This is a genomic window from Streptomyces anthophorae, from assembly GCF_049310305.1.
Classification (GTDB): domain Bacteria; phylum Actinomycetota; class Actinomycetes; order Streptomycetales; family Streptomycetaceae; genus Streptomyces.
The window spans coordinates 7,489,889-7,947,722 of record NZ_JBLWQQ010000001.1 but is presented as its reverse complement, the minus strand read 5'-3'; the positions used below and the strand labels follow the sequence as shown (position 1 = coordinate 7,947,722).

General features: G+C 70.1%; 399 protein-coding genes and 6 pseudogenes (2 of these 405 cut by a window edge). 205 read left to right on the top strand and 200 right to left on the bottom strand.

Annotated features, from left to right (window positions below):
• A protein-coding gene (locus ACNYS0_RS36055; protein ID WP_426883768.1) for an ABC transporter ATP-binding protein crosses the window boundary here: on the top strand, positions 1-339 show its 3' end. 1,695 nt of this gene lie to the left of the window's left edge; only the last 339 of its 2,034 coding nucleotides appear in the window; its start codon lies beyond the left edge, outside the window; its stop codon occupies positions 337-339.
• A gap of 90 nt (positions 340-429) precedes the next feature.
• Positions 430-1,536 carry a WD40/YVTN/BNR-like repeat-containing protein gene (locus ACNYS0_RS36050; protein ID WP_422479882.1) on the top strand — a complete coding sequence of 369 codons (1,107 nt, stop codon included), beginning with the start codon at positions 430-432 and terminating at the stop codon, positions 1,534-1,536.
• A gap of 51 nt (positions 1,537-1,587) precedes the next feature.
• On the opposite strand, the gene ACNYS0_RS36045 is transcribed toward ACNYS0_RS36050, so the two are convergent.
• The 21 genes from ACNYS0_RS36045 to ACNYS0_RS35945 all read right to left on the bottom strand — a co-directional run bounded on the left by ACNYS0_RS36045 (position 1,588) and on the right by ACNYS0_RS35945 (position 30,448).
• Positions 1,588-3,276, bottom strand: coding sequence for a glycoside hydrolase family 13 protein (locus ACNYS0_RS36045; protein ID WP_422479880.1), 1,689 nt, complete (start codon positions 3,274-3,276; stop codon positions 1,588-1,590).
• Positions 3,273-3,956, bottom strand: coding sequence for an aspartate/glutamate racemase family protein (locus tag ACNYS0_RS36040; protein WP_422479878.1), 684 nt, complete (start codon positions 3,954-3,956; stop codon positions 3,273-3,275). Before ACNYS0_RS36040 ends, ACNYS0_RS36045 begins: the two co-directional genes overlap by 4 nt.
• Positions 3,953-4,936 carry a hypothetical protein gene (locus ACNYS0_RS36035; RefSeq protein ID WP_422479876.1) on the bottom strand — a complete coding sequence of 328 codons (984 nt, stop codon included), beginning with the start codon at positions 4,934-4,936 and terminating at the stop codon, positions 3,953-3,955. Before ACNYS0_RS36035 ends, ACNYS0_RS36040 begins: the two co-directional genes overlap by 4 nt.
• A gap of 81 nt (positions 4,937-5,017) precedes the next feature.
• Complete coding sequence (locus ACNYS0_RS36030) at positions 5,018-6,595, bottom strand: FGGY-family carbohydrate kinase (RefSeq protein WP_422479874.1); 1,578 nt, start codon at positions 6,593-6,595, stop codon at positions 5,018-5,020.
• Positions 6,592-7,974: a GH1 family beta-glucosidase gene (locus ACNYS0_RS36025; RefSeq protein WP_422479872.1), complete on the bottom strand. Its 1,383-nt coding sequence runs from the start codon at positions 7,972-7,974 to the stop codon at positions 6,592-6,594. Before ACNYS0_RS36025 ends, ACNYS0_RS36030 begins: the two co-directional genes overlap by 4 nt.
• Complete coding sequence (locus tag ACNYS0_RS36020) at positions 7,974-9,974, bottom strand: hypothetical protein (RefSeq protein ID WP_422479870.1); 2,001 nt, start codon at positions 9,972-9,974, stop codon at positions 7,974-7,976. The genes ACNYS0_RS36025 and ACNYS0_RS36020 overlap by 1 nt, the downstream gene beginning before the upstream one ends.
• Entirely contained in the window at positions 9,955-12,417 is a 2,463-nt protein-coding gene (locus ACNYS0_RS36015; protein WP_422479868.1) for a glycoside hydrolase family 2 protein, read from the bottom strand. The genes ACNYS0_RS36020 and ACNYS0_RS36015 overlap by 20 nt, the downstream gene beginning before the upstream one ends.
• Positions 12,418-12,422: 5 nt before the next feature.
• Positions 12,423-14,897 carry an alpha-mannosidase gene (locus ACNYS0_RS36010; protein WP_422479866.1) on the bottom strand — a complete coding sequence of 825 codons (2,475 nt, stop codon included), beginning with the start codon at positions 14,895-14,897 and terminating at the stop codon, positions 12,423-12,425.
• A complete protein-coding gene (locus tag ACNYS0_RS36005; RefSeq protein ID WP_422479864.1) occupies positions 14,894-15,532 on the bottom strand; it encodes a D-sedoheptulose-7-phosphate isomerase in 639 nt (212 codons plus the stop codon). Before ACNYS0_RS36005 ends, ACNYS0_RS36010 begins: the two co-directional genes overlap by 4 nt.
• Positions 15,533-15,582: 50 nt before the next feature.
• A complete protein-coding gene (locus ACNYS0_RS36000; protein ID WP_422479862.1) occupies positions 15,583-16,593 on the bottom strand; it encodes an ROK family protein in 1,011 nt (336 codons plus the stop codon).
• 8 nt (positions 16,594-16,601) lie between these two features.
• Positions 16,602-17,462, bottom strand: coding sequence for a carbohydrate ABC transporter permease (locus tag ACNYS0_RS35995; protein WP_422479860.1), 861 nt, complete (start codon positions 17,460-17,462; stop codon positions 16,602-16,604).
• The gene (locus ACNYS0_RS35990) at positions 17,459-18,466 is read right to left on the bottom strand and encodes a carbohydrate ABC transporter permease (protein WP_422479858.1); all 1,008 of its coding nucleotides are present in this window, start codon (positions 18,464-18,466) and stop codon (positions 17,459-17,461) included. Before ACNYS0_RS35990 ends, ACNYS0_RS35995 begins: the two co-directional genes overlap by 4 nt.
• Positions 18,459-19,826 carry an extracellular solute-binding protein gene (locus tag ACNYS0_RS35985; RefSeq protein WP_422479856.1) on the bottom strand — a complete coding sequence of 456 codons (1,368 nt, stop codon included), beginning with the start codon at positions 19,824-19,826 and terminating at the stop codon, positions 18,459-18,461. The genes ACNYS0_RS35990 and ACNYS0_RS35985 overlap by 8 nt, the downstream gene beginning before the upstream one ends.
• 210 nt (positions 19,827-20,036) lie before the next feature.
• The gene (locus ACNYS0_RS35980) at positions 20,037-21,092 is read right to left on the bottom strand and encodes a LacI family DNA-binding transcriptional regulator (protein WP_422479854.1); all 1,056 of its coding nucleotides are present in this window, start codon (positions 21,090-21,092) and stop codon (positions 20,037-20,039) included.
• The gene (locus ACNYS0_RS35975) at positions 21,092-22,966 is read right to left on the bottom strand and encodes a hypothetical protein (RefSeq protein WP_422479852.1); all 1,875 of its coding nucleotides are present in this window, start codon (positions 22,964-22,966) and stop codon (positions 21,092-21,094) included. The genes ACNYS0_RS35980 and ACNYS0_RS35975 overlap by 1 nt, the downstream gene beginning before the upstream one ends.
• Positions 22,963-24,816 (bottom strand): MBL fold metallo-hydrolase, encoded by a 1,854-nt coding sequence (locus ACNYS0_RS35970; protein WP_422479850.1) that lies wholly within the window; start codon positions 24,814-24,816, stop codon positions 22,963-22,965. Before ACNYS0_RS35970 ends, ACNYS0_RS35975 begins: the two co-directional genes overlap by 4 nt.
• An 89-nt stretch (positions 24,817-24,905) precedes the next feature.
• Positions 24,906-25,802, bottom strand: coding sequence for a Gfo/Idh/MocA family protein (locus tag ACNYS0_RS35965; RefSeq protein WP_422479848.1), 897 nt, complete (start codon positions 25,800-25,802; stop codon positions 24,906-24,908).
• A complete protein-coding gene (locus tag ACNYS0_RS35960) occupies positions 25,799-27,055 on the bottom strand; it encodes an ROK family transcriptional regulator (protein ID WP_422479846.1) in 1,257 nt (418 codons plus the stop codon). Before ACNYS0_RS35960 ends, ACNYS0_RS35965 begins: the two co-directional genes overlap by 4 nt.
• A gap of 37 nt (positions 27,056-27,092) precedes the next feature.
• A complete protein-coding gene (locus tag ACNYS0_RS35955; RefSeq protein WP_422482865.1) occupies positions 27,093-27,959 on the bottom strand; it encodes a carbohydrate ABC transporter permease in 867 nt (288 codons plus the stop codon).
• Between the two features lie 32 nt (positions 27,960-27,991).
• The gene (locus ACNYS0_RS35950) at positions 27,992-29,011 is read right to left on the bottom strand and encodes a carbohydrate ABC transporter permease (protein ID WP_422479844.1); all 1,020 of its coding nucleotides are present in this window, start codon (positions 29,009-29,011) and stop codon (positions 27,992-27,994) included.
• Between the two features lie 30 nt (positions 29,012-29,041).
• Positions 29,042-30,448 (bottom strand): ABC transporter substrate-binding protein, encoded by a 1,407-nt coding sequence (locus tag ACNYS0_RS35945; RefSeq protein WP_422479842.1) that lies wholly within the window; start codon positions 30,446-30,448, stop codon positions 29,042-29,044.
• Positions 30,449-30,578: 130 nt separating this feature from the next.
• On the opposite strand from ACNYS0_RS35945, the gene ACNYS0_RS35940 reads away from it, so the two are divergent.
• The 8 genes from ACNYS0_RS35940 to ACNYS0_RS35905 all read left to right on the top strand — a co-directional run bounded on the left by ACNYS0_RS35940 (position 30,579) and on the right by ACNYS0_RS35905 (position 39,421).
• Positions 30,579-31,625 (top strand): zinc-dependent alcohol dehydrogenase, encoded by a 1,047-nt coding sequence (locus ACNYS0_RS35940; protein ID WP_422479840.1) that lies wholly within the window; start codon positions 30,579-30,581, stop codon positions 31,623-31,625.
• 66 nt (positions 31,626-31,691) lie between these two features.
• Positions 31,692-32,492, top strand: coding sequence for a sugar phosphate isomerase/epimerase family protein (locus ACNYS0_RS35935; protein WP_422479838.1), 801 nt, complete (start codon positions 31,692-31,694; stop codon positions 32,490-32,492).
• Complete coding sequence (locus ACNYS0_RS35930) at positions 32,489-33,838, top strand: MGH1-like glycoside hydrolase domain-containing protein (RefSeq protein ID WP_422479836.1); 1,350 nt, start codon at positions 32,489-32,491, stop codon at positions 33,836-33,838. Before ACNYS0_RS35935 ends, ACNYS0_RS35930 begins: the two co-directional genes overlap by 4 nt.
• Entirely contained in the window at positions 33,835-35,724 is a 1,890-nt protein-coding gene (locus tag ACNYS0_RS35925) for an amylo-alpha-1,6-glucosidase (RefSeq protein WP_422479834.1), read from the top strand. The genes ACNYS0_RS35930 and ACNYS0_RS35925 overlap by 4 nt, the downstream gene beginning before the upstream one ends.
• A gap of 48 nt (positions 35,725-35,772) precedes the next feature.
• Positions 35,773-36,450, top strand: coding sequence for a uracil-DNA glycosylase (locus ACNYS0_RS35920; RefSeq protein ID WP_422479832.1), 678 nt, complete (start codon positions 35,773-35,775; stop codon positions 36,448-36,450).
• The gene (locus ACNYS0_RS35915; protein ID WP_422479830.1) at positions 36,447-37,415 is read left to right on the top strand and encodes an N-acetylglucosamine kinase; all 969 of its coding nucleotides are present in this window, start codon (positions 36,447-36,449) and stop codon (positions 37,413-37,415) included. The genes ACNYS0_RS35920 and ACNYS0_RS35915 overlap by 4 nt, the downstream gene beginning before the upstream one ends.
• A gap of 140 nt (positions 37,416-37,555) precedes the next feature.
• A complete protein-coding gene (locus tag ACNYS0_RS35910; RefSeq protein ID WP_422479828.1) occupies positions 37,556-38,491 on the top strand; it encodes a sirohydrochlorin chelatase in 936 nt (311 codons plus the stop codon).
• A 279-nt stretch (positions 38,492-38,770) separates the two neighbouring features.
• A complete protein-coding gene (locus ACNYS0_RS35905; RefSeq protein ID WP_422479826.1) occupies positions 38,771-39,421 on the top strand; it encodes a class I SAM-dependent methyltransferase in 651 nt (216 codons plus the stop codon).
• Positions 39,422-39,425: 4 nt separating this feature from the next.
• Here ACNYS0_RS35905 and ACNYS0_RS35900 read toward each other — a convergent pair whose 3' ends face one another.
• The 3 genes and pseudogenes from ACNYS0_RS35900 to ACNYS0_RS35890 form a co-directional block, all read right to left on the bottom strand.
• Positions 39,426-40,466: a lactonase family protein gene (locus tag ACNYS0_RS35900; RefSeq protein ID WP_422479824.1), complete on the bottom strand. Its 1,041-nt coding sequence runs from the start codon at positions 40,464-40,466 to the stop codon at positions 39,426-39,428.
• A gap of 61 nt (positions 40,467-40,527) precedes the next feature.
• The gene (locus ACNYS0_RS35895) at positions 40,528-41,838 is read right to left on the bottom strand and encodes a nitric oxide synthase oxygenase (protein WP_422479822.1); all 1,311 of its coding nucleotides are present in this window, start codon (positions 41,836-41,838) and stop codon (positions 40,528-40,530) included.
• Positions 41,839-42,215: 377 nt separating this feature from the next.
• Positions 42,216-43,346 (bottom strand): annotated as a pseudogene (locus tag ACNYS0_RS35890) (FUSC family protein); the annotation flags it as partial.
• An 84-nt stretch (positions 43,347-43,430) separates the two neighbouring features.
• Here ACNYS0_RS35890 and ACNYS0_RS35885 point away from each other — a divergent pair.
• On the top strand, positions 43,431-44,588 hold the full coding sequence (locus ACNYS0_RS35885; RefSeq protein ID WP_422479820.1) for a tyrosine-type recombinase/integrase: 1,158 nt from the start codon (positions 43,431-43,433) through the stop codon (positions 44,586-44,588).
• Between the two features lie 26 nt (positions 44,589-44,614).
• On the opposite strand, the gene ACNYS0_RS35880 is transcribed toward ACNYS0_RS35885, so the two are convergent.
• Both ACNYS0_RS35880 and ACNYS0_RS35875 read right to left on the bottom strand, forming a co-directional pair.
• Positions 44,615-46,126, bottom strand: a complete 1,512-nt coding sequence (locus ACNYS0_RS35880; protein ID WP_422479818.1) for an FUSC family protein — start codon at positions 46,124-46,126, stop codon at positions 44,615-44,617.
• Positions 46,127-46,356: 230 nt separating this feature from the next.
• The gene (locus tag ACNYS0_RS35875; protein ID WP_422479816.1) at positions 46,357-46,584 is read right to left on the bottom strand and encodes a helix-turn-helix domain-containing protein; all 228 of its coding nucleotides are present in this window, start codon (positions 46,582-46,584) and stop codon (positions 46,357-46,359) included.
• A gap of 492 nt (positions 46,585-47,076) precedes the next feature.
• On the opposite strand from ACNYS0_RS35875, the gene ACNYS0_RS35865 reads away from it, so the two are divergent.
• The 14 genes from ACNYS0_RS35865 (at position 47,077) to ACNYS0_RS35800 (ending at position 60,858) form a co-directional block, all read left to right on the top strand.
• A complete protein-coding gene (locus ACNYS0_RS35865) occupies positions 47,077-47,958 on the top strand; it encodes a helix-turn-helix transcriptional regulator (protein WP_422479814.1) in 882 nt (293 codons plus the stop codon).
• A gap of 276 nt (positions 47,959-48,234) precedes the next feature.
• Positions 48,235-48,363 carry a hypothetical protein gene (locus ACNYS0_RS35860; RefSeq protein WP_422479812.1) on the top strand — a complete coding sequence of 43 codons (129 nt, stop codon included), beginning with the start codon at positions 48,235-48,237 and terminating at the stop codon, positions 48,361-48,363.
• Positions 48,364-48,581: 218 nt separating this feature from the next.
• The gene (locus ACNYS0_RS35855) at positions 48,582-49,718 is read left to right on the top strand and encodes an FAD-dependent monooxygenase (RefSeq protein WP_422479810.1); all 1,137 of its coding nucleotides are present in this window, start codon (positions 48,582-48,584) and stop codon (positions 49,716-49,718) included.
• Positions 49,719-49,933: 215 nt separating this feature from the next.
• Entirely contained in the window at positions 49,934-51,223 is a 1,290-nt protein-coding gene (locus tag ACNYS0_RS35850; protein WP_422479808.1) for an MFS transporter, read from the top strand.
• 381 nt (positions 51,224-51,604) lie between these two features.
• Positions 51,605-52,585 carry an aldo/keto reductase gene (locus ACNYS0_RS35845; RefSeq protein ID WP_422479806.1) on the top strand — a complete coding sequence of 327 codons (981 nt, stop codon included), beginning with the start codon at positions 51,605-51,607 and terminating at the stop codon, positions 52,583-52,585.
• A 118-nt stretch (positions 52,586-52,703) separates the two neighbouring features.
• Positions 52,704-53,477, top strand: a complete 774-nt coding sequence (locus ACNYS0_RS35840) for an SDR family oxidoreductase (protein ID WP_422479804.1) — start codon at positions 52,704-52,706, stop codon at positions 53,475-53,477.
• Positions 53,478-53,493: 16 nt separating this feature from the next.
• The gene (locus ACNYS0_RS35835; protein ID WP_422479802.1) at positions 53,494-53,811 is read left to right on the top strand and encodes a putative quinol monooxygenase; all 318 of its coding nucleotides are present in this window, start codon (positions 53,494-53,496) and stop codon (positions 53,809-53,811) included.
• Positions 53,812-53,863: 52 nt separating this feature from the next.
• A complete protein-coding gene (locus ACNYS0_RS35830; protein ID WP_422479800.1) occupies positions 53,864-54,748 on the top strand; it encodes an aldo/keto reductase in 885 nt (294 codons plus the stop codon).
• Between the two features lie 111 nt (positions 54,749-54,859).
• A complete protein-coding gene (locus tag ACNYS0_RS35825; protein ID WP_422479798.1) occupies positions 54,860-55,009 on the top strand; it encodes a hypothetical protein in 150 nt (49 codons plus the stop codon).
• 181 nt (positions 55,010-55,190) lie between these two features.
• Positions 55,191-55,466, top strand: a complete 276-nt coding sequence (locus ACNYS0_RS35820; protein WP_422479796.1) for a hypothetical protein — start codon at positions 55,191-55,193, stop codon at positions 55,464-55,466.
• A 412-nt stretch (positions 55,467-55,878) separates the two neighbouring features.
• Entirely contained in the window at positions 55,879-56,967 is a 1,089-nt protein-coding gene (locus ACNYS0_RS35815) for a dsDNA nuclease domain-containing protein (RefSeq protein WP_422479794.1), read from the top strand.
• Positions 56,957-57,538, top strand: coding sequence for a hypothetical protein (locus ACNYS0_RS35810; RefSeq protein WP_422479792.1), 582 nt, complete (start codon positions 56,957-56,959; stop codon positions 57,536-57,538). The genes ACNYS0_RS35815 and ACNYS0_RS35810 overlap by 11 nt, the downstream gene beginning before the upstream one ends.
• Positions 57,535-59,451 carry a hypothetical protein gene (locus ACNYS0_RS35805; protein WP_422479790.1) on the top strand — a complete coding sequence of 639 codons (1,917 nt, stop codon included), beginning with the start codon at positions 57,535-57,537 and terminating at the stop codon, positions 59,449-59,451. The genes ACNYS0_RS35810 and ACNYS0_RS35805 overlap by 4 nt, the downstream gene beginning before the upstream one ends.
• A gap of 228 nt (positions 59,452-59,679) precedes the next feature.
• Positions 59,680-60,858: a DUF5655 domain-containing protein gene (locus ACNYS0_RS35800; protein WP_422479788.1), complete on the top strand. Its 1,179-nt coding sequence runs from the start codon at positions 59,680-59,682 to the stop codon at positions 60,856-60,858.
• 88 nt (positions 60,859-60,946) lie between these two features.
• On the opposite strand, the gene ACNYS0_RS35795 is transcribed toward ACNYS0_RS35800, so the two are convergent.
• Complete coding sequence (locus tag ACNYS0_RS35795; protein WP_422479786.1) at positions 60,947-61,696, bottom strand: DNA-methyltransferase; 750 nt, start codon at positions 61,694-61,696, stop codon at positions 60,947-60,949.
• Positions 61,697-62,322: 626 nt separating this feature from the next.
• On the opposite strand from ACNYS0_RS35795, the gene ACNYS0_RS35790 reads away from it, so the two are divergent.
• The 22 genes from ACNYS0_RS35790 to ACNYS0_RS35685 all read left to right on the top strand — a co-directional run bounded on the left by ACNYS0_RS35790 (position 62,323) and on the right by ACNYS0_RS35685 (position 81,316).
• Entirely contained in the window at positions 62,323-63,471 is a 1,149-nt protein-coding gene (locus tag ACNYS0_RS35790; RefSeq protein ID WP_422479784.1) for a C40 family peptidase, read from the top strand.
• Positions 63,472-63,553: 82 nt separating this feature from the next.
• Complete coding sequence (locus tag ACNYS0_RS35785; protein WP_267072966.1) at positions 63,554-63,853, top strand: DUF6112 family protein; 300 nt, start codon at positions 63,554-63,556, stop codon at positions 63,851-63,853.
• Entirely contained in the window at positions 63,853-64,542 is a 690-nt protein-coding gene (locus ACNYS0_RS35780; RefSeq protein ID WP_422479782.1) for a hypothetical protein, read from the top strand. The genes ACNYS0_RS35785 and ACNYS0_RS35780 overlap by 1 nt, the downstream gene beginning before the upstream one ends.
• A gap of 34 nt (positions 64,543-64,576) precedes the next feature.
• Positions 64,577-65,902 (top strand): SCO6881 family protein, encoded by a 1,326-nt coding sequence (locus ACNYS0_RS35775; RefSeq protein ID WP_422479780.1) that lies wholly within the window; start codon positions 64,577-64,579, stop codon positions 65,900-65,902.
• A gap of 136 nt (positions 65,903-66,038) precedes the next feature.
• Positions 66,039-67,508 (top strand): SCO6880 family protein, encoded by a 1,470-nt coding sequence (locus ACNYS0_RS35770; RefSeq protein ID WP_422479778.1) that lies wholly within the window; start codon positions 66,039-66,041, stop codon positions 67,506-67,508.
• Between the two features lie 49 nt (positions 67,509-67,557).
• Positions 67,558-68,013 carry a DUF6238 family protein gene (locus tag ACNYS0_RS35765; RefSeq protein WP_422479776.1) on the top strand — a complete coding sequence of 152 codons (456 nt, stop codon included), beginning with the start codon at positions 67,558-67,560 and terminating at the stop codon, positions 68,011-68,013.
• 19 nt (positions 68,014-68,032) lie between these two features.
• The gene (locus ACNYS0_RS35760) at positions 68,033-69,538 is read left to right on the top strand and encodes an ATP-binding protein (protein WP_422479774.1); all 1,506 of its coding nucleotides are present in this window, start codon (positions 68,033-68,035) and stop codon (positions 69,536-69,538) included.
• Between the two features lie 82 nt (positions 69,539-69,620).
• Complete coding sequence (locus ACNYS0_RS35755) at positions 69,621-69,809, top strand: hypothetical protein (RefSeq protein ID WP_422479772.1); 189 nt, start codon at positions 69,621-69,623, stop codon at positions 69,807-69,809.
• Positions 69,802-70,749 carry a hypothetical protein gene (locus ACNYS0_RS35750; RefSeq protein WP_422479771.1) on the top strand — a complete coding sequence of 316 codons (948 nt, stop codon included), beginning with the start codon at positions 69,802-69,804 and terminating at the stop codon, positions 70,747-70,749. Before ACNYS0_RS35755 ends, ACNYS0_RS35750 begins: the two co-directional genes overlap by 8 nt.
• 87 nt (positions 70,750-70,836) lie before the next feature.
• Positions 70,837-71,244, top strand: coding sequence for a hypothetical protein (locus ACNYS0_RS35745; protein WP_422479770.1), 408 nt, complete (start codon positions 70,837-70,839; stop codon positions 71,242-71,244).
• A gap of 30 nt (positions 71,245-71,274) precedes the next feature.
• The gene (locus ACNYS0_RS35740) at positions 71,275-71,646 is read left to right on the top strand and encodes a hypothetical protein (protein WP_422479769.1); all 372 of its coding nucleotides are present in this window, start codon (positions 71,275-71,277) and stop codon (positions 71,644-71,646) included.
• A gap of 33 nt (positions 71,647-71,679) precedes the next feature.
• Entirely contained in the window at positions 71,680-72,384 is a 705-nt protein-coding gene (locus tag ACNYS0_RS35735) for a hypothetical protein (protein WP_422479767.1), read from the top strand.
• A gap of 117 nt (positions 72,385-72,501) precedes the next feature.
• A complete protein-coding gene (locus ACNYS0_RS35730) occupies positions 72,502-74,298 on the top strand; it encodes a type IV secretory system conjugative DNA transfer family protein (RefSeq protein WP_422479765.1) in 1,797 nt (598 codons plus the stop codon).
• Positions 74,299-74,616: 318 nt separating this feature from the next.
• Positions 74,617-75,795, top strand: coding sequence for a DnaB-like helicase N-terminal domain-containing protein (locus ACNYS0_RS35725; RefSeq protein WP_422479763.1), 1,179 nt, complete (start codon positions 74,617-74,619; stop codon positions 75,793-75,795).
• Positions 75,792-76,079: a DNA cytosine methyltransferase gene (locus tag ACNYS0_RS35720; protein WP_422479761.1), complete on the top strand. Its 288-nt coding sequence runs from the start codon at positions 75,792-75,794 to the stop codon at positions 76,077-76,079. Before ACNYS0_RS35725 ends, ACNYS0_RS35720 begins: the two co-directional genes overlap by 4 nt.
• On the top strand, positions 76,072-76,977 hold the full coding sequence (locus tag ACNYS0_RS35715; RefSeq protein WP_422482863.1) for a DNA cytosine methyltransferase: 906 nt from the start codon (positions 76,072-76,074) through the stop codon (positions 76,975-76,977). The genes ACNYS0_RS35720 and ACNYS0_RS35715 overlap by 8 nt, the downstream gene beginning before the upstream one ends.
• Before the next feature lie 96 nt (positions 76,978-77,073).
• Entirely contained in the window at positions 77,074-77,682 is a 609-nt protein-coding gene (locus tag ACNYS0_RS35710) for a DUF4913 domain-containing protein (protein WP_422479759.1), read from the top strand.
• A gap of 1 nt (position 77,683) precedes the next feature.
• Positions 77,684-78,496: a hypothetical protein gene (locus tag ACNYS0_RS35705; protein ID WP_422479757.1), complete on the top strand. Its 813-nt coding sequence runs from the start codon at positions 77,684-77,686 to the stop codon at positions 78,494-78,496.
• Positions 78,493-78,954: a type II toxin-antitoxin system RelE family toxin gene (locus ACNYS0_RS35700; RefSeq protein WP_422479755.1), complete on the top strand. Its 462-nt coding sequence runs from the start codon at positions 78,493-78,495 to the stop codon at positions 78,952-78,954. Before ACNYS0_RS35705 ends, ACNYS0_RS35700 begins: the two co-directional genes overlap by 4 nt.
• Complete coding sequence (locus ACNYS0_RS35695; protein WP_422482862.1) at positions 78,933-79,889, top strand: SPDY domain-containing protein; 957 nt, start codon at positions 78,933-78,935, stop codon at positions 79,887-79,889. The genes ACNYS0_RS35700 and ACNYS0_RS35695 overlap by 22 nt, the downstream gene beginning before the upstream one ends.
• A gap of 20 nt (positions 79,890-79,909) precedes the next feature.
• Entirely contained in the window at positions 79,910-80,770 is an 861-nt protein-coding gene (locus tag ACNYS0_RS35690) for an SPDY domain-containing protein (protein WP_422479753.1), read from the top strand.
• A 321-nt stretch (positions 80,771-81,091) separates the two neighbouring features.
• Positions 81,092-81,316, top strand: a complete 225-nt coding sequence (locus ACNYS0_RS35685) for a hypothetical protein (RefSeq protein ID WP_403998904.1) — start codon at positions 81,092-81,094, stop codon at positions 81,314-81,316.
• 162 nt (positions 81,317-81,478) lie between these two features.
• Here the strand turns inward: ACNYS0_RS35685 and ACNYS0_RS35680 are convergent, their stop codons facing one another.
• The 3 genes from ACNYS0_RS35680 to ACNYS0_RS35670 form a co-directional block, all read right to left on the bottom strand.
• On the bottom strand, positions 81,479-82,018 hold the full coding sequence (locus tag ACNYS0_RS35680) for a GNAT family N-acetyltransferase (RefSeq protein ID WP_422479751.1): 540 nt from the start codon (positions 82,016-82,018) through the stop codon (positions 81,479-81,481).
• Positions 82,015-83,295 (bottom strand): NsdA family TPR-like regulatory protein, encoded by a 1,281-nt coding sequence (locus ACNYS0_RS35675; protein WP_422479749.1) that lies wholly within the window; start codon positions 83,293-83,295, stop codon positions 82,015-82,017. The genes ACNYS0_RS35680 and ACNYS0_RS35675 overlap by 4 nt, the downstream gene beginning before the upstream one ends.
• Before the next feature lie 371 nt (positions 83,296-83,666).
• Positions 83,667-84,446, bottom strand: coding sequence for an aminotransferase class IV family protein (locus tag ACNYS0_RS35670; protein ID WP_422479747.1), 780 nt, complete (start codon positions 84,444-84,446; stop codon positions 83,667-83,669).
• A 149-nt stretch (positions 84,447-84,595) separates the two neighbouring features.
• Between ACNYS0_RS35670 and ACNYS0_RS35665 the strand changes: the two genes are divergently transcribed.
• The 8 genes from ACNYS0_RS35665 (at position 84,596) to ACNYS0_RS35630 (ending at position 96,154) form a co-directional block, all read left to right on the top strand.
• Positions 84,596-85,021 carry an ATP-binding protein gene (locus ACNYS0_RS35665; protein ID WP_422479745.1) on the top strand — a complete coding sequence of 142 codons (426 nt, stop codon included), beginning with the start codon at positions 84,596-84,598 and terminating at the stop codon, positions 85,019-85,021.
• Positions 85,021-85,410 carry a DUF6415 family natural product biosynthesis protein gene (locus tag ACNYS0_RS35660; RefSeq protein WP_422479743.1) on the top strand — a complete coding sequence of 130 codons (390 nt, stop codon included), beginning with the start codon at positions 85,021-85,023 and terminating at the stop codon, positions 85,408-85,410. Before ACNYS0_RS35665 ends, ACNYS0_RS35660 begins: the two co-directional genes overlap by 1 nt.
• Positions 85,411-85,628: 218 nt before the next feature.
• Positions 85,629-86,852, top strand: coding sequence for a methyltransferase, FxLD system (fxlM, locus tag ACNYS0_RS35655; RefSeq protein WP_422479741.1), 1,224 nt, complete (start codon positions 85,629-85,631; stop codon positions 86,850-86,852).
• 55 nt (positions 86,853-86,907) lie between these two features.
• Positions 86,908-87,105 (top strand): FxLD family lanthipeptide, encoded by a 198-nt coding sequence (locus tag ACNYS0_RS35650; protein ID WP_403998925.1) that lies wholly within the window; start codon positions 86,908-86,910, stop codon positions 87,103-87,105.
• Positions 87,106-87,205: 100 nt separating this feature from the next.
• On the top strand, positions 87,206-90,235 hold the full coding sequence (locus ACNYS0_RS35645; protein ID WP_422479739.1) for a lantibiotic dehydratase: 3,030 nt from the start codon (positions 87,206-87,208) through the stop codon (positions 90,233-90,235).
• The gene (locus ACNYS0_RS35640) at positions 90,232-91,449 is read left to right on the top strand and encodes a lanthionine synthetase C family protein (RefSeq protein WP_422479737.1); all 1,218 of its coding nucleotides are present in this window, start codon (positions 90,232-90,234) and stop codon (positions 91,447-91,449) included. The genes ACNYS0_RS35645 and ACNYS0_RS35640 overlap by 4 nt, the downstream gene beginning before the upstream one ends.
• 98 nt (positions 91,450-91,547) lie before the next feature.
• Positions 91,548-92,435, top strand: a complete 888-nt coding sequence (locus tag ACNYS0_RS35635; protein WP_422482861.1) for a thiopeptide-type bacteriocin biosynthesis protein — start codon at positions 91,548-91,550, stop codon at positions 92,433-92,435.
• Positions 92,436-92,875: 440 nt separating this feature from the next.
• Positions 92,876-96,154 (top strand): RHS repeat-associated core domain-containing protein, encoded by a 3,279-nt coding sequence (locus ACNYS0_RS35630; RefSeq protein WP_426883660.1) that lies wholly within the window; start codon positions 92,876-92,878, stop codon positions 96,152-96,154.
• Between the two features lie 512 nt (positions 96,155-96,666).
• Here ACNYS0_RS35630 and ACNYS0_RS35625 read toward each other — a convergent pair.
• On the bottom strand, positions 96,667-97,437 hold the full coding sequence (locus ACNYS0_RS35625; protein ID WP_422479733.1) for a transposase: 771 nt from the start codon (positions 97,435-97,437) through the stop codon (positions 96,667-96,669).
• A gap of 153 nt (positions 97,438-97,590) precedes the next feature.
• Here ACNYS0_RS35625 and ACNYS0_RS35620 point away from each other — a divergent pair, with 153 nt between their 5' ends.
• The gene (locus ACNYS0_RS35620) at positions 97,591-98,058 is read left to right on the top strand and encodes a MarR family transcriptional regulator (protein WP_422479731.1); all 468 of its coding nucleotides are present in this window, start codon (positions 97,591-97,593) and stop codon (positions 98,056-98,058) included.
• Positions 98,059-98,153: 95 nt separating this feature from the next.
• On the opposite strand, the gene ACNYS0_RS35615 is transcribed toward ACNYS0_RS35620, so the two are convergent.
• From ACNYS0_RS35615 to ACNYS0_RS35570, 10 genes are all read right to left on the bottom strand, one after another.
• Positions 98,154-98,501, bottom strand: coding sequence for an SH3 domain-containing protein (locus ACNYS0_RS35615; RefSeq protein ID WP_422479729.1), 348 nt, complete (start codon positions 98,499-98,501; stop codon positions 98,154-98,156).
• Between the two features lie 560 nt (positions 98,502-99,061).
• The gene (locus tag ACNYS0_RS35610) at positions 99,062-99,463 is read right to left on the bottom strand and encodes a hypothetical protein (protein ID WP_422479727.1); all 402 of its coding nucleotides are present in this window, start codon (positions 99,461-99,463) and stop codon (positions 99,062-99,064) included.
• A 76-nt stretch (positions 99,464-99,539) separates the two neighbouring features.
• Complete coding sequence (locus ACNYS0_RS35605) at positions 99,540-101,282, bottom strand: relaxase/mobilization nuclease domain-containing protein (protein ID WP_422479725.1); 1,743 nt, start codon at positions 101,280-101,282, stop codon at positions 99,540-99,542.
• A gap of 6 nt (positions 101,283-101,288) precedes the next feature.
• Positions 101,289-101,639 carry a plasmid mobilization relaxosome protein MobC gene (gene mobC, locus ACNYS0_RS35600; RefSeq protein ID WP_422479723.1) on the bottom strand — a complete coding sequence of 117 codons (351 nt, stop codon included), beginning with the start codon at positions 101,637-101,639 and terminating at the stop codon, positions 101,289-101,291.
• A gap of 269 nt (positions 101,640-101,908) precedes the next feature.
• Entirely contained in the window at positions 101,909-102,133 is a 225-nt protein-coding gene (locus ACNYS0_RS35595) for a hypothetical protein (protein WP_422479721.1), read from the bottom strand.
• A gap of 92 nt (positions 102,134-102,225) precedes the next feature.
• Positions 102,226-103,212 carry a DUF2637 domain-containing protein gene (locus tag ACNYS0_RS35590; protein WP_422479720.1) on the bottom strand — a complete coding sequence of 329 codons (987 nt, stop codon included), beginning with the start codon at positions 103,210-103,212 and terminating at the stop codon, positions 102,226-102,228.
• Positions 103,209-103,793, bottom strand: a complete 585-nt coding sequence (locus ACNYS0_RS35585) for a WhiB family transcriptional regulator (protein WP_422479718.1) — start codon at positions 103,791-103,793, stop codon at positions 103,209-103,211. The genes ACNYS0_RS35590 and ACNYS0_RS35585 overlap by 4 nt, the downstream gene beginning before the upstream one ends.
• A gap of 96 nt (positions 103,794-103,889) precedes the next feature.
• Positions 103,890-104,600 (bottom strand): ATP-binding protein, encoded by a 711-nt coding sequence (locus tag ACNYS0_RS35580; RefSeq protein WP_422479716.1) that lies wholly within the window; start codon positions 104,598-104,600, stop codon positions 103,890-103,892.
• The gene (locus ACNYS0_RS35575; RefSeq protein WP_422479714.1) at positions 104,600-105,544 is read right to left on the bottom strand and encodes a hypothetical protein; all 945 of its coding nucleotides are present in this window, start codon (positions 105,542-105,544) and stop codon (positions 104,600-104,602) included. The genes ACNYS0_RS35580 and ACNYS0_RS35575 overlap by 1 nt, the downstream gene beginning before the upstream one ends.
• Before the next feature lie 2 nt (positions 105,545-105,546).
• Positions 105,547-105,849, bottom strand: coding sequence for a hypothetical protein (locus tag ACNYS0_RS35570; RefSeq protein ID WP_422479712.1), 303 nt, complete (start codon positions 105,847-105,849; stop codon positions 105,547-105,549).
• Positions 105,850-106,442: 593 nt separating this feature from the next.
• On the opposite strand from ACNYS0_RS35570, the gene ACNYS0_RS35565 reads away from it, so the two are divergent.
• Positions 106,443-107,327, top strand: coding sequence for a helix-turn-helix domain-containing protein (locus ACNYS0_RS35565; protein ID WP_422479710.1), 885 nt, complete (start codon positions 106,443-106,445; stop codon positions 107,325-107,327).
• 18 nt (positions 107,328-107,345) lie between these two features.
• Here ACNYS0_RS35565 and ACNYS0_RS35560 read toward each other — a convergent pair whose 3' ends face one another.
• From ACNYS0_RS35560 to ACNYS0_RS35550, 3 genes are read right to left on the bottom strand one after another with little or no spacing between them, the layout of a single operon-like run.
• Positions 107,346-108,536, bottom strand: a complete 1,191-nt coding sequence (locus ACNYS0_RS35560) for an amidohydrolase family protein (RefSeq protein ID WP_422479708.1) — start codon at positions 108,534-108,536, stop codon at positions 107,346-107,348.
• A 30-nt stretch (positions 108,537-108,566) separates the two neighbouring features.
• Entirely contained in the window at positions 108,567-109,694 is a 1,128-nt protein-coding gene (locus ACNYS0_RS35555) for an MAB_1171c family putative transporter (RefSeq protein ID WP_422479706.1), read from the bottom strand.
• The gene (locus ACNYS0_RS35550; protein ID WP_422479704.1) at positions 109,695-110,336 is read right to left on the bottom strand and encodes a hypothetical protein; all 642 of its coding nucleotides are present in this window, start codon (positions 110,334-110,336) and stop codon (positions 109,695-109,697) included.
• Between the two features lie 207 nt (positions 110,337-110,543).
• Here ACNYS0_RS35550 and ACNYS0_RS35545 point away from each other — a divergent pair, with 207 nt between their 5' ends.
• Entirely contained in the window at positions 110,544-111,353 is an 810-nt protein-coding gene (locus tag ACNYS0_RS35545; RefSeq protein WP_422479702.1) for a helix-turn-helix transcriptional regulator, read from the top strand.
• A 59-nt stretch (positions 111,354-111,412) separates the two neighbouring features.
• Here the strand turns inward: ACNYS0_RS35545 and ACNYS0_RS35540 are convergent, their stop codons facing one another.
• The 5 genes from ACNYS0_RS35540 to ACNYS0_RS35520 form a co-directional block, all read right to left on the bottom strand.
• Positions 111,413-112,042 (bottom strand): TetR/AcrR family transcriptional regulator, encoded by a 630-nt coding sequence (locus tag ACNYS0_RS35540; protein ID WP_422479700.1) that lies wholly within the window; start codon positions 112,040-112,042, stop codon positions 111,413-111,415.
• A gap of 249 nt (positions 112,043-112,291) precedes the next feature.
• On the bottom strand, positions 112,292-113,677 hold the full coding sequence (locus ACNYS0_RS35535; RefSeq protein ID WP_422479698.1) for an alpha/beta hydrolase family protein: 1,386 nt from the start codon (positions 113,675-113,677) through the stop codon (positions 112,292-112,294).
• A 532-nt stretch (positions 113,678-114,209) separates the two neighbouring features.
• Positions 114,210-115,160, bottom strand: coding sequence for an alpha/beta hydrolase (locus tag ACNYS0_RS35530; RefSeq protein ID WP_422479696.1), 951 nt, complete (start codon positions 115,158-115,160; stop codon positions 114,210-114,212).
• Between the two features lie 53 nt (positions 115,161-115,213).
• Positions 115,214-117,466, bottom strand: a complete 2,253-nt coding sequence (locus ACNYS0_RS35525) for a glycoside hydrolase family 3 C-terminal domain-containing protein (RefSeq protein ID WP_422479694.1) — start codon at positions 117,464-117,466, stop codon at positions 115,214-115,216.
• 55 nt (positions 117,467-117,521) lie between these two features.
• Positions 117,522-118,715 (bottom strand): serine hydrolase domain-containing protein, encoded by a 1,194-nt coding sequence (locus tag ACNYS0_RS35520; RefSeq protein WP_422479692.1) that lies wholly within the window; start codon positions 118,713-118,715, stop codon positions 117,522-117,524.
• 150 nt (positions 118,716-118,865) lie between these two features.
• On the opposite strand from ACNYS0_RS35520, the gene ACNYS0_RS35515 reads away from it, so the two are divergent.
• The 4 genes from ACNYS0_RS35515 (at position 118,866) to ACNYS0_RS35500 (ending at position 124,889) form a co-directional block, all read left to right on the top strand.
• Entirely contained in the window at positions 118,866-120,230 is a 1,365-nt protein-coding gene (locus ACNYS0_RS35515) for an MFS transporter (RefSeq protein ID WP_422479690.1), read from the top strand.
• A gap of 82 nt (positions 120,231-120,312) precedes the next feature.
• Positions 120,313-122,982: a family 78 glycoside hydrolase catalytic domain gene (locus ACNYS0_RS35510; RefSeq protein WP_422479688.1), complete on the top strand. Its 2,670-nt coding sequence runs from the start codon at positions 120,313-120,315 to the stop codon at positions 122,980-122,982.
• A gap of 15 nt (positions 122,983-122,997) precedes the next feature.
• Complete coding sequence (locus ACNYS0_RS35505; RefSeq protein ID WP_422479686.1) at positions 122,998-124,206, top strand: glycoside hydrolase family 1 protein; 1,209 nt, start codon at positions 122,998-123,000, stop codon at positions 124,204-124,206.
• A 113-nt stretch (positions 124,207-124,319) separates the two neighbouring features.
• The gene (locus ACNYS0_RS35500; protein ID WP_422479684.1) at positions 124,320-124,889 is read left to right on the top strand and encodes a TetR/AcrR family transcriptional regulator; all 570 of its coding nucleotides are present in this window, start codon (positions 124,320-124,322) and stop codon (positions 124,887-124,889) included.
• Between the two features lie 36 nt (positions 124,890-124,925).
• Here the strand turns inward: ACNYS0_RS35500 and ACNYS0_RS35495 are convergent, their stop codons facing one another.
• The 4 genes from ACNYS0_RS35495 to ACNYS0_RS35480 form a co-directional block, all read right to left on the bottom strand.
• Positions 124,926-125,948: an extracellular catalytic domain type 1 short-chain-length polyhydroxyalkanoate depolymerase gene (locus ACNYS0_RS35495; protein ID WP_422479682.1), complete on the bottom strand. Its 1,023-nt coding sequence runs from the start codon at positions 125,946-125,948 to the stop codon at positions 124,926-124,928.
• Positions 125,949-126,144: 196 nt separating this feature from the next.
• Positions 126,145-126,915 (bottom strand): SDR family NAD(P)-dependent oxidoreductase, encoded by a 771-nt coding sequence (locus ACNYS0_RS35490; protein ID WP_422479680.1) that lies wholly within the window; start codon positions 126,913-126,915, stop codon positions 126,145-126,147.
• 33 nt (positions 126,916-126,948) lie between these two features.
• Positions 126,949-128,484 carry a class I adenylate-forming enzyme family protein gene (locus tag ACNYS0_RS35485; protein ID WP_422479678.1) on the bottom strand — a complete coding sequence of 512 codons (1,536 nt, stop codon included), beginning with the start codon at positions 128,482-128,484 and terminating at the stop codon, positions 126,949-126,951.
• Entirely contained in the window at positions 128,481-129,839 is a 1,359-nt protein-coding gene (locus ACNYS0_RS35480) for an MFS transporter (protein ID WP_422479676.1), read from the bottom strand. The genes ACNYS0_RS35485 and ACNYS0_RS35480 overlap by 4 nt, the downstream gene beginning before the upstream one ends.
• Before the next feature lie 152 nt (positions 129,840-129,991).
• Between ACNYS0_RS35480 and ACNYS0_RS35475 the strand changes: the two genes are divergently transcribed.
• The gene (locus tag ACNYS0_RS35475) at positions 129,992-130,909 is read left to right on the top strand and encodes a LysR family transcriptional regulator (protein WP_422479674.1); all 918 of its coding nucleotides are present in this window, start codon (positions 129,992-129,994) and stop codon (positions 130,907-130,909) included.
• 23 nt (positions 130,910-130,932) lie between these two features.
• Here ACNYS0_RS35475 and ACNYS0_RS35470 read toward each other — a convergent pair whose 3' ends face one another.
• From ACNYS0_RS35470 to ACNYS0_RS35420, 11 genes are all read right to left on the bottom strand, one after another.
• On the bottom strand, positions 130,933-132,564 hold the full coding sequence (locus tag ACNYS0_RS35470; RefSeq protein WP_422479672.1) for a tannase/feruloyl esterase family alpha/beta hydrolase: 1,632 nt from the start codon (positions 132,562-132,564) through the stop codon (positions 130,933-130,935).
• Positions 132,565-132,787: 223 nt separating this feature from the next.
• Entirely contained in the window at positions 132,788-133,801 is a 1,014-nt protein-coding gene (locus ACNYS0_RS35465; protein ID WP_422479670.1) for an extracellular catalytic domain type 1 short-chain-length polyhydroxyalkanoate depolymerase, read from the bottom strand.
• Positions 133,802-133,998: 197 nt separating this feature from the next.
• On the bottom strand, positions 133,999-136,428 hold the full coding sequence (locus ACNYS0_RS35460; RefSeq protein ID WP_422479668.1) for a glycoside hydrolase family 2 TIM barrel-domain containing protein: 2,430 nt from the start codon (positions 136,426-136,428) through the stop codon (positions 133,999-134,001).
• A gap of 55 nt (positions 136,429-136,483) precedes the next feature.
• Positions 136,484-137,587 carry a Gfo/Idh/MocA family protein gene (locus ACNYS0_RS35455; protein WP_422479666.1) on the bottom strand — a complete coding sequence of 368 codons (1,104 nt, stop codon included), beginning with the start codon at positions 137,585-137,587 and terminating at the stop codon, positions 136,484-136,486.
• Entirely contained in the window at positions 137,584-138,330 is a 747-nt protein-coding gene (locus ACNYS0_RS35450) for a sugar phosphate isomerase/epimerase family protein (protein ID WP_422479664.1), read from the bottom strand. Before ACNYS0_RS35450 ends, ACNYS0_RS35455 begins: the two co-directional genes overlap by 4 nt.
• A gap of 23 nt (positions 138,331-138,353) precedes the next feature.
• Positions 138,354-140,879 carry a family 78 glycoside hydrolase catalytic domain gene (locus ACNYS0_RS35445; RefSeq protein WP_422479662.1) on the bottom strand — a complete coding sequence of 842 codons (2,526 nt, stop codon included), beginning with the start codon at positions 140,877-140,879 and terminating at the stop codon, positions 138,354-138,356.
• A 125-nt stretch (positions 140,880-141,004) separates the two neighbouring features.
• Entirely contained in the window at positions 141,005-142,561 is a 1,557-nt protein-coding gene (locus ACNYS0_RS35440) for an ABC transporter substrate-binding protein (RefSeq protein ID WP_422479660.1), read from the bottom strand.
• A gap of 77 nt (positions 142,562-142,638) precedes the next feature.
• Positions 142,639-143,487: an ATP-binding cassette domain-containing protein gene (locus tag ACNYS0_RS35435; RefSeq protein ID WP_422479658.1), complete on the bottom strand. Its 849-nt coding sequence runs from the start codon at positions 143,485-143,487 to the stop codon at positions 142,639-142,641.
• Positions 143,484-145,544 carry a dipeptide/oligopeptide/nickel ABC transporter permease/ATP-binding protein gene (locus ACNYS0_RS35430; RefSeq protein WP_422479656.1) on the bottom strand — a complete coding sequence of 687 codons (2,061 nt, stop codon included), beginning with the start codon at positions 145,542-145,544 and terminating at the stop codon, positions 143,484-143,486. The genes ACNYS0_RS35435 and ACNYS0_RS35430 overlap by 4 nt, the downstream gene beginning before the upstream one ends.
• Positions 145,541-146,482, bottom strand: coding sequence for an ABC transporter permease (locus tag ACNYS0_RS35425; RefSeq protein WP_422479654.1), 942 nt, complete (start codon positions 146,480-146,482; stop codon positions 145,541-145,543). Before ACNYS0_RS35425 ends, ACNYS0_RS35430 begins: the two co-directional genes overlap by 4 nt.
• 329 nt (positions 146,483-146,811) lie before the next feature.
• The gene (locus tag ACNYS0_RS35420) at positions 146,812-147,432 is read right to left on the bottom strand and encodes a TetR/AcrR family transcriptional regulator (RefSeq protein ID WP_422479652.1); all 621 of its coding nucleotides are present in this window, start codon (positions 147,430-147,432) and stop codon (positions 146,812-146,814) included.
• A 331-nt stretch (positions 147,433-147,763) separates the two neighbouring features.
• On the opposite strand from ACNYS0_RS35420, the gene ACNYS0_RS35415 reads away from it, so the two are divergent.
• Together ACNYS0_RS35415 and ACNYS0_RS35410 are read left to right on the top strand one after the other, a co-directional pair.
• Positions 147,764-148,921, top strand: coding sequence for a serine hydrolase domain-containing protein (locus ACNYS0_RS35415; RefSeq protein WP_422479650.1), 1,158 nt, complete (start codon positions 147,764-147,766; stop codon positions 148,919-148,921).
• Positions 148,922-148,998: 77 nt separating this feature from the next.
• Positions 148,999-150,969 carry a tannase/feruloyl esterase family alpha/beta hydrolase gene (locus ACNYS0_RS35410; RefSeq protein ID WP_422479648.1) on the top strand — a complete coding sequence of 657 codons (1,971 nt, stop codon included), beginning with the start codon at positions 148,999-149,001 and terminating at the stop codon, positions 150,967-150,969.
• 60 nt (positions 150,970-151,029) lie between these two features.
• On the opposite strand, the gene ACNYS0_RS35405 is transcribed toward ACNYS0_RS35410, so the two are convergent.
• Positions 151,030-151,656 carry a TetR/AcrR family transcriptional regulator gene (locus ACNYS0_RS35405; RefSeq protein WP_422479646.1) on the bottom strand — a complete coding sequence of 209 codons (627 nt, stop codon included), beginning with the start codon at positions 151,654-151,656 and terminating at the stop codon, positions 151,030-151,032.
• A gap of 196 nt (positions 151,657-151,852) precedes the next feature.
• Between ACNYS0_RS35405 and ACNYS0_RS35400 the strand changes: the two genes are divergently transcribed.
• The gene (locus ACNYS0_RS35400; protein ID WP_422479644.1) at positions 151,853-153,871 is read left to right on the top strand and encodes a TolB-like translocation protein; all 2,019 of its coding nucleotides are present in this window, start codon (positions 151,853-151,855) and stop codon (positions 153,869-153,871) included.
• Positions 153,872-154,022: 151 nt separating this feature from the next.
• Here the strand turns inward: ACNYS0_RS35400 and ACNYS0_RS35395 are convergent, their stop codons facing one another.
• Entirely contained in the window at positions 154,023-154,706 is a 684-nt protein-coding gene (locus ACNYS0_RS35395; protein WP_422479642.1) for an SDR family NAD(P)-dependent oxidoreductase, read from the bottom strand.
• A gap of 20 nt (positions 154,707-154,726) precedes the next feature.
• Positions 154,727-156,439, bottom strand: coding sequence for an IlvD/Edd family dehydratase (locus tag ACNYS0_RS35390; RefSeq protein WP_422479640.1), 1,713 nt, complete (start codon positions 156,437-156,439; stop codon positions 154,727-154,729).
• A 49-nt stretch (positions 156,440-156,488) separates the two neighbouring features.
• Here ACNYS0_RS35390 and ACNYS0_RS35385 point away from each other — a divergent pair, with 49 nt between their 5' ends.
• The 3 genes from ACNYS0_RS35385 to ACNYS0_RS35375 are packed head-to-tail and all read left to right on the top strand — an operon-like array spanning position 156,489 to position 159,281.
• Positions 156,489-157,334, top strand: a complete 846-nt coding sequence (locus tag ACNYS0_RS35385) for an IclR family transcriptional regulator (RefSeq protein WP_422479638.1) — start codon at positions 156,489-156,491, stop codon at positions 157,332-157,334.
• 54 nt (positions 157,335-157,388) lie between these two features.
• Positions 157,389-158,249, top strand: coding sequence for a fumarylacetoacetate hydrolase family protein (locus ACNYS0_RS35380; RefSeq protein WP_422479636.1), 861 nt, complete (start codon positions 157,389-157,391; stop codon positions 158,247-158,249).
• Between the two features lie 9 nt (positions 158,250-158,258).
• Positions 158,259-159,281: a zinc-dependent alcohol dehydrogenase gene (locus ACNYS0_RS35375; RefSeq protein ID WP_422479634.1), complete on the top strand. Its 1,023-nt coding sequence runs from the start codon at positions 158,259-158,261 to the stop codon at positions 159,279-159,281.
• 75 nt (positions 159,282-159,356) lie between these two features.
• Here ACNYS0_RS35375 and ACNYS0_RS35370 read toward each other — a convergent pair whose 3' ends face one another.
• Both ACNYS0_RS35370 and ACNYS0_RS35365 read right to left on the bottom strand, forming a co-directional pair.
• Complete coding sequence (locus ACNYS0_RS35370) at positions 159,357-160,541, bottom strand: acyl-CoA dehydrogenase family protein (RefSeq protein WP_422479632.1); 1,185 nt, start codon at positions 160,539-160,541, stop codon at positions 159,357-159,359.
• A 68-nt stretch (positions 160,542-160,609) separates the two neighbouring features.
• Positions 160,610-162,352, bottom strand: a complete 1,743-nt coding sequence (locus ACNYS0_RS35365) for an AMP-binding protein (RefSeq protein ID WP_422479630.1) — start codon at positions 162,350-162,352, stop codon at positions 160,610-160,612.
• Positions 162,353-162,463: 111 nt separating this feature from the next.
• Between ACNYS0_RS35365 and ACNYS0_RS35360 the strand changes: the two genes are divergently transcribed.
• Positions 162,464-163,327, top strand: coding sequence for a helix-turn-helix transcriptional regulator (locus tag ACNYS0_RS35360; protein WP_422479628.1), 864 nt, complete (start codon positions 162,464-162,466; stop codon positions 163,325-163,327).
• Between the two features lie 41 nt (positions 163,328-163,368).
• Here the strand turns inward: ACNYS0_RS35360 and ACNYS0_RS35355 are convergent, their stop codons facing one another.
• The 4 genes from ACNYS0_RS35355 to ACNYS0_RS35340 all read right to left on the bottom strand — a co-directional run bounded on the left by ACNYS0_RS35355 (position 163,369) and on the right by ACNYS0_RS35340 (position 168,066).
• The gene (locus tag ACNYS0_RS35355; protein ID WP_422479626.1) at positions 163,369-164,859 is read right to left on the bottom strand and encodes an APC family permease; all 1,491 of its coding nucleotides are present in this window, start codon (positions 164,857-164,859) and stop codon (positions 163,369-163,371) included.
• 130 nt (positions 164,860-164,989) lie between these two features.
• A complete protein-coding gene (locus tag ACNYS0_RS35350; RefSeq protein WP_422479624.1) occupies positions 164,990-165,415 on the bottom strand; it encodes a Rid family hydrolase in 426 nt (141 codons plus the stop codon).
• A gap of 29 nt (positions 165,416-165,444) precedes the next feature.
• Positions 165,445-166,875 carry a flavin monoamine oxidase family protein gene (locus ACNYS0_RS35345; RefSeq protein WP_422479622.1) on the bottom strand — a complete coding sequence of 477 codons (1,431 nt, stop codon included), beginning with the start codon at positions 166,873-166,875 and terminating at the stop codon, positions 165,445-165,447.
• Positions 166,876-167,055: 180 nt separating this feature from the next.
• Entirely contained in the window at positions 167,056-168,066 is a 1,011-nt protein-coding gene (locus ACNYS0_RS35340; RefSeq protein WP_422479620.1) for a TetR/AcrR family transcriptional regulator, read from the bottom strand.
• A gap of 215 nt (positions 168,067-168,281) precedes the next feature.
• Here ACNYS0_RS35340 and ACNYS0_RS35335 point away from each other — a divergent pair, with 215 nt between their 5' ends.
• The 6 genes from ACNYS0_RS35335 (at position 168,282) to ACNYS0_RS35310 (ending at position 175,028) form a co-directional block, all read left to right on the top strand.
• Complete coding sequence (locus ACNYS0_RS35335; RefSeq protein ID WP_422479618.1) at positions 168,282-169,172, top strand: transketolase; 891 nt, start codon at positions 168,282-168,284, stop codon at positions 169,170-169,172.
• Positions 169,172-170,161, top strand: coding sequence for a transketolase family protein (locus ACNYS0_RS35330; RefSeq protein WP_422479616.1), 990 nt, complete (start codon positions 169,172-169,174; stop codon positions 170,159-170,161). Before ACNYS0_RS35335 ends, ACNYS0_RS35330 begins: the two co-directional genes overlap by 1 nt.
• Positions 170,158-171,663, top strand: a complete 1,506-nt coding sequence (locus ACNYS0_RS35325; protein WP_422479614.1) for an FGGY family carbohydrate kinase — start codon at positions 170,158-170,160, stop codon at positions 171,661-171,663. The genes ACNYS0_RS35330 and ACNYS0_RS35325 overlap by 4 nt, the downstream gene beginning before the upstream one ends.
• 273 nt (positions 171,664-171,936) lie before the next feature.
• Positions 171,937-172,710, top strand: a complete 774-nt coding sequence (locus tag ACNYS0_RS35320; RefSeq protein WP_422479612.1) for an SDR family oxidoreductase — start codon at positions 171,937-171,939, stop codon at positions 172,708-172,710.
• Positions 172,711-172,820: 110 nt separating this feature from the next.
• Positions 172,821-174,164, top strand: a complete 1,344-nt coding sequence (locus ACNYS0_RS35315) for an MFS transporter (protein WP_422479610.1) — start codon at positions 172,821-172,823, stop codon at positions 174,162-174,164.
• 45 nt (positions 174,165-174,209) lie between these two features.
• Positions 174,210-175,028 (top strand): glucose 1-dehydrogenase, encoded by an 819-nt coding sequence (locus ACNYS0_RS35310; RefSeq protein ID WP_422479608.1) that lies wholly within the window; start codon positions 174,210-174,212, stop codon positions 175,026-175,028.
• 75 nt (positions 175,029-175,103) lie between these two features.
• Here the strand turns inward: ACNYS0_RS35310 and ACNYS0_RS35305 are convergent, their stop codons facing one another.
• The 3 genes from ACNYS0_RS35305 to iolD all read right to left on the bottom strand — a co-directional run bounded on the left by ACNYS0_RS35305 (position 175,104) and on the right by iolD (position 179,731).
• Positions 175,104-176,060: a sugar-binding transcriptional regulator gene (locus ACNYS0_RS35305; RefSeq protein ID WP_422479606.1), complete on the bottom strand. Its 957-nt coding sequence runs from the start codon at positions 176,058-176,060 to the stop codon at positions 175,104-175,106.
• 184 nt (positions 176,061-176,244) lie between these two features.
• Positions 176,245-177,600 (bottom strand): NAD-dependent succinate-semialdehyde dehydrogenase, encoded by a 1,356-nt coding sequence (locus ACNYS0_RS35300; RefSeq protein WP_422479604.1) that lies wholly within the window; start codon positions 177,598-177,600, stop codon positions 176,245-176,247.
• A 112-nt stretch (positions 177,601-177,712) separates the two neighbouring features.
• Positions 177,713-179,731 (bottom strand): 3D-(3,5/4)-trihydroxycyclohexane-1,2-dione acylhydrolase (decyclizing), encoded by a 2,019-nt coding sequence (gene iolD / locus ACNYS0_RS35295; RefSeq protein ID WP_422479602.1) that lies wholly within the window; start codon positions 179,729-179,731, stop codon positions 177,713-177,715.
• A 194-nt stretch (positions 179,732-179,925) separates the two neighbouring features.
• Between iolD and ACNYS0_RS35290 the strand changes: the two genes are divergently transcribed.
• The 4 genes from ACNYS0_RS35290 (at position 179,926) to ACNYS0_RS35275 (ending at position 184,018) form a co-directional block, all read left to right on the top strand.
• Positions 179,926-181,419: an APC family permease gene (locus ACNYS0_RS35290; protein ID WP_422479600.1), complete on the top strand. Its 1,494-nt coding sequence runs from the start codon at positions 179,926-179,928 to the stop codon at positions 181,417-181,419.
• A 75-nt stretch (positions 181,420-181,494) separates the two neighbouring features.
• Complete coding sequence (locus tag ACNYS0_RS35285; protein WP_422479598.1) at positions 181,495-182,235, top strand: glucose 1-dehydrogenase; 741 nt, start codon at positions 181,495-181,497, stop codon at positions 182,233-182,235.
• Between the two features lie 15 nt (positions 182,236-182,250).
• Positions 182,251-183,261, top strand: coding sequence for an inositol 2-dehydrogenase (gene iolG, locus ACNYS0_RS35280; protein ID WP_422479596.1), 1,011 nt, complete (start codon positions 182,251-182,253; stop codon positions 183,259-183,261).
• Complete coding sequence (locus ACNYS0_RS35275) at positions 183,206-184,018, top strand: SDR family oxidoreductase (RefSeq protein ID WP_422479594.1); 813 nt, start codon at positions 183,206-183,208, stop codon at positions 184,016-184,018. The genes iolG and ACNYS0_RS35275 overlap by 56 nt, the downstream gene beginning before the upstream one ends.
• A gap of 65 nt (positions 184,019-184,083) precedes the next feature.
• Here the strand turns inward: ACNYS0_RS35275 and ACNYS0_RS35270 are convergent, their stop codons facing one another.
• Entirely contained in the window at positions 184,084-185,229 is a 1,146-nt protein-coding gene (locus tag ACNYS0_RS35270) for a Gfo/Idh/MocA family protein (protein ID WP_422479592.1), read from the bottom strand.
• A 201-nt stretch (positions 185,230-185,430) separates the two neighbouring features.
• Here ACNYS0_RS35270 and ACNYS0_RS35265 point away from each other — a divergent pair, with 201 nt between their 5' ends.
• From ACNYS0_RS35265 to ACNYS0_RS35200, 14 genes and pseudogenes are all read left to right on the top strand, one after another.
• The gene (locus tag ACNYS0_RS35265; protein WP_422479590.1) at positions 185,431-186,195 is read left to right on the top strand and encodes an SDR family NAD(P)-dependent oxidoreductase; all 765 of its coding nucleotides are present in this window, start codon (positions 185,431-185,433) and stop codon (positions 186,193-186,195) included.
• A gap of 73 nt (positions 186,196-186,268) precedes the next feature.
• Entirely contained in the window at positions 186,269-188,029 is a 1,761-nt protein-coding gene (locus ACNYS0_RS35260; RefSeq protein WP_422479588.1) for an IlvD/Edd family dehydratase, read from the top strand.
• Between the two features lie 9 nt (positions 188,030-188,038).
• Entirely contained in the window at positions 188,039-189,070 is a 1,032-nt protein-coding gene (locus ACNYS0_RS35255; RefSeq protein ID WP_422479586.1) for a D-2-hydroxyacid dehydrogenase, read from the top strand.
• Positions 189,071-189,312: 242 nt separating this feature from the next.
• Positions 189,313-190,683 carry an APC family permease gene (locus ACNYS0_RS35250; RefSeq protein ID WP_422479584.1) on the top strand — a complete coding sequence of 457 codons (1,371 nt, stop codon included), beginning with the start codon at positions 189,313-189,315 and terminating at the stop codon, positions 190,681-190,683.
• 197 nt (positions 190,684-190,880) lie between these two features.
• On the top strand, positions 190,881-193,778 hold the full coding sequence (locus ACNYS0_RS35245) for an FAD-binding and (Fe-S)-binding domain-containing protein (RefSeq protein WP_422479582.1): 2,898 nt from the start codon (positions 190,881-190,883) through the stop codon (positions 193,776-193,778).
• Between the two features lie 102 nt (positions 193,779-193,880).
• Positions 193,881-194,275: pseudogene (locus ACNYS0_RS35240) on the top strand (transposase); the annotation flags it as partial.
• Positions 194,276-194,613: 338 nt separating this feature from the next.
• Positions 194,614-196,404 (top strand): sigma-54-dependent Fis family transcriptional regulator, encoded by a 1,791-nt coding sequence (locus ACNYS0_RS35235; protein ID WP_422479580.1) that lies wholly within the window; start codon positions 194,614-194,616, stop codon positions 196,402-196,404.
• Positions 196,405-196,617: 213 nt separating this feature from the next.
• The gene (locus tag ACNYS0_RS35230) at positions 196,618-197,565 is read left to right on the top strand and encodes a C-terminal binding protein (RefSeq protein ID WP_422479578.1); all 948 of its coding nucleotides are present in this window, start codon (positions 196,618-196,620) and stop codon (positions 197,563-197,565) included.
• 18 nt (positions 197,566-197,583) lie between these two features.
• A complete protein-coding gene (locus ACNYS0_RS35225; RefSeq protein WP_422479576.1) occupies positions 197,584-198,858 on the top strand; it encodes an aspartate aminotransferase family protein in 1,275 nt (424 codons plus the stop codon).
• 15 nt (positions 198,859-198,873) lie between these two features.
• Entirely contained in the window at positions 198,874-199,758 is an 885-nt protein-coding gene (locus tag ACNYS0_RS35220; RefSeq protein ID WP_422479574.1) for a fumarylacetoacetate hydrolase family protein, read from the top strand.
• A gap of 70 nt (positions 199,759-199,828) precedes the next feature.
• On the top strand, positions 199,829-201,925 hold the full coding sequence (locus ACNYS0_RS35215; RefSeq protein ID WP_422479572.1) for a hydantoinase/oxoprolinase family protein: 2,097 nt from the start codon (positions 199,829-199,831) through the stop codon (positions 201,923-201,925).
• Between the two features lies 1 nt (position 201,926).
• Positions 201,927-203,687, top strand: a complete 1,761-nt coding sequence (locus ACNYS0_RS35210; protein ID WP_422479570.1) for a hydantoinase B/oxoprolinase family protein — start codon at positions 201,927-201,929, stop codon at positions 203,685-203,687.
• Between the two features lie 173 nt (positions 203,688-203,860).
• The gene (locus tag ACNYS0_RS35205; RefSeq protein WP_422479568.1) at positions 203,861-205,003 is read left to right on the top strand and encodes a Gfo/Idh/MocA family protein; all 1,143 of its coding nucleotides are present in this window, start codon (positions 203,861-203,863) and stop codon (positions 205,001-205,003) included.
• A 204-nt stretch (positions 205,004-205,207) separates the two neighbouring features.
• Positions 205,208-206,569, top strand: coding sequence for an MFS transporter (locus tag ACNYS0_RS35200; RefSeq protein WP_422479566.1), 1,362 nt, complete (start codon positions 205,208-205,210; stop codon positions 206,567-206,569).
• 193 nt (positions 206,570-206,762) lie between these two features.
• Here ACNYS0_RS35200 and ACNYS0_RS35195 read toward each other — a convergent pair whose 3' ends face one another.
• A complete protein-coding gene (locus ACNYS0_RS35195) occupies positions 206,763-207,383 on the bottom strand; it encodes a TetR/AcrR family transcriptional regulator (protein WP_422479564.1) in 621 nt (206 codons plus the stop codon).
• A gap of 125 nt (positions 207,384-207,508) precedes the next feature.
• Between ACNYS0_RS35195 and ACNYS0_RS35190 the strand changes: the two genes are divergently transcribed.
• Positions 207,509-208,501, top strand: a complete 993-nt coding sequence (locus ACNYS0_RS35190) for an aldo/keto reductase (RefSeq protein ID WP_422479562.1) — start codon at positions 207,509-207,511, stop codon at positions 208,499-208,501.
• Between the two features lie 31 nt (positions 208,502-208,532).
• On the opposite strand, the pseudogene ACNYS0_RS35185 reads toward ACNYS0_RS35190, so the two are convergent.
• Positions 208,533-208,643: pseudogene (locus ACNYS0_RS35185) on the bottom strand (IS5/IS1182 family transposase); the annotation flags it as partial.
• 2 nt (positions 208,644-208,645) lie between these two features.
• Between ACNYS0_RS35185 and ACNYS0_RS35180 the strand changes: the two are divergent.
• Positions 208,646-209,029 (top strand): annotated as a pseudogene (locus tag ACNYS0_RS35180) (acetylxylan esterase family protein); the annotation flags it as partial.
• 52 nt (positions 209,030-209,081) lie between these two features.
• Here ACNYS0_RS35180 and ACNYS0_RS35175 read toward each other — a convergent pair.
• The 6 genes and pseudogenes from ACNYS0_RS35175 to ACNYS0_RS35150 form a co-directional block, all read right to left on the bottom strand.
• Positions 209,082-210,164: a LacI family DNA-binding transcriptional regulator gene (locus ACNYS0_RS35175; protein WP_422479560.1), complete on the bottom strand. Its 1,083-nt coding sequence runs from the start codon at positions 210,162-210,164 to the stop codon at positions 209,082-209,084.
• Positions 210,165-210,721: 557 nt separating this feature from the next.
• Positions 210,722-211,105, bottom strand: a complete 384-nt coding sequence (locus tag ACNYS0_RS35170) for a hypothetical protein (protein WP_422482926.1) — start codon at positions 211,103-211,105, stop codon at positions 210,722-210,724.
• A 400-nt stretch (positions 211,106-211,505) separates the two neighbouring features.
• The gene (locus tag ACNYS0_RS35165; protein WP_422479558.1) at positions 211,506-213,239 is read right to left on the bottom strand and encodes a hypothetical protein; all 1,734 of its coding nucleotides are present in this window, start codon (positions 213,237-213,239) and stop codon (positions 211,506-211,508) included.
• Positions 213,240-213,873: 634 nt separating this feature from the next.
• Positions 213,874-214,419 (bottom strand): hypothetical protein, encoded by a 546-nt coding sequence (locus ACNYS0_RS35160; RefSeq protein ID WP_422479556.1) that lies wholly within the window; start codon positions 214,417-214,419, stop codon positions 213,874-213,876.
• An 839-nt stretch (positions 214,420-215,258) separates the two neighbouring features.
• Positions 215,259-215,639: pseudogene (locus ACNYS0_RS35155) on the bottom strand (FUSC family protein); the annotation flags it as partial.
• Positions 215,640-215,859: 220 nt separating this feature from the next.
• Entirely contained in the window at positions 215,860-216,609 is a 750-nt protein-coding gene (locus ACNYS0_RS35150; RefSeq protein WP_422479554.1) for an SDR family oxidoreductase, read from the bottom strand.
• Between the two features lie 136 nt (positions 216,610-216,745).
• On the opposite strand from ACNYS0_RS35150, the gene ACNYS0_RS35145 reads away from it, so the two are divergent.
• The 5 genes from ACNYS0_RS35145 to ACNYS0_RS35125 all read left to right on the top strand — a co-directional run bounded on the left by ACNYS0_RS35145 (position 216,746) and on the right by ACNYS0_RS35125 (position 220,905).
• The gene (locus ACNYS0_RS35145; RefSeq protein ID WP_422479552.1) at positions 216,746-217,345 is read left to right on the top strand and encodes a TetR/AcrR family transcriptional regulator; all 600 of its coding nucleotides are present in this window, start codon (positions 216,746-216,748) and stop codon (positions 217,343-217,345) included.
• An 86-nt stretch (positions 217,346-217,431) separates the two neighbouring features.
• Positions 217,432-217,872, top strand: coding sequence for an Rrf2 family transcriptional regulator (locus tag ACNYS0_RS35140; protein WP_422479550.1), 441 nt, complete (start codon positions 217,432-217,434; stop codon positions 217,870-217,872).
• Positions 217,873-217,925: 53 nt separating this feature from the next.
• Positions 217,926-219,104 carry an amidohydrolase family protein gene (locus tag ACNYS0_RS35135; protein WP_422479548.1) on the top strand — a complete coding sequence of 393 codons (1,179 nt, stop codon included), beginning with the start codon at positions 217,926-217,928 and terminating at the stop codon, positions 219,102-219,104.
• Between the two features lie 375 nt (positions 219,105-219,479).
• Complete coding sequence (locus ACNYS0_RS35130) at positions 219,480-219,773, top strand: hypothetical protein (RefSeq protein WP_422482860.1); 294 nt, start codon at positions 219,480-219,482, stop codon at positions 219,771-219,773.
• 172 nt (positions 219,774-219,945) lie between these two features.
• On the top strand, positions 219,946-220,905 hold the full coding sequence (locus tag ACNYS0_RS35125; protein ID WP_422479546.1) for a phosphotriesterase family protein: 960 nt from the start codon (positions 219,946-219,948) through the stop codon (positions 220,903-220,905).
• 3 nt (positions 220,906-220,908) lie between these two features.
• Here the strand turns inward: ACNYS0_RS35125 and ACNYS0_RS35120 are convergent, their stop codons facing one another.
• The 5 genes from ACNYS0_RS35120 to ACNYS0_RS35100 all read right to left on the bottom strand — a co-directional run bounded on the left by ACNYS0_RS35120 (position 220,909) and on the right by ACNYS0_RS35100 (position 224,488).
• Positions 220,909-221,124, bottom strand: a complete 216-nt coding sequence (locus ACNYS0_RS35120; RefSeq protein ID WP_422482859.1) for a hypothetical protein — start codon at positions 221,122-221,124, stop codon at positions 220,909-220,911.
• 62 nt (positions 221,125-221,186) lie between these two features.
• On the bottom strand, positions 221,187-221,912 hold the full coding sequence (locus ACNYS0_RS35115; protein ID WP_422479544.1) for an HNH endonuclease family protein: 726 nt from the start codon (positions 221,910-221,912) through the stop codon (positions 221,187-221,189).
• 83 nt (positions 221,913-221,995) lie between these two features.
• A complete protein-coding gene (locus ACNYS0_RS35110; RefSeq protein ID WP_422479542.1) occupies positions 221,996-222,577 on the bottom strand; it encodes a hydrolase in 582 nt (193 codons plus the stop codon).
• Between the two features lie 58 nt (positions 222,578-222,635).
• Positions 222,636-223,955: an MFS transporter gene (locus ACNYS0_RS35105; RefSeq protein WP_422482858.1), complete on the bottom strand. Its 1,320-nt coding sequence runs from the start codon at positions 223,953-223,955 to the stop codon at positions 222,636-222,638.
• Positions 223,956-224,032: 77 nt separating this feature from the next.
• Positions 224,033-224,488, bottom strand: a complete 456-nt coding sequence (locus ACNYS0_RS35100) for a MarR family winged helix-turn-helix transcriptional regulator (protein WP_422479540.1) — start codon at positions 224,486-224,488, stop codon at positions 224,033-224,035.
• A 148-nt stretch (positions 224,489-224,636) separates the two neighbouring features.
• Between ACNYS0_RS35100 and ACNYS0_RS35095 the strand changes: the two genes are divergently transcribed.
• Positions 224,637-225,008, top strand: a complete 372-nt coding sequence (locus ACNYS0_RS35095) for a DoxX family protein (RefSeq protein ID WP_422479538.1) — start codon at positions 224,637-224,639, stop codon at positions 225,006-225,008.
• A 26-nt stretch (positions 225,009-225,034) separates the two neighbouring features.
• On the opposite strand, the gene pulA is transcribed toward ACNYS0_RS35095, so the two are convergent.
• Positions 225,035-230,350, bottom strand: coding sequence for a pullulanase-type alpha-1,6-glucosidase (gene pulA / locus ACNYS0_RS35090; RefSeq protein WP_422479536.1), 5,316 nt, complete (start codon positions 230,348-230,350; stop codon positions 225,035-225,037).
• A gap of 217 nt (positions 230,351-230,567) precedes the next feature.
• On the opposite strand from pulA, the gene ACNYS0_RS35085 reads away from it, so the two are divergent.
• Positions 230,568-232,001: an alpha-amylase gene (locus ACNYS0_RS35085; RefSeq protein WP_422479534.1), complete on the top strand. Its 1,434-nt coding sequence runs from the start codon at positions 230,568-230,570 to the stop codon at positions 231,999-232,001.
• A 4-nt stretch (positions 232,002-232,005) separates the two neighbouring features.
• Here the strand turns inward: ACNYS0_RS35085 and ACNYS0_RS35080 are convergent, their stop codons facing one another.
• From ACNYS0_RS35080 to ACNYS0_RS35060, 5 genes are all read right to left on the bottom strand, one after another.
• Positions 232,006-232,467: a hypothetical protein gene (locus ACNYS0_RS35080; protein WP_422479532.1), complete on the bottom strand. Its 462-nt coding sequence runs from the start codon at positions 232,465-232,467 to the stop codon at positions 232,006-232,008.
• A 71-nt stretch (positions 232,468-232,538) separates the two neighbouring features.
• On the bottom strand, positions 232,539-234,200 hold the full coding sequence (locus ACNYS0_RS35075; protein ID WP_422479530.1) for a glycoside hydrolase family 13 protein: 1,662 nt from the start codon (positions 234,198-234,200) through the stop codon (positions 232,539-232,541).
• A gap of 24 nt (positions 234,201-234,224) precedes the next feature.
• Complete coding sequence (locus ACNYS0_RS35070; protein WP_422479528.1) at positions 234,225-235,139, bottom strand: sugar ABC transporter permease; 915 nt, start codon at positions 235,137-235,139, stop codon at positions 234,225-234,227.
• 19 nt (positions 235,140-235,158) lie between these two features.
• Positions 235,159-236,151, bottom strand: coding sequence for a carbohydrate ABC transporter permease (locus ACNYS0_RS35065; RefSeq protein ID WP_422479526.1), 993 nt, complete (start codon positions 236,149-236,151; stop codon positions 235,159-235,161).
• An 89-nt stretch (positions 236,152-236,240) separates the two neighbouring features.
• Positions 236,241-237,512 (bottom strand): extracellular solute-binding protein, encoded by a 1,272-nt coding sequence (locus ACNYS0_RS35060; RefSeq protein ID WP_422479524.1) that lies wholly within the window; start codon positions 237,510-237,512, stop codon positions 236,241-236,243.
• 274 nt (positions 237,513-237,786) lie between these two features.
• Here ACNYS0_RS35060 and ACNYS0_RS35055 point away from each other — a divergent pair, with 274 nt between their 5' ends.
• From ACNYS0_RS35055 to ACNYS0_RS35030, 6 genes are all read left to right on the top strand, one after another.
• Positions 237,787-238,872: a LacI family DNA-binding transcriptional regulator gene (locus ACNYS0_RS35055; RefSeq protein ID WP_422479522.1), complete on the top strand. Its 1,086-nt coding sequence runs from the start codon at positions 237,787-237,789 to the stop codon at positions 238,870-238,872.
• A gap of 571 nt (positions 238,873-239,443) precedes the next feature.
• On the top strand, positions 239,444-240,631 hold the full coding sequence (locus ACNYS0_RS35050; protein WP_422479520.1) for a hypothetical protein: 1,188 nt from the start codon (positions 239,444-239,446) through the stop codon (positions 240,629-240,631).
• Positions 240,628-242,832 (top strand): tetratricopeptide repeat protein, encoded by a 2,205-nt coding sequence (locus ACNYS0_RS35045; protein ID WP_422479518.1) that lies wholly within the window; start codon positions 240,628-240,630, stop codon positions 242,830-242,832. The genes ACNYS0_RS35050 and ACNYS0_RS35045 overlap by 4 nt, the downstream gene beginning before the upstream one ends.
• Complete coding sequence (locus ACNYS0_RS35040) at positions 242,829-243,365, top strand: flavin reductase family protein (RefSeq protein WP_422479516.1); 537 nt, start codon at positions 242,829-242,831, stop codon at positions 243,363-243,365. Before ACNYS0_RS35045 ends, ACNYS0_RS35040 begins: the two co-directional genes overlap by 4 nt.
• A 53-nt stretch (positions 243,366-243,418) precedes the next feature.
• A complete protein-coding gene (locus ACNYS0_RS35035; RefSeq protein ID WP_422479514.1) occupies positions 243,419-243,904 on the top strand; it encodes an Lrp/AsnC family transcriptional regulator in 486 nt (161 codons plus the stop codon).
• 32 nt (positions 243,905-243,936) lie between these two features.
• On the top strand, positions 243,937-244,653 hold the full coding sequence (locus ACNYS0_RS35030) for an HAD family hydrolase (RefSeq protein WP_422479512.1): 717 nt from the start codon (positions 243,937-243,939) through the stop codon (positions 244,651-244,653).
• Here ACNYS0_RS35030 and ACNYS0_RS35025 read toward each other — a convergent pair.
• A complete protein-coding gene (locus ACNYS0_RS35025) occupies positions 244,601-246,265 on the bottom strand; it encodes an AMP-binding protein (RefSeq protein WP_422479510.1) in 1,665 nt (554 codons plus the stop codon). The two genes, ACNYS0_RS35030 and ACNYS0_RS35025, sit on opposite strands and share 53 nt — an antisense overlap.
• 11 nt (positions 246,266-246,276) lie before the next feature.
• Positions 246,277-246,918, bottom strand: a complete 642-nt coding sequence (locus tag ACNYS0_RS35020; protein ID WP_422479508.1) for a TetR/AcrR family transcriptional regulator — start codon at positions 246,916-246,918, stop codon at positions 246,277-246,279.
• Between the two features lie 87 nt (positions 246,919-247,005).
• Between ACNYS0_RS35020 and ACNYS0_RS35015 the strand changes: the two genes are divergently transcribed.
• Entirely contained in the window at positions 247,006-250,128 is a 3,123-nt protein-coding gene (locus ACNYS0_RS35015; protein WP_422479506.1) for a carboxyl transferase domain-containing protein, read from the top strand.
• Positions 250,129-250,187: 59 nt separating this feature from the next.
• Positions 250,188-251,216, top strand: coding sequence for a Ppx/GppA family phosphatase (locus ACNYS0_RS35010; protein ID WP_422479504.1), 1,029 nt, complete (start codon positions 250,188-250,190; stop codon positions 251,214-251,216).
• Between the two features lie 134 nt (positions 251,217-251,350).
• Here ACNYS0_RS35010 and ACNYS0_RS35005 read toward each other — a convergent pair whose 3' ends face one another.
• From ACNYS0_RS35005 to ACNYS0_RS34995, 3 genes are all read right to left on the bottom strand, one after another.
• On the bottom strand, positions 251,351-252,397 hold the full coding sequence (locus ACNYS0_RS35005) for an LLM class flavin-dependent oxidoreductase (protein ID WP_422479502.1): 1,047 nt from the start codon (positions 252,395-252,397) through the stop codon (positions 251,351-251,353).
• A complete protein-coding gene (locus tag ACNYS0_RS35000; RefSeq protein WP_422479500.1) occupies positions 252,397-252,951 on the bottom strand; it encodes an SRPBCC family protein in 555 nt (184 codons plus the stop codon). Before ACNYS0_RS35000 ends, ACNYS0_RS35005 begins: the two co-directional genes overlap by 1 nt.
• A gap of 95 nt (positions 252,952-253,046) precedes the next feature.
• The gene (locus tag ACNYS0_RS34995; RefSeq protein ID WP_422479498.1) at positions 253,047-253,544 is read right to left on the bottom strand and encodes a winged helix-turn-helix transcriptional regulator; all 498 of its coding nucleotides are present in this window, start codon (positions 253,542-253,544) and stop codon (positions 253,047-253,049) included.
• A 147-nt stretch (positions 253,545-253,691) separates the two neighbouring features.
• Between ACNYS0_RS34995 and ACNYS0_RS34990 the strand changes: the two genes are divergently transcribed.
• From ACNYS0_RS34990 to ACNYS0_RS34980, 3 genes are read left to right on the top strand one after another with little or no spacing between them, the layout of a single operon-like run.
• Positions 253,692-254,549, top strand: a complete 858-nt coding sequence (locus ACNYS0_RS34990) for an AAA family ATPase (RefSeq protein WP_422479496.1) — start codon at positions 253,692-253,694, stop codon at positions 254,547-254,549.
• A complete protein-coding gene (locus tag ACNYS0_RS34985) occupies positions 254,546-255,901 on the top strand; it encodes a vWA domain-containing protein (protein ID WP_422479494.1) in 1,356 nt (451 codons plus the stop codon). The genes ACNYS0_RS34990 and ACNYS0_RS34985 overlap by 4 nt, the downstream gene beginning before the upstream one ends.
• Positions 255,847-257,055, top strand: a complete 1,209-nt coding sequence (locus ACNYS0_RS34980) for an acyltransferase family protein (RefSeq protein ID WP_422479492.1) — start codon at positions 255,847-255,849, stop codon at positions 257,053-257,055. Before ACNYS0_RS34985 ends, ACNYS0_RS34980 begins: the two co-directional genes overlap by 55 nt.
• Here the strand turns inward: ACNYS0_RS34980 and ACNYS0_RS34975 are convergent.
• A complete protein-coding gene (locus ACNYS0_RS34975; protein ID WP_422479490.1) occupies positions 257,009-258,520 on the bottom strand; it encodes an aminotransferase class I/II-fold pyridoxal phosphate-dependent enzyme in 1,512 nt (503 codons plus the stop codon). The genes ACNYS0_RS34980 and ACNYS0_RS34975 overlap by 47 nt on opposite strands.
• A 209-nt stretch (positions 258,521-258,729) precedes the next feature.
• Here ACNYS0_RS34975 and ACNYS0_RS34970 point away from each other — a divergent pair, with 209 nt between their 5' ends.
• Positions 258,730-259,923, top strand: a complete 1,194-nt coding sequence (locus ACNYS0_RS34970; protein ID WP_422479488.1) for an FUSC family protein — start codon at positions 258,730-258,732, stop codon at positions 259,921-259,923.
• Here the strand turns inward: ACNYS0_RS34970 and ACNYS0_RS34965 are convergent.
• Complete coding sequence (locus ACNYS0_RS34965; RefSeq protein WP_422479486.1) at positions 259,863-260,708, bottom strand: endonuclease/exonuclease/phosphatase family protein; 846 nt, start codon at positions 260,706-260,708, stop codon at positions 259,863-259,865. The two genes, ACNYS0_RS34970 and ACNYS0_RS34965, sit on opposite strands and share 61 nt — an antisense overlap.
• Before the next feature lie 78 nt (positions 260,709-260,786).
• Here ACNYS0_RS34965 and ACNYS0_RS34960 point away from each other — a divergent pair, with 78 nt between their 5' ends.
• Positions 260,787-262,316: an FAD-dependent oxidoreductase gene (locus ACNYS0_RS34960; RefSeq protein ID WP_422479484.1), complete on the top strand. Its 1,530-nt coding sequence runs from the start codon at positions 260,787-260,789 to the stop codon at positions 262,314-262,316.
• Positions 262,317-262,347: 31 nt separating this feature from the next.
• Positions 262,348-263,334: a YihY/virulence factor BrkB family protein gene (locus ACNYS0_RS34955; RefSeq protein WP_422479482.1), complete on the top strand. Its 987-nt coding sequence runs from the start codon at positions 262,348-262,350 to the stop codon at positions 263,332-263,334.
• A 30-nt stretch (positions 263,335-263,364) separates the two neighbouring features.
• On the opposite strand, the gene ACNYS0_RS34950 is transcribed toward ACNYS0_RS34955, so the two are convergent.
• Genes ACNYS0_RS34950 through ACNYS0_RS34935 form a run of 4 tightly spaced genes read right to left on the bottom strand, consistent with a single transcriptional unit; the run spans position 263,365 to position 268,178 of the window.
• Positions 263,365-264,483 (bottom strand): XdhC family protein, encoded by a 1,119-nt coding sequence (locus ACNYS0_RS34950; protein ID WP_422479480.1) that lies wholly within the window; start codon positions 264,481-264,483, stop codon positions 263,365-263,367.
• Positions 264,476-266,608 carry a xanthine dehydrogenase family protein molybdopterin-binding subunit gene (locus tag ACNYS0_RS34945; protein ID WP_422479478.1) on the bottom strand — a complete coding sequence of 711 codons (2,133 nt, stop codon included), beginning with the start codon at positions 266,606-266,608 and terminating at the stop codon, positions 264,476-264,478. Before ACNYS0_RS34945 ends, ACNYS0_RS34950 begins: the two co-directional genes overlap by 8 nt.
• Positions 266,605-267,594, bottom strand: coding sequence for an FAD binding domain-containing protein (locus ACNYS0_RS34940; protein WP_422479476.1), 990 nt, complete (start codon positions 267,592-267,594; stop codon positions 266,605-266,607). Before ACNYS0_RS34940 ends, ACNYS0_RS34945 begins: the two co-directional genes overlap by 4 nt.
• A complete protein-coding gene (locus ACNYS0_RS34935; RefSeq protein WP_422479474.1) occupies positions 267,591-268,178 on the bottom strand; it encodes a 2Fe-2S iron-sulfur cluster-binding protein in 588 nt (195 codons plus the stop codon). The genes ACNYS0_RS34940 and ACNYS0_RS34935 overlap by 4 nt, the downstream gene beginning before the upstream one ends.
• 213 nt (positions 268,179-268,391) lie before the next feature.
• On the opposite strand from ACNYS0_RS34935, the gene ACNYS0_RS34930 reads away from it, so the two are divergent.
• On the top strand, positions 268,392-269,009 hold the full coding sequence (locus tag ACNYS0_RS34930) for a TetR/AcrR family transcriptional regulator (RefSeq protein WP_422479472.1): 618 nt from the start codon (positions 268,392-268,394) through the stop codon (positions 269,007-269,009).
• Positions 269,010-269,127: 118 nt separating this feature from the next.
• Here ACNYS0_RS34930 and ACNYS0_RS34925 read toward each other — a convergent pair whose 3' ends face one another.
• Positions 269,128-269,913: a LysR family transcriptional regulator substrate-binding protein gene (locus ACNYS0_RS34925; protein ID WP_422479470.1), complete on the bottom strand. Its 786-nt coding sequence runs from the start codon at positions 269,911-269,913 to the stop codon at positions 269,128-269,130.
• Positions 269,914-269,971: 58 nt separating this feature from the next.
• Between ACNYS0_RS34925 and ACNYS0_RS34920 the strand changes: the two genes are divergently transcribed.
• The gene (locus tag ACNYS0_RS34920) at positions 269,972-270,376 is read left to right on the top strand and encodes a DUF5997 family protein (protein ID WP_422479468.1); all 405 of its coding nucleotides are present in this window, start codon (positions 269,972-269,974) and stop codon (positions 270,374-270,376) included.
• A gap of 18 nt (positions 270,377-270,394) precedes the next feature.
• Here the strand turns inward: ACNYS0_RS34920 and ACNYS0_RS34915 are convergent, their stop codons facing one another.
• Together ACNYS0_RS34915 and ACNYS0_RS34910 are read right to left on the bottom strand one after the other, a co-directional pair.
• Complete coding sequence (locus tag ACNYS0_RS34915; protein ID WP_422479466.1) at positions 270,395-271,612, bottom strand: MFS transporter; 1,218 nt, start codon at positions 271,610-271,612, stop codon at positions 270,395-270,397.
• The gene (locus ACNYS0_RS34910; protein ID WP_422479464.1) at positions 271,609-272,190 is read right to left on the bottom strand and encodes a helix-turn-helix domain-containing protein; all 582 of its coding nucleotides are present in this window, start codon (positions 272,188-272,190) and stop codon (positions 271,609-271,611) included. Before ACNYS0_RS34910 ends, ACNYS0_RS34915 begins: the two co-directional genes overlap by 4 nt.
• On the opposite strand from ACNYS0_RS34910, the gene ACNYS0_RS34905 reads away from it, so the two are divergent.
• Positions 272,189-272,710, top strand: a complete 522-nt coding sequence (locus ACNYS0_RS34905; RefSeq protein ID WP_422479462.1) for a GNAT family N-acetyltransferase — start codon at positions 272,189-272,191, stop codon at positions 272,708-272,710. The genes ACNYS0_RS34910 and ACNYS0_RS34905 overlap by 2 nt on opposite strands.
• 19 nt (positions 272,711-272,729) lie before the next feature.
• Here ACNYS0_RS34905 and ACNYS0_RS34900 read toward each other — a convergent pair whose 3' ends face one another.
• A complete protein-coding gene (locus tag ACNYS0_RS34900) occupies positions 272,730-273,140 on the bottom strand; it encodes an ANTAR domain-containing protein (protein ID WP_422479460.1) in 411 nt (136 codons plus the stop codon).
• A gap of 265 nt (positions 273,141-273,405) precedes the next feature.
• Between ACNYS0_RS34900 and ACNYS0_RS34895 the strand changes: the two genes are divergently transcribed.
• Together ACNYS0_RS34895 and ACNYS0_RS34890 are read left to right on the top strand one after the other, a co-directional pair.
• Entirely contained in the window at positions 273,406-274,362 is a 957-nt protein-coding gene (locus ACNYS0_RS34895) for a helix-turn-helix transcriptional regulator (protein WP_422479458.1), read from the top strand.
• 243 nt (positions 274,363-274,605) lie between these two features.
• Entirely contained in the window at positions 274,606-276,969 is a 2,364-nt protein-coding gene (locus ACNYS0_RS34890) for a phosphoketolase family protein (RefSeq protein ID WP_422479456.1), read from the top strand.
• A 15-nt stretch (positions 276,970-276,984) separates the two neighbouring features.
• On the opposite strand, the gene ACNYS0_RS34885 is transcribed toward ACNYS0_RS34890, so the two are convergent.
• The 4 genes from ACNYS0_RS34885 to ACNYS0_RS34870 are packed head-to-tail and all read right to left on the bottom strand — an operon-like array spanning position 276,985 to position 281,334.
• Positions 276,985-278,217, bottom strand: coding sequence for a Gfo/Idh/MocA family protein (locus ACNYS0_RS34885; RefSeq protein ID WP_422479454.1), 1,233 nt, complete (start codon positions 278,215-278,217; stop codon positions 276,985-276,987).
• A 6-nt stretch (positions 278,218-278,223) separates the two neighbouring features.
• Complete coding sequence (locus ACNYS0_RS34880) at positions 278,224-279,057, bottom strand: carbohydrate ABC transporter permease (protein ID WP_422479452.1); 834 nt, start codon at positions 279,055-279,057, stop codon at positions 278,224-278,226.
• The gene (locus tag ACNYS0_RS34875) at positions 279,050-280,039 is read right to left on the bottom strand and encodes a carbohydrate ABC transporter permease (protein WP_422479450.1); all 990 of its coding nucleotides are present in this window, start codon (positions 280,037-280,039) and stop codon (positions 279,050-279,052) included. The genes ACNYS0_RS34880 and ACNYS0_RS34875 overlap by 8 nt, the downstream gene beginning before the upstream one ends.
• Positions 280,039-281,334, bottom strand: a complete 1,296-nt coding sequence (locus ACNYS0_RS34870) for an ABC transporter substrate-binding protein (protein ID WP_422479448.1) — start codon at positions 281,332-281,334, stop codon at positions 280,039-280,041. Before ACNYS0_RS34870 ends, ACNYS0_RS34875 begins: the two co-directional genes overlap by 1 nt.
• A 237-nt stretch (positions 281,335-281,571) precedes the next feature.
• Between ACNYS0_RS34870 and ACNYS0_RS34865 the strand changes: the two genes are divergently transcribed.
• Positions 281,572-282,381 carry a YhjD/YihY/BrkB family envelope integrity protein gene (locus ACNYS0_RS34865; protein WP_422479446.1) on the top strand — a complete coding sequence of 270 codons (810 nt, stop codon included), beginning with the start codon at positions 281,572-281,574 and terminating at the stop codon, positions 282,379-282,381.
• Here ACNYS0_RS34865 and ACNYS0_RS34860 read toward each other — a convergent pair.
• Positions 282,373-283,776: a DUF2252 domain-containing protein gene (locus tag ACNYS0_RS34860; RefSeq protein ID WP_422479444.1), complete on the bottom strand. Its 1,404-nt coding sequence runs from the start codon at positions 283,774-283,776 to the stop codon at positions 282,373-282,375. The two genes, ACNYS0_RS34865 and ACNYS0_RS34860, sit on opposite strands and share 9 nt — an antisense overlap.
• A gap of 124 nt (positions 283,777-283,900) precedes the next feature.
• Here ACNYS0_RS34860 and ACNYS0_RS34855 point away from each other — a divergent pair, with 124 nt between their 5' ends.
• A complete protein-coding gene (locus ACNYS0_RS34855) occupies positions 283,901-285,214 on the top strand; it encodes a diacylglycerol/lipid kinase family protein (protein WP_422479442.1) in 1,314 nt (437 codons plus the stop codon).
• A 4-nt stretch (positions 285,215-285,218) separates the two neighbouring features.
• On the opposite strand, the gene ACNYS0_RS34850 is transcribed toward ACNYS0_RS34855, so the two are convergent.
• On the bottom strand, positions 285,219-285,689 hold the full coding sequence (locus ACNYS0_RS34850; RefSeq protein ID WP_422479440.1) for a DUF7144 family membrane protein: 471 nt from the start codon (positions 285,687-285,689) through the stop codon (positions 285,219-285,221).
• A 206-nt stretch (positions 285,690-285,895) separates the two neighbouring features.
• Between ACNYS0_RS34850 and ACNYS0_RS34845 the strand changes: the two genes are divergently transcribed.
• Positions 285,896-286,165 carry a hypothetical protein gene (locus ACNYS0_RS34845; protein WP_422479438.1) on the top strand — a complete coding sequence of 90 codons (270 nt, stop codon included), beginning with the start codon at positions 285,896-285,898 and terminating at the stop codon, positions 286,163-286,165.
• Positions 286,166-286,290: 125 nt separating this feature from the next.
• A complete protein-coding gene (locus ACNYS0_RS34840; protein ID WP_422479436.1) occupies positions 286,291-286,746 on the top strand; it encodes a response regulator transcription factor in 456 nt (151 codons plus the stop codon).
• Positions 286,747-286,773: 27 nt separating this feature from the next.
• Here ACNYS0_RS34840 and ACNYS0_RS34835 read toward each other — a convergent pair whose 3' ends face one another.
• From ACNYS0_RS34835 to ACNYS0_RS34825, 3 genes are all read right to left on the bottom strand, one after another.
• Positions 286,774-289,056: a helix-turn-helix transcriptional regulator gene (locus tag ACNYS0_RS34835; protein WP_422479434.1), complete on the bottom strand. Its 2,283-nt coding sequence runs from the start codon at positions 289,054-289,056 to the stop codon at positions 286,774-286,776.
• Between the two features lie 166 nt (positions 289,057-289,222).
• Complete coding sequence (locus ACNYS0_RS34830; RefSeq protein ID WP_399236511.1) at positions 289,223-289,708, bottom strand: DUF1269 domain-containing protein; 486 nt, start codon at positions 289,706-289,708, stop codon at positions 289,223-289,225.
• Positions 289,708-290,262: a DUF1269 domain-containing protein gene (locus tag ACNYS0_RS34825; protein ID WP_422479432.1), complete on the bottom strand. Its 555-nt coding sequence runs from the start codon at positions 290,260-290,262 to the stop codon at positions 289,708-289,710. The genes ACNYS0_RS34830 and ACNYS0_RS34825 overlap by 1 nt, the downstream gene beginning before the upstream one ends.
• 132 nt (positions 290,263-290,394) lie before the next feature.
• Here ACNYS0_RS34825 and ACNYS0_RS34820 point away from each other — a divergent pair, with 132 nt between their 5' ends.
• The 3 genes from ACNYS0_RS34820 to ACNYS0_RS34810 are packed head-to-tail and all read left to right on the top strand — an operon-like array spanning position 290,395 to position 296,013.
• On the top strand, positions 290,395-291,828 hold the full coding sequence (locus ACNYS0_RS34820) for a hypothetical protein (RefSeq protein WP_422479430.1): 1,434 nt from the start codon (positions 290,395-290,397) through the stop codon (positions 291,826-291,828).
• Positions 291,829-291,853: 25 nt separating this feature from the next.
• Positions 291,854-294,535, top strand: a complete 2,682-nt coding sequence (locus tag ACNYS0_RS34815) for an MGH1-like glycoside hydrolase domain-containing protein (RefSeq protein ID WP_422479428.1) — start codon at positions 291,854-291,856, stop codon at positions 294,533-294,535.
• A 5-nt stretch (positions 294,536-294,540) separates the two neighbouring features.
• Complete coding sequence (locus ACNYS0_RS34810) at positions 294,541-296,013, top strand: alpha-amylase family protein (protein ID WP_422479426.1); 1,473 nt, start codon at positions 294,541-294,543, stop codon at positions 296,011-296,013.
• A 160-nt stretch (positions 296,014-296,173) separates the two neighbouring features.
• On the opposite strand, the gene ACNYS0_RS34805 is transcribed toward ACNYS0_RS34810, so the two are convergent.
• Genes ACNYS0_RS34805 through ACNYS0_RS34790 form a run of 4 tightly spaced genes read right to left on the bottom strand, consistent with a single transcriptional unit; the run spans position 296,174 to position 301,988 of the window.
• Complete coding sequence (locus tag ACNYS0_RS34805; protein ID WP_422479424.1) at positions 296,174-297,871, bottom strand: SulP family inorganic anion transporter; 1,698 nt, start codon at positions 297,869-297,871, stop codon at positions 296,174-296,176.
• A gap of 7 nt (positions 297,872-297,878) precedes the next feature.
• Positions 297,879-300,560, bottom strand: a complete 2,682-nt coding sequence (locus ACNYS0_RS34800) for a cation-translocating P-type ATPase (RefSeq protein WP_422479422.1) — start codon at positions 300,558-300,560, stop codon at positions 297,879-297,881.
• Positions 300,557-301,528, bottom strand: a complete 972-nt coding sequence (locus ACNYS0_RS34795) for a polyphosphate kinase 2 family protein (protein ID WP_422479420.1) — start codon at positions 301,526-301,528, stop codon at positions 300,557-300,559. The genes ACNYS0_RS34800 and ACNYS0_RS34795 overlap by 4 nt, the downstream gene beginning before the upstream one ends.
• A 37-nt stretch (positions 301,529-301,565) precedes the next feature.
• Positions 301,566-301,988, bottom strand: a complete 423-nt coding sequence (locus tag ACNYS0_RS34790) for a DUF7144 family membrane protein (RefSeq protein ID WP_422479418.1) — start codon at positions 301,986-301,988, stop codon at positions 301,566-301,568.
• Positions 301,989-302,243: 255 nt separating this feature from the next.
• On the opposite strand from ACNYS0_RS34790, the gene ACNYS0_RS34785 reads away from it, so the two are divergent.
• Complete coding sequence (locus ACNYS0_RS34785) at positions 302,244-303,593, top strand: MFS transporter (protein ID WP_422482857.1); 1,350 nt, start codon at positions 302,244-302,246, stop codon at positions 303,591-303,593.
• Here the strand turns inward: ACNYS0_RS34785 and ACNYS0_RS34780 are convergent.
• The 3 genes from ACNYS0_RS34780 to ACNYS0_RS34770 form a co-directional block, all read right to left on the bottom strand.
• The gene (locus ACNYS0_RS34780; RefSeq protein WP_422479416.1) at positions 303,584-304,018 is read right to left on the bottom strand and encodes an RDD family protein; all 435 of its coding nucleotides are present in this window, start codon (positions 304,016-304,018) and stop codon (positions 303,584-303,586) included. The two genes, ACNYS0_RS34785 and ACNYS0_RS34780, sit on opposite strands and share 10 nt — an antisense overlap.
• Positions 304,015-304,716, bottom strand: coding sequence for a hypothetical protein (locus tag ACNYS0_RS34775; protein ID WP_422479414.1), 702 nt, complete (start codon positions 304,714-304,716; stop codon positions 304,015-304,017). Before ACNYS0_RS34775 ends, ACNYS0_RS34780 begins: the two co-directional genes overlap by 4 nt.
• 78 nt (positions 304,717-304,794) lie before the next feature.
• Positions 304,795-305,139, bottom strand: a complete 345-nt coding sequence (locus ACNYS0_RS34770) for an STAS domain-containing protein (RefSeq protein ID WP_422479412.1) — start codon at positions 305,137-305,139, stop codon at positions 304,795-304,797.
• A gap of 219 nt (positions 305,140-305,358) precedes the next feature.
• On the opposite strand from ACNYS0_RS34770, the gene ACNYS0_RS34765 reads away from it, so the two are divergent.
• Positions 305,359-307,605 (top strand): penicillin acylase family protein, encoded by a 2,247-nt coding sequence (locus ACNYS0_RS34765; RefSeq protein ID WP_422479410.1) that lies wholly within the window; start codon positions 305,359-305,361, stop codon positions 307,603-307,605.
• Positions 307,606-307,633: 28 nt separating this feature from the next.
• Here the strand turns inward: ACNYS0_RS34765 and ACNYS0_RS34760 are convergent, their stop codons facing one another.
• Both ACNYS0_RS34760 and ACNYS0_RS34755 read right to left on the bottom strand, forming a co-directional pair.
• Positions 307,634-308,860 carry a glycosyltransferase family 2 protein gene (locus tag ACNYS0_RS34760; protein ID WP_422479408.1) on the bottom strand — a complete coding sequence of 409 codons (1,227 nt, stop codon included), beginning with the start codon at positions 308,858-308,860 and terminating at the stop codon, positions 307,634-307,636.
• Positions 308,847-309,104, bottom strand: a complete 258-nt coding sequence (locus ACNYS0_RS34755; RefSeq protein WP_422479406.1) for a hypothetical protein — start codon at positions 309,102-309,104, stop codon at positions 308,847-308,849. Before ACNYS0_RS34755 ends, ACNYS0_RS34760 begins: the two co-directional genes overlap by 14 nt.
• 201 nt (positions 309,105-309,305) lie before the next feature.
• Between ACNYS0_RS34755 and ACNYS0_RS34750 the strand changes: the two genes are divergently transcribed.
• The 3 genes from ACNYS0_RS34750 (at position 309,306) to ACNYS0_RS34740 (ending at position 311,507) form a co-directional block, all read left to right on the top strand.
• Positions 309,306-310,049 carry a response regulator transcription factor gene (locus tag ACNYS0_RS34750; RefSeq protein ID WP_422479404.1) on the top strand — a complete coding sequence of 248 codons (744 nt, stop codon included), beginning with the start codon at positions 309,306-309,308 and terminating at the stop codon, positions 310,047-310,049.
• A gap of 157 nt (positions 310,050-310,206) precedes the next feature.
• Positions 310,207-311,259, top strand: a complete 1,053-nt coding sequence (locus tag ACNYS0_RS34745) for a glycosyltransferase family 2 protein (RefSeq protein WP_422479402.1) — start codon at positions 310,207-310,209, stop codon at positions 311,257-311,259.
• Positions 311,260-311,312: 53 nt separating this feature from the next.
• Positions 311,313-311,507, top strand: coding sequence for a hypothetical protein (locus ACNYS0_RS34740; RefSeq protein ID WP_422405808.1), 195 nt, complete (start codon positions 311,313-311,315; stop codon positions 311,505-311,507).
• A gap of 48 nt (positions 311,508-311,555) precedes the next feature.
• On the opposite strand, the gene ACNYS0_RS34735 is transcribed toward ACNYS0_RS34740, so the two are convergent.
• On the bottom strand, positions 311,556-312,785 hold the full coding sequence (locus ACNYS0_RS34735) for a macrolide family glycosyltransferase (protein ID WP_422479400.1): 1,230 nt from the start codon (positions 312,783-312,785) through the stop codon (positions 311,556-311,558).
• Positions 312,786-312,903: 118 nt separating this feature from the next.
• Between ACNYS0_RS34735 and aac(6') the strand changes: the two genes are divergently transcribed.
• A complete protein-coding gene (gene aac(6'), locus ACNYS0_RS34730; protein ID WP_422479398.1) occupies positions 312,904-313,377 on the top strand; it encodes an aminoglycoside 6'-N-acetyltransferase in 474 nt (157 codons plus the stop codon).
• Here aac(6') and ACNYS0_RS34725 read toward each other — a convergent pair.
• Genes ACNYS0_RS34725 through ACNYS0_RS34715 form a run of 3 tightly spaced genes read right to left on the bottom strand, consistent with a single transcriptional unit; the run spans position 313,346 to position 317,569 of the window.
• A complete protein-coding gene (locus ACNYS0_RS34725) occupies positions 313,346-314,230 on the bottom strand; it encodes a hypothetical protein (protein WP_422479396.1) in 885 nt (294 codons plus the stop codon). The genes aac(6') and ACNYS0_RS34725 overlap by 32 nt on opposite strands.
• Entirely contained in the window at positions 314,230-314,649 is a 420-nt protein-coding gene (locus ACNYS0_RS34720; RefSeq protein WP_422479394.1) for a hypothetical protein, read from the bottom strand. Before ACNYS0_RS34720 ends, ACNYS0_RS34725 begins: the two co-directional genes overlap by 1 nt.
• A gap of 13 nt (positions 314,650-314,662) precedes the next feature.
• Complete coding sequence (locus ACNYS0_RS34715) at positions 314,663-317,569, bottom strand: CHAT domain-containing protein (protein ID WP_422479392.1); 2,907 nt, start codon at positions 317,567-317,569, stop codon at positions 314,663-314,665.
• Positions 317,570-317,752: 183 nt separating this feature from the next.
• On the opposite strand from ACNYS0_RS34715, the gene ACNYS0_RS34710 reads away from it, so the two are divergent.
• The 3 genes from ACNYS0_RS34710 (at position 317,753) to ACNYS0_RS34700 (ending at position 320,424) form a co-directional block, all read left to right on the top strand.
• Positions 317,753-318,586, top strand: coding sequence for a PIG-L family deacetylase (locus ACNYS0_RS34710; RefSeq protein WP_422479390.1), 834 nt, complete (start codon positions 317,753-317,755; stop codon positions 318,584-318,586).
• 176 nt (positions 318,587-318,762) lie between these two features.
• Positions 318,763-319,962, top strand: a complete 1,200-nt coding sequence (locus tag ACNYS0_RS34705; protein WP_422479388.1) for an LCP family protein — start codon at positions 318,763-318,765, stop codon at positions 319,960-319,962.
• Positions 319,963-320,115: 153 nt separating this feature from the next.
• Entirely contained in the window at positions 320,116-320,424 is a 309-nt protein-coding gene (locus ACNYS0_RS34700) for a hypothetical protein (protein WP_422482856.1), read from the top strand.
• A 289-nt stretch (positions 320,425-320,713) separates the two neighbouring features.
• Here ACNYS0_RS34700 and ACNYS0_RS34695 read toward each other — a convergent pair whose 3' ends face one another.
• Positions 320,714-321,673, bottom strand: coding sequence for a pyridoxal-phosphate dependent enzyme (locus ACNYS0_RS34695; protein ID WP_422482855.1), 960 nt, complete (start codon positions 321,671-321,673; stop codon positions 320,714-320,716).
• 124 nt (positions 321,674-321,797) lie between these two features.
• Positions 321,798-323,150, bottom strand: coding sequence for a dGTP triphosphohydrolase (dgt, locus tag ACNYS0_RS34690; protein ID WP_422479386.1), 1,353 nt, complete (start codon positions 323,148-323,150; stop codon positions 321,798-321,800).
• 131 nt (positions 323,151-323,281) lie between these two features.
• Here dgt and ACNYS0_RS34685 point away from each other — a divergent pair, with 131 nt between their 5' ends.
• Both ACNYS0_RS34685 and ACNYS0_RS34680 read left to right on the top strand, forming a co-directional pair.
• Positions 323,282-324,505, top strand: coding sequence for a metallophosphoesterase (locus ACNYS0_RS34685; RefSeq protein WP_422479384.1), 1,224 nt, complete (start codon positions 323,282-323,284; stop codon positions 324,503-324,505).
• Between the two features lie 269 nt (positions 324,506-324,774).
• Positions 324,775-326,415 (top strand): AMP-binding protein, encoded by a 1,641-nt coding sequence (locus ACNYS0_RS34680; protein WP_422479382.1) that lies wholly within the window; start codon positions 324,775-324,777, stop codon positions 326,413-326,415.
• A gap of 39 nt (positions 326,416-326,454) precedes the next feature.
• Here the strand turns inward: ACNYS0_RS34680 and ACNYS0_RS34675 are convergent, their stop codons facing one another.
• From ACNYS0_RS34675 to ACNYS0_RS34650, 6 genes are read right to left on the bottom strand one after another with little or no spacing between them, the layout of a single operon-like run.
• Positions 326,455-326,766, bottom strand: coding sequence for a hypothetical protein (locus ACNYS0_RS34675; protein WP_422479380.1), 312 nt, complete (start codon positions 326,764-326,766; stop codon positions 326,455-326,457).
• Positions 326,766-327,416 (bottom strand): vWA domain-containing protein, encoded by a 651-nt coding sequence (locus ACNYS0_RS34670; protein WP_422479378.1) that lies wholly within the window; start codon positions 327,414-327,416, stop codon positions 326,766-326,768. Before ACNYS0_RS34670 ends, ACNYS0_RS34675 begins: the two co-directional genes overlap by 1 nt.
• 14 nt (positions 327,417-327,430) lie before the next feature.
• Complete coding sequence (locus tag ACNYS0_RS34665) at positions 327,431-328,579, bottom strand: hypothetical protein (RefSeq protein ID WP_422479376.1); 1,149 nt, start codon at positions 328,577-328,579, stop codon at positions 327,431-327,433.
• The gene (locus tag ACNYS0_RS34660; protein ID WP_422479375.1) at positions 328,576-329,784 is read right to left on the bottom strand and encodes a protein phosphatase 2C domain-containing protein; all 1,209 of its coding nucleotides are present in this window, start codon (positions 329,782-329,784) and stop codon (positions 328,576-328,578) included. Before ACNYS0_RS34660 ends, ACNYS0_RS34665 begins: the two co-directional genes overlap by 4 nt.
• A complete protein-coding gene (locus ACNYS0_RS34655; RefSeq protein WP_422405824.1) occupies positions 329,781-330,197 on the bottom strand; it encodes a hypothetical protein in 417 nt (138 codons plus the stop codon). The genes ACNYS0_RS34660 and ACNYS0_RS34655 overlap by 4 nt, the downstream gene beginning before the upstream one ends.
• 9 nt (positions 330,198-330,206) lie before the next feature.
• Positions 330,207-330,974: a hypothetical protein gene (locus ACNYS0_RS34650; RefSeq protein ID WP_422479373.1), complete on the bottom strand. Its 768-nt coding sequence runs from the start codon at positions 330,972-330,974 to the stop codon at positions 330,207-330,209.
• A 184-nt stretch (positions 330,975-331,158) separates the two neighbouring features.
• Between ACNYS0_RS34650 and ACNYS0_RS34645 the strand changes: the two genes are divergently transcribed.
• From ACNYS0_RS34645 to ACNYS0_RS34635, 3 genes are all read left to right on the top strand, one after another.
• A complete protein-coding gene (locus ACNYS0_RS34645; protein ID WP_422479371.1) occupies positions 331,159-331,866 on the top strand; it encodes a Crp/Fnr family transcriptional regulator in 708 nt (235 codons plus the stop codon).
• A 108-nt stretch (positions 331,867-331,974) separates the two neighbouring features.
• Positions 331,975-334,389 (top strand): TniB family NTP-binding protein, encoded by a 2,415-nt coding sequence (locus tag ACNYS0_RS34640; protein WP_422479369.1) that lies wholly within the window; start codon positions 331,975-331,977, stop codon positions 334,387-334,389.
• A gap of 33 nt (positions 334,390-334,422) precedes the next feature.
• Positions 334,423-334,662, top strand: a complete 240-nt coding sequence (locus ACNYS0_RS34635; RefSeq protein ID WP_422479367.1) for a hypothetical protein — start codon at positions 334,423-334,425, stop codon at positions 334,660-334,662.
• 63 nt (positions 334,663-334,725) lie between these two features.
• Here ACNYS0_RS34635 and ACNYS0_RS34630 read toward each other — a convergent pair whose 3' ends face one another.
• The gene (locus ACNYS0_RS34630; RefSeq protein WP_422479365.1) at positions 334,726-335,520 is read right to left on the bottom strand and encodes an FHA domain-containing protein; all 795 of its coding nucleotides are present in this window, start codon (positions 335,518-335,520) and stop codon (positions 334,726-334,728) included.
• 172 nt (positions 335,521-335,692) lie between these two features.
• Between ACNYS0_RS34630 and ACNYS0_RS34625 the strand changes: the two genes are divergently transcribed.
• The gene (locus ACNYS0_RS34625; RefSeq protein WP_422479363.1) at positions 335,693-337,306 is read left to right on the top strand and encodes a serine/threonine protein kinase; all 1,614 of its coding nucleotides are present in this window, start codon (positions 335,693-335,695) and stop codon (positions 337,304-337,306) included.
• Between the two features lie 26 nt (positions 337,307-337,332).
• Here the strand turns inward: ACNYS0_RS34625 and ACNYS0_RS34620 are convergent, their stop codons facing one another.
• The 6 genes from ACNYS0_RS34620 to ACNYS0_RS34595 form a co-directional block, all read right to left on the bottom strand.
• Entirely contained in the window at positions 337,333-338,259 is a 927-nt protein-coding gene (locus ACNYS0_RS34620; RefSeq protein WP_422479361.1) for an LLM class F420-dependent oxidoreductase, read from the bottom strand.
• 188 nt (positions 338,260-338,447) lie between these two features.
• Positions 338,448-338,708, bottom strand: a complete 261-nt coding sequence (locus ACNYS0_RS34615) for a Rieske (2Fe-2S) protein (protein WP_422479359.1) — start codon at positions 338,706-338,708, stop codon at positions 338,448-338,450.
• Positions 338,705-339,553 carry an iron-containing redox enzyme family protein gene (locus ACNYS0_RS34610; RefSeq protein ID WP_422479357.1) on the bottom strand — a complete coding sequence of 283 codons (849 nt, stop codon included), beginning with the start codon at positions 339,551-339,553 and terminating at the stop codon, positions 338,705-338,707. Before ACNYS0_RS34610 ends, ACNYS0_RS34615 begins: the two co-directional genes overlap by 4 nt.
• A 31-nt stretch (positions 339,554-339,584) precedes the next feature.
• The gene (locus ACNYS0_RS34605; protein WP_422479355.1) at positions 339,585-340,421 is read right to left on the bottom strand and encodes a dihydrodipicolinate synthase family protein; all 837 of its coding nucleotides are present in this window, start codon (positions 340,419-340,421) and stop codon (positions 339,585-339,587) included.
• Positions 340,408-340,917 (bottom strand): DUF6190 family protein, encoded by a 510-nt coding sequence (locus ACNYS0_RS34600; RefSeq protein ID WP_422479353.1) that lies wholly within the window; start codon positions 340,915-340,917, stop codon positions 340,408-340,410. The genes ACNYS0_RS34605 and ACNYS0_RS34600 overlap by 14 nt, the downstream gene beginning before the upstream one ends.
• A complete protein-coding gene (locus ACNYS0_RS34595; RefSeq protein ID WP_422479351.1) occupies positions 340,907-342,061 on the bottom strand; it encodes a pyridoxal phosphate-dependent aminotransferase in 1,155 nt (384 codons plus the stop codon). The genes ACNYS0_RS34600 and ACNYS0_RS34595 overlap by 11 nt, the downstream gene beginning before the upstream one ends.
• Before the next feature lie 259 nt (positions 342,062-342,320).
• Between ACNYS0_RS34595 and ACNYS0_RS34590 the strand changes: the two genes are divergently transcribed.
• From ACNYS0_RS34590 to sucB, 4 genes are all read left to right on the top strand, one after another.
• Complete coding sequence (locus ACNYS0_RS34590; protein WP_422479349.1) at positions 342,321-342,989, top strand: GntR family transcriptional regulator; 669 nt, start codon at positions 342,321-342,323, stop codon at positions 342,987-342,989.
• Positions 342,989-343,759, top strand: coding sequence for a DsbA family oxidoreductase (locus ACNYS0_RS34585; RefSeq protein WP_422479347.1), 771 nt, complete (start codon positions 342,989-342,991; stop codon positions 343,757-343,759). Before ACNYS0_RS34590 ends, ACNYS0_RS34585 begins: the two co-directional genes overlap by 1 nt.
• A gap of 289 nt (positions 343,760-344,048) precedes the next feature.
• Entirely contained in the window at positions 344,049-346,703 is a 2,655-nt protein-coding gene (gene aceE, locus ACNYS0_RS34580) for a pyruvate dehydrogenase (acetyl-transferring), homodimeric type (RefSeq protein ID WP_422479345.1), read from the top strand.
• Positions 346,700-347,998 (top strand): 2-oxoglutarate dehydrogenase, E2 component, dihydrolipoamide succinyltransferase, encoded by a 1,299-nt coding sequence (sucB, locus tag ACNYS0_RS34575; RefSeq protein WP_422479343.1) that lies wholly within the window; start codon positions 346,700-346,702, stop codon positions 347,996-347,998. The genes aceE and sucB overlap by 4 nt, the downstream gene beginning before the upstream one ends.
• A gap of 351 nt (positions 347,999-348,349) precedes the next feature.
• Here sucB and ACNYS0_RS34570 read toward each other — a convergent pair whose 3' ends face one another.
• The 9 genes from ACNYS0_RS34570 to ACNYS0_RS34530 form a co-directional block, all read right to left on the bottom strand.
• Positions 348,350-348,739, bottom strand: a complete 390-nt coding sequence (locus tag ACNYS0_RS34570) for a carboxymuconolactone decarboxylase family protein (RefSeq protein WP_422479341.1) — start codon at positions 348,737-348,739, stop codon at positions 348,350-348,352.
• A complete protein-coding gene (locus tag ACNYS0_RS34565; protein ID WP_422479339.1) occupies positions 348,736-350,265 on the bottom strand; it encodes a long-chain-fatty-acid--CoA ligase in 1,530 nt (509 codons plus the stop codon). Before ACNYS0_RS34565 ends, ACNYS0_RS34570 begins: the two co-directional genes overlap by 4 nt.
• Positions 350,265-350,957 carry a 3-oxoacid CoA-transferase subunit B gene (locus tag ACNYS0_RS34560; RefSeq protein ID WP_422479337.1) on the bottom strand — a complete coding sequence of 231 codons (693 nt, stop codon included), beginning with the start codon at positions 350,955-350,957 and terminating at the stop codon, positions 350,265-350,267. The genes ACNYS0_RS34565 and ACNYS0_RS34560 overlap by 1 nt, the downstream gene beginning before the upstream one ends.
• Positions 350,954-351,718: a CoA transferase subunit A gene (locus ACNYS0_RS34555; protein WP_422479335.1), complete on the bottom strand. Its 765-nt coding sequence runs from the start codon at positions 351,716-351,718 to the stop codon at positions 350,954-350,956. The genes ACNYS0_RS34560 and ACNYS0_RS34555 overlap by 4 nt, the downstream gene beginning before the upstream one ends.
• Positions 351,715-352,305: an RBBP9/YdeN family alpha/beta hydrolase gene (locus tag ACNYS0_RS34550; RefSeq protein ID WP_422479333.1), complete on the bottom strand. Its 591-nt coding sequence runs from the start codon at positions 352,303-352,305 to the stop codon at positions 351,715-351,717. Before ACNYS0_RS34550 ends, ACNYS0_RS34555 begins: the two co-directional genes overlap by 4 nt.
• A 53-nt stretch (positions 352,306-352,358) precedes the next feature.
• Positions 352,359-353,666: an MFS transporter gene (locus ACNYS0_RS34545; protein ID WP_422479331.1), complete on the bottom strand. Its 1,308-nt coding sequence runs from the start codon at positions 353,664-353,666 to the stop codon at positions 352,359-352,361.
• A 46-nt stretch (positions 353,667-353,712) separates the two neighbouring features.
• Positions 353,713-354,765, bottom strand: coding sequence for a beta-keto acid cleavage family enzyme (locus ACNYS0_RS34540; protein WP_422479329.1), 1,053 nt, complete (start codon positions 354,763-354,765; stop codon positions 353,713-353,715).
• 65 nt (positions 354,766-354,830) lie between these two features.
• A complete protein-coding gene (locus ACNYS0_RS34535; RefSeq protein ID WP_422479327.1) occupies positions 354,831-355,709 on the bottom strand; it encodes a TauD/TfdA dioxygenase family protein in 879 nt (292 codons plus the stop codon).
• A gap of 42 nt (positions 355,710-355,751) precedes the next feature.
• Positions 355,752-356,726 carry a quinone oxidoreductase family protein gene (locus ACNYS0_RS34530; protein ID WP_422479325.1) on the bottom strand — a complete coding sequence of 325 codons (975 nt, stop codon included), beginning with the start codon at positions 356,724-356,726 and terminating at the stop codon, positions 355,752-355,754.
• A gap of 126 nt (positions 356,727-356,852) precedes the next feature.
• On the opposite strand from ACNYS0_RS34530, the gene ACNYS0_RS34525 reads away from it, so the two are divergent.
• Positions 356,853-357,845: an AraC family transcriptional regulator gene (locus ACNYS0_RS34525; protein WP_422479323.1), complete on the top strand. Its 993-nt coding sequence runs from the start codon at positions 356,853-356,855 to the stop codon at positions 357,843-357,845.
• A 35-nt stretch (positions 357,846-357,880) separates the two neighbouring features.
• On the opposite strand, the gene ACNYS0_RS34520 is transcribed toward ACNYS0_RS34525, so the two are convergent.
• Complete coding sequence (locus ACNYS0_RS34520; RefSeq protein WP_422479321.1) at positions 357,881-359,290, bottom strand: aminopeptidase P family protein; 1,410 nt, start codon at positions 359,288-359,290, stop codon at positions 357,881-357,883.
• A gap of 157 nt (positions 359,291-359,447) precedes the next feature.
• Here ACNYS0_RS34520 and ACNYS0_RS34515 point away from each other — a divergent pair, with 157 nt between their 5' ends.
• On the top strand, positions 359,448-360,434 hold the full coding sequence (locus ACNYS0_RS34515) for a helix-turn-helix transcriptional regulator (protein ID WP_422479319.1): 987 nt from the start codon (positions 359,448-359,450) through the stop codon (positions 360,432-360,434).
• Between the two features lie 585 nt (positions 360,435-361,019).
• The gene (locus ACNYS0_RS34510; protein ID WP_422479317.1) at positions 361,020-362,444 is read left to right on the top strand and encodes a NucA/NucB deoxyribonuclease domain-containing protein; all 1,425 of its coding nucleotides are present in this window, start codon (positions 361,020-361,022) and stop codon (positions 362,442-362,444) included.
• 54 nt (positions 362,445-362,498) lie between these two features.
• Here the strand turns inward: ACNYS0_RS34510 and ACNYS0_RS34505 are convergent, their stop codons facing one another.
• From ACNYS0_RS34505 to ACNYS0_RS34495, 3 genes and pseudogenes are all read right to left on the bottom strand, one after another.
• Complete coding sequence (locus ACNYS0_RS34505) at positions 362,499-362,993, bottom strand: hypothetical protein (RefSeq protein WP_422479315.1); 495 nt, start codon at positions 362,991-362,993, stop codon at positions 362,499-362,501.
• 180 nt (positions 362,994-363,173) lie between these two features.
• Positions 363,174-363,387: pseudogene (locus ACNYS0_RS34500) on the bottom strand (hypothetical protein); the annotation flags it as partial.
• A 569-nt stretch (positions 363,388-363,956) separates the two neighbouring features.
• Positions 363,957-364,148: a hypothetical protein gene (locus ACNYS0_RS34495; protein WP_422479313.1), complete on the bottom strand. Its 192-nt coding sequence runs from the start codon at positions 364,146-364,148 to the stop codon at positions 363,957-363,959.
• A gap of 145 nt (positions 364,149-364,293) precedes the next feature.
• Between ACNYS0_RS34495 and ACNYS0_RS34490 the strand changes: the two genes are divergently transcribed.
• Genes ACNYS0_RS34490 through ACNYS0_RS34480 form a run of 3 tightly spaced genes read left to right on the top strand, consistent with a single transcriptional unit; the run spans position 364,294 to position 367,064 of the window.
• Positions 364,294-365,460: a hypothetical protein gene (locus tag ACNYS0_RS34490; RefSeq protein WP_422479312.1), complete on the top strand. Its 1,167-nt coding sequence runs from the start codon at positions 364,294-364,296 to the stop codon at positions 365,458-365,460.
• Positions 365,461-365,467: 7 nt separating this feature from the next.
• Positions 365,468-365,869: a hypothetical protein gene (locus tag ACNYS0_RS34485; RefSeq protein WP_422479310.1), complete on the top strand. Its 402-nt coding sequence runs from the start codon at positions 365,468-365,470 to the stop codon at positions 365,867-365,869.
• A 4-nt stretch (positions 365,870-365,873) separates the two neighbouring features.
• Positions 365,874-367,064, top strand: a complete 1,191-nt coding sequence (locus tag ACNYS0_RS34480; RefSeq protein ID WP_422479308.1) for a hypothetical protein — start codon at positions 365,874-365,876, stop codon at positions 367,062-367,064.
• A gap of 1,216 nt (positions 367,065-368,280) precedes the next feature.
• On the opposite strand, the gene ACNYS0_RS34475 is transcribed toward ACNYS0_RS34480, so the two are convergent.
• Positions 368,281-368,706 (bottom strand): YjbQ family protein, encoded by a 426-nt coding sequence (locus tag ACNYS0_RS34475; RefSeq protein ID WP_422479306.1) that lies wholly within the window; start codon positions 368,704-368,706, stop codon positions 368,281-368,283.
• 92 nt (positions 368,707-368,798) lie between these two features.
• On the opposite strand from ACNYS0_RS34475, the gene ACNYS0_RS34470 reads away from it, so the two are divergent.
• The 6 genes from ACNYS0_RS34470 to ACNYS0_RS34445 all read left to right on the top strand — a co-directional run bounded on the left by ACNYS0_RS34470 (position 368,799) and on the right by ACNYS0_RS34445 (position 374,226).
• Positions 368,799-368,912, top strand: a complete 114-nt coding sequence (locus ACNYS0_RS34470; protein ID WP_422479304.1) for a putative leader peptide — start codon at positions 368,799-368,801, stop codon at positions 368,910-368,912.
• Between the two features lie 136 nt (positions 368,913-369,048).
• Complete coding sequence (locus tag ACNYS0_RS34465) at positions 369,049-369,942, top strand: ABC transporter permease (RefSeq protein ID WP_422479302.1); 894 nt, start codon at positions 369,049-369,051, stop codon at positions 369,940-369,942.
• Complete coding sequence (locus ACNYS0_RS34460) at positions 369,915-370,682, top strand: ABC transporter ATP-binding protein (protein ID WP_422479300.1); 768 nt, start codon at positions 369,915-369,917, stop codon at positions 370,680-370,682. The genes ACNYS0_RS34465 and ACNYS0_RS34460 overlap by 28 nt, the downstream gene beginning before the upstream one ends.
• A 122-nt stretch (positions 370,683-370,804) precedes the next feature.
• Entirely contained in the window at positions 370,805-371,854 is a 1,050-nt protein-coding gene (locus tag ACNYS0_RS34455) for an ABC transporter substrate-binding protein (RefSeq protein WP_422479298.1), read from the top strand.
• 4 nt (positions 371,855-371,858) lie between these two features.
• On the top strand, positions 371,859-373,031 hold the full coding sequence (locus ACNYS0_RS34450) for an LLM class flavin-dependent oxidoreductase (protein WP_422479296.1): 1,173 nt from the start codon (positions 371,859-371,861) through the stop codon (positions 373,029-373,031).
• A 109-nt stretch (positions 373,032-373,140) separates the two neighbouring features.
• Positions 373,141-374,226, top strand: coding sequence for an NAD(P)-binding domain-containing protein (locus ACNYS0_RS34445; protein ID WP_422482854.1), 1,086 nt, complete (start codon positions 373,141-373,143; stop codon positions 374,224-374,226).
• Between the two features lie 107 nt (positions 374,227-374,333).
• Here ACNYS0_RS34445 and mltG read toward each other — a convergent pair whose 3' ends face one another.
• Positions 374,334-375,167, bottom strand: coding sequence for an endolytic transglycosylase MltG (gene mltG / locus ACNYS0_RS34440; protein WP_422479294.1), 834 nt, complete (start codon positions 375,165-375,167; stop codon positions 374,334-374,336).
• Positions 375,168-375,300: 133 nt separating this feature from the next.
• Positions 375,301-377,115, bottom strand: a complete 1,815-nt coding sequence (locus ACNYS0_RS34435) for an ABC transporter ATP-binding protein (RefSeq protein ID WP_422479292.1) — start codon at positions 377,113-377,115, stop codon at positions 375,301-375,303.
• Between the two features lie 94 nt (positions 377,116-377,209).
• On the opposite strand from ACNYS0_RS34435, the gene ACNYS0_RS34430 reads away from it, so the two are divergent.
• The 3 genes from ACNYS0_RS34430 to ACNYS0_RS34420 all read left to right on the top strand — a co-directional run bounded on the left by ACNYS0_RS34430 (position 377,210) and on the right by ACNYS0_RS34420 (position 382,231).
• A complete protein-coding gene (locus tag ACNYS0_RS34430) occupies positions 377,210-377,653 on the top strand; it encodes a MarR family winged helix-turn-helix transcriptional regulator (RefSeq protein ID WP_385769052.1) in 444 nt (147 codons plus the stop codon).
• 13 nt (positions 377,654-377,666) lie between these two features.
• Positions 377,667-380,600 carry an FAD-binding and (Fe-S)-binding domain-containing protein gene (locus ACNYS0_RS34425; RefSeq protein ID WP_422479290.1) on the top strand — a complete coding sequence of 978 codons (2,934 nt, stop codon included), beginning with the start codon at positions 377,667-377,669 and terminating at the stop codon, positions 380,598-380,600.
• A gap of 176 nt (positions 380,601-380,776) precedes the next feature.
• Entirely contained in the window at positions 380,777-382,231 is a 1,455-nt protein-coding gene (locus ACNYS0_RS34420; protein WP_422479288.1) for a Gfo/Idh/MocA family protein, read from the top strand.
• 39 nt (positions 382,232-382,270) lie between these two features.
• Here the strand turns inward: ACNYS0_RS34420 and ACNYS0_RS34415 are convergent, their stop codons facing one another.
• Positions 382,271-383,023 carry a L,D-transpeptidase family protein gene (locus ACNYS0_RS34415; RefSeq protein WP_422479286.1) on the bottom strand — a complete coding sequence of 251 codons (753 nt, stop codon included), beginning with the start codon at positions 383,021-383,023 and terminating at the stop codon, positions 382,271-382,273.
• A 190-nt stretch (positions 383,024-383,213) separates the two neighbouring features.
• On the opposite strand from ACNYS0_RS34415, the gene ACNYS0_RS34410 reads away from it, so the two are divergent.
• Together ACNYS0_RS34410 and ACNYS0_RS34405 are read left to right on the top strand one after the other, a co-directional pair.
• Positions 383,214-385,040: an ABC transporter ATP-binding protein gene (locus ACNYS0_RS34410; RefSeq protein WP_422479284.1), complete on the top strand. Its 1,827-nt coding sequence runs from the start codon at positions 383,214-383,216 to the stop codon at positions 385,038-385,040.
• Complete coding sequence (locus tag ACNYS0_RS34405) at positions 385,037-386,836, top strand: ABC transporter ATP-binding protein (RefSeq protein ID WP_422479282.1); 1,800 nt, start codon at positions 385,037-385,039, stop codon at positions 386,834-386,836. Before ACNYS0_RS34410 ends, ACNYS0_RS34405 begins: the two co-directional genes overlap by 4 nt.
• 65 nt (positions 386,837-386,901) lie before the next feature.
• Here ACNYS0_RS34405 and ACNYS0_RS34400 read toward each other — a convergent pair whose 3' ends face one another.
• Positions 386,902-387,414: a COG4315 family predicted lipoprotein gene (locus ACNYS0_RS34400; RefSeq protein ID WP_422479280.1), complete on the bottom strand. Its 513-nt coding sequence runs from the start codon at positions 387,412-387,414 to the stop codon at positions 386,902-386,904.
• A 120-nt stretch (positions 387,415-387,534) separates the two neighbouring features.
• Between ACNYS0_RS34400 and ACNYS0_RS34395 the strand changes: the two genes are divergently transcribed.
• Positions 387,535-388,128 carry an RNA polymerase sigma factor gene (locus ACNYS0_RS34395; protein WP_422479278.1) on the top strand — a complete coding sequence of 198 codons (594 nt, stop codon included), beginning with the start codon at positions 387,535-387,537 and terminating at the stop codon, positions 388,126-388,128.
• A complete protein-coding gene (locus ACNYS0_RS34390; protein ID WP_422479276.1) occupies positions 388,109-388,759 on the top strand; it encodes a hypothetical protein in 651 nt (216 codons plus the stop codon). Before ACNYS0_RS34395 ends, ACNYS0_RS34390 begins: the two co-directional genes overlap by 20 nt.
• A 29-nt stretch (positions 388,760-388,788) precedes the next feature.
• On the opposite strand, the gene ACNYS0_RS34385 is transcribed toward ACNYS0_RS34390, so the two are convergent.
• Entirely contained in the window at positions 388,789-389,583 is a 795-nt protein-coding gene (locus ACNYS0_RS34385; RefSeq protein WP_422479274.1) for a metal-dependent hydrolase, read from the bottom strand.
• Positions 389,584-389,776: 193 nt separating this feature from the next.
• On the opposite strand from ACNYS0_RS34385, the gene ACNYS0_RS34380 reads away from it, so the two are divergent.
• Together ACNYS0_RS34380 and ACNYS0_RS34375 are read left to right on the top strand one after the other, a co-directional pair.
• Complete coding sequence (locus ACNYS0_RS34380) at positions 389,777-392,290, top strand: DEAD/DEAH box helicase (protein WP_422479272.1); 2,514 nt, start codon at positions 389,777-389,779, stop codon at positions 392,288-392,290.
• 82 nt (positions 392,291-392,372) lie between these two features.
• Positions 392,373-393,245 (top strand): acyl-CoA thioesterase, encoded by an 873-nt coding sequence (locus tag ACNYS0_RS34375; RefSeq protein WP_422479270.1) that lies wholly within the window; start codon positions 392,373-392,375, stop codon positions 393,243-393,245.
• 33 nt (positions 393,246-393,278) lie between these two features.
• On the opposite strand, the gene ACNYS0_RS34370 is transcribed toward ACNYS0_RS34375, so the two are convergent.
• Together ACNYS0_RS34370 and ACNYS0_RS34365 are read right to left on the bottom strand one after the other, a co-directional pair.
• Positions 393,279-394,148 carry a DUF6397 family protein gene (locus ACNYS0_RS34370; RefSeq protein WP_422479268.1) on the bottom strand — a complete coding sequence of 290 codons (870 nt, stop codon included), beginning with the start codon at positions 394,146-394,148 and terminating at the stop codon, positions 393,279-393,281.
• 144 nt (positions 394,149-394,292) lie between these two features.
• Entirely contained in the window at positions 394,293-394,709 is a 417-nt protein-coding gene (locus ACNYS0_RS34365) for a roadblock/LC7 domain-containing protein (RefSeq protein ID WP_422479267.1), read from the bottom strand.
• A 119-nt stretch (positions 394,710-394,828) separates the two neighbouring features.
• Here ACNYS0_RS34365 and ACNYS0_RS34360 point away from each other — a divergent pair, with 119 nt between their 5' ends.
• Positions 394,829-395,257, top strand: coding sequence for a PPOX class F420-dependent oxidoreductase (locus ACNYS0_RS34360; protein WP_422429736.1), 429 nt, complete (start codon positions 394,829-394,831; stop codon positions 395,255-395,257).
• 18 nt (positions 395,258-395,275) lie between these two features.
• On the opposite strand, the gene ACNYS0_RS34355 is transcribed toward ACNYS0_RS34360, so the two are convergent.
• The 5 genes from ACNYS0_RS34355 to ACNYS0_RS34335 all read right to left on the bottom strand — a co-directional run bounded on the left by ACNYS0_RS34355 (position 395,276) and on the right by ACNYS0_RS34335 (position 400,076).
• Positions 395,276-395,884, bottom strand: a complete 609-nt coding sequence (locus tag ACNYS0_RS34355) for a GTP-binding protein (RefSeq protein WP_422479265.1) — start codon at positions 395,882-395,884, stop codon at positions 395,276-395,278.
• Complete coding sequence (locus ACNYS0_RS34350; RefSeq protein ID WP_422479263.1) at positions 395,865-396,260, bottom strand: DUF742 domain-containing protein; 396 nt, start codon at positions 396,258-396,260, stop codon at positions 395,865-395,867. Before ACNYS0_RS34350 ends, ACNYS0_RS34355 begins: the two co-directional genes overlap by 20 nt.
• 17 nt (positions 396,261-396,277) lie before the next feature.
• Positions 396,278-396,718, bottom strand: coding sequence for a roadblock/LC7 domain-containing protein (locus ACNYS0_RS34345; protein WP_422479261.1), 441 nt, complete (start codon positions 396,716-396,718; stop codon positions 396,278-396,280).
• Entirely contained in the window at positions 396,715-399,240 is a 2,526-nt protein-coding gene (locus tag ACNYS0_RS34340; RefSeq protein WP_422479259.1) for a sensor histidine kinase, read from the bottom strand. The genes ACNYS0_RS34345 and ACNYS0_RS34340 overlap by 4 nt, the downstream gene beginning before the upstream one ends.
• A 62-nt stretch (positions 399,241-399,302) precedes the next feature.
• Entirely contained in the window at positions 399,303-400,076 is a 774-nt protein-coding gene (locus ACNYS0_RS34335; protein WP_422479257.1) for an MHYT domain-containing protein, read from the bottom strand.
• A gap of 242 nt (positions 400,077-400,318) precedes the next feature.
• On the opposite strand from ACNYS0_RS34335, the gene ACNYS0_RS34330 reads away from it, so the two are divergent.
• The 3 genes from ACNYS0_RS34330 (at position 400,319) to ACNYS0_RS34320 (ending at position 402,384) form a co-directional block, all read left to right on the top strand.
• Positions 400,319-400,933 carry a class I SAM-dependent methyltransferase gene (locus ACNYS0_RS34330; RefSeq protein ID WP_422479255.1) on the top strand — a complete coding sequence of 205 codons (615 nt, stop codon included), beginning with the start codon at positions 400,319-400,321 and terminating at the stop codon, positions 400,931-400,933.
• A 135-nt stretch (positions 400,934-401,068) separates the two neighbouring features.
• Positions 401,069-401,356 (top strand): hypothetical protein, encoded by a 288-nt coding sequence (locus tag ACNYS0_RS34325; RefSeq protein ID WP_422479253.1) that lies wholly within the window; start codon positions 401,069-401,071, stop codon positions 401,354-401,356.
• Between the two features lie 188 nt (positions 401,357-401,544).
• A complete protein-coding gene (locus tag ACNYS0_RS34320; RefSeq protein ID WP_422479251.1) occupies positions 401,545-402,384 on the top strand; it encodes a hypothetical protein in 840 nt (279 codons plus the stop codon).
• A gap of 60 nt (positions 402,385-402,444) precedes the next feature.
• Here ACNYS0_RS34320 and ACNYS0_RS34315 read toward each other — a convergent pair whose 3' ends face one another.
• Both ACNYS0_RS34315 and ACNYS0_RS34310 read right to left on the bottom strand, forming a co-directional pair.
• A complete protein-coding gene (locus ACNYS0_RS34315; RefSeq protein WP_326020142.1) occupies positions 402,445-402,627 on the bottom strand; it encodes a hypothetical protein in 183 nt (60 codons plus the stop codon).
• A gap of 149 nt (positions 402,628-402,776) precedes the next feature.
• Positions 402,777-403,832 (bottom strand): fatty acid desaturase family protein, encoded by a 1,056-nt coding sequence (locus ACNYS0_RS34310; protein WP_422479249.1) that lies wholly within the window; start codon positions 403,830-403,832, stop codon positions 402,777-402,779.
• 342 nt (positions 403,833-404,174) lie between these two features.
• Between ACNYS0_RS34310 and ACNYS0_RS34305 the strand changes: the two genes are divergently transcribed.
• The gene (locus ACNYS0_RS34305; RefSeq protein ID WP_422479247.1) at positions 404,175-406,976 is read left to right on the top strand and encodes a DEAD/DEAH box helicase; all 2,802 of its coding nucleotides are present in this window, start codon (positions 404,175-404,177) and stop codon (positions 406,974-406,976) included.
• A complete protein-coding gene (locus ACNYS0_RS34300) occupies positions 406,973-408,250 on the top strand; it encodes an SWF or SNF family helicase (RefSeq protein WP_422479245.1) in 1,278 nt (425 codons plus the stop codon). The genes ACNYS0_RS34305 and ACNYS0_RS34300 overlap by 4 nt, the downstream gene beginning before the upstream one ends.
• Before the next feature lie 100 nt (positions 408,251-408,350).
• Here the strand turns inward: ACNYS0_RS34300 and ACNYS0_RS34295 are convergent, their stop codons facing one another.
• A complete protein-coding gene (locus ACNYS0_RS34295; RefSeq protein WP_422479243.1) occupies positions 408,351-409,577 on the bottom strand; it encodes an acyl-CoA dehydrogenase family protein in 1,227 nt (408 codons plus the stop codon).
• Positions 409,578-409,741: 164 nt separating this feature from the next.
• Between ACNYS0_RS34295 and ACNYS0_RS34290 the strand changes: the two genes are divergently transcribed.
• Positions 409,742-410,395: a TetR/AcrR family transcriptional regulator gene (locus ACNYS0_RS34290; RefSeq protein ID WP_422479241.1), complete on the top strand. Its 654-nt coding sequence runs from the start codon at positions 409,742-409,744 to the stop codon at positions 410,393-410,395.
• A gap of 22 nt (positions 410,396-410,417) precedes the next feature.
• On the opposite strand, the gene def is transcribed toward ACNYS0_RS34290, so the two are convergent.
• Positions 410,418-410,972, bottom strand: a complete 555-nt coding sequence (gene def / locus ACNYS0_RS34285; RefSeq protein ID WP_422479239.1) for a peptide deformylase — start codon at positions 410,970-410,972, stop codon at positions 410,418-410,420.
• Between the two features lie 141 nt (positions 410,973-411,113).
• Here def and ACNYS0_RS34280 point away from each other — a divergent pair, with 141 nt between their 5' ends.
• The 5 genes from ACNYS0_RS34280 to ACNYS0_RS34260 all read left to right on the top strand — a co-directional run bounded on the left by ACNYS0_RS34280 (position 411,114) and on the right by ACNYS0_RS34260 (position 415,652).
• The gene (locus ACNYS0_RS34280; RefSeq protein WP_422479237.1) at positions 411,114-412,352 is read left to right on the top strand and encodes a Mur ligase family protein; all 1,239 of its coding nucleotides are present in this window, start codon (positions 411,114-411,116) and stop codon (positions 412,350-412,352) included.
• A 40-nt stretch (positions 412,353-412,392) separates the two neighbouring features.
• Positions 412,393-413,124: a type 1 glutamine amidotransferase gene (locus ACNYS0_RS34275; protein ID WP_422479236.1), complete on the top strand. Its 732-nt coding sequence runs from the start codon at positions 412,393-412,395 to the stop codon at positions 413,122-413,124.
• A 179-nt stretch (positions 413,125-413,303) separates the two neighbouring features.
• Positions 413,304-414,329, top strand: coding sequence for a 6-phosphofructokinase (locus ACNYS0_RS34270; RefSeq protein ID WP_422479234.1), 1,026 nt, complete (start codon positions 413,304-413,306; stop codon positions 414,327-414,329).
• Positions 414,330-414,439: 110 nt separating this feature from the next.
• On the top strand, positions 414,440-415,393 hold the full coding sequence (locus ACNYS0_RS34265; RefSeq protein ID WP_422479232.1) for a cytochrome c oxidase assembly protein: 954 nt from the start codon (positions 414,440-414,442) through the stop codon (positions 415,391-415,393).
• A gap of 100 nt (positions 415,394-415,493) precedes the next feature.
• Positions 415,494-415,652: a hypothetical protein gene (locus tag ACNYS0_RS34260; protein ID WP_326020160.1), complete on the top strand. Its 159-nt coding sequence runs from the start codon at positions 415,494-415,496 to the stop codon at positions 415,650-415,652.
• A 19-nt stretch (positions 415,653-415,671) separates the two neighbouring features.
• On the opposite strand, the gene ACNYS0_RS34255 is transcribed toward ACNYS0_RS34260, so the two are convergent.
• On the bottom strand, positions 415,672-416,064 hold the full coding sequence (locus tag ACNYS0_RS34255) for an SSI family serine proteinase inhibitor (protein WP_422479230.1): 393 nt from the start codon (positions 416,062-416,064) through the stop codon (positions 415,672-415,674).
• A 247-nt stretch (positions 416,065-416,311) separates the two neighbouring features.
• Between ACNYS0_RS34255 and ACNYS0_RS34250 the strand changes: the two genes are divergently transcribed.
• Both ACNYS0_RS34250 and ACNYS0_RS34245 read left to right on the top strand, forming a co-directional pair.
• On the top strand, positions 416,312-417,028 hold the full coding sequence (locus ACNYS0_RS34250) for a lysophospholipid acyltransferase family protein (protein ID WP_422405880.1): 717 nt from the start codon (positions 416,312-416,314) through the stop codon (positions 417,026-417,028).
• A 108-nt stretch (positions 417,029-417,136) separates the two neighbouring features.
• Positions 417,137-418,174, top strand: a complete 1,038-nt coding sequence (locus tag ACNYS0_RS34245; RefSeq protein WP_422479228.1) for an NAD-dependent epimerase/dehydratase family protein — start codon at positions 417,137-417,139, stop codon at positions 418,172-418,174.
• 19 nt (positions 418,175-418,193) lie between these two features.
• Here ACNYS0_RS34245 and ACNYS0_RS34240 read toward each other — a convergent pair whose 3' ends face one another.
• The 8 genes from ACNYS0_RS34240 to ACNYS0_RS34205 form a co-directional block, all read right to left on the bottom strand.
• Positions 418,194-419,828: an alpha/beta hydrolase gene (locus ACNYS0_RS34240; protein ID WP_422479226.1), complete on the bottom strand. Its 1,635-nt coding sequence runs from the start codon at positions 419,826-419,828 to the stop codon at positions 418,194-418,196.
• Positions 419,829-419,959: 131 nt separating this feature from the next.
• Entirely contained in the window at positions 419,960-420,724 is a 765-nt protein-coding gene (locus ACNYS0_RS34235) for an urease accessory protein UreD (RefSeq protein ID WP_422479224.1), read from the bottom strand.
• Positions 420,721-421,398, bottom strand: coding sequence for an urease accessory protein UreG (gene ureG / locus ACNYS0_RS34230; RefSeq protein ID WP_422405884.1), 678 nt, complete (start codon positions 421,396-421,398; stop codon positions 420,721-420,723). The genes ACNYS0_RS34235 and ureG overlap by 4 nt, the downstream gene beginning before the upstream one ends.
• A gap of 121 nt (positions 421,399-421,519) precedes the next feature.
• Positions 421,520-422,194: an urease accessory protein UreF gene (locus ACNYS0_RS34225; RefSeq protein ID WP_422479222.1), complete on the bottom strand. Its 675-nt coding sequence runs from the start codon at positions 422,192-422,194 to the stop codon at positions 421,520-421,522.
• Positions 422,195-422,225: 31 nt separating this feature from the next.
• The gene (locus ACNYS0_RS34220; RefSeq protein WP_422479220.1) at positions 422,226-423,947 is read right to left on the bottom strand and encodes an urease subunit alpha; all 1,722 of its coding nucleotides are present in this window, start codon (positions 423,945-423,947) and stop codon (positions 422,226-422,228) included.
• Positions 423,940-424,251 carry an urease subunit beta gene (locus tag ACNYS0_RS34215; protein WP_422479218.1) on the bottom strand — a complete coding sequence of 104 codons (312 nt, stop codon included), beginning with the start codon at positions 424,249-424,251 and terminating at the stop codon, positions 423,940-423,942. Before ACNYS0_RS34215 ends, ACNYS0_RS34220 begins: the two co-directional genes overlap by 8 nt.
• Before the next feature lie 16 nt (positions 424,252-424,267).
• The gene (locus ACNYS0_RS34210) at positions 424,268-424,570 is read right to left on the bottom strand and encodes an urease subunit gamma (protein ID WP_422405888.1); all 303 of its coding nucleotides are present in this window, start codon (positions 424,568-424,570) and stop codon (positions 424,268-424,270) included.
• A gap of 211 nt (positions 424,571-424,781) precedes the next feature.
• Positions 424,782-425,072, bottom strand: a complete 291-nt coding sequence (locus tag ACNYS0_RS34205; RefSeq protein WP_422479216.1) for a type II toxin-antitoxin system Phd/YefM family antitoxin — start codon at positions 425,070-425,072, stop codon at positions 424,782-424,784.
• Positions 425,073-425,163: 91 nt separating this feature from the next.
• Between ACNYS0_RS34205 and ACNYS0_RS34200 the strand changes: the two genes are divergently transcribed.
• The 4 genes from ACNYS0_RS34200 to ACNYS0_RS34185 all read left to right on the top strand — a co-directional run bounded on the left by ACNYS0_RS34200 (position 425,164) and on the right by ACNYS0_RS34185 (position 427,680).
• Positions 425,164-425,799 (top strand): ATP-dependent Clp protease proteolytic subunit, encoded by a 636-nt coding sequence (locus ACNYS0_RS34200; RefSeq protein WP_422479214.1) that lies wholly within the window; start codon positions 425,164-425,166, stop codon positions 425,797-425,799.
• Between the two features lie 7 nt (positions 425,800-425,806).
• Entirely contained in the window at positions 425,807-426,115 is a 309-nt protein-coding gene (locus tag ACNYS0_RS34195; protein WP_422479212.1) for a hypothetical protein, read from the top strand.
• A 569-nt stretch (positions 426,116-426,684) separates the two neighbouring features.
• On the top strand, positions 426,685-427,158 hold the full coding sequence (locus ACNYS0_RS34190; protein WP_422479210.1) for a C40 family peptidase: 474 nt from the start codon (positions 426,685-426,687) through the stop codon (positions 427,156-427,158).
• A gap of 48 nt (positions 427,159-427,206) precedes the next feature.
• Positions 427,207-427,680 carry a DUF6328 family protein gene (locus ACNYS0_RS34185; protein ID WP_422479208.1) on the top strand — a complete coding sequence of 158 codons (474 nt, stop codon included), beginning with the start codon at positions 427,207-427,209 and terminating at the stop codon, positions 427,678-427,680.
• Here ACNYS0_RS34185 and ACNYS0_RS34180 read toward each other — a convergent pair.
• A complete protein-coding gene (locus ACNYS0_RS34180) occupies positions 427,664-428,101 on the bottom strand; it encodes an ATP-binding protein (protein WP_422479206.1) in 438 nt (145 codons plus the stop codon). The genes ACNYS0_RS34185 and ACNYS0_RS34180 overlap by 17 nt on opposite strands.
• Before the next feature lie 284 nt (positions 428,102-428,385).
• Between ACNYS0_RS34180 and ACNYS0_RS34175 the strand changes: the two genes are divergently transcribed.
• Together ACNYS0_RS34175 and ACNYS0_RS34170 are read left to right on the top strand one after the other, a co-directional pair.
• Complete coding sequence (locus ACNYS0_RS34175; protein ID WP_422479204.1) at positions 428,386-429,237, top strand: helix-turn-helix domain-containing protein; 852 nt, start codon at positions 428,386-428,388, stop codon at positions 429,235-429,237.
• A 50-nt stretch (positions 429,238-429,287) separates the two neighbouring features.
• Positions 429,288-429,497, top strand: coding sequence for a DUF397 domain-containing protein (locus tag ACNYS0_RS34170; RefSeq protein ID WP_422405896.1), 210 nt, complete (start codon positions 429,288-429,290; stop codon positions 429,495-429,497).
• Here ACNYS0_RS34170 and ACNYS0_RS34165 read toward each other — a convergent pair.
• Positions 429,481-430,650, bottom strand: coding sequence for an 8-amino-7-oxononanoate synthase (locus ACNYS0_RS34165; protein ID WP_422479202.1), 1,170 nt, complete (start codon positions 430,648-430,650; stop codon positions 429,481-429,483). The two genes, ACNYS0_RS34170 and ACNYS0_RS34165, sit on opposite strands and share 17 nt — an antisense overlap.
• A gap of 188 nt (positions 430,651-430,838) precedes the next feature.
• Between ACNYS0_RS34165 and bioB the strand changes: the two genes are divergently transcribed.
• The 4 genes from bioB (at position 430,839) to ACNYS0_RS34145 (ending at position 434,815) form a co-directional block, all read left to right on the top strand.
• Entirely contained in the window at positions 430,839-431,984 is a 1,146-nt protein-coding gene (gene bioB, locus ACNYS0_RS34160) for a biotin synthase BioB (RefSeq protein WP_422479200.1), read from the top strand.
• Positions 431,977-433,275 (top strand): adenosylmethionine--8-amino-7-oxononanoate transaminase, encoded by a 1,299-nt coding sequence (locus ACNYS0_RS34155; RefSeq protein ID WP_422479198.1) that lies wholly within the window; start codon positions 431,977-431,979, stop codon positions 433,273-433,275. Before bioB ends, ACNYS0_RS34155 begins: the two co-directional genes overlap by 8 nt.
• A gap of 8 nt (positions 433,276-433,283) precedes the next feature.
• On the top strand, positions 433,284-434,030 hold the full coding sequence (gene bioD, locus ACNYS0_RS34150; protein WP_422479196.1) for a dethiobiotin synthase: 747 nt from the start codon (positions 433,284-433,286) through the stop codon (positions 434,028-434,030).
• 107 nt (positions 434,031-434,137) lie between these two features.
• The gene (locus ACNYS0_RS34145; RefSeq protein ID WP_422479194.1) at positions 434,138-434,815 is read left to right on the top strand and encodes a class I SAM-dependent methyltransferase; all 678 of its coding nucleotides are present in this window, start codon (positions 434,138-434,140) and stop codon (positions 434,813-434,815) included.
• A 2-nt stretch (positions 434,816-434,817) separates the two neighbouring features.
• Here the strand turns inward: ACNYS0_RS34145 and ACNYS0_RS34140 are convergent, their stop codons facing one another.
• Complete coding sequence (locus ACNYS0_RS34140; protein WP_422482853.1) at positions 434,818-435,156, bottom strand: fic family toxin-antitoxin system, toxin component; 339 nt, start codon at positions 435,154-435,156, stop codon at positions 434,818-434,820.
• A 55-nt stretch (positions 435,157-435,211) separates the two neighbouring features.
• Positions 435,212-435,451 carry a toxin-antitoxin system HicB family antitoxin gene (locus ACNYS0_RS34135; protein ID WP_327664513.1) on the bottom strand — a complete coding sequence of 80 codons (240 nt, stop codon included), beginning with the start codon at positions 435,449-435,451 and terminating at the stop codon, positions 435,212-435,214.
• A 141-nt stretch (positions 435,452-435,592) separates the two neighbouring features.
• On the opposite strand from ACNYS0_RS34135, the gene ACNYS0_RS34130 reads away from it, so the two are divergent.
• From ACNYS0_RS34130 to ACNYS0_RS34095, 8 genes are all read left to right on the top strand, one after another.
• Positions 435,593-436,624: an RNA polymerase sigma factor gene (locus ACNYS0_RS34130; RefSeq protein ID WP_422479192.1), complete on the top strand. Its 1,032-nt coding sequence runs from the start codon at positions 435,593-435,595 to the stop codon at positions 436,622-436,624.
• A gap of 92 nt (positions 436,625-436,716) precedes the next feature.
• Positions 436,717-437,508 carry an ABC transporter ATP-binding protein gene (locus tag ACNYS0_RS34125; RefSeq protein ID WP_422479190.1) on the top strand — a complete coding sequence of 264 codons (792 nt, stop codon included), beginning with the start codon at positions 436,717-436,719 and terminating at the stop codon, positions 437,506-437,508.
• A gap of 2 nt (positions 437,509-437,510) precedes the next feature.
• The gene (locus ACNYS0_RS34120) at positions 437,511-440,075 is read left to right on the top strand and encodes an ABC transporter permease (protein WP_422479188.1); all 2,565 of its coding nucleotides are present in this window, start codon (positions 437,511-437,513) and stop codon (positions 440,073-440,075) included.
• Positions 440,076-440,168: 93 nt separating this feature from the next.
• Positions 440,169-441,065 carry an LLM class F420-dependent oxidoreductase gene (locus ACNYS0_RS34115; protein ID WP_422479186.1) on the top strand — a complete coding sequence of 299 codons (897 nt, stop codon included), beginning with the start codon at positions 440,169-440,171 and terminating at the stop codon, positions 441,063-441,065.
• Between the two features lie 57 nt (positions 441,066-441,122).
• A complete protein-coding gene (locus tag ACNYS0_RS34110; protein WP_422479184.1) occupies positions 441,123-441,548 on the top strand; it encodes a GNAT family N-acetyltransferase in 426 nt (141 codons plus the stop codon).
• 209 nt (positions 441,549-441,757) lie between these two features.
• Positions 441,758-443,188, top strand: a complete 1,431-nt coding sequence (locus ACNYS0_RS34105) for a hemolysin family protein (protein WP_422479182.1) — start codon at positions 441,758-441,760, stop codon at positions 443,186-443,188.
• Positions 443,185-444,198: a hemolysin family protein gene (locus ACNYS0_RS34100; protein ID WP_422479180.1), complete on the top strand. Its 1,014-nt coding sequence runs from the start codon at positions 443,185-443,187 to the stop codon at positions 444,196-444,198. The genes ACNYS0_RS34105 and ACNYS0_RS34100 overlap by 4 nt, the downstream gene beginning before the upstream one ends.
• 47 nt (positions 444,199-444,245) lie before the next feature.
• Complete coding sequence (locus tag ACNYS0_RS34095) at positions 444,246-445,904, top strand: ABC-F family ATP-binding cassette domain-containing protein (RefSeq protein WP_422479178.1); 1,659 nt, start codon at positions 444,246-444,248, stop codon at positions 445,902-445,904.
• On the opposite strand, the gene ACNYS0_RS34090 is transcribed toward ACNYS0_RS34095, so the two are convergent.
• Entirely contained in the window at positions 445,868-446,149 is a 282-nt protein-coding gene (locus ACNYS0_RS34090) for a holin (RefSeq protein WP_422479176.1), read from the bottom strand. The genes ACNYS0_RS34095 and ACNYS0_RS34090 overlap by 37 nt on opposite strands.
• Before the next feature lie 111 nt (positions 446,150-446,260).
• Here ACNYS0_RS34090 and ACNYS0_RS34085 point away from each other — a divergent pair, with 111 nt between their 5' ends.
• A complete protein-coding gene (locus tag ACNYS0_RS34085; protein ID WP_422479174.1) occupies positions 446,261-447,043 on the top strand; it encodes an SGNH/GDSL hydrolase family protein in 783 nt (260 codons plus the stop codon).
• On the opposite strand, the gene ACNYS0_RS34080 is transcribed toward ACNYS0_RS34085, so the two are convergent.
• Positions 447,040-447,615: a GNAT family N-acetyltransferase gene (locus ACNYS0_RS34080; protein WP_422479172.1), complete on the bottom strand. Its 576-nt coding sequence runs from the start codon at positions 447,613-447,615 to the stop codon at positions 447,040-447,042. The genes ACNYS0_RS34085 and ACNYS0_RS34080 overlap by 4 nt on opposite strands.
• A gap of 40 nt (positions 447,616-447,655) precedes the next feature.
• Entirely contained in the window at positions 447,656-448,579 is a 924-nt protein-coding gene (locus ACNYS0_RS34075) for an NADP-dependent oxidoreductase (protein WP_422479170.1), read from the bottom strand.
• A gap of 124 nt (positions 448,580-448,703) precedes the next feature.
• Between ACNYS0_RS34075 and ACNYS0_RS34070 the strand changes: the two genes are divergently transcribed.
• Positions 448,704-449,534, top strand: a complete 831-nt coding sequence (locus ACNYS0_RS34070; RefSeq protein WP_422479168.1) for an aldo/keto reductase — start codon at positions 448,704-448,706, stop codon at positions 449,532-449,534.
• Positions 449,535-449,621: 87 nt separating this feature from the next.
• Positions 449,622-450,620, top strand: coding sequence for a TIGR03571 family LLM class oxidoreductase (locus ACNYS0_RS34065; RefSeq protein ID WP_422479166.1), 999 nt, complete (start codon positions 449,622-449,624; stop codon positions 450,618-450,620).
• A gap of 158 nt (positions 450,621-450,778) precedes the next feature.
• Here ACNYS0_RS34065 and ACNYS0_RS34060 read toward each other — a convergent pair whose 3' ends face one another.
• From ACNYS0_RS34060 to ACNYS0_RS34040, 5 genes are all read right to left on the bottom strand, one after another.
• Positions 450,779-452,137, bottom strand: coding sequence for an MFS transporter (locus tag ACNYS0_RS34060; protein WP_422479164.1), 1,359 nt, complete (start codon positions 452,135-452,137; stop codon positions 450,779-450,781).
• A gap of 304 nt (positions 452,138-452,441) precedes the next feature.
• Entirely contained in the window at positions 452,442-453,761 is a 1,320-nt protein-coding gene (hisD, locus tag ACNYS0_RS34055; RefSeq protein ID WP_422479162.1) for a histidinol dehydrogenase, read from the bottom strand.
• A gap of 99 nt (positions 453,762-453,860) precedes the next feature.
• The gene (locus tag ACNYS0_RS34050) at positions 453,861-454,868 is read right to left on the bottom strand and encodes a LacI family DNA-binding transcriptional regulator (protein WP_422479160.1); all 1,008 of its coding nucleotides are present in this window, start codon (positions 454,866-454,868) and stop codon (positions 453,861-453,863) included.
• A 111-nt stretch (positions 454,869-454,979) separates the two neighbouring features.
• Positions 454,980-455,399, bottom strand: coding sequence for an SRPBCC family protein (locus ACNYS0_RS34045; RefSeq protein WP_422479158.1), 420 nt, complete (start codon positions 455,397-455,399; stop codon positions 454,980-454,982).
• Positions 455,400-455,434: 35 nt separating this feature from the next.
• Positions 455,435-456,445: an aldo/keto reductase gene (locus ACNYS0_RS34040; protein ID WP_422479156.1), complete on the bottom strand. Its 1,011-nt coding sequence runs from the start codon at positions 456,443-456,445 to the stop codon at positions 455,435-455,437.
• Between the two features lie 153 nt (positions 456,446-456,598).
• On the opposite strand from ACNYS0_RS34040, the gene ACNYS0_RS34035 reads away from it, so the two are divergent.
• Entirely contained in the window at positions 456,599-457,522 is a 924-nt protein-coding gene (locus tag ACNYS0_RS34035) for a LysR substrate-binding domain-containing protein (protein ID WP_422479154.1), read from the top strand.
• 2 nt (positions 457,523-457,524) lie between these two features.
• On the opposite strand, the gene ACNYS0_RS34030 is transcribed toward ACNYS0_RS34035, so the two are convergent.
• On the bottom strand, positions 457,525-457,834 hold the 3' end of the coding sequence (locus ACNYS0_RS34030) for an alpha/beta hydrolase (RefSeq protein WP_422479152.1). The gene runs 662 nt beyond the window's last position; only the last 310 of its 972 coding nucleotides appear in the window; its start codon lies beyond the right edge, outside the window — the gene reads right to left on this strand; it ends in the stop codon at positions 457,525-457,527.

Here is a 457,834-nt window from a genome sequence, read left to right as displayed (position 1 = left end):
GTGGTCCGCTACCTCGCGGACACGGTCGGCGTGATGTACCTGGGCAAGCTGGTGGAGGTGGGCCCGGCGGAGCAGGTGTACGCACATCCGCTGCACCCGTACACGCGCGGCCTGCTCGACACGGTGAACGTGCCGGATCCGGAAGCGGGGTCCGCGGGAGCGCCGCTGACGGGCGAGACGCCGTCGGCGGCCAGGCCCCCGTCGGGCTGCCGGTTCCGCACCCGGTGCCCGATCGCGCAGGACGTCTGCGCGACGACGGAGCCGCCGGTGTCGACGCCGAACTCGGCGGGGCACCGGGTGGCGTGCCACTTCCCCTTGGCGGTGCCGACACCAGCCTGACCTGCGCCGATGGGCCATGCGGGGGCCGTTGTCAGTGCCGAGGTGCAGACTGACCGATACCTGGAGACAACGACGTTTCGGAGGTTCGGCATGACTGACGTACTACTGGCGGTGGGCACCCGCAAAGGCCTCTTTCTGGGCCGCAAGCGCGTGGGCGGTTCGGGGGCGGGCCCGGCCTCGTTCGAGTTCGACGACAGCCCGTACTTCAACGCGCAGGCGGTGTACTCGGTCGCCATCGACACGCGCGGGGAGCGGCCCCGGCTCCTCGCGGGCGGCGACAGCGCGCACTACGGGCCGTCCGTCTTCCACTCGGACGACCTGGGCCGCACCTGGACCGAGCCGGCCAAACCCGCGGTCAAGTTCCCCGAATTCACGGGCACTTCACTGGAGCGGGTCTGGCAGCTGCACCCCTCCGCCTCGGAACCCGACGTGGTCTACGCGGGCACGGAACCGGCGGCGCTGTACCGCTCGGAGGACCGCGGCGAGACGTTCGAGCTGTGCCGCCCGCTGTGGGAGCACCCCACGCGTTCGCAGTGGGTGCCGGGCGGCGGCGGAGAGGGCCTGCACACCATCCTGACGGACGAGCGCGACCCGCGCGCGGTGACGGTCGCCGTCTCCACGGCCGGCGTCTTCCGCACGACGGACGGCGGGGAGAGCTGGGCCCCGGCGAACAACGGAGTGGCGGCGGTCTTCCTGCCCGACCCGAACCCCGAGTTCGGCCAGTGCGTGCACAAGGTGACGCGGGACGCCGCCGACCCCGACCGCCTCTACCTCCAGAACCACTGGGGCGTGTACCGCAGCGACGACGGCGGCGGAAAGTGGCTCGACATCGGCGAGGGCCTCCCCTCGACCTTCGGCTTCGCCGCGGCCGCGCACCCGCACCGCGGCGACACGGCGTACATCTTCCCCATCACGGCGGACATCGACCGCGTCCCGGCCGAGCACCGATGTCGCGTCTACCGCACCCAGGACGCCGGCACGACCTGGGAACCCCTCACCCACGGCCTCCCGGCGGACGACCACTACGGCACGGTCCTGCGCGACGCCCTGTGCACGGACGACAACGACCCGGCGGGCGTCTACTTCGGCAACCGCAACGGCGAGGTCTTCGCATCGGCGGACGACGGTGACACGTGGGAGCAGGTGGCGTCGCATCTGCCGGATGTGCTGTGTGTGCGGGCGGCCGTGGTGGGGTGACGCGCGGGCTGCCGCACGGGGCGGTGTCCGGGGGCCGAGGGCTGGGCCCGCTCAGCGCCCGGACTCGCCTCCCTCCCCCGGCCCGGCGGTGTCGAGGCTGTACCAGGCCGTCGCGTCCGGAGGGAGGAGCCGGGCCGTGGCCGGGAGCGGCAGGCTCGTGAGGGACGGGGGTCCGGACGCGACGTCCGGCAGGAGCACCGGCTCGGAGGACGGGTTGGTGACGCACCGCAGGGAGCCGACCGTGAAGTCGAGTACGGGGTCGCTCCCCACTGAGTGCCAGGTGAGTCCGGTGTTCGGGGTGAGGAGGGCGCGGCGCAGGGCGATCGCTGCGTGGTAGAGGGCCAGGGTGCTGGAGGGGTCGGCCTGTTGGGCCTCCACCGACAGGTCGGCGAAGGACGGTGGCTGGGGCAGCCAGGGTTCCGCGGGGCCGAAGCCGTACGAGGGGCCGGTGCGCTCCCATGGGATCGGGACGCGGCAGCCGTCGCGGCCCTTGCGGGCGCCGGAGGAGCGGTGGCGTACCGGGTCGCGCAGGGCCGCTTCGGGGAGGTCGGCGACCTCGGGGAGGCCCAGTTCCTCGCCCTGGTAGAGGTAGGTGGCGCCGGGGAGGGCCAGGAGGAGAAGTGCGGCCGCGCGGGCGCGGCGAGCGGCGAGGGCCGGGGGCACGTGGGGTTCGGTGCCGCCGGAGCGCAGCCAGCTCTCGATGTCGGTGCCGGGCGGCAGGGCCAGGCGGGAGGCGTGGCGTACGACGTCGTGATTGGAGAGGACCCAGGTGGGGGTCGCGCCGACCTCGTCGGCGAGGGTGAGGGAGCGGTCGATCGTCGCCCGCAGCGCCGCGCCCTGCCAGTCGGTGCCGAGGAAGTCGAAGTTGAAGGCCTGGTGGAGTTCGTCGGGGCGTACGTACTGGCCGCGCCGGTCGAGGGCCGCCCAGGATTCGGCGACGGTGACGCGGGGCGGTTCGTAGGCGTCGACGACTCCGCGAAAGCCGCGCAGCAGGTCGTGCACCTCGTCGCGGTCCCAGAACGGGTGCTTGCCGTGCCAGCCGTCGCCGACGATGCGGTGGTGCACCTGGTCGGGGCCGAGGTCGCGGAGGGGTTCGGCGAGGTCTTTGGCCATGCCGTGGGCGACGTCGAAGCGGAAGCCGTCCACGCCGCGGTCGAGCCAGAAGCGGAGGATGTCGTGGAACTCGGCGACGACCTCGGGGTGGTTCCAGTCGAGGTCGGGCTGGGTGGAGTCGAAGAGGTGGAGGTACCACTGGCCGTCGGGCACGCGGGTCCAGGCGGGGCCGCCGAAGACGGACTGCCAGTCGGTGGGCGGCTGTGCCCCGCCGTCGCCCCGGCCGTCGCGGAAGACGTAGCGGGCGCGGGCCGGGTCGCCGGGCGCGGCGGCGAGTGCCTGCTGGAACCAGGCGTGCTGATCGGAGGTGTGGTTGGGGACGATGTCGATGATGACGCGCAGGCCCAATGCGTGGGCGCGGGCGAGGAGTTCGTCGGCGTCGGCGAGGGTGCCGAAGCGGGGATCGATGTCGCGGTGGTCGGCGACGTCGTAGCCGCCGTCGCGCATGGGTGACGGGTAGAAGGGGGTGAGCCACACGGCGTCCGCGCCGAGATCGGCGACGTGCGGCAGGCGGGCGGTGATGCCGGGGAGGTCGCCGATGCCGTCGCCGTCGCTGTCGGCGAAGCTGCGGACGTAGATCTGGTAGATGACGGCGGAGCGCCACCAGGCGGCGTCGTCCGGGGTCACAGGGTTCCTCCCTTCGGGAACGGCGACTCGGCGAGCTGGGCGGTGCCCGAGCGCGGTGACGTGAGGACGGGTACCCCGAGCGTGCCCTGCGGCAGTGCGGACAGGGCGTCCGCCATCGACGCCTGGGCCAGGACCAGGACGTCGTGATCGGCGGCGAGCCGCTGGGCCTGTTCGGCGATGAGGCGGTCGTGCCGGTCCTGGTCGCCGCTGGTCCGCGCCTCGTACGCGCCGGGGCAGGCGGTGGTGGTGAGGGTGATGTCCCGGCCCAGCGCGTCGGCCGCTCGGCGCACCAGGTCGGCGGTGGGCGTGAGTGTCGAGTCGAGCGTGGCGAGGACGGCGATGCGGCTGCCGGTGCGGACGGCTTCGGCGGCCATGGGTTCGTCGACGCGGAGCACCGGGATTCCGGCGAGCGGGCGGGCCTGTTCGGCGAACGGGCCGACGGACGAGCAGGTGACGAGGACGGCCTCGGCGCCGGCCGCCTCGGCCTGCTGGACGTAGGCGGCGAGGCGGGCGGCGGTGCGGGGCAGCGGACCGTACTGGATGGTGTCGGCGAGCAGACTCTCGTCGACGACGTGGTACGGGCGTGTGTGCGGGGCGAGTTCGCGCAGCAGCGGGTCGAAGGTGGCGGGCAGTGCTGCGACGGTGTGCAGGACGCAGACGCGCGGGGTGCGGGTACTCATGCGGAGGCCTCCGCGCGGCCGGCCTGGCTGGTGGCGGTCTCGCCGTCGCGGGCCGCGGTCGTGTCCCACCACGGGCGTCCGTGGGTGTCCACGATGTCGCCGAGGCGGCGGAGCCGGTCCGTGCTGGGGCCGCGGAGCGCCGCGTCGCGGTCGCCCGTGAGGGCGTCGGTCCACAGGGCGCGGCCCGCGAGAAAGCCCGAGGCGCCGGCGCGACAGGCGGCCTCGACGGCGTTCGGGAAGTCGGCGGCGGTGACGCCCTGGGAGAGGACGACCCAGGGGACGTCGACGACGGCGTCGATGCGGGCGGACTGTTCGGCGAGGTGGGCGACGGAGCCCACGCCGCCGTCCGGGACCTGGCACTTGTACAACGAGGGTCGCAGCGGGGCGAGTTCGCGGGCCGCGTCGACGATGGCGTCGTTGAGGACGAAGCCGGCCTCCTCGCCGGGGAGGGGGCGGGCCACCGGTTCGAGGACGGAGGCGAGTCCGGCCGTACGGCACAGGTCGATGAAGCGGGAGGCGAGTTCCACGCGTTGTTCGTGGCGGCCGTCGCGGCGCCAGATGACGAGGAGCTTCAGGCCACGGGTGCCGTCGGCGACGACCGCGGTGGTGTCCACGGCCTCGTCCAGGGACGTGTCCTCCACGGCCTGGCCGGGGAGTTGGTCGAGGACGTCGACCGCGAGGATCGGCGCGCAGGAGCCGGGCAGCACGTTGTCGTCGATGAGCTGTCGGTAGCCGTAGTCGCGGTCGATGAGCAACGCGGAGGCGTGCGGGCCGAGTTGGCGGGCCACGGCCATCTTGAAGTCGGTGATGTGGTCGTGCGGGATGTCCTTGCCGGGGACTCCGGCGCGCTCGGCCATCATCGTGCGCAGCGAGTCGCGCTGGTCGGCGGCGACCATGGCGAACGTGCCGGTGGGGCGGGCAAGTCGAGCGGGAGCGACGGAGCCTCCGGCGAGCGTGGGGGTGGTGCTGGTGCGGGTCATGGGTGGGGTTCCTCGGGTTCGGTGACTGAATCGGGGTCGAAGCCGTCGTGATGTGCGGGCTGCACCGGGGGGGCGCCCGACCTACCCTCGGCGGCGAGTGGGCAAATCAAGCCCCTGCGGCGATTGAGCAGCGGGGTCCGGGGCGGAGCCCCGTGGCGTGGGAGCGGCGGGGCCCAAGGCAGAACCCCGTGGCGTGGGAGCGGCGGCCAGTGGCAGGAAACGCTCCCGGTGATGCACCCGGTGCGCCTCCGCCGTCGCCGCATCGGGCACCAGCGGACGCGAAGGCGCGGCGGGCGCCGGACCGTCGACGCCGAGAGCCGCACCCGCCAGCAGCGCCGCGCCAAGCCCCGCCGCCTCCGGCTCCGCGCACACCCGCGTGGGCCACGGGCCGACCGCCGCCTTGAGCGCGGTCCAGGCGCCGAGGCGGGTCGAGCCGCCGAGCAGCGTCACCGAGTCCGGAGCCGCGCCCCCGCGCAGCCGTGCCTGCGTGTCGGTCATCCAGCGTGCCTGGTGCGCCGTGCCCTCCAGGATCGCGCGGGCGATGTGGGCGGGCCCGTGCTCGATCCGCAGGTCGTGCACGGCGAACCGGGCCCGCGGGTCGGGCCGTGGCGCGCTGCGGCCGTGTGCGTACGGGGTGACGGTCGGGCCGCAGGGTGTCGCCGGCAGCGTGGCGACGAGCCGGGCGAACTCCTCGTAACGGGACGGGCCTTGCACGCCGTCGAGGAACCGGTCGCAGAACCATTCCACCAAGAGCCCGGAACTGGCCGCTCCGGCGAGCACGACGAAGTGGGTGCCGCCGGCGTGCCGGCCCCACGACATACCCTCCGCGGCGGCGCTCGCCCGGTCCGGCGGCTCCTCCGTGACGGTCAGGACGGCCTCCGCCGTGCCCATGGAGTCGGCGACCTGCCCGGGTCCCCGCACCCCGGCGGCCCACGCGCCGACAAGGTGGTCGTGCCCTGCGACGACCACCGGGGTTTTGGCCCGCAGCCCCACCTCGCCCGCGGCTTCGGCCGTGACGTGCCCCACCGGCTCTCCGGCCCCGTGCACCCGCGGCATGTGACCGACGCCGAGACCCGCCTCCCCCAGCAGCTCGGGGATCCACCGGCACTCGACCGGGTCCCACGCCATGGTGCGCTGCGCGAACGTGACGTCCGTGCCGACGGCCCCCGTCAGCGCGTGCGCGACGAGATCCGCGGCGCCCACCCACGTCCGCATGCGCGCGGGCAGCCCCGCGTCCTCCTCCACCAGCGCACACCACTTGGCAAGCGGCACCTTCGGGCTGGGCAGCACCCCGGTACGGGCGTGGAGTTCATGCGCACCGTAGGTGGCCGCCAGTCGCTGCGCGTGCGGTGCGGGCGCCGGGTCCGACCAGGCGCGTACGGGGCCGATGGCGCGGCCGTCCGCGTCGAGCGGCACACCCGCCTCCGCCATCCCGGTGACGCCGATGGCATCCGGGGCACGGCCGGACTCCCGTACGCACTGCGCGAGAGCACCGAGCGCGGCGGCGACGAGCGCGTCGGCCGGATGCGTATGGGGCGAACTCCCATAGGGAGTCGCCGAAGTGCCCCTCCCGACGATCCGCCCGTCCCCCTCGCACAGCACGGCCTTCACATGGGTCGTGCCGATGTCGAGCCCCGCGAGCAGCACGCTCCCGCTCATCGCCCGGCCCCGTCCAGCGGTGGCAGGACACCCGAGCGGGCCACCTCCGCGTACCAGCGACCACTGTCCTTGACGGTGCGGCGCTGGGTCTCCCGGTCGACATGGACGAGGCCGAAGCGCGGCCAATAACCCATCGCCCACTCGAAGTTGTCGAGCAGCGACCAGTGGTAGTAGCCCTCCACGGGCGCACCCGCGGCGATCGCCCGCTGCACGGCGGCGAGGTGGGCGTGCAGGAAGGCGGTCCTGCGGCTGTCGCGCACGCGGCCGTCGTCGCCCGGCCCGTCGCCGTAGATGGCGCCGTTCTCGGTGATGAGGAGCGGCACGTTCGGGTGGTCGCGGTGCAGGCGCACCAGCAGGGCCTCCAGGTCGTCCGGGACGATCTCCCAGTCCAGGTCGGTGCGCTCGACGTCGGGGCGGCCCTCCTCGACCTTCCAGGGCCACGGTCCGTCGCCGCTCCGGGCGCTGACGATGCGGCGCGTGTAGTAGTTGACGCCGATGAAGTCGCTGCCCGCCGCGATGGTGTCGAGGTCGCCCTCGTGGATGAAGTCGAGCTCCCCCACCGCCCGTTCCCAGTGGGCGCGCATGTCGGCCGGGTAGCCGCGGCCGTGCACGGGGTCGAGGAACCAGCGGTTGACGTAGCCGTCCGAGGCTTCCGCGGCGTCCCGGTCGGCGGGGTTCGACGGGTCGTCGGGGGTGTGCGGAAAGAGGGAGTAGGCGAGGCCGGCGCGGGCGTCCTCGCGGCCGGTGGCCCGCAGTTCGCGCACCGCGAGGCCGTGGGCGAGGAGCAGGTGGTGCATCACGGTGACGGAGGCCTTGAGGTCCTTCTCGCCCGGTGCGTGCAGACCTAGTTGGTGGCCGAGCAGGCCGACGATCCAGGGCTCGTTGATGGTGACCCAGTCGCGGACGCGGTCGCCGAGCGCGTCGAAGCAGACGGCCGCGTAGTCGGCGAACCGCTCCGCCGTCTCCCGGTTCCGCCAGCCGCCGCGCTCTTGCAGAGCCTGCGGCAGGTCCCAGTGGTAGAGCGTGACGAGCGGTTCGATGCCGCGTTCGAGCAGCCCGTCGATGAACCGGTCGTAATGGTCGAGGCCCCGCTGCTCGACCCGGCCGGAGCCCTCGGGCAGGATGCGCGGCCAGGCGAGCGAGAACCGGTGGGCGTTGGTGCCGAGTTCGGCCATCAGCGCGATGTCCTCGGCGCGGCGGCGGTACTGGTCGACGGAGACGTCACCGGTGTCGCCGCCGTCGATCGCGCCCGGCACACGGCAGAACCGGTCCCAGATCGACTCGCCGCGCCCGTCGGCGTCGACGGCGCCCTCGACCTGGTACGAGGAGGTGGAGGTGCCCCACCGGAAGCCCGCGGGGAAGTGCGGGTCGGGCGTCATCACAAGGCCTCCTGGAATTCGGGGAGTTCGCGGGCGCGCTCGCAGGCGTACAGCAGCACGCCGGCCGACCAGGCGTGGGAGAGCGTGAGCAGCATGCCCTTCGCCTGAAAGCACTCGGTCTGGTAGAAGCGCTCGCTGACCATGCCGCGGTAGGCGTTGAAGTCGCCGTCGGCGCGGGCCACGAACTGGCGGAAGCAGTCGAGGTTCTCGCGCGTGGAGCGCAGGTAGTAGGCGTCGTCGAGGTGCCGGGCCAGGCGCACGAACTCGGGCAGACAGATCAGGCCGAAGGCGTGCAGGTGCTGGTTGGAGGGCGAGGCCTGGTCGGCGCCGCGGGTGCGGAAGCCGTAGCGGGCGAGGAAGGTGTGCTCGTCGAAGCGGACGTCGTACGTGTAGCGGAAGGTGAGGGTCCAGTCGGCGGCGCGGCGGGCCAGGTCGAGCCACTGCCCTTCCGCGTCCCCTGCCTCATGGAGGAGCGTGTACGCGATGACCGCGTTGTAGCCGTCCTCGGAGGTCGGGGCGAGGGAGACGTCCTCGGGGGCGCCGCACAGGAACTCGGAGCGCACGTCGTCGGCGAACGCGGCGCCCGCGCGCCGTGCCGCCTCCAGGTAGGCGGGTTCGTCGAACACCTCCGCGGCCTCCACGAGCGCGCCGACGAAGGCGAGGCCGGCCGCCCCTTCATGGTCGAGCGCCTTGCCGGTGTGCACGTCGTGGGCGGCGGCGAGGCGTCCGGTGGCCGGGTCCTGCCCGGTGAGCGCGGCGGCCAGATTGCCGCGCACGGCCGCCTCCCAGGACGGGTGCTCGTGGCCCCGCACCCGCTCGGCGACCAGCGCCCGCAGGGTGAACAGCGTCGCGTCGCCGAGGGTGCGTGCGTGCAGCCGGTCGGCGTCGCCCGTCCACCCGGCGGACCAGCCGCGCGAGCGCGACCACTGGCCCCAGAAGGTGCCGCCGGGCGTGAGGTGGGCGCAGATGTGGTCGATGACGGCGACGGCCGCCGCGGCCCGCTCCACGTCGCCCACCCTGCGGGCGTGCAGCAGCAGGGCGTGGGCGTAGGGCACACCGCTGATCCAGGAGACGTGCATGGCCTGCCGGTCGCCGTCGTCCCCGAGCGCTTCGCGGTCGAAGGCGACGGTCTCCAGGAGTGCGGGGGGATCGCTGCGGTAGTGCCAGCGGTGCAGCCCCTCGGCGGAGAGCGCGGCGGCCTCGTCGATGCCGACCCAGGCGGCGGGCGCCGTCTCTGGGGTGGCTTGGTGCAGGGCGCGCAGTACGCGCGCGTAGGCGTGCGGATCGGCGTCCAGGAAGTGCACGGTGAAGCTCAGGGTGTGCTTCTCGCCGGGCCGCCAGGTGTGCAGGGGCGTATCGGCGGGCCTGGGGGTGCCGGAGCCGTAGTACGAGACGGGTTCCTCGCGGTACGGGGCGTGCAGCCGCAGCGCCGGCCGGTCGCCGTCCACCAGGGCGAAGCCGAGTCCCTGCTCCCCCAGCGGGCCGGTCTCCGCCAGGGCGAGGGCGGCGCCGCCGCGCCGGTCGCGGGCGAAGACGGCGGGCGTGGCGCAGCGGTCGGCGCGGAAGGCCCAGGCGGACGCGGTGAGGCCGGTGGGGTCCGTCCCGGGGGCGTCCGTGGCATAGCGCGGGTAGGGGCGGGCGCAGTCGGGGCGGCGGTTCTCGCCGTAGAAGGCGCCGGGGATCAGCCACCCGGGGTCGTCGGTGCCACCGAGCCGCAACTCTACGCGGAGCCCGGCCTCGACGGGTTCGGTTCCTTCGTGGCGGACGGTGAGGTCCGCGGCGCGAGAGGGGCCCTCCCCGGTGAGCCGGAGGGTGGCGTGGAAGCCGTGGGCGCGCCCGGTGACGGTCGACGGGTCGTCGCCGCCCGTGACCGGCACGGGGAGGCAGTCGCCATCCGCGGTCAACAGAGCGACTACGTACGGGAGTTCAAGGAGGCCGTCGGCCTCGGCGCGCAACACCCGCGCCGGAGCGGTCCGCGGCTCAGTCGAGGAGTCGGGCATCGGTGTTCCAGCCTTCCAGCAGTACGGCGCGGCCCTCTTCGGGGGCGTCGCGCCAGGTGACAGGCACCTCGACGGACTCTCCGGGCAGCAGGTCGAGCATGTTGTCCCCGAACACGGCCCATCCGGGAGTGTCGATGGGCCGGGCGTCGGTGAGATGGAGGCCGAGCGCGGCGGGGCCCGCGACGTGGGTGAGGCGCAGGGCGCGGCGGTCCGGCGTCGTCCACTCGGGACGGACGTGGGCGGCGGGCAGGTCGAGGTAGGCGGAGAGGTCGGGTCCGACGCCGTGGACGTATCGGTTTCCCGCCATGAACTCACCTTCGGCCGAGAGCAGTTGAAGGTCCAGGAGGAAGAGTGGCCCCGGCAGCTCCCCGGCGGCCAGCAGCAGCTCCGCCTGTCGGCTCTCCCGCACCACACGTCCGTCGAGTGCCACGATCCGCGCGACGGTCACACCGTCCCGCCACCCGTGCACCCGCGCCTCGAACCGCTCGTGGCCCGCCCACGCCTGCGTGGCGAACGACGCGCACACATGGTCGGGCCGATACGCGCGGCGCACCCCGTGGTAGGCGGGCTTGGGGTCGCCGCGGTGGTCGACGGCGGCGGTGCACCAGGCGTTCGGGAACGGCTCGTTGAACTGCCAGGGGACGGCGCCGGAGGAGCGCGGTGCGCGGCGCAGGTTTGCCTCGACGGCGTAGCGCAGTCCGTCGTACTGGAGCTGCTGGCTGGCGCGGCGCATCCGGTCCACGCTGTCGAGGCGCCCGCCGAAGGTCCGCTGGACCAGTGGCGCGTTGTTCCACCAGGCGCCGAGGTGCTCCATGACGGGGTTGGTCCGGTCGGTGGGCCACTGGGCCTCCGCGGGCACGACGGCGTTCCAGGTCCGCCGGTTGGCCATGCCCTCCACGCCGAACTCGGAGTGCAGCAGGCTGGTTCCGGCGTCGTACAACCGCTGGTGGGCGCCGAGCCCCTGGTGCTCCCAGGGGCCGTGCACATCGTGCTGGCCGTCGGGCGCGCGCTCGATGTTCTCCCGCGTGTTCAGGAAGTCGCGTCCCGACGGCGATCCGGGCAACCAGCAGCGGTCGGGGTCGAGTTCGGACACCACGCGGGCCAGCCGCTCGACGACCGGTGAGGACTTCTCGTCGAGCGGGGTGGCGGTGGCCGTGTCGTGGAGTTCGTTGCCGGGCCCCCACAGGGAGAGCGCCGGGTGGTGGCGCAGGGCGGGGACGATCGCCCGTGCCTCGCGTTCCATCAGGTCGAGGTAGGTGTCGTCGGTGGCAGGCACGGAGTCGATGCCGGAGCTTGAGAGGCTGAACTCCTGCCACACCAACAGGCCGTGCCGGTCGCAGAGTTGGTAGAACTCCTCGGTCTCGATGAGGCCGCCGCCCCACACCCGCAGCAGCGTGACGTGCGCGTCGGCGGCGAGCCACAGCAGGTGCGCGAGCCGGCCCTGGCGCGGCACCCCGTAGAGCGCGTCCTGCGGGACCCAGTTCCAGCCCTTCGCATGGATGCGGCGGCCGTTGACCTCGATCGTGTAGGGGAGGGCGTCGTCGGGCGCACCGGGGTTCGGCACCAGGCGCACGGTGCGGAATCCGACCGTGCGCACGACGGGTTCGCCGCCCGATGCCCGTACGCTCACCGTGTAGAGCGGCTGGGCGCCGTGGCCGTTGGGCCACCACAACTCCGGATCCGGCACGTGCAGTTCGGCGAGCACCTGGCCGTTCCCCGCCTCGAAGGGAGCCGTCAGCCGCGCGACCAGCTCCCCGTCCGGGCCGTGCACCGCGGTGTGCAGCACACCGGCCTCGCCCGCCTCCACGGCCGCCTCGACCCGCACGCTCCCTTGGCCATCGGCGTCGACGTGCGCGCCGACCACCGCGTCCCGCAGCCGCACGGCGCCCGCGATCTCCAGGCGTACCGGCTTCCAGATGCCCTGGTGGACGAGGCGCGGGCAGAAGTCCCAGCCGTAGTTCATGCGGGTCTTGTGGGTGCGCACCCGGTCCGTCCGGCCCACCTGGGGTTCACCGGGCGGGGCCGGGTGGACGACGACCGCCAGGAGATGCGGCCCGCCGTCCGCGTACGCGCTGACGTCCACCTCGAAGGGCACGAACATGCCCTCGTGGTGGGCCAGTTCTACGCCGTCGACGAGGACGGTCGCCTCGTGGTCGACGCCGTCGAAGCGCAGCAGGGCGCGCTCGCCGTCCGCCAGGCGCGGCAGGTCCACGACGCGCCGGTACAGCCAGGCGCGCTGCGGCACCCATTCGGTGAGCAGGCTGTCGGTGCCCACGTACGGGTCGGGGATCTGCCCGCCCGTCCGCAGGTCGTCGAGGACGGATCCGGGGACCCGTGCGGGGAACCAGCCGGGTTCCCCTTCCGGGCGGCCGGGGCCGCACAGCCAGCGCCAGGTGTCCCCCAGGCAGGCCCGCAGCTCCCAGCCGTCGTCGAGCGTGTGCACGTGGTTCAGGCCTCCGGCGAGCTGTTCGCGGGCGCAGGGAGTTCCAGCAGGTCCGTCTCGGTGACGGGCGCCGCCGGGTCGGCCGGCACGCGGAACGTCTTGATCTCGTGCGGCCCGAACTCGGCCTCGATCAGCCGCTGTTCGCCGAACATCGGGAGCGCGATGCGCGCCGAAGCGGCCGCGCCACGCGACTCGTAGGCCCGCACGATCGCGTCACCGGACGCGTCCTCGTCGCCCTTGACGACGGTGACGAGGACGCTGCCCGCACCGTCGTCGGCATGCGCCTGGAGCTGGGCGAGCGGGCCCTCGTGGAACGTCTCCAACAGCGCGAACGACGGCTGGTTCAGCTCGGCGGCGCGCCGCGCGGGGTCGGCCGCGCGCCAGTCCTCAGCGTGCGGGAGCAGCAGGTAGCGGAACTCCTGGCGGCCCTGGTCGAGGTACTCGTAGACGCCGTCCGCCTCGAGGATCTTCGGCTCGTGCCAGGCGTAGACGGGGCTGCGCAGCGCCGTCATGCCGATCTCGGCGCCGGTGACGTCGTGGCCGTGCTTGCTGTCGTTGACGACGGTGAGGCCGGCCCGCTCGCCGCCGGGCAGGGAGCCGGTGACGTCGACCCAGGCCTGGGTGGGCTCCTCGGTGCCGTCGGGGGTGCGCTCGATGAACCCGTACGGGATCTCGTGCGTGGCGGTGACGTCGGTGAGCGCGGTCGGGAAGCGCAGCTTGAGCGTCTTGAGCTGCTCGTGCCAGTCCACGACGGTGCGCACCTCGACGGAGCGGGCGCCCGCGGAGAGCACCAGTTCCTCCGCCATGCGGGAGTTGCCGTACGTGGACTCGATGCGCAGCACCGCACGCACCGGGCCGGACTCGACGAGGCGCACGCGACGCCCCGTGAAGGATCCGATGGCCTGGTCGTAGGCGCGGACGCGGTGGCCCCAGGTGTCGCTCTTGTCGTCGATGACGACGGCGTGGGGGCCCGGCTTCGTGGGGATCAGCTCGGCGCCGGTCGACTTGTCGACGAAGGAGGTGAGCCAGCCGCTCGCGGGGTCGATCTCCAGGCGCAGGTGCTCGTTCTCCAGGCTCGTGTCCGTCGCGCGCACCGGCCCTTCGCCGGAGTCCGCCCCCGGCAGCAGGTGGTACACCCGATGCCCCAGCGGCGGCACCGTGGCGCGGAACGCGAGCCGGCCGCGGCTGCCCATCATGCTGGCCTCGGAGCGGGTCAGCTGCACCGGCACCGCCTTGCCGTCCTGGTCGGTCAGGCGCACGGTGGCGGCCTGCGCGAACTCGACCTCGACGTCCTGCTCCAGCTCCCAGGGGTGCGGGTTGAAGACGACGACGGGCACGGTGCCGTCGGCGAGCGGGATGTCGATGCGGCGGGCGATGGCCTGCGTGGCCCGGTTGAAGACGTCGGCGGCGATCGAGCGGGCGCGGCCGTAGTCGTCGCGGGCGTCGTCGTACGCCGAGCGGATCGACGTGCCCGCGAGGATGTCGTGGAACTGGTTGAACAGGACCAGCTTCCAGGCCTCGGTCAGCTTCTCGACCGGGTACGTCTCCCCCGCCACGGCCGCCGCGACCGAGGCCCACTTCTCGGCGCGCTGGAGGTCGTTCTCGGCGCGGCGGTTCCACGCCTTGACGCCGGAGTGCGCGGAGTAGCAGCCGGGACCATGGTGTTGCAGCTCTCCCGCGTGCACGGGCACGTCCTCGCGGTCGCGGACGCGCTCGAAGAACCGCTCCGGGTGCGAGAGTTCGAGCTTGGGCAGGCCGCCGATCGCGTCGAGGCGGGCGATGGAGTCGAGGTTGGCCTTGGTGGGGCCGCCGCCGTGATTGCCGACGCCGTAGAAAACCATCAGCTCGGGCTCGTCCGGCGGCATCATCGCGAGGGACTTGTCGAGGTGGTTGCCGATGTCCTTGCCGGGCGTGCAGTACTCGTTGGGCAGCCGGTAGGCCATGACGCGGGAGCCGTCGGGCGCCTCCCAGTGGAAGAACTGGCCGGGCAGCACCTGCTCGTGCGGTCCCGGCCGCAGGAAGATGTAGCCGTCAACGCCGGACTTGCGCAGGATCTGCGGGATGGTCGCGTTGTGCCCGAACGGGTCGAGGTTGCAGCCGATGGTCGCCGCCTCGCCGAACTTCTCGATCAGGTACCGCTGCCCGTACAGGGCCTGGCGGACGAAGGACTCGCCGGACGGGATGTTGCAGTCGGGCTCGATCCACCAGCCGCCGACGACCTGCCAGCGGCCCTCGGCGACCCGCTTGCGGATCGTGGCGAACAGCTCGGGGTCGTGCTGCTCGATCCACTCCAGGTACATGACGGAGTCGCAGGTGAACACGAAGTCGGGGTACTCCTCCATGCGGTCGACGGCGGACTGGAACGTCGCCCGGATCTCCTGCAGTCCCTCCGGCCAGCGCCACAGCCACACCGGGTCGATGTGGGCGTTGCCGACGAGGTGCAGGGTGCGGTCGCGGGAGTTGGGCTTCGCGGTGGTCATACGGCGGCCTCCGGGCGGCGGTCGTTCGGGTGGGGTACGGCGTCCGGGCCCGCGGCCCAGGCGTCGACGTGCTCGCTGAGCAGGTGCAGGAGCGTCAGGTGCATCTCCTGGATCCGGGCGGTGGTGTGCGCGGGGGCGACGAGGACGTGCTCGGCGTGGGCGGCGGCCGGCCTGCCATCGTTGTCACCGCCCGCGAAGAGGACGGTGCGCGCGCCGCGCTTCCCGGCCTCCTCCAGGCCCCGGATCACGTTCGCGGACCGCCCGGACGTGGTGAAGCCGACCACCATGTCGTCGCCGGTGACGAGGGCCTCGACCTGGCGGGCGAAGACCTCCTCGTACGCGTAGTCGTTGCCGATGCAGGAGACGACGGACGGGTCGGTGACGAGCGAGACCGCCGGGAGCGCCCGGCGTTCGCGCAGGTAGCGGCCGATGAACTCGCCCGCGAGGTGTTGTGCGTCGGCGGCGCTGCCGCCGTTGCCGAAGGTGTAGAGGCGGCCGCCGCGGCGGAACACCTCGATCAGCGCGTCGCCGACGGTGCGCAGGGTGGGCAGCAGCTCCTCCAGGCGCCGCGCGGCGGCGACGTGTTCGGCGATCTGGGTCGTCGGACTGAGGCGGGCGGTGGGCGGGGCGGACATGGTGCTCCAGGGGCGAGGCGTCGGGGCGTTCGGCGAGGTCGAGGGGGCGGTCAGACGCGGGCGAGTCCTGCGACGGACCCGTTGTGTTCCGTGAGGCGTTCGAAGGCGATGGCCGCGGCGCCGAGCACCCCGGCCCTGTCGCCGCCGGTGGCGGTCACGATGCGGGCGGCGCCGGCGGCGGGCCCCATGGCGAGATCCGCCACCTTCTCCCGTACGGGGGCGAGGAGTTGTTCGCCGGAGCGGGTGACGCCGCCGCCGAGGACGACGAGCTCCGGCTCGTAGAGGTTGACGATGGAGGCGAGGCCCTGGGCGAGGAGTTCGCAGGTCTCCTGCCACAGTTCGGCGGCGAGTTCGTCGCCCTCGCGGGCGGCGCGCGCCACGTCGGCGGCGGTGACCTCGTCGAAGGGCAGCTCCGCGAGGACGGTCTGCCGGTCGAGCACGAGGGCTTCCCGGGCGCGTTCGGCGATCGAGGTGCCGGACACGTACGCCTCCAGGCAGCCCGCCCGGCCGCAGCTCTTGCAGGTCCTGCCTTCGGTGCGGACGGTGATGTGTCCCGGCTCCCCGCCGTTGCCCGCCGCTCCCCGGTAGGTGCGGCCGTCGACGACGAAGCCGCCGCCGACTCCGGTGGACACGGTGAGGTACACGAGGTGGCGGGTGCCGCGTCCCGCGCCGAACCGCCACTCCCCCGCGGCTCCGGCCGTCCCGTCGTTGTCGAGGACGGACGTCAACCCGTAGGCCTCGTGGGCGAGTCGGGTGATCGGGATGTCGAGCCAGCCCGGCAGGTGCGGCGGCGCGACGAGCACGCCGCCCGCCGAGTCGAGCGGGCCGCCGCAGCCGATGCCGCAGCCGAGGAGGGCGCGCGGCGCCTGGTCCGGCTCGACGCCCGCGGCCGTCAGGGCGGCGCGCCCGAGCGTGAAGAGCCGGTCGAGACAGGCCTCGGGGCCCTCCTCGACCCGGGTGGGCACGGTCAGGAACGAAAGCGTCTCCCCGTCCTCGCGCACGACGCCGGCCGCGAGCTTGGTGCCACCGATGTCGAGCGCGAGCACGCTTGAGTTGGTCATGTGTCTGTTCAGCCCTTGCTTCCTGTGGTGGCGATGCCCTGCGTGAAGTGCCGCTGGCAGACGAAGAAGGCGATGATCATCGGCACGGTGACCACGACGCTGGCGGCGCAGACGAGCTCCCAGCGCATCTCGCCGCCGTCGCCGAACTGGTCGAGGACGGCCTTCAGGCCGCGCGGCACCGTGTACAGCTGGGGGTCGCGCAGATAGATGAGCGGTCGCACGAGGTCCGTCCAGGAGGCCTGGACCTCGAAGATGAAGGTGACGATGAGCGCTGGGCGGCACAGCGGCGCCGCGATCCGCCAGAACAGCGTCCAGTAGCCCGCGCCGTCCACCCGGGCCGCCTCGAACAGCTCGCGCGGCAGGCCGAGGAAGAACTGGCGGAGCAGGAAGATGTAGAAGGCGCTGCCGAACAGGTTCGGTGCCCACAGGGGGACTTGGGAGCTGGCGAGGTGCAGCCAGTTCCACACCATGTACTGCGGCACCATCGTGACGGCGGCCGGCAGCATCATCGTCCCGATGACGAGCGCGAACAGGGCGTCGCGGCCGGGGAAGCGGAAGTACGCGAACCCGAAGGCGACGACGGCGCTGCTGACCGTGACCGTGACGGCGGCCGCCAGGGTCACCAGGACGCTGTTGCCGATCCAGGTGAACAGCGGCAGCGCCTTCCACAGCTCCTGGTAGTTCGACCACTGCACGACGTGCGGGATCAGCGAATTGTCGAAGACGTCGGTGGACGGCTTGAGCGAGGCGCTGATCAGCCACACGAACGGGTAGAGGAAGACGACGGAGGCGAGCAGCACGCCGACGACGCGCAGTACCCGCTTGGCGGACGCCTCCTTCGTGTCGGGTCGCATCGTGAGCTGGGTCATCGCTGGTCACCCTCGTAGTAGACGAACCGCTTGCTGACCTTGGCCTGGATGACCGTGATGACGAGGATCACCAGGAACAGCAGCCACGCCAGGGCGGAGGCGTAGCCCATGTGCATGTACTGGAAGGCCTGTTGGAAGAGATAGACGACGTAGAACAGGGCCGCGTCGCTGCTGTACGACTGCGTGGTGGCGGTGCCGAAGAACGCGGTGTACGCCTCCGTGAACGTCTGGAGCGAGGCGATCGTGTTGACGATCAGCGTGAAGAACAGCGTGCCGGAGATCTGCGGCAGCGTCACGTGCCGGAACGACGTCCAGCGGCTCGCGCCGTCCAACTCGGCCGCTTCGTAGAGGTCCTTGGGGACATTGCGCAGCGCCGCGAAGTAGATGACGACGGTGGAGCCGACCGACCACAGGCTGGTGAGCACGAGACCCGGCTTCACCCAGAAACTGTCGGTGGTCCAGGACGGCCCTTCGATGCCGAAGAACCCGAGGACGTGGTTGATCAGGCCGACGTTGCCGTTGAACAGGAGCAGGAAGAGGATGCCGACGGCGACCGGCGGTGTCATCACCGGCAGGTAGAACACGGTGCGGAAGAACCCGGCGGTGCGGCCGACCTTCAGCAGCAGCATGGCGAGCACGAGCGCGAACGCCATGGCCAGCGGCACCCGGAGGACGGCGAAGATCAGCGTGTTCATCAGCGCCTTCGCGACCTGCGGGTCCTCGAAGAGCTGCTGGTAGTTGGCGAGGCCGACGTTGTGGGTCGAGCCGATGGCGTCGTAGTCGGTGAAGGACAGGATGAGACTGGCGAGCATGGGGCCCGCGGTGAAGACGACGAAGCCGATGATCCACGGCGAGATGAACCCGTACGCCGCCCAGATCTCGCGGCGCCGCGCGCTGCCGACGGCCTTCGGCCTTCCGGTGGCCGGGTCCTGGGCGCGCGCCGCCCGGCCGGACTTCACTCTCTTCGGGGGCTTCGGGGTGAGGACGGACTGCACGCTACTCACGTCCTTCGTTGGCGAGGTCGAGCGCGCTCTGCGCCTTGCGCTGCGCCTGGTCGAGGGCCTGCTGAGGGGTCTGCTCGCCGGAGAGGACCCGGTTCACCGCGGACTGCCAGGCCTCCTTGAACTCGCTGCCCGCCGCGTTGGACGGGACCGCGAAGCCCTTGCGGGAGAGGTCGAAGACGATCCGGGTCGCCTTGTCGAAGGCCTTGTTGCCGGTGGGCTTCCAGACCTCGCGCTCGATGATGCGGTCCGCGGCGAGGTTGCCGGTGACGTCGCCGGTGTAGGGCGAGCCGTTCGCGCGCGTCTCCTTCGCCTTGGCCCGCGCGGCGTGCACCCACGTCTTCGTGGACGTCATCGTCTTGATGAACTCGCAGGCGGCTTGCGGGTGCTTGGCGTTCTTCGGGATCGCCCACCCGAGGCCTGAGGCCCAGTTGAGCGGCTTGCCGTCGCGGCCGCGGAACACGTCGGGCGCGAGGTCGATCTTGGGCGAGGCGCCGGCGAGGACGTTGACGTACCAGTCCTCCATCGGGAACGAGCCGAGCTGTTCGCGCACGAACTCGTTCTTCGCGCCGAACATGTCGAAGGAGTCGCGCAGCGCCTTCAGCTTCCCCCAGCCGCCCTGCGCGTCGACCAGCTTCACCGCGTACGTGAGGGCCTGTACGGCCTTCGGGTCGTTCAGCTCGGCGGTGCGGCCGTCGGCGCTGATCAGGTCGGCGCCGTTGGCCTTGGCCCACATCGGGAAGAACTCGGGGATCTTCGGGTCGAAGCCGATCCGGGTGAGCTTGCCGCCGCTGCGCTTCTGGAGCGTCCGTGTCGCCTGCTCCAGCTTCGCCCAGTTGGCGGTGGAGAACTCGGCGGCACTGGTGCCGTTGTCCTTGAGCACCTTGTCATTGGTGAGCAGCAGCCGGCTGTCGTACGAGTCCGGGAGCGCGTACACCGTGCCGTCGAGGGAGCCCTCGTCGATGGCCGTCTTCACGTAGCCGCCGGTGTCGATGTGCTCGCGCTTCAGGCAGCCGGTCAGCGGCATCAGCGCTCCGCGGGCCGCGTAGCCGCCGACGAGGGTGCGGTCCATGACGACCGCGTCGGGGGCGTCGCCCGCGGCGACTGCGGAGAGGAACTGCTGCGAGTCGAAGGCGCCTTCGTTGACCTGGATGTGCAGTCCGTCGGGGGCGAGCGCCTTGCGCGCCGCGTCCATGCGGTCGCTCGCGAGGGCGTCGGACTGCATGAATCCCATGGTGGTGAACGTGGAGTCGCCGCTGTCGGCCATGCTCACGCCGCCGCAGCCGGACAGCGCCGGCAGCAGGGCGAACGCCGCGGCGAGTCCCGCCGCCTTGCGGCGTATGCGCTGGGGTGGTGCCGCCATCATCTCTCCTTTGAGTGGCTGGCTACACGAGGGTGGGAAGGGGGATGCGGCTCAGATCCACCGAGGTCCCGTCGACCTGTCGCCGGTGTGGCATCGATCCCATGTGAGAACGTAACCACGTCCGGTGCGAGCGTCAACGGTTTTCGGCCGGGCAGTTGCTGGAATTGAGCGGTGGGGCCGGGTGGGACCGGCCCCGCGGGAGTCCGCGGGTCAGTTCTTGGGCGGCGCGGTCGATCCGCGCAGCACCAACTCCGGTTGCAGGACGACCGATTCGGACCGCCCTGCCCCGTCCCGTCCGACCCGGTCGAGCAGCAGCTCCGCGGCCCGCCCACCGAGGTCGAACACGGGCTGCCGTACGGCGCTCAGCCCCGGCTCGACCATCTTCATCCACGCCAGGTCGTCGAACGAGACCACGGAGCAGTCGTCGGGCACCGCGGAGCCGCGCCGCTTGAGCTCCTGCCACACGAGTTCGGCCATGACGTTGTTCGCGGCGAACACGGCGGTCAGGGACGGGTTTCCGTCCAGGAACGCGGCGAGCTGTGCGGCCTGGTCGCCCTCGCCCTGGCTCAGGTCGAGGACATGCCGGCGCGACACGGGCAGACCCGCGTCCCGCAGCGCCGCCCGATAGCCCTTGAGCCGGTTGCGCCCGGTGTCCCACTGGACCTCGTCGACGACGATGCCGATGTCACGGTGGCCGAGCCCGATGAGGTGCTCCACGGCGAGCCGCGCTCCCCGCTCGTTGTCGATGGCGACGGCGTCGCAGCCGCGCACCCCCGACCTGCGGTCCAGCTCCGTGACCGGGACGCCGTGCCCGACCAGGGTCTCGGTGGCACCGCGCGCGACGGGCGTGAGCAGCACCCCGTCGGCCCGCATCGACAGGAAGGCGCGCGCCCCGGCGGCCGCCCGTTCGTCGTCGCCGTGGTCGTCGACCAGCACCATCTGGTACCCGGCGGCGGACAGCGTGTGCTCCACGCCCGCGGCCAGCTCGGCGTAGAACTGGTTGCGCAGGTCGGAGACGAGGACGCCCACGAGGCCGCTGTTGCGGCCCTTCAGGGTGCGCGCCGACACGTCCGGCACGTAGCCGAGCCGCTCGGCGGCGGCCTCGACGCGCTCCTTGATGTGGTCGGCGACATAACCGTGCCCGCCGAGCGCCCGGGAGGCCGTTGAGCGCGAGGTGCCCGCGGCCTCGGCGACATCGCGCAGGGTCGCCCGCGCGCGCCTGCCGCCCGAACCGCCGCCGCGCACCGCTGCCGCCCCGTTCGCCATCAGGCCGTCCTTCCCGTCGCCCCCGCCGGCCCTCTCGGCCCCGCCGCGCCGCTCCCGTGCCGGTCACGTGCGCGCCATCGGGCCCACATCGTCCGCAACGCAGCGTAGTCGATGTCCTCCAGCGGCTCGCCCGTCCGGTCCACATGGGTGCTCAGGTAGAGCGCGGGGACCCCGAGTTCGTCCTTCGTCGCGGTGTAGGCGCGCCACTGCTCCCGGTCGGGCGCGCACCAGTCGTCGGTGTCCACGGGCGTCTCGGGGCAGGCGGCCGAGGCGACGGCGGCGCGCAGCCGCATCTGCGGCACCACGCGCGCGTACGGGTCCGGGTCGTCGAGGCGCAGCATGTCGTTGAGCCGGATCATGTCGGTGACGTCGGCGAAGGCCGCGTGCGGGGTGTGGGTGACCACGAGCGCGTCCGGCTTCACGTCCTTGGCCGCCTCGTACACGACGGCCAAGTAGGCGTGTAGAAGGGCGATCCCCCAGACGTTGCCGTCGTGGCTTCGCAGGCCTTCGCCCGTCGGGGTGTCGGCGGTGAAGTCGATCTTCAGCCCGTCGGCGCCGAGCCCACCGGCCTCCTCGGGCGACAGCATGGTCCGGATGTTCCCGGCGAGGAGCTCGCGGGCCTCGGGTCGGGTGGGGTCGAGGGCGACCGGGCGGCCGTCGGCGGTGCGCACGCACAGCTCGTCGGGGACGCCTTCGGTGGCCCAGGCCCGCCACCACAGGAGGACCTTCTGGCCGCGCGCGTGCCGGTCGGCGATCCACTCCCGGAGCGAAGGCCAGCGGGTCTCGTCGACCCGCCAACTCCCGTACTGGTGCTGCCATTTGTCGTCGATGACGACGGTTCCGGGTACGAGGCCGTGGGCTTCCAGGTGGTCCAGGTGCGCGTCGTACTCGGTCTGCGTGCTCAGCGCGGGGGCCGGGCTGCCGGTGGCGCGCGAGCGGGCCATCTGGGCGCCCCAGCCGCAGAACATCGGCTCCGTCCACCACCCCGGGCGGTCCCCGGGAGCGGTGCGCGGCCGCGCGGCCCAGCCCTCGCGCTCCAGCCATTCGCGGTGGGCACGCAGGCCGCTGTACGGGTCCGGGTGGCCGGGCGAGAGGAGCACGGAGGGCGAGCGGTGCAGGCCGTCGACGCGCGTGTGGCCCTCATGGGCGAGGGCCAGGTGGAAGCCGCCGTCGGAGGGCACGTACGTCAGCTCGGTGAAGGTCAGGGCATCGAGGGGCGCTCCGGCCGATACCGTCCACCAGCCGTGCGGCGCCCCGGCGGCGGCCGGGTCGGCGGCGTCGTCGAGGCGGTCCTCGGTCAGGGCGAGGGCGAGCGGGGCAGGCGTGAAGAACCAGTGCCCGCGGCCGGGGCGGGCGTCGCCGCACACTCCGATGACGGCGCTCTCGCCCGCGCCCCGCGTGAGGCGGCGGGGCGGTCCCGGGTTCGGCGTGAAGAGTGTCCGCCAGGCGTGGCCGCTCGGACGCAGGCCGCCGCCACGGCCGCCGTACGCGGCACGCCCGGCGAGCAGCAGGGCCTGCCGCAGCGCGCCTTCGCCCTCGACCTCCCAGTCGATGACGGGCCCTTCGGGTGTGCAGGTGATCCGGGTGCGGGCGCTGTGCCAGGCACTGCTGCGGCGGGCGATCGTGATCACCGGGTGCGGGCCGGACACGTCCAGTGCGGGGGCCTCGACGGACAGGGTCTCGTCGGTCCGGTCCGTGCGGTCGAAGGCTCCCGCGAGTTCGAGGTGGACGGGGTGGTGCGGCACGGCTGCGTCGGTCGTGCGCAGTGCGGCGGACCGGCCGTCGGGAGCGACGGTCAGCCGCCAGCCCGCGGCCAGGACCCGCACGGCCCCGTCGACGTACGTGCCGTGCACGGCTGTCGTGGTCGTTGTCATCGCACGCTCACCAGTGCTTCCGCCTGCTGCCCGAATGTCATCTGCCCCACCGTCAGGTCCACCGCCACCCGCGCCCGCTCCACCGCGGGGGCGTCGGCGGGCACCCGCAGGGTGAAGCGCGCCTCGGCCACCTCCCGGCCGGACAGCTTCAGTTGGCGTACGGGCGGATCAGCGCGCCAGCCGGGTGGGACGACCAGTTCGAGCCGCGCCGTCTCCGCCCGGGGGAACGGGTTGCGCACCTCGACCGTGAGCGGCACCGTGCCGCCCGGCGCGGGCGCGCTGCGGTACGGGAAGATCCGCGCACCGAACCCCTCCGCCTCGAAGTCGACGTCGCGCGGCAGCAGTTCACGGTGCAGGCGGGCGAGCCGCGCGCCTTCCGCGGACAGCATGTCGAGGTAGCCGTCGCTCACCTCGAACGGCTGCCAGTGCCCGCTGATCATGACCTCGGGGCGAAGCCGCTGGTACAGCTCGGCGCTGCGCACGAAGTCGTCGACGCGGAAGCGGTTGCGGTACTGGTAGTTGAGCAGCTCCGGCTGACCGCCGTCCGGGGTCCACGCGGTGTTCTGCTGGTCCCCCGTGGCGATGACCCGGCGGCCGTCGACGGTGAAGGAGTAGGCGGCCGCGTAGAGGGTGTGGCCCGGCAGTTCGTGGACGCCGATCTCGTACTCGCGCCAGCGCACGGTGCCGTTGTCCGGCAGCGCCCGGTCGACCGGGATCGGGTCGTACCAGAGGCAGGGCAGGTCCCAGCGGGCGGGCGCGGCGAGCACGGGGGCGATGTGGCCGGGGGCCCAGACCTGGGTGCCGTGCACCTCCCGGAGGAGGTTGAAACCGGCGACGTGGTCGTCGTGGTAGTGGGTCGGCAGGGCGACGTCGACGCGCTCGATGCCGTGGTCGCGGCGCAGCGCCTCGATCGAGGCGAGCAGCGGCCGGCGGGAGGAACGGTCGTGGCCGCCCGGCAGGCCGGTCGTCAGGTCGAAGCCGAAGTCGATGAGGAGGGCGGTGCCGCTGTCGGAGAGCAGGGCGTAGGAGTTGGCCATGCTCGTGGCGTTGCGCAGGAGATGCGGGGTGACCGGCTTCCAGGGGCTCGCGAGCATCGGCTCGGGCTCCCAGGGGGCGGCGCGTCGCATGTCGATGAGCTCTTGGAGGTGGGTGCGCAGGCGGGTCACCGCGGCGGGCGGGTCGGTGACCGTTTCGCCGTGGGAGGGGAGCAGCAGGTCCGGTGCGTGGTCCAGGAGTTGGATGCAGGAGAGGATCGTCGCCGCGGCGCCCTCCACCCCCGCGTTCGGATGCCATCCGGTGTACGCCCACTGCGTCGCGGCGAGCGACCACACGCGGCCTTCGCCGTGGATCAGGTCGCCGGTGAAGGCGAGGCGGTGGTCGTTGACGTCCACGAGGTAGCCGACCGAGCCGACCGTGTGGCCGGGCAGCGGCAGCGTATGGATGTCGAACGCGCCGTACCGGGCGGTGCGGTACTCGGCGACCGTGCCGGTGACCGGGACCTGGTTCAGGAGCGAGAAGCGGTCCTGGCGCACGTCGTAGTCGTTGTCCAGCGGGCGGGTGCGCCAGTGTTCGTCGACCGCGTCGATCAGGTCGCGCTCCACCGGGGGGACCCAGATGCGGATGCCCTCGCGGGCGGCGCGGGCCAGGCCCTGGACCTGGTCGCGATGGTGGTGGGTGACGAGGATGTCGGTGACCCGGTCGATCCCCAGGGCGGCGAGTTCGTCGAGGACCCGGCCGGTGCCGAAGTCGATGAGGACGGCGTCGTGGTTGGACCGGAGTACGTAGACGTGGCACGTGTCTTCGAAGCGGAAGACGTCCTCGGTTATCCGACTGTGTGGCATCGATCCCATGTGGGAACGGTGCCACGTGGGGGTCTGCGGGTCAATGGGTTCGCTGCGGCGGGGTTACGGTTGCGGGGCTCTGCCCCGGACCCCGCTGCTCAATCGCCGCAGGGGCTTGATCGGGCCAGTAGGCGTTGCAGGTGGAGGCCCCTGTGCGCGTCCAGGTCGCCGGAGACACCCGTCCGTACCGATTCCGCGAACTCCCTTCGCAGCACCGGCCAGCACTCCTCGTGGTCGATCTCCGCCGTGTCGTAGATCAGTTCCGGGCCGGAGCCGAAGAGTTCGACGCGGGTGAGGGCGCGGTCGCGGGACACGGTGCCGGACAAGGACGCCTGGCTCACCGCGCCGTTCTCGTGTTCGCAGGTCAGCTCCAGCCAGCGGCGGGAGTCGCCCGTGGCGCGGATCGAGGCGATCGGGCCCACCGCCGCGTCGAGGAGGTCGAGGAGGTGCGGGCCCAGGTCGTAGAGGGCGCCGTGTTCCAGGCGCCAGGACGTGGCGAGGTCGCCGCCCAGGAAGGCTCCGTGGAGGTAGCAGGAGCGGGCACCCGTCACCTCGGTCTGCCGCGCCTGTTCGATGAAGCGGCGCGTCGTCGGGTGGTAGCGCTTCGTCAGGACGAGCTGGGAGACGACGCCCGCCTCGTCGATGGCGTCCACGAGGCGCTCCGCGGACGGCAGGTCCAGTGCCAAGGGCTTCTCCAGGAGGAGGGCCTTGCCCGCCTTTGCCGCTCGCGGTGCCAACTCCGCCTGCACGGAGGGCGGTACGGCGAAGGCGACCGCCTCGCAGTGGTCGAGGAGTTCCTCGAAGCTGCCCGCCGCCGTCGCGCCGTAGGGTTCGGCTGTCGCGCGGGCCGCGTCCGCGCGACGGGCCCAGACGGCGGTCAGTCGCGTCTCCGGGCCCGCGGCGAGCATCCGGGCGTGCATGGTGCGGGCCCAGGGCCCGGCGCCGACGAGTGCGACCCGGACGGGGTCGTGGGGCCATGCGGCATTGTCTGTCACGGGGTTCCTTGCGGTTCTTCTCGTGCGGTTCGGGCGTCGTCGGATGTGGCGAGCGCGCGCAGCCGGGCGTCCGCGCGTTCGGGTGCGTAGAGGACGTCGACGACCATCGCCGCCGCGCCGATGAGGCCCGCGTGGTCGCCGAGCCGGGAGGTGACGACGTCGAGGTGGGCGGTGGTGCGCGGCATCGCGCGCTGGTAGAGGAGTTCGCGCACGCCGGTGAGGAAGGGGATGCCGGCCAGGTCGCCGGCGAGCATCAGGACGCCCGGGTTGAGCAGGGTGACGACGGTGACCAGGACCTCGCCCGCGCGCTGTCCCGCCTCGCGGGCGAGGCGGACCGCGTCGGGATCGCCCTGTTCCAGGAGGGCCTTGACGTCGGCGCCCGAGGCGACCTCCATGCCCTGGTCGGAGAGGCCCTTGGCGAGCGCGCGGCCGCTGGCCACCGCCGCCAGGCAGCCGTAGGACCCGCACATGCACAGCGCGTCCGGCTTGTCGTGCAGCCTGATGTGGCCGATGTCGCCGGCCCCGCCGTCGATGCCGCGGAAGATCTCGTTGTTGACGACGACACCGGCACCGATGCCCGTGGACACCTTGATGAGGACGAAGGCGGCGCAGTCGGGGTGGCCCGCCTGCTGTTCCGCCAGTGCCATCAGGTTGGCGTCGTTGTCGACGAAGACGGGGACCGTCCGGCCGGTGGTGTCCTCCAGGGAGGCGCCGACGTGCTCGGCGTACGCCTCTCGCATCCGTTCCCTGATGGGGAAGCGGTCCCAGCCCGGCATGATCGGCGGCTGGACGACCTGGCCCGTCTCCCAGTCCACGGGGCCCGGCACCGACAGACCGATGCCGCAGATCCGCCCCGCCGGGATGCCGGACGTCGCGAGGAGGTCCGGGAAGCAGCGGGCCAGCCGGTCGAGCACCCGGTCGGGCCCGTCGCCGATGTCGAGGTCGACGGTCAGCTCCGCGAGGACCGTGCCCCCGAGGTCGAGCACGGCCACGCGCGCGTACCTGGTCTCCAGGTCCACCGCGAGGACGGCCGCGTGGCCGGCGTCGAAGACGAGGCGGTGCGAGGGCCGGCCGCCGGTGGACGTGCCGGTGTCCTGGCGCAGCCAGCCCGCCCGGTCGAGTTCGTCGAGGCGGAGCCCCACCGTCGAACGGGACAGGCCTGTCGCGCGTTGCAGCTCGGCGCGGGTCGTGGCCTGGCCGCCGCGGATCAGTTGCAGCAACCGGCCCGCGCTCGCCGGACTTGGCGTGCTCATCGTCTTCTTCCCCCTGTTCACCTGGGTCTTCTCCCGGTCAGCTCTTGTCCGCGCCGGCGGTGAGACCTTCGGTCAACAGGCGTTCCGCGGCGAAGAACAGGATTACCACGGGGATCGTCAGCACCACGGACCCGGCCATGAGGACCGTCTTCGACACCTCGATGCCGTTGGACAGCTGGGCGAGGCCGAGCGACACCGTCCACTTGGCGGGGTCGGCGGCCAGGAAGAGGAGCGCGAAGAGGAATTCGTTCCACGCGATCATCAGGACGTACAGGCCTGTCGCCATCAGGGACGGCAGGGCCAGCGGGAGGATGACCTTGCGGACCGTCTGGAGTCGGCTGCATCCGTCGAGGGCCGCCGCCTCCTCGATCGAGTACGGGATCGTGACCAGGTAGTTCTTGAGCATGTAGATCGCGACGGGCACGGTCTGCGCCACGTAGACGATCGCGAGGCCGACCAGGCTCGACGACAGGCCGATCTTCGCGAACATCACGAACAGCGGGACCGCGAGCAGCGTCGACGGGAACATGTACACCGCGAGGAACAGCGCGCTGACCTGGCGGTTGCCGAAGAACTTCAGGCGGCTGATGGCGTACGCGCCGGGGACCGCGGCGAGCAGGGTCAGCAGGACCGTGCCGAGCGAGACCAGGGCCGAGTTGCGCAGGAGCTGGAGGAAGCCCTGGCCGCCGTCGTCGGTGGAGCGCAGCACCTCGGTGTACGTGTCGAGGGTGAACTGCTTGGCCGACACCCACAGCGAGCCGGGGTCGAGGAGCAGCGCGTCGATCGGCTTCACCGACAGCAGCAGCATGTAGTAGAAGGGCACGATCGTGATCAGCGCGAGGAACGCGATGACCACCCAGCGTGCGACGCCGAAGAACCGCTCCTCGAACTGCGCGCGCGTCATGGTCCGCTTGCCGGGACCCGTATGCGTGCTGGTCACGACTCCTCCTGGACCTTGTTGCCGAAGAACTTGAAGTACAGGCCCAGCAGGACCATGAGGGCGACGGCCAGGACGAGGGCCTGGGCGGCCGCGGCGCCGACGTCGTAGCGCGAGGTCAGGAAGTCGTAGACGCGCACCGCGGCGACGTCGGTGCCTGCGCCGCCGCCGGTCAGCAGGTAGACGTCGTCGAACTTGTTGAACGTCATGATGAAGCGCAGCACGCACAGCAGCGCGATGACCGGCATCAGCTGCGGCAGCATGACGTGCCGGAAGCGCTGGGTGGGCGTGGCGCCATCGACCTTCGCGGCCTCCTCCAGGCCGTCCGGGACCGCCTGGAGGCGGGCGAGGATGAAGAGGAAGGCGAAGGGGAAGTAGCGCCAGCACTCGAAGGCGATCACCGTGAGCAGCGCGAGCGGGATGTCGAAGTGCACGCCGAGGAAGTGGACTTCGTAAGCGCGCGTGGACAGGAACGCGATGGGGTCGTCCCAGCCGAAGAGCTTCTGGCCCCACTCGTTGACGATGCCGTACTGCGGGCTGAGCGCGACCTCCCACACGAAGGCGACGGCCACGACCGGCGCCACGTACGGCAGCAGCATCGCGGCGCGCAGCAGGCCGCGCCCGCGGAAGGGCTTTCGCAGGGCGAGCGCCGCGATCAGGCCGAGGGCGACGGAGCCGAAGGTGGCGCCGACGGTGTAGAGGAGCGTGGTGCCGAGGCTGGACCAGAAGCCGGCGGAGTCGAAGACCTGCGAGAAGTTGCGCAGGCTCCAGTTGCCGAACAGGCCCATGCCCTGGATGTCGACGAGCTTGGCGCGCTGGAAGGCGAGCAGCACCGTCCACAGGATCGGCAGCACGACGACGACGAGGACGACGAGGAAGGTGGGGCTGACGAAGGCGAGGCCCGCGCGGTTGGTGCGGCGGCTCGCGGTCATGGGCCTGCGGGGGCGGCGGCCGGTCGAGTTCGGTGATCCGTCCGGCGGGGTGCGGCGCTGCGTCGCGCCGGTGGTGGCGGTAGTCATGGCGAGGCTTTCGTCGGTGCGGCGGAGTGGCTACTGAAGCGACTTCTTCAGGGCGGCGACCTCTTCCTCGGCCTCGCGCGAGGCCTCGCGGGGTGAGGTCTGGCCCGCGGTCATGGCGCCGATGGCCTTCGGTACGGGCAGTTCGCCGTTGGTGGCGCCGACCAGTGCGCCCTCGCCCTGCTCGATGCCCCAGCGGCGCAGGTCGCCGATGCCGCCTGCCAGCTGGTCGAGCACCCGCGGCGAGTAGACCTCGTCGAGGGGCTTGCGCTCGCCGACGCCGATCCTGCTGTGCCGCCAGGCGGCCATGTACTTCTCGGGCTCGGCGGCGGTGCCCCGGCGGACCGGGATCTTGCCCTCGGGGGCCTGGCCGAACCAGGACTCGTAGCCGCTGCCCATCATGTACTCGATGAACTCGCGGGAGGCGTCCGTCTCGGCGGTCTTGGTGGTGACCCAGGAGGTGATCTCGCCGAACTGCGCGGCCTTGTTCGCCTCCGTGCCCTTGAGCGCGGTGACGATGCCGGTGTTGTCGGCGAGGAACTGCTTGTCCTTGCCGCCGCACTGCGGGCAGCTGGGCAGGGCGTCCTTGCGCAGGCCCGCCAGCTCGTCGAGGAGGAACGAGGACCAGATCATCATGGACGAGCGGCCCGCGAAGTAGGTGGCGCGCGTCGAGTCGACGGTCTGGGTGCCGGGGGCCCCGTACTCGCGCGCCAGCTGGTCGTAGGTGTGGAAGGCCTTGACGCACTGCGGGGAGCCGAGGGTGACCTTGCCGTGGTCGTCGACGAGCTGACAGCCGCCCGCAAGGGCGAGGCTCTCGAAGCTCTGCGAGGTGAAGACGTCCGAGGGGTCGGTGGCGGCGGAGACGCCGTCGTGCCCCTTGGTGGTGAGCTTCTTGGCGGCCTTCACGAGCTTGCCGTACGTGTCCGGCTTGCCGAGGCCCGCCTTGGCGAAGTCGTCCTTGCGGTAGACGAGGAGCTGTAGCCAGGCGTCGGAGGGGACGCCGAGGTTGACCTTGCCGTCGCTCGTGAGCTTGAGGGCGTTCTTGTCGAACGTCCCCCGCCCCAGCTTCTTGACGATCTGCCGGGGTATGTCCGTGTTGAGCAGGCCGTTGCTGTACATCTGCCAGGTCTGCCCCATGGGCGCGGCGCCGATCACGTCGGGCAGATGCCCCGATGCCGCCGCGGACATGATGAGTTGGGGCATCTGCCCCTCGTCGACGCCGACGAGATGCACCTTGACGCCGGTCTTCTTCTCGAAGCCGTCGATGATCTTCTGCGTCGCCGCGACCCGGTCCGGGAGGTTCTCCTGGGACCACACGGTGATCTCACGGTCCGGTGTGCCCGGCCCCGTACTGCTGGAGCAGCCGGTGAGCAGCCCTATGCCCAAGGCTGCCGTGGCGCCGACCGCGGTCGCCCTCGACCGTCGCGTCCTGGTGCGCATTGCCCGTCCTCATCGCCGACTTACGTCTATCAAGCACGCATCTCAGCACTACTTTTGCCTGTTGACAAGACATAAGTTGCGGATATTGTCGACTCAACCAACAGGCACACCACCCTTTTCGGAGCCGTCCGTGGAACGCGTCGTTCAATTCACAGGTCCCCGCCAGGTGGAGGTGGCCGAGCACGAGAGCCTGGAGCTGCCGCCGGGCCACCTGCGCGTCCACACCCGCTACTCGGGCATTTCGGCCGGCACGGAGCTGACCGCCTACCGCGGCACGAACCCCTACCTGACCCGGACCTGGGACGCCGAGGCCCGCCTTTTCCGCGACGACGAGGCGGGCATCTCGTACCCGGTCGTCGGCTGGGGCTACTCCGAGGTCGGCGAAGTCACCGAGGTCTCCCCCGAGTTGGCCGATACGCCCGGCATGCCCGAGGTCGGCGACCTCGTGTGGGGCATCTGGGGCCACCGCAGCGAGGGCATCGTCCCGGCCGAGCGCATGATCGGCCACACCCTCCCGGCGGGCCTCGAACCCCTCGCCGGCGCCTTCGCCCGGGTCGGCGCCATCGCGTACAACGCCGTCCTGGCCGGCGGGATCAACCTCGGCGAGGACGTCGCCGTGTTCGGCCAGGGCGTCATCGGCCTGATCGCCACCCGCCTCGCCCAGCTCAGCGGCGCCCGCGTCACCGCGGTCGACGCGATGGACACCCGCCTGGAATCCGCGAAGAAGTACGGCGCCCACGCCACGCTCAACGCCCGCACCGACGCCGTCGCCGAGCGCATCCGCGAGGCCACCGGGGGCCGCGGCACCGACCTCGCCATCGAGATCAGCGGTGTCTACCCCGCCCTGCACCAGGCCGTGCGCTCGGTGACCGTCGGTGGTCGCGTCGTCGCCTCCGGCTTCTACCAGGGAGACGGCATCGGGCTGCGGCTCGGCGACGAGTTCCACCACAACCGCGTGGAGATCGTCTGCTCGCAGATCGGCGGAGTGCCCTCCCAGCTGTCCGGCCGCTGGACCGTGGAGCGCCTCCAGCAGACCTTCCTGCGGCTCGTCGCCGAGGGACAGGTGGACGTGGAGTCCCTCGTCAGCCATGTCGTCCCGGTGGCGGACGCCGCCGACGCCTACGTGCTGCTCGACGAGCGCCCGGCCGACGCCCTCCAGGTCGTCCTGGAATTCTGAGAAGTTTCGAGACGGCCCCAGAAAGGCCTGACACGGCCCCCAGGGCCTGAGAGGTACCCAGAGAACATGCTGAAGTTCGCTGCCCAGGAACAGCTGCTGCCCGGCGAGACCCTCCAGCAGAAGTGGGAGTTCGCGCAGGGCGCCGGGTACGACGCCATCGAGCTGCGCGCCAAGGGCGACCTGCACTTCGCCTCCCGGCTCCCGGAGTTGAAGCAGGCGCTCAAGGACGGCGTGGTCATGCCGACCGTGTGCGTCGAGATGCTGCACTTCTTCGGCGCCTTCGACGACGGGCTGCGCCGCGACGCGATCGTCCAGATGAAGTCGCAGCTGTCCGTCATCGCCGAGCTCGGCGGGCTCGGCGCCCAGACCCCGGCCTCGTACGGGATGTTCTCGCGCCGCCTGCCGCCCTTCGAGCCGCCGCGCTCGGAGGCCGAGGACCGCGAGATCCTGCTCGAAGGGCTCACCGAGCTCGGCGAGCACGCCTCCGCCGAGGGCGTCACGCTCTACCTCGAACCGCTCAACCGGTACGAGGACCACATGGTCAACCGCCTGGAGCAGGCCGCCGAGCTGATCAAGGAGGTCGGTCTCGACGCCGTCCGGATCGGCATCGACAGCTACCACATGAACATCGAGGAGACCGACCCCGCGCAGGCGATCCTCACCCACGCCCCCTACATCGGTCACGCCCAGGTGTCGGACTCCAACCGCTTCCAGCCGGGCGCGGGACACCTCGACTGGCAGGCGTGGCTGGGCGCGCTGCACACCGCCGGCTACGAGGGGTACCTCGCGGCCGAGTGCCGGCTGACCGGTGACCCGGTCGAGGCGGTCCGTTCCGTGCCCGCGTTCCTCAAGGGGTCCGGCGCGTGACCGCTCTCCTCGACGCGCCCGCCCGCACCGCCGCCGCGGACCTGACCCTGCGGCGCGGTGCGGGCCGGGTCCTCCTCGACAACTGGGTGGGCACGAGCACGGTGCCGTCCCGAACCCTGTATCCGCACCAGTGGAGTTGGGACTCCGCGTTCATCGCGATCGGCCTGCGGCACCTGTCCGCGCGCCGGGCGCAGCGCGAACTGGAGTCCCTGCTCGCCGCCCAGTGGGCCGACGGGCGGCTCCCGCACATCGTCTTCAACTCCGCGGTCCCGAACGGGGCGTACTTCCCGAGCCCCGACTTCTGGCGCTCGTCCACGGCGGGCGCCGGGGTGGGCGCGCCGGGCTCGCCCGAGACCTCGGGCATCGTCCAGCCGCCCGTGCACGCGCTGGCCGCCTGGCTCGTGCACCGGGCCGACCCGGCCGAGTCCCGGCGCCGCGGCTTCCTGCCGCGGGTGTATCCGCGCCTCGTGGCCTGGCACCGCTACCTTCTCGACCGGCGCGACCTGGGCGGCGGTGGCCTCGCGGCGATCGTGCACCCGTGGGAGCCCGGCATGGACAACAGCCCATGCTGGGACGGCCCGTTGGCCCGCATCACTCCGGTGGACCCCGGCAGCTACCGGCGTGCCGACCTCGACCACGGCCACCCGGCGGACCGCCCGACCGATCTCGACTACGGCCGCTATGTGCGACTCGCCGTCGACTACCGCGACGCGGGGTACGACGACCGTGCGGCCGCACATCCGTTCCGGCTCGAAGACCCGTGCGTGAACGCCCTGTTGATCGCGAGCGAGTGGGCGCTCGCCGAGATCGCGGAGTGCGTGGGCGGCGACGCGGCCGCTCACGAGGCGCAGGCCGCGAAGCTCACCGGCGCGCTCGTGACACGCCTGTGGGACGAGGAGGCGGGGCTGTTCCGGGCCCGCGACCTGGTCGACGACGCGTTCGTGCCGGCGCGCAGTGTGGCGGGGCTCGTTCCGCTGCTCGCGCCCGGACTGCCCGAGGCGGTGGTGGAGCGCCTGGTGTCGACGCTCGACGGCCCGTCCTTCCACGCCGACTCCACGGCTCTCGTGCCCAGTTACGACCTGACGGGCCCGGCCTTCGACCCGACCCGGTACTGGCGGGGCCCCGCCTGGTTCAACACCGCGTGGCTCATCGAGCGCGGCCTTCGCACCCACGGCCGGCATCTCCACGCCGACCGGATCCGCGCCGCGTTCCTCGACACGGCGGCCGCTTCCGGCTTCGCGGAGTACGTCGACCCGACCACGGGTGCGGCGCGCGGCGCCCGCTCGTTCTCGTGGACGGCCGCGCTCGCCCTCGACCTGCTGAACTCCGAGGAGGCTGCCCGATGAGCGGCGCCGTACCCCGTGCTCAACTCGTGCGCGACGCCACGTTCGCGCACGTCGACCCCGACGGCGGTGTCACCGGTACGCGCGGGTCCACTCCGGACGGGCTGTTCGTGCGCGACGCCCGGCACCTGAGCCGCTGGCAGCTCGCCGTCGACGGCAGCGCGCCCGCCGTGCTCTCCGCCGTCGGCCCGAGCGGCGAGTGCGTCCTCACGCCGGAAGGGACGCGCGACGCGCCGCCCGCGTACACCGTCTTCCGCCAACAGGCCGTCACCGCAGGCGAGTTCACGGACTCGCTGCATCTGGTCAGCAACAGTCCGGACCCGCTCGTCGCCGAGGTCGTCATCACCGCCGACGCGGATTTCGCCGACACCTTCGAGCTGCGCGCGGACGAGCGCAGCTACCCCAAGCCCGGCGCGGAGCGCACGGCTCACCGCACGGACACGGGCGTCGAGTTCGACTACCGCAGGGCCGACTGGCACTCGCGCACCGTCGTGTCCGCGGCGCCCGCACCCGACTCCGTGCGCGGCGAAGGACCTTACGAGCTGGTGTGGCGCCTTGAGCTGGCCCCGCACGGCAGGGCCGAGCTGCGGCTGCGCGTCACGGCCCAGCCGCACGGCGGCCCCCAGCTCGCGGCGGCCCCCGTTCGCGGCGGCGAGTCCGAACTCCGCGACGCAACGGGCGACTTGGACAGCGCGTGCGCTCAAGGCCTCGCGGATCTGGACCTGCTGACGATCTCCGCTCCCGGAGTGGACGGCGAACCCGCCAGCATCCCAGCGGCCGGTGTGCCGTGGTTCCTCACCCTGTTCGGCCGGGACTCGCTGCTCACCTCGTACTTCATGCTCCCCTACCGGCCCGCCCTCGCGGCCGGCACGCTCAGCGCGCTCGCCGCCACGCAAGGCCGGGAGCACGACACGTTCCGCGGTGAGCAGCCCGGCCGCATCGTGCACGAGACGCGGCGCGGCGAGCTCGCCCACTTCGGGCAGGTGCCGTACGGGCGTTACTACGGGACGATCGACGCGACGCCGCTGTTCCTGGTGCTGCTGCACGCCCACTGCGAGATGACGCAGGACGCGGCGCTCGCCGCCCGCCTGGAGACGCACGCGCGCTCCGCGGTGGAGTGGATGCTCGGCGACGGCGGCCTGCGCGAGCACGGCTATCTCGTGTACGAGCCGGACCCGAACGGCCTCGTCAACCAGAACTGGAAGGACTCCGCGGGCGCCATCTGCTTCAAGGACGGCACCCAGGCGGAAGGCCCCATCGCCGTCTCCGAGGCCCAGGGGTACGCCTACGACGCGCTGCGCCGCACGGCACGCCTCGCCGCCGACGTGTGGCAGGACCACGTGTACGCACAGGAGTTGGACCGGCTGGCCGACGAGCTGCGGGCGCGTTTCACCCGCGACTTCTGGCTGGCCGAGGACGCCTTCCCGGCGCTCGCGCTCGACGGGCGGGGCCGCCAGGTCGACGCGCTCGCCTCGGACGCCGGACATCTGCTGTGGTCCGGCATCCTCGACGAGGACCGCGCCCGACGTGTGGGCGAGCGCCTTCTTGAGGCGGACTTCTTCTCCGGCTGGGCGATCCGCACGCTCGCCTCCGGGCAACGCCCCTACCACCCGCTGTCGTACCACCGCGGCAGCGCCTGGCCGCACGACAACGCCGTCATCGCGCTCGGTCTCGCCCGCTACGGACTCGGCGACGAGCTGCGCCGGCTGGCGTCCGGCCTGATCGACGCGGCGGCCGGGCACGGGCACCGGCTCCCGGAGGTGCTCGGCGGCTACGCGCGCTCCGACGCCGCCCGCCCGGTCCCCTACCCGCACTCCTGCTCCCCGCAGGCGTGGGCGGCCGCGACACCGTGGGCGCTGCGCACCGCCCTTACCACGGTGGGAGGTTGACGGCGGCCGGTTGAGGTCGGGGGCCGGTACGGCAGTAGGGTGACGCCCGTGGCACCACGACCTCTGCATGAAATCGTCGAAGCGGGCTGGGCGAAGGCCCTCGAGCCCGTGGCCGGGCAGATCTCCGCGATGGGGGAATTCCTCCGCGCGGAGATCGGCGCCGGGCGCACCTACCTTCCGTCGGGCGCCAACTTGCTGCGCGCCTTCCAGCAGCCGTTCGACGACGTGCGGGTGCTGATCGTCGGGCAGGATCCCTATCCCACGCCGGGGCACGCAGTGGGGCTCTCGTTCTCCGTGGCCCCGGACGTACGGCCGCTGCCGCCCAGCCTCATCAACATCTACCGCGAGATGAACGCGGACCTGGGGCTTCCGGAGCCCTCGAACGGGGACCTGACGCCGTGGACGCGGCAGGGTGTGCTGCTGCTGAACAGGGCGCTCACCGTGGCACCGCGGCGCCCGGCCTCCCACCGCGACAAGGGCTGGGAGCAGGTCACCGAGCAGGCGATCCGTGCCCTCGCGGAGCGCGGGACGCCGCTCGTGTCGATCCTGTGGGGCCGTGACGCGCGCAATCTGCGGCCGCTGCTCAGCGACTATCCGGCGGTCGAGTCCCCGCACCCCTCCCCCATGTCCGCGGACCGCGGCTTCTTCGGCTCCCGGCCTTTCAGCCGGGCCAACGACCTGCTCGAACGCCAGGGCGCGCAGCCCATCGACTGGCGACTGCCGTGACGCGGGACCCGGCCGAGTGGGTGCTCGGGGTGGACTCGGGCGGCTCGGGACTCCGCGTCGCCCTCGCACCCGTCGGCGGCATCGAGCGCGCACTGACGACCGCTTCGTCCGTGCCTGTACGTACGTCCGGCTCCGGCATCGACCCCGGGCACATGGTGGAGCAACTGGCGCCGATGGCACGGGAGTTGCTCGGCCGGGCCGGGGATGTCGCGCTGTCCGCAGTCGCCTTGGGGGCGGCGGGGATGGCGACCCTCGGCGACGGACTGCGGGCCGAGCTGCCGGGGGCGCTCGCGCGTGAACTGGGCGTCGAGCGGCTCGCGTTGGCCGCCGACGGTGTCACCGCGTACGCGGGTGCGCTCGGGCAGCGGCGCGGCGCCGTGGTCGCCGCGGGCACCGGGATGATCGCGCTCGGCACCGCCCTCGCGAGCTGGCGGCGGGCCGACGGGTGGGGGCATCTGCTGGGCGACTGCGGCGGCGGCGCGTGGATCGGGCAGGCCGGGCTCGACGCCGCGATGCGCGCCTTCGACGGGCGGCGCGGCGGGAGCAAGGCGCTGCTCGCGCTCGCCGAGGAACGCTTCGGGCCCGCCATCGGGCTGCCGGGCCGGATCTACCCGCGCACCGACCGCCCGGCGGCGCTCGCCTCCTTCGCCCCCGACGTGGCGCGCTGCGCCGACGAGGACCCCGTGGCCTCGGACATCCTGCGCCGGGCCGCCGCGCACATCGCCGAGGCGGCCGCGGCGGTCTGCCCGGCCGACGGCGGCGAGGTCGCCCTCACCGGCGGCCTCTTCAAGACGGGCGAGCCGCTGCTCGGGCCGCTGCGGGAGGAGCTGGCCGAGCAGCTTCCGCAGGCCACGGCCGTGACCGCCACGGGCGACCCCCTGCACGGGTCTCTCGTGATCGCCTCCGCGCTCGCCACCGGCGGACTCCGGCTGCCGCTCGACGGGCGCCTGCTTCATGTGCCGTAATTCACTTCGAATCCGCCGCACACCCCTCCGGACCAGGACACTTACAGGATTCGTAACTGAAAGGACAATCTCGGACGGAAACCGCTCACCTGCACCCTGACCGAACAACGAAGCCGGTCGAGCCAGTAGCATGCGGCGCCATGAGCACCCCCACTGGGCCCGCATCCGGCCTGCCCGTACGAATGCCGCGACCCCGACAGCCCGGACGCCACCGTCGTCCGGAACCCGTGGCCGCCCCCGAGGGCGCGCCGTCTCTTGTGCTCGCGGTGCCCGGCACGCCCAGCGCCGCCACGCGCATGCTCGCCGACGAGGTGGTGAGCATCGCCCGTTCCGAGCTGCCCGGTCTGGACGCGCGGGTCGGTTTCGTGGAGGGTGAGCTCACCGACTTCCCGATCTCGGCGGAGTTCCCCTCGCTGGCGTCCGTGCTCGCGCACGCCGCGAAGGAGCGCACCGCCCGCTACGAGCAGGCGCTCGCGGCCGGTGTCGAGGCGCAGGAGCCGGCCGGGCCCGTCGGGGTCGTCGTGCCGCTGCTCGCGGGCCCGGACAACGCCCAGCTGCGGCAGGTCCGGCAGGCCATCGCCGACAGCCGGGTCGCCGCGGAGCTGACCGACGTGCTCGGCCCGCACCCGCTGCTCGCCGAGGCGCTGCACGTGCGGCTCTCGGAGGCCGGCCTGGCCCGTGCCGACCGCGCCCGCCTGTTCGCCGTGACCACGGCCGCGGACGGGATCATCCTCGCCTCCATAGGCGGCGAGGAAGCGGTGCAGGCCGCCGGGATCACCGGAATGCTGCTCGCCGCGCGGCTCGCCGTGCCGGTGATGGCCGCGGCGCTCGACGAGGAGGGTGCCGTCGCCGCCACCGCCGAGCAGCTGCGCGGTTCCGGTTCGCAGCAGCTGGCGCTCGCGCCGTACCTGGTCGGGCCCGAGCTCGACCCGACCGTGCTGGAGGCTGCCGCCAAGGACGCGGGGTGCGCCGTCGCGGAGCCGCTGGGGGCGTACCCGGCGATGGGCAAGCTCGCGCTCGCGAAGTACACGACGGCGCTGGGGATCACGCCTCAGCCGGTTGCCTCCGGCGGCTGAGCGGTTGGGGGTCGGGGCTCGGGACGGTGTCCCGGGCCCCGTTTTTTTGTCCTCAATCGCCGGACGGGCTTGATGGGTGCCGGGCGGGCTTGATGGATGCCGGACAGGCTCGATGGATGCCGGACGGCGCTGATGGGTGCCGGAAGACTCGATGGAAGCCGGACGGCCCTGATGGATGCCGGACGGGCTCGATGGATGCCGGGTGGGCTTGAGGGGTGTCGGACAGGCCGGATGTTTGAATGCCTGACGAGGGTGATCTTTGGCCGTTACGGTCGGGGGATGAGCCTCGATCACGCCCTGGAGACGGAACAGCTGGCTTACTACCGGGCTCGGGCGCCCGAATACGACAGGCCCTACGCGGAACGGGCGGACCTGCGGGAGCTGTTGCGGGGCAGCGCGGAGTGGCCCGTCGGCGGGGACGTGCTGGAGCTGGCCTGCGGGACGGGGCAGTGGACCGCCCTGTTCGCGCCGCGGGCCACGTCCGTGACGGCCGTCGACGCGTCGGAGGAAGTGCTCGCCATAGCGCGGGAGCGGGTCTCCGCGCCCAACGTCCGGTTCGAGCAGGCCGATCTGTTCGAATGGCGGCCCTCTCGGCGCTACGACACCGTGTTCTTCGGATTCTGGCTGTCGCACGTGCCGCCGGCCCGGATGCCGGGGTTCTGGAACACCGTCGCCGCCTCGCTCGCACCCGGCGGCAAGGTGGTCTTCGTCGACGACGGCCCGTCCATGGCCGCGAACGAGGAACTGCTCCAGGGCGAGGCCGCCCCGGCGGCGATGCGCGAGCTCGACGACGGCAGCCGGTACCGCATCGTGAAGGTCTTCCACGAGGCCGAGGCGCTGACCGGGGACCTGGCCGCACTCGGCTGGGCGGCCCAGGTGCGTCCGGCGGCGCGGAACTACCTCGTGGGCGTGGCCGAGCCCGCGGTCTAGGGCTCTAGCCGAACACCACGCAGGAGGCCGCCGGGATCGGCACGCTGCCGCCCCGCACCGGCACCCCTGACTCCCGGTCGACCGTGAACCATGTGACGTCGCCGGAGCGCTCGTTCGCGGCGTAGAGGAAGCGGCCCGACGGGTCGAGGGCCAGGTCGCGGGGCCAGTTGCCGCCGCAGGGGACGGTGCCGTGCAGGGTCGGCCGCTCGCCGGTCGGGTCGAGGGCGAACAGCGAGAGCAGGTCGGCGCCGCGCGTCGCCGTCCACAGGAAGCGGCCGTCGGGGGCGACGACGAGCGCCGAGGGGTACGCGTCGCCCACCGGCGCGCCCGTCAGGACCGGGATCTCCGTGAGCGGCTTCAGGGCGCCGTCCCCGGCGTTCCAGGCGCAGACCGTGAGCGTGGGGGCGAGTTCGTTGAGGACGTACACGTAGTCGCCCGACGGGTGGAAGGCCAGGTGGCGGGGGCCCGAGCCGGGGCGCAGGGCCGTCTCCTGGTGCGGCAGGAGACCGCTGCCTTCGGGGTTCTTCGTGTACGTGCGGACCGAGTCCGTGCCCAGGTCGACCGCGAGGGCCCAGGTGCCGGTCGGGTCCGGCAGGACCTGGTGGGCGTGCGGGGCCTGCTGGCGCTGCGGGTGCGGGCCCGAGCCCGTGTGCCGGTGCACCTCCGCCCCGGAGCCCGCCGGAATGCCGTCGGCGCGCAGCGGCACCGAACTGACGCTGCCGGAACCGTAGTTGGCGGCCAGGACGCGCCCGCCCCACACCGACAGATGGGTGGGACTCTCGCCGCCGACCGGCACCGGCGGCGCGGCGGGCGTCAGCGGCGCCGAGTCCGTGCGGAACGCGGCCACCGCCCCGTCGGCCGTCTCGCTCACCGCGTACAGCAGTCCGCCGTGGACCGTCAGGTACGAGGGGTCGGGCAGTGCGTCCGTGGCGTCGAGGAGGGTGAGCGAGCCGTCCTTCGGGTCGAGCGCGGCGGTCACGATGCCGCGCCCGCCGGCCGCCGTGAACGATCCGATGTACGCCCGCTCTGCCTGACTCCCGGTCACTGCGTCCCCTTTCGGCGTGCGGGCCCGGCGCCCGCGCCGCCGACGGTAGCAGCGGGGGAGGTCAGAGCAGGTCGCGCCAGGGCCTCGTGGGGCGGTACTGCGGTGGTTCCTCGCCGCGGGCGCGGGTGTGGGCGTCGGGGTGGTGGACGTAGGCGGGGGTGCTGGGTTCGTCGTCGTAGGTGCGGTGGAAGACCGGGGTCGTCGAGCCGGAGAGCGGGGGGACGATCCAGGACCAGTCGGCGCCGACGGCACGGCCGCGCGACTCCTCGCGGGCGACGTGGGTGAGGAAGCGCCGGGACTCGGTGTGGTGGTCGGCCATGGTGACGCCCGCGCTGTCGAAGGAGTGCAGCACGGAACGGTTCAGCTCGACGAGCGCGCGGTCCTTCCAGAGCGAGCGGTCGCTGGAGGTGTCGAGGCCGAGGCGGTCGGCGAGGTAGGGCAGGAGGTTGTAGCGGTCGGTGTCGGCGAGGTTGCGGGCGCCTATCTCCGTGCCCATGTACCAGCCGTTGAAGGGGGCCGCGCCGTAGCAGACACCGCCGATCTCCAGGCACATGTTGGCGAGTGCGGGGACCGCGTGCCAGCGCAGCCCGAGCCCGGACCACCAGTCGAACTCCGGGTGGTGCAGGGGGACTTCGAGGATCGCGTCGGCGGGTAGGTCGAAGGGGCGGGGCCGCTCGCGCGGGTCCGTCTGGACGAGCAGCGGCAGGACGTCGAAGGGGCTGCCGTCGCCGCCGCGCCAGCCCAGGCGACGGGCGTACGCGGTGAGTCCGGTGCCGCGCGGGTCTCCGACCACCTGGCCGTCGCGCTGGATGTAGCCGGCGTAGCGGATGAGCTGTTCGTTCCAGATGCGGGGTCCCGGCCGGTCCGCGCGGTCGGGGGCGAAGACCGTGATGAGCGGGCGGATGCGGCCGCCGGGGGCCGCCTCGCGCAGATGCTCCGCGCAGGCCTCGGCGATCTCCTCCGCGGTGGTGAGGTGCCGCAGGTCGCGGACGCGCAGGGACTGCCAGTAGAGGCGGCCTATGCAGCGGTTGGCGTTGCGCCAGGCGACGCGGGCGCCGAAGACGAGTTCCTGCGGGGTGTGCGTGTACGTGCCCGTGGCGGCGAGCTCCGCGTCGACCTCGGCGAGGCGGGCTGCCGGGTCGCCGAGTTCCTGCTCCGCGTGGTGCTGTCGGACGAACGTGGCGGCGGCGTGCGCGACTTCCCCGGTGCCGCGTGCGACGGCGGCGGGTCCGGGCCGGGCGCCTTCGGCGGTGACCGGGCAGCGGTCGTGGCGGGTCGGTTCGGTGGCGCGGGCACCGGTGTGCCGGTTCGGGGCGAGGGCGAGCCAGCCGGCGGCGTCCGCCGGGTCCGTGGCGTTCGTCGTGTCCTCCACGGCGCGTGTTCCGTTCCGGCGCAGGTTGCTACGCATGATGCACCCCCAGCGGCTGGTCGTCGGCGCGCGGCCCGCTCCCGCACGGGCGTGCGCCATGGACGTTCGATGGCGCGGGGTCTACCCGTCGGGCGGACTGATCCACCCTGTATGTGCCCCGGACACCTGCCTCAATCGGGGCGGCGGTGTCCACGCCGCTGCGAGACAACCACAAGTCGACGCCGGTGGGCGGCCGGTTACGGACGCACGGGGAGCGCATAGGACTGCGCGGCAGGCGCGCACGGCCTACCGCACGCCCCGCTGCTTAAGCCCCTGCGGCGATTGAGCAGCGGGGCCCGGGGCAGAGCCCCGCGACCGGAGGACGCACGACCGCCACGGCCCTACACTTCCCGCGCCCCGCGCAACGGCACCGCGAGCTCGACGAGAGCCCGCTCAAGACCGTGCAGGTGCGCCAGCACCGGATGCTCCGCGTCAGCGACCTGCGGCACGGGCACCACTGCGCGAGCGTACGGCGCGGGCGCCGTGAGCGCCTCGACCGCCGATTCCACGCGCTGGCACGCGGCGGCGAGCCGCGCATCGTGGGAGGCCTCCGGGTCCGCGGCGACGGACGCGAGCCCGCGCACCTCGCGCGCGCAGTCGTCGAGCAGGGCGAGCACCTGCCGGGCCCGGCCCTTGCGGGCCTTGACGGGGCTCAGCGGATGCACGAGCGGCGACAGCGAGAGGCGTACACGCCCGAGGATGTGCTCCAGTTCGGCGACGCGCGGCGCCGGGTCCGCGCCCGCGTCGCCGCCCAGCCGCGCCGCCGCCTCGGCGGTGCACGCGTGCACGCACCGCAGGGCCCGCTCGACCCACGCCTCGGTGACGGAGTGCGTGGTCACGGGCAGCAGGAGCAGCACCGCGAGCACGGCGCCGAACGAACCGACCGCCGTCTCCCCCACCCGCAGGGCGAGCAGCGCCGGATCGAGCACGCCGAGGAGCCCGTACAGCATGCTCGCCATGACGGTGACCGCGAGCATCATCCAGGTGTACGAGACGTGGGCGGTGTAGAAGATCCCGAAGACGCTGACCGCGACGATCACGGCGGCGGCCACCGCGTGATCGTGCAGCGGGACGGCGATGAGGAAGCCGAGCACGATCCCGAGCACCGTGCCGAGGAAGCGGCGGAATCCGCGCACCACGGTCTCCCCGCGCGAGGTCGTCGCCACGAACACCCACCACGTGGCGCCCACGGCCCAGTACCACCGCTGGTCCGAGAGCAGCTGCCCGATGCCGAGCGCGAAGCCCGCCCCGACGGTCGCCTGCACGGCCTGCCGCGTCGTGATCCGCGCGAGCCCCGTGCCCCCGGTCGGCGCGGGCACGCCCACGGGCGCCGGGAGCCGCCGCTCGTAGCACCACACCCCGAACCGGACGAGCGCCGCGGCGCCGAGCGACAGCAGCACGGCGGCGTACAGCTCGGGCAGCTGCCGCGGCACGGTGTGCAGGAACTGGGCGGCGAAGAAGGTCATGAAAGCTGCCCGTTAGGCGCGGCCGCAGGTCAGCGCCATACTGACGCCCCCGGGGTCAGCAAAAGGTCAGCACAAGCACGGAGTCAGTACATGGCCAGCAGGACCCTCGCACGCGGCATGGGCACGTTCTTCAAGGACTGCACCTGTAAGGCACCGACCCGGTGCCCCCACCCGTACAAGATCCGCTACAGGGACGCAGCCGGCAAGCAGCGTGAGGAAGCGGGTTATGCCACACAGGACAAGGCCACAACGAGGCTCACGGAGCTGTATCAGGCAAAGAAGGGCTCGCGGAAAGCCGGTCCCTCCGACGGAGAGAAGATCGCCGTCCAGACACTGGAGGACTTCGCCTCCAACTGGATGAGCCATCGAGCACGCGGGCTCAAGGACAGCAGCATTGAGAGCTACGAGCGAGCGCTGTCCGTGCACATAGTGCCCCGGCTGGGGTCACGCAAGATGGCTACGTTCACCGCGACCACCGTCGACGACTTCGTCAGCGACATGATGCTGGACGGCGTAGGAAGCGCCGCGCAGATGACCGCCTACAAGGTCCTGCGCTTGGTCATCAACTCTGCACGGCACCGCGGTGCAGTGGCTCTCGACCCATTCCTGGACGCAACGCCACCGGACTACCAGCGCAAGGACATCTTGATTCCGACGCTGGAGGAGCTCAACCTCATCCGCCAGCACGCATATGACGACGACCTGCGCCTTGTGGTCGAGATGATGTCCGGCTCCGGTCTACGGAACGGCGAGGCACACGCGACCAACATCCACGGACTCGTCGCCGATGATGTCTACCGGGTCCGGGATCAAATCCACGGACGGCAACGCGTTCCGGCTCCGCTCAAGCATCGCGATTGGGGTGAGTTTCGGGAGACCCCGATGCCGGCGAAGACACGTGCTCACGTGCTGGAGTTCGCCGAGGCTCACCCTGCGGACGATCTGGGCTATCTCTTGAACAACGGAGGCCGGGGCGGCGCAGGTGTCGGAGGGAGTCCGTACTACAGCGGAAACGCCTTCCGCCGGAAGTGGCAAAAGACGTTGGCGGCTGCTGGTATTCAGGTGCGCTACACCATGTACAGCCTTCGCCACTACTTCGCTTCCAATTGCCTCGCGAAAGGCATTCCCATCACCGACGTCGCCGAATGGATGGGACATAAATCCATCGAGGTGACGTATCGCACCTACCGTCACCTCATGCCGTCCTCTATCGGGAGGGCTGCGCGGCTGCTCAACTCAGGTATCTGACCCCACGCGTTGAGCAGCCGCGCAGCTCAGGCGCGGGAGGGGACCCGGTTCGAGCTCCGCAACGGAACAGCAAGCTCCAGAAGGGCCCGTTCCAGGGCGTGGAGATGGGCGAGCGCAGGTTCAGGGCTCGCCGCCTCGGGCACCAGCGAGCGAGCAAGGCGCTCCCCTTCACCACCAACGGGCGAGGCAGTGAGCGCCTCGACAGCCGACTCCACTCGCTGGCAGGCCGCCGCAAGCCGCGCGTCGTGCGACGCCTCGGGGTCGGCAGCAACGGACGCGAACCCGCGCACCTCTCGCGCGCAGTCGTCCAGCAGCGCGAGCACCTTCCGGGCCCGGCCCTTTCGGGCCTTCATCGGGCTCAGCGGATGCACGAGCGGCGACAGCGAGAGACGCACGCGGCCAAGGGCGTGCTCCAATTCCGACACCCTCTTCGCCGGGTCAGCATCCAGACTGCCCGCAAGCCGTGCCGTGGTCTCCGCGGTGCAGGTATGCACACAGCGAAGCGCTCGCGCGACCCACGCGTCGGTGACCGAGTGGGTGGTCACTGGCAACACGAGCAATACGGCAAGCACAGCGCCCAAGGCACCCACTGCGGTCTCCGCGACCCGCAGCGCGAGCAGCGCCGGATCGAGCACGCCCAGCAGTCCGTACAGCACACTCGCCATCACGGTGACGGCCAGCATCATCCACGTATAGGAGACGTGAGCGGTGTAGAAGATCCCGAAGATGCTGACCGCGACAATCAGTGCGGCAGCGACCGGTACTTCGTGGAACGGCACAGCCAGGGCGAAGCCCAGTACTACCCCGAGCACCGTGCCCAAGAACCGGCGAAAGCTCCGCACCACGGTCTCGCCACGCGAAGCCGTAGCCACAAATACCCACCATGTGGCACCCACGGCCCAGTACCACCGCTGGCCAGAAAGCATCTGCCCGATGACCAGGGCAAAAGCGGCGCCGGCGGTTGCCTGGACGGCCTGCCGCGTCGTAATCCTCGCGAGCCCCGTCCCCCCGGTCGGCGCGGCAACGGCGACAGGGCCGGGAAGCCGACGCTCGTAGCACCACGCGCCAAAACGCACGACCGACGCGGAAACGATCGATAGCAGTACTGCCACGTAGAGCTCGGGCAGCTGCCCAGGCGTGGTGTGCAGAAACTGCGCCGCGAAAAATGTCATGAAGGTAAATACACCGAGCGAGTGCCCGCGCGGCCCCCATCGTCGCGCATATACGCCCACGCCTACGACGGCAACGAACGCCAAGTCCCGGGCGAAGGGCGCATCGTGCAACACCGCCGCCAGCCCGAGCACCGGCAGCCCTACGACCGGCAGCAGCGCCGTCGTCACCGCCTGCCCACGCACTGTCGCATCAGTAACGGTGAAAAGCGCAAGCAGCGCGGCGAGCCCACCCGTGATCGCCGCCTGCAGCGAATGCCCGACGGCACCACACACCACCACGGCCAGCCCGATCCCCAGCACAGCCCGCCCGGCGAACCGCAGCCGCATGCGCCCCGGATCCGCCGCCACAAACGCGCTCTTCAGCAACGTGCCCCGCCCCTTCCATGCGCAGACATGAGAAAGGCGCCGCGGAGATCCCCTCGGATCCGCAGCGCCATCGACATGCCTATCTCAGCACCAAGGAAGCACACGGTTCAAGAGAGGCCGGAATTACTGATCCAATGGCCCACTCACCTCACGAGACGAGTAGCCACGTCAGGGCCAACGGACCACTGTGGGCGCCACCATCTGAACGAGGCGTTCACAGCCACCCCGCGTCATGACAGCCTCTGTTGTCGAGCCCAGGCCCTCACCTCGGCAACCCTGAACTGGATCTTGGCGTTGCGGCCGCGACCGAACTTGTATGGAGCCAGCCCAAGGGCGGGCGCATCGCGGTAGACCCACGCGACCGACATGTTCAGGTATTCGGCTGTCTGCTTGACATCCATGAAATCCGGAACCATGTACACCATCCCTCTTGTAGCTATGCACAGAACAGCGATCACGGGCTTGCGCCGTGGATGGGCACATGATGAATCCAACTTCACGGCTTGGTCCGACCGAGAAAATTGGGTAGCGGCTGGTGTGGGCTGGGGTGGGCGTAGCGGACAGTCAGGGACAGCCCGCGACACATCTCGCCCGTGACCCTGAGGCGGGCTCCGATCTCGTCGCCGAGGCCATGCAGGGCAGCCCGGTGGACAGTCGGGTCCAACTCGTCGCATGAGAAGCGGTGCCGGCTGCTGAGTGAGCGCACGATCGTCTCGCGCTGGATGGGCCGCTCGTTGATAACGGTGGAGCGGGCGTGGACCTGGCGGGCGGAATGCGCGCCGAGGATGCGCACCCGAGCGTAGGCGGGGGCGCTAGCGAGCCGCCCGATCGTGGTGATTCCGTAGCGGGCCAGCGCGCCCGGTGTCGTGCGGCGGCGCGCTGGGGGTTACCGCCGATGGGGGTAACAGCAGGGTCTCTCAGGTATCGCCTGGCGCGCCTACTGTGGCCGTATGGACAACCGGGAAGAAATCCGCGCTTTTCTGAAGTCTCGCCGTGACAAGATCACGCCCGAGCAGGCAGGCCTTCCCGTGTACGGCCACCGCCGGGTCACCGGTCTGCGCAGGAACGAGGTCGCGATGCTGGCGGGAGTCAGCGTCGAGTACTACACGCGGATGGAGCGCGGGAACCTCAGCGGAGTCTCCGACAGCATCCTGGACGCGCTCGCGGAGGCGCTGCGGCTCGACGAGACGGAACGCAGCCATCTATACGCCCTGGCCCGCGCAGCCGGCCCGAAGCCGGCCCGGGACCGGCGCAAGCCGGTGCGCTCGACAGTGCGGCCCGGCGTGCAGCGCATCCTGGACGCGATGCCCACGTTGCCCGCGTTCGTGCAGAACAACCGCTTCGACATCCTGGAGGCCAATCCGCTGGGCCGCGCGCTGTACGCGCCGATGTACGCCGATCCCGCCTGTGAGGCGAACACGGCTCGCTTCGTGTTCTTCAGCCCGGCAGCGCGGCAGTACTACGTCGACTGGGAGCGCATCGCCAAGGAGGCGGTGGGCGTGCTCCGAGTGGAGGCCGCCCGCAATCCGTACGACCGCGAGCTGTCGAACCTCATCGGCGAGCTCTCCACCCGCAGTGACACCTTCCGCGTCATGTGGGGCGCCCATGACGTGCACGTCTACCGCGAGGGAACCAAACGCTTCAGGCATCCGGCCGTCGGCAACCTGGACCTCGAACACGAGACGATGGCCCTGCCGGGCGACGAAGGACTGTCCCTGACGGCCTACAGCGCGGCGCCGGGCAGCGCGGCCGAAGACGGCCTGAAACTGCTGGCCAGCTGGTCCGCCACGGCCCATGACACGCAGGTGGCAGAGGCCGACTCCGAGCACTGACCCGGCACTGGTGCCAGCAGCAGCTCAAGATCCGTAGGGGTCCCTGCCCGTAACCGTAAAAGCGGTGACTCCCACATTCGACGCCCGCCTGGACAAGCTCGGCCTGGACTACCTGGACCTGTCCCTGCTGCACTGGCCGCTGCCGAGCGACTTCGAGGCCACCGTCGGCTCCTGGCGGGCCGCCGAGAAGCTGCTTGCCGACGGTCGGGTCCGCGATCGGCGTGTGCAACCACAGCGCCACGCATCTGGACGCCCCTCATCGCGCGCACCGATGTGGTGCCCGCGGTCAATCAGGTCGAGCTGCACCCCTACTTCGGTCAGCCCGGACTGCGCGAGACGGCCGACCGCCTGGGTGTCACCACGCAGGCGCGGTCGCCGATCGGCGGCATCAACTTGGCTCCCTGACTGGTGACGAGATCGTTTCCATCGACGCCCTCGACACCGGCGTGCGCGGCGGCCCCGAGCCGGAGTCCATCACCCGCGGCGCCTTCGACCTCGTCATCGACGCCTGAGACACCCCGCACCACCACTCGCATCGCCGGGCCCGCACACCTCTCGTTCCGCCAGGGTGTGCCGGGCCCGGCCCCGCCGTCGACGCCTGAGCCGCGTCAGGAAGGACCTTCATGACCGCACAGCCTCACGACCGGAACGCCGCCAAGCGCGAGCGGCTCGGCACCGCCGTCGTCGTCGGCGGATCGCTCTCGGGCCTGATGACCGGGCTCGCCCTCTCCCGCGCCGGAATCGACGTCACCGTGCTGGAGCGGGTCGGCTCCTTCCCCCGGTCCGGGGCCTCCATCGGCGGCGTCAGCGAGTCCCTGCTGGAGAGAATCACCGGACGGCCCAGGTCACGGAAGGACTCCACGGCCCAGCGCCGTCTGCCGTCCGACGTGCAGACCTGGACCGCCGTCCACGCCCGGCTGCGAGCAGCCGCGGGCGACGACCCGCACATCCGGCTGCGGCACGGCGCCACCGTGCAGAGCGTCGGCCAGGACGCGGAGTCCGCGTGGGTGACCACCTCGGACGGCAGGACATTTGGCGGGGATGTCGTCATCGGAGCCGACGGCCACCGCAGTGTCGTCCGCCGAACGGTCGCGCCCGAACACCAGGACGCACAGTTCGCCGGCTACGTGATCTGGCTCGGCCTGGCCGACGAGTCCGTGATCGCCTCTCGCCACCGCTGGCCCCGGGATGTGGACATCCTGAGCAGCGGGGACGACTACCTCCTCGGCTACCCGCTGGCCGCCCGCGACGGCTCCGTCGCTCCGGGCTCCCGGCAGATCGGCTGGGCCTGGTACGACGCGTCCCGCAACGACCTGCTGCGGGAGAAGGGCTGCGTCACCGGCAACGTGGTGCAGCACTCCCTCGCCGCCGCCGACATACCCGAGTCCACCTTCACCGAACTCGCCGCAGAAGCAACGGACTTGTGGCCGCCCCTGTGGCGTGACGTCATCCTCGACTGCATCGAACGGCGCGCGGTCATCGGCACCCCCATCGCCGAGTACGTGCCCGAGCGGCTGGTCCAGGGGCGTCTCGCCCTGGTGGGCGATGCCGCGCACGTGCCGACCCCGATGACCGGCTCGGGCTTCAATGCCTCGCTGTACGACGCCGAGGCGGTCGCCGAAGCGGTTGCCGCCGGTCTGCAGGGATCGTCGGTGGCGCGCGCCCTGCAGGGCTACGAGCGGGAGCGGCTCGACAGTGCACGCAGCATGGTCCGCTCCGGGCAGCAGTTCAGCCGGTCCTTCGCAGGCCAGACGGTCTGACCACCACGTCGGTGCGGTCCACGGAGTCCCTGCCAGTACCCCTCAAAGCGATGACTCCCTCGCCGCCGCTGAGTCCGCTTCCATGGTGAATGTCCCCGCAAGGGGCGCCACCCGATCACCGGATCCCGGCCGCAGCGCGCCGAATCGCGCATCGCCGGCCCCGGGCTCGCGGCCCCTGCCTCCCCACCTCACACGTCTCACAAAGGCCTGTCCCCATGTCTTCTCTTCGAGAAAAGCCCGCCAAGCTGCCGTTCGTCGTGCCGCTGCTGGCCCTGGGCACGTTCCTGATGTCCACCACCGAGTTCATCATCGCGGGCGTCCTGCCCGAGATGGCCGGCGACCTCGGCGTCAGCGTCTCCCAGACCGGCCTGCTCATCACGGCCTTCGCGATCGGCATGATCGTCGGCGCGCCTGTCATCTCGCTCGCCACGCTCCGCCTGCCCAAGCGCCTCACCCTGGTCCTCGCGCTGGCCGCCTTCGTGGCCGGACACGTGATCGCAGCCGTCAGCTCCGACTTCACCGTCGTCCTCGCCGCCCGCGTCCTCACCGCGATCGCCACCGGCGCCTTCCTGTCCGTCGCCGCCATCGTGGCCACCACCGCGGCCGGTCCCGCCGCCGCCTCCCGCGCCATGGGCGTGATGATGAGCGGCATGGGCCTGGCCATCGTGGCCGGTGTCCCGCTGGGTTCCTACGTCGGCCAGTCGATCGGCTGGCGCGGCACCTTCTGGGCCCTCGCCGTCCTCGCGGCGCTGGCCGCCGTCGCCATCGGCAAGCTCGTACCCGCCGAGGAGCCCCACCGCGATGCGGCACCCTCCCTGCGCTCCCAGCTCGGCGTGGTGCGCCACGGCCGGATGTGGCTGGTGCTCGCCGCCACCGCGCTCGTCTCCGGCGGCTTCCTCGCCGCGTACAGCTACATTTCCACCCTGCTCACCGAACGCACCGGCATCTCGGAGGGCGCCGTGCCGCTGGTCCTGGTCGGCTTCGGCATCGGCGCACTGGTGGGCACCAACGTTGTCGGACGTCTCGGTGACCGCAGGCCCCTGACCGCGTTCTTCGGCATCGCGGGCGGTTCCGCACTGGTCCTGCTCCTGCTGATCCCGCTGTCCACCAGCACCGTCCCCACCATCGTCCTGGTCGTCCTGCTCGGCCTGACCGGCATGGGCATCACCTCCATCGCCACCCCGCTGGCCGTCCGGTTCGGCCACACCGCACCCGGCCTGGCCGCCGCGCTGACCGTGTCCGGGTTCAATGTCGGCATCGCCATCGGCTCCTGGATCGCGGGCAGCGCGCTGGAGTCCTCCCTGGGCGCCACAGGCCCGGAGGTCGTCGGCCTGGTCATGGCCGCCCTCGCCCTGATCCCGCTGACCGTCCTCGCCGCGATGCGCGCCACCCGCACCGGCCACACGCCGCGGGAAACCCCGTCCGTGCCGGAGACGACGGCCCCGCAGGACCCCGAGGCGGCTGCTCAGGAGCAGTCCGAAGCCCGTCCCATGACCACGGTCTGACCCCGCCCTGGCGCCTGCACACAGCCGCCACCCCATCCGGCCGGTACCCGGGCCCTGCAAAGGGCCGGGGTACCGGCCGCCCTCTGCTACCGCGCCCCTCGCGTCCTCGCGCACCACCGCCCCCTCGGCGGGGTCACCCGATCGGCCCCGCGCAGGGCTGTGGCCTGCACAAGTGCAGCAGGGGGTCCCTGCCGTTACCCCCAACAACGGAGACTCCCACGTTGTCCCCGCCGGGAGTTCCATGGTGAGTGAGCCCACTTGTGGGGCGGGAGAACCAGCCGGTGTGCCACGGCCGAACCGGCCCGAGCCGTTCGAGGCAGCGGAACGACCCGGCCCCGAGCGGGATCACCAAGTCCCGGAACGATTAGAGGAGACCTCACCATGAAGAAGCGCAACCTCGGCAGCAGCGGCCTGGAAGTGTCGTCCATGGGCCTCGGCTGCATGGGCATGACCTTCGGCTACGGCCCCGCCACGGACACCGGTGAGGCGATCAAGCTGATCCGGGCGGCCGCCGAGCGCGGTGTGACGCTCTTCGACACCGCCGAGGCCTATGGAGAGGCCAACGAGAAGATCGTCGGCGAGGCCCTGGAGCCCGTGCGCGACCAGGTCGCCATCGCCACCAAGTTCGGCTTCAAGAACGGTGACGCCTCCGCCGGCCTCGACAGCCGCCCGGAACGGATCCGCCAGGTCGCCGAGGAGTCCCTGCGCAGGCTGCGCACCGACCACATCGACCTCTTCTACCAGCACCGCGTCGACCCGGACGTGCCGATCGAGGACGTCGCGGGCACGGTGAAGGAACTCATCGACGAAGGCAAGGTCAAGTACTTCGGCCTGTCCGAGGCGGGCGTCGACATCATCCGCCGGGCGCACGCGGTCCAGCCGGTCTCCGCCCTGCAGAGCGAGTACTCGCTGTGGTGGCGCGAGCCCGAGGAGGTCATCCTGCCGACCCTGGAAGAGCTGGGCATCGGTTTCGTGCCGTTCAGCCCGCTCGGCAAGGGGTTCCTGACCGGCGCGATCAGTCAGGACACGAAGTTCGCGGACAACGACGTCCGCAACGTGCTGCCGCGCTTCGAGGACGAGGCACGCCAGGCGAACCTCGCTCTCATCGCGCTCCTCGGTGAGATCGCGGACGCCAAGGAGGCCACCCGCGCCCAGATCGCCATCGCGTGGCTGCTGGCGCAGAAGCCGTGGATCGCACCGATCCCCGGCACCACCAAGCTGCACCGCCTCGAAGAGAACATCGGCGCCGACGCGGTCGAGCTGACCGCCGACGACCTGAAGCGCATCGAGGCCGCCCTGGCCCAGATCCAGGTCAAGGGCGAGCGGTACACCGCAGCGCAGCAGAAGACCATCAACCGGTAAGGCATCCGCCGCCGCTGAGTCGGCCGGCATCGAAAGCCAAGACATCACCCACCCCTTCCTGACGAGGCGTCACGCCGGCGCCTCGTCAGGAAGCAGGCCCCACCACGGAGAAGAAGTCATGACAACGCAAGCCCTCGAAGGACGGATCGCCCTGGTCACCGGTGGTACCACCGGTCTCGGTTTCGGCGCCGCCCAGCGGCTGATCGACGAGGGCGCCTTCGTCTACATCACCGGCCGCCGCAAGGACGTACTCGACGCCGCCGTCGACAAGCTCGGCCCGTCAGCCCGGGGCCTCCAGGCCGACGTCACCAGCAAGAGCGACATGCAGCGCGTCGCCGACACCGTCAAGGCCGAACACGGCCTGCTCGACATCCTCTTCGCGAACGCGGGCGGCGGCCACGCCACACCCCTCGCGGAACTGACCGAGGAGCAGATCGACAGCGAACTCGGCATCAACATCAAGGGCGTCATCCTCACCGTGCAGAGCCTGCTGGGCGTACTGCGCGACGGCGCGTCCATCACGCTCAACGCCTCGATCACCGCCGACATGGGACTGCCCGGCTTCGCCGTCTACGCCTCCACGAAGGCAGCCGTCCGTTCCCTCGCCCGCAGCTGGACGACCGACCTCAAGGACCGGCGCATCCGCGTCAACACCATCAGCCCCGGAGTCGTGCCGACCGAGGGCTACAGCCACGAACAGAAGATGAGCGACGCCGACATCGCCGCCTACGCCGAGCGCGTCGCCCACGAGATCCCGGCCGGACGCGTGGGCACCCCCCAGGACATCGGCGACGCCCTCGTCTTCCTCTCCTCCGACGCCAGCCGCTACATCACCGGCATCGACCTCGTCGTGGACGGCGGCATGACCCGGGTCTACGCCGGCCGGAACTGATCAAGGAGCACCCACCATGAACACCGCCACCACCCCGGATGCGCGCCACATCATCTGCACGGTGCGCGCCCAGCCCGCTCACCGCGACAAGGTGCAGGAGCTCCTGCTGGAACTCGTCGGACCCGCGCGAGCAGAGCCCGGATGCCTCTACTACGACATCAACCAGCAGACCGACGAACCCGACACCTTCTACATCATCGACGGCTGGGCCTCCGACGAGGCGATCGCGGAACACACCGCGCACCCCAACGTCGCCCGCGTCGTCGACCAGCTGGTCCCGCTGCTCGCCGTTCCCCTGCACGTCACCACGAGCACCCGCATCAGCGCCGCGTAACGCACGACGCGCCCTCGCCTTCGTCGCGGCAGCACCAGAAAGGCACCACCCCATGACCGGCACGAACCCGACCCTCACCCTGAACAACGGCGTCCAGATGCCCGCCCTGGGCCTCGGCGTCTACCAGTCCACCCCGGAAGAAACCACCGACGCCGTCCTGGCCGCGCTGAACGGCGGCTACCGTCTGATCGACACCGCCGCCGCCTACTTCAACGAGCAGCAGGTCGGAGAGGCGATCGCCCGCTCCGGCGTGGACCGCTCCGAGATCTTCGTGACGACCAAGCTGTGGATCAGCGACTACGGCTACGACTCGGCCCTGCGGGCCTTCGACGTCAGCATGCGCAAGCTGGGCATCGAACAGCTCGACCTGTGGCTGCTGCACCAGCCGCTGCCGTCCGACTTCGAGAAGACGATCGCCGCCTACAAGGCGGCGGAGAAGCTCCTCGCCGACGGACGCGTCCGCGCGATCGGCGTGTCCAACCAGACGCCGCAGGAGCTCGACGAACTCATCTCCCGCACCGACGTCGTACCGGCCGTCAATCAGATCCAAGTGCACCCGTACTACTCGCAGGGCGAGTGGCGCGCAGCGAACGACCGCCACGGCATCCTGACCCAGTCGTGGTCGCCGCTGGGCGGCTCCTACATCTACGGAGACGCCGAGACGAACCCGCTCGAGGACCCGGTCATCACCGCCCTGGCCGACAAGTACAACAAGACACCCGCCCAGGTCGTCCTGCGCTGGCACCTCGACCACGGCTTCTGCGCGATCCCCAAGTCCGTCAAGGCCCACCGCATCGCCGAGAACTTCGACGTCTTCGACTTCGCCCTCACCCCCGACGAGGTCGCCGCGATCGACGCCCTCGACACCGGCGTGCGCGGCGGACCCGACCCGGACTCGCTCAACCTGGACAACTACGGCTTCCCGATCCCCGACTAGCAGGAGCAGCCTCCACCGGATACCGCCGTCACCACCCTCCCCGGGCACGCTTCACCACGACGCGCCCAGTCCGGCGCTGGGGCGCCAACGTTCGAGCGGTTCTCTGGCCTGGTGTACGTCCTCGCCCTCGCCCAGATCACGCAGCTCATGGCCAACGAGTACGGCGGCACGGGCGTGCTGCACGGGCTGCTACTCGCAGGGGTGTGGTTCGACTGGTTCTCTTATACGGGCGCACGGACACCATACGCCGGGCCTCTGTAGCAGCAACTTTGCAGGTGAGGACAGATTCTCGCGCTCAGCGTCAGTCGCAGGTGTCGCAGGGTTCTATCAGCTCTGGCTGGCAGTCTCGATGCTGACCACTTGCTGACTTCTCTGACGGGGCATCAGCCCGGTGGCTAGCACTTCAGGAGTGCACATCTGCACCGCTGTAGAACTCGCGCACATGCTCGAGCATTTGCCACCCACCGCCCGACGCGTGCACTCCGCCACGACCGAGGCCGAGGACTGGGGCGTCGCCAAAATGGCCCGCATTCTCTCGGGAAGCCCGGAGCGGGCCACCGACGAGATCCGTGCCAAGGTCGACGATCGCCACCTGGCTGGCGAGGGCCGCATCGTCATCGACCCGAAATCCTTACACGTCGGCCACAGCGCCGACTCCGTCCTCCACGACCGGCAGGAGCCCGGTCGTGGAGGACGGAGTCGGCGCTGTGCGGTGTAGGAGCGATCAGCACATAGCCCCTGACAATAGGGCGCCCATCGCGCAACTCTCCGAGTAGCGAAGCTCGCTGAAGCGAGAGGTGACGCGATGACCTCGTCCCAGCGCGACCTACTACGCCTCATGGGGTCACTGCGTACGTCAGAACTGGCGCGGGCCGAGGGGACGTTCGGTTGTTCGCTGCCGGCCGAGTTACGACCTCTGAGGGCGGCCATCCAGGCCTCGCGGTCGCACTATTTATTGGCGTTTCGAAGCCAGTTGTCACTGGCCGAGTTCGATTCGATGCTGGCCGTTGCCCCGTAAAGCAAGAGGTGATTCACTGCCTTTCCTATGTCATTGGGGGGACCATAGGTGCGACAAGACGTACGTGCCGCACGTGTGCAGGTGCTCATCGGGGGGATGTCAGGGGGTACCGATGGCTCTGGCACCTGCTGATGGTGGGCGGCGTAGCCGACGGGGCTTCGCCTACCAGGATGTGGTGACGCTCCTGGACTGCCTGGACATGCTGGGCGGTCAGTGGACCTCAGTCTCTTGGGAAGCGCTGGAAGACATCCTCTGTCACCGCGACAGCGCACCGAACTACCGCCAAGTCAAAACGATCGAAGAAGCTGGCATTCGACACAGCGTCGCCAGCGTATGCAAGCCGGAGTCAGCCCAGAAGACGGCAGAGACGAGCTACCTGGGCAAATTGTTCCTGGGTAAGCCTCTTCCGGATGGCACCCGCTTCACGCTCATCGTCAACGAGATGCCACAACGTGACCTGCACGAATTCGCCGTAGAACGGAACCGCCCTCGGCGGCCGGTGAGCGAAACCATACGCAATCAGGTCATCGCAAAGCTCAACGGGCTGCAGCTTCCGGACGACCGCGACATCGCCTGGTGCGTGGACCGTCTTGATGTTCTCGTCGCCGGCCGGACGATCGAAGATGTTGAACGCGAGGCCCTGCACCGTCTGGCCCCGTACGTCGGTGAGCTCCTGGGAACCGGTGCAATGTACGAGGAGGTGGAGGAGGTGATGACCTGGCTCATGCGGGGCATCGAGCGCAGCGCCCGGGCCCTGCGGCCACAGGATTTCTCCCTCGATGCTTTCCGAACAGCTCTGGAAACCAGCGTCCGCAAGGTCACCGGACGGCGTCGGGACGGCTCAACGGAGCCCTTGATGACGCTGCAGGAAAAACTGCTGCCGGCGGGAGTTTCCGGGGCGGAGGCCGAAGGACTACACGACGCCATGCTCGCGTTCCGCCGCAGACGCCGGTCCAGCATCGGCTCCAGACGGCAGCAACTGGACGACCTGGCCGACGACGTACACGCCCTGTGTACCGTCACGATGGTCGAGCGGCGCAGCGGCCTCATCGCTCCTGGTGCCGAGGCGTACCAGGAGACGGTGCTCAAGGTGGCCAACCTGCCCCAGGTGGCCGATCGGACGCACAGTGTCACCGATGCTTTGGCCACCCTCAGCGACATCACCGCGCGTTGCCTGAACAGGTACGCCGATGCCTCATAAGATCGGCGGCCGCGTCGTCCCGCCCCTGCACCGTCCCTGGGATCCGGACGATTCCCCCGACTTCCACGCCGCGCGCCTGTTACTACTCATCCACCTGTGCGGAGAACCGACAGGCTCCTACATCGCAGGCCGGACCAAGTTCGCCAAGCTCGACTTCTTCCTGCGCTACCCCGGCTTCTTGGAGCGTGCTCACGCCGCCCTGCCGCAAACCGTGCCGCTGGACGAGGCCTTCTTGGCCCTTGACGCCAGCGAAGTTGAAGCGCCCATGGTCCGCTACCGCTATGGCCCCTGGGATCACCGTTACCGACAGTTCCTGGCCTTCCTGGTCTCACGCGAGTTGATCACTGTCACCACTAGTCACAAGCCCGAGCGCATCAAGCTCCGGGCCGCAGGCCGCAAGGCCGCAGAACGGCTCGCGCGTACTCCTCAGTTCCAGCCGCTGGTCAGGCGCTGCGCAGCCATGCAAGGCAACCTCGCTGCTATGACCGGCACCCAGCTCAAGGACCTGATCTACGAACTGTTCCCGGACGAGGTCGGCAGCGCGCCCTTCCGCCAGGAGATTCAGCCATGACAGAACCCGTCCTCGCATACCCCGACCGCGGTATCCGGGTCGAATCCGTCCGGCTGGTGCAGTACACCGGCGAGATCGACGAGTACACCTTCCGTTCCGGCATGCTCAACATCATCACCGGGGTCCGCAACAGCTCCAAGACCACCACGCTCAAGGCAATCGACTACTGCCTCGGTGACCGCGACAGCCCCCGCGACGCCCTGACCATCGCTGTAGCTGAGAAGTACGTCGAAATCAGCACCAGTCTGACGCTCAACGGCACGCCGCACACACTGACCAGGTCCCTTCAGCACGGCCGTCTGAACAAGGTCTACGTTGACGGAGACAGTCTGAACGTCGATGTCTTCTCAGGCTGGATCCTGCGGGAGCTGGGCTGGCCCGACTTGCAGATTCCCAAGGGGATCATCGCCGAGTCGGCCAACCAACTTACCCCCTTGTCCTTCCGTAACACGCTGCGGCACATCTACCGCAACGAGGACTCCTGGACCAACTTCGCAGATAAGGAGGCTGAGTTCATCCGGCGCGCTGTCGTGAGCCAGCTGCTCGGCTTCGCCCGGGCCAGGTACTCCAACAAGGACTTTCATGTCGCCCAGGCCAAGAAGCGCCTAGCCGAGGCCCAGGCCGTCGAACGGGAAGTGCAGGAGAGCACCCTGCAGGCCGTCAGCGCCATCTCCGACCGTCTGGGCATCCCCGTGGCTCGCTCGTTCGAGCAGGTAGCAGCCGCCCGCGACGCCGTCCGCTCCGAGCTCGACACCACCTACGAGCAGCGTCGACGGCTCACCGCCGACATCAACGCCATGGTCCATGGCGATCAGGAGAGCGCTGACGCCGGCTTTGATCCCACTCTCACCGCTGACTACGAGGACATCTCACGACGCCTCCAGCGATCCCTCGATGAGGTCGCCGGCCTCGATCAACTGCATGACGAGCATAAGCAGTCGGCTCAGACGGTTACCGCCGAGATCGGACGCATGCAGCGTCTCATCGCCTCCGTTGATCTCTTCGATGCTCTGCCCGTCCGGCTCTGCCCCGCCTGCGAGCAGAGTGTCGACCCACGTCGCCCGCACGACGACGACTCCTGCTACCTCTGCAGCCAGCCCGTCGACGACGATCTGCGTCTGCGCCGCGCCCAGGTGGAGGTCCGTTCTCTGGAATCGGAACTGGCCGACCTGCACGATGTCATCACCCGCACGGCCGGCGATCTGCAGACCGCTCAGGAGCGCCGGACCCAGCTGGAGCAGCAGCAGGGCGAACTGGCCAAGCGCATCAACAGCGCACGCGCGGCTCAACTTGCCCCCTTCGTGACCGCTTTGGAGGACCTTGCCGGCGCTATCGCGCAGCTGGAACAGAAGATGACGGCCTTTCCGGCTATCGAGGAGATCCTGCAGCGCCGCGTCGAGGCTGGCCAGTCTGTCGCGTCGGCTCAGCAGTCATTGGACAACATTACTGCTGCGCAACCTGCGCACCAGGGCGTCGGTCCTTCGCCCGGCGATCGGTGCGCCCTTTTCGCAGACCGCATGAACTCCTTCCTGGGGCGGTACCGCGGACACGGCTGGGTCAACGGGAGCGTCACCATCAGCGACAGTGACCTCACCTTCTACGTCGGAACCCGGCCCTGGAACCAGATCCTCGGTGCGGAACTACGCGTACTGTTCTTCCTCGCCTACAGCTACGCCTGCCTCTTCCTGGCAAATGACTTGGACGAAGAGTCTGCCTTCCCCGGTCTCCTGATGCTCGACAACCCGTTCCAGCAGGGCATCGACGCCAACGTCATCAAGTCCGGCCTGCAGGATCTTGGGCAGGCCGCCCAAGCTACGGGTGCTCAGGTCATTACGACACAGGCGCTCTCCGAAACCATCACGGGTGAGCACGTCCGGCATATACAGATGCCGCAGGTGTACGAAGCGAACTGAGCCACCGCCAGAACGTACCGGCGGGTAGGGTCGAACCAATTGTGCGGCGACTGCACCCAGCCCCGTACGGCTGGGCGGGCGGATTCTGCGCCACACAGGCCGAAGTGCGGCCGTGGCCGGAAGTCGAGTACACCGCGATGCAGCCGAGGAGGGTCGAGCGGATCCCGCCGTGCGACACAACAGAACGAACACTCTCCGCCAGCAGCTCCCCCAGCGGAAGGGGTCTCCTTGTTCGGCCACGCCGACGCGGGAACCGGCAGCCTGCCGCCCCTGTTCTGCCCCGTCGAGGAACTCAAGATGCGAGGTAACCCGCATCTGCCACCGCGAGTGGTGCGCGTCGACGACGATGCTCAACTAGCGGCCGACGTCATCCGCCCTGGGAGCAACGCACTCCCGAACCGACGCGGTCGCTGCCTCCGTCGGAGGAATAGGAACCTTCTCGACTCGATTGATCACTACAAAGGTCCGGCACGGCAAGGCCACGAAATGAGCGATCTGAAGGTCTTCAAGGTCAGAGGGCGGGGCGTCACCGAAGTCCCCGGGGAGACCGTCAGCGTAGAGGTCGAGCTGCAGCGGCTTGTCGAGGCCAACATGGAGACGATGCTTGGCATCCGGTTCCTGGCCAGCGAGTACCGCACCGGGCGCCACGGCGGTCGGATCGATTCGTTGGGCCTCGATGAGAACGGCAGGCCGGTCATCGTGGAGTACAAGCGAACCCGGGACGAGGCAGTCGTTGTCCAAGCCCTCTCTTATCTGTGCTGGCTCCAGGACCACCACTACGAGTTCGAGAACCTGGTTCGGGACAAGCTCGGCAACGAGGCCGCCAATACGGTCGACTGGAGCGCCCCGAGCATCGTGTGCGTCGCCGGCGCTTTCACGTACCACGAGACTGTGGCTGTCGAGATGATCCCACACCGGATCGACCTCGTGACGTACCGGGTCTTCGGCGACGCAGTGGCGCTGCAGCTCGTCACGGCGGCCGGAGGCACCCGCCTCCTAACGCGCAGCAAGTCCGCGTCGCCGGTACGAGCGGCTTCAACGGCACCGAAGTCAGTCCAGCAGTTTCTCGACGAGTCGCCCACAGAGTTGCGTGAGCTGTACGCCGATCTCGATGAGCTCCTGCTGTCGCATAGCGACGTGCAGATGGTGCCGCAAATGCATTACTTCGCGTACCGGCGGTTCAAGAACATCGCCACGGTGCGCGTCCAGCCTCGGAGCGGAGCCCTCGTGGTGAGTCTCCGGCTCGATCCCAGCACCGTGGCTCTGTGTGACGGCTTCACCAGGGATCTGAAGGGGCGCGGCAATCTCGGGCTGCAAGGCAAGCACGTCGTCGAGGTGCGCATCACCTCTCGGGAGGACCTCGACCGAGCCACTGACCTGATCCACTGCAGCGTCGAGGGTGCATAACTCGGCGACAAGGACGGGCTGTTGCTCCAGCCGCTCGATGGAGCAACAGCCCGTCTCGTATTTCGCCTCTGCGGGGCTCGTCTCGTTCTCACTTCTCGGGTCCAGCGAGTTCGAAGGCGTCCTGAGTGAGGACGCCTCGCAGTCGTTGCTCGGCGATGTCGGCATAGTGATCGGACAGTTCGACGCCGATGAACCGTCGGCCTTCAAGCAAGGCGGCAACTCCGGTGGATCCGGAGCCGGTAAACGGGTCAAGAACGGTGCCTCCGGGCGGGCAGATCTTCACCAGTTCCTGCATCACCTCGACTGGCTTCTGGGTGATGTGGACGCGGTCCTTGCGGGGCTGGCTCGCGGTGTAGAGGCCGGGCAGGTAGACGGGGTTGCGGTTGGCGTCGACCGGGCCCTTGGTGCCCCAGATGATGTATTCGCAGGACTGCTTGAGGCGTCCCTTCTGCGGGCGGGACACGGGCTTGTGCCACGCGGCGATGCCGCGCCATGTCCAGCCTGCAGCCTGCAACACGTCGGTGGTGGTGGGAAGTTGCCGCCAGTCGGTGAAGACGAGGGCGGAGCCGGATTCGGCGGTGGCCCGGTAGGACTCGGTGAGCAGGAGGGTGAGCCAGAAGCCGTACGAGCGCTGGTCGCGGTTCTCGCCGGGGAAGTTGGCGAGGTCGTGTTCGGCGTCGCCGGAGGTGTACTTGGCGCGGGCGCTTCGGCCGGTGCGTTCCCCGCTGGTGCGTCCGCCGCTGTTGTAGGGCGGGTCGGTGATGACGGCGTCCACGCTGTTGTCGGGGATGTCTGCCAGGGCGGTGAGGGCGTCGCCTCGGTGGAGGGTGTATGGCATTGCGCGGTTCTCTTTCGCTGGGCTGTGCGCAGCCGACTATTCGTCGAGTGCTGCGTGGGCTGATTTATCTCGCACCAGGAAGTACGAATGCGGGTGCCCAGTGGGGAATGAGCGGAAGGTTAACCGTCCGTTCCGGCCGGCCCTAACTGCCTCCTGACAGCAGCCGCGCGGCCCGGCTAATGCGGCTGAGGGTCGTTTGGTGTGGCCGGGTTGCGTTCATACAGTCTCGCCATGTTCGACGGAAAGGGCTGCGTTGCTCCCCGGTTGAACTGTGCTGATGTGTGCTGCCCACTGAGTGGGCACCGCTGCAGCACCTCAGTATGTGTCTGTGAATCGGTCGGGAGTTGGCTTCCATGTGGCGTCTGAGATTACGAGTGCGGCTGGCTGTCGCTTTCCATGAATAGCAGTGGGGGCGGCCGGGATGTGTCCGACCCCGGCCGCCCTCATTCGCCCTTCCGAATCTCTTGATTGCGCATTTTTGACCGGCCCGGTCCGGGTGGCCTTTTCGACGAGAACGCCCGCGCTGCGCCGCCTACTTGTAAGGAGCTGCTCATGCGGAATGCCCTGGCGCAGGGGCCTTCCACGTTCTCCGCTTCAGCCCGCTGCCCGACGGCGGGGCACTGGGTATGAAGGTGGCCCCGGCCGTCATCGGCACCGTGGCACTCGCACCGTTCCTCCTGATCGCCCCGCTGGGGATCGCACTGTCCGGCGCTGACTCGGCCCAGGCGGGTTCTTGTGCACCCGGTGACACGCAGGCGGTGGACTCTGCGGCCGTGGCCAAGCAGGTGGCTTCAACCCTCAACGGACACGGCGAAAGCTCAGTCTCGGTCTCGGGGCTCGACGCCCCTGCGCAGCAGATCCCGAATGCCAAGGACATCGTGGCCGCGGGCCGTGTGATGAAGGTTCCGCCTCGTGGCCAGGTGGTCGCCCTGGCAACTTCCCTCCAAGAGTCGGGACTTCGCAATCTCGACTACGGCGACCGGGATTCGCTCGGCCTGTTCCAGCAGCGCCCCAGCAAGGGCTGGGGGACGACGGCGCAGGTCCGTGATCCGGTGCACGCGTCGACGAAGTTCTACGAGGCGCTTCGCAGGGTTCCCGGGTGGCAGTCCATGACTGTCGCACAGGCTGCGCAGGCGGTGCAGAAGAGCGGTTTCCCTGATGCGTACGCCAAGTGGGAGCCTCTCGCGTCAGCCTTGCAGAAGGGCATCGCCTCGTCTCTGCCGGCGCAGTCGGACTCCGGTTCCGGAGGGAACTCCGACGCGGATGCTGCGAGCGACGCCGCGGACACCACGTTCGCCGAATGTGGCAACGAGGAAGACGGCACCGGCTTCGGCACCATCCCAGCCGGTGCCCTCCCCAAGGGCTACAAGATCCCGGCCGGCTCCCCGAAGCCGGTACAAACAGCGATCCGTTGGGGTCTTGGCCAGCTCGGTACCCCGTATCAGTGGGGCGGCGAGTGCAGCGATCCGCGCGGCCAGGATCCGATGGGCCGCTGCGACTGCTCGTCCTTGATGCAGGCGTCGTACAAGGCGGGTGGCATCTCCCTCTCCCGGACCACGTACACGCAGGTCAAGGAGGGCAGGGCGGTCAGTGTCGGTGCCCTGAAGCCGGGTGACCTCCTCTTCACCGAGGGCACGGCCGAAGTCCCAGAGCATGTCGGGATGTTCATCGGGCACGGTCTGATCCTGCAGGCCCCGCACACCGGCGACGTGGTCAAGATCTCGCCCCTCGCCGACTGGCGGGCGGACGTGCTGGCCGCTCGCCGGATGGTCTGACCGGTCCCCCGCCTCTTCCTCTTCTCTCTACTTTCCGGGCCGTTGCGCGCCCAAAATCCAACCTGGAGTCCCAGTGAAGCTCATGCAGCACGCCCAGATCCTGGCGTACAACCCCGGCGTCACGCCGAGCGAGGGCGGTCTTCCCGGTCTCGACGTCCTGAAGAAGGTCATCGGCAGCATCAACCTGTTCGGCATCATCGCCGTGGTCGGCGCCCTGGCGATCTCCGCGATCGTGTGGGCCTGGGGCCACCACAGCGGTGGCCATCAGGCCGAGGCCACCGGCAAGAAGGGCACGGTGGTGGCCGCCGGGTGCGCGCTGCTGCTGGGTGCCGCGAATGGCATCGTGGCGTTCTTCTCGGCGATGGGGACGCAGGTTCACTGATGCCGAAGAAGCTTCGTCCGTTCTCCGGTGAGCGCCTTCGTCGCGGCCCGTCGTCGGTGGCTCGCCGCGCGGCCATCGGTGGTGTCGTGCTCGCGGTGCTGCTGGCCGTCGCCGGCGTGACCGCCTACCTGACGCGCGCGGAATCACCATCGACGTCGAGGCCGACGCCGCGGCCGACGTCCTCACCCGCACCGGACACCTCCCCGTCCACCACGCCGAAGGACGGATCGGCGGTGGCCGGGCCGCCGAAAACGCGCGATCCGGTCACCTTCGCCAAGGCCGCCACCAAGGCCCTGTGGACCTACGACACCCGCTCCTCCTCGCAGACCGAGCAACTCGCCGGGCTGAAGCGGTGGATGACCGATGAGTCGAAGGTCGCCGACTGGAAGTCGGTCACCGAGCAGGTGCCCAGTCCGGTGCTGTGGTCGCGGATGCACGACAACCATCAGCACGCCAGCGCCACGGTCAGCGAGGGGAATTTCCCGCAGGCGTTCAAGACCGCCCTGTCCAAGGACCCCGGTGCGATCACCGAGACGTACGTCTACGCCGTCACGGTCTCCGGCAAGCAGTCCATCACCTGGAAGGGCTCCGGCGCCGGCGCCGAGTCCCGCTCCACGACCCTCGCCGTTCAGTGCCGCCCACACCACAACTGTGCGCTGGTCGGAGTGCTGCCGAACGTCTCGCCGTGATCACGGCCCTCAACTCCCGTAAGGAGGTGCCCTCATGGGGGCGTGTGACCTTCCTCTGATGAACACGGTGTGCGACGCCGTCGGCGGTGTCGCCGGCGCGACCGGTGAAGCCGTCACCGACGGCATCGGAGCCTGGATCGCCAAGTCGACGGGTGAAATGGCCCAGGCCGCGGCGGACCTGGCGACCAAGGCCGTCGACAAGACCACGGCCATTGATCTGAACGCCGAGTGGTTTCGGCACAACTACGAGCTGCTGTTGCCCATCGGGCTCGTGCTGACCGTGGGCACGTTCTGCCTGCAGCTCACCCGGGCCGCATGGCGCCGCGACGAGCGTGCGCTCGCCCAGGCCGTCTACGGCACGGTGGCCGGCGTCCTGTTCGCGTTCGCCGCGATCGCCTGCTCCACGGTGGCGATCACTGTGGTCGACGCGCTCAGCGCAGGCCTGTTCCAAGCTGCCAACACCTCGGCGGATGATGCGGTGCGCCGCATCATCAAGGTCAACGAGCTGGGGGCGATGTATGGGCTGGGCTGGGGAACCCCCGCGCTCATCGCGCTCGGCTGCGCCATCGGGGCGTTCTTGTACTGGGCGGTGATGGTCGCCCGCAAGGTCGGCATCCTGATCCTCGTCTCGCTCGCAGTGTTCGCCGGGGCGGGCGGCGGCTGGGAGGTAGCGCGGCGCTGGCGGCGCGGCTGGATCGAGGCAACCGGCACCCTGATCGTCTCCAAGCTGCTGATGACCATCGTGTTCCTGCTCGGTGTGTCCGCCATGGGCAAGACGGATGCCAACGGCGGGCTCGGTGCGCTGTCCGATGCGCTCGCCGGCATGGTCGTCATGGTGCTGGTGCTGCTGTGCCCGTACGCGACGTACAAGTTCGTGCACTGGGCGGCCGACGGCGGTGGCCACGACGACCTGCACCGCACCGGCGTCGCGGGCATCGGAGTCGCGGCGGGTGCGGCGAAGACCGCCGGCCAGCTCGCCATGCAGGCCGGCACTGGCACGCCTGCGCCCCAGGGACCGTCCAAGGTGCCCGGCCAGGACTCGGGCGGGATGGCCTCCGGAATCGACCCGACCGGCGGCCCGAGTGGCGACAGCACGCCGAAGCAGACCCACTTCCGCTACGGCGAGGACCCGAACAGCAGCGGGGACAAGGGCCGTGCCCTGATCCGCAGGCCTCCCACCGACGGCGACCGCGGCGTCCCGCTCATCCGACGCCCCGGCCAGGGCGGAGAGGACGCGGCTCCGGTGGCCACCGGACCGACCCCGCAGGGCGCGTCCGTCACGTCACAGCAGGTCCTGCACGAGGATCCGCCAGCGCCTCGGCGCAACGGGCCTCCACCGCAGGGCGGTGCCACCCCGTAGTACTGAGCCCGCCCCTCCCCTGGGCAGTTCGGGCTCGTAGCCCGCCTAGGGCGGGGCGGCCGAGGAGCAGCCCGGCCCAGCCGCCCGCTCTCTCCCCCTCCCCGTCTCCTGTTCGTGCTCCAAGAACGGCTTCGCCATGCTCTCCGACGCTTCCCACCCCGACGCTCCGGCCACCGTGAAGTTCCCGCACCGCTCCCGCCGTGGCGTACTCCTCGGCCTCACCGCGCCGCAGTTGACCGTGGCCGCAGCCACCGGGCTGTTGCTGCTCACAGTGCTGCTCTCCGCCAGCGTGATCGGCGCACTCAAGCTGCTCCCCATGTGGGCGCTGGCGCTGGCCGGCGTCTTCGTCCGGCACCGCGGACGCGCCCTCGCCGACTGGGCGCCCATCGTGATCCGGTACGGACGCCGCCGCCTGCGGGGCCAGCTCGTCTGGCTCGCCCGTCCCTCCACCCGTCCCCAGCGCGAAGGCCTGCTGCATCTGCCAGGCACCGCCGCCTCGTTGCGCGTGGTCACCGCACCGGGCGGACGCTTCGGCGCGGTCCACGACCCCCACCACGGCACGCTGACCGCCGTGGTCAAGGTCTCCTCCCGCGCATACGCCCTCCTCGACCCGGCCACCCAGTCGAGCAACGTCTCCGGCTGGGGCCGCACCCTGGCCGCCCTCGCCCGCACCGGGCACATAGCCCGTATCCAGGTCCTGGAGCGCACCGTCCCCGACTCCGGCGATGCACTCAACCGGTACTGGAGCGAGCACGGCAACGCGGCGACCCCGCTGGCCGGGCCGATCTACTCCGAGCTACTGGCCGCCGCGGGCCCCGCCGCCGCCCCGCACGAGGCCTACGTCGCTCTCGCTTTGGACCTGAAGGCGGCCCGCCGCTTGATCAACCAGGCCGGTGGTGGGCTGACGGGCAGCTTCGCGGTCCTGACTCAACTCACCGCCACCTTCGACCAGGCCGCCCGTAACTCCGGTCTCACTTCGTCGGGTTGGCTGCCCGCGACCGAGATAGCCGCCGTGATCCGCACTGCATACGACCCGAAGGCCTCAGCCGCACTCGACCGCTGGTCCGCATCCGGTCGCCCGCAGGCCGATCCCGCCGCCGCGGGCCCGGTCGTTCTGGTCGAGAAGGCCGACCGCATCCAAACGGACTCGGCCCATCACGCCACTTTCTGGATCGAGAACTGGCCGCGCATCGATACCGACCCGGGCTTCCTGCACCAGCTCCTGTTCACCACTGGCGTTCGGCGCAGCCTCTCCCTCACCTACGCACCCAAGGCCCTCGATGCTGCCCTCAAGGACGTGCAACGCAAGAAGGCCACCGTCATCGCGGACGCCGCCGAGCGGGCCCGCAAGGGCCAGGTCGACTCCGAAGAGGACTCGGTCGAATACGCCGACATCAAACAGCGCGAACGCCAGCTGATCGCCGGCCACGCCGACGTTGCCCTGACCGGCCTGCTCACCGTCAGCGCGGACAGCGACGAGCAGCTCGACGCCGCCTGCGCCGCCATCGAGACCGCCGCCGTCGCCGCGTTGATCGACTTGCGCCCGCTGACTTGCCAGCAGGCCGAAGCCTTCACCAGTGCCGCTCTGCCACTCGCCCGCCCGTAGCGCACACGCACCACCGTCTTCCGCGCTCTACCGAAGGGCACACCCCCACATGCCGACCGAGCCCCTGCCCGAACTGGCTCCGGACTTCGTCCCGTTCGCCACCGCCGCACTCGACTTCCATCGGGCCATCAACATGCCCGTCGCTCAAGTCGCCGCTGAACGCGCCGAATTGGATGCACTGCACTCTCACCTGATCGCCCTCTACGACCTCCTCGATGCGCACTCCGCACGCACGACACCGGTCGCCGCAGCCGAGGGCGACCACCTCAAGGCCTGCCGGATCCGGCTGTGGCAGGCAGCCGACCACCTGCACGCTGCCTTCCATGCGGCGCCACACCCCCACACCGGCCGCCTCCCCACACGGGAAACGTGCCGGGCTCGGCTGCCGGAAGGTGCTCCCGATCTGAGCGTCTGCCGGCGCCACCTGGCCACCGCCGCACGCGTCCGCCGGGATCACACCCCGGCCGACCTGCGCGATCCCTTCACGGGCCTCATCCAACACTGACCACCGGAGCCCCACCGCCATGCCTTCTCGTAGCAACCGTGCTACCGCCAGCCCAGTGTTCGTCCCCCGCAAGTCCGACCGCCATACCGCCCGCGCAGCTCGGGACCAGTTCGCCACAGCCCGCGACAAGGCCCGCGATGCCGCCCGACCCGCCTCCCGCACCATCGCACCCGGCGTCGACCCTGACCTGCGGGCTACGTACCCGTCCGCCGGACGCCCCGGCCACGCATCCGCCCGCGGGGGCAAACTCAAGCTCCCCGCGCACCGGATGACGACCGCGGTAGCCGCCGGCGCCTATCCGTTCCTCGCCGAAGGCGGCCTGGGCACCCAGGGCATCTATGTCGGCCGCGACGTGCACGCCGAGGCCGCTTTCACCTACGACCCGTTCGCCCTCTACGGGCGGCTCGACGGCTTCACCAACCCCAACATCCTGCTCGCCGGAGTCATCGGCATGGGCAAGTCCGCCCTCGCCAAGTCCCTTGCACTGCGCGCCGTCGCCTTCGGCTACCGCATCTACGTACCCTGCGACCCCAAGGGCGAATGGAACATTGTGGCCCAGGAGTTGGGCGGACAGACCATCGCTCTCGGGCCCGGTCTGCCCGGCCGCCTCAACCCGCTGGACGCCCCGACCAAGCCGCCCGGCGTCAGCGAAGAAGACTGGACAAGCGAGGTACGCAAGCGCCGACTGCTCCTTCTCGGCTCGCTCGCGAAAACCGTCCTACTCCGCGAGCTGCATCCGATGGAACACACCGCCCTCGACGTCGCGCTAGACGAAGTCGTGACTGACGCCGAAGCCACCGGCGCCACTCCGCTGCTCGGCCAGGTCGCGCACGTCCTCGGCTCCCCCGAGCGCCTCGACGGTGCGCTCGGCGAACTTTCCGGGCGCCTCGGCCGGGCCGCCGAGGACCTCGCCCACGCACTGCGCCGTCTGGTCCACGGTGACCTGGCCGGCATGTTCGACGGCCCGTCCACCGTGGCGTTCGATCCGAGCGCGCCGATGCTGTCCATCGACCTGTCGCGGCTCGGCGGCGCAGGCGACGACACCGCCCTCGTCCTGGCGATGACCTGCGCCTCCGCCTGGATGGAGTCCGCGCTTGCGGACCCCAGCGGCGGCCGACGCTGGGTGATCTACGACGAGGCGTGGCGGGTAATGCGGCACGTCGCGCTGCTGGAGCGCATGCAGAGCCAGTGGAAGCTCTCCCGGGGCCTGGGCATCGCCAACATGATGATCATCCACCGCCTCTCCGACCTCCTGACAGCGGGCGACGCCGGCTCACGTGGCCGCGCGCTCGCCGAGGGCCTGCTCACTGACTGCTCCACCCGCATCATCTACCGCCAGGAAGCCGACCAACTCACCTCCTCAGCAGCCTTGTTGGGCCTGACCGGCATCGAGACCCAGGCAGTATCGGCTCTGACCAAGGGACGTGGGTTGTGGAAGGTGGCAGACCGCTCCTTCATCACGCAGCACCTGCTCCACCCCCGCGAGCGCGAACTCTTCGACACCGACTTTCGCATGGCGGCCTGACCCGATTCCCCGGTGAGGGCGGCCAGCCACTTCTGCTCCCTCACCACCCGCACACCGGACGACTTCTCCAAGGAACGCCCCCATGTCTGCATTCCTCTCCCTGCGCCGCACCGCAGCACGCCTGGCCCGTTTCTACCTCGCCGCCACCGCAGCCGGCTCCACCGACCGCCCGATCCCCATGGCCACAGGCCCGCTCGGCGCCCTGCACGAATCCCGCCGCCTGGCCTGTCGTCCGCTCGCCACACGTCCCGCCGGGGAGCACCATGACTGACCCCGCCTGGATCACGCTGGTCCAGCATGTCTCCTTCGGCGTGACTGCCACCCTCACCGACGACCACCACGACGAAGCACAGACCCTTCTCCTCGGCTCCGGGTTCTCCACCAAGCATCCCGAGTACGACTACGCCCTCGGCACCGCGCAGCCAGCCCTGGTCCAGCACGCCCTTGAACGGCTCTACACCGAGGTCTCCTCCCACTATGTCGTCATCGACGACGTCGACCTCGACCGGCTTCCGCCGATCGCGACGACGGTTGCCAATCGAGCCGTCCACCCGGACCGCAGCACCCGGCTGTCCTCGACTGCGGCTGCTGGGGAGCGGATCCTGGCCGATTGGGACGCGGTCTCGGACAGCCTCTGCGACGGGGACGGCTGGCCCCTCGACGACCGCTACGACCTGCGCCAGCAACAGCGCGATGCGCAGATGTGGGCCCAGTTCGAGCCCTACCTCCGTGAGGGCCCTCCTCTCCTCGCGCACGCCGAAGCCTCCCTGGCCCGCTTCGAGCCCGAGGACCAGGTGGCAACGCGCTGGCCGTACCGGCTTCGGGTACTGCGCGAAGCGCTGGCGGGCGGGGCTCTAGTTCAGGACGAGTTCGAGTGCGTCTCTGAAGCGCTGCTCCCGGACCACCCTGCCTTCCAGGAAACGTGGGAGCGGGCCGTCGCGCTGCGCAACGCCGAAGGCTGGCACTACGCACTCACCTGGCTCGAGCGCGCTGACGTACTCACTGAAATCGCCGAGTCCGAGCGGGCGTTGGCCATGCACCCTGGCCAGTTGTGCGCCGAGCAGTCGCTCCCACATCAACGCCCGGAGGCAGCGCGTGCGTGGTCCCCGGGAGCGCTGCAGCACATCAACGCGGCGATCGAGTCCTCCGCCACCCGCTCGGCCACCGCCCAACCATTCCGTCGCACCGACGCACCGCCCCGATCACGCTGACTTGCACACATCCCCGGCACCACCAAATCCGCCTTCGGAACGCACCCTCATCCCCACACACTGCCCCCCCCTGCGAGGTGCATCTACGTGGCGGACGCCCACCCGCACATCACCATCGGCCACCACACCCAGTACGGCGTCGTCGCTGCAACGTCCCACGACCACCATGTCACCGAGCACATGCTGGGGCGGGTCGGCTTCGAGCGACTCCCCGGCAGCACCCTTTACGCCCTGACCGCTCCACGCCACGATCCAGTACGACGTGGCGGACAGGCGGTGCAGTCGCTGCGGGCCGCGCAGTTCACCGTCACCTCTGACGCCGCCTATGACCTTCAGCCCACCACACGCCCGTCACCGGTCACCCATCGGCGAAGGGTCCAAGCCGCCACTGCCGTGTCACCGGCACGCTCCGATACGGCACCGCACGGTTTCCCTGCGCTCGTTGCCGAGCACAGTCCCGCCCCAGCCCTCGCGCTGCCGACGCGTGCGCGTTAGCCACCCAACTAGAAAGGGGGGAGCCTTCAGATGCACGTGCACCCCGAGCCCGATGCCGCCTTCGCCCGGCACCCGGACTTCGGCATTGTCGCGGCCGTCGCAGACGACCGGCCGTTCCTTGACGAGGTACTACGCAAGCACCACTTCTTCTATTCACAGCCCCACGACATCTATCTGCTGCCAAGTGACACCCCGCACACCACCGCTGTGCACACGGTGGCCAGCGCGACCCGCGAGTTCCAGGAGGCAGGACTCTCGGTCGCAGCCGATCCCAAGATCCTACTCACGCGCGCACAAGCAGCTGCCGCGCGCTCGCCGCACCGGAGGCGGAACACCCCGGCCGACGACACCCCAGCGAAACCTTCCTTCACCCCTCCGGCCACACTGCGCCGTTCGCGCTGAACCAGCCCTCCCCTCCCGTCGAGGAGCCCTGCCGTGCCCGCGCCCTCCACCGTCACGATCACCCGCCAACACGACGGCAACGTCATAGCCGATGGCGGCGACGAACTCGCCACCACCCTCCTCAAACGGGCCGGCTTCATCTACGAACAGTCCATCCGCGCCTTCTGGTACCGCCTTCCCTGGGACATGGGTGAGCAGCGCGAAAACCAGATGGCCAGCCACGCCGCGCGGATGCTCACCTCCGTCGGTTACCACGTCGAGATCAGCCCCGCCCTGTTCGCCGGCCCGGTGGCCACACCGTCCGGCGCCCAGGGGCGCATGAAGTACGGCCATCAGATCCTCGCTCTGACCGACCAACTCAACGGTGCCGAGTCCTCCGAGGCGGCGGCTGGTCTTGCCGATCACGTCCTGGATCCAGACGACGGCGTCCTCGTCCGCCTCAGCGAGTTCTTCGAGGCAGCCGCCGAGAAGGCGAAGGAGACCGGGACCGACGAGGGCTGGGACCTCGCGGACGACTTCACGGATGCAGCCGCCACGCTCACCGCTCTCGGCGAGGACCTGCATGTCGCGACCGACCAGCTCCGGGCCCTCGACCGACCGCCCCGGCCCAGTTGGCAGGCTCAGATCGCGCACTACTACGCCGCCGCCCCAGCCCCGCATCATTCCGGCGTTTCCGCACCGAGTGGACCGCCCGCCGCTTCACCGCCATCCCCTTCCAAGCCTGGCCGAGCCCGCTGACCTACCAAGTCCGCACACCATCCGCCTCAAACGCAAGGAGACACGACTCGTGATCACCAGAAGAAGCCGTCAGCTCCGGCTCTCCCTCCGCCTTGCCTCACCTCATGGGACCGCGTATTGCCTACTTCACGCACCACCAGCCCGCCCTCGTCCACCACCGGCACCGATGCTCTCCTGTATCTGCTGATCGCCGTCGCGACATTGGGCATCAGCGGAGGGAGCCTGGCCTGGCTCTTCGGCAATCTCGCCAACGCCGTCGTCGGAAGCGATCCCTGGGCTGCCTACCTCCCAGCGGAATCGTTGCTCCGCCCCGATCACGTCTGGCCGCATCTCCCTCATCCTGTCGTGATCGCCGGATGCTACGTCCTGCCCACGCTGGTACTCCTGGTTGCCGCGCTGCTCGGCGGGAAGACCTGGCTACGGCTTCGCGGCAATCCGAATGGCCTTGCCGACCAGCGAGCTCTCGCCGATCTGTTGCCCAAGAAGATCGCTGCCAGGGCGATCGACCTCCGCCCGAGCCTGAAGGGCACCAAGCCGAGGAACGTCGTGCCGGACGACCGCGGTGTCCTACTCGGTTCGTTGCCCGCGGGCGCACGTGAGGTGCGTGCCTCCTGGGAGGATGTGATCGTCGCGATCATGGCGCCCCGGTCTGGCAAGACATCCGGCCTGGCCATCCCCGCGATCCTGCGTGCCCCCGGCCCGGTCCTGCTGACCAGCAACAAGGCCGCCCGCGACGCCTTCACCGCAACAGTCACCGCTCGCGCCGAGGTCGGCACGGTGTGGACATTCGACCCGCAACAGATAGCCCACGCGCCCCAGGAAGTGTGGTGGGACATTCTCGCCGACGCCCACGATCTGACCGGAGCCCGGCGCCTGGCCGGGCACTTCGTCACCGCGTCCGTGAACGAGTCGAGCGCCGGCGACTTTTGGTCCACCGCAGCAGCGAACACCCTCACCGCGCTGTTCCTCGCCGCGGCCCGCGGGCATCGCCCCATCACCGACGTCCTGGCCTGGCTCGCCTCTCCCGCCGACCGCACCCCGATCGATCTCCTGCAAGACGCCGGACTCGACGCGGTCGCCGCACAGCTCCACGGCACCGTCGCCGGCGCCGTCGAGACCCGTGACGGCATCTTCGAAACCGCCCGCCAGTACGCGAGCTGCCTCCTCAACCCGTCCATCGCCGCCTGGGTCACCCCTCCCAACGGCCGCGCGAAGGTACGGGAGTTCAAGCCCGAGGCCTTCGCCACCAGCAAGGACACCCTGTTCCTTCTGTCCAAGGACGGCGGCGGGTCCGCCTCGGCGATCATCGCTGCGGCTGCCGATGCGGTGATGCGCATCGCCGTCATCCAGGCCGAGCGCGACGGCGGGCGCCTCGACGCACCGTTGCTGGCGATCCTCGACGAGGCCGCCAACGTGTGCAAGATCGCTGACCTGCCCGACCTGTACTCGCACCTGGGCAGCCGAGGCGTCATCCCCATCACGATCCTGCAGTCCTACCGACAGGGCGTACGGGTGTGGGGCGAGGCCGGCATGGACGCCCTCTGGTCCGCCGCCACCATCAAGCTCGTCGGGTCCGGCATCGACGACGCCGACTTCGCCGACAAGCTCTCCCGCCTAGTCGGCGACCACGACGTACGCACCGTGTCGGTGTCCACCAACGAGTCGGGCAAGTCGACATCGGTGTCCATGCGCCAGGAACGCGCGCTGCCCGCGGACGCGATCCGCGCCCTGCCCAAGGGCTCCGCCCTGGTGCTGGCCACCGGCATCCGCCCCGCTCTCCTCGAACTCAAGCCCTGGTATCGCGAACCAGATGCAGGTCGCCTTGGTGCCGCATCCGCCAAGGAGACCGCGGCCATCACCGAACGCGCGCTGGCGAAGTCACTGCACCACGACGCTTTCGGCCCGGCCGCATGACAGCGCTGGTCCTTCGATCCGGACGAATCAGACCTAGAGGCCCGTCGCTCCCCCTGTCCAGCCCTGCTTCGTCTGTAGGTCTCACATGTCTCACCTCACACCGTCCAGCCTTTCCCAGCGTCGACCCGCACGTCTCGCAGGAACGCCCGCCGTTCGGCGCGGCACCCACTGGTGGTTGGTCGGCCCTTCGGGGGCCATCCGCGCCTCGGATCCGGACTTCTCCGGCGAACTCGATCGCCTCGCTGCCGACTTGGTGGCAGCAGACCGGGCTGTTGCCGCGCTCGGCGCCGAGCGGACGAGCGCGCGTAAGGCACGGCCTTGACTCCGCTCGACCATGCCGAGCAGGCCGTCCTGGGGGCACTATTCCTTGACCCGCGACAACTCGGCCGACTCAGTGACTGGTTGCGGCCGGACCATTTTGGCCACCCCGCACACACAGCGTTGTACGCCGCGATGCTCAAGCTCCGTGCAGAAGGACACCCCGCGACCGACCAGGACGCCGCCAGGCCTGTCCCCATGGCGTGGGTCACGGACACCGTTCAGGAGGCGGGCCACCATACCCGGGGGCTGACCGCCGTCCACCCGCACCTGCTGGTGTCAGCATGCCCGCGTCCCGAACACGCACCGATGTACGGCCGGATGGTGCTGGAGGGTGCCATCCACCGCAGCGTCACCCGCCACGCGGACCAACTGCATCAGGCCGCGCTCGCCGACCTGCGTGCTGGCACTGCCGACGAGACCGTGCACCAGGCCGAGATCCTCTCCGACGTACTCGCCGACCTGGCTCGCACCTGGGGATCCGAACCGCGGCCGCTCCAGCCAGCCACCACGCACACGCCCCGGGCCTATCCCCCTCCCCAAGTGCCGGATCACACCCTGGCCGACGAGGAGTTCATCCTGGGATGCCTCGCCACTCGCCCCGAACAACTACTGGACCTCGTGCACTGGCTCCACCCCGACGACTTCGCCGAACCAGGGCACCAACACATCTACCGCGCACTCGGCGCGCTGCACCATCGCGGAGAGCCCATCGATCAGCTGACCACCCTGTGGGAGACCCAACGTCGCGGCGCGCTGGCCGACAGCACGCTCACCACCGAGCAGGTCCGGCGTATCTGCGACCCTCTGGCCGGTGGCGGTGCCGCCGAGCACTACGGCGAACAGATCCTCACGGCCTCACTCGCGCGAACTGCGGCGGCCGCAGCCCGGCAGGTACGCGCGCTCTCCGACCAAGAAGCCCTGGCACCTGGCCAGTTGATCAACTACGCGCTCCACGCGCTCAGCCCACTCGATGACGTACGCCGCCGTCATCGCATCGCCAGCGGTCCCGAGCCGAGTGCGATCCACCGCAGCCAGCCCGCTGCATCTCCGGCAGCACGAAGCGAAGCGGCACGCGCCCGCAGCCGCCCTCACCGCCCCAGCACACCGGGACCTGCCTCGCCCACACCCTCCGGAACACAACGCGTCACCCGCCCCACCCATCGGAGCCCTTCATGACCGATCACGCCGCCGGCCGTGCGGGCCCGCTGATCGGCAGCCTGTGCTCCGGCTACGGCGGCCTGGACCTCGGAGTTCAAGCCGTCCTCGGCGGCGCGCTCGCCTGGCATGCCGAGATCGATCCCGGACCGGCCCGGATCCTGTCTCGGCACTGGCCCGCCGTCCCGAACCTTGGTGACATCACGGCAGTGAACTGGAGGGAGGTCCCGGAGGTGTGTGTCCTGACGGCCGGCTTCCCCTGTCAAAGATGTCTCGGTCGCCGGCCGTCGCGCCGGACTGGTTGATGGCACCCGGTCCGGCCTGTGGCTGCACGTCGTCCGCGCCATCGAAGCCCTCAAGCCCTGTCTGGTGGTCATCGAGAATGTCCGGGGACTCCTCACCTCCCCCGCCGGTTCCCCTGGCGACGTGGAACCCTGCCCGTGGTGTCTGGGAGACACCACAAGTCAGCCTGCTGTGCGAGCACTCGGTGCCGTACTCGGCTCCCTGGCCGACATCGGGTTCGATGCGAGCTGGTGTGTGCTTCGCGCCTCCGACGTCGGCGCCCCGCACCGCCGCGAACGCATCTTTCTCACCGCCTGGCCCGCCGGACGAGACACCGCTGTTGAAGACACCAACGAGCAACTTGGCGACGATCGGCGGCAGCCAACACCCCACGGTTCGCAAGCAGGGCGGTCACGGCCCGAACTTGGCGGACGAGGTGGAGTGGCTGCTGCCTACCCCGAAGGCATCCGACGGGACGAAGGGATCGCCGAATCAGCGGCACGGGAACGGGGATCTGACCTTGCCTTCGGCCGCGGCCTCCTTGCGAACCCCATCCTCTCCCACTCCTTCCACGCGTGCGCCAAAGCGTCGCGCGAAGGGCTGCTCCGGCCAACCGACAGGAACGCCCACCCTGTTCGGCTCGGAAGGCCCCAGAGTTGGGGATCGTACGCAGCGGCCATCGCTCGCTGGGAGCGCATCACGCGGCCGGCACCAGGTCCCACCGACACTGCTGGTCGCCTCAGCCCGGCGTTCGTGGAGTGGATGCAAGGGCTCGAGTCAGGTTGGGTGACGGCCACTCCAGGGTTGGGGCGACCGGCCCAACTCGCCGCTCTCGGCAACGGAGTGGTGCCGCAACAAGCCGCGCAGGCCCTGCGCTTGTTGGCACCTCCTCCCACTGCATGTCCGCACCACCTTTCGTGAGCCTGGACCTGTACACCACGCTCCCCGGCCGGGCAAAACCCGGCATTCCGCGGACCATCACGTCCCCCGACCACTCGATCTTGCAGAGGGGTATTGATGGCTGGTCCATCTCAGGAACGCGAACCGGTACGCGTACCCGACCACGACCTGGACGATCTCGCGGCGACAGTAGCGCGGCTGGTCGCCGAGAGCCGCAGGCAGAGCGACACATTGGCCCGTCTCACCGACGACGCCGCTACCGAGTACGGCGCCAACGACGGTGCTGACCCGATGGGCGTTTCCGGTCCGGCAGACGAGAACACGTCTGCCGGACCCGGCACCCCACGCGAGGGCCCGACGTCGATCTTCATCCTGGCGCTCGATGGCAAAGCCTACGACGAAGAACTCGCCGCCCTGGCCCGCTGGGTACACCACCTGCTGATTCCTGTGTACGGGCGAGAGATCAGCACCTCGCGCCCGTGGTGTCGACAGTGGCAGGAACACCCCGAGGCCGTCGCCCGCCTGCACGCGCTGTGGCTCGCCTGGCAGCAGCTCACCGATGTCGAGGCCGGCTTGACCGGCCCGCAGACGTGGCACCGCGACCACCTCGACCCCACGCTCATGCAACTCCGCGCCCCAGACGGCCCATTCGGTGCATGCACCACCAGCACCGCGCGCCCCAACCACCGCGTCCTGGCCGCTCCCGACGTAGACCTGGTGGCCTGACATGGACGACGACTTCTACGACAGCCTGGACCACGACTACCGACTCGCCGGCTTCCAGGCCGCCACGACAGACATCGAGGACGACTTCGTCCAGGCGACCCTCTCGGACGACATGTTCGTGCCATTGGCCGCCCACCACAACGGCGACGGACGCCACAGCTACCTGCTGTTCTACGACAGGGCAGCTACCTGGGACTATCCCGGGAAGGCCGAGTTCGTCGCCCTGCACATCACCAAGGATCCCGAGCGGGCCACCTTCGATTTCGATATCCAGCGCGCTCCCGTCGTGCCGTTGGCCCAGAACTGGCTTATCCAGCGCGGCTGCCCTCCAGACGCCACCCTGGTCACGCCCAACCATGGCCCCCGGCCGGCCGACGCACTCACCTCCCAGCTCGAAGACATGCTCCGGGCCAACCCGGAGCACCGTTACCAGATCATCGACCACTACACCGACAACCCGTGCACCTTCGACTTCGGCGTCGAGGTCCGCACGCTCGTAAACGACCACCACCCGGACTCCGCACCCACCCCGTACCGGTTGTTCCTCCAGGAAGTCGACAAGAACCTCCAGACGTACACGGTGCGCGAAGGCGCCTTCCACTCCGCAGAAGCTGCCGACGACTGGGCCACGACCCGCGACGCCCCGTTGCCACTTGCCCCTGCACCGGACAGCAACACCACACCACGGAGCCAGGCAGCCCGGGCACGAACCGCCGGCACACGCCCCACAGGGCTTGCCGTACCACCAGCCGCCGTAGCCGCCCCCAGGACTCCCCCGTCCGCCGCACCGCGCCCTCGCGGAGGCACACGGTGAAATCGGCCCGCTACGCGTTCGCCGCGCACCCCGAAGCCCTCGCAGACCTGCGGAACATCCCGGACCACATCCGCGACCTGGCCCTGCTGGAACTACAGCACCTGGTCCACGGCAACGAACGCGGCGCACCCCTCACCCGCGAACTCGCCGGCTGCCACAAGGTCTACGTCGACCCGGAAACCCGCTGGCGACTGGTCATCCAGTTCCGAGACGCCCCCGCGACCTCCCAACACCGTCGCGAGATCTATCTCCTGGCCGTCGGCGAACGCCAAGACCACACCGCGTATCGCCTCGCCAGCCAGCGCTTGGAACACGATCGCTCCGCTGTTCCAACACACCAGAGCCGCGCGGAGGCAGCCCGCTCTCGCTCCGCTCACAGCACGACGGCCAAGCAGCCACCCACCACACCGGCCACTCCTCCACGGACCACCACCGCATCCGCGCGCCGCGTCCTCTGAACCACCGCCCCGGCTCGCGGTTCTCCGGACCATGCCACGCACACGCCCTCGCACCCCTTCCCTGGAGACCCCTCACGTTCACACCCGACCTCGACGCCCTCGCCCCCGACACCCAGGTCCACGTCTCCCCGATCTACCTCGCGGGCCCCGGATCTCGAACTCCGGTCCTCGACGTCCTGGACAACGCACCCGGCTGGACAAGGACCGTCCCGTTCGACGACACGGACACGTACTTCACCAGTCCCTGCCAGCGCGTACGGATCGCGAACACCGCCAACAGCCGTTTCGGCGGCTGGACCATCACCTACGCAGAGGACCCACTCGGCGTCCCGGACTGGATCACCACCTTCGACCGGAACACCCCACAAGAGATCGTCGCCGGCTTCGCCTCGACACTCGTCGACAGCCTGCCCAGCAATTTCCGCGACTACTTCAGCGGCGGCCCGCACTACACCGGTGACGGCCACGAGGGAGTCCTCCGCCGCCACAACTGGGAGCTCGTACGCGGCAGTCGGCCCTACTGGAACATCTCCCCGGACGGGCACGCCGGTGTCCGCACCCGCAGCGGTTGGGTCCACGAATACGACGAACTCATCTCCCCGGCCAATTCCATGTGGCGAATGTCCGCCGGCGTCGAACCTCGCCTCACACCCAGTTGGCGGGCGTACCTCACCCGCACCACACTTCCGCACCTACGGGCCGCCGCCGCGAACGTCATCACCAGCAACGACGCGGTCCTACGCCGCGTCGAGGAGATCCCCGAGCTCCACCGCACCCTGGTGCACGTACGCCTGGCAGGAACGCAGCCCAACATTCCCCTTAACCGAGCCGCCTTGGCCCGCAGCCCCCACTCGTCACCGGTTCGTACACCACAAACGACACCTGCGCCCTCAGCACCCACCCCTCAGCGCGGCCGTTCTCGCCGTCAGCGCTGATGCACACCCCGGATTCCACCATGCCCTCACACGTCCTCGACGGCGACATTCTCGTTTCCCCGATCTACCTCGCCGGTTCCACGCACACAGGCGATCCAGCCCTCCAGCCGCTACTCGACTGCGGATTCGTCCTCACCGGTGACGAGTACGGGAACGTCTACGTAAACTCCCCCGACCAACGCTTCCGACTCGGGTACATGCCCGAGGGCCCGGACTACACCCTCTGGAAGATCATCGCTCAGCGGACACCTTTTGCCGAGCCGGAGTGGATGGCTACCTTCGACGCCTCCACCCCCACCGAACTGGTCACCACCTTCACCTCCGCACTCGCCGATCGCTATCAAGCCGACCCGACCGCCGCGCTCTTCGGCCCGAGCAGCCCAGCCCAGGAGGCGTGCCTCCCCCTACAGAACGCCGGTTGGCGACACAGCAGCGCGCGCCCGTCCACTTTCTTCACCGCACCCGACGGACTGGCCGGCCTCACCCACTCAGGACGGCATCTTCCCCGCCAGGACGAGCTCCGGGGCGAACGGCAGCGTTGGCTGCTGTGGGGCGGCGAGGACGGCTACCTGGAACGCTGGTACGCCACTTTCACCTCCGGCGTCCCGACACCGCTCATCGCCGCAACGACCGATCGTCTCGCCGACCCCACCCCGGCACTCCGCTACGAGCGCGACATACCTCGCCGCAACCGCGCCGCCGCCCATCTCCGTCTCGTTCAACCTCCGACACCAACGCCTCTGGACGTTCGACGCGCCGCTGCGGCCCGAGCCCAGTCCCTGGGCCATCAACCCGCAGCGGTCCGCGCTGCGGCACCGCCATCCAAGCCCGCCCTGCGCACACCCATCCACGGACAACGTTCCGCCAGGGCCCGAACCTGAGCCCCGTGCTGGCTGTGTCGACATCGGCAACTCCACCGGAAGCCAGCTGCTCGGGGGCCCGCGGCCCCCAACGGTTGCCCGGTGCCACTCCCGGGCAACCGAATGACGCCCTTCTCGCAGCGACGCGAGCCACCGCGCCGACCCGATTCGCCCAGGGCAGACAGGAACTACAGGTCAGGACTGGAGACTTGCTCCTCCAGCATGTCAACGTACGACTGCTTCACAAGTCTGCCCCCGGTAGGCCAACCCAGCGTGCAGACCTGCCTATCAAAGGGCCATGCCGCCTTGCCTGCCGGCCGTTCCTCACCCCCGGAGGCTCTCTTGCCCAAGTCCCTCACCGTCGGCCAGCTGATCCACCAGCTCCGGCCCCTCGATCCGGATCTCCCCGTCTACCTGGCGATCAACCCCGACTGGCCTTTCGCCCACCGGACCGGCCGCATCGTCAGGAATCATCACGCATCCGGGGCCCAGGCCGTGTACATCGCCGAGGACGGCCAGGCGGCCGTGTTGCCCGCAGGCGTCCGCGACGAACTCGACTGGTCATGAACGTGAAGCACGGGACCGCACACGCGGCTGCAGCTTGAGCCGACCCACTCGGGTCCTGGCAGCACGTGCAGCAGTGAGCGATATGACGGCCTGGGGCTCATGCCGCAACGCGTCTACGCGTCGTGCAGTGGGCGCCAGGCCGTCAGCCGCGTCGCGCCGTGCTTATCGGGTGGGGCGGATCATGACCGTGAGCCTCGGCGATGCCGGTGACGGCTGGCTGTGGCCGATGTCCTCGTAGCCCCACGACCGGTACAGGGCGTGCACCTTCCCGTCCCCGGCCGCCTCGTTGACCATGAGCGTGACGAACGGCTCGGCCCGATCCGCGAGGAGCGCATCGTGGATGCGGCGTGCTACGCCCGTGCCGCGCCACCCCGGGCGCACGCCGATCTCCTTGAGCGCGATGGCGGGCTGAGCCGTGTACTTCTCGCTGGGAGACGGGCTGGTCCGCTGCCAGTAACGGTCTCCGTCCTCGATCTGGTTGCCGTAGGCGTAGCCCACAGGGTGAGCGTCCTCGTAGGCGAGCACGGCTTTGAAACCCGGCTCGGCGCCGTGTCGGTCCAGGCGCTCGCCAAAGGACGTGACGGCGTAGTTCGGCAGGTGCAGGAGCGGGGCGCGTACCTCGGCGTACACCTCGAGCAAGTCGCCTCGTGCGGCGTCCAGTTCGGTGAACGTGCGGAGTTCGATGGCGGGTGCCGAAGTCATGCTGAGGGCCTCCATGCAGCGGTGTGCTCGGTCCAGTTGTGAGCGCTGGCGCTGCTCGGCGCGGTGGCGCGCAGGGCAGCACTGAACTCTTGAAGCATGCGGGAAACCCTGGCGTGTTGGGTAGCGGCTTCGGCCGGCACGCTCATCGCGGTGTGCGTGGCAGCCTCGACATCGCCCTGGGCGAGTTGGGCGTGTGCCAGGCGACTCGTCGCGATGGCGAGGGACCGACGCATGTGAGGTCGGAGGGCGGCCAAGCAGCGGTGCGCGTGGAACTCGGCCGTGGGCCAGTCTCCGGCCGCGAGGTAGGCGCTCAGCGCGAGCGAGTGCAGCTCTGCTTCGTCGTAGAAGGCCGTGAGCCAGACGGGGCGGCGGTCCTCGGACGCGCGCGCCATGGCTTCTTGGGCCTGGTCGAACGTGCGGCGCAGGTTTCCGTGCTCGTGGGCCACCCCCTGGATGGCCATCTGCCGTGCTATGCCCAGCGAGGCGAACATCGGGTCACGGCGGGTGATGTGGAGGTTGCGAGCGACGTCGTTCGCGGCGCGGGCGTCGGCAGGGCGCCCCAAGTGTCGGTACAGGCTCCCCGTGTGCGACCAGATGCGGAACTTGATCGCCTGGTCTCCCGACAGCTCCGCGAGCGTCTGCGCTTCCCGCATGTGCGTGATCGCGTCCTGGAAACGGCGGCCGTCGATCGCCGCCCACATCGCCGAGGAACGGAACGACGCGGCAGCGGCGTAGAGGGTGGAGCGTACGCGCTGGGTCGCCGATCCCGAGTTCTGGAGGTTCAGGGCCTCGTCGGCCAGGCGTGCCGCGCGCTGTTCGATGTCACGTTGCCCGCCACGGTTGTGGTCGCTGGCAATCACGGCCCCGAACTTCTCCTGCAGGCTCTCGACGTCGCTCATGCCGATTCTGCGGGTCGAACGGGGGCCGGGCGCGGCGGCGGCCACGGCCGCCGAGATCGTGCCGGCGACCAGAGTGCGACGGTGCATGGGGTCCTCGTCCTCCTGCCGTGGGGTCACCGTGGACGAAGGCCGACCCCGTGGCATGAACCCTAGTTCCATCGCGTGTCGACCCGTCACGTCCTCCAGCGCCTTACGTGTAGCGCTGTTGGGCCACTTGACTCGCCCGGACCGCCAGTCCCTGACCTGGCGTCCGTCACACTTCCCGAGCCGCCCGGTGAGGCGTTCCAGGGCCAGATTCACCGCGTTGGCAAGGCTGTTGGAGCTGAAGCCGTGCTCGTCCATCCACGCCTCAAGGACGGTGTTGCGCGTGGCGTCCATGACCGCACCGTAGCCCCGAGGCGTACGCACCGTCAGGTAAATGGGGAGTCAAAAGCCCCTAGGGGGCGCACCGCAGCGCCGCCACACATCCCCTAACTCAGCCCGTCCGCCAGGTAGTTGGCTATGAGGTAAGGCGCAGGACGCAACGTCGCCGTCGTCCGCGCAGCACCCTGACGAGCAGGAGCCCCCACATGATCTCCTCCCATGGCCGACCCGCCAACGTCGCCATGGTGCGCCGCTCACGCCCACACGGCGAAGCAGGTCCCGAAGCCGCTTCTCTTCATCGTCGCGACAGCGGCGTTCTCCAGACATGGTGCGGTCCACGCGAAGGGGCCGCAGGTCCACTGGGCCGCCTCCGTCATCACCGGCCGCTACAGGCTCTCGCCGGGGATCGCGCGGTACGTCCGCTGCAGGTGATGCAGCGCCGCGTGGTCGACGGGGAACGTGGTGTCGTCGATCGCTGCCAATGGCCGTACGCCGATCGACGTGTTCGTCGCGAAGGCGGCCGCCATGCCCTTCGCCTGATCGAGCGTCACGGTGGCAACGCGGTACTCGGCATGCTGCCGGAGCAGCGCCATGGTCACGCCTGGCAGTACAGGCGCCTGTGGCCACACCACGGTGTCCTGATCATCGACGAAGCCGACGTTCCAGGTACCGCCCTCGGAGACGCGCCCGTCCCGACCGACGAACAGAGCATCGTCGAAGTCGGTGCGCTGCGCGGCGCCTCGGGCATGCAGGGCACCGAAGAGGCCGACGTGCTTGACCTCGGGCAGGTCGCGCTCGTAGACGACACTCTTGGCGCGCAGTGGCGCGGGAGGCAATGCGCCGGCGCCACGCACCGTCACCAAGATGTGCGGTTCGTGCGCCGCCAGGGGGTGCCCCAGGTCAACCTTGGGGTCGTAGATGGTGACGCGGACGGTGCAGGGACGCGCCTGGTACTTCAGTGCCTCGCGGACGTAATTGAGGACGCGCTCCGTCTCCAACTCGGCACCCCACACGACCTTGCAGTCCCGAACCAGACGCTCCATGTGCAGACTCAGGCCGCGGATGCCGTCGGCGTCGACGCGCATGGACGTGAAGTGACCGACGTTCGTCAGTGCCAGAGGAAGCAAGTCCGTTACAGATACGGGCTTTCCATCGAGAGTCACCATGGCACCCAGCATGTCAGGGCCGGGACCGCGTGGCGTTCGCCGACCGGCGCGCCACAGCACACAGTGATCAACGTGGCGCGCTGGACGACGTGGCTCAGCGCCAGCAGACATCGCAGGCTCCCTTGCCCTACCAGGCGGGGAGGCGGCCAATGATCGCCGCAACAGCCATCGCACCCGTGTCCACGCCCCCGTACGCCCACCGTGCCATTGAGCTGGCGTTCGCACCCGAGCCCGTCTTCGTCGGCCGCTGCCGGCGGATCGCCACCGCCACGCTGCGCCTGTGGGAGGTCCCCGAGCCAGTCGCCGAGAACGTCATCCTCATCGTCTCCGAACTGGTCACCAACGCCGTCGAACATGGCGGCACAGAGACAGTGATCCGCGTGCGGCTGTCGGAGAACGAACTGCGCGTCGAGGTCACCGACGGCAATCCGAGGCCCGCCGTTCTGCACACGCCCGCTGACGACGACGAGTCCGGGCGCGGTCTTCTCCTCGTCGCTCTCCTGACCGACCGCTGGGGCACCAGCGACGGCGGCACAACGACCTGGTGCACGATCCTCCTCGAAGGGGAAACGTGATGCCCACCACCTCCAGGACCTGTTGGCCGGACCGCCCTCCGCTGCCGCCGCGCGAGCCGGATTTACGTCGGGTCATCAACGCACTCGCCCGCTCACTCGCGGACGACGGCATCAGCGACGCGATCTACGACGCCCTCAATGAAGTCCTGGACACGGCAACGGACTTCGCCCCGGACGAGCTGCAGCACATCTCCAACACGTTGCGCAGTGCTGCCCGCCAACTGATCCACATTGCCCCCTACCGGACGGTGTTCTGCCCCGCGGCACAGCTCGCGCGCCTGCGAACTCTTCATGACGAGCGACCCGTCCCGGAACATTCCCTGTCGTACGTCCGGCGCTTCGCCGTCGCGATCAGCGCGCTCCTCGACGAGATGGGAGACGACACGTGATGGGCACGGGCTCCTTCTTGCCGGGGCAGGCACGGCAACCACACGTATCCCGTTCCGCTGTCGCCTGCTCGCCAGGAAGGTTCACCGGGGTCCTGCGAAACGCCCAGCCCGGTCGTAGCCGTTTACCTGGTGTGGCGTTTCGAATACGTCCCGCGCCTCCCGGACGCCACGTCGCCGCCCCCACTCGCACGATCCACCGACGAAGGACTGCTCCTCTCATGACAGACCCGACAAACAACGCCGACGAAGCCACCCGCCAGCGCCACAAAATGATCGACCAGTTGCGCGACGAGGGCTGGATTACCTCCCTCGAAGTCGAAGCCGTGATGCGCAAGGTGCCACGAGAACTCTTCACCCCGCCCGGCACTCCGTTGACCGAGGTCTACGACCCGTGGAGCGCCGTGGTCACCAAGACGTCCGAGCACGGCGTGCAGACCAGCAGCGTGTCCGCCGCTCAGGTCCAGGGCTTCATGTTGGAGCAGGCTCAGATCAAGCCGGGAATGACCGTCCTGGAGATCGGCTCGGGCGGCATGAACGCGGCCTACCTCGCCGAACTCGTCGGCCCTGAAGGGTCGGTGACCACCGTCGACATCGATCCGGACGTCACCGCGCGTGCCGAGCGCCTCCTCGCCCAGAACGGCTACGCGCGGGTGCGCGTGGTGACTGCGGACGCGGCCGAGCCCATCCCGGGCCTGGTCATGGCCGACGTCATCCTCGTCACGGTTGGAGCCTGGGACATTCCGCCGGCCTGGACACACCAACTCAATCCGAAGGGACGGCTTGTCGTCCCGTTGCGCATGCGTGGCCTGACCCGCTCGATCTCCTTCGTCCTGAAGAACGGACACCTGGAGTCCGAATCGGCCAAGGTCTGCGGGTTCGTCCCCATGCAAGGCGCCACCGAGCATCAGGAACAGCTCCTGCTCGTGGCTGGCACCGAGGAGGTCGCCCTGCGCTTCGACGACGGACTCCCGATCGAATCGGGCCAACTCGACAACGCCGTGACCACACCGCGGCTCGAGACCTGGACGGGAGTGACGATCGGCCGCCGCGAACCGCTGGCCACGCTCCAGATGCATCTCGCGATCACGCTGCCCGGCTTCTGCACCATGAGCCTCGACGAAGAGAAGAACAGCGGCGTCGTCGCGCCGACCAACCCCCGCTTCTCACTCGCCGCCGTCGCCGACGACTCCTTCGCCTACCTCGTGGTCCGCCCGGCCGGGGACACGGATGTCGAATACGGCATTCACGCGCTTGGACGGCACGCGCAGCAGCTCGCCGACGAACTCACCGCGAGCCTGCGCGACTGGGCCACCCTGCGCCGCGGCGGCCCCGACCCGATCATCCGGGTCTATCCGGCAGACGCCACCGATGACCAGGTCGTCGGCGACCGGGTCATCGACAAGACGCACAGCCGGATCTCCCTCTCCTGGCCCGCGGCCTGACTCCGCGCCGCCAGGTCGTCCTGCACCAGCCCACACACGAAAGAGAGTGATCAACATGAGCACCACGGCCGTACTCGATAAGCCGACGCTCGCGCAGGCTGACGAGGAGGACGACTTCGCACCCCTGAACGTGCAGGTCGTCCTTGCCACCCACCCGATCGGCCGACTGATGTGCACCACCAGCGACGGCTGCGGCAACACCTGCACGAACGGCGCCAGTTCGTGCAACTCCCTGCTCCGCGACCCCGAGTGAAGTAGTCGACGACAAACCCGCTTGCTCAGCGGGGGCGCCGCAATTCCTCGGCGCCCCCGCGCCCGCTCGTGCCCCTCCCCTGTGAGCGACAGGACGGACCATGACCTTCGACGTCACCTACCGATGGACCGGCGCCGCAGTGCTCCGCTCCACCACCACACCGACCCTCGCCGCCCCTGCCCTGGCATTCGGCCTGGACGACCCGGCCAGCACTCGAAGGTGGCTCGCTCAGCTCTTCGATCACCAGGAGGTGCGCAACGCGTTGTTCGCCGCCAGCCCTGTGCTCACCCGCACCGTCGAGTCCATGGTCCAGGGCGCTCAGGTCCGGCCCCGGCAGATCCGCCGTGCCGCCCTCTCCGTCACCTCCTACCTGCTTCGATGGCAGCACCGCCCCACGCCCTTCGCCCTGTTCGCCGGGACTGCACCCGTGACGGTCGGCTCGAGGCCCATCGTGCGATGGGGCGACGCTCACTCTGTCTTCTTGCGCGCCGACGGAGAGTGGATCAGCGACGTCATCCGGACGTTGGAGGAGAATCCGGCCGTCCTGGAGCAGCTGTCCTTGGTCGCCAACAACGGCGCACACCCACGCGGGAAGCGCCTCGCAGCACCCGGCGTACCCGCCGACGGCCACGACCGGCTCATGGCGCCCGAGGAGATGTCCCTGCGCCTGACGCGCCCCGTGGAAGCCGCCCTGCAGGCGGCAGCCACTCCGATCACCTACCGCGCTCTGCGCGAGCACCTGGCCGCGATGTTCCCGTCCGGAGCCGCAGGGAGGATCGACGCGCTGCTGCGTGACCTCGTCGCGCACGACCTGCTGATCACCAACCTGCGCCCACCGATGTCCGTGCACGATCCGCTCGACCACGTGTGCCGAGAACTCGCAGGAGCCAACCTCCCAGACCAAGCGGAGGACTTGGACGAGCTACGTGACGCTCTCGTCAGTCACTCCGCCACGGCCGCGGACACAGATCTGCGCACACTCACCCACCGCATGCACCAGCATTCCGACGTCGCTCCGCTGCCTTTGGTCGTTGACACTGCCCTGGACTGTGACGTGCAGATACCCGGCGACGTCATCGCGGAGGCCAAGGAGGCCGTTGCCGTGCTGCACCAGGTCAGTCCGTTGCCCCATGGCCATGACCAATGGCGAGACTGGCACTGGCGCTTTCGCGAGCGATACGGGCCCGGCGCCGCAGTACCTGTCCTCGACCTCCTCAAAGACAGCGGGCTGGGCTGGCCAGCGCAGTACATCGGGTCCGAGCGGCGCAAGGCGCCGGCCAAAGTCACCAACCGGGACCGGCTGCTGCTGCGTCTGCTTCAGCGTGCCGAGCTGGACGGCCACACCGAACTCGTACTGGACGACGCCAAGGTCACCGAACTCGCCCAAGCCGCAGCGACCGATGACAAGGCCTACAGCGACCGCAGTGAACTGGCCATCGAGGTCCACGCCCCTTCGTGCCGGGCCTTGGCCGACGGTGATTTCCGCCTCGCAGTCGTGGGTGTCCCCCGGCCCGCCAGCAGCATGTTGGGCCGCTCGGCCTTCGCGATGCCGGCCGATGTGCAGGAGCAGATCGCCGACTCGTTCACAACGCGCCCGCACGCCATCACGGCCCAGCTGTCGTTCGGGCCCCGACGCCGCCGCAACGAGAACGTCGCCCGAACCGGGCAACTCCTCCCCCGCGTGATCCCGCTCGGCGAGCACCCACCAGAGGCAGGCTCGACGATCCGCCTGGAAGATCTCGTGGTGACGGCGAGCGCACAACATCTGTTTCTTGTACACCGCCCCACCGGCCGTCCTGTCGACGTCCGAGTGCCGCACGCCCTGGAGGCCGGCATTCAGACGCCGCCCCTGGCGCGCTTCCTCGCCGAGATCGGCGGCGCTCGCCGCGTCGCCTACGGCGAGTTCGACTTCGGGGCAGCGGCCCATCTGCCGTATCTGCCCCGGGTGCGCTACGGCCGTACGATCCTCAGCCCTGCCCGCTGGCGCCTGGCCAGCAGCGAACTGCCAGGCCACAGCGCCACGCAGGAGCAGTGGGACGACCGATTCGCCCAGTGGTGCCGCGCTCTGCGCGTTCCCGACAGGGTGTCCATGAGCGAGTACGACCAACGCCTCTCCCTGTGCCTCGATCAGACCGCCCACCGGTGTCTACTGCGCTCGGCCCTCAACAAGCTGGGCGAACTGGAGCTGCGTGAAAGCCCGGGCGACGACGCATACGGCTGGATCGGGCGCGCCCACGAGATAGTGGTGGCCTTTCACCGTGAGACTCCGGCACCGCCCACGGACCCGATGCCGCCCGCCCACATGGGGCGCCCGGCCCCGCTCCAACTCCCCGGCGCGGGAGACGTACTGCGTGCCAACCTGCACGGGCACCCCCGCCGCTTCGACGAGATCCTCACAACCTGGCTTCCGCTCCTGTGGGACCGGCTCGACCACCACACGCAGGCGGGATGGTTCACACGGCATCGTGACCTGACCAGGCCCGAAGACGGCCAGTTCCTGGATCTGAGGCTTCCTACGTCCCCCGACGGCTGGGCGGCGACAGCGCTCACGGTGAACCAGTGGGCGAACCAGCTGCACGACACCGGCCTTCTCTCCCGCCTCACCCTGGAGACGTACCAGCCGCACCACGGGCGCTACGGGTCCTCGCCGACCGCCACCGAGTCCGTGCACCAACTCTTCTCCACCGACTCCCACCTGGCCATCGAACAGATCCGGTACGCCGACCAGCACGACGTCGACCTCACGATGCTCACCACGGTCAGCCTGGTCGACCTCGCCACCCGCCTGCATGGATTCCGAGAAGCAGGCCTCGCCTGGCTCATCGACCACGCCCCCGCCCACGGCCGACCCGACCGCGAGCTGCGCTGCCAAGCAATCCGGCTCTACGACGGACATCCGCTCCCCAACAGCGAACGGCTCACCGAGGCCTGGGAGACGCGCGCCAAAGCCATCGCCGCCTATCGACACGCTCTCCTGGACGAGGGGCGCGCCCCCGGCTCGATCCTGCGGACGCTCCTGCACCAGCACCACGTCCGCACGCTCGGCGCCGACCCGACCGAGGAAGAAGCCGTGCTACACCTGGCCCGCACCGTGGCGCTTCGCTACCTGCCCCTGGAGGCCGTGCGGTGAGCGCCCCGCTCGCCCGCGTCCATGATGTGCTTGCGGAGTTCGCGGGTCATCTCGAGCAGCCTTCAGCACCCGCCATCGACTCGCGTTGGGCAGGGCAGTCACTCGCGTCGGGAGCGGCCGGGACCGCACTGTTCCACAGCGAGTACGCCGCCCGGGGCCTGGCCAGGTGGGGGATCGCACACCAGTGGCTTCAACAGGCCACAGCTGACGACCTCAGCGCCGAGGAATCCACCGGCCTGTACCTCGGCGCGACCGCCGCCGCGTTCGCCCTCCAAAACGTCCCGCAGGACAGAACACCCCTGTATCAAGGGGCCCGTGACACGCTACACCGCCACATCCTCACCCTGACCCACCGACGAGCCGATGCCGCCTTCGCACGCATCGCCCGACGCCGGCCAGCCACATTCGCCGAGTACGACACCTTCATCGGCCTCACCGGAATCGGCGCCTACCTCCTGCGCACCGACCCGAAGAGCAACGCCATGGAGCGCGTTCTCGACTACCTCGTCGCGCTGACCAAGCCGCTCGACGAACACACCCCCGGCTGGTGGGTCGACCACGACCCGTGGCGCGAGCACGCACTGCCCGGCGGCCACGGCAACTTCGGTGCAGCCCACGGCATCACAGGACCTCTCCTGCTACTCGCCCAGGCACTACGCCGCGGGCACGCCGTACCCGGGCACGAACAGGCCATCCGGACCATCTGCGACCACCTCGATACCTGGCGGCAGGACAGCGAGGCGGGCCCATGGTGGCCCGAACACATCACATTCGCCGACGTCGAGGCTGGACGCCCCCATCAGCGCGGCCCCGGCCGCCCCAGCTGGTGCTACGGCACCCCCGGCATCGCCCGCGCTGGTCAACTGGCCGGGATCGCCCTGCACGACAGCGCCTTGCAATCCGCCTACGAAGACGCCCTGTTCCACTGCCTCAGCGATCCCGTCCAGCTTGACACGATCACCGACACAAGCCTGTGCCACGGCTGGGCGGGCCTCTACCAGACCGCGTTCCGGGCCGCGCACGACAGTCTGACGCCACGCCTCCACCAGCTCCTGCCCCCTCTCGGGAAGCTCCTGCTTGCCAGTGCCCGCCCAGGCACGGAGGCGGGCTCGGGGTTCCTCGAAGGCGACGCGGGCTCCGCCCTCGCCCTCACCACGCTCAGCACCGCCACGGCGCCGACCACCGGATGGGACGCATGCCTCCTCATCGACTGATCCCCACCACGTACCCCCGCGTCACCGGCGAGGTAGCCAATGCCGTCCTAGACGTGCTCGCCGGCCAGCCAACTGACGGCGTCGCTCGCCGGATTGACATGGACCCCGTGAGCCTCTCCGACGCGGTGGATGCCTTCGTGGCCGCCGGGACGGACGCCACCTTCCGCCATCAGTACCGCCCCAGCTGGCTCCAGGTGTACGTCGAGTTCCCCGGTTGGCACGATGCCGACCACACCGCCGCTGAACACCTCGTGCCGCTGCTACTCGACATGGAGCACCGTGGAGCAAGCTCCCGGTGGTGGTTCATCCGCAAACACCCGTACTGGCGACTGCGCATGCAGACCAGCGCCGAGAATCACACTCGTGACGAACTCGGCTCAAGACTCGATGACTTGACCAGCGCAGGGCACATCCGCGGTTGGCACTCAGGCACGTACGAGCCGGAGACCGCCGCATTCGGTGGCCCCATCGGCATGATGAACGCACATCTACTCTTCGCCGCCGACAGCCGCCACGTTCTCTCTCTACCCACGCTCCCCGAACTACCGCTCGGCCGCCGCGAGCTCTCCGTCCTCTTGCCCACAGTCATGATGAGTGCCGCGGGGTTGGAGTGGGGCGAGCAGGGCGACGTCTGGGACCTCGTCATCAACGAGGAGTACCGCAACGTCGCGGATCTTTCGGACCAGATCAACGCGCTCGCCGAAACGGTGCGACCACTGCTCCTCAGCGGCCTCTCCAGCGATGGCGCCCTCTTCGGTCCGGGGAAGCCCCTCCACCCAATCGCGGATTGGACGGCCGCGTTCGAAGCCGCGGGCCACGCCCTCCAGACGGCACATGCCTGCAACACCTTGGAGCGCAGCATTCGCAGAACGCTCGCGTATCACGTGATCTTCCACTGGAACCGTCTGGGCCTATCCGACGGAGTTCAAAGTGCCTTGGCCCTCGCCGCTCGCACCGCTGTCTTCGACCCGCCACAGTCGATCTAGGTTGTTGGGAAATTGCCGTGCCAGACCGTCGGCAGGGAAAGGGAACCGGCGATTCGAGCAGCCAACGCCCCTATCTAGTGCCCGGCAGGCAACACGCCTTCGACCTCAGGAGCACTAGGCGATCACTTACACGATTTCGGCAGGCACGGAAGGCTCTGTTCCGGCCACCGTTTCTCGTCATGCCGCCACCTGCACGTTCGGCAGAAATGCCCGAACAGGCCTTCACTGCCTGGGCTTTGCGTCGCAGTGGATCTCGCAATCATTGTCCGATTTCGATCGGCATACGATCGAAATTTCGGGTCACCGGCTTTCATCCTTGTGGGTTCCATGTGGATTCTGTTCCCTTCCGGTGACCATCGGGGTCACTGATGCTGTCTGCCCGTGGGGGGAAGATGTCACTTTCGCGCGCCCGAAGACGTGTCAGACCCACCGTGGTGGCTGTGCTGGCCACCCTCACTCTGGGGGCCGGTGCGCTCCCGGCCCTCGCCGCGCCCGAACCGACCGGCGCCTCTCAGTCGGCATGGGGCAAGCACGAGCCGAAGGCAAAGGTCCCGCCGGTCAAGGTCGGCTCCACCCAGCCGGCCAAGCCAGTTGCGGAAGCGGACCTGTCGGCCGAGCGCCGCGCCTGGCGGGCCGCACAGAAGAAGCGAGCCACCGAGCCGGCACCGACGGCCGCCGAGGCGAAAGCAGCGGCGGCCGAGGCAGAGGACTACGTGCCCGAGGGCCAAGGAGATGTGCCCTGGCACGAGATCTCCGACTTCCGCATCACCGACTCACTGGTGGCCCGGATCGACTACTCCACCGGGAACCTGATGCTCGCCGCCACCGACTTCGAGGTCGCCGGCGTAGGCCGCCCGCTGCGACTGGCCCGCACCTACAACTCCCTGGACGCGCCCTGGGGAAAGGTGTCCCAGCGGTGGTGGCAGGAGTACGAGCGCTACGCCCAGATCAGCGCCGGCCAGGTGGTCGTCTACGACGCCACCGGCGATTCTCTGACCTTCACGCAGAACACCGACGGCACGTACAAGACGCCGACGGGCTACTCCAAGGACCTGAAGAAGAACGCTGATGGCAGCTACACGCTCAGCGACCGCAAATCCGGGGTGAAGGACACCTACAACGCCTCGGGCACGCTGACCAAGATCTCCGACCGCAACGGCAACACCGTCACGGTCACCCAGCACGACGAGACGGCCGAGCACAACGGCTTCAAGCTCACCGAGACCCGCACCGGCCGCTCGATCGACCTGGTCAAGACAGATGCCTCGCAGTGGCAGGCCAAGGACCACACGGGCCGCACCGCAGTCTTCGACCTGAACCCGGCCGGTGACCTGGCGAAGACGACGGACACCGAGGGCAAGGCGACCGTCTTCGACTACGACTCCTCCCGCCGCCTGACAAAGATCACGACGCCTGAGGGGCGGGTCACCGCGTTCACGTACGACGCGCAGAACCGGGTCACCTCGATGCTGCGGGCCACCGACTTCAACGGCTCCACCCACACCGGCCCCACCTACCGGTACGACTACTCGGCGAGTGATCCAAACGCGGCGGGCACCACCACGGTGACCGACCCCGAAGAGCACACCACCACCTACACGCACGACGGGCAGGGCAAGGTCTCCAAGGTCGCCGACCCCCTGGACCACTCCCGTTCGCGCAGCTACGACGCAAACAACAACCTCAAGACGGCCACCGACGCCATGGGGGCGGGCAGCACTCCCGGCAACGTGACCACGTATGGCTGGGACGCCCGCAACAACCCGACCTCGGCGAAGCTGCCCACCGGCGCCACCAGCACGGTCACCGGGTACCAGACCATCGCGGGAGCCGACCTCCCGGGCAGCATGACCACCCCGGACGGCGAGAAGACCGACTACACCTACGACACTGCCGGCAATACCGCGACGGTCGCCGTCACCGGGACCGGAGGCGGCACGACGACCTTCACCCACAACAAGGCCACCCCCATCTGCGGCGGATTCGAGGGCCAGCGGTGCACGGTCAAGGACGCCCGCAGCAAGGTCACTTCGTTCCACTACGACACCAAGGGCAACCTCGACAAGGTTACCCCGCCCGCCCCGCTGGAAGACACCACCTACACGTACGACAGCCTCGGCCGGCCCGAGACGGCCCTCGACGGGCGCGGCATCGAGACGGTCTACACCTACGACCACCGCGACCGGATCACCGAGGTCTCCACCACCAACACCACCGTGCACTACACCTACGACGGCGACGGCAATCTCAAGACGCGCACCGACGACATCGGCACGATCAAGTACGACTTCGACCCGCTCTCCCGTGAGACGGTGCGAACGCTGCAGGACGGCTCCCAGACCGTCCTCGCCTACACCCCAGCAGGGAACGTCGACACATACACCGACCCCGGCGGCACCATCGACTACACCTGGGACGCGGCCAACAATCTCAAATCCCTCAAGGACCCCGCGGGTCGCGTGACGTCGTACGACTACAACAACAATGACGTCCGTACCAAGACCACCTACCCCGGCGGCACCGTCCAGACCGTCACCCCGGACAACTCCAGCCGCCCCAAGACCATCAAGACCACCAGCCCCAAGGGCACCCTGGTCTCCCTCGCCTACACCTACTCCTACGTCTCCGGCTCCACGACGAAGGACGGCGCAAAAATCCGCACCTCCACCGACGCGGTGTCCGGGATGAAGACGACCTACAGCTACGACAGCGCCGGCCGCTTCTCCTACGCCAAGGAGGAAAAGGGCACCACCCTCAACTCCTCCTGGCAGTACTGCTACGACGGCGCCGGCAACCTCACCTCCCAAGGCGTCGAGAAAGACTGTCCGCGCGGCACCACCTACACGTACAACGACGCCTCCCAGCTCACCTCGAAGAACGGCTCGACCACCAACTGGGACTACGACAAGGCCGGTAACGAACTCGCCGGGGCCTCCACCCCCGAAGGCACCCGCACCGCCGAGAAGTGGTCGGACTTCTCCCAGCTGACCTCGCTCACCGTCGGGGGCACCACCTACCCGGCCGACTATGGCTCCACCGACTCCAGCGAACGCCACCGCCTCGGCAACACCTACTACCACCCCGGTCCCATCGGCCTGGCCGCGGAGACAACTGCCGGTTTGGACACGGGATTTGTCCGCGAACCGGAGGGCACTCTGAACTCCGTGACCCGCAACGGGAAGGCGTACTACTACCTCACCGACGCCCTCGGCTCGGTGATCGGCCTCGCCGACGAGTCCGGCGCGAAGGTGAACAACTACGCCTACAGCCCGCGCGGCGTCACCCGCTCCACCACCACCGAACAGATCACACAGCCCTACCGGTTCGCCGGCGGCCACCAAGACCCCACCGGCCTCTACCACTTGGGCGCCCGCTACTACGACCCCAATATCGGCCGCTTCACCCAACCCGACCCCTCCGGCCAGGAAAAGAACCCCTACCTCTACGCCGAAGGCGACCCCGTCAACCGCATCGATCCAAACGGACTCTTCGACCTGGGAGGCACCCTCGCTGCCGCTGGTGCCAGCATTGCCACCACCGTGGCGGTGACCCTGGTCGCAGGACCGGTGGCTGGCGCTGCCGCAGGCGGGTGTGCAGGCGGCGCGGTAGGAGAAAGCGTCACTGGAGGATCACTCACGGACTCCCTTAAATCCTGTGCCGTATGGGGGGCCGTGGGCGCCGTAGGAGGGACCGCCCTGAAGTACTTGCCGCGGGCCTGAGCCAGTATCGCCAGAGCAATGGAAAGGGGACACGCATTGAGCGGGCCCTGGCGCGGAAGACAGAGAGCGAAGGGAGCCGCTCTGGCTCTTGCTGTATGTGCGGTCACACTGGTGATCACGCTTATGTGGGTTCAGCATCGGGCTCTCACTCTCTGGGTCCTGCTGGGTACAGCCCTCCTGTCAGTGGAGCAACTGATCCTGGGGCTTTGGGAGGCCAAGCGTGACCAGCAGGCGCGAAAGGATCCGTAGGCCCGCTCCCCCATCACACCCGTCAACTTGAGCAGTGTCCGGCCCTCGCCGTAGGCGAGGGCCGGACACTGCTGAACTGCATGGCACGCCGTCACCCGCCCCACGGTGTGCATCACATCGTCGTCGGCAGCGCACGCGCAGAGGAACCCCTTCTTCAGAAATTCCACGGCGAGAATCACCCTGAAGCGTTTTTACTAAGGGTTGTCCCGTAAATGATCTTCAGTGAGATGGGGATGCGGGTACCCGTGGGTCGGGCGCTTCTCTCAGCCTGCAAGGGCGAGGTTGTGCAGGCGGGCGATGCCGAGCATGGCGTGGCGGACGCCGTCGCCCTTGAGGCGGCAGTCACGCAGGATCTTCCAGCTCTTCATCCGGGCGAAAACGTGCTCGACGCGGGCACGGACCTGCTTGTGGGAACGGTTGTGTTCCCGTTTCCAGTCCGGGAGTTCGGCCTGTCCCTTCGCGCGGCGGTGCGGCATGACCAGGCCGGTGCCCGGATAGCCGCCGTCCGCGATGGTCATCGTCTTGCCGACGGCGTCCTTCGCCCCCGATTCCTCCCAGGCTCGGCAGTCGTTGCGGTTGCCGGGCAGGGGCCGGCCGACCACGACGACCAGTCGGGTGTCGGCGTCGATGACGACCTGGTGGTTGGTGGAGTAGCGGTAGTTCTTCGACTGCTCGGCGATCGTGTGGTCGCGGGTGGGCACGAGGGTGCCGTCCACAATGAGCACGCTGCCCTTCGCGAACCGCTGGCGCGACTGGAGCGCGAGGAGCGGGCCGAGGTGGTCGATGATCCGGCAGGCCGACGATTTCGAGACACCGAACAGCGGCGCGAGCTGTCGCATCGTCAAGTTGGTGCGCCAGTACACAACGACCAGCAAGATCCGGTCCTCCAGCGACAGGCTCCACGGTCGGCCGCGATGCCCGTCGGCCGCAGTTTCGCGGCGTACGGCCGTCACCAACTTGCTGAAGCGGCGCGGGCTCAGCCCGGCAAACGGGGCTATCCAGGACGGTTCCGATGCCGTGATCACGCTAGCCACCGGAAGATCGTCCCACCTGTGACCAGGTGCTACAGGAAGCCTTCCAGGACCCGGATCACTCGCTTGACCTCAACCGCACTTGAGGTCCTACGTTCTTCGCATGACCTGCACGGTGTGCGGGCTCCACGCTGAAGTACCGGGAGGGAACCTTCCATGACGACCCAGCAGCTCTCCGACGCCGAACTCGCTGGCCAGCCAGCCGCGTACTGGACCGGTGTCGCCTACGAGGCGCTCATCGCGTACATCCGGGCCCGGCAGGCCGAAAAGGGTTACACCCAGCCCCAGTTCTGGCTGCTGCGCAACCTGTCGAAGAACGACATCTCGCCTGACGGCGAGGGGATGACCCTGCCCGAGCTGCGCCAGGCCATGGCCTCCTACATCCGGCCCGAGGACGATCTGGCGGCGGAGGCCGAAGTGCTCCTGGAGCGCGGCTGGTTGACCAGGGACGCCGAGAACCGGCTGTGGCTCACCGCAGAGGGGGAACAGACCCGCGTCGACATTGCCAGCCTCGCGCCCTCGATCGTCGCCGTCCTCCACGAGGGCATCGACGACGCGGACTACGTCACCACGCTGAAGGTGCTCCAGCGACTGATCCGCAACGCGGGCGGGACGGCCGCCTGACAGGCCGCGAGCCCGGGGCAAAGCACCCCGGGCATGCCCACATCTCGAACACGTCTTGGGGCCGAATGCGCAAACCGATCTTTGCGGGACAGCCCTTAGTGCAGGCACATGTAGACCTCTCGGTAAACGTACGATCCAGATACCCAGCCCTTGAGGCCGGTGGACTTGTCAGTGATGTAGTGCCAGTTGCCGCGGGTCTTATGGACCGTGAAGTTGTGCCCCTTGTACAGCACGCCGCGTGCAGTGGACTTGCTGGTCGCGTGGGAACGGATCGTCACGGCCTTCGTGGAGACCGTCCACGGCCCACGGCGGTCGCAGTCACCTCCAGGAGATGGTGAGACCGAGGCATGGGACGGTGCGGCTGTCGCACTCACAGCCGAGACGGCAGGGGCCGCCAGTGCTCCGAGAATGGCGATGGAGGCAGTAAAGCGGGCAGTGCGCATACGGGATTGACCTCTGTGATGGGCTGAGGGAATACAGAAGGAGCCGCAAACGGATGACGAGCGGCCGAGGTCAAGAGTCCGGAGATTCCGCGATTTCCGATGGCCGGAGGTTGCGTGATATGCGGCACGCCGCCCACTACAGGCCGCATGGATGACGTCCGGGCCGGCAGCGCCAAATGCAGTGCGGTTTACCGGGGTTCAGCGCCTCGGTCTGCGCGAGGGACCGGGACGGGCCATCTCGGCAAGGTGGCGTCCACTTCGGCGTGAAGCCTCACTTGGACTTTCCTCGCATCACTGACGCGGGTGCAGCCGTTGGAAGGGGCGACACAGCCTTCATCGCTGGGGCTGCTTCTGCTACGACCGCAGTGCCATCCATAGGTGTCGTGCGCATACAAGTCGGGGCCCTCGGTTGCCTCTGGGTCGACTCTCGTCCGGCCAGGCGCCGCCCGGATCAGCACAAGCCGATCCACGAACCTACTGGCCTCGCGTCATCACGCTCGGCGTCTCCACGGGCACGTACTTCAGGCCTACAGCTCACGCGACAGAAATAGCCGCCCCCTCTACTTGCCGCGGGGCGCGGTGAAGTACGCGCCGGCGAGGGCACCGTCGTAGCCCATAGACCGCGCAGCGGCCTCGAGGCTCGGGTGGTCGCGACCTCCCGTGTCGATCATGGATTCGTAGTCCGCTCGCGTCAGTTCGGGCTCGACCCACTCATGGGCGCAGCGGCAGCGGATACGGATGGTGCTGCGGTCACAGATGACCATCCAGTCGCGGCGTGCGCCGCAGTTCGAGCACATCACAGGGATACCCGTGACGAGGATCTCTTCTGGGTGAGTGGTGGCGCGCAGGCGAATGACACCGTCACCGAGCTGTGTCTCCTGCTGCAGGCGCAGCAGCGGGTCCTCGTGGCCGGCAGCAGTCGACGTGAGCGGTCTGGGTGTCTGGGCATCCTTGCTGAGCATGGGCAGTGTTCTCCTCTGTTTCGCTGACCAGCCGTAACAGGGTTGGCCGCCACAGTCCAGCCCCATGTGAGTGCTGTCAGTGCCGCTGCCCGGGTCGGCGGGGGTTTTCCATGTCGAGGTGTGGCGAAGTGGTGGGCCGTGTTGGAGCGTCGACGAGATGTGATGGTTCGGGCAGTGCCATACGCGGGGCTGATGTAGGGATTGGTGCCGGTATCGCAGGCAGGTCAGCCAAGCGGCGCAAGCGCCACACGAGAACGCCGGAGACGCTGTCCGCCGTCGCCAACTCGCGCCACTCGAAGGCCTTTCGGAGTAGGTCCTCGGGGCGATATCCGGCCCTTTCGGCTTGGTCCAAGGTGGCGGCAAGGGCTGCCCAACCGGGGTCGCGACAAACAGAGTCGGCGTGCTCGGGCAGGGCTCCCTTGATGGCTTGTACGTAGCGGTCTCGTTGGGGTGTGGAGAGTCGAAGCCCGTGACTACGCATCACGCTCATAGGGGTGGCGGCGGCGGACCGATAGGCGGTGCGGAGGTGTTCGGCGGTCTGACGGGCGGCGGCTGCCTGCTGTGCATGGCCTCGGGCCGAGTGCCAGCGGGTCGCGGCGATGGTGGCAAGGACCAGGGTGGACAGGAGCATCGCGGTGGTGCCGCCGTCTTCGCCCTTTCCGAGGGCGTTGCCCGCCTGGGTGATGCCGCGTGCGGCTACACGCAGAGCTCGATGGTCCGCATGTTCGGCGCGGACGTGGGAGCGGGTTGCTCGTTCGAAGGCACGGGCGGCTTTGGCGAGTTCCTCGCGCGATGAGGTGGAGGCCGTCTGGGCGACGGCGTCCAGGACCGTGCCAACTCCGACAAGGTGTGCCGCGCCGCTGGCGTCATCCTGACCGGCGATCTTGGTAACCGCCTGCTCAACGGCACTCATGGCAGCACGGCGGGCGTGTGCTGGACGGTCGGCGAGGTCCTTCACCGAAGACAATTTGTCTTCGGACACACCGTCCTGAAGCCGTCGGCGGATCTGGGGCAGCGAGAGGTCGGGTGCGAGGCGGGAGCCGGGGAACCAGATCGGCTGTCCCGTACGGTTGCGGTCGCCCGGCAACGCCACCTTGTACCCGAGGGCATCGCCGGAGGGAGCGCGTCGGACTTCGAGGCGGAGGTCGGCCTCGGTGAGGCGGTGGAAGAACTCGGCTTCGTCGGCGGCTCCGGCCAGGGCCTGGCGGACGTGTTCGCGGAGGGTTTCGCGGGCTGGTTCGGGGCGGCCGGTGCGTTCGGCTTTGGCTCGTTCGGCGCTGGTGGGGCGTTGGGCGGCGGTGCCGTCGCCCTTGTTGAGGATCTGCAGACCCCAGTCCTTTTCGATCTTGCGGCATTCGGCCTGGGCGCGGATGCCGTCCTGGTGGCGTCGTGGGCTGCGGCCGTCTTCGCGTTTGAGGGTGGCGACGATGTGGATGTGGTCGTCGGCGTGGCGGACCGCGACCCAACGGCAGGCCTTGTCGTCGCCGTACTCGGCAATTCCGGTCGCGTGGACGATACGGCGGGCGACTTCGGACCACTCGGAGTCGGTGAGGTAGCGGTCCCCGGGGGCCGTGCGGACGGGGCAGTGCCAGACGTGCCGGGCCGGGCGACGGTCCTCGGGGACCGCTAGGACCGGAAGGTCCAGCGTGTCAGCGAGTTGCTTCAGCGTTGCTGCCCCGTCCCGTCCCGGGTCTGGGGCGAGTTCCGGCATCCAGGCCGTCACGAGGTGCGGATCGATGTGTTCGTCGCGGCGGCCGGGGCCGTAGAGGTAGGCGAGGAGGCCGTACGTACGGCCTCCGGTGGAGATGTCGGGGACCACGGCTGGTTACCGCCGGGCCAGTTCGATTGCCGCGGCCTCGACTCGGGCCGCCGCGCGCAGGACTCGTGCGATTACGTCGTCCGCGTACTCGGCGTGACCGCCGGAGTTCAGGACACGGGCCACTTGGTTGAGGTTGTTGCCGACGCGGGCGAGCTGAGCGCTGGCCGTCATCAGTTCTTCGACTCGGCCGCGCTGGTCCAACAGCCGGGATTTCGGACCGCCTTGGGCCCGTGCGACAGCGACCGCGGCGTCGGCGATGAATCCGGCGGCCTTCAGGCCGACCTCGCCGGCTGCGCGGTGGACGATGTCGAGTTCGTCGCGCGTCAGGCGGACGCTGCGGACTTGGTCGCGGTGCACGCTTTGACGGAGGCGTGGGCGCGTACGTACGGCAGCGCGTTCGTCAGCTTCTCCTCCCGGCTGCGATCCGCCCTCGGTCGCAGCCTCCGAGTCCGGCGCCCCCTGGTGCCGGGCCTCCCCCGCCTCCCCTGGGGCGGGGGCATGCCCTTCCGAAACTCCTCCGCGGCCTGTGGCTGCGGAGGAGTTTCGGAAGGTACAGCTTGCTCGGCTTCGTTCCGGGCAGCGCGCTCCGCTCGGGTCAGGAAGTGCGCAGGGGCTCTCGCCAGGTGTCATCGAGGCAGTCCAGAGGCGGTGCGGCGTACGTCGTGCAGGACGTCAGCTACGAAGTCGATTACGAGCACGGGGTGGTGGAGCGTATGGGGCCTGCTGGTGGGCGTGCGTTGCACGGTCCAGGCGCCGTCGGGGCCGGGGTCGGCGTGGTGCAGGTGTCCGTATTTGGTGAGCACGGTGATCCACGCGTTGGCTTCGGCGTGGGTGGCCGGCGTGGTGCGCATGGTGTGTCTCCCGGTTCGGGGAATGGGGCGAAGTGTGTCGGGGTTCCGGTGCGATGGCGTGTCCAGAACGCACCGGGGGCAGGGGAGTTCGGTCAGGCGGTCGGGGTGGTGTCCCGTAGTTCGCCTTCTTGGCGTAGGAGCCGCATCAGTTCGGTCAGGCGGTCATTTCCCAGCCCGAGGTCGTGGCTGCGGATGGCGTCCCCGACGACCTTGCGGGTGAGGCGTCCGGCCCTGGTGACCGCGGGGCGGGCGATGGACAGCAGGTGTTCGTCGGTGACCGCCGTGCCCTTCCGGTCAGGGCGGTTGGTGGGACCGGCCTCCGGGATGGTCACCGGCTGCGTTTCCGCGGGTGTGGGCGTGACCGGGAGGGGTCTGGTGGCCGGCTGTCCGCTCAGGTCGGCCGTGCGACCGCCGTGTTCCGGCTCCGGTTCGGTCTGCTTGTCCTGCAGGTGTCCGGACGTCTTGTCCGTCGTCGCGGGCTCCTTGGTGTCCGGGCCGCTGGTGACCGACGGGCGGCCGGTGTCCGCGGGTGACTGCTCGACAGCGATCGGGGCCGGGGTGACGGATGTTGCGTCCTCGAGGACAGCAGCCGCCCACCGTGTCCGGACACTCAAGCCGTCCGGGGGCCCGGACACTTCTGCCTCGGCGACTCGGCGGGCGATGAGGATGTAGAGGTGGACGGCTCCGGCCAGGGCGAGCGGGGCCAGGGTGGACAGGACGCCGACGGTGACGTCACCGAGGCGGAGTCCTGAGCCTTCGGAAGCCTGCTGGTTGAGGCGTACGGCGTGCAGGGCGTTGGCCCAGATACTGGCGGCCGTTGCGGTGCCGAAGAGGAACCACACGTAACAGCGGGCGGCGAGCGGGGCCGCGCGGAGGACCAGCAAGGCCCGGACCCCGTAGGCGATGAATCCGTCGATGACGAGGGGAAAGACGAACGTCAGGATTCCGCGGATGTGGATGGCCGTGGCCATCTGCTGCAGGGCGTCGTACGAGAGAGCGCACCCGGCGGCGCCGAGGGCGACGATCGCGGCGCGGTCCCAGCTCGTAATGCGTGCGTGGATGGAGTCGGTGTCGGTCACGCTGCAGCCCCGAGGTCGCCCTGTCGACGGGCCAGGGGGATCACAGCTGACCGAGCTGCCTGGTCCTCGGCCTCTGCCTGGTCGCCGAGTTGGGTCTCCTCCACCGTCCGGTTTCGGATTTCCCGGCGTGTGCGGCGGTACAGCTTGTCCGCGTGCTCCTCGGTGATCTTGAGCAGCCAGGCGAGGCGTTCGGGTGTGACGCCGGACTGGTAGGCGGCGCGTACGACGGCTCGGCGTTCGCTCTTGGTGAGGTGAATGTCGCGGCCGGCCAGGGTGGCGTTGACGCGCTCGTAGTCGAGGCGGTGTTCCAACTTGCTGTGCAGGGGCTCGCGTTCTTCTTCGGTCATGCCGCCGCGGATGCCTTCGCGGTCGCCGTTCTCGAGCGCGGCGTCGAGGCAGGTGCGGCGTACCGGGCACTGGGCGCACAAGGACTTGGCCTCGTAGATGCGATCCATCTCGTCCGGCTCGGGGAAGAACAGGTCGAGGTCGACCTCGTGGTGGCTCGTCGGTCGGCAGGCGGCGTGTTCGTGCCAGGACTGGTCACCGAGGAGGCGGAGGGTGCGGGGCTCGGTGGTGTGCATGGGGTGTCTCCGTTCGGCCCCGGGGCGGATGTGGGCAGGCGTGGGCCCCGGGGTTAGTGCGTGCGGGAGGCGAACCGGCAGTGTTCGCAGGTGAATTCAGCGGCCGGCCGCGGCGCTCAGGCGCTCGGCGGCCAGGGCCCGTCTGCGGTCGGGGCCGTCGAGGATGACCTTGTCGGTCATCTCGGTGAGGCGGGACGCGACCCGGTCGCCGATGTGGGCGCGCAGGTCGGCCATGCCGAGGTTGGTGGTGATGAGCGTGGGGAGCATCTCGTTGTAGCGGCGGTTGATCAGCCGCATCGTGATCTCCTCGGTCCACTCGCTGTTCTTGGCGGCGCCAAGGTCGTCGACGAACAGGAGCGGGCAGCGGGCCAGGTCCATGAATTCGCGTTCGCCGTCGTGGCCGGGGCGTGGGCGGATCTCCGCGTAGAGATCGGCGGCAGTGACGGCCTTCCAGCGGAGCCGGACCCCGGCGATGAGGAGCGAGCGGATCGCGCCGTACGCCTGGTGGGTCTTGCCCGTTCCTGTGGTTCCTGCGATCAGGAGGGAGCGGCCCTGGGCGATCCCCGGTGCGCCGCCGGGTCCCGGGCGTCCGGTGTGGGCGACTTCCCGTACCCAGGAGGTGACGGCGGGATGGTCGGCGAGGGCGTTGCGGTAGCGGGGTGGGATGCGGGAGTCGGCTGCCTGGAGGGCTGGAATCGGCTCTGGGCGTTCGTCGGGGACGGCGGCCGGGTCGATGCCTTTGGCAGTGAGGATGTTGGTGAGGCGTCGTGCGAGGCCGCCGACGGGCTGGGCGTCGTAGTCGCGCATCACAGTTCCTCGGCGTAGCCGGCGGCAGGGTCGGTCGGGTTGGCCCAGGGCCGATGGGCCGGGACGGTAGGCCTGGATTCCGGCCGGGCCAAGCCCGCGTTCGGGGCGTTCATGGCCTCGTGCACCAGACTTGGCAGGGTGCTGGGGTGCAGGCCCTTGGCGCGGTGGCGGGTGAGTCCGGACCGGATGTGGTCGGGGTGGATGCCTTCGGCAAGGAGCTTGGCTGCTTCGCGGCCGAGGTGTCCGAGCACGTCGCGGGGCGGCCGGTGGGCGCATGCCGCGGTGTACTCGGCGATGAGTTGCCGGGCCGAGGCAGTGGCCGGTGCGGGGACGCTGGCGTCCCCCGAAGGGGAAGTAGTTCCTAGATCCAGGTTCCTAGGTCCTAGATCCGGAGCGTGAGCGCTCACGGAAGACTCATCGACTACTCCTTGAGGATTCACTGACTCCTCAGCAGTGGGCAGTTGACCTGCACCTTCACGAGGCGTGTCGCAACTCCTCATAGGTAGCGAGTCGTTGGTGTGCGCGTCGTGCGTGCTCACCGAGTCCTCCGTGAGCCCTCCTCGAGTCGCACGCGGGTCGTTCAGATCAGCGGGCGGCACGTCATGGCGCGGGCAGTCCGGCGTACGTACGCCGCTGGGGCGGTTGATCTTCTGGTGCTTGGACCAGGTGACGACGTGCAGGTACGCCTTCCCGTCACTCCCCGGGTACCGGCAGATCAGGTTCGCGGAAGCCAGCTGGATGAGGTCGTCCTCGACGCCCATGGGGCCGTGGTCCGGGCGCAGGGACCACAGCGCTCCGGCGATGACGGCGGGCTGGTCACGGATGCGTCCGCGGTCGTCGACCTGAGTGAGGAGACCGAAGAAGGTGCGTTCAGCGCTCAGGGAGACGGACGCCAGGGACTCGGAGGCGAAGGCCTCGGGCTTGATGGTGCGGATACGGGCCATGGTCAGCGACCACCGACCGCAGCATTCCGCGCTTCCGTGACGCGCAGGAGCCTGCCGGCCCTCAGGTCGAGGTCGCGCTCCTGGCGCCAGTCCACCTCGGGGCAGGCGCGGATGATCCACCGCGCTGCGGTACGTGCTTGGGACGGGGTCAGCGGGAGACGTCGGCCGGAGTCGTCGTACGCGCTCGCGTGCGGGCTCGGCCAGGTCCTGGCGGGTCCGCGAAGGGTGACGCGGAGCGTGCGGGCGCCGGGGATCATCTCCGCCAGGAGCCTGGCCAGACGGAGCCTGCGGGCAGTGGTGGGCACGGCTGCACGCTCGGGCGCTTCGGCCGCGAGTGCCCTTCCTGGGCGGTTCTCGGGCATGCGAGAATTCCTCACTCGTAGGTGGAGTGGGGCGGCCGTTCTCGTCGAAAAGGTCAGCCGACCCGCTCTGGTTATGAATCCGTCGCCCTGAGGGGCGGCGGCCTCGGCGTCCGGAAGGTGCGAACTTCTGGGCGCCGGTTTCATTTCCCCTGGCCGGGGCGCCGTCGTAGGCGTCTGGGTAACTCCAGCTCAGCTCCTTCGCGTTGGACTGTCTCGGCGCTCTCCGCCGAGGGACCAGCAACATATGCGTGGCGCCTTGGAAGCTCCAGCGGATCGCTGTCGCTCATCCACTTCGACGCCGACTCGACGCTTACGCCCCATCCGGGAAGACGCGCCCAGCCCGCAGCCAGCCCTGACCTGCCCTGGATCGGGACGCCACGCTCGGCGCGCGGCCCGGCTCGACCTGGGCAGGAGGACAGCGAAGGGTGTAGGTTGAACACCTCGGTTCGCCAAACTGAACCTATCCCGGTTTGGACGCCGAATCAACATACTGAAGTTTCCGCGATTTAGAGAACCAGCTTCGGGAGAGCCTCCAGATGGCCCCTCGCCACTTCGACCGTGACCGGGTGCGCGCCTTGCGCCGCGCCCGGAACATCACCCAGAGCGAGCTGGGCGAAGCGGTCGGCGTGGGCGACTCGACAGTGGCGAGCTGGGAGCTGGGCTCCTCGACACCTGACGGCGAGAAGCTGCCCGTCCTGGCGAAGTTCTTCGGTCTGCCTCTCGACGAGCTCTTCCCGCGAAGAGCGGGCGACCTTCCCGACCTCGCCGATCTTCGCTGCGACGCCGGCTACAGCCAGTACCAGAGCAGAGAGCTGATCGGGACGAAGAGCTCCGGACCGGTCGCCAACGCCGAGCGCGGCAAGCGCCGGCTGAACGAGAAGTTCCAGGAACCACTGGCGAAGGCCTATGGCGTGACCGTGGACGAGCTCCTCGCGGCACAGGAGCGGTCCTTCGGCAACGAGGCACCGGCCCCGGAGAGCGCCCCGACCATGCCTCGAACCGTGGCCGAGAAGATCACATATCTGCTGGAGCACTCGTACCCTGGCACCCAGGCCCCGCCCTCGGATACGGAGATCGCCCAGGCGGTCAACGAACACGCGGGCGCGGAAGTCATCACGGCAGACGGCGTCCTCGCCCTGAGAACCGGAGACGACGAGGAACTGCCCCCGATCGTCGCCGACGGGCTCGCCGAGCTGTTCGGTGTCTCCCCGCTCTACTTCCAGACCAACGACAGGGTCGCCCGACAGGTCGTCGAAGGCCTCCGCCTCCTGGCCGCTGTACGCACAGGTGCCGTCGGACGAGTCGCCACCCGAGGACTCGGACCCGAGGGCATGTCGGACGAGCTGCTGGCCTTCCTCAACCAGATGGTCGGGGAGATGGCCGAACGAGAAGTGCCCGGGACCGACGGCCCCGGGCACTGAGTAACTTCATTCTCTCGGTCAGGCGTTGGCGCCAACCTCGTAGCGCCTTCCCGCCGCGATGACAGTCTCGACGCACTTCAGCGCGCCGAGGTCGGCAAGCGGGTCACCGTCGACGACGAGGACGTCCGCGCTGTAACCGGTGGTGAGCTGCCCGGTCTTGTCACCGACGCCCAGCGCGCGGGCGGCTTCCGTGGTGGCCATCGCGAGGATTCGCTCCTTGGGCAGGCCCAGGTGCTCGTAGAAAGTGAGGCTGGTGGGCAGCCCGTCGAAGCCCGCTCGCTGCACGCCCGCATCCGTTCCCGCGATCAGCCGTGCACCGGCGTTGGCCATCTGTCGTACGGCGTCGAACATGGCCTCCGCGCGCTCGGCACCGAAGAACTTGGGCAGCATCGGCCAATGCGGGCTGACCGCCGGGCACACGTAGATGTTCTTCTCGACGATCTGGGCGAGCACGTCCTCCCGGACATCGAAGCCGTCAGGCGTCATCCAGGTGCAGTGCTCGATGGTGTCGACGCCGGCCTCAACTGCGGCGGTGATGCCATCGACGCCGTGGGCGTGCGCGGCGACCGGAAGGCCGGCGGTGTGCGCGGCGTCGACAAGCGCCGCCAACTCCTCGTGAGAGAACTGGGATTCCCAGCTCTTGGCGCCGCCCTTGGTGAGCCCTCCCCCGGTCTCCATCACCTTGATGACCTTGGCGCCGACGTCGATGTTGCGCTGCACGAGGGCACGCACTTCGTCCGTTCCGGATACTTCGCCGCCGAGGAACCAGCAGTGACCTCCGGGCGGTGTGACGGGCGTGGCCGCCGAGACAATACGCGGACCGACGGCCTGGCCCTCACCGACCGCTTCCGCCAGGCGCACAGCGAGGCCATTCCGGTCGCCGAGGTCGCGCACCGTCGTGACGCCGATGCTCAGCAGCTGCTCGGCATGGGTCTTCATGTCGGCGAACAGTGCCTCGTCGTCCTGCTCCTGGAGCGTGGCGACCGGGTCCGGTCCCGCGTCGAAACAGAGATGGACATGGGCGTCGATCAGACCGGGCAGGACGGTCCCGGCGGGGTAAGCGAGTCGGGGCTCGTCGGGCCGGGCATGGCGTTCGACCTCTTCGCGCGGACCGACGCAGGCGATGACGCCGTCCCGTACGAGAACTGCCCCGTCGGGGATTACCTGTTGGTCGGCTCCGGCCAGGACGTGGGCGGCGGTGATGAGCATGCGGAGGCTCCCTTTCTCAGGTGGGGCGGTTCAGTTGACGGAGCGCAGGGCGTCGGACAAGGCGAGGAGTTCTTGGATGTCGGCCTCACGGCTGCGTTGTCTCGGTATGGCAGTCAGGGGCGGAGCCGACGCGGGCTTGGCCGCTCCATGCAAGTGAGCGTGAACGGCGTCGCGAAGCCGTTGTGCGGCCAGATGATGTGAGTCTGGTGCGCGCAGTTGGTCTCCGCTCTCCCCTGCCGGTGCCAGGTACGGACCGATCTCGACGAGCCCATCGCGGCATTCGACGATGCGACGATGGTGCCGCCGGTGCACGCCACGGGCGCGCCACCGATCCCGCAGGGAAGACGAGTGAGTGCTGAGTACGGCGTGCGGGGCGGCCTCCGCCATCAACGTCCACAGCGGTTCGAGGCGCGCATGTTCACGTCGGTGCCGTAGCCACAGGCGGCACAGCGAGACCCGCGCGCGGACTCCGGAGTACGTGATTCCGAAGACGAACAGCAGGGTCGAAACCACGAGTAGCAGAGCGACCCAAGCCAGCACCGCACCGGAGACCTCCCCGCCACGCCACCTGATCCCGACGATGACGGCCCGGATCGCGCACGCGACCGCCATACCGAACATGCCAGCCCCAGCTGTCCACAGACCGGTCGAGTGCGGCTTCGCCGACAGCTCGGCGTACCTGCGCGTCCAGAGCGCCGCGGCAGTTAGCGCGTACATCAAGTACAGGCCGGTCACCAAATAGAAGAAGGCGACCTGCCAGATGGTCATGTCTGTGGTGGAGAAGCTGCCGGCCAGTGCCTGATGCGGCACGGTCGCGGCGGCAACGATGACGGCCACTGCCACGACGGCAACGACCAGCCCCTCAACGCGGGCCCGGCGTCGACCGCCGCCCCCGTCTGCGGACGCGTACAGGTAGAAGCACATCAGGAAGTACACAGTGGCAAGTAGCAGGACGTTCTGCACGACTTTGGCGGCACCGTGTCCGGCCACCGTGTCGAATCCGGTCGCACCACCGGGCATGGCGACGGGGTAGGACATCGCGGCGCACGTCAGGCACAAGGTGACCGAGCGCAGTGACCGGTTCTGCGGCGCCTTGGCCAGCTGATAAAACTTCCAGCCGACGGCTGCGGCGAGCGCGACCAGGAACAGGACGGCCATCTACAGCCATCCCTGGTGGTCCCCGAGTGCGGCCTGTACGCACCGCACCGACGGATCATCGCTCTGCCGACCGGGCGCGACGCGGTCGAGAATCGTCGCCCACTCCCCCACGATCGTCGCCACGAGCTCGGCCTCCTGCTCCTCCTTGGTGTCGTAAGAGCACCGAAGGAGCGCACGCCGGATCGCGTCCGCCTTGAGCCCGGGCAAAAGCGACTCCCACACGGCGGTCCCGGGCGGTCCTGGATGATTGGCCAGGATGTGCCCGAGTTCATGCAGGACGATGTGGTCCTGATGATGCGGGGTCGTCTCCTGCTGGAACACGATCACATCGGCCGTCGTCATCTCGAGCCAGGCGCCGAGCGGGCCGTCGCTCGGCAGCGGAAACGCCCGCAGCTCGATGGGCCGCCCGCGTCGGCGGGTGAGCGCCGCGCACAGGTCCGGCACGCTCAACGGCGGCTGCACATCGAGTGACCGCAGTAGCCGACGAATCCGACGCTCCAAGTCACGGATCCCGGCACGCCCCTCATCACGCTGCTGACGCAGGCCGGAAAGCATTCGCCCGGTGCTGTTGTCCGAGGCCGCCCCCTCCTTGGGTCGGCTGCGCAGCGAATCGTTTCTGGCTGTTCGCCACAACATGGACACGGCCGGTCAGCTCCCTTACTCACACTGCTATTGCTCCAGCAATGTTGCACAGGGACTTTCGCTACCAGCAGTAGCGCTTCCGACGCCGCCCATTCTGACGGTTCGCGACCAGCTATCGGAATGTCACAGCCTGCATATGCCAACGCATGGAGATAATGGTACATACACGCTTAATTTTCTCGATCGAAAGGCGGGTGCGATCTACGCGTGAGTGATGCAACCCATACGGGGAAGCACGCAGTGTCTCCTGAGCTGGGGGCTCTACTCCGACACTGGAGGAGGCGGCTCGACTACCGCCGCATTCCCGGCATCGATTCCACACGCAGACGACTGAAAGACGGCTTGACCCAAGAGGAAGTGGCAAATCTCATCGGTGTCGCCGGTTCGTGGTACCGCCAGTTGGAGGGTGGCGGTCCTCGCCCAGTGTCCGAACAGGTCGTTCAACGTCTGGCCATGACTCTCAGACTCGAAGAGGACGAGCGAGTCGTCCTCTATCAGCTGGCCCTGGGCCACGCCCCTCCACCGTCGAACGCCGACCTTGGCGAGCAGACCGATGTGCATCTACAGGTCGTCCTGGACTCGCTGCTCCCCCACCCTGCCTACGTGTCGAACCTCTGGTGGGACATCGTCGCCCACAACCAGCCCCAGGAGGACTGGTTCCCGTGGTTGCCCTACGAGCGCAACCTGATGCGCTTCGCCTTCCTCTACCCGGAGGCACGCGACCAGCTCGTGAACTGGCGGGAAGATTGGGCCATTCCCTTCCTGGCGCAGATCCGGTTCGCCATCGCCACCCATCCCGACACCCCAGAACTCCTCGGTCTCCGAGACGAGATCCTGGAAGGAAATGACGAAGCACGCGACCTCTGGGCGACGCACCAGGCGCAGGCCCACCCGGACGGGGATGAACGCCGGTTCTCCTTGCCGCACCACGGCGGCGAGGAGATTCGAGTTCGCATCATGGCCTTCGCCCCGATGAGCAAACAGGACCAACGCCTTGTCATCCTGTTGCGTTTATAGGAACGGGATCGCAGACCGGCTTCTGAGCTCTCCCCTGAGTGCGGGCTCTCATTAACTGTTCACGCGTTACGCAAAGCGTCGAAGTCCAGGTTATGGAAAGCATTTTCGACGAAGCGGGCCGCGAGCCGCTCGGCAGCCTTCAGGTCTTCGTCACGGTCGATGGTGTGCTCACAGACTTGTAGGGCGACGCCGACACAAGCCGCGGCGAGAGCTGAAGCACTGGACCCAAGGTCGGGTCCGAACACTTCTTGGCGGTGAGTGATCAGAGCGGTGAGTTGCTCGGTTACGCCGTTCACGACCTCCCGCCTGAGAGTCGCCGGCCGGTCGCCGGTCTTCTCGCCCCGGAACAGCAGGTTGAAGCCCTCAGCTCGTTCGGTCGCGAACCGGAAGAGCGGCTCCATGCCAACCTCCGCCAGCTCCCCGAGCGGCAGACCACTCCCCCGCTCGTAGGCGTCGACCACCCATTCCCGGAAGACCTCGGCCTCACGTCGCACGACGTGCAGGTAGATCTGCTCCTTGTTGCCGAGCCGCGCATAGAGAGTGGGCTTGGTCGTCCCGGCGCGCCTGGCAATGTCCGCGACCTGCGCGGCGGTGTACCCCTCGGCGTGGAAGACGGCACGTGCCGCGTCGAGGAGTTGGCCTTTCTCGAAGCGGCGGCCGCTCAAGCTGGTGGTTGCACGTGTGGACACCGTTCAAGTCTACGGAGCACCTGTACTTCACTTCGACCACCAGCTTGGCTCGCTCTCCTCCGCCCTCCATGAACGGATCTCGCTCGGCCTGCTCACCGTGCCTGCCCACGCGGGGACCGCCGACTGCCGTCACGGCCCGGTAGGTAGCCCTTACAGGCCAAGCGGGTGCCCTCGGGCACCAACACCCGCGCAGCCGGCCGGGTCTCTCGAACTACACCGATCTCCTCGTAGGCGAGCCAAGCGTCACCGTCAGCCCTGCGTGTCTCCCTCGGGACAAGCGGGGAAGAGTTTCCGCGAGTCGCTAGTGGGCGTTGCGGGGGCGTTCGGGTCGGTGAAGCGGCAGCCGAATGTCAGGGCAGCGACCTGCTTCCGGTCGAGGATGTCGTCGCCGGCGGGGCGGGCCGTCTCCTCCCCCTGGGCCTCGCGGCGTTCCACCCAGCTGGTGAGGTCCTTCCACGCCTTGCCAAGTTCGACGTCGGAGAAGTCGCAGTGCATGGCGGACCGGATCTCGCGGTTCACGAGCAGGTCGGACTGGCCATTGTCGGCCACCTGCTTGGTGTAGGTCTGCTGCATGGACAGCGGCACGAGCATGTCGTCCATGGTGTGCATGCTCATCACGGGAACGCCCGGCTTGCCCAGAACGCGGGGCATGTCATTGAGCTCCATGCTGTTGCGCTCGTCCCAGTCGTCCGGGGCCACGCGCTCGATCGTCGGATTGATATCCACCGGTGTGGTCGGCTCGTAGCGCGTGGTGAGGTTCTGCGCCTGATGGCCGGCAATCGTGGGCAGCCCGCCCACCAGCATGGCATCCGCGTAGAGACCAAAGGCCGCATCTGCTGCCGGTCGAGGGCCGCCGGTCAGTTCGGTGAGCATCTGCTGGTACTGGCGTCCGGCCACAGTCGTGGGGTTCTCACCCGGCTTCAGGTCGGTAATCCCGAGCCGCTTCTTGATCAGCGGCAGCGCGTCCGTCTGGTAGTCGGTCCCCGCCGGATAGGCGTCGACGCCGGACAGGGCCTGGGCCGCGAGGTTTCCATCGAGGAAGTAGTCGTAGAGTCTGCGAGCGCCGACCTGGCCGCACAGGGACAACGCACCGTCGTAGTACTTCGGGTACTCCTCGAGCGAACGGGCGACCACGTGACCGCCCATGGAACCGCCGGTCATGTAGGTGCGGCTGGGCCGGTGGCCGAGCAGTTCAGTGGCTGCGTACTCGGCGAGATCGTGAGAGCTCGTGACCGCGGGACCCACGTTGTAGCCGGTGGTGGGGAAGCTCGAAGCGACCCAGGCGTAGCCCTCATCGACGAACTGCTTGCGCAGCCCGCCGACCGGTGGTTCCGCCTTGAGCTCGGTCCCGTCGCCCTGATCGCCATGGGCCCAGACGACAAGCTCTCCATTCCACTTCGGCGGGACCTCCAGATAGTAGGCAGCGTGGCGGTACATCCCCTGGACGACCTGGGTGGGCTTGCCATCGACCATGAGTGGGGGCAGCTGCGGAGTGCCGTCGGTGTAGCCGGGCAGTGGCTCGTTCCCGCCGGGATCATCGGCGCTTACGGGCCCGGCGGGTGACAACAGCAGAGCAGCGGCTGCGCACACTGCGAGCAGGGATGAGCTCCGTGTCGATTTCATGTCGACCTCCATCGGGCTGGTGTAGTCCCGGCTCGGCGCACCGAGTCGGAGTGAGGTGGGGGCAGCGGCTCATTTCGCCTACCGGCACGAGCAGAGTGTGGCGCCCAACAAGACACGACCGAACCGCTGTTGCTGTTGCTCTTGCTGTTGGTGGCGCTGTCACACGTCGGTCGGGGGTCCGGAGCGACGGCTCCCGGCGGTTGGTGGTCCACAGACCGACGTGGTGAGAGGCCGGGAGTGCTATCGCCGCGAGCATGACAAAGGTTTCTCCATCACACACCAATCTCCATTGGCCGCCGTCAATCCCGGCTCCGCGTGCCGACCCAGGTCGGCACGCAAAGTCCGGTGGCGGGGTGGACTCCCCCCACTCAACGCCCCTGCCACCGATCCAACTACTCGACAGCACGGACGAGAACGGGCGCCCCTTCCCCATGCTCGTGTTGCGGGGGCAGGGGAAAAGCAGGCAGGCGTTCCGCGGAAACCCGCACTCCCACCTTGAGCCAAGCTAGGCCTTAGCTTTACTTCAGGTCAAGGTGTCGGTCCGTCAGCGTCCAAGCAGCCGGGTAGCCATCCGGTCGAGCGTGGCATGCGCGGCATCGAGGCCCACGAGGTTGAGGTGCCCGTGAATCACCCCTGCCGAGAGCGCTTGTTCGACGTCGACCCCGGCAGCGTGGAGCTGCTCGGCGAACTGTTCACCGCTGCTGCGCAGCGGGTCGAACTCGTCGTTGTCGATGTAGGTGGGCGGGAAGCCGCTCAGGTCCTGCGCAAGGCCCGGGAAGGCGTACGGAGGCGCCGCCTCGATCGGTACGTTGCCCAGGTAGGGGCCGAACACCTGGTCAAGGTTCTTGGTGAGCAGACCGAAGGCCGCCGGGAGTTCGGCCAGGGCGGCTGCCAGTTCGCGCGAGGGCCCGGGCAACGGGGCGTGCACCAAGGGGTAGATCAGCAGCGCCTGCCAGGGGGGTTCGCCCTCGTCGCGCAGGCGCAATGCGGCTCCGGCCGCGAGGTTGCCGCCGGCGCTGGCTCCGCCGACGGCGATGCGGGCCGAGTCGACGCCCAGGGCGGTGGCATGGTCGTGCACCCAGCGGTAGGCGGCAACCACGTCGTCGTGCGGGGCAGGGAAGCGCACGTCCTCGTTGCACAGGCGGTAGTCGACGGAGACCACGACGGCGTCGGCCCGGCCTGCGATCCCCCGGGCCGTCTCGTGTGCCTCGGGCATGTCGAGATCACCGGCGACCCAGGCACCGCCGTGCAGCCAGACAAGGCAGGGGCGCGGCGACTGCGCAGGGCTGGCCGGGCGGTAGACGCGCACCGGGATCGGCGCCTGCGGGCCCGGCACCTTCCGGTCGTCGATCGCCAACTCCCAGTCTTCGTACGGGCCGTATGGCTCGGCGAGCGGCTCGAAGTCGCGGGCGGCGAGGTCTTCTATCGGTCTATCCGCCAACCGGCCCGCTCGCTCTGCGAGTTGGGGGTGCAAGGTGTGCTGCGGCGTGGTCATTGATGGCTCCTCCGACAGGGGCGGGTCGTGCTGTGGCCGACGTGGGAAGGAAGTCACTGCGTGGCGCTCGTAACGTCGGCTGTCTCCGCGCGTACCGAGGCGGCCAGTGCGTGGACGGCCTCCTCGTCGAGGCCGAGCATCGGGCCGACGAACCGGTCGAGCGGAATCTGCCCGGCCATCTTCAGCGCCATGGGCGCGATTCCGTCGAGCTGGACGGCGCCTGGGCAGGCGGCGAGGCGCTCGCGCAGCAGCTTGCCGCCGACGGGGTGGTCGAGCCATTCACCGAGCAAAGACTGGGATGTCAGCTCGTTGGTGATGCCATCGCCCGGGGTGTGCAGCTCGGCGCTCAGCCGGATGTCCCGTGAGGAGGCGCCGAGCTCGACAGTGAATACGCCGGGGTCGACACGCCAGCCGCCGCGGCGGGTCGAGTACCAGGCCAGGTCACGGCCAGTGAGGTGAAACTCCGCCCGACCCGATTGCCCCGGCTGCAGCGCCAGTTTGGTGAAGCCGCGCAGTTCGTGTCGCGGGCGAGTGGGGTGCGCCTCGTCGAAGGCGACGTAGAGCTGGACGATCTCCGCGCCCGCGTGACTACCGGTGTTGGTGATCATGGCTCGGACCGTCCACGCGTTGTCGCCGGTCTGCTCGACGTGCAGGTCGCTGTAGGCGAAGGTGGTGTAGCTCAGGCCGTGGCCGAAGGGGTAGGCGACCGGCAGATCCATGGTGTCGTAGTGGCGGTAGCCGACGTAACAGCCCTCGCCGTACACGCTGTGTCCGTCCTGGCCGGGGAAATGCGGGTAGGAGGGGACGTCCTGGAGGCGGAGCGGAATGGTTTCCGTGAGTTTGCCCGAAGGGCTGACCGCGCCGAAGACGAGGTCGGCCACGGCCGTTCCGCCAGCCTGGCCGCCTAGCCATGTTTCCAGCACGGCCGGTACGTCGTCATGCCACTCGCTCACCGAGACCGTGGCACCGTTCGCCAGAATCACTGCGACCTGCGGGCACTCCTTGGATACCGCACCGACCAGCTCACGCTGAACTGAGGGAAGTTGAATGTCGGTACGATCCTCTCCCTCGGTCTCCGAGTCGTCCGGCAACCCGAGGAAGAGCAGCACCACGTCCGCCTCGGCCGCGCACGCCACCGCCTCCTCGGTGAGCGCGACATCGGTGGTGCCGTCCACTGGGAAGCCAGGGGCGAAGGTCAGCTCAAGGCTCGGCCCGGCCGCTGCGCGCAAGGCATCCCAGGCGTTGTCGAGGCGCGAGGGGTTCACGCGGGAACTGCCGTGTCCCTGATAGCGAGGCGTGCGGGCGAACTCTCCGATGACCGCCACTTTCAAACTCGCCGCCGGGTCCAGCGGCAGCAGGCTGTCCTCGTTCTTCAGCAGTACCGCACCCGCGCCCGCCGCCTCACGGGCCAGCTCGTGATGGGCACTCTCGTCCCAGTCGTCGAAGCGCTGGGCCCGGTCCATCCGCTCCTGGAGGTCAAGGAAGCGGCGGGCAGCCGTTGCGACGACCTCCGGGTCGAGGCGCCCCTCTTCGACCGCCGAGACGATCCGGTGATCCGTACCGTTGGGAGGCATCTGCAGGTCACAGCCCGCAGCAAGCGCGGCGACCCGGTCGGTGACGGCGCCCCAGTCGGACATCACCAGTCCGTCGAAGCCCCACTCTTCACGCAACACCTTCGTGAGCAGCCACGGATTCTCGCTCGCGTACACCCCGTTGACCCGGTTGTAGGCGCTCATCACCGTGTACGGCTTCGCCTCCCGCACGATGTGCTCGAAGGCCGGCAGATACAGCTCCCGCAGGGTGCGCTCGTCAATGTCCGCGCTGACCCGCATCCGGTCCGTCTCCTGGTTGTTCACGGCGAAGTGCTTCACACATGCGCCGATGCCCCGCGACTGGATCCCATTGATCAGAGCCGCCCCCAAGACGCCACTGATGTGCGGGTCTTCGGAGAAATATTCGAAGTTGCGCCCACACAGCGGACTGCGCTTGATGTTCACACCAGGACCGAGCACCACGTCGACACCCAGCGCGGACGCTTCCCGGGCCAGCGCGGCCCCGACCCGGTGCAACAGGGCAGGGTCCCAGCTCGACCCCATGGTGACGGCGGGCGGATAGCAAGTGGCGGGCAAGGCCTCGGCGAACACGTTCCCATCGTCCGGCTTGCTGTGCCGCACCCCGTGCGGACCGTCAGAGACGTGCAGGGTTCGCACGACGTCACGGACGGCGGTGGTCGACCAAGGGCCGGCGCCCGAGGTGAGGGACGCCTGCTCGAGGAGGCTGAGCCGGCTGGGCTGTACGGGTGACATGTGCTTCCTCAGTAATAGATGGTGCTCTGTGGCCACTGCTCGACAAGGACCGTCTTCACGCCAACTCGGGGACGAGCGACTCGATCGCGGTGTGCCGCTGGTGGTCGCGCACCATGTCCCGGTCCATTCCGCTGGTCAGCAGGCAGAAGGAGAGGCCGGTCTCGGGGTCCGCCCACGTGGATTGCCCGCCGGCTCCGGTGTGGCCGAAGGCACGTGGTGAGGTATTGCCGCCGTACGGACGCATGCGCAAGGGGGCGTCGTACATGGGGAGTTCCAACGACCCGGCGTCGTGCGAACCTGTGATGACCAGACCGATGCTCCGGTTGGCGGGGGCGTCCGAGCGCAGCGGGTCGGCTGGAAAGGTGTTACGGATCCGACCCGTGGCGTCCGCCAGCACGTCCGGCCGCCACAGGCCGGACGTGTTGTGAAGCAGCTCTTGGTAGAAGAGGGCAACGCTCGCCGCGTCGGAGAAGGCGTTCGCACCGGGCACACCGAGCGAGACCAGGTCCGGTTCATTGGCGACAGCCAGCACCACGGCGTCGCTCGCTTCCAGAACTGCGGCGTCGACCGCACGGCCCATGATCACTTCCAGTGCCTCCAGCGGGTACGCGCCGGTCGCGACCACGCGCTGAAGATCACCCTGCTGCTCCTTGGGCACGCCCAGTTCGAGGCTGTCGAGCCCGAGCGGGTCGAGAACCCGGGCACGCAGCGCCTCACGATAGTCCTGTCCGGTCAACCGTTGGATCAGCTCGGCCAGCACCCAGTGTGCGGAGAAGCCGTGGTACTCATAGCGCGCACCGGGCTCCCACTCCAGCTGCCACTGCGCCATGGCAGCCGCCCGGGCCTCCCGATCCGGGAGCGACTCACGGTCGATGGCTCCGTTCGTCAAGCCGCAGGTGTGCAGCAGCACATGCTCCAGGGTGACGGCGTCCTTGCCGTGTGCGGCGAACTCGGGCCACACCTCTGCCACTTTGGTGTCAAGCGTGATGAGCTCCTCGCCCAGTAGCTGCCACATCACGGATGCCACGATCGGCTTGGTGGTGGAGAAGAGGCAGAATCGGTCACTGTCCCTCGCCTCACCGAAAGATTCGTGGGCAAGGATCTCGCCGTGCCGAGCGACGGCGAACTGCGCGGCCGGCCAGATCCCGTCGTCCACGGCCTTCTGAATGTGGGCGTGAAGGGAGGCCAGGTGGGTGCTGCTGTCGGATATCAATGGATCGCCTCTCCTCGGCAGTTCGAGGTGTGACACGGGACTCCGGCCCGGGCCGGACGGGCACCTCGGGGGTCGCGGATTTCCGTCAACCGAAAATCTATGCGCAGACAGAATTAGTTGCTACGGTCCCGACCGTCAATATCTAGCACCGGCTAGATTTCCCTCGCCGATCACAGGAGATCTGCGATGCCCCAGCCCGAGCCGCAACCAGACCTGGCCACCTCCACGCACGAGTCCCACGCCTTGGACTCCGCCGGGGGACGCTCCGCTGCCGCGGTTTCCACCGAGGCCGACGGGCCAGCCGACCAAGTGTCAGTGGAAAAGGTGTCCAAGCGGGCCGTCACCGCCATCCTGATCATGAGGTTCGGCAACACCGTGGCGGCCATGCTGCCCGCGCTGGTGGCCTTGCCGTTGATCATGGAGCGCATCGCGCCGGACAACAAGGAGACGGCACTGGGCGTCGCCACGGGCATCACGGCGTTCGGCGGTATGATCCTCGCCCCCCTCTGTGGTGCGCTGAGCGACCGCACCACCTCGCGCTACGGCATGCGTAGGCCGGGCCTGGCTATCGGCGCCGCGCTGGCCGTCGTGGGCCTCACGTGGCTCGGCCTCGCCGGGAGCCTGCCTGCCGTCTTCGGCGCGTTGGTGGTCCTCGCCATCGGGCAGGCACTCGCCAACGCGTCACATTCGGCCATGACTCCGGACAGCATTCCCGAGCATGCCCGGGGACGCGTCGTCGGGTTCGAGTCGATGCTCGGTCTGCTCGCCGCGCTCATCGCCGGCATCGTGGGGCCGCAGTTCATCGACAATCAGTTCCTGATGGCCGCCGGCGGTGTGCCGCTGCTCATCGTCACCTTCGTCATCGGCGTGTGGATCTACCGGGACCGCACACTGAGCCCGACGGAGGTCCCGCAACAACCTGTTGTCCGCACCGTGGCACGGGCATACATCTTCAACCCCAAGAGCGCGCCGGACTTCTCCTGGGTGTGGCTCAGCCGCTTCCTCATCACCTTCGGCATCGCGTTCACAGGGTCCTTTGCCATCTACTACCTCACGGACCACCTCGGGGTGGGCAAGAAGGAACTGCCCTCGCTGATCTCGGCCAACAGCGTGCTCAGCATGCTGGGCGCGCTGGTCGGCACCATCGTTGGCTCTTTCGTCACGGACAAGGTGCGCAGCCGCAAGCCTCTGGTCCTGATCTCCGCACTGCTACTGGCCACCGGAAGCGCCGTCGTTGCCTTCGCCCCCTCGGTCCCGCTCTTCTTCGTCGGCAGTGCGCTGATCGCACTCGCTACCGGGTTCTTCATTCCCACCGACGGGGTGCTGGTCATCAGCGTGCTGCCCGGCGGCGACAAGGACAACGCCAAGTTCATGTCCCTGTTCGTGATCGCCGACCAACTCCCCCGCTCAATAGGGCCAATGCTGGCGCCCGCGCTCCTCGCGCTCGGCGGAATGACGGCTCTGGGCGGATATCCGGTTCTCTACCTCGCCGGAGGCGCTGTCGCGATCATCGGCGGCGTGGTTGTGCGCCGCGTGCGCGGCCTCGTCTGACCATCCTTCACACCTGGAGGACACGACCAGCGGGCAGGTGACGCACCCCCACGCCTCCCTTTCACAGCAAGGAGCGACAAGTATGACGCAGTTCGACCCCCGGCCCACAAGGCTGTCCGCCGGCGAGCAGCCCGGCTCGGGAGTCCTCGCGACTCGCACTCCCCCGCTCAGGTGGCTACCACCAGCAGGTCCGGGCGCCCGCACGGGGTACGAGATCGAGGCCCGCTGGAACGGTGGTGCGCCGCAACGCCACCGCACTCAGGGCCCCGCACCACGGGCCGTCTGGCCGTGGCCCCCGATCCCGAGCCGTACGCGCGTCGACCTCCGCGTGCGGGTGGCGGGAGGGGACTCGTCCTCCTGGTCGGACACGCTGACCGTGCGCTCCGCGCTCTGGCACGAGACGGATTGGACAGGCCGCTGGATCTCGCCGCCGGACCACGACACCGATGCCGTCGACCGCGCCGCCTGGGAGCTGTGCACGTCGTTCGAACTCGCCGAACTCCCTTCGCACGCACGGCTGTACGCGACATCACTGGGCATCTACGAGGTTACGTTGAACGGGTCCCGGGTCGGCGACATCGAGCTGGCCCCCGGCTTCACCAGCTACCAAGCAACGCTCCATGCCCAGGCGTACGACGTGACCTCTCTACTGCGCCCGGGCCCCAACACCCTCGCCTTCACCGTCTCGGACGGCTGGTTCCGCGGCCGCAACGGCGGCCAGCAGATGCGGGACGTCTGGGGCAAAATCCTCGCCGTACGGGCCGAGTTGGAGACGCAGGACGACTCCGGCACGGTCACGACGGCCGCTGCAACCGGCCCCGATTGGACCACTCGCCCCTCGCCGATCACACGGGCCGACCTGATGCACGGGCAGTCAATCGACCTGCGGATCCGGCCCGCGGACGAGCCCGATGAACCGGTCCGGGTGGACACCGTCACAGCACCGACCCCGAGCTGGTCCCCCGCGCCGCCGGTGCGCCGCGTAGCGCAGTGGCGCCCCCGCTCGGTCACCCCGCTACACCAAGGTGTGTCGATCGTGGATGCAGGACAGAACATCTCCGGATGGCTGCGCCTGCGCAACCTCGGCGCCAGCGGAGCGCACACCCGCCTCGAATTCGGCGAACACCTCACCGTGGACGGCGACTTGACCACCGCCCACCTCGACCTGGCCAAGCCCGACGGCACACCCCTGCCCTGCCGCCAGATCGACGAAGTGACCGCCGCGGGCAACGCGGGCGAGGAGTTCGAGCCCCGCCACACCGTCCACGGCTTCCGCTACGTGCGTGTCACCCACCCGGGCCGCGCCCTGGACCGCAACGACATCACCGTCGTGGCGGTCCACACCGACCTGGAGCAACGCGGCTGGTTCAGCTGCAGTGACCCCGAACTCGAACGGCTCCACCGGGCGGCCGACTGGAGCTTCCGAGGCAACATCGTCGACATCCCCACCGACTGCCCCACCCGCGAACGCTCCGGCTGGACCGGGGACTTCGGCCTCTACGCGCCTGTCGCCGCGCGCCTCTACGGCATCGCCGGCTTCGGCCACAAATGGCTGCGGTCCGTCCGAGACGACCAACTCGACAGCGGGCTGCCCGCCATGTTCTCCCCCGCCTCCGAGCGGATGCGGGAACACCCGGACCACAGCGGGCTGGTCGGCGGCGGTTCCGCGGGCTGGGGCGACGCCCTGATCGACGTGCCGTGGACGCTGTACACCGAGTACGGCGAGACCCAGATCCTGGCGGAGAGCTGGGAAAGCATGCGGGCCTGGATCGAATACGCCCTGCGCTGTGCCCGCGAGATACGCCACCCCTCCCGCACCGCCGCGCCCGCGCCACACGAACAGTACGTCTGGGACGGCCCATTCCACTTCGGCGAGTGGTGTGAGCCGCGCCGCGCCGACGACCCACCGCTGTCCGTCGCGAACCTGTTCGCCACCGACCAGGGCGAGGTCGCCACCGCCTACCTGTTCCGCTCGCTGACCCGGTTCAGCGCCATGGCCACCGTCCTCCAACGCCCCCAAGAGGCCGCCCACTACGGCACCTTGGCCGAACGCGTACGCGACGCCTGGCGCACCGAGTTCCTGCGCCCCGACGGACACACCGCCGCCGACACCCAGGCCGCGTACGTGCGCGCGCTCGCCTTCGGTCTCCTCCCCGGCGGCTTGCGCGACGCCGCCACTGACCGCCTTGTCGCCCTCATCCATGAAAACGACGACCGGATCGGCACCGGCTTCCTCACCACCGGCCTCCTGCTGCCGACCCTCGCCGAGGCGGGCCACACCGATCTGGCGTACGCCCTCCTCCTGCGCCGCGGCATCCCCTCCTGGCTGGGCATGCTCGACCGCGGCGCGACGACCATGTGGGAGGAATGGGAAGGCGTCGATGAGAACGGCAACGCCCACGCCTCACTCAACCACTACAGCAAGGGCGCGGTGATCCAGTTCCTGCATGCCTACGTGGCGGGGCTGCAGCAACACTCGTCGTCGGTGGGCTGGGAGCACTTCGTCGTCCGCCCGTACCCGGGCGGCGGACTCACAGCGGCCCGCTTTTGCCATCTCACCCCGCGCGGCCCGATCGACGTCAACTGGGCCCTCGACGGCACCCACTTCACGCTCGACGTCGACGTTCCCCCGACCTCGACCGCTGAGATCGTCCTGCCCGATGGCGACGTTCAACACCGGGGAGCAGGCCACCACCAATTCACCTGTACGACCACGGCCGTGTGCTCCGACCATGCCGCGACCACCCGCTAGAAACAGAAGGAACCCATGTCGAACACACCGAACTTCCTGTGGGGCGCCGCCTCGTCGGCCCACCAGATCGAGGGAGACAACACCAACAACGACTGGTGGTGGCTCGAGAACCAGCCGCAGAGTGCCATGGAGCCCAGCGGGAAGGCCATCGACAGCTATCACCGCTACCCCGAGGACATGAGCCTGCTGGCCGAAGCGGGCCTCAACTCATACCGTTTCAGCCTGGAATGGGCCCGTATCGAACCAGCGCCCGGTGAGTTCGACCGCGGCGTCCTGGCCCACTACCGCCGCATGATCGACACCGCGTTCGAACTGGGCCTCACGCCCGTCGTCACCCTCCAGCACTTCACCCACCCCCTGTGGTTCGTCCAGGAGGGCGGCTGGCAAAGCGGGAAGGGCGTCGACCGCTTCGCCCGCTACGTGGAGCAGGTGGCCACGATCATCAAGGACGTTCCGTGGTTGTGCACGATCAACGAGCCCAACGTCCTGACACTGTCGACGCGCATGGTCGACCGGTTCGTCTCGGGGCGGGCGACATCGATGACCGTCGCGGCCGGACCCAATTCAGCCCTGCCCACACCCGATCCCCGAATCGGTGCGGTCCTGGCCGAGGCGCACGCCGCCGCCCAGGACGTTCTTCATACGCGCACCGACGCCAAAACCGGCTGGACCGTCGCCTGCCAGGCGCTTACCCCGGCCCCGGGCAGCGAGGCCAAATTCGCCGAGGTGAAACACGTCTGGGAGGACTTCTACCTGGAACACTCCCGCGGCGACGACTTCGTCGGCGTGCAGACCTACACCAGCCAGACCGTCGACGCGAACGGGATCGTCCCCCACCCCGCACACCCGGACAACACCCTCACCGGCTGGGCCTATCGCCCCGACGCTCTCGGTATCGCCGTCCGCAACGCCGCCGAGGTGACGAACGGGACCCCGATCATCGTCACCGAGAATGGCATCGCAACCCGGGACGATCAGCTCCGCATCCGCTACACCTCCGAGGCGCTCCGCGCACTGTTCGCCGCCGTGGACGACGGCATCGACGTACGCGGCTACCTGCACTGGTCAGCGTTCGACAACTACGAATGGGGCCACTGGGGGCCGACGTTCGGCCTGATCGCAGTCGACCGGACGACTTTCGAACGCACCCCGAAGCCGAGTCTGAGCTGGCTCGGGAGGGTCGCCCGTGACGGCTACGGCGGGCAGGACGTCACCGCGGCATGAGGCACCTAAAATCTCACTGGAGTAAGTTTTCCTGTCGGCGAGTCCCGACCACGTAAAGAGAGGCTGGTTCAGCGGTGGCGAGCGCGAGGGGACCCTACGCGAAGAGCGCCCGGGTGCGGGCGGCAGCGGTCGAAGCCGCGGCCGAACTCTTCGGCGCCACCGGATACAGGGGAGCGACCTTCAAGGACGTGGCGACAAAACTCGGCATGACCGCCGCCGGGCTGACGTACTACTTCCCGGACAAAGACGCCCTGCTCGCCGCCGTACTCGACGAACGGGACCGCCCCGCCGTGACGGAGGGCACCGCGCTCCCTCCGTCCCCCTCGCGCACAGACATCACTGATCACGTGATGCGGATTCTCACCGAGAACATCGCGCATCCCGGCCTGGCTGAACTTCACTGTGTTCTCTCGGCGGAGGCGACCTCCGTCGAGCACCCGGCGCACGAGCACTTCCGCGATCGCTACCGCAAGGCCCGGGAACTGCTGACCGAGGCCTTCGAAGCAGCCACCGAACGTGGCGAGATCGGCACCTCCGTGCCGCCCCTCACCCTGGCCACACTGCTGCTCAGCGTCCTGGACGGCGTCCAGTTGCAGTGGCTCCTGGACCCCGAGGAGGTCGACATGCGGGCGACCGTACGTGCCTTCATCGACGACCTCCTCGTACCGTCCCACTCCCCATGAGGCCGAACCGCCGACCCACCGGGCCCGGTTATGGAGCTACCCGTCACAGGTTGTGTTGCCTCCACCGAGTGTGAACTTCTTGAAGAAACTCCACGACACTTCGGAGGCGCTGGGGCCCTGAGGGTCGCTGCCGGCATCATCTGGGGCCGTCGGCCCGCCCGGCCATGCGTGCCCCATTCCGTCCACGATCCATCGCTCGGCGATCTGGCAGCCGCTCCGATCCCGTGCAACCTTCTTGGTCCACGCGTAGCCGTCGGGGACCTGTCCGGTGACGGTCGAGGCCGGATCATCCCGGAACGTGTCACCGTCCGTCCCTGGTTTCAGGAGATTGTTGGTCGCCAACCACGCGAGGTAGGCACGTCGGGTGCACCCTCCTGGTGCCGGCTGCTCCCCGAGGACGTCATTGGTCCCCCCGAGGGTGACGACGGGCATCACATGCGCCCGCGGCCCCATCTGCTCGACCGCCTGTGGTGCGTAGAGCGGAGCAGCCAGGTCGGACATCGTGGTACAGGTGAGGAAATCCATGCCGTAGCCGCCGCCCGCGACCAAGCCGATGGCTGCATACAGGTCGGGATAAGCCCCAGCCGTGGCGCTCGTCTGGAAGGCGCCCGCCGACCCGCCGATGAGATAGACACGGTCGGGGTCCGCACGGTAGGCGGCGCTGGTCTCACGAGTGATACCGGCCACGATATCGGCGTCACCGCCGCCCCCTCGGGACTTGTGGGCCTTGTCATCGCCGACCGCGCCCCAGCACTGCCCGCCGTTGTCGGGGTAGGCGACAAGGAACCGCTCACGGTCCGCCATGGGGTTGAGCTGGGTGGCGTTCATCATCTGCTCAGCCGTCGTCCCGCAGCCGTGCAAATTCACATACAGAGGGAGCTCGTCGGTCTCCTTCCACCCCTCCGGCACATACACCAGGTAGTCGTTCACGCCGGTCGACGCGCTGTACGTCCGGTGGTCGACTCGGCCTTGTCCACCGCCGGCGTCATCGATTGAGGCATTGCCGGAGGGAGCGGCCCCGAACACCAGGAGACTCGCTGCGGCGAGCACGGCCAGCACCGCACGAAGCCACGTCGGCCGGGTCGATCCGCGTGCGGATCCAGAGCGCCAAGATGTGCCACGACTATTGTTGTTCCAGGGACACTTCACAGATGAATGGGCCATTGGTCCTCCCGGCGCAGCCCCGCGGACACGGGCACGGCGCACATCGAAACCGAGGTTCAGGACGAGCCGGGCGAGTTGTCCGCCCTCACACCTACGCCAGCACGTACCCCCCGTCGACGTGGAGGCAGGTGCCCGTGGTGTAGGAGGAGCCGGGCCCCGTCAAGTAGGCAACGGCCGCCGCCACTTCGGCGGGCTCACCCATGCGGGGTATAGGTGATTGGGACACTCCGTACTCGGCTCCTGCCGCCATGGGCGACGCGATCGGCCCGGGAGCCACCGCGTTCGCCGTAATTCCCCAGGCACCGGTCTGTCGGGCGATCCAGCGAGTCAAGTTGATCGCTCCGGCCTTCGCGGAGGCGTAGGCGGCGCCAGATCGGCCACCGCTGCCGGCCGGGTCGACCGGGCCGATGCCGCCGACCTTGCCGGAGACGGACGCGATATTGATCAGGCGCCCGCTTCCCTGCTGCTTCATGTGCGGGAAGACCGCTGCCTGGCAGGCGAACGCCATCGCGGTGAGGTTGGTGTCGAGGTCCCGCTGCCAGGTGGCGACAGTGAGTTCCTCGAAAGATTCGCGACCACAGGTGCCCGCGCAGTTGACGAGGATATCGAGTCGGCCGAAGCGGGCGGCAACATCGTGCACGGCCGCTTGAAGGGCGAGTATGTCGCGTACGTCCACGCGGAGCGCGTCGGCCGCCCCGATGCGGGTCGCGGTGTCCTTGACCGCCGGCACGATGTCGAGGAGTACGACGATGTCACCGTCTGCGATGAGGCGTTGGGCAATGGCTTCACCGATGCCTTGTGCGGAGCCGGTGACCAGGGCGACGCGGCGGTGCGGGTTCAGTGATGCGGTTGGTGCGCTCACGGGCGTGCTCCGGGTGCTGTCGTGGGTGAGGTGTCATTTGCCGACGCGGAAGCGCCGGACCTTGCCGACACTGGTGCGCGGGAGTTCGTCGATGAGGTGCCAGGCGCGTGGCCGGGCCGCGGGCGCGAGGTTACGGGCGGCCCACGCGTCCAGGTCGTCCGCGCGAGGTGGCTCGCCGGGATCACGGGCCACGACGTAGGCGACGGGCACCGTGTCGCGTACGGGGTCGGGCACACTGACCACCGCGGCCTCCAGAACACCGGGGGCTTGAGCCACCGCGGCTTCGACCTCGGTGAGGCTGACGTTCTCGCCCGCCACCTTGATGACGTCGTCGACGCGGCCGGTGAATCGCAGCACGCCGTCGGCACTGCGGGCGACGAGGTCGCCCGTGGCGAACCATGTGCCCTCCGGACTGGTGGTGAAAGCCCTGGCGGTGGTCTTCTCCTCATTGAGGTAGCCGACGAAGAGATCGCGTCCGGGTGTGCCGAGCACATGGAGCTCTCCCGGCACACCCGGTGCCGCCTCATCCCCACTCGCCGGGTCCGTCACACGGATGCGGCGGCCTGCGACCGGGGAGCCGATCGCGTCGTGGACAGGGTGCGCGCCCGCGTCGGCGGTGACGATCGCGACCGTCTCCGTCATGCCGTACAACTGCCGGGGGCGGGTGCCGACCAGTCGTGCGAATCGTTCGTAGTGCTCGGCGCCCAGGCTCTGTGCGAACCACACATGTTCCAACTGGAGCGGCGGCTCTTCACTCGGCGTACGGGCCAGGATCATTCGCACCGGAGCGGCAAACAGGCTCGCGTGGGTGACCCTCAGTTCGCGGGCGTGCGCCACCCAGCCGGAGGCGCTGAAGGCGGCGCTCAGCGCGATGCTCGCGCCGACGGCAATAGCCGGTGCGAAGCAGTAGTACTGGGCGTTGGCGTGGAACAAGGGAAGGGTGACATGCCAGCGGTGGCGCGGCCGCAACTGTGCCGCCTCCGCCATCACGGTGGCGACGTGGGCGTAGTTGGCCTGTGTGAGAACAACTCCCTTGGGCTCGGAGGTGGTACCGGAGGTGAACATGACCGCGAGACGGTCCTCCGGCCGTACCGGCTCGCCCCTCTCCACGGGATGCGCGCCGAAGAGGGGCCCACCGACGCCGTTCACATCACCAGCGTCCTCCCCCAGCGCCAGAACTACCGGGATCCTGTCGCCCACGCCCTCGCGGTAGACGTGGTCACGGGTGAACGCGCACACGCCGACCACGGGCCGCACCCGACGCACCTGCCGGTCGATGTCACGCACGGACGAGGCCGGATCGACCGGCACCATCCAGGCGCCCAGGCGTGCCACCGCCAGCCAAAGCGCTACGAAGGCGGGGCAGTTGCGCAGGGCGACGTGCACAGCCGTGTCGTGGACGACCCCGGCGGCCCGCAGGGCCCCGGCCGTGCGGGCCACTACGGCGTCGAACTCCTCGTATGTCCATTGGGTGATCTCGCCCGACTCCGCACGGAAGACAAGGAAGGGAGAGTGGGGGTTTCGGCCTACGGCCGAGTCCCAAGTGTGTTGGAACGTATCGGAGATCATGTCCGGATTTCCTTGTGCTGGTGAGAGCCGACGGGACGGTCGAGGGACGCCAGGGAGATGCCCCGTGTCTCCCTGGCGCAGGCGACCGCGACGAGAGTGACGACCGAGGCCGCGGCGAGGTACAGGGCGATCGGGACCGAGCTGTCGAAGCGTTCCAGGAGCGCGACGGCGATGATCGGCGCGAGTGAGCCGGCGGCGATCGAGGTGACCTGGTAGCCGAGGGAGATCCCGGAGTAGCGGATCCGGGTGGGGAACATCTCTGCCATCAGCGCGGGCTGCCCCGCGTACATCAACGCGTGCACGAGCAGGCCGATCACGATCGCGGCGAGGATGACGCCGTCCTGGGCGGTGTCCATCATCGGGAAGGCGATGAAGCCCCAGCCTCCCCCGAGGACGGCTCCGGCCGCGTAGACGGGGCGACGGCCTATCCGGTCCGTGAGGGCGCCTGCCAGTGGTATCGCCACGAAGTGCACGGCGTGAGCAAGGAGCAGGAGCCGCAGGATGCGGTCGGTGCCGGTCTCCACGACGACCGACAGGTAAGTGATCGAGAAGGTGACCACCAGGTAGTACATGAGGTTCTCGGCGAACCGGAGGCCCATGGCGGTGAGCACCTCACGGGGGTAGCTGCGCACCGCCTCGAACACGCCGAACTGCTCGGCCGAGCGCTGAGCCGCCTCGGCCTGCGCCGCCTGGAAAACCGGCGCGTCAGTGACGTGTGTGCGCACGTAGTAGCCAATCAGTACGATCACCGCGGAGAGCCAGAAGGCGAAGCGCCAACCCCAGGCGAGAAACGCCTCGTCGGACAAGGTCGAGGTGAGGAGCAGCAGTACGGCGGTGGCGAGGATGTTCCCGACCGGGACGGCCGCCTGCGGCCAGCTCGACCAGAAGCCGCGTCGCTCGTCGGGGCTGTGCTCGGCGACCAGAAGCACCGCGCCTCCCCACTCGCCGCCCACCGCAAAGCCCTGGACGAAGCGCAGGACGACGAGGAGTACCGGTGCCGCGTAACCGATGGCATCGAAGCTCGGGATGCATCCCATCCCGAATGTCGCGATGCCCACCAGGACGAGGCTGACCTGGAGGAGGGTCTTGCGGCCGTGGCGGTCGCCGAAATGACCGAAGACCAGGCCGCCCAGCGGACGGGCGGCGAACCCGACCGCGTACGTCACGAACGCTGCGAGGATTCCCTCCAGTTCGCTGTTGCCCGGCGGGAAGAACAGCTTTCCGAAGACCAGCGTCGCCGCCGTGGCGTAGAGGAAAAACTCGTACCACTCGACGACCGTGCCGGCCATGGACGCGTACACGATGCGTCGCAGTGCCGGCCCGCGCGCGCCTTCGGGAGCGGGGTTGTGAGGCATGGAAGTTCCTGTCCGTGGTCGATGCAGGACGGAGCCGGCCCGGGTGCACCAGGTCCAAGGGGGGTGTGCGACAGAGTTTCGATCGACAGGAATGTCAGGTCAATGCACCGTGAAGGGCTTGATTCGCAAGGCGGCCCTGCAAAAATGTGCAGATGCATCCCTCCCGTGCGAGCGCCGACGACCTGCTGGTTCTCCTGGAGGTCGCGCGCAGTGGCCGGTTCAGCAGGGCGGCCGAGTCCCTGCGGGTCAACCAGGTCACCGTTTCTCGGCGTATCGCCACGCTGGAACGGGCGGTCGGCGGCAAGTTGCTCGTTCGTGCGGCCTCCGGGTGGGAGCTCACCGACCTCGGCCGCCGTGCGCTGGCCGCGGCGGAGCAAGTCGATGGTGTGCTGCAGAAGTTGGAGTCGGGCTCCGAGGTCGGTGCGGAGATCGAGGACGTCGTCCGGCTGTCGGCCCCTGACGGCTTCACCACGTTCGTCGCCGCCCCTGCGGCGGCCCGATTGCACCAGGACCACCCGGGAATCAGCGTGGAGATCGTCTCCGCGACCCGGCGGGCCGCGCAGCACCGCTCCGGCCTGGACATAGAGATCGTCGTCGGAGAGCCACGTGTCATGCGGGCCCGCGCGCTCCGGCTCGGTGGGTACGTCCTGGGCCTGTATGCCACCCCGGGCTACCTGGAGCGTCATGGAACGCCTACAGGATTCGACGATCTGGCCCGCCACCGCCTGATCTACTTCATCTCGTCCATGCTTCAGGTCGACGACCTGGACGTGGGGCGGCGCTATCTCCCTGAGATGCGCGACGCGGTGACATCCACCAATGTCTTCGCCCACATCGAGGCCACATGTGCCGGTGGCGGCATCGGCCTGTTGCCCACCTTCATGATCGCTCCACACCGTGACCTCGTCCGGCTACTGCCCGACGAGGTCACGGTTGAGATGGCCTACTGGCTCGTCGCCCGCGAGGACACCCTGCGACGTCCCGCGGTCGCCGCCATGGTGACTCAACTCAGGCGGACCATGCGGGAGATGGGCGACGTACTGTCCACCACCGCGGCTCCGGGCACATGACATCCCCGGATGAGAAGCTCAACTCATGAGCGCACGCACGTGAAGTTCTCGGCCCGGTCGGGGTCACCGAGACCGTTGTACCGCGGCCATTCCGGGTACTCGCACAGCGGCCGGGTACGCCCGGAGGCGGACGGGTTGAGGTCGGTGACGACCGGCTCGTGCGGTGCGATGCCCTTCTCGCTCCACCGCTGCAGGGCGCTCAGCGAATCCCAACCGGCCGTGAACGCGGCGGGGCCTCCATGGCCCATGCCGGGCATGGTGTACATCCGCAGGAACTTCGAGGTGGCTCGTGCCCCCATCGTGGCGCGGACCCTCTGGTAGTACTCGGCAGTTGAGCGAGGGCTGACGACTGGATCCGCGGTCCCGTGCACGAGCAGTAGCTTTCCGCCGGCCTTGGCGAACGCACTGAGGTCAGGGTTGTTGATGTCCTGCAGTGCGGTCAGCTCACTGATGCGTTCCTTCCACTTTCCGGGCTTTTGCGGATCCAGCTTCAGTCCGTCGAAGTCAGGATCACGCGTGATGAAGTACTTTGCCCACTGGTCCCAGAACAGAGCCGCGAAACCTGTCGTGAGGTCCAGCGGCTGCGTCGGCGCCCTGGTACCGATCCCGAGCCCGGGCGTGCCCATGTCCGCACCCGACAGGAAGGGAAGGCCGGGGTAGCCGCGTTCACCACTGGCCAGCTTGTAGCCCCACTCGACGGGCGAGGACAGATCCCGGACCGCCTTGATCTGAGCGTCAGAAAGGCAGGTGGCGCCACTGTCCTCGCCGCCGGGGCAGCGCAGAACCTTCGGGTCGAAGTCGCATCCGGCCTCGTCGGAGATGACACCATCGCGTACCCCGTCGTCGCCGTCGCAACTCCGCATGACCCGGTCGTAGATCAATTTTTGCTTCTCGGAGCTCGGGAAGGCGCCCGGACGCTGCAGTATCTGTGCCATATGGCCGAACCACAGGTCGAGCGTGGCGGCGTTCCATGCCGGAGCCCCCGCTATCACACCATCGAAGTCATGGGGCCAGCGCTGTGTCACGGCCAGAGCCTCACGGCCGCCGCTGGACACACCGGCGAAGTAGGAGTGGCTCGGCTGCCTGCCGTAACGCTCACCGATGAGGAACATCGCGGCGTCGCGTGTCTTCTTGAGCGCGTCGGCGGCGAAATTCCGCAGCGCCTCGTCATTCAGTGCGAACGAGCCCGCGTGGTTCCAGTCGTTCGTGCCGAGTTGGTGGCCCGAGTCACTCGCGAAGACGGCGAATCCGCGGGCGAGTGGGGTACCCGCGCCGGCATCGCCGAAGGGGACGTCTGTGGTGAGCGAGGGAATGGCGCCGTCGTAGCCGCCGCCGCCGAACATCATCCCCTTGCCGTTCCACTCGGTCGGCAGCGCGACGCGCATCTCGATGTTGGGGGCTTCGGGGTCGACGGGGAAGATTTCCGCATCGACCTGGCAGTACTCACCGACGGCCCCGGACCCGGCGCCGGAGGCGGGGACGGTCTTCGCGTCGGTGACATGTCCTCCCGATGTCGGGAGGCCCAAGGCGTCGGCGGGGACGGCCAGTTCGGCGAGTTCTTCGCACCTGACGGGCGGCCCCGTCGCGGCCCCGGCCGTTGCCGGCAACGCGACCAGCGTGGGAACTGCGATGACGGTTGCTGCCAGTGTGCTCACAAGGGTGGATCTCATGGCCTCTCCTCGGAATCAGGCAGAACGTTGCCGACCCCAGCGCATGAGGTCATCCGGCACGCCTCCCGAAGGCGGAACTGCGGTGGCCGCAACGCTAGGGAGCCGGCACGGTGCTGGGAATGCGTCGACGTTGCACAGTTGCGCATGCGTGAACTGCACTTGTGTGGATACGGAGCGAGCTGCCCCAACACGCTGCGACGCCGCAGGATCACTTGCGACATGAGGTGTTGCCTCCGCTGAGGGTGAACTGCTCGAAGAAGCTCCACGAGGCCTTCGAGGCATTCGGTCCCTTGGGGTCATTGAAGGTGCCCGCGTACTTCGGGTCGGTGGTGCCGCCGGGCCAGAAGTGCGACATGCCGTCCACGATCCACCGCTCGGCGATCTGACAGCCGTCTCTGCCCCGGGCCACCTTGCTGCTCCACGTATAGCCGTCGGGGACCTGGCCGGTCCGCGTCGAGGCCGGGTCGTCGCGGAAGGTGGCGCCATCCTCCCCCGGCTTCAGCAGGTTGTTGACGGCCAACCACTCCAGGTAGGCCTGCCGGGCGCACCCACCGGGCGCGGGCTGCTCGCCGAGCGCATCGCTGGTACCGCCGATGGAGAAGAAGGGCATCACGTGCGCCCGCGCCCCCATCTGCGCGACGGCCTGGGGTGCGTACAGCGGGGCGGTCGCATCGAGTGCGGCAATGCACGTGAGGAAGTCCATGCCGTAGCCGCCTCCCGCGGACACTCCGGCTGCCGCGTACAGGTCGGGGTATGCGGTGGCGGTCGCGCTCGTCTGGAAGGCGCCGGACGACATGCCCATGAGGTAGACCCGGTCGGTGTCGGCCTTGTACGCGGCGCTGGTCTCGCGGGTGATCCCGGCGACGATGTCCGCGTCGCCGCCTCCTCCTCGGGTCGTGCTTGCCTTGTCGTTGATGACTGCGCGCCAGCACTGGCCGCCGTTGTCGGGATACGCAACGAGGAAGCGCTCGCGGTCCGCGAGCGGATTGAGCAGATTGGCGTGCATCTGCTGCTCGGCCGTGGTGCCGCAGCCGTGCACCATGACATACAGCGGGAGCTTCTCGGACGGCTTCCATCCCTTGGGTACGTAGACCAGGTAGTCGTTCACCCCCGTGGACGCCTGGTAGGTGCGGTGGTCTACGCGCCCCTCGCCGCCCGCGGTGTCCGTGCGGTCGGCGGCGAGGGCGGGTGGAGCGGTGGCGAGCGCCAGGCAGCCTGCCACGGCCGTCGCGGCAAGTACGGTACGAGACAGTATCCCGTGGGCGTATCTCCGCGAAGGGGCAGGGCGTGTGGAGCCACCACGGCCGAGGAGTTTGCCACCACGCCTCCTGAACGACGAGTGAATCATGGGTCCTCCCAACGAGGCAGTTGCTCTGACGGGGCAGTCCGATGACCGGCTGCGCGGAACACGAACGGGCCTCAACGGCCCGCCTGTACCGCGACCTTCACCATCACGGGGGCACAGTCGAGCGCCGAGGCCACCAGGCAGATCTCGCCAGGCCCTGTGGGACGCAGAATCACGATCGCGCGACCTTCGTAGGTGTGGTGGTCCAGCGAGTCGAAGGGTTCGTCGGTCGAGGGGCAGGCGCTTCCGAAGCCGGCGAGAACGCCGTCGCCGGTGACTTCGAGGCGTACGGGGCGGTCGGCGGACGGGTTACAGGTACCGGCCGCGTCGGTGAGGGTGAGAGACACATAGGCCAGGTCTCCTCCGGTGGCCGTGACGATGGCACGGTCACTGTCCGCCCGCAGTCGCTTCGGGGCGCCGGCCGTATGTACTACGTGCCGGCCGCTCTCCATTCCACCGGCGTAGGTAACGGCCTGCAACTCCCCCGGCTCGTAGAGAACTTCGAACTCGGTACGGAAGGCCGCCAGGGGCCGTCGGCCCTGCGAGCGTCCGTTGACGAGCAATTCGACTTCGTCTCCCGCTCCGTACACCTCGACCGTGACGGGTGCCTTCTCGAAGCCGGGCCACGTCCAGGAGGAGATGGCATCACTCCACGCCCAAGGCGTGGCGACGTAGGTACTTCCGTGGTGTTGCGGGCGTCGGACCGCGAGGTAGGGGTCGATACGCAGACCGAAGACGATCTCGCGGTAATAGGAGGCGGGGCGGCGGTGGCCGGTGATGTCGATGTCGCCGCAGTCGGCCGTCAGATGCGGGTACGACGCCATGAAGCCCGCTGGCTGCTCGTCGTCCGTACGGTACAAGGGTCGGCCGATACCCACCTCGCCGAGGTAGTCCCATCCGGTCCACGTGAAGTCGCCGATCACATGGCCGTGTTCCTCGGTCAGGCGCCAGATGCGGTCGATGTGGGTGGGGAAGGTCTCGGTGCCGAGGATGATGCGGTCGGGGAAGAGCTTGCGGTCCAGTGCGTAGCGGGCCTCGGCATAGTTCATCCCGGCGACGTCAAGCAGTGCAAAGGACTCCTCGGTCTTGTGCGTGACCAGTTCGGAGGTGGCGAGCGCCTCCAGACGAGCGGCGGGATCGGCCATGAACGTGTTGATGCCCGTGCCTTCACTCTCCGCCCGCTCGGCGTCCTGATCCTGCTTCAGATCGGCCAGATCGGCCATGACGGCCAAGGCAGTGTTGATGGCGTTGGTGACGTAACGGGTGGAGTCGAGCGCACGGATCTTCTCAGCGAGACGCCGACCCCACGCGGCTCCGGCAGGAGAGCCGGCTTCGAGGATTTCGTTGCCGATCGAGTACATGATGACGCTGGGGTGGTTGTAGTCCTTGGCGACCATCGCCTCCAGGTCCCGCTCCCACCACTCGGTGAAGTACAGGCTGTAGTCGAAGGCGGATTTCCCTGATGTCCACATGTCGAAGGCCTCGTCAACGACGAGCATGCCGAGCCGGTCGCAGGCCGCCAACATGGCGCTGCTCATGGGGTGATGGGACATCCGGAGGGCGTTGAATCCGGCATCCTTGAGGAGTTCCACGCGGCGTTCCTCGGCCCGGGCGTACGTGGCCGCGCCGAGGGGGCCGTTGTCGTGGTGCACGCAGGCGCCGCGCAGCTTCACCGGGTCCCCGTTGAGGCGCAGGCCGTGCGTTGGGTCGAGGTGCAGGGTACGGATACCGAAGGTGACGTTTTCGGTGTCGCGGTCATCGTCCAACGTGATGGCGGCGGTGTGCAGCGCGGGCTGGTCGGGGCTCCACAAGGCAGGGTCGCGAATGTACAGACGTTGCCGGGCGATCGCCTGCTGCCCCGGCTCCACGGTGACCGGTGTCGATCCCGTCGTCAGCGTGCGGCCATCGGCTCCCGCTATCTCCGTTCCGAGCCGGACGGTGCGCACCGCACGCTCATCGCTCTCGATCCGGACGGCGACCTCCACCACCGCCTGTTCCTGGTCGGACTCCAGGGTCGTGACACGAACGCCCTCGGGTGCGATGTGTACCGGATCTCCGACCAGGAGCCAGGTGTCCCGGTAGATGCCTGCGCCCGTGTACCAGCGGGAGTCCTGGTGGGTTCGCGCCTCGACCCGGATCTCGTTGCTCGCGCCGTAGCGCAGGTGGGGCCCGATGTCCGCGCGGAACTGCGAGTAACCGTACGGACGTTGAGTGACGTAGGTGCCGTTGACGTAGACCATGGCGTCCCGGTAAACGCCCTCGAACTCGACGAGGATCCGCTTGGCCTCGTCCTCGGCCGGCACCTGGAAGGTCTTGCGGTACTCGTAGGCGCCGCCGGGAAAGAAGGCCGCGGCTGCGGTCCCTTCGGCGGTTCGCCGTCGGCCGAGCATGGCGTCGTGCGGGACCGACACGGGCCGGAACGGCGTGGTGGCGCCGGAGAGCTCGGCGAACGGATTGGCTTTCGGCCCGAACTCCCAGCCGTCGTTGAAAGAAGTGCGCTTCATCGGTTACTGCTGTTCCTTCCAGCTTGTTCGGCACCGTTCTGCCTCGAGCGGGGTGTCACGAAGTGGCTTCATGCGGTGACCAGTCCTCCGGAACGGGGCTGGATGCCGGGGCGGAGCTGACGACGTCGATGAACGAACCTGTGTCGATCGACTCGGAGACGGACACCATCGTGTCCAGGACGTGGTGTGCCAACTCCCCTGTCGCGCGGTGCGGTTCACCGCGGCGCAGGGAACGCGCCATGTCGAGCACGCCCAGGCCCCGGCCGTCCGCAGGGCCCGTTGCCCCAATGGTGGTCCACTCGTCGGCCCCAGTGGGCCAGATCTTCAGCTCTCCGTCGAAGGCGTTCGGGTCGGGCAGTGAGAGCGTGGCCTCGGTGCCCGTGATCTCTACGAACCCCGCCCGGACGAGCGGGGAATCGAAGCTGAAGATGCTGTTCGCGCAGCCACCGGACGCGAATTGGATCAGGGCGCTCACATGCGTGGGCACCTCGACCTCGAACTCCTCGCCCGTGCGCGGGCCCGAGCCAATGGTGCGCATGGCCTTGGCCATGGAACCGACCGCGGAAACCCGGCGGACGCTACCGAAGGTCTGCGCCAGCGCGGTGAGGTAGTACGGGCCCATGTCGAACAGTGGCCCCGCGCCACGCTGGAACAGAAAAGCCGGATTGGGGTGCCACGATTCCGGTCCCGGGTACTGGAGGATGGTCTGGGCCGTGAGCGGCACCCCGATGTCTCCTCGCTCGATGACCCGTCGGGCGGTCTGCAGGCCCGCGCCGAGGAAGGTGTCCGGCGCGCACCCCAGGCGTAGCCCGGTGTCGTCCGCCTCCTTCAGCAGTCCGAGCCCGCTCTCGCGGTCGAGCGCGAAGGGCTTCTCGCTCCACACGTGTTTGCCCGCCCGCAGCGCCGCGGTCGCTATCTCGACGTGGGCTGTCGGTGTCGTGAGGTTGACGATGATCTCGACGTCCGGGTGGTCCAGGGCGAGTTCGGGAGTGCCATGCTCGGCGATCCCGTATTCTCGCGCCCGGGTCTTCGCGGCTTCTGGGAGGAGGTCGGTGACGGCGTGAACGATCAGGTCCGGGAACGCCGTGAGATTGTTCAGGTACTCCTTGCTGATCACACCGGCGCCGATGACGGCGACCCCGACCGGCCCGCGGTTCATCGGGCACCGCCCTTCGGGCGGTCGTGGGGGCCCGCCTCGAGGTAGCGCAGCGAGGCGGTGACGCCGTCGAAGATGTCACCGGCGTAGTCATCGAACTCAACGATGCCCACCTCCAGGTGCTTCGCGGCTTCGATGATGCCCCACACATCCATCTGGCCTTGCCCTGCCGGGAGTTGAGCGGACGTGTCTTTCGTGACCGGACCATCCTTGATGTGGATGGCACTCACACGCTGCCCCAGCCGTTCCAGGAGCCTCACGGGGTCTTCGCCGCCCACCGCGGCCCAGTAGGTGTCGAGCTCAAGGACCACTTCGGGGTCGAGCAGGGACACCAGGGCCTCCAGTGCCGTGGTGTCCTCGATCTTCGAGGAGATCTCCCAGTCATGGTTGTGGTATCCGACCCGGACCCCGTATTCGGCGCCCTTCTTCGCCGCGAGGTTCAGGTGGGCCGCGGTGTCGCGGATCGCCTCGATGTCGTGCCAGCGCTCGGGCGGGATGAAGGGGTGGACCACGGTGCCGATACGGAGACGCCGCGCGGCGGTGAAGACTTGGTCCAGGTCGGGGGAAACCTCGCCGACAGGGATCACGAAGGTGTGGCCCGTGGGGGCCGTGATGTCGTGCTCCGCGAACGCCGCGGCAAAAGCCTCGACACGGGTTTCGAAGGCGCAGGGTTCGGCCCGGCGGTAGCCGATCTCGGCGAGGCGCCGGATCGCCCCATCGAAGTCTGCTTCCAGCGCGTCGCGCACGGAGTACAGCTGGACGGAATACGTCATGACAGCAAAGCCCTTTCGGACGGGGTGTGGTGGCGCTCGATGGCTGCCGTCAGCTCGCGGCGCATGCGGTCGGTCACTCCGGGGAGTTCGTTCAGGAGCACCGACAACGGCAGGACCATGGACTGGTCCAGTAGCTTCGTCACGTCCATGTGCGGAGGCAGGTACTCGCGCAGGATCCCCGACACCGACGCGAGGACCGCGTCATGCATGGCCAGACACTCGACCGGGCTGTCCAGTGTGAGTGGGGCGGGTGTCGTAGCGAGCGCGTACGTCCAGGCGTGCCGGCCCGCACAGACGGTGCGCTCCGCCCGAGCGGGGTGCTCGGGCAGCGCCACCTCCGCGGTGGTGCCGTCCGGGATCGTCACGCGGACGGTCATGGTGTCGTCCTCTCGTTCCCACTCCACGCTCACCCGCCCGTGAACGGTGTCGTGCGCTGCGCTGGCTCGGGTCAGGCCACCGCCGGGCCGAGGCGCGATGCGCATGGTCCGGTAGCCCGGACTTGTCGCCCGCACCCCGCCGATGACGGTGTGCATCCAGTGTGCGACCGAGCCGAGCGCGTAGTGGTTGAGGGATGTCATTCCCGATGGGTTCACGGTGTTGTCGGGGAGGATGGCGTCCCACCGCTCCCAGATGGTGGTGGCCCCGCGGACGACCGGATCGAGGAACGATGGCGCCCGTGTCTGCAGCAGCAGGCGATAGGCGTCGTCCGTGTGCCCGGTCTCTGTCAGAGCGTGTGCCACGTGCGGGGTGCCCGCGAAGCCGGTGGAGATGCGGTAGCCGTCGCGCCGCACGATATCGGCCAGGCGCGCGCCGGCGCGGCGCAGTTGGTTGTCGTCGAGCAGACCGAACCGGATGGCCAGGGCGTAGACCGTCGCGCACTCGCCGGTGATGCGACCGCTGGAACTGACGTACTCGGCGCGGAATCCTGCACGAACCCTGTCGGCGACCTCTGAGAACCACGCTGCATCTTCCGTGCGGCCCAACACCTGTGCAGTGCGGGCCATTTCGCGTGCGGTCTGGTGGAAGAAGGCCGTAGCTACGAGATGGCGATCGGCCTTGGCCTGGTCAGGTCGATGCATCGGGGCGGACGGGTCGAGCCAGTCCCCGAATTGGAAACCGGAGTTCCACACACCGGTCAGATCAAGAAGCGGCACCACGCTGCGCGTGAACGTCGCCATCGAGTCGTAGCAGCGGCGCAGAATCTCCTCGTCTCCGTACTCCCAGTACAGCTGCCAGGGCAGCCGCACGGCGACGTCACTCCACAGGGCGGTCGGTGTGTCGTGCCCGGGCTGGACATCCGGTACGACGTACGGGACAAAGCCGAAGTCCTTCTGTTCCAGGGCGAGATCATCGAGCCATGACATCAGCACCTCACGCACGTCGTAGAGGTAGGTCGCGGTCGGGGCGAACGCGTTGATGTCTCCCGTCCAGCCGAGTCGCTCGTCGCGCTGTGGGCAGTCGGTGGGGATGCTGACGAAGTTGCCGCGCATCGACCAGACGACGTTGTCGTGCAGCCGGTTCAGCAGGTCGTTCGATGTCTCGAACCACCCCGTACGCGTCATGTCGCTGTGCACGACGACGGCCCGCACGTCATCCGGTGACAATTCACCGCGGAGCCCGTCGATCTCGGCGTACCGGAAGCCGTGGTAAGTGAACCGGGGCTCGAACTCCTCCGGTCCGTCCCCGGCGAGGACATAGCGGTCGGTCGCCTCGGCCGTCCGCAGTGTCATGTAGTCCGGCATGCCGTCGACGAGCACCTCGGCGTGCCGGACGGAGACCTCGGTTCCGCGGGGCCCATCCAGACGGAGCCGGACCCAGCCGGGGATGTTCTGTCCGAAGTCGACGACGGTGCTGCCGGCCGGGGACGTCCAGATCTTCCGTGGCGGCAACTCCTCGACGCGGCGGATCGGTTCCGCGGTGGCCACGGCCAGGGTGGTTGTGTCCCAGGCAACCGGTTCGGCCTGGAGCCAGGCGCCGTCGTCGAATCCGGGTTCGTGCCAACCGGCCGGTTCGAGTCGGGCGTCGATGGTGACCCCGTCGTAGAGGGAGTTGGCGCGCACGGAGCCCTGCCCGCACCGGAATCGGTCGCCTGACGCGACGTACTCCGTCCGGTCTGGGTAGCGCAGTTCGATCAGAGAGAGCAGAGCGGGACGGTCGGCATAGATCCGCGAGCGTGTAATCTCCTCGAATCCGAGGCGGCCGACGGCCCAGCCGTCGCCGACGATGGCGCCGAACGCGTTCGTGCCGGTGCGCACCATGGTGGTGAGATCGTGACTGCGGACGAGCAGGCGGTGCCGGTAGGACGTCCACCCCGGGGCCAGGACCTCATCGCCGACCCGGCCCCCGTTCAGATAGGGCTCAACGGTTCCGAGAGCGGTGAGGTGGAGGGTTGCCCCCAGGAGGTCCGGGCCTGCTTCGAACTCGGTCCGGAAGTACACCGCCGGATCGCCCGGCTCGCCCACGCGTCGTTCGGGCGAGCCGACGAACACCGCGTCGGCGGTTTCGAACTGTGCTGAGAGCATCAATGTCCATTTCTCATTCGATGGCCTGTCGGCCGCACACCTGCCGGCGCAAGGTGGGGCGCGGCCGATGCGCTTGCGGTCGCAGCAGGGCCCCGGGCTCACCGGCCCGAGGCCTCCGGGCGCTGTCAGGCGGGCGAGAGCTCAGTCAGGTCGAGGAGCGGACGCTTCAGGCTGACCTTCACGCCCTTCACCTTCGGTGACGTGTAGTAAAAGACCGAGAAGCTCGTCACGGGTACGAGCCAGGCCTGGTCGATGGCCCGCCGCGTGGCCTGGTCGCGCAGCGTGCGTTGTTCGGCGCCCGTTGCCGCGTCACCCTTCTTGACCAGGGACGCCAGCTGCGGGTCGTCCCCGCCGTAGATGAGACCGGGTGTCGGAACGTAGAAGTTCTTCGCGTAGAGGAAGAACGGAATGTAGCCGTACCCGTAGGACACCATGGGGTGATCGCCACCCAGATACTCCCGTTGGTACTTGGCGCCGTCGCTGGCGTTGACCACACGCACCTTCACGCCGATCTTGGACCAGTCAGAGATCACGGCTTGTGCGACTTCGCTGGCGGGTGGGTTCACGGTGAGGCTGAGCATGGTGGCGCTGAAGCCGTTCGGGTAACCCGCCTTCGCCAGCAGGGACTTCGCCTTCTTGGGGTCGTAGGCGTAGCGGTCCGCCTCCGACTCCAGATAATCGGACGTCCCCGGGGTCCCTATCTGGTTGACCGGCTTGCCAGTGCCGTGCAGCAACCCCTTGGCGATGGCGTTGCGGTCGACGGCGTAGTTCAGCGCCTGCCGGACGAGCTTGCTGCGTAGTGGCTTGGACCCGGCACTCTTCGCACGGCCGGTCAGTTGGATCCCGGTCTCCGCGACCAAGGTGGAGTACGTCTTGAGATTGGCACTCTTGGCACTCTGCACGGTATTGACGTCGCCCTGCGCCAGGTCGGCGGCGCCGGTCTTCAGCAAGGAGAGAGCCGCGTTGGTGGAACTGACGACCTTGATCACGACTTTGTCGTAGTGGATCGCGGACTTGTTGTAGTAGTTCCGATTGGGTATGTAGGTGTAGTGGTCGCCGGAGACGGTCGCTTTGTCGTCGAGTACATACGGTCCGGCGCCAAACGTCAGGTGCCCCAGCGCCTTCTTGTCGGCAAGGCCCTTCGCGCTGATGACCGAGCTGAGATGCGTCGTCGACGACAGGTTGTACGGCATTTCCGGGTTGGGCCGGGCGAGCTTGAGGGTGACGGTGCGCTCGCCGGTCGCCTCGACGGACACCTTGCCGAGGGACGGCGCCTGCGGGCTGTTCGGATCAGCGAAGGTGTACTTCAGGGACTTGACCACCGCGGCCGTCGTGACCGGTGAGCCGTCCGCGAACTTCACACCTGGGCGCAGGGTGAGTTGGAACTCGCGGTTGCCCTTGCCCACATACTTCCAGGAAGTGGCCAGGCCGGGCTCGTACTTGCCGTCCGGGCCCCGGTGGATGAGCGAGTCGTACGCCAGCGGGGTGTACCAGTTCTCCCCTACGGTGATGCCTGCTCGGGCCGGGTTGAAGGTGCTGGGCGGGGTGAGCGAGACAACGTTGAGTGTGCCTCCTGACTTGCCCTTGGGCGAATCAGCCGTGCCACTGCAGGCCGTCGCGGTCAGTGCGGCGCACAGGACGCCGACCAGAAAGGTTGCGGTGCGGGAGAATCTTCTGTTCATGGAACTTCCTCCATGGAGTGCCGCGCACCCGAAGCGGGGGGGCGGAGCCGACGATCCGGTTCGCGCACGGCGGGGTCTTATCGGGAGTCCTGTGCGACGGTGAGCCGCTGGGACGGTGCCCGAGCGGGATCCGGGTCGGGCACCGCGGCGAGCAGCTGCCGGGTGTACGGGTCGCTGGGCGCGCTGTAGACGCGTTCCGCCGGGCCGGTCTCGACGATGCGGCCCTGGTGCATGACGGCCATACGGTGGGACAGGAAGCGCACCACCGCGAGATCGTGCGCGATGAAGAGGTAACTGAGGCCCATCGACTCCTGCAGTTCAGCCAGGAGATTGAGGATCTGGGCCTGAACAGACAGGTCGAGCGCGCTGACCGGCTCGTCACAGATGACGAGTGATGGGTTGATGATCAGGGCGCGGGCGATGGCGATGCGTTGCCGCTGTCCGCCCGAGAAGTGTGCCGGATAGCGGTCCCCGGCGTCGGGCGGCAGACCTACTCGGACGAGCATGTCCCGCACTCGCGCCGCGATGTCCCGCCGCGACAGTGCGGACGACTGCAACAGCAGCGGCTCTGCGATCGAAGTGCCCACCTGCCGGGTGGGGTTGAGCGAGCTGTACGGATCTTGGAAGACCGCCTGGATCTCCGAGCTGAGGGTACGGCGCTCGCGTCGCCCGGCGTGGGTGATGTCGCGCCCCCGGAACCGGATGTGTCCTTCAGTCGGGGGTCGGAAGCCAAGGACGATGTTGGCGAGCGAGCTCTTGCCGGAGCCAGATTCACCGACCAGGCCGAGAGTCTCGCCCTCGGCGATGTCGATATCGACTCCGTGCAGTACCCGGGCAGGCTTGCGCCGCAGCCCCTGGGGGTAGTCGAGGACGATTCCGTGTGCGCTCAGCAGGGGCTGAGCGGATGCCGTGTCGGTCCGGCTCACGAGGCGTCCTCCTTGTCGAGATCCCGCACTCGGTCAATGTGGATGCAGCGGCTGTGGTGATCGGACGCGACAGCAGTGAGGGGGATCGGACGCTGAGCGCAGTTGGCAGCCGCGATCGGGCAGCGGTCCTGGAAGTGACAGCTGACGGGCCAGGCGGCCGGGGGCGGCACCGTGCCCGGGATCGTCGGCAGCCTCGTCAGGGTTGTGGCGGAGCCGCCGCCTGCCGCGATGCGGTCGAGCGCGCGGTGCGGGTTGGCCGCGAGGAGTCCGGCCGTGTACGGGTGCGCGGGCGAGTGGTACAGGGCGCCGACGGGCCCCTGCTCCACGACCTGCCCGGCGTACATGACGACTGCACGCGCGCACAACTGTGCCGCGACGCCCCAGTCGTGGGTGATCAAGACGATGGCGAGCCCGCGCTCCGCCTGCAGGCGCCGCAGCAGTGTGAGGATCTCGGCCTGGACGCGGGCGTCGAGCGCGGTTGTCGGTTCGTCCGCGACCAGCAGATCGGGGTCGCCGGCCAGGGCGAGCGCGATGGCGACCCGTTGGGCCATGCCTCCGGAGATCTGGTGCGGGTAGCGTCGCGAAACGGCGCTCGGATCCGGAATGTTGACCAGGCCGAGGAGTTCGACGGCCCGCGCCCGCGCGGCGCGCCGGTCCAGGCCGTGGTGTCTGCGCACGGCCTCGGCGAGCAGATCGCCGACGCGGCACGTGGGGTCGAGCGCCGTCATGGGTTCCTGGGACACGTAGCCGATACGGGTTCCGCGCAGCGCATGGCGGTCCTGATCGGACAGCGACAGGAGTTCGGCTCCGTCGAACCTGCAGGAGCGGGCGCGGACTTCGGCGCCGGCGGGCAGCAGGCCCAGCACGGCGGAAACCGTGACGGACTTGCCGCAGCCCGACTCGCCGACGATGCCGAGGATTTCGCCCTTGTCGACGTGGAAGCCGACACCTTGGACGACCACGGTGCGGGATCCTCCGGAGCCGAAGGCGACCGTAAGCCCGCGCACCGCCAGCAGTGTGCCCGGCGACGGTTGGTCGGTCGCCTCACCGGATTCGGCTGGCTCGGCCTCGCCTTCCTCCTGTACGGGCGGCTCACCGTTGCCCGCGCCACTCGGCCGTGCCGGTGCGCTGCTCCACCGTTGCACCATCACATCGCGCAGGGCATCACCGAGCAGCGCGAGAGAGAGCATCGTCAGGCCGATGACACCGCCCGACGGAATCAGCATCCAACTGGACCGGTCGAGGACCTGGCTCGCCTGGGTGATCAGTCCGCCCCAAGACGGCTCCGGTTCCTGCACACCAAGGCCGAGGAAGGACAGTCCTGCCTGGACTCCGACCGCGGCCGCGGCGACCAGGGACGCCTGCACGAGGATCGTCGTCGCCAGGCGCGGCACAACGTGCCGACGCAGGATCTGAGCGTCGGCGAGTCCGGAAACGCGGGCCGCCGCGACGTACTGCTCCGTGCGAACGCGCTGTGTCTCCGCGCGGATGACCCGGGCGAGTCCTGACGCACCGAGCACGCCGAGAGCGATCATCGCGAGATGCTGATTTCCCGGGAACACGGCCAGAACGAGCAGGAGGATGAGAATGGACGGGAGCGCGACCGCGAGCTCGATCCAGCGCAGCACCGCCCAGTCCACCCAGCGACCGAAGTAGCCGGCCAGCACTCCCAGGACGGTGCCGGTCACGACGAAGACGAGTGTCACCTCCACGATTCCCAGGAACACTCCTTGGCCACCGAACAGGACGCGGCTGAGGATGTCGCGGCCCAGCTGGTCGGTGCCCAGCCAGTGTTGCCCGCCCGGACCGGCCAGAACCTGAGTCAGGTCGGTGTTCGTGGGCCCGTACGGAGCGAGCACGTTCGCGCCCACGCTCATCACTCCGACCGCCACCAGCCACAACAGCGACAGGGCTGCCAGCGGCCTGCGCACCAACGACCGCAGGACGGAGCCCCGCTGCGGCTGCCGCAGAGTCACCGACAGCTGCTTGGCCGGGTCGTCACTCAGCCCGACGCCGCCGGGCGAGGGGTCCACTGCCGTCTGCTCGATGCCGGTCACCGGAGACGCACCCGGGGGTCGATCGCGCCATAGCAGAGGTCTACGAGCAGATTCGCCGCGACGACGAGCAAGGTGAAGTACACGACCGCTCCCTGGATCACAGGCAAATCCCTTGAGGCTGTCGCCTGTTGGACGATGGAACCGAGGCCGGGCATGGCGAAGACCTGCTCAACGAAGATCGTTCCGCCGATCAGCCCCACGAATACGACGCCGATGACGCTCATGATCGGCACACCTGCGTTGCGGAGCGCGTGCCGGAAGAGAATCGACCGGTGCGCGAGGCCGTTGGCCCGCAACGTCTTGATGAAGTCCTGGGTCAGTACCTGCCCGAGGGAGTCGCGGGTCTGCTTGGCGATGACCGTGGCCCCGCCGACCGCCAGGGAGATCACCGGCAGTACCAGCGACCGCGCCCACTGCCCCGGCGAGTCCGCGAAGCTGACATAGCCGGCCACCGGCAGGAGCCGGAGTGTGACGGAGAAGAACGAGGTGAGGACCACCGCCAGCCAGAAGTTGGGGATGGCCATGCCACCCAGCGACAGGACGTCGACGACGCTACGGGTGACACCACCGCGCACGGCCGAGGTGACGCCCAGCGCGAGACCGAGGACTGCACTTGCCAGCGTTCCCAGGATGAGCAGCGAGAAGGTCACCTCAAGATGCTCGTTGAGCTGGGAGGTGATGCCCTCACCGGAGATGATCGAGATGCCGAGATCGCCGTGCGCAGCATTCGTCAGCCAGCTCCCGTACTGCTCGAACACCGGCTTGTCCAGGCCGAGGCTCTCACGCAGGCCGGCGATCTGGGCCGCCGTGGCCTGCGGGCCGAGCATCATCTGCGCGGCGTCGCCGGGGACCAGGCTGGTGAGCACGAACGACAGGGCTGTGGCGACGAAGACGACGGGCAGTGACCACAGCAGGCGGTGCCCAAGGAGTTTCAGCACGGCAGATCCGGCGTGGGTCGGACAGTGCCCGACGGGGAGACGATCCAAGGCGGCACGGCAGTAGGCAAGTTGCGCACGGCGCTCTCCGGAGGTGTGGGATCGGATGTCTACGGCGGTCGATGTTCCAGTCCGGTTTCCGACCGCTGAATTCCCAGTGACACTTGAAGTTCGGGCTCAAAGTAGGGCCGGGCCCAGCACACCGTCAATATCCATGCGCACAAAGAAATTCAGATACCGAGCCACCGGGTGAGCAGAGGGCACGACTTTCCTGCATGGCCGGTGAAGAGCGCCACAGCCGAGAGGCTGGACCCCGGCCTCACGCCGAGTACCTACCGTGTGGCGTCGCGCGCCCCGTCCCCACGGCTGGCGGGGGCACGCAGAAGGACGGCGTCGATGACAGCGCCGAGTTGGGCTCCGATGTCGAACGACGGGTCGACCAGCCAGTGGTTCTGCAGCCCGTCCCAGGCCGCGATGATCAAAGCCGCAGCCCGTTTCGGGTCGACCGCGGGGCCTACCTCACCGTTCTCCTGGAGCAGAGAGATGTCACGGGCCAGCTGCGCGCGCGACAGGCGCCAGCGTTGCTTGAAGTAGTCGTGCGCGGGGTGTTCGGGGTTGCCGGCCTCCCCCAGCAGTGACGCGTAGAGGTGGACGATATTGGTCCGGCGTACGCCGTCAACGGCGAGGGCCGGGGCGGCCGCGACCGACTCACCCGGCGCCAACAGGCTCATCTCCTGCTCGTCGAAGAGAGCCAAAGCCGCGACGAGGAGCGTCTCCTTGGATGGAAAGTGGTAGAGGAGGCCCGCTTCGCTGATGCCCGCACGCTTCGCCACTCCGAGCGTGGTCACACTGCGATGGCCGCACTCGACCACAAGCGCCAGTGTGGCCTTGGCGATGGTCTCGCGACGTTCACGCGTCCGTGCATAAGGGCCGCGCCGACGGAGCTCTGACATGCCAGCACCGTATCCGACTCCGGAGCGGGACCCGCTCGCCTCGCGGTGACACAACCGGCCGAGCAGGTGGCGAACAGACAACGGGCACAGGGCTGTTGACGCACACCCTGACGGCCGCCACTATGAATTTCGAGCCGCACTTGAGGTTCATGGATGTGCCCTGCGCTGCGCGAGAACGTGACGCGAAGCAGGAGAGCACCGATCGGCGGTCACCCTCGCTAGAACGGGCCGAGGACTGCCCATTAGCCGAACACCGTCTGGGAACGGACACGGCCCGCCGTCCGAGGTCCGTCCTCACGGGTCTCGTTCCACGAAACACCAGGGAGCCGATATGACAGGACTGTCCGGTCAGCGTGTTGCCGAGTTGAAGGAACGAGCCCAACAGGGCCTGGAAGAGGGGAACTTGCCGGCATGCCAGTACGCACTGGCCAGACACGGTGAAGTACTCGTGCACGAGACGCTCGGCGACGCGCCGCCGGATTCGCGGTTCTCGATCTGGTCGACGACCAAGCCGGTTTTCAGCTCACTCGTCTGGCAGTTGATGGGAGAGGGCAAGCTCGATCCGCTCGCGCCGGTTGTGGACCTGTGGCCGGAGTTCGGAGCGCACGGCAAGGGCGGGGTGACACTCGAACACCTGCTGCTTTTCACCGCGGGCTTCCCGGACGCGGAGCTCGACCTTGACTCCATCTTCGACCGTGCGGCCCGGGTGCGACAGATGGAACAGTGGAAGCCGTCCTTCGAGCCAGGGACCGCCTACGGCTATCACGGGTTCAGTGCGCACTATGTGATGGCAGAGCTGGTGGAGCGCGTCACCGACATGGACCACCGAACGGCGTTGCGGGAGAGGATTCTCGGGCCCCTGGGCCTCGAACGGCTCGAACTCGGCGTCCCCGAGGGCCGGCAAGGCGACCTCCAGCGCATGGTCGGCACAGGTGAGCCCAGCACGGCGGAGGAAGTGAAGGACCTCCTGGGCCTCGACTCGCTGCCACACGACGTGACCGAGGCGATGAACGCGTCGGCAGGGAACGCGAGCGTGCGTCCCGACGCCCTCCTGACCGAGTGGCAGCGGCCAGACCTCGTCACGTTCGGCATTCCCGGAGCCTCAGGGGTGAGCGACGCGGCGAGCCTCGCGCTGTTCTACCAGCACCTGCTGCATGACCCCAAGCACGTATGGGACCCCGCGATCCGGCGCGACGTCACCACCCACGTACGGAACGTCTTCGCCGCGGCGCCGTTCGGCATCGTCGCGAACCGTACACGCGGGCTTGAGCTGCAGGGCGACGACCCGACGTGCCTCCATCGTGTCGGCGGAGGCGGCGCAACCCCGCGGACGTTCGGGCACAACGGAGCCGCGGGCCAAATCAGTTGGGCCGATCCGGAGAGCGGCCTGTCCTTCGTCTACCTGACGAACGGGTGCGACCGGAATGACGTTCGCGTCGTTCGGCGCTCACGCGAGCTGAACGCGGCGGCGGTGGCCTGCGCCGCATGACGGCCTCGCGCACATTGCGCCCCGCCTCCCCTTCCGCGACCGACACCCACACGACCGAGATTGCGAGTCGCCAAGACATGACCGACCAGGACCTGACCTCCGTGGCGAGCGATCCCCACCAGGACGACCCCGCGTTCGGACCCGCGTTCGTCGATGTCGACGAGTGGCGCGATCACCCCGTACGCCACCGCTACCTGCACGGCGGCTTCGAGGGGACCGAGACCCGATTCGAGATGTACCTGCCGGAGGACGGCGCCTACCAGGGCCGGATGGTCCAGGAGCTCGAGGGCGGCGTCGGAGGCACCGAGCTGCACGAACCCGAGTCCATGGAGAGTCTGCTCCGCAGCGCCTTCCGGCTGGGCGCCTTCGTCGTGACGTCGAACCAGGGCTGGATCCGCAGCCCGGAGCGGCCCGGCGTGGGAGGGCCGGGGCTCCCGGAAGACCGCACGATCCTCTCGCACCGGGCGAGCGCGCAGACCGCGCGTTACGCCAAGGCGGCCGCAGTGGAACTCCTTGGCGCGCGGCCGCACCACTCCTACCTGTTCGGGGCCAGCGGCGGGGGCGCCCGATCGGTGTCGGGCATGGAGCAAGTGCCCGGCCTGTGGGACGGCGCGGTCCCGATCGTCATGGTGAACCAGCACCTCGCCTGGCACTACTGGTCGGTGTGGATCCGCGCGGAAATCGCCCTGCGCCACAAGAAGGACGAGATCACCGCCGCCGTGGACGCCGGCACCGACCCCTTCGCGGTCCTCGACACGGACGAGCAGCGGGAGTGCCTGTCCGACCTCTACGCCGTCGGCTATCCGAAGGGGGCCGAGAATCTGCTCAGCATGGCAGCGTCCGACTGGGCGAACTGGATCCCTCTCATAGACCCCGAGTACGCGGAGGACTTCTGGGGCCTGGCCGGCTATGCGGGGAAGAACATGGAGCCGCTCCGCGCGACCGGCACGGTCACCGGCCTGATCCTCGCGTCGGATCCAGAAGGCCCGGCGTTGGTGGAGGCGCTCTTCGAGGGGTTTCGCGCGTTGGTCCCACCCGACTCTGTGGTCGGCGCCCGACTCAGCGGTGTCGAGGTTGCGAAAGATCTGATCGGCTGCCGGTTCACCGTCGGTGAGCCAGGAGCTGAGGTGCTGCGCGTCTGCACGGCCGTGGCCGGTGACTGCATCGGGTTCGCCGACCCCGGGCCGCATCTGACACCACAGGTCGGCGACAAGATCACTCTGGACAGCACCTTCGAGCAGGCCTGGTCCCATTACCACCGGCACATCATCGACCCGAACCAGCCGACCATGCGGCGCTGGGCGAGTAACGGTCAGCCGATCTGGCCGCAACGCCCTCTCGCCCCGGAGCGCCGGGCCGTGCTCGGCAGCCTGCCGACGGGCCGCTTCGACGGCAAGATGATCGTCCTTCAGAGCGCCCTGGACCATCTGTGCCCGCCGCACTTCGCGCACGACTACATCGAGAGGGTGCGTGCCCAACTGGGGAACAGCGACGATCACATGCGGCTCTGGATCCTCGACAACGCCATGCACGGCGAAGTCTCTCCCACACTCGGTACTCAGATCACCCTGCGGTTCGTCAAGATCTTCGGCGCCGCGCTGCAGGCCCTTGAGGACCTCGTGGCGTGGGTGGAGGACGGTGTGAAGCCACCGGCAGACACCTCCTACAAGCTGAGTGCCTGGCAAAGGACGCTGCTCGCACCGACAGCGGTAGAGCGTGGCGGGATCCAACCGGTCATCTCCCTCGATGGACCGGTTGACGCCAGGGTCGGCGAGACCGTGCGATTCACGGCGCAGGTCGATGTCCCGCCTGGCGCGGGCTCCGTGGTCGAAGCGGCCTGGGATTTGGACGGTACCGGCCGCTTCGAGGAGAAGGCACAGATCGAGGAGCCCGCGCCGACCCTGACGGCTCAGGTGGAGCACCGCTTCGGCGAAGTAGGCGCCCATGTCGTCGTGCTTCGCGCGACAAGCCAGCGCGAAGGCGATACCTCGGCCTCGGTCACGGGCGTGGAGAACCTTGCGCGACTACAGGTCCGAGTGACGGCATGACAGACGGGCCCTGAAGCGAATCAGACACCCCGCTCCGTGCCGGGCCCGAACGGAAACTCCCTACTCCATGAGCACGTTGAGGTCGAGGTTGTGGAAGGCATTGGCGACGAAGCTCGCGGCCAGTCTCCGTGCTTCGTCCAGCTCGCCACCGTGGTCGATGGCATGCTCGCACACCTGAATGGCGACGCCGACACAGGCGGCGGCGAGCGCTTCAGCGGTCGGCCCGAGTGCCGGGCCGTAGGGCTGTCGGCGGCGCTCGATGAGGCCGGTGAGCTGTTCGGTCACCGCGCCCAGAACCTGCCGCCTCAGACTGGTGGGGTGGTCGCCGGCCCTGTCCCCACGGAAGAGCAGGTCAAAGCCCTCGGCCCGTTCGGTGGCCAGGCGAAAGAGCGGTTCCATTCCCGTCCGCGCGAGTTGCGCGAGCGACAGATCGGTCCCGTGCTCGTACGCGTCGCCGATCCACGCCCTGAAGACATCCGCCTCACGTTCGATGACACGGCGGTGGAGTTGTTCCTTGTTGCCGAAGCGGGCATAGAGCGTGGGCCTGGTCGTTCCTGCTCGTCGTGCTATGTCGGCGATCTGCGCGGCGCTGTAGCCGACCGCGTGGAACACCTCACGGGCGGCATCAAGGAGTTGATCTTCGTCGAAGCGGCGGCCGCTCGGGCCGATCACGGTGCGGGCGGACATGACACCAAACCATAGGCCGACTCCTTGACTCGAAGTAAAGCTTCGCCCTAGCTTGACGTGAAGTAAAGAACACAGCACATTTCATCAGCCTCCCACACCCCTCCCAACCCCCTTCCACACGCACGGAGGAGAGATGTCCCTTTCCCGTTCGCGCCGTCGCGCAGCCGGGACTACGCCGCGGCCGACGCAGCCGTCGATGAGCGCGAGCATGCGCTGGCGGATCCTGCCCGCTCTCGGCGCCACCGCGTCTCTGCTCCTGGCAGTCGGGGCGACCGACGCCGGCGCCAGCAGCGGCGAGGCGGGCACCGACCGCACGGCCGCATCCACTGGCAGCCCCGGCGACGTCCCCTTCGAGCCGATCGACTTCGACCGCATCCCGGTGCCACCGAAGGTGCGCGCGAGCAGCCCGTCCTTCACCCCCGACGGGAAGCATGTGGTGTTCTCCGGCACGCATACGGTGGATGGCAAGCCGAAGAGCGACGCGTGGATCACCGACCTCAAGGGCAAGCACGTCCGCTGCCTCACGTGCTCGACCGGTGCGGAGACCCCAAACCTCCCGTACGTCTTCCCGTTCGCGGACGGCAAGCGGGTCTTCCTCGGCTTCTATGGCGTGCTCGAATGTGCGCCCAGCATCGTGAACTGCCGCACGTCCAAGTACCTGCCGTACGACCTCTCCACGGCGAACCCCCCGCTCGGGGTGATCCCGCCGGGCGGAGCGGCGAACAGACCGCAGTCCGTCGTCCGCCAGGGTGCCTATCCGACCCTCGCACAGGACGGAAAGCACATCGGCTACTCCGATGTTCGCACCGACGGCCTCGAGCAGATGGTGGTCGCCAAACTCGTACGCAAGACAGACAAATACGTGGCCGAGGACCCCAAGGTCATCAACCCGCCCGGCCCCACCTCGGCGTCCGACCGGAACGTCGACGCCTGGTCGGAAAGCACCGGGTTGTACGAGCTGAAGACCTTCACCCACGGCGGCAGCCATGTCACCTACGTGCATTCAGGAGGCACTCACTCAGAGAACCCTGAGGTATGGGAGGTGAACCTCAAAACCGGTGTCCGCAAGCGGCTGACCAACCACCCCGACTGGGACGAGGACTACGCCGGTTCACCGGACGGCGGCAGCTCCGTCGTATGGACCAACCGCACCCACAACATGTGGGACTCACTCGGTGGTCTCCTGCCCCACCGCAGCTTCATCGACGCGCCAATGGTCGGCGCCGAGGCCGGCATGCTGATCAACACGCCCAACAACCTGGCGTGCGGTGGTGTCGTGTGGCTCATGCCCGGGGAAGGCGACCACGGCGGTGCTGTCTCCGGCCAGCCCATCATCGCCCCGGACGTGCACGCGCACACCAGTGTCTCGGGGTGGACAGCCTGGAGCCCGGACGGGACGAAGTTCGCGCTCAACGCGGTCAAGCAGGGCGCCGGACTCTTCTCCGGCGATGTCCCGGACTATCTGACCGTCGCGAAGATGTCCAGCCGCCAGCCGGCCAAGCCGGAACCCGTCGTCAGCTCCGACGTCGGTGACTGGGCTCCCGCCCCGGCCGACTGGCACCCTCCATTCGGTTATGTCGGAGACGTCACCCTCGACGGACCGGGCGGCGGCACGGTCGACATCCACTACAACGGCAAACAGGGCGCGGTCTACGGTGACTTCTCCGCGACGTACAAGAGCTACTCCGAGGACGGCAAGACGTTCCTCGACGGGACCAAGAAGATCGACGTCCTGGAACCCGGCATCACGAAGGTCCATGAGGTCACGGACCTCGTGATGACGGGTGAGCACACCGGATCGCTCCGCAAGGACCTCGAAATCTCGGGCGGCAACGCCGCTGGTACGCCGACCTACAAGGGCACCTCCACCGCTACGTACGACGGCAAGACCGTTTCGGGGCCACCCAAGTGGCTTACGCAGAAGGGCTCCTGTCCCGAGCGACTGCCGAAGAAGCCGAAGATGCAGGCCAAGGCCAAGCACATCGGACATGGCCGCTACGCGATCGAGGTGACCGCCAGCGTCGGTGGCATGGGCCCGCACGAGACGACAGTCGACACCCGGCCGGTGACTCACGCACGGATCGACACACCCGGTCGAGACACCTACACCGACGACCGCGGTATCGCTGTCGTCACCCTCCCCGGCAACCGTCCGGCCACGGTGAAGGTAACGTCCGGCGAGACGATCACGCCGACGAGCCTCCGGCTCGGCTGAGCCGTCGGCCCCATACCGCGAACGCGTCCGATGGCAGGGGGTGGGCAAGGACCACGGCGGTCCTTGCCCACCCCCTTGCTCTCACTGCAATGTGACGCCCCGACTACGCAACGCGTCGAGACATGGACGGCATGGCCGTGACCGAAGTCCGTCAGTAGGTCGCCCGTCCCCCGCTGATGTCATAGACGGCTCCGGTGGAGAAGCTGACGCGCTCGGACGCGAGGAAGGCGACCAGCTCTGCCACCTCTTCCGGGCGTCCGATACGCCTCATCGGGATGAGCCCGGTGATGTGGGCAAGGACGTCGGCGGCGGTGGAGTCGTTCATGGGAGTGGCGATGACCGCGGGGGCGATGACGTTCACGAGGACACCGCTGGTGGCCAGTTCCTTGCCTGCGGACTTGGTCAGCGCAATCACGGCCGCCTTGGAGGCGGAGTAGATCGAGAGGTTGGGATTGCCGTCCTTGCCGGCCATGCTGGCGAAGTTGACGACGCGACCCCAGCTCCGCACGCGCATGCCGGGCACGAAGGCCCGCATAGTGTTCACGGTGCCGATGACATTGACGTCGAAGACACCTCGCCACTGCTCGGACGTGGTGTCGAGCAGCGGGGCGTTCGGCCCGACGATGCCGGCGGAGTTCACCAGGATGTCGAATGGGCCGATGTCGGCGGCCAGTTGATGCAGCGTCGGCCCGTCGGTCACGTCCGCCTCGACGTCGGCACCTGCGAGATCGAGCGTGGTCACCTGAACGCCGTCGGCCCGCAGGCGTTCGGCGGCGGCGGCGCCGAGGCCGCTGGCGCCGCCGGTGACCAGGGCGGTCCGGGCAGAGGTTGTCATCGTGCGCCTCCTGTGATTGGTCAGTGGGATTCACGGCTGACGGCGGAGCCGCTGGAGCCGGTGAGGAAGTCGAGGTCGGCGCCGGTGTCGGCCTGTTGGACGTGGTCGACGTAGAGGCGTTCCCAGCCGCGGCCCGGGGCGGCGAAGCCGTCGAGGGTGGTCTTGTTCGGGGTGCGGCGGGCGAGTTCGTCGTCGGGTACGTCGATGTCGATGCGACGGGCCGCTACGTCGAGGGTGACGGTGTCGCCGGTGCGGACGAGGGCGAGCGGCCCTCCGGCTGCCGCCTCGGGCGCCACGTGCAGCACCACCGTCCCGTACGCGGTGCCGCTCATGCGGCCGTCGCAGACCCGCACCATGTCCCGTACGCCCTGCTCCAACAGCTTCTTCGGCAGCGGCATGTTGGAGACCTCCGGCATGCCGGGGTAGCCCTTGGGGCCGCAGCCGCGCAGCACGAGGACAGAGTCGGCGTCGACGTCCAGGTCGGGGTCGTCGATGCGGGCGTGGAAGTCCTCGATGGAGTCGAAGACGAGAGCGCGGCCGCGGTGTTGGAGCAGGTGCGGGGAGGCCGCGGCGGGTTTGATGAGGGCGCCGTCGGGGGCGAGGTTGCCGCGCAGGACGGCGATGCCGCCTTCAGCGACGAGGGGCTGTACGCGGGTGCGGATCACCTCGGGCTCCCAAACAGGCGCGTCCTGAAGGTAGTTGACCAAGGGCTTGCCGGTGACGGTGAGCGCGTCGGGATCGAGCAGGTCGCTCACCTCGCGCAGTACGGCGAGCAGGCCGCCGGCGCGGTGGAAGTCCTCCATCAGGAACCGGCCGGCCGGCTGGAGGTCGACGAGGACGGGGACGCGGGAGCCGATGCGGTCGAAGTCGTCGAGGGTGAGGTCGATGCCGAGGCGTCCGGCAATGGCGAGGAGGTGGACGACGGCGTTGGTGGAGCCGCCGACGGCGGCGAGCGCCACGATCGCGTTGTGGAAGGAGGACCTGGTCAGGAACGTGCCGGGGCGGCGTTCGGAGGCGACCATCTCGACGGCGAGGCGCCCGGAGTCGTGGGCGGCCTTGAGCAGGCGGCTGTCGGGAGCGGGGGTTCCGGCGGTGCCGGGGACGACGGCGCCGAGGGCCTCGGCGACCAGGGCCATGGTGGAGGCAGTGCCCATGGTGTTGCAGTGGCCGCGGCTGCGGATCATCGCGGACTCGGAGCGGGTGAAGTCGTCCTGGCTGAGGGTGCCACCGCGCACCTCCTCGGACAGTTTCCACACATCGGTGCCGCAGCCGAGCGGCCTGCCGCGGAAGGTGCCGGTGAGCATGGGGCCGCCGGGGACGACGACGGCGGGCAGGTCGACCGAGGCGGCGCCCATCAAAAGCGAGGGAATCGTCTTGTCGCAGCCGCCCAACAGGACCACTCCGTCGAGGGGGTTGGCCCGCAGCAACTCCTCGGTGGCCATCGCGGCCATGTTCCGCCACAGCATGGCGGTGGGCCGCATCTGGGTCTCCCCCAGGGACACCAAGGGCAGGTCGAGCGGGATGCCGCCCGCCTCGTACACACCATGGCGGACGGAGGCGGCGACCTCGTTCAGATGGGCGTTGCAGGGGGTCAGGTCGGAGGCGGTGTTGGCGATGGCGATCTGGGGGCGGCCCGTGAAGGCATCGTCCGGAACGCCGCGACGCATCCAGGCCCGGTGGATGTAGGCGTTGCGATCGTGACCCGCGTACCACTGTGAGCTTCGGAGCTTCACACGCGACTCTTTCCAATAGTCGATACGACGGTCTAATCTCTGGAATGCCATGGACAATACGCAGACGTTCGACGGACCGAAAGCCCCCGGCGGCAAGAAGATCGAGAGCCCGGATGAGGGCTCAACCAAGCGTGCGGGCAAGGGACTTGTGGGGTCCGACCGAGTACTCGCAGTTCTCAAGGAACTCGCGCGCCACCCCGACGGTGTAGGCCTTGAGGAGCTGACCCGGGTGATCGCCAGCCCGAAGCCGACCGTGCACCGCGCCCTGCAGTCATTGCGCCGAGCCGGGCTCGCCGACCAGGACGCTCAGGGGCGCTACCTACTCGGGGACGAGTTTCTGCGCATGGCTTTCGCGCACCATGAGGCCCGCCCCGAACACGTCCGCGTACGCCCTGTCCTGGAGGCGCTGGCCGAGCGGTTCAACGAGACCGTGCACTACGCGGTTCTGGACGGCCACGAAGTGGTCTACCGCGCCAAGGTCGACCCGCCCACCGGCGCCGTACGCCTGACCTCCACGGTCGGCGGCCGCAACCCCGCCCATGCCACCGGCGTCGGAAAGCTGCTGCTCGCATACGAGTTGAAGTCCCTCACCGACGTCGAGGCCTGGATCGGCGACGACCCACTGGAGCGCCGCACGCCGCGGACCCACTGCACCACCACCGACCTGCACCATGAATTCCAGGCCACACGCGAGCGCGGCTACGCCGTCGACGACCAGGAGAACGAACCCGGCGTCAACTGCATCGCGCTGCCCGTGTACGCAACGTCGGCGACGGCACCATCGGGGGCGGTGAGCGTGAGCGCACTGGCCTACCGCACCCCACTGACCACGCTGGTCGACGCGTACGACGAAATCCGCACCCTACTCAGCCCGTTGGGCACCCCCCTCGCCTGACCGCATCGACGCTCACACCGCTGAACTGCCCGCCTACCCTGGAGACTGAGCCCGTTGTATCTCATGCGCATCGGTTCCGTCGGCGCCGAGAAGCCCGTCGCCCGCATCGACGACAACACCTACATAGACCTCTCCGACGTCGTCTCCGACTTCGACGAGTCGTTCTTCGGCACCGGCGGCCTCGACCGCATCCGCCCCCTCGTGACCGAGCGCGCAGCAGCGGGCCAGGTGTCACGCTTCGCCGGGGAACGCACCGGCGCCCCCATCGCCCGCCCGCACCAGATCCTCTGCATCGGACTCAACTACCGCGACCACGCGGCCGAATCCGGCATGGCTGTGCCGGACGAACCGATCCTGTTCACCAAGTCGCCCAACACCCTCGTCGGCCCCAATGACGACGTGCGTATCCCCCGCGGCTCAACCAAACCCGACTGGGAGGTCGAGCTCGGCATCGTCATCGGCCGACGCACCAGCTACCTCGAATCGATCGACGACGCGCGTGATGCCATCGCCGGATATCTGGTCGTCAACGACGTCAGCGAACGCGCTTTCCAGCTGGAACGCGGCGGACAGTGGGCCAAGGGCAAGTCCGCCGAGACCTTCAACCCCGCGGGCCCCTGGCTGGCGACGACCGACGAAATCGACGACGTTCTCGCGCTCGACATGTGGCTCGACGTCAATGGAGTACGCCGCCAGGACGGCAACACCAAAACAATGATCTTCGACCCGTACGTCATCGTGCACCATCTGAGCCAGTTCATGGTCCTGGAACCCGGTGACCTCATCAACACCGGCACCCCGCCCGGCGTCGGCATGGGCTTCACCCCGCCCATCTGGCTCGGTCCCGGTGACGTGATGGAGCTGGGCATCAGCGGACTCGGTACACAGCTCCAGCACGTCGTCGGGCCCCGGTGAGCGCGCACCATGCGCGCATTCGTCGTCACGGGCCCCGGCACATACGAGGTCCAGGACCTGCAGAAGCCCATCGCGGCACCCGGTGAAGTAGTCGTCGATGTGGAACGAGTCGGCGTGTGCGGCACCGATGTCGAGCTGTTCACGGGCGAGATGGCCTACCTGCACCAGGGACTGGCCGCCCACCCGCTGCGGCCGGGCCACGAATGGTCCGGCCGCGTGGTGTCCGTCGGCCCGGGCGTCGACGCCGGCTGGCTGGGGCGGCGCGTCACGGGGGACACCATGCTCGGCTGCGGGACATGCCACCGCTGCACACACAGCCGGCAGCACCTGTGCGAGCAGCGTGACGAGCTCGGCGTCCGTGGGCCCCGGCCGGGCGCCCTGGCCGAGCAAGTCTCCGTACCGGCAACCTCGTTGCACACCCTGCCCGCCTCCATCGACGCCACGCTCGGCGCCCTGGTGGAACCGGGTGGAAACGCCCTGCGCGCGGCGCAGGCGGCGGTTCGAGACCGAGGCGAACGGGTACTGGTCCTCGGCCCGGGCACCATCGGACTCCTCACCGCGATGTTCGCACGATCCCTGGGCGCCGAGGTGCACCTCGTGGGTGAGACACAGAGCTCGCTGGACTTCGCTGGCAGCCTCGGCTTCGAGCACCTCTGGCGACATGCCGCCGTCCCGGATCTCCCGTTCGAGGCTGTCGTCGACGCCTCCAATGCCACCCCACTACCGGCTCTGGCCCTGGACCTGGTCGAGCCGGGCGGCCGGGTCGTCTACATAGGCCTGGCCCCTGAACCGAGCCGCATCGACACCCGCACACTCGCCCTCAAGGACGTCACCGCCGTCGGTGTCCTCTCCGCCTCCCCCGCCCTCGATGCGACCATCGCGGCGTACGCGGACAGGTCCGTGGACCCCAGATCCCTGGTGGGGGCGACCGTGGGTCTGGAGCAAATCGGCCCGGTGCTCGTCGGCGAACGCCCCGCAGGCGCCGGCGCCGGACCCAAGATCCATGTCGACCCGCGCCTGATCGAGAGGTGAACGAGGCGACGGCGTTCCGGACGGTGGTCCAGGAAGACCGCGGACGGTGACGATCACCGAGTGGGATACGGCCTGTCAGCAGGAGGCCGGCAGGACATGACTGGCGGGTCCGACGATTCCGCGGGCGAGGTCGCGGCTGATGACCATGCGCTGGATCTGGTTGGTGCCTTCGAAGATCTGCATGACCTTGGCCTCCCGCATGTAGCGCTCCACCGGAAAGTCCCGGGAGTAGCCGGCTCCCCCGAAGATCTGCACCGCGTCCGTGGTGACCCGCATCGCCGCGTCGGTCGCGATGAGCTTGGCGATGCTGGCCTGTCGGCCGTACGGCAGTCCGGCGTCCTTGCGTCGCGCCGCGGCCAGCACGGTCGCCCGTGCGGAGACAATCGCTGCCTCCATGTCGGCGAGCAGGAAAGCGATCGCCTGGTGGTCGATGATCTTGCGGCCAAAGGTCTCGCGCTGCTGGGCGTAGGCGAGCGCTTCGTCCAACGCCCCCTGGGCCAGCCCGACGGCGACCGCGGCGATGCCCAGGCGGCCGGCGTCCAGGCCCGCGAGCGCGATGGCGAGCCCCTGGCCCTCCGCTCCAATGAGCCGGTCGTCCGGCACCCGGACGTCACCGAAGCGCATGGTTGCGGTCGCCGACCCTGTCAGGCCCATCTTGCGCTCCGGCGGATCAGCCTCGATGCCTGATGCGTCGGCAGGTACGTGGAAACAAGAGATGCCGCGGCCCCGGTCGTCGGAGGTGCGTGCCATCACCGTGTAGAAGTCCGCGTACCCGCCGTGTGTCGTCCATGCCTTGGTGCCGCGCATCAGGTACGTGTCACCGTTGAGCACGGCCCGGCTGGTCATGGCGGCCGGATCCGATCCCGCGTGCGGCTCGGACAGACAGTAGGCACCGAGCAGGTCACCGGCCAGCAACTCCGGCAGCAAGCGCTCGCGTTGGGTGTCGGTACCGAACGTGGCCAGCGGGAAGCACGACAGCGTGTGCACGCTGACACCGACGGCGACGCTCGCCCAGCGGGCCGCGAGCTCCTCGACGACCTGCAGATACACCTCGTAAGGCTGACCGCCACCGCCGAACTCGACGGGGTACGGCAGGCCAAGAAGACCGGACCGGCCGAGCGTGCGGAACACCTCGCGGGGGAAGTGTTCCGCCGCTTCATGCTCGGCGGCGCGCGGGGCCAGGTGACGCTCGGCGATCTCGCGTGTCAGGTCGAGGAGCCCCGCCGACTCTTCGGTCGGCAGCAGGCGTGAGACGGGCATGGACATCGTTCTCCGGATGGCTCGTGCGGGGGCGGGGGGACGGAGGCGAGCAGGACGGACAGGTTGGGTCAGTGGCCGTACAGTTCGTCACGACGCTGCTTGCGCAGGACGTATCGCTGGATCTTCCCGCTGGGGGTCTTCGGCAGCTGGTCGGCGAAGTGGACGGTGCGCGGGTAGGCGTGGGCGGCGAACCGTGACTTCACCAGCTTCTTTAGTTCATCGGCAAGTTGGTCGTCTCCGTCCGCTCCAGGACGCAGGACCACAAAGGCTTCGAGCACCTCCCCGCGCAACTCATCCGGCACCCCGACGACCGCGACATCGGTCACCAGCTCGTGCTGCAGCAGCACGCTCTCGACATCGAAGGGGCCGATGCGGTACCCGGCCATGATGATGACGTCGTCGTCACGGGCGGAGAAGTAGAAGTAGCCCTCCTCGTCGCGAGTTCCGGCGTCGCCGGTGAGGTACCACCGGCCGTCTCCGGTGAAGCGTTCCGCGGTCTTCTCCGGGGCGCCGGTGTATCCGGAGAACCACATCAGCGGACTGTCCTCGGCCCTGATCGCGACGCGGCCCGCAGTTCCCGCAGGGGCAGGCTCGTCCCGTGCGTCGTACAGGATCTCGGCCGACCAGCCCGGCAGAGGCCGGCCCATCGACCCCGGCCGAACTGCCGAACGTACGTCCTCGGCCCACCCGTTGACGATGACCATCCCGTGTTCGGTCTGCCCGTAGTGGTCGCGCACCGGGACACCGAGCGTCTGCTCGGCCCATGTGATGACCTCGGGGGTGAGTGGCTCGCCGGCGGAAGAGGCGATGCGCAGTCGTACCCCGTCCGGCACGGGCTCGGGGGCGCTGCGCAGGCTGCGGTAGACGGTGGGGGCCGCGGTGAAGTTCGTGACACCGAACTCGCGCATCACCTGCCACGTTATGGGCGCGGAGAAGCCAGAGTGCAGCAACAGGCTGCGTCGTCCCGCGGCCAACGGGCCGAGGATCGCGTAGTACAGCCCATAGGCCCAGCCGGGATCGGCGGCGTTCCAGAACACGTCGTCGCGTCGCACGTCAAGGCCGTACTCCAGGTACGCCTGGAACGAGGCCAGCGCCTTCACAGGAACGGGCACGCTCTTCGGCGTCCCGGTGGTCCCGGAGGTGAACAGCTGGACCAGAACCGCGTTCCCACCGAGCGCGACCGCCCGGCCCTCCGGCTCGTCCCCGCGATACGCACCGAGCAGGCGGTCGAACGACAGCTCGCCTTCGGCCGGTTGTCCGCCAGCGACCACGATCTGCCAGGGGGCATCGGCAGGCATGTCCTCACCAGGCACGAGCTTGTCCCGCTGGTCGGCGTCGACGACAACAGCCTTTGCAGCGCTGGCGGTGAGCCTCAGCGCGATTGCCGGCGGGGCGAAGGCAGTGAACAGCGGCACGTGCACGGCCCCGCGGCGCCAGATACCCAACAGCGCCACGATCAGGTCGGCCGACTTGCCCATCAGCACGGCCACGGCGTCGCCGGGGCCAACACCGATGCCGGCCAGGGCGGCGGCGAAGCGTGCCGAGTCGCGACGGAGCTCGCCGAAAGTGAGGTCGCGGGCGGACAGATCCGCCTCGATGACGGTGAAGGCCACGTCGTCGGCGGGGTGCAGGTCGCACAGCAGCTCCGCGGCGCACGCCTCTGGGGAGCCGAAGCGGGAGAGGAGCTCTTGGACGCGGACCGACGCGGTCGCCGAGACGCCGGCTCCCTTTGGCCCAACAGAAGACGAGAGCTCGGATCGCCCGTGGTGTTGCTCTTTGGATTGCCCGGTTGATCGGCCGGTGTTGGTCACGGTCATCCCCTTTCCGGCGGCATTGCCGGTCGACTCTTTGCTGTGGGGTTACGGCGACTTATGCTCCGGGTCACATGGATGGCCGACTACCCCCGGAAAGGGGCAGTGGCAATGCAGCCCGTTTCAGATGTGTCCATGCGCCCCGACGACGGAGACGCCATCCGGCAGGCACTGCGCCTCGTCCAGCGGCGCTCGGACATCCCGATCACGTTCGGCGGCCCCGTCCGGGGAGACGTCCTGCGCCTGACGGAGCACTTGGGAGTTCGCACGGCAGGCCTGCGCGGACTCGCCGTCGCGGCCTCAACCGGCCTGGGCGGACAGGTCATCGTGGAACGCCGCCCTACCACCGTGGCGGATTACGGGGCGGACGACTCCATCACCCATGACTACGACACACCCGTGCTCGCGGAAGGCATCCGCTCTGTCGTTGCCGTTCCCGTCGTCGTGTCGGGTTCGGTACGCGGCGTTCTGTACGGCGCGGCGCGCGGCGTGGCCTCGGTCGGTGAGCGCGCGACCGATGTGATGGTCGGCGCCTCACGCCAACTGGCGGGCGAACTCGCCCTGCGGGACGAGGTGGACCGCCGCGTACAGCTGCGCCTGACCGCGCAGACCGATGCTGACCGAGGTATGAGCCGCAGCGCCACCGAGGAGATCCGTGCACTCCACGCCGACCTCCGGGCCCTCGCCCAGACTGTGCACAACGACACTCTGCGCGAGCAGCTCATGGACGCGACAAGGCGTTTGGCCGGACTCGGCGCGGTGCAGGGGTCGGCCCCTCATGCACCACTGTCACCCCGCGAGACCGATGTCCTGGCCCAAGTCGCCCTCGGATGCAGCAACGCCGACGCGGCGTCGCGGCTCTCCCTGCGTCCCGAGACCGTGAAGGCCTACCTGCGCAGCGCGATGCGCAAGCTCGACGCCCATACGCGGCTGGAGGCGGTCGTCACGGCGCGCCGCCGAGGGCTGCTGCCGTGACGACCGGATGTCGACCATCACTCGGCTCCCGCAGCACGGCGTCAGGCCACTGCCTTGTCCGGGACGGCGGGGGCCGACTCAGTCGTACGCACTTCCTCGGCACGCGGCGTGCTGCTTCGCTTCCGCTGCACTCGCACGCCCCACCCGATACCGAGCACCCCGCAGCCGCAGACTGTCCCCAGGATGGTCGCGCTCACCGGCCCTGCCGACGGGCGGCCGTGGGCGTCGACTTCGCCGACCAACACGGGGAAGTTGGTCACGACCAGCAGGAAGATCACCAGGAGGGCGGCCCCACTCAGGCCCGGTGCAAACAGTCGGCGCCACACGCCGACACCCTTGGCCTCCGGCCCGGCGACAGCGAAGTACCGAACGACCGCCGCGGAGGTCACGACCATCAACAGCAGGATCCCGACGACGCCAACGGCTGCGAACCAGGTGTAGATATCCGCGTACGGATCCAGGCCGAGCACCACGAGCAGGATCAGGAGCACGGTGATGACGACCGTCTCCACGATCGAGGCCGTCGCCGGGGAGCGGTGCCGCAGGTTCTGCCGACCGAGAAGGGACGGCAACGTACCGCCGTGCGCGTTGGTGAAGAGGTACCTCGACGCCACATTGTGGAATGACAGGATGCAGGCGAACAGGCTCGTGACCAGGAGCACACTCACCGCAAGACCAAGCCAAGTGCCGACGTAACGCTCCGCGGTGCGCTGGTACATGTCGCCCGCCTGAAAACTGGCGGCCGCCACGTCGGCCACCTTGCCGCCCCAGCCCTGAACCAACGCCCATGAGGCGAACGCGTAGACGACACCTACGCCGATCACGGCTCCGAAGGTGGCGCGGGGGATCGTCCGGTCCGGATCCCGTGCCTCGTCGCGGTAGACGGCCGTCGACTCGAATCCCAGGAAGGCCGAGACGGCGAAGGTGAGGCCGAGCCCGATATTGCCGTCGAACACCCGCGACGGCTCGAAGGAGTTGAGGGAGATGCCTTCCTGGCCGCCATGGCCGATGATCGCGAAACTGACGATGGTGATGACGACGAGCTCGGCAACGAGCAAGGCGCCCAGGACCTTGGCGCTGAAGTCGATGTTGCGGTACCCCAGGTATCCCACGAAGGCGATCAGCAGCAGGGTCACCGCCCACCACGGCAGTGGAATCCCCTGCCCGGTAAGGAAATCGGAGATCAGCAACCCCATGTACGCGTACATGCCGACCTGCATCGCGATGTAGGTGGCGGTGGCCAGGAAGGTCGCCCCGGTTCCGGCCGGAACGCCGAAGCCGGCTCGTATGTAGCTGGAGAAGCCGCCCGAGTCCGCCACCCGGGGCGTCAGCGTGGTGAATCCGACCGAGAAGGCGAGCATCACCGCAGTGATGACGAGGAAGAGCGCAGGAAACCCTTCGCCGTTGCCCTGGAGGATGCCGATCGGCGTGAGAGCGGCGACCACCGAGAGCGGCGCGGCGGCAGCCACCACCATGAAGATGATGGCGCCGACGCCCAGGCGCCCGGAGAGCACCACGTCCTTGGATGTCATGGGAGTGGCCTTTCACATAGTGAGGACGACAGGAGTACGACGTCCGGCCGAGTGCGGGTGCGGTCGGTGTGCGTCCCACACGCGGCGCGCACGGGACGCACACCGAGGGGATGGCGGCGGGCCCGAGTCGTCAGCGAGGGCTTCGGCTACTGACGCGGGCCACGGCACCGATCTCGATGAGCGCGCCTTCCCCACCGAGATCGGCGACCCCGACCCCGGTCCAGGTAGGGAAGGGCGCGGGCAGATACCGGGCCTTGACCGGGAGGAACCACTCGTTGGTCACAGCCATCCCGCCCTTGTGGAAGGTCTGCAGATGCACGATGTCCGCGAGGGCGGCGCCACCTTCTGCGAGAACCCGGCGCAGGGCTTCGAAAGCGAGCTCGGACTGGCGTGCCCCGTCCGCAGGGATCGTGCCGTCCTCTTCGATGCCGAGCTGACCGGAGACGAAGATCAGGTCGCCGGTGCGCAGACCGGGAACGAGCCCGAACATGGGCCCGTCCTGCTCCATGCCCTCGGGAACCAGCCGGATCGGCGCGTCGGTGGATGTGTCTGTCATGCCAGGCTCCTTACGGTGTGGGGGCGCGGTCAGCGGAACGCGGGCGTCGTCACCGGACGGATGGCGAGAATCCTGTGGGCGGCTGCCTCTCCGGCCTGGACGGCGCCTTCCATGTAGCCGGTCCACATGGGGGCGGCTTCGGTGCCGGCGAAGTGGAGAGGGCCGACGGACTCGGTCAGCGCCGCGGCAGTGGTGCTGAGCAGGCCGGGCGGCATCACGGTGACAGGCGCCCCCATGGTGTGGGGGACGGAGGGCCAGTCGGTCTCGAAGAAGGCAAGCGGTTCGGCGGCCTCGGGGCCGAGAACGGACGTCAGCGATTCGAGGAAGGCCGTGCGCCGCTCGTCGTCGCTGAGCGCCGCCCAACGGTCGTAGTCGCGGCCCCCGATGAACCCGACGATGGTGGCGCACTCGTCACCGGGACGGGTCACGTCGAGCGCGAGGTACCCGAGCTCGAGGTCGAAGATCTCACCCGACAGTCCGGCCTCCCGCCAGAAGGGGCGGGCGTAGCGCGCCTGCACCTTGGTCTCCCGGCCCATCGGCGCGCGGGCCTGCAACTGACGACGTGCGTGCGGCAGCGGCGGCGTGAAGTCGATCCGGTGCGCCGCCGAAGGCGGGACGGCGATCACGGCAGCGGGAGCCGTCAGTCGGCCACGCGGTGACGCGACGGTGACCCCGTCGGGGCCGTGCACGACCGATTCGACCGGCCAGTCGGTGAGCACGGTGACGCCGGGCAGATCGGCGACACGCTCGGCGATCTGCTGAGCGCCGCCGACCCAGAGCGAGTCCTGCGCGGTTACCTGCAGAGCGCGCATGCCTTCGCACTTGGCCACGTACTGCGCCCAGAACAGCATCGACATCTCAGAGGTGTCGGCGCCGACGATGATGTTCAGGTCGGTGGTCATCAGGCGACGGATGACAGGATCGTCCACGTTGCGGTCGAGCCAGGCAGCGACCGTCATCCGGTCGAGCTCGAGGTCCTCCGGCCGCCGCCACGGTCCACTCGCACCCACCCGCTCGGCAACCTCATCGAACTGCTCGTACGCCGCGGCGAGTTTGCGGTCGAAGGCGTCGGTCCCGGCCACGACCTCCGGATAGCCACCATCGGACGCCCGCAGTACCTCACCGTCGACGCGGTAGCTCATACTGCCTTCGGGCCGGGCCCGGACTGCGGTGAGCCCGAGGCTCTCGCCCAGCGCACGCGAGCGGTGGTGGGTCGCACCGATGAACATGCCGCCGAGGTCGACGGGCCCGCCCTGGGCGTTCCCGTCCGAGTGCGTCCGGCCACCCACCCTGTCCTTCGCCTCGACGACAGTCACCTCGAGCCCGTCGGTGGCCAGCGTGTACGCCGCGGCCATACCGGACAGCCCCGCACCGACGACAACGACGTCCGGCCGTCCTACCGAGCGCGGGGCACCGCCTATGTCCGTTCGTACATCAGCATGGTCAGTGGTGATTGCCATCTCTGGAACCTCTCTTGCTGTCGATCTGCACGGCGCAGGGCGGCGACGTACTCCCCAGGAGTTCGCCCCGCCAAGTGCCTTACGAACGTTAGGTACCGGAGATTTCGGTCGCGTTTCCTTTCGGTAGCCGTGCGTTTCCCCCTCACCTGGGCGGCAGTCGGGCCCACATCCTGAGCGCGATCAGCCGCCCGGCCCTGCAGCGGGCAGGGTATTCAGCAAAGCGTCGACAGCCCGGACAGCCGACTCGACGATGCCGCCCAGCGAGCCGGGGTCTCCCTCCCAACCGCTCCACGAACGGACGCCGTCGAGCAGCGTGACCGCCATGGCGACCACGCGCGAGGTGTCCCCTCCGTACCCCAGGTCGCTCACCACACCGAGGTACAGATCTTGATACAGGGACACCAAGTGCGCGACCTCGTCGCGCGTCCTCGGTGGCAACATCCGGCTGAACCGGTCCGTAGCGAGGAGCAGGTCGAACATGTCGTTCTCGACCGTCTCCAGTTGATTGCGGACGTGGTGCCGCACCAGCGCCGCGAGGAAGGCACGCGGATCCTCGACCTCGCGCACAGCCCTGACCACGGAGCCGGCCCATCGGGTGTAGTGCCAGCGCAGCGCCAGCGCCACCAACTCATCGCGGCCACCAGGGAAATGGCTGTACAGACTCGGCGCCTTCACCAGCAGGCGCTTGCCTATACCGCGCATGGTCACGGACGCGTAGCCGGACGTCGTGGCGATCCCGAGGAACGCGTCGAGGATCTGACGCCGCCCCTCCGTCAGCCCGCTCCAGTCGAACGAGGCGACCTGCGCCTCCAGCCGCTCGAGCGCGTCGAAACGCCGCGTCCCACCCCCCGTCAGCTGAGACCGCCGCGTTCGACCACCTCCGCCACGGCCAACTCCCCGCTCTTGCCCTCGACTCTCCGCGGCCGGCGCGACACACGTCCCACCTCGGCCACGAGTCACCACCACGCCCGCGGCGGCGAGCTTTACGTACGCCGCCGCCACCGTGTTCCGGTTGACGCCGAGTTCAACCGCCAGAGCCCTGATCGGTGGCAGCGCACTGCCGGGGACCAGTCGACCGTCATTCACCTGCACCGAGACGGACTCGACGATCTCGGCGGCACTCTTGCCTCGAATACCGTGCGCCACCCGGGCGTCCCCGCTTGATGGAGCCTCACCCCGCTCTTTTGTCATAGGTCAAAGATAGCCGCACCCGGATCAGGCCCCAGACAAACTCTCCACCACCCCCAGATCCGCCCCGCATGGCGACTCACCAACAGACCCCATCGACGTTGCGACCGACCTCACGCTCGCGGCAGCGCCGTACAGAGACGTTCGTCACTTGACGCAGGAGCACCCACCGGCTTCACTTCTGGTGAATCGCCACGCAAGACTGAATGGATATTCACATGGTTCTCATGCCAGTCCCCGAGGCCACCAAGCGGCTCGCGGACATCAAACGCGCGCTCCGGCAGGCGGCACCCGAAGAGCGTGCCGCGCGGCTGCGGGAGCTGGCGTACTCGATCCGCCGCGCCGACCTCGCGATGATCGCGAAGGCCGGTCAGGGGCACATCGGCGGCGACTACTCGGCCGCCGACATCGTCACCACGCTGTACTACGCCGTCCTCGACGTGCGCCCCGAGGACCCGCAGTGGGCCGAGCGGGACCGCTTCGTGCTCAGCAAGGGGCACGCGGCCGGAATCCTGTACTCGACGCTCGCGCACGCCGGGTTCTTCGCCGAGTCCGAACTGGACACGTTCATGGAGCCGATGTCCGCGCTGAACGGGCACCCGAACCGGCGCAAGGTCCCGGGTGTGGAGACCAACACCGGGCCGCTGGGTCACGGTTTCCCCGTGGCCGTGGGCACCGCCATCGCCGCCAAGCTGGACGGCTCATCGCGCCGCACCTTCGTCCTGACCGGCGACGGCGAACTGCAGGAAGGCAGCAACTGGGAGGCGGCCATGAACGCCTCGCAGCAGCGGCTCGGCCGACTCACCGTCATCGTCGACCGCAATCGCTTCCAGCAGGGCGCGGCGACCGAGGAAACCTCCGGCCTCGACCCGCTGGACGCCAAGTGGGCCGCGTTTGGCTTCGAGGTGCGTACCGTCGACGGCCACGACCACGAGGCGCTGTACCAGGCCCTGAGCGAGGAGCGGGCCATCGACGACCGGCCGCTCTGTCTGATCGCCGACACGCTGAAGGGCAAGGGCGTGTCTTTCATCGAAGACCGGGTGGAGTGGCACCACAAGGTCCCCACCGCCGAGCAGACCGCTGCCGCCCTCGAGGAGCTGAACGCCTGATGACCGCCGTGACCGAATCCCCCCAGAGTGCCGCCACGAGCACCGAACTCCACGACTGCCGCAAGGTGTTCGCCGAGACCCTCATCGAGCTCGCCAGGAGCGACGAGCGCACCGTCGCGGTGTGCAACGACTCCGTCGGCTCCTCCAATCTCAAGGGTTTCCAGGAGCGCTTCCCCGAGCGCCTGGTCAACGTGGGCATCGCCGAGCAGCTGATGGTGGGCGCCGGCGCCGGCCTCGCCAACGGCGGACGTATCCCCTACGTGTGCGCCGCCGCGCCTTTCCTCACCGGCCGCGCCACCGAGCAGATCAAGGCCGACGTCGCATACTCGCGTACGAACGTGAAGCTGTGCGCCATGAGCCCCGGTTTCGCCTACGGGCAGCTCGGCCCCACGCACCACGGTGTCGAGGACTTCGCCTGGATGCGCACCCTGCCCGAGCTCGTCGTCCTCAACCCGGCCGACCCCGCCGAAACGCGCGAGGCGCTGCTGTGGGCCCACCAGTACGACGGCCCGGTGTACCTCCGCGTCGGCCGCACCAAGGTTCCCGCGCTGACCCCGCACATCCCGTTTGAGATGGGCAGGGCGGCCCGCCTGCGTGAGGGATCGGACGTGACGCTGATCGGCAGCGGCACCACCGTGTCCGCCGCGCTGGAGGCGGCCGGAAAGCTGGCGGTGGACGGCATCGAGGCGCGGGTGCTGAACTTCTCCACCGTCAAGCCGATCGACGAGCAGGCGGTCCTCGCCGCGGCCTCGGAGACCGGGAAGATCGTCACCATCGAGGAGGCCAACGTCGCCGGTGGAATGGGCAGTGCCATCGCCGAGTTCCTCGCCGAGCGCGGCCCGGTACCGATGAAGCTGCTCGGTGTGCGCGACGAGTTCACGCCGACCGGCAGTGCCGGCTTCCTGGCGCAGTACTTCGGCATCGACGCGGAGTCCATCACCCGCGCCGCGCGTGAGCTGACGGGCGCGGGGCAGGGAGCGGCCGCATGAGTGCGGCAGGCGGTGCTCTGCTCGCACTCGACCAGGGCACCAGCGGCACGAAGGGGCTGCTGATCACGGAGGACGGGCGGGTGCTCGGCACCGCGCACCGGCCCATGACGCAGCAGTACCCGCAGCCGGGCTGGGTCGAACAGGACCCTGCGGTGCTGTGGCGCAGTGTCACCGGGGTCGCCGGTGAGCTCGCCGGGCAGGCCTCGGCGGCGGGCGTGCGGATCGCCGGTCTCGGGCTGAGTGTGCAGCGCGAGGCCGTGCTCGCCTGGGAGCCGGTCTCGGGGACGCCGCTGTCGCCGCTGGTCAGCTGGCAGGACCGGCGCACCGCCGAGCGCTGCGCCAAGATCGCCGCCGCGCCCGAGGGCGAATGGGTCACCGCCCGGAGCGGCCTGCCCGTCGACCCGATGTTCTCCGCCACGAAGGCCGAGTGGCTGCTCGACCGGATCGATCCGGAGCGGGAGCGGGCAATGGCCGGTCGGCTGCGTGTCGGCACGCTCGACGCGTGGCTGCTGCACCGCCTCACCAATGGCGCCAGCGATGTCACGGAGACCGGCTGCGCCTCCCGCACCCAGCTGCTGCGGCTCGACGAGGCCGCGTGGGACGAAGAGTTGCTCGACCTGTTCCGAGTGCCGCTCGCCGCGCTGCCGCGCGTCGTCGCGTCCGACAGCGCCGGTGACGAGCTCGGCTGCACAAAGGACGTGCCGGGTCTGGCCGACGGCCTGCCCATCGGCGCGGTCCTCGGGGATTCGCACGCGGCCCTGTTCGCGCAGAGCCTGGGACAACCAGGCGTCGTCAAGGCCACGTACGGCACCGGTTCTTCGCTCATGGTGCTGAATCCGGACGGATGTCCCCCGGCCGGTGGTGTGGCGGCCACGCTGGCGTGGCGCAGGCGCCACGAGGACAGAGCAGCCCAGGCGTTGGAGGCCAACATCGCCTCGGCCGGCACAGCCATCCGCTGGGCTGCTCAGCTGCTGGGCACCGACTCGTCCGGCATCGCGGCCCTGGCCGTCGATGCCCGCGCGGACAACGACGTGTATCTGGTGCCCGCGTTCTCCGGGCTCGGCGCTCCGTACTGGGACCGCTCGGCGCGAGCGGTGCTGATCGGCATGGGGTTCGACTCCGGGGCCGCCGAGGTGGCCGCGGCGGCGGTCGACTCGATGGCGTTCCAAGTGGCCGACACGCTCTCCCGGTTCGACGCCGTACTCGGCACACCGGCCGCCGAGCTGTGTGCGGACGGTGGGCCCACTGGCAACGGGCGCCTGATGACGTTGCAGGCCGACCTCATCGGCCGCCCCGTCGTCTCCGCGGGCCGCCCCGAGGTGTCCGCCTTGGGCGCCGCCTACCTGGCCGGCACCGCCCTGGGTGTCTGGGACGACGCCGACCTGGGCGAACTGGCGCCGAACGGCACGCGGTTCACCCCGCAACAGGACGACGCCTGGCGCAACCGGCGCATGGCCGGCTGGCACGACGCCGTCGGGTGTGCCCTCGGACGGCGCCCGTAGAGACATCCGCTTCGGACCGACCCCGATCAAGGCACTCCCGCCGCAGCGACACACCCCCCGAACCACCCCTCTCAACAACGGAGTTGGAGGCCTCATGCCGCCGAACCCCCTGAGCGCCCGCGCGGCGCACGGGTCGGCCCGGTCGTCAGCAGGACGGCAGGCCAGGCAGGACGCGCCCCTCGCGCGACCACGGGCTCCGCTCCCCCACCCGCCCGGAACCCCTGCCTCCCCGACCTTCCGTATCTCCCCCGACGACCGAATGCGAGCCGCATCATGACGTTCACCCCCGCGTCCTTCTCTCTGCAGGACAAGCCCGCTTTCATCACCGGTGCCGGCAGCGGCATCGGCCAGGCCATCGCCCTCGGTTTCGCCGCCAGCGGCGCCGACGTCGCCTGCTTCGACCGCAACGCGGAAGCCGCGCAGGCCACCGCGGACAAGATCACGGCACTGGGCCGCAAGGCGATCGCGCTCAGCGGCGACGTCACCGACCCGGAGTCACTGCGTGCGGCGGTCACCGCAGCGGTGGAGGCGCTCGGACCGATCCGTACGGCAGTGAACTCCGCCGGGGTCGCGGGCGCGACCGCGGCCGAGGACATGTCGCCCGAGGATTTCCGCCGTGTCGTCGACATCAATCTCACCGGCGCCTTCCTCAGCGCTCAGGCCGAGGCCCGGGTCATGCTGGAGCACGGAGGCGGCTCGATCGTCAACATCGCCTCCATGTCCGGCACGATCGCCAACCGCGGTCTGCTGCAGGCGCATTACAACGCCTCCAAGGCCGGCGTGATGCACCTGACCAAGAGCTTGGCCACCGAGTGGGCCGACCGTGGCATCCGGGTCAACTCCATCAGCCCCGGCAACACGCTGACCCCCATGAACGAGCGCCCCGAGGTCGCCGAGAACCTCAAGGTGTTCGCGGCCGAGACCCCGATGGGCAGGATCGCGAACGTTCAGGAGATGGTCGGCCCCGCCGTCTTCCTGGCCTCCGACGCCGCCTCGTACATCACAGGCTCTGACCTGCTCGTCGACGGCGGCTACGTCTGCTGGTGACTCTGGCCCGTCGACCGACTCCCCTGCCCCGGGGCCGCAGTGTGCGGAGCCGGGGCGGGCCCTCAACTCCCCTTCATGCCTCCTCTCTTCCCCGAGCCCGAGGACTGCCCATGTCCGTTCCGCATGCACGCTCCGGCGCCGACAGCACGCACTGGACCACCCGCATCGGCATGCCCCGCCCGCTGCTGTGGGGCTACGTCGGCCTGCTGATCTTCATGATCGGCGACGGCGTCGAGTCCAACTACCTCTCGCCCTTCCTGGCCGACCGCGGATTCACCACCGGCCAGGCCGCCTCCGTCATCACCGCGTACGGCATCGCCGCCACGATCGCCGCCTGGTTCTCCGGCACTCTGTCGGCCCTGTGGGGACCGAAGAAGGTGATGATGCTCGGCGCCGCCATCTGGATATCCCTCCAGATCGTCTTCCTGGCCGTCGCCCTGCCCACCGACAACTACACGGTGGTCCTGCTCAGTTACGCCGTCCGCGGTTTCGGCTACCCCCTGTTCGCCTTCTCCTTCCTGATCTGGGTCATCGCCATCGCGCCGGTGACGCGGGTCTCCACCGCCATCGGCTGGTTCTGGTTCGGGTTCACCGGCGGGCTCCCCACCTTCGGTTCCCTGGTCGCCAGCGGATCGATCCCGCTGGTCGGTGAGTACGGCACGCTGTGGGTCGCGCTCTGCCTGGTGATCCTCGGAGCCGTGATCTGCACGGTCGGCCTGCAGGAGAGCACCGGCAAGAAGCCGATGGTGGAGAACGCCACCTTCGGCCGTCAGATGCTGGCCGGCGTCGAGATCTTCTGGAAGTCGCCCAAGGTGGCGATGGCGGGTGTCGTCCGTGTCATCAACACCGCGCCGCAGTACGGATTCTTCGTCTTCCTCCCGACGTTCTTCACCGCCACCATCGGTCTCAGCCTCAGCCAGTACCTCCTGATGGTCACGCTGATGTACGCGGCCAATCTGCCCGCCGGCCTGATCTTCGGCGCCATCGGTGACCGCTTCGGCTGGCGTCGGACCGTCATGTGGCTCGGCTGCGTGGCCGGCATCGCCACGACGCTGCTGCTGTACTACGGCCCCATGACCGTCAAGGACAACTTCTGGGTGGCCACCGCCTGCGCCATGGTGTGGGGCTTCATGCTGTCGGGCTTCACCCCGCTGCCCGCGCTGCTGCTCTCGATGGGACGCCCGGAGGATCGGGGCAGTGCCTTCGCCGCGTACAGCCTCTGCGCCGGTATGGCAGCCTTCGTCGGCCCGGCCCTCGTTGCCGTCTTCCAGCCGCTCATCGGGGAACAGGGCCTGGTGTGGCTGTTCGCTCTGCTCTACCTGGCCGCCGCGGTGATGGCCCACTTCCTTAAGAGCCCGGAAGACCCCCAGTACCGCGACGCTGCCACTGCCGGCACCACCGCCGTCGCGGACCAGATCCCGCCGCGGGCGGACAGCGCCGCCGGCGTCGCCTGACGTTGCCCCAAGCACCCACCCAACAAGGAAGTTGGAGACCCTGCCATGACCGAATCCATGACGGCTGATGCCGTGCCGCAGCAGCGGCGTTACCAAGGCAGGACGGTGGTCGTCACCGGTGCCGCACGTGGCATCGGCCGGGGCATCGCCGCGCGGTTCGCCGGCGAAGGCGCCCACGTCGTCCTTGCCGACCTGGACCCGGCGGTCCACGAGGCGGCCGAAGAGATCACCCACGGCGGCGGCAGCGCACTCGCTGTCCCCGCCGACGTCACCGTCCCCGCAGAGGTGGCAGCGCTGTACGGACGCGCGGAGTCGGAGTTCGGCGGCGTCCACGTCTCCGTACAGAACGCGGGAGTCATCAGCATCCACCGTCTGCCCGAACTCACCGAAGGCGACTGGGATCGTGTGATGGCGGTCAACACCAAGGGCGTCTTCCTGTGCGCCCAGGCCGCAGCAGCGGTCATGCGCCGGAACAAGATACGCGGCCGTATACTCAACGCCGCCTCCGGCCAGGCCCGCCAGGGGTTCGTGTACACCCCGCACTACGCGGCGTCAAAATTCGGCGTCATGGGCGTCACCCAGAGCCTCGCCAAGGAGCTGGCTCCCGAGGGCATCACGGTCAACGCCTACGCTCCGGGCATCGTCGGCAGCGACATGTGGGACTACAACGACCGCGTCTGGGGTGAGTTGCTCGGTGACTACGGTCCCGGTGAGCTGATGAAGGAGTGGGTTGCGGGCATCCCCATGGGGCGCGCCGGGACAGCCGACGACATCGCGAACGTCCTGCTCTTCCTCGCCAGTGACGCGGCGGAGTACGTCACCGGCCAGACGCTCAACATCGACGGCGGCATGTTCATGAGCTGACCGCACCAGCACCACCCGCCGGGCCGCGGCCTCCGAGAGCGCTCCTGCCACGAGCGCCTCGGAGGCCGCAGTCGATCAGTCGGACATCAACGCCGCAGCCGTGTCCTGGTCCGTCACGAGCACGTCGATCAGCCCGCCCGATACAGCCTCCCGGATCGCGTTGTGCTTGCGGCTGCCGCCCGCGACACCGATCGTGCGACGCGCGGAGGCGAGCTGCTCGCGCGTGATACCGACGACCCGCGCGTCGAGGTCCGACTCGATCGGTCGGCCCTGCTCACCGTAGAACCGCAGGCACACGTCCCCCACCGAGCCCAGCTTCTCCAGGGCGTCCCGCTCCTCATCCGAGAAGGCGTTGCCACTGCGGACCAGCGTGCTGGACGGAGTGATCTCACCGATGCCCACCAGGGCGACGTCCAGGTCGTCCAGCTCCCCCAGAGCGGCCGACACATACGGATCCGCGCGCAGCGCCGACGCGCTCTCCACCGAACCGGCCACACCCGGCGCCTGCAGATAGATGGCCTCGCCGTTGACCAGCTGCGCCAGCTGACCGGTCATCCGCGAGGCATGCCCCTCCGCGGCGGGATCGCCGATGCCCCCCACCGCCTGCACGATGCGCACCCCCTTCAGACCGGCGACGGGCTGCATCGCCTGCACCGTCGCCAGGAGGCTTGCGCTCCACGAAGAGATCCCCACGGTGAACTGTGACCGCAGCATGGTCTGCAGGTAGTACGCGGCAGCCGCCCCGAGGTCGCCGAGCAGCGTGCGCTCGTCGTCCGGTGCGGTCTCAACGACCAGCGCGAGCTTCAGCCCGTACCGCTCCTGCAGACCGTCCTCCAGCTCGGGATGCGTTCCGGAAGGCGGCGTCACGGTGATCCGTACGATCCCGCGCTCCTGTGCCTTCTTCAGCAGCCGCGACACCTTGGCCTGCGACAGGTCGAGTCGCGCGGCGATCTCCGGCTGCCGCACGCCCTGCAGGTGGTACAGCCGCGCCACATGGGTCATCAGCCGCAGCTCTTCGCCGATGATGGCCACGGGGCACCTCTTCCGTCGTTCGTGTATCTCCTCGTTCCGCCCCGGCACGCGCCCATGCGCAGCTCCGCAGCCCTGCATAGATATTCGCACAAACAGAGATCGTGGCGCCTGGCCCCATCCCTACGGTGAGTGCGCAGGGAGGCCCGGTCGACGGTCCCGGGCCTCCCCAGGGGAGTACGGGCTGCTACTTCGCGAAGCGGTAGAGCTTCTTGTTGGCGAACTCGAGCATGCCGACCTTGCCCATCTCGCGGCCGTAGCCCGACTTCTTGACACCGCCGAAGGGCACGTCCGGGCCTCCGAGGAGGCCCGCGTTGACGAATACCATGCCGACGTCGAGCTGGTCACCGACGCGCTCGGCGCGCTCCAGGTCATCGCAGATCACAACCGAGCTGAGGCCGTAGGGCGAGGAGTTGGCGAGCTCGATGGCCTCCTCATCGCTGGAGACGCGGTAGAGCTGCGCCACCGGGCCGAACAGCTCCTCGCCGTAGACGTCCATGTCCGGCGTGATGTCGCCGATGACACTGGGCGTGTAGACGTTGCCCCTGGGCTGGTTGTCACCGACGAGGAGCGTGGCACCCTGCTCAAGGGCGCCCTGCACCTGGCCCGTCAGTGTCTTGGTCGCGGAGTCGGACGACAGCGGTCCGTAATCGCCGTTCTCGTACGACTGGGCACCCATCGCGGCGGTGAACTTCGCCGCGAACTCGTCGAAGTGCCGGTCGATGACCACGATGCGCTTGGAGCCGATGCAGCTCTGCCCGGTGTTGTCCATACGGCTCGCGACCGCATGCTTGACCGCGCTGTCCACGTCAGCCGTGTCGAGCACCAGGAACACGTCGGACCCGCCGAGCTCGAGCACGCACTTCTTCAGCGCACGACCGGCCTGCTCGGCGACGATCGCACCGGCACGTTCGGAGCCGGTGAGTGACACTCCCTGCACGCGATCGTCGGCGATGATGTCGGCGACCTGCTGATGAGTCGAGAACACATTGACGTACGCGCCCTCGGGGAAGCCGGCGTCGCGGAACAGCTGCTGCAGCGCGAGTGCGGACTCCGGGCACTGAGCGGCGTGGCGCAGGACCACCGTGTTGCCAAGGATCAGATTCGGCACCGCGAATCGCACGACCTGGTAGTACGGGTAGTTCCACGGCATGACCCCGAGGATCACTCCGGTCCCCTGGTAGCGGAAGAAGCTGCGCAGGCCGTCGGCGACCTCGAGCGGCTCGTCGGCGAGCCACCTTTCGGCGTTGTCGGCGAAGGCAGCAGTGATCTTGGCTGCGAACTGGACTTCGCCGATCCCCTGCGGGATCGGCTTGCCCATCTCGCGGTTGATGATCTTCGCGAGCTCGTCCTGGCGCTCGCTGAAGAGCTCGGAGAGGCGCCGCGCGAGAGCGGCGCGCTCGCGCACCGTGGTTCGGCGGGACCACGTTTGGTACACGTCGTGGGTGGCGACGAGGGCGGCCTCGATCTCCTCCGCGGTCGCCGTGGGGTATTCGGCGGCGATCTCGCCCGTGGACGGGTCGGTGACGGCGAATGTGCTCATCGGTCTTCCTCCTTGCCTTCTTGGCTCATGGGAGATGGTGTGCCGGAAGAAACGGCTGTCCCGCGACGGAAGGCCGCGGGACAGCCGAGGTGTGTGTGCGCCGGGATTCCGGTCAGACCCCGCGGCCGGGAGCGATCGTCGGGCCGTAGTAGCGCTGGCGCTCACGAGCCTCGCGATGCTTCGTGCCGCCTTCCACGGTCTCGGGGCGCTCCGACGTCATCGCGGCGCCGACGTCCCAGAAGGCGCCGTTGCCCGTGAGGTACCGCCACGGCTCCACGTGGGCCACCACGACGGCGGGACGGTTCTCGACCTCGCGGGCTTCCTCGAGGGCCGACTTGAACTCCTCGATCGTGTTGGTCGACCAGGAGACCGCGCCGAAGCTGGCCGCGTTCGCGGCGATGTCGACGGGCACGACGGCTCCGTCGAGACGTCCGGTCTCGGCGCTCCGCTCACGCAGCTGAGTGCCGAACTCATGGCCGCCCTTGGCGACCTGCAGCGGCCAGATGCACTGGTGCCCGCTGTTGTCGATGATCACGACGGTGATCTTCTGGTGCTCCTGAACTGCGGTGATGAGCTCGGTCGGCTGCATGTAGTACGTCCCGTCGCCGATCAGGACGAAGACATCACCCGGCGCGTCCGGCGTGGCCAGCCGATAGCCGAGACCGGCCGGCAGCTCGTGCCCCATGCAGGAGTTGGCGTACTCGGAGAGGACCTTGGTGCCGTTCGAGGTGTCCCACGCCTTGTGGACGCCCCCGACCACACCTCCGGAACCGAGCACGAGGGCGTCGTCGGCGCCCGTGTGCTTGTTGAGCACGTCGATCACCTGTGCCTGGCTCATGTTCTCGCCAGGGATGTACTCCAGGTCCTGCTCGAGCACATCGGCCGTGGCCTGGCGCGCGGCAGCGATCTCGTCGCGGTAGCCCGCGACACTCTGGTACGCGGCGGCGGTCAGGCCCTCGTGCAGTGCGGTGAGCGAAAGCTTCGCGTCACCGACCACGGGATAGGAGCCCATCTTGTGCGCGTCGAAAGAGCTGACGTTGAAGTGCACCAGCTGGACGTCAGGGTTCTCGAACAGGGAGTGCGATGCGGTGATGAAGTCCTGCAGCCGGGAGCCGACACTGATCACGCAGTCGGCCCGCCCCGCGATCCGGTTGGCCCCGATCGTGCCGTCGACGCCGAGCCCGCCGAGGCCGAGCTCCGAGTTCGGTCCCATTCCCTTTCCGGCGTAGGTCTCCACAACGGGAATACCGAAATCGGCGCTGAGCCTGGCGAGTTCATCGGCCGCGTCCGAGTAGCGCACGCCGCCGCCGGCGATGAAGACCGGTCGCTGCGCGCGGCGGATGATCTCGATCGCGTCCCGAATCTCCTCCTGCGCCGCCGGCCGGCGGCGGATGGGCCAGACGCGCGGGGTGAAGAACTCCTCGGGGAAGTCGTAGGCCTCACCTTGGATGTCCTGCGGCAGGCAGACCACGACCGCTCCGGTATCGACCGGGTCGGTCAGGACCCGCAACGCCTCGGGCAGGGTCACCAGCAGCTGAGAGGGCGTGGTGATGCGGTCGAAGTACCGGCTCACGGGCCGGAAGGCGTCGTTGGCCGACACATCACGCTCCACCGGGTGCTCAATCTGCTGGAGCACCGGGTCGCCCTTGCGATTGTTGATGATGTCGGCAGGGAACAGCAGGACCGGCAGGCGATTCGTGGTCGCGGTCGAGGCACCACTGATCATGTTGGTCGAGCCGGGGCCGGCGGATGCGGTGCAGGCAAGGGTCGCGGCCCGGTTGGTCGCCTTGGCGTACCCGATGGCCGCGTGCACCATCGACTGCTCGTTCTTACCGGCGATGTGCGGGAAATCGACGCCGTACTCGTCAATGCCCTGGGCCACGCCGACCGAATTGCCGTGACCGAAGATTCCGTACATCCCCGGGATCAGGCGACGGCGCTCGCCATCGAGTTCGCTGTACTGAACCTGCAGATACTCAACGATCGCCTGCGCAACGGTGCGCCGACGCACGCTCTTGCTGGGGGCGTCGGCTGCAGTGTCGACGGCCGCGGTGGTAGTCATGCCTTCTCCTCGTTCCGTGGTCAAACGCCGGCGTGATCGGCCGAGGCGTTCGAGGAGCCAGCGTTCCACCGCCCAAAGGGGCAGGACTGTGCCACTTTGGCACGACACCACGGAGCGTCTCGGCGGGCGTCGCACGGGGACACACCACCGGACACCAATCTGACCAAGCCCTGCTCGCGACATGTCTCATAACGAGACACCTGGAGGGCCGGACGTGGTGCGATTCTCAGTGCGCCGGCGAACGGGCCAGGAACGGAGTCTGTATGACTGAGCGTCCCAGCACTCAGAGCGACGCACCACACACGTCGGGCCCCGGCGACACGCAGCCGCAGCGTATTCAGGGGCGCCTCGGTGTCGGGAGCGTCGTATTCGCCGTGCTTGCTTGGGCGGCCCCGCTGCTTGTCATCGTGGGCGTGCTGCCGTCCATGACCGGCTTTGCGGGTGTGGGTGTCGTTCCGGCCCTGCTCGTCACGATGATGATCGTGCTCGTGTTCTCCGTCGGCTACAACGCGCTGACCCGCTACGTCGACCGGCCCGGCGCCTTCTACGCCTACATCACCGCGGGCATGGGCAGGAATCTGGGCCTCGGAGGCGCCTTCGTCGCGTTGTTCACCTACTCACTGTTGCTGCTGTCCACCTGGGCCGCGTTCGGCTTCTATGCCAGGCACTTCTTCGTCGAAGACCTGGGTGTCCCGTCACTTCCCTGGTACCTCTTCGCGTTGGCCGGGGTGGCGCTCGCCGGCGTTTCGGCATACGGAAACGTGGAATTCTCCGCGAAGACCCTGGCCGTCGCACTCAGCATCGAGATCCTCCTCGTGCTGATCGTGAACCTGCGCATCTTCTTCGACGGAGGGCCCGATGGCGTATCGACCGAGCTGTTCACCTCCGACGGCGTGACGACCGGCGGGTTCGGACTGGCGGTGCTGTTCGCCTTCCTCTGTTTCGGAGGCTTCGAGTCGTCGGCGATCTATCGCGAGGAGGTCAAGGATCCGGTCAACACCATCACCCGAGCCACCTACGTCGCGGTGCTCGTCATCGGCGCCTTCTACATCCTGGCAGCGATCGCCATGGTCACCGGCCTCGGCTCCAGGGGCATCGCGGAGGCGCAGCAGGGGGCCGAGGTGTCGACGATGTTCAGTGACCTTGCCAAGCAGTACGTGGGGGCGGTCATGCCGAGCCTGGTCGACGGCCTGGTCATCATCTCCACGTACGCGACACTGCTCGCCCAGCACAACGCGGTGGCACGCTATCTGTACTCCTTCGGCCGGGATGGTGTCTTCTCCACCTCACTCGGCACGGCGCATCCGAAGCATCATTCGCCGTACCGGGCGTCCTTCTTCGTGACAGGGATGGAAATCATCGCGGTGCTCGTCATCGCGGCCGTCACCGCCTTCGAGGCAGTCGGCTCCGATGCCTTCACTGTCTACATCCGTGCCAACGGCATCGGCGCCGTCGGCATCGTGGTGCTGCTCTGGCTCGTGAGCCTCGCGGTGATCATGTACTTCCGGCGGCATCCGGCCGACGGCCCACGAGGCGGGGCATGGCGGACACGGGCTGCGCCCATCTTGGGGCTGGTCGGTATCTCCGCGGTCTTCGTGCTCAGCGTGTCGAACCTCGACGCGCTCATTGGCGCCGGGCCGATCGTGTCCGCCGTCCTCGCGGTTCTGGTGCCGCTGGTCTTCGTCGTCGGCTGGGTCTGTGCGAGAACGCTTCGGACTCGTCGACCGGACGTCTACGCCAGGATCGGCCGGCAGTAACGGCACGGCTGACGCCCCGCAGCTCGTTGCGGACTCATCAAACAGAAGCGACCGAATTCGGCAGGGAGATTCTTGATGCGACTTGAGGACAAGGTCGTGCTCGTCAGTGGTGGTGCGAGGGGTATGGGCGTCGCCCATACCCGCGCGCTCGTCCAGGAGGGCGCCCGCGTCGTTTCGTTCGACGTGAACGATGGCGAGGGGCCCGCGCTCGTCAAGGAACTCGGAGAAGACCGGCTGCTCTTCTTGCACGGAGATGTCACCAACGCCGCGGACTGGGCTCGCGTCGTGGCGGCCGCGCAGAGTCACTTCGGAGGGCTCGATGTACTGGTGAACAACGCTGGTGTGTCACCGATTCAGCGCCTTGAGACCGTTTCCGAAGCGGACTACCGGCGTGTGATCGATATCAATCAGGTCGGCACCTTCCTCGGCATGCAGTCGGTGATCCCAGTCATGCGCGAGTCGGGCGGAGTCATCGTGAACATCTGCTCCACCGCGGGCCTCGTCGGCTTCACCGACATCTTTCCCTACGTCGCGTCGAAGTGGGCGGTGCGCGGCATGACCAAGGCCGCAGCACTCGAACTCGCCAGCTCCGGCATCCGCGTCAACGCGGTGTGTCCTGGGGACACGGACACACCGATGATCAGGGAAAACCTCGGCTCCGCCGGGGGGTCGCTGCCACCGGCCGAAACGCTCCCCTTCAAGCGCTGGGCCCGCCCCGAGGAGATCTCCGCAGCCGTTGTCTTCCTCGCGTCAAGCGAGTCCTCATACATGAGCGGCTCCGAGATCGTGGTGGACGGCGCGTTCACCGCAGAGTAGAGAGGTCGTTGCTTCATGCCACAGAAACCCCTTCGGTTCGGACTCATCGGTACCGGACGCATTGGGCAGGTGCACGCGGCGAGCATCGCCGCGAGCCCTGCGTCCGAACTGTCCTGGGTCGCAGATCCCTTGGTCGAGGGCGCGTCGGACGTGGCCGCCCGCTTCGGGGGCAAGGTCACGGACTCTCCCGCGGAACTCATAGGCTGCGGACAACTGGACGCCGTGGTCGTCGCATCGCCGACCCCCACCCATGTGGACCTGATCGAGGCATGCGTAGATGCGGGGCTCCCCGTGCTGTGCGAGAAACCGATCGACCTCGACATCGCCCGGGTCGACGCGCTGCGGCCCAAGGTGGCCTCGAGCCAGGTGCCTGTCGCGCTGGGGTTCAACCAGCGCTTCGACCCGGACTTCGCGGAGGCCCATGCCCGGGTCCGGGCCGGAGAAATCGGCGACCTGGAACAGCTCGCGATCGTCAGCCGGGACCCCGGCCCCCCGCCGGCCGCATACATCAAGGTCTCGGGCGGCATCTTTCGGGACATGACCATCCACGACTTCGACATGGCCCGCTTTTTCGTCGGTGACATCGTCGAGGTGAGCGCGACCGGAGCGCAGCTGTTCGACCCGGGCGCCCGCGAGCACGGAGATTTCGACACGGCTGTGGTGACACTGCGCGCCGCGTCCGGCGCCGTCGTCACGATCTCGAACTCAAGGCACAGCGCCATTGGTTACGACCAGCGCCTCGAAGCGTTCGGCGCGAAGGGGATGTTGGAGGTCGGCAACGCGCCCTCCAGTCTGGTGCGCCTCTCCTCCGCATCGGCGGTCGAGGCGAAGCGGCCCTACGTCGACTTCTTCCTGGAGCGGTATGCCGAGGCGTATGCGCTCGAACTGGCTGCGTTCATCGGGCTCGTGCGCGGCGAGGACTCAGCCAGTCCGACCTTCGACGATGGCCGCGCGGCCTTGCTCATCGCCGATGCGGCACAGCGATCGGCCGAGACTGGCACTGCAGTCGAACTTCAAGCGCAGTGAGGCGGGCGAGGTGACGTACCTTCCTGCCGCACGGCTGCGGGGCAAGGTTGCGCTTGTCAGCGGAGGCGCACAGGGGATGGGGCTGAGTCACGCCCGTGCCCTTGCCCGCGAGGGCGCCGACGTAGCCGTTTTCGACATCAGTGCTGGTGAATCGTCCACCCTCCCGGAGGAGTTCGGTGCAGAACACCTGCTGGTCTTGCACGGGGATGTCAGATCCGCCTCCGATTGGGAGCACGCCGTCGCGGCCACATGTGAGAAGTTCGGAAAGCTCGACACGCTCGTCAACAATGCCGGTGTCGCCGCCGCGCACCGCGTCGAGACCGTGGCCGAAGCGGACTTCCGGCGCGTGACCGATATCAATCAGGTGGGCACCTTCCTTGGCATGCGGGCAGTCCTCCGCCCGATGCGCAGAGCCGGCGGAGGGTCGATCATCAACATCTCATCGACTTCGGGCCTGGTCGGCTTCGAGGACAACTTCAGTTACGTCGCGTCGAAGTGGGCGGTGCGCGGCATGACCAAGGCCGCCGCACTCGAACTCGCGGAGGATGGGATTCGGGTGAATACGGTCTGCCCCGGGGAGACCGACACCCCTCTCCTCCGGTCCGACCCCACCGCTGTTCCGCCCGAGAGTTCACGCTTCGGCCGCTGGGCGCGCCCGGCAGAGGTTTCGGCCGCGGTGGTGTTCCTCGCTTCTGACGAGTCGTCGTATGTAAGCGGCAGCGACATCGTCGTCGATGCGACCTACACCGCCGCCTGACGAGGTGCACAGAAGGAAGGGCCGGAGACTCCGTGGGTCTCCGGCCCTTCCGGCTATTGGGGTGTCTACGCCTGCGTCGTGGTGGCTCCGTCGACGGCGGGGACGTCGACCCACTTGCCGGAGTCAGCGCTACGCAGGGACACATCCACCAGCTCGGAGGCCGACCAGCCGTCGGCCGCCGACGGTGCGAGCTGCTTGCCCTCGGCCACCGAGCGCAGGAACAGCGCCGCCTCGATCGTCTTGAGGTCGTTGAACCCGATGCCGGGCCCGGCATTCGGCTGGAAGCGTCCGAAGTCTCCGAACGATGTGCCGGTCATGATCGTTCGGTAGCCACTGCCGTTGTCGGCCACCTCGAGCTGGTTCATGCGGTCGAAGTTCCACCGCAGCGAACCCTCGGTGCCGTAGACCTCGATGATGTACTCGGCGTGCGGGCCGACGGCGACACGTGTCGACTCCAGGATGCCGATGGCGCCTCCATCGAAGCGGGCGAGAATCGCGGCGTAATCCTCGTTCTCGACCTCCCGATTCCCCCCTCCGGGCAATGGACGCTTCGGGATGAAGCGCTCGGTGACCGCGTTGACCGAGGTGATCGGAGCCACGAGGTACTGCGCCAGGTCGAAGCCGTGACTCAGAACGTCACCGAGCACCCCCGAGCCGGCCTGGGCCTGCTCGTACCGCCAGGTGAAGGCCTGGTTGGGATCGGACGCGTAACTGGTGATCATGCGGAGCTGCAGGTTGGTGATGCGACCGAGCTCACCGGAGCGGATCAGTCGGCGCGCCTCGGCGACCGCCGGAGCGTGACGGTAATTGAATCCGACCGCCGTGAAGAGTCCCGCCGCGGCCGCGCCCTCCGCGATCTCCCGGGACTCACGGGCACTGCGGCCCATGGGCTTTTCGATCCAGAAGTGCTTGCCCGCCTCGATGGTCGCCAGCGCGATCTCGTGGTGCAGGAAGTTGGGCGAGCAGATGGACACGACGTCCACGTCCGGATGCGCGAGAAGTTCGCGGTAGTCGGTCGTCGTCTCGCGGAACCCGAGCGCTTCCGTTGCGTGGGCGCGTCCGTTCGGATCCGGGTCTGCGGCGATCACAAGTTCGGCCCCCTTAGGCAGTTCGGGGAAGAACTGCTGCGCCTGGAGGTAGGAGCGCGCGTGCAGCCGCCCCATCACTCCGACGGAGATGAGACCGACTCCGACCCGGTTTTGACTCTTCACAGCGACTCCTTCGGCTGACACAGGTCTCGTGAACGTTCCAACTGGCGCTCCCGGGCAGGCGTTCTTGGGGGCGTCGTGCACGTCAGCCTAGGAACGTCGACCTGGGAAGTGGTGTGTCAATCTGGAACACCAGGGGCTCTCGCCGCGCTGCTGTACTGACTCACATCGGTCCTGCTGAGTCACGAGGGAGTTCCGGCGGCCATGAGCGAACCACTGCACCACATCGTGCCCGAGAACATGCGCGTGCTGATCACGGGTGCCACCTCCGGCGTCGGCGAGGCCACGGCGAAACTCTTCGCCGCGCGCGGGGCCACCGTGGCCCTGCTGGGCCGGCGTGCCAACGAGCTGAGCCGTGTGGCCGACGATATCGGCGACCGTGCCCATACATTCCACGCCGATGTCTCCGACTCCGCCTCGGCAACCAGTGCGGTGCGCGCAACGATCCAGGAGCTCGGAGGGCTCGACGTGGCGGTCAACGCCGCGGGCGTCGCCAGAGCCTCGCTGCTCGAGGACCTGGACGACGGGGCATGGCGCGAGGTGATCGAGACCAACCTGTCGGGCACGTTCTACGTTTCCCGCGAGGCAGGGCTGCACATGCGGGCTGCGGGTCAGGGCGCGATCGTGAACGTCGCCTCCGACATGGCCACCATGGGGGCTGCCGGACTGGCGCACTACAGCGCCGCGAAGGCCGGTGTTGTCGGCCTCAGCCGCGCTCTCGCGATCGAACTCGCGCCAACCGTGCGTGTCAACGTCGTGAGTCCAGGCCCGATCGACACCCCCATGCTGCGTGGCGGGCTCGACGCGAGCAACCTCGATGCGTCGCTGCGCGAGAAGGAGGCCACCGTCCCGCTCCGCCGTCTCGCACATCCCGAGGAGATCGCACGGGCCGTCTGGTTCCTGGCCGTCGGAAGCACCTTCGCGACGGGCACCAACATGGCCGTCGACGGCGGCACCACCGCAGCCTGACCTACCCCTCGCAGTCGGCCCGCCTCCCCGCGACCCCATCCGCACCACGCCCTGTTCAAGGAGCGCCACACACATGTCCGACCCGAACACCAGTAATCTCCGCAGCGCGCGGTGGTTCGGCCCGCACGACCTCACGGGATTCATCCACCGAACCGCGATCCAGGCCGAAGGCTTCTCGAAGTTCGCCATCAAGGACCGGCCGGTCGTCGGCATCGCGAACTCGTGGTCGGAGCTGGTGAACTGCAACATCCACTTCAAGCTGCTGGCCGATGCCGTCAAGCGCGGCGTACTGATGGCAGGTGGCTTGCCGCTCGAGTTCCCCACCATCTCGCTCGGCGAGAGCCTGATGAAGCCGTCAGCCATGCAGTTCCGCAACCTCATGGCCATGGACGTCGAGGAGTCGATCCGGGCCTACCCGCTCGACGCGATCGTGCTGCTCGGTGGGTGCGACAAGACAGTTCCCGCACAACTCATGGGTGCGGCAAGCGCCGACGTTCCGACGATCATGCTCACCGGTGGTCCTCAGGAGCCTGCCTACTTCCGCGGTCGTCAGCTCGGCGTCGGCACCGACACCTGGAAGTACGCCGACGAGCTCCGCGCGGGCACCATCACGCAGGACGACTTCAACGAGCTTGAGGCGAGTGCGAAGCCCACCGCCGGACACTGCAGCGAGATGGGCACGGCCTCGACCATGACCTCGCTCGTGGAGGCGCTCGGCATGTGTCTGCCGGGAACCGCCTCGATCCCCGCCGTGGACTCTCGCAGGGCTTCGGCGGCCGAGGCCACTGGTCGGCGCGCGGTCGAGATGGCACTCTCGCAAGGGCCCAGGCCCAGCGAGGTACTCACCGAGGACGCCTTCGACAATGCGATAGCCCTGCTCATGGCTGTCGGCGGTTCGACCAACGCGGTCGTGCACCTCCTCGCTCTGGCGCGGCGGGTCGGCTACGAGTTGCGGTTGGACCGCTTCCACGAGATCTCGCAGCGCACCCCCCGGATCGTGAATGTGCGCCCGTCGGGCGAACACCTCATCAAGCAACTCTTCAACGCCGGCGGCGTCTCTGCCGTGCTGAAGGAGCTCGATCCCCTGCTGCACAGTGACGCAATCACCGTCACGGGGAAGACGCTGGCCGACGGCTACCGCGAGGCCGCCGAGCCGGACGGTGATGTCATCAGCAAGCTCGACGAACCCTTCGACGCCTCGGGCGGCATCGCGGTCGTGCGCGGGTCGTTGGCTCCCAACGGTGCGGTCATCAAGCGGAGTGCCGCGTCGCCCGAGCTGCTGAAGCATCGCGGCCCGGCCGTCGTTTTCGAGGACATCTACGACCTCGGGCGTCGGATCGACGACCCTGACCTTGCCATCACCGAGGACTCCGTGCTGGTGCTGCGCAACAGCGGGCCCGCGGGTGCGCCCGGCATGCCGGAGTGGGGGATGCTGCCGATCCCCGAACGGCTTCTTCGCCGGGGCATCCGTGACGTCGTGCGCATCTCGGATGCCCGCATGAGCGGCACTGCGTTCGGCACCACCGTCCTGCACGTCTCCCCCGAGGCCGCCGTCGGCGGACCGCTGGCCGCCGTGCGAGACGGTGACCCCATCGTGCTCGACGTAGAGGGTCAACGGCTCGATCTCGATATCCCGGACGAGGAGATCGAACGGCGTCTCGCAGACGTCGAACTGCCCGCTCCGAAGTACCGCCGCGGCTACGGCCGACTCTTCATCGACCATGTCACACAGGCCGACGAAGGATGCGACTTCGACTTCCTGCAGAAGCTGCCGGACGAGGAGCCGCAGCGCCTCCCGTACGGCCTGACCAGTGGATGGCAAGGCGGCTGGTAGCCGCTACCGATGAACAACATGCGGCGCCTGGAAATGAGACGCCGCACGAAGTGGGGAGAAGATATGCACCGCCCGAAGGTCATCGTCATCGTGCCTCGGGAAGGCCAAGTGCCACCGCTTGCAGCTGTGGAAGCAGAAGCGGACGTCATTGTCGTACGCACGGCAGACGAGCTGCGGGCCGCTCAGGACCACGCCGAGATCCTGTTCCTCAACGACTTCCGCAGCACGCTGCTGCGCGAAGTGGGGCCGGGACGGCTCCGCTGGATCCACACCTCCAGCATTGGCATGGATCCGCTCCTGACCGAACCGATCGTGAACAGCGATGTCGTCGCCAGCAACTCGCGCGGTGTCTGCGAGCGTCCGATCGCGGAATGGGTCCTCGGCGTGCTGGTGATGTTCGCCAAGGACCTGCGTCGCACGATCGAACTCCAGCAACAACACCGCTGGCAACACAGGGAGACCGAGCCGATCCAGGGACGCAAGGTACTCGTCGCGGGTCCCGGCCCGGTGGGGCGGGAGACTGTGCTGCTCCTTCGCGCTGCAGGAATGGATGTCACCGTCGTGGGCCGTACCGCCCGCCAGGACCCGACGCTCGGTGCCATCGCGGCCATCACGGATCTCGACGCATTGCTCCCCGAAGCGGACGACGTCGTGTTGACCCTGCCGCTCACCGAGGACACACGCGGCCTGTTCGACGCCGCCCGGCTCAATCAGATGCGTCGGGGTGCCCGGTTGGTCAACGTCGGACGGGGGGCTGTAGTGGTCGCGGAAGACCTGCTCGCCGCCGTCGACGACGGTCATCTCAATGCCGTGGCACTCGATGTCTTCGAGCAGGAACCGCTGCCGGCCGACAGTCCTTTCTGGTCGCGCAACAACATCCTCGTGTCGCCGCACGCATCGGGAGACCTCGTGGGCTGGCGCAGTCGCGTCGTGGACTGCTTCGTCGAGAACCTGCGCCGCTGGAAGGTCGGCGAACCGCTGCACGACGTCGTCGACCTGAGCAAGCTGGGGGCCACCGCACCGGCTTCGACCGGGCACTGAGTTCGCCGTACGGAAGGCTGGTTCGCCGGGGGAGGGCGAACCAGCCTTCCGCATTTCTCGGCCCACCCGTCGGAGTGTCCCACTCCGGCACAGAAAGCCAAGAGGGATCGCCAGTAGCTTCACGCTATCCCAGATCCTTCAACGAAGGGGCCCACATGGTCGGCAACGTCGAAGTAGCGACGCATATACCAGCGGCCGAGGGACTTCGGCTCCGCGGCAATATGGGAGTCGGGGAGCTCGTAATGAGCGTTCTTGCCTTTGCCTCCCCCCTGGCAACCGTGGCGGGTACCATGCCCGTGCTCCTGATGTTCAGCGGCAAGACCGCGCCCGGCATCTACATCATCACGACGGTGATGCTGCTCATCTTCTCGGCCGGCTTTGTGAAGATGAGTCGGTCGGTCGAGAACCCCGGTGGGTTCTATTCCTTCGTGACCGCCGGCCTAGGCAAGTCAGCCGGCCTCGGAGGCGCGTTCCTGGCGCTCATCGGCTACCTCTGTATCGGCTTCTTCGCACCGTCGTTCTTCGCGGTCACGCTGCAGGGGTTCGTCACGAACACCCTCAATGGGCCCGAAATTCCGTGGTATTGGTATGCGATCGCGATCACCGCCGCCACCACCTTCCTCGCCTACTGTCGTATCGACCTCTCGGCGAAGGTGCTCACGGTCGCGATGATCCTCGAAGTCGTGACCGTCGTCGCCTATGACGTCGCTTCATTCGCGACCAGCGACGAGCGCGTCGCTCACGGGATCGGGTTCTCGATGCCGTGGCTGACGGACTCCGGGGTTGGCGTGGCGCTCCTGTTCGCGATAGGAAACTTCCTCGGCTTCGAGGCCACCGTAATCTTCCGTGACGAGGTCAAGAGCCCGGATCGCACCATTCCGCGTGCGACGTACCTGGCCGTCGCCGGCATCGGCGTGTTCTATGTCGTCGCAGCGTGGGCGTACATCGCGTTCCTCGGCGCGGACCGGGCGCAGGGGGCCGCACGGGCTGACACCGTCGGGCTGTTCAACAACTCCGCGGGGCAGCTGCTCGGAACGGTCTTCACCGATGCCGTCACGGTACTCCTGCTCACGTCCGTACTCGCGACGATGCTCTCGACTCAGAACATCGCCGCCCGCTACAGCTTCTCACTCGCCCAGGACGGGGCGCTGCCGAAGACGCTCGGCCGTGTGCACCATCGTCACCGCTCGCCCTATGTCTCGGCGTTGACCATCGGCGCCGTCTGGACCGTGGCCACGGTCGTGTTCGCCGTAGCCGGTACCGCCCCTGACAGCATTTACCCGATCGCCAGCGGCAGCGGCACCTTCAGCGTGCTCCTGCTGATGTTCATCGTGAGCCTCGCGGTACTGGTCCACTTCCTTCGGCGGCGTCGCGAGAACCCCGAAGCCCTATGGAACACCGTGCTTGCTCCGGCCATCAGCATGCTGTTTCTGGGGGGCGTGACCTATCTGGCCATCATCAACTACTCCGAACTGATTGGAGGGTCGACTCTCATGACGGTGATCTTCATGGCTTTTACCTTCGCCCTGTTCATCGGCGGCATGCTCTACGCCCTCTTCCTGCGCAAGAAGCGTCCGTCGGTCTACGCGAAACTCGGGCGCGAGAGGGTCTGAAGCCCCCGAGCACCGGGGCAGAGTTCCGAATCAGGTGGCCGTCCACGTCACCGGAGAATACCCGTCGAAGGTGACGTGAAAGTGGACACGAAGTTTATTGTCCAGTCACCGACCCGAGACGTAGCGAATTGGGGCGTTCCCGCCCGCGTACGCCCATACGCTTTGGATGCAGCACAAGAACTGGAGCAGCACACCTGATGTCGAGAATCGCCGCCGGCATGGGATCGTTGATGCAGAATCTTCAAGATCGAGCGATCGACATCGACGATTCCGCCCGACGCCGATGGGAATACTCCTACGACGCATCGAACTACCGAATGCGTCCCGCAGCGGTGGCGTTCCCGAGGCATGTACACGACGTCCGCGAGATCGTGCGGCTCTGCGCCGAGCACGGCGTTCCCCTCACTACCCGGGGTGGCGGGACGTCGATGGCGGGCAACTCCGTAGGGGAGGGTGTCGTCATCGACGTCTCACGGTGGATGACCACGATGGAGGAGGTGGACGTCGACGCGCGGACCGTCTGGGCCGATGCAGGTGTGGTGCTCGGGGAACTGCGCAGCGCCGTCGAGAGACAGTCGGCCGGAGAACTGACCTTTGCGCCGGATCCGTCGTCCGTCTCGCGAGCGACGATCGGGGGCTCGATCGGCAACGACGCGTGCGGCAATCACTCCGTGGCGTACGGGCGCATGGCCCACCATGTGCGCGAGGTGGAACTCGTCACCGCCGACGGGGCGTTCCTCCGTGCCGGACGTGACGGAATCCGGGCCGTCGATGAGCGAGACCACACTTCGGTGACACGCGCCGCCGAACTCGACGCCGCGCTGCGCTCGTTCGCGCAGAAGCACCTCGGTCTGATCCGGACGGAGCTGGGAAGGATCCCGCGCCAGGTCTCCGGATACCAACTGGGCGCGCTGCTGCCGGAGAACGGATTCGACGTCGCCCGCGCCCTCGCCGGCAGCGAAGGGACCTGCGCGATCATTGTGCGTGCACGAGTCGCTGTGGTCCCGAAGCCCCGAACCACCGCGCTGCTGTGCCTGGGTTATGAGAACACGGTCGAGTCCGCTCGGGACGTGATGCCCATCCTCGCGGCAAAGCCCACAGCGGTGGAAGGGCTCGACCTGTCGATCGTGGACATCATGCGCCACCGACGAGGCGCGGCCAGCGTCGACTCACTGCCACGCGGTAACGCCTACCTGATGGTCGAGTTCTCAGCCGACACGATCGAGCGCGCATCGGCGGACTGCGAGCGGCTCCTCGACACTCTGCGTGCCGATGGCCGCGTGCTCGACCACACCATCGTGACTGATCCGCACGAACGCGCAAAGCTGTGGAAGGTACGCGAAGACGGGGCCGGCCTGTCGTCACGCCGCATTGACGGGGTACAGACCTGGCCCGGCTGGGAGGACTCGGCTGTCGCGCCCGAGAGGCTTGCCGACTATCTCGCCGAGCTCCTTTCTGTGGTGCGCAAGTACGGCTACAGCGCGTTCATGTATGGCCACTTCGGAGCGGGCTGTGTGCACATGCGACTCGATTACGACCTGCGCAGCGAGCACGGCCGCCAGGACTTCGTGAACTTCACCCGGGAAGCAGCCGCGCTCGTCGTGTCGCACGGCGGCACTCTCTCCGGCGAACACGGCGACGGCCGAGCGCGCAGCGAGTTGCTCGAGGTCATGTACTCCCCCGAGATGGTCGAACTCTTCCGGGCGTTCAAGAAGAGCTGGGACCCCGCAGAGCTGCTCAACCCAGGCATCATCGTCGACCCGGCACCGTTCGCGGCCTCTCTTGCACTCGAAGGTCTACCCGAACCTGGGCGGGGTCCAGAGGGAACATTGCCGTTCGCCGGGAACACCCATGCGTGCATCGGCGTAGGACGATGCCGTGCGACCTCCGGTGGATTCATGTGCCCGAGCTATCGGGCGACGAGGGACGAGAAGGACTCGACCCGAGGCCGTGCCCGTGTGTTGCAGGAACTGACGCGCACCAAGGGTGGCAACCTGTCCGGCTGGTCGAGTCCCGAGGTGCGAGAAGCCCTCGACCTCTGCCTTTCGTGCAAGGCATGCTCAAGTGACTGCCCGACCGGTGTCGACATCGCCGAGGCCAAGTCGGAGCTCGTGAGCGAGCACTATCGCGGCAAGCCACGTCCCTTCACCCACTACTCCATCGGGTGGCTGCCGAGGTGGCTCCCCCTTCTCACTCGGGTCGCGCCCCTCGCCAACTTCGTGGCACGCAACCGGATCGCACGCCGCATCGGCGAACGTCTCGGAGTGAGCGCACGACGCCGTCTCCCCGCGTTCATATCAGCGCGCGTGACACGGCGTCGCATCCGTGAGGCCCAGTTTTCCGACCGTGCCGACGTCCTGGTCTTCGCCGACAGCTTCACCCGGGCGTTCCGCCCCGAAGTGATACCCGCCGCAGCTCGGGTGCTCGGCGAGAGCGGCAGAACGGCCGGATGCACTCCTTCCGCCTGCTGCGGACTGACCTGGATCTCCACCGGCCAGCGCGATGGCGCACGACGCCGACTCCGCCGCCTGATCACTCGCTTCGACGACGGCACCGACCGGCCGATCGTCGTACTCGAACCGAGCTGTGCGGCCGCCATCCGAGACGACGGCCCGAAACTCGTCGGCGGCGCCGCGGCGCAGCGAGTCGCCGCTCGCGTGCAGTCGTTCGCCACAGCCATGGACGACGCGCTCACACACGGGTGGAAGCCGAGCGCACCGCCCCCGGAGCGCGCGGTCCTGCAAACGCACTGCCATGAGCACGCGGTGTTCGGCTCGGAGGCCCAGCGTCGCGTACTGCGGCACTGGGGTGTCCCGGACATCACGGTGTCCTCCTCCTGCTGCGGTGTCGCCGGCAACTTCGGCTTCGAGGCCGAGCACTTCGATGTGTCGATGAAGGTGGCCGAGCACTCGATCCGACCGGCCTTGGATACCGCCAACGACGCCTCGGTACTCACCGACGGCTTCAGCTGCGCGATGCAGGTACGCCAGATCGACCCGCTGCGCGACAGCACCCATCTCGCGTCACTGATGGACCCCGCCCGGACTGCGGGCTCCGCAGAAGACGGTCCCCATACGGGCTTCTCCGATGACTGAGCACCAGCATGAGCTCAAGATCACTCTGTTAGCCCCTTCCGCTGCCACGGAACTGGCTCTCAGGGCTCATCTCCCCTGCCCAGTCCTGTAGTTGGATGAGGAATGGAGAAGAGAAAGGGGCCGCCCTGGCAGGTGACAGACGACCTGTGGACGCGGGTGGAGCCATTGTTGCCGACCCGGCAGCGACGGAAGCGGCATCCAGGGCGGCTGCCGTTGGATGACCGCCGATGCCTGCAGGGCATCTTGTTCGTGCTGCACACCGGGATCCAGTGGGAGTGGCTACCGCAGGAGCTCGGCTTCGGTTCGGGCATGACCTGCTGGCGTCGTCTGCGGGACTGGAACGAGGCCGGGGTGTGGCAGCGGCTGCACCAAGTACTGCTGACGGAGCTGCACCAGGCCGAGAAACTGGACTGGTCACGGGCGGTGATCGACGGACCGTACCGGCAGACCCGTCGGGACGACGCGAAACCGGACCGGGCCCGGCCGACCACACGCGCCTGACCGAGCTGGAGCCACCTCGGCACCGCGCGGCCTGGTCACCGACTGCAGCTACTGCTGCGGCAACTCCGCTACTGACTGCGACAGGGCGGAATCAAGCCAGTCACCACCCGCACGCCGACCGCGATGCAGAGCCGCGCTCGGACGCGCTCACGGAATGGGCGTGCTCGCCACGCCCGGCTCCACGGCCGCCGCCACCTGCAGGTTAACGGGAACGGACACAACGTGTTACCAATGGCGTCCACCAGGTGACCACCTATAGACGCATCCATGCATTGTGTTAGATCCTGCCAGCTGAGGCTCAAGCCCTGCACTCGCAGCCGACGAGGAGGTCTCCATGCCATCAGTTGCTTCGCACTCGTGGGCCGTTTCGTCGGAGCCCCAGCACACACACGAAATCCGCGACCTGTTCCTGAGTCACGCCACCGACGATCTCTCTGCGCTCCGTCCGGTGGTCGCCCGCTCCTGGCGGCGCAGTCGCGCTGCGGGCGTCGACTCGCAGGCCGACCGTGGCTACTTCGACGAGGGCCGTGTCGACGAGCGCACCATGCTCATTGCTGAGCCACATCTGAGAAGGCTCGACGAGGTCGCCGAGGACATCGGTGGCCACGTGAGTCTGAGCTCGCCGAATGGCGCGCTGATCAATCCCCCCTTCCTGAGAGAAGACGCCGACTTCGCGGCCGGCTACTCACTGTCGGAGGCAAGCTGCGGAAGCAACGGAGAAGGCGTCGCGCTGGAAGAGGGACGTGCCATCTGGCTGGCGCCCGCGGAGCACTACCGAGAAGACATGCGCGGCAACTGGTGCTTCGCCTCGCTCATCCGAGATCCGTTCCACAATCGAGTGCGTGCAGTGGTCGGGCTGACGCTGCCCGCCGCCCGGGTACCAGAGCTCGACCCGTCGTCCACACTTCTGATGCTCGAAGGGGTCACATCGCGGATCGAGCGAGAGATCGAGACGCGCATGTCGTCGCGGGAGCGCACCCTTCTGCGTGAGTACCTCACCGTCTGCCGCCGACGCGGGAAATCCGCGGTGGTGGTGACCGATGGCAGGCACTCCTTCATGAACTCCGTTGCGACCGCGTCTCTGGAAGGCTCGGATCTGTCCGTCATCAATGGCTACGCCAAGAGTGTGATGTCCTCAGGGCAGACTACGAGCGTGGAAGTGATGCTGGCCGGCTTCGGGCCGGCCAGCATCGAGATCTCGCCCGTGGCACTGACGGGCTCGGGCTTCGGCGCGGTCACCGTCGTCCGTCCCCTCTCTCGCCACAGCCGGGTGCTCGATGCGCCGGCAATCCCACAGCTCGACGTCTTGTCGTCCGCTGATCAGCTGCTCGAGCACCTCGACGGCCGGAGCATCGCCCTGCAACAAGCCGTCGGTTCGGCGCGGGCCGCGGTCGAGCAGGATCGATCCGTGGCCATCGTGGGCGAACCCGGCAGCGGAAAGACACGACTCGCCGAGGCGCTCGCCGGCTTCCGCAGCGAAGTGATGCGGATCGACGCGCGCGACACCGCCGCCGGTTCCCGGATCGATGAGGCATTTGAGCGTGCCACCCCGGAGTCCCAGGCGGCTCTGTTCATCGCACACGCCGACGAGCTCCCCCCAGAAGACTCCCGCACATTGGCATTGCGCCTACGAAGCAGCACACGTGGCACAGTAATCTTCACGGCCGCGAGCGTCAGGAATGACGCGACCCGTGCGATCGCCGATGCCTGCGGGGCGCTTGAGATCCCGCTCGCCCCGTTGCGTAGACGGCGCGAGGACATCCCCCTGCTGGCCCATGCGATCGCTGGTGAGCTCGGGAGCCGCCGACTCTCACGCAAGCTCGTCGCAACCCTCACCAACTCAGACTGGCCGGGCAATATCGCCCAACTGCGCCAGGTCGTCTCGGACGCCGTCGAACGGTCGCAAGGCATCGAGGTCACGGAAGACAATCTGCCCGAGAACTTCCACCAAGTGCTGACCAAGGGACGGTTGTCTCGCCTCGAGGACGCCGAACTGGCCGAGATCCGCAGCGCCCTGCGTGAAGCGAAAGGCAACCGACGACTCGCTGCGGAAATGCTGGAGATCGGGCGTTCCACTTTCTACCGGCGCATGGACTACTTCCGCAGTCGAGGCTTCGACCTCTGACCGCATGACGAGCGGCCCGGACCCTCTTGGTCCGGGCCGTTCGTCGTGTCCGAAGGTGGCGCGTCGAGTGTTTCGATCTGGCACGGATGGTGGTGCCCGCATCGGGCTTTAGTTGAGTCAGTTCTCCGGACCGGCCTCGATAAGGGCTTGGGAAACCGGCCTCGGCCGTACTCCGGCGACGACGAAATCCCGACGCGAACAGGACGACAGGACATGAACGGCGATGAGCCGGGGACCATCCTGGTGGCCCCTCACCACTTCCCGGACCTGAATCGCGAGCATGCGCTCGCCGATGAGCTCGACTACCCACTCGTCGCGGCGGCCGACGTGGATGCCTTCCGCGCAGGACTGGCGGACGCCGAGATCGTCATGGTCACGCCCTACGCGCGGCTCACCGCCGAAGAATTCCCGATGATGAAGAGGTGCCGCGCGGTGATCCGCTACGGCATGGGCTACGACAACATCGACGTCGATGCCGCAACGAAGGCCGACATCCCGGTCTCCATCGTCCCGGGCACTGCCTCAGAAGAAGTGGCTTCACACGCCTTCGCGATGGGTCTCTCACTCGCGCGACGCCTTCCGACTGGTGACGCAGCCATCCGCGAGTTCGGCTGGAACGGGGTCATCGGTTACGACACCCCCGTGCTTTCCCAGCTCGAGGTCGGCATCGTCGGCCTGGGGCGCATCGGCCAGCACGTGGCACGGATGTACTCGGCGGTCGGTGCGAGAGTGCGCGGCTACGACCCCTACATCACTGACGGGCCGGTCGAACTCGGCGGTCTGGAGAGCGTGCTCGAGGATTCCGACATCGTCTCGCTGCACCTTCCTCTGAACGACGACACCCGACACGTGGTCTCCGAGAGCGTGCTCGCGCGGATGCGCAAGGGTGCCGTGGTCATCAATGTGTCGCGCGGTGGACTGATCGACGAGGAGGCGCTCGCGGCAGCCCTGAAGTCGGGTCACATCGCAGGCGCCGGCATTGACACCTTCTCGCAGGAGCCGGTCGCCGCCGAGCACCCGCTGCGATCCGCCCCGAACACGATCCTCACCCCGCACATCGCCTGGCGCTCCAACCGCTCGACCGGAGCGCTGCAGGCCGGGGCCGTGGAGCGCGCGCGGCTCGCGCTCACCGGACGCCCCCTTGTCGACCTCGTGAACTGAGACGTGGAGAAGACCGACGTGTCAACGAACATCCAGACGAACCCTGTCACAGACACTGCCCCTGCGGAGGATCCGCACCTGCGCCGTGGCCCTCGCGGCTATCCGCTGCTGCCGGGCGGTTACGGCCGATCCACCTACTACACCGGCGCACCGAGTCCCTACGCCGTGCGCGGCGAGGGCTACCGGGTGTGGGACGACCGGGGCCGCGAACTGATCGACGCGAACAACAACTTCACCTCGCTCATCCACGGCAATGCCCATCCGGAGATCACGGAGGCGGCGACCAAGGCCCTTTCCTCCGGGGCGAGTTGGGGCATCCCCAACCTGAACGAGTGGGAGCTGGCCGATCGGCTGCTCTCGCGGCTGCCCGACCTCGACCAGGTGCGCTTCACCAACTCCGGCACCGAGGCCGTCATGTCGGCCATCCGGATCGCCCGCGCCGGCACCGGTCGCGACCGCGTGATCGTGACCAAGGGCGGCTACCACGGCACGTCGGACATCGCCCTCGTCCCCGGCGGTCCCACCTACACAAGGGGCGTACCGCAGGGGGTGATCGACGATGTCACTGCCGTGCCCCTCAACGACATCGAGTTCCTCCGCCAGTCGGTTGAGGCAGCACCCGACGAGTACGCGGCGATCATCCTCGACCTCCTGCCGAACCGGGCCGGCCTACTGCGGATCTCCGACGATTTCGTCACCACGGCACGTGAACTCGCGACGCGCTACGGGATCGTTCTCATCATCGACGAGGTCATCAGCCTGAGGCTCGGCCTGCACGGTCTGAGCGGCGAGTACGGCATCGCGCCCGACCTCCTGACTACGGGGAAGACCATCGGAGGCGGCTTCGCGGTCGGCGCGGTCGTCGGTCTCGGCTCGCTCATGTCCGAGGTCGACCCGACACGGCCCGGAAGCCTGCCGCACGGCGGAACCTTCTCCGGCAACCCGGTCAGCATGGCAGCAGGCGCCGCGGCGCTGCGCCTGTACAGCGAGTCCGAGGCGAAGCGACTGAACGGCCTCGGCGACGCCGCACGCGAGTCGGTCAAGGACCGCGTCTCCAGCGTCGGTTGGGAGGTACGAGGGCGTGGCTCGCTGCTCCGGGCCGTTCCTGCCGGCTCCCAGAAGGTCGACGAATCAACACAGCACCGCCTGTGGTGGGAGTCGTACAACCGCGGCCTGCTCGGCTCACCGGCCAACCTGCTGTCGCTGTCGACCCCGATGGACCAGGCGGTCGTCGACGACATCGCGGACCGCCTCAGCGATGCGGTGCTCGCCGTCGCCGCCACACAGGACTGAGAGAGGGCAACAGCCATGCGTATCGTCTCCTACCTCCACGAGAACCACGCCCGAGGCGGCGTGCTGCTCGACGACACCGTGTTCGATCTCGAGCGCCTGCTGAAGGCGGCCTGTACGACGCCGGCCTCCTCCGTCCGGGACTTCCTGAGCGTGCACGGCACCGAACTGTCGTCGTTCACGTCCGGTGTGGCCCGACTGATCGACCAGAATCCCCATACGCGCGTCGGTGCCCGCTCCGCTCTTCGTCTGGCCGCTCCCGTTCCTGACCCGGCGAAGGTGCTCTGCGTCGGCCTGAACTACAAGGACCATGTCGACGAGACCGGCCGTGCGCTGCCGGAGTACCCCGACGTGTTCGTGAAGTTCGCCTCGACGCTCATCGGCCCCGAGGATGAGATCCAGGGCGCCGACGTCAGCGCCAACCTCGACTTCGAGGGCGAGGTGGCCGTGGTCATGGGCCGCACGGCGCGTCACGTGCCGGAAGAAGAGGCCCTCGAATACGTCGCCGGCCTCGCCCCGCTGAACGACATCTCTGCCCGGGATCTGCAGTACCGAGGGACGCAGTGGACGGCCGGAAAGACTGTCGACGGTTCGACCCCCTGGGGCCCCGCGCTCGTCACCCTCGACGAGGTCGGCGACCCGCAGGCGCTCGAACTCGTGACCCGCGTCAACGGTGTGGAGCTGCAGCACTCGAACACGCGGCATCAGATCTTCCCGATCGCCCGGATCATCTCCTACCTCTCCAGCTTCCTCACGCTCGAGCCGGGCGATGTGATCGCGACCGGCACACCACAGGGAATCGGCGCGAAGCGCACTCCACCGATCTGGCTGAAGCCGGGCGACACCGTGGAGATCGACGTGGAGTACGTCGGCGTGCTCAGCAACCGGGTCGCCGAGTACTGACGCCACGACACCGCACCCACCCCACGCGGGCGTTCCCTCCCCGCAAGCTCTAGACAGACATGGACGAAAGATGACCGAGGCCCAGAGGAATTCAAGCGGTCGCGACGCGAAGTACCGCATCGCCGTCGACACCGGTGGCACGTTCACAGACGTGGTCGTCGGCTCCGACAGCGGTGACATGGCCGTCGGCAAGGCACTGACCACCTACGACCGTGTATTCACCGGATTCGAGGCCGCGGTCCGCCGCGCGGCCGAGTCCGTCGGCTGGAGCGGCGACGAAGTGCTGCGCAACGCCGACGTGATCGTCTACGGCACCACGCACGCCACCAACGCCGTGCTCACCGGAAAGATCGCCAAGACCGCGCTGCTGGTGACCGAGGGATTCGCCGACACCCTGCTGCTGCGCGAAGGCGGCCGCCGCGACGCATTCGACTCGAAGGCCGCCTACCCCGGCCCGTACATCCCGCGCCGACTCACGTACGAGATCCGTGAGCGCATCAACTCCGAGGGCGACGTGCTCGTCCCCCTCGACGAGGAACAGGTGCGTAGTGCCCTCAAGACCCTCGCGGACGAGGGGGTCGAGGCGGTCGCCGTGTCCTTCCTGTGGTCCATCGTGAACGACGCTCACGAGACGCGCCTCGCGGAGCTGATCGAGGAGACCCTCCCGGGAATCCCTTACACGCTCTCCAACCAGGCCAACCCGACCATCCGCGAGTACCGGCGTTCGTCGGCTGCCTCCATCGACGCTTCGCTGAAGCCCCTCATGGCCGACCATCTGGGCAACCTGCGCTCCGACCTGGTGAGTTACGGGTTCGCGGGTGACCTCCTGGTCGTCACTTCGGAGGGCGCCGTGCTCGACGTCGCCGACGTGCTCAACCGCCCCGTACTCCTGCTCAATTCGGGTCCGTCGATGGCTCCGCTCGTCGGCGCGGCGGCGGCACCCGACCGTGAGACCGTCGTCGTCTGCGACATGGGCGGCACGACGTTCGATGTGTCGCTCGTCGAGCGGGGGATCGTGCGCCACACCCGCGAGGCGTGGCTCGGTGAGCCTTTCGTCGGCCACCTGACCGGTCTGTCGTCGGTCGCGGTCTCGAGCATCGGTGCCGGCGGTGGCAGCATCGCGTGGATCGACGGCGGCGGGCTGCTGCGCGTCGGGCCGCAGAGTGCCCGCAGCACCCCCGGACCCGCGGCGTACGGCCGGGGCGGGGAGGAGCCGACCGTCACCGACGCCTGCGTGGCGCTCGGCTATCTCGACGCCAGCGGCTTCGAGGGCGGATTCACCCTCGACCACGACGCCGCCGTACGTGCCATCGAGTCACGCATCGCCGGCCCCCTCGGCATGACCATCCGGCAGGCGGCGCAGGCCATCCTCGATGTCTCGGCCAACCACATGGCGACGGCGATCCGGCAGGCATCGCTGGAGCAGGGCGTCGACCCGCGTGGTGCACTCATCGTGGCCGGTGGCGGAGCCGGTGCCATGGTCGCCGCAGCGATCGGCATGTTGCTGGAAGCCGACACGGTGCTCATCCCCGCGACCGCGGGGGTGCTCGCGGCCTACGGCGCCCACCGTGCGCCCATCGCCACCGAGTTCCTCTCGCCGCTGCACAACGACACCCATGCCTTCGATGTCGGGTCGGCAACGCGGGCCGTCGAGGAACTCAAGGTGAAGGCGGCCGAGTTCGGGGACCGCTTCCATGGCGTCGGAGCCGAGCCCGAGGTCACCTACTTCGTCGACGCGCGCTACCCCGGCCAGGCATGGGACCTGCGCGTGCACCTCGAAGGGGTACCGAACGTCCGCGATGACGCCGCCCAGGTCATCGAGCGGGCGTTCCACGCGGAGCACGACCGCCGCAACGGCACCCATGACGCGCAGAGCCGCGTCGAGATCATCACCTGGGGTGTGCGCGTCGAGGTGCCTCGGCCGGAACAGCTCAAGGACACGGTCGCCGCCGGCGGATCGCCCGAGGTGCACCGCATCGATCCCATGACGTTCGGCGGCGAGAGCTTCGACACCACCCGCTACCGGGGAGTGACGCTCGGCCCCGGCGACAAGGTCGTCGGCCCGGCCGTCATCGACCAGCCCACGACAACCATCGTCGTCCCGCCGGAGTGGGACGCGGCCCTCGACGACCGTTCCAACATCTACCTCACTCGTAAGGAGGCGTGACATGTCGCGTGAATTCGACCCCGTCAAGCTCTCGGTACTGGCGAACGCCTTCGACGGCATCGTTCGTGAGATGACCAGCGGACTGCTCCGCTCCGCTCGCTCCTCGGTGATCAACACAGCGCGCGACTTCTCCTGCGCCGTGCTGACTGCCGACAATCAGCTGCTCGCCGCGGCGGAAGGTGTGCCGGTGCATGTGTTCGGCGCCGGTCCTCTCGGCGAGGACATGGTCGCGCTGCACGACGACATCCGCGAGGGCGACGCGTTCCTGCACAACGACCCCTACATGGGCAACTCGCACGCGGCCGATCACTGCATCCTCGTGCCGATCTTCGTCGAGGGGCGCCATCTGTTCACCGCCGTCACCAAGGCCCACCAGGCCGACTGCGGCAACTCCCTTCCGACGACGTTCTACGCCACGGCGCGCGACGTCTACGAGGAAGGCGCGCTGATCTTCCCCTGTGTGCGGATCCAGCGCGACTACACCGACCTGGACGACATCATCCGCATGTGTCGGGCGCGCATCCGCGTCCCCGACCAGTGGTACGGCGACTACCTGGCATCGGTCGGAGCCTCGCGCATCGCGGAGCGTCGTGTGCAGGAGCTGGCGGCCAAGTTCGGTGCCGACACGCTCGTCGAGTTCGTCGACGCATGGTTCGACTACTCGGAGCGCCTCGCCACGAGCGCGGTGGAGACGCTGCCGGAGCGGGTTCTCAGCGGCTCGACGTCTCACGACCCCTTCCCCGGCACCGATCCCGACGGGGTTCCTCTGCAGGCCACGATTTCGGTCAAGCCCGCCGACGGCCGGGTCACGATCGACCTGCGCGACAACCCCGACAACCTGCCGAACGGGCTCAACCTCACGCGCGCAACGGCGACCGGCGCCGCCCTGGCAGGCATCCTGTCGGGGCTCCCGGAGTCCCTGCCCAGCAACGCCGGCACGTTTCGGCGCTTCGAGGTGCTGCTGCGTGAAGGCTGCGCCGTCGGCGTGCCGAAGCATCCCTATTCGTGCTCGTCCGGCACCACGAACCTGGCGGACCGCGTCGTCAACATCGTGCAGTCCGCGTTCTCACAGATCGAGGACGGCTACGGCACCGCCGAAGGAGCGACCGGTCAGGCGCCGGCGAAGTCGGTGGTCTCGGGCATCGACGAGCGCAACGGCAACGCGTACGTGAACCAGATCCTGGTCGGCGGCGTCGGTGGACCGGCGACGCCCTACGTCGACGGCTGGCCGACCTACCAGCGCCCGGTGTGCGGTGCTCTGCTCTACCACGACAGCGTGGAGGTCGACGAGCAGCGCTACCCGATCTACATCCACGAGCGTGTGCTCGTCGCCGACTCGGGCGGCGCGGGCCGACAGCGCGGTGGGCTCGCGACGCGCGTCACGATGGAGGCCCGCGATGACGACGTGACCATCACGTACGGGATCGAGGGCAAGTTCAACCCGCCGAAGGGCGTTCGCGGTGGCACCGGAGGTGCTGTTCCGCAGGCCTGGGTGGAAGGCGTCGACGGAAGCCGCAAGGAGATCCCGGTGGTCGGCCGGTACGACATGCTCCGCGGCGAGAAGGTCGTGTCGATCACCCCTGGCGGCGGCGGGTATGGCGACCCCCTTGAGCGGAAGGGGGAAGCAGTGCTCAACGACCTGCACGAGAGCCGGATCACGGAGGAGTCTGCGCTCCAGGTCTACGGCGTCGTGATCAAGGATGGTGTCGTGGACGACACCGCCACAGCGAAGCTGCGCCGCGACCGTGCGGCGGCCCACTAGCCAGGCACCGACAGCGACACCCGCCACCCGGCTCGTGTCCCAATCTGGCACAGGCCGACGTCACAGGCCGGGCCTATAACGGTGCGACGACAGCACATCGCACCCGTGAACGTCGGCCCTCGGCAGCAAGACTTCGGCCAGAAGCATCGGTACCAAGAAACGAAGTGAGACAAGTGGATCCCATTCGAGTCGGCGTCATCGGCGTCGGAAACGTGCTCAACCAGTACCTCGACAAGATCGGAGTCCATCCCGACGTCGAGATCGTCGCACTCGCCGACGTCAACGCCGAGGCAGTCGCCAAGCGTGCGGCGGAGTACTCGGTACCGAAGGCCCTGACTCCCGACGAACTGCTCGCGGACCCCACCGTGGAGCTGGTACTCAACCTGACCCCGCCGACGCTGCACGCTCCGGTCACACTTCAGGCTGTCGCAGCCGGGAAGCACGTCCTCTCGGAGAAGCCGTTCGCGATCTCCCTCGAGGAGGCGCAGCAGATCCTCGACGCCGCCCAGGCAGCGGGCGTGAAGGTCGGCTCCGCGCCCACAACCTTCCTGGGGTCGGGCATGCAGACCAGCCGCAAGCTCATCGACGACGGCTGGATCGGCCAACCCGTCACGGCCTTCGGTTCGTTCGCCAATCGCGGCTACGAGCACTGGCACCCGAACATCGATCCCTTCTACAGCCCCGGCGCCGGCCCGATGCTCGACATCGGCCCGTACCTCATCACCAATCTGGTGAACTTCTTCGGACCTGTGAAGCGGGTCTCGGCCAGCGCGCCGCGGTCCTCCGAGACCCGCCCCCGTCCCACTCAGGGCGGCGGCTACGACGGCGTCATCGACATCAAGACACCTACGCACGTCGCGGGCACGATCGACTTCGAGTCCGGAGCGACCGCAACGGTGATCGTGAGTTGGGACGTCTGGAACCACAACCTTCCGCACCTCGAGATCTACGGCACGAGTGGGTCGATCGCCGCGCCCAATCCGGACCACTTCTCGGGCGCACCGATCCTGCGCCGTGGTGAGCCCCGTGACCTCGCCCTCGACATGACTCCGCCCGGCGGCGGTGACTGGCGCGAGACAGCCATCACGCACCGCGACGACGCGTACCGGGGCATCGCCCTGGCCGAGTTCGGCCACGCGATCCGGAACGGTCTCGAGCCCCGAACCGGCGGCCCCTTCTCGTACCACGTGCTCGAAGTACTTCTGGCCTTCGAGAAGTCGTCGGAGCTCGGTCGGCACATCGAGATCGAGAGCACCTGCGAGCGGCCCAGGCCGCTGCCGTCGGTCGGGCCGCACGAGCCCTATCGATTCGACTGATCTAGCAGCAATCAGGCGTTCAAGCCTCCCCCTAAACGGGAGTTGCTCACCATCGCCGGCCTTGTCGCCCCACCCAACCTCGAGTTGCACACGGCGACGAGGCTCGGCGGGGTGGGGGCCCCAGGACTGCGGAGCCACACGGGCGCACTCGCGGATCCGTGCCATGTTCGAGGGGCGGCGAGTACTTACAGGAAGGACTTGCCCATGGCCGCGCCGAGGCAGCACGGCGTCACATCTTCGGAGCCGATGCACCCCGCGTACCGGAAGATCTTCCTTCGTATCGTGCCGCTCATCATGGTGATGTACCTGCTGGCATGGCTGGACCGGGTCAGCATCGGATTCGCATCCTTGGAGATGAACGACGACCTCGGCCTGACGACGACCGCCTTCGGGCTCGGGGCCGCCTTGTTCTTCGTCGGATACTTCTTCTTCGAAGTACCCAGCAACATCATCATGGAGAAGGTGGGCGCGCGAGTCTGGCTCGCCCGGATATTGATTACCTGGGGGCTGGTAACAGCCGCCACCGCATTCGTAGTCGGCGAATACAGTTTCTATGCGGCTCGCACACTTCTCGGAGTCGCCGAGGCCGGGTTCTTCCCTGGTGTGCTTCTCTACCTCACCTACTGGGTGCCGCGCGCTGTCCGGGGCCGGATCACGGCATTGTTCATCATGGCCGCCCCGATCGCGAGCGCGGTTGGGGCCCCGCTGGCGTCGTTGGTGTTGACGCATCTGGACAACACTTTCGGACTGCGGAGCTGGCAGATCCTGTTCCTCCTGCTCGGGTTCCCCACCGTTCTGGTCGGGGTCCTCGTCTTCTGGCTGCTCCCCTCGCGGCCGGCAGATGCTGCCTGGCTGTCGGACTCCGAGCGTCAATTCCTAGAAGCCGAACTTGAACGGGAACGCGCGGAGACCCCCGATGCATCCCGCCCGTCGCCGCTCTCCGCGCTCAAGTCACCTCCGATCCTGGCACTCGCTCTGATCTTCTTCGGCATCAACTCGGGCAGCTACCTGCTGAACTTCTTCCTCCCTCAGGTCATCCAGGCGATGGAGACGAGCACCGGTGCCGGCATCACAACCATGCAGGTCGGACTCCTCACCGCCATCCCGTGGATCACTGCTTTGACAGTCATGTACTTCACTGCCCGGCACTCGGATCGCACGGGCGAGCGGGTTTGGCACGTGTTCACCGGTGCCGTGAGCACTGCCTGCGCACTCGCCGCCGCTCCCCTCGTCGGGAACGCGGTGGCGGCCATCGCGCTGCTGTCCGTCGCGGCGGCCGGTCTCTACGTCGCGATGCCGCTCTTTTGGCAGTTGCCGCATCGCTTCCTGTCCGCGAGCACAGCCGCTGCCGGTATCGCACTCATCAACTCCATCGGCAACCTGAGCGGGTTCGTTGGCCCATACGCGACCGGCGCCCTCTACGACGCAACAGGCTCGTTCACAGGCGGCATGCTGCTTGTGTCCGCTCTCGTCTTTATCGCTGCGCTCGCGCTCGTCGCCCTCAACCGCGGCAAAGCACACACCGTAACGCCGAACACACTTCAGCCCGACCGGTCGCCTCAATAGTCCCGCTGGCTTAGAGGTCGCTTCTAATGGCGTGATCGCTCGCTGAACGGTGTCGGACGGATCCCCTTGAGGTTCCGTTGGTGGTGGTGCTGGCAAGCAGGGACGCCCGGAGGGCTCAGCATCCTGAGCCTGATTCCTGTCACGAGCGCACGTACCCCGTTTCGGGCAGGCCCCTGCCCGAAACCGGTGATACTCACACCGCTCGGGGGAATAGCTGCTCGACTGCGGCCACCACCGCGGCACGGCGGGCGGCGGTGGTGGGGTCGCCGGCGTGCACGGCGGCGGCCTTGCTGAGTTCGGGTTGCGACGCCCAGGTCATGGCGATCTGGTTGACCAGGGCGAGGACGTCGGCCGGGTCCCAGGCGGGATCGAGCTGTCCAACCTGCTGCACCTGGCGAAGCTGGTCGATTTTGCGGGCGATCACTACCTGGTCGGGATCGTCGACACCGGCTGTGGTGCCCTGCCGTTCGAGGCGGCCCCAGGTGATCAGGCGGTGGTGGTCTGGACGGGCGACGAAGTAGTCGAACAGGCGGCCCGCGTAGCCAGGGAGGTCGGACGGGTCCATCTGGGTGGCCTCTGCGATGACGACATACTCCCGTGCAGCAACAGCGGCATAAAGCGCGTCTTTGCTGCGGAAGTAGGCGTAGACGCGTTCCTTGCTGGTTTTGGCGAGCTTGGCGATGCGGTCCACGCGGGCGCCGGCGATGCCGTGGCCAGCGAACTCCTCCATGGCAGCGGCAAGGATGCGCTCGCGCGTGGTGTCGCCGCCGACGGTGGGCGCTGCGGTCTGGCCGGAGTCGCGGGACTGGGACATAGTCCAAGGATAGAGCACCGAACCGTTCGGTTTGGTAGTCGGGATGGTCGGCGCGTACAGTCAAACGGAACAGTTCGGTTTGACCTCTGTGGGTGAAACTGACGAAACTCCGAGGGAGTGAACTCATGCAGCACCGCAATCTGGGATCTCAGGGTCTGCGCGTCTCGGCGCTCGGCCTGGGAACCATGGGCATGTCCATGGCCTACGGCGCCTCGAACGACGACGAGAGCATCGCGACCATCCGCCGCGCCCACGAAATCGGCATCGACTTCTTCGACACCGCCGAGCTGTACGGCGCCGGTACCGGCAGTAACGAAATCCTCCTGGGCAAAGCAGTCCGCGGCTTCCGCGACGAGGTGGCCCTCGCCACCAAGTTCGGCTTCGACATGACGACCCAGCCGCTGGGCTCCGGTTTCAACAGCCGCCCCGAGAACATCCGCAAGGTCGCCGAGAACAGCCTGCGCTACCTGCAGAGCGACCACATCGACCTCTTCTACCAGCACATCTCCGACCCCACCATTCCGGTCGAGGAGGTCGCGGGCGTGGTCGGCGACCTGATCACCGAGGGCAAGGTGAAGTACTTCGGCCTGAGCAACGTCGGCCCCCAGTACATCCGACGCGCCCACGCCGTCACCCCGCTCTCGGTGCTCCAGTACGAGTACTCGCTCTTCGAGCGGGAGGTGGAGGAGGAGATCCTTCCCGTCCTGCGGGAGCTCGGCATCGGCTTGGTGCCCTACTCCCCGCTCGGCCGCGGCTTCCTGACCGGGGCGGTCAAGCCCGCGAGTGAATACCCCGCGGACGACATGCGCAGCTGGGACGAGCGCTGGCAGGGCGAGAACTACACCTACAACCTCCGCGCCACCGAACAGCTCAGGGAACTCGCCGCGGCCAAGGGCATCACCACCGCCCAACTCGCGCTGGCCTGGCTCCTCGTCCAGGGTCAGGACATCGTGCCCATCCCCGGCACCCGCAGCGCCAAGCGTCTCGAGGAGAACGCCGGCGCGGACAGCGTCCAGCTCACTGACGCCGACATGGCTCACATCACCGAGATCCTCCCCCACGGCTCGGCGGGCAGCCGATACCCGGCCGCGATGCTGTCCAGCTTCATCACCGACTGATTCCACCGACGCCACAACACCTCTCCACCGTTCATGTGGTGAGGTGCCCGTGACAGACGAGAGCGGCGGCCTTGTCGACAAAGGCAAGGAAGTGGTCAGGCTTGTGTTCATAGCGGCGATGTAGGCGACGGCATCCGCCAAGCCCTGGGGGTGAGCTTCAGCGGCGGGCTGGGCGCCCTGGCGCTGCCCTGGGACAACGGGTTCGCCGCCGGGCAGCTGACGGTGCCGACGTTCGGGAACCACCCGCTGCGGCTGACCCTGGACTGCGTCGGCAGCGGAGCCGCGGTGCGGCGGTACCACGCGGACCACCCCGAGGTCGTCGACGCGCTGTGCTACTTCGACGCGGCGACGGCGGCGGCCGGCTGCGCCGGCCGGTGCTCGTGACCGCGGCGCTGTTCGACCCCTCGGTGCCACCACCGGGCCAGTAAGGTGCTGGAAGCCGGACACTTCAAGTACGAGGGTACGCAGGCGGATCTGGCCCAACTCAACGCGGCTGTCAGCGAGTTCTTCGCCCGCACGCTGAAGTGACGTGCGGCCCGCCCCCGTTGCGGGAGGGGCCGCTCCCGGTGTTGGGAGGGGGCTACTTCCGGTTCCGGCCCCCGCAGCCGCAACTGCCCCTGCGCGCGAGGGACACCGGAAGCATCATCGACACCGGCTCGCTGTCCTGACCCCCACTCAGGCGGCGCACGAGGAGCTCCACCGCCTCCTCGCCCATCTGCCGCATCGGCTGGCGGACCGTGGTGAGGGCCGGGCGCACGAGGCGGCTCAGCGCGATGCCGTCGAAGCCGGTGACCGCGATGTCCTGCGGCACCCGCACACCCCGGCGCTCCAGTGTCTCCAGGGCGCCGACCGCCAGCTGGTCGTTGGCGAACAGCAGGGCCTCGGGGCGCTCGCCGGGACGGTCGAGCAGGGCGTCGGCTGCGCGGGCGCCCTCGGCCTGCGTCATCATGTCGACGCGCAGATCGGGTTCGTCGGGAGCGGGGATCCCGGCGGCGCGGCAGGCGTCGACGTATCCGCCGAAACGGGCCCGCACGTCCGGTGACTTCTCCGCGGACCCGACGTAGGTGAGTCGGCGCAGGCCGTGGTCCTCGATGAGGTGCCGGGTGAGTTCGCGCTGGCCGTCGGCGTTGGCCACCTCGATGTGGTCCAGGTGGTCGGGGCCGTCCGACTCGCGCGGCCCGGCCAGCATGACCACCGGCTGCCGCTGCGAGATGACCTCCAGGTCCTCCGTCGGGACGGTGCGGGCCAGCACCGCGAACCCGTCGACGCGCCCCGCCACCTTCGCCACCTGGCTCTCCGGGCCGCCCTGGAGGGAGGCCGCGATCAGCAGCGCGTAACCGTGGCGGCGCGCGGCGCGCTCCATGCCGCGGATGATCTGGTCGGAGTAGAGCATCGCGGCATCGCCGTCCGCGCCGCGCTCCGCCGCGGACTCGGCGTCCGGGTCGGAGTAGTCGGGAAAGCACGGTCCGAGCACGCCGGTGGAACGGCTGGCCAGACCGCGGGCGTTGCCATTGGGTACGTAGCCCAGCTCACGGGCCGCCGCGAGGACCCGCTCCCGGGTCTGTGCGCGGACCGTGTCGGGGGTGCGGTGAACCCGTGACACAGTGGCGATGGAGACACCGGAACGTTCGGCGACGTCGTACACGGTGGGAGCTGTACTCACTGATTGGGGTCCCCGAGTCCTGGGCAGCCCGGCAGGGCCTGGAGCGAAAGCGAATGAAAGCGCATTCACCATAGGCAGGAGGTGTCGCGAGGGGCAAGGGAGGCCAGGCCGGGGGGCGAGGGAGGCCGGGCACCGCAAAAACTGTTATCCCGTGGCCGCGCCGGCCGTCTCCTGTGCATAAGGTCCCCCGCCACGTACGAGGAGCCCCCCATGCGCGCACAGCTCTCTGCTCGCACCCGCATGCTCGACCGCCGCCGGCAGCGAGCGTCCGGCACGGACAGCGCGGAGCGCAGCGAGAGCGCGGGCGGCGTTCGCCCACCCGGGGATGCTGCACACCGCCGACGAGTCGGACCGGACGAAGCGGCACGTCGAGGCGGGTGACCAGCCCTGGTCGGCGGGCTGGGAGCGGGTTTGGGTGACAGGTTGGTCATGCGGCCTGGAGGGCCGGTGTGGTCATGACGGCTTCGTATTCGACCGGGGTCAGGCGGCCGAGTGCGGACTGTCTTCGGCGCCGGCGGTAGGTCCTCTCGGGATACGCCTCGCCTCTGAGACACGTACTACTGGCCGCTGGCCAAGTAGGGACCCGGCTCCGGGGCCATCGGATCATCGGTGGTGTCTTCAATGGCCTCCGACGAGGACGAGCGGGGGCTGCCCTGGTGGGCCTCCCTCAATCGCTGAGCAACCCGGTCTCCCCCGAACTCAGTGGCCACAGTGCAGAACCGATCCACAACGAACTGTTTGGCGTCCGGAGCCAACGGCCCGAACCACTCTCTCAGCAGATGGGTTGTCTGTACCCACTCTGCTCCCGGCGCGTAGGCGGCTACCTGCTCAGCAACCTTGGGGACGATCGTGTCGAGTTGCTCGGTGAGGGTGTTGGGCGAGTCGAGGAGGAGTTGCGCGAGAACAAGTGTGGGGTCTTTGCGAAGCTGGTCGTGGTACATCGACGCCTGATCGATGCGAAGTTGCTTGACCTCGCACTCGGTTCTCGCTCGAGCCCGACGACGCATGTCCGATTCGGCAATGCGAAGATCGACTGGAGGCACGTGGACGTACACAGTGGCCCAGTCGACGCATATCCCCTGGTCCGGTAGGCGTACGGGCTCTCCCAGACGCGTGTTGGCACGGCTCTGCAGCTGCGCCGGAACCAGAATCGGGCAGGCAGCCGCAATCCTCGTGACTTCCTCGAGCGCGAAGGATGCCGCAGGCGCCTCCGGGGCATGATGCCCCCACCTAGTACGCCACCGTCCCTCTGCTTGTACCGTGAAGCGGAAACCGTCATCAGCACTCGGGGCGGTGAATTCGATGGAAAACCCGCCCCGTCGCGCTGGCAAGGGCCAAGGTCTAAACACCAGATGTCTCAGCTTCGTCGTGTACACGAGGCTGGTGAGGATCTGCCTGCTGGGCACGCTGCATTAGGACGGACCGGAATCGATTGCGGTCCTGCCGGTTTCCGACTTCCCCACGCTCAAGCCAATACTCGGCGATTCGGACCAGGTTGAGGAAGCGCTGTCCACGCAAGTGATCGGTTGGTGTGTCGTGGACCGCTCGCACCAGAACGCTGAGGATCCGGTCAGACGCACTGGGGCGTGCTGTGGCCGTGTCCAGCCAGGCAGCGCAAGCTTGCCGGGTGAGTGAAGTCGGCTCCTCTACCTCGAGCGCGATGCGCCAGCCGCTGACCACCCAGTCCTCTACCGAACTTTCGGCCCCACACAGGAGCGTAGGCGTTCCCGAGGCGCCTTCCTGTTGCATGGCAAGGTACATGAAAGCGCTCGCCGCGGCCTGCCGCTGCCCTTCATGACCACTGGTGAACCACGAGTTCAACGTCTTGCGTAGTTGCGGGCGGAGCTTGTCGTCCTCCCAGAGAGCGTCGATGGCCGCGCCTACAGCGTTCGCGACGTCCAACTTCTCTTTGGCATCGAGCCGTTCTCGCCTGTCGAGCGAACCAGCCAGGTCACCGAGGCGGCGAATCATCTGTACGGGATGCGCAGGAGTGACACTCTGGAAGACCTGAGCCAGCGTCTGCAAGAGAGGTGCGTTCTCCTTCTCGATCCATTTACTGGTGGCGTTTCTCGTGAGCTGGCCGACCTCCGGGTCCAACGCGGCAGTCACGAGCAGTGCGTGAGCGTGCTTCCTCAGAGTTTTGTCCGCGGACCAGCTAGCGGCTACGCCAAGCAGTACCCGCATGGAGCGGGCCACTTGGACGTGATGCAAGATCCACGGGGACAACCGCTCCGCCACTTTCTCGGCCTTTGGTGCGGGCAGGTCGACACACAGCTGCGCCGTCCACGTCGTGAATCGCTCAATGAGCTCGGGTCGGTCCAGCAGGAAGTACCGCACCACGGCCTCTGCGAAGCCAGGGCCAGGGAAACGCAATCTGCCGTCGGGGAGAACCTCCGACTCAGCCTGGTTGGCGAGCTGGATCAGGCCCGGCCCTTGTTGACCGCTCAGACGCTGTACCTCGTCGTTCTTCTCTCCCAGAGCACGCGAGAGAGACGCGATCTTCTCGTGGATGCTGTCGACCGGCTCTCCGTCGTACACCGCGGCTAGGAGCAGGTAGTTGCGGTCGTAGCTGGTGCGTCCTGGGTGGGAGTGCCAATTGGTCAGAACATCCATCCACCCCGCCACTGCATTGCTGGCGGCCTTGATGACTGCATCGAACCCCTTGGATCCGGGGGCCGTACTGTGGCCGGTGGCAACGCGGTACTCGGACTCCGTCCGCACGAATGTCTTGGCCCAGGCTCGAACCTGCCCGGGAAGCAGTCCACTGAGCTGCTCGCCAATGCGTGTATCGGCAGCCCAGGCCTCTGGGTTGGCGAGCTTCGCGGACTGCAGGAACTTCTGAAACAGCGTCACAGAATCGGGCGGCTGAGGAGGACGTGCAAGATCTCCCGCTACCCCCCTGACGTCACGCCACAACGCAGTGCCCACCACGACGACGAGGTACGAACCGTCCGCGCGCAAATCATCGGAGTGCAGGAGCTCCAACCCGAAGTCACAGGAGGCCGGGAGAGCCTCCTCGGCGGCCCGCAGGTCGAGAATCCACCCCGTTCGCTTGTGCCCCTTGAGCCCCTCCATGCTGAAGGCGTCCCCCGACTCCCGACGTATCCGCCGCAGAGTCAAGGAGTCACCTGGCCTAGTGGTCAAGAGCCTCAGCGCTGTGGTCCACCGACCGCTGCCGAGGCGATCCGCGACCAAGACGACGACGCGGTTGTCTTCCAGAAGTTGTGCTAGACGGTCCTCATTAAGGACCGAAACATAGTCGGCCAAGTCCTGATCAACCACGGCCGGAGGAAGCGGCGCCCCGCTGTGGCGCTGCACCGCTTCAAACAACTGGCCGATCAGGGTTCCGTGATTGGTGTCCGCGTGGACGCTGGCACTGGGGGCCCCGCCTCTAGCCGAGGTATCGGGCGCAGGGGCACCGCTACTGTCGTCGGTCCCGCCTGGATCCGTGTCGCCGCCGGCAGTCTCGAGCTGTGCGAGCCCATCAAGACCAGTGTCTGCATCGGCGTTACCTACTGACGTCACGTCACCAGCGCCGGGTTGACGCTCCTGCTCTGCGTCAACTGCACTTCCCAGCTGCGGCACTGGGCCGACGAACGGCGTTGCGCTGGCCGCGGAGGGACCCTCAGGCATGCACAAACTCCTCTTGACGTAGCTGTGCGACACGATGCGATGGGTGCACCGGCAGATCGGTGCGCAAGATTCGGTGTCAGTCCCGATCCTCGATGACGGGGGCCTTCATGCCGACCACCCTTCCGCCGGGCTCCACGCTCTTCGCCCTGATTGTGCTCGTGGCGGAACCCCGAATAGCCTGCTGCGCCTCCATGCCGGTCACTTCGCCTGCCACGACGTCGTAATGCTGCTCGCTGAACGGCCCTGATCGAGCGCGCGTCTCGCCCTGAAAGGTGAACCGCTGACCGTAGATGTCTTCCAGTACGTCCCGGACCCGGCCAAGAATCTGCCTCACTGCCACTTCGTCAGCAACGATCATGGTTCGGTCACGTTCATACGGCGCCATGGCAAGAGCCAGAGCCTCCAGCACCGGGGCGTGGCTCGTTAGTCGGTCGGAGTCGATCCGGAGAGGCAGCGCAAGGTCTCCCACCAGTACGTCCGGAATATCAGGCGCCGCGTCGGGGCCTGCTTCCCGGTCGCTACGCCGTCGCTGCAGAGCCACATTGAGACGCTCGTACAGGAACGTAAAGGTTGCCGGCAACGCGCTACTCACGACCATCGACAGATCCAGCGGATCGGGCACGAGTCCCCCTCGCCCTAGGTGGGATACACAACCAGCTTCATTCATACAGGTGTTAAGTCGACGACTACATCCAACTCTGCGATCGTGGCTAAAACCCGTTTATCAGCACTACCGCGCACAAGGGTTGCGAGAGCCAGTTCGATTCCCAAGGGCCGACCGCAACGCCATCCTTCATTCCCCCTCGCCCGGCTCTTGAGGTAAGGGTTGCACCGACGAAGGACCGACCTTGCCTACGGGGCGGTGACCGTGGTGTTGATAGGGGGCCTCATCAGGGCGAGTCGCAACCCTCGCGACACGCCACGCCGCATCGAACGACAAGGACCAACCAGAGTCCCGCACCATACGCAGCGCCTTCAAGCTGGTAATCGGGGAGAGCACCAACCGAGTGGCCGATAAATTCACGAGGCGAGTCTGGCAGGGAGAGCACTACTCCCGATGGGGATTTCGAGCCAACCTTTACGGAGACTCAAGCCACACGAACAACTTCCGTCACACAAGTATTCACGGGCCACAAAGAAACCGCGCGGCCATTTCCATATCGAGGAGTCGACGGACAGGCGACGAATACTGGCCGGGGAGCCATCGACATCCTCAGGGCCCCTCGCCATGACCACCGCACTCGACCACCGCCCCGTACGACCAACCCGCGCGGCCGCGCTACACCCGCCGAAGCCAGAGGCTGACGGCACGTCAGGAAAGTCAGCAAGCCGTCAGCATGCACCCTGACTCACCCGACAACACCCGACCACACACGCGACGCACCGAATCTGCCTGAACCTCGCTCTGACCAGCTCTAATACCTGCTATGCGGGGCTGAACGCCCGCGACGCCCTTGACACGGCGAAGAAGGTCATGAACGCGAAGACGCCGAGCGAGTGCCCGCGCGGCCCCCACCGCCGCGCGTACACACCCGCTCCCACGACGGCGAGGAAGGCGAGGTCGCGTGCGAGGGGCATGTCGTGCAGGGCCGCGGCGAGCGCGAGCACCGGCAGTCCGACGACCGGCAGCAGCGCCGTCGTGACGGCCTGCCCGCGCACCGTCGCGTCGGTCACCGTGAACAGCGCGAGCAGCGCGGCGAGGCCGCCGGTGATCGCTCCGGTCAGTGAGTGCCCGACCGCGCCGCACAGCGCGACGGCGAGCCCGATCCCCAGCACGGCCCGCGTCGCGAACCGCAGCCTCATGCGCCCCGGATCCGCCGCCACGAACGCCCTCTTCAGCAAGTGCCCCGCCCCTTCCGTACCGCGCGTGCTCCCGACATGGAAAAGGCGCCGCGGAGACCCTCCCGGGGGTCCGCAGCGCCATCGACGCCTTCATTTCAACAGTAGAAGGGCCCTTGGTTCAACAGTGGCCGGATTTACTGGGCCATTGGCACAGTCGCCTCGCAAAGCGGCCCGCCCCCTCCGGACCAACGGACCAGCGGGCACCACCTCTTCGTACCTCTCAGTAGGCGAGTTCCCCGATCCCCCCGTCGACGCGCAGCACCGTGCCCGCCGTGTACGCGGACTCGTCCGACGCCAGGTAGACGGCGGCCTTCGCCATCTCCGTGGCGGTGCCGAGCCGGTGCAGCGGGACCGTGCGGCGGAACTCCTCGTGGAGCGCGGCCTGCCGCTCCGGGCCGAGCGCCGCGAGCGCGTTGGTGACGGTGGGGCCCGGGCTCAGCCCGTTGACGCGGACGCCGCGCTCCTTCAGCTCGTGGGTCAGCCCGCGGACGTAGGACAGCAGGCCCGCCTTGCTCGCGCCGTACACCGTCGCGTTCTCGTGTCCGACGAAGGCGGAGACCGAACCGACGAGGACGATCGAGGAGCGCTGCGAGAACAGCGGCAGCAGGGCCTTGATCAGGAAGAACGGCGCCTTCAGGTTGGTCGCGACCAGCCGGTCGAACGCCTCCTCGGTCCACTCCTCGATCGGCAGGTGGGTGGTGTCGGCGGCGTTGCTCATGAGGATGTCGACCCGCGGCCACTCCTCCTGGAGCCGCGCCGCGAGCGCCGCCTGCCCCGGCACGTCACCGGCGTCGCCGACGACCGTCAGCAGCGGCCCGTCCAGCTTCCGGGCGGCCTCGTCAAGGCGTTCCCGCGAGCGGCCGGTGATGGCGACGGTCGCCCCCTCGGCCAGGAACTCACGCGCGGTCTCCAGACCTATGCCGCTCGCTCCACCGGTGATCAGCGCGTACTTCCCTGCGAGTCGTCCCATGATTCCGTCCCTCGCTCCCTTCACCCGCGCGCACGCCGCGCACGTCCGGCCGATTTCTGTGCAGCCGTTCCAGAAGTAATGCGACCGAAGCTACGACTTCTTGAACGCCTCGTCAAGAAGTTGTAGCCTCGGGGCCGTGGCACGCACCGGAAGACCCCGCGGATTCGACAAGGACGAGACGCTGACGCGGGCACTCGAGCTGTTCTGGTCCCGCGGCTACGGGTCGACGTCGATCCAGGACCTGGTCGACGCCCTCGACGTCGAACGCGGCAGCCTGTACGGAACCTTCGGGGACAAGCGCCGCTTCTACCTCGACGCCGTCCGGCTCTACTGGGAGGTGTACGAGCGGCACCTCGTCGCCGCACTCGACACCACCGAGCTGCTGCCCGCGCTGCGCGAGATCCTGACGCACCCGGCCCGCCTGGACGAGCTGATCTCCGACCGGGGTGCGCCGCAGGGCTGCCTCGTCGGCAACACCACCGCGGAACTCGTCCCCCACGACGCCGAGGCGACCGAGGTCGTCGCCCACTCGTACCGGCGGTTCACCGAGATCCTCACCGACGCGCTGCGCCGCGGTCAGGCCGCCGGCGAAGTCACCGACTCCGCCGCCCCCGAGGCCCAGGCCCAGCTGCTGCTCTACGTCGTCCAGGGCCTCTCGCTCGTCTCGCGGGCCGGCCTCGACAGGTCCGCGGCGCTGGCCGCCGTCGACACCGCGATCGACGCACTGCGCGCCTGACCGTCCGAGCCCCCGCACTCCGGTGGGCGGTTGACCGCCGATTTAACTGTAACTACGGTGATTGCAGTTAACCGAAGGGGTCGGCGATGGCGGGACTCAGCAGCAGGAGCGCGGTGGCCATGCACGCGCTGGCGATGCTCGCGCACCGGCGTGGAGGCTCGCTGACCTCCGCGGAGATCGCGGACAGCCTGGAGAGCAACCCGGTGCTCGTGCGGCGCGTCCTCGGACTGCTGCGCGACGCGGATCTGGTGCGGTCCACCGAGGGGCGGGGAGGCGGCTGGACGCTCGCCCGCGCCCCGCAGGACATCACGCTCCACGACGCGTACGCCGCCGTCGAGGAGGGACGGATCTTCTCGCGGCATGCCCATCCGCCCAGCAGGGCATGCGCGATCGGGCGAGGCATCGGCGACGTGCTCGAAGCCGAGTTCCAGAACGCCGAGCGCGCCGCCGCGGAGCAGCTCGGCAGGACGTCGATCGCCCAGTTGCTGCGCCGCATTCTGGCCGATCCGCACCAAGAGCGGGAGTAGGCAGGGTGTCCCAGGGAAACGCCACACGAAGCGGTGCCGCGACGCACGATCTCGTGATCCGTCGCGCCCACGTCTTCGACGGCAATCGGGCGCTCACGGGCCTGTACGACATCGCCGTCGCCGGCACGGAGATCGCCGCCGTCTCGGCCGAACCGCTCACGGGCGCACGAGAGGTGGACGCGCGCGGCGGGTGGGTCGTGCCGGGCCTGATCGACACGCACGTCCATGTCTACGACGTGCGCGCGGTCACGGGCCCCGACGCTATGCGCGCCTTCGAGGAGCGTGAACTCCCGGGGCAGCTGGGCCTGTTCCTCGATCACGGGATCACCACCGTCAAGTCGGTGGGCGATCCGGCGGACGGGATCCTGCGCACGCGGGACAGGCTCGCCGCGGGTGCGTTGCGGGGGCCGCGGCTGCTCGCGACCGGGCCGGGGCTCACCGGGCGCGACGGGCATCCCGCCGCCACGGTGTTCGGCGGCAATCCCTGGGCGCGCACACGTTTCGCGGGCGAGGTCGGCAGCGCCCGGGAGATGCGCGATCTGGTGCACCGCCTCGCCGACCGGCTGGTGGACGCGATCAAACTGCTGTCGGAGGGTGCGTGCGCCCACGACGGCGAGCCGACGTACGTCTGGAGCAACCCCGCCTTCCCCGACGGCGTCGAACTGGCACGGCTCCCCCGTGAACTGCTCCGGGCGGGCGTCCGAGCCGCGCACGAGCGGGGCCTGCGGGTCACGGTGCACACCACGCAGCAGGCCGCGGCCCGCGAGGCGATCGAGGCGGGGGCCGACGGCCTGGAGCACGGGGTCACCGTCGAACCCCTCACCGACCGCACGCTCATCGACCTGATGCGCGACCGGGGCGTCGCCTACACGCCCACGCTCTGGACCGACGACGCCCACCCGGACGCCCGGGGCAACCTCAAGAGGGCCGCCGAGGCCGGTGTGCCCATCGCGCTGGGCAGCGACAGTTTCATCGGCCGGGGCCGGTTCGGGGCCAACACCCTGGAGGAGGCCGAGCTGATGGTGGCCGCGGGGATGACCCCCGCGCAGGTGCTGGCCGCGGGCACCAGCGGCGCGGCGCGGCAGTGCGTCCGCCCCGACCTCGGCACGGTGACACCCGGCGGGCGCGCGGACCTGCTCCTGCTGGACGGCGACCCCACCGCGGACATCGGCCACCTCCGTGACCTGCGTCTGGTGGTCCTGGACGGCCGCGTCGTCGTGGCCGAGCGGTAGCCGTTCCGGCGCCCGTCATGGGGGGTGTCTGTGAACGGTCGGTGAAGCGGGTTTCGGCCGCGCGCGACGGGCAACATGCCGCCCGTGACTCACCCCAACGACGGCATACCCAACAATGCCCCATACGGCCCCGGTCCGAACAGGCCGCCTCACAACGGCCCATACCCCTCTCAAGGCGGCGACACCGCCCCGATGTACGGCGGCCCGCGCCCGCACGACGGACCGCCGCCGCAGCACGGCCCCCGCCCGTACGACGGACCGCCGCCGCCCCCGCGGCAGCAGTCCGCCTACCGCCAGGACCCGGACGTCCCCTACGAGCCCGTCCCGCACACCGGCTACGGCCAGAACTCCGGGTTCACGCCGAACGGCCGACCGGTGCGCAACCGCAGCGGCCGGGGCGCGGACCGGTTCGCCCTGCTCGTGCACACGCTGGCCGACATCGCCGCGGTCTTCCTCGCTCTGTGGATCGTGCTGTACCTGCTCGACGCGAACCAGTCGAACGTGTTCGTCGAGTTCGTGCACGGCATGGCCGACTGGCTCTCCGGCTGGGCACGGGACATCTTCACCATGGACACCGAGGGGCTGCGGGTCTTCTTCAACAACGCCCTGCCCGCGGTGATCTACCTCGTGGTGGGCCACGGCATCGCCGCCTGGATCCGTCGCCTGTGAGTCGCTCGTCGGCCGGACTTCGGGGCGGCCCCCAACGCCCTGGAGACTCCGCCGACGGGCCTCTTCCGATCACACCCCGTCCCATGTCTTGACGCCCGCGGGCACCCGGCGGGACGCTCGGCTCACCTTGAATCCGACGTCAACTCCGACGTCCACATCGAGAGGCGCGCCGATGACGCAGGTCTGGACGGTCCGCGGACCGATCGACTCCAGCGAGCTCGGAAACGTACTCGTCCACGAACACGTCGTCATCGTCGGCGAGGAGTTCCGGCAGAACTACGCGCGGTGGGACGAGCAGGCCGTCGTCGACGACGCCGTCGCCCAGCTGAACGAGCTCAAGGGGCTCGGCATCGACACCATCCTCGACCCGACGGTGCTCGGCCTCGGACGGTACATCCCCCGCATTCAGAAGATCGCCGCGCGCACGGACCTCAACATCGTCCCCGCGACCGGTCTCTACACGTACGACGATCTGCCGTTCCAGTTCCACTACAACGGCCCGGGCACCCTGTTCGGCGGTCCCGAACCGCTCGTCGACCTGTTCGTGAAGGATCTGACGGAGGGCATCGCGGACACCGGTGTGCGTGCCGCGTTCCTCAAGTGCGCCATCGAGGAACAGGGCCTCACTCCCGGCGTCGAGCGGGCCATGCGGGCGGTCGGCCAGGCCTCCGTGCGCACCGGGGCGCCGATCACCGTGCACACCCACGCGGCCTCGGAGTCGGGGCTCGTCGCCCAGCGCGTGCTCGCCGAGGAGGGGGTCGACCTCGCCCGCGTCGTCATCGGACACTCCGGGGACACGGACGACATCGACTATCTGACCCGCCTCGCCGAAGCCGGCTCGTATCTCGGCATGGACCGGTTCGGGCTCGACGCCCCGCTCACCACCGAGCAGCGCGTCGACACCATCGTCGAGCTGGTACGCCGCGGACACACCGACCGGATCACGATCTCGCACGACGCCGCGTGCGTCATCGACTGGTTCGGCGACATCGACCGCGCCGAGGTCGCCCCGAAGTGGAACTACCGGCACATCAGCGAGGACGTGCTGCCCGCCCTCGCCGACAAGGGTGTGTCCAAGGACGACATCGACACGATCCTGCGGGCCAATCCGCGGCGCCACTTCGAGGCGTAGCCGTCAGGGGCTGACCGCGCCACCCCCGCGCTCCACGCTGCGCAGCACCTCGGCGTGCAGCTCGGCGAGGCCGCCGGGCGGCACGGCCGCGGGGCTGCCGGTGAGGGTGTACCACTCGTCGGCACCGGTGTACTGGACGGCGATCCGGGCGCGGTCCCCGGACTCCCGGATCGTCGAGACGGTGAGGTCTCCGGTGACGACACCGACCTCGTCGGTCATGGCGCCGCCGGGCCCCGCGTGCACCTCGCCCGTCAGTGTCTCGGGCTTCTTCTCGTCCCCGCTCACGCGGAACACGTCCCCAGCATCGTCGTCAGCTCCTTCTTCTCGGCGTCGGTGACCGTCAGTTCGTACGTCGACTTCACCGACACCCAGGAACGGGCGTACGTGCACCAGTAGTCCTTGGCCTCGGGCTGCCACTCGTCGGGGCCCTGGTCGCCCTTGGAGCGGTTCGAGTGGGCGGACACCGACAGGAGCTGGGGGTGCTTCAGGTCGTTGGCGAACGCCTTGCGCTCCTCCTGCGTCCAGTCGTCGGCGCCGGAGCGCCAGGCGTTGGCGAGCGGCACGGTGTGGTCGATGTCGAGGTCCCCGGAGTCCGTGAACTTCTCACCGTCGTACACGCTGACCCAGTTGCCGGAGGCCGCGTGGCACTCGTCGTCCGTCTTCACGTCCTTGCCGTCGCGCTTCAGGACGGTTTCGCGGGTGTCGCAGCTGTCGCCCTGCTCCGCCCAGTGCGGGAACTTGTCGCGGCTGTAGCCGGACATGGAGCCGTGCGGTGCCACCTTCAGTCCGGCCAGCTCGTCGCGCGCCTCGTCCGCGCTCGGCACGCCGGGGAGGGTGCTCTCTCCGGTGGTCGCGCTCGCCGACGTGGACGGTTCCGCGCCGTGCGCCGAGTCCTCGGACCCGCCGCCGCCCACCCCCTGGCATCCCGCCAGCAACAGCGCCGTGAGCGCGACCGGCACCGCCGACCGGCCGAGCCGCCCGAACCGCGTACGTTCCTGAAACCCCATGCCCCGCAACTGCCTTCCGTCGACCGCTTCGAACACTCGAAGCGTACGGGGCGGCCGACGGGCCGTCAGGGACCGGGCGTTGCTCAGTGAGTCGGGGCCAGCAGCTTCAGTACCTCGTCCGTCGTGCCGGTCTCCCCCAGGCGCGGGAAGATCCGCTCGACGCTGCCGCGGTGCGCCTCCGGGTCGACGTCGGTCATGGCGTCGGTGGCGAGGGTGACGTGGTAGCCGTGCTCGTGGGCGGCGCGGGCCGTGGACTCGACGCCGATGCTGGTGGCGACGCCGGTCAGGACGACCTGGGTGATGCCGCGGCGGCGCAGGTGCAGGTCGAGGTCGGTGCCGTAGAACGCCGACCAGTTCCGCTTGGTGACGGTGAGGTCCTCGGGGTGCCCGGCGAGCTGTTCGGTGATCTCGTCCCAGCCCTCCGGCATGGCTCGGCCGCCGCTCGGGGTCTCGGTGCGGCCGGGTACGGCGTCTGATCCGTCGGCGGAGAAGGTGACCCGGACGAGGACGACCGGGAGCCCCGCGGCGCGGAAGGCGTCGGCGAGACGCGCGCTGCGGTCGACGACGTCGGACACGGCGTGCGGGGCACCGGACACCCCCATGAGGCCCTTCTGGAGGTCGACGACGACGAGGGCGGACCTGGGGTCGAGAGTGGTGAGAGACACGTGTTTTTCCTTAGTCATAAGCAGAGTTGAGACAGATGGGAGGGGGGAGGTACGAGGGTCAGTCCCGGCCGACCCGGCGCAGCGCCCGGTCGGCCACGGTCACCAGGAGCAGCAGCACGGACACGACGACGAGCATCCAGGCCAGCTCGTGCAGCCCGGCCGTGTCGGCGCCGCCCTGGAAGAAGGCGGCGTTCGCGGCGGAGGCGAGGAGCGCGCCGAGATAGCTGAACGTGCGCAGCAGTCCGGCGGAGGCGCCGGTGCGCTCCGGGTCGGCCTGGGCGTAGAGGGCGTTCTGGTTGGCGAGGCCGACGAGGCCCTGCGGGATGCCGAAGATCGCGCCGATGACGACGAGGAGCCAGATCGGACTGTCGGAGTTCAGCACCAACAGGGCGGCGACGCCTACGAGTTGTGCGAGTCCACCGACATACAGCTTGGCCCGTACCTGCGGGCGGCGCCCGGTCAGGACGGTGACGCCGATGGCCATCAGGGACATCGGGAGCAGCAGGAGGCCGGCCTGTTCCGGGCCGAGTCCGCGGCCGTCCTGGAGCCATTGGCTGTAGCCGTACAGGAACGCGTACGACGTGGTGTACGCGAGGAGTTGGCGCGCGTACGTGGCGAGCAGCGGGGTGTTGCCGCTCAGGACACGCAGGTCGATGAAGGGGTCGGCGGAGGCCAGTTCCCTGCGGGCGAAGACCGCGCCCGCGACGGCGCCGATCACGGGCAGGTACCAGTGGGCGGTCCCCGGCGCCGTGAGGAACAGCATGGACGCGGTGAGCGATCCGGCGAACAGCAGCATGCCGGGCACGTCCGCCGAGGTGGAGGCGTCGGCCTCGCGGCCGGCCCGGACGTGCTTCGGCAGCCGGAGCGCGCCGAGCACGAGGCAGGCGAGCGACAGCGGCACGTTGACCGCGAAGATGAGGTGCCAGCCGCCCAGGCCGATCAGGACGCCACCGAGGGTCGGGCCGACGACGGCGATGACCTGGTTGGACACCGACAGCGCGGCGAGGATGCCGCTGGGGCTCCTGATGCCCGTGCGCTCGGACTCGGTGCGCAGCAGATACATGGAGGCCGGGTACGCGGCGGAGGTACCGAAGCCGAGCAGCACCCGGGAGACGATCAGCACCCAGAAGCTCGGGGCGAGGACACCGAGCAGGCCCGCCAGGCCGACGAGCGCGGTGCCGAGCAGATACAGCCTGCGCGGACCGAACGCGTCGACGAGCCGGCCGATCACCGGCTGGCCGACGGCCGTGGCGAGGTAGAGCGCGGAGACGAGCCAGGCCGTCTGGGACGGCGGGACGCCGAAGGCGTGGCCGATCGGGACGAGCGCGACCGCGAGCATCGACGAGTTGATCGGGTTGAGGATCGACCCGAGGATCATCGGCGCGACGAGGCGCCGGTCGAACCCGTCGCCGGAACCCCGCTTCCGGGCGTTCTGGACGCGCTCGGCTATGCCACTCACGCCTGTGTCACCTCGTCGAGGAGCGCCATCGCCGTGATGACGGCGCGCAGCTGCTCCTCGCTTCCGCACTCGGCGAGCCGCCCGGCGAGCCACGCCTGCCGGGCCTTGCGCACCCCCTGGCGGCGCTCGCGCCCCGCCTCGGTGAGGGCGACCACGCGGCGGCGCCCGTCCTCGGGGTCCGCGTGGCGCTCGACGAGACCGCGCTCCTCCATGGCGATGACGTGCTTGGCCATGGACTGCGGTCGCACGTTCTCGATCGCCGCGAGGTCGCTCGCGGTGGAGGGCCCGTACTTGTCGAGCCGCGAGAGCACGGACGCCTGGGCGGGCGAGAGCTCACCCTCGGGATCCACGTCGAGCGCCATCAGTCTGCGGCGGAGCCGACTGATGATCACCCACACCTCCTCGGTGGCCCGCGCCGCGAGCTCTTCGACCGATGCACTGTCGTCGTTCATGCCTCCACGGTAGATCGACAGCCCAGACTGTGCAACCTGAGCTGCACAGTCTGGGCTGTCGAATGAAGGGACCCTCGACGCCGACGGTTACCGACGAGTAAGGTCATGCGGACTTCACCGCTCCGCCCCCCGCTCCCTGGAGGCTCACTTGCGTCGCGTCCGTTCCTCCGCTCTCCTCGCCGGACTACTGGCCGGCGCCGGGGCCGCCCACTTCCTGCTGCCGAAGCAGTTCGACGCCATCGTGCCGCGCCGGCTCCCCGGCTCCCCGCGGGCCTGGACCTACGCCAGCGGGGTCGTGGAGCTGGCGCTCGCGGCGGGCATCGCCGTACCGCGCACCCGATCCCGCTCCGCCACCGCGGCCGCCGCGTTCTTCGTCGCCGTCGTGCCCGCCAACGTGAAGATGGCCGCCGACTGGAAGGACCGCCCCGCGCCACTGCGGCGCGCCGTCCAGGCGCGGGTTCCGTTGCAGATCCCGTTGGTGCTGTGGGCGCGCAAGGTGGCGCGCGACGCGACCCGCTGAGCCGATGCGGCGCGGCGGCCCGGCACTCACCCGCGACTGAACACGGCGACCGTGCGCCCGGGGACCGTGAAGGTCCCTGAGCCCTGCGCGTACGACGCCGATTTCACCGCGTCGTCCGCGCCGCCCGCCTGCACCGGGTGCAGCCGGTAGTCCTCCCCGGCCGCGTCGCCGACCGTCTGCTTCTGCCGCTCCGGCGTCGCGTTGAACACGATCACGAGGTCGCCGAGCCGCATCGTGATGACGCCCGGTGTCTCGTCCTTGCCGGAGAGCGGGAAGGAGAGGGACTTCTGGACCTCTGCCGACGTCGACAGCCGGAAGGCCGCATCGGTCGTGCGGATCTTCAGGAGGTCCTGGTACGCGGCCGACGCCCCGTCGATCTCCGCGCAGCCCGGCACCTTGACCGAGGCCAACAGGGGCTTCGCATAAGGCCACTTGGGCTTGTTGTCGGCGGCCATCGGCAGACCGCGGCCGAAGCCGTTGCCCGCGCGGCAGTCCCAGTGGATCGCGTTGAACCAGTCGCCGCTGTCGAACGAGTTGCGGTCGAGGGACTTCGAGCGCAGCAGATCGGTGGCCGCCTGCGAGAGCGCCGGGCCCTGGGAGAGGGCGGCCGTGGCCATCGCGAGGACCTGCATGCGGGAGCGGTCGGCCGTGCTCGTCGACGCGGGCAGCTTGTACGTCAGCGTGTCGTACAGGGACTCGTTGTCGTGCGCGTCGGCGTAGGCCAGGGCGTCCCCGGGGGCGTCCGCGTAGCCGGCGGGCGCGCCGTTGTAGTCGACGTCGGAACCCTTCACCTTCTTCCCCGCCGTGTCGGTGAACTCGTACGCCGCCAGATTCCCCGAAAGACCCACCTTGATGAGGTCCTGGTAGTGCAGCAGCCGGGCCTTCTGCTCGGCCGATGTGCCGTTCGCCTTCGAGGAGTTGGGGTCGGTGTAGAGGCCGGACGCGAAGCCCTGGACGCCCGGGTCCTCGTCGAAGGGGCTGCCGCCGCGCACCGCGTCCCGTGCCCGGTCGGAGAAGGTGGCGATGCCGGTGCCCGCCATGTTCTTCTGCGTGGCCTGCTCGAAGCGGGCGTCGTCGGCGACCTCGCCGAAGTTCCAGCCCTCCCCGTAGAGGATGATCTTCTTGCCGTCGACGCCGTCCTTCTCCAGGGTCAGCGCGTCGAGGGCCTTGCGCACCGCGAGGATGTTGGCCTTCGGGTGATGTCCCATCAGGTCGAAGCGGAAGCCGTCGACCTTGTACTCGCGGGCCCAGGTCACGATCGAGTCGACGACCAGCTTGCCCATCATCGCGTTCTCGGGCGCCGTGTTGGAGCAGCAGGTGGAGTTCGCCACCGAGCCGTCGGCCATGAGCCGCTGGTAGTAGCCGGGCACCACCTGGTCCAGGACGGAGGTCTTGTCCTGGCCTGCGGCCGCCGTGTGGTTGTAGACGACGTCCATGACGACCCGCAGGCCGTCCTCGTTCAGTGACTTGACCATGTCGCGGAACTCGACGGTGCGCTTGGTGCCGTCCGGGTCGCTCGCGTACGAGCCCTCGGGGACCGTGTAGTGGTACGGGTCGTAGCCCCAGTTGTAGGCGTCCTTGCCTGCGGCCTTGCCGACGCACTCCTGCTGCTTGTCGCCGTCGGGGGCCATTTCCTTCAACTCGCAGTCGGGCGTTGCCTGTTCGGACCTCCTCTCGGGGATCGTCGCGATGTCGAAGGCCGGCAGCAGGTGCACGTAGGAGGTCCCGGACTTCGCGAGCGCGCGCAGGTGCTTCGAGCCGTCGGTGTCCTTGTCGCCGAAGGCCTTGTACGTGCCGCGGTCCTTCGCCGGTGTCGTCCCGTCCTCGACCGAGAAGTCCCGGACGTGAAGTTCCTGGATCTGCGCGTCCTTCATGGGCACGGCCTTGGGCTTGGCCAGGCCCGACCAGCCCTTCGGGGCGAGGGACCTGTCGCCGAGGTCGACGACGAGGCTGCGCTCCGAGTTCGCGGTGAGCGCCACGGAGTACGGGTCGGTGACCTTGTTGGTGACGAGTTCGTGGACGCTGGGCGCCCACACCCGCACGGCGTACCGGTACTCCTTGCCGCGCCACGCGGCGGTGGGTCCGGTCGCCGACCAGACGCCGCTCGCGTCGTCGCGACGCATGTTCACCGCCTTCCCGCCGAGTTCGAGGGACACCTCGCGGGCGGTCGGCGCCCATACCGACAGGGTGACCTTGCCGTTCTTGAACACCGGGCCGAGGGACGCGTTGCGCGCCGCGTCCGCGTAGGTGTCGTCGAGGACGCCCGCCGTCTGCACGCCGGTCGCCGCGAGCAGTGCCCCGTTCGCCGCCCGCTGCGTGGCGATCAGCTGGCCGCGCAGCGCGTCGCGCACCCGGTCCCGGTCGCGCGCGTCGACGGTGAACGCCGGATAGTCCTTGAGGTGCGGATATTTGGTCTTCTGCGCGTCGGTGAGCGTGCCAGGGTTCAGCCGCAGCCAGCGCCCCTCGTCGGTCAGCGCCCCGTCCTTCACGCCGATGCCGCCCTCCGGCGCGTACACCAGCTGCTGGCTGGTGGCGGCGGTGGCCTTCACCTTCCAGACGACGGTGTCGGCGTCGATCCACTGCGCCTCGGCCTTCCCGAGGTCGAGGTCCGCGCCCGAACCCACGGACGGGAGGAGGTAGTCGGTGTCACCGGAGTTCAGCCACACCTCCTTGCCGTACGTGGCGAAGTCGAGCGAGCGGTCCGTGGCGATGTCCTTCTCGTCGCCCTTGTGGAGGATGTAGCTCAGCGAGGTCGCGCCGTCGGCGAGCGGCACCTCGAAGGTCAGCCCGTAGGCGTCCTTGCCGGTGGGCTGCAACGGCTTCGACCAGTCGGTCGGGTTCGCGGCGCCGGTCCAGGTGTGCAGACCCCAGCCGTCGTAGTCGCCGTCGGGGCGGTGCACATGGATGACGGCCTTCTTCGCGTCCTGCGGCGGGTAGGCGCCGTCGGGCCTGGCCGTGGCCTGCTCGTCCTTGCCCTGCTCGACCCAGACCTCGCCGGTCCTCCCGAGGTCGACGGTGCGCCGCGGCCCGTCGGCCGTGCCGGACTTGTCGATCGTGTAGGTCACGGAGCTCGCGCCGTCGGGGACCTTCACCCAGGCGAAGGCACCGTAGGCGTCGCGGCCGGCGAACTCGGCGGAGGTGTCACCGGACGTGAGGCGCCAGCCGTCGTAGTCCCCGTCGGCGCGCTTGTAGTGGACGACGGCGTAGTCGCGGTCCACGGCCGTCGGCTTCTCGGGCGCGGGCGCCTGGCCCGCCGTCGTCTCGGCGAGGGCACTCGCGGTGCGTCCGGCGCGGTCCACCACAACTGCCTTGTACCGCAAAGGCGTTCCGGCCGACACCGTCTCGGGGATGTGCTGCGTGATCTTGTACGGGGTGTGGTCGACGGAGCCGAGCGTGCGCCATGTGCCGTTGCCGGTCTGCGCGGCGAAGACGACGCGGGCCGAGGCGGTGTCACCGGGGTCGGCGGAGAGGGTGACCGTGCCGGTGGCTCCGGTGGCGGGGGCCTTCAGCGACAGCGTGGGTCTCGCGGCCGGCGCGGGGAGCTTCGAATCGGCACTCAGGACGAGCGAGGACAGGGCGGGCACCGTGACCTTCACGCGGCCGCCGGACGCCGACTCGACGCCCGAACCGCCGTACAGCGTCCGGAACGTGGCCGACTCCACCGGCAGCTCGACCGTCTTCGCCTCGCTCGCGTTGTTGACGGCGACGACGTACTCGCGGCCCTCGCCGGTGCGCGAGAAGGCGTAGACCGAGTCCTTCGCGTACAGCTCCTTCTGGGCTCCGTCGGCGAGCGCCGGATTGTCCTTGCGGAGCTTCGACAGTGCGGCGATGGACGTGAACAGCGGGTGCTTGGTGTCGTACGCGGCGTCGGCGTGCGTGCGGTCGGTGCCCAGCTCGTCGTCGTCGAGGTAGTCGGCGACCTTCGAGCCGAACATCGTCTGCCGGGCGTCCTTGTCGCCGCCCGCGCCGGTGAAGCCCTGCTCGTCGCCGTAGTAGACGACGGGGTTGCCGCGCGAGAGGAACATCAGCTCGTTGGCGAGCTTGTCGCGCCGGACGAGTTCGGCGTCGGACGCCTTCGGGTTGTCGGCCTTCAGGAACGTGCCGATGCGGCCCATGTCGTGGTTGCCGAGGAAGGTGACCTGTTCGTACGCGTTCGCCTTGTCGGAGGCGTACTTGTAGTCGTCGGCGAAGACCTTGGCGAGCTTGTCGGCGCTCGCGCCCTGCGAGGCGTAGGCGCGGGCCGCGTCCTGGAAGGGGAAGTCGAGCGTCGCGTCGAGGCGGCCCCGGGTGACGTACGGGGAGGTCACGTCGGTGTCGGCCGAGTAGATCTCGCCGAACATGAAGAAGTCCTCGCGGCCGTGCGCGGCGGCGTACGTGTCGAGCGCCGTCGCCCACTGCGTCCAGAACTCCATGTTCACGTGCTTGGTGGTGTCGATGCGGAAGCCGTCGACGGCGAAGTCCCGCACCCACTTCTCGTAGATCTTCTCCATGCCGGAGACGACCTCGGGGCGTTCGGTCCACAGGTCGTCGAGGCCGGAGAAGTCGCCGTAGGTGGTGGACTCGCCCTCCCAGGTCGAGTCGCCCCGGTTGTGGTACATCGTGCGGTCGTTGAGCCAGGACGGCACCATCTCGCCCGTGTTCTTCGGCGTGTACGGGAAGGAGTCGGTGTCGACCTTCTTCATCGTCCTGGCGTCGTCGAAGGGGCGGCCCTCGGTGTCGAGGTACGGATAGGCGCCCTTGGGGCGGTAGCCGTACTTCTTCTCGGCGTAGTCGACCGTGTCGGCGGTGTGGTTGGTGATGACGTCGAAGAAGACCTTCATGCCCTTGCCGTGGGCCTTGGAGATCAGGTTCTTGAGGTCGGCGTTGGTCCCGAAGTGCGGGTCGACCTGCGTGAAGTCGGTGATCCAGTAGCCGTGGTAGCCGGCCGAGGCGTCCTTGCCCTCGCCCTGCACCGGCTTGTTCTTGAAGATCGGGGCGAGCCAGATGGCCGTCGTCCCGAGGTCCTTGATGTAGTCGAGGCGGTTCGTCAGACCCTTGAGGTCGCCGCCCTGGTAGAAGCCCTTGTCCGTCGGGTCGTAGCCGGTCGCCAGGCGTGAACCGGTCAGGCCGCCCTTGTCGTTGCCGGTGTCGCCGTTGGCGAAGCGGTCCGGGAGCACGAAGTAGTACTGCTCGCGCGTGAGGTCGTGACGGGCCGGCTCGGCCGCGAGTTTCGCGTCCGAGGGCGGCGCCGGTGGTGCGGCGGCGCGGGCCGCCGGCGGCTGGGCGAGCGTCACGAGGAGCGCGGCGGCCGCGGTGTACGCGGCGGCGCGTCTGTGCGGTACGCGAATCGGACTGCGGCTCACGTCGGGAACTCCTCGCGGGATGCGGTGTGTTGGGGCGGACCGGCCGCGCGCGTGGGGAGGTGGGGCCGGTCCGCCGCGTGACGGTAACGCCTGCCGGAACGCGCCTGCAAGAGTTGCGAAAGATGTAGCAAGAATTTTCAGCTTCCCATTGACGAGGGGCGCTCATCTGACACACGCTCACGACGCGCCACCAGAACCCCACATTCAGGAGCCGCACATGCAGCACAGCAGATCCCTCACACCCAAAGGCCCTCGTAGGCGCCGCCGCACGGCCACCGCGATGGCCGTCGGCGCCCTCACCCTCGGCGGCATGGCGTCCCTGCCCGCCCCGACGGCGACGGCCGCCGACACCGGCACACCCAACGGTGATGTCATCGCCAACCTCTGGCAGTGGAACTGGGCCTCGGTCGCCAAGGAGTGCACCGACACCCTCGACCCGGCGGGCTACGGCGCCGTCCAGGTCGCTCCGCCCCAGGAGTCCCTCAAGCAGGGCGACTACTACTGGTGGGACGTCTACCAGCCGTACTCGTACAAGCTCGACAGCCGTTTCGGCAGCGCGAGCGACTTCAAGTCCATGGTGGACACCTGCCATTCGGCCGGCATCGAGGTCTACACGGACGCGGTCATCAACCACACGTCCGCGCAGCCCGGGACCGGCTACGCGGGCACCACCATCTCCAACAAGTACGACACCCCGGACTACGACCCGGCCGACAGCGACGACTGCACGAAGACCATCTCCAACTGGTCGGACCAGCACGAGGTCCAGCACTGCGAGCTGCTCGGCATGCCAGACCTGGACACGTCGGAGTCGGGGGTCCGCGAGAAGATCGCCGGGTTCCTCAACAAGCAGATCGACCTGGGCGTCGACGGTTTCCGCGTCGACGCCGCGAAGCACATCGAGACCGGCGACCTCAAGGCGATCGTCGGCGCGCTGCACACCACCACCGCGGGCGACGCCCCGTACATCACCCAGGAGGTGTATCCGGGCGCACCACCGGCCACGGGCGACTACTACGGCAACGGTGACGTCCTCGACTTCACGTACGCGTCCGCCATGAAGTCGCAGTTCGGCGGCGGCGACATCGCCAACCTGTCCTCCTTCGGCAGCAGTTGGGGCCTCGCCGACGAGGCGAACTCCAACACCTTCGTCACCAACCACGACACCGAGCGCAACGGCGACACCCTCAGCTACAAGGACGGCGCGACCGCCACCCTCGCCAACGTCTTCCAGCTGGCGCGCGGCTACGGGCGCCCCTCGGTCTACGCGGCCTGGAAGTTCGACAAGAGCGACCAGGCGCCGCCGAACGACGGCAGCGGGATGGTCACCGGCACCGACTGCTCGGGTGCCTGGTCCTGCCTGGACCGGGACACCGCGATCACCGGAATGGTGGGCTGGCACAACGCGGCGGCCGGCAAGGCGGTGACGGACTGGCAGTCGCCCGGCTCGAACGTGATCGGCTTCGGCCGCGGCGACGTCGGCTTCGTCGCCATCAACAACTCGTCGTCGGCCAGCACGCACACGTACACGACGAGCCTGGCCGACGGCACGTACGACAACGTCGTCGGCGAGGGAACGGTGACCGTCTCCGGCGGCAAGGCGGAGCTCACGGTACCGGCGAAGGGCGCGGTGGCCTTCCACACGAAGTAGCCGCTCAGCGCGGGTCGCGGGCGCGCCGCACCGCCCACAGGACGTAGGCGGTCGCGCCCGCGACGGCGAGCGCCGCACCGTAGCCGAACACCATCGCGGCCTCGGGTGGCGCCTCGTCGACGTGGGCCGAGCCGGAGGCGGAGACCCAGATACGGAGCGCGTGCCACCGGGCCCCCGGTTCGGGCGCCTCGTCGAAGTACCCCTTCTCACCGAGACCGTGCACCTCGCCGTGCACGGTCTCGCCGTGTGGTGTCTTCCAGGTGAAACGCGGATCCGTCCAGTCGTACGTGGCGGGGTCCGCGGGCTTGTCCTCCGAGGCCGAGGCCCAGTACCCGTCGACGTACGCACGCGTCGCCACCAGCCCGTGGCGCAGCGGCAGCGCGAACGCGAGCAGCACCAACGCCCACACCGCGACCCGCACGGCCCGGCGCACCCCCGGCGCCCGGCGGCCCCTCCCCTGTGCCATCACGGCGGGAGCCTATGCCGAAGGGGCGGCACCCGGCCGGGTGCCGCCCCTTCCTGGTGCCGTGGCAGGTGTCAGGCGATCTCCCACCACACCGTCGTGTCGGCGGGCAGGTCGATGTGTCCGTCGGCCACCGTCACCGGCGCCGAGGCCAGCAGCACCGTGCCCGGCGCCGCGATGCGTACCGCCGCGCCCGTCGTGTTGACCGTGCAGGCGAAGCCGGGGCGCTCGAAGTGGAGCACGCCCTGCGGGGCGTCCCCGTGCCACTTCACACCGTCGCCGGCGCCGAGGCCCGCGGTGGTGCGGCGCAGCGCGAGCGCCGAGCGGTACATCTCAAGGGTCGAGTCCGGGTCGCCGGTCTGCGCCTCGACGCTCAGCTCGCCCCAGGTGTCGGGCTGCGGGAGCCAGCTGCCGCCGTCGCCGAAGCCGTACGAGGGTCCGGTGCGGGTCCACGGGATCGGCACCCGGCAGCCGTCGCGGAAGCCGTCCTGTCCCTCGGCGCGGAAGTACGAGGGGTCCTGGCGCACCTCGTCGGGGAGGTCGGTGACGTCGGGGAGGCCCAGCTCCTCGCCCTGGTAGAGGTAGGCCGAGCCGGGCAGGGCGAGCATCAGGAGGGTGGCGGCGCGGGCCCGGCGCAGGCCGAGTTCGCGGTCGCCGGGGGTGCGGATCTGGGTTCCGCCGGGCGGGTTGGCGTAGCGGGTGGCGTGCCGGGTGACGTCGTGGTTGGAGAGCACCCAGGTCGCCGGGGCACCGACCGGGCGCATCGCGTCGAGCGAGCTGTCGATGATGTCGCGCAGGCCCTCGGCGTCCCACGGGGCGCCCAGGTACTGGAAGTTGAAGGCCTGGTGCAGCTCGTCCGGGCGGACGTAGTTCGCGGTGCGCTCGACGGTCGGCGTCCACGCCTCCGCGACGAAGATGCGCTCGCCGTCGTACTCGTCGAGGATCGTGCGCCACGAGCGGTAGATCTCATGGACGCCGTCCTGGTCGAAGAACGGCATCACGTCGTTGCCGAGGAGCTTCAGCTGCTCGCCCCCGCCGATGTCCGGCAGGCCCTCCGCCTTGACGAGGCCGTGGGCGACGTCGACGCGGAAGCCGTCGACGCCCATGTCGAGCCAGAAGCGCAGGATGGAGCGGAACTCGTCGGCGACCGCCGGGTGCTCCCAGTTGAGGTCGGGCTGCTCGGGGGCGAAGAGGTGCAGGTACCACTCGCCGTCGGGGAGCCGGGTCCAGGCGGGTCCGCCGAAGATCGACTCCCAGTCGTTGGGCGGGAGTTCGCCGTCCGCACCCTTGCCGGGGCGGAAGTGGTAGCGGTCGCGCAGCGGCGATCCGGGGCCGTCCGCGACCGCCCGCTTGAACCACTCGTGCTGGTCGGAGGAGTGGTTGGGGACCAGGTCGACGATGATCCGCAGGTCGAGGGCGTGCGCGTCGCGGATCACCGCGTCCGCGTCGAGCAGCGTGCCGTACATGGGGTCGACGGCCCGGTAGTCGGCGACGTCGTAGCCGCCGTCGGCCTGCGGCGAGGCGTAGAACGGGGACAGCCACACCGCGTCGACGCCCAACTCGCGCAGATGCGGCAGGTGCCGGCGGATGCCTTCGAGGTCACCGGTGCCGTCGCCGTCGCTGTCCGCGAAGCTGCGCGGATAGACCTGGTAGATGACCGCGTCCCGCCACCAGTCGGTGGTCTCGCGGGTCGTGGTGGCGGCCGCCACCGGCCGGTCCGTGGAGTGCTGGCTCATGATGTCCTTGCTGCGTAGCCGGGTTCAGCCCTTGGTCCCGCCGGCGGTCAGGCCGGTGACCAGGTGCTTCTGGACAAGGTAGAAGAAGGCGGAGACCGGGACGGCGATCAACACCGCGGTGGCCGCCATGTAGTTCCACTGCGCGTCGTGTTCGCTGATGAAGCTCTGCAGACCGACCGCGAAGGTGTACTTGGAGTCGTCCAGCATGAAGGTGGTGGCGAAGGCGATCTCGCCGAAGGCGGTGATGAAGCTGTAGAAGGCGGCCACCGCGAGACCCGGCCGGGCCAGCGGCAGGATCAGCCGGATGTAGGCGCCGAACGGGCTCAGGCCGTCGACGCGTCCGGCCTCGTCGATCTCGAACGGGATCGTGTCGAAGTAGCCCTTGAGGAGCCAGGTGCAGTACGGCACGGCCGTGCCGCAGTAGATCAGGATGAGCCCGATGTAGGTGTCGACGAGGTGCAGGTCCGAAAGGATCTGGTACATCGGCACGATGAGCACCGCGATGGGGAAGGCCTGCGTGAGCAGCAGCACCCACATCAGCTTCTTGTAGCCGGGAAAGCGCATGCGGGAGACGGCGTAGCCGGTGGTGGCGGCGAAGAGGACCCCGATGAGGGCGGTGCCGCCGGCGACGATGAGCGTCGACTTCAGCCAGTTGAAGAACTGGGTGTGCTCCAGCACGAAGCCGTAGTTGGAGAGCGTCATCCTGTCGAGGATCCGGCCGGGGTGCAGATAGTCGTTCTTCTCCGAGCCCAGGGACAGGTAGATCAGCCACGCCACCGGGAACAGCGCGATCAGGCTCGCCAGGATCAGCGTGCCATGGGTGAGGGCGCGCGCCAGCGGGCCGCGTTCGCCGCGGCGGCGGGCCCCGCTGTGGTGACGGGCGGCAGCGGCGCTCTCCGGCTCCAGCTGCGCGGGGGGTTCAACGGTGGTGGTGCTCATGATGGTGGCTCCTGCGGCGTCAGAGGGCGAGCTGCTCATTGCGGGCCAGCCAGCGGCGGTAGAGGGTGGTGAAGACGGCGAGTATCGAGAGCAGCACGACGCCGTACGCGGCGGACTGCGCGTAGTCGCGCGGCTGTTGCCCGAAGCCGAGGTAGTAGGCCCAGTTGACGAGGATCTGGGTGTCCGGAGAGTTGTTGCCGAACAGCAGGAAGATGATGGCGAACTGGTTGAAGGTCCAGATGACGCCGAGCAGGATCACGGTGGAACTGACCGGCCGCAGGCCCGGCAGGGTGACGTGCCTGAAGCGCTGCCAGGCGGTCGCGCCGTCCATCTCGGCGGCCTCGTACAGCGAGGCGTCGATGGACTGGAGTCCGCCGAGCAGCGAGATCATCATGAACGGCACACCGCACCAGGTGTTCACCATGATCGCGGTCAGCCGCTGCCAGAACGGGTCCTCGAGCCAGGACGGTTCGGGCAGGTGGAGCGTGCCGAGCACCTGGTTGATGACACCACCGTCGGCGAGCATGATCCGCCAGGAGAAGACCGTCACGAAGGTGGGCACCGCCCAGGGCAGCACGAGCATCAGCCGGTAGAAGGTACGCCCGCGCAGCTTCTCGTTGAGCAGCAGGGCGAGCCCGAGCCCGATCCCGTAGTGCAGGGCGACACAGGCCACCGTCCACACGATGGTCCACACGAAGTGCGACCAGAAGCGGTCGTAGGCGGAGGGGCCCCACAGGATGTCGGCGTAGTTGTCGAGGCCGATGAACTTGTAGGTGGCCTCGATCTGGTTGACGCCGATGGTGCGGGCCGAGTTGAGGCTGTTGGCGTCGGTGAGCGTCAGATAGAAGCCGCGCACCAGGGGGTAGACGACGAGGACGCCGAGGACGACGACGACCGGAGCGATCATCGCGTACGCGTACCAGTGCTTGCGGTACGAGTCCTTGAGGCGGCGGAGCGGTCCCGGGCGCGGCTCGCGGGTCTTGCTGGCCGGTGGGTCGACGGCGAGGGTCATGCGGGGCACCTTCTGAGTTGGGCTGCGGCAGGGCTGTGCCGGCTCGCGCCCTCCCCCTCCGGGGGCGCGAGCCGGCCAGTGCTAACAGGTCACTTGGAGAAGCCGGGCAGCAGCTTGGCGAACGAGGTCTCCAGTCCGCGCACGCCCTGGTCGAGGGACTCCTTGCCGGTGGCGACCTTCGGCAGTTCCTGGTCCATCGGCGTCCACAGCGAGCTGTACTCGGGCAGTTCGGGGCGGGGCCGGGCGGCGTTCAGGACCTGCTGGTAGCCGGCGATGCCCGGGTCGGCGGTGACCTTGTCGGTGTACGCGTCCTCGCGGGTGGGCAGCGTCGAGTTCTTCAGGGCGATCTGCTCCTGCGTCTTCGCCGACGTCATCCACTTCACGAACTTCAGGGAGGCCTCCTGGTGGGCCTTGTCCGAGCCCGCGTACACGGACAGGTTGTGGCCGCCCGTCGGGGCGCCCGGCTTGCCGCCGGAGCCGGCCGGGACGGTGGCGATGCCCAGGTTCTTCTTGTCCTTGAACGCCGAACCCTTGTAGAAGTTCGTGATCTCCCACGGGCCCTGGATGGTCGAGGCGACCTTGCCGTTCACGAACGCGTCCTGGATGTGCGCGTACGCGTCCGCGGTGGCGTCGGCCTTGTGCAGGCCCTTGCCGTCGAACAGGCCCTTCCAGGCGGTGAGGCCCTTCTTGGCCTCGGCGGACCCGATGGTGATCTTCTTGCCGGCGGCGTCGACGGTGTCGGTGTTCTCGCCGAACAGGAACGGCTGGGCGTAGTAGCCGGCCGTGGAGCCCCAGAAGCCGTCGGTGCCGGTCTCGGCCTTGACCTTGGCCGCGTCCTTCTTCAGCTGGTCCCAGCTGGTGGGCGCCTCGGTGATGCCGGCCTTCTTGAAGAGGGCCTTGTTGTAGACGAAGGCGAGGGTGTCGGTGACCAGCGGGACGCCGTACGTCTTGCCCTCGAACTGGGCCTGCTTGATGAGGGACGCCTGGAACTTGTCCTTGTCGGCGAGCGCCTCGGTGCCGTCGAGCGGCAGCAGGTAGCTCTTCTTGGCGAACGCCGGCGTCCAGCCGACCTCGGCGCGCAGCACGTCGGGGGCGCCGCTCGCGCCGGCCGCCGTGTCGAACTTGTTCTGCGCCTGGTCGAAGGGCACGTTGACGTACTTGACCTTGATGTCGGGGTTGGCCTTGGTGAAGTCCTTGGCCAGCGCCCGGTAGGTGGGCGCCTCGTTGGTGCCGTTCGACGTGTCCCACCAGGTGATGGTGACCGGGCCCGCCTTGTCACCGCTGTCGTCACTTCCGCCGCAGGCCGTCGCCGCGAGTGCGAGGGACGCCACCACCGCGGTGGCCGCTATGCCACGCCGCATGAGATCTCCTAGAGGGTTGGGCCCGACTGGGCGACGTGAACGTAACAGCGCTGCAAGCCGGAGGAAAGACCTTGCTGAAAAAATTTGCAGAGACGGCCGGAGGTTACGGGTTCGTGACCTCCAAGTTCCGCCAATGCGCGGGTGGTTATCACCTGTTACATGGGCTTATGTGGCGCTGCAAGGTCCTGCAAGCTCTTGCCACAGGGCAGCGTCACAGGGATCATCGGGACTCCTGCCCCAGCTCCCCCAGCTCTTGGCCCCCACAAGGAGTGCGATGACCCAGCTGCCCGCCCAGGCCGCCCGCAAGGCGGCCCCGGCCGCGCCCGCGACCGCGCGCCTCGCCGACATCGCGGCGCAGGCGGGGGTGAGCGAGGCGACGGTGAGCAGGGTCCTCAACAGCAAGCCGGGGGTCGCGGCGGCCACCCGCCAGTCCGTCCTGGCCGCGCTCGACGTGCTCGGCTACGAGCGGCCGGTACGCCTTCGCCGGCGCAGCGAGGGGCTGGTCGGCCTGATCACGCCCGAGCTGGAGAACCCGATCTTCCCGGCGCTCGCCCAGGTCATCGGCCAGGCCCTGACGCGCCAGGGCTACACACCGGTCCTCGCGACGCAGACCCCCGGCGGTTCGACGGAGGACGAGCTGACGGAGATGCTCGTCGACCGGGGTGTCACCGGCATCATCTACGTGTCGGGGCTGCACGCCGACACCACCGCGGACATGCGGCGCTACGAGCAACTGCGGGCGCAGGGTGTGCCGTTCGTGCTCGTGGACGGGTTCTCGCCGCAGGTGCGGGCGCCGTTCATCTCGCCGGACGACCGCGCGGCCATGCAACTGGCGGTCACCCACCTCGGCTCGCTCGGCCACACGCGGATCGGTCTGGCGCTCGGGCCGAAGCGGTTCGTGCCGGTGCAGCGGAAGATCGAGGGCTTCGTGCGGGCGATGCGGGACCGGTTCGAGCTCAGTCCGGACGACGTCGAGCGCGAACTCGTCCAGCACTCCCTCTACACGCTGGAGGGCGGGCAGGCCGCGGCCTGCGACCTGATGGACCGGGGCTGCACGGCGATCGTGTGCGCCAGCGACATGATGGCGCTCGGCGCGATCCGGGCGGCCCGGCAGCGGGGCCTCGAGGTGCCGGACGACATCTCGGTGGTCGGGTTCGACGACTCCCCGCTCATCGCGTTCACGGACCCGCCGCTCACGACGATCCGCAAGCCGGTGCAGGCGATGGGCCAGGCGGCGGTCCGCACGGTGCTGGAGGAGATCGGTGGGACGCCTGCGCCGCATACGGAGTTCGTGTTCATGCCGGAGCTGGTCGTGCGGGGGTCGACGGCGTCGGGGCCCGGTGTCGTGGGCCGGCGATAGCGCACGGATTCGTTGAACGCGACGCCACCCCGCTCCGTATCCTGCTCTGAGCCCGGGGCGCACCGGGCTGCTACGGGGGCCGTGCGGGAGGTACGGATGGCACGCAGAGCGCACCGCTGATCACGGGTGGCGCGGCCGGCCGAAGGCGCCGCGCCCGTTTCGATCTCTTCTCCTTGCTCACCAAGCGAACTCTGCTTTCTTTTTCCCCGTGTCAGGAGTGCCGCTTCCCCCTGCCCGAAAACAGCGGGAAAACGGCCGGAGAGCAATCCCCAATACATTTACGGTATTTGTGTCGGACGCTCCGATTCCCCGTTGACATGCCCGAATTCGCATGCCAAAGCTTGCTCCAGCACAGCGATTCCGGAATTCGCACAACTCCTATGATCCGGAAGGGGGGAACACCATGAAGAAGATTTCTGTCCGCAAGGCAGGGCCCATCCGCCTGACCACGGCCTGCTACTACCTCTGCGGCGACGCCGCGTAATTGCGCCTCCCCGGCCGGGGTCGGACCGCCTTCGGGGTCCGGCCCCGGCCACCTGCAACTCCCGTCTCCCACAAGGGGGTGTGCCGGATGAACGGCACCGTTCGTCTGCACCGGCTCACGATGGTCGCCGAGGACGACGGCGTAATGGTCGGCCGGCCCGACACCGGTTCGTACGCGGTGTTCCCCGAGGAGGGGGCACAGGCGCTGCGGATGTTCGCCGACGGGGCGCCCGTCGGCGAGGTGGCGGACTGGTACGAGCGCACGTGCGGCGACCCGCTCGACATGGACGACTTCCTGGACACCCTCGCCGAACTCGGTTTCCTGCACATCGGCGAGCCGGATCCGGAGCAGCGACGGGTGCGCTGGCAGGGGCTCGGCAGAGCCCTGTTCTCCTGGCCGGCCTGGACCGCGTACGCCGTCCTCGTGGCGGCCACGGTGACCGTGATGGTGCGCGATCCCGGGCTGCGGCCCTCGTACCACCAGGTGTTCTTCACGCACTATCTGACGCTCGTTCCGCTGACCGTCTTCGCGCTCGCGCTGCCGTGCATCGTCGTGCACGAGGCGTTCCACGCGCTGGCCGCGCGGCGGCTCGGCCTGCCGTCCACGCTCGGGATCGGGCGCAGGCTCTACTACCTGGTCGCGGAGACCCGGCTCGATTCACTGCTCAGCGTGGAGCGCCGGAAACGCTATCTGGTTTTCTGGGCCGGCATGCTGGCAGATGTGGTCCTGCTGTGCGGGTTCACGCTGCTTTCGCTCGCGCTTGACATGAACGCCATTCCGTCGTGGATTCACAAACTCTGTCTTGCTGTCGCCTTCACTTGTGTCCTGCGCCTCATCTGGCAATTCCTGTTCTATTTGGAGACGGACATCTATTACGTGGTGTCGACCGCGACCGGATGCACGGATCTGCAGAATGCGTCGCGGTTCCGGCTGCGTTCCGGATTCCGCAGGACGCTGCGGCTCGCACCGCCCGTGCCGGACACCGAGTGGTCGCCGCGCGACCGCGCCGTGGCCCGCTGGTACGCGCCGCTGCTCTTCGCCGGATACGGGTTCTCGCTGGCCTCGCTCGCCTGGGCCGGGATCCCCACCGCCACGCACTTCTGGACGACGGTCGCGGACCGGCTCGGCGACCCGCACACCCCGTTCTGGGACCTGGTCGACGCGGCGGGCTTCCTGCTCCTGTCCGCTCTCCAGATCGGGCTGCTCGTCCACGTCACGCTGCGGGACCGGCGGGGCCGGTCCCGTCCCCACTCATCGCAAGGAGCCCTGACATGACCGCTCTGCTGTCCACACACCACTGGTGGTTCGACGCCACCGCCACCGCGCACACCACGGCCGCCGAGTCGCCGCCGCCCCCGTCCCTGGAGGTCCGCTGCCACCGCCGGTTACGCGGCCCGTTCACCGCCGCGCACTTCCTCCTGCACCAGGCGGTGCCCCAACTGGTCGCTCATGACCGCGAGTTGGTGGCATCGGCGCGGGCGACCGAGGTGGAGTCCATCGCCCCGGAGCTGATGGAGATCGTGCCGACGCCGCCGCAGACCCTCACCAATCTCGCCGACGCCAAGGAGCGCACCCGCTTCTATCCGGCGACCCGCGCCCTGCGCATCGCGCACGGGGTGACCGAACTCCTCATGGACTGGGCGCGGGTGGCCCACCCGCGCGGCCTCACCCTCGCCTTCCGGGGCCTTGACGAGGCCGACCCCACGGACCGGGACCTGGTGGCCGTGCTGCTGCGGCGCTGCGATCCCGCCACCCTGACCGTGGTCGTGGACGGCGCGGGGGCGGCCGACGACCTGCTCGGCAGGGCGCTCGCCGCGCACACCCGCCGGGTCCCCCGGCTCCCGTTCGCGGACGCGGAACCGCTGCCCGACACGGACCTCGCGCAGCGCTACATCGACAGCGACGGCACGAGCGACGACGCGCGCCTGCGCCGCGCCTACGAAGCGCTGCCCGCCGCCGAGCGGGCCCGCCGGCACACCGCGCGCGCCGAACTGCTCGCCGGCCGGGAGGAGCCGACGCTGCGGCTAGGGGCCGTCCCGTACCACCTGGAGCACGGCACGGACCCGCAGGGCGCGGGCGTAGAGGCGCTCGTCGAGGCCGTCACCGCCTGCTTCAACAAGGGGTTCTACGAGGCCGTGGTGGACCTCGCCGAACGCGGCCGGGCGCTCCTCGCCGACGCCGGACCCGACCGTACGTACTGGAACCTGACGCACAAGATCGGCGCCTGCCTGTGCTACCTGGGGCGTGGCGCGGACGCGTTCGCGTATTTCGAGGAGATGCGGCGCGGCTCCACCTCGCAGGACGCGCACATGGGGACCGCGTACCTCATGGCGATGCTCTACACCCGGTTCCTGCCGAAGGACGCGCACGACGAGGACCTCGCGCTCGCCTGGGTGAACACGGCGATCTCGATCGCGGACGTGCACCCCGATCCGCACAAGCGGGTCCTGGTGCGGGCGTTCATGCGCAACGCGCGGGCCCTGGTCGAACTGCACCGCGGCAACGCCGACGGTTCGCTCGCCCTGGTCGACGAGGCGATGGCGATCACCGACGCCGACTTCGGCCCGGACGAGCAACTCCTGCACCGCTCCGTGCTGTTGTACAACCGGGCACAGGTGCGCGGCGCGCGCGGCGACCACACCGCTTCGCTGGCCGACTACGACGAGGTGATCCGCCGCGACCCGGACTACGGCGACTACTACTTCGAGCGGGCCGCCCAGCACCGCGCGCTCGGCGCGACCCGTGAGGCGCTCGCCGACTACGCGGCGGCGATCCGGCTCACGCCGCCGTTCTACGAGGCGCACTTCAACCGGGCGGATCTGCTGCGGGAGGTGGGCGACGGCGCGGGTGCGCTGCGCGATCTGGACTACGCGCTGGCCGTCGAACCGGATCACGTCGACTCGCTGCTGCACCGCGCGGACCTGTCCCTGGAGCGCGGCGACTTCGACCGGGCCCGCGCGGACATCGACCACGGCCTGGACCTCGCTCCCGGAAACCCCCAACTGCTGGCCGCGCAAGGCGCTCTGCACTCCGAGCTGGGTGATGCGCGGGCCGCTTACGAGAGTTACTCGGCGGCGCTGAAGGCCGATCCGGGCTGCCTCGCCGCCTGGGCGAACCGGGCCGTCCTCGCCTTCGACGCGGGCCGCGCGGCCGAGGCCGTCGCCGACCTGGACGCGGCCCTCGCGCTCGACGACGACGCGGAGCTGCGGGTCAACCGGGCCGTCGCGTTGCAGTCCCTCGGTGAGCACCGGCGCGCGGTGGCCGACCTGGAGCACGCGCTGGCCTCGGCCGGCGGCCCGCCCGACCCGGAGCTGTACTACCTGCGGGGCGTCAGCCGCTTCGCCCTCGGCGACCCGCCCGGGGGGCTCACGGACTGGCGGGCCCACCTGGACGCGTACGAGCGGGACGACGCCTCGCCGCACGCCGAGGAGATCCACGCCCGCGCCGGGGCCGCGCTGCGGGAGCGGGCGGCGTGACCGCCGGGGCGACGAGTCCGCCGCACATCGAACCGGCCCGCTCCGACCTCGTGCGGTCGGCACTGCGGCGGCACGCCAAGGGGGTCGCCGTCGTCACGGTCGGCGGGGAGCGGCCCGCCGGGTTCTGCGTCACCTCGCTCGCCTCGCTCTCCCTCGATCCGCCGCTGCTGTCCTTCACGGTGGGGCTGCGGTCGGGGTCGTGGGAGGCGGTGCAAGGCGCGACGTGGGTGATGGTGCAGCTGCTCGCGGCCGGTCAGGAGGAGGTGGCGCGGGTCTTCGCGGGCCCGCGCCACGCCCGCTTCGGGCCGCGCACCTCCTGGCACCGCGATCCGCTGGGCCTGCCCGCCCTGGACGGCGTACTGGCCCGCTTCGTCATGACCCCGGTCAGCATGCGCCCGGTGGGCGACCACGCCCTGGTCATCGGGCTCGTGGTGCGGGCGGGCCGGGTCGCGGAGGCGGGGCCGCTGGTGCACCACGACGGGGCGTTCGTCGGTCTGCCGGGCCCATCCGGCGCGACGGGCGGGCGACACTGAGCCATTGGTACAGTCGGCGGCGTTCCGCCGCGCCACCGAAGGAGTCCGACGCCATGGCCGTGGACCAGCTCGACACCCGCATCCTGCGGCTCCTCCTGGAACAGCCCCGCACCAGCATGCGCGAGTACGCCCGGATCCTCGGGGTCGCCCGCGGCACGCTCCAGGCCCGGGTCGACCGGATGGAGCGGGACGGTGTGATCACGGGCGTGCAGCCGTCCCTCTCCCCCGCCGCCCTCGGCCACCCGGTGCTCGCCTTCGTGCACATCGAGACGACGCAGGGCCACCTGGGGGACGTCGGGGACGAGCTGGCCGGGGTCCCGGAGATCATCGAGGCGTACTCCACGACGGGCGGCGGCGATCTCCTCGCCCGCGTGGCGGCGCGCGACGCCGAGCACCTGGAGGATGTGATCCAGCAGCTCAACCGGCTGCCGGGGGTGGTGCGCACCCGCACCGAGGTGGCGCTGCGCGAGCGCGTCCCGCACCGGCTACTCCCGCTGGTCGAGGCGATCGGGAAGGCGGCGGGACCGCCGCGCGGATGATCGGGGGACCCCGGTCCTGCATCCTGGGTCACATGAGCGACGCGAACCACCCCTCGTACCACTTCGGCGACACCGCGGTCGTCTTCGATCTCGACGGCACCCTCGTCGACAGCGAGCCCAACTACTTCAAGGCCTCGCTTGCCACCCTGGCCCGCCAGGGCGTCACGGACTTCACATGGGCCGACCACGAGACGTACGTCGGGATCTCGACGCTGGAGACCATCGGCATCTGGAAGCGGCGGTACGGCATCGACGTGCCGGACGGCGAACTCCTTGAGGAGATGAACGCCCGCTATCTGGAGCTCGCGCGCGCCGAGACCCATGTCTTCCCGCAGATGCGCCTGTTCGTCGAGCGTCTCGGCGCGGCGGGCGTGCCGATGATCGTCGCGTCGGGTTCCTCGCCGGAGGCCATCGACGCGATCCTCACCGGCACGGGGCTCGCGGCGCGGCTGCCGCTGTACGTGTCGGCGGACGAGGTGGAGCACGGCAAACCGGCCCCCGACGTGTTCCTGGAGGCCGCGCACCGGCTCGGCGCGCGGGCCACGCACTGCGTGGTCCTGGAGGACGCGGCGCCGGGGGCCGCCGCCGCGCACGCGGCCGGCATGCGCTGCATCGCGCTGCCGTATGTCGCGGCGCAGGCGGAGGACCCGGCGTTCACCACGGCCGACCTGCTGTTCAAGGGCGGTCAGGAGGAGTTCACCGCGCGGGCCGCGTGCGAGTGGCTCGAGCGCTCAGCTCCGTCTTCCTGATCTTCCCGGTGGGGGTGAGCGGCAGCTCGTCGAGTATCTCGACGATGTGCGGGACCTTGTACGTCGCCATGTTCCCGGCCGCCCACTCCACCAGCTCGTCCCCGGTCAGCGCGGACCCGGGGACGGTGCGGGCGAACGCGTACGGGCGCTGACCGCTCTCCGGGTCCTCGACGGCGACGACGGCGGCGGCGAGCACGTCGGGGTGCTGGGCGAGCAGTGTCTCCACTTCCGTGGGGAAGACACTCATGCCCTTCACCTTGATCATGTCCTTGTCGCGGCCCAGGTAGTGCAGACACCCCTCCTCGTCGAGGGCGCCGATGTCACCGGTGTGCAGCCAGCCGTCCCGCAGCGCGCTGGCCGTCGCCTCGGGAGCACGCCAGTACCGGGTGAGCACGGAAGGGCCGCGCACCACGATCTCGCCCCGCTCCCCCAGCGGCAGCGGCTCCCCGGTCGTGAAGTCGACGACCATGAAGTCGGTGCCGGGGACCGGCAGTCCGCAGAACACCGGGTCGCTCAGCAGGTCGCGGTCGCCGTCCTGGAAACCGAGTGTGTTGGTGTCACTGGTGTGTGTCTCGGTCATCCCGTACGAGGCCTCGCGCAGCACACTGTGCTCGCCGACCGCCGCCTTCCACCGGGCGCGCAGGGCCGGGGTGAGCTTGCGGATGAAGGAGACCGTGAGCGGGGTCGACAGGCTCGTCAGGTCGCGCCGCGCGAAGTCGGGGTGGTCGAGGAGTTCGAGGTAGTTCTCGACGGTGCCGGCCATGGTGGTCACGCCGTGGGCCTCGATGGCGTCGAGGACCTCGGCCGCGTTCCAGCGGGTGAGCAGGATGCTGGTGCCGCCGGAGACCAGCGGGGCGAGGATGCCGAGATTCTCGCCCGCGATCCAGAAGATGGGCAGGTAGCAGACCGAGACGATGCCGCGGGCCTTCGCCTCGTCCGTGGTCACCCGGCCGTTGTCGATGGCGGTGGCCGTGTAGACCATGTGCCGCTGGGTGTGCTCGCAGCCCTTGGGCAGTCCGGTGGTGCCGCCGGTGTAGTTGAGGGCGGCGAGCGCGTCGAGGTCGTCGGCGATGCGCTCGTGGCGCTCGTGGGCGACGGCCTGCGGCCAGTCGGCGTCCGCGAGCACGGTCCGTACGGGGGTGTCCTCCCGCACCTCGTCGATCGCGGGCAGCAGCGCGTCCCGCGTGACGATCAACTCCGGCCCGGCGTCGTTCAGTTCGTGTCGCAGCTCGGCCGCCCGGAACATCGGGTTCACCGGCACGTGCACCGCCCCGATGCGCAGCACGGCGAGCAGGGCGACGACGAAGCGGGCCCCGTTCGGCAGGAAGACGCCGACGCGGTCACCGGGTCGCACGCCGTGTGCCGCCATCCAGCCCGCCAACCGGGCGCTCCGGTCGTCGAGTTGCCGATAGCTGAGGGTCTCGTCCGCCGTGACGATCGCAGGCCGGTCCGGATTCCGGGCCGCCCAGCGGGCCACATGCCCGGGGAGCGTCAGCTCCCCGGCCTCATGGCGGGTCTCCGAGGGTTGACGGCCCGCCCGGGACCTGGCCTGGCGGGCGCGCAGGTCGTGCAGATACGCATCTGTGTCGATGGGTGACGTGCCAGTGGACAACGTGCGGCTCCCTACTGCTGCGGTGCTGCTCCGATACCGAGGAGGTGCAGATACATGACGGTCGCGTCGGCGACCGCCTGGTCGTACGCGGCCGGGCGCTCGGCGACGAGCCGCGCGAACTCGATGCTCATGCCGCCCACGGCACGCGACAGGGTGAGCGGGTCGACGACCGGGTGCGCCCGGCCCTCCGCCGCGACCCGGCGTACGTAGCGGGCGGCGCGGCGAACGGGGCGCTCGCGGATCTCCTCCCACAGGGCGCGCACCTCGGCGTCGCCCCGGGCCTGCTGTTCGAGCAGGACGAGCAGCGGCAGGTGCCGCGCGTAGGCGGCGATGAACGCGGCCGTCGAGGCCCGGGCCACCGCCGCCACGTCGTCGGTGTCCACCCCGGGCACGTCCTGCGCGCTGAGGAACGCGTCCCGTACGCGCCCCGCGAGCACCCGGAAGACCTCTTCCTTGGACGCGAAGTAGACGTAGAACCCGGCTCGCGACACCTCGGCCTGTGCGGTGATGTCGGCGATGGTCGCCGGGCCGTAGCCGAGCCGCGCGAAGACCTGCTCGGCCGCGTCGAGCAGCCGTCCGCGCGCCGGAGCGTCGGTCCGGTCCCGGGCGGTGCGGACGGACCATTCCTGCTGCGCCTGCTGATTGCGTGCCACAGCGCCAGAGTATTGACGTTGACGTCAGTGTCAATGAGCATGACGGAATCCGGTTCTGAATCCGAATTCGACTTCCCGGAGGGGCTCATGGGGTCTGCCGCCGTACTCGTCGCCAATCGTGGAGAGATCGCCGTACGGGTGCTGCGCGCCGCCGCGGAGCTCGGGCTGCGCACCGTTGCCGTGCACGAGCCGGGCGACGAGGCGCATCTGCACCTGGCGGACGAGGCCGTGCCGCTCGCGGCGGGCGGCTATCTGGACGCCGAGGCGCTGGTCGCGGCGGCACGCCGGAGCGGCTGCACATACCTCCACCCTGGTTACGGCTTCCTGAGCGAGTCCGCGGCGCTCGCGCGGCGCTGCGCGGACGCCGGCCTCGCCTTCGTGGGCCCGTCCCCGGAGGTGCTCGACCTGTTCGGCGACAAGGCCCGCGCCCGCGCTCTCGCCGTCGACACCGGGGTGCCGGTCCTGCCCGGCACTCAGGGTGACACCACACGGGAGGAGGCACGGGCGTTCCTCGCCGAGGGGCCGGTGATGGTCAAGGCCGTGGGCGGGGGCGGCGGACGCGGGATGCGGATCGTCCGGGAGGCGGCCGAGCTCGACGAAGCGTGGGAGCGCTGCACGTCCGAGGCCCAACAGGCTTTCGGGCGCGGCGAGTTGTACGTGGAGCGCCTGTGGGAGGGCGCCCGGCACATCGAGGTGCAGGTCGTCGGCGACGGCGACACCGCGAGTCATCTGTGGGAGCGGGATTGCAGCGCGCAGCGCCGCCACCAGAAGCTCGTCGAGATCGCCCCGGCGCCGACCCTCGACGCGGGTGTGCGCGGCCGGCTCGTGGACGCCGCTCTGCGCCTGGCCCGCGCCGCCCGCTACGCGGGCGTCGGCACGGTCGAATTCCTGCTCAAGGGCGAGGAGTTCGTGTTCATGGAGGCCAATCCACGCCTCCAGGTGGAGCACACGGTGACCGAGGAGGTGACGGGTGTCGACCTGGTCGCGACGCAGTTGCGGATCGCGGCGGGCGAGAGCCTGGCCGACCTCGGTCTCGCCGGGGAGCCGCCCGCCCCGCGCGGCTTCGCCGTGCAGGTGCGGGTCAACGCGGAGGTCACGGGTCCCGACGGTGCGGTGCGACCGTCGGCGGGTCGGCTCGCGCGCCTCGACGTGCCGACGGGCCCCGGCGTCCGCGTCGACACCGCCGCCCGCACCGGCACGGAGATCGGCACGCGCTACGACTCCCTCCTCGCCAAGGTCGTCGCGCACGCCCCGGCCGGTGACTTCACGGCGGCGTGCGCGCGGGCGCGGCGGGCCCTCGACGAATTCACGGTCGAAGGCGTGCGGACCGGCATCCCCTTCCTGGCCCGACTGCTCGACCATCCCGGGTTCACGGCGGGCGGCTTCGACACCGGGTTCGTACAGCGCCACCTCGCGGAGCTGGCACCACCGGCCACCGTCGCACCGGAAGGCGACTCGGAACCGGGCACGGTGACCGCGCCCATGGCGGGCACGGTCGTCGCCGTCGAGGCCGAGCCCGGCCAACCCGTCACGGCGGGCGCCACCCTGCTCGTCCTGGAAGCCATGAAGATGGAGCACGTGGTCCGCGCCGAGCACGCGGGCGTCGTCCGCGCGGTGCGCGCGGGCCTCGGCGAAACGGTCGCCGAGGGCGCCGAGTTGGTGCTCCTCGACGTCACGGAGGGTGGCGACGCCCAGGAGGAGGCGGCCGAGGAACTCGACCTCGACGCGGTGCGCCCCGACCTCGCGCAGGTCGTCGCACGGCACTCCTTCGGCCTCGACGAGAACCGCCCCGAAGCCGTCGCCAAGCGGCACGCGACCGGGCTGCGCACGGCCCGCGAGAACATCGACGACCTGTGCGACCCGGGGACGTTCACCGAGTACGGAGCGCTCGCGGTGGCCGCGCAGCGGCGGCGCCGCCCGCTGGACGACCTGATCCGCTCGACACCCGCCGACGGCATGGTCACCGGCACCGGCCGGGTCGGCGGCGCACCCGTGGTCGCGATGTCGTACGACTACACGGTGCTCGCCGGAACGCAGGGCCACAACAACCACCGCAAGACCGACCGGATGCTGCACCTGGCCGAGGAACGCGGCCTGCCCGTCGTGCTGTTCGCGGAGGGCGGCGGGGGCCGCCCCGGCGACACCGACACCGCGACGATCGCCGGCCTGAACGTCATGACGTTCCATCAAATGGCGCGGCTCAACGGCAAGGTGCCGCTCGTCGGCATCGCGTCGGGCCGCTGCTTCGCGGGGAACGCGGCGCTGCTCGGCAGCTGCGACGTCATCATCGCGACGCCCGAGGCCAACATCGGCATGGGCGGCCCCGCGATGATCGAGGGCGGCGGCCTCGGCGTGCACCGCCCCGAGGACATCGGCCCGCTGTCGGTGCAGGTGCCGAACGGGGTGGTGGACCTGCCGGTCGCCGACGAGGCGGAGGCGGTGCGCGCGGCGCGCGCCTACCTGTCGTACTTCCAGGGTCCACAGGCCGGTTGGGAGGCGCCGGACCAGCGCCGCCTGCGCCACGCGATCCCCGAGAACCGGCGCCGCGCCTACGACATCCGCGCCGCGATCGAGGGGCTCGCCGACACGGACTCGGTGCTCGAACTGCGCCGCGGCTTCGGGGTGGGGGTCATCACGGCGCTCGTGCGGATCGAGGGCCGTCCGATGGGCCTGGTCGCCAACAATCCGGCGCACCTCGGCGGCGCCGTCGACCGGGACGCGGCGGACAAGGCGGCGCGCTTCCTGCGGCTGTGCGAGTCCTTCGGCCTCCCGGTCCTCTCGCTGTGCGACACACCGGGCTTCATGGTGGGCCCGGAGTCCGAACGCACCGCCACCGTGCGGCAGTTCGCGGACCTGTTCGTCGCGGGCGCCCGGCTCACCGTGCCGCTGGTCTGCCTCGTGCTGCGCAAGGCGTACGGGCTCGGGGCGATGGCCATGATGGGCGGTTCGACGCAGGCGCCGCTCGGCACGGCGGCCTGGCCGAGCGGCGAGTTCGGCGGGATGGGCCTGGAGGGCGCGGTGCGGCTCGGCTACCGCCGCGAGCTGGAGGCCATCGCCGATCCCGCCGAGCGGGAGCGGGCCTTCGAGGCCCGGGTCGCGGAGCTGTACGAGCACGGGAAGGCGGTCAATGCGGCGGCGGCCCTGGAGATCGACGCGGTCATCGACCCGGCGGAATCCCGGAGTTGGATCATGTCCGCGCTCGACGCGTAGGCGTCCGCCGCGAAAATGTCCGCGCATTGATGCACACCAAGAGGGGTACTCGGACGATCATGCGTATCAGTGTGGTGGATGTCGGTTCGAACACCGTGCGCCTCGCGATCGCGGACGCGCGCGACGGAGCGCCGCTGCCGGTGCACACGGCCAAGCGGCGACTGCGGCTCTCGGAGCTGGTCGACCGCGACCGCAGACTGGGACCCGCGGCCGTGGAGCGCCTGGTCGGCGCGGTGCGGGCGGCGGTCACGGAGGCCGAACGCTGGGGCAGCGACGAACCGTTCGTGTTCGCCACGGCCATCATCCGTGACGCGCCGAACCGGGACGAGGTGCTCGACGCCGTCGAGGCGGGCGCCGGGGTGCGGCCCCGGGTGCTGCCCGGCGAGGTGGAGGCCGAGCTGACGTTCCTGGCGGCGCGGCGCTGGATGGGCTGGCGGGCCGGACCGCTCGGCGTCCTCGACATCGGCGGCGGCTCCCTGGAGGTCGCCTTCGGGCGCGGGCGGCTGCCCGAGTTCGCGATCTCGCTGCCGCTCGGGGCGGGGCGGCTCACGCGCGAGCATCTGCCCGGGGACGGGATACCGCCGACGGAGAAGGAGCTGAAGGCGCTGCGGCGCCATGTGCGGCACCAGCTCAGGGACGTCGCGGCGCGGATCCGCTGGGAGGGGCCGCTCACGGCGGCGGCCACGTCCCGTACGTTCACGCAGCTGGCGCGCCTGTGCGGGGCCCCTCCGGGGCGGCACGGGCCGTTCGTGCCGCGGCGGTTGAACCGTAGGGCGCTGGGTGCCGCGGTGGACGAGCTGGCGGCGCTGCCCGCCGAGCGGCGGGCGGAGTTGCCGGGCATTTCCGCGCCCCGTGCGTCGCAGTCCCTGGCGGGGGCGCTGGTCGGGCACACCGCGATGAAGCTCATGGGCATCCGCGAGCTCACGGTGTGCCCGTGGGCGATCCGTGAGGGGATTCTGCTGCGTCGGATCGAGGGGGATCCGGGGTGGTCGGCGACGGGGCAGCCGTCGCTGCATCTGGCGGCCGACCGCGCCCACGCCTCGGGGCTCCGCCCCGGCCCCCGCTCCTCAATCGCCGGAGGGGCTTGAAAGATCGGGGCTTGAAAGATCGGGGCTTGATGTGCCGGCGCCGCCCGACGCCGTCTCGCCTTGGGCAATCTGCCGCCTTGGGCGGCAGGGTGGGCAAGGCGGCGCCCGGTGCCGCGCAACCGTCGCGAGGGGCCTCACCCCGCCCCGCGGACCAGCTCGATGGCTCGGCCCAGGGTCGCGAGGCGGGCGGGCACCGTGTCCCCGGACGGGTACAACCGGACCGTGTCCACCCCCGCCTGCCGCCATACGGCCAACCGGTCCCGGACCATCGCCTCCGTGCCGATGAGCGTCGTCGCGAGGACCATGTCGTCGGTGACCAGACCGGCCGCCCCCTCGCGGTCGCCCGCCTGCCAGCGCTCGCGGACCGCCGCGGCGACATCGGCCCAGCCCTGCCTGCTGTAGGCCTGGTTGTAGAAATTGGTCGAGGCGGAGCCCATCCCGCCGAGGCTGAAGGCCAGTTCCTTCTTCCGGCCGCCCACCACGGCCGCCAGCTCCTCCTCGTCCTCGACGAAGTTCACCTCTGCCCCCTGACAGATGTCGAGGTCGGCCCTGGTCCTGCCGGACGCCGCGAGCCCCGCGTCCAGGTGGTCGAAGTACGCCTCCTTCGCCCCCTCGGGCACGAAGCTCGTCCCGAGCCAGCCGTCGGCGATCTCCCCGGTCAGCCGCAGCATCTTCGGCGACAACGTCGCCAGGTAGATGGGCAGTTCGTGTTCCGCCCGCATCGACAACCGCATCGGCTTCGCGTCGCCCCCGGGCAGCGGCAGCGTGAACTCCCGCCCCTCGTAGGCGAGTTTCTCGCCGGTCGCCGCCATCCGCACGATCTCGACCGTTTCCCGCATCCGGGCCAGCGGGCGCGCGAACGGCACCCCGTGCAGCCCCTCGATCACCTGCGGCCCGGAAGGACCGAGCCCCAGCAGGAAGCGGCCGTCGGAGATGTTCGAGAGCGTGATCGCGGCGCGCGCGATGGCTGCCGGGGTCCGGGTGGCGAGCTGGATGATGCCCGAGCCGAGCAGCATCCGCTCCGTGCGCGCCGCCAAGTACCCCAGGGGGGACGGCGCTTCGGAGCCCCAGGCCTCGGCGACCCAGCAGATGTCCAGGCCCAGCTTCTCGGCCTCGGTGACGAAGTCGACGGTCTCCCGCCAGTTCCCGCCGGACGCCTCGATGGTGGTCGACGTACGCATCAGGCCCCCGCCCCTTCCGCACCCTCGCCCGAGCCCGAGCCCGAGCCCGCGCCCGCTTCCGCCAGGGCCTTCAGCCCGTCCAGCGTCGCGTTCATGCCCCGCTCCCACTCCCGCAGCCGCCCGTAGACGATCTTCTGCTCCTTCTCCGGCATCCGGTCGATGGCGTACGAGAGGCCGGAGCGCCCCGGTCCCATCCGCGCCCACTGAGTAAGCTCCGTGCCGCCGTCCTCCGTCGCCGTCAGGCTGAACCGCCATACGGCGCTGGGCCGTTCGGGATCGCCCACGGCCCACGCGAAGACGCGGCCCGGCTCGCATTCGACGACGTACGAGGTGGTCTCCCACGCCCCGAACGCCTCGTGCCGACTGCGCCCCAGGAAGCAGGCGCCGACGCCGCGCTCCTCCCCCAGCCACTCGGCCGACTGGAGTTCGGCGCTGAACCGGGGCATCAGGCCGACATCGCCGACCAGCTCCCACACCCGGTCCGGTGGCGCCGCGATCCTGCGCCGCGCCTCGACGGTCGGCGTGTCCGCGTAGCGTGCGCCGGTCCATTCCATCGTGCTCCACCTCTCCGTAGAACAGCCTGTGACCACGAGAGTTTCGTAGATGGACTCACTACGTCAAGAGCAACCGGGCCATCGAGGGGATTGGTTCAGCGGGTGAAGCGCGCCGCGATGTCCGGGCGCCGCGCGAGCTTCTCCGGGTAGCCGGGGCCGATGCGCGCGTGGGTGTCGTCGGCGGTCATCGGCTCGCCGCAGTGCGCGCAGACGACCGCGGCCTCGCTCTCGTGGCCGCACCGGTCGTGCTCGAAGACGACGGGCGCGCCCTCCTCGCCGGACAGCCAGCGGTTGCCCCAGGCGTTCATGGCGGCGAGGACGCCGAAGAAGTCGCGGCCCTTCTCCGTGAGGACGTAGTCGTGGCGCACGGGCGCGGTGTCGTAGGCGCGCTTCTCCATCAGGCCGGCCTCGACGAGCCGTCGCAGCCGTTCGGCGAGGGTGGTCCGGGCGATGCCGAGTTCCTGCTGGAACACGTCGAAGCGGGTGATGCCGTAGAACGCCTCGCGCAGCACGAGCGGCGTCCACCAGTCCCCCAGGAGGTCCATGGTGCGGGCGATGGAGCAGGGCCAGTCGGCAAAGGAAGTGCGCCTCATGACCGCCAGGATACGGACGGGCCCCGGAGAAGGTCTCGCTACAGGACTCAGGACGTGACGTTCACCATGAACGGCGCGCACCCATTGTGGTGGGCCTCCACACCTGATCACCTGAGGGTTCGACAACGCACCGAGCAGGAGGCCCCGTTGTTCGCTTCCGTGGACGAAGTCACCACGCGCCTGGCCGAGACCGGCTATCTGGCCTCGCCCGCCGTGGCGACCACCGTCTTCCTGGCCGCCAAGCTCGGCAAGCCGCTGCTCGTCGAGGGCCCGGCGGGCGTCGGCAAGACGGAACTGGCGAAGGCGGTCGCGGCGATCAGCGACGCCCGCCTGATCCGCCTCCAGTGCTACGAGGGCGTCGACGAGAGCCGCGCCCTGTACGAGTGGAACCACGCCAAGCAGCTGCTGCGCATCACGGCGGGCCGCGACGAGACGTGGGACCAGACCCGCACGGACATCTTCAGCGAGGAGTTCCTCCTCTCGCGCCCGCTGCTGTCCGCGATCCGCGGCGACGACGCGAAGGTCCTGCTCATCGACGAGATGGACAAGGCGGACGTCGAGGTGGAGGGGCTGCTCCTCGAAGTCCTCTCCGACTTCCAGGTCACCGTCCCGGAACTGGGCACCATCGCCGCCACCACCCGTCCCTTCGTGGTCCTCACCTCGAACGCGAGCCGTGAACTGTCGGAGGCGCTGCGCCGCCGCTGCCTCTTCCTCCACATCGGCTTCCCCGAGGAGGAGTTGGAGCGCCGCATCGTCGCCCTGAAGGTGCCCGAGCTCGACGCGGTGCTCGCCGAGTCCCTCGTCCGGGTCGTGGGCGCGCTGCGCGCGATGGACCTGCGCAAGGTGCCCTCGGTCGCGGAGACGGTGGACTGGGCACGCACCCTGCTGGCGCTCGGCGCGGACCGCCTGGACGAGGAGGTCGTACGGGCGTCCCTCGGCGTCGTCCTCAAGCACCAGGAGGACGTGAACACGGCGGCCGCCAAGCTCGACCTGGACGCGGTGTGAGCTCGGCCCCGTCGGTCGCCGACCGGGTCACCTCGCTCGTGCGGGCGCTGCGCGCGCACGGCATCCGGATCGGCACGGGCGAGAGCGTGGACGCCGCGCGGGCGGTGGCGGCGCTCGGCATGGACAGCCGGGAGCACCTGCGCGAGGGGCTTGCCTCCGCGCTCCTGCACGACCAGGGCCAGCGCGCGGTCTTCGACCCGGTCTTCGACGTGTACTTCCCGCACGCGGTGGGCGCGCCCGGCCAGGGCGGCGCCACCGACCGGGACGGCCTGCGCGAACGCCTCACCGAGGCCCTGGCGGCGAACGACCGGGCCGCGCTGGCCCGCCTCGCGGCCGAGGCGGTGGACTCGCTCGGCGGCTACGACGCGAACGGCTGGTCGTCCCAGCAGACCCTGGACCGGCTGCGCCCGCAGACCCTCCTCGCCCCCGTCATGTCGGCGATCCGCGCGGGCGGCAGCGGTCGGTCCGGGGCCTTCACCGACCGCATCGAGGCGGACGAGATCCGCCGCCGCATCGAGGAGTTCCGCGAAGGGGTGCGCGGCGAGGCGCGGCGCAGGGTCGCGGAGGCCCGCAACCGCGACGAAATGGCCCGCCGGATGCCGGTCCAGACACCCGACCGCACCGTGTTCCTCTACGCGGACAAGGCCCAGCTCGCCGAGTTGCGCCGCACGGTCCACCCCTTGGCCCGCAAGCTGGCCACGCGCCTCGCGGCCCGCAGGCGCCGCGCGGCCCGCGGCCACATCGACCTGCGCCGGACCCTGCGCGGCTCGCTCTCGACGGGCGGCGTCCCCATGCGGCCCGTCCTGCGCAAGCGCCGCCCGACCCGTCCGGAACTGGTGCTGCTCTGCGATGTGTCGGGCTCGGTGGCCGGCTTCGCGAATTTCACGATGCTGCTGGTCCAGGCCCTGCACGACCAGTTCAGCAAGATCCGGGTCTTCGCCTTCGTCAACCGGACCGACGAGGTCACCGGCCTCATCGCGCACGGCGCGGCGGACGCGGAGGGGCTCGGCGCCCGCATCGCGGCCGAGGCCACGCTGACCGGCTGGCACGGCAGCAGCGACTACGGCACGGCGCTCGGCGAGTTCGTGGAGCGCTACGAGTCCGCGGTGGGCCCCCGCACGACGGTCCTCGTCCTCGGCGACGCCCGGAACAACCAGCAGAACCCCAACCTCCCGGCGCTGCGCCGCATCACCCGCGCCTCCCGCCGCACGTACTGGCTCAATCCGGAGCCCCGCTCCCAGTGGGACACGGGCGACTCGGCGGCCTCCACGTACGCGGAGGTGGTGGCCATGCACGAATGCCGCAACGCGCGCCAGCTGAGCGAGCTGGTGGGCCGCCTGCTCCCCGTCTAGCGGCAACGGTCCGCAGGCACGCTCCGTGGCTCTCTCACTTGCGCGATCGCGCGGGTCCGGGAAGCGTGACCGGGAGGCCCACCGACCGGGACGGAGGCCGCATGAAGGCGGACGGCCGTGACGCGTACTTCGACAACGCCAAGTACCTGGCCATCGTCCTCGTCGCGCTCGGGCACGCCTGGGAACCGCTGCGCGGGGACAGCCGCGCCGCCTCCGCGCTGTACTTCACCGTCTACACGTTCCACATGCCGGCCTTCATCGTGATCTCGGGCTACTTCTCGCGGTCCTTCGACGCGAGCCCCAGACGGATGAAGCGCCTGGTCACGGGCGTACTGGTGCCGTACGTGATCTTCGAGGTCGCGTACACGTTCTTCAAGCGCACGGTGGGCGACGACCCGGACTACCCGATCACGCTGCTCGACCCCTGGTATCTGACCTGGTTCCTGATCGCGCTCTTCATCTGGCGGATCACCACCCCGCTGTGGAAGGTCGTGCGCGCACCGCTGCCGCTGGCCCTCGCGGTCGCCGTGCTCGCCGCCGTCTCCCCCGACATCGGCGACGACCTGGACCTCCAGCGGGTGCTGCAATTCCTGCCGTTCTTCGTGCTCGGCCTGGTCCTGAAGCCGGAACACTTCCAGCTGGTGCGGCGCAGGCAGGCCCGCATCCTGGCCGCGCCGGTGTTCGTGGGCGCGCTGCTCGTCGCGTACTGGGCCTCGCCGCGGATGACCGCCGCGTGGTTCTACCGCCGGGACAGCGCGCAGGAGCTGGGCGCACCCGGCTGGACGGGCGTGGTGATGACGCTCGCCCTGTTCGGCTGCTCGGTGATCCTGATGGCCTGCTTCTTCGCGTGGGTGCCCGGCCGCAGGCTGTGGTGCACCGCCCTCGGCGCGGGCACCCTGTACGGCTATCTGCTGCACGGCTTCCTGGCGAAGGGCTCCCGCTTCTGGGGCTGGTACGACCACGACTGGGTGCACACGCCGCTCGGCGAGATCACCGTCACCGTGATCGCGGCGGCGGTCATCACCGCGCTGTGCACGCGGCCCGTGCGGTGGCTGTTCCACTGGGCCATGGAGCCCGAGATGGCGTGGGCCTTCAAGCGGGACCCCGTCAAGCAGGACGCCGCGCGTCCCGTGCCACCACCCGGATCGTCCTGAGCGAGGGGTCCGCCGGGTCCGGCACGTTCATGCCCGCATCGATACCGGTGCGCAGATAGGTGAGCACCGGTTCGGTGAGCCGCTCCCCCGGCAGCGCCGTCGGGATGCCCGGCGGGTACGGGGTGGTCATCTCGGCGGCCACGCGTCCCGCGGCGCGCTCCAGCGCGACGTCCTCGACCGGCCCGAAGTACGCGTCACGCGGCAACATGGCCTGTTCCAAGCGGAGTTCGGAGGGCTTCGGCACCGCGACGGCCGGTGCGCCGCGCAGTTCGTCGCGGTGCTCCGCGACGTCCCGAAGGCCGTCGAGGAGCGCCGCGACGGTCGCCGGGGAGTCGGCGAACGTGAGCTGGGCGCCGATCCTGCGGTGGTCGGCGATGTGCACGTCGAGGGCGCGGTGGGAGCGCAGCCAGTCGGCGACCCGGTAGCCGCTCGTGTCGAGCTCCGCCACGTCGACGAGGACGGGCAGCGGATCGAGGTCGTGGGCGAGTCCGGGGCCCGTGAGGGCGTCGGGTCCGTACACGTGCAGGCCGTCGATCGCGTCGATGTCCTGCCGTGCCTGGGCCGCGAGGTCGAGGGCGTCGCCGAGCAGCTCACGGCCGTGCAGCCGCATCTGCCTGCGCCAGCCGTCCAGGCCCGCGTAGATGGGGACGGAGGGGCTGGTGGTGCCGAGGAGGTCGGCGCGTGAGGTGAGCGTGTCCGGGTCGATGAGGTCGCCGCGCAGATGGAACACCGAGCCCTGTTCGAGGCCGCTGCCCATCTTGTGGATGCTGGTGACACACACGTCGGCGCCCGCGTCCATGGCCCACTTGGGCAGGTCGGGGTGGAACGGCAGGTGCGCGCCCCACGCCTCGTCGACGATCAGCGGCCTGCCGCGCGCGTGGCACACCTCGGCGAGCCGTACCAGGTCGGCACAGGTCCCGTACGGGGTCGGGCTGGTGATCAGCGCCCCGCGCGCGTCCGGGTGCCGCGCGAAGGCCTCCTCGTACGCCTCCGGGGACGGCGGGTGCGCGAGGCCGCGTTCGGCGTCCCACTGCGGTTCGACCCACACGGGGTCGATGCCGCACAGGATGAGCCCGCTCACCACGGACTTGTGGGCGTCACGCCCGATGAGCAGCTGCTCGTGGGGCCCTGCGACGGCCAGCATCGCGGCCTTCACCGACAGGGAGCTGCCGCACGTGGTGAAGAAGGTGTGGTCGGCGTGGACCGCGTCGGCCATCAGCTCCTCGGCGCGCCGCAGGACACGACCGCGCATCCGGCGGTCGTCGAGGCCGCCGCTCGCGAGGACGTCCGAGTGGAAGGCGTCGCCGAGCACTCTTCTGGCCTGCTCGTCGGCGCCGCGCGCCTGTTTGTGACCGGGCGGGGTGAAGGCGAGCCTGCCGTGCGCGTGGTAGGAGTCCAGGGCTTCGAGAAACGGGGCGGAGGTGTGGTCCATGGGGGCCGGGTACCGGCCGTCGGTCCTGTTCATGCCGCCTGCTCCTGCCGTGTCATCCGGCGGCGAAAGGATTCAGCCGCGCGGTCCGTCCGCAGGGGCACGGGTCACCCGATTTCATCCACATATGCCTCCTTGAACTGCGCGAACAGGATGCGGGAGCACGGCTCGGGAACGCGTCGGGAACGCGTCGGGAACGCGGCCCCGGCGGCATGGACGGCTGCCGCGCGGGTACTCCGCGCCGGGTGACCGATCCACGTCCACACCGGGTTCGGCGGGCGGGGCGCACGCTCGTCGGCGAAGTCCGGGCCATCGGCCGTTCCGCGCGCCGCGCCGTGTCGTTCCCGGGGCCCGAGCGGGCCACCGCCGTGCAGGCGCTGAAGGCCGCCGCCGCGGCGATCGCGGCGTGGGCCCTCGCGGGCTGGTGGTGGAACGCACCGATGGCGCTGCTCGCGCCGTGGACCGCGGTGGTCCTGGTGCACAGCACCGTGTATCGCTCGGTGCGCTCGGCGGTGCAGCAGTTCCTGGTGGTCGCGGCGGGCACGCTCATCGCCTCCGGGGCGATGGCGCTCACCCAGAACGTGATGATCGGGATGGCCATCGCGCTGCCGATCACCGTGCTCATCGGCTCGTACGGGCGCTTCGGCGACCAGGGGTGGTACGCGCCGAGCGCCGCGCTCTTCGTCCTGACGTACGGCTCGTACGCGCCCGTGGAGATCGGGCACCGGCTCATGGAGACCGTCCTTGGCGCGGTCGTCGGCGTCCTGGTCAACGCGTTCGTGCTGCCGCCCGTGCACACCACCGACGTGCGGCGGCTGCGGGCGCAGGTGCCGGCGGACTGCGCCCGGCTGTTGCGGGAGATCGCGGACGGCATCGAGGACGGCTACGGCGCGGCTGACGCGGAGGAGTGGCACGGGCGGGCGCTGCGGCTGCGCGCCACCGTCGCCGAGCTGCGCACCGCACGGCACCAGGCGGACGAGAGCCGCAGGCTCAACCCCGGCCGCCGGCTGCGCCGCGTGCGGCCCGCCCCGCCCTCCCGCGACGTCCGCTGGGAGCGGGTCGCGGACCACCTCGCGGAGGCGCTGCGCTCGCTGACGGAGGCCGCGCACGACACACCGCCGTTCGAGACACCGCCTCCGGGGGCGCTGCGCGAGCTGGCCACGCTGCTGCGCGCGGCGGGCGACGCGTGTGCCACCGACGCCGACCGGATCGGCCGCGCGGACGGGGAGCAGGCCGGGGAATCGATCGCCGCGGCGCGGGCGGCGTGCGACCGCATCGCCTCGCACCTGGCCGACCCGGCGGGCCGCGGCTTCGCGTCGCTCGGCGAGCTGACCACGGCGACGACGCGGCTGCTCGACGACCTGGCGGCGGCGACGGATCACTCCTCCCAGGCCCCGGGCTCCCGCTCCGGCACGGCGAAGTCGGCCCACACTCCGTAGTGGTCGCTGACCTGGACGCCGTCGACCGGTTCGACGAGGAACCGCTCGCACGCCTCGACCCGCAGGGTCGGCCCGTGCCGCCCGCAGCGCGCCAGCACATGGTCGATGCGGCGCCCCGCCTCCAGCGGCATGTCCCCCGCGCGCACCAGCGGATTGCGCGGGCTGAAGGTGTGTCCCGGCGCGGCGCCGTGCACGGCCTCCCACGCGTCCTGGTAGCAGACGCTCGCCCCGCCCAGTGACTGCTGACCGCGCCAGAACCGCAGGCTCGCGGCCTCGGGCCCCGCGTCGAGGTCGCCGAGGACGACGACGTGCCGCAGCCGCCCGGCCCCCTCGGCCAGCATCCGCTCCGCGAGGAGGGCCGCGGCCCGCGCCTGCCGCTCCCGCTCCGCCTCGAAGCCGTAGGGCCAGCTCGGCTTGTGGTGGACGACGAGGACGCCGCCGAGCGGCTCCTCGTACGAGACCTCGGCCGCGGCCACCCCGCACCACGGCGTACCCGCCGTACGCTCGGTCACCTGCAAGGGATCGGTGCGCACGCGGCCGAGCGGGGCGCGCACGGCGAGCACCGCGCCGACACCGTCCGGGCCGGCGCGCGGGTGCGGGACGAGCCGCCAGCCGTCGGCCTCAAGGCGTCGCACGTCGTCCGGCACCACCTCTTGCAGGGCCAGCACGTCGGGGGCCGCGTCGGCGAGCGCGGCGGCGAGGGCACGGCGCCGCGCGGGCCCGTCCGCGTACTCGGGGGCGAGAACGTTCATGGTCAGCGCGCGCAGGCGGGATTTCGAGGTCATCCGAGCTCCTTGTACGGGACACCGGCCGGGTACCCGGATTCGATGCTTGATCAGCCCCTTCAGGGGAACCCGGCGCCCATGACCGAGAACGCATCCGTGCAAGGGTCGTACTGGATCGAGTCCGCGCCGGGGCCGCGCTTTCCCCCGCTGGAGCGGGACGTGAACGTGGACGTCGCGGTGATCGGCGCGGGCATCGCCGGGCTGAGCACCGCGTGGGAGCTGACGCGCGCCGGGCTGAGCGTGGCGGTCCTGGAGGCGGGACGCATCGCCGAGGGCGTCACCGGGCACACGTCGGCCAAGCTGTCCGCGCTGCACACCCTGACCTACGAACGGCTGCGGCGCACGCGTGGCGTCGAGGCCACCCGCCAGTACGCCCGGTCCCAGTCCGAGGCCGTGGAGCACGCCTTCGAGGTGTCCGAACTCCTCGGCCTCGACTGCGAGTTGGAGCGACGTGACGCCTACACGTACGCGACCGAGAGCCGCCATCTGCCGGCGGTGCGGGCGGAGGCCGGGGCGGCGCAGGCCGCGGGGCTGCCCGCGACCTTCGTACGGGACACCGGACTGCCGTTCCCGGTCGCGGGGGCGGTGCGCGTGACCGGTCAGGCCCAGTTCCATCCGCGCAAGTACCTGCTCGGGCTCGCCGAGGACCTGCGGGCGCGCGGGGCGCTGGTGCACGAGCACACGTCGGTGTTCGGCCTGGAGGAGGACCACGCCTGCCATGTGACGGCGGAGACGGGTGCCCGGGTGACCGCGCGTGACGTGGTCGTCGCGACCCACTACCCGATCTTCGACCGGGCCCTCCTGTTCGCCCGGCTCGCACCCCGCCGTGAGCTGGTGGTGGCAGCGCCCATCAGCGCGGAACGCGACCCGCAGGGCATGTACATCACGCCCGAGAACAACACGCGCTCGGTGCGCACAGCGCCCTACGAGGACGGGCAGCGGCTGCTCATCGTCACCGGCGAGAAGTTCACCCCCGGCACCGGCGACACCCCGCAGCGCCTTGAGCGGCTGGCCGCATGGGCCGAGGACCACTTCCCCGGCATCGAACCGACCTACGGGTGGGCGACGCAGGACACCTTCCCCTGCGACACGACACCGCTCATCGGACTGCTGCACCCGGCGGCCAAGCACACCTACGTCGCCACGGGCTTCAGCGGCTGGGGCCTGAGCGGCGGCATCATGGCGGGCTCGCTGCTCACCGCGCTCATCACGGGGCGCGAGGAGCCCGAGTGGGCGGGCCTCTACGACCCGCGCCGGGTGCGGTCGGTGCTGCGCGAGGCGCCGCGCTTCCTGAAGCACCAGGCCGATGTGGCCGCCCACTTCATCGGCGACCGGCTGCGGCCCCCGGTCGTCGACTCCGTCGACGAACTGCCCGCGGACTCCGGCGCCGTACTGCGCACCAAGGGCGGGCGCAGCGCCGTGTACCGCGATCCCGACGGCAAGCTGCACGCCCTGTCCGCGCGCTGCACCCACCTGGGCTGCCTGGTCGCGTTCAACGCGGCGGAGCGCGCCTGGGAGTGCCCCTGCCACGGCTCCCGCTTCGACACCGACGGCCGGGTCGTACAGGGCCCGGCCACCCGGGGGCTGGAACAGCGCGACATCTCCTGACGTGACGACGAGCACGAACCGAGGGGGCGCCATGACCCACCACGAGCCTCGCGGGCGCGAGGAGCCGAACGACCCGACGGATCTGCCGGCCCGTTCCTGGTGGGCCGTGCTGCGCCGCACCGGCAAGGAGGCCCTCGACGACGAACTGCCGGACCGGGCGGCGGCGCTGACGTACTACGGCGTCCTCTCGCTCTTCCCCGGGCTGCTCGTCCTGGTGTCCCTGCTCGGCGTGGCCGGCGAGCGGGCGACGCAGGGCGTCCTCGACAATCTGCGCCATCTCACCCCCGGCCCGGTGCGGGACCTCCTCAACGACGCCGTGGAGCAGTTGCAGGACAAGGGCGGGTCGAGCGGGGTGGTCGCGGCGGTGAGCCTGCTGGCCGCCGTCTGGACGGCCTCCGGCTACATCGCCGCGTTCATCCGCACCGCGAACGCCGTCTACGACACGGAGGAGGGCCGCCCGGTGTGGAAGCTGGCACCGCTGCGGCTCGTGCTGACCGTCACGCTGATGGTGCTGCTCGCGGCGAGCGCGACCATCGTCGTGTTCACAGGACCGCTGGCCAAGCGCGCGGGCGACGCGCTCGGGGCGGGGGACGCGGCGGTCACGACGTGGAACATCGCGAAGTGGCCGGTACTGCTCGTCCTGATGGCCCTGATGGTGGCGCTGCTCTTCTGGCGCGCCCCCAACGTCCACGGCCCCGGCTTCCGCTGGCTGAGCCCCGGCAGCTTCCTCGCCGTCCTGCTGTGGCTGGCCGCCTCCGGGGGCTTCGCGCTGTACGTGGCCGGGTTCGGCTCGTACAACAAGACGTACGGCACCCTGGCCGGCGTCATCATCTTCCTGGTCTGGCTGTGGCTGTCGAACCTGGCGCTGCTGCTCGGCCTGGAATTCGACGCGGAGCTGGCCCGGCAGCGGGCCATCAGCGGTGGGCTCCCCGAGGACGAGGAGCCGTACGTGGAACCGCGGGACACCCGCACCTGGCCCCCCGATGCCACGGGGCCGGGGTCCGAGCGACCCGCGTAGCGGGGGCCCGGACCCCGGGCGTGTCCCGCCCTAGCGCGGGACCGAGTGGATCGCTCCCTCGCCGCCCCGCAGGGGCAGCCCGCTGCCCCCGCGCCGTGCAGCGACGATCTCCGCCCCGATCGACACGGCGGTCTCCTCCGGCGTACGGCCGCCGATGTCGAGCCCTATCGGTGAGTGCAGGCGCGCCAACTCGCCCTCACCGAGACCGACTTCACGCAGCTTCTTCATCCGGTCGTCGTGCGTGCGCCGCGAGCCCATCGCGCCGACGTAGGAGACCGGAAGCCGCAGCGCCACCTCGAGCAGCGGCACGTCGAACTTGGCGTCGTGCGTGAGGACGCACAGCACCGTGCGCTCGTCCGTCGCCGTCGAGCGGAGGTAGCGGTCCGGCCACTCCACGACCACCTCGTCCGCCTCGGGGAAGCGGGTCGGCGTCGCGAAGACGCCGCGCGCGTCGCACAGGGTGACGTGGAAGCCGAGCAGCTTGCCGACCTTGACCAGCGCGCCCGCGAAGTCCACCGCGCCAAACACGATCATCCGCGCGGGCGGCACGCTCGACTCGACGAACAGGGTGACGTCGCCGTCGCAGCGCGCCTTGCTCTGCGGTACCTCGCACAGCCCGGTGCGGCCGAGGTCGAGGTAGGCGCGGGTCTGCTCCGCGAGCCCCGAGTCGTCGCCGTCCGTGAGGCGCCCCTCGGACGAGCCGTCGGGACGGATCATCAACAGGGCGCCGCTGGACGGTAGTTCACCCGGACCGTCGAAGATCCGGGCGAGCGCCACCGCCTCGCCGCGCGCCGCGACGGCGAGCGCCGAGACCACCGTCGCCCGGGACGGCGAGTCGAGCCGCACCGGTTCGATGTGCACCTCGACCTCGCCGCCGCAGGTGAGCCCCACCGCGAACGCGTCGTCGTCGCTGTAGCCGAACCGCTCGCGGGCGGGCGTGCCGTCCGCGAGGGCCTGGACGCACAGTTCGTAGACGGCGCCTTCCACACAGCCGCCGGACACCGAGCCGATGACCTCGCCCGCCGCGTCGACGGCGAGGGCCGCGCCGGGCGGCCGGGGCGCGCTGCCGCTCACCGAGACGACGGTGGCGACAGCGAACTCCCGGCCCTGCTCGGCCCATTCGCTCAGGTCGGTCGCGAGATCAAGCATGGTCGCGCTGGGCCTCTGCGAGCAGTACCCGGTCGGGCCGCAGCGGCAGGTCACGGTGGCGCACCCCGGTCGCGTGCCACACGGCGTTGCCGATCGCGGCGGCCGTGCCGACGATGCCGATCTCACCGACGCCCTTGATGCCGACGGGGTCGTCCGGGTCGTTGTCGTCGACCCAGTGCGCCTCGACGACCGGCACGTCCGCGTTGGCGGCGACGTGGTAGCCCGCGAAGTCGGCGCCGACGTGCCCGCCGTCCGCCGCGTCCCGCACGGCCTCCTCGTGCAGCGCCATGGAGATGCCCCACGTCATGCCGCCCACCAACTGGCTGCGCGCGGTCAGCGGGTTGATGATGCGGCCCGCGGAGAAGACGCCGAGGAGGCGCCGCACGCGGACCTCACCGCTCGCCACGTCCACGGCGACCTCGGCGAACTGCGCGCCGTAGGAGTAGCGCTCCTTCTGCGCGAGGGCGCCGACCAGCTCGGTGGTGTCGGTGCGGACCGTGAGGCCCTCGGTCGGAATGGCGGCGGTCGGCGACAGGCGGTCGCGCAGTTCGCGACTGGCCGCCATCACGGCCCAGCCCCAGGAGCGGGTGCCCATCGAGCCGCCCGAGAGCCACGCCTGCCCGAAGTCGCTGTCGGCGATCCGCACCCGCACCAGGCCCTGGTCGACGCCGAGTTCGTCGGCGGCGATCTGGGTCAGCGCGGTGCGGGCTCCTGTACCGACGTCCGCCGCCGTGATCCGGACGGTGAACGTACCGTCGTGCTCGGCGGTGACGGCCGCCGTCGACGGGGCGACGCCGGACGGGAAGGAGCAGGCCGCCACGCCCGTGCCGAGCAGCCAGCGGCCCTCGCGGCGCACGCGCGGCCGCGGGTCGCGCCCCTCCCAGCCGAAGCGGCGCGCACCCTCCTCGTAACACCCGAGCAGATTGCGGCTGCTGAAGGGCAGCCCGGACACCGGGCCCACCTCCGGCTCGTTGCGCACCCGCAGCTCGACCGGGTCCATGCCGAGCTTCTCGGCGAGCTCGTCGAGCGCCGACTCCACGGCGTACGAGCCGGGAGCCTCGCCGGGCGCCCGCACGAATCCCGGGGTCGGCAGGTCCACGGGCACCACACGGTTCACGGAGCGGTGCGCGTCGGACGCGTACATCACGCGGCCGTACCCGGCGCTCGCCTCGACGAACTCGCGGATGTTCGAGGTCAGCGACTGCGCGTCGTGCCCGAACGCGCGAAGCCGTCCGTCGGTGTCGGCGCCGAGGCGTACCCGCTGCGTGGTGGGGCTGCGGTAGGTGGTGAGCGCGAAGACCTGACGTCGCGTCATGGCCAGGCGGACGGGGCGCTGAAGTTCGGTCGCGGCCATCACGGCGGCGATGTGGTGCGAGGCCACGAGCTTGCCGCCGAAGGCGCCGCCGACGTGTTCCGAGCGGACGTGCACGGCGGACGGGTCGAGCGAGAAGGTCTGCGCGAGCTGGTCGGCGACCGCCCTGCTGCCCTGGTTGGCGTCGTACACCTCCAGGCGCCCGTCCTCCCAGCGCACGGTCACCGCGTGCGGCTCCATGGCGGTGTGATGCGTCTCGGGGGTGGTGTACCGCTCGTCCACGACGGCGGCGGACGCGGCGAGTTCGGCCTCCAGGTCGCCCTTGCTCACCTCCGATCCCTCGGGGGCGTAGGTGCCGGGCCTGTCGGCCTCGAAGGCGATGTCGTGCGGCTCGACGTCGTACTCGACGACGAGTGCCTCCGCGGCCTCCCTGGCCTCCTCGGGCGTTTCGGCGACGACGAGCGCGACGGGCCAGCCCGCGTGCAGCACCTGGTCGTGCTGGAAGACGTGGAGGATGCCGTCGGGCGGCCCCATCAGGGTGAGGTAGTCGGTGTTGATGCGGGGCGCGTTGCCGTGGTGCATGACCGCGAGGACGCCGGGCATGGCGCGCACGGCCTCCTCGCCGACGGAGCGGACCCGGCCGCGTGCCACGGTGGACAGCACGAGCCAGCCGTGCGCGAGGTCGGTGAAGGGGAACTCGCCCGCGTACCGGGCGGCTCCCGTGACCTTCTCGCGTCCCTCGATCCGGCTGCGCCCGACACCCACCGAGCCCGTCCTCGCCGTTCCGGCCGCTGTGGTGGTGGTCGTCGTCATCGGGTGGCCTCCGAGAGTTCGGTGAGCAGCGCAATGATCAGATTGCGCATCAGGGGCACCTTGTACGTGCTGTCGGGCAGCGGCTTCGCCGCGGCGAGCTCGGCGTCGGCGGCGGCCGCGAACGTCGCGCCCTCCGCGGGCTTTCCGATCAGCGCCGCTTCTGCCGCACGGGCCCGCCACGGCCGCGAGGCGACCGCGCCGAGCGCGATCCGCGCGTCCCGTACGACGCCGTCCTGTACGTCGACGGCGGCGGCCGCCGAGCCGATCGCGAAGGCGTACGAGGCGCGCTCGCGGACCTTGCGGTACGTCGAGTTCGCCGCGACGGGCGCGGGCGGCAGGGTGACGGCGGTGATGAGCGCACCGGCCGGGAGCCCGGTCTCCAGGTGCGGGGTGTCGCCGACGGGCCGGTAGAAGTCGGCGAGCGCCAACTCGCCTGCCCCCTCGGCGGTTTCGTACTCGACGACGGCGTCGAACGCGGCGAGCGCGACACCCATGTCGGACGGGTGCACGGCGACGCAGTGCTCGCTCGCGCCGAAAATGGCGTGATTGCGGTGCTCGCCCTCGATGGCCGGGCAACCACTGCCGGGCTCCCGCTTGTTGCACGGCTTGCTGACGTCGGTGAAGTAGCCGCAGCGGGTGCGCTGGAGCAGATTCCCGCCGACGGTGGCCATGTTGCGCAGCTGCCCCGAGGCCCCGGCCAGCACGGCCTGCGCCAACGCCGGGTAGCGGAGCCGCACTTCGGGGTGGGCGGCGAGGTCGCTGTTGGTGACGGTGGCGCCGATCCGGAGCCCGCCTTCGGCGGTCACCTCGACGCTGTCCAGCGGCAGTTCGCGTACGTCGACGAGGCGCGCGGGGCGCTCCACGCCGATCTTCATCAGGTCGACGAGGTTGGTGCCGCCGCCGAGGAAGCGCGCCTCGGGGTCGGCGCCGAGCACCGCCACCGCGCCCGACACATCGGAGGCCCTCTCGTATCCGAACTCCCTCACGCCACGGTCTCCTTCGCCTCGTCGGCGGCGTGCGCGGCCGCGTGGGCGACCGCCTGCACGATCGACACGTACGCGCCGCAGCGGCACAGGTTTCCGCTCATCCGTTCCCTGATCTCCTCCGGGGTCAGCGGCTGCGGCCCCGCCGCGGGCCGTACGTCGCCGGTGGCCGCGGACGGCCAGCCCGCGGCGTGCTCCTCGATGACGGCAATGGCCGAACAGATCTGGCCGGGCGTGCAGTAGCCGCACTGGTACCCGTCGAGCTCGACGAACGCCTCCTGGACGGGGTGCAGTTCGCCGTCCGGGCCCGCGACGCCCTCGATGGTGGTGATCTCGCGGTCCTCGGCGGCGACCGCGAGCTGAAGACAGGCCACGGTCCTGCGCCCGTCGACCAGCACCGTGCAGGCTCCGCACTGCCCCTGGTCGCAGCCCTTCTTCGTGCCGGTCAGATCGAGCCGCTCGCGCAGGGCGTCGAGCAGCGTGGTGCGGTGGTCGACGGGCAGGGTGTGCTTCTCCCCGTTGATGTTCAAGGTGACGACGCTGGACGTAGCGGACACGGTCGTGCCGCCGATGTCAGCTGGGGGCATGGGTGCAGCCTTCTTTCGCGTGTCTGATGCGTGGAGAATCGGCGCTGTGCTCAAGGCGGGAGGCGGACCGGTCGTGGGTGCGGCCTTGGCCTCCACCCACTAGGGTGTTGACCCTAACCGGACAGCTGTCCGTTCTACGGGACACGAACGTAGTGGACAACTGTCCGCCTAGCAAGGACTATTCCCCGCCACGGCAGAAGGAGGAGAAATCGCGTGGGGCACTCGAAGAAGCCGGCCGCGCTGCGCTCGGACGCGCAGCGCAATCGCGACCGCATCCTCGAGGTGGCCCTGGCCGAACTGACGCGCTCCGCGGACACACCGCTCAGCGCCATCGCGAAGAAGGCGGGCGTCGGGCAGGGCACGTTCTACCGCAACTTCCCCAGCCGTGAGGCGCTCGTCCTCGAGGTGTACCGCTACGAGGTGGAGCAGGTCGCCGACGCGGCCTGCGAGTTGCTGTGCGGACGGCCGCCGGAGCTGGCCCTGCGCGAGTGGATGGACCGCCTCGCCCAGTACGCGATGGCCAAGGCGGGCCTCGCGGACGCGCTCCGCGAGGCGACGAGCGCGCGCGGCACGATGAAGCAGCTCGCGCACGGCCCGTTGACCGAGGCGGTGACCCGCCTCCTGGACGCGAACACGAAGGCGGGCACGATCCGCCCCGACGTCACCCCGGACGACTTCATGCTGGCCATCGCCGGCCTGTGGCTGATCGACCCCCGCGGCGACTGGCAGACCCAGTCGGGCCGCCTCCTGGACCTGGTCATGGCGGGCCTGCGCGCGGGCGCACCATCCCCATCAAGCCACTCCCCCCAGTCAAGCCCCTGCGGCGATTGAGCAGCGGGGTCCGGGGCAGAGCCCCGATCTTTTCAAGCCCCGCCGGCGATTGAGGCGCGGGGCCCGGGGCAGAGCCCCGCGACCGGCGGACGCCCAACCGCACACCCAGCCCGGTACCTCAGGACCGCTTCCGCTTGGCCGGCTTGTTCGCACTCCGCTTCGACTGCGGCTTCCCGTCCCGCCGAAGGCGCCCCGGCTTCACGAACTTCTTCCCCTGCGGCGGCTGCTTCTTCTTCGCGGCGTCCTTCTTCTCCGGCTTCTCCGGATCCGCCTGCGTACGGCCCCGCGAACTGTTCACCGTCCGGCCGCGCACGATGCCGATGAAGTCCTCGACCTGGTCCGTGGTGCGCTCCTGGGGCCAGGCGAGCACCACGCTCGACTCCGGCGCATCGGTGACCGTGCGGTACGTGAGGTCCTTGCGGTGGTGCAGCCGGGCCAGCGACATCGGGACGACGAGCAGGCCCACGCCCGCCGCGACCAGCTCGATCGCGTCGGCCGTGGTGGCGGGACGCTCGAAGGCGGGCTGCCCCGGCGGCACCTCCCAGCCGAGCACGTCGTCGAGCGGATGCTGCACGATCTCGTCGGCGAGGTCGGCCAGGGTGACCTCGTCCGCGGCGGTCACGACGTGGTCCTTGGGGACCACGACCACGGTCTTCTCGGTATAGAGCGGGATCGCGCTGAAGTACTCGCGGTCGACGGGCGGCCGCACCAGACCCGCGTCGGCGTCCCCGCGGCGCAGCACGTCGGACACCTCGGCCGCGGTCACCTGCACGAGTTCGAGCGGCACGCCGGGCAGGCGCTCACGCCAGATCCGCACCCACTTGGCGGGGGTGGCCCCGGGAACGTAGGCCAGCCGGAAGCCGGGTCCTGAGGTCTCTGCGGGGGTTTCTTGCGTGCCGGTCACGGATCAAGGCTACCCGCCGTGGTCGGCGGGCCCCGTCACGCTCGATACCCTTGACCTCATGAGTTCGCACCAGAGCACCCAGACCATGAAGCCCGCGACCGCGGCGAAGAAATTGGGTGTGTACCTCGAGGCCACGCCCGCCGAGTTCCAGGAGGGCGTCGTCTCGCGCGCCGAGCTGACCGCGTTGCAGGCCGAGCCGCCGCAGTGGCTCGTCGACCTGCGCGCGAACGGCCCGCACCCGCGCCCCGTCGTGGCGCAGAAGCTGGGCGTCTCCATCTCGGGCCTGGCCCGCGGCGGCGTCACGGAGGCGCTGACCACGGAGCAGATCGAGGCCATCAAGGACGAGAACCCCGAGTGGCTCCAGGCGGAGCGGGCCACGCAGGCCGACGTCCGCAAGGAGAACGTCCGGGTCAAGAAGCTCCACGCCGAGCAGGCGGAGAAGCGGGCGCAGCGCGAGGTATGACCGGGTGGGGGGTTCGGGTCACCGTTCGGCCTGCGCCCCACCGCACGGGGCTCCGCCCCGGACCCCGCTGCTCAATCGCCGCAGGGGCTTGATTGCGCCCACCGTCGCCCCCGCCACGACCAGCGCTCCGCACACCACCCCGCTCGCCGCGCCCCAGCCGCCCCACGCCACGAGCGGCGCCGCCACAGCCGCCCCCAGGGCGCCCGCCAGGAAGTACAGGAGCAGGTAGACCCCGCTGAGGCTGCCGCTGCGGCGGGGGTCGATGGACATGACGCGGGTCTGGTTGGCGGCCTGGGCCGTGAAGCAGCCCGCGTCGACCAGGGCGAGGCCCGCCGCCGTCACCACGGGCCGGTCGAGCCCCGTGCACAGCAGCGCCGCACCGGCGGCCGCGACCACCATGCTCCCGGTGATCACCGCCCGCGGCGAGTACCGGTCACCGAGGCGCCCGGCCACGGGCAACGCCGCGAATCCGAGCGCCCCGGCCAGGCTGTAGAGGCCGATGGCCGCGGCGTCGAGACCGTACGGCGGCTGCGCGAGCCGCACCGTGAGCGCGACCCAGACGAGGCTGAAGGCCAGGTACCAGAGGCTGCCGCTCAGCACCGCGAGCCGCAGCGCGCGGTGCCTGCGCAGGAGCCCGGGCAGCGCGGCGAGGGTGCCGAGGTAGCCGCCGCCCGCGCCGTCGGGCCGCTCCCCCGGCAGCCGCGCCCACGCCGCCGCCCCGCACACCACCACGAGCCCCGCGAACGCGAGCAGCATCCCCCGCCAGCCGAGCGCGTCCGCGAGCGCCCCGCCGACGAGGCGGCTGAGCAGGATCCCGGCCGACATGCCCGCCGCGATGCCCGCGACGGCCGCCCCGCGCCGCTCCCCCGGCACCCCGCGCCCGGCGATCGTCGAGGCCATCGCGCTGACGCTCGCGCCGGCGCCCACCATCACGTAGGCGATCAGGAGCACGCCGAGGCCGGTCGCCCGGGACGCGAGCAGCAGGCCCGCCGCGAGCAGCGTGAGCTGGCCCGCGACGAGCCGCCGGGGCGCCGCCCGGTCCGCGAGCGGCAGCAGGAAGGCGAAGCCGGCGATGCATCCGGCGAGCGCGGCGGTCGTGACCAGGCCGATGGCGGTGGCGGACGCGCCGGTGTCGCGGGCGACGTCGCCGAGCGCCGGCTGGATCGCGTAGTTGTTGGAGAGCGCCACTCCGGCGGTGCAGGAGAGCACCGCGACGCCCCCGCGCGGCAGCCTCACGGCGCCTCGCCGCGCACGAGGACCACGGCGTAACGGCAGTCCCGCTCCGTGGAGTTGACGAAGACGCAGGCCGTGGGCGGGCCCAGTTCGACGGTGTCACCGGCGTCGAGTGCGTGCACCGTGTCGCCCTCGTGGAAGGTGAGGTGTCCTTCGAGCACCCAGATGATCTGCCGGTGGAAGGCGAACGCCGCCGCCGGGTAGGGGACCTCGGCCCCGGCCGGGAGCCGGATCTCGGCGACCTCCGCGGGGAAGCCGGGCCCCGACACCTGCCGCCGCGCGTAGCCGGTCTCCGGGTCCTGCCACCGAGGTGCCGCCGCCGCGCGCCGCACCCGTTCCTCGGCCGACGCGGGATCCGGTTCCGGGTCGAGCAGCGTCGCGACGCTCAGCCGGAACGCCGCCGAGAGCCTGCCGAGGATCACGGCGCTCGGGCTGCTCTCGCCCCGCTCGATCCGATGGATCATCGCCCGGGACACCCCGGACTCCTCGGCCAGCTCCGCGAGGGTCCAATGGCGCCGGTCCCGCTCCGCGCGGATCCGGGCACCGATGCGCTCCACCAGGGGGTCTACGATATTGGACATGAATCCACGATACGAGACCCGGGCCCCGGCGGTGAAGGTCCGCCCGGCCCACGAGGACGACCTGGACGCCGTCCTCGCCATCCGCAATCACGCCATCGAGCACGGCACCGCGCTGTGGACGGACACCCCGCAGCCCCGCGCGGAGGGAGCCGCCTGGCTGGGCGCGCATCTCGAGCGCGGTTCGGCGTACGTGGCCGAGGTCGGCGCGGAGGTCGTCGGGTTCGGCGTCTACGGCCCCTGGAAGGCGTACTCGGGCTTCCGGCACACCGTGGAGAACTCGGTGTACGTCACCGGGGGCCACCAGGGCGCCGGCATCGGGTCCGCCCTCCTGACGACGCTCGTCGACTCCGCCACCGCCGCCGGTCTGCACGTCATGATCGCCGGAATCGAGGCGGGCAACGCGGCCTCGATCCGGCTGCACGAACGACACGGCTTCGAGCACGCCGGCACGGTCCGCGAGGTGGGCACCAAGTTCGGCCGCTGGCTCGATCTGACGCTCATGCGGCGGCAGTTGAGCTGACCGGCCGCTGCCGCGCCCCTCACTCCGTGGTCCGCTCCGGCGGCGACGGGGGCCTCAGCGAGGCGTAGCGCACCATGGCCCGTTGCAGTTCCTCCCGCTCGTCGTCCGGCAGGAGGCCCCCCTGGGCGAAGTCCAGGAGGTGCTCGGCCACCAGGTTCAGCTTGACGTTGGTGCGCTGCGACACGTCGCGCAGCACGCGCCACGCGTCCTCGGGCGGGATCCGGCCGAGGACGACGACCACGCCGATGGCCTGGTCCACCAGGGCGTGCGAGGTCACGGCACGCTTGAGCTGGGCCACCTCGACCTGTAGCCGTTCGTGCTCCTTGGCGAGGTCGGTCGCCGACAGGAGGGCGAGCGGCCGCGTCGAGGACAACGTGAAGAAAGCCTTGGGGCCACCAGGGTTGGAAGCGGGAGCGGGCAGGACGGTCACCTTCCTCAGACTTCGACGGGAGCACCGGAAGCGGCGCTCTCGACCCGTAGCCGCCACGGTACTTGGGCAACGACGGGGTCGACATCTCGATGCTCGGGCCTGCCGCACGAAGGCCGCAGTCCCCTGAACGAAATGTCCGGCGAGATCGATCCGGAAAACGAAGCGCGGGGAAGCACGCACCCCCTGGTACGCGCCGTGGCAGCCGCCCCGGCGCCGGTCGTAGGCTGACGACACCGGGCATATGACAATGGGGAGCGCGGCACATATGGGCACACTGCATTTCGACAGCAGCGACATCGGGGTCACCGAGGATTTCCTGAGCCGTCACTATGCCCGCATGCGCATCGGCAACGGCACGCCCGCGTCCAGCCGGGCGCAGATCCGGCGCGACGTGATGCCCGGGGTGAGCGTCGACGAGCTCGACCTCGATTTCGACATGCGCTACGCGGTGACGCCGCTTCAGAAGATCTGCCTGTGCCTCGTCCACGAAGGCACCATCCAGGACCACGCCTTCGGCGATGTCGAGGACGCCTTCGGCCCCGGCGACATGGTCTCCTTCGCCCCGCCCGAGCTCCCCTACGAGGGACGGATCTGCGGCGCCCGGTACAACATCACGATGCTGGACCCCGGCCTCCTGAACGAGGTCGCCGCCACCGCCCCGGGAGCGGCGCCGGCTCCGGTGCGGCTCACCGGCCACCGGCCCGTGTCCGACGCCGCGGCCCGGCACCTGAAGCGGACCATCGTGCACGTCCGCGATCACGTCCTGGCCGATCCCGAGGTCGCTTCCGAACCGCTCGTCACCTCGACCGCCGCCCAGCACCTGGCGGCGAGCGTGCTGGCCGCCTTCCCCAACACGGCGCTCGCCCGGCCGACCGGGACGGACCGCCACGACGCGCACACCGCGACCCTGCGGCGCGCCGTCGCCCATATCGAGGAGCACGCCCACGAGCCCCTCACCGTCGGCGAGATCGCGGCGGCCGCGCATGTCACCGTCCGGGCGCTCCAGTACGCGTTCCGGCGGCACCTGGACACCACACCGCTGGCGTACCTGCGCCGGGTGCGGCTCGCGCACGCGCACGACGAGCTGCTGGCCGCGGACCCGGCGAGCGCGACGGTGACCGAAATCGCCGCGCGCTGGGGCTTCCACCACACCGGGCGCTTCGCGGCGCTCTACCGGGAGGCCTACGGGCGCACTCCCTTTCGGGCCCTGACCGGCGACTGAGGGCGGCCGCGGCGTGCGGCGGGCGGCAAGCCCGTCGTGCCCCTCGGCGGCAGGCAGGTCTCCCGTAGCCGCGCGTCACCCGACTCGCCCCGCCGTGTTTGGGGCGGGGCGGCCCGGCGACCCGGCACGATGGCCACAAGGGCCCTTCGTGCGCGGCAGGACCGGGCGGCAGACTGGCGGCGCGCAGGGCCTGTGGTTCGGATCAGGCCCCAGCACACCTCTGCCGCCACCGATGGAGCTGCCATGGCGAAGGATCTGTCCAAGCACCAGGCCGCCGCGCTCGACGCCCACTGGCGGGCCGCCAACTATCTCGCGGCGGGCCAGATCTACCTCCTCGACAACCCGCTGCTCACCGAGCCGCTCGCCCCCGAGCACATCAAGCCGCGCCTTCTCGGCCACTGGGGCACCTCCCCCGGCCTCAACCTCGTGCACACCCACCTCAACCGTGTCATCAAGGAGCGCGACCTCGACGCACTGTGCGTCTGGGGTCCCGGCCACGGCGGGCCCGCCGTGCTCGCGAACTCCTGGCTGGAGGGGACGTACTCGCAGACGTATCCGGACGTCTCGCGGGACGCCGCGGGCATGGGACGGCTGTTCAAGCAGTTCTCGTTCCCGGGCGGCGTGCCGAGCCATGTCGCGCCCGAGACCCCCGGCTCGATCCACGAGGGCGGCGAACTCGGCTACTCCCTCGCGCACGCCTACGGCGCCGCCCTCGACAACCCGGACCTGCTGGTCGCCTGCGTGATCGGCGACGGCGAGGCGGAGACCGGGCCGCTCGCGACGTCCTGGCACGCGAACAAGTTCCTCGACCCGGTGCACGACGGTGCGGTCCTGCCGATCCTGCACCTCAACGGCTACAAGATCGCCAACCCGACCGTGCTGGCCCGTATCCCCGACGCCGAGCTCGACGAGCTGCTGCGCGGCTACGGACACGAGCCGCTGCACGTGACGGGCGACGACCCGCTGCGCGTCCACCGCGACCTCGCCCGCACCATGGACCAGGCCCTCGACCGCATCGCCCGCATCCAGCGCGAGGCCCGCTCGGGCAGCAGGAAGGACCGCCCGCGCTGGCCGGTGATCGTGCTGCGCACGCCGAAGGGCTGGACGGGCCCGGCGAGCGTGGACGACGAACCCGTCGAGGGCACGTGGCGCTCCCACCAGGTGCCGCTGCCCGGTGTCCGCGAGAACCCGGACCACCTGCGGCAGTTGGAGGCCTGGCTGCGCTCCTACCGCCCCGAGGAACTCTTCGACGCAGACGGCCGCCCCACCGAGCAGGTCCTGTCGTACGTGCCCGAGGGCACCCGGCGCCTGGGCGGCACGCCGCACGCCAACGGCGGGCTGCTCACCCGCAGGCTGCCGCTCGCCCCGCTGGAGCGCTTCGCCGTCCCCGTCGACAAGCCGGGCACCGCGCTGCACGAGCCGACCCGCGTCCTCGGCGACCTGCTGGCCCAGGTCATGCGGGACACCGCCGACCGCCGCGACTTCCGCATGGTCGGCCCCGACGAGACCGCGTCCAACCGGCTCCAGGCCGTCTACGACGCCACCGGCAAGGCCTGGCAGGCGGGCACGCTCCCCACCGACGAGCACCTGTCGCACGACGGCCGGGTGATGGAGGTGCTGTCGGAACACCTCTGCCAGGGCTGGCTGGAGGGCTACAACCTCACGGGCAGGCACGGCCTGTTCTCCTGCTACGAGGCGTTCGTGCACATCGTCGACTCGATGGTGAACCAGCACATCAAGTGGCTGAAGACCTCGCGGGAGCTGTCGTGGCGGGCCCCGCTGCCCTCCCTGAACTACCTGCTGACCTCGCACGTCTGGCGCCAGGACCACAACGGCTTCTCGCACCAGGACCCCGGCTTCGTCGACCACGTCCTCAACAAGAGCCCCGACGTCGTACGGGTCTATCTGCCGCCGGACGCCAACACGCTGCTTTCGGTGGCCGAGCACGTGCTGCACAGCCGCGACTACGTCAATGTCGTCGTGGCCGGGAAGCAGCCGTGCTTCGACTGGCTGTCCCTGGACGACGCCCGTGCCCACTGCGCGCGCGGCGCCGGGGTGTGGGAGTGGGCGGGCACCGAGGACGGCAGCCGCGAGCCGGACGTCGTCCTCGCGTGTGCCGGTGACGTGCCGACGCAGGAAGTCCTCGCCGCGGCGGGCCTGTTGCGCGAGCACCTGCCGGAGCTCGCGGTGCGCGTCGTCAACGTCGTCGACATGACGCGGCTGCTGCCCAAGGGCGAACACCCGCACGGCATGCCGGACTTCGAGTACGACGCGCTGTTCACGGCCGACAAGCCGGTGATCTTCGCGTACCACGGCTACCCGTGGCTGATCCACCGCCTCGCGTACCGCCGCACCGGCCATGCCCACCTGCACGTACGCGGCTACAAGGAGTCGGGCACCACGACCACGCCGTTCGACATGGTCGTGCGCAACGACCTCGACCGGTACCGCCTGGTCATGGACGTCATCGACCGGGTGCCGGGGCTCGGCGTGCGGGCCACCGCGGTGCGCCAGACGATGGCCGACGCCCGCACGCGGCACCACGCGTGGATCCGCGAGCACGGCACGGATCTGCCGGAGGTCGCGAACTGGTCGTGGACGGGGTGAGGGGCCCCTGGCCGGTCAACTCTGGCCGTTGGTGAACCAGTTGGCGAGTTCCGGTGCGACGCGCTCCACCGTCACCGGCTGCCCGTCCGCCCGCAGCGACTCGGTGGCCGCGACGCCCGCGGCCACCGCCTCGCGGGCGGCGACGGGGCTGGTGTCGGTGGCGCCGCCCTCGCGCACGAAGCGCAGGAACTCGGCGACGAGCAGCGGGTCGGAGCCGCCGTGCCCGCCCTCGCCGGGCGAGGGCATCGGGACGATGAGGTCGGCGTCGGCGCGGTAGCCGCTGCGGTGCTTCCAGACGCGGACCTCCGCGGTGTCGCCGTGGTCGCCGAAGTTCTCCAGGCGGCCCTCGGTACCGATGACGGTGTAGTTGCGCCAGTAGTCGGGCGTGTAGTGGCACTGCTGGTAGCTGGCGTGGATGCCGCCTTCGAGGCGCATCACCATCATGGACAGGTCCTCGACGTCGACGACCGGGTTCAGCCCGGTGAGGGACAGCGGGGGCCAGTTGTTCTCGGGGTCGTACCAGTCGGGCATGGTGGCGCCCGGCGCCTGCCCCGAGCGGTCGGCGATGTCGCCGTAGACGGTGAGCCCGCCGAGCGCGCTGACCCGCTCGGTGTACGCCCCGGCCAGCCAGTGGATGACGTCCAGGTCGTGGGCGCCCTTCTGGAGGAGCAGGCCGGTGGTGTTGCGGCGGTCGGCGTGCCAGTCCTTGAAGTAGAAGTCGCCGCCGTGCCCGACGAAGTGCCGGCACCACACGGCCTTGACCTCGCCGATCTCGCCGCGCTCGATGAGGTCGCGCATGACGCGGACGACCGGCATGTGGCGCATGTTGTGGCCGACGTAGAGCCGGGAGCCCGAGGTGCGGGCGGCCTCCAGGACGCGATCGCAGCCCTCGGTGGTGATGGCGAGCGGCTTCTCGACGAAGACGGCGACACCGGCTTCGAGGAGGTCGACGGCGAGTTCCTCGTGGGTGTGGTCCGGGGTGATGACGAAGACGGCGTCGAGGTCCTCGGCGTCCAGCATGGCCTTGTGGCCCTCGTAGGTGTGCACGTCGTCGCCGAACCACTCGCGGGCCCGGTCGAACATGCCGGGCGCGGTGTCGGCGACCGCGACCACCTCGGAGCCCTCGCCGGGGTGGTGGGCCTCGCGGGCGACGGTGGCGCGCAGGCCGAGCCCGATGACGCCGAGGCGGAGGTCGCGGGTGTGCGCGGGGGTACGGTCCGGTGCTTCCGAACGGATCTCGGTGGTCATGTCTGGTCAGCCCTTCATGCCGGAGAAAGCGATGCCCTGGATGAACTGGCGCTGCATCGCGACGAACACCACGATCACCGGGAGCGTGGCGAGCAGGGACCCCGCCATCAGTACCGGGTACTCGGTGAGGTGTGCGCCCTGGAGCGAGGCGAGGCCCGCCGACAGCGGCATCTTGGCCGGGTCGGTGTTGACGATCAGCGGCCACATCAGGTCGTTCCAGGACCACAGGAACGTGAGGATGCCGAGCGCGAGAAGGCCGGGACGGGCCAGCGGCAGCGCGATGCGCCAGAAGACGGTGAAGGGGTTGGCGCCGTCGAGGCGGGCCGCCTCCTCCACCTCCTCGGGCAGCCCCATGAAGAACTGCCGCAGCAGGAAGGTGCCGAACGCGGAGAACATGCCGGGAACGACGAGCGCCTGCATCGAGTCGAGCCAGCCGAGGTTCTGCATGATCTGGTACTGCGGCAGCAGGAAGAGCTGTCCTGGCACCATCAGGACGGCGAGGAACCCGAGGAAGATCGGCCCGCGCCCCGGGAAGCGGATGCGGGCGAAGGCGTACGCGGCCATCGAGCAGAGCAGGATCTGCGCCGCGGTCCGCAGCAGCGCCATGACCAGCGTGTTCACGAACTGCTGCCCGAACGGGACCCCGTCAAAGACCTTCGCGTAGTTCGAGAAGTCCCAGTGCGCGGGCAGGATCGTCGGCGGGACGCGCACGGACTCGCCGAAGCTCTTGAAGGAGGTGAGCAGTTCCCACAGCAGCGGGAACACGGTGATCACGGCGCCGAGCACGAGCAGGGCGTGGGCGGGCCAGATCCGCCCCTGGCGCATGTCCGTCTTACGCATAGTGGACCCACTTCTTCTGCAACCGGAACTGGACGGCGGTCAGCGCCATGATGAGGACGAACAGCACGCTCACGATCGCCGCGCCGTAGCCGCGCTGGTTGTCGAAGAACGCCTTCTGGAAGAAGAGCATCACCACGGTCTGCCCCTCGCCGTAGGCGGGGTTCTGCAACGCGTTCTGCGTGTTGGCGCCGAGGATCAGATAGACGAGGTCGAAGACCTGGAGCGACTGGATCACCGAGAGCACGGTGGTGAAGAACAGCGTGGGGCTCAGCAGCGGCAGGGTGACCGAGAAGAACTGCCGGACGCGGCCCGCGCCGTCCAGGGCGGCGGCCTCGTAGTAGTCGCCGGGGATGGACTGGAGCCCGGCGAGCAGCAGGATCATGTTGTACCCGACGGTCATCCACACGCCGACGACGGCGACCGCGAAGCGGATGGTGCCGGGGTCGGAGACCCAGTGGGTGCCGTCGATGCCGACCGTGGACAGCGCGTGGTTGAGGATGCCGGCGTCGCCGTTGTAGAGCCACCGCCAGACGACGGCGACCGCGGCGGGCATGGTGACGACCGGCAGGAAGTACAGGGTGCGGTAGACGCCGGTGCCGCGCAGTCCCTTCAGGTTGAGCAGGACGGCGATCACCATCGACAGCGGGATGCCGAGGAGGACGAGTCCGGTGTAGACGGCGGTGTTGCCGAGGGACTGCCAGAACTCCGGGTCGCCCACGAGCGTGCGGTAGTTGGCGGCGCCGATCCAGGTCGTCCCGCCGAAGGGGCCCCATTCGGTGAGGCTGTAGTACAGCGTCTGGACCACGGGCCAGAGGTAGAAGACGGCGAGGCCGAGACCGGCGGGGGCGATGAGGGCGTAGCCCCACCACTTGTCGCGGTGCGCGAACTTCCGCTCGCGGCGCCGCAGCTCCTTCTGGTCCTGGGGCTTCGGGTGACTTCGCTGCGCGGGTACGGCGGCTTTCGCCTGCGTGTCGACGCTCATCAGGACCGGCCCTTCCTCTCCTGCGCGAGCAGCTGGTTCATGGCGTCCGCGAGGGAGTCGGCGGCGGAGTCCAGGCTCTCGACGCCGCTCCACGCCCTGGCGAGCCACAGCTGTTCCTTGTGCTGCCATGCGGCGCTGTTGGCCGAGCCGGGGAAGGGCACCGAATAGTCGAGCGCGTCGAGGTGCGCCTTCAGGTTGAAGCGCGGCATCCCGTCGGCCCACGGCTTCGCCGTGCCGTTGCGGGCGGGGATCGCGGTGCCGTACTTGCCCTGGAGGAGCGATATCCGTTCGGTGCCGAGGAAGCGGACGAAGTCGCGGGCGAGTTCGGGGTGCGGGGTGCGGGCGTAGACGACGTTGGCGAGGCCGTGCAGCACGGTGGCGCGGTGCCTCCCCTTGGGCATCGGCGCGACGTCGATCTTCGCCCGCAGCTCGCGATCGGCGTAGAAGGTCGCGGCGTTGTAGGACGCCTCGTAGGTCATGGCGAGGGTGCCCGACTGGAACATCTGGGTGGGGTCGGTGTCGGCCATCTGCTGGAGGGTGGGCGAGGAGCGGTACCGGTGGATCAGGTCGACCCACAGCCGCAGCCCCTCGCGGGTCCGCTCCTCGGCGTATCCGGACTCCCGCTTGTCCTTGGAGATGACCCAGCCGCCGGCCTGCGGAACCGAGTTGTAGTAGTTCTCCTGCGCGCGGACGGGTGCACCTACCCCGTAGATCCCCCGCCGCCGGTCGGTGAGCCGCTGGGAGTGCTCGATGAGGTCCTGCCAGGTCCAACTGGCGTCCGGGTAGGGCACTTTGGCCCGGTCGAAGAGTTCCTTGTTGTACCAGAGGGCGACGGTGTCGAAGTCCTTCGGAGCGCCGTACTGGGTGCCCTTCCAGCGGTACAGGGAGACGAGGTCCTCCGGGAAGTCGGCGGTCCGCAGCACGGCGTCGGAGCCGTCGGTGTCCAGCGGGAGCAGCTGCCCGGCCTCGGCGTACATGCCGAAGTTGGGACCGTTCATCCAGAACACGTCGGGCGCGGAGCCGCCGGTGCAGGCGGTCCGCAACTTGGTCCAGTACGTGCCGTTCGGGGTCAGCTGGACGTCGACGCTCACGCCGGGCCGCGCGCGCTCGAAGGCCCGGGCCGCGCGCTGCATGGCGGGCAGTTGATAGACGTCCCAGACGCCGTACGTGAGATGGCCGCGCCGTGAGCCGCCGCCCGCGGCCGAGGCGTTCGACGAGGAGGGGCCGCAGCCGGACGCGAGCGGCGCCGCCGCGAGTGTCGTGGCGGCCGCGGCGAGGAGAGAGCGCCTGCGCACAGGGAGCCTTCCTGGTGAAGGGTCGACCGGAATGCAAGGACGCTATTTGCTCGAAGTTGACGGGTCAAGGCTTGTTTCGATCACCTTTATGCAAACCCGGGAGCGAACAGGGGGAATCCGGGCACGCGAAGGGCCGAAGCGGGCGGGTGTCACCCGGCGCGGGCGACGTGCGGACCGGCGGCCCGGCCGACAGTGTGCGGCGGGAGCGTGTGTCCCCCGCCCCGGGAGGGCGTTGTCATGACGATCACGGATGCCGCCCGGCCCCTGACGGGCCGGATCGTGCAGCAACTGGTGCGCGTCGGGATCCTGGACATGGCGACGCGGCTCGCCGCGCAGGCGTTCCTGGCCGCCCTGCCGATGCTCATCGCCCTCGCCTCGTTCTGTCCGCCGGTGGTGCGCCATGAGCTCCTGCGCTCGCTGCGTACGTTGATCGGGACGTCCGGTGCGGTCGTGCGGCAGGCCGAGGACGTGACCGGGGGCGGCGACGCCGCGCTGCACAGCTGGGGTGCCGCGGGCGTGCTGGTCGCGCTGCTTTCCGCCACCGCGTTCACCCGGGCCCTTCAGCGGCTGTGCGAGCGGGCCTGGGACCTGCCGCGCTCCGCCGTGCGGCTCGTGGCGTGGCGGTGGGCGGTGTGGCTGCTGGTGTGGGTGGCGATGCTGATCGTGCAGGGCGCGCTGCACCGGGCGTTCGGCGCCGGGGCCGTCATCGGCTACCCCTTGCAGTTCGCGGCGGCCGCGCTGATGTGGTGGTGGACCCAGCACCTGCTGCTCGCCGGGCGGGTGCCGTGGCTGCCGCTGCTGCCGGGGGCGCTGCTGACCGCGGCGGGCGTGGTGGCGTTCTGCGGGGTGTCGGGGCTCTGGCTGCCGCGGGCGCTGCGGATGAGCGTGGAGCGCTACGGGGCGCTCGGGTCGGTGTTCACGGTGCTGTCCTGGCTGATCGTCTTCTTCACCACGGTGGTGTTCGGCGTGGCCGTCGGGCGCGTCCTGGCCCAGGAGGAGTTCCTGCGGCACCGGCTCGGCGGCACCACGGCCACCGGCTCAGGCTGACTCCACCGTCACCCTGCCCTCCCGGGCGGCCGTGGCCAGCGCCTGGTGGTCGCGCTCGTTCTGGTCGGCGTAGGCCTCCGCGAAACGGGCGAGCGCCCGGTCGAAGGAGTCGGAGCGGCCAAGATAGGCGGCGATGGCGACGCGGTCGCCGGAGCGGGCGTGGGCGCGTGCCAGCGTCGCGCCGCACGCCCCGCCGAACAGGCTCAGGACGCGCGGGGGCATCAGATCCACCTGCGGAATCACCTTCCAGTCCCACAACTGCCGTACATAGAAGTCGCGTTGCCGCCCGTCGAGCCCTTCCACCCGCTCCCAGCCGAGGAACATGTCGCCGGCCGCCTGCATGAGGCGCTGGCCGACGACGACGCGTTCGCCCTGGTTGGTGTGGGCACCGGGGCCCGCGAACTCCGCGAGCACGGAGGGCCCCGCCTCCTTCGCCTGGAGCAGCAGCGGATCGTGGTCGTCGCGGCCGAGCAGCAGCACGATCCAGCAGCGGGTGCCCACGCTGCCGACCCCGACCACCTTGCGCGCCATGTCGACGACCCTGTACTGGGTGAGCAGCGCCCTGCGCTCGGCGGTGAGCGTGCGTGAGTACCGCTCGATCAGGTCGATCAACTGCGCCTCGAGCTGCTTGCGTTCGACGCCGGGAAGGAGTTGGTCGAGCGGGGTGACCAGGGGCGGGTCGGCGGCGATGCGCAGCTCTCCGTCGACGACGTGGGCGAGCTTCTCAAGCGCCTGGAGGTGGTCGCGGCCGCGGGCCTTGCCGAGCGCCTTCGACATGCGCCGCCGGGTCCGGCCGTCCAGCTTCCCGGACACGGCGGCGTACAGCTCGTCCGCCTCGATCCGCGAGTACCACACGTCAAGGGTGCGCATCCCGGCGAACCGCTCCATGGACTGCCGGTACGAGGCCGCCGTGGCCCGCACCACGCGCTCTCGCTCGGAGCGGCCGAAGCCGTTGCCGCGGCCCGCGATGACGAGGCTGGCGGCGAGCCGTTTGACGTCCCACTCCCACGGCCCGCGCAGCGTCTCGTCGAAGTCGTTGACGTCGAACATCAGGCGCCGCTCCGGTGAGGCGAGCAGCCGGAAGTTCAACACATGGGCGTCTCCGCACAGTTGGGCACGCAGGCCGGTGACCGGGGTGTGCGAGAGGTCGGATGCCATGATCGCGGCGGCGCCCCGGAAGAACCGGAACGGCGACTCCAGCATGCGCCCGTAGCGGATCGGGACGAGCTCGGGCAGCCTGGCCGCCGACTGCTTCTCCAGGATCTCGACCGGGTCGGGCCGGTCGGCCGCGGGCGCGTAGGCGGCGTGCCCGGAGCGCGGGACGCTGGACCTCACGGACCGGCCCGTGCTCGCCCGCTCGCGCGCCGTGCGGCGGCGGCTCGTCATCTCGGTCATGGCGGGCTCCTTCCTGGCTGTGCACACCGTGCGCCGGGCCGGGCGCCGCGGCGTCACCCCGCCGGTGTGAGCTCGCCTTCCGGGGGTGAGTCCGCGGCGGCGCACCGGTCGCAGACTGCCGGTCATGGAAGCGACGACACAGGGGCGGGGGCAACGGTGGCTGGCGCGTGCGTCGTTGGCCGCCGCGGCGGGCGCCGTGCTGGTCCTGGCCGCCTTCGCGGGGATGCGGACCTTCGCGCTGCTGGGCGCGGGGGTCCTGGGGACGGCGGTCACGGCCGCCGCCGTGTGGTGGGTGCTCAGCAGGCGGGGCCCGGTGCGGTATCTGGCGCTGGTCCTGGCGCTCGCCGCGCCGGTCTGGGTGCTGGTCGCGTACGCCCGCGCGCACCTGGTGTGGGTGGTGCTGGTGTCGGGCGCGCTGTGGCTGCTCGCCGCGGGGGCGGGCCGGGCCTCGCTCGGGCCGCGCTCGGCCCCTGCCCCGATGCCCGAGTCGGCGGCGCCCGCGGTCCACCGGCCGGTGCTGATCATGAATCCGCGCTCGGGCGGCGGCAAGGTCGACCGCTTCGGGCTGCGCGCGAAGGCCGAGCGACTGGGGGCGGACGTCGTGCTGTTGGAGGGCCCCGAACCGGTCGACGTGGCGGCGCTCGCCCGGGAGCGCGCAGCCGCCGGGGCGGATCTCCTCGGCGTCGCGGGCGGCGACGGGACGCAGGCCCTCGTCGCGGATGTCGCCGCCGAGTTCGGCCTGCCGTTCCTGGTGATCCCCGCGGGGACCCGCAACCACTTCGCCCTCGACCTGGGCCTGGACCGCGAGGACCCGGCCAAGGCGCTGGACGCACTGGCCGACGGCGTGGAGCTGCGGGTCGACCTCGGCCGGGCGGGCGGCCACCCGTTCGTCAACAACGTCTCGTTCGGGGCCTACGCCGAGGTGGTGCAGAGCCCCGCCTACCGGGACGGCAAGACCCGGACCACCCTCGATCTGCTGCCGGACCTGCTCACCCGGCACAAGGGCCCGGAGCTGACCGCGCGGGTCGGCGGGCACGAAGTCGCCGACCCGCAGGCGCTGTTGGTGAGCAACAACCCGTACGGCGCCCACGACATCGCGGGTCTCGGCCGGCGCACCCGCCTCGACGGCGGCGTCCTCGGCTGCGTCGCCGTGCGGGTCACGAGCGCCGCGCAGGCCGCCGGGCTGCTGCGGGGCGGCCGGTCCGCCGGTGTGACGACGCGGACCGCCGACTCGGTGGTCGTCGACGCCGACCGGGAATCGATCCCCGTCGGCCTCGACGGCGAGGCGGTGCGCATGGACGTCCCCGTGCGCATCGAGGTGCGGCCCGGCGCGCTGCGCGTGCTCGTGCCGAGGCAGCGCCCGGGCACCTACCGGGAGCGCCCGCCGCTGGACTGGCGCGGCGTCACGTCCCTGGCCCTGACGGTGCGGCGGCCCTGAGCCCCTAGAGCGGAGCCCCGTAGACCTTGTGCGCCTCACGGTGTCCGTACATGGCGAGGGACCAGATCACGAGGATGTCGAGGGCGATGAGGATCGCCGACCACACGGGCTGGTACGGGGTGAAGAAGAAGTTCTCCAGCGCGCTCATCGCGGCGATCGTCATGACGACGATCCGCGCCCAGGTGCGGCCGCTGAAGAGACTGACCGCCGCGGCGAAGACGATGACGCCGGTGATCATCTGCACCCACCCGCGGGCGTTGGTGTCAAAGTCGAACGCGTAGTCGTGCTGCGCTTGGTAGTAGTTGTCGTTGAGCACCGCGGAGAGACCGGCGATCGCGTGATACGCGCCGATGAGGCCCATCACGAACGCGGCGAAGACGACTCCGCCGACGACACCCACGTTGACGCGGGGCGGCGGTTGGGGCCCGCCGGAAGGGCCGGAGCGCGCCGGGCCCGGCGACATCTGCTCGGTCATGTCGAACCTCCTTCTCGACGGCCGCGGCTCGATGTCCGCGGGGCCGATGGAACCGGAGCATGCGGCCCGCACCGCCCGGCCCGGTTCACCCGCAGCGGATGAGCCCCGCTCCGCGCGCGGCTGTCACCCGTCCGAGGTGATGCCCCCGGCGGCGCGGTCGCCGGGAGAATGGCACGCGGGGTGACGCTCGCACTGGAGGTGACGTCATGGGCGGGTCACACACGGGTCCGCGCCGCGAGCCGGCCAACACACCCTCCGGCGGCGGCGACTTCGAGATCCACGTCAGGGGCAGGCTCGGCGAGGCCTTCCGCTCGGCGTTCGGAGAGCTGACGGTCGTGCTGCGCCCCGCCGAGACGGTCCTGGTCGGCGCGGGGCTCGACCAGGCCGCCCTGTACGGCATCCTCGACCGCATCCAGGGCCTCGGCCTCGAACTCCTCGAGGTCCGCCGGATCCCCGGCCCGCGCGACAGGTCCTAGGGGCCTGTCGGCTCTGATAACGAAGTCGTACCGCCCCGAAAACGGCGCGGAAGGCCCCTATCGCCGCCGACCCCGCGCACCGCACCGTGGTGGGGTGATGCCCTCCACATGGGGAGGTGAGGGGCATGCCCACAGCACTGTGCCCACGCACGGTCGACGAACCAGGCGGCACGGGGCAGGTATCGGCGCTGCGCCTTCAGCTGAGCACGCTCACCCAGGAGACCCGGGCGGCCGATGCCGCCCTGACGACCTGCCTGATGTGGGTCGCCGGAGTCCTGGTGGAGATCGCCGGGGACGTGGCCGATCCACGGGCGGCCGGTGCGCTGGTGCACCGGGCATCGGCCGCGCTCGCCGCGGTGCCCGTCCCGCCGGGGAACGGTCCGTCGCCGCAGCCGCTGACCAGCCGCGAACTCGCCGTACTGCGGCGGTTGCGGGAGGAGGTCTCGCTGCGGCAGATCGCGGACGGTCTCTACGTCTCGCACAACACGGTCAAGAGCCATACCCGCTCCGTGTACCGCAAGCTGGGCGCACGCTCGCGCGCCGAAGCACTGCTCCGGGCCCAGGAGTTGGGGCTCGTCTGAGGCGCGCCCAGGACCGGAGCCCTCACCTCACAGGATCTGGAGCTCGCGGGCCCTGCGCACCGCGGCCGAGCGGCGGGACACGGCCAGCTTGCGGTAGACGCTCTTGAGGTGTGTCTTCACCGTGTTGACCGAGAGGTACAGCTCGTCGGCGATCTCCTCGGTGGTCATCATCTGCGCGAGCCGGTCGAGGACATCGCGTTCACGGGCGCTGAGCCGCTCGGCGGGAACCTCCGCGAGCGGGTCCCGCTCCGGCGGCGCGGCGGCACCGGCCCGGCGCGGCCGCGCGGGGTTCAGCAGCCGCGCGCAGGTCGGCGCGAGCGTCCGCTGCACCGTCTGCGGCAGCCGGGAGACCGTCACCGCGCTCGCGACGGCCTCGGCGCCCCGGACGCCGCGCTCCACCGCGGCCGCGATCCGGGCGGCGACGCCGCCCAGTTCGGCGAGGAACGTGTCGGAACAGTGCCCCAACGCGCTGTCGCTGTGCGCCAGTTCGCGCCGGGCCCGGCCGTGCTCGCCGCGTGCCAGAGCGCCCCAGGCGCGTACCAGGTGCAGGGTGGCGCGCGAGGGTTCGCCCGCGGTCCACGGCGGCATCGGCGGCTGCACGGCCTGGGCCGTGAGCTCGTCCGCGGCCCGGAAGCGGCCGCGCAGCGCCTCCAGGAGCGCGAGTTCGACGAGGCAGTCCCGGCGCAGCGCGCCGTTCCCCGCGGCGCCCGCCGCCTTGAGCCCCCGCGTGAGGGAGACCTGGGCGGCCTTGAGGCTGCCGGCCCGCAGCTCCCCGCTGCCCCGCACGGCCAGGGTGAGGGCCGGGATCTCGGGTCGCTCGGCCAGCAGGGTGTGCGGCACCTGCGGTCCGACCGCCTCCGCGTCGGCCGCGGCGTCCCCCGCTCGGCGCGGATCGCGGCAGCGCAGCCGTTCCATCCGGATCACGGCGTGGGCGAGGCGGCACCGCGCGACGCGGTCCTCCTCCCCCGCCGGCAGTCGGTCGAGGAGCTCGGCGGACCGCTCCAGGTTCCGCACGCACGCCTGGTCGTCCCGGCGGGTCCTGGCGACGGCCGCCGCGAGCAGCACGGACTCCGGTTCGTCGGCGGACAGTCCGTCGGCCGGCTGCCGGCCCGCGTCGACGGGCAGCCGGGTCCTGGCCAGGCCCAGCACCTGCCCGATCGCCAGGCGGTGCACGATGAGCCGGGCCGCCTCGTCCCAGTCGCCCGCGGCGAGCAGATGGCGCACGGCGTCGGCGAGCAGCCCCTGCCCGGCGAGCCACGCGGCGGCCGTGCGGTGCAGCGGGGCCACCAGGCCGGGCGTCTCGTGCCGCAGGCAGGTCCGCAGCACGTCGGCGAACATCTGGTGGCAGCGGTACCAGCCCTGCCCCACGGGCCGCAGGAAGGAGTTCTCCCGGACGAGCCCCGCGAACAGGACGCCGTCCGCGTCGCCGGCGAGTTCGGCGGCCAGCTCGGCGTTCACCCGGTCCAGGATGCTCGTCGTCAGGAGCAGCCTGCGCATGCCGGGCGACTGCTGGTCGAGCACCTCCTCGACCAGATAGCTGGAGATCGCCTCGTCGTCCCCCGCGAGCTGCTCGATGAACCCTTCGGGGTCGCCGCGCCGTTCCATGGACATCGCGGCGAGCCGCAGGCCGGCGGCCCAGCCGTCCGCCCGCCGCCGCAGCGTGCTGACCGTCTGCTTCGTGACGTCGATGCCGTGCTGGGCCAGGAGGGCCGCGGCCTCCCGGTCGTCGAAGGCGAGGTCGGCGGTGCGTACTTCGGCGACCTCGCTGGTGAGCCGCCCGCGGTACAGGTGCAGGGGCGGGTCGCGGCGAGCGAGCACCACGAGGCGCAGCTTGTCGGGGGCGTGCCGGAGCAGGTGGGTGACGCCTCGGGCGATCGGTGAGTCGAGGGCGGGCTGGAAGTCGTCGAGGACCAGGACCGACGGTTCCTCCTGCCCGTTGAGGCAGGCGGCGAGCGTCGCGACGAGCAGCGGCCCGTCCTCGCTCGCGGCGGGTTCGGGCACCTCGACGCCCGCGGCGCGCAGCGCGCCGGACACCCGCTGCCAGAACACCCCGGGGTGCTCGGCGGGCCCGTCGCAGGTGACCCAGGCGAGCGGCCAGGGCGGGCGCCTGGTGTGCGCCCATTCCAGGGCGAGGGCCGTCTTGCCCGCGCCCACGGGGCCGACGACCACGGTGAGCGGTCCGCGCACACCCCTGGCCAGTTGGCCGGTGAGCCGGGGCCGCGGCACGATCCAGTCGGGCAGCGCGGGGACGGAGTCGGCGTGTTCCTGGCCGTGCTCGCCGTCCGGCGCGCGGTGTGACCACTCGGCCATGGTGCCCCTCGCTTTCGCAGCGCTGTGGACCCACACCCCCGTATGGGAGGCAAGTGTGGGGCCGGGAGCGTCACGTCCGGCACATGCCAGGCGCCATCTCACCCGGGTGAAGTTCCCGGGTGGGACGGCGCGTCGGCAGGGGGGTGACCCGTGGGCCGACCGGCGACTACTTGGACTGGAGGGCCTCCACCAGTTCCTCCTCGCGGTCCTTGGTGAGGGAGGTGTGGATCACGGTGGGGCCGAAGGGGCGCAGCGCGTCCCGCACCCGGTCCGGTGTGGTCCGCCGGACGAGCGCGAACACGGCGGCGCGGCCGGGTTCGAGGGCGTGGGCGGTCTCCTTGACGAAGGCGTCGTTGATGCCGATGTCGGTGAGCTTGCCCGCGGCGGCTCCGGTGGCCGCGCCCACGGCGGCGCCGAACACCGGCATCAGGAAGAGCATTCCGAACAGCGCGCCCCACAGGGCGCCGCCGGCCGCGCCCGCCCCGGTGGTGCTGTGCGTCTGGTGGACGTGCATCTTGCCGTCCATGGTGCGCCAGGCCACCACGGCGTCCTCGAGCTCCAGCAGTTCCTGCCGGGACAGCTCGCCGGCCAGGCGCAGCACCGATTCGGCCTTTTCCTTGTCCGAGAATCCGAGTACGACGAGTTCGGCCATCAGGTCCTCCTGGGACGGTTGCCGGGTTTGGGTACGGGAGTGGGTTTCGGGGCGACCGGATCGCCCAGGCGCTTGGCCGCGGCGGCGAGTTCGACGGCGACGGGCTCCAGGGCCTCCTCGGTGAGGAAGCCCTCGGCGACGGGCACCCCGCCCGCGTCCCTGACCGCCTTGCGCAGGTACTTCGCCCAGACGTGTTCGAGCAGGATGTACGCCGCCGACGTGCCCGGGTCCTGGGAGTCGGCCATCTCCCGGATGTCATCGGTGCTCAGCCCGAACGCATTGCCCTCGGCCAGGCTCGGATACGTGTCCTGCACGGCGCGGATCCGCTCCTTGGAGATGCCGAGCAGGGCGGCGACGGTGTCGCCCATCCCCTCCTGCTGGAAGTCGAGGGAGAACAGGCCGCCACCGGGCTCCTTGGCGACGAAGAGCATGTCGAGGACGCGGATCTGTTCGTTCGCCTCGAGGATCGCCAGTTCCTCGACGATCCGCCCCTCGAACTTGGCCTCGGGCCCGAACTCGATGGTGAGCAGCTGGACCGGTCCGATGACCGCCATGGCGTCTCCCTCCGACTGCCTACGGAATCTCCACCGGCATCACAGCGACGCCGCCCGCGCCGCGCGTCACCCGCCGTAGGTGAGCACCGCGCCCCCGCCCGCGGCGACGCTGACCGCGGGAGGTGCCACGCCATGAGCGATGAACAGGCCCCCGGCCCCGCGCAGTCCCCGTCGGGCCCGCCGTCCGCCACCGACGCGGAACTGGAACGGCTGCGCGCCGAGGTCGAGATGTTGCGCGACCGCGCCGGCACCCAGCGCAGGCGCCGCGCCCGGACGTTCGTGATCCGCCGCACGATCGCCGCGATCCTCATCGCGCTCGTCGCGGTGCTCGCGGTCACCTCCGTGGTGGGCGTGTGGGGTTCGCGGACCACCCTGAACACGGACCGCTGGATCGCCACCGTCGGCACGCTGCCCGAGGACCCGAAGGTGAACGCCGCGGTCTCCACGTACCTGGCGGACGAGATCTTCGACCAGCTCGACGTGGAGCAGCGGCTGGCCGACGCCCTGCCGCCGCGCGCCTCGTTCCTCGCGGGCCCTGTGACCGGGGCCGTGCACGACTTCATGCGCGAGAAGGTCTCGCAGCTGATCGCGAACGAGCGGTTCCAGGAGCTGTGGCGGACCACGAACCGGTTCGCGCACGAACGCATCGTCGCCCTCCTGGAGAAGCGCAACGAGAACGTCCAGGTGAAGGGCGACACGGTCACGCTCAATCTGCTGCCCGTGGTCAACAACCTGCTGGGCTCCCTGGAGACCGAGCTCCCTTCCGTCTTCGGCAAGAAGATCGACCTTCCGACGCTGTCCTCAGGTGAGCTGCCGCCCGGACTGCACCAGCGGATCGAGAAGGCCATCGGCAAGGACCTGCCCGAGGACTTCGCGCAGATCCGCCTCTACAACCGGCACACGCTCAGCCAGCTCCAGGACGCGGTCGTGCTCTTCAAGCGCGCCCTCGTGGGCCTGCTCATCGCCGTCCCGGTGCTGCTCGCCCTCTCGCTGTGGGTGTCGCCGAACCGCCGCCGCACCCTGCTCCAGCTCGGCCTGTGGCTGGTGGTGACGGTCACCGTGCTTACGGCCGTCCTGCGGGGCGTGCGCGACCAGTTGCTCGGCCAGTTGCCGGAGGGCGTCTACCGCGAAGGGGCGCGCTCGGCGCTGTGGACCATCTTCACCACGCTGCGGGAGCGGGGCGATCAACTGCTGTGGCTCGGCGTCGCCATCGCCGTCCTGTGCTATCTGGTCGGCCCCGGACGGCTGCCGTCCGCGCTGCGCCGGTGGACCGTGCAGGGCGCCCGCGCCACCGGACACGGGTTCACGAAGGCGGGCGAACACCTGGTGAGCAACCGGCAGTTGCGTCCGTGGCTGGCCCGGCACGCGGACGTGCTGCGCGTCGGCGGCGCCGTCGTCGCCGCCCTGGTGTCGATCCTGCTGTCGTCGTGGACCGCGCTCCTCGTCATCGCCGTGCTGCTCGCCGCGTACGAGATCGTGGTCACGCTCGCGGCCCGCGAAGGCAGCTCACCCCCGGAAGGTGAGGCGCCCCCTCGGCCCCCTGCCGAGACTGGCGCCCCGGGCTGACCGAGGGGCACTTGGGAGGGTTCGCATGAAGAAGGAATCGCGCGTCGGGCCGACCGGCGACGGGGGCGGACGCGCTCGACTGTGGGGTCCGTACCTGAGCGAGCGGCAGTGGGGAACGGTGCGCGAGGACTACAGCCCGGGGGGAGACGCGTGGTCGTACTTTCCGCACGACCACGCTCGCTCCCGCGCCTACCGGTGGGGCGAGGACGGCCTCGGCGGCATCAGCGACGAGAAGCAGCGCCTGTGTCTGGCCCTCGCCCTGTGGAACGGCCGCGACCCGATCCTCAAGGAGCGCGCCTTCGGCCTGACCAACGCGGAGGGCAACCACGGTGAGGACGTCAAGGAGTACTACTTCTACCTCGACGCCACGCCCAGCCACTCCTACCTGAAATACCTGTACAAGTATCCGCAGGTCCCGTACCCGTACAACGACCTCGTGGCCGTCAACGGCTCGCGTTCCCGGCAGGAGTTCGAGTACGAGCTGCTCGACACCGGGGTCTTCGCCGGGCAGCGGTACTTCGACGTGACGGTGGAGTACGCCAAGGCGGACCACGACGACATCCTGATGCGGATCACCGTCGACAACCGGGGCCCGGACGAGGCGACGCTGCACGTGCTGCCCACGCTGTGGTTCCGCAACACCTGGTCGTGGGGCGAGCACGCGAGCACGGCGCCGAAACCCGTGCTGCGGGCGGCCGAGGGGCCGCGCGCCACCCGCACGATCCGCGCCGACCACCCGGAGCTCGGCAGCTACGACCTGCGCTGCGACGCCGCGGCCGAGCTGCTGTTCACGGAGAACGAGACCGACAAGGGGCGCCTGTTCGGCACGGCGAGCGACACCCCGTACGTCAAGGACGGCATCGGGCGCCACATCGTCGAGGGCGAACCGCACACCGTCAACCCGGCGCAGGAGGGCACCAAGGCCGCCGCCCACCACACACTCACCGTGCCCGCCGGCGGGTCCGAGACGTTGCGGCTGCGTCTCGGACCCGCCGGTGCCCAGCTCACCCTGGCCCGCGGCTTCGACACGGTGTTCCGCGACCGGATCGCCGAAGCGGACGCGTTCTACCGGGAGCTGACGCCGAAGGGCGCCGGCGAGGACGAGGCGCGGGTGTTCCGGCAGGCGCTGGCCGGGATGCTGTGGTCCAAGCAGTACTACGCGTTCGACCTGGAGACCTGGCTGGCCGAGCACGAGACGACACCGTGGAGCCTGCCACGGCCCGGAGTGCGCAACCGCGAGTGGTTCCACATGGTCAGCGACGACATCGTGTCGATGCCGGACAAGTGGGAGTACCCGTGGTTCGCGGCCTGGGACCTCGCCTTCCACGCGGTGGCCCTGGCGGTTGTCGACCTCGACTTCGCCAAGCAGCAGCTCGAACTCCTGCTGCGGGACTCCTTCCTGCACCCCAACGGCCAGATCCCGGCCTACGAGTGGAGCTTCGGCGACGTCAACCCGCCGGTGCACGCCTGGGCCGCGTACTTCGTCTACACGGTGGAGAAGGAGACGACAGGACACGCCGATCACGCGTTCCTGGAGCGCACCTTCCAAAAGCTCCTGACGAACTTCACGTGGTGGGTCAACCGCAAGGACCCGAGCGGCCGCAACGTCTTCCAGGGCGGCTTCCTCGGCCTCGACAACATCGGCGTCTTCGACCGCAGCGCGCCGCTGCCCACCGGCGGTTCCCTGGAGCAGGCCGACGGCACGGCGTGGATGGCCCTGTACTGCCAGTCGATGCTCCAGATCGCCCTCGAACTCGTCGAGCACAACGAGACGTACGACGAGCTGGTCCTGAAGTTCGTCGAGCACTATCTGTGGATCTCCGCGTCCATGGACCGGCTCGGCGATCTCGGCGACGAGCTCTGGGACGAGGAGGACGGGTTCTTCTACGACGTGCTGCGGCTGCCGGACGGGCAGGCGCAGCGCCTGAAGGTCCGTTCGATGGTCGGCCTGCTGCCGCTGTGCGCGTCCACGGTCTTCCAACCGCAGCAGCTGGAGCGTCTCTCCGGGCTCGGCGAGCGGTTGCAGCGGTTCGCCGCGCGCCACCCGTCGCTGTCCGTGACGCTGTCCCAGGCGCAGGCCGGAAAGCCGGGCGGCCCCCGGCTCCTGTCGGTCGTCGACGAGAAAAAGCTGGTCCGCGTGCTGTCCCGGGTCCTGTCGGAGGACGAGTTCCTGAGCCCCTACGGCATCAGGGCGCTGTCCAAGTACCACGAGGAGCACCCGTACACGTTCTGGGTGCACGGCGAGGAGTACAAGGTCGGCTATCTGCCCGCCGAGTCCGACACCGGCATGTTCGGCGGCAACTCCAACTGGCGCGGCCCGGTGTGGCTGCCGATGAACGTCCTGCTCATCCGGTCCCTGCTGCATCTGTACGGCTTCTACGGCGACGAGCTGACCGTGGAGTGCCCGACGGGCTCCGGGGTGCGCATGAACCTCTTCGAGGTCGCCGAGGAGATCTCGAAGAGGCTCACCCGGATCTTCCTGCGCGACGAGGACGGCCACCGCCCGGTCTACGGCGGCCAGCCGCTGTTCCGCGACGACCCGCACTGGCGCGACCTCATCTCGTTCTACGAGTACTTCCACGGCGACAACGGAGCGGGCATCGGCGCCTCGCACCAGACGGGTTGGACGGGTCTGGTCGCCGCCCTGATGAAGATCTTCGGCACGCTCGGTCCCGACGCCTTCCGGCCGCGGTCCACGAGGAGGTAGCAGCGATGGCCGCTTCACCGGCACAGCCCGTGATCCACGAGGTCAACACCCGGGTGTGGCTGCGGGAGACGGGACGCAGGCTCGGCCGCGATATCGGCCTCGCGGACGTGCCCAAGGACATCTGGGACGAGATCACCCCGTCCGGGGTCGATGTCGTGTGGCTGATGGGCGTGTGGGAGCGCAGCCCGCAGGGGCGTGCCATCGCCCTCCAGAACCCCGCGCTGCGGGCCGCGTTCGAGGCGGCCGTCCCCGGCATCGGCGAGCAGGACATCGCGGGCTCCCCGTACTGCATCCGCCGCTACGAGGTGGACGGGGCGCTCGGCGGGGCCGTCGGCCTCACGGCGGCGCGCGCCGAACTCGACCGGCGGGGCGTGGGGCTGCTACTCGACTACGTTCCGAACCATGTGGCCCCCGACAGCCCGTGGGTGGGCGAGTACCCGGAGTTGTTCGTGCGCGGCGACGCCGAGGATCTGCGCCGGGATCCGGACGGCTTCCTGGACACGGGACGCGCGGTGCTCGCGCGGGGCCGGGACCCGTTCTTCCCGCCGTGGCCCGATGTCGTCCAACTCAACGCCTTCGCACCTGAGTTGCGCCGCTCGACCGTCGAGATCCTGGACCACATCGGCCGGTTCTGCGACGGCGTGCGCTGCGACATGGCGATGCTGCTGACGAACGACGTCTTCGAGCGCACCTGGGGCGAGCGGGCCGGGAAGCGTCCCGCGGAGGAGTTCTGGGTCGAGGTGCTCGGCGCCGTGCACCGCGAGCGCCCGGACATGCTGTTCGCGGCGGAGGCGTACTGGGACCTCGAATGGGCGCTCCAGCAGCAGGGCTTCGACTTCTGCTACGACAAGCGCCTCTACGACCGGATCCTCGCGCACGACGCCGCGTCGGTGCGGGCCCATCTGGGCGCCGACGAGTCGTACCAGCGCCGGCTCGTCCGCTTCCTGGAGAACCACGACGAGCCCCGCGCGGCGCACACCATGGCCCGGGACAAGGAGCGCGCGGCGGCCGCCCTGATCGCCACGCTGCCCGGCGCGACGCTGTGGCACGAGGGCCAGTTCACCGGGCGCCGCGTGCAGCTCCCGGTCTTCCTCGACCGGCGCCCCGACGAGCCGGCCGACGACGAGCTGCGCTCCTTCCACGAGCGGCTGCTCTCCGCCGTGCATCACAGCGGCATGCGCACGGGGAGCTGGCGGCTCCTCGACTGCGCGGGCTGGCCGGACAACGACTCGGCGGCGGCCCTCATCGCGTCGTGCTGGACGGGCCCGGCGGGCCGCTTCCTGTCGGTGGTCAACCTCTCCGGCCACCGGGCGCAGGGCCGGGTCCGCCTGCCGTGGCCCGAACTGGGGCCTTCCACCTGGCAGTTGACCAGCCTCCTCGGCACGGACCAGTACGAGCGCTCGGGCGCGGAGCTGCTGGACACGGGGCTTTACGTGGACCTGCCGGCGTGGGGCACGCACCTGCTGGCCGCAGGCTGAGCCCACCCGGCGTTACGGCCTCGGGGCTCCGCCCCGGACCCCGCGCCTCAATCGCCGGCGGGGCTTGATTTGCTCAACCGGCGATTGGTATTTCGAGCCCCTGCGGCGATTGAGCAGCGGGGTCCGGGGCGGAGCCCCGCGAGCGCAACGCCGGTGGGGCTCACCATTCCGACCCGGCCCGGGCCCGGTACGCCTCCACCGCACCCTCCACCGTGGGGAAGAACGCGTCGGGCCCGAACGTCCGCGCCAACCCGTACCGCTCCACCTTCCGCCGCACCGGATCCTTCAGCTCGGCGAACACCAGGTCCACACCCCGCCCGCGCAGCGCCTCGTCCAGTTCCTCCAGGACATCCGCCGCCGTCGTGTCGACATCCGTGATCGGCTCCGCGGCGACGACCACGCACCGCGTCTCCGCCTCCCGCCGCACCGCGTGCAGCACCTCGTCCCGGAACGACTTCGCGTTGGCGAAGAACAGCGGCGCGTCGAAGCGCAGCAGCACGAGGCCCGGCAGGAGCTGCGCGCCGGGGTGCGAGCGCACATCGTGGTAGCCCTCAAGTCCGGCCACCCGCCCCAGCACCGTGCTGTACGGCCACCACGCCCGCCGGAACACGTTGAGGATCGAGAGCCCCACCGCGACGGCGATCCCCGGCAGCACCCCGAGCAGTGCGACGCCGAGGAACGCCGCCGTGCACAGCCAGAACTCGGCCTTGCGCTGCCGCCACAGCCGCCCCGCCCCCGCCAGGTCGGCCAGCGACAGGGACGCCGTGATGACGACGGCGGCGAGCGCGGGCTGCGGCAGGTCGCGGAACAGGCCGGGCAGCAGGACGAGCATCAGCAGGATCAGCGCCGCCCCGACCAGTCCCGTCAACTGCGTCTTCGCGCCCGCCCGTTCGGCCACCGCCGTACGCGACCCGCTCGTACTCACGGGGAAGCCCTGGAAGAGCCCCGCGGCCGCGTTCGCCGCGCCGATGGCGATCATCTCGTCGTTGCCGCGGACCTCCTCCCCGCTGCGGCTCGCGAACGCGGAGGCGTTGGAGATCGTGTCGGCGAGAGAGACCAGGGCGATGCCGAGGGCGCCCACGAACAGCGGGCCGAGGTCGTCCCAGCGGACGTCGGGGACGGTGAAAGGCGGCAGCCCCTCGGGCAGCCGGCCGACCAGTTTCACCCCGTGCTCCCCGAGGTCGAACGCGACGGTCGCGCCGATGGCCAGCACCACCATCACGAGCACGGCGGGCACCTTCGGCACCAGTCGTTGCAGTCCCAGGACGAGGACGATGCAGCCGCCGCCCACGGCCAGCGCCGCCGGAACCAGCGCGCCGTCGGCCAACTTCTCCACCAGGGCGTCCAGTTCGCCGATCAGGCCGTCCGCGTCCACGGAGAACCCGAACAGCTTCGGCAGCTGGCCGACGAGGATGGTCAGGGCGAGGCCGTTCATGTAGCCGATCATCGTGGGCTTGGAGATGAGGTCGGCGATGAAGCCCAGACGCGCCACGCCCGCCAGGATCGTGATCGCGCCGACCATCAGGGCGAGCACCGAGGCCAGGGCGACCGCGCGACCGCTGTCGCCGCCCGAGGCGACCAGCGGCAGGATCGTCGCCGCGATCATCGGTCCGAGCGAGGAGTCGGGCCCGAGGACGAGAATCCGGGAGGGGCCCGCGACGGCGTACGCGAGCAGGCACATGACCGACGTGTAGAGCCCGGTGATCGCCGGAAGCCCGGCCAGCTCGGCGTACGCCATGCCCTGCGGCACCAGGAGCGTGGTCAGGACGACGCCCGCGACGAGGTCCTTGACCAGCCAGGAACGCCGATAGGCGCGCAGCGTCCTGACACCGGGCGGCAACGGCAGGCCCTTGGGCACCGCGAGGTCACCTCCGTCGGGCGATGAGCTTGCCCAGTTCCCACAGCGCGAGGAGCGCGAGGGCCGGCAGCAGCGCCCAGCCGAACTGGCCGATGTGCAGGGGGACGGTGTCGAGCAGCCGGTTGAAGACGTCGGTCTGCGTGACGAGCACGGCGAGCACGAACTCGCCGAGGATCGTCCAGTTGAGCTGCTTGCTGTCGAAGGTGTCGACGGTGAGCGCGGTCCCGGTCTGGCTGCGGCACTCGACGGCGGCCACGATCAGGCAGAGCGCGAACGCCGCGAACGCGATGGAGTTGCCGATGCGGGTGCTGTCGTAGCGGGCCTCCCCGAGCTTGATCAGGCTCAGCAGCGCGACGGCGATGCCCGCGCCCACGAGCCCCACCGTGAGCATCAGCGCCGGGGTCATCACCGGTTCGCCGCGCGGTCGCGGGCGCCGCGTCATGAGCCCCGTGCCGACCCGGTCGAAGCCTAGGGAGAAGCCGAAGGCCGCGTTGACGACGAAGTGGATCCACAGCACCTGCGCGGGGTTGAACGGCTCCGCGTCGGCGATGTTGAAGAGCGAGGCGCCGAGGAACGTCAGGACGAAGACGACCAGCAGGATCAGCACGAAACGGATGTACTTGGTGAGGTTGTCGTAGATCTTGCGGCCCTGCTCGACCGCGTGAATGATCGTGGCGAAGTTGTCGTCGGACAGGATCATCCGCCCGGCGTTCTTCGCGACCTCCGTGCCGGAGCCCATGGCGACGCCGATGTCGGCGGCCTTGATTGCGGGCGCGTCGTTGACGCCGTCGCCGGTCATGGCGACGACGTCGCCCTTCTTCTTCAGCGTCTCGGCGAGCAGCACCTTGTGCTCGGGCGCCACCCGGCCCACCACCCCGATCCGGTCGATGCGCTCCAGCCGCTCGTCCTCGGACAGGGCCGCGAACTCGGCGCCGAGGACGGCCTCTCCGCCGATCCCGATCTGCTCGGCGATCGCCGCGCCGGTGATGACGTCGTCGCCGGTGACCATGCGTACGCGGATGTGGGCGGCCTGCGCCGCGGCCACGGCGTCCTTGGACTCGGGGCGCGCGGGGTCGACCATGCCGACCAGGCTGGTGACCCGCAACTCCCGTACGACGTCGAGGAGATCGGCGTCCGGGTCGAAGGTCGCCGGGTCCAGGTCGCGCGTCGCGGCGGCCATCACCCGGCGGCCCGCCCGCTCCATCCGCTCGACCTCTTCGTCGGCCCGGCCGCGCAGCGCGGCGTCGAAGGCGATGTCGGCCCCGTCCGACAGCGCCGTCGTCGTCCGCGCGAGCACGGCCGGTGCCGCCCCCTTGACGAAGCAGCGCACGACGGGCCGACCCTGCCCGTCGTGCGCCGCATGGAAGGTGGCCATCAGTTTGTACGCGGGGTCGAACGGCAGGGTCGCGAGGAGGGGCAGCCGCTCTCGTGTGGCGGCCACGTCGAGGCCCGCCTTGTGGCCGAGGACGAGCAGCGCGCCCTCGGTGGGGTCGCCCACGACCTCGCCGTCGACGAGCGAGGCGTCGCTGGCGACGAGGTAGGGCAGGATCGCGTCCTCGATGCGGGGCGAGCTGCCCGCGGCATGGTGGATCCTGCCCTCCAGGCCGTAGCCGGTGCCCGAGACGGTGTACCGGTCGAAGGCGTCGACGACCTCGACGACCGTCATCTGATTCATCGTCAGGGTGCCGGTCTTGTCGGAGTTCACGGCCGAGGTGAAGCCCAGCGTCTCCACGGACGGCAGGTCCTTGACGATGGCGTTGCGCTTCGCGAGGTCGAGACCGCCCATCGACAGGATGGTCTGCGTGACCGTCGGCAGCGCCTCGGGCACGGCGGCGATGGCGAGGGACACCGCGCTGATGAACAGCGCGTCCCAGGGCTCGTCGCGACCGCGGCCGAGCGCGAACATCACGACCATGGTGAGCGCGGCCGCCCCGACGATCCACAGGGTGAGCCGGTTCAACTCCTTGGACAGCGGGGACATCTCACGCTTCGTCGCCGTCAACATGCCGGAGATGCGCCCGAGTTCGGTGTCGGCCCCGGTGGCGGTCACGAGCAGCAGCCCGCTGCCGTGCGTCACCGGTGTCGTCATGAACGCCATGTCGCTCTGCTCGGCCGGGCCGAGTTCGCCGCCGGGCACCGGGTTCGCGTCCTTGGCCACGGGTACGCTCTCGCCGGTGAGCGCCGACTCGTCGATCTGGAGCGCGGTCGCCGCGACGAGCCGGCCGTCCGCCGGGACCTCGTCCCCCGCCGCGAGCAGCACCACGTCGCCGACGACCACGTCCTCCGCGGGGATCTCGGCCTCCCTGCCGTCCCTGCGTACGCGCGCGGTGGCCTTCGTCATGGCCTTCAGGGCGTTCATGGCGCTGTCCGCCTTGCCCTCCTGGCGCAGGCCGATGACCGCGTTCACGACGGACAGGGCAAGCAGCACCACCGCCGTGCCCCACTCCTGGATGACGAGCGACACGATCGCGGACGCGACGAGGATGAGCTGCATGTACGAGGTGAACTGGCCCAGGATGCGGGTCAGCAGCGGTGTGGGCTTCTCCTCGGGCAGGGCGTTGGGCCCGTCCTCGGCGCGCCGCGCGCTCGCCCGGTCGGTGTCGAGTCCCGCGGCCGGGTCGACGCCGAGCTCGCGGGCGACCGACTCGGCGGGCTCGGCGTGCCACAGGTGCGCCGGCGCGGCGGTCACCGGGCCCGCCTCCCGGCCGTGTACGGGTCGGCCGCGGCCCCGGCCGGCGCCTCCTTCTCCAACTGCCTTTTCTCCAGCTCCAGTTCGTGCCGGGTCTCGTCGTCGATGACGGGGTACTGCGGATCGATCTCCATCAGGGTGTGCGCGAGTACGGCCGCCGCGCAGATCCGCGCGTACCACTTGCGGTCGGCGGGCACGACGTACCACGGGGCCCAGCGGGTGCTCGTGGCGGACAGCATGTCCTGGAAGGCCTCCTGGTAGTCGTCCCAGCGGGCCCGCTCACGCGCGTCCGCCGCCGAGAACTTCCAGTTCCGCTCCGGTACGTCGATGCGCTTGAGGAAGCGGACCCGCTGCTCCTCCTTGGACAGGTTCAGGAACAGCTTGACGAGCCGGAAACCGTTGTCCGTCAGGTACCGCTCCCACTCGTTGATCTCGCGGTAGCGCCTGCGCCACAGCGCCTTGCCGCTCTGCTTGCGGCCCGGAAGCCGCTGGCGGTCCAGGAGTTCGGGATGCACCCGCACCACGAGGACCTCCTCGTAGTGGGAGCGGTTGAAGATGCCGATCTCGCCGCGGCGCGGCAGCGCGCAGGAGTAGCGCCAGAGATAGTCGTGGCTCAGCTCGTCGTGCGAGGGCACCTTGAAGCCCGCCACGCGCACACCCTGCGGGTTCACGCCGCTCATGACATGACGGATCGTGCCGTCCTTGCCGCCGGCGTCGAGGGCCTGAAGACACAGCAGTACGCCGTGCGTGCCCTCGGCGGCCAGCCTGCGCTGGTGGTCGGCGAGCAGGTCGACGCCCTCGGCCAGCAGTTCCCTGCCCTGCCGCTTGTTCTTCAGGCCCGACTTGCTCGTGGGATCGAAGTCCTCGGACAGGTGCACCTTCGCTCCGGGCTCGACCCGCAGGGGTGCGATGAACTCGGCGATCCGCTCGGCCCGCTTGTCCTTCGTGCGCGCCCGTCCGTCCTTCATGAGCCACCTCGGTCCGTGTCCGCCGCGGTCCCACCGGTCAGTACAGCGTGTCCCGCTTCACCACGCACAGGCCCCAGATCACGAGCGCGTTCAGCGCGATCAGGGTCAGGGACCAGAACGGGTAGTAGGGGATGGAGAGGAAGTTGCCGATCAGGATCAGGACGGCGAGGATCACGCCGAGGATCCGGGCCCATTTCATCGCGACGAACAGGCCGAAGCTGACGATCACGGCGGCCGCGCCGAGGATCATGTGGATCCAGCCCCAGGCCGTGAGATCGAACTCGAAGGTGTAGTCGGGCGTCCGGAGGAAGACGTTGTCCTTCAGGACCGCCATCAGGCCGCGGCAGAAGCCCATGGACCCCGAGATGAAGAGCATCACCGCCGCGAAGACGGTCAGCCCGCCGGCGGCCGCTTCCTTCGCGCTGCCCATGCCGTGCTGCGAAGTGGTCGAGGTGGCCATCACAGGTCCCCCAAAGGTTGAGGAGGGTGCCGATTGCACCGCTGTGCCGCCGAGTGTCATGGCCCCGAGGAGCCCGGTCGTCACCCTTCGGGGGTGACGACCGCGCGGGGCCCTGCCCGGAGGCTGTCGGGGGTCAGGGCCGCGAGCTGAAGCGAGGCGATGAGCGTGGCGAGCACTCCCGAGGCCGCCGACGGCCGAAAGCCGCCGGCAGGACCCGACGACGGCCGCGGCCCGGACCGCGGCAGGCAGCGCCGCATCCTCGCACCGCTCGCGCTGGCCCAGTTCATCTGCAGTTTCGCCGGGTCGAACATGAACGTGATGATCCACGACATCAGCAAGGACCTGGACACCACCGTGCAGGGCGTACAGACCGCGATCACCATCTTCCTGCTGGTCATGGCCGCGCTGATGATCCCCGGCGGAATCCTCGCCGACCGCTACGGCCGCAAGCGCTGCCTGGTCCTCGGCCTCGCGATCTACGGGGTCGGGGCGCTGCTCAGTGCGGCGGCGCCCGGCCTCGGCGTGCTGATCCTGGGCAACTCGATCCTGGAGGGCGTCGGCACCGCCCTGCTGATCCCGCCGGTCTACATCCTCACCACGCTCCTGTTCACCGAAGTGGCGGCCCGCGCCAAGGCGTTCGGCACGATCATGGCCTTCGCCGGCATCGGCGCCGCCACGGGTCCGCTCCTCGGCGGGCTGATCACCTCGGCGATCAGCTGGCGGGCGGCGTTCGTGTTCCAGGCGGTGGTGATCGCGGCCATCATCCTGCTGAGCCGCGGCCTCCACGACCCCCTCCCGCCCGACCGGGAGCGCGAGTTCGACACGGTGGGCGCGATCCTCTCGGCGACCGGGCTCGTCCTCGTGGTCCTCGGGATCCTCGTGGCGGACGACAACGCCTGGCTGATGGGCGGGCTGCTCCTGCTCGGCGCGCTCGTCCTGCTGGCGTTCTTCCGCTGGGTGCGCAGGCGGGAGCGGACCGACGCCCAACCCCTGCTCCCCACCCAGCTGTTCCGCGTCCGGACGTCGAACCTCGGCCTGATCACCCAGCACACCCAGTGGCTGATGCTCATGGGGGTGTCTTTCGTGGTCGCCGCGTTCCTCCAGGTCGTGCGCGGATACAACGCCATCGAGACCGGTGTCATCTTCACCGCGTCGACCGTGGGCCTGCTGATCAGCTCGCTGGGCGCCGAGCGGTTCGCCAAGCGCCGCGAACAGCGCAGCCTCATCATGGCGGGGTTCATCGTCACGGTGTGCGGCATCGGCGTCCTGCTGACCGTGGCCCACGGCCACCCGAAGGCGTGGGCCTCCACGCCCGGCCTCTTCCTGATCGGCCTGGGCCTCGGCCTCATGCTCACCCCGTCGGTCAACGTGGTGCAGTCCAGCTTCTCCGAGGACCTTCAGGGCGAGATCTCCGGCCTGTCCCGCAGCGTGTCCAACCTGGGCTCCTCCGTGGGCACCGCGCTCGCCGGCACGATCCTCGTCGCCGATCCGGCCATCGGCCCCTACGCCGTCGCGCTGGTGGTCCTCGCGGTGATCGGTCTCGGCGGCCTCTGGGCGGCGGCACTGCTGCCACGGACACCGCCCGCACCGGAGCCTCATGCGTAGTCCCGGTCGTACGTCACCGTGGAACGCACCACGAGGTCCTGCAACGCCGCCCGCCGCCTGCTGAACGGGATCCAGAGGAGCCCCAGCGGCAAGCTCACGGACAGCGCGGCCCGCGCGAGGGCCCGCACCGTCCGCAGCCGCCGCCCCTCCCGGTCCGTCACGCTCACACCCATCAGCCGGCCGCCGGGCGTGGCCCCGACCACCGCCCACGAACCACCGAGATAGCAGACCGCGAAGGCCCAACCGACGGGCCCCGCGATCCAGTGGGGAACGTCGGGCAGCTGGAACGGCGGCCCGACGACCATCAACCGCGCACAGCCGGCGCCGACTTCGACGACCAGGGCGATCAGGGCGAGCACGAGCGCGTCGACCAGGGCGGCGAGGCCACGCGAGACGATCCCGGCGGCTTCCCGCCCGCCGGTCATGGCGATCGCTCGTCGCCGCTCCCGGCTCGCCGCAGCATCCTGTCGGCGAACCGGCCGACGCTCCGGTCCCCACGCTGCCCGAGCGCCCGCACCGCGTCGACCGCCTCCACGGTGAGCCCTCCCCCGGTGTCCCGCACGATCCGCCCGAGATCGATCTCCCGCAGCACCCCACGGGTGATGCCCACCAGATCGAACCGCACGAGCACGGCGTCGACGTCGAGCCTGGCGGCGATCCGGTCGACGTCGATGCGGCTCGCGACCCGGTCGACGTCCACGCGCGCCGCGACACGGTCCACGTCCACCCGGTCCGCCACATCGTCCACATCCACGCGCCGGGCCACCCGGTCCACATCCACCCGGTCCGCGATGGCGTTCACGTCGACGCGGTCGGTCACCGCCGCCACGTCCACCCGCGCGGCGATCGCGTTCACGTCGACCCGGGCGACGACCGCCGCGACATCCACCCGCGCCGCGATCGCGTCCACGTCCACGCGCGCGGCGACCCGCCCGACGTCCACCCGGTCGGCGACCCGGTTCACGTCCACCCGCTCGACCAGCTCGTCCAGGTCCAGGCAGTCGAGCACCAGCCCGACCGACCGCCGGACGACCACCCGCGGCACCTTCCCCAGCACACCGAGCGCACCCCGCGCCATCCGGCCGACCACCGCCACCGCGCCGTCCGTACTCACCTCGACCATGCCGTGACCGAAGCAGGCGGCTGCGCGCCCGGCATCCTCCGTGACGGGTGAGTGCCGCCCGCCCGTGGGCGTATCGCCTCAACGCCCCTCGGCCCGGGGCAGTTCGAGCGCCGGACGGCGGTCCCCGGCGAAGCCGAACGCCACGCCGCGCTGCGCGGCGAGCAGACGGGCGAGCCGCAGCACGCTGAGCCCGCTGACGCCGAGGTCCCGCACCTGCCGCAGGTCGACCACGACACCCGCGCCGCCCGGCCGGATGGCCCCGTGCAGCACCCGCCCGATCCGCGCCTCCGCGGCGGGACCGATCGCCGCGCACACCTCGATCACCACACAGTCCGCGACGCGCCGCACCACGACGGGCGCGGACTCCGTCCGGGACGCCACGGCCTTCGGCCGACGGACCACGAGCGGAACGTTCCATGTCATGAATGAGTCCCCCCCGAGCGCTCCGGACTTGGGAGAACAGCATCGTGAAGCCGCCACGGACCGGCATCGCTCCGCGAGGGTGAACGCGGACGGGGAAACGGCAACGGCCGGTGTCGCACGCACTGTTGATCATCGACCGGGAGGTTCTTAGTCTCAACTCCGTCGCACCGTGGACACGTCGCCACCCCCCGCACGGACCTGACGAAGGTGGAGCACCGCATGAGTCACGCAGATCAGGCACAGCACAACGGCCCGAGCCGCCGCCGGGTGATCGGCGGCGCGGCCACGCTGGCCGTCGCCGCGACAACGTTGCCCACCGGCATCGCGGCCGCCGCCCCGGCCCAGGCGGCCCCCGCCGACCTCGCCCGCTGGAAGAGACAAGCGGCCCGGGTGACGATCACCCGCGACGACTGGGGCATCCCGCACGTGGTCGGAAAGTCCGACGCCGACGCGGTGTTCGGGATGATGTACGCGCAGGCCGAGGACGACTTCAACCGCATCGAGCGCAACTACCTGGTCAGCCTGGGACGTCTGGCCGAGTCGGAGGGAAAGGGCGCGCTCTGGCAGGACCTGCGCCAGCGCCTGTTCATCGACCCGGAGGACCTCAAGAGGAGTTACGCGAAGTGTCCTTCCTGGCTGCGCGCCCTGATGCGCGGCTGGGCCGACGGCCTGAACTACTACTTGGCGACCCACCCCGACGTACACCCCAGGGTGCTCACCCACTTCGAGCCGTGGATGCCGCTGAGCTTCTCCGAGGGCAGCATCGGAGGCGACATCGAATCGGTGGCCCTCAGCCAGCTGGAGGCGTTCTACGCACAGCGCGAGGTCCCCCTGACCGAGGAGGAACAGGGCCTCAGGTTCCGCGAACCGTCCGGCTCCAACGGCATGTCCATCGCCCCCAGCCGCACCCGCGACGGCCACGCCCTCCTCCTCATCAACCCCCACACCAGCTTCTTCTTCCGCTCGGAACAGCATGTGACGAGCGAGGAGGGCCTCGACGTCTACGGCGCCGCGACCTGGGGCCAGTTCTTCATCTATCAGGGCTTCAACGAGCACACCGGCTGGATGCACACGTCGAGCGGCGTCGACAACATCGACGAGTTCGCGGAGACGGTCGACCGCGCCTCGGACGGCACGTACACCTACCGCTACGGCAAGGAGCACCGCCCGGTCACGGCACAGGACATCACCCTGGCCTGCCGTACGGAGAGCGGAGGCACGGAGCACCACACCTTCACGACGTACGCGACCCACCACGGCCCGATCGTGCGCGAGGCGGACGGCAAGTGGATCGCGTGCGCGCTGATGAACAAGCCGGTGGAGGCCCTGAAGCAGAGCTACTTGCGTACGACGACGCGGGACTACGCCGAGTACCTGAAGGTGGCGGAGCTGAAGGCCAACAGCTCCAACAACACCCTCTTCGCGGACTCGAAGGGCGACATCGCCTTCCTGATGCCGCAGTTCATGCCGGTCCGCGACGACCGCTTCGACTACATGAAGCCGGTCGACGGCAGCGACCCGGCCACCGACTGGCACGGCCTGCACACCCTGGACAGCATGCCGCGGGCGGTGAACCCGAAGAGCGGCTGGGCGTTCAACAGCAACAACTGGCCCTGGACGGCGGCCGGTGCGGACAGCCCGCACGCGTCCGACTACCCGCGCTACTTCGACAAGGCGGGCGAGAACCCGCGCGGCCCGCACGCGATCCGCGTCCTGACGTCGCGGGACGACTTCACCCCGCAGACCCTCATCGAGGGCGCCTTCGACCCGTACCTGACGGCGTTCGCCCGCCTCCTGCCCGGCCTGGTGAAGGCGGCGGACCAGCTGCCGGCGGGCAGCGCACGCAAGAAGAAGCTCGCGGCGCCGACCGACCTGTTGCGCGACTGGGACCACCGGTGGTCGGCCAGGTCGACGGCGACCTCGTTGGCGGTCTTCTGGGGCGAGGCGCTGTGGGCCCTGGTCTCCAAGGCAGCCGCTGACGCGCACCTCTCGGTCTGGGACTACATGGCCGACCGTGCCACGGACGCGCAGCGCGTCGACGCGCTCGAATCGGCGGTCGACCGCCTGACGCAGGACTTCGGGAGCTGGCAGGTCCCGTGGTCCGAGATCAACCGCTACCAGCGCAACGACGGCGCCGTCACCCAGACCTTCGACGACGCCCTGCCCAGCTACCCGGTCCCCTTCACCTCCGCCCAGTGGGGCTCCCTCGCCTCCTTCGGCGCGAAGCGCTACCCGGGGACGAAGCGCTACTACGGCACGAGCGGCAACAGCTTCGTGGCGGTCGTCGAATTCGGCCCGAAGCTCCGGGCCTGGGCGGTCACGGCGGGCGGCGCCAGCGGCCACCCGGACTCCCCGCACTTCGGCGACCAGGTGAAGCGGTACGCGAGCGGCGACCTGCGGCCGGTGTACTTCTATCCGGAGGACCTGAAGGGACACGTGGAGCGCAGGTACCGACCGGGGTCATGAGGAACGCCGGAACGAGCGCGCCCCGTCCTCAGCCGTCGCTGCGCTCCAGGTCCCAGACGACGCGCTTCTTGCGGGGACCGCGGACCAGCCCCTGGGACTGGGCGACGATCGCGGCCAGCGCGTTGATCGTCCAGTACGCCAGGGGGTAGACCGGCAGCAGCAGGCAGGCGTACGGCAGCTTCGGGTCGAGCCGCAGGTCGATCAGGGTGGCCACGATGATCTGCACCATGGCGATGACGGCGATGCCCACCCCCCAAGCGAGCATCCACCGGAACCCGGCGGCGTCATCGGGGTGCAGGATCACGTGGACCACGCCGTACACCGTGGCGACGAGCAGCATCACCACCCACACGTACGACAGGAGGGCCTCGGCGGCGATGGGCCACAGCGGCCAGTGGCCCGGCCGCCACACCCACCGCAGGTGGGTGCGCAGCACCTCGCCCTGGCCGCGGGACCACCGGGTGCGCTGGGCCCAGATCGAGCGCACCGTCTGGGGGACCTCCATGCCGACCAGGGCGTTCGGCTCGAAGCAGGTCAGATGTCCGGCCCGCAGCAGCCGCCAGGTGAGCTCGATGTCCTCGGTGGCCATCCGCGGGTCGTAGCCGCCGACGTCGAGCACCACGTCGCGGCGGAACAGTCCGAGGACGCCGGCCACCGTGCCGACCCGGCCCGCCAGGGCGTGCGTGCGGCGCATCAGGCCGATCAGGGACGCCGTCTCCAGCATCTGCATGACCGTGATCACCCCGCGCCGGTTGGTGACGCGCGGGCTGCCCGCGACGGCCGCGCAGCGCGGGGAGCGCTGGATGCGCGCGACCAGGTACCGGATGGCGTCCGGGTGCAGATGGGTGTCGGCGTCGGTGACCAGGACGAGCTCGTTGCCCGCCCTGCGGAAGCCGTCGTTGAGGCGGTCCGCCTTGCCGAGGTTCGTGCCGTCGTCGTGGACGGTGATCCGGTCGTCGCCCGCGGCCGCCACGCGCGCGGCGGCGACCGTCGCGTCCTTGGAGCCGTCGTTGAGGATCAGGATCTCGAGGTCCGGGTAGTCCACGTCGCGCAGGGCCGCGACACTGCCGCCGATGACCTTCTCCTCGTTGTAGGCCGGTACAAGGACCGTCACACCCGGCCAGCCTCCTGGCGGGGTGACCAGGGCCTGCTTCTCCTCCCTGAACCGGAAGATCACTCCCCCGGCCATCCAGGCGGCTCCGGTGACCACCGGATAGAAGGCGAGGAAGAGCAGCAGCAGATCAATCGGGGACACGTCGTTCCTCCCGTCGTCTGACGGCGATGGCCCAGGCCAGCGCGAGCGCGAAGAGCAGGCACGAGGCCGCGGTGACGAGCGCGAGGTGCCACAGGATGTAGGTGTGTCCCAGGAGCACGAGGCCGAGCCATGCCGCGGCGATCCACACGACCGCACCGAGCACGAAGGCGAAGACCCGGCGTCCGCGGGAGGCGGGCCTGTTCGGCTGGAACCGCACCGTCGACCGGTCCCCGCGTGCCCCCATGCCGCACCTCGCTTCTCGCCCGCGGACCAGAACCCGTCGATCACAGCAGGTCACGCGCTGCCGGCCGGCCCTGACACGCGGCACGCTCCGCCTCGTTCACCGGCACCGCGCACGCGGGCCACCTCGTTGGCCCACCGCCCCCCCCCCCCCCCCGGACCCGTCCGTTCGACACGCGGCCCCCGTGGCCCGAGCATGTGGTCTATGCAGGCATCCGCACCCCGGCGTGGAACGCGCGGTCGGGCGCTGCCGCTGCTCCTGGTGGCGGCGGCGCCCGATGTGCCCGTGCGGTGGCTGGCCGATCTCGACGACCCCCGCTTCTCGTACCGCGTCGTCTACAGCGGCCACGACACCCTGCGCGACCTGTACCGCTACCGGCCCGACCTGCTGATCCTCGGTCTCCGTGTGCGGGATCCGGGGCCCTGGGAGGTGCTCCGGCGGGTGCGGGACATGACCGAGGACCTGCGCGTCATGGTGGCCGCACGGCACCTCGACACCGCGGAGGCCGTGCGAGCCCTCGAAGCCGGCGCCGACGACGTGCTCTGGCCCGACATGCCCGAGGGCCTGTCCACGGCCCTGGTCATGGCCCGGCTGCGCCGCGCGACGCCCGTGTCACCGCCCGAGCAGCTCCTCGACGACGGGCGCCTCCGGCTCGACCTCGCCAGCCGCGAGGTCACCATGGGCGGCCTGTACGTGCCGCTGACCGCGCTGGAATTCGACCTGCTGCACGCCTTCGCCCGCAACCCCGGGCAGGTGCTCACCGCGGAACAGCTGCTGCACCACGCCTGGCGCGGCCGCCCCGGCGAGGACGGCGACGCGCACAAGGTGAAGTACGCCGTGCTGCGCCTGCGCCGCGGGATCGAGAGCGCCACAGGGGAGAAGGCACCCATCGAGACCGTGCGCGGAGTCGGCTACCGGTACGCAGTGCCCGGCTCGCACCCGGCGTAGGTCCCGGGCCGAAGGTCCTCTCCTGCCTCGCGCGGCCCGCTGCAACCGTCGCGCAACCTTCGTACGACCTCGCTGCTCCCCTGCGCGCTCAGAGTCGAGGACGTCGCAAGGCGATCCGCCTGCGACAGTCCACGACAGAGCAAGGGACAGCTCGTCAATGACACTCGTCGCACTCATCCCCGCACACAACGAGCAGGACCGCATCGTCGCCACGCTGGCGGGCCTGTACCGCCAGACGGTCCGCCCGGACCGCATCGTCGTCGTGGCCGACAACTGCACGGACCGCACCGCGCGCATCGCCGACTACTGCGGCGCCGAGGTCTTCGTGCCCACGGACAACAAGGACAAGAAGGCCGGCGCCCTCAACCAGGCCATGGCTCCCCTGATCGCGGACCTGGCCGACGAGGACCTCGTGCTCGTCCAGGACGCCGACACCGTCCTCAACCCCGAGTTCGTGGGCTGCGCGGTGGAGGCCATGGAGGACGAGACGGTCGGCGCGGTCGGCGGCATCTTCTACGGCGAACCGGGCGGCGGCCTGCTCGGCCAGCTTCAGCGCATGGAGTACCAGCGCTACGCCCTGGAGATCCGCCGCAAGAACAACGAGGCCGTCGTGCTCACCGGGACCGGCAGCCTGTTCCGCGCGGGCGTCCTGCGCCAGGTGCGCCGGGCCCGCCTCGACGGGGTCATCGGCGGCGGCGAGAGCTACTACTCGCTCGCCTCCCTCACCGAGGACGACGAGATCACCAAGGCCGTCAAGACGCTCGGGTACCGCACCGTCTCCCCCGACGGCTGCTGGCTGGTCACCGAGGTGATGCCCACGGTCGGCAAGCTCTGGCACCAGCGGCTGCGCTGGCAGCGCGGCGCCCTGGAGAACCTGCGCGACTACGGCTGGACGTCGGTCACCAGGAAGTACTTCGGCCAGCAGATCATGCTCGGCGTCGGCGCCCTCGCCCTCGGCCTCTTCTTCCTGTACGCGGTCCTGAACCTGACCGTCGTCGGCTGGGGCGGCCTGTCGCTCTTCTGGACCTCGATCATGCTGATCTTCGTCGTCGAGCGGACGCTGACCGTGCGCCGCCTCGGCTGGCGGGCCACGCTCCTCGCGCTGCCCCTCATACCGGAGTTGCTCTACGACGTCTTCCGGCAGGCGGTGTTCGTCCGCTCGCTCGTCGACCTGGTGCTGCGCCGCGAGGCCCACTGGGTCGCCACCTGAACCCGCAGCACCACACTGTCCACTCACCCGTTCCCGCCCAGGAGTTGAGCACCATGTACGGAAATCCCACCAGCGCCGCGGCACTCGGCGGCGCGGGCACCGGCGCCCTCGCCATGACCGGCACCCTCAGCCCGCTCGCGATGCTCGGCCTCGTCGTCGGCTGCCTCACGCTGATCGCCGCCGGCCTTGCCCTGCGCACCCTCAGCCCGGTCATCGCGGGCAAGGACCGCGGCCCCGGCCCGTACTGAGCCGACCGCCCTCGGCCCCCGGCGGCACGACGGTGGCGGCCGTGCGCGTCAGCCCGCCAACACCCCCCGAACCAACTCGGCCGCCCGCTCCGCCCCTCCCTCCGACCGGAACCTCCGCCCCATACCGGCGGCGGCCTCCGTCATCCCGCGGTCCTTCAGGTCCTTCAGCACCCGTTCGACGGACGCCCGCAGCGCGGCGGGCGGAACCGGGCGGTGGGACAGCGGCTGGCGGAGCACCACCGCCGCGCCGCGTTCCGCGATCGCCCGGCCGATGAGGAACTGCTCCACCTGTTGCGGCACGACGACCAGCGGCACCCCGCAACTCAGCGCCTCCAGCGCGCTGTTCATGCCGCCGTGGGTGACGAACACCGACGCCTCGCGCAGCAGGGCGAGTTGGGGGACCGAGCGGCGGGCGAGGGTGTTGGCCGGTGCGGCGCCCAGGACGGCGGGGTCGACGCCGCTGCCGGTGGCGAGGACGACGCGGACCGGGAGGTCGCCGAGCGCCGTACAGCAGGCGCGGAAGAAGGCCGCGCCGCCGTCGTGCAGCGTGCCCAGCGAGACCAGGACGACCGGGTCCCCGCCCGACACATGGGCGGCGAGCTCCGGGTCCAGCGGCTCGGGCACGGCGTCCGGTGAGGCGGTCGGGCCAGTGAAGCGGCAGCCGGCGTCCAGGCGCGGGTCGGGCGGCTGGAGCTCCTCGGGGATCGGGAAGAGCGTCAGGTCGCCGCGCAGCGGGAGCATCGGCGTGGCCGGGACCGCTTCCGCCCCGAACTCCTTGACCAGTGCGCGCTTGGCCCGCAGCGCGGCAGGCATGTCGCGCAGGGTCGGGCCGACGACGGCCAGGTTCTCCCGCACCGTGAGGGCCTTCACCGCGCCGCTCCCGACGAAGAACGTCGTCATGAAGGAGACCGTGGGCAGCTGAAGGGCCGTCGCGGCCAGTCGGCCCCAGAGCGCGTTCGAGTCGTGCATCAGCGCCGCCGGGCCCAGCGCCCCGGCCTGCTCGACGACGAACGGAACGAGCGCCGAACACGCCCTCAGGACCTTCACCACCACGCCCACGCTGCTGCCCGCGCGAGTCGCCTCGGCGATGTCACGGGCCGTCAGCACACCCTCGGGATACGGCACGAATCTCGCACCCGTCGCCTTGATGTGGTCCTCGAACTCGGCGTCGCACAGGTACACGACGTCGACACCTGCGCCGACGAGCTCGGTGACGACGGGGAGGGTCGGATTGACGTGTCCCGCGGCCGGCATTCCCGCGATCAGCAGAGTGGTCATGGGGCGACGATAGGCGCGTCGGCGCGTGCGGGTGCGCGGGGCACCCCGTACGCCATCGCCACCTCCAGGTGCCGGGAATCCCGTTGAGGTGTCGGGACCGCCGAGGGACCATGACGTCATGGAGTTGAACGGGGACAAGGTCCTCCTGCGGCCCGTGTCGAGCGGCGACGTCGCGATCCTTGCCGAGATCGTGCGCGAACCGGAGGTCGCCGCGTGGTGGTCGCCGCCGGACGACTTCGAGGGCGATCTCGCCATCGTCTTCGAGGGCGAGGTCATCGGCATGATCCAGTACGACGAGGAGGACGACCCGGAGTTCCGCCGGGCCGGCATCGACGTCTTCCTGACGGCGCGCCTGCACGGGAAGGGGCTGGGGACCGACGCGGTGCGCACGCTGGCGAGGTGGCTGGTGCGCGAGCGCGGCCATCACCGGCTGACCATCGATCCCGCCGCGGCGAACACCGTCGCGATCCGCAGTTACACCAAGGTCGGCTTCAAGCCCGTGGGGGTCATGCGGGCGTACTGGCGCAACCATCGGACGGGTGTCTGGGAGGACGGGCTGCTCATGGATCTGCTCGCGGAGGAGCTGACCTGACGGGCTCGGTCCTGGGCAGCGGAAGATATGCGCCCTTGGCGAGGATGCGGTCGATCTCGCGGCCCTCGGTCACGGTCACGCGCCGCAGCGGCAGGGGTACGCCCACCACATGTGCCAGGCGGCGGAGTTGGAGGTCCACGGCCGCCTCACAGGCGAGGCAGAAGTCGTCGGCGCCGCGGCGGCCCTGGGCCCAGCCGAGGAGAAGCAGGGCGAGCGCGACGACGCCGGCGGGCCACCAGAGCGGCGCGAGCGCGGCGTAGGGCAGCGCCCAGGCGACGCGGACCGTCGCGGCGGCGTACTCGTCCCAGGCCGCGGTGACGATCTTGGGGCCGCGCAGGTCGTGGAGCTGCCAGAGGCGGGGCCACACCCTGGCGAGCGAGACGCCGTACTGGGCGGCGACCCGCTCGTCGACGAGGGCGAAGCGGTCGCCGATCCACGTGGCGCGATGGGGCAGATAGCGCTCGGGCACGGCGTAGCCGCCCTGCCGGGCCGTGTCGAGGGCGTTGCGCCGGCGGCGCTGGATGCCGGGGTTCATGACGCGCCGCAGGGCCTTCGAACGGCCCGTCCAGAGCCGGTGCACGAACAGGCTCAACTCCCGTACGACGAGGGCCGTCACGATGACGCCACCGAGGAGCAGGCAGCCGAGCACCGCCCCCTTGGTGGTCGTTGCGGTGTCGCCGAGGCTGTCGAGGCGCCGGACGAGGACGCCGAGGTCGAGTGCGTGGGCCGCGCCGGAGGGCCGCATCGCCCAGGCGGCGAGGACGGCCGCCGCGAACGGCACACCGGGCAGGATCAGGAAGGCGAACCAGCGGTCGGCGATGCGTTTGCCCAGCTCGGTGAGGATGCCGTCCATCAGCCACCGTCCCGCGGGGGCATGAGCGCCCCGTCGATGTGGCAGCGCGGCTCGGCGGCGTCCGGGCCGCGTCCCCGGGCGGGGCAGCGTCCGCTCGGGCAGCGGAACCACTCGACGACGGGGCGCTCCTGCCAGGCGTCCGCGGCCGGCAGCCCCGAGGACCGGTGGCCTTCGCGCCGCAGTTCCAGCGCGCGGAGCGCGTCGGACGCGGGCTTGCCCGCGCGGACCTCGGCGACCTCCCGGTCAAGGGCGGCCCGCCACGCGTACCGGTCGGCCTTCTCCCGCAGTTCGGGCAGGTGGGCGCAGAGCCACGCCAGGGCGACCTGTTCCGTGTCGGCGGCGCCCGCCCCGTCGGCGGTGTCGGGGGCGGCCGTGGTGTTGGCCCGGCGGTGCCAGGGCCAGCGGTCGCGGATGGACATGGGTGGTGCTCCTCTACGGTCCGATGTGCAGCAGGGAGGACCAGACGTCCACGGTGTGTGGGGCGGCCTGGCGCAGGGTCTGTGCCGCGTTGTGCACGGCCTGGGCGGCGAGCCCGCTGTCGGGCGGGCCGTGCGCGGTGAGCGTCCGGTACACCTCGCGCGCGGCGTCGAGCGCCTTGTCGCTTTCGACCTCCCACAGGGTGCCCACCACGTGTGTGTACGACTGGAGGTGGAGCAGGGCGGCGAGATGGATGGCCTCGTCGTAGGCGCGCGGGTCGGGGGCGGCGGTGCTGCACGCCGACAAGTAGCAGAACTCGGCGCCGGGCAGGCCGAGGTCGGCGAGCTGGTCGAGGGAGACCGCACCGTCGGCCACGGCGAGTCCGGCGGCGTCGGCGTGGCAGGCGAAGTGTGCCCAGCGGGCGTCGCGCAGCCGCGTGAGGACGTCGTCTACATGTGCGGGGTCGAGTGTCACCGCGTCGGGGAAGTGCCGCAGGAACTCGGCGGACTCCTGTGACACCTCCGGCAGGTCGGGCCGGTCGGGGGTCTGCGGTGCGGCGACGACGAGTCGCCCGCGGGCCGTGGCGGTGCGCTCGGTGGATCTCAGGAGCGCGCCGATGGTGGGTGTGTAGGAGGAGACGACCTCGTCGAGCAGGGCGGGGTCGCCGGGGTGCGTGTGTCGGCCCGCCGCATGGATCGGCAGGGCGGTGAGGGGGCCCGTGGGGCACCACCAGATCCGCCGGTCGGCTGGGAGGTGCGGCCTCAGGACCGTCAGTACGGGCTCGGCGAGGTCGGCCCACAGGCGTGGCGCGATGACGTTGAGCAGGGCCTGGTGGCGGCCGTCCGGATCGGCGGACTGCCGTGCCCACTCGACGAGTTCGCCGTGGTCGAGGCGGTCGAGCGGCACGAGGAACGGTTCGTCCCGGCCGGGCAGCAGGGCGATCGCGTCGCAGCGCAGCGGGTCGGCGTTGAGCACCACGACGGGGCCGCGGTCCGCGGCCCTCGCCAGTTCCCGGTAGCCGGCCCGCTCCGACTCCCGCAGCCGGGAGGCGAGTTGCTCCCACTCCCGGCCCAGGCGGATCCGCCGCTCCACGTCGGCACCCGCGAGGTGACCGGGGCGCCCGCCCGCGTCGTCGTCCGGCATGTCGAGCTCGGCACGGATCTCGGCGAGGCGCCGGGCCAGGGCGGGATCGGCGGCCCGCGCGCTCTCAACGCCCATGCGCAATCGGGCGAGTTGACCCCACATCACGGCGCGCCCCTGCTCCAGGACCTCCACCGCGTACGCCACCCGCCCGGCGGCGATCGCGGCCGCTGCGGCCGCCGTCGACACACCCTGCCAGCGGCTGAGCAGCCACCGCTGGTCGTCGCGGCGCAATCCGATCCAGGCCATCTGCGGCAGGAGTTCGACCGCCGCCCCGTAGCCTTCGACCGACAGCGGTCCGCCCGCGCCGAGTTCACCGAGGCGGACGGCGGCGGCCAGCCGGGTCTGCAACGGCGAGGAGGAGTCGCCGACCGCCTCGCGCAGGCACCGCACGGCCTCGTCGCGCCCGCCCGACGCCTCCAGCGCGCGGGCCCTGACCGTCAGACAGACGGCGTGCAGCGGATGGCCGGGGCCACGCGCCTTCACCAGTCCGTCCGCCAACTCCCTTGCCTCGTCGAGGTCCTGGCGGTCGCCGTCGCGGGCGAACCGCTCCAGCAGCGCCACGACGGCGCCGGGGCCGGGCTCCCCGCGCCGCCCCTCCTCGACGGCCGCGGCCAGCGCGGCGGGATCGGCCGTGGCCCGGTACCCGATCAGCTCCAGCTCGACGAGGCGGCCCCGCGCCCGGTCCGGATGCCGCGCGGACACGTCCCTGACGAGGGCAAGGGCCCGTTCGAGATCGGCGAGGTCCGCACGCAGCTCGTACCGGTCCTTGAGCGCCCAGGCGAGCGTGAGGAGGACGACGGGCCAGTCGGTCATCGTGAGCCAGAACCACGGTCGCGGCTTCGCGGCGAGCGGGTCGAGGACGGCGATCGCCCGGTCCAGATGACCGGCCGCGCCGGTCCACTCGTAGCGGAGGATGAACGCCCGCGCCACGTTCACCTCGACCGCGGGCCGCCCGAACGCGAACAGCAGCCGGTCCACCACGTGCCGCTGCGGGGCGTCGAGAGCGGCCGGGCCGTCCCTCAGCAGCTCGTCCAGCATGGTGTCGCTTCCCTGGTCCGCCAGCAGGTCGATGAACGCCTCCGCGCGCACGAGACCCGCCAGGGAATCGAGATCCCGCCCGGCTCCCGCCCGGAACGTCTCGGCCCGCCGCACCACGTCCCGCAGGGCGTCCCGCCGCCCGGCACCGGCCCCGGAGGCGACCGTCTTGGCGCGGACCAGCCGGAGCAGCAGCGCGACCGTCCCGCCGCCCCGCACGACGATCCACGGCACGTACACCAGCAGGGTCACGCCGAGCACGGACCCCAGGGTCGCACCGAGGAAGAGCGCGGTCATGGGATCCCGGGAGACGGCGGCGAGGGCATCGCCCTGCGCCAGGAACGGCACGGCGATCATCACCGTCCACACCCCGAGCAGCGCAAGGACGTTCAGCGGACGCCGCACGCACTCGCGCCAGGTGCGCCACACCAACCGGCGTTGTCCGACCGTCCAGTTGACCGCGAGGACGAGGAACACCAGACAGCCCACGCCGAGCAGAACCAACTCCGCCGGCATCCACGGCGCGTCGGCCGCGTACCGGTGCAGTCGACCGGTGTCCAGGTCCAGCCAGCCGCCCCGGCCGGGATCGTAGAGGGCATGGCGCTCGGCGTCGTACACGGCCCGGTCGTGCGGCCCGACCCGAAAGGCCCGGTGCTGCGCGACACGATGCCCCCACACCCCACCCGCCACCGCGGCCCCCGCGGCCAGAACCCCCACGGCGATCAGCCGCTTCCCCGTCGCCACGGGGGTGATGATACGGCGCGGGCGACGACGGCGGGCGCCGCGTGGCATCGGCGACAAGAACAAGGTCGAATCGGTCACGTCGGGAACAGCTGACGCGTCCCGCGCGGTTGCATCAGCCGAGGGGCCGGGCGCTCGGCATGCGCCGCGCCCGGACCAGACATGTTTCCGCAGGAGGACGCTTTCATGACCGACCGACCCTTGACGCTCATGGCCGTGCACGCCCACCCCGACGACGAGGCCACCAGCACCGGAGGGGTCCTCGCGCGATATGCGGCGGAAGGCATCCGCACGGTGCTCGTGACCTGTACCGACGGCGGTTGCGGTGACGGGCCGGGAGGCGTCAAGCCTGGCGAACCCGGGCACGATCCCGCGGCCGTCGCCAAGATGCGCCGCCAGGAACTGGAGACGAGCTGCGAGGTCCTCGGGATCAGCGATCTGGAGACGCTGGACTACGCGGACTCCGGGATGATCGGCTGGCCGAGCAACGAGGCCGCCGAATCCTTCTGGCAGACCCCCGTGGAGGTGGGCGCCGCCCGGCTCGCGGAGCTCATGCGCCACTACCGCCCCGATGTGGTCGTCACCTATGACGAGAACGGTTTCTACGGCCACCCCGACCACATCCAGGCCAACCGCATCACCATGGCGGCGCTGGAGATGATCGACTTCACGCCGAAGGTGTACTGGACGACGATGCCCCACTCCGGGATGCAGCGGTTCGGCGAGATCATGCGCGAGTTCAACGAGGACATGCCGGAGCCGGACCCCGCCGAGGCCGCCGCGCTGGCCGACATCGGTCTCCCGGACGACGAGATCACCACGTGGGTGGACACCACCGCGTTCAGCGACCAGAAGTTCGACTCCCTCGCCGCGCACGCCAGCCAGGGCGAGAACATCTTCTTCCTCAAGATGGGCAAGGAACGGTTCGGCGAGCTGATGGGCCTGGAGACCTTCGTCCGCGTCAGGGACACCACGGGCGCGGACGTCCCCGAGAACGACCTCTTCGCCGGGTTGCGCTGACCCGGATCCATGCGTCCGGCGGCCGGGCCGCGGTGAATTCCGAGGGATGTTTCCGTGCGACCCTGTGAGCGTTCGGGGACGGATGTGGACATCAGGAGTGGGAACTCCGCACCTTCCTGTCGGAATTGAGGAGTGAACCCCCATTTCCACGGACGGCTTGTAGCCCGGCGTCCCTTTTGCGGCATGCCTTTCGACGACTTGCCCCCGAGGGCGGTCCGGAATGCACACTGCCCCGCATGAATCAGAGGCGCGGCGTCCAGAACGTCGATTTCCATGATCGGTACGAGCGCGATTTCGCCGCTCCTCGCCCGGACGGCATGCGGGGCACGGGCCCCCAGGGACCGACGCCGCCACCGCGACAAGGTGGCGGCGTTCCCTACGATTCCGGCCGGGTCCGTCCCCGCCGTGGGCGCAGGGTCAGAAGGATCCTGATATCGATCCTCGTACTTCTGCTGCTGATTGCGGGCGGCACCTATTTCTGGATCGATTCCAACCTTCGAAAGGAAGTCGATCTCGGGAAGGTCGTCGACCGGCCTGGCGAGGGTGAGGGCACGAACTACCTCATCGTCGGCTCGGACAGCCGCGAGGGAATGTCCAAGCAGCAGGAGAAGGACCTGCACACGGGCGCGGCCGAGGGCAGGCGCACCGACTCGATGATGATCCTGCACGTCGGCGCGGGCGATCCGACGCTGATCTCCCTGCCGCGCGACTCGAACGTGAACATCCCCTCGTTCCGCGGCTCCGAGTCCGGGCGGATGCGGCCCGCGATGGGCGCCAACAAGCTCAACGCCGCGTACGCCTTCGACGGCCCGCAGCTGCTGACGCGCACCGTCGAGTACAACACCGGCCTGCACATCGACCACTACGCGGAGATCGGATTCGCCGGCTTCGCGAACGTCGTGGACGCCATGGGCGGCGTCGACATGAACCTCGACAAGGGCTTCCAGGACAAGTGGTCGGGTGCCGACTTCCAGGCCGGCGAGCAGACCCTGGACGGCAAGCAGGCCCTCGCCTACGTCCGTACGCGGCACGCCTTCACCGGCAGCGACCTGGACCGCACCAAGAACCAGCAGAAGTTCCTCGCCGCCCTCTCGAACCAGGCCGCGTCACCGAGCACGACCCTCAACCCGTTCAAGCTCTACCCCCTCATGGGCGCGGGACTCGACACGCTCGTCGTCGACAAGGACATGAGCCCCTACCTGCTCGGCCGGATGTTCCTCGCCATGAAGAACGTCAACAGCGGACAGGGCAAGTCGATGAACATGCCGATCTCCGGCAGCGTCGGCGGCAACCTGGCCTGGGACTTGCCGAAGGTCAAGCAACTCGTGGGTGAACTGCGCAGCGACTCCCCGGTCACCGTCACCAGCGACCGATAGGCATTGCACGCGCGGCGACCGGTGTAACACTTTCCGGCCGCCACGACGCAGAAACACAGAGCAGCCGACGTACGACTCCGTACAACTCCTCAGAACGGAATTCTCGTGAGCAACATGGACCCGGCTTCGGGATACCCCGCACACCACCAGCCCATGGATTCCGAGCGCATGGTGCGTCGCCAGAACGGTACGCGGCGCACGGCTTTGACCATCAGCACCATCGCGGATGTCGCGGCGGGTTTCCTGGTCCTGTGGATCGCGCTTTTCCTGCTCGGTGCCAACCAGGCGAACGTATTCGTCGATTTCGTGCAGGGAACGGCCGACTGGCTCGGCTGGTGGGCCCAGGACATATTCACCATGGACACGGAAGGCATACGCGTCGTCCTGAACTACGGTCTCCCGGCCGCCATCTATCTGCTGATCGGCCACGGAATCGCGGCCCGGCTCAACCGGGCAGCCTGATTCCCGAACGCTTTGGAGTGCGGAGGCGGGCCGGTGTCGGGGGGAGAATCGGCCCGCCTCCGCAGGTCGGCGTCTGCACCTCCGACCTGAGGGTCGACGCCATGACCCGCTCGGGGTCATTCCTCTCTGCGCGGCACGAGCCGGGAGTGTCACGGGGGAACGGGGATGGTCACGAACTCGACACCACCATGAAGACGCGTCCTCAACAACCCCTCGAGCAGACCTCAGGGCATGTCCCCCTCAGGGCCGGTCGGCGCCGCACTCCCGCGCTGCTGGCCCCCTCCCGTTCTCAGGACAGACCGAAGCGCCGGGCCCAGGCCGCCACGTCCGCGGTCGTCGTGTTGCCCCCGCAGACCACCAGGCCGAGTCGGGCCCCCTCGCCGACGCGCTCCAGTACCCGGCGGGAGGCGGGCAGCAAGCAGCCGGCGGCCGGCTCGGCCCAGACCTTCGCGTGGTTGGCCAGGTCCAGAGTGCCCTGGACCGCCTCGGCGTCGGTCACCGTGAGGACGTCGGTCAGCAGCGCCGAGGCGTGCTCGTAGGTGAGCCGAGAGGCGCTGGGTGCGCTGAGCGTCGAGACGATCGAGGACAGCTCGACCGGCGTCGGCCCTCCGGCGTCCAGCGCTGCCGACATGGCCTGGGCGCCTTCCGTCTCGACGCCCCAGATCCGGATTCCGGGTCGACGTGCGCGCAGCGCGGTGGCGACGCCGGAGATCAGCCCGCCGCCACCGATGCTGACGAGTACGTCGGTGAGCTCCCCGGCGTCCTGCGCGAACTCCAGGCCGACCGTGCCCTGGGCGGCGACGACGGTGGGGTCGTCGAAGGGGTGGATCAGCGTGAGCCCCGCGTCCCTGAGCTCGCCGACCAGAGCGAACGCGCCGTCCATGGTGTCGGCGATGTGGACGCTCGCCCCGGCGGCCTCCGCGGTGCCTCTGGCACTGGCGGGAGCGGTGCGGGGCATCACGATGGTCGCCTTGACGTCCAGCAGGCCCGCCATGACCGCCAGGGCGATGCCGTGATTGCCCCCGCTGACCGTGACGACCCCCGCGGCGCGCTCGGCCGCGTTGAGCGTGAGCAGCCGCGCGGTCGCACCCCGGGCCTTGAACGAGCCGGTGCGCTGGAGCAGTTCCAGCTTCGCGGTGGTCGGCACGCCCAGCAGTTCGGACAGCCCAGGACTCGGCACCGTCGGCGTCCTGACGACGTACCCGGCGATCCGCTCGGCTTCGGCCTCCACGTCGGCGACAGTGATCAGCACATCCCTCTCCCACACGATTCCCGCAGCGCGCCCCTCGCCACTGCACCGCCCAACAGTGCGTGGTCCACGCAAGGGTGTCCAGTGGGCGGCTGGTGGCCCGGGGCGCGGCGGGGCGCCGCGCTCAGAGCCAGTCCCCGTCCGTCACCGACCCGAGGCCGACGCCGGACAGGCGGCGGTGGAGGGCGACGGCCTGGCCCTCGGTGAGCGAGGCGACGTGGTCGGCGGCGGCACGCAGCGAGTCGCCGTGGAGGTCGAGTTCCTCGGCCCGGTCGGTGGGGAGCAGGTGCGGGGATTCGTAAGTCCAGCGCAGGAGTTGGGAGACGATGCGGCGCTTGCCGTGCTGCTGGGTGGCCAGGGCCGGGCGGTCGATGACGTAGCACCAGACCAGTTCCTTGAGCAGCTCGCAGGCCGCTCGGCGGTCCGCGGGGACGACGAGACGGGCGCCGTAGCGAATCGCTGCCGTGCCGCCGATGTCCAGGTCGATGTCGCGCGTGAAGTGGTCGATCAGCTTGGCGGTACGGGCGTTGAGGGCGACATCGTCCGCTTGGCGGCCCCCGTACGGCTTGGCGATCGACAGTGCCTTTGCGATGTCGGACAGGATGTGGAGCGCCTCGTCGCGGTCGAAGGCGGCGCCCGCGCGGTGGCGTTTGGCGGCCACGTAGTCGAGGAAGCGCCGCGTCTCGCGCTCGGTGTCACCGCCCGCGGCCCCGGGCGGCGGAAACAGCGCGGCCAACGGGATCAGCCCGGCGCGGTAGAAGTCCTCCACGTCGTGACAGGCGTACGTGACGTCGTCGGCCCAGTCCATCACCTGCTCCTCGACCGGCACCGCGTCGTCGTCACGCCCGGCCCGCACCCACCTGAACGCCTCCCGGTCGACCGCGTACACACCCCATTTCGCGTGCCGCGCGGGGTCGGAGTCGCGCGGGGCGCGTTCCCACGGGTACTTCGTGGCCGCGTCCAGACAGGCCCGGGAGAGGTGCAGGCCGCGGTGGCCCGCGTACTTGTGGGCGGCCAGGAAGGTGAGGATGTGCAGCGTCTGGGCGTTGCCCTCGAAGCTGTCGAGGACGCCGTGTCCGGCGTGCAGCTCGTCCATCGTCGCGCGCAGCGCCGTCTCTCCGGCGTGACCGAACGGCGGGTGCCCGATGTCGTGCGCCATGCAGGCCGCCTCGACGAGGGCCGGGTTCGGCCCGCCGTAGCGCCGCTCCAGACGCTCGGCCATGCGCCGCCCGAGCTGCGCGACCTTCATCGAGTGGGTGAGCCGCGTGTGATACGCGCCGAGTTCACTGCTCGCGACGACCTGACTCTTGCCCGCGAGCGCCCGCCACTGCGTCGAGTACAGGATCCGGTCCACATCGTGCTCGAACCCCGACCGCTGCCCGTCGTCCGCGACGCGTCGACGCAGGGAGTGCTGCTCCAGGTCCTCATCGGTGTAGTGGGCGGGTCGCATGGCGGCGATGGTACTGGACCTGTCCATCGGCCGGAGGGCTCCTCGGGCGGCCTCGTCCACCGTCGCCTTTGCGACTCGGGACCGGGACCCGGGCACCGCCCCCTCCCCCGGCGGCGGACAATGAGGTTTCCAAGAAGGTCCGGAACTGGAGGGGAAGCGTGACCGAGACCAGCGACGCCCGATCCGCCGCCGACAAAGGGCGAGAGGCGCCACCGGGCCGACTGCGGCGCCTGATGCGCTACATCCCCCTGATCGCCCCCGTCCTGCTGTGGGCCGTGCCGTGCTGGGTCCTTCTGTACGGCGGTCAGCACTGGCCGCTGCCCGTCACCGTGACCGGCACCGCGCTGTTCGGCCTCGGTCTGGTCGGCATGCCGTTCGCGATGATGCGCGGCCACGGGCGACGTCAGCAGGACCGGGCGGCGATCGTCGGTGACTCGCTGCTGGGCGGGAGTTGGGTCCTGTTCACGTGGTCCGTGCTGCTCGGCAGCGTGCTGCGGCTCGCGCTGGTCGCGGCCGGCGTCGGCGACGGGGAGGACCGGGCGCGCATCGTCGCCTGGGCCGTCCTCGGTGTGTCCGCCGTGCTGCTGTCCTGGGGGTACGCGGAGGCCCGGCGGGTGCCACGCGTGCGCCGGCTCGACGTACAACTCCCGCGCCTGGGAGCCGGGTTGGACGGCACCCGGGTCGTCCTGATCACGGACACCCACTACGGTCCGCTCGACCGCGCCCGCTGGTCGGAACGGCTCTGCGAGACGGTGAACACCCTGGACGCCGACCTGGTGTGCCACACCGGCGACATCGCGGACGGCACGGCCGAACGCCGGCGCGCCCAGGCCACCCCCTTGGGCACGGTCCGGGCGACGCGGGCGCGCGTCTACGTCACCGGCAACCACGAGTACTACAGCGAGGCCCAGGGCTGGGTCGACCTGATGGACGAGCTGGGCTGGGAGCCGCTGCGCAACCGTCATCTGCTGCTCGAACGCGGCGGTGACACCCTCGTGGTCGCCGGTGTCGACGATGTCACCGCCGAGTCCTCCGGACTCGCGGGCCACCGCGCACACCTCGACGGAGCCCTCCACGGCGCCGACCCCGACCTTCCGGTGCTCCTCCTCGCCCACCAGCCCAAGTTCGTCGACCGCGCGGCGGCCCAGGGCGTCGACCTCCAGCTCTCCGGCCACACCCACGGCGGCCAGATCTGGCCCTTCCACCACTTGGTCCGCCTCGACCAGCCGGCCCTCGCAGGACTGAGCCACCACGGCGCCCGCACACTCCTCTACACCAGCCGCGGCGCCGGCTTCTGGGGCCCGCCCTTCCGCGTCTTCGCCCCGAGCGAGATCACCCTCCTCGTACTGCGCTCGCCGCAGGAACCCACCGCGCCCCACTGAGGCATACAGAGGTCAAATCCAGGAAGAACAAAGGAAAAGAAGGAGTCAAGGGTGCCGATGCGGGCCAACCCGAGGCGTGCACGGATGACGCCGGGGGTTAGCCTTGATCTTGGTTGTCTGGGGCAACCAAAGAACCCGGGGCGGGCGCCACTTGTGCCGGGCGCGGCGTGCTGCGCCGACGGCTCCGGACGGCCACCCCCACACCCAACAAAGCACTACCACCGGCGCGCCCCAAGACCAGCGGGCCGGTGGCCCCAGGAGGACCATCCATGCCCGCAGAGGCATCCGCAGCCACCCCCACCCCCGCAACACCCCAGGCGCCCGAAGGCACTTCGCACGACGCCGCGATATCTGACACGGCGTCCGACGCGCCGGAAACCTTCCGCACCTTCGTCGAGGACAACCTCGACGCACTGACCGCCCACCCGGACCGCGAACTCCTGGTGTACGGGGACCGTCGCATGACGGCCGGTCAGTTCCGTTCTCTGGTGCACCGCATGGCCCACGCGATGGCCGCCCAGGGTGTCACGCGCGGTGCGACCGTCACCCTGCTCAGCGGCAATCTGCCCGAGACGATCGCGGCCCGTTACGCCGCCAACCTCGTGGGCTGCAAGGTCAATCACCTCTACAACAAGCTGTCGGCCGACGTGCAGGCGGCGATCGTCCGGGACGTCGAGACCCAGGTCCTGGTCGTCGATCCGCACTACGCGGACCGCGCCACGGAGATCATCGAGAGCGCGCCCGTGCGCCACGTCCTCGTCCTGGGCGAGTCCAAGCGCGAGCTCGGCCAGGACCTGCTGGCACTCGCCACCGGGCAGCCCGACGAGCCGTTCGTGTCCCGCGCCCACCCCGACGACATCTGCACCATCCGGCACACCGGCGGCACGACGGGCCACCCCAAGGGCATCGTCACGACCTTCGAACAGGTCAACCGGATGCGCCGGATGGTGGCTCAGGCACGCCCCACCGAAGCGGAGTTGCCCCGGCAGCTCGCCTGCACCACCCTCGCGCACGCCGCGGGCATGCTGGCGGACAACGTCATCCAGGCCGGTGGCTGTGTCGTGCTGCACGAGGACTTCGACGCGGGCGAGGTGCTCGACACCATCGAGCGCGAACGCATCACCCATCTCTTCCTGCTGCCGCCGCTGGTGTACCAGCTCCTCGACCACCCGGGCTCCGAGGACCGCGACCTGAGCAGCCTGCGCGGCCTGACGTACGGCGGCTGCCAGGCGTCGCCCGCGCGGATCGCGGACGCCGTGCGCCGCTTCGGCCCCGTACTCCTCCAGTTCTACGGGCAGAACGAGGCCGGCGGCATCAGCGTGCTCACCCCCGAGGACCACGACCTGGACCGGCCCGAGCGGATGCGCTCCGCGGGCAAGGTGCTGCCGGGCGTGGAGGTCGCCGTCCGCGACACCGACGGCAAGGACCTGCCGGTCGGCGAGCTGGGCGAGATCTGCGTCCGGTCCGAGGGCACGATGACCGGCTACTGGAAGCAGCCGGAGCTGACCGCGGAGGTGCTGCGCGACGGCTGGCTGCACACCGGTGACATCGGCTTCCTCGACGAGGACGACTACATCACCGTCGTCGACCGGCTCAAGGACATGATCGTGGTCGTCGGCGGCCATGTGTACACCACCGAGCTGGAGGACCTCCTCAACTCGCACCCGAAGGTCCTCCAGAGCGCGGTCTTCGGCGTCCGCGACGCCGACCGCATGGAGCAGGTGCACGCCGCGATCGTGGCCGCACCGGGCCTCGCGGTGGAGGCGGAGGAACTGCGCGCCGCGGTGCGCGCACAGCGCGGCCCGATGTACGAACCGGCCCACATCACCTTCGTGGACGCCCTCCCCCTGACCGACGCGGGCAAGCCGGACAAGAAGCTGCTGCGGAAGCGGGCGGAGGAGCTGGCCTAGCCGTACCCGGCCTCGACCGCTCCCCCGCTCCCCGTACCGCTACCGCTGCCTCCCGTTCAACGAACCGCTGGTAGCGGTGATCGTGGGGCCGGGCGGGTGGGTGGGGGCGGTCGAGGTCTGGGGCGGGTGGCCCGGCGGCGGCGTCGCGGGAGCGCTGGAGGCGGTGTCGGTCGGCTGCGCGGAAGTCGCCGGGTGCGAGCCGCCCCCGCGGCCCTTTTCCGGAGCGCCGAGGACGTTGCCCGTCACCTCGACCGCGGCGCCGCAGACGAGCAGCGCCACGGCCAGCGCGGTGAGTCCGGCGGCGGCGCGCTGCGGCCGGGACACCGTGTAACGCGGTTCGACGTCCATCATCAGTCCACGTACTCCTGGGCGACCTCGACGTAGTTGAAGCCCTTCACGTCGGTGGCGATCTGCATCTGCCCGGTCTTCGACGAGGCGATGAGGGTGTTGAGCAGGCCCGTGATCGCCCCGCTCAGCGCCGACTCGGTGTCCGAACCGTCGGCGATGAACAGCGCTTTGGTGGCCACCTGTTCCAGCACGTCGCGCATCGCGCCGCCGAAGCCGTACGCGATCACATGCGGGTGGCGCGGCCAGTCCCTGTCCACGAGCTTGCGGAAGGCGTCCTGCCAGTGCGCGTCGGTCGGACTGCCGTCGGTCAGGAAGAAGATCGTGGGCCGCAGCACGTCGAGGTTCTGCGCCCGCAGGCTGCTGACGTCCTGTTCGATGCACTCCCGCACCCGGTCGAAGGTCTTGCCGTAGTCCGTGCGCCCGCCGCAGATCACCTCGGGCATGGCCGGCACCTGCTCCATGTCCGACATCGGGATCACCACATGCACATCGGTGGAGAAGGCGACCACGCAGACCCGGGCGAACTCCGAGACGCGGGGATTCGTCGCCAGGTTGTAGTGCAGACGGGAGAGGGTCGCGTTGAGTACGGCCTCGTGCGGCTTCATCGACGAGGACGCGTCGATCACCACATAGGTCGGCAGGCAGAGTGACATGGTGCACCTCTGGGTCAGTGGTTGGAGGCGATGATGAACAGCAGGACCAGGGCGATGAGGACGACGAGAACCCAGCCGGCCTGGGTGGTGGTGTCCGGCGTGTTGGCGCGCTTCGACTCGGGTTCCTCGACGGGCTCTTGGGCTGCGGCGGAGGGCTTCGGGGCCGGCTTCGTGGGCTGCGGTTTCGGCTGCGGGGGCAGTGGGGGCAGCGCGCTGCGGGAAGGACGTGGCGCGACCCTGACGTAGGGGCCGCTGTTCAGCGCCTGGTTCAGCTGAGCGGCCGAGGGCCGTCGCTCGCGGTCGGTCGCGAACAGCATGTCGAGCAGTACTTCGGAGACGGCGGGCTGGTTCGGCCAGGGGGACGCGGCGACGGTGTGGAAGGTGTGCGCGTCACGCAGGCCCGTCATGCATTTGGCGACGAGCAGCCCGAGCCGGTAGCGGTCGGTGTACGCGTCCGCGTCGGTGCCCGGTGGTGTGAGCGGGTCGGCCCAGTTCGGCTGGTGGATGTCGGGCATCTTCTGGGGCTGGCATCCGTCGACGTCGATGAGGTAGACGGAGCGCTGGGACGTGCTCCAGAAGGCGTTGGAGAACGACCAGTCCGAATAGACCAGGCCAAGGTTCTCCAGGATCGCGGCGAGCCGCGTCAGTTGGCGACAGGCGGCCAGTCTGCCCTCGGCTCCCGGGGCCGGCAGCCCGATGCCCCGGATCGACTTGTCGGACTTCGCCAGCCAGTCGATCTCCACGAAACGGCGCTCGCTGAACCCGCCGCGCCGCAGTTCGCCGCGGAACTGCTCGGGCGCCATCGGGATCACGCAGCCCACGGCCGGGTTGCCGGGCCCCTCGATGCGGGCCGCGGGCCAGCACGTACCGGCGTACAGGAGCGCACGATCCGCCTCCGGCAGCGTGCCGGGGCCCGAGATCAGCAGGTCGAGCCGGCGGGCGTCCTCCGGATGCTGGTCAGGGCGGTAGAGCTTGGCCAGCCAGCCCGGATGGTCCGTCAGCGGCCGTACGGCGACGGCCTGGCCGTTGTGCTCGGAGATCGGTTCGGCCAACGGGCCGAGATCGCTGACGCTCACGGTCCGCGGCAGGAGCCAGCCCCGCGGATCTGCCGCCGAGCCGCCGGCTCCGCCGTCCGCGCCGTCGACGAGAGAGGGGTCTGTCATGCCCGGCCACCGTTCCAGATCACGACCGCGGTGCGGTCGTCGAGGCACTGCGGTGCGTCGAAGCCGACGTCGGCGGTGAACCGGGTGGCCGGGACCGGCGAGCGCCAGGCGTTCGCGAAGTACTCGTTGATGTTGCCCGCGCGGTCCGCCCACGCGTCGCCGATCCCGTCCGTGACCAGGCCGAGGGCGGCGCCGGGAGCCAGCGTGACGTAGTCGTCCCTGGCCAGTTGCGGTGTGTCCGGCAGCCGCCCGGCGACCTCGTTCGAGACCACCGCGGCCGCGCGGTCCTTGGCCTCACCGCCGGAGAACCGCCACAGCGCGTCACGCGGGTCGAGCGTCCAGGCCGAACTGTCCCCGAGCCATCCGACCCAGGCGCGCGCGACGCCGTTCGTGTCGGGCTCGGCGAGCACGGCGGTGATCAGCACGGTGGCCAGGTGCGAGGTGTCGACGCCGCGGCCGGTCGCCTGCGCGGCGACCGCGTCCGCGATCCGCCCGTACAGCTCCTTGACGTCGAGCCCGTCAAAACCCACCGTCTCGAGCCGCTCGCGCAGCAGGGTGACGGCCTGGCTGGAGGCCGTGGTGGCTCCGGCGTCGGACCGGGCCGCGCTGGACAGTCCGTCGGCCACCGCCACGATCGCGTGCCGGCTGTCCCGGCTCCGCCCGATCCGGTACGAGTCCTGGCGCGGCTCCGCGGGTTGGGCGCAGCGGTGGCCGGGGCCGATGACGGAGGCCGCGCGGAGGGTGAAGGCACCGACCGTGGCCTCGTCGGCAGCGATCCCGTTCTGCACGGTGCGCTCCGGCAGCAGCCAGGGGTAGCCCTGGGCCCGGGCGCCGTCGCCGAAGCGGGGCACGCCCAGGTCGGTCGGCCGTTCACGCAGGAACGGGCGGGGTTTCGGGGCCTGGGCCGGAGGCTGTGGCGCCGCCGGTCCGGTGACGTAGCGGCAGATCGGAGGCGCCGTGCCGGGCTGGGGTTCCGGTGCGAGCGGGTCCCGCCGCCCCGGCGAGGTCGCGGCGGAGTCGCACCCGATCGCGGCCGCCGCGCCGATGACACCCACTGCCGCGAGGGCGAACACGTCCACCAGCGGGCCGTACCGGCGATGCGGCGTGCTGATCTCGATGAAGGCCCCGATGACGACGGCCACGAACAGCGCCGCCCGCCACCGCCCGCCCATGAGGCCGCCCCGCCGGCTGTCGCCGCGACTCACGGCCGTTCCCCGGCGTCGTGGGACCGCGGTCCTGAGGCGAAGTGCTGAGTGCCGTGCTGCACCGCGAACACCTCACCCGAGTTGGTGGCTGAATTGACCTGGATCACGGTGTCCGGCCTTTCTGGAGTGCGCAGCGAGGCCAGGGCCATGACGTCCTGGGCGAGCTCCGGAGTGCGGTCGAGCAGCTGGGCCAGGGCCTCGGTCCAGTAGTCCACGGCTCCGGCGTCGACCGCTCCCCTCGTGGCGGTCGACTGCCGGTCGAGCGCGACGGACAGCTCGTTGTGGCGGCTGCCGCGAGCCCGCGCGAGGACGCTGCTCATCAGCCTCTTCGCCTCCTGCCAGAGGTCGGTGCCCATGGCGGAGACAAGAGCGGTGGCGCCGCTCGCGGCCAGCACGGTGAGTTCCTCGTTCATCGGCGCGTATCAACCCCGGTCGTTGTGGCGGATGTACTGGTTGCCCCGGTGCACGGCGAAGGCCGTGCCGTTTCCCGTGGCCCGGACGAGTTGCTCCACGGCCCGCGGGGCGGACTGCGCGGGCGGCGCGGGCCGTTCGCCGGAACCGGGGGCCCGGCCGGAACCGGAGTCCTGGCCGGAACCGGCCTGCGGCCCGATCGGGCTGCCCGGATACCAGAGCCAGGCCCGCGCGGCGTACTCCTTGACCCGGACCTCGGCCGCGGTGAAGGTGTCGGCCTCGAGCCCTTCGTAGCCGTGCCCGACGGTTTCCTCGTAGAAGTGCTGCGAGAGGATCGCGGCCAGGGGGGTGCCGCCGGTACCGGCCAGGGTCGCGTGCCGGAGCGGGGCCGAGTCGAGCAGCCGTGCCAGCGCCTCGAAGGGCGCTCCGGAGACGGTGCCGTCCGGATCGAACCGGATCTCCCCCGCGTGCACGGCGGCCCGCACCCGCAGCCGGGCGTCCGCGCCGGCATCGCGGTTGTGCTCCCGGAGCCGTGACCGCAGCTCCGGGAGCAGCGGGTACAGCAGTTTCGCCTTGGGCAGTCCGGCCGGGGCGACGAGCAGGCTGCCGTCGCCGGTGTCGACGCGGGTGACGTCCCGTGCGTCCAGTGCGGCCGCGTCCAGGGCCTCGGCCAGCGCGGAACGCAGCACGCCGCGGATCTCCTGGAGCCGTCGCTCGCCGCGGCCCGCGGAACTCGCGATGTCGCATGCCAGCAAGGCTCGGTACTCGTATCTCGGCATCCCTGTTCCTCCGCGATCACAGCGAACTCGGGCAACTCCAGGTCGAGTTGCCCTCGTCCGGGGCGTCCGGGTCGTCCGGTGTGGACAAGATGATTGACGAGACCGTAGAGGAGGGGTCCCCGAGCAGAACGGCTACTAATACGGCTTGTGCCGCTTCGGCCGCACGAGGAAGAGAGGTGGGGCGATGGGTGCCACACGTGTGCGCGGGTCCGGGGCCTACTGGCCGCCCGCCGGGCTGCTCGGCCGCGTCGACGAGGCCGACCGCGCGATCCTCATGGGCCTCGGCCACGGCGTGGCCTACCCGGCCGGCCAGATCACCATCCGCGAGGCCGACACCTCGGACTTCGCGCTGCTCCTGCTCGGCGGCATGGTCAAGGTCACCGCGCTCGCACAGGACGGCCGCGAGGCGCTGCTGGCCGTGCGGATGGCCGGGGACCTGGTCGGGGAGTTCGCCGGGATCGACGGCCGGCCGCGCGTCGGCACCGTGACCGCGTGCGGCAGGGTGCTCGCCCGCTACATACTCCGTTCCGAACTGCTGGAGTGCGCCGAACAGCACCCCGCCATCGGACTCGCGCTCAGCGCGAGCGTGGTGGCCAAGCTGCGTACGGCGACCGGACGCATCGTCGACTTCACCGGTTGCGACGTGCTCGGACGCCTGGCCAGGATCCTGCACCACCTGGCCGTCATCTACGGGCCTCCCGGCCGGCGCGTCGCCCAACTCCCGCTCTCACAGCCGGAGATGGCCACCCTGGTCGGTGCGGCGGAGTCGTCCATCCACAAGGCCCTGCGGGCGCTGCGGGAGTCCGGCGCGGTCATGACCGGCTACCGCAGGATCACGATCCTCGACCTGGATCACCTCGCCCGGATCGCCGCCGCGGCCGCGCCCGACTGATCACCGGCGATCTCGCCGAACACGTAAAAGCACCGGGTTCGTACGACGGGTCGGCGTCAGCCTGCCCATGTACCGAATCCCTGGCGTGGGAGAGAACGAGGGAAACAGATGTCACAGAACAACGGTGCCCCGGACGGCTCCGGGGGGATCCGGACCGGCGATGTGTCCGGCACGGTGGTCATCGGCAACAACAACACCGTGAGCATCCTGGAGGGAACGCCGCCGGATCCGGTCAAGCGCCCGTCGATCTCCCAACTGCCACGGGCCGCCGCCGAGCCGCTGATCGGCCGGTCCCGGGACGTCCAGGTGCTGCGGGAGGCCATCGAAGCACGCCAGTTGGTGCAGGTCTGGGGCGCGTCCGGGATCGGCAAGAGTGCGCTCCTGCGGCACCTCGCGTGCACGACGGCTCGGCTGTCGGAAGGCGCGGCGAACCCGGACGGCGCCGCCTACATCGAGGCCGGCGGACGCACGGCCGACGACATCGCGCAGGCGATCTTCGACATCAGCTTCGACGCGCCGAACTACAAACCGTCGTGGGAAGTGCTCAAGGAGCATCTGAAGACCCTGCGGCTGCGGATCTACCTGGACGACGCGGGGCTCGACGAGAGAGAGCTGCGCCGGCTCTTCGACATGGCCGAGCGGTCCACCTTCGTCTTCACCTCCCAGCAGCGGTGCGCGGTCGACGCGGTGCACACGATCCAGCTCAAGGGGCTGTCGGCCGCGGCGGCGGCGGAACTGGTGGCGGCACTGCTCTCCCGCGAGCTACGGCCCGACGAGGTGCCGATCGTCGGCGCACTGTGCGCACAGGTGGACGGCAATCCGCTCCGGCTGCGGCGCATCGCGCTGTCGGCCGCGACCGGCCAGGGCCGCCTGCCGGGCATCGCCGAACTACCCGAACTGCTCCCCGCGCTGCTGAACAGGCTCCAGCCGCAGGAGCGCGATCTGCTGTGTCTGCTCGGTTCGCTGTCCGGCGCCGAGCTGGCCCCCCGGCATCTCAACGATCTGCTCGAACGGACGGACGCCGCCGCGCTCGCCGACGGACTGGTGCGACACGGCCTGCTGCTCGCCTCGGAGACCGGCTACAGCTGCCCGCCGGATGTCGCCGAGTGCGTGCTGGACATGCGCCGGACGGAGTTTCCCGCCGATCGGCTCTGCCGGACGCTCACCGCGTGGGTGGAGGCCCGGGACACCACCGCCGACGATGTCGCGGTGCACTTCCAGGCGCTGGACGTCGCGGTGCTGCGAGCGGAGCGGAGCGGACACGCGCAGCTCGGCTCGGCGCTGGCCCGCGCCGCCTCGCCGAAGCTGGCGCTGTCCCGGCAGTTCGACGCGTGGGGCAGCCTGCTCGGAGTCGGCTGGGCCGCGGCGAGGAGCGCGGGGATCAGGGAGGACGAGGAGTTCTTCCTGCACGAGGCCCGCACCCGGCGGAAGGCGCTCGGGCGGGGCGCGATGACGGCGGCCCTGGCGCTCGAGGCGGGCGTGCTGTTCCGGGAACTAACCGTTCTGCACGCGCAGTCGGCGGCCCAGCACGCGGCCGCCGCGGCATCGACCGGTGCACTGCCGCACTCGGCCGCCGCCGCGCACGCGGTCCACTCGGCCACCTCCGCGCACGGCGCGGTCCACACGGCGGCGGCCGTCCCGCACTCGGCCGCCGCCACGTCCGCCACCACGGCTCCCGGGCACACGGCCGTGACCGCACACGGGGTGACGAGGCCGGTGGTCGACCTGTCCTCGCAGGCCGCACAGCCGCACGTCGCCGCCCACGGGGCCGGTACGCATGCGGCGGCCGCACACTCGGCCGCCGCACCGACACCGCCACGGATCGACCTCTCGGGGGCGCACTCCGCCGCCCACCCGACGCCCGCCGCGACCACCACGTCCGCGACGGGCACGGGCCACTCGGCAACCGCCGCGGCCGGTGCGGCGGGCACCAAGGGCGGCATGTCGGCACTCGCCGTCGCCTGCACCATCGGCATGGCGGCCGTACTGGGCGTGGGTGCCATCGTCTACGCGAACGACCAGCCGAACCCGTCGCCGGCCGTCGGGGCGAGCTCGGTCGGTACGCCGGACCTGAGCGACGACACGGTGCCCGACGAGGCCACCTCGCCCAGTGTCGATCCCGTGTGCGCGACCGTGCTCCCGGAGCTGTCCTCGCAATCCTCGACATTCAACACGGACGTCGCCCTCGCGAGCAGCGCGATCGATTCGTACAACGCGGCGGTGAGTTCCTACAACTCGGGTGCCACGTCGACTCCCCCCAGCACCAGCATGTTCCTGTCCGAGACCGGCGCCGTGGTCAGTGATCTGGAGGAAGTCGAGACCACGTTGCGAGAGGCGGACGCGCAGGCCCAGGACAGCTCCGTGTCATCGGACCTCAACGACATGCTGACCGCGGCCCAGGACATCAAGAGCGAGTACGAGTCGTTCGGTGGCGGCGAGGAGGCTTCGGAGATCGACACGACGAGTGAGACCTCGGACTTCAACTCGGCGCTGTCCAGTCTTCAGACCGACTGCGGCGCGTGATCCACCGTGCCGGACCAACAAGAAGGGCGGGCCATGTCCGAGAAATCCACCCACGGAGACATCCACACCGGGGACGTCTCCGGGACCTTCATCGTCGGCGACAACAACCGCATGACGACCACGACGCATCCTGCTGAGCAGGCCCGGCCCCCACAGGAACAGCGGAACGCGGCGGAGGACCAGGCGGCCGCCTTCGCGGTCCAGCACGGCGACATGCACGTCACGTACAACGCCGCCGCACCCGAGGCGGAAGCTTCCGAGGGGGGAGACTGAGAGACGCCACGTGCCCCGGCCGACGACCGGCCGGGGCACGTACGCGGCGATCCGCTCGGACCCTCAGTCCTTGTCGGCCAGCAGCTCCAGGTCCTGAGCACTCAGCGTCGCCGTCTTCAGCAGTTCCCTGATCAGGTTGACGCTGAGCGTCGAGCCGACCGGCTCGCCGACCTCGTCGCGCAGCAGCCCGCGCACGCCACGGCGGTGCAGCCGCTCGCGCACGTCCTCGACCGTGTTCGCAACCGACTTGTGGGTCCAGGACTTGGTCACGTACGGGGAGGAGTTGGCGAGTCGGGCCGTGTCCTCCCAGGCCAGCGGGAGCGGGAAGGCGTCGTGACCCTCCAGGTAGCGCCGAGCGAGCGCGGTGAGCACCAGCCGCTCCTGCGGGGAGAGTTCGTAGACCGTCTCGGGATCCACGGTCTCCGCGCCGCTCGTGGAGCGAGGGTTCCGGTCGTCCTCGTCCACGACACGGACCTCCACCAGATGGGAACGCCGCTTGGACGAGTTGATCACCAGCGGGGTGTAGCCGGACTCGATGAGCCGCTTGTGGCCGTTCAGTATCAGCACCCCGTCGGGCAGTTCGATCGGCAGATGGCCGGTGTTGACCAGCCACCAGTCGCCGTCCGTGGCCGTGCAGGTGAACACGCCGTGGCGCCGGCTGACGGTCGGATCGTCGATGCCGACCGGCACGTGCACGTCCTCGCGGTCCCGCCCGAACAGCAGCGTGTACCGGCGCGGCGGCACGGCATAGCCCCCTTCGGGCCCCAGTACGAAGATCGTCCCCGGCGGAGCCGCCGGCACCCGGTCGGCCGGGCTGCCCGGCGGCAGCATCTGGGGTGGAAAGTTTCCGTACGCCATGTCACATACCTCCGCCTCGGCTCGCGTCAGTGTAGGAGCGCACCGCGGGGACCGGTCCCCGCGCAGATGTGGACGATGGAGAAGGGGGCGCTTGCCCCCAACTCGTTTTGCCTTGCCCCGACTTGATCGATAGCCTGCCCGCCGTGAGCGCGAGCGGTCGGGGGACCTGTTGATGATGGATGGCGCGATCGCCGAACCGCTCGGCGCGGACGATCCGCAGGACATCGGCAGCTTCAACATCATCGGCCTGCTCGGCGTCGGCGGCATGGGCGAGGTCTACCTCGGGGCGTCCGACAAGGGCTACGCCGCCGTCAAGCGCGTCCGGCCACGGCTGGTCTCCAGCGAGCGCTTCGAACGCGAGGTCGGCATCCTCTACCGTGCCCCGGCCGGGGTCGCTCCGCGGGTGCTGGCGAGCGACGGCACCGCCGAACGCCCCTGGTTCGCCACCGAGTACGTGCCAGGACTCACCGTCGACGAGGCGGTCCGGCTGCGCGGCCCGCTGCCCGCCGACGCGCTGTGGCTGCTGCTGGCCGAGGCGGCCGCTCACCTGTCGGCCGTGCACGCGTCCGAGATCGTGCACCGTGACATCAAACCCGGCAACGTCATGCTGGTGCGGGACGGCGTGAAGCTGATCGACTTCGGTATCGCGCGCGCCGCGGACCAGGCGAGGCTCACCAAGAGCGGTGGCAGCTACGGCACTCAGGGGTTCTCGGCACCGGAACAGCAGGCCGGGTCCGAGGACGTGGACGCCCCCGCGGACGTCTACGCGCTCGGGGCGCTCGTGCTCTACGCGGCGTCGGGCCGTACGCCCGGTGTGGTCCCCGACGTGGAGCCACTGCGCGCCGTGGACGTCGGCCTCGCCGCCGTCATCGGCTCCTGTCTCGCGACCGGCCCCGAAGCGCGCCCCACGGCCGGCGAGGTGGCGGAGGCGGCCCGCGCGCACCTGCCGGTTCCCCCTCCCGCCTGGCCTTCCGAGGTCATGTCACGCATCACCTCGCGACGTGCCTTCGCCGCGACGCCGGTCGGCAAGCTGGACACCGTCCCGCCGCCGGACCAGGCAGTGGATCCGACGCCCGAGACCGCTCCCCCGTCCACCGCCTCGCCCCGTCCCCCGCGCGCACGTCGGCTTCTGTTCCCGGCGGCCGCGGTGCTCGCCCTCGGCGCCGTCGCGGCGTTCGTACTCCTTCCGTCCGCTTCCCCGCGGGACGACGCCGCGCGTCCGTCCGACCGCAAGCCCGTGGCCGGGGCGACGCGGACGCCCTCCGCGAGCCCGAGCCGCTCGGCCTCACCCACCGCCGAGTCCGGGCGCCCGACCCCGACCGCCCCGGCCGGCCGGGACACGACCGCTCCGCCGAGCACGTCCAGCGCGCGTTCGCCCTCCCGCCCGGCCGCGACCACCGCGTCCCCACCGGCCGCCACCCGCGTCACGTCGCGGCCCATCGACGGCATCAACGGCGGCGACGACCCGGCGCAGGTCGAGGGATCCGAGGCGGACACCTCCTGGGTCGGCAACAACGCCACCTGCTCCGCCTGGCTGGACGACAACGGCTCCGGCGACCTCGCGGGCGTGCTCAACACCTCCCTGAACCAGAGCTGCGGCGCCGAACTCCACCGCAGCGACGGCATCGCTCACACCTTCCGCGCCTCCTGGGGCGCCGCGAAGACGAACTTCGTCTCCGACGTCGGCCACACGATGTGGATCTGCGTCTGGAACGCGAGCGACCGTTCCGACGAGCAGTGCTCCGCCCACTTCGCCATGAACGGCACCACCCCGGTCAAGCAGTGACCGGGGCGGCCCGGCCTGACTGCCCGTCAGCGCAGGGTCTCGCCCTTGAGGTCGATGAGCTCCGCGGCCGCGATCTCCAGCTGGGCCGGGTCGTGGCGGGGCACCTCGTCCGCCGAGACGGCGCCGAGGTAGAAGGTGAGGAAGGTGTCGAGCACGATCCAGTCGGGCCCGAGTTCGGCCAGCTCCTCCAGGTCGCGCCGGATCTGGGCGACGGTGCCGTGTCCGGTGAGCCGCCCCTCCTCCGGAACCGGCTTCTCGGTGATGTGCAGCGGGATGCGCGGCGCGAGGGCGGGCGTCGGACGCCCGGCCTCCTCGGCGGCGGCCCTGAGCTTGGGCAGCCGCTCCCGGATCTCGGCCGGGCCGAGACCGAACGGGTGCCAGGCGTCGCCGAAGCGCGCGGCCCGCCGCATGGCGGGGCCGTTGAGCCCGCCGACCCAGACCGGCGGATGCGGGTCACGTACCGGAGCGGGCCCGGTGGTGATGTCCGTGTAGTCCAGGTGCTCGCCGTGGAAGGAGATCAGCGGCTTGGTCCAGTGGTCCTTGATGGACTCCAGGTACTCGTCGCTGATCCTGCCGCGGGCGGCGAAGTCGACGCCCAGCGCCTTGAATTCCTGCTCCGACCAGCCGACGCCCACGCCGAACACGAACCGGCCGTTCGTCATCTGGTCGATGTTCGCCGCGACCCGGGCCGTCTGCAAAGGGTGCCGGTACGGGAGGACGATGACCGTGGTGCCCAGCTCGATGGTCGTGGTGCGGCCCGCAAGGTAGGCGAGCGTGGTGAACGGGTCGTAGAACGGCGGCGGGAAGACCGGCAGGGCCTCCTGCGGGAGCGTCACGTGGTCCGAGATCATCGCCAGGTGGAACCCAAGCCCCTCGGCACGGAGAACCCAGTCCTCCATGGACGCGGGGGTGGTGCCGGGCCCGTAATTGAGCACATTGATCCCGAACTTCACTGACGGGTCTCCTCTCGACAGGCGCACGGCAGCACCGAGTGGCGAGCCCACGCCGTAATTGCTGGTCGGAGACGCCAGGCTAACGAGAAGACGGGACGCGGCACGAAGCGGGGGCGGGGGAAGCGGGGGCTCTGCGCCTCCGTACTCTTCCCCCTCCCCTTGCGTGCGGCCCGAGCCGGGACGAGCCGCTACTCAGCCGCCTCGTCGATCCTGCGGACGCACAGCGCCCGCCCACTGGGTCCCCCCTTGGGGTCGCCCGTTTCGAGGCTGTAGCTGGAGTGGTGCAGTGGGCAGGTGATGCGCAGTGCCCTCGCATTGACGTACCCGTGCGCGAGGTGGCCCCGCCGATGCGGGCAGTGGGCCTCCACCTCGTACGTCCTGTCCCCCACGGTCACTCGTAGGGTGTCCTCGCTGATCTGCTCGATGCCGACGTCCGGCGAACGCTTCACGGGGCCACCTTCTGCGCCGACACGATGGCCGCTTCTGTCGCCTCACCGAGGATCTCGCTCGCGAGCATGAAGCCGGTCCAGACCTTGGCGGGTTGCAGATCGGCCTCCGCGTCGAACTCGCGGATCGCGTTGTGCAGTTCACGCGCGTGGAAGTTGTCGATGTGCAGGTGCTCGGTGTAGTAGCGGGCGCCCTCAAGACCGAGCCGCGACGCGGCGTCGGCGAAGCATGTGAAGGCGTACAGAATGCTGCATTCCAGGTAGCACAGGCAGCCGAGGAAGTACTCCGGACGCGGGGCCCGCGTCGCGGCCCAGAAGAACATGTTGACGTAGTCGAACGTCTCGGAGTTCGTGGTGTGCAGGTAGTCCCGTTCGTCCTGCGAGAGGCCCAGCTCCCTGGTGAGTTCCCAGTAGATGTTGAAGTGGGCCTGGTCGAGGTTCCCGCAGCCGAACTCGTCGACGAGCACCCGGAAGATCGCCATCTTGGCGCGTCGGGGCAGCCGCCAGACGATCGGGAGGAACGACTCGGACTCGGTGAGCCCGTCCACCGCGAACTGCGCGACGACCTCCCGGAACTGGTTGCGGGTGAGGTCCTCGGCGAGGACGCGTTCGCACGCGGGCGGATCCGCCTCCTCCTCGGTCAGACGTTCCTTGATGAGGCGCATCAGGTCGGCCCGCCCTGCCATGGGCGGGGCCGACGCCTCGATGCGGGCCGCACGCCGGGCTATCTGCTCGTCTTCGAGAGCGATGAGTTCACGCAGCTCGTCGGGCGTCGGAATGGACCGGTTGAGCGCGAACAGTCGCGCTCCCGGGCTCAGTTCGTGCTCGGTCCGCGTCATCGCGGTCATGGGTGCCTCCTACGGTACGAATGCTGCGAGGTCAGTCGACGGGCCGGTCGGTGCTGATGACGCCACGCGCGGCGAGCTCCTTCTTGATGTGCACGTACCAGTCGTCCGCGTCGAGTCGATAGCGCTCACTGAGGTCGTCGATGCCCTGTTGCCGGGCCGGAGTGGGATCGGCCAGCGCGTCACGGCAGGCTCCGGGCTCCAGGTTCGCCAGGGACCCGATGAATCCGGCGGTGCCCGGCACCTTGGTCATGAGGTGCTCCCAGCCTTGGAACACGGGCACCTCGATGCCGCGCGCCAGCACCTGGCGGGTGAACTCCTCGTCGCTGCTGGACTCCTTGACCCCGACCACGCTCGGCACGGCACATGCGCGTGCCAGGACATCGGCGTCCAGAGGCCAGTCCGATACGGCGTTCTCGCAGTAGAGGAAGATCGGGAGGTCGGCGTCGCGTGCGATCGCGCGGACGTGCTCGACGAAGCCGAGGTTGGTGCCCGCGGAATCCCCGAAGGGCGGGGGCACGACGACGGCATCGGCACCGAGCGAGGCCGCGAGTTCGCTGCGGCCCGCGATCAGAGGGGCGTAGCCCAGCTCCGCGCCCGCCAGGACGGGAAGGCCACGGGCATGCCGCACCGTGTAGCGGACCATGTCCATCCACTGCGCGAGCGACAGTTTCCACCCCTCGCCGGAGCTCAGGGCCGGCATGAAACCGGACACGGTTCCGTGCAAGCCGTCCAGCAGACGGGCGACGCCGGCCTCGTCCACCTTGCCGTTGTCGTCCACGGGAGTGACGAGGGGCACGATCACGCCCTGGAGCGAACGCAGGCGGTCCAGGTTCCCGGCGGCCGCCGAGGGTGTCTCAGACTCGGGCATGATCGAGCTCCATCGTGTGAGAGGTGCGGTAGAGACCGGCGAGCGGTTCCGGGAACGCCCCGGCCCGCTCCGTGCCGGGGGCGGCGACGGCCCGGTCGTCACCGGCCAGTGCCAGCAACCGGGGGTTCACGGTGACCAGTTGACCGCCGGAGTCGACAACGGTGGCCAGGAGCAGGCGCTCCCTGAGCGACAGGCCCACTGCTCCCGGAAGATCCGAAGCGGTCTTCCACGCGCCCTCCGTGTACGGCACCCGCTTGATCGGCATGGTGCTGTGGAGGACATCCATGAAGGGGTAGTAGGCGTCCTGTACGGCGCGGGGCAGGGCCCAGACGACGTCGTCGCAGCGGCCGACCTCCTCATACGTCATCCACACGCGGTCACGCAGATGTCGCGCGAAGAACGAGGCGCAGTCCCGACGGATGTCCGGGTCGATGGCGTGCATCCCCATGAACAGGGAAGCGTCGATGTACGTCTCGACGGACAGGTCAGCCGGCAAGGGAGTCCACCGCCTCGCGCAGCGTCACCACGGCGTCCCTGAACTCCTCGGGATCGCGGGCCAGAGCCATACGGACGAAGCGCTCACCGTCCTGCGGGGTGTTCCAGAAGAAGTAGGTGCCCGGCAACACGTACACCTCGTGCCGGGAGAGCTCGCGCTGCAGATCGCTCGCCGTCACGCGGTCGTCCGTGATGCGGAACCAGGCGACACTGACGTTGACCACCGGCTCGATGTGTTCGAGCAGGCTTCCGTGCAACGTCTTCTGCGCGCACTCACGGTTGGTCGTGATGACCGTGCGGACGGACTCCATGTTGTCGTCGATGGAGTCCTCGACGTAGCGGGTCAGGAAGTTCAGGATGAACGGTGAGACGTCCAGGAGCACGCTGGTGTGGATGTTGTAGACCTCTTCGTAGAGGTCGGGACTACAGGTGAGCATGGCGCACTTGGCGTCCTGCAACGGCCACGTCTTGCCGGTGTCCTCGAGCGCGATGTAGCGGACCCCGGACTCGTCGAGCAGCTTGTAGAGGTCGAACCGGCCGAAGCGCGGGTCGGCCAGGGCGAAGGCGGCGAAGCAGAGATCGACGATGAACAGCTTGTCGTGGTCGACGCAGTAGCGGACGACCTCCTCGAAGCCCCTGCGCCCGTGCTGGAGAAGGGTGAACCCGGTCGGGTTGTTCGGGTCGACGAGGAACAGCGCATCGGTCTCGACGTGGCGCGCGAGCTCGTCATAGATGCGGTCCGCGTCGTGCAGGACGCTCTCGGGGACCGGCTCGGGGTGGACGCCGACGTTCTTGAGGACGTCGGGGAGATTGTCGAAGCACGGCTCGATCAGCGAGATGGATATGTCGTTCCTGCTGAGGTACATGCCGGCCACGAGCGTGGAGATGGAGGCCGCGTACGAGAGCATCGTCGTGTCCGCGCGGACGCTGTCCTGTCCATGGAGGCGGAAGAACGCCTCCTTGAATTTGTTCTCCAGGTCGATCTGGCGTGATCGTTCCGCCTCGTACCAGAGCTGCGGAAGATCCGACACGATGTCGCGCTGGCTCCTGGACTGCTCCTGATGCGTGTGGGCGTCCGCGAGGTTGTGCCGCGTCTGCAGGGCGAGGATCTCGTGCTGCGTGAGGTCGAGCAGTTGCTCGGTCATGATGCTCCCTGGGCAAGGCCGGGCGGGCCGCTGCGGAGGACCTCGTGGAGGAGGCCGCAGAAGCCGTTCCGGCAGGGCGAATGAGATGACTGGAGCGCCTCGGGGCGCTGGCGAGAAACCGACCGATCGCGAGTCCGGGCCCACACCCGGCACGTACGCACGGCAGTGGAGAAGTGCCGGCAGACGCGGTTCGTCGTGTCGAGTACGGTACTTGATGATCGATCATTGCTCAAACGTCTCGGGAAAAAGGAGAGTTGACTTGTCCGTCTCACTACCGACCGGACCACCGGGGCGCGGCTCGCCTCTCGCGCGTGTCCCCCTGCACGAACAGGTGCGCCGGTTCATCCTCGAAGGCCTGGTGGCGGGCCGCTGGGAACCCGGGGAGCGCATCGTCGAGCGGCGTGTGGCACAGGAGTTGGGCGTCAGCCAGGCGCCGGTGCGCGAGGCGCTGCGCGAACTCGAGACCATGGAGCTGGTCACCTCCTCGCCGAACAAGGGGGTCCGGGTGCGCGAGCTCACCCTGGACCAGCTCCGCGACGTCTATCTGGTCCGTGCGTCCCTGGAGCGCAGAGCCGTGATGCTCGCGGCCCCCCGGCTCGCCCGGAACGTCAACGCACTCGAGCGGCACCTGCTGGCCATGCGGCGCGCGGCCGCGGGAGACGACGCCGACCAGCAGGCGCTGCACGGCGTGGCCTTTCACCGCGCCATCGTGCACGCCTGCGGAAATCCCGTCCTGATCCGGCACTGGGACTGGCTGGGCGTGGAGGCCTGGACCCGGCTGTCCCTGCGCTGGCTGCGCACGGAGCTGCACGACAACGCGGAGGACCACGAGGAGCTCGTCGAGGGGCTGCGCCGAGGCGACACCGGGCTCGGCCGCCTGATGGAGCTTCATGTCATGGGATACGCCAACCAGTTGAGGAGCGCCTGATGCCCGACCAGCCCAACGACCCGCGGCCCACCGGGTACACGGACCGTCTCGCCGATCCCCGGACGACCACGGCGGCCGGCACCGTGACCGTCTTCTCCGACATCTGGTGCTCGTTCGCCCACGTCGGGGTGCACCGTCTGCACAGCACGCGCGAGCGGCTCGGACTGGCGGACCGCGTCCGGATCGACCACCGGGCCTTCCCTCTGGAGCTCTTCAACGACGGACCGAGCCCGCGCCGCGGGACGGACTCCGAGGTGGGCGGGATCGCCCGCATCGAGCCCGACGCCGGCTGGCAGATGTGGCGGGCACCGGACTGGAAGTTCCCTTCGACCTCGCTCTTCGCCCTGGAGGCCGTGCAATTGGCCAAGGAGCAGGGGCCGACCGCCGCCGAGGACCTCGACCTGGCGATCCGCCGGGCGTTCTGGGCGCACAGCCGCCCCATCGGGGCCCGCTCCGAGATCATCGCCATCGCCCGGGAGACCTCCGGCATCGACGCGGAGCTGATCACGCGGGGCCTGGACGAGGGCCGGGCCCGCCGCCTCGTGACGCTCGACTTCGAGTGCGCGCGCCGCAACAAGGTCCGATGCAGCCCGCACGTCTTCCTGTCCGACGGTTCGGACTGGGCCAATCCCGGCGTCGAGGCCACCTGGCACGGGGCGTACGGGACGGGATTCCCGGAGGTCACCAGCGACGATCCGGGGGCGTGGGAGCCGATCCTGCGGGCCGCCGCCAAGTCGGCGGAGGAACCGGTACCTGCCGTCCAAAAATGATCGATCATTGAAAATTACTGGCCAGTAGTCGTTGACCCTGCGAACTGACGCCGCATAGATTCCTCAATGAGAAATCGATCTTCCGCATAGCGAAACACGCGAGAGGCTCGTTGGCAGTAGTCGGCCGGCTCCACCCACAGAGCCGGCCGCCAGGGGGCTGCCGCATCCGGTCGATGCCACGTCGACCGTGCGGCGGTCGGCCGCCCGTCATCACGGGCGCTCCTGTCGTCGCCGGCCGGCGCCGTTCACCCGGCGCCAGGCCGGTCAGCGTCACAGAAGGGCAACCCCCATGTCACCGCAACACCAGCTGGACCAGCTCCCCGAGCCCGACCCCCAAGAAGTGGCCGAGTGGCTGGCCTCCGTGGACGGCGCGGTGGGCACCGTCGGCCCGCAGCGCACCGGTCGCCTGCTGCGACGGATCGTGGACCATGCGCGGCAGGCGGGCGTCCCGCTGCCGCCGCCGCTGTCCACGCCCTACGTGAATTCGATCCCCACGGACTCCGAACCGGCCTACCCGGGCGACGAGTCGATGGAGTCGCGGATCACCGCGTGGAACCGGTGGAACGCCGCGGTCATGGTCACCCGCGGCAACGAACGCGGCGGCCTCGGCGGCCACATGGCCACCTACGCCTCCGCCGCGTGGCTCTACGAGGTCGGCTTCCAGCACTTCTTCAAGGGCAAGGACGCCGACGGCAGCGGCGACCAGCTCTACGTCCAGGGGCACGCGTCGCCCGGCGTCTACGCCCGGGCGTTCCTCGAAGGGCGGCTCACCGAGGCCGAGTTGGACCGGTTCCGGATGGAGGCGGGCGGGGGTGGACTGCCGTCCTATCCGCACCCGCGCCGGCTGCCGTGGCTGTGGGAGTTCCCGACCGTTTCCATGGGGCTCGGTCCGCTCTCGGCCATCTACCAGGCCCGCTTCAACCGGTATCTGCACCATCGCGGCATCAAGGACACCTCGCACAGTCACGTGTGGGCGTTCCTCGGCGACGGCGAGATGGACGAGCCGGAGTCGACGGCCGCACTGAATCTCGCCGCGCGCGAGGAGCTCGACAACCTCACCTTCGTCATCAACTGCAACTTGCAGCGCCTGGACGGGCCCGTACGCGGCAACTTCAAGATCATGCAGGAGCTGGAGGCGCAGTTCCGGGCCGCCGGCTGGAACGTGGTCAAGGTGCCGTGGGGCGTGGAGTGGGACGGCCTGCTCGCCACGGACACCGACGGACTGCTCCTCGACGCCCTCGACACCCTGCCCGACGGGCAGTTGCAGACCTTCGCCGCGCGCGACGGCGCGTACATCCGCGAGCGGCTGTTCGCAGGACCGCTCGCCTCGCTCGCCCGCCAGTACTCCGACGAGGATCTCGCCCGGATCGTCGGCACCTCGCGCGGTGGCCACGAACCCCGCAAGATCCACGCCGCGTACCGCGCGGCCGTCGACCACCAGGGCGCGCCCACCGTCGTGCTCGTCCAGACGGTGAAGGGCTGGACGCTCGGCCCCGGCTTCGAGTCGCGCAACGCCAACCACCAGATGAAGAAGCTCTCCGGCAAGGAATTCCGCGCCATGCGCGACCTGTTGGAGCTGCCCATCCCCGACTCGAAGCTCGGCGAGGACCTCGTCCCCTACGTCCACCCCGGCGCCGACTCCGAGGAAGTCGCCTACCTCCGGGAGCGCCGCCGCACACTCGGTGGCCCGGCGCCCGCGCGCCGCGTCGCGCCCCGCCCGCTGCCGGCCCCGGCCGCCAAGCCGTTCGACATGCTGGCCAGGGGCTCGGGCAGCCAGGAGATCGCCACGACGATGGCGTTCGTCCGGCTGGTCAAGGACCTGATGCGGGAGAAGGAGACCGGCCCGCGCTGGGTGCCCGTCGTACCCGACGAGGCCCGCACCTTCGGCATGGAGTCCCTGTTCCCCTCCGCCGGGATCTACTCCCCCAAGGGCCAGACGTACGAGCCCGTGGACCGCGACCAACTCCTCTACTACAAGGAGTCGACGAGCGGCCAGATCCTCAACGAGGGCATCACGGAGGCCGGTTCACTGGCCTCCTTCACGGCCGCCGCGACCTCGTACGCGACCCACGGCGAGCCGGTCATCCCCTTCTACATCTTCTACTCGATGTTCGGCTGGCAGCGGACGGCCGATCAGTTCTGGGCGCTCGCCGACCAGTTGGGCCGCGGCTTCGTCGTCGGCGCCACCGCCGGACGCACCACCATGACCGGCGAAGGCCTCCAGCACGCCGACGGCCACTCGCACCTCATTGCCTCCACCAACCCGGCCTGCCTGCCCTACGATCCGGCCTTCGCCTACGAGGTCGGGGTCATCGTCCGGGACGGTCTGCGCCGCATGTACGGGGAGAACGCCGAGGACGTCTTCTACTACCTCACCGTCTACAACGAGTCGAAGCTCCAGCCGCCGATGCCAAAGGACGCGGGTGTCGAGGAGGGCATTCTGCGCGGCCTGTACCGCTACCGGCCCGCCGCACGCCCCGCTGCCGACTCGCCGCACGTCCAACTCCTCGCCTCCGGCACGGCGATCCACTGGATCCTGAAGGCGCAGGAACTGCTGTCCGAGGACTGGAACGTCGCCGCCGACGTCTGGTCGGCACCGTCCTGGACCCTGCTGCGCCGCGACGCGATGGAGGCCGAGGAGGCGGGCCGCACCCCTTACGTCACATCGGCCCTCGCCGACGCCCTCGGTCCGGTGATCGCCGTCTCCGACTGGATGCGCGCGGTGCCCGACCAGATCTCCCCCTGGGTGACTCAGCAGTGGTCCTCCCTCGGCACCGACGGCTTCGGCCTCTCCGACAACCGGGCCAACGCGCGCCGCCACTTCGGTGTCGACGCCGAGTCCGTCGTCGTCCACGTACTGCGCACGCTCGCCGACCGCGGCGACATCAAGCCCGAACTGGTCCAACGCGCCGCCGAGCGCTACGGGCTGGCGGGGAAGGAGTGACTCACGTGTCCGAAACTGTCGTGCTGCCCGCGCTGGGCGAGTCGGTCACCGAGGGCACCGTCACCCGCTGGCTCAAGGAGGTCGGCGAGGAGGTCGCGGAGGACGAGCCGCTGCTCGAGGTCTCCACGGACAAGGTCGACACCGAGATCCCCTCCCCGGTCGCGGGCGTGCTGCTCGAGGTCGTCGTGGGCGAGGACGAGACCGCCGAGGTCGGCGCCAAGCTCGCCGTCATCGGCGCCCCGGGCGCCGCCCCGGCCGCCGCCGAAACCCCGGCCCCGGCCGCCCCGGCCGCTGCCCCGGCCCAAGCTCCCGAGCCCACCCCGGTTCCGGCCGCCCCTGCGGCCCCCGCGCCGGTCACCCCGGCCGACGAGGGCGCCTACGTGACCCCGCTGGTGCGCAAGCTCGCCTCCGAGCACGGCGTCGACCTGTCCACGGTCAAGGGCACCGGCGTCGGCGGCCGCATCCGCAAGCAGGACGTCACCGCCGCCGCCGAGGCCGCCAAGGCCCAGGCTCCGGCCGCCGCCGCTGCCCCGGCCGCCGCGAAGGCCGCGCCGACCCTGGAGACCTCGCCGCTGCGCGGCCAGACGGTCAAGCTGCCCCGCATCCGCAAGGCCATCGCGGACAACATGCACAAGGCGCTCCAGGAGCAGGCCCAGCTGTCCTCGGTCATCGAGGTCGACATCACCAAGCTGATGAAGCTGCGCAACCAGGCCAAGAACGGCTTCGCCGCCCGCGAGGGCGTCAAGCTCTCCCCCATGCCGTTCTTCGTCAAGGCCGCCGTCCAGGCGCTGAAGGCCCACCCGGTCATCAACGCGCGCCTGAACTACGACGAGGGCACCATCACCTACTTCGACTCCGAGAACGTCGGCATCGCCGTCGACTCGGAGAAGGGCCTGATGACCCCGGTCATCAAGGGCGCCGGTGACCTCAACATCGCGGGCATCGCCAAGAAGACCGCCGAGCTGGCCGACAAGGTCCGCACCAACAAGATCGCCCCGGACGACCTCTCCGGCGCGACCTTCACGATCTCCAACACGGGATCGCGCGGCGCCCTCTTCGACACCGTCATCGTCCCGCCGAACCAGGTCGCCATCCTGGGCATCGGCGCCACCGTCAAGCGCCCGGTCGTCATCTCCGACCCGGAGCTCGGCGACTCCATCGCGGTGCGTGACATGACCTACGTGACGCTCTCCTACGACCACCGTCTGGTGGACGGCGCGGACGCCGCCCGCTACCTGACCACGGTCAAGCAGATCCTCGAGGCCGGCGAGTTCACCGCCGAGCTCGGCCTGTAGGAGCCGGGCCTGCGGCTCCTACAGCGCCTATGGCTGACCACTCGCCGTGCTGCCGGGCAACCGGTGGCACGGCAGCCTCACCGGTGCCGCTCGGCCCGGCCGGACTTCACTCCTGCGGTCGGCACCTCGTCACCCCAGGAACGACAACCGCACCCGCCGCCTCGGATTGTCCCTGTTGATATCCGCGAAACTCCGTTCCCTTCGGGAGCACGCAGTCTCACGGGCCTGCAGGAGCACCACTGGCCTCCAGGCCCGAGAAGTACCGTCGGAGACGCTGATGAGAGGTCCGGCTGTCGTCCGGTCGAGCGCCATGCGGGACGGTTTGCGGACTGCGGGTCTGCATAACCTCGTTCACGGGGAAGCAGCTCCCCTTTCCCTCGCGTCGAGCTCTTCCATCAGGATCGGAGCGCCGACGTTGCAGGAGTGAATGCCCACCACGGAAGCAAGCTTGAGGACTTCGAGGATCTCCTCGGCGGTGACGCCGAGATCTAGGGCGGCTCGGATGTGACGGCGCACCCCGGGCCCGTACATGTGGGTGCAGGCCGCGTCCACGGCGATACAGAGCAGCTCGATCACCTTCGGCGGGAGGACCCCACTGCGCCACGGTTGAGTGACCGTCCGCAGATAGTCGTCGGTCCATTGCGGGTCCAACTGGGCCAGTCCGTCCCACAGCGGGTTCCACTCGCCGCGCTCGCGCATGCGGTCGATGAACGGGGTGCCGGCATCGGCGGCTTCGGTCATGCTCCGGCTCCGGCGCTGCCGGACAGTTCCCGTTTGAGGATCTTTCCCGTGGCGGTCATCGGCAGCGAGGTGCTGAAGACGACGGTCCTCGGGTACTTGTAACCCGCCATCTGCTCCTTGCACCAGGCGATCAGCTCCGTCTCGGTGATCCGAGCCGTCGGTTCAGGGATGACGAAGGCTTTGACCTCCTCGCCGTTACGCGCGTCCGGGACGCCGATGACCGATGCAAGGGACACATCGGGATGGCTCATCAGGACCTCCTCGATCTCGCGTGGGTACACGTTGTACCCGCCTCGGATGATCAGGTCCTTCGCGCGGTCGACGACGTAGTAGTGGCCGTCCTCGTCGACGCGTGCGAGATCACCGGTGCGAAGCCACCCGTCGCTCAGGGCGCGGGCGGTCTCCTCGGGGCGGTTGTGGTAACCCCTCATGACGTTGTGTCCACGCAGTACGAGCTCGCCGACCTGCCCGTCGCCGGTGACCGTCTCGCCGTGCTGGTCGACGAGCCGAGCCTCGACGCCCCAGACGGGCACTCCGATCGAACCGGGTCGCGGTTCGCCCTCCGGGTCCGTGAACAGGGCCAGTGGAGAGGTTTCCGAGAGGCCGTAGCCCTCGCGGATCCGGATGCCGAACCGCTCGGCGAACCGTGTGTGGATCTCCACGGGCAGCGCGGAACCCCCGGAGATGGCCAGGCGGAGGGTGCGGGCGAGGTCGTCGACGCCGTCGGTGTCGCGGTCGAGCGCGCCGAGCAGCCCCCAGTACATGGTGGGCACACCGGCGAACGCGGTCACGCACTCCTCGCACATCAGCCGTAGCGCCGCCTGTGGTTCGAAGCGCGGCATCAGGACCAGCGTGGCGCCGACGGACAGGCCCGCGTTCATGCTCACGGTCTGTCCGAAGGAGTGGAACAGCGGAAGGGCGAGGAGATGGGTGTCGGGCCGGGCCGGAGTACTGCCGAAGAGCCGGGTGGCCGTCAGGGCGTTGAACACCATGTTGGCGTGCGACAGCTCGGCGCCCTTGGGCTGTCCGGTGGTGCCGCTGGTGTACAGGATCACTGCCGTGTCGGTGGGCTCGCGGGTCACGGACTCGAAGGTCTCGGGCCTGTCGTGAAGCATGCCTTCGGTGATCGGCAGCATCTGCCGGCAACCGGCGGTCCTCTCGAAGCCCTCCCGCCCGTACTCCCCCATCGGCAGGTCCGGCGTGCCCTCGTGGCAGAAGTACAGCACGGCTCCGGAGTCCGCCAAGTGGTAGGCGATCTCGCGGGGTTTGAGCAGGATGTTCAGCGGTACGACCACCGCGCCGGCCTTGAGGATGCCGTAGTAGACGATCGGGAACTCGGGCAGGTTCGGGCAGGAGAGGGCCACCCGGTCCCCCGGCCTGACGCCGCGCGCCACCAGGAGGTGAGCGACCTGGGAGGCCCGGGCCTCGACCTCGGCGTAGTCGAGCCGACGGTCACCGGCCACGAGCGCCACGCGGCGGGGGTGACGCCGGGCGGAGTCCTCCAGGAGGACGGACAGGTTCAACATCAGGAACTCGCCTTCGATCGTGCCAGCGGAGCGTCGGTGGCCGCACGTACGGTGTCCTCGCTCACCCCGGGCGCGCATTCACGTAGCACGAGCCCCTGTCGGGTGACGTCGATGACGGCGAGGTCGGTGATGATCCGATGGACCACGCCCTGCCCGGTCAGCGGCAGGGTGCACCGGCGCACGATCTTCGGCGCCCCGGACCTGCTGGTGTGTTCCATGAGCACGATCACCCGGCGAGCGCCGTGGACGAGGTCCATGGCTCCGCCCATCCCCTTGACCATCGCACCGGGCACCATCCAGTTCGCCAGGTCCCCGGACGCGGAGACCTGCATGCCGCCGAGGACCGCGGTGTCGATGTGGCCGCCGCGGATCATCGCGAACGACAGCGCGGAGTCGAAGAAGGCGGCGCCCGGATTGACGGTCACCGTCTCCTTGCCCGCATTGATCAGGTCCGCGTCCACGGAGTCCTCGTCGGGGTAGGCGCCCGTGCCCAGGATCCCGTTCTCGCTGTGCAGGACGATGCCGAGGCCCGGCGGCAGATGGTCGGGGATGAGTGTCGGCAGGCCGATGCCGAGGTTGACGTACTCGCCGGCTACGAGTTCGGAGGCAGCCCTGGCCGCCATCTGGTCCCGGGTCCAGCCCTGCGTCCTGCCGGGTGCCACGTTCTCCGGCGCAGCCGTTGTCGCGCTCATGCGCCGTTCTCCTTCGCCGCGGTCACCGTGCGCTTCTCGATCTGCTTGTCCTGGAGACCCGTGTGGACGATCCGGTCGACGAAGATCCCGGGCAGATGTACCTGCCCGGGGTCCAACTCGCCGGGCCGCACCAGCTGTTCGACCTGAGCGACGCACACCCGCCCGGCCATCGCCGCGAGCGGGTTGAAGTTCCGGGCGGCCTTGTCGAACAGCAGGTTCCCCTCGGTGTCCCCGATCAGAGCGTGCACGAGGGCGAAGTCGGCGGTGATCGACTCCTCGAGGACGTGGCGCCGTCCTCCGTACTCGCGTGTCTCCTTGGGCGGGGAGGCCACCGCCACCGAGCCGTCCGCGTCGTAGCGCCACGGCAGCCCTCCGTCGGAGACCGGGGTGCCGACCCCTGCCGGGGTGAAGAAGGCGGGGATACCCGCTCCGCCGGCGCGGAGCTTCTCCGCCAGGGTGCCCTGGGGAGTCAGCTCGACCTCCAACTCCCCCGCCAGGTACTGCCGGGCGAACTCGGCGTTCTCGCCGACGTACGAGGCTGTCACCCGCCGGACTCGCCTTCGCCGCAGCAGTTGCCCGAGCCCGCGGCCGTCCGTACCGCAGTTGTTGGAGATGACGTGGAGCCTCGTGGCCGGCCCGGCGGCGACGGCCGCGATCAGGGCGTCAGGGACGCCGCAGAGGCCGAAGCCACCGACGCTGAGTGAGGCTCCGTCCGGGATGTCGGCGACAGCCTCGGCCGCTGTTGCGCAGACCTGGGTCACGAGACCGCCCTCTCCGTCTGCCGGCTGCCGAGCAGTTGTCGCACCAGCTCCTCCGCACGCGGCCAATACCCGTACCCCGACGCAGGGTTGAGGTGACCGACCGGCCCGAGGTCGACCGGGCGACTGCCCCACACCTCCGCCAGGCCGGCGACGTGGCGGCGGTCGGCGAGCGGGTCGTTGCTGCTGATGCCGAGGATGCTCGGGAAGGGCAGTCGGCGGCGCGGTATCGGCAGCCACCCTCCGCGCTCCAGTTCCCGCACGGAGGGATACCCCTCGGGCAGCGGTCGTTCCAGGTCCGCGGGGGTGGCAAGAAGAGCACCGTGGATCTGCCGCGTCGGATTTCGGGCCCAGTGCACGGTGGTGAGGACCCCTGCGCTGTGCGCGACGAGTACGACGGGGCCCGCGACCGGGGCGAGCACCTCGTCGAGCGCGGCGACGCGGGCGGCCCGGCTGAGCCCGTCGTGTTCGAGCGGGGGCACGGTGCGCACGGCGTCGAAGTGTTCGGCTAGGTGGGTCTGCCAGTGGTCTGCGACGTGGTCCCGTAGTCCGGGCACGATCACCACGGTCGCTGTCGGGGTGGCTGTCATGTTCGTCCCTGAGTGTTCGGCTGGATCAGGTGAATCGGCTGGTTCGGGGGGGCTCAGCGGGCAGTGGACAGGGCGAGCCGGTCGAGCCGGAGCTTCCCGGCCGGGTGGTACCGCCTGCCGAGCAACAGGGCGGCGACGGCGGCGACATACATCAGCGGGGCGAGGCGCAGGGCTCCGAGCAGCCCGAGGTGATCGGCGACCATCCCGACGACGAAGGGGCCGAGTGCGAGGCCCAGCACATTGTTGGCGACCGTGAGCGCCCCGAGCCCGGTCGCCCGTACGGAGCTGTGGGACAGGTCGGTGACGACGGCCGCGGTGGGCCCCGAGGAGCCGGCCGCGAAGAACGCCCCGCAGCCGATGAGGATCAGCGACGCCGTCCCGGAGGCCAGGCCGAAGCCTGCCGACAGGCAGACCAGTGAAACGGCGCAGAAGGCCACCCCCGCGGTCCACTGGCCGCGGGAGTCGGAGCGGGCGAACCGGTCGGAGATGATCCCGCAGATCACCATGCCGCTGCCGATGAGCAGGACGAAGACCGCGGCGAGCGCGGCTGCCTCGTCCGCCTGGAGGTGGTAGTAGCGGTTGAAGTAGCTCGGTGTCCAGGACAGCAGTACGGCCGGGGTGAACATCTGCAGCCCGCCGCCGATGTAGGCGAACAGCAGCGCCGGGTTGGTGAACAGGCTCGTGAACGGTGCCCGCCCGCCGGTCACCGCCGCGGGCGATCTCGGTTCGACGGCATACTCGTCCAGCTTCCGCTCGCTGACCACCGCCCGGAATACGGCGACCAGCAGCAGTCCGAAGACCGCCATGGCCGCGAAGGACCAGCGCCAGCCCACGTGCACGGCGAGGCTGCCGCCGACGGCGACGCCGACCACCGAGCCGAACGACCCGCCTGCCATGAACGCCCCGCCGAGCGCCGCGTGGACCCGTGGGGCGAAGATGCTGAGCACCACCGCGATGCCCACGCTGCCGTAGGCCGCCTCGCCGACCCCGACCAGGAACCGCGCGGCGAGCATCTCCTGATAGTTCCCCGCGACCGCGCACAGCAGCGTGGCCAGGCTCCACACCACCGCCATCACGACCAGGCTCCTGACCCGGCCCCAGCGGTCGGCCACGAGCGAGAGCGGCAGGGTGAGCAGCCCGACCATCAGCGCCACCACGCTGCTCAGCGAGGCCAGATGGGCGTCGGACAGGGACCACTCGTCCTTCAGGACCGGGAAGACGGCGCTGAGCACCTGCCGGGACATGTAGTCCGAGAGCAGCAGCCCGAAGGCCAGGGCGAAGACGAGCCAGGGGTACGTACGTCGCGTCCCGGTTCCGCTGAGTGGGGCCGGCGCCCGCCCCACGGTTTCGCGCAATGCCACGATGACTCCTCAGAGCTGGGGGCGGGTGCCGGTCGCTGTCGACCGGTCAGGCGTGGTGGGTGAACCCGACCTGGCCGGGCCTGCGGTTCGGCGCGTAGCCGAGCTTGGCCAGCGTCTCGTCCGCATCCGCGTACGTGGTACCGATCTTGTAGATCTCGTGGGCGTCCTTGGCGGTGGCGACCTCGCGGCCGAGCTCACCGGCGATCCGGACCAACTGCTTGATCTGCTCGACGGAGGTGGCCTTGGTGCCCTTGCGGCCCCACAGGGTGTCCTCGTTGCCGCACCGGGTGTGCAGTCCCATGGCGATCGCCATCGCGTTGACCGGCAGGACGCTGCGCATGAGGGTCTCCAGGGTGAGGATCGCCCCGTCCGGCACCCGGTTGATGAACTGCATGATGTTGTACGGGTTGGGGCCGTCGAATCCACCGCCGATGCCCACCCAGGTGACGTTCAGCGGGCCGGTGTAGACGCCCCGGCGGATCAGCCGCTCGACGGTCTCCAGCTGCGGAATGCTCGACAGCTGGAAGTGCGGCTGGATGCCCGCCGCCTGCAGCCTGCGCAGGTGCTCCTCGACCCAGGCGGGTCCGGCCGGCACCGTCATCTCCCGGTAGGCCTCGGCGAGTTCGGGACGCGTCATGGAGGTGCCCGCGATGTCGTCGGGGGTCATCAGCTCCATGATGTTCATCTGGCTGGTGTTGATCGCGATGGTCACCTGGTCGGGCTTGGGATCGAGCTCGGCCAGCATGTGGCGGGTGTCGTCGGACAGCCACTTGGCGTCGGCGCCCGACCCCTCGGGCGCGAACGAGATCGACCCGCCGACCTGCAGGATCATCTCCGGCACCGCCTCGCGCAGCCGCCCGAGCAGTTCGTTGAACTTCGACAGCCGCTTCGAGCCCTTGCCGTCCAGTTCCCGCACATGGATGTGCAGGACGGTGGCGCCCGCCTCGAAGCAGTCCACCGCCTGCTGGACGTGCTCGTCCATGGTCAGCGGCAGGTCCTCACGGAAGTCGTCCGGCTCCCATTCCGGACCGTACGGGGCGCTGGTGATGACCAGCTTGTCCTGGTTCTCGGGGAAGAGCGCATCGTCGTGGAAGTGCATGGGTGTACTCCGTTCGCGGGTGCTCGTGCGGGTGGGCAGGAGGAGGAGGTTCGAGCCGCTCGGGCTCAGAAGGGACGGTCGCCGATGATCCCGGCGCGCTCCATCTTGCGGACGGCCGGCCAGTAGTCCTGGACGGCGTAGTGCTGTGTGGAGCGGTTGTCCCAGATGGCGACGCTGTTCGGGGTCCATCGCCACCGCACCTGGTACTCCGGGATGGTGGCCTGACTGATCAGATGGCTGAGCAGGTCGGCGGCACCGGGCGCGTAGTCGATGCCGCACCGGATGTTCTGCGGGGTGTGGTAGTTGACGAAGTGCGTGGTGAAGGCGTTGACGAAGAGGATCCGCTCCCCGGTCTCCGGGTGGGTGCGCACCACGGGGTGCTCGGCGTCGGGGAACCGTTCCTTGAGTGCGTGGCGTTCTTCCTGCGGCAGTGCGGCGCCGAAGGACGCCTCGATGCTGTGCCGGGCACGCAGTCCGTCGATCCGTGCCTTGACCTCGGCCGGCAGCTTCTCGTACGCCGCGGCCATGTCGACCCAGATGGTGTCGCCGCCGACAGGAGGTGCCTCCACGTTCCGCAGCACGCAGCCCATGGGCGGGTTCTCCCGCCATGTGGCGTCGCAGTGGTACGCGTTCTCGTAGTGCTCGGGCGGGCTGTCCAGGTCCTTGTAGATCCGGACGAGTCCGGGGTGGTCCGGATCGCTGCCGGCCACCGGGTGGTCCTCGAGCGGACCGAACCGCTCGGCCAGTGCCACGTGTTCGGCGCGGGTGAAGTGCTGATCACGCAGGAACAGCACCTTGTGCTTCAGCAGCAGCGCCTTCAGTTCCGCGAACAGGGTGTCGTCGCGGGCGACTTCACCGAGGTCCACATCGAACAGCTCGGCTCCGATGTGGCAGGTGAGGGGCTGTGCCGTGATCGTGGAAGCGGCACGGGTCGGTGTGCTCATCGCGCTCTCTCCTCTCGTCGGGGTGCAGGGGCGTCGGCTTTCTCAGAGCGAGAAGACCGAGGAGCCGGTGCTTCGGCCGGCCTCCAGGTCGCGGTGGGCCTGGACGGCGTCGGCAAGGGCGTACCGCTGGTTGATCTCGATGCGGATGCGCCCCGAACCGACGTGACCGAACAGCTCACCGACCAGCCGGGCGCGCTCGTCGGGGTCGGCGATGTAGTCGGCCAGGGCCGGCCTGGTCACGAACAGCGAGCCCTTGACGGCGAGTTGCATGGCGTCGATCGGCGGTACGGGGCCGGAGGAGGTGCCGAAGCACACCAGCAGTCCGCGCGGGGACAGGGAGTCCAGCGATGTCGCGTACGTGTCGGCGCCGATGCTGTCGAACACCACGGGGACGCCGGCGCCGTCCGTCAGCTCGCGCACCCGGTCCGCCACCTTCTCCCGCCGGTACAGGACGACCTCGTCGCAGCCGTGCGCCCGGGCGGTCTCGGCCTTCTCCTCGGTGGAGACGGTGCCGATGACGCGGATGCCGAGCAGCTTCGCCCACTGGCAGAAGATCAGCCCCACACCGCCCGCCGCGGCGTGCAGCAGCACGGTGTCCCCGGCCTTCAGGGGATGGATGCGACGCAGCAGGTACGCGGTCGTCAGTCCGCGCATCGTCATCGCCGCCGCGGTGTCGAAGGGGATGACCTCCGGCAGTTTGATCAGCGACGCGGTCGGCATCACCCGCTCCGTGCTGTACGCGCCGAGGGGGCTGCCGGTGTACGTGACGCGGTCCCCCGGGACGAAGTCCAGGACTCCCGGGCCCACGGCCTCGATGACGCCCGCACCCTCCACGCCGAGGCCGGCGGGCAGCGGGGCCGGGTACAGACCGGTGCGAAAGTAGGTGTCGGCGAAGTTGAGCCCGACCGCGGAGTGCCGGACCCTGACCTCTCCGGGACCGGGCTCACCGACCTCGGCGGACTCCCAGCGCATCACTTCCGGGGCGCCGGGTTCGTAGAAGCGGATGGCATGCGCCACGGTGTTCTCCTCGCGCTCTGTTCTGGTCGAAGCGGGGTTTGACGCAGAGAACGCTAGGCGTGACAGCCGAAACGCGCTTATCCTCAACGGACATCAGATTTATCTTTTGGGGACATCGGAGGCCCGTTGAAACCGCAGTCCCGATACGCGTCTCTCAGCGGCTACCTCGACCTGAGCCGCTCCGTCGGCATCGATCCGGCGCGGCTCATGCGGGCGAACGGACTCGACCCGGCGAGCCTGAGCCTTCAGGACCGCTGGCTGCCCTCGGCCTCGGTGATCCAGCTCCTGGAGCAGTCGGCGTCGGAGTCCGGACAGCAGGACTTCGGGCTGCGGCTCGGAGAGTTGCGCCGATTCTCCAACCTCGGACCGCTGAGCCTGGTGATCCGGGAGGAGCCCGATGTACGCAGCGCCGTGCAGCTCCTCATCCGCTACGAGCACGTCTACAACGAGGCGTTGCGCCTGCACCTGTCCGAGGCGAACGGATCTGCCGTCGTCCGGGTCCGCCTGGAGCCGGGCGAACCGATGGAGACGAGGCAGTCGGTGGAGCTCGTGGTGAGCGTGCTGCACCGACTGCTGCGCGGATTCCTCGGGCCCGACTGGCAGCCACTCGCCGTGTGCTTCGCCCATCGCCCGCCCGACGATCCGTCCACCCACCAACGGATCTTCGGCCCGATCGTCTCGTTCGACCACGACTTCACGGGCATCGCGTTGGACGCGGCGGACCTGAGCGCGCCGAACCGGATGTCGGACCCGCAACTCCTCGCCTACGCACTGCAGTTCCTGGACGGCATCGAGCCCGCGAAGGACACGACCGTGCTCGAGCGCGTCCGCGAGCTGATCGAACTTCTGCTGCCCACCGGGCGCTGCTCGATGGAGCAGGTCGCCCGCAGCCTCGGCGTCGACCGCAGGACCGTCCACCGCCAACTGGCCGAGCACGGGGAGACGTTCACGACCGTACTCAACGACACCAGGGCCGAGCTCGCGGTCCGGCTGCTGGAGAGCCGGCGATACTCGCAGACCGAGATCGCCGAGCTCCTCTCGTTCTCGGCACCGAGCAACTTCTCCCGCTGGTTCCGCACCCGTTTCGGCTGCGCCCCCAGCCACTGGCCGACGCCGTAGGACCGGTGGCCTCCCGGTCGGCGCCTGCCGCCGGGTCAGCCCGCGTGCCGGTCCAGCCACGCCTCGACCTCGTCCGCCGAGCGCGGCAGGCCCGCCGACAGGTTCTCGTGGCCGTCGGCGGTGACCAGCAGATCGTCCTCGATCCGCACGCCGATGCCGCGCCACTGCGCGGGCACGCTCAGGTCGTCGGCCTGGAAGTACAGGCCGGGCTCGACGGTGAGCACCATGCCCGGCTCGAGGACTCCGTCGACGTACTCCTCGGTGTGGGCCTGCGCGCAGTCGTGGACGTCGAGGCCCAGCATGTGGCCGGTGCCCGCCATGGTGAAGCGCCGCTGGAGACCGAGTTCGTAGGCGCGCTCGGCCGGGCCCTCGATGAAGCCCCACTCGACGAGCCGGGCCGCGAGACTGCGCTGCGCCGCCTCGTGGAAGTCCCGGTACTTGGCGCCGGGCTTCACGGCCGCGAAGCCCGCCTCCTGGGCCTCGTACACCGCGTCGTACACCTGGCGCTGGACGGGCGTGAAGCGGCCGCTGATCGGCAGTGTGCGGGTGACGTCGGCGGTGTAGAGGGTCCGTGACTCCACGCCGGCGTCGAGGAGCAGCAGGTCGCCGGGGCGCACAGGGCCGTCGTTGTCGGTCCAGTGCATGATCGTGGCGTGTTCGCCGGCCGCGCAGATGCTGCCGTAGCCGACGGCGTTGCCCTCAAGCCGTGCGCGGCGGAAGAAGGTTCCCTCGATCCACCGCTCGGACGTCTCGACCGCCTTCGACAACTCCCCGACCACATCGGTGAATCCACGCACGGTCGAGTCGACCGCGCCACGGATCTCGGCGATCTCCCACGCGTCCTTGACGACGCGCAGGTCGTCGAGTGCCGTCACCAGTTCGGCGTCACGGGTGGCGTCCGTGGTGACGGCGGCCTCCAACGCCGGATCCACTCCGCGGACGATGCGGGTGGGCGCTCCGCCGGCAGCCAGGTCGGCAGCGGCCGTGCGGACGTCCCGGCACTCGATGCCGAGTAGGCTCCGGGCCTCCGCGAGGGAACGGCGGCGGCCCATCCAGAGCTCCGCGGTGGCGCCCGTCCAGAACCCGTCGTCGTCGCGGCTGTCGCGCGGAAGCTGGTAGCAGTACGCGTCGTGGCCGCCGTCCGCGCGCGGTTCGAGCACCAGCGCGCCGTCACGGGCCTGGTCCCCGGTCAGATGTACGTATGCCGAGTACGGGCGGAACGGGTAGGTGTCGTCGTTCGACCGCACCTTGAGGTTCCCCGCGGGGATGACGAGGCGCTCTCCGGGGAAGCGCGCGGAGAGCGAGGCGCGCCGGGCGGCCGCGTACGGGGCCTGCTCGTCGAGGGGCAGGTCGCGCCGCTCGGTGTCCGCCCAGCTCGTACGCATCAGGGTGGACAGTTCCTTGGAGATCCCGGAGTAGAGCCCGTTCCTGCGGCCTTCCGCCATGACGTACGCCTTCCCATCCTGTAGGTGCTCGGGGTGTTCCGCTGTCGGCAGCGGTCGTCGCGCACCGTAGTCCGCTCGGCATCCCTGTGGTGCCCAGCAGTGCCACTGGCACGGATCGGCCACACGCGAGCTCCGGAAGGCGCCGATAATGCGCTTCATGACGAACGTGAAACTCGGTGCGGCCCTCCGGCTGCTCGGCCTCGACGACGCGGCGGCCCGGCTCTATCCGGCGCTGCTCGACCTGGCTCCCGCTCCGCTGGGCGAGATCGCCGCGGCGGCGGGCATGGACCGGGCCGACGACGCGGACGCGGCGTACGGCGCGCTCGTCGACCTGGGTCTTGCCGTGGCCGCCGGGCCGGACGGGGATCCGGTGGCGCCGGTGCCGCCGGCCGCCGCTCTGGAGGTGCTCGCACGGCACCGGACGGCGGAACTCGAGGAGTCACGGGTCGCCGTCGGCGGTGCCTTCGAGTCGTTCAGGCGCCGACGGCTCGCCACCCACCGGGACACGCTCGTCGAGGTCGTCACCGGCGATGCCGTCGGCCCCCGGACGCGACAGGCCTGGGCGAGTGCCCGCGAGCAGATCCGCCAGCTGGAGTCCCCGCCGTACACTCCCATGCCCGAGTCCACGGGCGACGCGCTGGCCACGCTCGCCCGCGGCGTCACCCAGCGGGTCGTCTATTCACGTGAGTCGCTGGAGCATCCAGGCCGCCTGAGGGAATCCATCGAACCGTGCATCAACGCCGGCGAGCAGGCCCGAGTGCTCCCCTCGGTACCGGTGAAGCTCGTGATCATCGACGACGCGTACGCCCTGGTGTCGTTGGCCATCGAAGAGGCCGACGTGAACCACACGACGCTGGTCGTACAGCCGTGCGGGCTGCTGTCCGCACTGGTGGCCCTGTTCGAGCAGTGCTGGCGCCAGGCCCTGCCGTTCCATGGCCGCACCACGACCCCGGGCGGCCCGCCGCCCGCCGACCGCCGTCTGCTGTGGCTCCTCGCGGGCGGCGCGAGCGACGAAACCATCGCCCGCGAACTGGGCATCAGCCGACGCACCCTCTTCCGCCGCCTGCAGATCCTCATGGCCCGGCTCGGCGCCGCGAACCGCTTTCAGCTGGCGTTGCACGCGCAGCGCAACGGATGGCTGTGAAAGCTCCGCCGCGCCCGACACTGTCCACATGAGTGGTGCGGGCTGCTTCCCACCCGCCCCTCAGGGCAAGCCAGTTCAGATGCCGCCCGATCGTGCGGCAGACCCCACCACGGAGGCTGACCGGACCGGCTGGGCAGCATGCCGTGCCCCCTGACTGTGCCGTGACGAGCCCGTCCAGGGAGCGATATCACGCCAATCCGTTCGAACGGAGACGGGGCGTTCCTCCGGCTGTCCGCTGCGTCGTCGAGCGAGGAGGCTGAGCTCATGGCATATGCCGAGCACTCGGTCAGGTCGGTTCTCGGTGCCCCGCTCTTTGAGTCAGATTGATTCAACTTCATTGTTTTGGTTGGGAGTTGAGAGCAATCTGACTCCCGTTGAGACCGGCGTGCCCCCAGGGGCGTGAACGGCCGACGTGACGGGGGTCGCGTCCGAACTGACCAGTGGACGCCTACGTAGAACACGCTTCGCGGCTTGGCATGCCCAGGTCGACCTCCTGCGGCTGCCCTCTGCGCGTCGGTGACACCGACGTCACGGAGGATCATGTTATTCCGCAGAAGAACAACGGTCGTTACAGCCCTGTCGGCCGTGCTGCTCGCTCTGTCCGTGCTGCCCGCCCAGGCCGCCGACACTCCAGAGGACCCGGGACAGGCCACCTCGCTCAAGCCCGGTGACGCGTACGTCATCACCGAACCGGAGTTGGTCGCAGACCCGCAAAAGGTCGTCGACGCCCTGTCCGCCGACGGGGATCTGGGCCGGCTCGACCTCAAGCCCACCAGCGGCCCGTCCGCCCAGCCCAAGAACCAGACCAAGGACGCTGCCGGCCGCTCCTACACCGTGCCGAGCGAGCGCTTCAATCGCGGACGCAAGCCCGCCGACCCGTACCAGTACATCGACAACGTCGACGAGTGCGCCGCCAACGACAGCTCCAGCAACGACGGTGGCTGGATCAAGAACCGCTTCTCGTACTGTCAGCGGCACCTCATCGCCATCCCGGCGATCCAGTGCGGCCTGTGGCCTCCGGGCTGTTACATCAAGGGGTGGTTCGTCTCCCGCAACACCATCATCGGCAAGGCCAAGATCGGCGGATGGTTCGACAGCAGCTACTACCGCTACGCCGACTTCGACCTCGATGTCGACGTGTGGAGTTCCACCGGGCACTTCAACAAGCCGGGCGCCACGATGAAGGCGGAACTCGAATGCGACGGCACGTGGGAGAGCGGTAACGGCAGCGCCGAGGACGCCTGTGACAGTGGCATGTACGAGGGCCGTACCGCTTCCCCCGGCGCCTGGAAGAGGGACGGCAAGACCAAGTTCGACCTCGTGTCGTTCGCCTCCAGCCCGCCCAGTGCTGCTGCGGGCCCGCAGATCGCGAATGCCGACTTCCGCCCGAAGTACGAGTTCACGATCCCCGGATACGACCAGTTCCAGCCCACCGACGGCGAAGAGGGCAAGCTCCGCTTCGACAGCGCGGCCTACCTCCGTCGCGGCAACATGGGCGCGGTCTTCAGCGACACCACGCCGGCGCTGCGGTACGACCGCAGCGACACCAGCGACCCGAGCGCGCCCGGAGAGCCGTACCTCGGTGTCGCCGCCGTCGCCAACCACATCGCAGACGCCCGGAACGACCCGGACTCCACCTTGCCGCCCAAGAGCGACAAGAACCTGCCCGGAGCGGAGGCCACCGACCCGCTGCACCGTCTGGTCCCCGCCGCCGGTGCGACTCAGCGCACCCGCGTCCGGGACAACCGCAACGTCGTACGGGCCTACTGCAATGGCGGAGACGTGCCCGGCGGCCCGGCCGACGGGGTCCAGTGCGACGAGTACCCCTTCGCGTCCAGCTACGAAGGCGCGGCCCGCTACATGTACGACGGCAGCCAGTACGAGTACGACTACTCGGTGAAGTACATCGACAGCCAGGAGAACGAAGAAGCCGGACGCCGGCTCAACGCCTGGTATGAGAACGACCGCATCATCGACAACGACGCCTTCGTGATTGCCATCGGCGACTGACGAGTGTCGGCGTGGGCTGCCGTCGTGTCGACGGCACGGCGGCAGCCCGGTACGTCAGTCAAGATTCCAGACCTGCGCCAGACAGTACTGATCCACGCCTTCCAGATCTGCCTCGTGACCGTCCGCGGCGTACTCGAGAGCGCCGACCTGCCCCTTGAACGGGGAGTAGAACGGGCCGGCCTCCGGGTTCAACGCCCACGACATCCGCACCCGGTATCGCCCGGCGGCAGCGAGTCCGATCTCCGTAGGGAGCGTCTCGCCCAGCGTATAGACGCACAATTCCCCCGCGGGAAAGAACACCTCGGTTTCCTCGTCGTGCGACCACACGCCCTCGCCGGGCGGGTCCCCCTTCCACAGTTCCACGCGCACCCGGGCATCGATCACGTTCGAGGGACAGTGCGCGTGAACCATCCCCTCGGCAGGGCGCAACCAGCTCCCTGCCGACGCATCCGGGTAGTGGATGTCGCTCTCTCGCGATTGTTCGACCAGGCCGAGCGTGCCGTTCTCAACGAGAACCTCGACAGTCCCAGCGGCGAGCAACTGCCCCATACGAGTCCTCCCTACCAGGTGCACACTCTGCGGCACCGGCATCGGATGCTTCCACGTGCGTCAGCCTTTCAGGGGTGTCGCGCCGTGGCCAGAGAGTCGCGGGCGCATGGCCGATTGCCGACGCCCGTCGGCGAAGGCCTTGCCTGCCTGCGCCGCCGCTGCCATTGACGGTCGTTGCATCAGGCTCGCAGCCCAGATGACCACTGCCAGGAGGTGCTCGGGGAGCAGCCCGACGTGCGGATCGGGCTGCACGAGCAGGGTGGGCGTTCCCGCAGTGGTGCGTCGGGGGCCCATCGTGGTCGAGGGCGGTGAAGTCGTCGTCGATCCATGCGGCTGGGGAGTCGCCGAGTTGGGCGTCGACGTGGTCGCGCTTCCAGAGGTAGCCGTCGGGATGTACCTCGTCCGCATCCCCCGCGGCACCGGCCTGAGACGCAAAGCTGGGCGGGAAGGCAGGCTGGTCGTTCAGCCGCGGCGTTGTCACCACCACCTTCCGCGGGCTGGTGCCGGGAACCCCTCCACCCGTGCGGCAGCGGACGCGCACCACATCGGCGCGATACTGGTCCGCGCCTACACTCAAGCTGGCACCGCATCACGTCGTTCAGACACCTCAACCGCCTGGATGATTTGCTTCTCAACGGGGCACAGGGGTTGCGCGAAGCAGTCAACAGCGTCGGTCGCTCATGAGCCGGACTAACGGCTCAACCTCCACCCGAGACCTACCCATTGCGAGCACGTCAGAAAATGTGCCGGGCCGCGCTGCCTCGCGCTGCCCGATGTCGTTTTGCCTGATCAGAGCAGCACTGGCGGTCCGGTGGGTGCCAGCCGTGCTGCACCGTCCACGGTGTCCGCACTCCCTTTGCGCCCCATTGTTGGCAACCGCTGACCGGCTATGGCCGGTCAGTGACCGCTCCGTGGAGCCGGGGCGGCCTTTGCCGCCATCCCGCGGTCACGTCTCCAGGAGGGTCACAGGCGCCTGGGGACGGGGACGTGGCAGTCGAGGATCTGCCGGGCTTCCCTCCGGCGAGAGCGGCGGGGGTGCAGCAAGGCGACGACGTCGATGACGATGTGAACGGTGATCCGGATGCACAGGACAGTGATCACGACCCAGAGCAGGGGTCCAGTGGTCGGGAGCAGTGCGGTCAGTGCGGTGAGCATGGTTCCTCCTGATGTGCGGCCAGGCCGTATGCTCCGGCGTCTCCCCCAGATCACCAGGCCCGGTGCGCCCGGCCCGGATAAAGGTGGGGGGTCTCTATTTCCCGAAGGCGCGTCCTCTTCCGGCGGAAGTGGGTAGATTCGCGCCATGTCTTCTCCTGGTGGTCCGGTCTCCGCTGATCAGCAGCTCGTCGAGCACGCGCGTCGGCACGGTTTCGTGGTGTCGGCGAAGCAACTCGCCTCGTGGCGGCGGGCGGGCCTGCTGCCAGGACACACGAAGCGGGCGCTGGGCCGGGGGCGCGGGAGCGCGTCGGTTCCGGACGACGAGGCATTCGGTCTGGTCGTGGCGCTCGCCCGGCTGGCGCGGAGGGGCGCTCGCCCCTCTCATCTGGCGCTGGCACTGTTCGGCGAAGGGCACCCGGTGCCGGAGGAGGCCGTGCGGGGCGCCTTCGGCGAGGCGGTCCGGGGCCTGGGCGCCGGGCTCGGCGAGGAAGGTCCGGAAAAGGGGGAGGACGGGGAGGAGTGGGCGGAGTGCGTCGCCGACGAGGTGGTGGCCTCGGGGCGGCGAGTGAGGCTCATTCCTGCGCGGGTGCGTCGGATCGATGAGGGCATTGCCCGGTACATGCGTGAGCGGGGGGTGGCGTGGCCACCCCCCGAGCTGGCCGACCTGGACGCGAACCCGGAACCTCCGAGCCTGTCCGGCGGGGAGGTCACGGCTGCCGCGGTGACCACGGTGCTGCGTGGAGGTGCCGCCGTCACGCCGCAGGGGGTCGGTGACATGCTGCGGGCCGTGCAGCCGACGGGGTGGGGCAACCCGGGGGCGTCACTGGCCGAGTACACGGTCGATGACGTCCCTCATGCCGCCCGGGAGGTGTTCCTCCCTGACGGCGGGATGAGCACCGTTCCCGACGGTGACGTCCGCGGCGCCTTGCTGGTCCTGGCGGAGACGGCCCCACTGGAGGATCTGCGGGACGCCTGGGAGGTGAGCGGGGCAACCCGCGAGTGGGCGCTGGACCTGTGCGCACGGGTCGAGGCGGAACTCGGGGCCGGCGAGCTGAGCGACGCGGCCCTCGCCTGGCTGATGGGCAGGGCCTTCGTGTCGGGGCTGGTGCTGATGGCCCAGGTGGGAGACCGCCACTGGTCCCCCACGGACCGGGCGTCGGACACCCTGATCCTGTTGATGATGCGGCGGTCGTTGCGCGACCTCGACGGCAAGGTTCCGGACTGCCAGTGGGAGCTGCTCGGATCCCCCGCCGTGATGCCGGCCCCGCTGATCCCGTTCCTCCAGCCGCGGCACGCCTCCGAGATCCAGTAGGAGAATCATGGACCAGAGCCCTCGTGAGACCGTGGCGGCGGCCATGGCCGAAATGGCGGTGCTGCGTGCTCTCCAAGTGGCCGGTCGGCGCTTGCTCGCGCGGCGGAGCCGGGCGGTACGGGGCCCTCTTCGGACCGTCCCGCCGTGGGAGTTGCATGTCCATCTGCCGGTCGGCGATACCGATCTGGCGGTGCTCCTGCGGGATGCGTGGGTCATCCCGGAGGCCGTCGGCCTGCCCTCGGCCATGATCGAGCAACTGGATCAGCATGTGCGGATTCTCATCGCCGCGGGGCTCGGGTACCGCCGGGACGACTTGTTCAAGACCTTGTCCCGTCTGCCGCTGGAACAGCTGGTACTCCCTTGGGACGCGCCTGCCTGGACGGACGAGGCTCATGCCCCGAGCAAGTGATCCCGTGGAGCTGAGGGCGGCAGGCGTCCTGCGGTACTGCACGGGTGAAACCGTCGAACCGTATGACCACTGCCCCCGGTGCGGTGATTTCCATGAGGTGCGCGCGGATCTCAACGGGCGCTTCGACTTCATGTGCGGCGGCGATCGGGCGGTTGAGGTCACACAGGTGACCAGCAGTGTGGCTGAGCAGAACCGGCGCTCCTGGGAGCCGTACCTCAAGGAGCGTGCGGTGCCCGAATTGCATTTGGGCTGGCACGTGGTGTTCGAGAGCACGGCGAAGGCAACCTACGGAGGCCGCAAGGGGCACCCTCGTTTCAAGGATGCCCTGACCGTCATCAGCCCAGCCCTGGCCGAGCTGGAACGGCGTGGCGTGAACCGCTTCGGCCCCGGCACAGCCTGTATTGAGCAGCCGTTCCACGAGAAGGCGTGCCCGTACGGCGTCCTGGGCAATGCCAGCGTGGCCTCCGGCTGCTCCGTGCCCAGCGAGACGAGTACCGGCTACATCAGCGCCGGCCTGCTGACGGGGTACGACCAGATGCCGGCTTTCAACCCGGACCACTGGGCCGGGAAGGCCGAGAAGAACCGCCGCCAGGGAAAGCCCCCACCACCCTCGCCCCTCCCGGAATCTCCCCGGATGGGCCCAGTGCTGTGGTCGTTCAGTCCCGACTTCCTCGCTTCGCTGGAGAAGCGCCGGGCCGAGGACGAACGGAAGTCGACCGAGACGACGCGAGCTCTTTTCTCCGGTCGCCACACCGATGCCGAACTCGTCGAACTGGCCCGCCGGGAGGTGAGCGAACGGATCGCCCTCGCACGATCCCTGACCTGGCGGACCGCGCTCCCTGCGAAGCAACCGCCCATTGCTGACACCGACGGTGGAACGGAGCTGGTGGACTTGCTGGAAGTCGAGTTCGGGCTGCACGGGGACCTGGCCCTGAAGCTCAACGCAGCTTCCGACCGACCGCGCCGCGAGGTGTTCTTCTGGCTCACCTGGATGCGTTCCTCCGCATGGCACCGCCTCGCCGACCCGGACCTGCTGCCCCAGCGGTCTCCGAACGTACCGGCCGGCATCAACGGCCTCTGGGTCGGCTGCCTGCTGGACGAGACCCACGTCCTGCACTGGGACCACGACACCGGCTGGACGCGCCACCCGCTCCCGAACCCGCTTCCCGTACCCCGATTCCCCGGCTGCCCCTGACCAACGACTGGACAGCGCAGCGGCATTTCGGCCCCTCCTGGGCCGGGGTCGGACTCTCAGGAGGGACCCGCTTTCCAGCTATAGCCATGCTCCGCAGTTGTCTCAGTTGCTACCCCTCGACTCCGCGAAACGCCGTTAAGACAACCGTCAGCGTAGCCGTGGGCGTGCACGTCCGCTCTGAACTTCCTCCGGGTCGAAGAGGGCGTAGGTTCGAATCCCGCTGAGAATCGCAGCCACGAACTCGTCATCCCTGCCCGACAGCAGCGGAGGCGCGCTCGGCAGTGAGCAGATTACCGAGCGCGTCGGTCACGACCTTCTCGGTTCCCGGTTCCGCGAGCGGTCGGCGCTCTTGCCCCCTGCCAGGGCTCCCACGGGCCAGGTCTAATGACCGAGAGCACTGAAGCTTGATCAAAGTTGCTGAAGAGGCTGCCCGCAAGGCGGGACGTCTGATTTCCTGAAGGGCACGCGGGACGGCTTGTGCCGACTTTTTCAAGGCTGAGATGAGTTCGGGGGACGGCGTGGCACGCGTGCTGGCAGTGCACGGGATAGGTCAGCAGACGAAGGGCGAGGAGAGCCTCTTCAAGGAGTGGTGGCCCGCGCTGGCGGACGGCATGACGCGCGCCCGCGCTGGCACAGCAGTCGCGCGGTCAGATGTGGCCATGGCGTTTTACAGGCACGTGTTCCGGCCGGAGGGGCAGCTGCTCGCTACAACCGCCAGAGCCGCAATGACGGTGACGGGGCCAGATGATGGCACGGCCCCAAGGGCGCGCCAATCTCGTGCCAGAACGGACAGGGAGCCACGGGGAGTCGAAGTACTCAGGGGGGTGCACAGCCAGGACCCCGCCCAAGCCAAGGAACCCGCAGTTCGCACCCGTGATCGCCCAACCTCGCTCCTAAAGAGGTTGTCGGACCTACCTCCGACGGCGGCGGACGTGAATGGCAACCGCAAAGGCCCACACAGTCGTTGCGGTGCTGCGCGAGGTGTAGATCGGAGCAAGCATGCCCAGTCGGATACCCGGCGCGGGTAGCTGTAGCCACGTACGTACTTCAGCGGCGGCCCGCGACCATGGCACCCCTACGAGACATCCTGAGTATCCCGCCCCGACAGAGAAACGCCCAGCAGAACTGGTGCAAGCTTGGGCGACAGGTTCGGGCACGCAGTCGATCGTCCAGTTGGTGCGGCCGCGCTTCCCGCCCATCGTGCGGTCAGAACGATTCACCCGCCGAAGAAGCTCAACCGAACCCTCCGGTTGGCGTTATCGACATTTGTATCCACCAAACACACCGACTGCCACGTCCCCAGCTCCAGTCCGCCCGCCACCACCGGCAGCGTCGCATGCGGCGGCACGATCGCCGGGAGGACGTGGTCGCGGCCGTGGCCCGGGGAGCCGTGGCTGTGCTGCCAGCGGTCGTCCGCGGGGAGGAGGGTGTGGAGGGCGGCGAGGAGGTCGTCGTCGCTGCCGGCGCCCGTTTCGATGATGGCGATGCCGGCCGTGGCGTGCGGAACGAAGAGGTTGAGGAGGCCGTCGCGGCCTTGGGCGGCCTCGCGCAGGAAGGACTCGCAGTCGCGGGTGAGGTCGACGATGCGCTCGGTGGAGCCGGTGGTGAGGTCCAGGACTCGGGTCGTGAAGACGTCTGACATGGGGACATTGTCCCCCAGAAGGGCCGCCCCGCGCCTGGCCGGGGCGACCGGCCTCCGGGATTCGCGGTCCACCCGCTGAGACGGCGTTGACCATGTGTCGGCAACTGGATACGTTCTGCCGCATGTTGCGTTCAGCCATGCTCACCACGCGCGGTCACATCGACCTGCTGCGGGTGGCCTCTGCCGCGTGTCGTTTCGGCTGCTGACGCCTTCTTCTCAAGCCTCACCTGCGGCTTTCTCTTCACTTTCCTTCCGTTGCCGCCTTGATGTTCGTCCGTGACGGCGCGCCGCTGACGCGCGCCCGCTGACGCCGAGGCGTGCCCTCGCCTGCCATGGAGTGCCATGAGCATCAGTCATGCTCCGCCCGTTTCGCCTGCCGAAAAACAGGGCCTGCCCGCCGGTCCCGACTCACCCGGGCCTCCGGCTTCGCCGCCCGAGCTCGTCCCCCTCGTCCCCTCCTCCGCCCGGCGCACCCGTGTGCCCCGCTGGCTGCGCCGCACCAGTGGGCCGCTGCTCCTCCTCGTACTGTGGCAAGTCCTCACGTCCGTAGGGGTGTTGACGCCCGAGGTGTTGGCGTCGCCGGGCACCATCGCACGTGTCGGTGCGGACCTCGTCTCCGACGGTTCGCTGCCCGCGGCCATGGGCGTCTCGTTGCAGCGCGTCGCCGTCGGGCTGCTGTGCGGTGTCGTCGTCGGGACCGGGCTCGCGCTGCTGTCCGGCCTTTTCCGGGTCGGCGAGGATCTCGTCGACGCGAGTGTGCAGATGCTGCGGACCGTGCCGTTCGTCGGGCTGATCCCGCTGTTCATCATCTGGTTCGGGATCGGCGAGGCACCGAAGGTCGCCATCATCACCCTCGGGGTCTCCTTTCCGCTGTATCTGAACGTGTACGCCGGGATTCGCGGTGTGGACTCCCAACTCATCGAAGCGGGGGAGTCGTTGGGGCTCGGCCGGTGGGGTCTCGTGCGCCATGTCGTCCTGCCGGGTGCGCTGCCCGGAGCCATGACCGGGCTGCGGTACTCGCTCGGTATCGCGTGGCTGGCGCTCGTCTTCGCCGAGCAGATCAATGCCGATGCCGGCATCGGGTTCCTCATGGTGCAGGCCCGGGACTTCCTGCGCACCGACGTCATCGTCGTCTGCCTGATCGTCTACGCGTTCCTCGGCCTGCTCGCCGACTTCGTCGTCCGTTCTCTCGAAAAGGTGCTGCTGCAATGGCGACCGACGTTCACCGGCCGGTGACCCCGGCGACCCCTTCGGCCGAGACCGCCGTGGGTGCCGGCTCCGCCGTGCACGTCGAAGGACTCAGCCGGTCCTTCGGCGGGCGCGCCGTCATCGACGACCTTCAACTGGACATTCGGCCAGGGGAGTTCGTCGCCCTTCTCGGGCGCAGCGGGTGCGGCAAGTCCACGCTGCTGCGCATCCTCGCCGGGCTCGACCGCGACATCGAGGGCACCGTGCTCGTGCCACGACGCAAGGCCGTGGCGTTCCAGGCACCGCGGCTCATGCCGTGGAAGCGGGTGTGGCGCAACGTGCTGCTCGGCCTGCCGGGCAATCCCGAACGCGACGTCGCCGAGCGGGCGTTGGACGAGGTCGGGCTCGGGCACCGTACGGACGCCTGGCCCAAGACGCTCTCCGGCGGCGAGGCCCAGCGCGCTTCGCTCGCCCGCGCCCTGGTGCGCGAGCCCGACCTGCTGCTGCTCGACGAGCCGTTCGGCGCGCTCGACGCGCTGACCCGGATCACGGCCCAGCGACTGGTCGGCGAACTGTGGCAACAGCGGGGCTGTGCGGTGCTGTTGGTGACACATGACGTCGAGGAAGCGGTACTGCTCGCGGACCGGGTGCTCGTCATGGACGACGGTGTCATCGCGCACGAGGCCCGCATCGATCTGGAGCGGCCGCGCGATCTCACCGATCCGCGCTTCGCCGAGCTGCGCGCAGAACTGCTGCACCGGCTGGGCGTGGACGAGTCGTCCCACTGACCTCCCTCCGCCCCCTCCGACTCCCCCTTCCGTCTCCCCTGCCCCCCTGTTCTGTCCCCGCCCTCACTCCCGCCCCGCCCCCCCGTAAGACATCAACCACCCTCATCCTGAACGGACTTGGCATGCGACGCCCTTACATAGCCGGCGCTCTCCTCACCCCACTCGCCCTCGTGCTCGCCGCCTGCTCCGGCGCCTCCACCGCCAGCACCTCAGCCGGCAGCGGAGGAAGCGGCGGCGGCACCGACGGGAAGGGCTCGCTCACGCTCAACGTCGGTGACCAGAAGGGTGGTTCGGAGGCCGTACTGAGGGCGGCCGGTGAGCTCGACGATCTGGACTACAAGATCCACTGGTCCACCTTCACCTCGGGCCCGCCGCTCCTCGAAGCCATCAATGCCAAGGCGGTGGACGTCGGCGGTGTCGGCAACACACCACCCGTCTTCGCGGCCGGCGCCGACTCGAAGATCAAGGTGGTGTCCGCCAGTCACGGGACCGCCAAGGGTGACACCATCCTCGTCCCGAAGGACTCCAAGCTGAAGAGCGCGGCGGAACTCAAGGGCAGGTCGGTCGCCGTGGCTCAGGGGTCCTCCGCGCACTACCAGCTCGTCGCCTCGCTCAAGAAGGTCGGGCTCGGACTGAAGGACGTCAAGCTCAAGTATCTGCAACCGGCGGACGCGCTGGCGGCGTTCACCGCGGGCAAGGTCGACGCCTGGGCCGTCTGGGACCCGTACACCTCGCAGGCGCTGCGCGCGAAGCTCGGTCGCGTGCTCACCGACGGTGACGGTGTCACCAACGGGCTCGCCTTCCAGGTCGCCGCGCCGGGTGCCCTCGCCGACAAGAAGAAGTCGGCCGCCGTCAAGGACTATCTGGACCGGCTGCGGCGCGCTCAGAACTGGGTCTTCAAGCACCCGCAGGCGTGGGCGAAGGTGTGGGCCAAGGACACCGGGCTGCCGTACGCGGCGGCGTACGACGCCGTGAAGCGTACGAACGGCACACGTGTCACGGTCGCCGTCGACAAGAACGTCATCGCCTCCGAGCAGCAAATCGCCGACACGTTCACGAAGTTGAAGCTCATTCCGCGCAAGGTCGACTTCTCGAAGTACGTCGACACGCGCTTCAACGGCGAGCTGCCGCCCTCCACCACCGCCCCACGCGCGTACGGAAAGGAGTCCTGACCTCGTGAACGTTCATCTGCACTGGTTCCTGCCGACCGGCGGCGACGGGCGCACGCTCGTCGACCGGCACGCCTTCAGCGGCGGGGCTCTCGAGCGCTCGCCGGGCGGGCCGACATCCGGAGTGCGCGCGCCCGATCTCGACTATCTCGTTCAAATCGCCAAGGCTGCCGAGCAGTTGGGGTTCGAGGCCGTTCTCACGCCGACCGGGACGTGGTGCGAGGACGCGTGGCTGACGACGGTCGCGCTCGCGCAGCACACCGAGCGGCTGAAGTTCCTCGTGGCGTTCCGGCCGGGGGTGATCTCGCCGACGCTCGCCGCGCAGATGGCGTCGACGTATCAACGCCTCACGAACGGGCGGCTCCTGCTCAACGTCGTCACCGGCGGTGACTCGGCGGAGCAGCGTCGCTTCGGTGACCATCTCGACCACGATCAGCGTTATGCCCGCACCGACGAGTTCCTTTCGGTGGTGCGTGGCGTGTGGGGCGGCAGCTCGCAGGCACCGTTCGACTTCGCCGGGGAGCACTACCGGGTCGACGGTGGTTATACGGCCCTCGCGCCCGACCCGGTGCCGGAGATCTTCTTCGGCGGGTCCTCGGCTCCCGCGGGGCCCGTCGCGGCGCGGCACTCCGATGTGTATCTGACATGGGGCGAGCCGCCGGAGCAGGTGAAGGAGAAGATCGACTGGATTCGCGGGCTGGCCGAGCGCGAAGGGCGGACGGTGCGGTTCGGGATCCGGCTGCACACCATCTCGCGCGACTCGGCGCGGGACGCGTGGGCCACCGCGGACCGGCTGCTCGACGACCTCTCCCCCGAGGCCGTCGCCGCCGCGCAGGCCGCGCTCGGGCGCAGCGAGTCGGTCGGACAGCAGCGGATGCTCGCGCTGCACGGCGGTGAGCGGGAGGGCCTGGAGATCTCGCCGAATCTGTGGGCCGGGGTCGGCCTGGTGCGCGGTGGCGCCGGGACCGCGCTCGTCGGCAGCCACGCCGATGTCGCCGACCGGATCGAGGAGTACCACGCGCTCGGCATCGAGCACTTCGTGCTCTCCGGCTATCCGCATCTGGAGGAGGCGTACTGGTTCGGGGAGGGTGTCATTCCGGAACTGGCCGCGCGCGGGCTCGTGGAGCCGGTCGCACGCCGATCCGGTGGTGTGCCACTGGCGGTCGCGGGCGGCCGCTGAGGCGGGCCCCCTGGACGGGAAGATCTCGCACCCCGATGGAGTTGGTAGAAACGTGAACGACATCGGGGAACGAGACGACACCTTCACTGCTCGGGCGCGCCCAGACGACATCGGCCACGACATCGGCCACGAGGTCGACGTCGTGGTCGTCGGCGCCGGTCAGGCCGGTCTCTCCGCCGCCTATCACCTGCGCCGGGTGGGCTTCGAGCCGGAGCGGGACTTCGTCGTCCTCGACCACGCGCCCCGCCCTGGAGGCGCCTGGCAGTTCCGGTGGCCCTCGCTCACGTACGGCAAGGTGCACGGCATGCACGCGCTGCCCGGCATGGAGCTGACCGGCGCCGACCCCGCGCGACCGTCCTCCGAGGTCGTCTCCGGTTATTTCACCTCGTACGAGGAGGCCTTCGACCTGCGCGTGCGGCGCCCGGTCGACGTGCGGGCGGTGCGCGAAGGGGAGGGCGGGCGGCTGCTCGTCGAGACCTCGGACGGGGTCTGGTCGACGCGCGCCCTGATCAACGCGACGGGCACCTGGGACCGGCCCTTCTGGCCGCGCTACCCGGGGCAGGAGACCTTCCGCGGGCGTCAGCTGCACACCTCGCAGTACCAGGGGCCCGAGGAGTTCGCGGGTCAGCGCGTCGTGGTGGTGGGCGGCGGGGCCTCCGGGACGCAGCACCTGATGGAGATCGCTCCGTACGCCGCCTCGACGACCTGGGTGACGCGGCGACCGCCCGTCTTCCGTGAGGGCCCCTTCGGCGAGGAGCAGGGGCGGGCCGCCGTGGCGTTGGTCGAGGACCGGGTACGCCAGGGGCTCGCGCCGCTGAGCGTGGTGTCGGTGACCGGGCTTCCGGTGAACGACGCGGTCCGGGAGGCCCGCGCGAACGGTGTGCTCGACCGGCACCCCATGTTCGACCGGATCACGCCGACCGGCGTGGCCTGGGACGACGGGCAGGAGGTGGCGGCCGACGTGATCCTCTGGGCCACCGGCTTCCGGGCTTCCATCGAGCATCTGGCGCCACTGAAGCTGCGGGAAGCCGGCGGCGGGATCCGGATGGAGGGTACGCACGCGGCCCTCGACCCCCGCATCCACCTGGTCGGCTACGGCCCTTCGGCGAGCACCATCGGCGCGAACCGCGCGGGACGCGCCGCGGTCCGCGACATCGAGCGCCTGCTGGGGCGGAGGACGCGGGTCGCGGTGTGAGGCGGTGTGGCGACGAGGCCGCGAGGCGCGGGCGCGGAGATACGGGGCGCGGCTAAGGCGGCGCCTCGCCTCACCCGCCGGCCGCGGCCTTCAACGGTGCGGGCCCGTCAGTCGTCCTTCTTGGCCTTCGCCTGGTTCTTGTTGAACTCCGCCACGTTCTTCTCCTGCACGGCCAGATCCGCGGTGAAGCGGGTGTCCCCCGGCTTGACCGTCACGAAGTACAGCCAGTCACCCGACGCCGGACTGCTCGCCGCCCGCATCGCCTGCTCCCCCGGGTTGCCGATCGGCGTGGGCGGCAGCCCCTTGCGCGCGTAGGTGTTGTACGGATTATTGATCTTGGTGTCGTCGTGGGTGGTGTCGAGCGTGGAGCGACCGAGCGCGTAGTTGATGGTGGAGTCCATCTGAAGCGGCATGTCGTGATCGAGCCGGTTGTATATGACGCGGGCGACCCTGCCCATGTCCTCCTTGTTGTCCGCCTCGGCCTGCACGATGCTCGCGATGATGACGCGCTGGTACGGGTTGACGGCGTTGCGCTCGGCGCCCGCGGTGGTGCCGCTGCCGCCGAACCGCTTGTTGGCCGTGTCGACCATGTACGACAGCACCGACTGCGGGGTCGACCCACTGTCCAACGGATACGTCGCCGGAAAGAGGTACCCCTCGGCGTTGCCACCCGCGTCGCCCGGAAGCTTGAGGTGTGCCTTGGGGGCGGCCTTCTTCGTGGTGCCGGCCGGTACGTCGAGCGCCTTGTCCACGGCCTCGTACACCTGGCCGGAACGCCAGCCCTCCGGAATGGTCAGCACCCGGCTCGGCTCGTCCTCACCCGCAAGCGCCAGCGGTACGGCGACGGCGGTCGCCGCCACGACGGCCCCGGTCACCGTCATGGCGACGCGTCCTCGGCGCGTGAGTCGCGTCGTGCTCCGTCGCGGAGTCTCGGTCTGCATGCCGGAACGGTAACCCCTGCCTCAGAACATCCCTGACATATCTCTGTCCTCCTCGACTCCCTCACGGTCTCTCTCCCCACTGTTCTCGCCGACGTCATGGCGGGCCGGGCACGGAGCCGGGGCGCGCGCCTTGTCACGCCGCCGCTTCCACGCGCGCGTCCCTCCGCACCAGCGCCGCGTAGCGGCCCTGCCGGTCGAGCAGTTCCTCGTGCGTGCCGCGCTCGGCTATGCGCCCGGAGTCGAGGACCACGATCTGCTCGGCGCCGCGGACCGTGGAGAGGCGGTGCGCGATCGTGAGCGTCGTGCGGTTGGCGGAGAGCGCGTCGATGGCTTCCTGCACGGCGTGCTCGGTGCGGGTGTCGAGCGCACTGGTCGCCTCGTCGAGGATGAGCACCGGCGGGTCCCGCAGGATGGTGCGGGCGATGGCCAGGCGCTGCTTCTCGCCCCCGGAGAAGCGGTGACCCCGCTCGCCGACCACGGTGTCGTAGCCGTCCGGCAGCGAGGCTATGTGCTCGTGGATCTGGGCCGCACGTGCCGCCGCGTACAGCTCCTCGTCGGTGGCGTCGGGCTTCGCGAACCGGAGGTTCTCGGCGACGGAGGCGTGGAAGAGGTAGGTCTCCTGCGAGACCACGCCGATCGCGCGGGCGAGGGTGTCGAAGTCCAGATCCCGTACGTCCACGCCGTCGAGCGTGACGCGGCCGCCCGTGACGTCGTAGAGCCGCGGCACCAGATAGCTGAGCGTGGACTTGCCGGAGCCGGTGGGGCCGACGACGGCGAGGCTGCCGCCCGCGGGGACGGTGAGGTCGATGCCGTCGAGGATCGCGTCCTGCCGCTCGTCGTCGCTGTCGTAGCGGAACTCGACGTTCTCGAAGCGGATCTCGCCCTTGACGGTGTCGAGACGGACCGCGTCCTCGCGCTCGGTGATGTCGACCGGCAGGTCCAGGTACTCGAAGATGCGCTGGAACAGGGCGAGCGAGGTCTGGATCTGGACGCCGGTCTGCAACAGGCTCACGGTCGGCCGGAACAGGCCCTGCTGGAGCGAGACGAAGGCGACGAGCGTGCCGATCGAGACGCTGGGGCCGCCGAAGTGCAGGGCGATGCCGGCCGCCCAGTAGATGACCGCGGGCATGGCGGCCATGACGATGCTGATGACGGCCATCCGCCAGCGGCCCGCCATGTTCGACCTGACTTCCAGGCCGACCAGTTCGTCCGACTCGTCGGCGAAGGACTTGGTGAGGGAGTCGGCACGGCCCATGGTGCGGCCGAGCAGGATGCCGCTGACGGAGAGCGATTCGGTGACCGTGGCGGCCATCGCGGCCATCTGCTTCTGGCGCTGCGTGGCGATCTTCTTGCGCTCGCGGCCGACCCGGCGGCTGATCCACACGAAGACCGGCAGCAGAAGCAGCGAGACGATCGTCAGGCGCCAGTCGAGGGCGATCATCGCGACGACCGTGGCGACGACGCTCGTCAGGTTCGAGACGAGGGAGGTCGCGGTGGAGGTCACGGTCGCCTGCATGCCGCCGATGTCGTTGGCGATGCGGGACTGGACCTCGCCGGTGCGGGTTCGGGTGAAGAAGGCGAGGGACATGCTCTGCAACCGGCCGTAGACGGCCGTGCGCAGGTCGTGCATGACGCGCTGGCCGACCGTCGTCGAGATCAGCGTCTGAAGAACACCGAAGACGCTCGTCACGACGGCGCTGACGATCATGCCGAGGGCGAGCAGGCTGAGCAGCCCGGTGCGGCCCTGCGGGATGGCGACGTCGAGGATCTCCTTGAGCAGGAACGGCGTCGCGACCGTGACGAGGGACGCGGCTGCTACCAGCAGGCCCACGAGGGCGAGCCGGGCGCGGTAGGGGCGGAACAGGGACAGGATGCGGCGGATCTGCCGCGGCTGGCCCGATGCCTGGGCATCGGGAGGCGGCGTCCAAGGGATCTCGGGGCTGCGCATGGGCCTCCTAGGCACTTCTGGGATTCGACTTCGAGGAGCATAATGCATTGTTACCTCTATTCACAATGCACAGGGTCCTGATAATGTTCCCGGCATGAAGACACCGGACGCCGACGGCTTCCTCGCCGAGCAGCTGCTGCGGCTGACCCGCCGCCTGCAGCGGATACAGCGGCGCCAGCTGGAGCCGGTCGGGATCACCCCCGCGCAGTCCCGGCTGCTGCGCACGCTCGTGCACTACGAGACGCCGCCGCGCATGGCCGATCTGGCCGAGCGCCTGGAGGTGGTCCCGCGCGCCGTGACGACGACGGTGGACGGCCTGGAGGCGGCCGATCTGGTGCGCCGCGCGCCCGATCCCACGAACCGCCGGGTGATCCGGATCGAGCTCACCGACAAGGGCCGGGCCGCACTGCGGGAGCTGCGCAGCGCGCGCCGCGCGGCGGCAGAGGAGATCCTGGCCCCATTGGACAAGGAGCAGCGAGCGCAGCTGACGGTGTTGCTCAACACGCTGTTCGGGTCCCCGCACGACCGCGACTGCTGAGCGAGGAGAGGCCATGCCGCTGCTGGAGCCGAAGCCGGAAGCCCTGCGCCCCGGAGCCCGCGCGTCGGGACCGGCGCCCGACCGGGTCACGGACCGGCAGGCCGGCGGCACTCCCGAGCCACTGCGCTCGGAGCTGACGGAGCTGCTGGGCGCGGACAAGGTGCTCACCAAGATCTCGGACCTGGTGCGCTACGCGTCGGACGCCAGCCCGTACCGCTTCGTGCCGCAGGTCGTGGTGGTCGCCGAGGACATCGACGATGTGTCGGCGGTGCTCTCCTACGCGCACGGCAAGGGCCGCGAGGTCGTCTTCCGCGCAGCGGGCACGTCGCTGAACGGGCAGGCGCAGGGCGAGGACATCCTCGTCGACGTCCGTAAGTTCTGGGCGGGCATCGAGGTGCTCGGCGACGGCTCGCGCGCCCGCATCGGCCCGGGCACCACGATCGTGCGGGCGAACGCCACGCTCGCGCGGCACGGGCGCGTCCTCGGCCCCGACCCCGCGAGCGCGATCGCCTGCACGGTCGGCGGCGTGGTGGCGAACAACGCGTCGGGGATGACGGCGGGCACGACCCGGAACTCGTACCGGACGGTCTCCTCCCTCACCTTCGTGCTGCCGTCAGGAACCGTCGTGGACACCGGCGACCCGCGCGCGGACGACGATCTGGCGCACGCCGAACCGGCGCTGTGCGAGGCCCTGTTGGCGATCAAGCAGGAGATCGAGGAGGACGCGGAGCTCACCCGCAGGATCCGCGCCAAGTACGAGATCAAGAACACGAACGGGTACCGTCTGGACGCCTTCCTCGACGGCGACACGCCGGTGCGGATCCTGCGCGGCCTGATGGTGGGCTCGGAGGGCACCTTCGGGTTCATCTCCGAAGTCGTCTTCGACACCCTGCCGTTGGACCGGAAGGTCTCGACCGCGCTGCTGTTCTTCCCTTCCCTGCCCGCGGCCGCGGCGGCGGTGCCCGTCTTCAACGAGGCGGGGGCGATCGCCGTCGAGCTGATGGACGGCAATACGCTGCGCGCCTCGGTCAGCGTGCAGGGCGTGCCCCAGGACTGGGCGGAGCTTCCCAAGGAGACGACGGCGCTGCTCGTGGAGTTCCGCGCCCCGGACGAGAGCGCGCGGGCCGCCTACGAGAAGGCGGCCGCGAAGGCCCTCGAAGGGCTGGAACTCGTGGCGCCCGTCGCCTCGGTGACCAACGCGTTCACACGGGACGCGAAGACCATCGCGGGCTACTGGAAGGCGCGCAAGGCGTTCGTGACGGCGGTCGGCGGCTCGCGCCCCTCGGGGACGACGCTCATCACGGAGGATTTCGCGGTACCGCCCTCGCGGCTCGCGGAGGCCTGCGAGGAGCTGCTCGAACTCCAGACGCGGCACGGCTTCGACGCCGCGGTCGCGGGCCACGCCGCGCACGGCAATCTGCACTTCCTGCTGGCGTTCGACGCGGGCAGGCCCGAGGACGTGGAGCGGTACGCGGCGTTCATGGACGAGTTCTGCCGCCTCACGGTCGAGCGGTTCGACGGCTCCTTGAAGGCGGAGCATGCGACGGGCCGCAACATCGCCCCCTTCCTGGAACTCGAATGGGGCGCCAGGGCCACGGAGTTGATGTGGCGTACGAAGCAGGTCATCGACCCGGACGGGGTGCTCGCTCCCCGCATCGTGCTCGACCGCGACCCGAAGGCCCATCTGCGGGGGCTCAAGACGATCCCCAAGGTGGAGCTGATCGCCGACCCGTGCATCGAGTGCGGCTTCTGCGAACCCACGTGCCCCAGCGAGGACCTGACGACCACGCCCCGCCAGCGGATCGTGCTGCGCCGCGAGATGATGCGCCAGCCGTCCGGTTCCCCGGTCGAGGACGAGCTGATCGACGCCTATGGGTACGACGCCGTGGACACCTGCGCCGGCGACTCGACGTGCAAGCTGGCCTGTCCGGTCGGCATCGACACGGGCGCGTTCATGAAGGGCTTCCGGCACGCCCGTCACTCGCCGCGCGAGGAGCGCACCGCCGCGCTCGTCGCGAAGAACTTCAAGGCGGTGGAGGCCTCGGCCCGGCTCGCCGTGGCGGCGGCCGACAAGATCGGTGACCGCCTCCTCACGACCGTGACGGGCGCCGCGCGCAAGGCGATCCGACCGGACCTGGTGCCCGAATGGCTGCCCGAGGTACCTGCCGCGGCGGCCCGGAAGCTACCGCGCACCGCACGCGTGGGCGCCACGGCCGTCTACTACCCGGCGTGCGTGAACCGCATTTTCGGCACCCCCGGCGACGTATCGCTGCCTCAGGCCGTTGTCGCGGTCTCCGCGCGCGCGGGCAGGCCTGTGTGGATCCCGGACAACGTGGCGGGGACGTGCTGCGCCACCATCTGGCACTCCAAGGGCTACGACGAGGGCAACACGGTGATGGCGAACCGGATCGTCGAGTCGGCCTGGGCCTGGACCGGCGGCGGTCGGCTCCCCCTCGTGGTGGACGCCTCCTCGTGCACGCTCGGTATCGCGCACGAGGTGGTGCCGTATCTCAGCGACGACAACCGGGAGTTGCACGCGGAGCTGACCATCGTGGACTCCCTCGTCTGGGCCGCGGAGGAGCTGCTGCCGCGGCTCAGCATCGAGCGCACGATCGGCTCCGCCGTGCTGCACCCGACGTGCTCGATGGAACACCTGGGCGACGTGGCTCAGTTGAGAGCCGTGGCCGAGGCCTGCGCCGACGAGGTGGTGCTGCCGGACGACGCGGGCTGCTGCGGCTTCGCGGGCGACCGCGGCATGCTCCACAAGGAGCTGACGGAGTCCGCCACGGCCAAGGAGGCCGCGGAGGTGACATCGCGCGCGTACGACGCCCATCTGTCGGCGAACCGAATGTGCGAGGTCGGCATGGACCATGCGACGGGCCGCTCGTACTACTCGGTGCTGGTCGAGCTGGAGCGGGCGACGCGTCGCGGCGCGGCCCGCACGTGAGGGCTCATCATATGCGTCGTCTCATGCGTCGTCCCATGCGTCGCCACATGAGTCCAAAGACTCGATGCCAGAAGTCCAACTGCCTGTCCATTTAGACCTCTTGCGCCCCTGCTCTCACTCCCAGCAGGGTGGCTTGCGCTTGCTCCCGGCACCGCACCCACCCTGTTGGAGGTCCGATGCACGACAACGAGCGCAGCCCTCTCGACTCCCCCGAACCCGATGGCCGGTCCCGTCGTGACGTGCTGCGCACCGCGGGTGCCGCCGGCGCCGGACTCGGGCTCGCCGGGCTGGGTTCGGCCTCGCCCGCGCAGGCGGCGGAGGCTTCCGGCGCCGGTGGGTCCGGGGCGGCCGAGGCCACCACCGCGGCGACTCCGGCCCGGCAGGGCGACACGATGATCGGCGTACCGTTCCAGCGGCGGTCCACCGTCCGGGTCGGCATCGTCGGACTCGGCAACCGCGGCGGCAGCATGATCGACCTCTTCCTGGCGATCCCGGGTGTCCAGGTCGTCGCCCTGTGCGACCCGGTCAAGGAGAAGACCGCCAAGGCGGCGGCGAAGGTGACGGCGGCGGGTCAGCCCGCGCCCGCCAGTTACGTCAAGGGCGATCACGACTTCGAGAACCTGTGCAAGCGCGGGGACATCGACTTCGTGTACGTGGCGACGCCGTGGGACTGGCACTTCGAGATGGCAAAGACGGCGATGCTGAACGGCAAGCACGTCGGCGTCGAATGTCCCATCGCGCTCCAACTCGACCAGCTGTGGGAGCTGGTGGACCTGTCCGAGCGCACCCGAAGACACTGCATGCAGCTGGAGAACTGCTGTTACGGGCGCAATGAGATGCGCGTCCTGCGGATGGCCCACGCGGGCAAGTTCGGTGAGCTGCTGCACGGCGCCGGCGCGTACAACCACGACCTGCGCGGCCTGATGTTCGACCCGGACTACTACGAGGGCCCATGGCGCCGGCTGTGGCACACGCGGCTGCGCGGCGACCTGTACCCGAACCACGGCTTCGGCCCGGTCGCGAACTACATGAACATCAATCGCGGCGACCGCGTCACCCACATCTCCAGCTTCGGCACTCCCGCCCTCGGCCTCGCCGAGTACCGCGAGGAGCACATGCCCAAGAGCGACCCGAGCTGGAAGGAGACCTACATCGAGTCGGACCGCACGATCAGCCTGGTCCAGACGGCGAAGGGCCGCGTGATCCGCCTGGAGCACGACGTCAGCACCCCGCACCCGTACTCGCGGATCAACCAACTCGGCGGTACGAAGGGCGTGTTCGAGGACTACCCGGCGCGGATCTACATCGAGCCCGACCACACGAACGACGCCTGGGGCGACTTCGCGAAGTACTCCGACTGGGACCACTGGCTGTGGAAGGAGCACGCGAACCCGCCGGGCGGGCACGGCGGCATGGACTACATCATGGTGTTCCGCCTGATGCAGACGATGCGCCTCGGGCTCGTCCCGGACTTCGACGTGTACGACGCCGCGACCTGGACCTCGCCGGTGCCGCTGAGCCACCTCTCGATCAAGGCGAAGGGCGCACCGCAGCAGATCCCCGACTTCACGCGCGGCGGATGGCGCAAGGAACGCGGCGGCGTCGACTCGGAGAAGCCGAGCGAGGCCTGAGCACCCGGCGGCGCCCCGCTGGGGCGCCGCCGACACGCGTCACGCCTTGAGTTCGGCCTTGTCGCCCATCACGACCACGGGATGCTGCTTCGGGTCGAGCGTCCTGAGCAGGTACTCCATGTCGCCCTTCGACTGGCTCACGCAGCCCGAGGTGCCGCTGCCGTGATCCATGTGCAGCCAGATGCTGCCGCCCTTGGACTGGCCCTGCGGCCGGGTCGGATCGTTGGGCGGGGTGCCCTTGGCGCGGTTGTAGTCGATGGCAATGACGTAGTCGAAGTCGTGCCAGTGCGACTTCGCCCAGTAGTGCGGGGCCTGGATCGAGGCCGTCTGCGTGTACGGCAGCTTGGCCCCGGGGTCGGCGAGGACGCCGCCGGCGTCACTGAGCGTGAAGACACCGACGGGGCTGCGCTTGTCGCCCTCGTGGTGGCTCGTCGTCCAGCCCTTCTTGCCGTTGTGCCCCGACCAGCCGCGCTGCTTCTTCCAGGTGTCGCCGGACTTGGTGAACAGGGCGATGCTGGAGCCCGCCGCGTCCTTGTCGTCTCCGTACACGGCGACGACCTGCCGGGCGTTCGCCGGGATCTGTTTCTGATAGCGGTCGCCCACGCCCGGGATGCGCTTGAGGTCCGCCGCGCGCGCCTCGGCGCCCTTGGACGCTCCGCCCGAGGCCTCCGCGCCGCCCGTGGCCTTCTTCCCGCTGTCGCCGCCGTCGGCGCCGCAGGCGGCCACCGTCGTCAGCAGCACCCCGCAGGCCGCCATCGCGACGCCCGCCCTGATCGCTCCCGCACTCCGCATGCGTTCCATGGTCGCACCACCGGCCGGAAACCACGGGATCGACTCCGATCGAGGCGAACGATCGAGTCCGTTTCTTTGCCCTGCGCCGGAAAACCGTTTGCCTCGGCTCGGCACGGGACGCGAACCTTTCACGGTTTGCTGCCGTTGAGTCCGCTTCTTCGATCCACCCCGCTTCGAGCCCTGGGACGTCATGCAGATCTCCGACCTTCCGTATCCAGACCCGGGTGTGCCGGACGCACGCTCCGGCCCCCGGTTCCTGCTCTGGCTCGGCCGGAACCAGCTCGGTGGACAGGCCAAGTCCCTTGTCTGGGGCCTGATCCACTTCGTCTCCGTCGCCGGCCTCGCGTACGGCGTCGGCCACGCGGTGCAGGCGGTCGTCGACCGCTCCGGCGCCGGTCTCGCCAAGGCCGGCGCGCTGATCGTGCTGCTCGGCATCGGCGTCGCGGTCGGCGACACGATGCTGCACCGCACGGCGGTCACGAACTGGATCACCGCCGCCGCCCGCGTCCAGCAAGTGCTCGCCCGCAAGACCGCGACGCTGGGCGCCGCGCTGACCCGCCGGGTCGCCGCGGGCGAGGTCGTCGCCGTGTCCACCGGTGACGTGGAGAAGATCGGCTGGTTCGTCGAGGCGCTCTCCCGCTTCGCCGCCGCCGCGCTCACCGTCGTCATCGCCGCCATCGGCCTCCTGATCTACCAGCCCGCGCTGGGCGTCGTCGTCGCGCTCGGCATGCCGGTGCTTGCCCTCGCCGTGCTGCCGCTGCTCCCCCGCGCCACCCGGCGCGCGGACCACCAGCGGGAGAAGGCGGGCCACGCCACCGAACTCGCCTCGGACACCGTCGCGGGCCTGCGCGTGCTGCGCGGCATCGGCGGCGAGGAGCTGTTCCTCGACCGCTACCGCCGTGCCTCGCAGGACGTGCGCCGGGCCGCCGTGCGCAGCGCGCGCATGTGGGCGCTGATCTCCGCGATCCAGGTCCTCCTTCCGGGACTGCTGACCATCGCGCTGGTCTGGTACGGGGTCCATCTCGCGCGCGAGGGCCGGATCACCGTCGGTGAGCTGGTCACCGTCTACAGCGGGGTGATGCTCCTCAACTATCCGCTGCGCCACTTCGAAGAGATCGCCATGGCGTACTCGTTCTCCCGGCCGTCCGCGCAGCGCGCCGCCAGGGTGCTGTCGTTGGAGCGCGTGACGGAACCGGACGGCGGGCTGCGCGAGGCGAAGGCTCCGGCCGGCGACCTGTACGACCCGGCGACCGGCGTGCTGGCGCCCGCGGGGCGGCTCACCGCCGTGGTCTGCGGCGATCCGGACCTGGCGGGGCGGCTCGCCGACCGGTTCGGCGGGCACCCCGCTTCCGCGGCCGACGACGGCGCGGCCGAACCAGCGCCGTCCGTCCTGCTCGACGGTGTGCCGCTCGACGAGCTGCCGCTGGATGTCGCGCGCACGGCCGTGCTCGTCCAGGACAAGGACCCGGTGCTGCTCTCCGGCACGCTCGCCGAACTCCTGGACGTACCGGCTTCCGGAGGTGTCTCGCCCGACGAGGCACTGGCCGCCGCCCAGTGCTCCGACGTTCTGAACGCCCTCACCCAGGGCTCCCTGGACGAGGACCCGATGACCGCCCGCATCACCGAACGCGGCCGGTCCCTCTCCGGCGGCCAGCGCCAGCGCCTCGCGCTGGCCCGCTCCCTGGTCACCGACCCGGACACGCTCGTGCTCGACGAGCCGACGTCCGCCGTCGACTCGCACACCGAGGCCCGGATCGCCCAGGGCGTGCGCGCGCTGCGGGGCGGTCGCACGACCGTGGTGCTGACCTCGTCGCCGCTGGTCCTCGACCGCGCCGACCGCGTGGTGTTCGTCCACGAGGGGTCGGTCGCCGCGGTCGGCGAGCATCGCGAACTGGTGCGCGCCGAGCCCCGGTACCGCGCGGTCGTCACCCGCGAGACCGACGAGGAGCAGTCCTCCCCCAGCACCGGGATCGGCCCTGGGAACGACATCGAGATCGAGATCGAGGAGACGGCATGATCGGCGTAGCGCCCCCGGCCTACGACCCGGCGGCCCCCACCACCGCGCACACCCTGCCGGTCGGCGCCCCGGCCACGGTCCGCGCCTATGTGCGCGAGCTGTACCAGCGCCACCGGCGCGAGTTCCTCCTGCTCATCGGCGTGAACACGGTCGCCGTCATCGCCTCGATGGTCGGCCCGTACCTGCTCGGCGGACTGATCCAGGACGTCTCCGACGACCCGGGCGGCGTCCGCGCGCTCGAAGGCCCCCAACTCGCCCGCACCATCGGTCTGTTCGCCCTCGCCCTGGTGGTCCAGGCCGTCTTCATCCGGCAGGTGCGGCTGCGCGGGGCGATGCTCGGGGAGCGGATGCTGGCGGATCTGCGGGAGGACTTCCTGGTGCGGTCCGTGGGTCTGCCGCCCGGCGTCCTGGAGCGGGCCGGCACGGGCGACCTGCTGTCCCGGATCACCACGGACATCGACCGGCTGGCGAACGCGATGCGGGAGGCCGTGCCCCAGCTGTCCATCGGTGTCGTGTGGGCGGCGCTGCTCGTCGGCGGGCTCGCGGTGACCGCGCCGCCACTGGCGCCCGCGCTGCTCATCGCGGTGCCCGTCCTGGTGCTCGGCTGCCGCTGGTACTTCAAGCGGGCGCCGTCCGCGTACCGCTCGGAGGCCGCCGGGTACGCGGCCGTCGCCGCCGCGCTCGCCGAGACCGTGGACGCCGGGCGCACCGTCGAGGCGCACCGGCTCGGTGACCGTCGTATCGAACTGTCGGAGCGGCGCGTCAAGGAGTGGACCGCGTGGGAGCGCTACACGCTGTACCTGCGCTCCGTGCTCTTCCCGGTGATCAACACCGTGCACGTCCTGGTGCTGCTGTCGGTGCTGATGGTCGGTGGTGTCTTCGTCCTCCAGGGCTGGATCGGTGTGGGGCAGCTGACCACGAGTGCGCTCATCGCGCAGATGCTGGTGGACCCGCTCGGCCTGATCCTGCGCTGGTACGACGAGCTTCAGGTCGCCCAGGTGTCGCTGGCCCGGCTCGTGGGTGTACGGGACATCGAGCCGGACGCGGGCGACGCCTCCGTGCGGCCCGACGGCCGTGAAGTCCAGGCGGACGCCGTGCACTTCGGCTACCGCGAGGGCGTCGACGTGCTGCGCAAGGTGTCCCTGGAGGTCGCGCCCGGCACGCGGCTCGCCCTGGTCGGCCCCTCGGGAGCGGGCAAGTCGACGCTCGGACGGCTGCTCGCCGGGATCTACGCGCCGCGCACCGGGCAGGTCACGCTGGGCGGCGCGGAACTCTCCCGTATGCAGGCCGAACGGGTGCGCTCCCATGTGGCCCTGGTCAACCAGGAGCACCACGTGTTCGTGGGCTCTCTGCGTGACAACCTGCGCCTGGCCCGCACCGGCGCCGAGGACACGGAGCTGTGGGCCGCCCTCGGCGCCGTCGACGCCGACGGGTGGGCCGGTGGTCTCGCCGACGGCCTCGACACGGACGTCGGCTCGGGCGGGGTCGCCCTCACCCCGGCGCAGGCCCAGCAGATCGCGCTGGCCCGGCTCGTCCTGGCCGACCCGCACACGCTGGTCCTGGACGAGGCGACCTCGCTGCTCGACCCGCGGGCGGCCCGCAACCTGGAGCGCTCGCTCGGCCGGGTCCTCGACGGCCGCACGGTCGTGGCCATCGCGCACCGGCTGCACACCGCGCACGACGCGGATGTGATCGCGGTGGTCGAGGACGGCCGGATCCGCGAGCTCGGCAGCCACGACGAGCTGGTCGCGGCCGACGGCGCGTACGCGGCGCTGTGGCGGTCCTGGCACGGCTGACGCGCCCGTGCCCACGGCGGCGGTCGGGAGCCCTCCCCCCGGGACGGCTTCCGGCCGGCGTCGCCTCAGTAGCCGTTGCCACCAGTGTCGTTGTCCTCCTCGGTGCCCCCGGGTGCGGCCTTCTTGATCGCGTTGCCATGGGAGTCGAGGACGTACCAGATCTGGTCGATGCCCTGTCCCTTGGTGTCCCCCGCCTTGTGGTCGTCGGCGTAGTAGTAGAGCGGGTGTCCGGCATACGTCGCCTGCGCCGTGCCGCTCCCCTTCGTCGTGGCGATGAGGTCGGCCCGGACCCCGGCGCCCGCCTTCGGCCTGCCCTCCATGTGCGGCCATTCCTTGACGCACTTCGCATCGCACTTCATGGAGTTGCTGTTCTTCCCGTCGCTGGTGAACAGGTAGAGCGTGCGCCCCTTGCCGTCGACGAGGATCTTGCCGATCGGCGAGTCGCTCGTGCGCAGCGTGGAGGCGTCCTTGGCCGCGGGCGTGCCGCCGTCCGAGCCTCCGCCACCACCCCCGCAGCCCGCCAGTCCGAGGGCCGCCACGAGCGCGAACCCGGCCATGCCGATCCTGAGATTCTTCATGATCATGCCGTCCCTTCTCGTGGAGGTTGTACGAACCGGGGATGCCGAGGGATTGCGCCACCCGACGGAACACGGACGCTGCGTGCAATCCCTTCACCTCTTTCGTACGTATAAGGGGGCGTGGAACTGTTCTCGCGGGCGGATCGCACCGACGACGCCTCGCTCGTCGCCGGTTTCGCCCTGGGCGACGAGCAGGCGGCCGTCGCCTTCGTGCGCCGCTTCCAGGACGCGGTGTACGGTCTCGCGCTGTCGGTCACCCGGGACTCCGCGCTGGCCGAGGACGTGAGCCAGGAGGTGTTCGTCCGGGCCTGGCGGGCCGCGGGCAGCTATGACGCACGCCGCGCCTCGGCCCTGACCTGGCTGCTTACGATCACGCGCAACGCCGCCATCGACGCCGTCCGCGCCCGCAGGCCCGTGCCGGTGCTGGCCGAGACCTTGGAGCGGCTGCTCGATGTGACCCTTCAGAGCGAGAGTCCGGAGCGCCTCGCCCTGGTCTCGCTCGAGAGCGAACGCGCCGTCCGTCGGCTGCGCGCGCTACCGGTCGAGCAGGCCCGCGCGGTGGCCCTGGCGGTGCTCGGCGGGTGCACGGCGCAGGAGGTGGGCCGGCACGAGGACATCCCGCTCGGTACCGCCAAGACCCGGATCCGGACCGGCCTGCGGAGGCTGCGTGAGGCGTCGAAGGAGGAGAGCAGCGATGGCACGCCACCCCGATGAGGACGAGCTGGTCGCCCTCGCCCTCGGCACCCTCTCCGGTGGTCAGGACGAGCTGCTGCGCCATCTCTCCCTGTGCACGAGCTGTCGCTCCGCCTACGACGGCCTGTCCGCGGCGGTCGACAGCGTGCTGCCCGCGGCGCCCGCGCTCGCCGCCCCGGCTGGGTTCGACGCGCGGGTCCTGGAACGCCTCGACGTGCACCGGCCTGCGCGGCGCCGCGCGCCGCGGCCGGCCCTGCTCGTCGCGGCGGCCGTGCTCGCCGGCGTGTGTGCGGGAGGCGCCGGCGTCACGGTCCTCGGTCACCTGGACCGCGGGAATCCGCCCACGGTCACCGCGAGCGAGCACGGGGCTGCGCTCGTCACCCGGTCCGGTACGGCGGTGGGCACGGTCGAGCCCAGCCGGGTCGGCGATCAGCGGGTGGTCGTCATGCAGATCGCAAGCGGTGAACCCGGCGGCTACTACACGTGCCGGCTCCTGCTGAAGGACGGCTCCGTCCGCGATGCGGGCCACTGGTGGCTGCCGTCGTCCGGGCGCGCCACCTGGATCGCCCAGGGGGCGGCGAGCTCGATCGACCGGGTCGAGCTCGTGGACGACACCGGCCGGGTCTGGTCGTCCGCGGACCTGGGCGGCTGAGCCCGGCCCACGGGCGGGCCGGACCTCGGTCAGATGAAGTTCAGCGCGGCCGCGCACCCCACGCCGCCGGCCAGCATGAACACCGGCATGAGCACCTTCAGCTCGATCCAGCTGCCGGCCCGGAACCGCAGCGGCTTCGGCGGCCCGATCGGGAACCAGCGCTTGTGGCCGATCGGGATGGGCCACAGGATCGGGCAGCCCGAGACGGTGAGCGCGTCCCCGATGTCGTGCACCAGCGCGCCGAGCACGATCGGCAGGCCCAGCCACAGGTACTCCTGGCCGGGGTCCGTGAACAGCCAGTCCGAGCCGTTGCCCGGCTGGTCCAGGATGCCCGCGAGGATCCAGGCGCTGGTCGCCGCGAGCAGCCAGACGAGGAGGTCGCTGCTGTGCCCGCGGGCCGCCCTCCACAGCAGGCCCTCGATGGCGAGCACCATGTGCACGAAGAGGATCCCGAGGACGGCCCAGCGGCCACCGAAGATCGCCAGGGCCGAGGTGCCCGCCCCGATGAGGACCGCCCACACCCACGTGTGGGTGAGGGTGCGGTGACCGCCCGAGCGCCGGGGGTCGCCCTTCATCCGCGTCGCCTTGTAGACGCCGTACGAGAGTTTGTCGACGATCTCGCACAAGCCCCGTGAGATGGGTCCGAAGGCGCCCGAGATGGTCGCCGACTTGTGGTCGAGGTCCGGGGCGAGTGCGGCGCCCGCGCAGATCAGCGCTCCGACGAGGAGGACCGGCCATGGCATCGGGTACCCGGCTGCCGTCGTCGCCGCCCCCACCCCCAGCCAGGCCGCCGCTCCTGACAGCGAGTGTGCCGGTCCCATCATGGCTGTGATCCGCCCCTGTTTCTGTTGTGCCGGCCGCGCGCGATGTACCGACATGTTCCGTATTGCTGCGCCGAGTTGCCCCGTGAGGGCCGCGCGCGTGCTGACGCCCCGTCGGCGACCCAGCGTAGCCTTCGTGATCTTCGCCCGGACATCCGATTGCCGGATCGAGGCGGAAGGCAGGCAAGATGGTGCCGTGACCCTTATCGATCAGCTCCCGAAGACCGCCGACCCGGACGCCCTCTATGAAGCCTTCGAGTCGTGGGCCGTGGAGCGTGGGCTCACCCTCTATCCCCACCAGGAGGAGGCGCTGATCGAGGTGGTGTCGGGCGCGAACGTGATCGTTTCGACGCCCACCGGGTCCGGCAAGTCCATGATCGCCGCCGGTGCGCACTTCGCCGCGCTGGCTCGGGACGAGGTCACCTTCTACACGGCACCGATCAAGGCGCTGGTGTCCGAGAAGTTCTTCGAGCTGTGCAAGCTCTTCGGTACCGAGAACGTCGGCATGCTGACCGGCGACGCCTCCGTGAACGCGGACGCACCCGTCATCTGCTGCACCGCCGAGGTCCTCGCGTCCATCGCGCTGCGCGACGGCGCGCAGGCCGACATCGGCCAGGTCGTGATGGACGAGTTCCACTTCTACGCGGAGGGGGACCGCGGCTGGGCCTGGCAGATTCCGCTGCTCGAGCTGCCCCAGGCACAGTTCATCCTGATGTCGGCGACGCTCGGCGACGTCTCCATGTTCGAGAAGGACCTCACGCGCCGCACCGGCAGGACCACGTCGGTGGTCCGCTCGGCGACGCGCCCCGTCCCGCTCTCGTACGAATACCGGCTCACGCCGATCACCGAGACGCTCACCGAGCTCCTCGAGACCAAGCAGGCGCCCGTCTACATCGTGCACTTCACGCAGGCACAGGCCGTCGAGCGCGCGCAGTCGCTGATGAGTATCAACATGTGCACGCGCGCGGAGAAGGACCAGATCGCCGAGCTGATCGGCAACTTCCGCTTCACCACCAAGTTCGGCCGCAACCTGTCCCGGTACGTACGCCACGGCATCGGCGTGCACCACGCCGGCATGCTGCCGAAGTACCGCCGCCTGGTGGAGAAGCTGGCCCAGGCGGGCCTGTTGAAGGTCATCTGCGGCACCGACACGCTCGGCGTCGGCGTCAACGTGCCGATCCGTACCGTGCTGTTCACGGCCCTCACCAAGTACGACGGCACGCGGGTGCGGACGCTGCGCGCGCGGGAGTTCCACCAGATCGCGGGACGCGCGGGGCGCGCCGGGTTCGACACGGCCGGCCTCGTCGTGGCGCAGGCACCCGAGCACGTCATCGAGAACGAGAAGGCCCTCGCGAAGGCTGGCGACGACGCCAAGAAGCGCCGCAAGGTCGTCCGCAAGAAGGCTCCGGAGGGTTTCGTCGCCTGGACGGAGAGCACCTTCGAGAAGCTGATCGGCTCCGACCCCGAGCCGCTCACGTCCCGCTTCCGTGTCACGCACACGATGCTCCTGTCGGTCATCGCCCGCCCGGGCAACGCCTTCGACGCGATGCGGCACCTCCTCGAGGACAATCACGAGCCGCGCAAGGCGCAGCTGCGGCACATCCGCCGGGCCATCGCGATCTACCGCTCGCTCCTGGACGGCGGCATCGTCGAGAAGCTGGACACACCGGATCCGACCGGCCGCATCGTGCGCCTGACCGTCGACCTCCAGCAGGACTTCGCGCTGAACCAGCCGCTGTCGACGTTCGCCCTCGCCTCGTTCGACCTGCTCGACCAGGAGTCGCCCTCGTACGCCCTGGACATGGTCTCCGTGGTGGAGTCCACGCTCGACGACCCGCGGCAGATCCTGCACGCCCAGCAGAACAAGGCGCGCGGCGAGGCCGTGGCGCTGATGAAGGCGGACGGGGTCGAGTACGAGGACCGGATGGAGCGCCTCCAGGACATCTCGTACCCGAAGCCCCTGGAAGAGCTGCTCTTCCACGCCTACGACACGTACCGGCAGAGCCACCCGTGGGTCGGCGACCACCCGCTGTCGCCGAAGTCCGTGATCCGCGACATGTACGAACGCGCCATGACGTTCACGGAGTTCGTGTCCCACTACGAGCTGGCCCGCACCGAGGGCATCGTCCTGCGGTACCTGGCGAGCGCGTACAAGACGCTCGACCACACGGTGCCCGACGACCTGAAGTCGGAGGACCTGGAGGACCTGATCGCCTGGCTCGGCGAGATGGTGCGCCAGGTCGACTCCAGCCTCCTGGACGAGTGGGAGCAGCTCGCCAACCCGGGCGAGATGACCGCCGAGGAGGCCCAGGAGAAGGCCGACGAGGTCAAGCCGGTCACGACGAACGCGCGCGCCTTCCGGGTCCTCGTCCGCAACGCCATGTTCCGCCGCGTGGAGCTCGCGGCGCTCGACAACGTCGAGGAACTCGGCGAGATGGACGGCGACTCGGGCTGGGACGCGGACGCCTGGGGCGACGCGATGGACAAGTACTGGGACGAGTACGAGGACCTCGGCACCGGACCCGACGCGCGCGGCCCCAAGCTGCTCATGATCGAGGAGGACCCGGAGCACGGGCTGTGGAAGGTGCGCCAGACCTTCGCGGACCCGAACGGCGACCACGACTGGGGCATCAGCGCCGAGGTCGACCTCGCGGCGTCCGACGCCGAGGGCCGTGCCGTCGTCCGGGTCACGGACGTCGGTCAGTTGTAGATCCGAGGACGGCCGGCCGGTAGATTCCGGCCGCTCCCCCGCGCCGGAGTACCCCGGCCGCACACACGAGAGAGATCCACCCATGACGAATCCTGCGGAGAAGCTCGTCGACCTGCTCGACCTGGAGCAGATCGAGGTCAACATCTTCCGCGGACTCAGCCCGGACGAGTCCCTCCAGCGCGTCTTCGGCGGGCAGGTCGCGGGCCAGGCCCTGGTGGCGGCGGGACGCACCACCGAGGGCGACCGCCCCGTGCACTCGCTGCACGCGTACTTCATCCGCCCCGGCCGCCCGGGCGTGCCGATCGTGTACCAGGTCGAGCGGATGCGCGACGGGCGCTCGTTCACCACGCGGCGTGTCACCGCCGTGCAGCAGGGCCGCACGATCTTCAATCTCACCGCCTCCTTCCACAAGCCCGAAGAGGGTGCCTTCGAGCACCAGTTGCCGCCGGCCCGGCAGGTGCCGGACCCGGATTCGCTGCCGACGATCGCCGACGAGGTGCGGGGCCATCTGGGCGCGCTGCCCGACGCCCTGGAGCGGATGGCCCGCCGCCAGCCCTTCGACATCCGCTACGTCGACCGGCTGCGCTGGTCGCCCGAGGACATCGAGTCGGCCGAGCCGCGCAGCGCGGTGTGGATGCGTGCCGTGGGTCCCCTCGGCGACGATCCGCTCGTGCACACCTGCGCGCTCACCTACGCGAGCGACATGACGCTGCTCGACGCGGTGCGGCTGCCGGTCGAACCGCTGTGGGGCCCGCGCGGCTTCGACATGGCCTCGCTCGACCACGCCATGTGGTTCCACCGTCCCTTCCGTGCCGATGAGTGGTTCCTGTACGACCAGGAGTCGCCGATCGCGACGGGCGGCCGTGGCCTGGCCCGCGGCCGCATCTACGACACGGAGGGCCGTCTGCTGGTCTCCGTGGTCCAGGAGGGGCTGTTCCGCAAGCTCGAGGGCTGACGAACCAGCCGTCGTCGGTACCGCGGCGGCCGCTCAGGCTCCTCTTCCGGTGAGGCGGGCCCACAGGCCCCGCGGCCTCTCCTGTGAAGGTTCTGGAGTCTCGGCCACAGGCTCCGGCGGGGCCTGCGGCGCCGTCGCGGGCTCCGGGTGCCCGACGGGTTGTGGTGCCGGGCGCTCCCTCCGGGCCTCCTCCAGGTTGAGCAGCAGGTTCCCGCGCAGCCAGCTGATCTCGTCCGGGTCGTCGGCGGTCAGGATGCGCTGGACGATCGCGGCGTTCGGCGACTCCGGTGCTCCGTACCAGAACTCGTCGGGTCGCAGACGGTGCAGATGGACCCGCTCGTAGGGGCTCGCGACGAGCTCCGCGAGCTGCGTCGGGTCCAGGAGCGTGGCGACGGCCGCCGCCCGCTCCCACGGTCCGTCCGCCTGACCGAGCAGATATCCGGCGTGCCGGGCCCGCCAGTTCTTCGGCCGCAGGTCGGCGCCGGCCTTCAGCCTGGCGCGCACCCGGTCGGGCGCCCGCCCCGTCAGGAGCGGCCCGTTGACCTCGGCCCCCGCGAACTCCCGTAGCTCCTGGGCGAGGTACTGCCACACCACCGTCCGGTACCGGTTCACGTAGAACTTCGCGGGGGTCAGCATCCCGGCGCGGGCCAGCCTGGTGAAGCGCGTCGACGGGATGTCCATGAGCTCGGCGCCCTCCGCCGTGCCCACGACCCTGACCTGCTCGAGCAGTGTGTCCGGGAACCCCTCGGCCTCACGGATGCGGTCGATCTCCTCGCGCGGGACGCGGCGCCGGCCGCCGCCCGGCGCCGGGACGGTCCGGATGCGGCCCAGCCGGACGGCGAGGTCGAACTCGCCGCGTTTCAGCCCCAGTTCCCGCGCCGCACCGCTCTGAGGCCTGGTCATGATGTCGCCTTGCACGATGGTTCTCCCCCGTCCGCCAACCAGACGCAGTCACTCTCCGTGACCGCTCGAGGAAAACCGTAGCCCGGATCACCGAGCCTTGTGCGGGCCTGTGGATAACTCTTCCGGTCGCCAGGTCGCCGCAGGTCAGAGGTCTGCGAGCGGGCCTCGCTCCGGGTTTCGCACGTCCACCGCGAGATGCTCGCCGACCCGGTGCACCAGCAGCGTCATCTCGTACGCGACCTGCCCGATGTCGGCCTCGGCGGCACTGAGCACGCACAGACAGCTGCCCTCGCCCGCCGCGGTGACGAACAGCACCGCGTCATCGAACTCGATCATCGTCTGGCGCACTCCGCCGGTGCCGAAGTACCGGCCGGATCCCTTGGCGAGGCTGTGCAGTCCGGACGAGACCGCGGCGAGGTGCTCGGCGTCCTCGCGGCACAGGCCCGCGCTCGCCCCCGTCACGAGACCGTCGTTGGACAGGACCAGAGCGTGCCGGACATGTTCGACGCGCTGCGTCAGGTCGTCCAGCAGCCAACCGAGTCCTTCGTACTGCTGCCCCATGATCCCCTGTCCCCGCTTCCCTGTGGCTCCCCGCCCCGGAGGGGATCCGCTCCCCTGCCCGGAGGATCTCTCTCGCAAGCCTTCCCCACCGTGGGCATCCGGGCAAGGAGGATGGGCGCATGGCACACAAGATGACCGATGAGCAATGGAAGGCCTTCGTCTCCGAGGGCACCCACACCGCCAAGTTGTCCACCGTCAGGGCTGACGGCAGCCCGCACATCGCACCCGTCTGGTTCGTCGTCGACGGCGACGACATCGTGTTCAACACCGGTAAGGACACGGTCAAGGGACGCAATCTGGCCCGGGACGGGCGAGTTGCCCTCTGCGTCGACGACGAGCGGCCCCCGTTCTCGTTCGTATCCATCCAGGGCCGCGCCGAACTCAGCGAGGACCCGGACGAATTGCTGGATTCGGCCACCAGGATCGGCGGCCGGTACATGGGAGCGGACCGGGCCGAGGAGTTCGGCCGGCGCAACGCGGTGCCGGGCGAACTCGTCGTCCGCGTGCGGGTCGAGAAGGTCGTGGCGCTGGGCGACATGACCGGCTGAACCGGTCGGCCACGTACGTCAGCCCACGGAGTCGAGCAGCCGGGCGGAGTGCATCCGCCCGGCGTACTCGACCAGCCTGATCAGCACCTCCTTCCCCGAGTCACGGTCGCGCGCGTCGCACAGCACCACGGGGGTCCCGCGGTCGAGGTCCAGGGCCTGTGCCACTTGGTGCGCCCCGAAGGCCTTGCTGTCCGCGAAGCAGTTCACCGCCACGACGAACGGGATGTTCCGGTGCTCGAAGTAGTCCACGGCGGGGAAGCAGTCCTCGAGCCGTCGGGTGTCCGCGAGGACCACCGCGCCGAGCGAGCCCTGCGAGAGCTCGTCCCACAGGAACCAGAAGCGGTCCTGGCCCGGCGTGCCGAACAGGTAGAGCGACAGACCGGATCTGATGGTGATGCGGCCGAAGTCCATGGCGACGGTCGTGGTCGTCTTGCGTTCGACCGCCCCGGTGTCGTCCACGTGCTGGCCCAGTTCGCTCAGGCGTTCCTCGGTGCGCAGCGGCCTGATCTCGCTGACCGCGCCGACCAGGGTGGTCTTGCCCACGCCGAATCCGCCCGCGACCAGGATCTTCAGGGCCAGGGCGACCTGGGAGCCGCCTGCCGTGGTGTCAGAGTGCTCTGAGTCCATCGATGACTTCTCTCAGGATCTTCTCGTCGGGTAGCTGTGCGGGCGGCACCGGCCTGCTGACCTTCACGCAGGCCAGTTCGAGCAGGTCGCCGAGGAGGACGCGGACCACGCCCACGGGTACGTCGGCGCCCGCGGCCAGTTCGGCGACCGTCTGGGTCTCCGTGCGGCACAGTTCGATGATCGACCGGTGCTCGGGCCCCAGCGCCGTGTCGTCGTGGGTGCCGGGCGCAGCGGTGTCGAGCGACACCAGGGCGATCAGGTCGAAGTGAGCTCCCTGGGGCCCGGGCGTGGTCCTTCCGCCGGTCATCGCGTAGGGGCGGACCAGGGGCCCGGCCTCTTGGTCGAACCACTGGCTTCCGGGGTCGTCGTCGTTCATGTCGCCACCTGTGTCCCTCAACCCTCGGTGGGCGGGAGCCCGGTGGCTCTCGGGGCCGTGTAGAGGTGTTCGCCGACCCGCTTGACCAGGCGTGCCATCTCGTAGGCGACGAGCCCGATATCGGCCGTGCCGGTGCTCAGGACGGCGATGCAGGATCCGTCGCCGGCGGCCGCCACGAAGAGGAAACCTTCATCCATCTCGACCATGGTCTGCCGCACCCCGCCCGTTCCGAAGTGCCGTCCTGTGCCCTTGGCGAGGCTGTTGAAGCCGGAGGCGACGGCCGAGAGGTGCTCGGCGTCCTCCCTGCGCAGGCCGCTGGAGGAGCCGACGGCGAGCCCGTCGTTGGAGAGGATCACGGCGTGCCGCAGTTCCGGCACGCGAAGCACCAGATCGTCGAGGAGCCAGTCCAGTTCACCGGAACCGTGCGCCGTGCCCGTGGTAGTCGGTTCCTTGATCATGCGGGGTCTCCTTGATGGGTGTCGGGGCCGGGCGGACGGCCACCGCCTCTGGCCCAGCCGTCCCGGAAGGAGGCCATCCGGGCCCGGACCTGTTCTGGGGTGCGCTCGTCCGGTGCGGGCACGCGCGCGGGGGACGTCGGTTCGGTGGGCCGCTCGCGCAGTTGGGGCGCGAGGCTGGCCTGGCGTACGCGGCGTGGGAGGCCGTCGGGAGGTGAGGCGTCGTCGCCCCCGGTGTCCTCGAGACGTTCGCGGTTCGCCTGCTCCGGCGGGGTGCGCAGGCGCAGCGCGGTGACGCCCGGCGGGTGCCGGGGACTCTCGGGCTCCGTCGAGGGGGCGAGCGCCGGGCGGGGCGCGGGAGCGGGGACGGGGTGGTTGTCGTTCATCGGCGCCGCCTCGGGCTCGGGCACGCGCGCGTAGCGGCGCTCTTCCTGGGACAGTTGGTGCGCGTCATGGGCGCTCGGCCCGACCTCGCCGTCCTTGTGCAGCAAGGGGGTGGGCAGGAGGACGACGGCGGTGGTGCCCCCGTACGGGGACGTACGCAGGTGCACCTTGATGTCGTGGCGTTTGGCGAGCCTGCTGACCACGAAGAGGCCGAGCTGGTCGCTGTCGAACAGGTCGAGGGTCTCCGAGTGCGCGATGCGCTGGTTGGCCTCGGCGAGGCTCTCCTTGCCCATGCCGAGGCCGCGGTCCTCGATCTCGATCGCGTACCCGTTGCCGACGGGCTCGCCGCTGATGCGCACCTTGGTGTGCGGGGGCGAGAACTGGGCGGCGTTCTCGACGAGTTCGGCCACCAGGTGGGTGAGGTCGGCGACGCCGGCGCCTGCCACCTGGGCGGCCGAGAGGTGACGGACCTCCACGCGCGCGTAGTCCTCGATCTCGGAGACCGCGGCCCGCACGACGTTCGTCAGCGGGACCGGCTGCCGCCAGGCGCGGCCCGGCGCGGCACCGGAGAGGATGATCAGGCTCTCCGCGTGGCGGCGCATCCGTGTGGTGAGGTGGTCGAGCCGGAACAGGTCGCCGAGTTCGCTCGGGTCGTCCGCGCGGCGCTCCATGCTGTCCAGGAGGCCGAGTTGGCGGTGGACGAGTACCTGGCTGCGGCGGGCGAGGTTGACGAACACCCCGGAGATGCCGCTGGCGAGTTCGGCGCGCTCCACGGCGGCGTACAGGGCCGCGCGGTGCACGGTGGTGAGCGCCTCGGACACCTGGCCCGTCTCGTCCTCTGCGGGCGGCCCCTGGGGAGCTTCGGCCGCCACGTCGATCTCCTCGCCGGCCCGGAGTCTGCGCATGGTGTCGGGCAGTTTGCGGCGGGCGATCTCCAAGGCGGTGTTGCGCAGGCTGACGAGTTCGACGACGAGGCCGCGGCCGATGCGCACGGAGATCACCAGCGAGGCCGCCACGGCGACCAGTCCGAGCAGGACGGCCGCTCCCGCAGGGGTGAGGACGCCGCGGGTGAGCGGGTCGGCGCGGACCGCGGCGCCGCGTGCGGCGTCCGTCTCGATGGCGCGCAACCGGTCCTGCACGCTCGCGTACGCCGGGTTCCAGGTGTCGGCGGACGCGGCGGCGAGCGCCTTGCCGCCCGGCTCCGCGATGAGGGTGCGGTCCTCGACGGCGCGCACGTCCGCGTAGGCGCGGCCCGCCGCCAGGCGCTTCCAGGCGGCTCGTTCGGGTCCGCGCAGGTCGCTCGCGGCCGTGCCGATCAGGTTCCCGCGGGTCGCCACCGCACCGGTGAACAGCCGCAGCCGTTCGCCGTCCAGGGAGCCGGCCAGGCGTGCGCCGACGAGCACCGTGTTCTCCCGGGCGAGCATCTCGCCTGCGCGGCCGAATTCCAGGAGCACGCGCGCGTCGGAGCCGAGTTCGGAGTCCTGGATGCCGGTGAGCGAGCCGCTGACCGCGAAGGCGCCGTCGACGGACCTGGTGTACTGCCCGTAGGCGTCGTCCCAGCCGGTGCGCCGTTCCCGCACGGCCTTGCGCACCCTTCCCAGGTGCTCGACATCGGCGACGAACGACTCCAGTCGGCCGACCACCGCGCGCGGGAGGTCCGCTCCGTCCGCGACCGTGCCGTCCTTGCCGATGCGCAGTGCGGAGACGACGCGGTCGGTGGTGGCGGCGCGCCTGGTGAGGTCGTCGCCGCGATCCGCGGTGGGTTCGGTGGCGTAGGCGACCGCCGCGGTGCGTTCGGCCTGGAGGGCGGCCACGGCCGCGCCCACGGGTGCGCGGACCGCTTCGTCGACCCGCTGCGACTGCCGCAGCCGCGCGACGTCCTGGGCGGTGCTCACGGTCGCGAAGGCCCACAGGGTGAGCAGTGAGACGACCGGCACCATCAGGAGGCAGATGATTTTCGCCCGGACCGTACGCGGACGCAGGTTCACGGCTCCCCCGCGCGCGGGGGACGGCCCGCGGGGTTCCGGCTCCACCAGGACGTCTTCGTCGGCGGGCGGCCCGGCGTGCGCCCGCCGTCCGCGCGCGGGGGCCGAACTCTTCTGTGGAGGGCCGGAACCGGGTGTTCTGCGGGGCGGGCGCATGGCCTCCTCGATCGGGGTCGGGGCACCGTGGCGTACCGGTACCGGTCGGTGCTTCGGTGCGGTCAGGGAGTCAGGTTCTCCAGGGGGCGCTGCGCCGACGTGGAGGCCTCCTTCTCGTCCGCGGTCGGGGACAGCGCGACGAACGCCGAGGTCAGGAAGAGGTAGGAGCCGAGCCCCACGGCCAGCGGGAAGATGAACTGCATCGCGGTGGCCCCGGCGAGCTCCGCCGTGGAGGGGGCCACCCGCACGCTCACCGCCATCATCCCGGTGTAGTGCATGCTGCTCACGGCGCCGCCCATGACGAGAGAGGCGACCGCAACGGCGCCCGGCGACTTGATGTTGAGGCCGGCCCACAGCGCGGCGGTCGCCGCGACGACGGCGATCACCACGGAGAGCGCCACCAGCAGCGGGTCGTAGTGGACCCGCCCGTGCAGACGCAGGGCCGCCATCCCCAGGTAGTGCATGCTGGCCACGCCGACGCCGGTGGTGAGGCCGCCCAGGAACAGCGCGCTCCCGCGCTCGCGGTGATGGCCGACCGCGAACACGCCGACGCCGACGACGACCACGGCGACGAGCAGGCTGAGGATGGTCAGCGGGACGTCGTAGCGGATCTCGGTGCCGGTGACCGTGAAGCCGAGCATCGCCACGAAGTGCATGGTCCAGATGCCGGTGCCGAGGGCGGAGGCGGCGGTGAGCAGCCAGTTGCGCCGCGCGCGTCCCGTGGTGTTCAGGGCGCGCACGGTGCAGCGCAGTCCGAGCGCGGCGCCGATGCAGGCCATCGCGTACGACAGCACGGGGGTAAGCCAGCCGAAGGCGGCGTGGTCCAGGTGTCCCATGGGTCAGGGACGGTATTCCGGTGGGGGCGCGCGGCAGGGGCGCAGTCCGAAAGGTTTTGGAATACGGAGGAGATGCGGTTCGGAACGGTCGCGGGAGTGTCGAACATGCGCACCGCACGTGCATGCGATGTCTTCGACGAAGTCTTCGACAGAGAAGGGACCTTTCGACCGCCGTTTCCCCCACTCGTGTCACAGGACGCGCCTCGGCGTCACTGTCAGTGGGCTGCGCAATCATGGAGCGCATGAGCGATGACGCCACACGTGTGCAGGAGTTCTTCACGGCCAGGGCCGCCGACTGGGACGTCCGATTCCCCGACGACGGCCCCGCCTACGCGTCCGCGGTGTCCGCGCTGGGGCTGCGCCCCGGAGACCGCGTACTCGACGCCGGCTGCGGCACGGGGCGGGCGCTGGCGCCGCTGCGCGCGGCCGTGGGCCCTTCCGGAGTGGTCCTGGGCGCCGACCTGACGCCGGCCATGCTGGAGCGGGCCGTGCGGGCCGGCAGAGACGCCGAGGGTCGGTTGCTGCTCACGGACGTGGCCCGGCTGCCGCTGCGCGCGGGCGTGCTGGACGCGGTGTTCGGCGCGGGGCTCATCTCCCACCTGCCGCAACCGGCCGAGAATCTGCGCGAGTTGGCGCGCGTCGTGCGCCCCGGCGGGCTGCTCGCGCTGTTCCACCCCATCGGCCGCGCCGCCCTCGCCGCCCGCCACGGCCGCGCGCTCACCCCGGACGACCTGCGCGCCGAGCCCAACCTGCGCCCGCTGCTCGACGCCGCCGGCTGGCGCCTGACCTCGTACGCCGACGAGGACGAGCGCTTCCTGGCGCTCGCGGTGCGGGAGTTCGAGGACGGCGTGGTCTGACCCAGGATCAAGGACCCCCGAACCGAACCTCAGTGAGCCCCACCGCGCGGGATCCGCTCCGTGGCCGGGTCTGTCACCATGGCCGCAACTGCGCGACACACGGTGGCGGTTACGGGCAGGGGGACGGTGGCGTCCATGATCGATCGAGTCCGCAAGGCGTGGAGGACGTGGCGTGAGGACGGCGGCACGCCGAGCAAGAGGGAGCGTGCGCACAATCTCTTCGAGGCCGCTGCCGCCTACGTAGTGGCGTGCGTCGAGGACGACCAGGAGCGGGCCGACGAGGCGACGGGATGGGTGGAGCCGAGCGCGCTGGCCTTCGGGGTCAACGAACTCGCTTGCAGGGCCGTCATCGCCCTCGCACGCGAACGCGACGAGCCGCCACGCACCGTCGCCCGCGCCCTCCTTGGTCTGCCCGTCGGCTGACCCACCGCGCGGGCACAGAGCACGGGCACACGCCACGGGCACGGGATGTCGACACTTTGTCCACGCCAGGGGTGCAGGAGCCGATCTCCTGCCGATTTTCCTGGTCATCGACGATGGACCCCCCTGTACGACGCCGTCGGGCACTGGCTAAGGTCTCGCCGGTGGAACGAAGTTCAGGGGAGGCCGGCGTGACCGGAGTGGACGAAGCAGCGGTCGAAGGGGACGACGCGCTGTACGTGCTGACGGCGGTATTGCTGACGCCCGCGAAGTTCCCGAGCGTGCTCGGTGACGACTACCCGGAGGCCTGCGCGGCCCTGGGGCTCGCGCCACTGGCCGAGGGGTACGGCCTGGTGCTCGGCCAGGACGGGCAGGGCGCCCGCTGGACCGTCGTGGTCGACGACGTGTCACTGGTCGCCGTCGCCATCGCGTCGTGGGACTGCGGGATGGAGTACGAGCTCTCGCCCGACGAGGACAGCATGGTCGCCGCGCTGCCGGGCTGGCCGCTCGCGCTCGCCGTGTCCGCCCCGGGCGTCCCCGCGCCGCACGATCCCGAGCCCGACCCCGAGTACGCCGACACGCCGCCGCTGACGCCGCCCGACACGGAGACGTGGGGCCCGGCCCAACGGCGTCTGGGGGCGGACGAGATAGCGCTTCAGTGGGCCGTGTGGCGCGAGCAGCTCGACGACTCGCAGTTCGCCACGGAGGAGGACGCCGAGGCGCCCCAGGAGGGCGACGCCCCCGAGCCCGGGCCGAGCGGGACGCACACCGGCATCCGCCGGGTCCTCACGGAGGCGCGCGGGTATGTGGACGCGCCGCCGCCCCTGGGCCGCGTGCGCTCGTCGTTCGCCTCCGGCGACGCCCGGACACTGCGCGCCGACGGGCCCGGCTGGTCGATGGTCGCGCGGACCGACGACATCGCCTTCGTACTGCTCGACGACGAGCCGGGCGAGGTACTGCCGGTCGGCCGCGGCCGGGAGCTGCCGAGCCTGCTCGAAGCGCTCGACAAGATGGCCGTACGCCCTACGTGAACCGCCGGAGCCGCACGGGACGTTCGCACCCCGCGCGGCTCCGACCTTCACGATGTCCCCTCAGCGCCCCAGTTCCTTGCGCGAGACGCGGCGCAGCCTGCGCCGCTGCGAGGGGTCGAGCATCAGGTACGCGGCGGCGGGCGCGCCCAGCACGATGAGCAGGGCCGCCCACCAGGGCAGCCAGATCAGCAGGATGATGCCGACCGCCACACCTCCCGCGGCGATCTTCGCGTTCTTCGACATGTGTGGCCTCCTTCGGGGGCGGCCCGCCCTCGCCTGGGTGGGGCGGGCTCGTCCTCTGCTGTGAAAAACGGGCCCACGTCGCCCGCAGTTCCGTCGGGTGACCCTGAGACATCCCTGATTCCGTGCCCCCGCACACGGCCGGGAGGCCGTCAGATGTCGGCCCGCAGCGGCTCTCCCACTTCATACATGTGGCGCAGCGCCTGACGGTAGGAGTCGACGAGGCCCGTCTCCACGAAGGGGATGCCGAGTTCGCGACAGTGGGCCTTCACCATGGGCTGGGCGAGGCGCAGGTGGGGTCGGGGCATGCTCGGGAACAGGTGGTGCTCGATCTGGTAGTTGAGGCCGCCGAGGAACCAGTCGGTCAGTGCGCCGCCCTTGATGTTGCGCGAGGTGAGGACCTGGCGGCGCAGGTGGCCCCACTTGTCGCCGTCCGGGTCGGGCATCTCCATGCCCTTGTGGTTGGGGGCGAACGCCATGCCCAGGTGCAGCCCGAACAGGGCCTGGTGGACGGCCGCGAAGACGAGCGCGTGGCCGAGCGACATGGTGGTGAGGAGCAGGGTGAGGTACCCGGCCACGTGCGCGACCAGGAACGCGCCCTCCACAAGGCGTTCGCGGCCGCTCTGGCGGCGCAGGTCCTGGAAGCCATAGAGCTTCAGGGCGAGGCCCTCGAGCAGGGTGAGCGGGAAGAAGAGCCAGGCCTGGTGGCGGGTGAGCCAGCCGCGGAACCCCGCGCGCGTGGCGGCCTGCTTGCTCGTGAAGACGAGGACGTCGGCGGCGACGTCGGGGTCCTTCTCGATGTGGTTCGGGTTGGCGTGGTGCCGGTTGTGCTTGTCGTTCCACCAGGAATAGCTCATGCCGAGCAGCAGATTGCCGTGGACCAGGCCGATCAGCCGACTCACCGAGCGGTTCCCGGTGATCTGGGCGTGGCCCGCGTCGTGTCCGATGAAGGCGGTGCGTGCGCACAGCACCGCGAGGACCGGAGCGAGGGCGAAAACCCACCACGAGCCGCCGAGCAGGGCCATGCCCGTGACGACGGCACCGAGGCACAGGGCGTTGACCGCGATGGTGCGCACGTACCAGCCGGTGCGCCGATCCAGCAGCCCCTGCCCCTTGACGGCGCGCAGCAGTGGCGTGAACTCGCTTCCCCCTTGTGGGGAGGCCGGCCTGGTGGCGGGTTCCGGCAGGGTTCCGACGGCCGAGGGCATGGCGGTCTCCGGTCTGTGGTGGGTGAGGTCGAAGCGGCGGGCTACGCGTCGCCCGACCACTAGGAACCTATGGATCACGGACCTTGATCGACCATGGCGCCACCACCCGAGTACTGCCCGGGTTCACCCCAGCTGGACAGGGGGGTAAGCCCCACCCTTAAGGGTCAGGTGATCCAGATCACGACATATGGAGCCGCGTCGGGCCGATTCGGGGGTGTACCCTCGGCGCCTCCAGGGTGAGTAGTCAAGTTTGATGAATACGAGGACGTCGCCATCTCCGAGCAGCCCCGCACCGCTCCGCCCAGCCCCTCCGAGACCACCGAACTCGCCCGCTGTGGCGTCGTGTTCGCCCCGGCCGACCCGGCCCGCACGTCGACCGTGGCCTTCTGGCGGCCCGATGGCGGCGAGCCGCCGCTGCCGGAGGCGGGCACCCGCACCGAGCTGCGTCTCGCGCTGCCCGGCGAGGACGCCGTGGAGCCGGTGACCGTACCGGCCGTCACCCTGCCCGTGCGCGCCGCACTGCCGGTGCTGACCCGCGCACGTACCACCGCGGACGCCGACCCGACAGCGACCTTCTGGGGCGCCGCCGGCCTCCTGGCGCTCCAACTCGTCGCCCGCGGCCTGCTGTTGCCGGGCGTGAGCGCCGAAGGGCACGACGCGTGGCGCGCAGGGCCGTTGCGGGCCGCCGACCTCGACCGGGTCAGGGAGCTGGCCGCCGCGATGCCGCCCGAGGCACACGCCGTGCCGCTGGAGGGGCACGAGCCGCCGCGCCTGCACGCCCCGGAACGGCTGTTGCGCGCCTTCCTGGATGCCGTGGCCGACGCCCTGCCGCGCTCCCCCGCCGCCGCGCACGCCGCCGGCGGCCCGGCGTTCGCGGCGCGGGCTCCGCAGCGGGTGCCCGAGCTGCGCCCCTGGGCGGGGGATGTCGCGGCGGGGCTCGACGCGGGCGTGCGGATCTCGCTGCGCGTGGAGGTCCCCGGGCTCGAAGAGATCACGGAGGACGAGTCCCGCATCCCGTTCCGTGCGGTGCTTCAGCTGCACAGCGTCAGTGACCCCACCCTGGTCGCGGACGCGGCACAGGTGTGGGCCGGGACCGGCGCCTCGGCGCAGACCTTCGGCGACCGCGCCCGGATGGACGCGCTGTTGGCGCTGCGCCGCGCCACGCGCGCGTGGACACCGCTCGCGCCACTGCTGTCCGCGACCGTGCCGGACGCCGTCGAACTGGCCGACGAGGAGGTCACGGAGCTGCTCGGCGAGGGCGCCCGGGCGCTGTCCGCGGCCGGTGTCGAGGTGCACTGGCCAAGGGAGCTGGCCCGCAAGCTCACGGCCCGCGCGGTGATCGGCCCGGCCGAGGGCGAGGGCCCCGACGGGCTCTCCTCCGACGGGCCGTCCTTCCTGTCCGCCGACGCCCTGCTGGCGTTCGACTGGCGGTTCGCCCTGGGCGGCCAGGAGTTGAGCCGCGAGGAGCTGGATGTACTCGCCGAGGCGAACCGTCCGGTGGTGCGGCTGCGCGACCAGTGGGTCCTCATCGACCCCGCGGAGGCCCGCCGGGCCCGCTCCCACCAGGACCGCAAGGTCACCCCCGTGGACGCGCTGAGCGCCGTTCTCACGGGCTCGACGGAGATCGAGGGCCGCCGGGTCGACGTGCGCCCCACGGGCTGGCTCACGGCCCTGCGGGACCGCCTCGCCGACCCCGAGGGCATGGAACCGGTCGGCCAACCGGCGGCGCTCGAAGCCGACTTGCGGGACTATCAGCTGCGCGGACTCAACTGGCTCGCCCACATGACCTCGCTGGGCCTCGGCGCCTGCCTCGCCGACGACATGGGCCTGGGCAAGACCATCACCCTGATCGCGCTGCACCTGCACCGCCAGAGCTTCCCGCAGAGCGCGGGACCGACGCTCGTGGTCTGCCCGACGTCCCTGATGGGCAACTGGCAGCGCGAGATCGAGAAGTTCGCGCCCGGCACCCCCGTACGCCGCTTCCACGGCGGGCGCCGCTCCCTGGAGAACCTCGCCGACGGCGAGTTCGTGCTCACCACGTACGGGACGATGCGCCTGGACGCGGCCCAACTCGGCACCGCGTCCTGGGGAATGCTCGTCGCCGACGAGGCGCAGCACGTGAAGAACCCCTACTCGGCGACGGCCAAGGAGCTGCGCACCATCGGCGCACGCGCGCGCGTGGCGCTCACCGGCACCCCGGTCGAGAACAACCTCTCCGAGCTGTGGGCCCTCCTCGACTGGACGACGCCGGGCCTGCTCGGCCGCCTCGGCACGTTCCGTACGCGCTACGCGCGGGCGATCGAGGGCGGCAAGGACCCGGCAGCGGCCGAGCGCCTGGCCAAGCTCGTGGGGCCCTTCCTGTTGCGTCGGCGCAAGTCGGACCCCGGCATCGCGCCGGAACTGCCGCCCAAGACCGAGACGGATCGCGCGGTGTCCCTCACCGCCGAACAGGCGGGCCTCTACGAGGCGGTGGTGCGGGAGACCCTCGCGGAGATCGCCGGGGCGGCCGGATTCGAACGCCGGGGCCTGATCGTCAAGCTGCTCACCGGCCTCAAGCAGATCTGCAACCACCCGGCGCAGTACCTCAAGGAGGACAAGCCGCGCATCACCGGCCGCTCCGGGAAGCTGGAACTCCTCGACGAGCTCTTGGACACGATCCTGGCCGAGGACGCGAGCGCGCTGGTCTTCACGCAGTACGTGCAGATGGGCCGCCTCGTGGAGCGGCATCTGGTGGCCCGCGGCGTCCCGGTGATGTTCCTCCACGGAGGCACCCCGGTCGCGGAGCGCGAGTCCATGGTGCGGCGCTTCCAGGAAGGCGAGGTCCCCGTGTTCCTGCTCTCGTTGAAGGCTGCGGGCACGGGACTCAACCTCACGCGCGCGGAGCACGTCGTGCACTACGACCGCTGGTGGAACCCGGCCGTGGAGGCGCAGGCCACCGACCGCGCGTACCGCATCGGGCAGACCAGGCCGGTGCAGGTGCACCGGCTGATCGCCGAGGGCACGATCGAGGACCGGATCGCGGAGATGCTGCTCCGCAAGCAGGAGTTGGCCGACGCGGTGCTCGGTTCCGGAGAGGCGGCGCTGACCGAACTCACGGACGCGGAACTGGCGGACCTGGTCGAGCTGCGAGGGGGGAATCGATGAGTCACGGGGAAGACGACATGCGCACGTTCGCGGCGCTGCCTGCCGCGCGCGGGAGGGCGTTCGCCGAGACCTGGTGGGGGCAGGCCTGGTTGAAGGCGCTGGAGGACACCGCGCTCGACACCGCGCAACTGAAGGCGGGGCGCCGGCTCGCGCGCGCGGGAGCGGTGGGCGCGGTCTCGGTCCGTCCGGGCCGCATCACCGCGGTGGTGGAGGACCGGGGCGGCGCGACGTACCGCTCGGACGTGCTGCTGCAATGCCTGGACGAGGACGAGTGGGACGGCTTCCTGACGATGGCGGCCGAGCGCGCGGGGCACATCGCGGCGCTCCTGGACCGCGACATGCCACCGCACCTGGTGGAGGACGCCTCCGCCTCCGGGGTGGAACTCCTGCCCGGAATCGGCGACTTGGAGCCGCGCTGCGACTGCGACGCCTGGGACCACTGCGCGCACACGGCGGCGCTGAGCTATCAGCTCGCGCGCCTGCTGGACCAGGATCCGTTCGTGCTGCTTCTGCTGCGCGGACGCGGTGAGCGCGCGCTGCTCGACGAGCTTCAGGTCCGCAGCACCGTGCACGCCGAACCGGAAGCGCCGCGCGAGGACCGGGAGACCGAAGGCGTGGACGCCGCCGAGGCGTACGCGTCGGCGATCGTGCTGCCTCCGCTGCCGGGCCCGCCACCGCTGCCGGACGAGCCCGGCCTGCCGCCGTCGCTCGACACGGAGACGGCGCCGCCCGCGGGCACGGACGTCGACGCGCTCGCCTTCCTCGGTGCGCAGGCGGCGGCCGAGGCCCAACGGCTGCTCGCGGACGCGCTGGCTCCGGGGCACGAACAGCGGGACGCTCTTCCGGAGTTGACCGTTGCGCAGGATGCCGTACGCCTGGCCGCCGCGTCCCCCGCGCAGCACATCGGGACCCGGCTCGCCGAGATCGGGGGCCGCGGCCGGGAGGGCCTGGCGCTCGCCGTGCGCGCGTGGGAGTACGGGGGCGCCGCCGCGCTGGACGTACTGGACGAGGAGTGGGCGCCGGACGCGGACGGGCTCGCACGCGCGCGTGCCGCGCTCGACGCGGCCTGGGACGACGACGAGCGTCCGGCCCTCAAGGCCGCCCGCGGCCGCTGGAGCACCACCGACGGGCAGGCCCAACTGCGGCTCGGCCGGGACGGTCGCTGGTGGCCGTACCGCAAGCAGCGCGGCCGCTGGTCCCCCGCGGGACCGGCGACCTCCGACCCCGCCTCGGCGCTGGCCGGCGCGGTCGGCTCCGCCGACGAGGTCGGGTAGGCGCACGAGGTCGGGCAGGCGCACGGGCAGGCCCGCACGATGACGTCCACGATCGTGAACGTCATCGCGCGGGCCCCGGTCGACCGTTGGCAGGACCGCGCTAGCGGATCGGCATGCCCGAGAGGGTGCGGGCGATGACCAGGCGCTGGATCTCGCTGGTGCCCTCGAAGATCGTGTAGATGGCGGCGTCGCGGTGCATGCGCTCCACGGGGTACTCGCGGGTGAAGCCGTTGCCGCCGAGGATCTGGACGGCCTGGGCGCTGACCTTCTTCGCGGTCTCGCTCGCGAACAGCTTGGACATGGAGCCCTCGGCGTTCTCGAACTTCTTGCCCGTGGACGCCATCCAGGAGGCGCGCCACACCAGGAGACGCGCGGCGTCGATCTGGGTGCGCATGTCGGCGAGCTGGAAGGCCACGCCCTGGTTGTCGATGATCGGGCGGCCGAACTGCTCACGCGTCTTCGCGTATTCCAGGGCCTCCTCGTAGGCGGCGCGGGCGGTGCCGACCGCCATGGCGCCGACGGCGGGACGGGAGGCCTCGAAGGTGGCCATCGCGGCGTTCTTGACGCGCTCGCCGCCCTTCTGGGCCTTCTCGCGCGAGCGGGCGAGGCGCTCGTCGAGCTTGTCCTTGCCGCCGAGCAGGCAGGAGCCGGGGATCCGGACGTTCTCCAGGACGACCTCGGCGGTGTGCGAGGCGCGGATGCCGTGCTTCTTGAACTTCTGCCCCTGGGACAGGCCGGGGGTGTTCGGCGGCACGATGAAGGAGGCGTGTCCCTTGGAGCCGAGCTCGGCGTCCACGGAGGCGACCACCACGTGGACGTTGGCGATGCCGCCGTTCGTCGCCCAGGTCTTCGTGCCGTTGAGGACCCACTCGTCCTTGGCCTCGTCGTAGACGGCACGCGTGCGCATGGCGGCGACGTCGGAACCCGCGTCCGGCTCGGAGGAGCAGAAGGCGGCGACCTTCACGTCGTTCACGTCGCCGTACATCTGCGGGATCCAGGTGCCGATCTGCTCCTCGGTGCCGTTGGCGAGGACGCCCACGGCGGCGAGGCCGGTGCCGACGATGGACAGGCCGATGCCCGCGTCGCCCCAGAACAGCTCCTCCATGGCCATCGGGATGCCGAGGCCCGAGGGGTCGAAGAACTGCTGCGCGTAGAAGTCCAGGGAGTAGATTCCGAGCTTGGCCGCTTCCTGGATGACCGGCCAGGGGGTCTCCTCGCGCTCGTCCCACTCGGCGGCCGCGGGGCGGATCACATCGGCGGCGAAGCCGTGAAGCCAGTCACGGACTTCCTTCTGCTCGTCGTTGAGATCCATGGTGAACTCGGCCATAACCCCTCCAGGGCGCACGCACTGCTGTGTTACTTAAGGTAACCCCGAGTCTGTTACTGGCGAGTAGCTCATGTCAACCTCCGAGTGCGCGTTCGATACCGAATAGCCATGAGGTGTTACCTTTCGCGTGCGTCAGGCAATCGCAGGGGCGGGGAGAAGAATTCATGGTGACCACACAGCGGACCGATCAGCGCGCGGACCAGCAGTCCGCCGCCGAGCGTCGGCGGCGCGAGCTGCTTGAGGCCGCGGACCGCGTGGTACTCCGGGACGGCCCCGGCGCCTCGATGAACGCGATCGCCGCGGAGGCCGGGATCACCAAGCCGATCCTGTACCGGCACTTCGGTGACAAGGGCGGTCTGTACGCCGCGCTCGCCACGCGCCACACGGACGCGCTGCTCGCCTCGCTGCGGGCCGCCCTGGACGCGCCCGCGGAGCGCCGCGAGCGCGTGGAGGCGACGCTCGACACCTACCTCGCGGCGATCGAGGCCCGTCCTCAGGTCTACCGCTTCCTCATGCATCCGTCGGAGGGATCCCCCGCCGAGTCCGGGTTCGACGTTGGACGGCACTCGTTCCCGCTGCTGCGGCGCATGGGAGAGGAGCTGGCCGAGGTCATCGAGGAGCGCGTGGACCTCGGCCCCGGCAGCCAGCAGCTCGCCCGCGTCTGGGGGCACGGAATCGTCGGCATGATGCACGCCGCCGGCGACTGGTGGCTCGGTGACCGCCCGTGCGAGCGCGCCGAGTTGGTGCGCGCCCTCGCCGACCTCCTGTGGGGGCGGCTCGCCGCCGCGGGCGACAAGGTGGGCGGTCCCGGGTTCTGACCCCGGCCCCGCCCCCGACGCCTCAGGAGGACACGGCACCGGGCGCCCACGGCGCCCTGGCCGCCTGCCGCAACACCCTCCTGCGCCGCCACCCGGTGACCCGCTCCGTGTACGTGCGCCCCTCCAAGTGGTCGCACTCGTGCTGGAGGCAGCGGGCGAACCAGCCCGTTCCGTGGATCACCACCGGTTCGCCGTCGACGTCGACCCCCTCCACGCGCGCGTGGTCGAAGCGGGGCGTGCCCGCTTCGAGGCCGGGGAGCGACAGACAGCCCTCGGGGCCGCGGATCACCTCGCCGTCGGCCTCGACCAGGCGCGGGTTCACGACGTGGCCGACGTGGCGCACATCGTCGTCGTCCTCACAGTCGAAGACGAACACCCGCAGCCCCTCGCCGACCTGGTTCGCGGCGAGGCCCACGCCCTGCGCCGCGTACATCGTGGCGAACATGTCCTCGACCAGGCGCGCGAGGGCCGGGCCGAAGTCCGTTACCTGCGCGCAGGGTTGGTGCAGCACGGGTTCACCGAGCAGGGTCAGGGGTCGTACGCGCCCTGAGGCGCCCGGGATCGAGCCGTGTCGCATGCGGGTAAGGGTACGGTCCGGGGCGCACCACGAAGTGCTGGTGGTGCCGCTGTTCGGGCTTGTCGGAGGATCTCGATAGGCTGAGCCCATAAACGATGCCGGGGGCAGGCGCGGCGCCGTACGCAAGGAGGACCCAGGAAGATGGCAGGCAACTCGGAGCCGATGACTCCGCGCGCCAAGCTGGCCGTGACGGCCGGCCGGGCCGCGGCCGCGGTGTCGCGGGCGGCGGGCCGCGGCAGCGGATCAGTGATCGGCGGCAAGGTCGCGCTGCGGCTCGACCCCGAGCTGCTCGCGCGGGTCGCCCAGCACCTGGACGTGGTGCTCGTCTCGGCCACCAACGGAAAGACGACGACCACGCGGCTGCTCGCGGAGGCCCTGCGCGCCAGCGGCCCCGTCGTCTCGAACGCGCTGGGGGCGAACATGCCCGCGGGCATCACCTCCGCCCTCGCCGGCGGCGGCGAGGCCAAGTACGGCGTGATCGAGGTCGACGAGAAGTACCTGGCCGGTGTCGCCCGCGACACCGACCCGAAGGCGATCGCGCTGCTCAACCTCTCGCGCGACCAGCTGGACCGCGCCGGTGAGACCCGCATGCTCGCCGAGAAGTGGCGCGAGGGCCTGTCCGGTTCGAAGTCCATCGTGATCGCGAACGCGGACGACCCGCTGATCGTCTGGGCCGCCTCCTCCTCGCCGAACGTGGTGTGGGTCGCCGCGGGCCAGGAGTGGAAGGACGACGCCTGGTCCTGCCCGGCGTGCGGCGGCGTGATGCAGCGCCCCGGCGACGACTGGTTCTGCGGCGAGTGCGGCTTCCGCCGCCCGCTCGCGAGCTGGGCGCTCCAGGGCGACCACGTCATCGACCCGCACGGCTCCGCGTGGCCGATCAACCTCCAGCTGCCGGGCCGCGCCAACAAGGCGAACGCGGCGACGTCGGCGGCCGTGGCCGCCTGCTTCGGCGTGCCCCCGCAGGTCGCCCTGGAGCGCATGTACCAGGTGCAGGCCGTCGCGGGCCGCTACGACGTCGTGCAGTTCCAGGAGCGCGACCTGCGGCTGCTGCTCGCCAAGAACCCGGCGGGCTGGCTCGAAACGTTCACTCTGATCGACCCGCCGCCGACCCCGGTGATCCTCTCGGTCAACGCGCGGGGCGCCGACGGCACCGACACCTCCTGGCTGTGGGACGTCGACTACACGCGTCTCGCCGGGCACCCGATCTGCGTGATCGGCGACCGTCGGCTCGACCTCGCGGTCCGGCTCGAGGTCGCGGGCCTGGACTTCCGGGTCTGCGAAACGCTCGACGAGGCGGTGCAGATGTCGCCCCAGGGCCGCATCGAGCTGATCGCCAACTACACCGCGTTCCAGGACGTCCGCCGCCGCGTGGGCAACTGACGAGCCCCACACAGAGCGCGAACAGCGAAGGATCATGAGCATGAGCGACAACAGCCTGCGTCTCGTGTGGGTCTACCCCGACCTGCTGAGCACCTACGGCGACCAGGGCAACGCGCTGGTGGTGGAGCGCCGCGCGCAGCAGCGCCGCCTCCAGGTCGAGCGCTACGACGTGCGCAGCGACCAGGCGGTGCCGACCTCCGGCGACATCTACCTCATCGGCGGCGGCGAGGACCGGCCGCAGCGCCTCGCGGCCGAGCGGCTGCGCCGCGACGGCGGACTGGAGCGCGCGGTGGCCAACGGCGCGATCGTCTTCTCCGTGTGCGCCGGGTACCAGATCCTCGGCCACGAGTTCGTGAACGACCTCGGTGAGCGCGAGCCCGGCCTCGGCCTGCTCGACGTCGTCTCGACGCGCGGCGAGGGCGAGCGCTGCGTCGGTGACGTACTGGGCGACATCGACCCGGAGTTGGGCCTGCCGGAGCTGACCGGTTTCGAGAACCACCAGGGCATCACGCATCTCGGCCCCACGGCGCGCGCCTTCGCCCGCACCCGCATCGGCAAGGGCAACGGCACGGGGGACGGCACCGAGGGCGCCTTCAACGACACCGTCTTCGGCACGTACATGCACGGGCCCGTGCTCGCGCGCAATCCGCAGATCGCCGACCTGCTGATCAAGCTGGCGCTCGACGTGAACGCGCTGCCGCCGGTGAACGACCACTGGTACGAGGAGCTCCGGGGCGAGCGGATCGCCGCGGCCACGGCGCAGCCCGCCTGACCCCCTGAAAGGGCCCTCCCAGAGGGCCCTTCAGTGCACCCCCGCGCCCATGTGAGCAGGCCGGTCCACCAGTCGGACGCCCCGTGCGGAAGGGCCCCCGGACGCCGATAAGGTACGGGGGTCCAGCCGGACGGCGTGGTCCGGCCATCGGCCCACGTTTGCAAAGGTAATCCGGGCTTATGCGTATTGGTGTCCTCACCTCCGGGGGCGACTGCCCCGGCCTGAACGCCGTGATCCGCTCGGTCGTGCACCGTGCCGTCGTCGATCACGGCGACGAGGTCATCGGCTTCCACGACGGCTGGAAGGGCCTGCTCGAGTGCGACTACCGCAAGCTGGACCTCGACGCGGTGGGCGGCATCCTCGCCCGCGGCGGCACCATCCTCGGCTCCTCCCGCGTCCAGCCCGCGCATCTGCGTGACGGCATCGAGCGGGCCAAGGAGCACGTCGCGGACCTCGGTCTCGACGCGATCATTCCGATCGGCGGCGAGGGCACCCTGAAGGCGGCCCGCCTCCTCTCGGACAACGGCCTGCCGATCGTCGGCGTACCGAAGACGATCGACAACGACATCGCCGTCACCGACGTGACCTTCGGCTTCGACACCGCCGTCGGCGTCGCCACCGAGGCGCTCGACCGCCTCAAGACCACCGCCGAGTCGCACCAGCGTGTGCTGATCGTCGAGGTCATGGGGCGGCACACCGGCTGGATCGCGCTGCACTCCGGCATGGCCGCGGGCGCGCACGCCGTCGTCGTCCCCGAGCGGCCCTTCGACATCGACGAGCTGACCAAGAAGGTCGGCGAGCGCTTCGAGGCCGGCAAGAAGTTCGCCATCGTCGTCGTCGCCGAGGGCGCCAAGCCGCGGGCCGGCTCGATGGAGTACGACGAGGGCGGCAAGGACGTCTACGGCCACGAGCGCTTCGCGGGGATCGCCCGGCAGCTCTCCATCGAGCTGGAGCAGCGCCTCGGCAAGGAGGCGCGCCCCGTGATCCTCGGCCATGTGCAGCGCGGCGGCACCCCCACCGCGTACGACCGTGTGCTCGCGACGCGGTTCGGCTGGCACGCCGTGGAGGCCGTGCACCGCGGCGAGTTCGGGAAGATGACCGCGCTGCGCGGCACCGACATCGTGATGACGTCGCTGGCGGAGGCCGTCCAGACGCTGAAGACGGTGCCGGACGAGCGGTACGCCGAAGCCGAGTGCGTGCTCTGACCCGTACGCCTTTCCAGCACGCATAACTGCCCCCGGCCGATAAGACGGCCGGGGGCAGTTCTAGTCTGGGTGCGCACAATCCGTACGAAACGAGCAACAGGAGCCGGCGGATGGATCACAGCGGGCACGGCATGAACATGGATCTGCCGCCGTTCACGCTGGGGCGTGGCCTCGAGTGGTCGGCCGACCCCTTCTTCCTCGTCGGGTGCCTGCTGGCGCTCGCCCTCTACGGATGGGGCGTCGTGCGCCTGAACCGGCGCGGTGACGCGTGGCCGGTGTCGCGGACGATCTCGTACGTCGTGGGCGTGCTCACCATCGGTCTGGTGATGTGCACCAAGCTCAACGACTACGGCATGGTCATGTTTAGCGTGCACATGGTGCAGCACATGGTCATCAGCATGCTGTCGCCGATCCTGCTCCTGATGGGCGCCCCGATCACGCTCGCGCTGCGGGCGCTTCCGGTGTCCGCGAAGCGCGGCAGCAAGGGGCCGCGCGAGCTGCTCCTGGCACTACTGCACAGCCGCTACATGCGGATCATCACGCACGCCGCCTTCACGATCCCGCTGTTCATCGCGAGCCTGTACGCGCTCTACTTCACGCCGCTCTTCGACTTCCTCATGGGGTCCAAGGTCGGCCACCTCGCGATGATGGTGCACTTCCTCGCCGTCGGCCTGGTGTTCTTCTGGCCGATCATGGGCGTGGACCCGGGGCCGCACCGGCCCGGCTACGTGATGCGGATGCTGGAGCTCTTCGCGGGCATGCCGTTCCACGCCTTCTTCGGCATCGCGCTGATGATGGCGTCGACGACGATGGTCGGCACGTTCGAGAACCCGCCGGCCTCGCTGGGCATCGATCCGCTCGCCGATCAGACGGCGGCGGGCGGTATCGCCTGGGCGTTCAGCGAGGTGCCCTCGGTCCTCGTGCTGCTGGCCCTGCTCTTCCAGTGGAAGAAGTCGGAGGACCGGCAGGCGCGCCGCACGGACCGTGCCGCGGACCGGGACGGCGACAAGGAGCTGGAGGCGTACAACGCCTACTTGGCCTCGCTCCACGGGCGCACCCAGTAGCCGACCGGCACGGGCAGTAGCGCCACTGCCCCGTTACGGGTGAGTATGGCCTCCTGGTCGCGGCTCGGACACCGTCCGGCTGCCGGGAGGAGGGTGTGTGATGCCCGGTTCCACGAAGACGATGGGTGCGTTCACCGTGGGCGGCCTGGTGGCCGTGACCGCCTACACGGTGGCGCTCGGCAGCAATGGGTGGCTGTGGTTCGGCTGGGTGGTGCTCGGCCTGCTCACCGTCGCCATGGTCGCGTCGCGCAGCAGCTGACGGTCGCCGCCACCGGGGCTCAGAAGCGGAAGACGGGGCCCGTCGACGCCTCCATCGTGCAGGTGTTGCCGAAGGTCTTGCGCCAGGCGATCGCCCTGCCCCGGTACGTGCCGGTGGCCTCGACGGTGACCGGGTCGTAGACCTGGGTGCACAGCTGCTGCTCGACCGGCAGCGCGTCCAGGTCGCCCCCGGCCGCCTCTAGAGCCGCGCAGGCCTCGGCGGCGTGCGGGTGCTCGCCCGAGGGCCGGGGCACGCAGTTCAGGTGGACCGCGCGGGTCCAGGTGCGATCGCTGCCCGAGACGGTCAGGAACACCTCGCGCGGCTGTTCGGGCCCGGTGGTCACGGCGCCAGCGGCCGGTGCGGCAGCGGCCAGGGACAGGAGCGCGGCAGCGGCCACGTGGACAAGACGCATGCGGATGAACCTCCGGTGCTGGGACGTCAGGGTGGAAACAGAGCACCCGCCGAGGCCGCCGCCGCCAAGCGGACGCGCCGTACGGGCCCCGGACGGGGCCCGATCGGGGCCCGATTGGGCTCTCGCGCAGGCGCTGCCGATTGGTTACTGTGCGCAAACACGCGGCGGTACAAGCGGCAGCACAAGCGGTTCCAGTGGGTCCAGTGGGTCTAGTGGTTCAAGTGGTTCGTGGGGGAAGGCGATCGGGATGTTCTACCGGCTGCTCAAATACGTGATCCTCGGGCCGCTGCTGCGGCTGCTCTTCCGACCCCGGATCGAGGGTCTGGAGCACATACCGGAATCCGGCGCCGCGATCGTCGCGGGCAACCATCTGTCGTTCGCCGATCACTTCCTGATGCCCGCGATCATCAAGCGGCGGATCACGTTCCTGGCGAAGGCCGAGTACTTCACCGGTCCTGGCCTCAAGGGCCGGCTGACCGCGGCGTTCTTCCGCAGCGCGGGACAGATCCCGGTCGACCGCTCCGGCAAGGAGGCCGGACAGGCGGCGATCCGCGAGGGCCTCGGGGTGCTGCGCCGCGGCGAGCTGCTCGGCATCTATCCGGAGGGCACGCGCTCGCACGACGGGCGCCTCTACAAGGGCAAGGTCGGCGTGGCCGCGATGGCGCTCAAGGCGCAGGCGCCGGTGGTCCCCTGCGCGATGATCGGCACGTTCGAGGCGCAGCCGCCCGGCCAGGTGATCCCGAAGATGCGCCGGGTGACGATCCGGTTCGGCAAGCCGCTGGACTTCTCGCGCTACGTCGGGATGGACGACGAGAAGGCCATCCTGCGGGCGGTCACCGACGAGATCATGTACGCGATCCTGGAGCTGTCCGGGCAGGAGTACGTCGACAAGTACGCGGCCCTCGTGAAGGCGGAGGCCGAGGAGGAGAAGGCGCGGAAGTTCCCGCGGCTGCCGCTGAGTTGATCTCGCCTCCTGGTGCCGCGCACGGTGCCGGGGGCCTCCCCCGGTTCCGCGCTCTGCGCTGAGCAGATTCCGGGGCCCGGGCAGCCGCCGCCGACGTACGGTCCCGCCATGAAGAAGGCATTGGTGATCGGTGCGGCAGGGCAGATCGGGCGGCCCACGGTGCGGGCGCTCGCGGCGGACGGCTGGGAGGTGACGGCGGCCTCGCGCGGCGGCGGGCGGGACGCGGGATGGCCGGGCGAGGTGCGGGCGGTGCGGCTCGACCGGAAGGACGACGCGGCGCTCGCGGAGCTGGTCGGGGACGGCGTCGACCTCCTCGTCGACATGGTGGCCTTCACCCGGGAGCACGGACGGCAGCTCGAACGGCTGGCCGGCCGGGTCGGTTCGGCGGTGGTGATCTCCAGCGGCGCCGTCTACGAGGACGCGGCGGGCCGCAGCTTCGACACACAGGCCGAGCCGGACGGCTGGCCCCGCTACGACGGCCCGGTGAAGGAGACCGACCGGACGCTCGCGCCGGGCGACGCGACGTACGGGACGCGCAAGGTGCGGTTGGAACGGGATCTGCTGGCGCTCGGTGAGGCGCTGCCGACCACGCTGCTGCGGGCCTCCGCGGTGCACGGACCGCACTGCCGCACGCCCCGGGAGCTGTACTTCGTGAAGCGGAACCTCGACGGGCGCCGCAGGCGTGTGCTCGCGTTCGGCGGGGAGAGCCGCTTCAACCCGGCGAGCGCCCGGAATGTGGCGGAGCTGGTGCGGCTCGCGGCGGCCCGTCCGGGCTCGCGGGTGCTCAACGCCGCCGACCCCGACTGCCCGACCGTCGCCGAGATCGGCACGATGATCGACGCGTTGATGGGCGTGGAGACGGAGACGGTGCTGGTGCCCGGGCCGCCGCCTGCGAAGACCGTCGGGGACACCCCCTGGTCGCTGCCGTACCCCTTCGTCTTCGACATGGCGGCCGCCGAGCGGGAGCTCGGGTACAAGCCGGTGACGACGTACGCCGACGCGCTCCCGGAGACGGTCGAGTGGCTGGCCGCTCGGCTGCGGGAGCAGGACTGGGAGACGGGGTTCCCGAAGATGGTCGCGTCGTACACGACCGGTCTGTTCGACTACGCGGCCGAGGACGCCTGGCTGGCGTCCCGGGCCGCGTAGGCCTATCGAACTGCTACCGCTACGGCTTGGGCGTGGCGTGCGGTGCGCACGTCACGTCCTTGGCGTCGGTCTTGCCGGTGAGCAGGTAGGTGTCGACCCGGTCGTTGATGCAGGGGTTCGTGAGACCGGTGACACCGTGCGAGCCCGCGTCCTTCTCGGTGATCAGGCGGGAGCCCTTGAAGCGCTTGTGCAGCTCGACGGCGCCCTCGTACGGGGTGGCGGCGTCACGCGTGGACTGCACGATGAGGACCGACGGCAGGCCCTTGCCGGTCTTCACGTCCAGCGGCGTCTGCTGCTTGGTCTTCCAGGTGGCGCACGGCAGGTTCATCCACGCGTTGGCCCACGTCATGAACGGGTACTGCTTGTGCAGCGCGGTGTTGTCCTTGTCCCACTTCGACCAGCTGGTGGGCCACTTGGCGTCGGCGCACTCGACGGCCGTGTAGACGGCGTTGCCGTTCTCCGCGGAGGCGTTGCCCGCGGTGTCCGACATGTCGGGGGCGGCGGCGTCGACCAGCGCCTGGGTGTCACCGGCGACGTACTTGCTCCACACCTGGGCGGTGGGCACCCACGCCGAGTCGTAGTACGGCGCGCTCTGGAAGAAGGCGATCAGCTCGGCCGGGCCGACGACCCCGCCGATGGGGTTCTTCTTCGCGGCGGCGCGCAGGGTCTCCCACTGCTGCTGCACCTTGGCGCGGGTGTCTCCGAGGTGGTAGGTCGCGTCGTTCTTGGCGACCCAGTCCTGCCAGTCCTTCCAGCGGCCCTCGAAGGCGATGTCCTGGTTCAGGTTGGCCTGGTACCAGATGTTGCTCTTCGCCGGGTTGACCACGCTGTCGACGATCATGCGGCGGACGTGGCCCGGGAAGAGCGTGCCGTAGACGGCGCCCAGGTAGGTGCCGTAGGAGACGCCCAGGTAGTTGAGCTTCTTCTCGCCGAGGGCGGCACGGATGACGTCGAGGTCGCGCGCGGTGTTCGGCGTCGTCATCTGCGGCAGCATCTCGCCGCTCTTCTCGTAGCAGCCGTCCGCGTACTCCTTGGCCAGCTTGCGCTGCGCGAGCTTGTCGGCCTCGGAGTCGGGCACCGGATCGGCCTTCGGCGCCTTGACGTACTCCTGCGGGTCGACGCAGGAGATCGGCGCGGAGTGGCCGACGCCGCGCGGGTCGAAGCCGACGAAGTCGTAGGCCTTCGCCATCTTCGCGTAGATCGGGTTCTTGGTGGTCACGCGCGTCGGGAAACGCATGCCGGAGCCGCCGGGGCCGCCCGGGTTGTAGACGAGGGAGCCCTGGCGCTCGTCCTTCGTGCCGGTGTTGCCGATGCGGTCCACGGCGAGCTTGATCTGCTTGCCGTTCGGCTTCGCGTAGTCGAGCGGAACGCTGACCCAGCCGCACTGGATGGGCTTGGCGATGCCCCAGTCGGCGGGGCAGTCCTGCCAGTCGATGCCGGCCTTCGTGGCCTTGGCGGCGGCGAGGGCCGCGCCGCGCGCCTGGAGGTCGGCGGTGCTGCTGCCGGACCTGGGTGCGTCGGCCTGGGCGGCGGGGGCGGAGACCGCGCCCGCTATGAGCGCCGCCGCTGCGAACGCGCCCGCGGAGCCGATCACCGCCTTCCGGCTGCCGCGCGCTGTCTGTCTGGTCCGTCTCAAGTGAGGCCTCCCGCACATCGATTCGATCCGTACGTCGATCGTGTTGCTGATCGGTACGCGGATCCTGACGCGTGCAGTGCCCCTGACAACAGAGACAACGGGTGTTCTTTACCAATCCGATAAACGGTATAACTCGCCCGGTGAGCGGATCAGGCCAGTCGGCCCAGCGCCTCGTCGAGCGTCCGGCGCAGCCGCAGCGCGTCCGGCGCCACGGCCGTGACCAGCACGGCAGGGCCCGCGAGAGGCGTGAGCGCGGCTGTTTGGGCCTCGTCGAGCACCGCGGCGGACGGCTTCTCCGTCTCGAATTCCGGGCGTACGACGATCAGTTGGCCGAGCGCCCGGTGCCCTGCGAGCACGGCGGGGCCGTCCCAGCCACCGGGCGCTCCCGGGCCGCACGCCAGCTCCTGGTCGAGCAGCGGACGGCCCGCCCGGTACACGGTGAGCCGGCTGGTGAGCCGGCCCGGCTCCTCCGCCACACGTCCGAGCACCTGCTCCTCGCGCAGCACGAGCCGCGCGCCCGGTGCAAGTTCGGCGCGCGTGTGGACCCGCAGATCGCTCCCGCCCGCCGAGATCAGCTGTTCCGGCAGCCAGTCGAGGCGGGCCCCGTCGGCGACCTCGATACGTACGTCGTAGCGGGCCGGGTCCTTGGCCTGCCCCGGCAGGGCGATGGTCGCGGCGATGGAGCCCACGTGCAGATGGGCGCCCTCCTCGGCGCGCGCCTCCACGGTGAGGTGGTCGCCGCCGAGCGGTCCGCTCATGGCGCCGACGAGCATCACCCGGGACTCGGCGGGGGCCGCGCCGCGCGTGCGGCGCAGCGCGAACGAGCCCTCGCCCGCCATCACGGGCAGCGCGGTCCCGCCCCGGCCGTCGCCGCGCGCGACGATCCGGGCGGTGGACCGGACTCCGGCGCTCACGCGGTCCACGCGGCGAGCTGCGCCCGCACCCAGGCGGCGACGTCCCCGACGCCGACCTCGGAGCGCAGGGACTGGAGCACGACGGGGAGTTCGGCGCGCGCCTCCTTGGCGTCGGCCTCCATCCGGGCCAGGTCGGAGCCGACGTGCGGGGCGAGGTCGGTCTTGTTGATGACGAGCAGGTCCGCGGTGGTGACGCCGGGGCCGCCCTTGCGCGGGATGTCGTCGCCGCCCGCGACGTCGATCACGAAGATCTGCGCGTCGATGAGCCCCTTGGAGAAGGTGGCGGTGAGGTTGTCGCCGCCGGACTCGATGAGGATCAGGTCGAGCGGGCCGACCTCGTCCTCCAGGTCCTCGACGGCCTCCAGGTTCGCGGAGATGTCGTCGCGGATCGCGGTGTGCGGGCAGGCGCCCGTCTCCACGGCGGTGATCCGCTCGGGCGGCAGCACGGCCTCGCGCAGCAGGAACGCGGCGTCCTCGCGCGTGTAGATGTCGTTCGTGACGACGGCGAGCGAAAGCTCCTCGCGCAGCGCGCGGCACAGCGCGGCGACGGTGGCGGTCTTGCCCGAACCGACGGGCCCGCCGAGCCCGATGCGCAGCGCCCGCCGGGTGCCGTCGGGACGGTGTGCGTCGGCGGATACGGCGGAGGCTTCGTCGTGCGAGTGTCCAAGGTGCACAGAAATCACAACTCCAAAGTGAGGATGCGCCGTTCCGACTGGCGTAACCACCAGCCCGTCCGGCGATTGAGGACAGGGGGTCCGGAGGCGAAGCCCCCGGGGTGCGGCGGGTCGACGTCGCCTAAGAGGCGAACAGCCTCACAGGCCAAGCCGCATGCGCCTCCGCACCGATCTCCAGCAGCGGCGCGGACCCGGCGGGCAGCGCATCGACACCGAGCTCGACCGCTCGCCCGGCCGCTTCCACGGCGTCCGCGACCACCCGGTCGACCTCGGGCGCGAGCCGCGCCAGCACCCCCGTGGCGTCGAACGGGTCGAGGCTCAGCAACCGCACCACGGCGGTCGCGGCCCCACCCACCCCTTCGTACGCGGAGCAGTACGCGGCATCCTGTGCCCCGAGCCCCGCGGCCCGCGCGGCGAGCCCGAGCACGACGGGCTGATGCGCCCCCTTGGGGAACTGCCGCGCCAGGGCGTCGAGTTCGGGATGCGGCCAGGTGGCACGCGCGGCCCGCATCATCTGCCGCCCGAGCTTGCGCGCCGCGACGCGCAGCGCGGCCGACGGCGTGCGCGCGTCGGCGGCCGCGTCGAGCGCGACGGGGTCCATGCCGAGCGCGGCCGCCGCGGCGAGGGCGGCGGTCACGGCGCCGCTGGTGTGCAGGCGGCCCCGGCAGAACTCCTCCAGGTCGGCCGCGCCGGTGATGCGGCCCGCCTTCACCGCGGCCTCCGCCCCGCCGGAGTGGGCATGCCCTCCGGCGGGGAAGCGGCCGTCGGCCAGGACGAGCAGCGCGGCGCGCGTCATGACGTCCGCGCCGAACGCGTGTGAACCCGCATCAGAACAGGAAGTACCGCTGCGCGAGCGGCAGTTCGGCGGCGGGTGCGGGCTCGACGAGCTCGCCGTCGATGGTCACGGCGAACGAGTCGGCGGCGACCTCGACGCGCGGCAGGGCGTCGTTGTTGACCATGTCGGACTTGCCGCGACCGCGGGTGGAGCGGATCGGCACGAACGACCGTCCGAGCCCGAGCCGCTCCGGCAGCCCGTCCTCGATCGCCCACTCGCTGGTGAAGTTCACCGAGTTGGCCTGCGGCGCCTTGCCGTACGCCCCGTACATCGGGCGCGGCAGCACCGGCTGCGGCGTCGGGATGGACGCGTTGGCGTCGCCCATCTGCGCGTACGCGATCTGACCGCCCTTGACGACGAGCTGCGGCTTCACGCCGAAGAACTTCGGGTCCCAGAGCACCAGGTCGGCGAGCTTGCCGGGCTCGACGGAGCCGACCTCGTGGTCGATGCCCTGCGAGACGGCGGCGTTGATCGTGTACTTGGCGACGTAGCGGCGGGCGCGCGCGTTGTCGGCGCGGGTGTCGCCGGGCAGGAAGCCGCGGCGGCGCTTCATGACGTGCGCGGTCTGCCAGGTCCGCATGATGACCTCGCCGACGCGGCCCATGGCCTGCGAGTCCGAGGACATGATGGAGATGGCGCCGAGGTCGTGCAGGATGTCCTCGGCCGCGATGGTGGTGGGCCGGATGCGGGACTCGGCGAAGGCCAGGTCCTCGGGCACCGCCGGATTGAGGTGGTGGCAGACCATCAGCATGTCGAGGTGTTCCTCGACGGTGTTGACGGTGTGCGGCCGCGTCGGATTGGTGGACGACGGCAGCATGTTGGGCAGCGACACCGCGGTGATCATGTCGGGTGCGTGCCCGCCGCCCGCGCCCTCGACGTGGAAGGCGTGCAGCGTGCGGCCCGCGACGGCGTCGAAGGTGTCCTGGACGAAGCCGGCCTCGTTCAACGTGTCGGAGTGGACGGCGAGCTGGACGCCGGACTCCTCACAGATGTCGAGGCAGGCGTCGATCACGGCCGGGGTCGCGCCCCAGTCCTCATGGATCTTGAAGCCGATGGCTCCGCCGCGCAGCTGGGCGCGCATCGAGTCCTTCGACATGGTGTTGCCCTTGCCGAGGAACCCGATGTTGACCGGGCTGTTCTCCATCGCCGCGAACATCCGCGCGAGGTGCCACGAACCGGGGGTGATGGTGGTCGCCTTCGAGCCCTCCGCGGGACCCGTGCCACCTCCCACCAGCGTGGTGACACCCGAGGCGAGCGCCTCGTCGAACTGGGTCGGCGAGATGAAGTGGATGTGGGTGTCGATGCCGCCCGCGGTGACGATCTTGCCGTTGCCCGCGATGATCTCGGTGTCGGGGCCGAGGACGAGCTCGGGGTGGACGCCGTCCATCGTGTCCGGGTTGCCGGCCTTGCCGATGGCCGTGATGCGGCCGTCGCGGATGCCGATGTCGGCCTTGACGATGCCCCAGTGGTCGAGGACGACGACGCCGGTGATGACCGTGTCCGGGGTGCCGTCCGCGCGGGTGGCGCGCGACTGGCCCATGGACTCACGGATCACCTTGCCGCCACCGAAGACGGCCTCGTCGCCGGAGAGTCCCGGGCCGCCGGAGCGGTCCTCCTCGATCTCGACGAGCAGGTCGGTGTCGGCGAGCCGTATACGGTCGCCCGCGGTGGGGCCGAACAGATCGGCATAGGCAGCACGGGACAGCTCAGGCATCGAGGGCACCTCCGGTCTCGCCGCGCAGGCCGGTGACGATGCGATCGCCTGCGAGGGCTACGAGTTCGACGTCGACGGGAATGCCGGGCTCGAAGCGAACGGCGGTGCCCGCGGCGATGTTCAGCCGCTTGCCGCGGGCGGCGGCGCGGTCGAAGTCGAGGCCGGGGTTGGCCTCGTAGAAGTGGTAGTGGGAGCCGACCTGGATGGGGCGGTCGGCGGCGTTGAGGACCGTCATACGTATGACGTCGCGGCCCTCGTTGTACACGACGGGTTCCTCGGCGAAGAGGATCTCTCCGGGAATCATGGCTTCCGCTCCCCCGTCAGACGATCGGCTCGTGGACGGTGACGAGCTTGGTTCCGTCCGGGAACGTCGCCTCGACCTGGACGTCGTGGATCATCTCCGGGATGCCCTCCATGACGTCGTCGCGGGAGAGCAACTTGCGGCCGGATGCCATGAGTTCGGCGACCGTGCGCCCGTCCCGGGCACCTTCGAGAATGTGCGAGGTGATCAGGGCGACCGCCTCGGGATGATTGAGCTTGAGACCCCGGGCCCGACGCTTCTCGGCGACGTCGGATGCCACATGGATGAGCAGTCTTTCCTGCTCGTGCGGGGTCAGTTGCACGATCCACCTCACAGTCCTTCATGCCGAGCCGTGCGGGCCCGGCTGCCGCGGCCACCGCGACGGGTCTAGATGTAACACACAAGGAATACGGACACCTGTGCGGACCCCTGCCCCGAAAAGGGGCCGATGACCTGGGACTGAAGGCTAATTGAGCGGAGTTTCAACGGCGTTAACCGACGCTTGACCGTCTTATTGCTGAACGCCGACCGCGCTACCCGATCTCGGGGCCGCGATGCTCGGCGGCAATACCGAACCTTTGCCGTTCGCCCGGAGCGGACGGCAGGGAGCCAATCCGTGACACAGACGTGATCACAGGTTCATCCACGGGGTCCCCGACGGGCTCCCGCATCGCCTCGAGTCGCTCCAGGTCGGCGGCCGAGACCAGGGCGACGAGCGGCTTGCCGTGCCGGGTGACGACCACGCGCTCGCCGCCGTAGACGACGCGGTTGATCAGGTCGGCGAGCTCAGCCCTGGCTTGCGTCACCGGAATCTCGTAGGCCATGCTCACCATCGTACGTCATGTACGTCCTGTACATTTTTGGAGAAGCACGTACCGCAGCGAGGCCTTGAAGCAGCGCCTTGAGGAGGCACCCATGCCCCGACCGTCCGGCCGCTACGTCCTGCCCGAGTTCACCGAGCGCACCAGTTCGGGCAGCCGCACCCTCGACCCGTACTCGAAGCTTCTGGAGGAGCGCATCGTCTTCCTCGGGACGCCGATCGACGACGTCTCGGCGAACGATGTGATGGCGCAGTTCATGCACCTCGAGTACCTGGCGCCCGACCAGGACATCTCCCTCTACATCAACTCTCCGGGCGGCTCGTTCAGCGCGATGACCGCGCTCTACGACACGATGCAGTTCGTCAGCTGCGACGTCGCGACGACCTGCCTGGGGCAGTGCTCGTCGGTGGCCGCGGTGCTGCTCGCGGCGGGGGCGCCGGGGAAGCGGATGACACTGCCCGGCGCACGCGTGGTGATCGACCAGCCCTCACTTCCCGAGCCGGCCCAGGGGCAGCCGAGCGACCTGGAGATCTACGCGAGGGAACTCACGCGCATGCGCGACCAGTTGGAGGAGCTGCTCGCCCGACACAGCGGGCGCACCAAGGAACAGGTCGGCGCGGACATCGAGCGGGACACCGTACTGACGGCCGAACAGGCCCTCGAGTACGGCCTGGTGGACCATGTCGTGGAGAACCGGACCGCCACGCTGCGCTCCCCCGGCGCTCGGTGATCCGCCGATGTATCCGCCGGAACTTCCGCCGCTGCCCGCGATGACCCGCGCCGAGTGCGAGCTCGTGGACCGCTACCTGGAGGTGGTCGACCTCATCGCGCGGATCAACCCGGCCAGGGGCGACGACACGTACAGCGGTCTGCGCGCGGCGCAGGCGCTGGTGAGCCGGGCCGTCGAACTGCGGGACGCGCTGAACCTGATGCACCAGAGGGGCGAGAGCAGGGTGCACGCGAGCACGCTGGCGCGGGCGCTGCGCGTCCTGGACGGGGAGCGGCGGACCAATAGGGTCACGCTGCCGTCGGAACCGGTCGGTTGACGTCGATATCGGTCGATTCGAGTCGACAGAAGCCACGGACCGCTCACTGGACCTCCCGAACCGCTACGCCGCGGCCCAAACGACCCGGATGGGGTACCCCGTACGGCCCAGTCTCCGGTACGCCAATGAGCCCGGCAAAGTTGCGCACGAGCCGTAGGCGGCCGCCGGAATTCATCGTTCCGCCGCTGGTGCGGGGCTCGTCGGGCCTCGGCGGGCCGGGGCGAAAGCCGCAGCGTCCACCCGAACGGGTCAAGCGTGACGAGCCTCACTTACCGCCGGTTCAACTCGGTTTTCGCCGCTGCCGTGCGTGAAGATCCGTTGCGACGACAAGCCCCCGCCGCCGCGGCGGGGCGGTCCGCACGGACGCCGAGTCCTGCCGCCGTGCGGATGCCAGGTCGACAGGAGTGCATCGGCAGGAGTGGAGGACCCGAGCACGACGGGCCCCCGCCGCGCCTCGCCAGAGGCCGCGTCGGACGGTCCTTGGGGTGAAGCCGCGACCCGCGGCCGGGCAACTTCGCCACCCGAACCCGACAGGTCACCCTTCACAGGCGGTTGACGAAGGGTTGCGCATGACCGCGCTGAATCGTGTTCCGTCGCTGCTGACCCGGGCGGGTACCGCTTCCGCTCTCTCCCTCGCCGTCGCGGGCGCGGGGCTCATGGTCCCGGACGCCGCATCCGAGGCATCGGCGGCGACGGCATCCGTCAAGGCACTACAGGTCGCCGCGTCCAAGAAGGGTGCACCGTACAAGTGGGGCGCCACCGGGCCGCACCGCTTCGACTGCTCGGGGCTCACGCTCTACTCGTTCAAGCGGGCGGGCAAGAAACTGCCGCGCACCGCCGCCCAGCAGTACAACCGGACCAAGCACATCTCCAGGTCCCATCGCACACGGGGTGACCTGGTGTTCTTCCGCTCCGGCCGGAGCATCTACCACGTCGGCATCTACGCCGGCAAAGGTCGCATCTGGCACTCCCCGAAGACCGGTTCCGTAGTCCGTCTGGAGCGGATCTGGACGAACAGCGTGCTGTACGGCCGGGTGCGGTGAGCCGCTGCGCTCGCGCTTGAGCGTGCCGCGAGCGGATACTCGTAGGGGATGCATGAGCGCAACGAAACGCCGCTGGAACGCGCCGATCGGAACTTCGGAGAGCTCCTTCAGGAGCTCCGGGTCACCCAGACCGGCGTGCAGTTCCTGTTCGCGTTCCTGCTGACGCTCGCCTTCACTCCCCGCTTCCCGTCGCTCGACACGGTCCAACGGACCACGTACGTCACGACGTTGCTTCTCACGGTCATCGCGGCCGCGCTGTTCACGGCGCCGGCCGCGGTGCACCGGATGCTGTTCCAGCTGGGCGCGAAGCGGCGGATCGTGCGGGTGTCCTCCCGGCTCGCGGCGTACGGGATGGCGGCGCTCGTGCTCGCGCTGAGCGGGTCCGTGCTGCTCGTGGTCGATGTGACGGTCGGCAGGGCCGGCGGGATCGCGGCGGGCGCCGGGGCGTTCTGCGTCTGTGCGGGCCTGTGGGGACTGCTGCCGTGGCTGATGCGGCGGGCGGTGCTCAGGCAGGACGACTGACCGGGGCGACCCAGGGCAGCGTGATCCAGACCGTCTTTCCGCCCTCGGGCGTCGGGCGCACCGTCAGGGTGCCGCCGCACTCCGCGGTGAGACAGCGAATGATGACCATCCCCCGCCCGTTGTCCTGCTGGACCGCGGCCGGCAGCCGCTTGGGGTAGCGGGGGTGACTGTCGGTGACACCGATGCGCAGCTGCTCGTCGCGCTCCAGCTCCATGTCGACGGTGAACGTGGGGGACTGCCCGAGGGTGTGCTGCACCGCGTTCGTCGCGAGTTCGGACACGATCAGGCGGACGGTCTCCGCCGCCTCGGTTCCCGATGCCATGCCCCACTCCGCGAGGACGGACGCGACATACCTGCGGGCGGACGAGACCGAGGCGGGATCGCTCGGCAGCGTGACGGATGCTTCCTGGTGATCTGCCATGGCGACGTGTCCCTTTCCCGCCGAGGTGGCTCGTCCGGCCTCGCGGATCGCTCGCGCGCGGTCCCCGGCAACTGCTTCGCGCCAGATTGCCACTTGGACGTACCAGTGTGGTGCCGATCCCCCAAGATATGCATATATCTGTCGCTCGATGCGGTGAACTCTGCGCCGGTGGACCGTATTTGGGCCGAGGTGCGCTCCGTCCTCTACCGTCGGCTCAGACACGCGTCCCGTGCGGGCCGGGAGGGAGTCCGGCCGGGTGGCGCGAGGAGCCCGAGGAGTCCTCCATGAAATACGGTCCCGCGGTACGCCGCCGCAAGCTCGGTGCCGAATTGCGGACGCTGCGCGTCCAGGCCGGCCTCACGAGCGGGGAGGCGGCCCGGCTCGTCGGCTGGCACCAGTCGAAGGTGAGCAGGATCGAGACAGGGCGCAGTGGCGTGAAGCCTTCGGACGTGCTGCGGCTGCTCGACGCCTTCGAGGCCCGCGATCCCCGGATCCGGGAGCTGCTGGTCGCGCTGGCCGGCGGGGACGAGGCGGGCGGGCACCACTGGTGGCACGCGTACCGCGGCCTGCTGCCGCCCGCGTACCGCGACTTCATCAGCCTCGAGTCCCAGGCGTGCCGCATCAGGACTCTGGAGACGAGCGTCGTACCAGGGCTTCTCCAGACACCCGAGTACGCGCACGCGGTGACACGCGCGGTGCTGAACGGGGCACCGGACCGGCACATCGACGCACTGGTGGAGGTGCGGCTCGCACGCCAGGACGTGCTGCGCGCCGATCCGCCGCTGCGGCTCACCGCCGTGCTCGACGAGGCGGTGCTGCGCAGGGAGGTGGGCGGGAACGGAGTGCTGCGGCGGCAGTTGACACATCTGGCCGAGGCGGCGGCGATGCCACATGTCCGGATCCATGTGCTGCCGTTCTCGTCCGGAGGCCATATCGGCCTGACGGGACCTTTCGTTGTGTTCTCTTTTCCGAACACATCTGATCTGGACGTGGTTGTTCTCGACCATTTGACGAGTAGCCTCTACCTCGAACGGAAAGAAGACCTCAAGGCGTACACGGACGCCTTCGACGCTCTTCTGCTCCATGCCAGGTCACCCGAGGATTCGCTGGAATTCATCGCAAAGATTGCCGGGTAAACGAGGACGCCGACACCTCGTCGTGCGCCGGCACCGCGTGAGGAGGCACCATGACCATTGCCTGTAGTACGTCGCTGAGCGGCGTCCGATGGCGGCGCAGCAGCCGCAGTACCGGCGCCAACAACTGCGTGGAGACAGCCTCGTTGAGGACGAGCGTGACGACCGGCCTGCTGGCCGTCCGTGACTCCAAGCACACGGCGGGGCCCGCGCTCCTGTTCACGTCCGAGACATGGCGGAGTTTCGTCAACTCCCTGCGGTAACGGCCCCGTTGGGGGCAGAGCGGCTGATCACCCGGACGGCCTCGGCGACCTCGGTCGCGGTGAGGTCGGCGCGGGCGGTCAGCCGCAGCCGTGCGATGCCGTCGGGTACGGAGGGCGGCCGGAAGCACCCCACCGACAGCCCCGCGTCCCGGCAGTCGGCCGCCCAGCGGACGGCCGCGTCGGGCGAGGGGGCTCGCACGGAGACGACCGCGGCGTCGGGGTGTACGGCCAACAGTCCCTCGTTCCGGAGAAGTTGGTGCATGGACGTCGCCACGCGCCGGGCGCGCGCGGCGCGTTCGGGCTCGCGGCGCAGCAGCCGGAGCGCCGCGAGGGCCGAGCCGCACGCGGCCGGGGCGAGCCCCGTGTCGAAGATGAAGGTGCGGGCCGCGTTGACGAGATGGTCGATGACGTGGGCCGGGCCGAGGACCGCGCCGCCCTGGCTGCCGAGGGACTTGGACAGGGTGACACTGGCGACGGTGTCGGCGGCGCCCGCGAGGCCCGCCTCGTGCGGGACACCACGTCCGCCGGGACCCACGACACCGAGCCCGTGCGCGTCGTCGATGATCAGGCCCGCCCCGAACTCCCGCGCCGCCCGAGCCAGTTCGGCGACGGGCGCACGGTCGCCGTCCACCGAGAACACCGAGTCGGTGACCACGACGGCGGGACCTTCATGCGTACCGAGTGCCTTGCGGACGGCGTCCGGCTCCGCGTGCGGGGTCACTTGAGTGGCACCCCGGGCGAGCCGGCACCCGTCGATCAGCGAGGCGTGATTCCCGGCATCGGACACGATCAGTGACCCGTGCGGAGCGAGCGCGGTGACGGCGGCGAGGTTCGCCGCGTACCCCGAGGAGAACACGAGGGCGGCCTCGAAGCCGCAGAACTCGGCGAGTTCCCGCTCAAGGCGGGCGTGCAGCTCGGTGCTGCCCGTCACCAGGCGGGACCCGGTGGCCCCGCCGCCCCACCGGCGCGCGGCGTCGGCCGCGCCCTCGACGACCTCGGGGTGCCGGGCGAGGCCCAGGTAGTCATTGCTCGCGAGGTCGAGCACCGGGCTGTCCGCGGGGCGCGGGCGCAGCGTGCGGACGAGTCCCGCGGCCTCGCGGGCGCGCCGCTGCGCGCCGATCCAGCCGAACGCGGATGTGTGGGGCGTGGCCATGTGTCCCTCTGCGAGTCCGGCAACGGGTGAGCGGTGCTTTGTAGGTTGAGCGGTGCTTTGTAGGTAATGCACAGACACTAGCGCCCGCGCCACTCGGGCAGGGTGTGGCAATACCCACACGACGTACGCCGTCCTTTGTAGAGAGTCTCCTTTCCCCGGGAGCATGGGATAGGTAAGGATCAGGGCCCATGGACCTGCTGAACACGCTGGTGGACAAGGGGCTTCGGCGCGAACTGCCGAGCCGTGAAGAGGCGCTCGCGGTACTCGCGACGTCGGACGACGAACTGCTCGACGTGGTGGCCGCGGCCGGCAAGGTGCGCCGCCAATGGTTCGGGCGGCGGGTGAAACTCAACTATCTGGTGAACCTCAAGTCGGGCCTGTGCCCGGAGGACTGCTCGTACTGCTCGCAGCGCCTGGGCTCCAAGGCGGAGATCCTCAAGTACACGTGGCTGAAGCCCGACGAGGCCTCGAAGGCGGCCGCCGCCGGGGTCGCGGGCGGCGCCAAGCGGGTGTGTCTGGTGGCGAGCGGGCGCGGGCCGACGGACAAGGACGTGGACCGGGTCGCCCGCACCATCGACGCGATCAAGTCCGAGAACGAGGGCGTGGAGGTGTGCGCCTGCCTCGGCCTGCTCGACGAGGGCCAGGCGGAACGCCTGCGCGGCGCGGGCGCGGACGCGTACAACCACAACCTGAACACCTCAGAGGCGACGTACGGCGACATCACCACGACGCACACCTACGCGGACCGCGTCGACACCGTGAAGAAGGCCCATGACGCGGGCCTTTCCGCCTGCTCCGGACTGATCGCGGGCATGGGAGAGCGCGACGAGGACCTGGTCGACGTCGTCTACGGGCTGCGCGAACTCGACCCGGACTCGGTGCCGGTGAACTTCCTGATCCCGTTCGAGGGGACGCCGCTGGCCAAGGAGTGGAACCTGACGCCGCAGCGGTGTCTGCGGATCCTGGCCATGGTGCGGTTCGTGTGCCCGGACGTGGAGGTGCGGATCGCGGGTGGCCGCGAGGTGCACCTGCGCTCGATGCAGCCGCTCGCGCTGCACATCGCCAACTCCATCTTCCTGGGCGACTACTTGACCAGCGAGGGCCAGGCCGGGAAGACCGACCTGGACATGATCGCGGACGCCGGGTTCGAGGTGGAGGGCACCGAGCAGGTGACACTGCCCGAGCACCGGGCCGCCGGTGGCTGCGGTTCGACCTGCGCGCCGACGCCGGAGATCGGGGGCAAGTCCGGGACCGAGGACGCCGAAGGGGCACGGACCGACCTCGTCGCCGTGCGCCGCCGGGGCGCGGGGACGGATCTGGCGCCCAATGCCTGAGCTGAACGTGGCCGAACTGCTCGACCTGGACCGGCGGCACGTCTGGCATCCGTACGGTCCGATGCCCGGCACGCAGGCGCCCCTGGTCGTCGAGTCGGCGGCCGGGGTGCGGCTGCGGGTCGCGGGCCACGGCGAGCTGGTGGACGGCATGTCGTCGTGGTGGTCGGCGATCCACGGCTACGGCCATCCGGTGCTCGACGAGGCGGCGCGCGGCCAGTTGGGGCGGATGAGCCATGTGATGTTCGGCGGCCTGACGCACGAGCCGGCGGTACGGCTCGTGGAGCGCCTTGTCGACATGTCACCGCAGGGCCTGGAGCATGTGTTCCTCGCCGACTCGGGGTCGGTGTCGGTCGAGGTCGCCCTGAAGATGTGTCTTCAGTACTGGCGCTCGCTCGGCCGGCCAGAGAAGCGGCGGATGCTGACGTGGCGCGGCGGGTACCACGGTGACACCTGGCAGCCGATGTCCGTGTGCGACCCGGAGGGCGGGATGCACGGGCTGTGGGCGGGTGTGCTCCAGGAGCAGATCTTCGTGCCCGAGCCGCCGAGCGGCTTCGACGCGTACGAGGAGTCGTACGCGGAACAGCTGCGGGAGGCGATCGGGCGGCACGCGCACGAGGTGGCGGCCGTGATCGTGGAGCCGGTGGTGCAGGGCGCGGGCGGGATGCGGTTCCACTCCCCCGCGTATCTGCGGGTGCTGCGCGAGGCGTGCGACGCGCACGACGTGCTGCTGGTGTTCGACGAGATCGCCACGGGGTTCGGTCGGACCGGTGAGCTGTTCGCGGCCGACCATGCGGGTGTGTCGCCCGATGTGATGTGTGTCGGGAAGGCACTGACCGGTGGCTATCTGACGATGGCGGCCACGCTGTGCACGTCGAGGGTCGCCGAGGGGATCTCGCGGGGCGAGGTGCCGGTGCTCGCGCACGGGCCGACGTTCATGGGGAATCCGCTGGCCTCGGCCATCGCCTGCGCGTCGATCGATCTGCTGCTCGAACAGGACTGGCGCACTGAGGTGAAGCGGATCGAGACGGGGCTCGGTGACGCCCTGTCAGCGGCGTGGGACGTGACCGGGGTTCGGGACGTACGCGTCCTGGGCGCCATCGGCGTCGTCCAGCTCGACCGCGAGGTCGACATGGCGGCGGCGACGCGGGCCGCGGTCGCGGAGGGTGTGTGGCTGCGCCCGTTCCGGGACCTCGTCTACACGATGCCGCCGTATGTGACGGGCGACGAGGACGTGGCTCGGATCGGCCGTGCGGTGTGCGCGGTCGCCGCGGCCGCCGCGGGCGAAGGGTGAGTGCCGGGATGGGTGTGCTGGTGGTGACCGGGACCGGGACCGAGGTCGGCAAGACCGTGACGACGGCCGCGCTGGCGGCCGTCGCGGCGCGGGCCGGTCGTTCGGTGGCCGTGCTCAAACCGGCGCAGACGGGCGTCGCGCCCGGGGAGCCGGGGGACGTGGACGAGGTGGTGCGGCTCGCCGGGGACGCGGTGACGGGCGTCGAGCTGGCACGGTACCCGGAGCCGCTCGCGCCGGGCACGGCGGCGGCGCGGTCCGGGCTCGCGCCGGTGCGGCCGGAGCAGGTCGCCGAGGCGGCAGCCAAGTTGGCGGCGTCGCACGACCTCGTGCTGGTCGAGGGGGCGGGCGGTCTGCTCGTGCGCTTCGACGAGGAGGGCTCGACGCTGGCGGACGCGGCGGGCCTGCTCGGGGCGCCGGTCCTGGTGGTCGCGGCGGCGGGCCTCGGAACACTGAACTCCGTGCAATTGACGGGTGAGTCAGTGCGCTCGCGCGGTCTTCGGCAGGCGGGTGTCGTCATCGGCAGCTGGCCCCGCGAGCCGGGGCTCGCGGAGCGCTGCAATGTGGCGGATCTGCCGGTGGTCGCCGGGGCGGAGCTGCTGGGGGCGGTGCCGGCGGGTGCCGGGGCGATGTCACCGGAGGCGTTCCGGAACGGGGCCGAGGGGTGGCTCGCGCCGCCCTTGGGCGGGACGTGGGACGGGGCGTCGTTCGCGCGGCGCGAGAGCCCCGAGGGCTTTCCGGGGCCGACACCTTCCTGAGCGGCCCCGCCACCGGGGGCCGCCTTGCCCGCCTCGCCCAGGGGTCCGCACCCGCGTGCGCGGGCAAGAAGGAAGGTGGGGGGCGGCCACCCGGAGGAGGCGCCATCGTGGGCAAGGCACAGGCACGGCGCGGCGACGCCGTGCACCATCCCGTGTTCGCGCGGTACTACGCACAGGCCGTCGAGCGCGTCGAGCCCGTCATGGCACCCCTGCGGAGCGAACTCGTCGCCGGGCTCTCCGGGCGCGTACTGGAGATCGGCGCCGGGACCGGGATCGGTTTCGCGCACTATCCGGCCACCGTCTCCGAGGTCGTCGCCATCGAACCGGAGCGCACCCTGCGCCGGATCGCACTGGACGCGGCGCAGCGCGTGGACGTGCCGGTCGACGTGGTGCCGGGCGTCGCGGAGGCGCTGCCCGTGAAGAGCGAGGCGTACGACGCCGTGGTGCTCAGCACCGTGCTGTGCAGCGTACGGAGCGTGGACCGGGCCCTGCGCGAGGTGCGGCGCGTGCTGCGTCCCGGCGGGGAGGTGCGGTTCTTCGAACATGTGCGGGCGCCGGGGCGCGGCATGCGTCTCGTGCAGGGCGCCCTGGACCGGACCGTGTGGCCCCTCTGTGTCGGCGGCTGCCACCTGCGGCGGGACGTCCTCGGCTCGCTGCGCGCGGCGGGCTTCGAGCTGGGCACCCACCGGACGCTGACCATGCCGGGACACGGGCCCCGGCAGCCGATGTCGTACTGCGTGCTCGGCACGGCCGAACGCCCCGCGGATCCCGGGGACCGCGCGTAGCCTCACAGGCTCCAGGTGCGCAGTTCCTTCTCGATGTCGTCGAGCGTCGCCGTGCCCGTCTTCACCAGCCGCGCCAGATCGCGGATCTGCTCGGGCGACGTGACGATCTTCAGCCCGCTGGCGACGAGGTACGCATAGGCGACGGCCGTCGCGTACATCACGTTCGAGCGCTCCAACGCCGGTACGTGGATGAGGAGTTGGAGGAGGGCGGCGGCGCGGGCGTGCGGCGAGTCGTACACCGGCACGTCGAATATCGCGGCCCGGTGCCGGGCGACGGCGGACACCAGGGCACCCCAGTCGGTGACCTGCGGATCGCCGGGGGTCTTCTGCTCCGCGATCATGAGCAGCCAGGCGAGGTCGATCGTCAGATGCGGTGGCTGTGACGGCTGTGACGGCTCACTCAACGGGACGGCGCCGGCCTTCCGTGTCCGCGCCGAACTCCTCGGCGAACACCGACTCGTACTGCTTCATGAAGTCCGCGGCGGCGTCGACGAAGGTCCGCCCCTGCTCGCCCGCGTCCCGCCGCACCAGCTCCTCGATGTACCGGTTCACGCTCACCCCTTGGGCGAGCGCGCGTTCACGGGCGGCGCGGGCGGTGCCCTCCTCCACCCTGACGTTCAGCTGCGTCTTGGCCATGCCTCCACGCTAGCGCCGTTTCGCTAGCACCGGCAAGGAGCCGACGATCGATCGCCCGTGTCCCTCCACACCTTTGATCTCCGGCTGTACCCTCGCGGGCCGGACGGGACAGGACCGGCGGATGAGCGCGAAGGGGCCCTCATGCCGATGGACATGCCGGACACACCGAACGCCGCCGCGGGCCGCGGCCCGTACCCCGAGCGCTGGCTGCGTGTCTGGAGCCACCGCGAGGAGCTGCTCAGGGTCGCCCGGCGCAGCTCCGTCTCGCCGGAGGACGCCGAGGACGCGGTGCACGAGGCGATGCTGCGCGCGGCGGAGCGGCCGGGCCTGGCCGACGAGCGGCTCGGCGGGTGGCTCACGACGGTGACGCTGCGGCTGTGCGTCGACCGGCGCCGGCAGGTCTCGCGGGAGGCCGAGGCGCACCGCAGCCCGACGCTGACCGCCCCGGTGCCCGTGCCCGTCGACGAGGCCGTGTGCGACCGGGACGAGGCGCGCTGGCTGGCGGCCCGCAGCGCCCGGCTGCCCGAGCGCCAGGCCGAGGCGCTGCGGCTGAAGTCCGAGGGCCTCGGCGTGGACGAGGTCGCCCTGCGGATGCGGCTCGGCCACCGGACCGTCGAGTCACTGCTCGCGCGGGCCCGGCGCACCTTGCGCTCCGCCCTGGCCGGGACGCTGGGCCTCGCCGCGCTCCTGTGCGCCCGCGGCAAGCTCCTCGCGAGCGGCCCCGCGCAGGCCCTCGCGGTGTCCTCCGCGACGGGGGGCCTGGTGGTGGCGGGGTTCGTGCTGCCGTACGCCGCCGAACACACCGCCCCTCGGCCACGAGCGGTCGAGGCACCCACGGGCGACGTACGACCCCAGGGCACTCCCCGTCCCGTCCCCGCGCTCCCCCACGCCCGCGCGACGCAGGCGCCCCACCGACAGGCCGCCGCGCCGTCCGAACGCACCGGCCCGCGTCCGAGCCGGAGTCCGAGCCCGAGCCACACCGCCGATGCTCCTGCGCGGTGGCTGCCGCCGGTGCCCATGCCTTCCGTGACCGTGCCGCGGGTGTCGGTGTCCGGCCCCCGGCTGCCGTCGGCGGCGACTCCCGGGGCGCGGCTGCCGTCCGTGACGGTGTCACCGCCGCCCCTGAGCCGCACCGCCGACGGCTGGAAGGTGAGCAGCGTGGACACGCGCTGAAGGCCCGTTGTCAGAGCGAGCGGCTATCCTCGGACCCGATGTCGAGCCTTCGAGCCCGATACGCAACTGGCTTACGACGTAAGGGAGTTGGGGTGGGGGGAACGGGTGTGGTCAAGGATGCCGCCGTCGCCGCGCGGGCCAGGGGCCTGACGAAGGCGTACGGCTCCGGCGAGACGCAGGTGCTGGCCCTCGACGCGGTGGACGTGGACATCGCACGCGGCCGGTTCACGGCCGTGATGGGCCCTTCGGGTTCGGGCAAATCCACGCTGATGCACTGCCTCGCGGGCCTCGACACGGTCTCGGCGGGACAGGTGTGGCTGGGGGAAACGGAGATCACGGGCCTGAAGGAGCGCGATCTGACGCGGCTGCGGCGCGACCGCGTGGGCTTCATGTTCCAGTCCTTCAACCTGATCCCGACGCTGAACGCGGCGGAGAACATCACGCTGCCGATGGACATCGCGGGCAAGTCCCCGGACGGGAAGTGGCTGGAGCAGGTCATCGACACGCTCGGCCTGCGGGACCGGCTGAAGCACCGGCCCGCCCAGCTGTCCGGCGGACAGCAGCAGCGCGTCGCGTGCGCGCGGGCGCTCGCCGCGCGCCCCGAGCTGATCTTCGCCGACGAGCCGACGGGGAACCTGGACTCGCGGGCCGGGCTCGAAGTCCTCGGATTCCTGCGCCAGTCGGTCGACGAGCTGGGCCAGACCGTGGTCATGGTGACCCATGACCCGGGCGCCGCCGCCCACGCCGACCTGGTCCTCTTCCTCGGTGACGGCCGCCTCGTGGACGAGATGCGGGAGCCGACCGCCGAGGCCGTCCTGGAGCGCATGAAGCAGTTCGACGTCGCGCGCCAGGCCGTCGCCGAGAAGCCGGGCCCCCGGGCGTAGCCATGCTGAAGGCGACGTTACGGAGCTTCCTGGCGCACAAGGGGCGCCTCGTCCTGTCCGCGCTCGCCGTCGTCCTGTCGGTGGCGTTCGTCGCGGGCAGCCTGATCTTCTCCGACACCGTGTCGCGCACCTTCGACCGGCTCTTCGCCTCCACGTCCGCGGACGTGCGGGTGGGGCCCAAGGAGGACGACTTCGACGAGTCGGTTCCGTCGGGCACGGTGCGTACGGTGCCCGCCTCGCTCGCCGGGCGGATCGACGGAGTCGAGGGTGTGGCCGCGACACACATCGACGCCGGGGTCGAGAACATCACGGTGGTCGACCGCCACAACAAGTCGGTGGGTCCGACCACCGGCGCGCCCACCATCGCGACCAACTGGGAGCCCACGGACCGCAGTCCGGTGCGTCTGACGTCGGGGCACGCTCCGCGCGGGCCCCGTCAGGCGCTGCTCGACGCGGACACCGCCGACAAGAAGCACGTGCGCATCGGGGACCCGCTCACGGTGATGGCCGCACCCGGCTCGTTCAAGGTCGAGGTCGTGGGCATCGCCACGTTCCGTACGACGAACCCGGGCGCGGCCCTCGTCTTCCTGGACACCGGCACCGCGCAGCGCCGGCTGCTGGGCGGCACGGGCCGGGCGACGAGCATCGCGGTGGACGCGGCGCCGGGCGTCGCCGACGCGACGCTCAAGCGGCGGATCGGCCAGGAGCTGGGCGGGGCCTACGACCTGAAGACCGCGGACGAGGACGCCAAATCGGCCGCCGAGGACCTGGGCGGATTCCTGGATGTCATCAAGTACGTGATGCTCGGCTTCGCCGGGATCGCCGTGCTGGTCGGTGTGTTCCTCATCGTCAACACGTTCTCGATGCTGATCGCCCAGCGGACCCGGGAGTTGGGGCTGCTGCGGGCGCTCGGCGCGGACCGCAGGCAGGTGCGGCGCTCCGTGCTGACGGAGGCGGTACTGCTGGGCCTGGTCGGTTCGGCGACCGGGTTCGCGCTCGGGGTGGGGCTCGCCGTCGGGCTCATCAGGCTGATGGGCGTCTTCGGGATGAACCTCAAGTCCACGGAGATGGCGGTGGGCTGGGGCACGCCTGTCGTGTCGTTCGCGGTCGGCGTCGGCGTCACGTTCGTGGCGGCGTATCTGCCCTCGCGGCGCGCGGCGCGCGTCTCCCCCATGGCCGCGCTCGCCGATGCCGAGATCGCGGGCGTGGGGCGGCCGTTGCGGGTGCGGGCGCTGGTGGGCGCGGTGATCGGCGCGGCGGGCGCCGCCGCGCTGATCGGCTGCTGGACGGCGGACGAGACGGGGCCCGCGGCCTCGCTGCTCGGCCTCGGCATCGTCCTCACGCTGATCGCGACGGTCGTGGCGGGGCCCCTGCTCGTACGTCCCGTGATCCGGGTCCTCGGCGGCGCGTTCCCCGCGGTGTTCGGTTCGGTCGGCCGGATGAGCCAGCGCAACGCGCTGCGCAACCCGCGCAGGACGGGGGCCACGGCCGCCGCCCTGATGGTGGGGCTCGCCCTGGTGGCGGGGATGTCGGTGGCGAGCGCCTCCATGAGCAAGTCGTTCGACCAGCAGATCGACGACACGCTGGGCGCCGACTTCACCGTGCAGAACACCAACTTCGTGCCGTTCCCGCAGGAGGTCACCCGGAAGATCCGGGCGACGGACGGCGTGGGCCAGGTCGTGCGCCAGCGGTTCACCGCGCTCGCCGTGCGGATGCCGGACGGGAAGCGGGTGAAGACGACGGCCGCCGGCTGGGACCGCAGCGTCGACGACGTCGCACACGTCACGTACGCGCGGGGAGGCAGCGCCACGGGGCTCGCGCCCGGGCACCTGCTGCTGCGGAAGGACTTCGCCGACGAGCACGGCGCGCGGATCGGCAGCGTCCTGCCCGTGGAGTTCCCCGGCGGGAAGCGCACCGAGCTGACCGTGGGCGCCCTGACCGACCAGGAGGCGAACGACTTCGGCATGTCCGGCGGCTTCGCGATGGGCATGGCCACGCTGACGAGGTACGCACCGGGAGGCCAGGACTCGGCGGTGTACGTGAACGCCTCCTCGGGCACCTCGCCGGACGTGCTGCGCGAGCGCCTGGAGAAGACCCTCGACCCGTATCCGCAGGTGCAGGTGCGCGACCTCGCCGACTACAAGGAGCTGATCCACGGGCAGATCGCGGTGCTCCTGTATCTGGTGTACGCGCTGCTCGGCCTGGCGATCGTGATCGCGGTGCTCGGCGTGGTCAACACCCTGGCCCTGTCGGTCGTGGAACGGACGCGGGAGATCGGGCTGCTGCGGGCGATCGGGCTCGCGCGGCGCCAGTTGCGGCGCATGATCCGTCTGGAGTCGGTGGTGATCGCCGTGTTCGGGGCGGTGCTCGGGCTCGCGCTCGGCCTCATATGGGGCGTGGTCGCGCAGCGGGTGCTCGCCCTGGAGGGCATGAAGGCGCTGGCGATCCCGTGGTCGACGATCGTCGCGGTGGTGGTCGGCTCGGTGGTCGTGGGCCTCGCGGCGGCGCTGCTGCCCGCGCTGCGGGCCTCGCGGCTGAACGTGCTGGCGGCGATCGCGCACGAGTAGCGGGCGCGCACGAACAGCGGGTCGGACGTACGGTCGATACGGCAACCGACGCGACGATCGATACGTCAACTGTCCACGTTCCGAGGAGAGTTCATGGATATGGGTACGGAAGGTTCGCGGGCCGCGCGCCCGTTCCGCTTCGGCGTCAACCTGGTCACCCCCGCGCCGGACGACGCGTGGCGCGCCAAGTGCCGCCGGGCCGAGGAGCTCGGCTACGACGTGATCCTCGTGCCCGACCATCTGGGTGCCCCGTCGCCGTTCCCCTCGCTCGTGGCGGCTGCCGACGCGACGAGCCGCCCGCGGGTGGGGACGTTCGTCCTCAACTGCGCGTTCTGGAACCCGGTGCTGCTCGCCCGCGAGATCACCACCACCGTCGCGCTGACCGGCGGCCGTCTCGAACTCGGCCTCGGCACCGGCTACGTGCGCGAGGAGTTCGAGCAGGCAGGCCTGGAGTGGGGCACGGCCGGCAGCCGCGTCGACCGCCTGGAACACACCGTCACGGAGCTCGACCGGCTGCTCTCCGCCCCCGACCAGGGACCGAGGCCCCCGCTCCTGATCGGCGCGAACGGCGACCGGATGCTGCGGATCACCGCCGAGCACGCGGACATCGCCGCGTTCACCGGGGCCCGCGCGCCGAACGGGAACGCGGGCGGTCTCGAACCGCTGACCGGCGACGAGCTGGACGGGCGGGTCGCCGCCTACCGGAAATTCGCCGCCGACCGCCCGGAGAGCGCCGAACTCAATCTGCTCGTGCAGCTGGTGGCGGTGACGGACGACCGGCCCGCCGCCGTCCAGCCGCTCCTCGAGCATCTGCCGCACCTCACGCAGGAGCAGGTCCTGGACTCCCCGCTGCTGCTCGTCGGCACCGTCGAGCAGATCACCGAGCAGCTCCTGGAGCGCCGCGAGCGGTTCGGGTTCTCGTACTTCACCGTCCTGGAACCGTCCATGGAGGCGCTCGCGCCGGTGATCGAGGAGCTGCGGGGCCGCTGAGCGTCCGGCATGTGAAATCCGCGGCGTCCGGCGGCTTGCGGTGGTGGGATCTCGAACATGAGTGATCTTCGTATCCGTGCCGCAGGACCCGCCGATCTCGACGCCGCGCTCGCGTTCTGGAAGGAGGCCGCGGAGGGCACCAGCATCAGCGACGACCGCTCGGGCGTCGAGCGCCTGGTCGAGCGGGACCCCGAGGCCCTGCTGCTCGCCGAGCGCGACGGGGAGCTCGTCGGCACGGTCATCGCCGGGTTCGACGGCTGGCGCTGCCATCTGTACCGGCTCGCGGTGCACCCCGGGGCCCGGCGCCAGGGCATCGGGTCCGCGCTGCTCGCGGCGGCCGAGGAGCGGTTCGTCGCGCTCGGCGGGCGCCGTGGGGACGCCATGGTCCTGGACCGGAACGAGCGGGCCCGGCATGCGTGGAAGGCGGCCGGGTACACGCCGGAACCGCAGTGGTCGCGCTGGGTCAAGCCGCTCACCGGCTGACGCCGCCGCGGCGGGAAAATTCGTTTTGCCGGTCCTTTACCATGGATGGGTCACCCGAACCCTCTCGAGCTCTCTCGAACTCCATACGAAAGGTGTGAGCGTCCGCCCATGGGCGAGCCTCCCAGTCCCCGCTTCGTCCCCCCGCGCGGCCCCCACGAGCGCGCATCCGTCCCGCCCCTGGCCGACCATGGGACGGAGGTGACGTCCCGATGACCGAAGTACTGCTGCTCGCCGTCGCAGTCCTGCTGTCCCTGGCCTGCGGCGCCTTCGTCGCGGCGGAGTTCTCGCTCACGACGGTCGAGCGCGCGGATCTCGAAGAGGCCGTCGAGCGCGGTGAGCGCGGCGCGGCCGGCGCCCTGCGGGCCGTACGGAACCTCACCTTCCAGCTCTCCGGCGCCCAGCTCGGCATCACCGTCACCAACCTGGTCGTCGGCATGCTCGCCGAGCCGTCCATCTCCAAGCTCCTGTCGGGCCCGCTGGAGTCCCTCGGCCTGTCCGAGGGGGCCTCCACCTCGGTCGCCCTGGTGCTCGGCACCGCCCTGTCGACCGTGTTCCTGATGGTCGTCGGCGAGCTGGTGCCGAAGAACTGGGCGATCTCCTCGCCGCTCGCCGTGGCGAAGAAGGTGGCGACGCCGCAGCGCTGGTTCAGCGCGGCGTTCCGCCCGTTCATCACGCACCTCAACAACACCGCGAACCGGCTCGCGCGCCGCTTCGGCATCGAGCCGACCGAGGAGCTGGCCTCCGCGCGCGGCCCGCAGGAGCTGATGGCGCTCGCCCGGCACTCCGCGAAGGAGGGAGCGCTCGAGGCGGACACCGCCGAGCTGTTCGTGCGCACCCTGAACCTCGCCGACCTGACCGCGGAGAACGTGATGACGCCGCGCGTCCAGGTCATGGCCCTCGACCTCCAGGCCACCTGCGAGGACGTGGCGAACGCGACGCGGGCCACCGGCCTGTCCCGCTTCCCCGTCTACCGCGGCAGCCTCGACTCCGTCGTCGGCGTCGTGCACATCAAGGACGTGCTGGCGGTTCCCGACGAGCAGCGGGCCCGCAAGGGCGTCTCCGATCTGCTGCGCGAGCCGCTGCTCGTACCGGAGACGCTGACCGTGGACCGGCTGCTCGACCGGCTCTCCGGCAAGCGGACGATGGCCGTCGTCATCGACGAGTACGGCGGCACGGCCGGGGTGGCCACCCTGGAGGACATCGTCGAGGAGGTCGTCGGCGAGGTCCGCGACGAGCACGACCCGCACGAGACGCCCGACATCGCGGCCGCGGGCACCGACCCGGAGGGCCGGACGCTGTACTCCGCCGACGGCGCCGCCCGCACCGACCAGCTCGCGCGGGTCGGACTGCGCGCGCCGGACGGACCGTACGAGACGCTGGCCGGGCTCGTCGCGACGGAGCTGGGCCGGATCCCGGACATCGGCGACAGCGTCGAGGTCACCGGGTGGCGGCTCGACGTCGTCGACGCGCACGGACACCGCGCGGCCCGCGTACTGCTGCACGCGCCGCTGATCCTGGACACCGAGGAACGCCGGACGGCGGACGAGGAGAAGACCGGCCGGTCGGCATCGAAGGCCAAGGCTGGGCACAGGTCCGCCAGGGCCGACAAGGCCTCGCACGAGAAGGGGGCGGCCCGATGACCGCGATCCAATTGCTCATCGGCCTGGCGACACTCGTCGTCAACGCCTTCTTCGTGGGCGGCGAGTTCGCACTGATCTCGGTGCGCCGCAGCCAGATCGAGCCGTACGCCGAGGAGGGCGACCGGCGCGCGCGCAGCGTCATGTGGGGTCTGGAGCACGTCTCCGCGCTGCTCGCCGCGGCGCAGCTCGGCATCACGCTGTGCACCCTGGTGCTCGGCATCGTCGCCGAGCCGGCCATCGCGCATCTGCTGGAGCCCGGATTCGACGCGGTCGGCGTGCCGCACGGCCTGGTCCACCCGATCTCGTTCGTGATCGCGCTGACCGTGGCGACGTATCTGCACATGCTGCTCGGCGAGATGGTGCCGAAGAACATCGCGCTCGCCGAGCCGGTGCGCTCGGCGCTGCTGCTCGGCCCGCCCCTGGTCGCCGTCGCGCGCGCCCTGCGCCCGGTGATCTTCGCGATCAACGCCTTCGCCAACGGACTGCTCAAGCTGCTCCGCGTGGAGGCGAAGGACGAGGTCACGGCGACGTTCTCGGACGACGAGCTGGCCCGTATGGTCAAGGACGCCTCCGAGGCGGGCCTGATCGACGACCGCGCGCAGGAACGCCTGCACGACGCGCTGGAGCTCGGCCGCCGCCCCGTCAAGGACGTCGTCCTGCCGATCGAGAAGGTCGTCTACGCGCGCGTGGGCGTCACGCCCGAGGAGCTGGAGCGGCTCTCCGCCGAGTCCGGGTTCTCGCGCTTCCCCGTGGTGGACGAGGGCCGGCGGATCGTCGGCTACCTCCACGTGAAGGACGCCCTGGACGCGACGCCGCGCGATCTGCCGTTCCGGGTGCCGGAGATGCGCTCCATCGCGCGCGTCCGCGAGACGACGCCGCTGGACGACGTGCTGACCGCGATGCGCGGCAGCCGTACGCACGTCGCGGCGGTGCTCGGCGCGGACGGCCGGCTCGCCGGTCTGGTCACCATGGAGGACGTGCTGCGGGAGCTGTTCGGCCAGCCGGTGTGAGCCCCGCGCGGGGCCGGGGAGCTCCGTAGGGCCGGGAAAGGGGAGGCATGAGCCAGCTCGTCCTGAAGGACGTGTCGTACGGATACCCGGACCGGCCGGTCCTCGACCGGATCTCGCTGTCGGTGCGGCCCGGCGACAAGGCCTGTGTCATCGGCGAGAACGGCTCGGGGAAGTCGACGCTGCTGCGACTGCTCGCGGGCGAGCTGACGCCGTCCGAGGGCTTTGTGGCGGTGAGCGCCGACGGCGGCACCGGCTACCTCGCCCAGACGCAGCCGCTGCCGCCCGGGGCGACCGTGCAGGACGCCGTCGACGCGGCGCTCGCCGAGCTGCGCGACCTGGAGCGGCGGATCGCCGAGGCGGAGGCCTTGCTCGGCTCGGCCGGGCCCGGTGCGCTCACCGAGTACGCGGATCTGGTGGCGGCCTTCGAGGCGCGCGACGGCTACCGTGCCGACGCCCGCCTGGAGGCCGCCCTGCATGGCCTCGGCGTCCCGCACCTGGCCCGCACCCGCACGCTCGGCTCCCTGTCGGGCGGCGAGGCGGCGCGGCTCGGCCTCGCCTGCGTCCTCGCCCCGCGGCCCGAGCTGCTGCTCCTGGACGAGCCGACGAACCACCTCGACGACCAGGCGCTGAGCTGGCTGGAGGAGCGCTTGCGGGCGCACCGCGGCACCGTCGTCGCCGTCACCCACGACCGCGTCTTCCTCGACCGGGTGGCCGGCACGATCGTCGAGGTCGACGGCGACCGGCACGCCGTCGCCCGCTACGGCAACGGCTGGGACGGCTATCTGGAACAGCGGACCACCGCGCGGCGCCGCTGGGAGGAGCGCTACCGGGCGTGGTCCGACGAGGTGGACCGGCAGGAGCGGATCGCGCAGGACACGTCGGCGCGGCTTTCCGGCGGCTGGCGGATGCGGGACAGCAGCACGTTCGCCAAGTTCTCCAAGCACCAGCGCTCGGTGGAGGGCCAGGTCTCGGGGGTGGTCCGCAACGCGCGCGAGCGGCTGCGGAGGCTGCGCGCCGACCCGGTGCCGAAGCCGCCGGAGCCGTTGCGGTTCCGGGTGGGCGGGGGCGCGGCGGACGGCGCACCGGAACCCGGCGCGCCCGGCGTCCTGGAAGGCGGCGGCCACCCCTTCCTGCGCCCCGTGGAAGTGGCGGACGTCGTGGTCGAGGGGCGGCTCGCGGTCGACCGGCTGGTCCTCGAGCCCGGGGCGCGCACCCTGGTGACCGGGCCGAACGGCGCGGGCAAGTCGACGCTGCTCGCGCTCCTCGCCGGGCGCCTCGCACCGGACCGCGGCACCGTCCAGCTCCCGCCCCGCATCGGCCACTTGACACAGGAGGTCGCACACGACGGCACCGCCCGGCCGCTCCTCGACGCGTTCGCGGCCGGGCTCGGCGGGCTGCCCGAGGAGCACGCCCAGGACCTGCTGGCGCTCGGCCTCTTCCGCGAGGAGGACCTGGCCGTGCCGGTGCGGGACCTGTCCGTCGGCCAGCGCCGCAGGCTCGACCTGGCCCGCCTCGTCACCCGCCCCGCCGATCTGCTGCTCCTGGACGAGCCGACGAACCACGTCTCCCCCGCGCTCGCGGAGGACCTGGACGAGGCACTGGCCGGCTACGCGGGCACGCTCGTCGTGGTCTCCCACGACCGCCGGCTTCGGGCCCGCTTCGAGGGCCGTCAGGTGTGCGTCGCGGGCGGGTCCGTCGTGGGCTGAGGCCGCGGTGTCGCGGTCTCGCCCGTCGGGGCCTCCAGGACGCCGGGTCCGTGCGGGCCGATGCCCGCGGTGCCGACCGCCGTCAGGACCGCGAGCAGCGCGGCGAGCCCCGCCGTGCCGAGGGCCGCGGCCCAGTCGACGTCCAGCAGGTTCGTCGCGCCCGCGACCAGCACCGCCGCGAGCGCCTGCGCGAACGTCCTGATCGCGCGCTCGGCGGTGGCCGTCCAGAAACTGATGCTCCACATGTTCCGCTCCCCCGTTCACGGTGTCCGCTCCCGGCATACCGCTGCCGGGCGCGGCTGCCCAGCCCCGCGGCGCCCACCACTTCGTTGCCTCGGGATACGATCTGAAAAGTCATGCACACAAACCCCACCCACACCAGCCTCGTCGCCGTCGGCGACTCCTTCACCGAAGGCATGTCGGACCTGCTGCCCGACGGTTCCTACCGCGGATGGGCCGACCTCCTCGCCGCCCGTATGGCCGCGCGGACCCCGGACTTCCGCTACGCGAACCTCGCCGTGCGCGGCAAGCTCATCGGCCAGATCGTCGAGGAGCAGATCGACGTCGCCGCCGCGATGAAGGCCGATGTCGTGACCCTCGTCGGCGGCCTCAACGACACCTTGCGCCCCAAGTGCGACATGGTCCGCGTCCGGGATCTGCTGACGCAGGCCGTGGAGACGCTGGCCCCGTCCTGCGGGCAGCTCGTCCTGATGCGCAGCCCCGGCCGCAACGGCCCGGTGTTGCAGCGCTTCCGGCCGCGCATGGAGGAGCTGTTCACCTGCATCGACGAGCTGGCGGCGAAGCACGGCGCCCTCGTCGTCGACCTGTACGGGGCACCGGCCCTCGCCGACCAGCGCATGTGGGACGTGGACCGGCTGCATCTCACCGCGGAGGGCCACCGCCGGGTCGCCGAGGCGGTCTGGCAGGGCCTCGGCTACGAGGCGGAGTCCGACTGGCGGGCCGAACTGCCGCCCGAGCTCCCGCCGAACTGGATGACCCGCCGGGTGGCCGACGCCCGCTTCGCCAAGCAGCACCTCGTACCGTGGATCGGCCGCCGCCTGACGGGAAGGTCGTCGGGCGACGGCCGGGCCCCGAAGCGGGCGGAACTGGCGCCGTACGCGCAGGAGCCGCGCTCCTAGCTCCGCAGGTCGAGCCGCATCAGGACGCGGGGGTGACCGGCCAGCACCGAGGTGGTGTCGGCGGCATGAGTGAACCCGGCGCGCTCGAAGTTCCCGCGGATCCCCGCGTACGCCATGGTCGCGTCCACGCGCGCCTTCCCGTTGTCGAGCGGGTACGCCTCGACCGCGGGCGCGCCGTGGGAGCGGGCGAAGTCGACCGCCCCGGCGATCAGGGCATGCGAGACACCCCGCTTGCGGTGGCCGGGGCGGGCCCGGATGCACCACAGGGACCACACCGGCAGGTCGTCGACGCGCGGGATGGTGCGGCTGCGGGCGAACGAGGTGTCCGAGCGCGGTGCCACGGCGGCCCAGCCGACCGGCTCGTCGCCATCGTAGGCGAGCACTCCCGGCGGGGTACCGGCGCGGCACAGCTCGCCGACGTACTCGCCGCGCGCCGGGCCACGGAGTTCGTTGTTGAGCTTGGACGGGATCCGATGACTCAGACACCAGCACACGGTGGCGGTGGCAGACTTCGGGCCGAGCACGGCTCGGACGTCCTCGAACACCGAGGCGGGGCGCACGTCGAAGGTCATGCGCCCCACCCTGGCACGATGCGCGGGACAAAACCTCCGGTTACACGGACAGGACGAGCTTGCCCCGCGTGTGCCCCTCGGCGTTGAGCCGCCAGGCCTGCGCCGCCTCGGCGAGCGGAAGCACCCGCGCGATCGGCACGGTCAGCTTCCCCGCGTCGGCGAGGTCGGCGAGCGCCGTGAGGTCGGCCGTGTCCGGCCGGACCCACACGTAGTGGCCGCCCTTCTCCGCGGCCTCCGCCTCGACGATGGACGCGAACCGGTCGGGCCGGTCGAGCAGCCGCAGCGAGGTGTCGACGGCCTCCGCGCCGCCGACGAAGTCGAGGGCCGCGCCGATGCCTTCGGGCGCCAACTCCGTGACCCGGTCGGCCAGTCCGGGACCGTAGGTCACGGGTTCCGCACCCAGCCCCCGTACGAAGTCGTGGTTGTGGGCGCTCGCCGTACCGATCACGCGGGCACCGAGGGCCACGGCGATCTGGACGGCGAACGAGCCGACGCCGCCCGCGGCCGCGTGCACCAGGACGGTGTCACCGGCGCCGACCCCCACGCGCTTGATGGCCTGGTAGGCCGTGAGCCCGGCGAGCGGAACGCCCGCGGCCTGCTCCCAGGAGAGCGCGGCGGGCTTGCGGGCCAGCATCCGCACGTGCGCGGAGACGTATTCGGCGTAGGCGCCGAGCTGGGCAACGTCCTTGCGGATGTAGCCGAAGACCTCGTCGCCGGGCGCGTACTCCTCGACGTCGAAGCCGACGCGCTCGACCACGCCCGACACGTCCCAGCCGGGGACCAGCGGGAAGTGCGTCTCCATGATCGGGTCGAGGCCGCCCGCGGCGAGCTTCCAGTCGACCGGGTTGACCCCGGCGGCCCGGACCCGGATCAGCACCTCACCGGGGGCGACCTTCGGGTCGGGGAGGTCGGTGAGCCGCAGCGCGTCGGGGCCGCCGTATGCGTTCAGAGTGATGGCCTTCATCCGAGCAATGGTTGCACACGGAGGTAAATGCAGACCCATGATACGTGCGTTTGCAATTAACCCGCGCCTGCAAGTACCGTCGTACGACGTAAGCCCCCGCACCACCGGAAAGGCCGCACGCATCATGGCACCGTCCACCATCCCCACCGTCACCCTCAACAACGGCGTCGAGATCCCGCAGCTCGGCTTCGGTGTCTTCCAGGTGCCGGACGACGAGACCACCGCGGCCGTGACCGCCGCCCTCGAAGCCGGTTACCGCAGCATCGACACCGCCGCGATCTACGGGAACGAGACCGGCGTCGGCCGCGCCCTCGCCGCCTCCGGCATCGCCCGCGAGGACCTGTTCATCACGACCAAGCTGTGGAACGCCGACCAGGGCCACGACGCCACACTGGCCGCCTTCGACGCCTCGCTGGAGAAGCTGGGCCTCGACTACGTCGACCTGTACCTCATCCACTGGCCGACCCCGGAGCGCGACCTCTACCGCGAGACCTGGAAGGCCATCGAGAAGCTGGTCGCCGACGGCCGGATCCGCGCCGCGGGTGTCTCCAACTTCCAGCCCGCGCACCTTCGGCGCCTCGTCGACGGCTCGGACCTCGTCCCCGCCGTCAACCAGGTCGAGCTGCACCCGGGCCTCCAGCAGAGCGAACTGCGCGCCGTGCACGCCGACCTCGGCATCGCCACCGAGGCCTGGAGCCCGCTCGCCCAGGGCGCGGTCCTCGGCGACGAGGCGATCACGACGATCGCCGCCCGCCACGGCAAGTCCCCCGCCCAGGTCGTCCTGCGCTGGCACCTCCAGCTCGGCAACGTCGTGATCCCCAAGTCCGTGACGCCGGCCCGCATCCGCGAGAACCTCGACGTCTTCGACTTCACGCTCACCGACGACGAGATGGCCTCGCTCGCCACCCTCGACCGCGACCTGCGCACGGGGCCGCACCCGGACGAGCTCAACTGATCCTTCAGGCACCGAAGTTCCGCGCCGCGGGCGCCCGAGGCGGCCGCGGCGCGGAAGCCGTCCACAGCGCCGAAAGCACCACCTGAGATGTCTGTTGCCCCCACCGCCCTCGACCGCCTCGTGAACCCCGCGGGCACACTGCCGACCCTGGGCCTCGAACTCCCCCTCGACGCCGACTGGGGCCGCACCCGACTGCGGGCCGACCAGGCCGCGGGGCGCCCCTTCGGCATCCCCGACCTGAGCCGGCACGCCGAACTCGCCCGCCTCGCCGACGACTTGGGCTTCGCGGCGCTCTGGGTGCGGGACGTCCCGCTGTACGATCCGGAGCACTTCGGCGACGCCGGTTCCGTGTTCGAGACGTTCACCCACCTCGGGCATCTCGCCGCCGTCACCGAACGCGCCGTGCTCGGCACCGCGGCCGTCGTCCTGCCGCTGCGCCAGCCGCTGCTGGTCGCCAAGGCCGCGGCCACCGTCGACGCGCTGTCCGGCGGCCGGTTCGTGCTCGGCCTCGCCAGCGGGGACCGTCCGGTCGAATACCCCTTGTTCGGCGCGGACTTCCACGCCCGCGGCGCCACGTTCCGCGAGGGCGTGGAGACCCTGCGCGCGGCCTGGGCCGCGCGGTCCGGGGACGAGGGCATGAGCCTGCCCGCGCTCGGTCTCGACGCGGGCCGCCGCCTGGAGGTACTGCCCAAGCCGACCGGCCCTTCCATTCCGATCGCCGTCGCCGGGCATGCCCAGCAGTCCGCGGAGTGGATCTCCCGGAACGCCGACGCGTCCCTCAACTATCCCCGCCCGCTCGGTGCGTTGCGCCTCAAGACACAGGAGTGGCGGGAGCTGACGGGCGAGGATCCGAAGCCGTATCTCACGCCGATGCAGCTGGACCTCCTGCCGGATCCCGCCGCCCCGGCGACCTCGATCCGGCTCGGCCTGCGCACCGGCCGCGAGGCGCTGGTGGAGCAGCTGCGGGCCATGGGCGAACTCGGCGTCTCCCATGTCTCGTTCAACCTCCGCCCGAGCGACCGCCCGATCGACGAGGTCCTGAAGGAACTCGCCGATACGGTGCTACCGCACTTCCCCTCGTCCTGAGCGACTCGTCCTGAGCGACTCGTCCTGAGCGACTCGTCCGGAGCGACTCGTCCGGAGCGACTCGTCCGGAGCGACTCGTCCGGAGCGACTCGTCCGGAGCGATTCGTCCGGAGCGATTCGTCCGGAGCGATTCGTCCGGAGCGTTTCCGGACGAATCGTCAGCGCGCGGGCACGGCCTCCGGCTCGTCCCGCTCCGCCGCCACCCCGACCTCCGACAGCTCCCGGTCCCGCAGGTCCGGTGCGAACGCGATGGCCACCATGGAGATCACCGTCGTCACGACGGCGAACGCGATCACCATCCACAGGCTGCCGTCGGCCCACAGCACCATCGCGCCGGCCAGCGCCGGGGTGAAGCTCGCCAGGAGGATCGACGCCATCTGGTAGCCGATGGAAATGCCCGAATAGCGGACCGCCGTCGGGAACATCTCGCAGTACAGGGCGGGCAGCGGCGCGTACACCATGGCGTGGCCGAGGGCGAGGAACAGCACCACGCCCGCGACGATCGCCCACAGCTGCCCGGTGTGCACCAGCGCGAAGACGGGCCAGGTCGTGAGCACGATCAGGGCGCCGCCGATGAGGAAGGTCCGGACGCGTCCGATGCGGTCGGAGACGGCGCCGAACACCGGGATCATCACGATGTTCACCGCGGCGCCGATCATCGACGCCGTCAGTCCGTAGCTCTTCGGCGCGCCCAGTGTGGTGGTGACGTAGGAGAGGATGAACGTCGTGAACAGGTAGTAGTTCCCGGCCTCGGCGAAGCGGCCGAAGACCGTGATCAGCAGGGCCTTTCGGTGGTCGCGGAAGACGACCGCCGCGGGCGCCTTGCGGCGCTCCAGCTCGGCGTCCATCTTGCGCTTCTCCTCGAGGAACGCGGGGCTCTCGGTGGCGCGGAGGCGGATGAAGAAGCCGACTCCGGCGAGGATCACGCTGAGCAGGAACGGCAGCCGCCAGCCCCACTCGTCGAACGCGTCACCGGAGAGCCACGACGCCAGCGACACCGCGGCCGTGCCGAGGAGCAGACCCGCCGAAACCCCGATCTGCGGCCAGGCCCCGAAGTAGCCGCGCCGCTTCCTCGGCGCGTTCTCGACGGCGACGATGGCCGCCCCGCCCCACTCGCCGCCCACGGCGAACCCCTGCGCGAGCCGCAGCACGCACAGCAACAGCGGTGCCGCGACGCCGATCTGGTCGTAGGTCGGCACGAGGCCGATCGCCGCCGTGGCCACCGTCATGATCGAGAACGTGAGGATCAGCGTGGACTTGCGGCCGATCCGGTCCCCGAGGTGTCCGGCGACGAACGCGCCGATCGGGCGGGCCAGGAACCCCACGCCGAACGAGGCGAGCGAGACGATCTGGCCGATGCCGGGAGACAGGTTCGGGAAGAACAGGTGCCCGAACACCAGGGCCGCGGCGGTGCCGTAGATCGTGTACTCGTACCACTCGACGATCGCGCCGATGGTGCCGGACTGAAGTGACCGGCGCCGCAGTTGCTCCGGTGTCGGGGTGGCGGCGGTGGGCATGGGGATCTCCGTTGATCGGGGTGAGCGGGGACGGGACCGCGGGACTGGACCGGGTCCGGGACCGGGCCGGGACCGCGGCACCGGGCCGGGGCCAGGTCCGGGACGGGACGGGACCCGCCGGCCCGACGGCGGGCCCGGTGGGTGCGGCGGCCGCGGCGGACCCGCCCGAGCCGCGCGGAGCGCGCGGCCCGGTGGTGCGGCGCGTGATGCGGCGAGGGCGCCGGGGACTCCCGGCAGCCGAGGCGCGGCGTGGCGCGAGCGTGGGTGCCGGGCCTCACGGCGCGGGCGAGGGGGTCGCCCGGTCTCAGGCGCGAGCCGCTTCGTAGTGGTCGGTCCACGGCAGCGTGGCGCCGGCGTACTTGGCGGCGCGGACGTCGCCGGAGCGGGCGTGCCCCTCGAACAGCTCGACGCGGGCCGCGCGGCCGCACAGCTCCCCGAGCTCGGCGGAGGACTTCTCCTCGCGCACCTCCTGGTACGTGACGGTGCGCAGGTACATGCCGACCCACAGGCCGCCTGTGTAGCGGGCGGCGCCGCGGGTGGGCAGCACGTGGTTGGTGCCGATCACCTTGTCGCCGTAGGAGACGCAGGTGCCCTCGCCGAGGAACAGGGCGCCGTAGGCGTGCATCTTGTCCAGGGCCTCGCGGGGGTTCTCGGTGAGGATCTGCACGTGCTCGTAAGCGAAGTCGTCGGCGACGCGGTACGCCTCGTCGAGGTCGTCGACCAGGATGATCCGGCCGTGGTCGCGCCAGGCCGGGCCCGCGATGTCGCCGGTCTGCATGCCGGGCAGGATCTCCTCGATGTGCCGCTGCACCTCGTCGGCGACCTGCCGGCTCGTCGTGATCAGGGCGGCGGGCGAGTCCGGCCCGTGCTCGGCCTGCGAGAGCAGGTCGACGGCGGCGACGAACGGGTCGGCGTGCTCGTCCGCGACGACCAGGATCTCGGTCGGCCCGGCGAACAGGTCGATGCCGACCTCGCCGAACAGCTGGCGCTTGGCCTCGGCCACGTACGCGTTGCCGGGCCCCGCGAGCATGTCGACGGGCTTGATGGTCTGCGTGCCGACGGCCATCGCGGCGACTGCCTGGACGCCACCGAGCACGTAGATCTCGTCGGCGCCGGCGAAGTGCGTGGCGGCGATCGTCGCGGCGGGGATCTCGCCGCGGATCGGCGGGGTGCAGGCGACGACTCGCGGTACGCCCGCGGCCTTGGCGGTCACGATCGTCATGTGCGCGGAGGCGGTCAGCGGGTAGCGGCCGCCGGGGATGTAGGCGCCGACGGACTGGACCGGCACGTGCCGGTGGCCGAGGAAGACTCCCGGCGCGGTCTCGATCTCGATCTCGGACATCGAGTCGCGCTGCGCCTCGGCGAACCGGCGGACGTTCGCCTGGACCGTCCTGATGTCCTCGACGACCTGCGGGTCGAGCGTGCCGATGATCTCGGCGATCCGCTGTTCGTCGAGGCGGAAGGAGTCCGGCTCCCAGCGGTCGAAGCGCGCGGACAGTTCACGGACGGCCTCGTCGCCGCGGCCGCGCACGTCGGCGATCAGCTCGCGGACGGCCTGCCCGACGGTGTCGTTGCCGGACGGGGCGGTGGACGGGGTGGCGGCGGCCTTGATGGTGCGGGACACGCCCAGCTCCTCACTCGTGGTGGATACGTATCCATTGGATACGTATCCACAGAATGGAAGACGAAGGGTTGAACGGTCAAGAGGGGTTCGGGGAGGGATTTACGAGGGGGTGTGCGCCGGGCCCGTGGTGGAGCGCCCGACGAATTCCACCGGAAGCACCTCGTGCCGGTGCGGCAGCTCGGGGTCCGCCAGGCGGCCGAGCAGCAGCTCCACGCCGACCTGCGCGATCCGCTCCAGCGGCTGCCGCACGGTCGTCAGGTCGATCCGCTCCCACGCGGAGAGCGGCACGTCGTCGCAGCCCACCACGCTCAACTCGCCCGGTACGTCCACGCCTTCGGCCGCGGCGGCGTTGAGCGCGGCGTACGCCATGACGTCGTTGTGGCAGTAGAGCGCCGTCGGCCGCTCGGGGGCGGCGAGCAGCGTGCGCACCGCCGCGTACGCGGTGGCGTAGTCGTAATCGCCCGCGATCTCGGTGAGGACGGCGCCGCCGGCCGACCGCACCCGGTCACGGAAACCGCGGCCGCGCTGCTGGGCCGTGCTCGATCCGGCGAGGCCGCAGATCATCGCGATCCGCCGGTGCCCGAGGCCGAGCAGATGCCCGGCGGCCAGCTCGCCCGCGGTCGGGTTGTCCGCCTCGACCTGGTCGGCGGGGAAGTCCGCGAGGGTGCGGTGGACCAGCACGACGGGGATGCCGTGCCCGGCCGTGCGGTGCGCGAGCGGCTCGTCCTGCAACGCCGAGGTGAACACGACGCCGTCGACGCCCTCGCGGCGCAGCTGCGCGAGCCCCTCCTCCGCGGTCATGACGTCCGTGACCAGGGTCAGGCGCATGCCCTGCTCGTGCAGGACGCGCTCCATCGCCTTGACCATGACCGGGTAGAACGGGTTCGTCAGATCGCGGATGACCACGCCGATCAGGCCGGAGCGGGAGCCGACGAGACTGCGCGCGGCCTGGCTGGGCTGGAAGTCGTACTTGTCGACCACTTCGAGCACCCGGCGGCGCGTCTCGGGCGCGACGCTCCCGCCGTTCAGGACGCGGGAGACGGTCGACTGCGCCACTCCGGCCTCGCGGGCGATCTGCACGCTGGTGACGGTCGGCCGCCGCGCCATGGGTCCTTACCTCCGGGTCGAGTCGATCGGAGCAAGGATATCGAGGTGAGGACACGGATCGCCGGGTGCCGGGGCGCTCCGCCTCCGGCACCCGGCGTCGGGGCGCGTCCGTCAGGCCTGAACGGTCGTCAAGAGCGCGTCCAGACCATCGGCGTAGATGCCATGGAACAGCTCCTCCGCCTCGGCGTCGCTCACGCCTGCCGGGGTGAACGAGCCGGACCATTCGACGCGGGAGGCGTCGGGGCGGCCGGGGACGGCGTGCACCGTGAGGGTCGAGAGGTAGCCGGTGACCGGGAACGGGGCCTGCTCGATGGCGTAGCTGTAGTGCCGTTCGGCGTCGTCGAACTCGACGAGGCGCTCGACGATGACACCGCCGTCCTCATTGGTCAGGTGGCGCACCCGGCCGCCCTCACCGAGCTCGCTCTTCGGGATGTACGGGAGCCAGTCCGGCAGCGAGCCGAAGCCGCCGATGAGCCGCCAGACGTGGTCGGGGCTGCGCGGGATGTCGAGGGATGCGGTGGTGGAAGCCATGACGGCCGCCTCCTTTACGGTCAAGTGGCGTGCTGTCAGGCGTTGTTCGGGAGCGGGGCGGCCGGGCTGACGAGGCCCTCGGCACGCAGGTCGGTCCAGAACGCGGCGGGGATCTCCTCGGCGAGGGCGGCGGTGTCCTCGGCGATGCGGCTGGGGCGGGTGGCGCCGGGGATCACGGCGGCGGTCGCCGGGTGGGCCAGGGAGAACTGAAGTGCGGCGGACTTGATGCCGATGCCGTGCTTCTCGGTGAGGGCCTTCAGCCTGGCGACGCGGTCGATGATCTCCTGCGGCGCCTCCTGGTACTCGAAGTGGGTGCCGCCGGCGAGGATGCCGGAGCTGTAGGGGCCGCCCGCGACCAGGTCGACGCCCTGCTCCTGGGCCATCGGGAGCAGTCGCGTGAGGGCGTGCTCGTGGCCGAGGAGGGTGTAGCGGCCGGCGAGCAGGAAGCCGTCGGGCCGGGGCTCGTCGAGGGCGAGGGTCAGCTCGATGGGCTCGGTCTTGTTGACGCCGAGGCCCCAGGCCTTGATGACGCCCTCGTCGCGCAGCCGCGACAGGACGCGGAAGGCGCCGGTGCGGGCCTCCTCGAACTTGCCGATCCACTCGTCGCCGTGGAAGTCCTGGGCGATGTCGTGGACCCAGACGATGTCGAGGCGGTCGGTGCCGAGACGCTTGAGGCTGCCCTCGATGGAGCGCTCGGTGGCGTCGGCGGTCCACTCGTGGAGGATCTTGTTCGGGTTGCCGTGCTCGAACAGGCCGCCCTTCTCGCCGAAGTCGGGGACGTCCGTCTCGTGCTCGTCGAGGATGACGCGGCCGACCTTGGTCGACAGGACGTAGGAGTCGCGGGGCTTGGTGGACAGGACCTCGCCCAGGCGCTCCTCGGCGAGCCCGGCGCCGTAGAAGGGGGCGGTGTCGAAGTAGCGGATGCCGTGGTCCCAGGCCGCCTCGACGGTGGCGCGGGCCTCCTCGTCGGGGATCGCGCGGAACATGTTGCCGAGGGGAGCGGTGCCGAAGCCGAGCTTGCCGGGGAGGAGGGACTTGATGCCCATGGAGAACTTTCCTTGCCTTGGTGCCGTACGCGGCCTTAAGGAGATCTGGTGTGGTTTCTCCTGCTCCGCGCCTCTTGCTCCTCCGAGGTTAGGATCGACGGGTAAGACTGTCCAAGACTTACTTGGACACACTTGAGTCCCCCGAGGTCCAACATGCTTGACCTGCGACAACTTCGCTATTTCGTGGCCGTGGCCGAGGAGGAGCACGTCGGCCGGGCCGCCGAGCGGCTGCACATCTCGCAGTCGCCGCTGAGCCGGCAGATCGCCCAGCTGGAGAAGAACCTGGGCCTGACCCTGTTCGAGCGCAGCCAGCAGCGCATCCGGCTCACCTCCGACGGCCGCGTCTTCCTCACCGAGGCGACGGCCCTGCTGCGGCACGCCGCCCGCCTGGAGAACCTGGGCCGCCGCCTCGGGCGCGGCGAGGAGGGCGGCCTGTGCGTCGGCTACGTCGGCGACGCCATGCACACCGGACTGCTGCCCAAGGCGCTGCGCTCGCTGAACGAGGAGCGCCCCGGCATCCACGTCGCCCTCTACGACATGACGGCGCACGAGCAGTTCGAGGGCCTGCGCCAGCGCAGCCTCGACATCGCCCTGGTCCCGGAGACGCCGCCCGAGGACGATCCGGATCTGCGCAGCGCGCTGCTCCTGGAGGACCCGTTGCTGCTGGCCGTTCCCAGCACGCATCCGCTGGCGAACGCGGCCGAGGTGCGCCCCGAGGACCTCGACGGCCTGCCGTGGATCGCGGTCGAGGACGGCCAGGACCACGTCTGGCGGGACGATTTCGTCGCGGCCTGCGCCGCCGCCGGCTTCACCCCGGACATCCGCTTCGAGGCCCCGGAACCGCTCACGGCGGTGGGGTTGGTGGCATCCGGGCTCGGTGCCGCTTTCGTCCAGCGCAGCATGGTGCACGAACGCGGCACCGAGGGCGTCACCGTGCGCGAACTCCCCTGGTTCCTCAGGTCCGTTCGGCTGTGGGCCGTGTGGCACCAGGTCGACCTGCGGCCGGTCGTCTCATCGTTCCGCGGGACGGTTCTCGCCTGTGGTTCCGGAAGCGAGAGAGCCGTTGACTCCGGCTGACGTCATTGACCGTGCAGCGCCTCCTTCAGGGCGTCGACGGCGAGACGGCGGGCCACGTTGGCGGCCCGGGTGTCGCGCAGACTGTCCAGGAGCAGGAAGTCGTGGACCATGCCGGCGACGCGGACGGCCGTGACATCCACGCCCGCTTCGCGCAGCTTATTGGCGTACTGCTCGCCCTCGTCCCGCAGCACGTCGGCCTCGTCGGTGATCACCAGCGTTCTGGGCAGGCCCTTGAGGTCCTCCAGCGACGCTTGCAGCGGCGAGGCGTGCGGCTCGGTGCGCTGTCCGGGCTCGGAGTACTGGTCCCAGAAC

Excerpts from the sequence above, each read along its gene's own strand:
- ACNYS0_RS35720 (WP_422479761.1), top strand. The coding sequence starts at position 75,792 with ATGACCGATCACGCCGCCGGCCGTGCGGGCCCGCTGATCGGCAGCCTG.
- ACNYS0_RS34670 (WP_422479378.1), bottom strand. The coding sequence starts at position 327,416 with ATGTCACTCTGCCTGCCGACCTATGTGGTGATCGACGCGTCCTCGTCG.
- ACNYS0_RS35030 (WP_422479512.1), top strand. The coding sequence starts at position 243,937 with ATGAGCGACGCGAACCACCCCTCGTACCACTTCGGCGACACCGCGGTC.
- ACNYS0_RS34310 (WP_422479249.1), bottom strand. The coding sequence starts at position 403,832 with ATGCCCTCGGCCGTCGGAACCCTGCCGGAACCCGCCACCAGGCCGGCC.
- ACNYS0_RS34585 (WP_422479347.1), top strand. The coding sequence starts at position 342,989 with ATGCCCGACCAGCCCAACGACCCGCGGCCCACCGGGTACACGGACCGT.
- ACNYS0_RS36035 (WP_422479876.1), bottom strand. The coding sequence starts at position 4,936 with ATGACCCGCACCAGCACCACCCCCACGCTCGCCGGAGGCTCCGTCGCT.
- ACNYS0_RS34465 (WP_422479302.1), top strand. The coding sequence starts at position 369,049 with ATGAGCATCAGTCATGCTCCGCCCGTTTCGCCTGCCGAAAAACAGGGC.
- ACNYS0_RS35115 (WP_422479544.1), bottom strand. The coding sequence starts at position 221,912 with ATGGGGTTTCAGGAACGTACGCGGTTCGGGCGGCTCGGCCGGTCGGCG.
- ACNYS0_RS34710 (WP_422479390.1), top strand. The coding sequence starts at position 317,753 with ATGACCGACCGACCCTTGACGCTCATGGCCGTGCACGCCCACCCCGAC.
- ACNYS0_RS35585 (WP_422479718.1), bottom strand. The coding sequence starts at position 103,793 with ATGCACACCACCGAGCCCCGCACCCTCCGCCTCCTCGGTGACCAGTCC.
- ACNYS0_RS34890 (WP_422479456.1), top strand. The coding sequence starts at position 274,606 with ATGGCGAAGGATCTGTCCAAGCACCAGGCCGCCGCGCTCGACGCCCAC.
- ACNYS0_RS34490 (WP_422479312.1), top strand. The coding sequence starts at position 364,294 with ATGTCTTCTCCTGGTGGTCCGGTCTCCGCTGATCAGCAGCTCGTCGAG.
- ACNYS0_RS34875 (WP_422479450.1), bottom strand. The coding sequence starts at position 280,039 with ATGAGCGTCGACACGCAGGCGAAAGCCGCCGTACCCGCGCAGCGAAGT.
- ACNYS0_RS35350 (WP_422479624.1), bottom strand. The coding sequence starts at position 165,415 with ATGACAGACACATCCACCGACGCGCCGATCCGGCTGGTTCCCGAGGGC.
- ACNYS0_RS34980 (WP_422479492.1), top strand. The coding sequence starts at position 255,847 with ATGCCGCAACGCGCGCCAGCTGAGCGAGCTGGTGGGCCGCCTGCTCCC.
- ACNYS0_RS34720 (WP_422479394.1), bottom strand. The coding sequence starts at position 314,649 with ATGTCCATCCGCGACCGCTGGCCCTGGCACCGCCGGGCCAACACCACG.
- ACNYS0_RS34515 (WP_422479319.1), top strand. The coding sequence starts at position 359,448 with ATGACGAACGTGAAACTCGGTGCGGCCCTCCGGCTGCTCGGCCTCGAC.
- ACNYS0_RS34250 (WP_422405880.1), top strand. The coding sequence starts at position 416,312 with ATGTTCTACCGGCTGCTCAAATACGTGATCCTCGGGCCGCTGCTGCGG.
- ACNYS0_RS35100 (WP_422479540.1), bottom strand. The coding sequence starts at position 224,488 with ATGAACGACGACAGTGCATCGGTCGAAGAGCTCGCGGCGCGGGCCACC.
- ACNYS0_RS35835 (WP_422479802.1), top strand. The coding sequence starts at position 53,494 with ATGAACACCGCCACCACCCCGGATGCGCGCCACATCATCTGCACGGTG.
- ACNYS0_RS35455 (WP_422479666.1), bottom strand. The coding sequence starts at position 137,587 with ATGAACCGCGGGCCGGTCGGGGTCGCCGTCATCGGCGCCGGTGTGATC.
- ACNYS0_RS35395 (WP_422479642.1), bottom strand. The coding sequence starts at position 154,706 with ATGACAACCTCTGCCCGGACCGCCCTGGTCACCGGCGGCGCCAGCGGC.
- ACNYS0_RS34190 (WP_422479210.1), top strand. The coding sequence starts at position 426,685 with ATGACCGCGCTGAATCGTGTTCCGTCGCTGCTGACCCGGGCGGGTACC.
- ACNYS0_RS34650 (WP_422479373.1), bottom strand. The coding sequence starts at position 330,974 with ATGCCGAGATACGAGTACCGAGCCTTGCTGGCATGCGACATCGCGAGT.
- ACNYS0_RS34075 (WP_422479170.1), bottom strand. The coding sequence starts at position 448,579 with ATGAAGGCCATCACTCTGAACGCATACGGCGGCCCCGACGCGCTGCGG.
- ACNYS0_RS34200 (WP_422479214.1), top strand. The coding sequence starts at position 425,164 with ATGCCCCGACCGTCCGGCCGCTACGTCCTGCCCGAGTTCACCGAGCGC.
- ACNYS0_RS34680 (WP_422479382.1), top strand. The coding sequence starts at position 324,775 with ATGCCCGCAGAGGCATCCGCAGCCACCCCCACCCCCGCAACACCCCAG.
- iolG (WP_422479596.1), top strand. The coding sequence starts at position 182,251 with ATGCCACAGAAACCCCTTCGGTTCGGACTCATCGGTACCGGACGCATT.
- ACNYS0_RS35265 (WP_422479590.1), top strand. The coding sequence starts at position 185,431 with ATGAGCGAACCACTGCACCACATCGTGCCCGAGAACATGCGCGTGCTG.
- ACNYS0_RS35340 (WP_422479620.1), bottom strand. The coding sequence starts at position 168,066 with ATGACAAAAGAGCGGGGTGAGGCTCCATCAAGCGGGGACGCCCGGGTG.
- ACNYS0_RS34700 (WP_422482856.1), top strand. The coding sequence starts at position 320,116 with ATGGATTCCGAGCGCATGGTGCGTCGCCAGAACGGTACGCGGCGCACG.
- ACNYS0_RS34830 (WP_399236511.1), bottom strand. The coding sequence starts at position 289,708 with ATGGCCGAACTCGTCGTACTCGGATTCTCGGACAAGGAAAAGGCCGAA.
- ACNYS0_RS35075 (WP_422479530.1), bottom strand. The coding sequence starts at position 234,200 with ATGAGCCAGCACTCCACGGACCGGCCGGTGGCGGCCGCCACCACGACC.
- ACNYS0_RS34640 (WP_422479369.1), top strand. The coding sequence starts at position 331,975 with ATGTCACAGAACAACGGTGCCCCGGACGGCTCCGGGGGGATCCGGACC.
- ACNYS0_RS34865 (WP_422479446.1), top strand. The coding sequence starts at position 281,572 with ATGACGATCACGGATGCCGCCCGGCCCCTGACGGGCCGGATCGTGCAG.
- ACNYS0_RS35220 (WP_422479574.1), top strand. The coding sequence starts at position 198,874 with ATGCGTATCGTCTCCTACCTCCACGAGAACCACGCCCGAGGCGGCGTG.
- ACNYS0_RS34315 (WP_326020142.1), bottom strand. The coding sequence starts at position 402,627 with ATGTCGAAGAACGCGAAGATCGCCGCGGGAGGTGTGGCGGTCGGCATC.
- ACNYS0_RS35675 (WP_422479749.1), bottom strand. The coding sequence starts at position 83,295 with ATGGACGCCACGCGCAACACCGTCCTTGAGGCGTGGATGGACGAGCAC.
- ACNYS0_RS35905 (WP_422479826.1), top strand. The coding sequence starts at position 38,771 with ATGAGCCTCGATCACGCCCTGGAGACGGAACAGCTGGCTTACTACCGG.
- ACNYS0_RS34390 (WP_422479276.1), top strand. The coding sequence starts at position 388,109 with ATGGCACGCCACCCCGATGAGGACGAGCTGGTCGCCCTCGCCCTCGGC.
- ACNYS0_RS34100 (WP_422479180.1), top strand. The coding sequence starts at position 443,185 with ATGACCGCGATCCAATTGCTCATCGGCCTGGCGACACTCGTCGTCAAC.
- ACNYS0_RS34535 (WP_422479327.1), bottom strand. The coding sequence starts at position 355,709 with ATGAGCACACCGACCCGTGCCGCTTCCACGATCACGGCACAGCCCCTC.
- ACNYS0_RS35080 (WP_422479532.1), bottom strand. The coding sequence starts at position 232,467 with ATGGCACAGGGGAGGGGCCGCCGGGCGCCGGGGGTGCGCCGGGCCGTG.
- ACNYS0_RS34840 (WP_422479436.1), top strand. The coding sequence starts at position 286,291 with ATGCCCACAGCACTGTGCCCACGCACGGTCGACGAACCAGGCGGCACG.
- ACNYS0_RS35525 (WP_422479694.1), bottom strand. The coding sequence starts at position 117,466 with ATGTCACCCGTACAGCCCAGCCGGCTCAGCCTCCTCGAGCAGGCGTCC.
- ACNYS0_RS35595 (WP_422479721.1), bottom strand. The coding sequence starts at position 102,133 with ATGCGCACCACGCCGGCCACCCACGCCGAAGCCAACGCGTGGATCACC.
- ACNYS0_RS34775 (WP_422479414.1), bottom strand. The coding sequence starts at position 304,716 with ATGGTCGAGGTGAGTACGGACGGCGCGGTGGCGGTGGTCGGCCGGATG.
- ACNYS0_RS36020 (WP_422479870.1), bottom strand. The coding sequence starts at position 9,974 with ATGCCCGACTCCTCGACTGAGCCGCGGACCGCTCCGGCGCGGGTGTTG.
- ACNYS0_RS35795 (WP_422479786.1), bottom strand. The coding sequence starts at position 61,696 with ATGCCATACACCCTCCACCGAGGCGACGCCCTCACCGCCCTGGCAGAC.
- ACNYS0_RS35955 (WP_422482865.1), bottom strand. The coding sequence starts at position 27,959 with ATGACGCGCGCGCAGTTCGAGGAGCGGTTCTTCGGCGTCGCACGCTGG.
- ACNYS0_RS35260 (WP_422479588.1), top strand. The coding sequence starts at position 186,269 with ATGTCCGACCCGAACACCAGTAATCTCCGCAGCGCGCGGTGGTTCGGC.
- fxlM (WP_422479741.1), top strand. The coding sequence starts at position 85,629 with ATGACAGACCCGACAAACAACGCCGACGAAGCCACCCGCCAGCGCCAC.
- ACNYS0_RS35815 (WP_422479794.1), top strand. The coding sequence starts at position 55,879 with ATGGCTCTGGCACCTGCTGATGGTGGGCGGCGTAGCCGACGGGGCTTC.
- ACNYS0_RS35290 (WP_422479600.1), top strand. The coding sequence starts at position 179,926 with ATGACTGAGCGTCCCAGCACTCAGAGCGACGCACCACACACGTCGGGC.
- ACNYS0_RS35770 (WP_422479778.1), top strand. The coding sequence starts at position 66,039 with ATGCTCTCCGACGCTTCCCACCCCGACGCTCCGGCCACCGTGAAGTTC.
- ACNYS0_RS35405 (WP_422479646.1), bottom strand. The coding sequence starts at position 151,656 with ATGTCCGCCCGCACCGTGATCGGCCCGAGCGGCCGCCGCTTCGACGAA.
- ACNYS0_RS35055 (WP_422479522.1), top strand. The coding sequence starts at position 237,787 with ATGACCCAGCTGCCCGCCCAGGCCGCCCGCAAGGCGGCCCCGGCCGCG.
- ACNYS0_RS35710 (WP_422479759.1), top strand. The coding sequence starts at position 77,074 with ATGGCTGGTCCATCTCAGGAACGCGAACCGGTACGCGTACCCGACCAC.
- ACNYS0_RS35665 (WP_422479745.1), top strand. The coding sequence starts at position 84,596 with ATGATCGCCGCAACAGCCATCGCACCCGTGTCCACGCCCCCGTACGCC.
- ACNYS0_RS35230 (WP_422479578.1), top strand. The coding sequence starts at position 196,618 with ATGAACGGCGATGAGCCGGGGACCATCCTGGTGGCCCCTCACCACTTC.
- ACNYS0_RS35555 (WP_422479706.1), bottom strand. The coding sequence starts at position 109,694 with ATGGCCGTCCTGTTCCTGGTCGCGCTCGCCGCAGCCGTCGGCTGGAAG.
- ACNYS0_RS34570 (WP_422479341.1), bottom strand. The coding sequence starts at position 348,739 with ATGACCGAAGCCGCCGATGCCGGCACCCCGTTCATCGACCGCATGCGC.
- ACNYS0_RS34050 (WP_422479160.1), bottom strand. The coding sequence starts at position 454,868 with ATGGCGCGGCGGCCGACCGTCACCAGCGTGCAGATCGCCCGCGAGGCC.
- ACNYS0_RS34355 (WP_422479265.1), bottom strand. The coding sequence starts at position 395,884 with ATGGACTCAGAGCACTCTGACACCACGGCAGGCGGCTCCCAGGTCGCC.
- ACNYS0_RS34290 (WP_422479241.1), top strand. The coding sequence starts at position 409,742 with ATGGTGACCACACAGCGGACCGATCAGCGCGCGGACCAGCAGTCCGCC.
- ACNYS0_RS34740 (WP_422405808.1), top strand. The coding sequence starts at position 311,313 with ATGTACGGAAATCCCACCAGCGCCGCGGCACTCGGCGGCGCGGGCACC.
- ACNYS0_RS35865 (WP_422479814.1), top strand. The coding sequence starts at position 47,077 with ATGGACAACCGGGAAGAAATCCGCGCTTTTCTGAAGTCTCGCCGTGAC.
- ACNYS0_RS35760 (WP_422479774.1), top strand. The coding sequence starts at position 68,033 with ATGCCTTCTCGTAGCAACCGTGCTACCGCCAGCCCAGTGTTCGTCCCC.
- ACNYS0_RS35650 (WP_403998925.1), top strand. The coding sequence starts at position 86,908 with ATGAGCACCACGGCCGTACTCGATAAGCCGACGCTCGCGCAGGCTGAC.
- ACNYS0_RS34550 (WP_422479333.1), bottom strand. The coding sequence starts at position 352,305 with ATGACAGCCACCCCGACAGCGACCGTGGTGATCGTGCCCGGACTACGG.
- ACNYS0_RS34335 (WP_422479257.1), bottom strand. The coding sequence starts at position 400,076 with ATGGGACACCTGGACCACGCCGCCTTCGGCTGGCTTACCCCCGTGCTG.
- ACNYS0_RS34765 (WP_422479410.1), top strand. The coding sequence starts at position 305,359 with ATGAGTCACGCAGATCAGGCACAGCACAACGGCCCGAGCCGCCGCCGG.
- ACNYS0_RS34245 (WP_422479228.1), top strand. The coding sequence starts at position 417,137 with ATGAAGAAGGCATTGGTGATCGGTGCGGCAGGGCAGATCGGGCGGCCC.
- ACNYS0_RS34085 (WP_422479174.1), top strand. The coding sequence starts at position 446,261 with ATGCACACAAACCCCACCCACACCAGCCTCGTCGCCGTCGGCGACTCC.
- ACNYS0_RS35320 (WP_422479612.1), top strand. The coding sequence starts at position 171,937 with ATGACGTTCACCCCCGCGTCCTTCTCTCTGCAGGACAAGCCCGCTTTC.
- ACNYS0_RS35035 (WP_422479514.1), top strand. The coding sequence starts at position 243,419 with ATGGCCGTGGACCAGCTCGACACCCGCATCCTGCGGCTCCTCCTGGAA.
- ACNYS0_RS34070 (WP_422479168.1), top strand. The coding sequence starts at position 448,704 with ATGGCACCGTCCACCATCCCCACCGTCACCCTCAACAACGGCGTCGAG.
- ACNYS0_RS36030 (WP_422479874.1), bottom strand. The coding sequence starts at position 6,595 with ATGAGCGGGAGCGTGCTGCTCGCGGGGCTCGACATCGGCACGACCCAT.
- ACNYS0_RS35120 (WP_422482859.1), bottom strand. The coding sequence starts at position 221,124 with ATGACCGACGAGGTCGGTGTCGTCACCGGAGACCTCACCGTCTCGACG.
- ACNYS0_RS34605 (WP_422479355.1), bottom strand. The coding sequence starts at position 340,421 with ATGCCCGAGTCTGAGACACCCTCGGCGGCCGCCGGGAACCTGGACCGC.
- ACNYS0_RS35680 (WP_422479751.1), bottom strand. The coding sequence starts at position 82,018 with ATGACTTCGGCACCCGCCATCGAACTCCGCACGTTCACCGAACTGGAC.
- ACNYS0_RS34655 (WP_422405824.1), bottom strand. The coding sequence starts at position 330,197 with ATGAACGAGGAACTCACCGTGCTGGCCGCGAGCGGCGCCACCGCTCTT.
- ACNYS0_RS35935 (WP_422479838.1), top strand. The coding sequence starts at position 31,692 with ATGCTGAAGTTCGCTGCCCAGGAACAGCTGCTGCCCGGCGAGACCCTC.
- ACNYS0_RS35855 (WP_422479810.1), top strand. The coding sequence starts at position 48,582 with ATGACCGCACAGCCTCACGACCGGAACGCCGCCAAGCGCGAGCGGCTC.
- ACNYS0_RS35410 (WP_422479648.1), top strand. The coding sequence starts at position 148,999 with ATGACCGACCAGGACCTGACCTCCGTGGCGAGCGATCCCCACCAGGAC.
- ACNYS0_RS35255 (WP_422479586.1), top strand. The coding sequence starts at position 188,039 with ATGAACAACATGCGGCGCCTGGAAATGAGACGCCGCACGAAGTGGGGA.
- ACNYS0_RS34205 (WP_422479216.1), bottom strand. The coding sequence starts at position 425,072 with ATGGCCTACGAGATTCCGGTGACGCAAGCCAGGGCTGAGCTCGCCGAC.
- ACNYS0_RS35690 (WP_422479753.1), top strand. The coding sequence starts at position 79,910 with ATGCCCTCACACGTCCTCGACGGCGACATTCTCGTTTCCCCGATCTAC.
- ACNYS0_RS35515 (WP_422479690.1), top strand. The coding sequence starts at position 118,866 with ATGCCCCAGCCCGAGCCGCAACCAGACCTGGCCACCTCCACGCACGAG.
- ACNYS0_RS34330 (WP_422479255.1), top strand. The coding sequence starts at position 400,319 with ATGAGCGATGACGCCACACGTGTGCAGGAGTTCTTCACGGCCAGGGCC.
- ACNYS0_RS34365 (WP_422479267.1), bottom strand. The coding sequence starts at position 394,709 with ATGGGGCAGCAGTACGAAGGACTCGGTTGGCTGCTGGACGACCTGACG.
- ACNYS0_RS34595 (WP_422479351.1), bottom strand. The coding sequence starts at position 342,061 with ATGACCGAGCAACTGCTCGACCTCACGCAGCACGAGATCCTCGCCCTG.
- ACNYS0_RS35140 (WP_422479550.1), top strand. The coding sequence starts at position 217,432 with ATGGCGGGACTCAGCAGCAGGAGCGCGGTGGCCATGCACGCGCTGGCG.
- ACNYS0_RS34495 (WP_422479313.1), bottom strand. The coding sequence starts at position 364,148 with ATGCTCACCGCACTGACCGCACTGCTCCCGACCACTGGACCCCTGCTC.
- ACNYS0_RS34905 (WP_422479462.1), top strand. The coding sequence starts at position 272,189 with ATGAATCCACGATACGAGACCCGGGCCCCGGCGGTGAAGGTCCGCCCG.
- ACNYS0_RS35845 (WP_422479806.1), top strand. The coding sequence starts at position 51,605 with ATGAAGAAGCGCAACCTCGGCAGCAGCGGCCTGGAAGTGTCGTCCATG.
- ACNYS0_RS34675 (WP_422479380.1), bottom strand. The coding sequence starts at position 326,766 with ATGATGGACGTCGAACCGCGTTACACGGTGTCCCGGCCGCAGCGCGCC.
- ACNYS0_RS35660 (WP_422479743.1), top strand. The coding sequence starts at position 85,021 with ATGCCCACCACCTCCAGGACCTGTTGGCCGGACCGCCCTCCGCTGCCG.
- ACNYS0_RS35415 (WP_422479650.1), top strand. The coding sequence starts at position 147,764 with ATGACAGGACTGTCCGGTCAGCGTGTTGCCGAGTTGAAGGAACGAGCC.
- ACNYS0_RS34955 (WP_422479482.1), top strand. The coding sequence starts at position 262,348 with ATGACCCACCACGAGCCTCGCGGGCGCGAGGAGCCGAACGACCCGACG.
- ACNYS0_RS34060 (WP_422479164.1), bottom strand. The coding sequence starts at position 452,137 with ATGCCCACCGCCGCCACCCCGACACCGGAGCAACTGCGGCGCCGGTCA.
- ACNYS0_RS34110 (WP_422479184.1), top strand. The coding sequence starts at position 441,123 with ATGAGTGATCTTCGTATCCGTGCCGCAGGACCCGCCGATCTCGACGCC.
- ACNYS0_RS34415 (WP_422479286.1), bottom strand. The coding sequence starts at position 383,023 with ATGCGGAGTGCGGGAGCGATCAGGGCGGGCGTCGCGATGGCGGCCTGC.
- ACNYS0_RS34265 (WP_422479232.1), top strand. The coding sequence starts at position 414,440 with ATGGATCACAGCGGGCACGGCATGAACATGGATCTGCCGCCGTTCACG.
- ACNYS0_RS34455 (WP_422479298.1), top strand. The coding sequence starts at position 370,805 with ATGCGACGCCCTTACATAGCCGGCGCTCTCCTCACCCCACTCGCCCTC.
- ACNYS0_RS34860 (WP_422479444.1), bottom strand. The coding sequence starts at position 283,776 with ATGACCGAGATGACGAGCCGCCGCCGCACGGCGCGCGAGCGGGCGAGC.
- ACNYS0_RS35150 (WP_422479554.1), bottom strand. The coding sequence starts at position 216,609 with ATGGGACGACTCGCAGGGAAGTACGCGCTGATCACCGGTGGAGCGAGC.
- ACNYS0_RS35310 (WP_422479608.1), top strand. The coding sequence starts at position 174,210 with ATGACCGAATCCATGACGGCTGATGCCGTGCCGCAGCAGCGGCGTTAC.
- ACNYS0_RS34960 (WP_422479484.1), top strand. The coding sequence starts at position 260,787 with ATGACCGAGAACGCATCCGTGCAAGGGTCGTACTGGATCGAGTCCGCG.
- ACNYS0_RS35945 (WP_422479842.1), bottom strand. The coding sequence starts at position 30,448 with ATGCGCACCAGGACGCGACGGTCGAGGGCGACCGCGGTCGGCGCCACG.
- ACNYS0_RS35610 (WP_422479727.1), bottom strand. The coding sequence starts at position 99,463 with ATGCTCAGCAAGGATGCCCAGACACCCAGACCGCTCACGTCGACTGCT.
- ACNYS0_RS35750 (WP_422479771.1), top strand. The coding sequence starts at position 69,802 with ATGACTGACCCCGCCTGGATCACGCTGGTCCAGCATGTCTCCTTCGGC.
- ACNYS0_RS34040 (WP_422479156.1), bottom strand. The coding sequence starts at position 456,445 with ATGGGCATCAAGTCCCTCCTCCCCGGCAAGCTCGGCTTCGGCACCGCT.
- ACNYS0_RS35705 (WP_422479757.1), top strand. The coding sequence starts at position 77,684 with ATGGACGACGACTTCTACGACAGCCTGGACCACGACTACCGACTCGCC.
- ACNYS0_RS35910 (WP_422479828.1), top strand. The coding sequence starts at position 37,556 with ATGAGCACCCCCACTGGGCCCGCATCCGGCCTGCCCGTACGAATGCCG.
- ACNYS0_RS34255 (WP_422479230.1), bottom strand. The coding sequence starts at position 416,064 with ATGCGTCTTGTCCACGTGGCCGCTGCCGCGCTCCTGTCCCTGGCCGCT.
- ACNYS0_RS35070 (WP_422479528.1), bottom strand. The coding sequence starts at position 235,139 with ATGAGCACCACCACCGTTGAACCCCCCGCGCAGCTGGAGCCGGAGAGC.
- ACNYS0_RS35840 (WP_422479804.1), top strand. The coding sequence starts at position 52,704 with ATGACAACGCAAGCCCTCGAAGGACGGATCGCCCTGGTCACCGGTGGT.
- bioD (WP_422479196.1), top strand. The coding sequence starts at position 433,284 with ATGGGTGTGCTGGTGGTGACCGGGACCGGGACCGAGGTCGGCAAGACC.
- ACNYS0_RS35370 (WP_422479632.1), bottom strand. The coding sequence starts at position 160,541 with ATGCCCGTCTCACGCCTGCTGCCGACCGAAGAGTCGGCGGGGCTCCTC.
- ACNYS0_RS34360 (WP_422429736.1), top strand. The coding sequence starts at position 394,829 with ATGGCACACAAGATGACCGATGAGCAATGGAAGGCCTTCGTCTCCGAG.
- ACNYS0_RS34965 (WP_422479486.1), bottom strand. The coding sequence starts at position 260,708 with ATGACCTCGAAATCCCGCCTGCGCGCGCTGACCATGAACGTTCTCGCC.
- ACNYS0_RS34935 (WP_422479474.1), bottom strand. The coding sequence starts at position 268,178 with ATGCCCCCAGCTGACATCGGCGGCACGACCGTGTCCGCTACGTCCAGC.
- ACNYS0_RS35215 (WP_422479572.1), top strand. The coding sequence starts at position 199,829 with ATGACCGAGGCCCAGAGGAATTCAAGCGGTCGCGACGCGAAGTACCGC.
- ACNYS0_RS34885 (WP_422479454.1), bottom strand. The coding sequence starts at position 278,217 with ATGACCACCGAGATCCGTTCGGAAGCACCGGACCGTACCCCCGCGCAC.
- ACNYS0_RS35780 (WP_422479782.1), top strand. The coding sequence starts at position 63,853 with ATGCCGAAGAAGCTTCGTCCGTTCTCCGGTGAGCGCCTTCGTCGCGGC.
- ACNYS0_RS34345 (WP_422479261.1), bottom strand. The coding sequence starts at position 396,718 with ATGATCAAGGAACCGACTACCACGGGCACGGCGCACGGTTCCGGTGAA.
- ACNYS0_RS35850 (WP_422479808.1), top strand. The coding sequence starts at position 49,934 with ATGTCTTCTCTTCGAGAAAAGCCCGCCAAGCTGCCGTTCGTCGTGCCG.
- ACNYS0_RS35575 (WP_422479714.1), bottom strand. The coding sequence starts at position 105,544 with ATGGCCCGTATCCGCACCATCAAGCCCGAGGCCTTCGCCTCCGAGTCC.
- ACNYS0_RS34140 (WP_422482853.1), bottom strand. The coding sequence starts at position 435,156 with ATGATCGCGGAGCAGAAGACCCCCGGCGATCCGCAGGTCACCGACTGG.
- ACNYS0_RS34485 (WP_422479310.1), top strand. The coding sequence starts at position 365,468 with ATGGACCAGAGCCCTCGTGAGACCGTGGCGGCGGCCATGGCCGAAATG.
- ACNYS0_RS34435 (WP_422479292.1), bottom strand. The coding sequence starts at position 377,115 with ATGCGCAGCCCCGAGATCCCTTGGACGCCGCCTCCCGATGCCCAGGCA.
- ACNYS0_RS34625 (WP_422479363.1), top strand. The coding sequence starts at position 335,693 with ATGATGGATGGCGCGATCGCCGAACCGCTCGGCGCGGACGATCCGCAG.
- ACNYS0_RS34470 (WP_422479304.1), top strand. The coding sequence starts at position 368,799 with ATGTGTCGGCAACTGGATACGTTCTGCCGCATGTTGCGTTCAGCCATG.
- ACNYS0_RS34755 (WP_422479406.1), bottom strand. The coding sequence starts at position 309,104 with ATGGGGGCACGCGGGGACCGGTCGACGGTGCGGTTCCAGCCGAACAGG.
- ACNYS0_RS34565 (WP_422479339.1), bottom strand. The coding sequence starts at position 350,265 with ATGTTGAACCTGTCCGTCCTCCTGGAGGACTCCGCCCGGCGTCACCCC.
- ACNYS0_RS34090 (WP_422479176.1), bottom strand. The coding sequence starts at position 446,149 with ATGTGGAGCATCAGTTTCTGGACGGCCACCGCCGAGCGCGCGATCAGG.
- ACNYS0_RS35635 (WP_422482861.1), top strand. The coding sequence starts at position 91,548 with ATGGACCCCGTGAGCCTCTCCGACGCGGTGGATGCCTTCGTGGCCGCC.
- ACNYS0_RS35375 (WP_422479634.1), top strand. The coding sequence starts at position 158,259 with ATGCGCGCATTCGTCGTCACGGGCCCCGGCACATACGAGGTCCAGGAC.
- ACNYS0_RS34165 (WP_422479202.1), bottom strand. The coding sequence starts at position 430,650 with ATGGCCACGCCCCACACATCCGCGTTCGGCTGGATCGGCGCGCAGCGG.
- ACNYS0_RS34155 (WP_422479198.1), top strand. The coding sequence starts at position 431,977 with ATGCCTGAGCTGAACGTGGCCGAACTGCTCGACCTGGACCGGCGGCAC.
- ACNYS0_RS34035 (WP_422479154.1), top strand. The coding sequence starts at position 456,599 with ATGCTTGACCTGCGACAACTTCGCTATTTCGTGGCCGTGGCCGAGGAG.
- ACNYS0_RS35065 (WP_422479526.1), bottom strand. The coding sequence starts at position 236,151 with ATGACCCTCGCCGTCGACCCACCGGCCAGCAAGACCCGCGAGCCGCGC.
- ACNYS0_RS35345 (WP_422479622.1), bottom strand. The coding sequence starts at position 166,875 with ATGGCAATCACCACTGACCATGCTGATGTACGAACGGACATAGGCGGT.
- ACNYS0_RS35000 (WP_422479500.1), bottom strand. The coding sequence starts at position 252,951 with ATGGAATGGACCGGCGCACGCTACGCGGACACGCCGACCGTCGAGGCG.
- ACNYS0_RS35045 (WP_422479518.1), top strand. The coding sequence starts at position 240,628 with ATGACCGCTCTGCTGTCCACACACCACTGGTGGTTCGACGCCACCGCC.
- ACNYS0_RS35995 (WP_422479860.1), bottom strand. The coding sequence starts at position 17,462 with ATGACCCAGCTCACGATGCGACCCGACACGAAGGAGGCGTCCGCCAAG.
- ACNYS0_RS35245 (WP_422479582.1), top strand. The coding sequence starts at position 190,881 with ATGTCGAGAATCGCCGCCGGCATGGGATCGTTGATGCAGAATCTTCAA.
- ACNYS0_RS34425 (WP_422479290.1), top strand. The coding sequence starts at position 377,667 with ATGCCGCTGCTGGAGCCGAAGCCGGAAGCCCTGCGCCCCGGAGCCCGC.
- ACNYS0_RS34635 (WP_422479367.1), top strand. The coding sequence starts at position 334,423 with ATGTCCGAGAAATCCACCCACGGAGACATCCACACCGGGGACGTCTCC.
- ACNYS0_RS35060 (WP_422479524.1), bottom strand. The coding sequence starts at position 237,512 with ATGCGGCGTGGCATAGCGGCCACCGCGGTGGTGGCGTCCCTCGCACTC.
- ACNYS0_RS35275 (WP_422479594.1), top strand. The coding sequence starts at position 183,206 with ATGCGGCACAGCGATCGGCCGAGACTGGCACTGCAGTCGAACTTCAAG.
- ACNYS0_RS35535 (WP_422479698.1), bottom strand. The coding sequence starts at position 113,677 with ATGGAGGTCGACATGAAATCGACACGGAGCTCATCCCTGCTCGCAGTG.
- ACNYS0_RS34130 (WP_422479192.1), top strand. The coding sequence starts at position 435,593 with ATGCCGATGGACATGCCGGACACACCGAACGCCGCCGCGGGCCGCGGC.
- ACNYS0_RS35315 (WP_422479610.1), top strand. The coding sequence starts at position 172,821 with ATGTCCGTTCCGCATGCACGCTCCGGCGCCGACAGCACGCACTGGACC.
- ACNYS0_RS34855 (WP_422479442.1), top strand. The coding sequence starts at position 283,901 with ATGGAAGCGACGACACAGGGGCGGGGGCAACGGTGGCTGGCGCGTGCG.
- ACNYS0_RS35210 (WP_422479570.1), top strand. The coding sequence starts at position 201,927 with ATGTCGCGTGAATTCGACCCCGTCAAGCTCTCGGTACTGGCGAACGCC.
- ACNYS0_RS36005 (WP_422479864.1), bottom strand. The coding sequence starts at position 15,532 with ATGTCCGCCCCGCCCACCGCCCGCCTCAGTCCGACGACCCAGATCGCC.
- ACNYS0_RS36050 (WP_422479882.1), top strand. The coding sequence starts at position 430 with ATGACTGACGTACTACTGGCGGTGGGCACCCGCAAAGGCCTCTTTCTG.
- ACNYS0_RS34770 (WP_422479412.1), bottom strand. The coding sequence starts at position 305,139 with ATGACATGGAACGTTCCGCTCGTGGTCCGTCGGCCGAAGGCCGTGGCG.
- ACNYS0_RS34185 (WP_422479208.1), top strand. The coding sequence starts at position 427,207 with ATGCATGAGCGCAACGAAACGCCGCTGGAACGCGCCGATCGGAACTTC.
- ACNYS0_RS35200 (WP_422479566.1), top strand. The coding sequence starts at position 205,208 with ATGGCCGCGCCGAGGCAGCACGGCGTCACATCTTCGGAGCCGATGCAC.
- ACNYS0_RS35165 (WP_422479558.1), bottom strand. The coding sequence starts at position 213,239 with ATGGAGGGGCTCAAGGGGCACAAGCGAACGGGGTGGATTCTCGACCTG.
- ACNYS0_RS35960 (WP_422479846.1), bottom strand. The coding sequence starts at position 27,055 with ATGAGCACGCCAAGTCCGGCGAGCGCGGGCCGGTTGCTGCAACTGATC.
- ACNYS0_RS34295 (WP_422479243.1), bottom strand. The coding sequence starts at position 409,577 with ATGGCCGAGTTCACCATGGATCTCAACGACGAGCAGAAGGAAGTCCGT.
- ACNYS0_RS34815 (WP_422479428.1), top strand. The coding sequence starts at position 291,854 with ATGAAGAAGGAATCGCGCGTCGGGCCGACCGGCGACGGGGGCGGACGC.
- ACNYS0_RS35810 (WP_422479792.1), top strand. The coding sequence starts at position 56,957 with ATGCCTCATAAGATCGGCGGCCGCGTCGTCCCGCCCCTGCACCGTCCC.
- ACNYS0_RS35400 (WP_422479644.1), top strand. The coding sequence starts at position 151,853 with ATGAGCGCGAGCATGCGCTGGCGGATCCTGCCCGCTCTCGGCGCCACC.
- ACNYS0_RS35925 (WP_422479834.1), top strand. The coding sequence starts at position 33,835 with ATGAGCGGCGCCGTACCCCGTGCTCAACTCGTGCGCGACGCCACGTTC.
- ACNYS0_RS34400 (WP_422479280.1), bottom strand. The coding sequence starts at position 387,414 with ATGAAGAATCTCAGGATCGGCATGGCCGGGTTCGCGCTCGTGGCGGCC.
- ACNYS0_RS34120 (WP_422479188.1), top strand. The coding sequence starts at position 437,511 with ATGCTGAAGGCGACGTTACGGAGCTTCCTGGCGCACAAGGGGCGCCTC.
- ACNYS0_RS35950 (WP_422479844.1), bottom strand. The coding sequence starts at position 29,011 with ATGACTACCGCCACCACCGGCGCGACGCAGCGCCGCACCCCGCCGGAC.
- ACNYS0_RS34405 (WP_422479282.1), top strand. The coding sequence starts at position 385,037 with ATGATCGGCGTAGCGCCCCCGGCCTACGACCCGGCGGCCCCCACCACC.
- ACNYS0_RS34065 (WP_422479166.1), top strand. The coding sequence starts at position 449,622 with ATGTCTGTTGCCCCCACCGCCCTCGACCGCCTCGTGAACCCCGCGGGC.
- ACNYS0_RS35645 (WP_422479739.1), top strand. The coding sequence starts at position 87,206 with ATGACCTTCGACGTCACCTACCGATGGACCGGCGCCGCAGTGCTCCGC.
- ACNYS0_RS34665 (WP_422479376.1), bottom strand. The coding sequence starts at position 328,579 with ATGACAGACCCCTCTCTCGTCGACGGCGCGGACGGCGGAGCCGGCGGC.
- ACNYS0_RS34095 (WP_422479178.1), top strand. The coding sequence starts at position 444,246 with ATGAGCCAGCTCGTCCTGAAGGACGTGTCGTACGGATACCCGGACCGG.
- ACNYS0_RS35480 (WP_422479676.1), bottom strand. The coding sequence starts at position 129,839 with ATGCCTCACAACCCCGCTCCCGAAGGCGCGCGCGGGCCGGCACTGCGA.
- ACNYS0_RS34275 (WP_422479236.1), top strand. The coding sequence starts at position 412,393 with ATGAGCGACAACAGCCTGCGTCTCGTGTGGGTCTACCCCGACCTGCTG.
- ACNYS0_RS35975 (WP_422479852.1), bottom strand. The coding sequence starts at position 22,966 with ATGACAACGACCACGACAGCCGTGCACGGCACGTACGTCGACGGGGCC.
- ACNYS0_RS35420 (WP_422479652.1), bottom strand. The coding sequence starts at position 147,432 with ATGTCAGAGCTCCGTCGGCGCGGCCCTTATGCACGGACGCGTGAACGT.
- ACNYS0_RS34880 (WP_422479452.1), bottom strand. The coding sequence starts at position 279,057 with ATGCGTAAGACGGACATGCGCCAGGGGCGGATCTGGCCCGCCCACGCC.
- ACNYS0_RS35445 (WP_422479662.1), bottom strand. The coding sequence starts at position 140,879 with ATGCTCTCAGCACAGTTCGAAACCGCCGACGCGGTGTTCGTCGGCTCG.
- ACNYS0_RS35670 (WP_422479747.1), bottom strand. The coding sequence starts at position 84,446 with ATGGTGACTCTCGATGGAAAGCCCGTATCTGTAACGGACTTGCTTCCT.
- ACNYS0_RS35360 (WP_422479628.1), top strand. The coding sequence starts at position 162,464 with ATGCAGCCCGTTTCAGATGTGTCCATGCGCCCCGACGACGGAGACGCC.
- ACNYS0_RS34645 (WP_422479371.1), top strand. The coding sequence starts at position 331,159 with ATGGGTGCCACACGTGTGCGCGGGTCCGGGGCCTACTGGCCGCCCGCC.
- ACNYS0_RS35985 (WP_422479856.1), bottom strand. The coding sequence starts at position 19,826 with ATGGCGGCACCACCCCAGCGCATACGCCGCAAGGCGGCGGGACTCGCC.
- ACNYS0_RS34780 (WP_422479416.1), bottom strand. The coding sequence starts at position 304,018 with ATGACCGGCGGGCGGGAAGCCGCCGGGATCGTCTCGCGTGGCCTCGCC.
- ACNYS0_RS35830 (WP_422479800.1), top strand. The coding sequence starts at position 53,864 with ATGACCGGCACGAACCCGACCCTCACCCTGAACAACGGCGTCCAGATG.
- ACNYS0_RS34725 (WP_422479396.1), bottom strand. The coding sequence starts at position 314,230 with ATGGACGGCATCCTCACCGAGCTGGGCAAACGCATCGCCGACCGCTGG.
- ACNYS0_RS35740 (WP_422479769.1), top strand. The coding sequence starts at position 71,275 with ATGCACGTGCACCCCGAGCCCGATGCCGCCTTCGCCCGGCACCCGGAC.
- ACNYS0_RS34610 (WP_422479357.1), bottom strand. The coding sequence starts at position 339,553 with ATGACCGCGATGACGCGGACCGAGCACGAACTGAGCCCGGGAGCGCGA.
- ACNYS0_RS34280 (WP_422479237.1), top strand. The coding sequence starts at position 411,114 with ATGGCAGGCAACTCGGAGCCGATGACTCCGCGCGCCAAGCTGGCCGTG.
- ACNYS0_RS34175 (WP_422479204.1), top strand. The coding sequence starts at position 428,386 with ATGAAATACGGTCCCGCGGTACGCCGCCGCAAGCTCGGTGCCGAATTG.
- ACNYS0_RS34115 (WP_422479186.1), top strand. The coding sequence starts at position 440,169 with ATGGATATGGGTACGGAAGGTTCGCGGGCCGCGCGCCCGTTCCGCTTC.
- ACNYS0_RS35765 (WP_422479776.1), top strand. The coding sequence starts at position 67,558 with ATGCCGACCGAGCCCCTGCCCGAACTGGCTCCGGACTTCGTCCCGTTC.
- ACNYS0_RS35015 (WP_422479506.1), top strand. The coding sequence starts at position 247,006 with ATGGGGTCTGCCGCCGTACTCGTCGCCAATCGTGGAGAGATCGCCGTA.
- ACNYS0_RS35285 (WP_422479598.1), top strand. The coding sequence starts at position 181,495 with ATGCGACTTGAGGACAAGGTCGTGCTCGTCAGTGGTGGTGCGAGGGGT.
- ACNYS0_RS34825 (WP_422479432.1), bottom strand. The coding sequence starts at position 290,262 with ATGGCGGTCATCGGACCGGTCCAGCTGCTCACCATCGAGTTCGGGCCC.
- ACNYS0_RS34375 (WP_422479270.1), top strand. The coding sequence starts at position 392,373 with ATGACGAATCCTGCGGAGAAGCTCGTCGACCTGCTCGACCTGGAGCAG.
- ACNYS0_RS35980 (WP_422479854.1), bottom strand. The coding sequence starts at position 21,092 with ATGGCGAACGGGGCGGCAGCGGTGCGCGGCGGCGGTTCGGGCGGCAGG.
- ACNYS0_RS34195 (WP_422479212.1), top strand. The coding sequence starts at position 425,807 with ATGTATCCGCCGGAACTTCCGCCGCTGCCCGCGATGACCCGCGCCGAG.
- ACNYS0_RS34105 (WP_422479182.1), top strand. The coding sequence starts at position 441,758 with ATGACCGAAGTACTGCTGCTCGCCGTCGCAGTCCTGCTGTCCCTGGCC.
- ACNYS0_RS35565 (WP_422479710.1), top strand. The coding sequence starts at position 106,443 with ATGGCCCCTCGCCACTTCGACCGTGACCGGGTGCGCGCCTTGCGCCGC.
- ACNYS0_RS34170 (WP_422405896.1), top strand. The coding sequence starts at position 429,288 with ATGACCATTGCCTGTAGTACGTCGCTGAGCGGCGTCCGATGGCGGCGC.
- ACNYS0_RS34385 (WP_422479274.1), bottom strand. The coding sequence starts at position 389,583 with ATGATGGGACCGGCACACTCGCTGTCAGGAGCGGCGGCCTGGCTGGGG.
- ACNYS0_RS34430 (WP_385769052.1), top strand. The coding sequence starts at position 377,210 with ATGAAGACACCGGACGCCGACGGCTTCCTCGCCGAGCAGCTGCTGCGG.
- ACNYS0_RS36025 (WP_422479872.1), bottom strand. The coding sequence starts at position 7,974 with ATGACGCCCGACCCGCACTTCCCCGCGGGCTTCCGGTGGGGCACCTCC.
- ACNYS0_RS35755 (WP_422479772.1), top strand. The coding sequence starts at position 69,621 with ATGTCTGCATTCCTCTCCCTGCGCCGCACCGCAGCACGCCTGGCCCGT.
- ACNYS0_RS35885 (WP_422479820.1), top strand. The coding sequence starts at position 43,431 with ATGGCCAGCAGGACCCTCGCACGCGGCATGGGCACGTTCTTCAAGGAC.
- ACNYS0_RS35460 (WP_422479668.1), bottom strand. The coding sequence starts at position 136,428 with ATGAAGCGCACTTCTTTCAACGACGGCTGGGAGTTCGGGCCGAAAGCC.
- ACNYS0_RS34135 (WP_327664513.1), bottom strand. The coding sequence starts at position 435,451 with ATGGCCAAGACGCAGCTGAACGTCAGGGTGGAGGAGGGCACCGCCCGC.
- ACNYS0_RS36010 (WP_422479866.1), bottom strand. The coding sequence starts at position 14,897 with ATGACCACCGCGAAGCCCAACTCCCGCGACCGCACCCTGCACCTCGTC.
- ACNYS0_RS34220 (WP_422479220.1), bottom strand. The coding sequence starts at position 423,947 with ATGCCTGAGCTGTCCCGTGCTGCCTATGCCGATCTGTTCGGCCCCACC.
- ACNYS0_RS34505 (WP_422479315.1), bottom strand. The coding sequence starts at position 362,993 with ATGGGGCAGTTGCTCGCCGCTGGGACTGTCGAGGTTCTCGTTGAGAAC.
- ACNYS0_RS34850 (WP_422479440.1), bottom strand. The coding sequence starts at position 285,689 with ATGACCGAGCAGATGTCGCCGGGCCCGGCGCGCTCCGGCCCTTCCGGC.
- ACNYS0_RS34630 (WP_422479365.1), bottom strand. The coding sequence starts at position 335,520 with ATGGCGTACGGAAACTTTCCACCCCAGATGCTGCCGCCGGGCAGCCCG.
- ACNYS0_RS35085 (WP_422479534.1), top strand. The coding sequence starts at position 230,568 with ATGCAGCACAGCAGATCCCTCACACCCAAAGGCCCTCGTAGGCGCCGC.
- ACNYS0_RS35510 (WP_422479688.1), top strand. The coding sequence starts at position 120,313 with ATGACGCAGTTCGACCCCCGGCCCACAAGGCTGTCCGCCGGCGAGCAG.
- ACNYS0_RS35005 (WP_422479502.1), bottom strand. The coding sequence starts at position 252,397 with ATGCGTACGTCGACCACCATCGAGGCGTCCGGCGGGAACTGGCGGGAG.
- ACNYS0_RS35775 (WP_422479780.1), top strand. The coding sequence starts at position 64,577 with ATGGGGGCGTGTGACCTTCCTCTGATGAACACGGTGTGCGACGCCGTC.
- ACNYS0_RS34835 (WP_422479434.1), bottom strand. The coding sequence starts at position 289,056 with ATGGCCGAGTGGTCACACCGCGCGCCGGACGGCGAGCACGGCCAGGAA.
- ACNYS0_RS34370 (WP_422479268.1), bottom strand. The coding sequence starts at position 394,148 with ATGACCAGGCCTCAGAGCGGTGCGGCGCGGGAACTGGGGCTGAAACGC.
- ACNYS0_RS34080 (WP_422479172.1), bottom strand. The coding sequence starts at position 447,615 with ATGACCTTCGACGTGCGCCCCGCCTCGGTGTTCGAGGACGTCCGAGCC.
- ACNYS0_RS35970 (WP_422479850.1), bottom strand. The coding sequence starts at position 24,816 with ATGGGATCGATGCCACACAGTCGGATAACCGAGGACGTCTTCCGCTTC.
- ACNYS0_RS35475 (WP_422479674.1), top strand. The coding sequence starts at position 129,992 with ATGCATCCCTCCCGTGCGAGCGCCGACGACCTGCTGGTTCTCCTGGAG.
- ACNYS0_RS35505 (WP_422479686.1), top strand. The coding sequence starts at position 122,998 with ATGTCGAACACACCGAACTTCCTGTGGGGCGCCGCCTCGTCGGCCCAC.
- ACNYS0_RS34995 (WP_422479498.1), bottom strand. The coding sequence starts at position 253,544 with ATGAGGCGCACTTCCTTTGCCGACTGGCCCTGCTCCATCGCCCGCACC.
- ACNYS0_RS35300 (WP_422479604.1), bottom strand. The coding sequence starts at position 177,600 with ATGAGCACATTCGCCGTCACCGACCCGTCCACGGGCGAGATCGCCGCC.
- ACNYS0_RS34045 (WP_422479158.1), bottom strand. The coding sequence starts at position 455,399 with ATGGCTTCCACCACCGCATCCCTCGACATCCCGCGCAGCCCCGACCAC.
- ACNYS0_RS34820 (WP_422479430.1), top strand. The coding sequence starts at position 290,395 with ATGAGCGATGAACAGGCCCCCGGCCCCGCGCAGTCCCCGTCGGGCCCG.
- ACNYS0_RS34945 (WP_422479478.1), bottom strand. The coding sequence starts at position 266,608 with ATGACGACGACCACCACCACAGCGGCCGGAACGGCGAGGACGGGCTCG.
- ACNYS0_RS34240 (WP_422479226.1), bottom strand. The coding sequence starts at position 419,828 with ATGTGCGGGAGGCCTCACTTGAGACGGACCAGACAGACAGCGCGCGGC.
- ACNYS0_RS34745 (WP_422479402.1), top strand. The coding sequence starts at position 310,207 with ATGACACTCGTCGCACTCATCCCCGCACACAACGAGCAGGACCGCATC.
- ACNYS0_RS35190 (WP_422479562.1), top strand. The coding sequence starts at position 207,509 with ATGCAGCACCGCAATCTGGGATCTCAGGGTCTGCGCGTCTCGGCGCTC.
- ACNYS0_RS34325 (WP_422479253.1), top strand. The coding sequence starts at position 401,069 with ATGATCGATCGAGTCCGCAAGGCGTGGAGGACGTGGCGTGAGGACGGC.
- ACNYS0_RS35235 (WP_422479580.1), top strand. The coding sequence starts at position 194,614 with ATGCCATCAGTTGCTTCGCACTCGTGGGCCGTTTCGTCGGAGCCCCAG.
- ACNYS0_RS35170 (WP_422482926.1), bottom strand. The coding sequence starts at position 211,105 with ATGTACCACGACCAGCTTCGCAAAGACCCCACACTTGTTCTCGCGCAA.
- ACNYS0_RS35325 (WP_422479614.1), top strand. The coding sequence starts at position 170,158 with ATGAGTGCGGCAGGCGGTGCTCTGCTCGCACTCGACCAGGGCACCAGC.
- ACNYS0_RS35485 (WP_422479678.1), bottom strand. The coding sequence starts at position 128,484 with ATGATCTCCGATACGTTCCAACACACTTGGGACTCGGCCGTAGGCCGA.
- ACNYS0_RS34180 (WP_422479206.1), bottom strand. The coding sequence starts at position 428,101 with ATGGCAGATCACCAGGAAGCATCCGTCACGCTGCCGAGCGATCCCGCC.
- ACNYS0_RS34475 (WP_422479306.1), bottom strand. The coding sequence starts at position 368,706 with ATGTCAGACGTCTTCACGACCCGAGTCCTGGACCTCACCACCGGCTCC.
- ACNYS0_RS34750 (WP_422479404.1), top strand. The coding sequence starts at position 309,306 with ATGCAGGCATCCGCACCCCGGCGTGGAACGCGCGGTCGGGCGCTGCCG.
- ACNYS0_RS36040 (WP_422479878.1), bottom strand. The coding sequence starts at position 3,956 with ATGAGTACCCGCACCCCGCGCGTCTGCGTCCTGCACACCGTCGCAGCA.
- ACNYS0_RS34735 (WP_422479400.1), bottom strand. The coding sequence starts at position 312,785 with ATGACCACTCTGCTGATCGCGGGAATGCCGGCCGCGGGACACGTCAAT.
- ACNYS0_RS35785 (WP_267072966.1), top strand. The coding sequence starts at position 63,554 with ATGCAGCACGCCCAGATCCTGGCGTACAACCCCGGCGTCACGCCGAGC.
- ACNYS0_RS35330 (WP_422479616.1), top strand. The coding sequence starts at position 169,172 with ATGACCGCCGTGACCGAATCCCCCCAGAGTGCCGCCACGAGCACCGAA.
- ACNYS0_RS35250 (WP_422479584.1), top strand. The coding sequence starts at position 189,313 with ATGAGCGTTCTTGCCTTTGCCTCCCCCCTGGCAACCGTGGCGGGTACC.
- ACNYS0_RS34560 (WP_422479337.1), bottom strand. The coding sequence starts at position 350,957 with ATGAGCGCGACAACGGCTGCGCCGGAGAACGTGGCACCCGGCAGGACG.
- ACNYS0_RS34975 (WP_422479490.1), bottom strand. The coding sequence starts at position 258,520 with ATGAACAGGACCGACGGCCGGTACCCGGCCCCCATGGACCACACCTCC.
- ACNYS0_RS35790 (WP_422479784.1), top strand. The coding sequence starts at position 62,323 with ATGAAGGTGGCCCCGGCCGTCATCGGCACCGTGGCACTCGCACCGTTC.
- ACNYS0_RS35050 (WP_422479520.1), top strand. The coding sequence starts at position 239,444 with ATGAACGGCACCGTTCGTCTGCACCGGCTCACGATGGTCGCCGAGGAC.
- ACNYS0_RS36000 (WP_422479862.1), bottom strand. The coding sequence starts at position 16,593 with ATGACCAACTCAAGCGTGCTCGCGCTCGACATCGGTGGCACCAAGCTC.
- ACNYS0_RS34260 (WP_326020160.1), top strand. The coding sequence starts at position 415,494 with ATGCCCGGTTCCACGAAGACGATGGGTGCGTTCACCGTGGGCGGCCTG.
- ACNYS0_RS35195 (WP_422479564.1), bottom strand. The coding sequence starts at position 207,383 with ATGTCCCAGTCCCGCGACTCCGGCCAGACCGCAGCGCCCACCGTCGGC.
- ACNYS0_RS35355 (WP_422479626.1), bottom strand. The coding sequence starts at position 164,859 with ATGACATCCAAGGACGTGGTGCTCTCCGGGCGCCTGGGCGTCGGCGCC.
- ACNYS0_RS34910 (WP_422479464.1), bottom strand. The coding sequence starts at position 272,190 with ATGTCCAATATCGTAGACCCCCTGGTGGAGCGCATCGGTGCCCGGATC.
- ACNYS0_RS35560 (WP_422479708.1), bottom strand. The coding sequence starts at position 108,536 with ATGCTCATCACCGCCGCCCACGTCCTGGCCGGAGCCGACCAACAGGTA.
- ACNYS0_RS34270 (WP_422479234.1), top strand. The coding sequence starts at position 413,304 with ATGCGTATTGGTGTCCTCACCTCCGGGGGCGACTGCCCCGGCCTGAAC.
- ACNYS0_RS35010 (WP_422479504.1), top strand. The coding sequence starts at position 250,188 with ATGCGTATCAGTGTGGTGGATGTCGGTTCGAACACCGTGCGCCTCGCG.
- ACNYS0_RS34810 (WP_422479426.1), top strand. The coding sequence starts at position 294,541 with ATGGCCGCTTCACCGGCACAGCCCGTGATCCACGAGGTCAACACCCGG.
- ACNYS0_RS34300 (WP_422479245.1), top strand. The coding sequence starts at position 406,973 with ATGAGTCACGGGGAAGACGACATGCGCACGTTCGCGGCGCTGCCTGCC.
- ACNYS0_RS35440 (WP_422479660.1), bottom strand. The coding sequence starts at position 142,561 with ATGAACAGAAGATTCTCCCGCACCGCAACCTTTCTGGTCGGCGTCCTG.
- ACNYS0_RS34520 (WP_422479321.1), bottom strand. The coding sequence starts at position 359,290 with ATGGCGGAAGGCCGCAGGAACGGGCTCTACTCCGGGATCTCCAAGGAA.
- ACNYS0_RS34350 (WP_422479263.1), bottom strand. The coding sequence starts at position 396,260 with ATGAACGACGACGACCCCGGAAGCCAGTGGTTCGACCAAGAGGCCGGG.
- ACNYS0_RS34790 (WP_422479418.1), bottom strand. The coding sequence starts at position 301,988 with ATGGCCACCTCGACCACTTCGCAGCACGGCATGGGCAGCGCGAAGGAA.
- ACNYS0_RS35820 (WP_422479796.1), top strand. The coding sequence starts at position 55,191 with ATGCTCGAGCATTTGCCACCCACCGCCCGACGCGTGCACTCCGCCACG.
- ACNYS0_RS34340 (WP_422479259.1), bottom strand. The coding sequence starts at position 399,240 with ATGCGCCCGCCCCGCAGAACACCCGGTTCCGGCCCTCCACAGAAGAGT.
- ACNYS0_RS35805 (WP_422479790.1), top strand. The coding sequence starts at position 57,535 with ATGACAGAACCCGTCCTCGCATACCCCGACCGCGGTATCCGGGTCGAA.
- ACNYS0_RS34215 (WP_422479218.1), bottom strand. The coding sequence starts at position 424,251 with ATGATTCCCGGAGAGATCCTCTTCGCCGAGGAACCCGTCGTGTACAAC.
- ACNYS0_RS34420 (WP_422479288.1), top strand. The coding sequence starts at position 380,777 with ATGCACGACAACGAGCGCAGCCCTCTCGACTCCCCCGAACCCGATGGC.
- ACNYS0_RS35125 (WP_422479546.1), top strand. The coding sequence starts at position 219,946 with ATGACGCAGGTCTGGACGGTCCGCGGACCGATCGACTCCAGCGAGCTC.
- mltG (WP_422479294.1), bottom strand. The coding sequence starts at position 375,167 with ATGCAGACCGAGACTCCGCGACGGAGCACGACGCGACTCACGCGCCGA.
- ACNYS0_RS34540 (WP_422479329.1), bottom strand. The coding sequence starts at position 354,765 with ATGCACTTCCACGACGATGCGCTCTTCCCCGAGAACCAGGACAAGCTG.
- ACNYS0_RS35385 (WP_422479638.1), top strand. The coding sequence starts at position 156,489 with ATGGACAATACGCAGACGTTCGACGGACCGAAAGCCCCCGGCGGCAAG.
- ACNYS0_RS34950 (WP_422479480.1), bottom strand. The coding sequence starts at position 264,483 with ATGCTTGATCTCGCGACCGACCTGAGCGAATGGGCCGAGCAGGGCCGG.
- def (WP_422479239.1), bottom strand. The coding sequence starts at position 410,972 with ATGCGACACGGCTCGATCCCGGGCGCCTCAGGGCGCGTACGACCCCTG.
- ACNYS0_RS34410 (WP_422479284.1), top strand. The coding sequence starts at position 383,214 with ATGCAGATCTCCGACCTTCCGTATCCAGACCCGGGTGTGCCGGACGCA.
- ACNYS0_RS34920 (WP_422479468.1), top strand. The coding sequence starts at position 269,972 with ATGAGTTCGCACCAGAGCACCCAGACCATGAAGCCCGCGACCGCGGCG.
- ACNYS0_RS35620 (WP_422479731.1), top strand. The coding sequence starts at position 97,591 with ATGACGACCCAGCAGCTCTCCGACGCCGAACTCGCTGGCCAGCCAGCC.
- ACNYS0_RS34895 (WP_422479458.1), top strand. The coding sequence starts at position 273,406 with ATGGGCACACTGCATTTCGACAGCAGCGACATCGGGGTCACCGAGGAT.
- ACNYS0_RS34225 (WP_422479222.1), bottom strand. The coding sequence starts at position 422,194 with ATGACGCGCGCCGCGCTGCTCGTCCTGGCCGACGGCCGCTTCCCCGCC.
- dgt (WP_422479386.1), bottom strand. The coding sequence starts at position 323,150 with ATGGACAGGTCCAGTACCATCGCCGCCATGCGACCCGCCCACTACACC.
- bioB (WP_422479200.1), top strand. The coding sequence starts at position 430,839 with ATGGACCTGCTGAACACGCTGGTGGACAAGGGGCTTCGGCGCGAACTG.
- aceE (WP_422479345.1), top strand. The coding sequence starts at position 344,049 with ATGTCACCGCAACACCAGCTGGACCAGCTCCCCGAGCCCGACCCCCAA.
- ACNYS0_RS35615 (WP_422479729.1), bottom strand. The coding sequence starts at position 98,501 with ATGCGCACTGCCCGCTTTACTGCCTCCATCGCCATTCTCGGAGCACTG.
- ACNYS0_RS34460 (WP_422479300.1), top strand. The coding sequence starts at position 369,915 with ATGGCGACCGACGTTCACCGGCCGGTGACCCCGGCGACCCCTTCGGCC.
- ACNYS0_RS35530 (WP_422479696.1), bottom strand. The coding sequence starts at position 115,160 with ATGACCACGCCGCAGCACACCTTGCACCCCCAACTCGCAGAGCGAGCG.
- ACNYS0_RS34845 (WP_422479438.1), top strand. The coding sequence starts at position 285,896 with ATGGGCGGGTCACACACGGGTCCGCGCCGCGAGCCGGCCAACACACCC.
- ACNYS0_RS34795 (WP_422479420.1), bottom strand. The coding sequence starts at position 301,528 with ATGAAGGACGGACGGGCGCGCACGAAGGACAAGCGGGCCGAGCGGATC.
- ACNYS0_RS35105 (WP_422482858.1), bottom strand. The coding sequence starts at position 223,955 with ATGATCCTCGGGTCGATCCTCAACCCGATCAACTCGTCGATGCTCGCG.
- ACNYS0_RS35580 (WP_422479716.1), bottom strand. The coding sequence starts at position 104,600 with ATGCGCGACTACGACGCCCAGCCCGTCGGCGGCCTCGCACGACGCCTC.
- ACNYS0_RS35335 (WP_422479618.1), top strand. The coding sequence starts at position 168,282 with ATGGTTCTCATGCCAGTCCCCGAGGCCACCAAGCGGCTCGCGGACATC.